A 461373-nucleotide genomic window follows, 5' to 3' on the forward strand; every position below is an offset into this window, starting at 1 on the left:
GAAGACATCACCGGCGTCATCCAACACTCGGACGCAGGCTCTCAATACACGGCTCTGCGCTACACCGAGCGGCTCGCGGAAGTCGGCGCGATCGCATCGATCGGGACTGTCGGCGACAGCTACGACAATGCCCTCGCCGAGAGCGTCGTCGGCCTCTACAAGACCGAATGCGTGAAGATCGACGGCCCGTTCCGCAGCGCCGACGACCTAGAACTGGCCACGCTCTCCTGGGTGCACTGGTTCAACGAGAACCGGCTCCACTCCTCGATCGGATACCTCACACCCATCGAGAAAGAGAACGAGTACTACCGTGAGATCAACCCCCAGAGCCAACCGGCACTGGGAGAACTCGCCCTCCACTAAACCCGGGGCGATTCAGAGCCAACCGGCACTGGGAGAACTCGCCCTCCACTAAACCCGGGGCGATTCATCATCACGGTGTGCGCGATCGTCTACGCGGTCGGGTTGTTGCTCGTCGCGTTCTGGCCGATGCCCGTCGACGCGTCGGCGGCGAAGCTGCTGGGCTGGGTCACCGAGCACTTCCCTGGGCTGACATATCGGCGCGTCGAGTTCGCCGCCAACATACTGATGTTCTTGCCGTTCGGTGTGTTGCTGGCACTTCTTATGTCCGGAGCGCGATACCTGGTGGTTCCGCTCGGGTTGCTCACCTCGGGTGGAATCGAGGCGGGGCAGGCGGTGTTTCTGTCGGCTCGTTCTGCGACGTACTCCGACATCCTCGCGAATATCGCCGGTACGAGCGTGGGGCTCGTTCTGGTCGTCGCGGGAGAGTGATGGGCGCATCGCACACGAGGGCCGTCTTCGGCGGATGTCGAACGCTGAGCAGGCGGTTTCTACAAGTGGTCGGTGCGTGATCCCTGTCGACGCAGCATCCTCACGCCCCCTGGCAGGGAGGCGATTCCGCGACCCCATCGCGCAATTCGACCGCTGACGGTTCCGAGAACACCGGGGCGGGTGTCCGGTCGCGCGCGGCGCAGTTCGGCTTCCGACGGCCAGAAGGCGTGCCAAAGAATCGTCGCTTTCTCACGTGGCGTTCCTTGGATGAAAGCCACGAGCCAGGGATAGGCGCCGTGTGTTGATGTCGTCGTGCGACGCTGCCACTCCTGGTAGGCCTCTGATGAGAGTTCGTCCGACGTCGGAGTGGCGTCGACGCCGAGTGACGTCAGCACCTCGGCTGCAGTTGCCGTGGAGCCAGTTGACCGAGCGAGTTCGCGCAGGGCGATCTTCTCCTCGGCTGACAGCGTCAGAGACTTCACCGTGGCGAGTTCGCGTTCGTGGCGAGTGTGACGGCTCGATCCGCGCAGCGCGTGCAATGTCACGATGAGGATGCTCCCGAGCTTGTCAGAGATTGCACACGGCTGATGCGCGATCATCATCTCATCGCGCCTGTCCCACAGGGCGTCGAACACATCTGCCGGATCGCCGAGGAATCCGGGGAACAAGATGTGCGGGTCGAGGTCGCACGGCCAGGTTTGCTTGATGAAGGTCTTGGAATGCAGCACCGTCAGCGCTTCTATGCCCGCTCTCTCGTGCCATTCGATCGTGGTAAGCAACTCGCAGAACTCGTTGAATCTCGCGGGTTCGACGAGAAGGTCAACGTCCGAGGATGCCCACGCATCGCGCAGCCCGTGGAAGGTGAGTGTGGGTCCTTTGATGAAGAGGACGCGGATGCCGGCATCGGAAGCGAGCCGCTGAGCCACCGCGTGCGCGAGCTCGACTGCTTCGATCATGCGGAAGGTGCTCGCTGTTGTCGACATGAGTTTCTCCTATGTCAAGTGTCAGGCTGCGAGGGGGAGGTTCGCGGGGTGGTGGGCGGGTTGCTGGTCGGCGTGGAGGGCGTTGAAGACGACTCGGCAGAGGCGGCGTTTCAGGCAGCGGAGGGCTTCGACGTTGGAGTCGCCGGCGTCGATGCGTTTGCGGTAGTAGACACGGCCGAGCCCGTCGAGTCGGATCTGGGTCACGGCGATGCGATGCAGGGCGGTGTTGAGTTGCCGGTTCCCGGTGCGGCTCATCCGGACCCGGCCGCGTGTGCTGCCGGACCAGACGGGTAGGGGCGCGGCGCCGGTGTTCATCGCGAAGCAGGCTTCGGATCGGAATCTGCTCACGTTCGCGGTTTCTCCAGCGATCTTCGCGACGGTCAACAATCCGCATCCGGGGATCTGCAGAAGGTGAGGGTACTGGTCTTTGATCAGTGTGATGATCCGCTGCTCGAGCTGATCGATCTTCTCACTCCCGGCGCCGATATCAGCGAGGACGTCTCGGGCGATCTCCGCGACCAGACCTGCCTGACCAGACAACCACGATACGACGCGCTCACGCTGCTTCCGGATACGTAATGCCTTGACGGGGACGTCGAACTCCAGATCGAGCTCGAAATCCTCGATACCCCACCGCAGCTGCTCACCGAACTCGCGTCGAGCCCAGCGCAACGCACCCTCGTGACCGACCGTCGTGGCCTTCACCGTGCGCTCTCCGAGCTTGCGGCCGACTTCGTCGACCGCAACGAACGTGTGCGTGGCCTTGTGGACATCCGCGCCGATGACGATCACCATGGAAATCGTCTCCTTCCAACATCCGAACGGGACAGGTTGGACCGGTCGGCGGACAAACCTCAGTCGGGGGCGATGCCACGCTCCTATCAAGTCACGCCGGCCGGTCCATCACATCCAGTGTCGGCAAAACGCATGAACGCCAACCCGAAAGCGGCACGAATGCTAAGAGCCAAACACCAGATGATCAGGATCCAACCACCGCAAAGCGGCAATGTCACCCTGACACTGACTCCATGCTAGACAGTGGCGAGTGACCGTAACGCTGGCATTGAGCGGTCGGGCTAGAATCGGAGCCGTTGCGGCACTGTTTCTGAACGCTCGCACGTAGGGATCAGACGAGGAGCCGGTTGACCGTGACGACGTACAAGATGCTCGTCGCGGCGCACAAGACCGCTGAGATGCCCAACGACGAGCTGTACCTTCCCGTGCACGTCGGCCATGCGCTCTCGGACACCTCGCTGGGCTACCAGCCTGACGACGAGGGGGACAACATCTCAACGCTCAACAGGTCGTACTGCGAACTGACAGCGCTCTACTGGGCCTGGAAGAATCTTGATGCGGATGTCGTGGGGCTGAGTCACTATCGGCGCTACTTCGTGGGCAATGCCATCGGTCCGCGGGGCTCGACGGTCATGTCATCCGACGACGCGCAGGCACTGATGTCGGGAGCGGATGTCGTCCTGGCGAAGCCACGGAACTATTACGTCGAGACCATCGATTCGCATTACCGCAATGGGCATCACGGCAGTGACCTTGACGTGCTCCGTTCTCATATATCAGAGGTCCACCCGCAGTACTTGCCGTCGTACGACGCAGTCTTCCAAGGACGCAAGGTGTCTCTCTACAACATGTTCTTGATGCGTCGTGAGTGCTTCGACGAATATGCCCAGTGGTTGTTCGGCGTACTCGACACAGTGGCGCCGCACATCGACAACGATGACCGCACCGCGTACCAGCAGCGGACGTTCGGGTACCTGGGGGAGCGCCTGCTGAATGTGTGGGCTCATGCCCAGAGGGAGGATCGTCGCGTGATAACGCACAAGATCGTCAACACGGATGGTGAGCCGAAGGTGCAGAAGGCCGTCGGAATGCTCAAGCGGAAGTTGTCTGGACGAGCTTCGATATGACGGATGAATATATGCGCGCATGGCGGAACGGTTTGAGGCTCGCGATGCATTCGCCCGTTGATGGAGCAAGCGTTGACGGTGATCCGGACGGTATAATGGGGCCCGAGCCCGTTGGAAATGACATCCATGGTGATGGCTATGTGCTCGCGTCGCTCTCGATACTTGTCCTGATCGGCCTGCAAGTCCTAGTCGACGATCCCTCCGATGTGCCTTTGTGGCTACCAATATTCTTATTCGGACTTGGCGTGATGGGCATACTGCGCGCGAACTGGATAGCGTTCGCATTCCTCGCGTTTCCGATCTGGTCGCTGCTCGGTGCGTTGCTCTCGAACCGCCTGATTGAAGAGGGATCCTACATAACCGAGCAGTTCCGATCAGGGTTTTCGAACGGCGCTACAAACCTTATTGCTTTGTACTCGCTCGCGATGTTGATCGCCGCTCATGCTCTGATCGCTCGCGGCATGCGGTCATGGGTTCCGCTCGACCGAGAGCGCTCTGCATACCGTATCGACAAGGTTGCGACGCTACTTTGTTTCGTCTTGCTGGGTATCCTCGTTTTCTACGTTGCCATCCTCATGATGTACGGAGTAGCTAGCGGATCCGACCGCTTCTCGTACTGGAACTCAATGCAACCACAGGTCCGCGCGGCCGTTCAAGGTGTGCGTAGCCTCGGAACACCAATCACCGCGTTCACAGTGCTGTTCGCAGTAATCACCACTAGTCGATCGCTTCGGCGATATTTGTTGGTGCTTCTCGTCATGTTGCAGATACCGCTGTGGTTGATGGGCGACAAATTCTCACCGTTTATCGGGTCGCTAATGGCGGCATTGAGCGGACTTGGCCTCGCATATTTGTTTCTGGGCAAGAGTTTTCGAGTACGAGCGAGTTATGCACTTTGGGCAAGCCTGGCTGTGGCGGCTACGCTCACAGCGCTCGTCCAGGGATTCACGCAGATGGCGGGTTCCCGCGGGGAGAGCGACGGAGCGGCTGATGCCATTCTGGGCCGTACGGTGTTACAGGGACACGTTTGGTTCGGTATTTTTGATCGTTCGCAGTCAATGTCCGGGGCGCTTGCTTCGATGTCGGATCTTTTGGCGCAGAATTCTCTCGAGAATCCGACAGGTCTGAACTATCTGTCGTATTTGGTCAGCCGACCAGAGTACGTAAACGCGCGGCTCGAGCGTGGCGTCACATTCACCATGGGGGGGCCAGCTTCTCCACTGGCGTTCGCAGGTCCCATGCTGGGTTTGCTTCTCTACGTAGCGATCGGTTGCTTGTATGCATTGCAGTTCACGATGATCGTGGCGGCCCTCAAACAGGGAAGGTACGTTTTCTGCGGACTGGGCCTGCTCGCCTCGGTTCCCTTGCATTCCGTGGTCTTGATGGGAAACTGGTATTCGATCTACAACGAAGTGGGCATAGTAGTGATTGCTGCGGCGGTGATTTTAATGATCAGTCGCCGTCGTGACGCGTACAGCGGAGCGTTCGTTACCAATCCGCGGGGGCTGAAGCGCGCTAAGTGAGTGTGGCATACTCAGCGCCACATCGGAACAGGGTTGATTCCGAGCCGGTATGCTCCGTCAAGTATCGTCGCGATCTCGGCCTCATTCCGACCAGTGAGACGCATCAGAAGCGTCGTGTCCGGTATGCACAACACATTGTCACTCCAGCCCAACAATCGAACGTTGAAGAGGACCGAGGAAACCACGCCGATGACACGAGTGAAGTCCGCGGCGATCCACTCCGCCGGAAGGTCGGTTTCGAGAATGGCGAAGCCAAGCGACGTCAGAAATGAGCGGCGTGCGTCGTCGAACCGTTCCGCGGGGTGGGGCTTGTAGACGGCGCCAGGGTACCGTTTTATGATCCGCGAGAGCAACTCGTGATAAGTGTCGTCGAATAGGTCGGTTCCGCTCGTCGGTTGGCCGAGAAACAACGTTCGAGTGTCGATATGTGCCTGCGCCGAGGCCGGTCGCGCGGGGGCAGGGAACTCACGCACCCGCAGGTGCGAATCCATGAGGCCGGGATCACCGAAATACCAGTACTCCCCGTAGCCCCCTGTGGCTAACGCGAGGTAGTCACCGCTGTAGGGGGTGAACGACAGCCCCGCCAGCGGTGCGATCAGTTGTTTGATGCGCATCGCACGCTCGTACGGCGCTGTATTGGTCTCGTAGAAGTTCGCCACACCATCCGGCATCAGATTGACGGAGACTTTCTGGCGTGCCGATAGGCCAAAGGTCGCATAGTTGGTCAGAAAATGGTTGGGCTGGCAATGGAACACGGTCGTGCGAGGTCTGCGTAGCCATGCCTTCAGCAGAGCCGCCGCTTTTCGCAGTTGCACGAATTCGTCGAAAAGACCAACGAATGTGAACTGAGTGAGTTCGGCTCCGAGCGCCGTGAGTCGCTCGCGCAGTGCGTCATCGAAGAGCGGAGAGCGATAGAACGTGAGGACCCGGACATTGCCGCGCTCGAGCAACGTGGAAGCCAGACTCTCGATGTAAAGCCGTGGCATAGGGTTCACGACGAGGATGACGGAGGAAGGCCGGTACTGCTCCCCGGGGGAGTCGTCGTTCACGGCAGCTCCTTCCATACAGTGCGGTCAACGCGGATATATGCGATGCCCTTGCTGATCAGCAACACCGCACTCGCGCTGCCGACGGCCGAGATGACGGCCACGACGACGCCAAGTGGGAGCAACGCCATCGTCGTGATCAAGAATACGGCGAACGCTGCGATCGTCGTGAACAGGATCGTCTTGTCGGCATCATGCGCGTACAGACCGTAGTGAGGTATGAGCGAGAGATTGTAGATCGCCGTGACGATCATGATCCAGGGGAGAGTCCACGCGTACTCGATATACTCGGTTGCATTGACGAACCGGAGCAGCAACGGCTCCACTGCGACGATCGCGATGCTGATAGCGGCCACACCGGCCACCGTCTGCACCGTCAATGAGCGGAACACCTGTCGGAATGCGGCCCTGTTTTTGTCATGCACGGTCGTGACAAGTCGAGGGTATGTGAACTGGTGAACGCCAGCATGGATCACCTGAGTCATTCCCGCGCCAATGCTCATGAAAAGCGTGTAAGCGCCGAGCATCGCCAGATCGCCGAACCACGCAACTGCTTGTCGGTCGAAGGTGAACAGCCCTCGCAAGCACAGAGTCCCGATGAGGAACGGCAGCGCCAGACGCGCACCAGCCCGAATCCACGTCCAATCCACCGAGCCGCTCGGCTGCCCCTTCAGATGACGCACGAGGAACGCTGCGCCGATTAGAACTCCGAGTGCGTCAAACAGCACCCAGAGCATCAGCACGACATCGATCGATCTCCAAGCGGGTACGAGGAAGAGTGCGGGAACAGTGACGATCGTGAGGAGAGCCTGCCGTACGAAAAGGCCGACGCTTGCACCGAGCTGGTCCGAGACTGCGATCAACGTACGGTCGATCTCGGTGCCGATGTGCTCAAGCGGAACCAAGAGCAGGAACCACAGGACCACTGACCACGGGAGGAGACCGAACGTGAACAACAGGAGCAGAGACGGGATGCCGATCGCGTACAGAACCACAGAGAATGCCACCTGTGACTTCAGGAATGTACGACGCTTGTCCGGCCCTGAGCGCAAGAGCTGCCGCATCGAGTACGTGTAGAAGTCGAATCCGAAGATGAAGATGACGAACGACACCGTCGCTAGAACTAGCCCATAAAGGCCGACTTCCTCGACCGGGAGCAACCGGGCGAGGAAGAAGATCAGAAGAAACCTCAACCCCAGCGTCGACAACCGGAGCCCGACGGGGATGAGTCGACCGAGATGTGAACGGGTGGGCACGTCGGGTGCCCTACTCGCCGAGCTTCTTCTGCTCGATGTGAACATTGATAGCGGTGAGTTCTGGGTACGTGGTGAGCGTTCGAATGATCGCTTCAGCGTCGAGTTTTGCCGCATCGTGCTCGTCGATGAGCGCCGACAGCAGGGCGAAGTCGTCAGGCGTGTCGAGCGTGACTCGGAAGGCGGATGCCTCTTCGCTACGGCGGATCGCGTGCATGGTCATCCGGCCTGACCTGTTGCGATACAGGTATGGAGTCACGTGCTCGCGATCGGCGGGATCGGTAGCATGAGCATTGGCGTCAGCGAGCGCCGCAGCAGAGAACACTTCGAAGTCGAATCCACGGGGGTATGTGCGCTCCAGCACATTCGAGACGTGCGCCTCGGTGTCCTCCAGCGCGAGATACCGCTCCACCCCTCGGCTGATGAGGCTAGCGTCGATGAGCGGGCAATCCGAAGTCACCCGGACGATCACATCGAGCTCAGCGTCGGCTGCTGCCTCGGCGAAGCGTGACAGTACGTCGTTCTCGCTACCGCGATAGACCAAGGCGCCGTGGGCGACTGCCTCGTCGACGACCGCATCGTCTGCGCCGTTCTGCGTGGTCGCGGTGATCACGGGAAATCCTGTCGCAGCGAGCCGATCCAGGTGATGCGCGAGCATCGTCTTACCGCCCGCGCGGAAGAGCACCTTCCCGGGCAACCGTGTGCTCGTCATGCGAGCTTGCGTGATGATCCCGACGCGGGTCACTGCAACGCCTTCATCAGAGTTTCGACGACCTGGTCGACCTGAGAGTCCGTGAGGGCGGGGAAGATCGGCAGCGAGAGCTCTTCGGCGTAGAACGCCTCGGCGTTCGGGCACATTCCGCGCCGGTATCCGGCGTTCGTGTACACCGGGTGCCAGTACACCGGCATGTAGTTCACCTGTACGCCGACCCCGTCTGCGCGCATCTTGTCGAACACCTCTCGACGTCGACCGTCGAGCACGCGCACCGGATAAAGGTGGCGGATCGGGTCGACGTCGTCGCGTTGGACGGGGATGCGGATTCCGTCGACAGACTCGAGGGCGTCGTTGTACCGCTGCGTGATCTCCGCACGACGCTTCTTGAACGCATCGAGGCGGCGCAACTGTGCGAGGCCGAGCGCGCAGGCAACGTCGGTGAGACGGTAGTTCACACCGAACTCGTGCACTTCCTGGTGCCAAGGTCCTTCAGACGTGATCTCGAAACGGGCTGAGTCGCGGACGAGTCCGATGAAATGAAACTCGTGCGCGCGCTGGGCGATCGCAGCATCCTTCGCCACCATGGCCCCGCCTTCACCCGTCGTCATGTTCTTCGTGGGGAAGAACGAGAAGGTCGTGAGGTCGGCGAGGTCTCCTACGGGGCGCCCCTTGTAGGTACTCCCGATGGAGTGGGCGGCGTCATCGAGTACGAGGGCTCCCGCCTTCGCGGCGATCGAATTGAGCGCGTCGTAGTCCGCGGGATGACCCGCGTAGTCGACTGCGGCGACGACCCGCGTGCGCTCAGTGACCAGGCTCTCGACCAAAACAGGATCTATGAGTGCTGTGTCCTCCTCGACGTCCGCGAATACGATCTTCGCGCCGAGGATCGAAGCCATAGACGTCGTGGCGATGAACGTCATCGGCGTAGAGATCACCTCGTCGCCGGCACCGACGCCTGCGGCGGCATACGCCATGTGCAAGGCGGCAGTGCCCGACGTCGAAGTCACCGCTCGGTGCCCTCCAGAGAGACGTCCGATCTCAGCCTCGAAAGCGGCCACGGTCGGGCCCGTGGTGAGCCAATCGCCGCGCAGGATCTCAGCGACCTCGGCGATGTCCTCCTCGGACACGGACTGACGCCCGTAAGGCAGCATGCTCAGAGGCCCGCTTCGATGATGGCAGCGATCTCATCGCGGGTGTACCAGCTGTCATTGCTGTCGGATTGGTACGCGAACGCCGGCTCGACCGGCACCGCACCCTCCGGCGTCTGGTAACCCCAAGATGCGAGATCGGGTTGGATGATGAAGTACTTGCCGTCGCGGATGATGACGGCACGGCGGCCCTCCTCGGGGCTGATCATCTCCTCGTGCAGCTTCTCACCCGGGCGCAGCCCGACGTCGACGAGTTCGGCATCCGGAACGACCGCGTGGGCGAGGTCGGTGACCTTCATCGAAGGGATGCGAGGGACGAGCAGCTCCCCACCCTGCATGAAGTCGAATGTGTCCACGACCATCTCCACAGCCTGCGGCAGCGAGATGAAGAAGCGAGTGCAACGCAGATCCGTGATCGGAAGCGGCTTGCCCTCGTCGCCGAGCTTGCGGAAGAACGGGATGACCGAGCCGCGTGAACCCATCACGTTGCCATAGCGGACAACTGAGAAGCGGGTCTCGTACGCAGCGGCATAATGGTTGCCGGTGATGAACAGCTTGTCAGCCGTGAGCTTGGTCGCACCGTACAGATTGATCGGGCTCGAGGCCTTGTCGGTCGATAGCGCGACGACCTTCTTCACGCCGGCGTCGATGGATGCCTCGATGACATTCTGGCTGCCGAGCACGTTCGTCTTCACGAACTCGAACGGGTTGTACTCAGCAGTGTCGACCTGCTTCAGCGCAGCCGCGTGCACGACATAGTCGACACCGTGCAATGCACGGGCGAGGCGACGTTCCTCGCGAATGTCGCCGATGAACCAGCGCAGGCGCGGGTCATCTCCGAACAACTGTCGCACCTCATACTGCTTCAGTTCGTCGCGCGAGAAGATGACCAGCCGGCGGGGGTTGAGGTTGTCGAGCGCATAGCGGATGAACGCCTTGCCGAACGAACCTGTTCCACCGGTGACCAGAATGTTGGATCCCTCGAGAACGGACAAAAACACTCCCTGATGCGTATGCGGACATAGCTCAGGGAACGCCTACCCAAGCTGGGTTTATCCTATCGGTTGGGCGCGAAAGCCGAACGCCGCGACAGCGAGAAGGAAACTCTATGCCGAGACGAGCGGTCATCCACGCCGATGCAACGGTCGAAGGTGGGTTCGGGCACCTGATGCGCGCACTCGCCGTCGGTCAGGAAGCGACCGGCAGAGGGTGGACGGTCGAGATCGTCGGCGACATCCTCGATGATGCGCGCGAACGGGTCGACTCTATGGCGCCGGAAGTCGCGATTCGTTCATTCAAGAAAAACCAGGCGACGGACTTCCTCAGTGCAGCCGCGCACACGCACGACGTGGTGCACATCGATTCGTACGATGCTGTGCCGGACATTACCGGAGACCGGGCACTGGTGAGCAACATGCAGGACGGTCCCTATGGTGTCCGCACTGCCGATCTTGCGATCGATGCGAACCTCGGGGCAGAGGGATGGTTCGACAGTTCTGCTCGAAGTGCACATCGTCTCATCGGTGTCGATGCGGCGGTGATCCGCTCGCAGGTGCGGCGTCAGCGTGATGTGCCCGTCGTGGCCGGAGATCGTCCCCGACTTTTGGTGGTGATGGGGGGCACAGATCCTCAACGGCTCACCGGACGCATACTGGAAGGGCTCGCTCGCATCGAGGCGCCCCTTGAGGTCACCGTGGTCGCGGCAGCGGATCGGCATGACGAACTGCGGAACGTTATTGACGACGCAGTGCACATCGTCGATTTCCACCCGTTTGTCTCCGATCTGCCCGCCCTGGCCCGGCAGCAGACCCTCGTGATCACCGCCGCCGGGACTTCGGTGTGGGACTTCGCCTGCCTCGGTACGCCCATGGCTCTCGTCTGTGCGGTCGACAACCAGCGTCGCGGCTACGATGCCGCCGTTGGAGGAGGGCTTGGAACTGGCCTTGGCGTGCCTCCGCACACCGCCCTCGTCGACCGTGTCGCAGGGCTTGCCGAGCTAGTCGTCGATCGCGCTCGGCTCGATGCGCAGGCCGCGCATGCGGCCGCCCTTGTCGATGGCCTCGGCGTGTGGAGGATCGTCTCAGCATGGGAGCAGCTTCTGGAGAAGCCCGTCGGCACCGGCGCTCCGGGAGCATGTGCCGTTCGCCGCGCCACAATGGCGGATGCCAGGACCCTGTTCGACTGGCGCAACGACGAGACCACCCGGCAGAACTCCAGGTCGTCGGGGGTGCTCGTCTGGGAGGACCACCTCGCCTGGCTTGCCAGATGCCTCGCCGACTCCGAACGCAGGTTGTTGGTCGTGAGCCAGGGGTCATACGACATCGGCACGGTGCGCTGGGACCGGCATGCTGATCATGACTGGGAGATCTCCATCGCTCTTGCCCCGCAGAGTCGAGGGCGGGGCCTTGGTGCTGCCGCTCTCGCAGCAGGGGAGAAGGCGCTGGACGTCGACGCTCCCCTCAGGATGCTCGCCGGCATCCATTCCGACAACGGCGCCTCACGACGACTCTTCGAGCGCGCCGGTTACTTGCCGCATCTCCCGGCCGATGGGAACGGCTTCGAGATGCGCGCAAAATGGCGGCTCCCTGACGACTCGGAATGAGTCTTGTCAGAGCAGGTTCCAGGTCAATGGAGTGCCACGGCTGACATCTGTCGTGAAGGTGCGACCGAGAACGACGTCAAACGCATCCGGCTCGAGGCCGCCCGCCGGACGGATCGAACGAACGTTGTCTGCGGTCACAAGATCGCCCTGCCTCACGTCGTCGATCACGTACAGCGAGCGGCGCAGCGCGAGCACCGCCTGTTCCTCGGGCGTCGGACCGAATGCGACGCCGGAGTCGACCGCGACGCGCGCTTGTTCGGCCGATGCGACGAGGGCACGGAATTCATCGGGGACGAGCGAGAAGTCGGCGTCGACGCCGCCGCTCTCGCGCGAAAGGGTGAGGTGCTTCTCGACAGCCACTGCACCGAGCGCAGCAGCCGCGACGGCGACTCCAATGCCCAGCGTGTGATCGGACAGGCCGACCGGGACATCGAACGCGTCACGCAACGCGCTGATGTTGCCGAGACGAGCTTCCTCAGGGAGTGCGGGATACGCGGCCGTGCACGCCAGCAGCACGAGATCCTTGCATCCCGCGTCGCGCACTGCAGTCACCGCCGTGTCGATCTCCGCCAGAGTTGCCATGCCGGTCGACATGATGATCGGCTTGCCTGTGCGGGCGATCTCGCGCATGAGAGGGATATCTACGATCTCCGCCGATGCTGTCTTGTACAGTTCGACGCCAAGCGCTTCGAGGAACTCGACGGCGGTGGGATCGAACGGTGTCGAGAACGGGATCAGGTTGTGCTCGCGTGCGCGTTTGAAGATCGCCTCGTGCCAGTCCCAGGGCGTGTGCGCCTCTTGGTAGAGCGAGTACAGGTTTCGCCCACCCCACAGGTCATGGTCGCCCTTCACGCGGAATGCCGGTGCGTCGCTGTTGATGGTGAGCGTGTCGGCTGTGTACGTCTGGATCTTCAGCGCGCTGGCACCCGTCGTCGCGACCGCGTCGACGATCTCCAAAGCGCGATCGAGGTCGCCGTTGTGGTTTCCGGACATCTCGGCGATCGTGAAGACAGGATTCCCTGTGCCGACCTGGGCACTAGGCAGGGCGATGGTTCGAGTTGCGCTCACACTGCCAACATTACTGGAGGCCGATGGAGTCAGTGCGCCGTCTCGCCGGGGACGACGACCGCCTTCACGGTGCGGAACAGGATGTGAACATCACCGGTGAGCGACCAGTTCTCGACGTAGTAGAGATCCAGACGGATCGCGTCTTCCCAGCTCAATGCAGAGCGGCCACTGACCTGCCATAGCCCACTCATACCGGGCTTCACGATGAGGCGACGCTGCGCAGCGTCGTCGTACAGAGCGACCTCGCCATCACGCTGGGGGCGCGGTCCGACCAGGCTCATCGTGCCCAGGAAGACGTTGAACAGCTGGGGTAGTTCGTCGAGCGAGTACTTGCGCAGAAAACGCCCGACTTTCGTGACGCGGGGGTCGGCTTCCAACTTGAAGAAAGGCGTGCCGTCGCGTCCTTGCTGGGCGAGAAGCTCGGACAATTGGGCGTCGGCATCGACGATCATCGAGCGGAACTTCATCATCTTGAACGGCTTGCCGTTGAGCCCGACTCGCTCCTGACCGTACAGTGCCGGCCCCGCACTCGTCGTGCGTACGAGGGCGGCGATCACAAGCAGGAGTGGTGAGAAGAGGAGGATGAGCAGGCCGGACCCGAGGAGGTCGAACACGCGCTTGACGAGAACCTGCGGGCCGGTGTAGTTCGGCGTCTCGACGTGCATGAGGGGGAGGCCGGCGACCGGGCGCATGTGGATGCGCGGTCCGCCGATGTCGGTGAGATTGGGAGCCATGATGAGGTGCTGCTGGCCCGCCTCGAGCTCCCAACTCAGCGCCCGCACCCGCTCGGCCGGAATCCCGCTTTCGCTGGAGACGAGAACGGTATCGGCTTCCGTGACGTCGAGCGCATGCGTCACCGCGTCGAGGTCACCGAATACTGGGACATCTGTCGGGCCGAGCATGTCGGTGTGACGGTCGCTCGGGAGACACGCTCCGACGACGACGTAACCGGCTTCAGGTTGCCGCGACAGCTCTGAGAGGATGCGGAGGTTCGCGGCGGTGTCTCCCACGAGAAGAACGCGAGAGAGCATGCCGCCGTTGCGGCGCTTAGCTCCAAGCCAGCGTCGCCATACCCATCGGCTCAGAATGAGTACGACCACACCCAGTGGGAGGCTGATCAGGATATAACCGCGGGAGACCTCGGCCTGCAGCAGGTAGGAGACGATCGCGATGAGGCCGAACAATCGGAGCGCTCCGCTTGCGATCGCGCGGTACTCTTCATTGCCGAAGCCCAGCACGCGTCGGCTGCGGGTGTCGTAGATGCTGAGCGTCGCCATCCAACTGATGAGCAGCACGATCGAGACGCCGGTGTAGTCGAGGATGCCGATACCGGAGACTCCGGACGGCTCGATCCCGAGCCACAGGAACTGAGTCCCGAACACCACGACGGCAACGACGATGAGATCGCTGATGACGAGTCGTCGCGCGTAACTGGTCTGCCAATCAGGCGCAGCACCGCCAGCAGTCGACTTCGCGAGCGCATCGCGTTGCAACGTCACCGGGACCTCCCCTTGGCTGGTGATGACACGTGAAAACGGCGCGGAGATCCAGATGTCGCGCCCGACTAGGACAAGCTACCAGGTGATTCGAACCTCGTGCTTTGGTGGCGGGATGATTATCCGATGCTAATCGGCGAGTTGTTCTTCGACAACTGAAACGAATTCGGAGATCGCTGCCGATCCCTCGATGACCTCCGTGGCGACTGCTTCGGCATCCGAGGCGAGCAGCACCGCCGTCGGCAGGATGCGAACGCCGAGTGCCGTACGAGCAGCGCTCGCGCCGAAGTACGTTCGGTCGATGAACTCCGGGTGCTCCGTGAACAGGCGTTGCGGATCTGAAGACGTCGCTATCACTGGCACGACTCTTCCACCGAGCTTTTCCGTCCAGTCGGGAAGCGACCTGGCTACGTTGCCGCAGTCCCCGCATCCCGCCTTCGCGAAGATCAGGAGCACCGCGCGACCCCTGCCGAGCTTGGACAAAGGCACTGTCGTACCGTTGACGCTCACCAGCTCGGCATCCGGGATAGGGGAGCCCGTGAGTGGATCATCGGAATCGCGCTTGTACCGATCCGCGCGCTGGTTGATGATGGTGCGTAGGCGATTGATGTGCCTGTGTTGCGTAACAGACTTCATGACGAGCGCGACGAACAAGAGAGCGACGACAAACGCGACGACACGGATCGGGTCGAGCGAGAAGACGAATGCCGGAGCGCTGAACCCGGCGCAGAGTGCGAGGACTCCGCCGATCACGAGAAAAAGGTTGCGTGCGACCGTAAAGCGGTCGACGGGTTCATGCGAGGATGATCCGAAGCAGTTGCACGCGACGTCTGTGCGTTGTGCGACTGCACGTGCCACGTAGAACATGAATACGGCGAACATTGCCGTCGTCAGAACGGATGCCGCGAAACGGAAGAGACCGGGCGTCACGATAAGTGTCGCGCCGAGCAGCAGCTCGACGAAGGGGAGCGAGAACGCGAACCACCGTCTTTGAAGAAGGGTGGGTGCGCGGAGGCCCGCCATGGCCTTCAACGTCAGGAGCGGCGTGCGGAGCTTTGCAAGTCCTGACCAGAGCAGGGTAACGGCGATCAGCCCGGTGGCAACGTCGATGACGATGCCGACCGGGCTGATCGGGAGCTGCAATGTGATCAGGCGCAGACCTGGACGTCGAGAGTGATGACAAGCGGAATGCTGGCCGTCGTTCCGAGCAAGACGGAAACGGTGTCGGACACGCTCGGGTCGCTCTGGAGAGCGAGGGTCTGGGTTGCGGCAAGCTTGACATCGACGACAGCCGGCAGCAGGTCGAGCACGAAGGACTGGCCAGCCGGGAGTTCCTGCTGCAGCGTGATCTGCGTGACGCCCCCGCCAAGGCTGACGATGTTGAGCGCGGACACATCAAGCGCACCCGTAACGCCGATCAGACCGACATTCAGCACGCCGGAGTTGTCAAGGGTCAGTACCGTGCCAGCGGGAACAGCGGTCGAGCCAGCAGTCACCGTGAAGTTGCGCGCTGCTGGCTCAAGGCCCAGCACCGTAGCGAGCTGGTCAATGATGCCGCTTGCGAGACCAGCGGCACGGAAATCACCCGAGCAGTTGCCGACGATGGTCAGGTCGAGCGCGGTCGATGCGGACGCGAGCGGCGTCGCGACGGCGGCGGCGATGACTGGCACGGACCATGCGGCGCCCTTGACGACGGTGCGGCGCGAAATGCCCTTGTTCTGAATCTCTTCGGTCATTGAAGACCCTCCTTGAAGTGCGATTGCCCCGAGGGGACGTGGGGAGAAAGCGCAAAACTGGAAGCGCCTTCCGAGATCAAGCTAGGAGAGGACCGCATCAAATTCCCAGGAAGATCCGAAAGTGAGCGCATTGTGCACGGTACCTGCGCGGATTGTTCTTCCGCACGAGTGTGTGCTAGACGCCACGGTCATTGCGCAGAGCGCTGGGCGTGGTGTGAAAAGTCGCTTCGATCGCGCGCCGCAGACTCATCGTCGACTGGAACCCGGCGCGGTATGCGATCTGCGAAATGCTGAGCACGTCGTACCGACTGTCGACGAGCAGCGACCTCGCCAGGCGCGCCCGCTGTCGTCTGATCTCGCCCGCGACCGAGTTTCCGACCTCGGAGAACACAGATTGCAGCTGACGCAACGACGACTGCACCTCATGGGCCACGTCGGTGGGGGTGAGATCGGGATTGCTGCATTGCTGGGTGATCACGGCCACGGCACGATTGTGCAGAACGGTGCGCGGCGATCCAGCGCCGGACTCGGTGCCAGTTCGATCGAGAAGTATCGCTCCGCACATCTCCATGAGCAATTGACCCACAGCGTACTGCTCGATCGCTGAAGCTTTCTGATCCGAACTCACCAGACCGTACGCGAAACTCTCGACCGCGATGTCGAGCGTCCGGCGATCGGAATGCAGCACCGTGCGCGGCGGCAGTGCTGCGACGAACGTCGACAGGGCGCCACGCGGAACGACCACTGACAGCATCTGCCAGCCCTCGCCTCCGTGCACCTCTTCGTGCGCAGACTGCGGCGCAATCGCGAGACAGCTGTCGACGCCAGTCCACGACTCCTCGTCAAGTCGCGCGCGCATTCCGTCACCACGGAAGAAGGTGAAGACTGCGTGATCGGGATAAGTCCGTTGGGTGTCGACGGAGAATCGGGCTGCATCGGCGGCCAACGAGAACACCACGATGTCACGCGCATGCATTTCGCGAGCGTGCAGTCCACGCGGGGAAGTCATGAACCGGATGCCGTGTGCGCGCAGATCCTCGACGCCGACTGGCCGGACTATGTTCGCCTCCACTGACTGCCCCCTCGGCCTCATCTCGCGACGACGGGACACCACCGTCCATCCCTACGACCGATACCTTAGCGCCGCATGCGCACGAGGGAGCACGTATGCCGCACGAGTGGCAAACATCGCTGCAGCTGCACGGCATCAGAGTGCGGTAGCTACTGTAGTAATGTCGGTGCGAGAGTTCAGGCGCTCGCAACCCGGGCATGATGAGAGGGCGTCGATGGATCTGCGCGATTACATGAGGGTGTTTCGAGCACACTGGCTCGGGATGTTGCTCATCATCGCAGCAGGAGTGGTGCTCGCGTTCGGATGGACGCTGTTCCAGCCGAAGGTCTACACCGCAGACACAACGGCGATCGTGCAGGCCACTGCTGGAGATGCTGCTCCGAATGACCTCGGCACAGCCACACTCGGCAATAATCTCGCCAACTCGCGCGTGAAGACCTATGTCGCACTCGGCACGACGCGCTCAGTCGCCGACCGCGTCGTCGAGCAGCTCAACCTTGACGCGTCGGCCGACAGCCTCGTCCAACGAGTCTCTGTCACACAGACGCTGGACACACCTTCGCTCACGATCACCGCCGAGGGTCCGACGCCTGAGGCTGCGCGCGATCTTGCCCAGGCTTGGGCTCAGTCGATGTCTGCTGAGGTCAACAGGCTCGAGTCGGGCGACGTCGCGACGCCGGGAGCGATCTACCTGACGCCGATCGACAGTGCTGGGCTTCCCACCAGTCCGTCATCACCGAACGTCAGGCTCACTCTCGGGGTCGGCCTCCTTGCCGGCATCGTCCTGGCTATCGCTTATGCGCTGCTGCGTTACACGTTCGATCGTCGGATCCGCTCTGTCGAGGCCGTCGAACGCGAAACGGACGTCGCGGTCGTCGGCTCCATCCCCGAAGAGAAGTCGTTCAGCCCGGACGAACGTCTCATCCCGTTCGACGGCGGTAACTCGACCTCGAGCCGCAATGCGCATCTGTTCCACATCGCCGAGGCGATGCGGGAATTGCGTACCAACATCCAGTTCATGGATGTAGACAATCCGCCGCGGACCATCGTGGTCACCAGTCCGCTTCCAGGCGATGGCAAGTCGACCACGGCGTCGAACCTCGCCATTGCCCTTGCCTCGAGCGGCAAGCGCGTCGTTCTCATCGATGGCGACCTGCGCCGCCCGATGATCGGCACGATCTTCGGCCTCGGCAAGACTGCCGGCCTCTCCGACGTGCTTGCCGGTCGCGCCAACATCACCGACGTCGCCCAGAGATACGGCAACGGCAACCTGCTCATCGTCGGCGCGGGACAAATCCCGCCGAACCCCAGCGAGGTACTCGGGTCGGAACGCATGCGCGAGTTGCTGCACTCCGTCGCGCAGGAGGCCATCGTCATCATCGACGCTCCACCGCTCATCCCTGTCACTGATGCTGCAGTTCTCACTCACAGCGCGGACGGCGCCATCATCGTCTCCACCGTCGGCCGGACCACGTACGAGGTTCTCGGTCGCGCCCTCAGCAACCTCGAACGTGCCGACGCTCGCGCTCTGGGCATCGTGCTCAACCGCGTGCCGCGCCGCGGCGCGGGTGCGACGTACTACGGGTACCAGTACCATGGTGAGTACTACCGTCGTGATGATGAGGATGCCGAACTGCGCGGACCCCTCCGCAGTGGCGCCGGAGCGCTCACATTCACTTCAGAAAAGTGAAGCCCGCTCGGGTTGGGGAGTAATCAGGATGGGCGAGAGGCAGACAGCGGAGCGGATCAGCATTGCGGCGGACGCCGCCTGGGTGCAGACCGGGACTCGAGTCGTGGTGATCGACCTCGTGCACCTCGCACAGGACCCGATCGTCCTCGAAGGAACGGCCGCCATCATCTGGGAGACGATCGCGCTGAGCGATGGCACCTCGCTCACGGAGATCATCAGCGACCTCGCCGAAGATTTCGCACTTGACGAAGACCGCATCAGGGCCGATGTCGAAGAAATGGTCCGCACTCTGACAGCTCGCGGAGCGCTCAGCGTCCGCTGACGTCGTTGCCGCGCGTCAGTGCAGCACAGCGGTGACGATCCGCTGCACCGCATGCAGCCCTGGCGAGATCTGGCTCGCTGACTGCTCATACACGGTACGATCCCGGCGGTAAGGATCGATCACGTCGTCGTCGGCTCCTCGTGTCCGAGACAACGTGCGACGGTCGTTCACGAGCACCGCGGCGGCGCGCAGCCTTTCCGCAGTCGAGATGCTGGCGTCGCCGCGAACCATCGCAGCATCCATTCCGGCGGTCAGGCGCGCGAATTCCGGCACAGTGAACGTTCGCTTCATGACTTTCGGTGCCATCTGCACCACACGCTCCCGCTGCTCCACAGTCATGGTGAGTATGAGATCTGACTCGAACAGCAGGGGCTCGGCCAGATATCGTGCGCGGTGCGCGGTCGCGGCAGCCGGGTCGGCGCCGAGCTTGATCGCGATCTCCTGCGCGGGCGTGGTCATCTCGTACCCGACGAGCGCCTGCGTACCGGCGCTGTGCACGTGGACACCCCGCGGCTCAAGTGCGCGCCGGAGCAGAATCTCGGCCATCGGCGACCGGCAAATGTTGCCCGTGCAGACCGTCAGGATTGTCGGGCGCGCGTCTTCTGGGCGCGCAGCTGCGCTCTCGGCCGACGCGAAGAGCCCGGGCAGAGGACCAGACGACTGCGTCTCGGGCGTCGAAACCCCCGCGGTACGTCGGCGCCATTCGCGGCGGCTGATGCCGACGGGAGGCTCACTCGGAGGAAGCGAAATCACACTCTCAGCCTAACGGCGCGGATCAGTGACATCACGGCCGCCCCATCCCGAAGTATTGCCAGCCGGCTGCGCGCCAGGATGCGGCGTCGAATCCGTTACGAGCGTCGACCACCACGCGCCCCGTCGTGAGCGACGACGCGTGCTCGGGCGTCAGTTCGCGGCGGTACTCGTCCCATTCCGTCACCATGACCACGGCATCCGCATCGCGAATCGCGTCATCTCTGCCGGCGACGTACGTCAGCTGCGGGTGAAGATGGCGGGCGTTCTCGATCGCCTGCGGGTCTGTGACCACGACGTTCGCGCCGAGGCCGTTCAGCCGCACAGCGACATCGAGCGCCGGAGAATCACGCACATCGTCGCTGAACGGCTTGAACGCCGCGCCGAGCATCGTGACCTTCTTGCCGAAGACCCTGCCGCCGAGTCCGTCGACCACGAGCTGCACCGCCCGATCGCGGCGGCGCAGGTTGATCGCATCGACCTCACGCAGGAAGTTCACCGACTCACCGCGTCCGAGCTCTTCGGCACGCGCGGCGAACGCACGGATGTCCTTAGGCAGGCATCCGCCACCGAAGCCGATTCCCGCACCGAGGAAGCGACGGCCGATGCGCGCGTCGTGTCCGATCGCATCCGCGAGCTGCGTAACATCGGCACCGGTGACTTCGGCGATCTCGGCCATCGCGTTGATGAACGAGATCTTGGTCGCGAGGAACGCGTTCGCCGCGACCTTGACGAGTTCGGCCGTCGCGTAGTCGGTGATGATAAACGGGGTGCCCTTGGCGACAGCGGGGTGATACACGTCGCGCAGGATGGCTGCCGCGCGCTCGCCATCCGCTCCGGCGGGAACCCCGGCGACCAGACGATCGGGGTCGACCGTGTCTTGCACGGCCCAGCCCTCGCGCAGGAACTCCGGGTTCCAGACCAGCGTCGCGCCGGCACCCGAGATCCGTGGAGCGAGCTCGGCGGCGGTGCCCACCGGGACCGTCGATTTGCCGGCGACGATGTCGCCTTCAGCGAGGTGGGGGAGCAGCGCGTCGATCGCCGTGTTCACATGCGTGAGGTCTGCGGCATACCCGCCTGCCTGCTGCGGGGTGCCGACACCGACGAAGTGGACTGCTGCGCCCGCCGCAGCGGAGATGTCGGTCGTGAACGACAGGAGACCGGAACGGATGCCGTCGTCGAGGATCTCCTGCAGACCCGGCTCGAAGAACGGAGCCTTGCCCACAGACAGCGCGTCGATCTTGCGCGAGTCGACGTCGATGCCGACGACCTCATGCCCGATCGACGCCATGGCCGCCGCGTGCACAGCGCCCAGGTATCCGCAGCCGATGACCGAAAGTCGCACGATGGTAGTTCCTCTCTCGGACGAACATTGGCCTCATCATCCCGTCCGCGAACGCGGCATTCAGGACGTTCAGGTGGCCGGGAGGTGTCCGTTTCGTTACCTCTGGGAGAACGGGCGACTGCTCAGGCCGCCGGCCGGAAGCGTTTGGAGGAAGGCGACGGCAGCGGTTGCGCCGGCCGCAGGTGCCTCACATCGCGTTCGACGCCCACGAACCGGCGGATCTTCGAGGTGAAGATGTCTTCGTGGAAACGCGCGGTCGCGGTGCGGGCGTTGAAGCGCGGCAGAAAAAGCGCTGTGCTGATCGCGTCGGCGAGGGCGACAGCATCCGTCGACTCTGCCATCACGCCGCTCACCCCGTCGACATACGTCTCGATCTGGCCACCCACCGGACCGGTGACCACAGGCACCCCCGCCGCCTGCGCCTCGACCGGCACGATGCCGAAATCCTCGACGGGCGGGAAGACGAACACCGATGCACGCTGCATGAGCGCATACATCAGGGCATCAGAGGGGGCGATCACGAAGAGCACTGGCACTCCGGCCTGCTCTGCGACAGCACGCAGACGCGCCTCATCCGGCCCGGAACCGGCGATCACTGCAGGAAGGCCCACTCGCGCCGCGGATTCGATCACGAGGTCGAGACGCTTGTAAGGAATGAACCGCGATGCGCCCAGCACGTACGAATCAGGTAGACGATCGATGATCCGGCGCTCATCATCATCTGTGACACCGGTGCGCCAGTCTGCGCGCGACAGGATGCGATCGACCGCGACCGGAGGGTGGATCACCGTCGCATCCCGATGCCACGCCCGCTGGATGCGCTCGCGCACGAACTCACTGTTCGCCGCGATCGCCGTCGCCTCCTGTGCGCGACGTCGATCGATGCCGCGGAAGATCGGCGCGACAGCACGTACCGCCGGGTTGTCGCCACGACGGTCGAGTTCAGGGTTCCAGATGTACCGCGCGGGCGTGTGCGCGTAGACGTACTTGGGGATGTTTTGCCCGACCAGGCGCACATGATGCGCGAAGACATAGGAGCTCACCAGCATCCAGTCGTACGGCCAATCGGCGCTGACATGACGCCACAGCGACGGCATCAGCGGCAGAGCCATCGCCTTGTGGCGACGCAGCGGCGTGCGCGCGAGCCACGACTCATCCAGCTGCCGCGTCGGGAACGCCGACGGCTGATCGCTCCACAGGCAGCGGATGTCGGCATCAGGGAACGCATGCCCCATCACATCGAGCACGCGCTCCGCGCCGCCCGAGCTCTCGATCCACTCCGTGACGAGCAGGCCGCTCATCGTAGCCGCCCCGGATCACAACTGCGCATGCTAAACGCCTTTCCCCAAAGGACTTCGACAGCCCTCCCACAGGGCGTCGTCATCGACGACCCTCCCACAGGGCGTCGATGAGCTAATCATGCCCCATATCCGTGGCGTTCGGGGACACATCTTCTTCTGCACAGGTGGCAGTTCGGCGGCGCTGTCCCGAGATACCGGCATCCATGGTCCGCGCGTCGAACGCCATCGCTATGTTCGAAACGCCGCAGCAACAGGCGATCTCAGGCACAATAGGAGCATGTACATGTCCGCCGAAATGATCACGACCATCGTGGGCGTCGTTTCGCTTCTGCTCGCCCTTGCGGCAGGTTTCGGATGGATCATCCACCGCACAGATGCACAGCTCGCCGGTGTCAGGGTTGAGATCGCCGACACGCGTCGCGACCTCGGGGTTCGCATGGACAAGGTGACCGAAGAGCTTGTCGACGTGAAGATCGCCGTCGCACGTGTTGAGGGCTGCCGAGGCACTTGATCACCGACCGCTGGCCTTCGTCGTCGCCCGCACGACGATGATCATGCGCTCACGCTGCACCACCATCGTCCCAGTACCGGTGTCATACTGACTCAATGGGGATCGGTGGGGATCCGACCCGCCTGCGAACGGGGGTTCGTCGGTGGCTTGCGGACCTGTGGGCGGACGCGTGGCGGTGGGTGCTGTTCGCCATCGTCGTCGTCGGCGCGGTCTATTTCGTGCTCGATCGGGGCCTGGCCAACGGAGCCATCGACGCCATCGTGATCGGCGTGTTCATGATCGCTGCCGTGATCACGTGGTCGAAACCGATCGCGACGATGCTGATGGCGACGCCCGCGATCTTCATCGTCGAGCGGGTCGGCATGGGCGGCGGTGACCTCACCGTTTCAGATGCGGCGCTCGCCGCCGGCTTCGGGGTCGCCGTGCTGCTCGGGCAGCACGAGCACACACCGCCGATGCGGGCGATGCTGTGGCTGAACCTGATCTACCAGCTCAGCACGGTGTTCACGGTGATCATCAACCCGTTCCAGCAGAACGTCATCGAGTGGGTGCACGCGTGGCTGCTGATCTCGGGAGCCCTGATCCTCGGCTGGGCGATCGGGCGGGCAGGCAGGGCATCCATCGCGATGCGCCTGATCCTCATCATCGGTGCCGTGATCGCGGTTGGCACTGTCATCACGGCGATCATGAATTTCGCGCGAGGCGAGTTCGCCGGTGTGTACCCGGCCTGGCCGTGGCCGATGCACAAGAACTTCGCCGGTGGTGCGCTCGCCTTCGTGGCCTTCGTCGCCTGGATCAACCCCGACTGGGCACATATTCCGCGGCGCTGGGCGCGCATCGTGCTCGTGCTCTGCCTTTTCGCGCTGCTGCTGACCCAGTCGCGACAGGCGATCATCGGCTTCATCGTCGTGATGCTCATCCATGTGCTGCGCCAGGGTGGGGCCAAGCACTGGGTGCTCGCCTTCCTGCTCGCGCTGCCCGGCATCGTGCTGCTCGTGCAGAGCGTGATCGAGCAGGTCGAATCGCAGAACCAGCACAACTCGGTCTACCAGCGCCTCAACTGGCTGCAGGAGGTCTACCATCTGTGGCGCGATCAGCCGCTCGTCGGTCACGGCCTGCGGTACTGGTACGTGCATCCGACCGCCAACTTCCAGCCGCCGCAGGCCGAGCTCGAGGTCATCGCCTCGACAGGTCTCGTGGGCCTCGTCGGTTTCGCGATCATGTGGGTCGGGTTCATCGTCGTGCTCTGGCGAGTGGATCCGCGATTCGGGATGCTGGCACTCGGCTCGGTACTCGCACGCATCGTGCAGGCGCAATTCGACCTGTTCTGGGTCTCGGCGCAGGTGTCGATTCCGTTCCTGATCGCCGGGATCTGCCTGGGCGCACAGGCGTTCGAGGCGGCACGGTCAACGGGAGAATTCGAGTTCGCGGCATCCGTGCCCGTGCGTAAGATCAGATCCAACACTCTGGGGGCCACATGGAACTCCGCGACTATTTCGTAGCACTGCGGCGGCACGCACTGGCGATCGTGCTGCTCACGCTGATCGGGGTCGGCGTCAGCTACGGCTGGGCGAAGCTGCAGACACCGGTGTACGAGGCCTCGGCCAGCGGCTTCGTGAAGTCGCGCGACGTCGGAACCGAAGCGGACGTCGTCGTCGCACCGGGTGCGGAAGACGCGATCGCCAAGGCCAAGGTCGACACCTATCTCGACATGGCGCGGTGGCGCACCGTCGCCGAGCACGCCGCCGCCGAGCTCGAACTCACCGACACCCCCGAGCAGCTCGTCCGGCGCATCACGGTCGAGAACCCCACGCGCACCGCGATCCTGCGCATCACCGCGCAGGGATCGAGCCCTGAGTCCGCACGCGACCTCGCCTCGGCCTGGGTGCGCGGACTCACCGCCACGATCGACGATTTCGACGGCGACGGGACGGAGGGATCATCGCCGGTCACCGTCATCCTCGGAGAATCCGCGGTGCTGCCCGAGGCGCCGGCCTTCCCCGACACTCGCATGGCCGTCGTCATCGGCGGCATCATCGGGTTCGCCGCCGGCATCGCCTTCGCGTTCATGCGTGCATACTCCGACCGGCGGATCCGCGTCGCCGACGACGTCGAGCAGCGACTGGGCGTCTCGGTGCTCGGCGCGATCCCGACGATCTCGGGTCTCGACAAGCACCAGCGGCTCCTCACCGACCTGGACGGCTCGTCGAAGAGCTCGTTCGCAGTCTCGGAATCGCTGCGCGTGATGCGCACGAACCTGCAGTTCATGGATGTCGACCATCCTCCGCGGCGCATCGTCGTCACCAGTGCGCTGCCCGGTGAAGGAAAGTCCACCGTCGCGGCGAACCTCGCGGCGACACTCGCCGCGAACGGCGCACACGTCGTGCTCGTCGACGGTGACCTGCGCCGCCCGACCGTAGCGCGCACCATGGGCCTGGCACACGGCGCCGGACTCACCGACGTGCTGGCCGGGCGGGCAGAGCTCACGGACGTGCTGCAACGGGCGCCGGGTATGCCGGGGCTTCTCGTGCTCGGCGCCGGCACCACCCCGCCGAACCCCAGCGAGCTGCTCGGCTCGGACCGCATGAAGGCACTGCTCGACCAGCTCGCCGACCATGCCACCGTCATCATCGATGCGCCGCCGCTGCTGCCCATCACCGACGGCGCGATCCTGACCCACCAGGCCGACGGCGCGATCCTCGTCATCGCGGCGGGGTCGAGCACGTACGACATCGTCGGCAAGGCGATGGATGCCATCGAGAAGGTGCACGGACGCGTGCTCGGCGTCGTGCTCAACCGTGTCGCGCTCTCCAGCTCGGGGACGCGCTACGGGTACGGGTACCAGGCGCAGCCTCCAGAGGAGGAGCCGGTCGCGAAGACGCCGCGTCCGCGCAGGGGCGGGCGGCAGTCCTTAGGGCCCCGGCGCGCACCGGCCGACCCGGCAGACGCATATCAGGCAGACGAGACGATGTCGATCGAAGACCTCCTGCGCGCGACGGATTCCGTTGAGCCTTCCGAACAGCGGCCCGGCGGACGTGGTGCACCGAAGAGATGATGCGCCTTCCGGCCTCCGCATCGCGCTGATCGCGTCTTCATTCGCGCCGTTCGTCGGAGGCGTCGAAGAACACGTCGCGCGCGTTGCGGAGCAGCTGTCGGCGCGCGGCGACGAGGTCGAGGTATGGACGGTCGATCGGGGAGCGCGGGCGTCGTCGGCAGGTCCGTCGGCAGCTCCGTTCGGCGTGCGCTATCTGCCGACGCCGTTGCCGGCCCGAAGTGCCCCCGACCTGGGCCGGTTCGCACTGCGCGCACCCGGTGCGCTGTCGAAATGGTCGCGGGCGGTGCGCGAGTTCCGCCCCGACGTGCTGTCGGTGCAGTGCTTCGGGCCCAACGGCCTTTACGCGCTCGGCGTTCACCGGCGATACGGGGCGCCGCTGATCATCACATCGCACGGCGAGACTCTCGGGGACGACAATGGCGTCTATGCGCGGTCGGCGCTGCTGCGACGAGGGCTGCGCGATGCGCTCGCCGCGGCGTCTGCGGTGACCGCGCCGAGTGAGTACGTTCTCGGCGACCTGCGAGAGCGGTTCGGGCTGGGGGCGACCGACGGGGTGGTGATTCCGAACGGGGTCGCGGACGTGGGTGCGCCCGCTTCACACGATGCGACGCTACGACAGGCTCAGCGATCTGGGTCCTCGGTCGCGCGTCGTGACGACCTGCTGGTGGCCGTCGGACGGCTCGGGCGGATGAAGGGCTTCGACCTGCTCATCGACGCCTTCGTCGAAGCCGACATTCCGGGCGCCGAGCTCGAGATCGTGGGCGATGGGCCGGAACGCACAGCGCTGCAGGAGCAGATCTCGCGGGTGGGATCTACGGGTCGGATTCGTCTCGCCGGACAGGCGACGGCCGAGGGCGTCGCATCCCGCATGGCGGCAGCGACCGCCGTCGTCGTGCCGAGCCGTTCCGAGGCGTTCGGCATCGTCGGGCTCGAAGCCTGGCGCTCCGGCGCACCGCTGGTGATGACCTCGCGCGGCGGAGCGGCCGAATTCGTCCGCGACGGAGAAGACGGGCTGCTGGTCGACCCGACTGATCGGCCGGCTCTGGCTGCGGCAATCCGGCGGACACTGAGCGATGAGCCGTTTCGTCGCATACTGGCAGCGAATGGTCGTGCGCGCCTGCCGGAATTCGAGTGGGCGCGGGTGGCGGAGTCGTATGAGCGGCTGTTCCGCGACGTGGTCGGTGCCGGGAGCGCGACGTGAAGTATCACGGCGCCGCGCGGCGGCGGCTCAGGCAACTCGGACGCTTCGGATCAGCCCTCGGGCGTCGAACCGCGTGGGGCGGACACATCGTCCCGGCCTTCTGGTGGGACGGGCACCCCAACTTCGGTGACGATCTGACGCCCTGGCTGCTGCCCCGATACGGCCTCGTTCCGCAGTACCGCGAACCACGCGCGGCCGGGCTGGTCGGAGTGGGGAGTCTGCTCGAGTTCCTGCCACCGGAGTTCTCCGGAGCCATCTGGGGGTCGGGACTCATGCGTGATCAACGACATCCGCTGCCTGCGGCATCCGTCCTCGCCGTGCGCGGTCCGCTGACCGCCGAGCGCATCGGCATGCAGGATGAGCCCGCCTACGGGGACCCAGGGCTGCTCGTCGCCCGGCACCGGGCCCGGCCGGACGGCGACGGCAGGATCGCAGTCGTACCGCACGGACACCACCGGCCGCACGTGGGGCTCGCGTCTCTGGTGCAGGCGGCAGGCGACGCCGTGCGGGTCGTGAACGTGCATCAGCGGGCCGGTGCCGCTGTGCGCGAGATCGCCGCGAGCCGGGCGGTCATCACGACGTCGCTGCACGGGCTCATCACCGCTGACTCCTACGGCATCCCCGCCGTCTGGTCCGCGCTCGAGCCGCCTCTCGACGGAGGCGACTTCAAGTTCCGCGACTACGAGGCGGCGGTCACCCAGGGCCGTACGAGGTATCGCGAGTTCGACGCGTCGCAGCCGTTGGAGGAGCTGGCGGCCACGGCCTGGGTCGCCGACGCGGCAACTGTGACGCGACTCAACGACGGCCTGGAATCGGCGATCGGACGCGTGGCGGAGCTGCCGCTGGGGCAGCGGCCGTTTCCGCAGGGGATCGTTTCGGCGCTGCGTGGGTGAGTGAGCGTCAGCGAGTCGAAACCGACTCCTGACGGTGTCGACCGAAGCGGCGCAGCATCCGTCGCGCCGATCGCCTGGCCTCGAGTCGCGCACTCCGAACCGCGGCTCGATATCGATCCGAAATGCGCCAATGCCAGCCTTGCGCCGCGGTGAAGTCGCGGATCTCGCACTCCAGCGGATCGCCCGCCGACAGCACCCTCGCGATGTACGCATCGCGGTGCTCGGAATACGTGGAGTACGTGAAGACGTCCGGGCAGAACTCCTGAAGATGGCCGGCGATCTCCAACGTGAGCATCGCGCGTACGCACTTCGCGCACTTCACCGTCCTCTGCACTCGTGTCATGCCCGAGTTCGCGGAGCTGACTGTCACCGCGGTCGTCGACAGCAACGGCAACAGCATCGGGTCGAGCCGTGCGATCTCGCCGGAGTCATCGACGCGGGCGAAGACGTACGAGATCTCCGATCCCACGTGCAGGTGGCCGATTCCCGCCGACAGCAGATGCGCGATGGAGGCGTTGCGCATGGAGACCGATTCGAGAAAGCCGATGCGGGGATAGTGGGCGTCGAGATAGCTGTCGACAGGTGCGTCACCTGGCGGGATTCGGGCACGTCTTCGCCGCTGAAGTACTCCACGAGCGCCGCGGAGGAATCGACGCCTCCTGAGTACGCCGTGGCGACCCCTGGCGCGTGTGCAGCAGGCAGAGCCACGATGTCGGCAGCGATCCGGATCTGGCGCAGATCAGGATGCTCCATACGCAGCAGCCGGGCTGCACCCGATGGGCGCCGACCGGGGGCGCGGGGTGCGGAGGGAGCCGGACTCGACCTGCTAGTCGCGGTCCCTGGGGCGCAGCATCCGCATGCGTTCGCGCACGGCGCGCGCCGACGGCAGCACGGCCCGTGCCAGCCGCCACGGCGTCCCGCCCGTCGCGGGCACGCCGAACTCCGCCGCGATCGCGCGGGTGATGGGGCGCCCGGCGCCGCCCAGCGCGTTGCCCGAATGGGACTGGCTCGTACCGACTCGGTAGAGTGCGCCGGGGAACGGCAGGTACGACAGCGGCAGGTCATCGTGGATGTGCATGTGCGACCCGAGCCAGCGTTCGAGCAGCTCGCTCTGCTCCGTGTAGAGCTCATCCTGCGTCGCCGTCGCGCCGGCCGCGGTCGGCGGCAGCAGGTCTGCACGCACGATGTGCGAAGACCCGCACTGCAAATGGAAGTCATCGGAGTGGTGACGGACTGCGCGGCGCTGCACGTTCACACGCCATCCGTCCGTGATCGTCCAACCCGGCGCACCGCCCTTCGCCGCGACGAATGCGGTGAGCCGGCGCGAGACGAAGTCATCGGCATCCACGAACATCACGTAGTCCGCGCCGAGTTCCCTGGCGCGAGCCAGTCCGACGGCGTTCTTCGTGCCCTTATCGCGCAGCACGGCGTCGATGCCGGTGCGAGGGGTGCGAGCATCCGACGGTGGCGGAAACGACACCTGCACCTGGTGCACTCGCTCATCATGCGGCAGCTCGACCGGCCGATTCGAGACGATGACGATCACGAAGCGCGGATCGGTCTGACCCAGCCACTCCGTTACCGACTCCCACAGCATGGCCTCGACCGACGCGTAGTCGGTGCTGTTGTGCGGGTGCCGGATGCTGGTGACGAACCCGAGCACGACGTCGTGGGCGCTCATCGCACGGCGTTCCAGATGCGCGCGTGGGCCGCGGCGCTGCGCTCCCAGGTGTACTCCGCGGCATGCGCGCGGCCGGCAGCGACCATCGTCGCCAGAGCGCTGTCGCCCGAGGTCGCCTCGATGATGCCGGCGGCGATGGCTACGGCATCCGGTTCGGTGAGGATCGCGTGGCCGCAGGCGACCTCCGGCAGACTGCTGGTGTTCGCGGCGACGACCGGAACGTTCGCGGCCATCGCTTCGAGCACCGGCAGGCCGAACCCCTCGTACAGCGACGGCACCGCGACGGCGACCGCCCCGGCGACGAGACCGGGCATGAGCTCGTCGGGCAGCCGACCGAGCAGGTGCACTCCGGGCTGGCCCTCGAAAAGGGCAGTGCGCTCAGCGTGCACCGGTCCTGCGAGTGCGAGGCGAAGATCGGGCCGCTCGCGGTGGATCAGCGGCCATGCCTCGGCGAGCGCGTGCAGATTCTTGCGGCGGGCGGCGCCGCCGGCGTGCAGCACATACGGACCGTCGAGTCCGAGCCCCTGCAGGAGCGCCGGGGCGAGCGGCGGCGCATCGAAGTAGCGCGGGTCGACGCCGTTGGGCACGACGTGCGGGTCGGCGATGCCCAGCAACTCCTGCGCCTCGGATGCAGTGAAGGCCGAGACGCAGATGACGGCGGCGCTGCCGCGCAGTTCTTCCGCAGCGGCGGCGACCGGCGCCGACTCGTCGGGAAAGCGCCACGCGACGACGTCGTGCAGCGTCACCACATCTGCGTGCGGGGATGGGGGGAGCTCCAGCGTCATCCGGTGCGACACATCGTCGCCGCGGTACAGCAGCCTCCCGACAGCTGCTCGCGTCGACGCGGATGCGCGCGCCAGTCGCCCCAGCGGCAGCCGCCGGTCACCCGGCAGCGACGACCGCAGTGAGCGCACGGTGTGCTCGCGCACCGTCCACTGGGCACCCGTCGCAGACAGCGCCTGGGCCGCCCGCGACGTGACCTGGTGCTGGTATGCCTGGGCACCCATGGGGGTGTCCGTCACGATCGTCGTGATGGAGAGCTGGGGCATGGGCTGAATCTAGCGTGCCTGTACTGGTCTCGGGAGTGCCGAAGCCGGTCGCGGTCGCTATAGTCGAGGCAGCGCAGGACCAGGGGAGGTTCCGCGCACCAGGGGAATGCACCAGGGGAGTGTGGGCGATGGCGCGTCGGGCAGTGGTCGTCGTAGCGACGTATCGTCGTCCGGAGTATGTTCGCACGTGCCTGCAGCATCTGGGTCGGCAAACCACCGCACCCCGGCGCATCGTCGTCGTGGACGCCTCGCCCGACGACTGCACTCGTGCCGTCGTCGAAGAGTTCGTCGGCGCTCCAGGGTTCCCCGACGTCGAGTACCGCCGCAACGATCTCGGTGCCGGCACGCTCGCGGCATCCCGCGCGATCGGCTCGCACGACGCGATCGAAGACGTCGTGGCCTTCATCGATGACGACGCGTATGCCGAGCCGCAGTGGCTGGCCGAGATACTCGCCGCCTATGAGCCCGATGACGTCGGCGCGGTCGGCGGCCGGGCGAGCAATGGCCGCTTTGGTGAAGAGCTCGAGGGGCACGATCGCATCGGCAGGCTCCTGCCGAACGGACGCCTGACCGGGAACTTCGGCGCCGACCCCGAACGCATCGTCGATGCGGATCACATGCTCGGCGCCAACATGTCGGTGCGCACGCGCGTGCTGGCCGAAATCGGTGGCATCCACGACTACTACCCGGGAACCTGCCTTCGCGAGGACAGCGATCTCGCGCTGCGAGTGCGCAAGGCCGGATACCGCATCGTCTTCTCCCCGGATGCCGCGGTGCTCCACGTCGCCGGTGACTACGCGAAGGGACGCCGATTCGATCGGCGCTACCGGTTCTACGGCGCGCGCAATCACGTGCTGCTGCTGCGCACCACACTCGGGTGGTCCGACCCGCACATGACGCGCTACCTCGGATCGGTCGTGGCAGGCGTCGGACGCGAGGCATTGACTGGCGTGCGTGAGTGGGGTTCGAAGGACTCGGCCGGGGCGCGGATGCGCGGGCTCGGCGGTGGCGTCGTGCGTGCTGCTGTCGATGTGGCCGGCACGGCGGCGGGTCTGTGGGCGGCCGTGCGACCGGTCGACCGGGCCGAGACGATCAACGCGCCGCTTCGTGCGAGCGCCGGAGTGCGCCGTGACTGACATCTCCGCGTCCGCGGAGCACACGCCCCTCGTCAGCATCGTGCTCGCGCTCGGCCACGACAGCGACTACCTCGCCGCCGCTCTGCAGGGCGTGCGCGACCAGACCTTCCAGGACTGGGAACTGCTCGTCGTCGACAACGGCGCGGCGCATCCCGAACGCGTCGAGGCCCTGATCGAGGACGACGCCCGGATGTCGATGATGACGATCGAGCATTCCGCCACGGCGGGACTCGCCCGTAACATCGGCGTCGAGCGCACCAGCGGCGCACTGATCACGTTCCTCGACGACGATGACATCTGGATGCCGGAACGCCTGGCCGTGCACGTGGCGCAGCATGCGGAGTCGCCATCGGCACCGGCCTCCTTCTCGGGCTATCGACACATCGACGCGACCGGGGCGGCGTTCGGGACCGACTGGCGCTCTCGTCAGACGCCAGCGTCCGAGATCCTGCGCGGGACGGCGCCGACGCCGCTCGGCCCGACGCTTATGATCAGGCGTGACCAGTTCCTGGCGATCGGCGGGCACAGCCCGGAGATTCCGATCCTCGTCGACTTCGAACTGGGCCTGCGGCTGGCGTTGCGCGGAGACTTCATCTACATCGACGACCTGCTGGTGCGCTACCGCCGCCACTCGTCGAACATGACCTCGATGGCACCGGACAACGTGCGCCTGCGTCGGCTCGCGATGGAGGACATGATCGACCGCCAGCGATGGGCGGCGCGCGGGCGCGGTGATTCCGAAGTTGCGGGGTACTTCGCCGAACGGCTGCGACGCTACCGCCGCTCGGAGTCGCGGATCGCCGGCGCCGACGCCCCGAGGCAGCTGCGGCGCGGCCGCATCGGCGATGCTCTTCGCAGCAGCGCGTGGGGGCTGCGCCGCGCGCCACTCGAGTTCCTCAGCGGCGTGACCGGCACAGTCACCGCTCGCGCTCGCCGCGGGCAGTGAAACCCGCGCTCAGCGATCCAGGTCAGTGAAATCCCCGCAGCGCCGTCCACTGCGGATCGAGCTGATGCGCATCGGGGGGGTCGTACAGCCTGCTGTGGAACAGCGGCATGACTATCTCGGCATCCGGCCGGATCGCATCCGCAACGTAACCCGCCCAGTAAGTGAACGTCGAGTTCATGCCGATGATGCGTCGCGCGCCGGCCACGCTGAGGAAGTTCGCCACTGGATCGGGCTCGGCGTACTCGAACGTCGCAGAGGCGGGCGCCAGCGGGGCGACGTTCGCGCGGCACCAATCGGCATCATCCGAGACGACGAGCACATCCTCGATGTCGGCGAACTCGGCGAGGGCAGCACGCAGATAGCCGACCTGGTCGAATCCGTAGCGCTCGCGAAGTTCGGGGCGCGCGTAGTAATCGCCGCGTCGCACGTTGATCACGAGACGCCCGGCGGGGGCCAGAGGGATGCCGTCGGCGATGCACTCGCGGATGAATCTGTGCAGCGACTCACGGGTGAAGTCCGAGCCGAACACCTGTCGCCAGTCCCGGTCGTTCCACTCCCGCCGATCGTGGAACCGCAGCTGTTCACGGGGGACCGTCAGTGCGCGCAGCGCGGGGAAAGCCTCGAGCCAGGGCTCCATTCCGGGAGCCGTCAGCACGACCGTCGGCGTGCCGGTTGCAGACTTCTGATGTGCATCCAGCCACAGGTACATCCAGTTGCCGAAGCGCAGGCCGGCCGGCGGCGTCATGATGACGGTACGGTCACCGCGCCGCAACCGATCGGTCGTCACGGCGACGGCCCGCCGCACTCGCCAACGGGCGTGCGAGGAGGCCCGGTTCATGAAAGCGAGGAACGTCGCACGCGGCATGCACGACAGTGTAGGGGTCGATAGCTCCAGGGCCGATGGTTTATGGTTCGAGCGAGGGGAGCGCGCGTGGCAGAGACGATCAGCGTGATCATCGCGACCAATCGCGGTGGTCCGTACCTCGCCGAGGCGGTCGACTCCGTGCGTGCGCAGACGTCTGCGGTGCAGGAGATCGTCGTCGTCGACGACGGCGCGCCGGCAGGGGAGCTGGAGCGCTTCGCGGCCGAGCAAGGGCTGCGGTACCTGCGCTCGCCGGCGAAGGGCGTCTCGGCTGCACGAAACGCCGGCGCCGCAGTCGCATCCGGCGAATGGCTGATCTTCCTCGACGACGACGATGTGTGGCATCCGCGCCGGATCGAGGCGCAGCGCGCCGCTCTGGATGCGAATCCCCGTGCGATCGCGAGCCATACCGGGGGCTGGTACATGGATGCCGACGGTACCGCGTTCGGGAGCGGCTGGCGGGTGCAACAGGTGCCCGCGCTCGACATGCTTCGCGGGGCAGCGCCGTTGCCGCGCATCACCACTCTGCTCGTGCGCCGCGAAGTCTTCGACGAGATCGGCGGGTTCCATCCCGGCCTCCGCATCGGCGAGGACAACGAATTCATCCGCCGGCTTCTGGTGCATGGCGAGTCCGCGGCCGTCGACGATGCACTGGTCGGCTACCGCCGCCACTCCGGCAACGTCAGCAGGCGCATGCTCGACGGACGCCTGAGCGCGCCCCGCTCGCTGCGCCGCCTTCGCGAGGAGGCGCACAGTCGCGGGCAGCGGCGCGTCGTGGCCGCGTTGGACGAGCGCCTGCGCGCGATGCGCCATGAAGCCGCCGATGAGAACCTCGGCGAGCTGATCGCCGCTTTGCGTCATCGCGACGGCGCCTATGCCCTGCGTCTGGTCGGCTACGTGTTGATGACACCCTGGTCGTCAGCGCAGGCAGTGGCGCGCCGCATCCGCTCGTGACCTGACCCGGAACTTTCGGATCACTCCAGCTTGCCGAGTTCGACGAGGCGCGCGAAGTCGGCGTTGTGCTCCTTGACCTCCTCGAACGTGCCGGCGGCGGCGACGGAGCCGGAGTCTAGGTAGATGAGCTCGTCCGCCCCGCGCACCGTCGAGAGGCGGTGCGCCACCACGATGATCGTCATCCGCCCGCGCAGTGCGTTCAGGGTCTGCGCGATCTCGTGCTCGGTCGCATTATCGAGCGCTGAAGTGGCCTCGTCGAGCACGAGCACGCTCGGCTCGCGGTAGAGCGCCCTGGCGAGTCCTACACGCTGCCGCTGCCCGCCAGACAGACGCACGCCTCGGTCGCCGACGGGGGTGCTGAGACCATCGGGGAGCTGGCCGATCAGACCTCGCAGCTGCGCCATCTCGAGCGCCGAGTCGAGGCGCTTCTCGTCGACATTCTCCGGTGCGTCGCCGAACGCGATGTTCGCGCTCAAGGTGTCGTTCGTGAGGAAGACGTCCTGCGGAACGACGCCCAGCTCCGCATACCAGGCGGCGGGATCCTCATCGATCGGGCGGCCCCCGCTCGTCACGGTTCCGCTGGTGGGGGTGAGCAGCCCGAGTACGAGGTCGAGCAGAGTGCTCTTGCCCGCGCCGCTCGAGCCGACGAACGCCGTCGTCTGGTCGGCGCGGATCCTCAGGGTCAGGTCGTCGATCGTCGGGGCATCCGCGTCGTCGTAGCGGAAGGTGACGTTCTGCAGCACGATGTCGCCGAGGAACCGCTCGTCGCTGCGGCGCTGCTCGTCATACGGGGTGTCGGCGCTGAGCTCGTCGAGGGTCTCGGTGAGGATGCGCAGGCCGGCCTGGCCGCTGCGCACTGTGGCGAAGTTGGACGTGATGCGGGTCATGGTCGGCAGGGCACGCATCGACGCAGCCGCGAACAGTCCGAGCACGGGCAGCACCTGCGTGCCCTGCCCGATCGCGGTGAGCACCCAGGCGATCGCGATCACGGCGACGATGAAGGCGACCTCGAGGAAGTAACGTGGGATCTCCGCGAGGATCGAACGGGCGCGGTTGAGGTCGGCGCGGCGCAGCTGTGTGGTGCGGAAGCCGTCGACCAGCGTCCCCGCGCTGGATGCGAGCCGTGTCTCGCGGAACCCGTCGAGCGCGGGCATCAGGAACTGCCAGCTCTCCAGGCTCGCCTGCGCGGTCTGCTCGCCGATGCGCAGTTGGCGCGGCCGCAGCACGCGCTGCGTGACGGCGATGAGCAGCCCGAAGACGACGACGGTCAGCAGGGTAGCGACCGGCGAGTTCACAGCGAGTACGACGGTGATCGCCACGAGCACGAGGTAGTCGCTGAACAGGCTCACTACACCCAGCAGCACGCTGGAGGCCTGCGAGGTGCAGTCGGTGATCTTCCAGTACGTCTCGCTGATCGCGCGGGTGCGGTGCTTGGCGAACGGCGAGAGCACGAAGCGCCGCATCAATTCGGATGACGCGCGTGCCGACACCCGGGAGGTGCGTCCGACCAGCCACCAGCGGAACATCAGAGCGCCGATGCTCTTCAGGATGAAGGCCACAGCAACCAGGGCGGCGACGGCGGGGATGAGCGCCGAGACATCATCCGTGCCGAGCACGTCGGCTGCGGCGCGGATCACGAAGTTGTCGCCAGTCTCACCCGTCACCAGCTGCATCAGCGGAACCATCGCCGCGACGCCGATCGTGTCGAGCGCCGCGAGGGCGAGGGAGGCGAACACCGTTCCCGTGATCCACGCGACGGGCTTCGCTCCGGTGACGAGGAGCAGCCGGCGAAGCATCGTCGGGATGCCGGGAGAGGTGCTCATTCTTCACCTTTCGATGGCGCGGGCTTCTCTTCAGAACACCTGTTCCAAAATGCCGAGATTAGGCTAAGATTAGCGCGTCGTCACTCATTCAGTGCTCTGTGGGAGAGCCCGGGGTGGCGACGGGGACAATTGGGGAAACCTCATGGTTGACAATGCAGCGACCACTTCGGAAGGCATCAGCCGCCGAACCGTCACCAAGGCGATGGCCTGGGCTCTGCCCGCGATCGCGGTAGCCGCGCCGATACCCGCATTCGCGGCATCCGGCCTCACTCCGACCATCACGCCGGGCGCCGCGTGCAAGGCACCGGGCAACAGCTGCAACCCGATCGTCAAGGGCTACAGCGTTCCCGCCACGGTGCACAATCCGAGCGACAAGACCATCTACGTGACGGCGATCGTCATCAACGTGAACACCAGCGGCATCGCCTTCGGGTTGAACCCGATTCCGCCGCTGCCGTGGGAGGTCCCCGCCGGCGGCTCGCTCAATGTGAACTTCAACGCCACGAGCGGCAACAGCGCCAACCTCGACTTCGAACTGGGCTTCAGCGTCACGTGGGGTCACGCCGCCGACGGCTCCGACACCGAGCACGACCCGATCCAAGTGACGGTGACCGTTCCGGCCACGCCGCCGGACTGCTGCAAGTGATCTGACCGGGTAGGTCGCCCCCTAACGGGCGGCGCCTGGTCGAAGCCACTTGCGACCTGCTCAGCGGATCGTCGTCAGAATCTGACGCATCTGCCGTACCCGTGCGCTCCAGTCGATATCGGCGACATCTCCCGGGGCGTCCGGCATAGGTGAATTGAGCGCGCTTCCGATCGCATCGGCGAAATCCGATGCTCCCGCGATCCGGACGCGCGGATCAGCGCTGTCGCGGAACCCGGCGACCGGGGTTGCGACCACCGGTCGTCCCGCAGCCTGGTATTCGTAGAGCTTGATCGGGTCGAGGCTGTCGGTGAACGCCGTGACCCGATGCGGCACGATCAGCACGTCGGCATGCTGCAGGAGTGCGGGTACGTCTCTGCGATCGACGGGTCCGAGACGCAGAGTTCCCGCAGCGTCGAGCCGGTCGCGGTCGGTCGCACTCAGCAGATCGGGACCCGCCAGCACGAGACGGGCATGGCCTGCGAGTTCACCGGCGACCCGCACACACAGATCGGCATCCAGGCGGTCGTCGTGCAGCGTGCCCAGATACAGGGCGATGGGAGCGGGGGGCAGCACATCGGGTCGGGTGGAGGGCGTGCGGTAGGCACCAAGATCGACGCCGTTGGGGACGAGATCGATGCCGCCCCGCTGCGAGCTCTTGCGGCGCACGAGCTCGGGGGAGCAGGCCACGACCGTGTCGGCACGATCCAGCAGCAGCGCCTCGCCGGCGGCGATCCGCTCGAGCTCGGCGGCCGGGCGTGCGGCACTCAGCCAGTCGTCGGTGATGTCGTAGAGTGATCGCCACCCGGTGAGCGCGACGATGCCGGCCGCTGCCGGATCGTTGACCCAGAGCACCGGTGCCATGAACCCGAGCTGCGTCGCCGCACGCCGGATCGCCCGTGCCCTGCGGTCATCGCCGCCGGAGTCCACGCGGCGGGGGAGCCACTTCACCGGGCGGAGCGTCCACAGCCGCTCGCCGATCTGCGTCACGGGCGCGCCGAACCGCGGACTGCGGCGTCCGCGCAGATCATGCAGCGGATCATCCGGCGGCTCCACGAACAGCACCCGCATAGTCGGATCAGCGGAGAGGAGTCCGGCGATGAGGTACTGGTTGCGTCGCCATACGGCATCCCATCGCTCGAGCGAGAGCACGACGAAATCGTTCATGCGGCTCTCCTCGCGATCGCGTCGCGGTACACCGCATCCGTGCCGGCGACCTGCCGTTCGATCGAGAACTCCGTGACCGCGCGCTCCTGGGCCGCGGCCGCCAGGCACAGGCGTCGATCCGGATCATCTGCGAAGGCGCGCAGGGCGGCCGCCGCATCGGCCACGTCATCCGGGCGGAACAGTGCACGCTCGTCGAGTCCCTCCAGCAGGTCGAGGTGACCGGCCGCACCGGCGGCGACCGGAGCTAGACCGTGCGTCATGGCCTCCAGCACGGCCAGCCCGAGCCCTTCGATGGGACAGGTCGCCAGCAGCAGCGAGGAAGAGGTCAGAAGTTCGGGCACGTCGTCGCGGAAGCCCATCAACAGGGCCGCATCGCCGAGGCCCAGGTCGTCGATGAGAGCTTCGAGTTCGGCGCGGTCCGGTCCTTCGCCGAGAATGACGAGCCCCCAGCCCTCGGCGGCGAGACCGGATGCCGCGAACGCCCGCACGCCGATTGCGGTGTGCTTCTCGGGCTGCAGCCGCTGCACCATGAGGATGCGGCGGGCGACGGGATGACGCGGCAGATCGGCTGGGGCTTTCGCGGCGGCGGGCAGGCCGGGATGCACGACCGTGCTCGCGATGCCGGTGGCCGAAGCCACGGCCCCGCTCACCGCGATCTCGGCATCGACCCGGCCGAGGAACGGATCGATCGACAGCGGCCCCGCGTGTGCGCGACGGCCGGCGAAATGACGCGTCGAGACCAGCCCGGTGCTGCGGCCGAAGAGCGCGATGGCGGATGCGGCGTCCGCCGCCGTCATGTGCGAATTCACCACATCGGCGGGAGTGCGACGCACCATGCGCATGACGTCGAGCGCGGTGCGCGCGGCGACCACCTCGACGCCCGCCTGATCGAGCGTCGCGTGCATCTGCTCGGGCGCTCCGCCTGCCACGGTGACGTGATGGCCCTGCTCGGCCTGCGCGGCGGCGAGGCGTCGCACGAACTGCTCCACGCCTGCGAAGCGGTCGGACGCGACGGTGTGGAGGATGCGCAGCGGCGTCATGGCGTGGCCTTGTGCGCGCCCGTGGCACGCGGACGGAAGCGCGCCTCGACACCAACCGGGCCGAGTCGGTAGATCGCCGCACGGCGCCGCGCCTGCGCCCGGCGTTCTCCACGCAGCACGGCGGTCCGTGCGATCGCGCCGACCCACCCCGCGGTGCGGGCGACGGCCCAGCCGGCCGCGCCGAAGTGCTTGCGGAAGTAGCGCTCCTGCGACGCGAAGAAGTACGCCTCGCGGCGGCGCGGATCCGTGCTCGTGCCGCCCGCGAGGTGCCGTGCCGTCACATCGCCGACCGCACGATGCCGCCATCCGAGCCGGTGTGCACGGTAGGCCCAGTCGGTCTCCTCGGCGTAGAGGAAGAACCGCTCATCGAAACCGCCGACCTGTGCGAGCGCTTCGGTGCGCAGCAGCAGCACAGAGCCGATCACGAATCGGGCACCGCGCTCGAAGCGACCGAGGCCCAGGGCATCCATGACCGCCCGGTGCGGGGCAGGGAACGGCCATTCCACTCGCGCGCGGCGGCCGTCACCATCGATCTGAGCCGGGCCGACGCTGGCCAGCGACGGATCGGCGTGCAGCGCCTGTTGCAGTTTCTCGATGCCCGCCCGATCGATCTCGGCATCCGGATTCAGCAGCAGCAGGTCGGCGCCGGGAAGCAGGCGATCGGCCAGTGCGAGGTTCACCGCCGCACCGAACCCGAGGTTCGCGCCGGAGTCGCGGTAGCGGATGCCGAGCTCGGCGCACAGCGCGGCGATCTCGGGAAGAGAGGAGTTGTCGATCACGGTGACGGGGAGCGCCGCGACCGGTTCGAGCGCGCGGCGCAGCATCTGCGGCGATCCGTAAGCGACGACGACGACCTCGGGGGACGCTTCTCCGGACAGGTCGACGGACTCAGTGACCGGAGATGCGAGAGGCTCAGCGACCGAGCCGCGCACGACCGAGCGGTACAGCTCCTGATACGCGCCGGCAACGCTGTCCCAGCTGCACTCCGCGGCGCGCATCCGTCCGGCCACCACCAGTTCCTCGCGCCGGGGGCCGGAGGCCTCGATCAGCGCGGCGGCGAGAGCCGCGGCATCCTCGACCGGCACAACGATCCCCGCATCGCCCACGACGTCGGGCAGTGCCCCGGCATCGCTCGAGACCACCGGCACATCCGACGCCATGGCCTCGACCGCAACGCGGCCGAACTGCTCTGTCCAGCCGTCTCGTGGCACCGACGGCACTGACAGTACGTCGATGGCGCGGTAGAACTCGTCCACGTGCGTGGGGTCGACCGCCCCGATCAGCTCGACGCGATCCTCGATGCCGCGCTGCCGAGCCAAATCCGCGAGCGCGCTCTCGAGAGGTCCGGAGCCGCCGATCCGCGCGTGCAGCCGCGGCTCGAGCACAAGGGAGTCCAGCAGCGTGGCGATGCCCTTCTCCGGCACCAGGCGCCCCAGCATCCCGACGGTGACGTGATCGTCCGCGGCAGCGGGGCGCGCTACGGCGGCGGCACGGGGCGGCGTGTCGGGGACGGCATCCACCCCGAGCGGGATCACGCGCGCACGCCCCGCGAAGCCCTTGGCCTCGGTGATCCGCGCGGCCTCGGTGTTGCACGCCGAGATGCCGGCGGCGCGGCGCAGCGCCCAACGCTCCAGCCACCGGAACGGCACCGGGTAGCGTTTGTGCAGGTTCTGCGCCGTGTACAGCACGACCGGTGCAGGATTGCGTCGCAGCATCCGCATCACGAGCACCTCTGCCGTGCTGAGCGCGAACGGCTCCTCGTGGATGTCGATCACGTCCCACTTCTCGCCGAGAGCTCGCCAGAGGGGTCGTGGGTCGTACACGAACAGTGCGGGGTGGGTGCCGAAAGTGCGGGCGGGAATGACGTTCTCTTCGGCGGCGGCATCCAGATCGACCCATACGCCACCGGCGTGCCACCGCTGCGCGGTGATCAGTGCGACATCGTCGCCGCGCACGCGGAGGGCGTGCTCCCGACCACGCCATGCGGCGATGGCGGCGCTGTGCGAAATCCGCAGTACCCGCACATTGCCTCCCCAGGATATGCTGCTGTGTCAGCAACACTATCCGTCCATCCATGCGCTGGGGAGTGCAGGACGGATAGCAGCCTTCTGGGGAGGCATTCTTTTGGGGAACTCATATTCGAGTGCGCGCGCCCTGCGCGTCGTGCATCTCGATCACACGACCGTGCGCGGCGGCGCTGAACTCGCCCTCGTGCGTCTGCTCGCCGCAGAGCAGGCCGCACCGGAACCGGCGTGGGTCCCGGCGGTGCTGGTGCCGGCGATCGACGAGGACGACGTGTTCGCGCAGCTGCCCGACTCTGTCGTGCGGCGTACGCGCGGTGTGCGTCAGAGCGCAGGTGGCAGCGGATCGTCGCCCCTGCGCATGGCAGGGCTCGCCGCGAGACTGCTGTGCCAGGCCGTGCTCACCCGCACGCACCCGAACGTGCGCACGGCGGACGTCGTGATCGCCAACAGCACCAGGGCGGCGGCGTATGCGGCACTGGCACTCCAGTTCTCGCGCACGCCGCTGGTCGTGCAGCTGCGCGACATGATCGACGAGGAGAGTCTTGGCGCGCTCGGATACCGCCTGATGACGAAGGTCGTGCTGCCGCGGGCGGACGCGGTGATCGGCAACTCCAGGACCACGCTCGCCAAAGCGCTGCCGTTCGTGCGGCCAGGAACGGCGGCGGTCGTCATCCACAGCGCATCCGGGCTGACGGTCTCGGCCCCTCGCTCGCCGCGTGCGCGACCGACCGGCCCGCTGCGCATCGGCATGCTCGCGCGCATCGATCCCTGGAAGGGACAACTCGAGCTGCTGGAGGCGTTCGCCGCGGCCTTCCCGACCGGTACGGCCCAGCTCGAGCTCGCCGGCGGAGCGCCGTTCGAGCACGCCGCGTTCGCGCAGCGTCTGCGGGAGCGTGCGGCGGAGCTGGGGGCGGCGGATCGCGTGCATCTGCTCGGTCACGTCGACGACACCGCCGCGCTGCTGCAGCACTGGGACATCGCGGTGCAGTACTCCACACGTGCCGAGCCGATGGGCCAGAACGTGCTGCAGTACCTCGCGGCCGGCACCGTCGCGGTCGTCGCCGAGGAGGGCGGACCGGTGGAATGGGTCGATGACGGCGTCAACGGGCGCACAGTGCCGCCACGCAGCGTGGCGGAGTTGAGCAGGATGCTGCACGAGCTCGGCGGCGACCCGGCGCAGCGCGAGCGACTGGGGGCGGCGGCCGCGCAGACGCCGGGGCTGCTCGACGATGCCGCGGTCGCCGCCGCACACGCCGAGGTGTTCCTCGACGTGTGCCGTCTGCGATCCGTGCGCCGGGCATAAGCTGACGCCGTGGACTCTCTGGAGACGACACCGATCTCACTCGACATACGGATCGAGTTCAGTCGCGCCGCGGTCGAAGTGATCGCGCGGCGCATCGGGGTCCGCCTGCTTCATGTCAAGGGAACGACACTGGACGGCACTCTGCGGAGTCGGCGGCGCAGCGGCACCGACGTCGATGCCATGGTGGATCCTCTCGCCATCCCGACGATGCACGGCGCGTTGCTCCACCATGGGTGGACCGTCTACAGCTCCTTCCTCGAAGGGTCGCCGTTCGGGCATGCCCAGACCTATCACCACCCGGAGTGGGGCTACCTCGACCTGCACCGCACATTCCCCGGCATCGGGCTGCCCGATCAGGACGCATTCGACGTGCTGTGGGCGGCGCGCGAGACCCATGTCGCGGCCGGTTTCGCGTGCGCGATTCCGTCGATCGACGCGCAGGCGGTGCTGTTCATCCTCAACGCCGCGCGCGATATGGACAGGCTCGGCGGCGAAGCGCTCGCGCTGTGGGCAGGCCAGGGGGAGGAGGCGCGGATCCGCAGGTCGAGACTCGTGCGGATGCTGCGCGCAGAGGTCGCGTTCGGCGCAGGGCTCGACGACCTGGAGCGATACCGTCATCGGCGGGAGTACCTGCTCTGGAAGACGGTGTCGCAAGGCGGTGGACGGCTCGCGGAGTGGTGGGGGCGGATCAAGGCCGCGCCCACGTTCGGCGACGCGCTGCGCACGGCCGCTCAAGCGCCTCGTGTCAACCGTGCCGTGCTCGCGCACGAACTGGGCCGCGAGCCCGACAGTCGTGACGTGTTCTTCGCCTTCCTGCGGCGGATCGGCACGGCGTTTCGGACCACGAGACGGCCGAGGGAGCGAGCATGACGCGCTTCGTGCAGGCCGCCGACGTCGGCGTCATCGACGACGGGATCCGCGTGTTCGCCGCCGCTCTCCCCGATGGGCCGATCGTGGTGCTTGCCGACATCGCGGCCGCCGTCTGGCGTGCGGCGCCAGGAAGAGACGTGGAAGCTCTCGCGGTGCAGCTGATCGAAGACGGAATCTGCACGGAAGACGACGCGCACTCGGATGCCGCGCTGTTCACGCACGCGCTGATCGACGTGAAACTGCTGCGCGAGGTAGACGACTGATGGAACCAGCGTTCATGGCAGCCCCGCTGATACTCGCGGGTGTGCTCCTCGCCAGCGGGGTGGCGAAGCTGCGGCATCCGGAAGACGAAGCCGCGTGGGCCGATCTCGGCGTCCCCGCCGCCCTGCGCCGCGGCTGGTTGATGCGCCTGCATCCGTGGGCCGAGCTGCTGCTCGCTGCCGCCCTGCTGGTGCTCGGCGGGGTACTGACCGCGCTCGCCGCGGCGTGCGCGGTCATCCTGTTCGGCGCGTACCTGGTGCTCGTGGCGCGCCGCCTGACCGCGGGCACGGATGCCTCCTGCAGCTGCTTCGGTGCGCCGGAGCCCATCACCTGGATCACGATCGTGCGCAACGCCTGGTTCCTGCTGCTGGCGACCGTCGCGGCCGCCGTCACGTGGGCCACGCCGCTGTTCGGCGGGCCGCTCGCCGCGCTCGGCGATCAGTGGGTCTGGCTTGTCGGCATCGCGGCGGCCGCCTTCACCGCCGTACTCGTGCTGTGGCATCCGGCATCCGCCGGCCACCTGGTCGAGGCGGGTGTGCCGACGATCGCCGACAGAACGAGCTCAAAGAGTGGAACCGTAGCCGAGGTGGACCCGGCGGAGTACATCCGCACTCGCACGCCGGCGGTGCCCGTCATGCTCGCCGACGGCAGCACGGTGAATCTGCGGCAGCTCGCGGCGCGCGGGCCGATGCTGCTGCTCGCCGTGAAGGAGAACTGCGGGGCGTGCCTTCCGGTGATCGACGCGGTGCCGAGGTGGCGCGAACTGCTGCCGGAGGTGGCAGTGCGCTTCCTCCTGTGGCCGGCGCCCGAGAACAGCGGGCTCACTGAGCGCTCCGAGCCGCAGTCGCTGCACGATCCTTACTTCTACGTGCAGGGATCGATCGCCGACTGGGCGACCCCCGCGGCCGTGCTCATCGGTGCTGACGGTTTCCTGGCCGGCGGTCCCGTGTCGGGGTACGACGACGTCTCGGCGTTCGTCGGCGACATCTACGAGAGCCTGCACGGGGTGCGCCCTGACGTGTGACAGCTCAGCCGCAGCCTTCTGCGGTGAGCTGCTCGCCGACCGTGCGCACCATCGGGGTGTGCTGGATGTCGAGCGGGCCGTACTCGCCGGGCGCCCCGGTGAAAGTGGCCTCGACGGTGTGCGTCTGACCTGGAGCGTTCTCCAACGACACCTTCACCGCGGGCCGGCCGAGGTGCGGGAGCACCGTTGCCTGAACGGTCTGACCGTTGACCGTCACGGTGGCCGCTGTAGCGCCGACCGGGCCATAAAGGACCAGATCAGTCGCGATCGTTCCCTTGGTGAAGAAACGTCCCGGTGCGACGTAGTCGGCAAGCTGGCCCACCTGATCCGCGGCGAGAGTATTCGTCAAGGCGGCGGCCATCGTGAAGGCAGGTGCATCCGGCGCGGTGCACTGCGTCGATGTCGCAGCGACGTCGAGCTGCATATAGAAGTCGAGCTTGCCCTCTGTGACATCGTTGACGTACGCACCGACCACGGTTGACTCGAAATTATCGGAGGGGAGGCGGCCGGACAGGCGCGACTCGCCCACGAGTGCGACCTCGGCTTCCGACGATGGCGCGTAGATCAGTCGTCCTTCGTCGACTGCCTTGCCCAAGCTGTCGAGCAGCGCCTTGGTATCGGCTTTGCCTGACACAACAGCGTCGAAAACCGACGAGGCGGCCGCTGCGAAGAACGCATCCTGCAACGTCGGCTCCGGGACGAGGGAGTACACCTGACTGAGCAGCAGCGAGACTGCGTTCTCGCTCGTGAGCTCGATGGGTTGTTCGAGCACCTGCAAGGTCTCGCCGTCGATCTCGGCTGGAGGGGGATCGATCGCCGTCGGACCAGTCGCCGCCAGCAGGTAGCTCAGCGCGACGGGGTCGAATGACACCACGGCATCCACAGGCGTGCCGAAGGATTCGGCCCAGAATGCGCGGATCAGAGCAGCGGTCTCGGTGAAGTCAGGGCTCAGCGTGGTGTCCATGACGTAGCGACCGATCTTGCTGCCGTAGAGAGCTTCCGTCTCGGGATTCAGCGCGATGATCGGCTCAGGGCGGGCATTCTCGAAGTCCTGACTCGACGCCTGCTGCGTGATGCTGATCCGGCCCTGATCCGCCGTGATGAGCACGATGGCGGCGGGGTTGCCGCCGGTGCCGCGGGATTCGGCGTTGTTCTGGAAGACCATCAGGTAGTTGCGTGGTGCCTCGGCGCCGAGGGCGGTCGGCAGGACGCCGATGATGTCCTTGGCAGGACCCAGCAGCGGCTGCATCTCGTCTACGGCGCCCGTGAGTTGCGAGAGTGCGCCCTCGACCTGCGGGATGAGCGCCTCGCGATCGATCGAATCGAGATCCGTCGCGGCCTTCTCCACGGCATCCGCCGCCTGGGTGACAGCCGCCTGCATGTCGGTGATCGCCGCGAGGTTGATGGCGCCGTCCACCGGGGTCAGCGCGTTGAGGCTCAGGCTCGTGGCCGGCGTCAGCGCGTCGGTGACCAGGTCATCGGTGACGACCGCCGCAGTGCGCACCGCATGCAGATTGGGGCCGACGAACGGCACCCACTCGAGGCTCTTCCACATGTCGTCATCCGTCTGCTCACGGGCGTCTGCCGTGAGCGCGGAGAGCGTCGCGGCGGTCGCGGCGGCTCCCTCCGGGTCGCCGGCGAGGATCTGGTCCTTGGCGGTGGTGGCGAGCGGCAGCGCCTGCTCGAGAGAGCCTTTGGCGGCCATGGCGCGGTCGTAGAGCCGATTGCCCACGAGAAGGCCGACGACGGCGATGACGATGAGCAGCAGCACGATGCTCACGGGTACCCAGAGACGGAAGCTGCGAAGCAGTGGCCGGCGCGGTCTGTCGGCGCGGCGGGCGCGCTCGGCTGCTCTGGTCGTCATGGACTCATCGTACGAGTACGGCGCAGGTCGTTCCTGCGGGAGTGCTCAATACGCCCCTCGCCGCTGCAACACCACGCGCAGGGTGCGCCACAGGATGGCGACATCGCTGGTCAGCGAGCGGTTCTCGACGTAATAGAGGTCAAGGCGGATGCTGTCGTCCCACGACAGGTCGGAGCGGCCGCTGATCTGCCACAGCCCCGTGATCCCCGGCTTGACGAGCAGGCGCCGCTGCACCCACTTCTCGTACGTGTCGACCTCGCTCATCAGCGGAGGGCGGGGTCCCACCAGCGACATGTCACCGCGCAGTACGTTGACCAGCTGCGGCAGCTCGTCCAGGCTGAACCGCCTGAGCGTGCGGCCCAACCGGGTCACCCGCGGATCGCTGCGCATCTTGAAGAGCACGCCGTTGCCGTCGGACGCGGACAACAGATCGGGCAGGCGCTTCTCGGCATCGGTCACCATCGTGCGGAACTTGAGCATCGTGAAGCGCCGGCCCTCGAGCCCGACCCGACGCTGATGGAACAGGGCAGGGCCCCCGTCACGGCGCACCATCACGGCGAGCGCGAGAAAGAGGGGACTCAGCACGACCAGCGCGAGCGACGAGATGACGACGTCGAACGCGCGCTTGGCCGCGTAGCGAGAACCAGTGAAGGCCGGATAGTCGACGTGGATCAGGGACAGCCCCGCGACCGGCCGGGCATGGATACGGGGTCCGGCGATGTCGGTGAGCGCGGCCGCGACGATGAGGTCGACGCCTCGGGACTGCAGATCCCAGCCGAACTGCCGCAGCTGCGCAGGGCTGATCAGATCCGAGCCGCTGTAGACCACGGCATCCACGCCCACGAGATCGGCGCCCGCGACGGCCTCCTCAAGGCTGCCGACGACCGAGATCCCCGGGAGAAGTTCGACACCCGGTCCGCGTTCGGTGAGAGCACCGGTGATGACCAGGCCGGAGGCGCTCTCGCGCTGCATCTCGCGGGCGATGTGCAGCGACTTGGCGTGCTCGCCGACGATCACCGCGCGGGAGAGGAAACGGCCCTCCTCGCGCTGGGCGGAGAGCCACCGCCGCCACAGCCAGCGGCTGCCGACGAGCGCCGTCAACCCTGCCGGCAGAGCCAGCAGCAGGTATGCGCGCGCGACGTCGACGTGCAGCAGGAAGGCGAAGATCGCCAGCAGACCGAACACGCGGATGCTGGCATCGACGACCCTGCGGTATTCGGCCCAGCCGCTGCCGACGACCTTGGCATCCCTGGTGTCGTACAGGCGCAGTCCGCACAGCCACGCGAGCACGAACATCGCCGAGACAGCTGTGTACGCCACGTCGAAGCCTGCGTCCGTCACCCCGGGGATGTACAGGTCGGCGCTGCTCTGGCCGAAGCGCAGAGCCTGAGCGCCGAACACGACACCCACGACGATCAGCGTGTCGGTAAGCAGCAGCCGCCACGCATACTCTCGCTGCCATCGTCCGCCCTGCGCCGCAACGAGGGTGTTCTCGGCCGTGGTCGGCACCGCTCGAGTGATCGGTGGTGCCGCGGCGATCCCCGTCGGCAACGTCGCCGCTATGCGTCTGTCCTGCCTCCGCGGTTGCGGTGTCAGAAAGATGTCCCCAGATAATGCCACAATCCCTCCCCAGAGAATGCGCGCCCCAGTTGCTCCCGACAACGTCGGAAACTGCCCCCTGCAGAACAGGAGACGATGTCAGCGTCGCCCCAGCAAACGCTGCTTTCCCCCCGCTTACGCCGAGGGCCCAGATCCGCAGTCTAACCCCGGGGTGGGGATTGCGAAACCCGCAGATGGAGCCGGCCGAAGCGGTGGTCATGTCTGTAGTACCGTTGGGCGTGATTATGGAGGGGATGCCGTGGTGACGAGTTCGACGTTCGCCGTCTCCGCGCTGGGTGCCAGGATCGAGTTGGCGTTCGCCGAAGAAGTTCCGGAGGACGTGGTCGCCCGCATCCGACGCTCGTGGTCGGGCGCGGCGATCGAGCCCGGTTCTGCTTTCGCTGTCGACTCTGCGTCGGCTGCGGATCAGGCACCCGACGTGCGCATCGAGGTCGACGCAGTCGGCGATGTGGAACATCGCCTTGAGACGCTGTCGACCAGGGTGACCCTCGACGCGCTCGCTCACAACCGCGGGCGGCTGGTGATGCTGCACGCCGCCGGTGTCGCTCTCGAGGACGGACGCGTGATCGCGTTCGTCGGTCCTTCGGGTCGGGGAAAGACGACTCTCAGCCGTACGCTGGCGCAGCACTACGGCTACGTGTCGGACGAGACGATCGCGTTCGATGATGAGCTGCGCGTTCTGCCGTACCGCAAGCCATTGTCGGTCGTGCGACCCGGTGCGCCGAAGGATCAGGTGTCGCCCTCGGACGCAGGACTGCGTGAGCTGCCTGCTGCTGACCTTGCGCTCGCGGCGATCGTGCTGCTCGAACGCGATCCGAGTGCGGCGGAGCCGGAGCTCGAGCATCTGCATTTCGCAGACGCCGCGCCGCTGCTCGCCGCGCAATCCAGCTATCTGCGCGAGTACGAGGGGACGGTCTGCGCTCTCGCCGAACTCTGCGATCGGGCGGGCGGTGTGCGGTTGCTGCGATATGCCGAGGCGACGGACGTGCCGGCGATGATCGACGCGCTGCTCGTTTCGGATCCCGCCCCCGCCCCGTGGAATCGGATGCGACTGGACACGATCGACGCTGAGGGAACTGCGTCGAGCGCGGATGCCGTCGACTTCGGCGACACCGTGGTGGCGTTCTCCGATAGCACCATGCGCGTGCTCGAGGGGATCGCCCCGGCGGTTTTGCATGCGGCGGGCGAGTCGTCCGATCTCGACCGGATTGTCAACGCGGCTCTCGACGTGCATGGAGCGCCGCCGAGCGGTGATGCTGCGGTGATGGTGCGCGACGTGGTGGCAGAGCTCGTCGAGGTGGGGCTCGTGTCGGCATCCGTCCTGGTGGCGGCGGACGTCAACTGATCACGGTTCGCCGTTCGGCGGATGCCGGAGTCATCGCGAGTCGGCCGATGACGCGTACGAAAAGGCAGCCGACGACGGCGCCAGCCGTGTTCGCGATCAGGTCGGAGATCGTCGAGAAGCGCGTCGGCAGGAAGAGCTGGACGAACTCGATCGCGCCGCTGGTCACCAGACCGAGCACGGCCAGGTGCCATGTCTTCAGGCGTGACCATCCGATCGCGAGCAGCAGTCCGAACGGAATGAACAACGCGATGTTCGCGACGAACTCCAGCACCGTGTAGGTGTAGAAGAACGGTATATCCAGCCGGTACGCGAGCGATCGTGCGATCCGCCCGACGATGCCGGTCACCCGGCTCGCCTGGTCACCAGGCAGCCACACGATCAATGCCAGCGCGATCGTGTACGGCACGAGGAGGATGCGCGAGATCAGCGCGAGCATCGACACTTTGGGCATAGGGCGAGCGTAGCGAGGTGGGCTGTGCGTCGACAGGGATCAGACGCGCTCGGCGAGCCAGCGCGTCTGCCGAAGCCACTGCTCGGTCTGGCCGCTCTCGTGCCCGTTGAACGGATACACCTCGATCTCGGCATCCGTCGACGCCAGCCGGTTGTATGCGGCGAACACGCTCGAGGGCAGAACGATGGCGTCCATGAGGGCGACGGAGAACAGCGCGGGCACGCGGATGCGTCGGGCGAAGTTCACTCCGTCGAAGTACGACAGGGTTCTGAACACCTCGTCGACCCGGTTGCGGTGCACCGCCAGATACCGTTCGATCTCGCGGTAGGGGTGGTCGGGCGTGCGATCCACTGACCAGCGGAAGTGGCAGAGGAACGGCACGTCCGGCATCACGGCGAGCACGCCGGGGTGGAGCCCTGCGGCGGCCAGCGAGATGCCGCCACCCTGGCTGCTGCCGGTGACGCTCACGCGATCGGCATCCACGAAGTCGAGGTCGCGCACGGTGTCGACTGCCCGCACTGCGTCGGTGAAGACGCGACGGTAGTAGTACTCGTCGGGGCTCGAGATGCCCTTCGTCATGAAACCCGTCGACGAGGAGTCGGAGCCGTGGGGGTCTGGAGTGTCGCCGCCGCTGCCCCAGTTCGAACCCTGGCCGCGGGTGTCCATCAGCACGTGCACGTACCCGGCGGCGGCCCACTGAAGGCGCTCGCCGGCGATGCCGCGACCGCCGCCGTAGCCGATGTACTCGACGACCGCCGGACGCGGCGCAGCGTCTGGCGCCTGATCGCGCGGACGCGTGACCCAGGCGCGGATCGGCTCTCCGCCGAACCCGCTGAACGTCAGGTCTTCGATCACGAGCTGATCGATCGGCGTCTCGGCGGGGAGCAGCGTGGGCGAGCTCGCGAGTGCACGGGCCTCATCGATCGTGCGGGTCCAGAAGGCATCGAAATCATCGGGCTCCGCAACGGCGGGACGGAATTTGCGCAGGTCGTCCAGGGGAAGGTCAGTCAGTGCCACCGGAACACCGTAGCGCACATTCGTCGAAGCGCTTCGCTGTCGCGTCTTGCGCGTTCGACCGATTGGCTCTATCGTGATCGAAGCGTTTCGACGCGATTCGAACCACGAGGGAGTGAGATGCGACGAGGCGACGCCGAGTGCGACACGGCTGAGAGAACTCCGCGGCGAGCAGGTGCGGCATGGTGATGGCGACTTCGGTGACCGCCACGGTCGCCGACCAGATCGAAGACCGCACAGAAGCCGGTCGACGTGAGAAGCGCGGCCACCAGAAGCCGGCGCAGGGTCGCAAGTCGTACGGGATGTTCCTGGTCATCGTCCCGTTCCTCGTGCTCGTGTTCCTGTTCTCCTACTTCCCGCTGTACGGATGGATCTACGCTCTCTTCGACTACAAGCCCGCGCTCGGCCTCGGCGGCAGCGAGTTCGTGGGTCTGCAGTGGTTCGAACTGCTGGTCAGCTCGCCGACGCAGCTCGCGCAGATCGGCCAAGTGCTGCTGAACACCCTCGCGATCAGCTTCCTCGGCATCGCCACCTCTGTTCTGCCGCTGGCGTTCGCGCTCTTCCTGAATGAGGTCAAGACGCCGTGGTTCCGCAACGCGGTGCAGACGCTCACCACGCTGCCGAACTTCATCTCGTGGGTGCTCGTCTACATGATCGCGTTCTCGCTGTTCTCGAGTTCAGGCTTCGTCAACAACGTGCTCGCCGACTACGGCCTGATCACCGCTCCGCTCAAATTCCTCGACAGCGACCAGAACGTGTGGATCACCATGACGCTCTGGAGCGTCTGGAAGGGCCTGGGCTGGGGCGCGATCATCTACCTCGCCGCGATCAGCGGCATCGACCCCGCGCTGCACGAGTCGGCACGCATGGACGGCGCCGGTCGGTTCCAGACCATGTGGTACATCACTCTGCCTCAACTGATGCCGACCTACCTCGTGCTGCTTCTGCTCTCGGTCGCGAACCTTCTCAACAACGGGATGGAGCAGTACTTCGTGTTCCAGAACGCCTTCAACAAGGAGTCGATCCAGGTGCTCGACCTCTACGTCTACAACATCGGTATGACGGGCAACAGTCTGTCGATGGCCACTGCCATAGGCATGCTCAAGAGCATCATCTCGGTCATCCTCCTGTTCACCGTCAACGGCATCGCCAAGCGTGTTCGCGGCGAGTCGATCGTCTGAGGGGAGATCCGACATGACTGCCATCACGACCTCGCGTCCACCTCGCCTGCCACGCACGCCTCGCTCGCCCCGCGCGGCAGAGCGCTCGCCCGGCGACTACGCCTTCGCGATCGTCAACTACACCGTCTTCACGCTCCTCGTCGTGATCTGCGCCTACCCCTTCTATTTCCTGCTGATCAATTCGGTCAGCGCGAACGACGTCTCGGCGCTCGGCGACGTCCGCCTGTGGCCGGTCGGCTTCCAGCTCGAGAACTACCGGCAGGTCTTCGATCTGAACGGCCTCGGCACGGCGGCGATCGTCAGCGTCGCCCGCACAGTGATCGGCACGGTCGCCACGGTGCTGGCATCCGCTTTCCTCGGCTTCATGTTCACCCAGAGCCGCATGTGGGCCCGCCAGTTCTGGTATCGCTTCGTGATCGTGACGATGTACTTCAGCGCCGGGCTCATTCCCGTCTTCATCGTCATGAAGAACCTCGGGCTGACCAACAACTTCTGGGTGTACGTGCTGCCCTTCATGGTGCAGCCGTTCTACATCATCCTCGTCAAGACCTACGTCGAGTCGATGCCGGAGTCTCTTCAGGAGGCCGCTGAACTCGACGGAGCGAACATCGTGCAGATCTTCTTCCGTGTGTACCTGCCGAACATGACGCCGATCCTCGCGACTGTCGCGATCTTCTCCGCCGTGGCGCAGTGGAACAGCTTCCAGGACACCCTGATCTACATCACCGACCAGAGCCTGTACACGCTGCAGTACCTGCTCTACATGTTCATCAACCAGGCATCCAGCCTCGCGCAGGCGGCGCAGAACGCCGGCGGCGACCTCGGCGCGATCGTGGGAGCCGCGACATCGCAGACGCCGACGTCCATCCGGATGACCGTCTCGGTGGTCGTCGTGCTGCCGATCATCTTCATCTACCCCCTGTTCCAGCGCTTCTTCGTGAAGGGCATCATGCTGGGCGCCGTCAAGGGCTGACGCGTCCTCGCACATCCATAAGAAAGGTAAGCAATGAAGCTGAAGCGGAAAATCGCAGTGGGCATCGCAGCCCTGCTCACGGTCGGACTGCTCACGTCCTGCACCGGCGGTGGCGACGCCGACACGAACACCGAGGCGATCGACTCGTTCCCCACGAAATGGGAGGACGAGATCACGATCGATGTGTTCGACGGGCTGGCCAACTACATGGGAATGCAGGAGGGATGGTTCGGCAAGATCGTGAAGGACAAGTTCAACATGAACTTGAACATCATCGCGCCGAACGTCGCCGGCGGCGGAGACACCCTCTACAACACGCGCGTCTCGGCGGGTGACCTTGGCGATCTCATCATCACCGACAAGGGGGAGAAGCTCAACGAGCTGATCGCCGGCGGGCTTGTCGCGGACTCCGCGGCCTACTACCCGGCGATGGAGAACGCCGCGCGCTTCGACGCGGCCGTCGAGAAGCTCAATGAGGATGCCGATGGCACCTACGCCTTCCCGACCTCGGTCTCCAGCCTGCTGCCGACCGAGCCGTCTGAGGGGATCGACTCGACGTTCGGTCCGTTCCTGCGCTGGGATCTCTACGCCGAACTCGGCTACCCGGAGATCGACACGCTCGAGGACCTGCTGCCGGTCCTGAAGGAGATGCAGGATCTCGAGCCGGCCGCCCCGAACGGTCAGAAGGTCTACGCCCTGTCGCTATTCAAGGACTGGGACGGCAACTTCATGAACAATGCCAAGCAGCCCATCACGTACTACGGCTATGACGAGGTGCAGTTCGCGCTGGCGAGGGCCGACGGCTCGGACTACGAGGGCATCCTCGACGACGGCGGCATGTACGAGCGGGTGCTGAACTTCTTCCACGAGGCGAACGAGCTCGGCCTCGTGGACCCCGAATCGACGACGCAGAACTACGACACGCTGTTCTCGAAGATGCAGAACGGCCAGGTGCTGTTCACCTGGTGGCCGTGGCTGGGGCAGTCCGCCTACAACACGGAAGAGAACATGGCCCAGGGCAAGGGGTTCATGATCGCACCGCTCAAGGATCAGGAGATCTTCTCCTACGGTGCGGAAGCCTACGGCGGCAAGCAGGTGCTCGCGATCGGTTCGCAGGCGGAAGACCCGGAGCGCATCGCCGCGTTCATCGACTGGCTGTACTCAGCGGAAGGATCGCTGTCGAACAGCAGCCAGACCATGGGTGCCGCGGGGCCGCAGGGCCTGACCTGGGATATGAACAGCGCCGGTCAGCCAGAGCTGACCGACTTCGGCAAAGAGGTCTTCCTCAATGGCGACGGCACCGTGCCGGAAGAATGGGGCGGCGGAAGCTACATCGACGGCGTCTCCACTCTGAACGTCAGCGTGGTGCTGCCGATCGACACCGATCCTGACACGGGCTTCCCCTACAGCTACAAGCTCTGGGACTCGTACAAGGAGCTCACGGCGAACCCGTTGACCGAAGACTGGTCAGCGCACATGGGCGGCGCGACGACGACGATGGAGTATCTGCAGAACAACGACCAGCTGCTCGTCGCACCGGGTGCCAGCTACACGATCCCGACGGACGACTCCGAGATCGAGACGCTGCGCAACCAGGTCAAGTCGATCATCGTGCAGTACTCGTGGCAGGCGGTCTTCGCCGAGAGCGACGCGAAGTTCGACTCGATCATGGCCGATCTGCGGGACAAGGCGAGCGGCCTCGGCTACGACAAGGTGCTCGAGGTCGACCTCGCCACCGCGAAGGACCAGAACAAGCAGCGCGAGGCTGTGGCGGAGGAATTCGCCGAGTGATGCGCTGATGTCGAATGGCGGCCCCGGGACTTCGGTTCCGGGGCCTCTGTCATATCGCCTGGCGGCGTTCGAAGACCTTGCGGAACAGGAACGCGGAGATGTAGGCGCCGACGGAGCATCCGATCGTCGCGATGATGATGCCGAACACCGGAACCGCGATCGTGATGCACACGACGGCGATCGGGATCAGGACGATGCCCATCGTGCGCACTGGCTCGGCCAGGGGGAGCAGGAGGGCGTTCTTGAGGGTCTGGCGGAAGGTGTTCCGGTAGACGGCGGTGAGCGCCATCGCGTACAGGAACGTGGCGAAGACGTACGCCGCGGCGATCATCGCCAGCACCATCGCGGCGCCGGCGAGGACGTTCGGATGCCCTGACCAGAACAGCGCCCCGATCACGAGCAGCAGGAACGGCACGAGCAACGCGATCCACAACGCCGTCGCACGCAGGAAGTTGCGCCCGAACGCGGGGAAGTAGTCCTTCAACGGTCGCCCGCTCTCGTCATCCGAGTAGCGGATCATGACCTCGTAGAGGGCGCTGGTCGCCGCTCCGGCGGTCACGATCGGCAGGCACATGAGCAGGTAGATCACGTTCAGGGCGATCAACCCCAGGAACGCGGTCATCCCCTGCAGCGTGCGGTTCTCGGGATCGATTCTCATACGGTCACGCCTGGGTCGCGGAATTCAGGTTCGGCGGGAGGAGCTGCACGTGCGACTGCTTCTCGCCGCCGAGGAGCGCGAGCACCGCGCGTGTGGCGGTGACGCCGATCTCCTCAGCGGGAACGTCGATGCTGTCGGCGAGCCCTGACACCGACTGCGCGACGTCGGCGGGGCAGAGCGCGATGACATCACGCCCTTCGACGAGTCGTGCCGCGACATGTGGCAGCGCGCCCTCGTTGTGGAACAGGATGCCGGTGACCTCGGGATCTGCGGCGAGCACCTCGTCGACCACCGATGTGGCCTCGGCGTTGCTCGGACAGGCGTGCACGGTCCCCTCGAGGCCGTGCGCCTCGCAGGCGGTGAGGAATCCGCGCACAAGCCGGTCGGCGTACGAGGTGTGGCGGGCCAGCACCTCGGCCGGGGCGCCGAACAGCGCGACGCGGGAGTGACCGAGCGCGACGAGGCGCTCGACGGCCAGGCGGCCGGCCGCTTCGAAGTCGAAGTCGACGCAGTACACGGACTCTGCGCCGGTGGGCAGACCGATCAACACACTGGGCATCTCCAGTTGCTCGAGCGTCGCGAGTCGGGGGTCGTCGGATTCGACATCCATCACGAGCAGCGCGTCGACTCGTGACGCCCGGGCGGCGAGCGTGAGGCCGGCGTCGTCGCCGGTGAGCAGCAGGATGTCGTAGGCGTGCTCGCGCGCCTCGCGGACCACCCCGGTGACGATCTCCATGACGACGTGCACATCGACCCCTGAGCGCAGCGGTGCCTGCAGGCCGATCACGCTCGTGGACCGTGAAGCGAGCGAGCGCGCACTGGCGTGCGGGCTGTACCGCAATTCGGCAATGGCGCGTTCGACCCGTTCCTTGGTCTCCTGCGAGATCGTGCGCTTGCCGCTCATCACGTACGACACGGTGGAGATCGACACTCCTGCCGCGTTGGCGACATCGGCGATCGTGGTCATCAGGGCTCCTTCGGCTCGATGATCGTCGGTTCACCGGGAACGACCCGGTGGGTCTCGTCGTGCACACCGGGTGCACGTACGAGGATGCTGTGCGATTCGGCACCGCGCGTTTCGATGCTGCGCAATGCTATCCGAGTGACGAGTCCTGACGCCCAGTCCACGTCGACCGTCACGCCGGCGCGCGTGCGGATGCCTCGCACCGATCCGTCCGGCCATTCGGGTGGCAGCGCCGGCAGCACGAGGACGCTGTCCTCCTGCGACTGCACCAGCGCCTCGGCTATCGCGGCGGTGAGGCCGAGGTTGCCGTCGATCTGGAAAGGCGGGTGCGCACTGAACAGGTTGCGGTACAGCCCGCCGCGATGCGCGGCGGTGGGCGCGGCATCCGCACCGGCATCGCGACCGGGGACGCCGTCTGCGGGTCGCAGCGCCATCCGCAGCTGCTGTTGCACGCGTTCGCCGTCGCCGAGGCGCGCCCACATCGCTGCGCGCCACGCGAGCGCCCACCCCGTCGACTCCGCCCCACGATCGATGATCGATGCCGCGGCGGCCGCGGCGAGCTCCGGCGTGGCCTCCGGTGTGATCTGCGTGAACGGGAAGAGCCCGATCAGGTGCGAGAGGTGGCGGTGATGTGGATCGGCGTCTTCCTGCGGTGCCGCCCATTCCTGCAGCATCCCGCGCTCCGAGACTCGGGGATCCGGCAGCATCGCCGTCAGCCGACTGAGCTCTGGCACCCAGACGTCGTCGCGCTCGAGCGCTTCCGCCGCCCGTGCGCACACGTCGGCGAGCTCTCGCAGCAGCATCACGTCCATGGTGGCGGAGACGCCGACCCCGCGCGGCGTGCCGTCCTCGTCGAGGTACTGATTCTCGGGTGAGGTCGACGGCGACGTCCAGGCGTGCCGGTCGTCGGACCGGATCCAGCTCAGCGCGAAACGTGCGGTCTGCTCGAGCACCGGCCAGTCCTCGGCGAGCTGCTGCAGGTCGCCGCTGAAACGGTGGCGCTCCCAGAGGTGCAGTGCCAGCCACACACCGCCGAGGGGCCAGAACGCCCACGCCGGGTCGCCGTGACCTGAGCCGACCGGGGTCGCGTGGCCCCACAGATCGGAGTTGTGGTGCATGACCCAGCCGTCCGCGCCATACAGCTCTCGTGCGACGATCTGGCCGCTGGTGCGCGACGCATCGGTGATGAACTGCAGAAGCGGCAGATGGCACTCGGGGAGGCTGGTGACCTCGGCAGGCCAGTACGCCATCTGCAGGTTGATGTTGGTCGTGTACGCGCTCGACCACGGGCCGGGCAGCTCGGCGTTCCAGATGCCCTGCAGATTGGCCGGCGGACCGCCGGGCCGGGAAGACGACATCAGCAGGTACCGGCCGTAGTGGAACGCGAGCGCCGCGAGTCCGGGATCGGAATGCTGCTCCGCACGGCGGATGCGGTCGTCGGTGTCGAGCTCTGCCACCTCACCGGGGGAGGGCAGCACGAGCGCGCACCTGGAGTACAGCTCGCGATGCGCGTCGATGTGCCGCGAACGCAGCGCGTCGACATCGGTGGGAGCACGCGCGACGGATGCCGCGAGAGAAGACGCGGATGTCGACGGCGACGTCGCCGGGCCTGGCGACGTCGCCGTCCCGATCGTGAACGTGTGCTCTCGGGATGCCGTGGTGCGCAGCATGCCGTCCGTCAGAGCAGCGGGAGTCGAGGCACGGACGACGACCGCGCCGACCCTGCCGCCTGCGGTGTCGTAGCGGACCGGCTCCGGCGGATGCTCGTGGCCGGGCGCCGCATCGATCGGGAGCCACCACTCGACGGTGAGCGCATCTTCCACCAGGGCCGGTGCGCTCCGCGCTCGCAACAGGCTGTCGACGCGCAGGTTCACGCGCACCGGCGACTCGGCGCTCACACGATGCACGATCGCCCCTGTCGCGGCATCCGCCCATGTCTCGTGTCGCACGCGGCCGGCCGCGGTGGCGTACGAGTGCGCGGCGATGCCGGTGGTGAAATCCAGGGTTCGGCGCAGATCGGGAGTGTCGACCGCGTCTGCTTCGAGCTCGAGCTCGAGGGTGGCCAGTGGCAGATAGGCCTGCGCCCACGGGCTCTGCTGGCGGCGCAGCAGGTTCTCGGCGGCGCCGATGTCGCCACGGTCGACGGCGGCACGAACGGCGTCCAGTGCCTGCGGGCCGCGCTCTGCGACACCCGCCATCGGGTCTGCGCCCGGCAGCCCAGACCACGCTGTCGCATCGTTCAGCCAGAGGCGCTCGCCGCCGACGCGGCCGGCGGACATGGCGCCGCGCAGGCCGTTTCCGACCGGCAGGGCGTCGGTCCACAGGCGCGACGGACTGCGGTATCGCACGGTGTGGAGATCGTCGTGGATCTCCATGGACAACAGCACCTGGCTAGTATATGTTCTCGTTGTTGAAACGCTTCGACAATCTAATCCGGAGAACCTGCATTCATGTCACTGACGACTCCCGCACGACGCGCCTTCGAGGAGCTGGTCGCCGAGCGCGGTATCCTCTTCGGCGGCGACTACAACCCCGAGCAGTGGGATCCGGCGGTGTGGCGCGAAGACGTCGCGCTCATGCAGCAGGCCGGGGTGAACCTCGTGACCGTCGGCGTGTTCAGCTGGGCCATGCTCGAGCCGACGCCGGGTGCCAGGGAGTTCGGCTGGTTGGATGAGGTGCTCGATCTGCTGCACGGGGCGGGCATCGCCGTCGACCTGGCGACGCCGACCGCATCGCCGCCGCCGTGGCTCGGCATCCGCCATCCGGAGACGCTTCCCGTCGACCGCGACGGCGTGCGGCTGATCCCCGGCTCCCGCAATCAGTTCTCACCGTCATCGCGGGTCTATCGCGAGCACGCCGTCGCCATCAGCCGCGACCTCGCTACCCGCTACGCCGCGCACCCGGCGGTGCGGATGTGGCATGTGGGCAACGAATACGGCCAGATCGATCACGGCGACGAAGCCGCTCGTGAATTCCGCGGCTGGCTGCGGGCACGCTACGGCACGATCGATGCGCTAAACACGGCGTGGGGCACGGCGTTCTGGTCGCAGCGGTATGCGGACTTCGACGAGATCCTGCCGCCGCGTCGCATGCCCTATCTGGTGAATCCGACCCAGTCGCTGGACTTCCGCCGCTTCACGTCCGACCAGATGCTCGTCTGCTATCGCGAATTGCGTGACACCATCCGCGACGCGGGTGCGCTGCAGCCGATCACGACGAACTTCATGGGCTTCTTCGCGCACGTCGACTACCGGTCCTGGGCCGAAGACATCGACGTCATCGCCGACGATCAGTACCCGGATCCGGCATCGGCGGAGTCGCCGATCGCGACCGCACTGATCCAGGACCTGATGCGCTCGCTCGGCGACGGTCGCAGCTGGATGCTGATGGAGCAGGCCGTGAGCGCCACGTCGTGGCGCCCGCACAACCTGCCCAAGACACCGCAGCGCGCGCGCCGGGATTCGCTGCAGGCCGTCGCGCGCGGCGCGGACGCGATCTGCTATTTCCAGTGGCGCCAGGCCAGGGCCGGCGCCGAGCGCTTCCACTCGGCGATGCTGCCGCACGCCGGCGCCGATTCCGACGTGTTCCGCGGAGTGGTGCGCCAGGGCGAGGATCTCCAGCGGCTCAGCAGGAGCGGCCGCGTGCTCGGCAGCCGCATCGACGCGCGCGTAGCCGTGCTGTTCGACTGGTCGTCGTGGTGGGCAGGCGAGGAGCCTGCCCGACCGACTGAGCGGCTCAGCACGATGGAGCAGACGACGCGCTGGTACCGCCAGCTGTGGCGCCGTGGCGTCGCGGCCGACATCGTGGGCGCGGCATCCGACCTGGACGGGTACGACGTCGTTCTCGTGCCGCACGCGTACATCGTCCGACCGGAAACCGCAGACGCACTGCGTCGTGCGGCCGAGCGCGGTGCGCACATCGTGGTGGGGCCGTTCAGCGGAGTCGCCGACGACAACGCGCAGGTGTTGCAGGGGCGCTCGCCCGTGCTGCTGCGCGACCTGCTCGGCGTGAGCGGCGAGGAATGGTCTGGAATGCCCGACGAGCCGACCCCGCTCACAGGAGGCCTGCTCACAGGAGGCGGCGACGTCCGCTGGAGTGCATCGGGTCACACGGCCGGCATCCTCGCGGAGCGGCTGCGCGCCGAGGGCGCCGACGTGCTGTTGACATACGCCCACGGCGACCTGTTTGGCATTCCCGCCGTCACCCGCAACCGGGTCGGCGACGGCGCCGCCTGGTATCTCGGCACCGTCGTATCGGACTCCGTGCTGTCCCTCGTCATCGGCGACGCACTCGCCGCGACCGGCGTGGACGGAGCGCTCGGCGGTTCCGCCGAGCTGCCGGACGGGCTGGAGGCGGTATGCCGCGGCGATGTGGTGTTCCTGCTGAACCATTCCGCGGCATCCATCGACATTCCGATGCCGCCAGGTCTCGTCGACCTGCTCACCGGGGAGAAGACCGAATCCGTCGTCGCGCTGCGCGCCGGCGATGTACGAGTACTGAGTGAAAGGCACGACAGTTGAAGTTCACCGACGGCTACTGGCTGACCCGACCGGGGCTGACGCCGCTGTATGCGACCGAGGTCGATGACATCCGGATCGACGAGGCCGCCGGAACGATGACCGTGTACGCGCCGACCACGACCATCCGGCATCGAGGCGACACCCTGAACCGACCGATGATCACGGTCACCTTCTCGTCACCCGCACCGGGGGTCGTCAAGGTGGCTGTGATGCGGCACGCGGGCGAAGTGCATCGCGGACCTGACTTCCAGATCACAGGCGAGGAGGGATTCGCCCCCGCGGTGTCGTCGGACAGTGCCGCCGCCGTGCTCGAGACGGGCGGGCTGCGCGTGCGTGTGGCGAAGGGCTCGTGGGACGTCTCGTTCGAGCAGGACGGCCGCGTCCTCACGCGGTCGCTGCCGCGCTCGGTCGCGCACATCACAGGACCGGACGACACCTGGGTGCACCAGCAGCTGTCTCTCGAGCCGGGCGAGCGCGTCTACGGATTCGGCGAGCGCTTCGGCGCGTTCGCGAAGAACGGGCAGGTGATCGAGAGCTGGAACGCCGATGGCGGCACGGCCAGCGAGCAGGCGTACAAGTCGGTGCCGTTCTATCTCAGCAGCCGCGGATACGGCGTGCTGGTCGATTCCCCTGACCGGGTCTCGTTCGAGGTCGGCTCCGAGATCAACTCGCGCGTGCAGTTCTCCGTCCCAGGTGAGAGCGTGGCGTACTACCTGTTCGCTGGACCCACACCGAAGGACGTGTTGCGCCGGTACACCGCCCTCACCGGGCGCCCCGCCCGCGTGCCGGCCTGGTCGTTCGGGCTGTGGCTGACCACATCGTTCACCGCCGAGTACGACGAGGCGACCGTGAACTCCTTCATCGACGGCATGGCCGAGCGCGACCTGCCGCTGAGCGTGTTCCATTTCGACTGCTTCTGGATGCGCGAGTACCAGTGGACCGACTTCGAGTGGGATCCGCGAGCCTTCCCCGACCCGGAGGGCCAGCTCGCACGGCTTCACGAGCGCGGGCTGAAGGTGTCGGCCTGGATCAATCCGTACATCGCCCAGCGCTCGCGACTGTTCGAAGAGGCGGCCGCCAAGGGATACCTGCTCAAACGCACCGACGGCGGCGTGTGGCAATGGGATCTCTGGCAGGCCGGAATGGGCATCGTGGACTTCACGAACCCGGAAGCCGCATCCTGGTACACCGGGCACCTCGAACGGCTGATGGACCAGGGCGTGGACACGTTCAAGACCGACTTCGGGGAGAGGATCCCGGCCGAAGGCGTCGAGTGGTTCGACGGCTCGGACCCGAAGCGGATGCACAACTACTATCCGCAGCTGTACAACGAGATCGTCTTCCGCGCGCTCGAGCGGCGGCGTGGGGCCGGCGACGCCGTGCTGTTCGCCCGCTCGGCGACCGCCGGCGGTCAGCAGTACCCGGTGCACTGGGGCGGCGACAGCGACTCGACGTTCCCCTCGATGGCGGAGTCGCTGCGCGGCGGGCTGTCGCTCGCGATGAGCGGCTTCGGGTATTGGAGCCATGACATCGGCGGGTTCGAGGGCACACCGGATGCCGGACTCTTCAAGCGCTGGCTCGCCTTCGGCCTGCTCTCCTCGCACTCGCGGCTGCACGGTTCGTCGAGCTTCCGGGTGCCGTGGGTGTTCGATGAGGAGTCGGTCGACGTCACGAGGCTGTTCACGAACCTGAAGATGCGGTTGATGCCGTATCTGGCAGGGGTCGCAGAGCAGGCGCACACCGAGGGCATCCCGATGATGCGTCCGATGGTGCTCGAGTTCCCCGACGACCGCAGCGGATTCGACGCCGACACGCAGTACATGCTGGGCGATGCCCTGCTGGTAGCCCCGGTGTTCACCGCGGAGGGTGACGTGGAGTACTACCTGCCGGCCGGATCGTGGACGTCGCTGCTCGACGGCGAAGTCGCCGAGGGCAGCAGGTGGCCGACCGAGAACCACGACTATCGCGGCCTGCCGCTGCGGGTGCGGCCTGGCACCGTGCTGCCGTGGGGTGCGCGGGACGACCGCCCCGACTACGAGTGGGCGGACGGAGTGACGCTCCGGTGCTTCGAACTCCCGGACGGCCACGATTCCCTGACCGTCGTGCCAGGGCTGGCGGGTGCGGATGCCACGAGCTTCCGCGTGCGTCGCGAGGGGCGCCGGGTGACGGCGACGAGTGAGGACGCCACCGCCGGCTGGTCGCTGCGAGCGGGGTCGGCCGTCGTGTCCGCCGAAGGTGCGGGCACGGTTTCGATCGAGCTGGAGGATGCCGAATGACCGAGGAACTGTTCCGCCGCACGGATCTGCCAGTGCAGGAGCGCGCCGCCGATCTGCTGTCGCGGCTCACTGCCGACGAGCGCGTGGCGATGCTGCATCAGGCGATGCCTGCGATCGAACGACTGGGCGTGGCGGAGGCCCGTACCGGTGCCGAGACGCTGCACGGAGTCGCGTGGCTGGGCAACGCCACGGTGTTCCCGCAGCCGGTCGGCATGGCGGCGACATGGGACACCGAGCTGATCGAGGCGATCGGTGCGGTCACCTCGACCGAACTGCGCGCGAAGCGCGCTGAGGATCCGCTGGTGAGCCTGAACGTGTGGGCGCCGGTGGTGAATACGCTGCGCCACCCGTTGTGGGGCCGCAACGAAGAGGGCTACTCGGAGGACCCGCATCTGACCGGTCAGCTCGGCGCCGCATACGCGAAGGGTCTGCGTGGCGACGACGAGCGGGTGTGGAAGACCGTCCCCGCGCTGAAGCACTTCCTCGCGTACAGCAACGAGACCGACCGCTCGGCGACGTCATCCGAGATGTCGCTGCGCACGCTGCACGAAGAGGAGCTGGCGGCGTTCCGCCCTGCCATCGAGCAGCAGGTGGCGGGCAGCATGATGCTGGCGTACAACCAGATAGGCGGCATCCCGGCGCACACCCAGCCCGAGCTGGTCGCCGAGGCGCGCAGTTGGACGGACGGCTCTCTCGCGATCGTGTCGGATGCCGGCGCCCCGACCTTCGTGGTGACCGTTCAGGGTGCGCAGCCCGACAGCGTGCACGCGGCAGCGGCGCTGGTGCGCAGCGGCATGGATTCGTTCACAGACAATGACGCCGACGCCGAGCCGACGATCACGAACCTGAACAATGCGCTCGATCAGGGACTGCTGACCAGGGACGACATCGATCGTGCCGTGACGCACATCCTCGAGATGCGCGTGCGCACCGGGGAGTTCGACGGCGATGCCGACCAGTATTCCGGCATCGGCATGGATGCGATCGACGCACCGGGTGCGCGCGGGCTCGCCCGTGAGGCCGTCGGGCGTTCGGTCGTCGTGCTGCGCAACGACGCGGGAGTCCTGCCGTTGGCTGCGCCCACGCGGATCGCAGTGGTGGGCCCGATGGCCGACGCCGTGCTGACCGACTGGTACTCCGGCACGCCGCCGTACGCCGTCGGCATCGCCCAGGGGCTCGCCGAACGATATCCGTCAGCGAGTGTCGAGACCGTGCCCGGTGCGGACACGATCACGCTGCGCGCCGCCGACGGACGATACGTCGTCTCGAACTCCGACGGCACGAAGGTGGCTGCGCTCGCCGAAGAGGCCGACGACGACGCGCTGTTCGACGTCACCGACTGGGGCGACGGGCTGCTGACGCTGCGCTCGCACGCCAGCGGACGTCTGCTCACAGGCGGCGCATGGCCGATGAAGGCGGATGCCGACCGCGTCGGCGGGTGGGTCGTGCAGGAGAGCTTCCGCAGGCACCTCCACGCCGATGGGACCTGGTCGCTGCTGCACCTCGGCTCAGGTCGGTGGGTGCGTGTGTCACGCGAAGTGGGACTGCTGCTGGCCGAAGGCGTCACGCTCGACGATGCCGAGCGGTTCGGGGTGCAGACGGTGCGCTCGGGTTCCGACGCGGTCGCGGCTGCCGCGGCATCCGCCGACGTCGTGATCGTCGCTGTCGGGAACGACCCGCACCTCGCCGGACGTGAGACCGCCGATCGTCCGCATCTGCTGCTGCCCGAGGCGTTCACCGGTCTCTGGCGCATCGCGCAGAACGAGAACGAGTGCACCGTGCTGCAGATCGTGTCGAGTTATCCGTATGTGCTCGCCGGTGCTGCTTCGGCGGCGACCGTGGTGTGGTCGAGCCACGGCGGGCAGGAGCTCGGTCATGGCATCGCCGACGTGCTGAGCGGCGATCGTGAGCCGACCGGACGCCTCGCGCAGTCGTGGCCGGCCGACCCGGCGCAGGCGGGTGACCTGTTCGACTACGACACGCAGCGGCAGCAGGCGACCTATCGGCATCAGCCGGCGCCGTACGCCTTCGCGTTCGGGCACGGGCTGACGTACTCCGCCGTGGAGTACCGCGGCGTCACGTTGGTCACGGATCGTGTGGAGGCGCCGGCGCCCACGCACCGGCATCCGGCGCTCGGTGTGACCGGAGGTGGTGACGGCATCGTCACCGCCGTCGTCACCGTCGCGAACACCGGCGACCGTGCAGCTGACGAGCTCGTGCAGCTGTACTCGCTCGCCCCTGAGCTGCCGATCGCGGCGCCGCGGCGGCTGCTGGTCGGCTATCGTCGCGTGCGGCTCGAGCCCGGCGAGGAGCAGCAGGTCGAGATCTCGTTCGACGTCGCGCGACTGTCGGTGTGGGACGACGCCCTGCGGCTGGACGGTGCTGCGCAGGATTGGCTGCACGAGGGAGCGCTGCGCGTTCAGCCCGGCGCGTACCTCGTGGCGGCCGGACCCAGCGCCGACGAACTGCCGGTGGAGGCGGCGTTGATCGTCTCGTAGCCACGCCCGCTGCCGGCCTGCGGCCGCCGCGTCAGATTCCTGTGCCGCCCCAGCTGAGAGATTCGGTGTAGCGCAGCAGCACGCCCTCGCGCAGCGCCCACGGCGACACTTCGAGCTCGTCGATGTCGAGCATCTTCATGGCAGTGTGCAGTGAGACGGCGGCCGCGACGATCTGGAACGTGCGGTCGGGCGTGATTCCCGGCAGCTCCTGGCGTGCGACCGCGGGAATCCTGGCGAGCCGAGGAATCCACGACTTCAACGCCGATCGCGAGAGCACCGTGCGGTCGAAGCCGAGTCCGGACACCTCGCGTCCGGCGAGGTTCGCCAACGACCGGATCGCCTTCGACGAGCCCACGATGTGATCCGGATCGGGGAGGGCGCCCAGCCTCTCGGCCACGGGCGCGAGCACAGCGGCGGCGTGCGCGCGCAGGTGCTCGACGGCATCCTCACCCGGCGGATCCTCGGGCAGGAACTGGACGGTCATGCGTCCGGCGCCGAGCGGGACGGATGCCGCCACCTCCGGCATCTCGTCGCCACCGGCGGCGAACTCGAAGGACCCGCCTCCGATATCGAGCAGCAGGATGCGCCCGGCATCCCACCCGAACCAGCGCCGCACGGCGAGGAACGTGAGCTCCGCCTCTTCCACGCCCGTGAGAACCTGCAGCGGCTGACCGAGCGCGGTTTCGATGCGGGCGATGACCTCTTCGCCGTTGAGCGCCTCGCGCACGGCGCTCGTCGCAGTGGCCAGCAACATCTCGACGCGTTCGGTCTCGGCGATCTCGCGCGCCCTGGAGACCGCGGACTCCAGCGCCTGCACGCCCTCTTCAGTGATCGCGCCGTCCGGTGTGAGATAGCGCATCAGGCGCACCACCGTGCGATCGCTCGTCGTCGCCAGCGGACGGCCACCGGGTCGGGCATCGGCAGCGAGAAGGTGGACGGTGTTCGAACCGATGTCGAGGATTCCGAGGCGCACGGGATGAGACTACGCGCATCCACGCCGATACGATGGGTGCCGTGACCACCGTCGACCCCACGCTGCCCCTGTCGCCGTATCGAGAGATCGGACGCGCAGAATGGGCGCGATTGGCGGCCGGGCTGGATCAGCCGCTGAGCGAGACCGAGGTCGTCGAGCTCCGCGGGCTGGGGGACCGGCTGAGCCTGGATGAGGTGCGCGAGGTCTATCTGCCGCTGAGCCGCCTGCTCAGTCTGTATGCGACGTCGACCAAGCAGCTCGGGGCGGCGACCAGCTCGTTCCTGCAGGAGAGCGACACCACCACGCCGTTCGTCGTCGGCGTCGCGGGATCGGTCGCCGTCGGCAAATCGACCATCGCCCGATTGCTGCGCGAGCTGATGAGCCGCTGGCCTGGCACTCCGCGGGTCGAACTCGTCACCACGGACGGATTCCTGTATTCGAACGCCGAGCTCGAGCGTCGCGGACTCATGGAGCGCAAGGGCTTCCCGGAGTCCTATGACCGCAGGGCGCTGCTGTCGTTCCTCACGGAAGTGAAGTCGGGAGCGCCAGAGGTGCGCGCGCCGTTCTACTCGCACATGCGGTACGACATCGTCCCCGACGCCCACGTCGTGGTGCGTCGACCGGACGTCGTGATCGTCGAAGGCCTCAACGTGCTGCAGCCGCCGCCCGCTCCGAACGACGTCGCCGTCAGTGACCTGTTCGACTTCTCGATCTTCGTCGACGCCGACAGCTCGCACATCGAGAAGTGGTACGTCGACCGGTTCCTCGCCCTGCGCAAGGGTGCGTTCAGCAACCCGTCTTCGTACTTCAACGTGTTCGCGCACCTCACCGATTCAGAAGCAGTGACGACCGCTCTCGGGTACTGGCGTGACATCAACATGCCCAACCTCATCGAGAATGTGATGCCCACCAGGCACCGCGCGAGCCTCGTGCTGAACAAGGGCGCCGACCACGACGTCGAGAGCGTGCTGCTGCGCAAGCTCTGAGCAGGGGAGGGTTCGTTCGGCACCCTCGCAAACATTGGCGCTTATTCTTGTGACCATGTGTGGAATCGTCGGATATGTGGGCCCTCGCCCCAGCCAGGACATCCTTCTCGCCGGCCTCGCCCGTCTGGAATACCGTGGCTATGACTCTGCCGGCGTCGCTGTCATCGACGGCAACGGCGACCTCGGGATGCGCAAGAAGGCGGGCAAGCTCAGCATGCTGCGCGACTCGCTCGCCGACTCCCCTCTCGGTGACGGCACGACCGGTATCGGCCACACCCGGTGGGCGACTCACGGCGGACCGACCGACGTCAACGCGCACCCCCACCTCGCCGATGACGACAAGCTCGCCGTCATCCACAACGGCATCATCGAGAACTTCTCGGCGCTCCGCGAAGAACTGCTCGCCGACGGCGTCACGTTCCGCAGCGAGACCGACACCGAGGTCGCCGCAGCATTCCTCGGCCGCGAGTACGCCAAGAGCGGCAACCTGCAGGATGCGTTCCAGAACGTCGTGAACCGCCTCGAGGGCGCGTTCACGCTGCTCGCGATGCATGAGGACCACCCCGGTCTCGTCGTCGGAGCCCGACGCAATTCCCCGCTCGTGATCGGCCTCGGTGAGGGCGAGAACTTCCTCGGATCCGACGTCGCCGCGTTCGTTGAGCACACCCGCAAGGCGCTCGCCATCGGCCAGGACCAGATCGTCTCGATCACGCCTTCCGAGGTCGGCGTGACCGACTTCGATGGCAACCCGGTCGAGGCCGAGCCGTTCGACGTGTCGTGGGATGCCGCAGCCGCCGAGAAGGGCGGATGGTCTTCGTTCATGGCCAAGGAAGTGTCCGAGCAGCCAGAGGCCGTCGCGAACACGATCCTGGGCCGCGTGCACGACGGTCAGGTCGTCATTCCTGAACTCGATGGACTCGACGAGCTCTTCATCGGCATCAACCGTGTGATCATCACGGCCTGCGGCACGGCATCCTATGCAGCCCTCGTCGGAAAGTACGCGATCGAGCAGTGGGCCCGCGTCGCGACAGACGTCGAGCTCGCGCACGAATTCCGCTACCGCGACCCGGTGATCGGCGACGACACGCTCGTGATCTCGATCAGCCAGTCCGGCGAGACCATGGATACGCTCATGGCCGTCAAGTACGCCCGCGAGCGCGGTGCGCGCACCCTGTCGATCTGCAACACTCAGGGCGCGACGATTCCTCGTGAGTCGGATGCCGTGGTCTACACCCACGCGGGGCCCGAGGTCGCCGTGGCATCGACCAAGGCGTTCTCGGCGCAGATCGCCGCGCTGCTGCTGCTCGGTCTGCACATGGGGCGCGTGCGCCAGACGCTCACTGACACCGAAGCCGTGTCGGAGCTCGCGGATCTGCCCGCCAAGATCGCCAGCGTGCTGGAGAAGGAGAACGAGCACGTCTCGCAGCTCGCACGCTGGATGGCCGACACCCGGTCCGTGCTGTTCCTGGGCCGCCACGTCGGATACCCGATCGCCCTCGAGGGTGCGCTCAAGCTCAAGGAGATCTCGTACATCCACGCCGAGGGCTTCGCCGCCGGTGAGCTCAAGCACGGACCGATCGCGCTCATCGAGCCCGGCCAGCCCGTGTTCGTCATCGTGCCGTCGCCGCGCCACTCCGCGCTGATCCACTCCAAGGTCGTCTCGAACATCCAGGAGATCCGCGCCCGCGGCGCCCGCGTCATCGTCATCGCCGAAGAGGGGGATGCCGCGGTGCTCCCGTTCGCGGACGAGGTCATCCACATCCCGCTCGCCGGCCCCATGTTCGAGCCGGTGCTCGCCGTCGTGCCGCTGCAGATCTTCGCGATGGCCCTGGCCACCGCCAAGGGCCTGGACGTGGACCAGCCGCGCAACCTCGCGAAGTCCGTCACGGTCGAGTAGGCCGCGCGCGCGGCCGGGCCGCCCGCCCGCCCGGTGTCGGACACACTTGTCAGCCCAGTTCACAGATGTCAGTCGAAACTCCGGCGTTTCGGCTGACATCTGTGTCTTCGGCTGACATGTGTACCCGGAATCAGGCCCGGCTTCGGGCGAGAGCGGCGATGATCGCTGAGACGACGCGATCCCAGTCGTGCACGATCATCGCGTAGTCGAAACGCAGCGTCTCATATCCGCGGGTGGATGCCTCGGCATCCCGAATCAGGTCTTTGTGACGCCTACTGTATTCGTGGTTCAGTTTGCCGTCGGCTTCGAGGATCACTCGGCCGCCGATGACGAAGTCCACTCTGCCGACGCCGTCGATCTCCACTTGACAGTCGAGACGGATCCCGAGCACATGCAGACGCAGTCGGAGCAGTGACTCCAGACCGCTCTCGGCATCGCCGCGGGCAAGGTCCAGTAACCATGCTGCGGACGGGGGAAGCTCCTGCCTGATGCGGGCGCGATCGCCCGCTCCGATCAGCCGCTGGTTCCAGGCGGACTCGTACGCCGCGAAGAACGCCTCGTGTCCGGCGCATCGATAGAGGTGGATGAGAGCCTGCGTGACCGGAGCGGTGCCGAGCACGAGCTTGCCAGGACTGTAGTGAGCCACGCACACGCAGCGTTGGTGGTGCTTTCGCCCGGCGCTACCCATCCACACATGGATCTCGCCGTCTGGTTCCGGGAGCACCCATACCCCGTGTGCGCGCAGCGCTGCGGCGCAGGTGAGGGCACCGCCGTGCTCTGCGGCGGTCACGATCGCTGGGGAAGTGTGCGGCAGTGCGTACACACCGGTGCGAATCCGGCGGATGGCACCGGTGCGGGCGGCGGCAGCAAGCTGCTTGCGGGAGCATCCGAACGTCTGCAACTGCGTGCCGTGCGCGATGCCGTCGAACGTGGGGAGAATCTGAGCCGGCTGGAGCATGATCCGAGCGTGCACCACAAGCCGCTTTCGCCTATGCCTGATCTGCCGCGATTGTGGATGGGATCGATGAATCGAGAATTGTGGAGGAGGAGTCGGCGATCGGCCCTTGGCACACCTGTCAGCTCCAGGCACACATGTCAGCCGGAACCATGGCATTGCGATTGACATCTGTGCTTCGGGCTGACAGGTGTACCCGGCGCGCGGGTTGCGCCGGCTGACAGCCATACCAGTGCAGGTGCACCGGGGGTCCAGGTTCTGTCGGCCGACTGGTGTACCGACTTCGGCCGCCCGACCCTCCGAGTAGGCTGGAGCGGTGATCATCGGGACCGGCATCGACCTCGTCGACATACCGCGATTCGAGCGCACCATGTCCCGAACGCCGCGGCTCATGGAGCGGCTCTTCGCCCCGACCGAGCGCGGGCTGCGACTGCCGTCACTCGCTGCGCGCTACGCGGCCAAAGAGGCGCTGATCAAGGCGCTCGGTGGCTCTGACGGCGTGCACTGGACCGAGATGGAGATCGGGTCGGAAGAATCCGGCAAACCCTATTTTCGACTGTCCGGTTCGACAGCGGATGCCGTCGAACAGCGGGGGATCACCAGCCTGCACCTGACCATGTCGCACGACGCCGGCTTCGCCACTGCTTTCGTCGTCGCCGAAGGAGCGCCGCTGTGAACACCGCGAACGTCCCGTTCCGCGAGGCCACCATCGAGATGGATGCGATCGCCGACAACACCAGGCACCTCCGCCGCCTCACCGGCGTCGACGTCATCGCCGTCGTCAAGGCCAACGCATACGGACACGGCGCAGCCCCCGCAGCCGTCGCCGCGCTCTCAGGCGGGGCCACCAGGCTCGGCGTCGCCGAGATCGCCGAAGCCGTCGACCTGCGCAGGCAGGGCATCAACGCACCGATCGTCGCGTGGCTGCACGAGCCGGGCCAGGGCTTCGAGCTCGCCGTCGCGAACCGCATCGAGGTCGGCATCTCGTCTTTCGAGCAGCTGGAGGCGGCGGGGGCTGCGGCAGGGACGAACGGACCCGTCGGCGTGCACCTGAAGCTCGACACCGGACTCTCCCGCAACGGCGTCGCCCCCAGCGACTGGGGCCGTGTCCTCGCCGAGGCCGCGCGGCTGGAGAGGATCGGGCGCATCCACGTCATCGCCCTGTTCAGCCACCTCTCCAACGCGTCGCGCGCCGACGACCTCGAGGCGCTCGCACGGTTCGAAGCGGGCACCGCTGCAGCAGCATCCGCCGGTGTCCGGCCCGAGATCCGGCACATCGCCGCCACGGCGGCCGCGATCGATCACCCAGAGACGCGCCTGGATGCCGTGCGCATCGGCATCGGCATCTATGGGCTCTCACCGTTCGATGACCGCTCGTCCGCCGACCTCGGCCTGCGCCCGGCGATGACCCTGCGCGCATCCGTCGCCGCCGTGCGTCGCGTGCCCGCCGGTGCCGGGGTCTCATACGGCTACGACCACCGCGCGAACCACGACACGACCCTCGCTCTGATTCCGCTCGGCTACGCCGACGGCATCCCGCGGCAAGCATCCGGTCGCGGGCCTGTCACGATCAACGGGCGCAGGTTCACGGTCGCCGGACGCGTCGCGATGGATCAGTTCGTCGTCGATGTCGGCGACTCGCATGTCGCGGTCGGCGACGAGGTCGTGGTGTTCGGCGATCCCACACTCGGCGCGCCGTCGGCGACGGAATGGGCGAACGCCGCGAGCACGATCAACTACGACATCGTCACCCGCATCGGAAATCGAGTGCCCCGGCGGAGCGCATGATCGACCCCGCCTTCCTCGGACGCCGCGAGATCGCGACGTCGGACGACATGGAGCACCTCGGGCTCGTCATCGGCGAGCAGCTGGAGCCCGGCGACCTGCTGGTGCTGACCGGTCCGCTCGGTGCAGGCAAGACGACGTTCACCCGCGGCCTCGCGGAGGGGCTGGGTGTGCGCGGTCCGGTGCAGAGCCCGACGTTCGTGATCGCGCGCACGCATCCGTCGCTCGTCGGCCGCGCGCCGCTCGTGCACGTGGACGCGTATCGGCTGGGATCCGCCGCAGAGCTCGACGATCTCGACATCGACTTCGCCCGCTCGGTCGTCGTGGTCGAGTGGGGGCGCGACATGGCCTCATCGATCGCGGATGGCTGGTGGGACATCGAGCTCGAGCGCCCCGTCGGGGCGGCGGGGGATGACGTGGCCGATGAGGACCTGGATGCTGATGCTCCCCGCACTGTGATCATCGAGCGCGTCGAGCGCTGAGGCGATGTGGCCCGGATGACGCGGGCACGAGTCGTGGCCGGATCCCGCCCGCGCCCATCGGATGCCCGGGCGCGCGGCGGATGCCGATACAGATGTCAGCCCAGATCACACTTGTCAGTGGAAACAGGGCGGTTCGAGCCGACAGGTGTGCCGACTCACTGACAAGTGTGCGGCCGGTGGCGCTCGCGAGCGGGAGCAGGACCTCCCTGAGCGATCTGCGAGCAAGCACGACTACCCTGGAGAGGTGATTCTCGCTGTCGACACCTCCCTGGGCACGGCCGTCGCGATCGTCGATGCCGATGGCCGACGTCGCGCCGACGCATCCAGCCCCGACGCGCTCGGGCATGCCGAGGTCATCGGCACCCTGCTCCAGCAGGCTCTCGCACAGGCAGGTGATGAGATCACCCGCGTCGTCGCGGGCATGGGCCCCGGCCCGTTCACCGGCCTGCGGATCGGCATCGCCACCGCTCGCGCGTTCGCGCTCGGCCGCGGCATCGGAGTGGTCGCCGTTCCCAGCCACTTCGGCGCGGCCCTCAGCATCCTCGAGGACAACCCCCAGATCGGCACGTTCGCGATCGTCACGGATGCTCGTCGCCGCGAGGTCGCGATCAGCGTGTTCCGGGGACTCGATGCCGACGGCATCCCGCACCTGAAGTCCGAAACGGTCCTCGTGCCGCGCACCGGCGCCGAGGCGTATCTCGACGGTCTCGATGCGCGTGAGGTGACCTCTGTCGACGCCGCCGCGCTCGGACGGGTCGGGATCCGCGCCGCTCACGCGGGCCGCGAACTCGCAGGCGCCGAGCCCCTCTACCTGCGCCAGCCCGACGTCACGATGCCCGGCGCACCGAAGCGGGTGGGACTGTGACCATCCGCACCGCGACCCCTGCCGACCTCGACGCGATCATGGCGATCGAGAACGCCTCGTTCCCGACCGACGCGTGGAGCGCCGAGTCGATGGCCGCTGAGCTCCGGGCCGAGTACAGCCACTACCTCGTCGACGAGGAGGACGGCAACGTCATCGGCTATGCCGGACTCCGGTCGATCCGTGGAAACACGGATGCCGACATCCAGACGATCGCGCTGGTCGCCGCGCGTCGTGGCGAGGGGAGAGGACGTGCGATGCTGCGGGTTCTGCTCGCCGAAGCATCCGCCCGCGGCGCCCGCGAGGTGTTCCTCGAGGTGCGCGCCGACAACCCCGGTGCGGAGGGCCTGTACATCTCTGAGGGGTTCGAGGAGGTCGCGCGCCGCCCACGCTACTACCAGCCCGACGGCGTCGATGCGATCGTGATGAAGCTCGATCTGCGGCGGAGGGCGGCCGCGACTCCGGATGCCGCCTCGAAGGAGACCACAGCATGAGCGAACCTCTGGTCCTCGGCATCGAGACGAGCTGCGATGAGACGGGCATCGGCATCGTCCGCGGCCGCACGCTGCTGTCGAACACGATCGCGTCCAGCATGGACGAGCACGCTCGCTACGGCGGCGTCATTCCCGAAGTCGCCGCCCGTGCGCACCTCGAAGCCCTGCAGCCGTCGATCGAGACCGCGCTCGCCGAGGCGCACGTGCAGCTGGAAGACCTCGACGCCATCGCCGTGACCAGCGGCCCCGGCCTCGCCGGTGCGCTCATGGTCGGCGTCGGCGCGGCCAAGGGCCTTGCGGTCTCGCTCGGCAAACCTCTGTACGCCGTGAACCATCTCGTCGGGCACATCGCCGCCGACATCGTCACACCGGACTCCGATCCGCTCGAATATCCGACGATCGCGCTGCTCGTCTCCGGTGGCCACACGTCTCTGCTGCACGTGCGAGACCTCACCACCGACGTCGAACTTCTCGGCGAGACCATGGATGACGCGGCGGGGGAGGCCTTCGACAAGGTCGCCCGTCTGCTCTCACTGCCGTATCCCGGTGGACCCGAGATCGACCGCGCGGCCGTCGACGGCGACCCGAATGCGATCCGCTTCCCGCGGGGGCTGTCTCGAGCATCCGACATGGCGAAGCACCGGTACGACTTCTCGTTCTCGGGCCTCAAGACCGCCGTCGCCCGTTGGGTCGAGCGGTGCGAGGCCTCGGGCGAAGAGGTGCCGGTGGCCGATGTCGCCGCGAGCTTCCGCGAAGCCGTGGTCGATGTGCTCGTCACCAAGGCGCTCGCCGCATGCGCCGACCTCGGCGTGCCTCGGTTACTGCTCGGTGGCGGGGTCATCGCGAACAGGCGACTGCGCGATGTCGCGATCGCGCGGGCCGAGGCCGCCGGGGTGACCGTGCGGATTCCGCCGCTGTCGCTGTGCACGGACAACGGTGCGATGATCGCTGCGCTCGCGGCAGAGCTGATCAGCTCCGGTCGCCGCCCCTCGACGCTCGCCTTCGGCGCCGACTCCACGTTGCCCGTCACCGAGATCCAGATCGCCGAGTCACAGGCGGAGGATGCCGCATGAGCGACCAGAACGCCATGGGCGTGCCCGGCGACCAGGGAGATGCCGCCGCCAGGCCGAAGATGGAGCAACCGTCGAACGAGGTCGAGCGCCCCGCCGGCGCAGCCCGCATGCCCGGCGCACCGCGAGACAGCTACACGAAGATGCCCACGGGCCCGGTCGGCGTCGAGCCGGTCGTCGCGAGGGGACCAGCGGACACCGCCGGGATGCCGGCAGTGCAGTGGGCTCCCAACGACGACCCCGCAGCCGAGGACAACACCCGCCTCGCACCGTGGGCGCTCCTCGCCGCGATCGTGGCGCTGTGCGCATCGTGGTTCGTCGGCTGGGGGATTCCCCTCGCGGTCGTCGCGATCGTCGCCGCGATCATGTCGCTGCGCCGCCCCGTCGAGAACCGCGAGATCGCCCTGTGGGCGCTGATCCTCGGAATCGCCGCCACGGTCTACAGCCTGGGCTGGCTGATCTGGGCGGGCATGCAGTTCGAGAACCTGGCGTAGCGGATGCTGTCCGCAGACGAGTCCGCAGAGCTGCGGGAGCTGCAGGGCAAGGCCTATGGGCGCGACGGCGAACTGTCTGCAGCCGAAGCGGCGCGACTGCAGGAGTTGGAACCGACCCGATCGCGAAACTCCCCGGCATCTCCGATCGCTGAGCCTGTCGAAGCGGTCGAAGCGGTCGAAGCGGTCGAAGCTGGAGCCGCGGATCCTTCGACAGGCTCAGGGGTCGGGCTGGGCTCAGAGGTCGGGCTGGGTGCAGAGGCAGCGGAATCGCCGGCCGCTGAGCCTGTCGAAGCCGCCGGCGCGTCAGTTGGATCAGCATCCCACCCCCGCTGGGCGCTCATCGTGGCGGTATCCGCAGCTCTCGTCGTGGGTGTCGGGATCGGGTGGATTGTGTTCGGCCGCGACCCGGGGCCGGCGATCCCGGTCACCGCCGAACAGCAGATTCGCGGAGAGCAACTCGCAGAAGAGTCGAAGTTCGACCCGGGGTCGATCATCCCGATGGCGCAGGACGATGAGGTGCTCGTATGGATGGGCACACGCAACGAGGGCGAGATCACCTGCATGATCATCGAAGATGGCGAACACGACGCGGCATCCTGCGCGCCGACGGATTCCGTCATCGACACCGGACTCCATGGGATGCTCTCGCGCGACGCCCCGTCGGATTCGCCCGAGAACGCCACGCAGATGATCAGCGCGTCGCTGGCCTTCGTACAGGGTGATGAGCCGATCGTGATGATTCAGGGTGGCTGGGTGATGTCGTCCGGACAGGGCTACCTCGACCACTTCACGGATCCGGAGCAGCGCGCGACAGCAGAGAGACTGATCGACCAGGGGTTGGACGAATGGTCGCCGATGCTCGTCGCGTATGACGGAGACACTCAGATCTGGATCGGCACGAGGGTTCAGGGTCAGGAGGCTTGTTTCTTCTATGGGGCAGGACTTGACGCGCCGTCTGCCTGCGGGTCCATGGAGACGGCACAGACGACAGGGGTCGGCATGTCGATGCTGAGTTGGGACGACGACACCCCGAGCGGTGTGTCCGTGACGCTGCGATACACCGAGCAGATGATGCCGTCGATCGTCATCTCACTGTTGCCCGCGTCGGAGGTCTCGGTTGACGCCGAGACCGGCGACCCCATCGAGTTCACGTTCGACGATCCGACGTTCGATGACCTCGTGACCGACGGTGAGACCGGCACGACGGACGAGACCGGCGGCTGAAGCTCAGACGCGATCGGCGAGGATCGCGATCCGCCGGTAGCCGACACGGGTGAGGACCAGCGTCGCAGTCTGCGAGCCCTTGAGGTTCAGCTTCTTCCGGAACGCGGCTGGGTCGATGTCCATGCCGCGCTTCTTGATCTCGACCGTGCCGATGTCGTTACTGCGCAGCACCTGGTTGATCGCCTTGGGGTTCGCTGCCATCACCTCGCGCACCCGGAACGACTGCACGAACGGAGTCGTCAACGCGGCGTCGCCCGTGAGATAGGCGATCTTCTCATCCAGCATGCCGGCATCGATGCTCCGTGCCACATCGCCGATCAGGCGCGCGCGGATCACCGCCCCATCGGGCTCGTGCAGGAAGGCTCCGAGTTCGCGGACGTCTGCATCCACGGCATCCGCCCCAGCGGTGAGTTCGTGCGACTCCTCGCCGCGGATGACCAGCGCCGCACGGCGCACACCCTCGCGCGCCAGCGCGCCCGACCACAGCACGAGCTCGACGACGCTGCCGTCGGCGCTGACCCACTGCGCTTCGGCATCTGCAGGCAGGCTGTCGCGATCATGCCCTGGTCCGAGCTTGATGCCGGTCGGCTTCCGAGTTGCGAGTTCGAAGGCCCAATCGAGTGAAGGGGAGTAGTCGGATGCCGCGACCCGCCGCGTCTCACTGTGACCCGAGGTGCGGCGCGCGGGGTCGAGCCACACGGCCATACGCGTATCTCGGAGAAGTGCAGCATCTTCGGAGGAATCTGCCGAATTCGACCGAAGATTGTGCACTTCTCCGAAGTTGGCGCTCACGAAGTCCTCGGCCGTGCCGTGCTGCACCACAGCATCCGCACCGAACGGGGCCAGGTTGTACGCGGCGATCGCGGCGGTGACCTCGTCGGCATCCACTGCCACCACGCTGAGGCCCGCACCGGCGAAAGCGAGGGAGTCTCCGCCGATGCCGCAGCCGAGGTCCGCAACTCGTGAGATGCCGGCGCGGCGCATGCGTCCGGCGTGCCGGGCGGCGACACCGAGGCGCGTCGCCTGCTCCACGCCGGCCCTGGTGAACAGCATCCGCTCGGCGAAGCCACCGAACTTCGACGCCGCCTTCGTGCGCAGGTGTGCCTGGCCAACGACAGCGGAGACGAGATCGGGGGAGTGCCCCGCCGCCCGCAGTCGAGAGACGGCGCCGGCGACCTCCGCCGCGGATGCGATCGTGCCCACCTCATCGAGCAGCCGAAGGCCTTCGGGGGTGAGCAGCGCGGTCAGCTCGGACATCTCCACTGGTTCAGCCTACGCGGCCGAAACTGGCACTCGCATTGCATGAGTGCCAGCCGACGCCCTACACTTGTGATTAGCACTCTCGGGTTGAGAGTGCGAACAAGTCTTTCGTGTCAGCGTCAAGAAAGAAGAGGTAGACCGTGTCGGTTTCCATCAAGCCGCTCGAGGACCGCATCGTCATCCAGCAGGTCGAGGCAGAGCAGACCACCGCTAGTGGACTGGTCATCCCCGACACCGCCAAGGAGAAGCCCCAGGAGGGCGAGGTCGTGGCCGTGGGCCCCGGCCGCATCGACGACAACGGCAACCGCGTTCCGCTCGACGTCTCCGTCGGCGACCGCGTCCTGTACAGCAAGTACGGCGGCACCGAGATCAAGTTCGGCGCCGATGAGTACCTGGTGCTCTCGGCTCGCGACGTCCTCGCCGTCGTCGTTCGCTGAGCGACTCGACAACAGCGTAGAAGGCCCGGATGCTTTGGCATCCGGGCCTTTCGCGTCCCCGCCAGACAGCCATCGCTCGATTCCTGCCACTGGACATGTCGTAGACCTCGCTGTCTGTCGCCGGGAATAGTGTGGTGCAGTGATACCAGAGCGCAGCAACCAGGCCGCAGGAGTCGCCTACTCGGTCGGCGCCTACCTGTTGTGGGGCTTTCTGCCGCTGTACTTCCTGCTGCTCGTGCCGACCGGCCCGTGGGAGGTCGTCGCCGCACGAGTCGTCTTCTCGCTCGTGTTCTGCCTGCTGCTGCTCACCGTCGCGCGCGGCTGGCGTCGGATCATGGCGATCATCCGGCAGCCGCGACTGCTCGGATGGACGGCGCTTGCCGGGCTGCTGATCTACATCAACTGGCAGGTGTTCCTGATCGGGACGCTCAGCGGCAACGTGGTGGAGACGGCACTGGGCTACTTCATCAACCCGATCACCACGGTGCTGCTCGGCGTCTTCGTGCTGCGCGAGCGCATCCGACGATTGCAATGGGTGGCGATCGGCATCGCCCTCATCGCCGTCGTCGTCATCATCGTGGCGTACGGCTCGTTCCCGTGGATCGCGCTTTCGCTGACGGCATCGTTCGGGACGTACGGTCTGATCAAGAAGAAGATCGGGCCGTCGGTGGATGCCGTGAGCGGGCTCACGCTCGAATCGTTCTGGCTGATGCCGATCGCCATCGTGCAGCTCGTCATCGTCGCGCAGACCGCCGGCATCACCTTCGGCACGGTCGGCACTTGGCACACCGTGCTCATGCTGTTCACCGGCGTCGCCACCGCGGTGCCGTTGCTGCTGTTCGCCTCAGGGGCGCGTCGGATCAACCTCACCGTGATCGGGATGATCCAGTTCATCACTCCGATCATGCAGTTCCTGACCGGCGTGCTGCTGCTGCACGAGCCGATGCCGACCGAGCGATGGATCGGGTTCATCATCGTGTGGATCGCGGTCGCGGTGTTCGTCATCGACCTGTTGCGCGCGGGGCGGCGCGGTCGCCGGACGCGCGTGACTCCGGTCGTGTGAACGGACGCCGCTCCGCCCTGCGTGAAGGCGTTCGGCGGCCGTATTCAACGTGAAACAAGATCGTTAGCGCACCGATACCCAGCAAAAGCGCGCTCGCCATAGGGTGGGATCATCCAGGCATGTACGCCATGCCTGTCGTCGCAAAGGAGCATTATGAACCGCACGCAGACGCGTACGAAGTGGCTTGCCGGCATCGCGCTGGTCGGTGCCTCGGCGCTTGTGATCACGGGCTGCAGCACGCCCGCGCCCGAATCGGCTGAAGAGCCCGGCGGCGACCGTCCGGCCGAGGTCGACCTGACGCTCCAGCTGGGCTCGTTGCTTCCCTCCACGGGCTCGCTGTCCTTCCTCGGTGCGCCGATGGAGGCCGGTGTGCAGCTCGCCGTCTCCGAGATCAACGAGGCAGGCGCCGGCATCACCGTCGAGCTCACCACCGCTGACGAGGGAGACCTCGACAACAAGGCGTACGAGACGTCGATCACCAACTTGCAGAGTGCCGGCATCACCGCGATGGTCGGAGCTGCGTCCTCGAGCGTGACGAAGCTGATCCTCGACGGCAACGCCGGATCAGGCATCCTCACCGTCTCGCCGTCGAACACCTCGGCGGACTTCACGGGCATCAACCCGCTGTACTTCCGCACCGCACCGAGCGACAACCTGCAGGGTGAAGTGCTCGGCAACCAGATCGCTGAAGACGGACACAAGACGCTCGGCATCATCTACCAGAACGACCCCTATGGCACGGGCCTGTTCGAGGCCATCAAGGCCACGTTCGAGGGCACCGGCGGCGAGGTCGTCGGCGAAGCGTCGTACAACCAGGGCGACGGACAGTTCAACGCCCAGGTGCAGACGATCGCTGCCTCGAACCCGGATGCTGTCGCCATCGTGTCGTACGACCAGTTCGCCACGATCGCCCCGCTGCTCGGCAACGCGGGCGTCGACACCGGCGCACTGTACCTGGTCGACGGAAACCTGAAGGACTGGCCAGACCTCGGTGTGAGCCTTGAGGGTTCGAAGGGTACCCGCGCGGGTGCTGAGCTGCCCGACGACTTCATCGATCAGCTGAACGAGGTCTGGACCGCTGAGGGCAACGACCCGATCGACGCCCTGACCTACTCGGCCGAGGCATACGACGCCACGATCCTCATCGCCCTCGCGGCGCTGCAGGCCGTGTCCGTCGAGGGTGAGGACATCGCCGGCGCCATGCAGGAGGTCTCGGGAGGTTCCGGTGAGGGTGAGAAGTGCACCAGCTTCGCTGAGTGCGCCGAGATCATCAACGGTGGAGGCACTGCCGACTACGACGGCTACTCCGGCGACGTCACGTTCGACGACGACAACGACCCGGCGGGTGCCGCGATCGGCGTCTACGAGTTCGACGCCGAGAACGTGCAGACACGCATCAAGTAACACCCATTGAGAAGGGCCTCCGGATGCAGCATCCGGAGGCCCTTCTTCGTGTGTCGTCGCGGGATCGCCGAGTAGGGCGGCACACCTGTCAGTCGAAGTCACACTTGTCAGTGCGAATCACCGGACATCGGCTGACATCCGTGATTCGGACTGACAAGTGTGCCCCGGGCGGCACGTGCACGGGAGACGTTCAGCCGACGGCTGCCGCGTACGCGGCGAGGCGATCGAACTGGGCGTCGCGGTCGGCATCGACGACCTGGGCCTCCGGGTGATTGTCGTGGTGCGCGAGGATACGGCGCGCGCCCTCATCGAACGTGATCGTCGTCGCGAACTCCGGCACCAGGGCCTGCACCTTCGAATTGTCGAACACGATCGAATGCGCCTTGTCGCCCAGCAGCGTCGGGCCGATCTCTGGCGTCAGCGCGGCGATCGCGTCGGATGCGACATGCACGAGTTCGGGCGACGAGACCCCTGCCGCATCTGCGAGCCATCCGTAGATCTGGTTCCACGTGGGCGCATGCGAACCCGTGATCGTGTGCGCCTCTCCGATCGCCTCCGAGCGACCCACGAGTCCGGTGAAGGCGACGGCGAAGTCGTCCGAGTGCGTGATGGTCCACAGGCTCGTCCCGTCGCCGTGCACGATGACCGGTCGGCCGGCGCGCATGCGGGCGATGTCAGTCCAGCCGCCGAGCGTCGGGATCGACTGCTCGTCATACGTGTGCGACGGCCGCACCACTGTGACGGGCAGACCCCGCTCGCGGTGTGCGCCGAACAGCAGGTCCTCGCAGGCGATCTTGTCGCGCGAGTACTGCCAGAACGGATTCTCCAAGGGCGTCTGCTCGGTGATCGGCAGCCGCGCCGGCGGCTTCTGATAGGCGGATGCTGAACTGATGAAGATGTACTGTCCGGTATGTCCCTCGAACACGCCCAGGTTCCGCTCGAGGTCGGCAGGGGTGAACGAGAGGAAGTCGGCGACGGTGTCGAACTCGCGTCCACCGAGCGCCGCCGTCAACGCCGCCGCATCATGGATGTCCGCAGAGATGACGGTCACGCCATCCGGCAGCGCACGCCGTGCGCTTCCTCGGTTGACGACGGTCACGTCGTGACCGCGCTCGATCGAACGGCGTACGCACGCCGCGCTGATGGTCCCGGTGCCGCCCAGATACAGAATGCTCGTCATGAGGACGAGCCTAGGGGAGGAGGATCACGCGGCGTCTCCGAGAGTGCCGAGGTACAGACCGATCACCTTCGGATCGTTCAGCAGGTCGCGGCCGGTGCCCTCGTGCGCGTCGCGGCCCTGATCGAGCACGTAGCCACGGTCGCAGATCTGCAGGCAGCGGCGTGCGTTCTGCTCGACCATGATCGTGGTGACGCCGGCCTTGTTGATGTCGGAGACGCGGATGAACGCGTCATCCTGCCGCACAGGGGACAGGCCCGCCGACGGCTCGTCGAGCAGCAGTACCGACGGATCCATCATCAGTGCGCGCGACATCGCGACCATCTGGCGCTCGCCGCCAGACAGGGAGCCGGCGCGTTGCTTCAACCTGGTACCCAGTTCCGCGAAGATACTGCTGACGAACTCCAGCCGTTCGGTGTAGATCTTGGGGTTCTGGTAGAGCCCCATCTGCAGGTTCTCCTCGATCGTCAGCGACGGGAACACGTTGTTCGTCTGCGGCACGAACGCCACACCTCGTCGGACGAGCTTGTCGGCCTTCAGGCCCACGATGCTCTCGCCGTTGACCGTGATCTCGCCGCCGCGCACCTGCACCATCCCGAAGATGGCCTTCAGCAGCGTCGACTTGCCGGCCCCGTTCGGGCCGATGATGCCGATCAGCTCGCCCTTGCGGGCGATGAGATTCGCGCCGTTGAGGATGTTCACGCCGGGCAGATAGCCGGCGTGCACATCGGTCATCTCGACGACGACGTCTCGTGAGTCGAAGGTGTCCGCGGTCATGACTTCCCCTCCCCGGGGCTCTCGATCTCTGCTTCCGCCTCGGCTTCGATCTGCTCACGCAGCTCGGCGGCCGCGGCATCCGAGATCACCGGCATCCGCCCGGTGACGGCGCCGAGATCGACGTCCTGATGCGCACCGAGGTAGGCATCGACGACGGCCGGGTCGTCCATGACGGTGCTCGGCGGGCCCTCCGCGACGACGCGACCCTCGGCCATCACGACCACCCAGTCGGCGATGTGGCGCACCATGTGCATGTCGTGCTCGACGAAGAGCACCGTCATGCCGAGGTCCTTCAGATCGAGGATGTGCTCGAGCAGCGATTGCGTCAGCGCCGGGTTGACGCCGGCCATCGGCTCGTCGAGCATGACCAGCGACGGATCGCTCATCAGCGCCCGCGCCATCTCGAGCAGCTTGCGCTGCCCACCCGAGAGCGAAGCCGCGAAGTCCTTCTCCTTGGTATCGAGCTTGAATCGGATGAGCAGTTCGCGCGCTCGTTCTTCGATCTCGGCGTCCTGCGCGCGCCACAGGAAGGGGAAGAGACTCGACCAGAACCCCTCGCCGCGCTGACCCGTCGCTCCGAGCTTCATGTTCTCGAGCACGGTCAGCAGCGACAGCGACTTGGTGAGCTGGAACGTGCGCACCTGCCCCATGCGGGCGACCTTGAACGAGGGCACGCCCGACAGGTTCTTGCCCTCGAACGACCACGTTCCGGCGTTCGGCTTGTCGAATCCGCACAGGAGGTTGAACAGCGTCGTCTTGCCGGCACCGTTGGGGCCGATCAGCGCCGTGATGGCGCCACGGGGGATCTCGACATGGTCGACGTCGACCGCGGTCAGGCCGCCGAAGTGCCGCTTCACACCGTCGGCGACGAGGATCGGGTCGACCTTCGCGACACCGGGCTCTGCCGGGCCCTTCGCGAGCCCTGTGGTCTTGGGCCGAGCGATACTGCCCGTTGCGGGCGTGGATTCGTTTGGCATTGCGTTACTTGACAAAGGTCATCTCCCTCTTGTTTCCGAGGATGCCCTGCGGCCGGAAGATCACGATCAGCATCAGCACCACGCCGATCACGATGTAGCGCACCACATCGGCCTGGTTCGTGGTCATCGGCAGAGCGCCGATGCGCGCCATCTCCGGCAGCAGCCCGCCGAGGAAGGCGAACACGACCCAGAACAGCACGGCTCCCAGCGTGGGGCCGAAGACTGTCGCCGCTCCTCCCAGCAGCAGGATCGTCCACAGGAAGAACGTCAGCGAGGTCGAGTAGCTGCCGGGGATCACGGCGGACGGCAGGACGAAGACGATGCCGCCGAGGGCGCCGATGACGCCACCGACCACGAGCGCCTGCATCTTGTAGGCGAAGACGTTCTTGCCGAGCGAGCGCACGGCGTCCTCATCCTCACGGATGCCCTTGAGCACGCGCCCCCACGGGCTGCGCATCAGCGCCCACACGAGCAGCACAGATACGGCGAGCACCAGCAGGCCGAACACGCGCACCCAGAGGTCGTTCTCGTTGTACGTCCACGGACCGAAGCCGTATACGCCGGGCGGGAACGGGTTCATGTCGCGGAAGCTCTGGTGGTACCCCGAGAGCCCGCCGGCCGAGTTGGTCCATTCGCGGAACAGGTCGGTGAGGAAGAGCAGCCGCACCACCTCGGCGGTCGCGATCGTCGCGATGGCGAGGTAGTCGGCTCGCAGGCGCAGGGTCGGGATACCGAGGACCAGAGCGAACGCCGCACCGGCGAGAACGCCCACGAACACGCCTGCCCACCAGGGGAACCCGAAGCTGAGGATCGAGATCGCGTACCCGTAGCCGCCGACCGCCATGAAGGCGGCCATGCCGAAGTTGAGCAGCCCGCCGTAGCCGAAGTGCACCGCGAGTCCGGTCGCGGCGAGCGCGTACGCGATCGTGGTGGGGCTGAACAGGTACGAGGCGGTGTTGCCGAAGATGTTTCCGAAGTCCATGCGTCAGCCCAGCCTTTCCCTGCGCCCGAGCAGGCCTTGCGGCCTGACGAGAAGGATCACGATCAGCGCGACCAGTGCGGTGGCGTACTTGAGATCAGATGGCACTCCCAGCAGCGTCGAGACCTCGACGGCGAGGCCGACGATGATCGAGCCGATGAGCGCGCCGATGGCGGAGCCGAGACCGCCGAGCGTGATGGCGCAGAAGATGAGCAGCAGCATCTGCATGCCCATGTCCCACTTCACGCCGGGGCGGAAGTACGCCCACAGCACGCCGGAGATCGCGGCGAGCACTCCTGCGAGCACCCAGACGATCCGCACGACCTTGTCGACGTCGATTCCGGATGCCGCGGCCAGCTGCGGATTGTCGGAGATGGCCCTGGTGGCCTTGCCGACCCTCGTGCGGGTGAGGAAGAAGGCCACACCGAGGATGACGACGAGGCTCGTGCCCATGCCGATCATGTCGATGTACGACAGTGAGATCGGCCCGAACTTGATCGGCGCAGGACTCGCTCCCTGCAGCTGGAACGTGCTGCCGCCGACCATGTACTGCAGGACGTAGCGCAGGGCGAGCGAGAGGCCGATGCTGACGATCATCAGCTGCACGATGCCGAGGCCTCTTCGTCGCAGCGGACGCCAGAGTCCGGCATCCAGTGCCAGACCCAGCAGGCCACCGCCGATCACCGCGGCGATGATCCCGAGCCAGAGGGGCAGCTGCCAGAAAGTGGTGAAGAGCAGTGCGACGACCGCACCCCAGGTGACCATCTCACCGTGGGCGAAGTTCGACAGGCGGGTGGTGCCGTAGATGAGGGCGGCGCCCATGGACGCGAGTCCCAGCAGCAGTCCGAAGTTCAGCCCGCCGACGATGCGGGAGAGCAGCTGATCGATGAACGACGTCGTCTCCCGCACGCCTTCACCCAGGAAGAGATTCACGATCTTCGTGTTCGTGAGCGCGAACTCGACCTCCTGCGAGGCGGAGTCACCTTCGACGATCACGCCCTCCGGGAGCGTGTCCTCGTCGACGGTGAGGGTGTAGGCGTCCTTCTCCGGAACGTAGAGTCGCCATTTGCCTTCGGCATCGGTCTCGGTGTCGGCGTCGAAGCCGTTCCCCTCGATCTTGACGGTGACGTCGGGGATCGGTTCGTCATCGAACGTGATCACCCCGGCGAAGTAGAAATCTGTGACTTCCTGGCCGTCGTCCGTCTCGTCTGCGAGAGCGGATGCCGGTGGTTGGAGCACCAGAGCTGATAAAGCGATCAGCACGCCGAGGAACGCGACCAACCATGGCCGGACGCGACGGACGGCTGTAGACGTGGGTCCCACGCAACCTCCACTGTGAGTGCTCGCCGCGGCTTCGGGTCGACTGCGGGCTGGGTTTGAGCGTAGTGCGGGAATCGGCGATTCACTAGCCACGCGGCCGATTGTTGACACAGGCGTGACGTGACGGACGCACGCGAGAAGCATTCGGGAATGTTCTTCAGCCGACGGCGTTTAGAATCTGTACAGGCGACACACCCCCAGGTCGTATACACGCGCGCAGGAGGCTCATCAATGGACCAGCACGATCCGTTCGGTTTCGTAGGACTCACCTATGACGATGTGCTGCTCCTTCCGGGTCATACCGATGTGATCCCCAGCGAGGCAGACACCTCGTCGCGAATCACCCGTCGCATCTCGGTCGCGACGCCGCTGCTCTCCAGTGCGATGGACACGGTCACCGAGTCCCGCATGGCGATCGCCATGGCGCGTGAGGGCGGCATCGGCGTCCTGCACCGCAATCTCTCGATCGCCGATCAGGCCGCGCACGTCGACCGCGTCAAGCGCAGCGAGTCGGGCATGATCACCGATCCGATCACCACGACCCCGGATGCGACCGTCGAAGAGGTCGACAATCTGTGCGCGAAGTATCGCATCTCCGGTCTGCCGGTCGTCGACCCCGATGGACGCCTCGTCGGAATCATCACGAACCGCGACATGCGCTTCGTGTCTGGCTTCGAGCGTCAGAGCACATTCGTGAAGGACGTCATGACCTCGTCCGATCTGGTCACGGCGAAGGTCGGCGTCGCCGCCGGTGAGGTCATCGCACTGTTCGCGAAGCACCGCGTCGAGAAGCTGCCGCTGATCGACGACGACGGCAAGCTCGCCGGCCTCATCACCATCAAGGACTTCGACAAGAGCGAGAAGTACCCGCTCGCCACCAAGGACGACCAGGGGCGGCTGCGTGTCGGCGCTGCGATCGGCTTCTTCGGCGACGCGTGGGAGCGTGCAGAGGCGCTGCGCGACGCCGGCGTGGACATGCTCGTCGTCGACACGGCGAACGGCCAGTCGCAGGGCGTGATCGATCTCGTGCAGCGGCTCAAGGCCGACGAGTCGTTCGAGCACATCGACATCGTCGGCGGCAACGTCGCGACGCGTGAGGGCGCGCAGGCGCTCATCGACGCGGGTGTGGATGCCGTGAAGGTCGGTGTCGGGCCAGGGTCGATTTGCACCACCCGCGTCGTGGCCGGTGTGGGCGTGCCGCAGGTGACCGCTGTGTACGAGGCCTCGCTCGCCGCTCGCCCCGCCGGCGTGCCGGTGATCGCCGACGGCGGTCTGCAGTACTCCGGCGACATCGCGAAGGCGCTCGTCGCCGGTGCGGATGCCGTCATGCTGGGTTCGCTGCTCGCCGGAACGGACGAGTCGCCGGGCGAGATCGTCTTCCAGTCGGGCAAACAGTTCAAGCAGTACCGCGGCATGGGCTCGCTCGGTGCGATGCAGACCCGCGGCAAGCAGACCTCGTACTCGAAGGACCGCTACTTCCAGGCCGACGTCCCCAGCGACGATAAGCTCATCCCCGAAGGCATCGAGGGCCAGGTGCCGTACCGCGGCCCGGTGTCGGCTGTCGCGTACCAGCTCATCGGCGGACTTCGGCAGTCGATGTTCTACGTCGGCGCCCGCACGATCGAAGAGCTCAAGACGCGCGGCAAGTTCGTGCGCATCACCTCGGCAGGGCTCAAGGAGTCGCACCCGCACGACGTGCAGATCGTCGTCGAGGCTCCCAACTACAAGAGATAGACCTTCTTCGACGAAAGGGCGGATGCGGCGGCATCCGCCCTTTCGTGTGTCCGAGCATCGGCGTAGCGTGCTGGCATGTGCCGTAACATCGTCCCGTTGAACAACCTGGAGCCCGCCGCGACCGACGAGGAATGTCACGATGCGGCAGTGCAGTTCGTGCGCAAGATCTCCGGAACGAACGCACCGTCGAGAGCCAATCAGGCGGTCTTCGATCGTGCTGTCGAAGAGATCGCGCAGGCGACCCGTGCTCTTCTCGACGGCCTCGTCACCTCTGCGCCGCCGAAGAACCGCGAGCAGGAGGCGTCCAAGCGCCGCGCCCGCTCTGCCGAGCGCTATGAGGCGATCCGGGTCTTCCAGGAGGAGAAGCGCGCTGTGCGCGCCACGACCTGAGGCGTGCTCGCCCGAGGCGGCACGGATCCCGACCCGACCCTCGGCCACGTCACTTCCACGGGCGAGCAGGTGGATGCTGTCGCCTACACCGGTCGGGCGACTCTCGGCGCCCGCGTGGTGCCCGGCCTGTTCGCGCAGACGCACGCGCACCCGGAGTTCGTCGGACGCACGCTGCTCGAGGTGCTGCACCGCGGCGACGAGCGCAGGGCGGGGATGCCGCGAGAGGCCGCGAGCTCGGCCCTCGATCGCTACGGACTGGTGCGACAGGCGCAGCAGACGTTCGACTCGCTCTCCGGCGGGCAGCAGGCGCGGTTCCAGGTGCTGCTGCTGGAGCTCTCCGGCGCGACGCTGCTGCTCCTCGACGAGCCGACGGACAACCTCGATCTCGAATCGGCGGAGGCGCTGGAGGAAGCGCTCACCCGGTTCGAGGGCACGGTGCTCGCCGTGACGCACGACCGCTGGTTCGCCCGCTCTTTAGATCGATTCCTGGTCTTCGAGGCTGACGGCGACGTCTACGAGTCGGATGCCCCGGTGTGGGACGAGCAACGCGTCGCGCGGGCGCGCTGACCCGGGACCACGGCATCCGGGACTTCCCGCGGGCCGGGTAGGCTGGACGGGTGAGCATGGACATCGAACTCGGCCGAGGCAAGCGTGCGCGTCGCGCGTACACGTTCGACGACATCGCGGTGGTACCGTCGCGGCGAACCCGGAACCCGGAAGACGTCTCGACCGGCTGGTCGATCGACGCCTACCAGTTCGACACCCCGATCATCGGTGCGCCGATGGACTCGGTCGTCAGCCCCAAGACGGCGATCATGTTGGGCAAGCTCGGCGGCCTCGGCGTGCTCGACCTCGAGGGCGTCTGGACGCGCTACGAAGACCCAGAGCCGCTGCTCGCAGAGATCGCCGGTCTTCCGTCCGCCAAGGCGACAGTGCGGATGCAGCAGCTGTACTCCGAGCCGATCAAGCCCGAGCTCATCAAGGCCCGCCTCGCCGAGATCCGCGAAGCGGGCGTCACGGTCGCGGGCTCCCTCACGCCGCAGCGCACCCAGGAGCTCTACGAGACCGTGGTCGCAGCCGGCGTCGACCTGTTCGTCATCCGCGGCACGACCGTCTCGGCCGAGCACGTCTCTAGCGTCGCAGAACCGCTGAACCTGAAGAAGTTCATCTACGACCTCGACGTCCCCGTGATCGTCGGCGGCGCAGCCACCTACACGGCGGCGCTTCACCTGATGCGCACTGGCGCGGCCGGTGTGCTCGTCGGATTCGGCGGGGGAGCGGCGTCCACCACTCGTGCGGTTCTCGGCATCCACGCCCCGATGGCGACCGCCGTCTCGGACGTCGCCGCAGCCCGCCGAGACTACCTCGACGAGTCGGGCGGACGCTACGTGCACGTGATCGCAGACGGCGGCGTCGGCACGTCCGGCGACATCGTCAAGGCGCTCGCCATGGGCGCGGATGCCGTCATGCTCGGCGTCGCGCTGGCGCGGGCGACAGATGCTCCCGGCCACGGCTTCCACTGGGGCCCTGAGGCGCACCACTCGCAGCTTCCCCGCGGCCGCCGCGTCGCCGTCGAAGGCATCGCGACGCTCGAGGAGATCCTCTACGGGCCCGCGCCGGTCGCAGACGGAACAGCGAACCTCATCGGGGCTCTGCGCAAGTCGATGGCGACCACCGGATACTCCGACCTCAAGGAGTTCCAGCGCGTCGAGGTCGTGCTCGCGCCGTACCACTCTTGATCAGCACGCCGCAGATCGTGACGACTTCGCAGGAGTTCCCGCCGACTCTTCGCGAGGTCATGCTGCGTCCGCGCTGGATCGGCGTGCTGGTGCTCGCGCTCGTCGTCGCCGGTGTCTTCGCGTTCCTCGGGCAGTGGCAGTTCGAGCGTGCCATCGACACCGAGCCGCCGCCCGCCGGGATCACAGAAGAGGTGCGACCGCTCACCGATGTCGTCGAGCCAGGGCAGTATCTGCCGGAGCCTCATGTCGGCCAGCGCGTCGAGACCACCGGCACCTGGGTCGCGGGCGACTTCCTGATCGTGTCCTCCCGCTTCAACGACGGCGAGGAAGGCTATTGGGTCACAGGGCAGTTCCGAGTCGGCGAGCGCACCTCGATCGCGGTCGCGGTCGGATGGGCTGCGGATCGCGAATCGGCGGATGCCGCGGCATCCGCTCTGGAGAAGAACGCCGCCGGCACTGAGGCGACGATCAGCGGCCGCGTGATCTCCGACGAGGGGCCCAGCCTGCCGCCCGCCGACGACCCGTTCGCGATGAACAGGATGTCTCCGGCCATGCTGCTCGGCCAGTGGCACGACACGGAGCAGCTGTCGGTCTACCGTCCCTACCTGGCCTCCGTCGAAGCACCGGAAGGACTCGTCGACATCGACTCGCCCGCGCCGGACGAACTGTCGACGGTCAATTGGCTGAACATCTTCTACGCGATCGAGTGGGCAGTGTTCGCCGGCTTCGCGTTCTACATCTGGTATCGCCTGGCGAAGGACCGCTGGGAGCTGGAAGTCGAAGCGTTCGAGGATCCTGCGTCGGATTGAGCGGCAGCCGCGCCGACGGAATGACGCTCTGGTTACCGATTGGCGAATTCCATTGAGGATGTCGGCCGTGCTCCGTATGCTCCTCAACATGTGTGTGCGCTGTGAGCACCACGACGGCGGCTTCACGAGAGCTGTCGTTCGAACCGACCGAGGAGACAGCACCGATGATGTCCGCCCCTGACGACCGGAACCTCAAGGTTTCCGCGTCGCATCGCACAGGCAGGGGCCACATCGGCACCCTCGCCGCGACCTGTGTCCTCGCCCTCGGCGCCGGCGCCCTGGTCGCCACTCCCGCTTTCGCTGACACAGCAGGCACGGGGGTGGTCATCAACGAGGCGTACCTGTCCGGCGGAAGCGCCGGAGCCGCCTTCACGAACAAGTTCGTCGAGCTCTACAACCCCACCGCGGCCGACATCGCGCTCGACGGCATGTCACTGCAGTACCGTTCCGCGACGGGGACCGGGAATTTCCATGGCGTCGCTCCACTGACCGGCGTGATCCCGGCCGGCGGTCACTTCCTCGTGCAGGGCAGCAGCAACGGCACAGCCGGTGCTGCTCTGCCGGCACCGGATGCCGTCACCACACTGACCCCGAGCGGCACCAACGGCACGCTCGCGCTGGTCGAGGGCACAGCCGCGGTGAGCCTCGCGCCCGGCTCCGTTGCGGGGGCCGACGGCGTCATCGACCTTCTCGGCTACGGCACGTCGAACACGTTCGAGACCGCCGCAGCGACACCGCCCGCCGGCAACACCGACGTGAAGTCGCTGAACCGCACGGACGGCGTCGACACCGACGACAACAGCGCCGACTTCACGCTCTCCGCCGAGATCACCCCGCAGGGCTCGGGGCTCACCGAGCCGACCGACCCGACGGACCCCACCGATCCGACGGATCCCGTCGACCCGACCGCGGCGTCGATCGCCGAGGTGCAGGGCACGACCGATGTCTCGCCGCTCGACGGCCAGACCGTCACGGTCGAGGGAATCGTCACCGGCGACTACCGCTTCGGCGGTTACAAGGGCATCTCGATCCAGACCGCGGGAAGCGGTGGAGCCACAGATGCCACCCCCGGAACATCCGACGGCGTCTTCGTGTATCTCGCCGACCACGCCACCACGCTGGAGATCGGCGACGTCGTCTCGGTCACAGGCGTCGTCGCGGAGAACTACGGACAGACGCAGATCAGTCCGCAGGCGCCCGAAGACATCGCCGTCGTCACCCCCGGTTTCGGCGTTCCCGCAGTCACACCGCTGCCTGACTCTGTTGTCGGCGCAGACCGCGAGGCGTACGAGAACATGTTCGTCGCCCCTGCCGGCGAGTACCGTCTGGCATCCAGTCACCAGCTGTACAACTTCGGCACTCTGTGGCTGAACCCAGGCGACCTCAACGTCAAGAGCACGGAGACGACCCGCCCCGGTGCGGATGCCGACGCCATCGCGGCCGCGAATCGCGCCGAGCGCATCCTGCTCGACGACGGCTGGTCCATGCAGATCTCCAACGCTGCTCACACCGGTGAACAGCCCTATTTCACGACCGACACCGTCGTGCGAAACGGCGATGTGGTCGACTTTGCCCAGACCGGCTACGTGCTGCAGTACGGCTTCGAGGACTGGCGTCTGCAGCCGGTCATCGCGATCGACGACGCGAGCGACGCGGCGTACAAGGCGTCGTTCACCGCCGAGAATCCGCGCACCGATACGGCACCCGAGGTCGGCGGCGACGTGCAGGTCGGCGCGTTCAACGTCTTCAACTACTTCACGACGCTGCAGAGTGAGAACTCCGAAGCACGCGGTGCGAAGACGGCAGAGCTGTTCGCCACGCAGAAGTCGAAGATCGTCACGGCGATCAACGAGCTCGATGCGGATGTCGTCGCGCTCATGGAGATCGAGAACTCGATCCACTTCGGAAAGCCGGTTGACACGGCACTGGCCGATCTGGTCGACGGACTCAACGCGGATGCCGGCTCCGATGTGTGGGACTACGTCCCGACGCCCGAGGCGCTGCTGACGACCGACACCGACGTGATCACGAACGCGATCATCTACAAGACCGATGCCGCCACTCCCGTGGGCGACAGCGCCACAGTGGTCGACGAGACCGTGTGGGACAACGCCCGCGAGCCGATCGCGCAGACCTTCGATCTCGACGGCAGGATCGTCTCCGTCGTCGCGAACCACTTCAAGTCGAAGTCGGGCGACGGCGACGAGCCGGCTGACGGTCAGGGCCACTTCAACGCCGACCGCACCAGTCAGGCGCAGTCGCTGCTCGACTTCACTGAGACGCTGGCAGAGACCAGCGGAAGCGAAGACATCCTGCTGTTGGGCGACTTCAACGCCTACAGTCAGGAAGACCCGATCGACGTGTTCGCGCAGGCCGGCTGGACCGACCTCGTGGCCGCGGCCGATGCGGGATACACGTACACGTTCGACGGTGAACTCGGCTCGCTCGACCACGCGATCTCGTCGCCCTCTCTCACCGAGTCGGTCACCGGCACCGGTGTGTGGGGAATCAACTCCGCCGAGTGGAGCGATCGGGGATACTCGTTCGGCGCGGCCGAGGCCGGCACGCCGTTCCGCTCGAGCGACCACGATCCGGTGATCGTCGGGCTGTCCAGCGAGATCCCGCCGGTCAGCATCGACATCGTCACGATCAACGACTTCCACGGTCGGATCGAGGCAGACGGCGTCGCAGCCGGAGCTGCGGTGCTCGCGGGTGCCGTGAACTCGGTGCGCGCGGCGAACCCGAACACGATCTTCGCCGCCGCCGGCGACCTCATCGGAGCATCCACGTTCACGTCGTTCATCAACGACGACAACCCGACGATCGACGCGCTGAACGCCGCCGGTCTCGATGTGAGCGCGGCCGGAAACCACGAGTTCGATCAGGGCTGGGAAGACCTCCGCGATCGCGTGCAGGATCGTGCGGACTGGGAGTACATCTCCTCGAACGTCTTCCTCACCGAGACCGGTGAGACGGCGCTCGCCCCGGCGTGGGTCACCGAGATGGACGGCGTCGACGTCGGCTTCATCGGTGCGGTCACGGAAGAGCTCGACTCGCTCGTGTCGCCCGAGGGCATCGCCGATCTCGAGGTGCGCGGCATCGTCGACTCGGTGAACGCCGTCGCGGACAACCTCACCGACGGTGACACCGCCAATGGCGAGGCCGATGTGCTGATCCTTCTCGTGCACGAGGGCGCCACGTCCACCGACGTCGCGAGCATCACGCCCGATTCGGCACTCGGTGAGGTCGTCGCCGGCGTCGACGACAGCGTGAGCGCGATCGTCTCGGCGCACACCCATCTCCCGTACAACCACGTCATCGACGGCCGCCCGGTCATCTCGGCCGGTCAGTACGGCGAGAACTTCGGTCTGATGAACCTTAAGGTCGATCCCGACACCAAGGAGCTGCTCTCGATCACGAACGAGATCAAGCCGCTCACGAAGACCGAGAAGGACCCGGTAACCGGCAAGGACGTCATCTCCCCGCTGTACGACGCCGACGGCGAAGTGCAGGCGATCGTCGACGCGGCCAAGGCCGAGGCCGACATCCTGGGCGCTGAGCCGGTGGGTGCGATCACCGGCGATTTCAACCGTGCGCGTCAGAGCGACGGTGCGGAGAACCGCGGTGGCGAGTCGACCATCGGCAACTTCGTCGCAGACGTGCACAAGTGGGCGACCGGCGCGGACATCGCGATCATGAACCCTGGCGGAATCCGCGCGAACCTCACCTATGCGTCGTCGGGGGCATCCGACCCTGACGGCAACGTGACGTTCCGCGAAGCCGCGACGGTGCAGCCGTTCGCCAACACGCTGGTCACGCTGAACCTCACCGGCGCGCAGGTGAAGTCGGTGCTGGAGGAGCAGTGGCAGCCGGAGGAGGCGAGTCGTCCGTTCCTGAAACTCGGCCTCTCAGAGGGTCTGCAATACACGTACGACCCGACAGCGGCAGCAGGGGAGCGGATCACTTCGATCACCTTGAACGGAGAGCCGATCGATCCTGACGCGTCGTATGTCGTCGCGGCCAACTCGTTCCTCGCAGCCGGTGGAGACAACTTCGTCACCTTCGCGGAGGGCACGGGCAAGGCCGACACCGGGAAGATCGACCTGCAGTCGACTGTCGACTGGTTCGACGCCAACGGCACGGCTTCGCCCGACCTCGCCCAGCGCGCGGTCGGTGTGACGCTGAGCGACGCGGATGCCGATGGCTACAACGCCGGGGATGAGGTCAAGATCGACCTGTCGTCGCTCGCGTTCAGCGGCGGAGACGCCGCACCCGCCGAGGTCACCGTCTCGCTCGGAGAAACGGTTCTCGCCACGGGCGCGGTCGACCCGACGATCGTCGACACCACGGATGAGGCAGGGCGCGCGAGCCTGACCTTCACTGTTCCTGACGACGTGTTCGGGGAGCAACAGCTCACTGTCGCCACCGCGGACGGGACGAATGTGCAGGTGCCGTTCACGATCACCGGCGACGATGGCGACGGCGAGTTCGTCGGCACCATCGAGGTCAGGGCGAAGACGGTCAGCGCGGGCAAGAACCTCACCGTCACCGGTGCCGAGTTCGAGCCCGGTGAGACCGTGGCGATCTCGCTCGAGTCGAAGAGGGGCAAAGTCGTCGCACTCGGTACCGCCGTCGTGGATGAGAGCGGGAGCTTCACCAGCTCGCTCACGGTTCCCAAGAAGACGGATGCCGGCAAGTACACGGTCATCGTCGCTCAGGAAGACGGTGACCAGGCCACCGGTACCGTCACCGTCAACCGCGGTGGCGGGGGCGGCGTCGTCCGCGACATCCTCGACTGGGTGTGGGACCTCATCACCGGCTGGTTCTGACCCGCTGACGCACGGAGGCCGTCGGGAGTGATCCCGGCGGCCTCCGTCGTGTGCCGGATCAGGCGCCTCCTTCCCACTGGAAGCCGTCCGGGTCGGTGACCTCGCCCAGTGACCCCTGGATCGTGATGCGGTGCGATCCCGACCCCTCGGCGGGGATGTCGACGGACTTGGCGAGCGCTGCGCGCTTGTACAGCCCCAGGCCGATCGAGCTCTCTGAAGTCTTGAAGTCGACGTAGCTGCCGAAGCTCTTGCCGACGGGAATGCCCCGCTCGACGTAGAACGCCTTGCTGGCTTTGACGTCGTCGACGCCGAGCAGCAGCACGATGCTGTCGATCGTGCGGGTCGGCGGTGCGGTGTCCTTCTTAGACGAGGTGGCGATGTTCCACACTGCGCCGTCCGGCGCCTGGACCGCGCCGCCGAAGCCCCACAGCGACTTGGCTGCGGGCTTGGTCGCGGTGGCGCCGGCGACGATCGCGTCGCCGAGCAGCAGCTGCGCGTTCGCGGGTTGCGACACGATGAGCGAGAGCGTGTATCCGCGGAACCCGGAGGTCGCGGCATCCGACTGACGAAGGCGGAGCCGGTCGCCGAGCGAGAACGCTTGCGCGTAGAACACTTCGGCGGCCGACAGGTCGGCGACTTCGAGTGTGATGCTTTCGATGGTGTCCATATGCTCCACGCTACGAACGGACCGCCCGGTGCGCTTCTTGATTCCTGCTCGATGCGTGACGACCGAGCTCATGGCGAGCCCCGGGTAGACTTGACTGCATGCCAGAACCGAAAGCTGCCTCCTTCCCGAAGATCCGCGGGGCGCTGAAGTTCTATCAGATCGCATCCATCATCACGGGTGTCATGCTGCTTCTGCTGCTGGCCGAGATGATCTTGAAGTACAGCCCCACGCACGTCGAGCTGTTCGCCGGTGGCTCCGGAGGCCTCCTCTGGTTCGCGCCGGTCATCGTCGGCGAGGCATGCCAGTGGTTCTCCCTCTTCGTGCCGGGCGGAATGGGCTGCGATCTCGTCTCCGCTGGTGACGGTGCGAACCTGTCGCTGTTCATCCTCGTGGCGCACGGCTGGTTCTATGTCGTGTACCTCTTCGCGGTGTTCCGCCTGTGGAGCCTGATGCGCTGGCCGTTCAGCCGTTTCATCACGCTCGCGCTCGGTGGCGTCATCCCGGCGCTCTCGTTCATCATGGAGGCCAAGGTCTCCCGCGAGGTCAGGGCGTACCTCGCTTCACATGAGGCGGCCACAGCCGCCACGACCTCAGAAACCCAGGAGGCAGCGCGATGAGCGCCGACACCGCACAGCGTCCCGTCCTCGTCGTCGATTTCGGCGCGCAGTACGCGCAGCTCATCGCCCGCCGCGTCCGCGAGGCGGGCGTCTACAGCGAGATCGTGCCGCACACGGCGAGCGCCGCCGACATCGCCGAGAAGAATCCGGTCGCTCTCATCCTCTCCGGCGGGCCCTCGTCGGTCTACGAGGAGGGTGCGCCCGCGCTCGACGGCGACATCTTCGACCTCGGCGTCCCGACACTCGGCATCTGCTACGGATTCCAGGTCATGGCCCGCGCACTCGGTGGCGAGGTCGCCAACACCGGTCTCCGCGAGTACGGTGCGACGGATGCTGTGCTCGCAGGCTCCGGCGGCGTACTGCTCGGCGGACAGCCGGACACCCAGAACGTGTGGATGAGCCATGGCGATCAGGTCGCCCGCGCGCCGGAGGGCTTCGAGGTCCTCGCCTCCACCGCTGACACACCCGTCGCGGCCTTCGGGAGTGCCGAGAAGCGCTTCTACGGCGTGCAGTGGCATCCGGAGGTCAAGCACTCCGATCACGGCCAGGAGGTCATCGAGAACTTCCTGCACAAGGCTGCGGGCCTGGCATCCGACTGGAACAGCGGCAACGTCATCGAAGAGCAGGTCGCCCGCATCCGCGAGCAGGTCGGCTCCGCCCGGGTCATCTCCGCACTCTCCGGCGGTGTCGACTCTGCGGTGTCGACGGCCCTCGTGCACAAGGCGATCGGCGACCAGCTCACCGCGGTGTTCGTCGATCACGGACTGCTCCGCAAGGGGGAGCGAGAGCAGGTCGAGCAGGACTACGTCGCCTCGACCGGAGTGCGTCTCATCACGGTGGATGCAGCCGACACGTTCCTCGGCCATCTGAAGGGTGTCAGCGATCCAGAGCAGAAGCGCAAGATCATCGGGCGCGAGTTCATCCGCGCGTTCGAGAAGGTGCAGCTCGACCTGGTCACCGAGGCCAAGGCCGAGGGCGAGCCGATCAAGTTCCTCGTGCAGGGCACGCTCTACCCCGACGTGGTCGAGTCGGGCGGCGGCACCGGCACGGCGAACATCAAATCGCATCACAACGTCGGTGGGCTCCCAGAAGACCTCGACTTCGAGCTCATCGAGCCGCTGCGCACGCTGTTCAAGGACGAGGTGCGCCAGATCGGCCGTGACCTCGGCCTCCCGGAGGCGATCGTCGGACGGCAGCCGTTTCCGGGGCCAGGCCTCGGCATCCGCATCGTGGGTGAGGTCACCGCTGACCGCCTCGAGATTCTGCGCGAGGCCGACGCCATCGCCCGCGAAGAGCTGACCAAAGCCGGCCTCGACAACGAGATCTGGCAGTGCCCCGTGGTGCTGCTCGCCGACGTGCGCTCGGTGGGCGTGCAGGGTGACGGCCGCACCTACGGTCACCCGATCGTGCTGCGCCCGGTCTCCAGCGAAGACGCCATGACGGCCGACTGGACCCGCCTTCCCTACGATGTGCTGTCCAAGATCTCGAACCGGATCACCAACAGCGTGCGCGATGTGAACCGCGTGGTACTCGACGTCACGTCCAAGCCGCCGGGGACGATCGAGTGGGAGTGATGTGGACGGGGTCGCGCTAGATTCCGTGCTGCCGGGGGCGGAGTACCTCGTGCTCTCCAGCCGGCTGGTCCCCGACCTCGACGGGGGCTATACGATCGCGACGCTTTCGCGCGCGCGGCAGCTCGCCGCAGCCGGCGTCGCCGACGGTGCCGGCCCGCTGCTGCTCACCTTCGACCCGGCGGATGCCGCATCCCACGCCGCACAGCGGGCGACGTTCGCGCGACGCGGGGCGATCGCGGATCCGGCGCGCATGCGCAACCTGTTCGATGAGGCGGTGGGTGCCGCGGGCGGTGCCGCCGCGTGGCTGCGCGATACCGCATCCGCAGACCTGACGATGCGCGCGCCCGACCGTGAGTATCGCGTGCTGCGAGATGCGGAGGATAGGCCGTTCGTGGCGCTGCCGGTGATACCGGGCGATCCCGACTGGCACCTCACTGAAGAACCGGTGCTCATCTACGACGAGACCGCACGGGTGATCGGCGGGGTGGCCGGATTCCGCGGCCTGTACAACGCGTGGCTGCACGAGGTCACGGCGGCGTTCGGTCACACACCGATCGTGGTCATCTGCGAATCGCGACAGCTGGGGGAGCTGATCGCCGACTGGGACGACCCCCGCGTGCGCATCATCCACACGATCCACACCATGCATCTGGAGCCCCCCTACACTCCGGATGCCGCCATGAATGCCCTGTGGACGCGCTGGTTCGCGCTTGCGGATCGCTTCGACGCCGTGGCGTGGCCGACCAGGACCCAGCGGGATGACGTCGCCCGGCGGTTCGGCGAACGGATCCGCAACGTCGTGATCCCCAACGCGGCGCCCGTTCCCGGAGCAAGGTCGGTCGAGCGTGAGCCTGGGCTCGTCGTGGTGCTCGGACGCCTGGCGCCTGGTAAACGCGTCGACCATTCGATCCGCGCATTCCTCGCAGCGGACGTCACCGGATCCCGTATGGAGATCTGGGGTGGGGGAGCGGAGCACGACGCGCTGCAGATGCTGATCGACGAACTCGGCGCCGGTTCGCGCGTCATGCTCGCCGGCCATACGGATGCGCCGGGGCGAGTGCTCGACCGTGCGTCCGTCGTGGTCACGTCCACGGCGTTCGAGGGGCAGGGGCTGTCGATCCTCGAGGCGCTGCTGCACGATGTGCCGGTGGTCGCGTACGACGTGCGTTACGGGCCGGGCGACCTGTTGGGCGCCGGCGGCGGAATCCTCGTGCCCGATGGCGATGAGGCCGCGCTCGCCGAAGCGGTGCGTGCGGTCCTGACCGACCGTGAGCTGTATGACCGTCTGGTCGCCGAGGCGCCGGTCGCGGCATCCGCATGGAGTGCGGAGCGCGCGACCGAGGCGTTCGCGGCCACCGTGCGCGAGGTCCTCGCCGCACCACCTCGCCGCTGATTCAGAACTTTTCTCCGCAGATGTCGATCTGAGTCTTTCCCGTTCGACGTCTTAGTGAGAGGGTCGAAAACGATCCCCCGAACCAAGGAGAAGAACATGAAGTTCATGCTGATCATGCGTGCGGATGACTCGGGTATCGATGCATACAAGGAGATCCCGTTCGAGCAGATCATCGAGGCGATGGGCAAGTACAACGAGTCGATGATGAAGGCAGGAGTGCTGCTCGCGGGCGAGGGCCTCACCGACGCTGCAGAAGGCTTCGTCGTCGACTTCTCGGCAGAGGCGCCGCTCGTCACAGACGGCCCTTACGGCGAGACGAAGGAGCTCTTCAACGGGTTCTGGATCATCGAGGTCTCGACACGCGAGGAAGCAGCGGAGTGGGCGAAGCGCGCACCGCTCGGACCGGGCGCTTTCCTCGAAGTGCGTCGCGTCACCGAGATGGAGGACTTTCCGGCCGACAACGAGTGGATACAGAAGGAAGAGGGCTGGCGCGAAGAGCAGGCGCAGCGCGCTCAGCAGTGAGACCGCATGGCAGTGACATGACCGGTCCCGACCCGCATGACGTCACGGAGCGCTCCACCAGCAGTGTGGAGCGCTCCGTCGCCGCGGTCTGGCGCATCGAATCGGCGAAGATCGTCGCGACGCTCACCCGCATGGTCGGTGACTTCGGGCAGGCCGAAGACCTCGCCCAGGAAGCGCTCATAGATGCGCTGAAGCAGTGGCCGACGGAGGGCGTGCCGCGCAACCCTGCGGCCTGGCTCACTGCGGTCGCGAAACGCAAGGCGATAGATGGCTGGCGCCGGCAGGAGCGTCTCGATGATCGGCTGGCCGTGATCGCGCATGACCTCGAGCGCGAACTTGCGGAGGATGCGGACGCCGACCCCTGGGATCCCGATATGATCGATGACGACGTGCTGCGGCTGGTGTTCGTGTCGTGCCACCCGGTCCTTTCCCGCGAGGCGCGGGTCGCATTGACCCTGCGCGTGGTCGCAGGTCTCAGCAGCGAGCAGATCGCACGGGCGTTCCTGGTGCCCGTCGCCACGATTCAACAGCGCATCGTGCGCGCGAAGAAGACGCTGGCCGCCGCGAATGTGCCCTTCGAGGTGCCGCCGCGCGAGGAGTACGCGGAGCGGTTGAGTGCGATCTTCGGCGTGCTCTATCTGATCTTCAACGAAGCTCACGCCGCCAGCAGCGGCTCGGACTGGATGCGTCCAGAACTCGGTGACGAGGCCGTCCGCCTCACCCGCGTGCTCACGGCTCTCGTCCCGACAGAGCGCGACGCACACAGCCTGCTCGCTTTGATGGAGCTCACCGCCGCACGTTTTCCTGCTCGGGTGGACGCGAACGGTGATCCTGTGCTGCTCGCCGATCAGGATCGGTCACGGTGGGATCGAGGGCGCATCTCCCGCGGCCGTGCCGCGCTGGCCGCGGCCGACGGCCTCGGCGGGGGCCGCACGGCGTACGGGCTGCAGGCGGCGATCGCCGAATGCCACGCGGTCGCCGCATCGGTGGAGGACACCGACTGGGACCGCATCGTGGTGCTCTACGAGGCGCTGGGGCGCATCGCGCCCTCGCCTGTCATCGATTTGAACAGGGCTGCGGCCGTCGCGATGGCCACTGGCCCGGCATCCGCTCTGCACATCATCGACCAGCTCGCGGCGTCCGATGCGCTGAGGGGATATCACCTGCTGCCCGCGACGCGTGGCGAGATGTTGCTTCGCCTCGGACGTAGAGAAGAGGCCCGTTCCGAGTTCGCCACGGCCGCGAGACTCGCGGGCAACGAACGGGAACGGGCCCTTCTGGAGGCGAAAGCCTCCGAGTAGTCAGATCTAGTCGCGGACCCTGTCGCCGCGGCCCACGATCAGACCATAGATCAGCAACACGATGATCGCGCCGCCGATCGCGAGAGCCCACGTGGACAGGCTCCAGAACTCGTTGAGGCCGACGCCGAAGAGCATTCCGCCGATCCAGCCGCCGAGCATGGCTCCGACGACACCGAGGAGGAGCGTGACGAGCCATCCGCCACCCTGCTTACCCGGCAGGATCAGTTTCGCGATCGCTCCGGCGATCAATCCGAGGATAAGAAATGCGAGGAAACCCATGAGACAATCCCCTTTCTGCTGCGGTGAAGTAACTATGCTCCTGACTCCGCATAAAAACCACCCCCTTGCGCGCGTGTCGTGAATATGGGAAAGGCCCCATCTCCGAAGAGATGGGGCCTTTCTGCATATATCGCAGCGGTCAATTACTGCCGCGGGCGATGGCGATGATGCGCAGGATCTCGACGTAGAGCCAGACGACCGTGACCATGATGCCGAAGCCGCCGACCCAGCCGTAAACGCGGGGTGCGCCGTTGCGCACGCCCTGCTGGATCTGATCGAAATCGAGCACCAGCGAATAGGCCGCCATGAATACGACGAGCACTCCGATGATGAGGCCGAGCGGAATACCCATGATCTCGACGCTGCGCAGTCCGAATGCATTCTGGTTCACGCCGGTCCACATGAGGACGAGGTTCAGCAGCGAGAAGGCGAGGTAGCCGACCATGGCGATCATGAAGATCTTGGTCATCTTCTTGGACGCGCGGATCTTGCCGCTCGCGAAGAGCGCCAGGGTCACACCGACGACGGCGACGGTCGCGAGAGTGGCCTGCACGACGATGCCGGGGTAGAGGAGTTCGAAGAAGGCCGAGATGCCACCGACGAAAACACCCTCGAATGCCGCATAGGCGAAGATCAGCGCGGGGCGCACCTTCTTACGGGAGGTGAAGGTGATGATCATGGCGAGAACGAAGCCGCCGAGACCACCGACGATCATCGGAAGCATCGATACGCCGGCCCTCGGGTCGACGCTGACGCCGCCCAGTGTCCACACCCAGCCGACGACCGCTGTGACCAGCAGAATCGCGAAGAGACCCGCGGTCTTCCAGACGGTGTCCTCGACGCTCATGCGGTCGGTCTCGATGGCGCCTGCCGGCGGTGCGGCGTACATTCCTTCGAGCTGTGCGTTGGCGGCAGCATCCATGCCCGCGTGTGCCAGCGATGCAGTCTGCGCGCCCTGGGCGCCAGCCGCGCCGGGATAGGTCGCGACGTTCCGCGGATCCTGCTTCTGGAACGCCGGGTTGTTGAATGCGAAATTGCTCATGGTGGGCCTCACTCCGAGTGGGTCTTAAGGTCGCTTTCCTCAACGATACCCGGGCTTTGTGATGTATGGGGTGTTCTACGCTGAGAGCATGCCCAGGAGGTCACCGCTCGTCATCGGCCATCGTGGAGCACCCGGTTACCGGCCGGAGCACAGTCGGTCCTCGTATGAACTCGCCCTCGCGATGGGTGTGGACGCGGTCGAACCCGACATCGTGGCCACGAAGGACGGCATGCTGGTCGTGCGTCACGAGAACGAGATCTCCGGCACCACGGATGTGGCAGATCATCCGGAGTTCGCCGATCGCAAGACGACCAAGCGCGTCGACGGGCAGGCGCTGACGGGGTGGTTCACCGAAGACTTCACCTGGGACGAGATCGCCACCCTGCGCACGACGGAGCGAATTCCGGCAGTGCGTGCAGCGAGCGCGACCTTCAACGGCGGGCAGGGTGTGCTGCGGTTGACGGATGTGCTCGACATCGTGCGCGACGCCTCTGCCGAGCACGGCCGCGAGATCGGGGTCGTGCTCGAGATCAAGCATGCCACCTATTTCGCCGGCATCGGGTTGGATCTGGTGCCCATGATCGTCCGCGACCTTCAGGCGGCAGGTTGGGCCGAAGGAGAGCTTCCCCTGATCATCGAGGCTTTCGAGCCCACAGTCCTCGCGCAGCTGCGCGACAGGGACATACCCGCGTCCTACATCTATCTCATCGAGGCATCCGGTCGTCCGTACGATCAGCTCGTTGCGCACGGCAAGGCCGCCGCCACGTACAAGGCGACGGTCACGCCGCAGGGACTGGACGCACTGGTCGGAGAGGTCGACGGCATCAGCGTCAACAAGCGGATGCTGTTGGCCAAGGGCAACACGATCGTCGCCGATGCGCACGCAAGGGGCCTGAAGGTGTTCACCTGGACGGCGCGACCTGAGAACTCCTTCCTCGCTGCAGAGTTCCGCGGTGACGGCGGCAAGTCGGCATTCGGCGACTACGAGTCGGAGTGGACGGTCTTGGCGGACTCCGGCATCGATGGGGTGTTCGTGGACCATCCCGATCTCGGAGTCGCATTCTTCCGCAGCTGAACACGCGTGCACGCTCGGATACGAGCGCTTGTCGGCCATGGCCCGTTCACGCGGGGTACACCTTCCCGACTCAGAAATTTAAGCGCGACTCGATGGTCTGGACGCATCCCGTCCCTCTTCTGACCCTGGAGTCACATGTCTCGCCTGCAACGCGGGTTCGCGACGACGGCAGTGTGCGCGATGAGCGCCACCCTGCTGCTCGCCGTCCCCACCTCTGCCCTCGGCGCCACTGCTGTTGATGCCGAGGCGCCACTCGGCGTACGGATCAACGAAGTCGTGTCCAACAGCGGCAGCCCCGACGATTGGATCGAGTTCTACAACCACTCCGACGCTGACGTCGACCTGAGCGGGTACATCGTCCAGGACAACAGCGAGAAGAACCCGTATACGTTCCCCGAGGGGACGATCGTGACGCCTGGCGAGTATCTCGTCATCGACACGCTGTCCGATTCCGGAGAGGGCGACTTCGACTTCGGGCTCGGCAAGGGCGACAGCGTGCGCGTGTTCGCACCTGGCGACGCCAATGGCGCTGAGCCTCTGCTGCAGACGACCTGGCCCGAAGGCACGCATGCTGTGCCGAGCTGGGGCGCGCAGGATGTGAACGGCGAGCTGGTCTGGGGCATCACGGCCGCCTCGACGAAGGGCACGGAGAACACCTTCGAGGTGGTTCCTGAAGAACCCGAGGAGCCGGAGGAGCCGGTCGCCGGTTCGGTCTTCATAAACGAGGTCGACTCGCAGCCCGCTGACTGGGTGGAGTTCTACAATCCGGGCGAGACGGCATTCGACGTGTCGGAATACGAGATCCGCGACAACTCCGATGACCACCGCTGGCAGTTCGCGCCCGGCACCTCGATTCCCGCAGGCGGGTTCCTGGTCGTCGAGGAGGGCACGATCGGCATCGTCGACGGCGTCGAGACGGCATTCCGCGACCCGATCGGCATCGGCTCGGCCGACCGCATCCGGCTGTTCGACACATCCGGTGCACTCATCGACGACACCCAGCCGTGGGAGGGGCACGCCGCGATCGACGGCGACTTCGCCGCGGCGACGCTCGCCCGCTGCATCGACGGCGAGGGTGCCTTCGCGCTCGCGACGCCGACATCCGGAGCGTCCAACGCCTGCGCGCTCCCTGCAGTCGTGATCAATGAGATCGAGTCGAACGGCGACGCCACCGACTGGGTCGAGGTGTACAACGCGGGTACGGCTGCCGTCGACATCTCCGGCTGGACCGTGATGGACGACAAGCCGGCCGGTCACGAGGCCGAGACCACGCCGCTGCCTGCAGGCACGCTGCTCGCGGCAGGCGGATACTTCGTGTTCGACCAGCCGACGAACTTCGTGTTCGGCCTCGGTGGCGGTGACACCGTCACGGTGCGCGATGCGAACGGCACGACCGTCGACGAGCACGTCTACGCGGACCATGCGAACGGCGTCTGGGCGCGCTGCGGCGGCGAGTTCGTGGATGTCCCCGTCTCGACCAAAGCCGTGGTGAACGACTGCGAAGGCGGCGGTGACGGCGGCGGTGAGATCGACCTCGCCACGTGGCCCGGATCCGCAGACGTGCGGGTGTTGGACACCGCGCCGATGTTCCTCGAGGACGGCTCGGGTCTCGACATCCAGGAGACCGCGGACGGCACCTTCCTCTGGGCGGTGGACAACGGCGAGGGACGCATCTGGAAGCTGAAGGCCGCAGCCGACGGTTCGGTCTCGATGGTCGACGGCTGGGCAGCGGGCAAGCGCGTGCGCTTCCAGAAAGACGCCGAGAACCCCGGCGCCGCAGGTCCCGACACCGAGGGGATCACGACCGACGCCGACGGCCTTGTCTATGTCGCATCCGAGCGCGACAACAGTGCCAAGGGCGTCAACGAGAACAAGATCCTGCAGGTCGACCCGAACGGTCCGGGCCCCGATCTCGTGGCACTGACCGAATGGGATCTCACCGCTCTGTTGCCCGCCGTCGGTGCGAACCTCGGCATCGAGGCGGTCGAGTGGGTGCCGGATGCCGCGCTCACTGGCAAGCTCTTCGATGACGAGGCCCAGGCGGCTTACGACCCGGCTGAGTACGCCGGCAAGAACGCGGGCCTCTTCTTCGTCGCGGTCGAGGACAACGGCGGCGTGTACGCGTTCGCGCTGAGCGCCGACGGCTCGGCGCAGCTCGTCTCGACGATCGACCCGGGTCTTGCAGGCGTCATGGCGCTCGACTACGACTCGGTGCTCGGCGTGATGTGGGCTGTGTGCGATGACGGATGCCACGGGGCGTCGGCGCAGATCACGCTCAACGGCACGGCAGAGCCCGGCATCGCTCACTTCGCGCGCGCAGCGGGCCTGCCCGACATCAACAACGAGGGCTTCGCGACGGCGCCGGCCTCGCTCGCCTCGAACGGTCAGCGTCCGGTGTGGTGGTTCGCCGATGGCTTCGCCTCCGAGGCGCTGCGCACCGGCACTCTGCCGGCTGCAGCCGGTGGTGGCGAGGGGCCGGGCGAAGGACCGGGTGAGGGTTCGGGAGAGGGCACCGGCGGTTCCGGTGACGGTGAAGGCCGACCGGGCGCAACGGAAGAGGCCGCCGGTGGCGCTGGGCTCGCGACCACGGGCGCGGAACTCCCGGTGGGCGCCCTCGTGCTCGCGTTGGGACTCTTGATTGCGGGAGCAGTGTCCGCAGCCGTGCGACGGCGGCGTCACGCGGCCTGAATGCCGAAGGCGCGTGGAGCAGGACGCTCCACGCGCCTTCGGTATCCGCTCCGACTGGTCAGCGCTTCGAGTCGAACGGGCCTCTGCGGGTCGAGACGATCTCCTTGCCGAGCGGCATGAGTGAGATCGGCACCATCTTGAAGTCGGCGATGCCCATCGGGATGCCGATGATCGTGATGCACAACGCGATGCCCGAGACGATGTGAGCGATCGCGAGCCACCAGCCCGCGAGCACGACCCAGATCACGTTGCCGAGGAAGGCGCCGATGCCGCTCTTGGGCTTCTCGACGATCTGGCGACCGAACGGCCAGAGAGCGTAGCCGGCGATGCGGAACGAGGCGATGCCCCAGGGGATCGTGACGATCAGGATGCACAGGATGATGCCCGCGAGCATGTAGCCCAGGAACAGCCAGAATCCCGACAAGACCAGCCAGATGACGTTGAGGATCGTGCGCATGAGGCCGATTGTGGCAGTCCCAGCCGGGAGTGCGCTGGATGCACGTGCGCTGTATGAGTGAGGGTTCAACGTCGGTGGCGCGGCTTAGACTCAATAGGTCATGACCGAAGCTCTCATCGTCCCCGGATCGACCGGCCCCCGCTCTTCCGGCGCGGAGGGGCAAGACGACCTCCTCGCCGGGCTGAATCCGCAGCAGCTCGAGGCCGTCACTTATCGCGGCCCGGCGCTGCTCATCGTCGCGGGTGCCGGTTCGGGCAAGACCAGCGTGCTCACGCGCCGCATCGCCTCGCTGCTCCGAGGGCGGGAAGCCTGGCCGAGCCAGATCCTCGCGATCACGTTCACCAACAAAGCTGCGGGCGAGATGCGCGAGCGCGTCGTCGATCTCGTCGGTGACGCCGCTCGCGGTATGTGGATCTCGACGTTCCACTCCGCCTGCGTGCGCATCCTTCGCCGTGAGGCCGACCAGTTCGGCTTCACGAAGTCGTTCACGATCTACGACTCCGGTGACTCGCGCGCGTTGATCAAGCGGCTGGTGAAGGAGCACGAGGCAGATGCGTACGGCCTGACTCCGGCATCCACGCAGTCGCGCATCTCGAAGCTCAAGAACGAGCTGTCCGACGCCGAGTCGTTCGCCCGCCAGGCCAATATGTCCGACCCCGCCGAGCGGAAGTTCGTCGAGATCTTCTCCGACTACCAGCGGCAGCTGCGCAAGGCCAACGCGTTCGACTTCGACGACCTCATCGGCCAGACCGTGTTCCTCTTCCGGGCGTTTCCGAAGGTCGCCGACACCTACCGTCGCCGGTTCCGGCACATCCTCGTCGACGAATACCAGGACACCAACCACGCCCAGTACGCACTCATTCACGAGCTCACGCGCCCCGTCTCGGCCGACGCTCCCGATCCATATGCCTCTAACGGCATGATGATCTTCGAACCCGAGACGACTCCCGAGCTCGCGGGGGCATCACTCACGGTGGTCGGCGACTCGGATCAGTCGATCTACGCGTTCCGCGGGGCGGACATCCGCAACATCAGCGAGTTCGAACGCGACTTCCCCGGGGCGCGCGTCGTGCTGCTCGAGCAGAACTACCGCTCGACGCAGAACATCCTCTCGGCGGCGAACGCCGTGATCGGCAACAACTTCGATCGCAAGGACAAGAAGCTCTGGAGTGACAGGGGAGCGGGCGACAAGATCGTCGGGTTCACCGGCTACTCGCAGCACGATGAGGCGCAGTTCGTCGCCGACGAGGTCGAGGCGCTGCACCGCTCCGGCATGCCCTACTCCGAGATGGCGGTGTTCTACCGCACGAACTCGCAGTCGCGCGCGCTGGAGGAGATCTTCATCCGCTCGGCCGTGCCGTACAAGATCATGGGCGGCACGAAGTTCTACGAGCGCGCCGAGATCAAAGACGCCATGGCGTATCTCATCGCGGTCGCGAACCCCGCCGACGAGATGTCGGTGCGACGCATCCTCAACAAGCCGCGTCGTGGCATCGGCGATGTGACCGAGACTGCGATCGCGCGCTTCGCCGAGGATCACGGCATCTCGTTCCGCGAGGCGCTGGCGGTGCCTGGCCAGCTCGGCGTCGGCCCGAAGATCCAGGCGGGCATCGGCCAGCTGGATGCTGTGCTGAAAGAAGCGACGGAGATCCTGCTGCCGTCGTCCGGCGAGGTGCCGCCGTCGACCTCCGTGGCTGAGGGTCTCACGCTGCTGCTCGCGAAGAGCGGCTACCTCGATGCGCTGCGCGCAAGTCGTGATCCCCAAGACGAAGCGCGTGTCGAGAACCTCGATGAGCTGGTCGCCGTCACCCGCGACTTCGCACGCAACAACCCCGACGGCACGATCGTCGACTTCCTCACCGAGGTCGCTCTGGTCGCCGACGCCGATGATCTGGACGACGAATCCGGTTCGGTGTCGATGATGACGATGCACACCGCCAAGGGGCTCGAGTACGACGCGGTGTTCGTGACCGGCGTCGAGGAAGATCTCATCCCGCACCGCATCTCGGCGGGAGAGCCCGGCGGGCCGCAGGAGGAGCGCCGGCTGTTCTACGTCGGCATCACGCGTGCGCGCAAGCGCCTGCACCTGTCCCTCGCGATGACCCGCGCCCAGTTCGGCGAGGTGACGGTGGCGATGCCGAGCCGGTTCCTGCAGGAGATTCCGGGCGACCTGGTCGACTGGCGGCAGTCGCCTGGAGACGTGAACTCCCGCGGCGGCACGCAGTCCCGCGCGCTCAATGCGAGGCGCAGCGGAGGCTTCGGCGGCGGCGGCGACCGCTTCGGCGTCAAGCCGCTCGCCCCGCGCGACAGTCTCAAGCCGCTGTCGACCTCGATGGACAAGTTCCCCAACAGGGTCACGGGCAAGGTGCGCGACAACGGCGACCTCGAACTCACCGCGGGCGACCGCATCCGCCACTCCGACTTCGGCGAGGGGCGGGTGGACGCTGTCACCGGAGAAGGCGCGAAGCGCATCGCCCATGTGCGGTTCGAGACGGCGGGGCTGAAGAAGCTCCTCATCAAGATCGCGCCGATAGAGAAGCTGTAACGGCTCAGTCGTTCGGGTTCGCACCGGTCATGGCCGCCGCATCACGCACGGCGTCGTCGAAAGCGGCAGATTGTGCGAAGCCGGCGACTCCGAGACTGCGGCCCTGCGGGTCGCTCGCGATGACTCGCATGCCACGCGCGCCGCACCAGGTGGCGAGAGCGGCGAGCATCCACACCGCGACGGATTGCAGCTGTGTCACCTCGGTGAGATCCAGGACGATGACCGCCGGTGAATCGCGATCGGCCGGTCGCGCATCGAGCCACGCGTCGAGATCCAACAGCAGCCGCTCGGCTCCGTCGAAGTCGATGTAGCCGCGCAGACGCCACACGGCCAGGTCATCGGCGTTCTCCTGCAGGATCCGGGCGGCGACGGCATCCTGCTCGGCGCCGAGTCCTGCGGCGAGTTCGTCGTTCGCGGCGGTCACCTCCGCGGCTGACAGCGTCAGCGGACGATGCAGCACGTGAAGCCCGAAGCGCGTCGCGAGCTGCTGAGCAGCCACGACACCGCGCACGCTCGCACCACTCGCATCCAGTCTCGGGCTGAACAGCCCGAGACCGAACTCGCCAGGCGAACTCGCGACGAGTCCGCCCGCCACCCCCGACTTCGCCGGAAGCCCGGCTCTCAGCAGCCATTCACCTGCGTAGTCGTACATTCCGCAGGTGGCCATGATCGTCATGACGTGCTGGCAGGTCTCTGCGCTGGTCACACGCATACCCGTCAGCGGGTTCACTCCGCCGTTCGCGAGGGTCGCCCCCATCACGGCGAGGTCGCGCGCCGTGACGAGCGCAGAGCACTGCCGGAAGTACGTGTCGAGAGTGTCAGACACCGGGGCAGTGAGGGAGCCGGCGCCGCGCATGAGGTAGGCGAGTGCACGATTGCGATCGCCCGATTCCTGCTCCGAGGCCAGCACTGCGTCATCCACGCTCAGCTCGCGACCGGCGAAAGCACTGAGACGAGCGAGGATCCGTCCGAAGCGCTCCTCGGGGGAGAGCCCTGTGACGAGCGACGTCGTGACGATCGCGCCCGCGTTGACCATCGGGTTCGGCGGTCGACCGGTGCCGGCCTCGAGCTTGACGGAATTGAACGCCTCCCCGCTGGGCTCCGCTCCGACCCTGTCGTGCACGGCATCCAGCCCCTGATCGTCGAGAGCCAGCGAGTACACGAACGGCTTCGAGGCGGATTGGATCGTGAACTCCACGCCGGTGTCGCCGCTTTCATACACGCGGCCGTTGAGCCCGCACAGGGCGATCCCGAACTGCTCCGGGTCGGCTCCCGCCAGTTCCGGGATGTAGTCGGCGACCGCACCTCGTCTGTCAACGACGAGCCGATCATGCACGACGTCGAGAAAGGACGTGACGATGTCGGAGAGCTTCTCTGGGGCTGCCATGGGCCCATGCTACGGCCGGCCCGGCGCGACAGATCCCCAGGAGCGTCCTTGTAGATGTTCGCCGGCACGGGCCCGGGATAGGCTGATCGATATGGCATTGTTCTCTCGCCGCAAGAAGACCGACGACGCGCTGTCCGAGTCGCAGACGCCGATCGAGGCGGATGCTCCGGACGAGGTACCCGAGCAGGAGCAGCCGCCCAGCGAACCGGTGCCAGAGATCGGCATCTCGGTTCAGGCATTCCGCGGCGTCGGCGCGGCCGCCGGCCCAGAGGTGAAGCTCCCCGATCCGGAGGAGCCGAAGCCGAGCAGTCCTGTCGCGGCTCCCCGCCCGACGGCTTCCGCGCCCGCGGCGCCCGAGAAGCGCACACTTCCACTCGCACCTGCACTGCCGCCGGCGCAGACCGAATCGGTTCCCGGCATGAAGGACAACGTGCTGCTGCGCACGGCGCTCGCCGAGATCGAGCAGGGCGCGACCAACGAGCAGCTGATCGGCGTTCTGCGTCAGATGCTGCAGGGACACCTCTTCCTGCGCGTGAACGGCGATGCACGTACGCAGATCAGTGAGGGAAAACCGCTGTCGGTCGCCGTCGTCCGTGACGGTGAGCGCGCGTTCATGCTCGCTTTCAGTTCGGCCATCGCGGTGCGCGATTCCGTGCAGCGCGAGACAGAGCCGACCGCGACGTCGGCGGTGGCACAGCCCGTCACGGCCGTGCTGCAGCAGGTCGTGTCCGGCAACTTCAGCGGGCTGATCATCGACAACGCATCCGGCGTGCACCGTGCGGTCTTCCCGATCGAGATCCTGACGAAGGCGCTCGAACAGGCCGACGTCGACATGACGATCAAATCTCTCCTGGCCGCTCCCCGCGAGCAGGACACGACGCAGAAGGTCGGTGACGCCCTCGCCAAGACCAAGGTCTGGGTCGCGGTGAACGACGGTACCGGTGGCGGACAGGTCGGCATCGCCGAGGCGCGGACACCAGACGGTCGTCGCTTCCTGCAGGTGTTCTCGCATCCGCTCGAGGTCGTCGCTCTCGGCCGCGGCGACAAGCCGTTGCCGTTCACCCCCGAGCAGCTCGCCAAGGTGCTCACGAGCCACACCGCAATCGCCGGCGTGCTGGTCGACTCTGCGGGCCCATCGCTCATCGTGGAGCGCGATGCGCTGGGTGCCGTGCTGGTGCTCGCGGTCGATCTCGGCGACTGACACTACCGCGCTCGGATCGCTCGCCCTAGTCTCGGAGCATGGCTTCTGAGCGCGTGACGTTGACGGTCTCCGATCCCGAAGGGCAGCGGGAGATCGACCTCTCCAGCCCGAGCAAGGTGATCTGGCCGGAACCCGGCATCACCAAGGCAGAACTGGCGGATTACTTCCAGGCCGTCGCGGAACCGTTCCTCAATGCGAACGGCAATCGGCCGGTGTCGCTCGAGCGCTTCCGCGCCGGCATCGGCGGGGAGAGCTTCTTCTCGAAGAATCCGCCGAAGGGCACTCCTGACTTCGTGGATTCCGTGATGGTGACGTACAACAGCGGGCGTCAGCATCCGCAGATCGTCCTCAATCGTCCGAGCGCGATCATATGGGCCATGCAGATGAACACGATCGTGTTCCACCCGTGGGCGTCGCTCGCGACCGATACGGACAACCCGATCGAACTGCGCATCGACCTCGACCCGCAACCCGGGACGGACTTCGCGGATGCCGTCACCGCCGCGCATGGTCTGCGCGAGGTGCTGCGCGAGGCAGAGCTCGAGCCCTTCATCAAGACCAGCGGCAATCGCGGGCTGCACGTGTTCTGCCCGATCGAGCCCTCGCACGAGTTCCTCGACGTGCGCCACGCCGTGATCGCCGCCGGGCGCGAGCTGGAGCGACGGATGCCGAAGCAGGTCACCACGAACTGGTGGAAGGAAGAGCGCGGCGAGCGGATCTTCGTCGATTTCAATCAGGCCAACCGCGACCGGACGATGGCCGGCGCCTACAGCCCGCGAGCCCTTCCTGCCGCGACCGTGTCGACCCCGGTGGAATGGGATGAGCTGGACGGCCTCGATCCGATGGGATTCACCGTGCGCAGCATCCCGAAGCGTCTGGAGGACGTCGGCGATCCGTGGGCGCGCATCCAGGACAAGCCCGGCCGCATCGATACGCTGCTCGGCTGGTGGGAACGCGATCTCGACAACGGTCTCGGCGAGCTGTCGTTCCCGCCGGATTTCCCGAAGATGCCGGGCGAGCCGCCACGCGTGCAACCCAGCAAGATGGTCGCGGAGAACTGGGACGCCGAAGGCAACCGCATCGAGGAGTGACGCCGGCCGGCGGCGGTCAGGCCAGGACGTCTGCCAGATCGTAGCCGGCGACGGTGTCGAGCTGGTCGTACGAGCATGAACGGGCGTCACGATCAGGACGCCACCTCTCGAACTGCACGGTATGCCTGAAGCGTGCACCCTCGAGCTGGTCGTAGCGCACCTCGAGCACGCGTTCGGGACGCAGTCGCACGAACGACACGTCCTTGGAGCCGGTGAAGCGGCTCCGCTCGCCTTCGGCCTTGACAGCCTCGCCGGACTCATCACGCTCCACCAGAGGTGCCAGCTCGTCGACGAGTTCCTGGCGTCTCTTGTCGCTCCAGGCGGCGACGCCGCCGACCTGGCGGAGGACGCCGTCGTCGTCATAGAGGCCGACGAGCAGCGAGCCGACGCCGGAGCCGGACTTGTGGATGCGGTATCCGAGTGCGACGACATCCGCTGTGCGGGCGTGCTTGATCTTGATGAGCGTGCGTTTGCCGGGCGCGTATGGCTGGTCGAGCGGCTTGGCGACGACGCCGTCGAGACCGGCACCCTCGAACTCGGCGAGCCACCTCCTGGCGATGGCAGCGTCTTCGGTCGTGCGGGTGAGCTGGAGCGGATGCTGGGCATCGGCGAGCAGTTTCTCCAGGCGCGCACGGCGCTCGCGGAACGGTGTTTGCTGCAGGTCTTCATCGCCTTCGGCCAACAGGTCGAACGCGATGAACATCGCTGGCGTCTCGGCTGCGAGGCGCTCGACGCGGGACGCGGCGGGGTGGATGCGCTGGCTGAGGGCCTCCCAGTCGAGCCGTTGCGCACCGGGCTCGCCGGTGGCGACGACGATCTCGCCGTCGAGCAGGCAGGGGCCGGGGAGGATCTTCGGGAGCGCCTCGACGAGCTCGGGGAAGTATCGCGTGAGAGGCTTCGCACCGCGGGATCCGATCTCAAGGGTTTCGCCGTCCCACGCGATCAAGCCTCGGAAGCCGTCCCACTTCGGTTCGAACAGCACCCCGCCCGCAGTCTTCGCCGGGTCGGGGACGGATGCTGCCGCTTTCGCGAGCATCGGCGCTGGGATCTCATAGGGCATGCGTCCATCTTCGCCGTACGCGCTCTGTCGCGGAAGGGCGCGGTGCGGAACGCAGGATGGTCTGGTACTCCCAGCCAGACGTGCGATCCTGAGAAGGATGAATGAGACACAGGGGCCCACCCCCGCAGGCACTTCCCGTCCTTACCGAAATCTCACCGACGCGCTGCGTGCACACCGCATCGACGCGCAGAACCACGAATACATCACCGCGATCACGGATGCCATCGGCATCTCTTCGTTCATCGATCGCGGACGATACATCGAAGCGATCCGCAACGACGAAGGTGCGCCGCTGCACATCGGCAAGACCTACACCAACGGTTTCGCGGAGGACGAGCAGGTCGTCGTCGGTGGGACCGTCCTACGGTTGCGGGCGAGCGAAGGTCGCGCGCCGTTCTTCTACGCCACGCACCCCAGCGAGTTCCGCCCGATCGTGGAGAAGGCTCCGTCGGCACGTGCGCCACGCAAGGCGGCTTCGGCAGTCAGCGCACCGCGCCCCACGAAGACGAACGAACGCGACTACGGCACGTGCGATGTCTGCTTCATGGTTCGCAACGCCTCGGGCGGGTGCAGCTGCGACTGAGCCGCATGCGCGGCGTAGCGCGCCGATCGCCCGCCTCAGCTGAGGTCGCTCTGCAGGCGGCGGGTGATCTCGGCGATCGGCATGGCGCGGGGGAATACCGCGACCACCATGTCATCGGGCGCTTCGTCCAAGGCATCGGGCAGCACACCGTATCTACGCCGCACGTCGTCCAAGGCCGTCTGCAGCACCGAAGGAGCAACGCGCTTCGTGCCGCGGAGCAGCTGGCGCAGCACGTGGTTGTGCACGGCAGTGACGAGGGCGGCGAAGCCGACGGCATCCAGCGGGTCGATCCCGGGAAGTGCGCTGCGCAGGTACTCGTCGAAGAGGCGCTCGTAGCGGAACACCGTCACGATCTCGCGCTCGCGAAGCGCCGGCACCTCGCGCACGACCTGGTAGCGCAGCCGGGCGATATCCGGATCGCGGGCGAAATGGGAGAAGACGTGCTGGGATGCCTGGCAGACGGCCTCCCACGGGTCGCGGTGTCCTTCGGCGAGGAAGGCCCGCAGCTCTTCGAGCAGCACTTCGTGGTCGGTGAAGACGACATCTTCCTTGCCTCCGAACTGGCGGAAGAAGGTGGAGCGTGAGACGCCGGCCGCTTTGGCGATCTGCTCCACCGAGGTCTGGTCGAAGCCCTGGGCACGGAACAGGTCAAGCGCTGCGGCTACGACGCCGGTGCGCGGTTCTGCGTTCTGGTGCATAGCGAGAAGCCTAGACGGATCCGTCAATGACGCGTGCGCGTGCGCGTGCGGAGAAGGCGGGTGCTTGCTCAGAATGGTGGGGCGGTCACGGAAGAACGAGATGGCGGCTTGCTTTCGTGCCCGGTGGGTGTGATGACCTGGATCGTGTTGTCTGGTCGGCTGCGGTAGATCGCTCGGGTGAGATGTCGGTGCACGTGGTCGCGGGGGCAGAGGGGTCTGAGTTCGTCGATGTCGGTGGTGCCGCCTTGTGCCCATGGGGTCTTGTGGTCGATGTCGGCGTCTTGGGCGAGGCGGTTGCAGCCGTCTCTGGCGCAGGTGCCGTGTTGCAGGATGAGCCATTCGCGTTGGGCCGGGGTGGCGCGGCGGGAGCGGCGGTCCATGTCGATGACGACGCTGCGGACCGGGTCGATGATCACCCGGCGGAACGCGGTCGTGTCGAGGAACAGCTGCTTCGCGGTGAGCGGGTCGATCGGACCGTGACCGACGAGCTCGGCCTCACGCGGTGGAGCGGGTGTGTCTGCGAGGAGTTCGATGGGGATGGTGACGAAGATCTTCGTCTTCACGGCCGTGTCCGTACCGATACCCCGCAGCCACTGAGAGCACAGATCAGCACGGATCTGATCCCGGGTGCGGCACTCGTCCGGACTCTTCTGCGCGTGCTTGGCCGCGGACGTCAACCGGCGTTTCGCTGCGATCGCGTCGATCGTCGGGATGTACGCCATGAACCAGCTCATCCCGTCCTCATCCTCCTGGACGACCACCCGACGATCCCGCACCTTCCGGGTGTGCCGCTCCGCGGCCCCGACCGGGTCGAGCCGGTCGACCAACCTGCGCAGCCGGCGCAGGAACGCCGCCGGCGGGCACGACAGCGCCCACTCCGCCGCCGCCTGATCGATCAGCCGCATCGCGTCGCGTTCGAGGTCCAGCTCGTCCTCCGACGCCCCGAAGTCCGCCCGCACCCGTGCGAGAGCACCCACGGTGCGACCGACGAGATACATCGACACGAAACCATCCTTGGCCTGCTGCCACAGCAACGGCAGATGCGCCATCGCCTGCTCCGCCGTGAACAGCACACCGCGCACGTAATCCTCCGAACACCTGAGCCGCAACGCGATATCGAAGATCGCCGCACGCTCCGCCTGCTCCAGCGCATCCTTGTCCGTCGCGTGGTGAACATAGACCTCAGGATTACGACGCACCAAAGCGACAGTATCCGCAATCCGAGCGGATCGCCTCGCCTCATACCGATTCAGATCAACATCCGCACACTGCAGATCATCCAGCGCCGACTCAACGAAGAACGCCGCATCACGCGGCCGATCATCCACATCATCGAACCAAGGCTCCATGTATCCATAATAGCCGATAAGTTCGAACAAAGCCACACTACATGGCAATCGATTCGTAGATAGATACGACGAGCGTCGCGTCTGGCGATGAGAGCAACGGCGCCCCCTGGCGTGACCGCGCGACTCGGAGCGTTCAGTCGGAGGTAGTAGGCTTTAGGACTGGTCGATGTCTCGACATCGAGAGACTTTCCGGACCGAGACCCAGTGAAGGAAGCACAGTGGATCTGTACGAGTACCAGGCACGAGACGTTTTCGAGAAGTACGGAGTGCCGGTCCTCGCCGGTATCGTCGCGGACACTCCCGAGGAGGTGAAAGCGGCTGCCGAGAAGATCGGCGGTGTCGTCGTCGTCAAGGCGCAGGTCAAGACCGGTGGTCGAGGCAAGGCCGGAGGCGTCAAGGTCGCCAAGACTCCTGACGAGGCTTACGAGGCAGCCAAGGCCATTCTGGGCCTGGACATCAAGGGCCACATCGTCAAGCGCGTCATGGTCGCTCAGGGGGCAGCTATCGCCGAGGAGTTCTACTTCTCAGTGTTGCTCGACCGCGCGAACCGCTCCTATCTCTCGCTGTGCTCCGTCGAAGGCGGCATGGAGATCGAGATCCTCGCTGTTGAGAAGCCCGAGGCGCTCGCACGAGTCGACGTCAACCCGCTGACCGGCATCGACAAAGACAAGGCCGTCGAGATCGCTCGCGCAGCGAACTTCCCCGAAGAGCTCATCGAGAAGGTCTCCGACGTCTTCGTGAAGCTGTACGAGGTCTACAAGGGCGAGGATGCCACGCTCGTCGAGGTCAACCCCCTCGTTCTCACCGAAGCCGGCGACATCGTCGCCCTCGACGGCAAGGTCACTCTCGACGAGAATGCCTCGGAGATCCGCCACCCCGAGCACGCGGCGCTCGAGGACAAGGATGCCGCTGACCCGCTCGAGGCCAAGGCCAAGGCGTCAGGGCTCAACTACGTCAAGCTCGACGGCCAGGTCGGCATCATCGGCAACGGCGCAGGACTCGTCATGTCGACGCTCGACGTCGTCGCATATGCCGGCGAGAACCACAACGGCGTCAAGCCCGCGAACTTCCTCGACATCGGCGGCGGAGCATCCGCTGCGGTCATGGCGGCGGGGCTCGACGTCATCCTCGGTGACCCGCAGGTCAAGAGCGTGTTCGTGAACGTCTTCGGTGGTATCACGGCGTGCGATGCCGTCGCCAACGGCATCAAGGGCGCTCTCGAGACGCTCGGCGACACCGCATCCAAGCCGCTCGTGGTGCGCCTCGACGGCAACCGCGTCGATGAGGGTCGCGCGATCCTCGCCGAGTACGCCCACCCGCTCGTCACCCTCGCCGCCACCATGGACGAGGGCGCTGACAAGGCCGCCGAGCTGGCGAACGCCTGATCCGACGCTGAGACACAAGGACTGAAGAATATGTCGATCTACCTCAACAAGGACTCCAAGGTCATCGTCCAGGGCATCACCGGCGGCGAGGGCACCAAGCACACTGCGCTGATGCTCAAGGCCGGCACCCAGGTCGTCGGCGGCGTGAACGCGCGCAAGGCCGGCACGACCGTCGCACATACCGACAAGGACGGGGCAGACATCGAACTCCCCGTCTTCGGCTCGGTCGCCGAAGCCATCAAGGAGACCGGCGCTGACGTGTCGATCGCCTTCGTGCCGGGCGCCTTCACGAAGGACGCCATGATCGAGGCCATCGATGCCGAGATCCCGCTGCTCGTCGTGATCACTGAGGGTGTTCCCGTCGGCGACAGCGCCGAGGCGTGGGCCTACGCGCAGAGCAAGGGCAACAAGACCCGCATCATCGGGCCGAACTGCCCCGGCATCATCACGCCCGGTGAGGCGCTCGTCGGCATCACGCCGGCGAACATCACCGGCAAGGGCCCGATCGGCCTTGTGTCGAAGTCGGGCACCCTGACGTACCAGATGATGTTCGAGCTGCGCGACCTCGGCTTCTCGACCGCCATCGGTATCGGCGGCGACCCGGTCATCGGCACCACGCACATCGACGCTCTCGCAGCGTTCGAGGCTGACCCCGAGACCAAGGCCATCGTCATGATCGGCGAGATCGGTGGCGACGCCGAAGAGCGCGCCGCCGACTACATCAAGGCCAACGTCACCAAGCCGGTCGTCGGCTACGTCGCGGGCTTCACCGCACCAGAGGGCAAGACCATGGGCCACGCCGGCGCCATCGTCTCCGGTTCCGCTGGCACCGCCCAGGCGAAGAAGGAGGCCCTCGAGGCTGCTGGCGTCAAGGTCGGCAAGACGCCGTCCGAGACGGCCGACCTGATGCGCGCGATCGTCGAAGCGCTCTGATCTGAGTCACGCGTGACATGAAGGCCCTCGGCTCCGGTCGGGGGCCTTCATCGTGCCCCACGCATCATCCTTCCGCGTACGCCTCGAGGAACTCCGGTGACGGGTCGATCGGCTCGATCACATCGAGGAGGACGCCTCCCGGCGCCTCGACGATGAAGTGCCGCTGTCCGAACGCCTCGTCACGCAACGGCAGGCGTTCGACGAGGTGCAGCTCCTCGACCATTCGCACATGCTCGGCCGCGGCATCCGAGACCTCGATGTTGAGCAGCAGGCCGCGCACGGGTTCGCGGAATCCGTGCGGGATGGTGTCGTGCGTGCGGTCGAGGATGGCGAGCTCTCCGTCTGTGAAACGCAGACTCACGTACCAGTCCATCTCGAACGTCGTCTCGAACCCGAGGACGTCGCGGTAGAACTGCGCGGAGGATGCGACGTCGTCGACCATCAGGACCGGATAGAAGCTCGTGATCTTCATGCTCTCCCTTTACATGCAGCGTGTTTGTATCGTGATCACTAGAATACATACACACCGTACGTAAGGGAACCATGCCCAGAGCAACCGCCGCTGATGCGGCTGAAACAGCGCGCAGCATCCTCGTAGCCGCGACTGCACACTTCGCCGAGCACGGATACGCGTCGACTTCGGTCGACGACATCGCGAAGGCGGCCGATGTGACGCGTGGGGCGGTCTATCACCACTACGCCTCGAAGCCGAGACTCTTCGAGGCCGTCGCCTCCGGTCTGCAACTGCACGTCGCCGATGCCGTCGAATCGGCCGCAGCGAGCTCCGATCCCTCCGTGGCGCTGAGGGCCGGGAGTCATGCATTCCTCGACACGATCACCGAGGCCCGCACGGTCAGGATCCTGCTGGTGGACGCCCCGGCCGTGCTGAGCTGGTCGACATGGCGCCGCATGGATGACGAGGGCGCGGCCGCGCACCTGCGTGACGCACTGAGGGCCATCGGAGTCCAGGCCGAGCTCGCTGTGGCGACTGCGGCGGCGCTCTCCGGAGCGATGAACGAGCTCGCGTTGTGGATTTCAGAGCGCCCCTCGGACGCTTCGAGCCGCAGCCAAGCTCACGAAGCGCTCGACGCACTGCTCGATGCGGTGGTGCCAAGATGAGGAGCCCCGCCGCCAGGGCAGAGGGGCTTCGGCAGTTCAGTCGAGAAGCGCGTATGCCTCGACCTCGACGAGAACGTCCGGCTCGAAGAGAATGTCGACGCCGATGAGAGAGGCGGGCGGCAGAGGAAGCTCGAGTCCGATATCCTCCGCGACTTTCTCGACTCCCTGCATGAACGCATCCATGTGCTCAGGGCGCCATTGCGTGACGAAGAATCGCAGCCGCACAACATCGGCAAAGGTCGCACCGGCTCCGGCCAGCGCGCGGGCGGCATTGCGCAACGCCTGCTCGACCTGACCGGACAGATCGCCGGTGGCCACGTGCCCGCCGTCGGCATCTCGCGCGATCTGACCGGCGACGTGGACGTGTCGGGTGCCGGTTGCGACGGACACGTGGTGGTAGGGAACGGGCTGCAGGAGTCCGTCAGGGCTGAATGTGTTCACGGTCATTCGATGGGTCCTCTCGTCGGCGGTATCCCATGTCTACCTGGTATATAAGAGCCACTTCAACGAGACTAGGTTTCATGCAGGTAACCGACGACCGTCCCCTCATCACCGGCGCCCACCGCGAGCTGCTCGATCAGCTCCTCGACAAGTGGTCGCTGCACGTCCTCGATCAGCTGTGCGAGCACGGCGCGTTGCGCTTCAATGCTCTGCGCCGCGCGATCCCGGCGATAACGCAGAAGTCGCTCACGGCGACGCTGCGGCGCCTTGAGCGCAACGGGATGGTCGAACGCGTCGTCGTGAGCGATCGTCCGGTAGCGGTCGAGTACCGCATCGCCCCGGTCGGCCAGGGTCTGCAGGACCTCATCGACGCACTGCTGCTGTGGACCACCGCCCATTTGCCCGAGGTGGAACGCGCTCGCGAGAGCTTCGACAGCGCGCAGAACTGAGGCGGGTGCCGGAGCACCCGCCTCAGTTGCAGTAACGAAGTCAGATACCCACGCCGAACAGCGCTTCGATCGGTCCGCGTGCGAAGAACAGCACGAAGCCGAAGGCGACGATCCACAGCAGCGGGTGGATCGTCTTCGCCTTGCCGGAGAGCGCGTTCACGACGACCCAGCTGACGAAACCGGCGCCGATGCCGTTCGCGATCGAGTACGTCATCGGCATGACGGTCGCCGTGAGGAACACCGGCAGCAGCACACGGAAGTCGCCGAAGTCGATGTGCCTGATCTGCGAGAGCATCATCGCACCGACCAGCACCAGCGCGGCCGCGGCGACGGCGCCGGGAACGAGCGAGGTGAGCGGGGTGAAGAACATCGCGAGCAGGAACAGCACACCAGTGACAGATGTCGCCAGTCCCGTGCGTGCGCCCTCACCGATGCCGGAGCCCGACTCGACGAACACCGTCGCGGACGACGATGATGTCGCGCCACCGACGATCGCGCCGACACCCTCGACGACCAGCGCCGACTTGATGCGAGGGAAGTCGCCCTTCGCATCCGCGAGGTCCGCTTCCTTGGCGAGGCCCGTCATGGTGCCCATGGCGTCGAAGAAGTTCGAGAACACGAGAGTGAACACGAACATGACGAGTGCGACGAAACTGACCTTGGTGAAATCGAAGCCGAAGTCGACGGCGCCGATCAGGCTCAGATCGGGCAGGCTCATGATGCCGCCGGCGAAGCCGAAGTCGAGACCGAAGGGCCAGATCAGATTGATGATCGCCGCGAGGACCGTGCCTCCGACGAGAGCGATGAGGATGGCGCCTTTGAGTCGCACGGCGATCAGCACCCCGCCGAGCAGAAGCGTGATCACGAAGAGAAGTGTCGGCAGAGTCGCCACAGAGCCCCCGACACCCAGGTCGACCGGGGGAGAGTCATTGCCGGTCGCGGTGACGAAGCCGGCGTTCACGAAGCCGATGAAGGCGATGAACAGTCCGATGCCGACGGTGATGGCGAGCTTGAGCTGCACCGGCACTGCGTCGAAGATCATCTTGCGAAAGCCGGTGGCTGCGAGCAGCACGATCACGGCACCGTTGATCATGACCAGCGCCATGGCTTCGGGCCAGGTGACCGACCCGACGACCGAGAACGCGAGGAACGCGTTGATTCCGAGCCCAGCCGCGAACGCGAACGGCAGGCGGGTGATGATGCCGAACAGCAGTGTCATGACACCGGCGGTCAGCGCAGTGGCCGCTGCGACCGCACCCCCGTCGAGCACTGTGCCGTCGACGTCAGGCGTCGAGAGGATGATCGGGTTGAGGATCACGATGTACGCCATCGTGACGAAGGTCACAACGCCGCCGCGCACCTCGGTGCCGATCGTGGAGCCGCGTCTGCTGATCTCGAAGAAGCGATCGAGCGCGTTCTTCGGTTCAGCGGTGCGCTCAGGGTTTGGCGAGGGGGCAGTTGTCATCGGGAAACCTCCGTGGAGACGATATCGCGTCCACGGCGCCGCGCGCGCCACCGTGAGGCAGTCACGTTCTCGTCGTAGTCTCGTTGAGTCATGCAACGCCTCCTCGTCGCGATCCTCGCCGCGGTCGATGCCGCAATCGCGGCCGCCGTCGGCCTCGCCGTGCTGCTCGCGCCGCTCACTCTGCTGTGGACGCTCGCCTTCGGTGCGGCTGCCGACTGGGGAGCCCTCTGGCCGGTCTCCGGGACTCTCTGGCAGTTCGGCCACGGCGTACCGTTGGAGATCGTCATCTCCGACGAGATCGTCATGGCGGTCGGCATCTCACCGGATGCTGCGCGGTTCACGCTCTCGCTCACACCGCTGGCCTTCCTGATCTTCACCCTGCTGTTCGCTGCTCGCTCCGGCACCAGGGCTGCACGCTCCGGAGCGTGGCTGCTCGGTGTCATCGCGGGATCAGCGACCTTCGCACTGATCGCGACCGGGGTGGCATCGACTTCGCACACCGCCGGCGCTCAGGCGTCGTTCGCGCTCGCCATCGTGCTGCCATCCGTCGTCTATCTCGTCGGCACGCTGTGCGGCGCCGTCTGCTATGCCTGGCGCGAGGGCGACGGCGGCCTCATCGACCGCGTGCACGACGCCGTGGACGGCTGGGGCGAATGGGGAGTGCTGCCGGCTGAGATCGTGCGCGGCACGGCGGTGGTGATCGTCAGCCTCACCGGCATCGCCGGCGTCGCCGTCGCGGTCGCGGTGATGCTTCGTGGGGGAGAGGTGATCGCGCTCTTCGAAGCTGCGCACGTGGACGCCACGGGCGTCACCATCCTCACCCTCGGTCACCTCGCGTACCTGCCGACGCTGCTCGTGTGGGCTGTCGCCTGGCTGGCGGGTCCGGGAATCGCCGTGGGTGCAGGCACCGCCGTCTCGCCTGCCGGGACGCAGCTCGGCGTCGTGCCGGGCATCCCGATGTTCGGCCTTCTGCCGGAGAACGACTCGATCTGGGTGCTCATCGTCGTGCTGCTGCCGGTGGGAGCCGGGGCATTCGCCGGCTGGATCGTCCGTTCCAGGCTCGTCTGGGAGGACGTCGCCCGTCCGCTCGCTCCACGCGTCGCGATCACCGCCGGCATCGCGCTGTGCAGCGCGGGCATCGCCGCGATCGCATCGGTACTCGCCTCCGGGTCCATCGGGCCCGCTCGACTGGCTGAGGCCGGTCCGCACGCCGGATGGGTGTCGCTCGCGATCGGTGCGGAGGTGCTGGTGGGCTCCGCCATCCTGCTGCTCGCACCGCGGCATCGCGATGAGCTCGCAGAAGAGCGCACCGACCGCTGGGTCGCGGAGATGGGCGCATCGCCGACAGCGGCTGCCGATGCCACCGCTGTGGGCTCGAGACCGGCCGCCGAATGGAATTCCAAAGACCCGGATGCGAACGATACGACGCCGCTGGATGACCACGGCTTCTTCGGGGACGGCAGCGCTCCGACGCACCGCTAGACTGGCCGGGTGCTCACGGTCGCCGTTCTCATCTCGGGCACCGGCTCGAATCTCCGCGCTCTGCTCGAAGCCGCTCGCCTCCCCGACTTCCCCGCGCGGATCGTCGTGGTCGGTGCCGATCGTGACGCCGAGGGGCTCGCGCACGCCGAGGAGTTCGGCATCCCGAGTTTCACCGTCCCTTTCCGTGCCTACGACGATCGCGAGGCATGGGGTGAGGAGCTCGGCCGCCGACTCGACGGCTGGAGTCCCGACCTGATCGTGCTCAGCGGCCTCATGCGACTGCTGCCGGGCTCGCTGGTCGCGCGCTACAGTCCTCGGATCGTCAACACGCATCCGGCGTACCTGCCTGAGTTCCCCGGGGCCCATGGTGTCCGCGACGCGCTCGCCGCAGGTGTCGAGCAGACCGGGGCCAGCGTCATCGTCGTCGACGACGGCATCGACAGCGGCCCCATCCTCGCTCAGGAGCGCATCCCGGTGATGCCCGACGACACCGAGGAGACGCTGCATGAGCGCATCAAGCCCGTCGAACGACGTCTGCTCATCGACGTCGTGCGACGCATCGCCACCGGCGAGCTCGCACTGACCCACTGATATCCCTGAACCGCCTACGAAAATCGCACGAAGGAGCCCTCCATGGCCGGCCCGCGCCACGACTCTTCCCTGTACCGCGAACGCGACACCGTGCCGATCCGGCGCGCACTCGTCTCTGTCAGCGACAAGACCGATCTCCTGGTACTGGCAGCGGCGCTCGCCGAAGCCGGCATCGAGATCGTCTCGACGGGATCGACGGCCGCGACCATCCGTGAAGCAGGCCACGACGTGACCGACGTCGCCGCCGTCACCGGTGTCGACGAGATGCTCGACGGACGGGTCAAGACTCTGCATCCTCGCATCCATGGCGGCCTGCTGGCGGACCTGCGACTCGAAGACCACGCGCGACAGCTCGACGACCTCGAGATCGACCCCTTCGAGCTCGTCGTCGTGAACCTGTACCCCTTCGTCGAGGCCGTCAGGTCCGGCGCATCAGATGACGACGCCGTCGAGCAGATCGACATCGGCGGTCCAGCCATGGTGCGTGCTGCGGCGAAGAACCACGCCAACGTTGCGATCGTCGTGTCTCCGGAGTCGTACCCCGCGATCATCGAGGCCGTCGCAGCGGGCGGCACCACGCTGTCGCAGCGCCGCGAACTCGCCGCTCGCGCGTTCGCGCACACCTCCAGCTACGACACGGCTGTCGCCGCGTGGTTCGCCGAGGGCACGCTCAATGACGGCGGAGAGCTGCCGGAGCACCTGACGATCAAGGCCGAGCGCCTGTCGACACTGCGCTACGGCGAGAACGCACACCAGCGCGGCGCCATCTACACGCGCGTCGGAGGCCACGGCATCGCCCAGGCGGAGCAGCTCCAGGGCAAGGAGATGTCGTACAACAACTACGTCGACGCGGATGCCGCGCTGCGCGCCGCGTTCGACATGGTGCTGCCGGCGGTCGCCATCGTGAAGCACGCGAACCCCTGCGGCATCGCGACGACGGCGCCGAACGCTCTCGACCCGATCGCGAGCGCGCACCTGCGCGCCCACGAGTGCGACCCTGTGTCGGCCTACGGCGGCGTCATCGCGACCAACGGCACCGTCACGCTGAAGATGGCGGAGAACCTCAAGGACATCTTCACCGAGGTGATCGTCGCTCCTTCGTTCGAGCCGGAGGCACTGGCGGTGTTCAAGGCGAAGAAGAACCTGCGCGTGCTCCAGCTGCCCGACGACTGGCAGCAGGAGCAGATGGATGTGCGCCTGGTCTCCGGCGGTCTGCTGCTGCAGGACGCCGACCGCTTCCCCGACGAGATCGGCGCAGTGGCCGAGAACTGGCAGCTCATCACCGGTGAGCGTCCCGCAGCAGAGGAGATGTCGGATCTCATCTTCGCGTGGAAGGCCTGCCGCGCAGTGAAATCGAACGCGATCGTGCTGGCACAGGGCAAGGCCACGGTCGGCATCGGCATGGGCCAGGTCAACCGTGTCGACTCGTGCCGCCTCGCAGTGGAGCGCGCAGGCGATCGCGTCAAAGGATCGGTCGCGGCATCCGATGCGTTCTTCCCGTTCGCAGACGGACCTCAGATCCTGATCGATGCTGGTGTCAAGACGATCATCCAGCCGGGCGGGTCCGTCCGCGACAACGAGGTCATCGCCGCGGCCGAGGCTGCAGGCATCACGATGTTCTTCACGGGCGAGCGGCACTTCTTCCACTGAGACCCGCAGCCCGTCGCGCGCGTCGGATCGTCAGAGACGCACCTGGCGATCCGACGCGGCGATCGTCGCGGGGCGGTGCGCGATCAGCAGGATCGCTCTGTCCTCATCGCGCCGCAGAAGTTCGAGGATGGCCTCATCAGCCTCTGGATCCAGGGAAGCCGTGGCTTCGTCAAGCACGAGCACACGCGGATCTCTGAGCAGCGCACGGGCGATCGCGACGCGTGCCCGCTGACCGCCGGAGAGACCAGTGCCATGCTCGCCGATCGGAGTCTCCAGCCCGAGAGGCAACGCCGATTCGGCGGAAAGCAGCCCTGCCGCCGTCGCCGCGCGCCGGATCGACTGCTGCGTGGCATCCGGATCACCCAACGTGATGTTGGAGCCGATCGTCCCTCGCAGCAGGGGCGATGACTGCGGTACGACGGCGACGAGGCGGCGCAGATCCCGATCCGGCAGAGAACGGATGTCGATCCCGTCGACGCGGATCGCGCCGGCATCCGGATCCCAGAGGCGCAGCATCAACCGGGCCGCAGTCGTCTTGCCGACGCCCGACGGCCCGACAAGCGCGACGGTCTCGCCAGGGCGAACGTGCAGATCGAACCCGTCGAGCACGGAAGTCGTGCCGTCGTAACTGAAGCAGACGCCGTCCAGTACCAGTCCGCGTTCGTCGCGGGGCTCCGCGGAGGGCAGCGATGCCCCCGTCGAGGGAGGCTGGTCGAAGGTCTCCACGATCCGCTCGGCCGATGCGCGGAGCATCCCGGCGCCGCGGAGCAGTTCGATGATCTGGGCGGCCGGTCCCAACCCGGCCACGGACACGGCGACCGCCAACGGAATATCGGCCGGGTCGAGATGCGAGCCTGCGAGGAGAGCGATACTGACGGCCCCGATCGCGGCAGCGGCGAGTGTCAGATCGGCGATGCCGCGCTCCATGCCCACACGGGAGGCATCTCTCACCTGCACACGCGCCAGCGTCCGCACCTCGCCGCTGATGTGGTCCATCCGCGCCTCGAGTGCATCGGCACCGCGCAGCTCACGCAGGCCGCGCATCGTGTCGAGAAGCTCGGATCGGACGCGACCAGACCCTGCCGCGAGCGCGGCACCGTCGCGCGCGGCGATGCGCGCTGTGCACAACGGCACAGCGATGCCGACGAGCAGCAGCGGGAGCCACACCGCGAGCAGCATGGGATTGACCATCAGCGAGGCGACGGCGCTTGCCGACAGCACCAGCACCGCGGAGAGGGTCTGCGCCACCGTGTGCGCATACAACCACTCCAGAGTCTCGATGTCCGTGACCAGGGTCGACACGAGATCCCCGGTGCGCCGCGGACGATTGCGTGAGGGCAGCGCACGCCGTAGTGAGGTGAAGACGCGCCCCCGCAGTACGACGATGAGTCGGTAGGCGAGGTCGTGCGAGACCCAGGATTCACGCCAGGTGGATGCGGCCACCACCGTGCAGAGCAGAGCGAGGACCACGGCGAATGAGGGCAGATCATCGCCGGAGCCGGTGACGACACGGCCGACGACAGCAGCGAGGCCGAGGGCGATCGCGAGGATGGCACCCTGCGCGACGACGCTCCAGACCACCGTCTCGACGAACCGGCCACGGTACGTGGCGATGACCGGGAGCAGTCGGCGTATCGCTCTCATCGAGCGCCGCCGACCCGGACGCGGTTCTGCAGCAGGTCGCGCCCGGGAGCTCCGTCTCCTGTCGCGGCGATCTCACCCTGGTCGAGCGCGATCCAACGGTCGGCATGTGTGCATGCGGTCTCCCGGTGCGCGATGAGGATCGTCGTGCGATGCGGATCGTGGGCGGCGACGCCGTCCATGACGCGTCGTTCGGTGTCGGCGTCGAGCGCGGACGTCACCTCGTCGAGGATGAGAACCGGGGCGCGGGCGATCAGGGCACGCGCGATCGCCAGGCGCTGCCGCTGGCCGCCGGACAGTTGATCGCCGTTCTCCGAGAGGACGGTGTCGTAACCTTCGGGGAGGGCGCGGATGACGTGGTCGATGTCGGCGGCGATCGCCGCATCCCGGATGTCGGCGTCGCTGGCGTCCTGCCGGTACAGCACGAGATTCTCGCGCACTGGCCACGCGAAGAGCACGGGATCCTGCGCGACGGTCACGACGCTCCGCGCCAGAGCAGCCCTGGTGCGTTGGGGTAACGGGATGCCGTCGAGGAGGATGTCGCCCTCGTCGGGATCGATCTCGCGCTCGAGCAGCCGTCCGAGTGTGCTCTTGCCGGACCCTGATGGACCGAGGATGGCGACGGTCTCACTCGACTCGACTTGGAGCGTGATGTCGCAGATGCCACTGTCGGTGCCCGGGTATCGATACGTGACATTGCGGATGCTGAGGCCCGCACCTTGCGGTGCCGGCGTGGCGACGGTGCCCTCATCGGGCACGGCCGCGGGCAGTGAGAGGAGTCGGTCGAGGCCATCGACGGCTGTGAGCCCGAGATACCCCGCATGCCAGTGACCACTCAGTTCGGAGAGCGGACGGAAGCACTCGCGCGAGAGCAGCAGCACGACGACGGCGGTCGTCGCAGGGCTTCCCGTGAGAACGGCAGATGCCGCGGCGATGACGGCGAGAACGGTCCCCAGATGCATCGCGAGCGTGCTCACTCCGCTCTCCACCAGCGACACGCGCATCTGCGCCATGGTCGACCGACGCAGCGCCTCGGCCCGCTGCTCGAGTTCGGTCCCGATCCGCTCGGCGGCCCCGAAACTGCGCAGCAGCGGGATCGACTGCAGCGCTTCGACATAGTCGCCGGACAATCGAGCGAACGCGGTCCAACGGGAACGCCCGTTGCGCAGCAGCCGTGCGTCCCAGAACCGCGGGACGATCACCGCTGCGGCGCCGGCTACCGCGAGCACGAGACCCGCACCGGCATCTTGAATCCACACCAGTACGATGATCGTCGCCGGCGCCACCAGCACCACGACGAGTTGGGGCAGATAGCGCGTGTAGTACGCGTCGAGGCCATCGACGCCGTCGATCACCGTCGCGGCCGTGTCCCCGGAGCGGCGCTCAGCGGCGGGGATGTCGGCCGTCCGCGCCAGCAGTCGACTGCGCAGTGCGATGCGCACGGACGCGCCGATCCGTGCGGCGAGCGGCTCGCGCAGCCAGATCACGACAGCCCTCGCGAGTGCCACGACCACGAGCATGACCAGCGCGAAGCCGACATCTCCTTCCCCACGTACCAGCGCGGCGATCACCGTCGCCGTGACGAAGGCGAACGTCACATGCAACGCCGAGATGAGTACTCCCACAGCAGCGAGCACCGCGATCGCGCCCGGAACCGCGCCGGCGAGTTGAAGGAGACGTCGGTGGATCACAGGTCAGAACTTCTCGGGGTAGAGGTGCTCTGCGATCTGACGCACCACGCTGATGTTCCCGAGCGTCCCGGGGAACATGTCGGCGCTGGCGACGGCGATCAGGCGGTCTTCCTTGACGGCGGGCATGTCGGGGAAGGTCGACGTGAGATAGGCGCGCACCGCAGCCTCGTGCTCGTCGTCGTGCACCGAGAAGACGAGTGCATCCGCCTGCTCCGCGGCCAGCGATTCCGGCGTGATCGTCGCTGCGAAGAAATCGGAGAACGCGGGCTGGTCGGGTGAGTAGACGGTGTCCGCACCCGCGAGCGTCAGGATGTCGTGCTCCACGCCGGCGCCGATCGCCGACATCGTCGTGCCCTCCACATAGACCTCTGCGACTCGAAGCCGGTCGACGTCCTCGATCGCGGTGGCGATCTCGGCGAGGTTCGCCTTCGCGTCGGTGATGAGCTCGGCCGCCGCATCCTGCACTGCAAAGATCTCGCCGAGGTTCTTCAGGTCGACGAACAGGTCTGCCACCTCGCCGCTCATGCGCCGCTCGAAGCATCCGCCGGTTGCGACGTAGACCGACGCCCCTGCTCCCTCGAGCTGTTCGATGCTCGCGAAGCCCTGCTCTGCGGTGAACTCGTAGGTCGTGGGGGAGTAAACGAAGTCAGGCGCGACAGCCAGAAGATCCTCACGGCTCGGCGGGGTGAGCCCCGCGAGCACCGGCACATCTGCGGCAAGAGCTGCCACGTCGTCCGGCAGTGCCAGAGCCGTCGCCTGCGCCTGCCCTACGAGCCGATCCGCCAGCCCGAGGCGGAGCAGGAGTTCGGTCTGGGAGGGGTGCATACCGACGACAGCGTCGGGTACGCCGTCGACGACGATCTCCCGGCCGCAGTTCTGCAGGGTCGTCCGGTGAGCGTCGGCGTCCGTGGAGTCACCGGGCGTCGACGCGACGGAAGTGCCGCAGCCTGTGGCCAGCAGCGCCACGAAAGCGAGGGCGGATGCCGCGGTGATCCGGGCAGCGTGGGAAGAAGCGGATTTCATGATCGGACACTTTCTGTTCGGGATGTGGACGGCACGCAGTCGTGCCGCTCTGCTTTCGGGCGACGGAACGCGAGCACCTCTTCGTCGGGATCGCCGACGAGGCGTGCGTCGACGTCGAATGTCGCGCGGATGAGATCGGGAGTCAGAATCTCGCTCGGCGGGCCTTCAGCGGCCACGCGACCGTCGGCGAGCACCACGACGTGGTCGCAGTACTGGAGCGCCAGATTCAGATCGTGCAGCGCGGCGATCACTGTACGTCCTAGCCCTCGCACGATCGACATGAGCTCGAGCTGGTGACGGATGTCGAGATGGTTGCTCGGCTCGTCGAGGACGAGAACCGGTGTCTGCTGGGCGAGTGCCCTGGCCAGCATCACGCGCTGCCGCTGACCGCCGGAGAGGGTGGCAGCCATCCGCTCCGCGAGGTCGCTCACGTCGACACTGCGCATCGCCTCGTCGACGATCCGCAGGTCCTCAGCGGTGTCGCGTCCGAACGACGCGCGGTACGGAGCGCGTCCGAGCAGTACGAGCTCATGGACGGTGAGGTCGAAATCGGTGTGCGGGTCCTGCAACATTACTGCGACCGTGCGGGCCGACTGTCGTCCACTGAGCCGATGCACGTCGGTGCCGTCGACGCGTATCCGTCCTTCACGTGGGCGCACGGCACGGTAGAGGGCACGCAGCAGAGTGGACTTGCCGCTCCCGTTGGGCCCGATCAGTCCCACGACGGTTCCGGATTCCGCGGTCAGTGATGCCCCGTGCACGATGTCGCGGCCACCCAGGGCCACGGTGACATCGTCGAACTCGACCTTCATCGGCCGAATCCCGCCTGCTCGGCTCCGCTTCGGCGCATCAGCCAGAGGAAGAAGGGCGCGCCGACGAAAGCGGTGAGGATCCCCAGGGGAATCTCGGTCGGCATCGCTACGGTGCGCGCGAGAAGGTCGGCCATCATCAGGAACACCGCCCCGCCGAGCAGCGTCACCGGCAGCATCCGTCGGTGATCAGAACCCACCACGATGCGGGAGATATGCGGGATGACGAGACCGACGAAGCCGATGCCTCCTGCCACGGCGACGACGGATCCAGTGAGGAGCGATGCCATGACGAGCATCAGCGCCCGCAATCGGGAGGGGTTCACACCGAGGGAGATCGCCGATTCATCCCCCGTCATGAGGGCGTTGAGTGAACGCGAGAGGAACATCGCCACGACGAAGGCGATTCCGAGCGCGATGGCCGGTCCGAGCAGGCTGGGCATCGTGGCGGCCGACACGCTGCCCAGGAGGAAGAAGAGCACGCTCACGACGTTCTGCGCGTCTGTCGAGATCGTGAGGTAGCTCGTGATGGCGCTGAACAGCGTTCCGAGCGCGACGCCGGCGAGGATCATGCGCGTCGGTGACAGCGCTCCGTCCTTCCTCGCCATGACAGCGACGCAGGCGCAGGCGACGACCGCGCCGATGAAAGCTGCGATGTTGAGCGAAAGCCCACCCAGCGTCGCCGATCCCAGCACGATGACCAGCACGGCACCGACGCTCGCACCGGAGGAGACTCCGAGGATGTACGGCTCAGCGAGCGGATTGCGGACGGTGACCTGCATGAGCGCCCCGGCGAGAGCGAGCCCTGCGCCGGCGAGACCTGCCAGAAGTGCGCGGGGCAGGCGGAACTGCCAGACGGCCTGATCCTGCAGAGGAGTCAGAGAGCCGTCGGACATCCAGGCCATTCCGGGAAGCAGATGCCCCAGAACGATCTGCGCGGCCTGCGCCGGATCGACCTCTACGGCGCCGACCGCTCCCGAGACGATCACGAGCAGAACGATCACGATCACAAGCGTGATGCTGAGCGCCGATGAGCGGCGAGCCAGCCGTCTCCCCGGGTGCAGCGAACGCACACGGCGCGAGGCATCGACATCTTTGGATGACGGCGCAGTGAGGTGGGGCACAAGCGCTCACCTTACTGAGAATGATTATCGAATTCAACACGACGCTTCGAGGAACGCTGTGGCCCTCTGGACTGCTATGTCCGATTTCCGCGAGTCAGCGGCATTCGGACGTGTCAGAGTTGATGCATGACCGTCCCCGAACTCAGCGCCATGAGCTTCGACGAGCGGTACCGGGCGATCGATGCGCGCGACATCCGCTTCGACGGGCAGTTCGTCACGGCGGTGCACTCCACCGGCATCTACTGCCGCCCCTCGTGCCCGGCGCGCACGCCCAAGCGGGAGAACGTCAGCTTCTATCCGACGAGTGCTGCAGCTCATGAAGCAGGCTTCCGCGCCTGCAAGCGCTGCCTGCCGGAGGCTGCGCCCGGCTCCCCCGCATGGGACGTTCGCGGCGACGCGGCAGCGCGTGCCATGCGCCTGATCGCCGACGGTGTCGTGGAACGCGAAGGCGTCTCAGGGCTCGCAGCACGGCTCGGCTACTCGTCTCGCCATCTCACCCGGCTGCTCACCACAGAGCTCGGTGCCGGCCCTCTCGCGCTCGCTCGCGCGCACCGAGCGCACAACGCGCGGATGCTGCTCGTCGGCACGGATCTCCCGATCTCGGACATCGCCTTCTCTGCGGGCTTCGCCAGCATCCGTCAGTGCAACGACACGATCAGAGAGGTCTTCGGATTGACGCCGACCGAACTGCGTGCCCGCCGAAGGATCACCCCGGTGGCGTCACCGGGGGCGATCGATCTGCTCCTGCCGCACCGCGAGCCGATGGATGCCGCAGGCATCTTCGCCTGGATGGCCGCGCGCGCCCTGCCTGGTGTGGAGAACGTGATCGACAACTCCTTCTCCAGGTACCTGCGTATGCCGGGTGGCCCCGCCTGGTTCGAAGTGCGCCAGGACGGCGGTTCGACGCTGCACCTGCGTGCTCGCGTCGCACACCTCGGCGACCTCGCCCCGCTCGTGGCCACAGCCCGACGGATCTTCGATCTGGACGCCGACCCCACGGCCGTCGACGCCGCGCTGTCGTCGCATCCGGAGCTCGCCCCGCTCGTCGCGCGGATTCCTGGCATCCGGGTACCGGGCTCCGCCGACCCCCACGAGATGCTCATCCGTGCGATGGTCGGGCAGCAGATCACAGTGGTCGCCGCCCGCACGGCTCTCACTGCATTGGCGGAGGCGCTGGGGGAGGAGATCGACGGCGGACACCACCTCTTCCCGACCATGGCGGCGATCGCCGAACACGGCTCAGAAGTGTTGCGGGGTCCTGCCGCGCGCATCCGAGCCATCACAGGTGCGGCCGCAGCACTCGCCGACGGATCGCTGACGCTCACGGTGGGCGATGACCGCGCCGCCCAGCGCGCGGCGCTCCTCGCCATGCCGGGCATCGGGCCGTGGACTGCCGACTACGTGCGGATGCGCGTGATCGGCGATCCCGACGTCTTCCTCCCCGGAGACGTCGCCGTGCGAGCCGGAGCAGCGGCATCCGGCCTCCCCGCCGATCCGAAGCCGCTCACCGCCTGGACGGAGCGCACCGCCCCTTGGCGCAGCTACCTCACCGCGCACCTGTGGCGCGCGGCCCCGGTGCGTCCATCCAGAACTCAGAAGACCAAGACAAAGGAGCTCTCATGACCGCTCTCATCCAGACCATCGACACCGCAGACGGCGCCTTCACCCTTCTCGTCGACAGCGAACAGCGCGTGCTCGCCTCCGGGTGGACCGATGAACACGACGCCATCATCACCCGGCTTGCGGAGCGCACTCGTCCCGCCGACATCAGAGAAGGCGAGACGGATGCCGCGGCCGCCGTCCGCGCGTACTACGACGGCGACCTCGCCGCCATCGACACCGTGCCGGTGCGTCAGTTCGGCACCGAGATGCAGCAGGCCGGGTGGGAGGCACTGCGCCGGATCACACCGGGGGAGCCGCTGACCTACACATCCTTCGCCGCAGGGCTCGGCAATCCGCAGGCGGTGCGTGCCGCGGCATCCATCTGTGCGCGCAACGCGCCGGCGCTCTTCGTGCCATGCCATCGCGTGCTGCGCTCAGACGGATCGTTGGGCGGCTTCGCATGGGGCCTGCCGGTGAAGGAATCGCTGCTCGCACGGGAGGCCGCGGCCTGAGGCCGCTGCGCCACGTCGACACGTCGAGGGAATGACTCTTGCGCCCAGCTCGTTCACAGCAATAGGCTGGAGGGCTGTCGCACCGACCGGGCGACGATGCCGAGCCTGAGGAGGACACCATGATTTCGATCGCCGTTGCGCAGATCACCGTTCTTGGCTCGAACCCGGTGTACCGCGGCTAGCGTTCCACCCCGCACAAAGCCTCCAGGCTCCAGGCTCCAGGCCGCACGGCCGAGCCCGTCTCACTCCTCTTCCGCATTGAAACTCGTCTGAGAGTCATGTCTTCCTCGTCATCGCAGAAACAGCCCTCTTCGCTGTCCACTCCCGCCGCGCTCTGGCGCCTGGCCCCATTCGTGAAACCCGTCTTCTGGCGGTTCGTCGGCGGTGCCGCGAGCGCGCTCGGCGCGGCCGTCATCGCCCTCATGATCCCGCTCGTCCTCGAGCAGATCGTGCAGGGGCCCATCCGCACCGGATCGGTCGGACTGATCGTCCTCGGCGCCGTCGTCGTGCTCGTGCTGGGCTTCGGCGAGGCGCTCATGGTGTGGCTGCGCCGCTGGTTCATCCTCAAGCCGTCCACCGAGGTCGAGTACCGCATGCGCACGCTGCTGTACTCGCGCCTTCAGACCCTCCCGGTCGCGTTCCATGACCGCTGGCAGTCGGGTCAGCTGCTCAGCCGCATGATGCAGGACATCGGCCTCATCCGCCGCTGGCTGGCGTTCGGGCTGATCCTGCTCGTCGTCAACCTGCTGACCATCATCATCGGAGCGGTCCTGCTGTTCCGCTGGCACTGGCTGCTGGGGACGATCTTCATCGTCACGGCGATCCCGCTGTGGATCACCGGCTACCGCTTCGAGAAGCGTTACGGGCGCCTCGCGCGTCAGAGCCAGGACCAGGCCGGCGACCTCGCCACCAGCGTCGAGGAGAGCGTGCACGGCATCCGCGTGCTGAAGGCATTCGGTCGCGGGAAGCACGCGCTCACCCGCTTCAGCACTCAGGCCGAGTCGTTGCGTACGACCGAGCTCAGCAAGGCGCGCGCCGTCGGATCCATCTGGTTCTGGCTCGACCTCATGCCGCAGATCGCGTTCGGTCTCAGCCTGATATCCGGCATCTGGCTGATCTCACAGGGTGCGATCGAGCTGCCGGAGCTTTTCGCGTTCTTCGCGATGGCGACCGTGCTGCGCTGGCCGATCGAGTCGATCGGATTCCTGTTCTCGTTCATGCTGGATGCGCGCACCGCATCAGACCGCGTGTTCGACATCTTCTCGGAGACGAACAGCATCACCGATCCGGAGCAGCCGGTGCACATCGAAGAGCCCCGCGGCGAGCTCGTCTTCGAGAACGCCCACTTTCGGTACCAGGATGCAGGCAGCGCTGAGCGCGACCTGCTCGACGGCATCGACCTGGTGCTGCGCCCCGGCGAGACCATGGCCCTCGTCGGACTCACCGGCAGCGGCAAGACCACGCTCACCACGCTGCCCACGCGTCTGTACGACGTGACGGGTGGGCGTGTCACGCTCGACGGCGTCGACGTGCGCGACCTGACCCTCGTCGAGCTGCGTCGCCACATCGCGATGGCGTTCGAGGACGCTACGCTGTTCTCGGCATCTGTGCGTGAGAACGTGCTGCTCGGCCGCGCCGAGCTCGACATCCACAGCGAGGAGGGCGAGCGTGTGCTGCGTGAAGCCCTCGACGTCGCGCAGGCGAACTTCGTCGACGCGCTGCCGAACGGTGTGGAGACGGTCATCGGCGAAGAAGGACTCAGCCTCTCGGGCGGGCAGCGTCAGCGTCTTGCGCTCGCACGCGCCGTGGCCGCGAATCCCCGGGTCCTTGTGCTGGATGACCCGCTCTCCGCGCTGGATGTCGACACCGAGGCACTCGTCGAAGAGGCGCTGCGCCGTGTGCTCGCCGACACCACGGCGATGATCGTCGCGCACCGTCCTTCGACGGTCGCGCTCGCCGACCGGGTGGCACTGCTCGAACGTGGCAGGATCACCGCCGTCGGCACGCACTCCGAGCTGCTGCGCACGAGCTCGCACTACCGGCACGTGATCTCCAGCCTCGAGGCGGAGGAGGCCGCACGAACGGGAACCATTCCGATCATCACGGATGAAGACCTGGAAGCGGCGGGCGCTGCAGACGAAGCATTCGCCACCGAGGAAGAGGAGGTGCAGGCATGAGCGCGACACTGACCGGCACCGAGGGCGAAGACCGCTCCAACTACACCCGCGAGGAGAGCAAGGCGATCCGCCAGCGTTCGCTGCGACTGCTCGGCTCTCTCGTGAATCCCTTGCGCGCACAGATCGTCCTCGCGGCGATCGTGCTCGTCATCTCGACGGCGCTGCAGGTCGCGGGCCCGATCCTCATCGGGATCGGACTCGACTGGGCGCTGCCGGCCGTCATCGACAACGCCGACTGGATGCCGACATTCGGCATCGTGCTCATCTACCTGGTCGCCGGCGGCGCTGCCGCGGCGCTGATCGGCTGGTACGTCGTGATCGCCGCACGCATCACGCAGGCTGTGTTGATCGACCTGCGCAAGCGCATCTTCCTGCACACCCAGCGGCTGAGTCTCGAGTTCCATGAGACGTATACGTCCGGACGCATCATCTCGCGGCAGACGAGCGACCTGGACTCCATCCGCGAGCTGCTCGACGGTGGGCTCAACAACCTCGTCTCCGGCGTGCTGTTCGGTGCTTTCACGTTCATCGCACTCGTGGTGTGGGACTGGCAGTCCGGTGTCATCCTGCTGATCGCGCTCATCCCGCTGTACCTGCTCATGCGCTGGTTCTACTCCCGTTCGCAGGTCATCTTCCGCGAGTCGCGTGTCATCAGCGCCAAGGTCATCGTGCAGTTCGTGGAGACCATGACCGGCATCCGCGCCGTCAAGGCATTCCGCAAGGAGCCGCGCAACGACGGGACCTTCCAGAAGGTCGCCGGCGACTACCGCGACATCAACCGTCGGTCGATGATGCTGTTCGGAACGTTCGAACCGGGGCTCATGACCGTGGCGGCCTTCACTCTCGGCATCGTCGTGCTCTGGGGCGGCATCCGCGTCTCGACCGGAGCACTGACCGTCGGTGTGCTGCTCTCTGCCGTGCTGTACGTGCGCAACTTCTTCGCGCCGATGCAGGAGATCGCGATGTTCCTGAACTCCTACCAGTCCGCCACGGCGGCGCTGGAGAAGGTCTCCGGCGTGCTGGACGAGGTGCCGACGGTGCCGGATCCCGAGAAGCCGGTCGACCTGTGGGAATCGCGCGGTCACGTGAACTTCGACGAGGTCACGTTCGGGTACTCGGGGGAGAAGACCATCCTGCCGAATTTCACCCTCGACATCCCCGCGGGTCAGACGATCGCGCTCGTGGGTACCACCGGAGCGGGAAAGTCGACGCTGGCGAAGCTCATCTCGCGCTTCTACGACCCGTCGCTCGGACGCGTCACCCTCGACGGGGTGGATCTGCGTTCGCTGCATCCGAAGGACCTGCGGCGTGCGATCGTCATGGTCACGCAGGAGGCCTACCTGTTCAGTGGAACGGTCGCCGACAACATCGCGCTCGGAAAGCCGGACGCCACGATGGACGAGATCCGCGCAGCGGCGAAGGCCGTCGGCGCTGATGAGTTCATCTCGGCGCTGCCGGACGGCTACGCGAGCGACGTGAACAAGCGCGGCGGTCGCGTGTCGGCGGGACAGCGGCAGCTGATCTCGTTCGCACGGGCGTTCCTCGCCGACCCCGCGGTGCTGATCCTCGACGAGGCGACGGCGTCGCTCGACATCCCGTCCGAGCGCCTCATCCAGGACGCGCTGCAGACGTTGCTCGCCGACCGCACGGCCATCATCATCGCGCATCGTCTGTCGACCGTCGCGATCGCCGATCGCGTGCTCGTGATGGAGCACGGGAAGATCATCGAGGACGACACACCCGAGACGCTGATCAGCGGCACCGGCAAGTTCGCGCAACTGCACGCGGCATGGCAGGAGACGCTGGTCTAGGCCGGCGTGCGCGCCGACTCCGGCGGGCAGCGGCAACTCTGGCGGCCATATCTTCGGATCGTGGCCGCCAGAGTTGAGTCCGGCTGCTGAAGTTGATGCGCTGGGGTCGGTACGGTGGCAAGCTGACTAGCATGAAGGAGTGGATCCCCTCATGCTGGCAGCCGAGTGGTGGTGGATCGCGCCCACCGTGGTCGGAGCGGGTGCCGTGACTGCGGCGGGGATGCATCGGCGCGGAAGCGCCAGCGGGCGACGTCTGGCGTTCGACGCCGCCAGAGAAGACCTGAAAGAGGCGCAGTACAGGGCAGCGGAGTCCCGGCGCGCGGTCAAGCTCGCTCGCGCGGAGTATGCGCGCCTGGTGGCCGAGCGCACCGCCTCACGCGCCTCTGCCTCAGATGTCGCGAGCGCCAGACGCGTACTCAAGACCGCTGAACAGGATGCCAGGGCCGCGACTGCCGATGTGCGGGCACGCCGCGTGCACCTGAACGTGGCGCGCGCGGAGATCCCGCTGGCATCCAAACCAGAGCGGTATCCCGTGGCGCGTCTGTATCGCGCGCACGATGCGATCACCGCGCGCTGGATGGACTACGAGACCGACCCGGCGAAGCTCATCGCCTATCCGAGCATGAGCGATGCCAAGGATCCTGCGACGTCGGCGTTCCTCAGTGCAGCGCGCAATGCCCAGGATCTGCGGCCGGCGGCGGGAGCGCGCACCACGACAGCGGAGTTCGCGGCGTATCGGGATGCCGTGGCGCAGCTCGAGCGCGCATTCGACGTCGCCGAGCATGCTGCCAAGGCGCGCGCTGCGGGCAGAGACCCGAACGCGGCACCGATCTGGCAGGACACCGCCCAGCAGGTCTTCACACGGTCGGCCGATGTGCTCGACAAAGCGGCCGGTGCCGCGGCGTCCGCATTCGCCGCCTGGAATGCGCGTAGCCGGCCGAATGCGGATGCCGAGCCCGACGCTCCTGCGACAGAAGAGCCGAAGCCCAAGCCGTCGAGGATCTGGCCGGTGCCGCGGCGCGATTCCTGACGGTTATGCCGGGATCGCGCGGGTGCGCACCAGCTCTTCGTACCAATGCCCCGACTCTTTGACCGTGCGCTCCAGAGAGTCGAAGTCGACACGGACGATCCCGAACCGTTTGGCGTAGCCGTATCCCCACTCGAAGTTGTCCAGCAGTGACCAGACGAAATAGCCGCGCAGATCGACGCCGCGCTCGATCGCTCGATGTGCGGCAGTGAAATGGCGACGCAGGTAGTCGGTGCGCTCAGGGTCGGGCACTGAGCCGTCTTCGGCGACCTCGTCCTCGAACGCGGCACCGTTCTCCGTCACCATCAGCGGCTGCTCGGGGAACTGCTCCGACAGCGAGACGAGGAGCTCCTCGAGCCCCTCCGGCGCGATGTTCCAGCCCATGGCCGTGTAAGGGCCCGGCTGCTGCACGAACTCGACGGCCTGGTCGCTGCCCGGCCATGCGGTGCCGGCCGATGTGCCCTTGTGCCCGTCGTTCTGCTGCTTCTCCGAGACTCCGTCCCAGAGCCGAACGGTCGCGGTCGAGTAGTAGTTCACGCCGAGCACATCGATCGGCTGGGTGATGGTCTTCAGGTCGCCGTCCTGTACGAACGACCAGTCGGTCAACTCGGCCGTATCGGCCAGCAGGTCAGCCGGGTACTCACCGCGCAGCATCGGATGCGTGAACGCACGGTTCGCGAGGGCGTCGATGCGGCGCATCGCCTCTGCTGAGCCGTCGCCCTGCCCGCGCAGCACATGGAAGTTCAGCGTGACGGAGTAGTCCGGATCTCCGGTCGATGTCGCACGCAGCGCCTGCACGGCGCGGCCGTGAGCGAGGTTCAGGTGGTGCACCGCCGACAGCGCCGACGCGGGCTCCGTGCGGCCGGGCGCGTGCCCGCCCTGACCGTATCCGAGATATGCCGAGCACCACGGCTCGTTCAGGGTCGTCCAGGTGTGCACCCGGTCGCCCAGCGTCGCCCCCATGATCTCCGCGTAGCGCTCGAACGCATCGGTCGTGGCGCGGGAGGTCCAGCCGCCTTCGTCTTCCAGATACTGCGGCAGATCCCAGTGATACAGGGTCGCCACCGGGCGGATGCCCCGCTCGAGCAGCCCGTCGACGAGGCGGGAGTAGAAGTCGATGCCGGCCTGGTTGATCCGGCCGTCGGCGGTGGGCTGGATCCGTGGCCACGCGATCGAGAAGCGGTACGCCTCGAGCCCGAGCTGCTTCATCAGATCGAGGTCTTCGTCGACGCGGTGATAGTGGTCGCATGCGACGTCGCCCGTGTCGCCGTTCCAGACCTTTCCGGGCGTCTTCGCGAACGTGTCCCAGATGGATGGCGCGCGGCCGTCCTCCGCTGCGGCACCCTCGATCTGGTACGAAGCGGTCGCCGAGCCGAACGTGAATGACGGTGGGAAGATCAGACCGGAGTCGCGGTAGTCTGCGGAACCCGTGGTGGGTGTCATTCGGTGATCTCCTCGAGGTCTGCGGTGACATGATCGAAGCGTTTCGATGACGCTACTTCAGCGATGCTAGACAACGACACCTATGAGCGCAACCTTTTTGCGGGCTCGGTCAACGAATCGAGAGGCACCCAAGACGACGTGGCCTCGGTGGGGGAGGGGATCCGAGACCCCGCCGCCGGTCTCAAGGTGCGAGACGGATCTCCGCGACGACCTCGGAGTACTCGGTCTCGCCGACCGGAGTGAAACCCACGCGCTGGAAGAACGCCTCAGGACCGTTGTCGCCGGCCTCGTAGATCACATTGACGTGATCCATCCCGCGCCGGCGGGCCTCGTCGAGAAGACTCTCGACGGCGAAGCGTCCGACGCCGCGACCCTGATCGTCGGCGTCGACGTTGATGCGCCAGAGCACCGAGCGGAAGTGCTCGTCCTCCGCTTGAGGGTCGAAGCTGGCACTGACGAATCCGACGACCTCATTGCGATCGAGGATCACACGCTGCCACGAGGTCTGCGGGTTGATCACGGTCGCCGCGATCCCGTACGAGACCGGAGCGAGGTACTGCTCCTGCCCTGGCTTGAGCGACAGGTTGTTCACGGCGACGATCGTCGCTGCAGAGAGTTCGACCACGCGCAGTTCCGTCATACGCCCAGGGTAACCGCTCCGGACGTCACGCGCGCGGAAAGATGACTGCGAACGTGGCCCTGGCCACTCAGGTATCTTGGTATCGAGACAGATTTGACTCGTGAACGGAGAATCTCCCGGTGACCGACGACGCCATCATCTACACCTACACGGACGAGGCACCGGCTCTGGCCACCGCATCGCTCCTCCCGATCGTTCAGGCCTACGCAGGCAAGGCCGGGGTCGAGATCGAGACCCGAGACATCTCGCTGGGAGGGCGTATCCTCGCCGCCTTCCCGCAGAGGCTCAGCGCTGATCAGGAAGTGTCCGACGCGCTTGCCGAGCTGGGAGGTCTCGCGACCCTCCCCGAGGCCAACATCATCAAGCTGCCGAACATCTCGGCATCCATTCCGCAGCTGAAGGCGGCCATCGCCGAGCTGCGGGCGCAGGGATATGACATCCCGAGCTTCCCGGATGAGCCCTCCTCGCTCGAGGAGAAGGACATCCGCGCCCGCTACGACCGCATCAAGGGCTCCGCCGTGAACCCGGTGCTGCGTGAGGGCAACAGCGACCGTCGCGCCCCTCTCGCCGTGAAGAACTACGCGAAGAAGCACCCGCACACCAACAAGCCGTTCGCCGAGGGGTCGAAGACCCGCGTCGCCACGATGACCGCCGCCGACTTCAAGCACAACGAGAAGTCGTGGGTCGCGGCTCACGACGACGTGCTCACCATCCGTCACACCGCCGAGGACGGCACGGTCACCGTGCTCAAGGACAACCTCAAGGTGCTGCCGCGCGAGATCATCGATGCCACGTTCATGTCGGCATCCGCCCTCGACGCCTTCCTCGCGGAGACGTTCGACGCGGCCAAGGCCGACGACGTGCTGTACTCGGTGCATCTCAAGGCCACGATGATGAAAGTCTCCGACCCGATCATCTTCGGCCATGTCGTGAAGACGTTCTTCGCAGATGTGTTCGCTCGCTTCGGCGACAAGCTGGCCGAAGCAGGCCTCAGCGCCAATGACGGACTCGGTTCGATCCTCTCCGGGCTCGCCGGCATCGACGGGGGCCAGGATGTCGCCGACGAGTTCGCTCGTGCGCTGGAGAGCGGCCCGCGCCTGTCATACGTCAACTCCGACAAGGGCATCACCAACCTGCACGTGCCGTCGGACGTCATCGTGGATGCCTCGATGCCCGCGCTCGTCCGCAACGGCGGCAAGCTCTGGGGTGTTGACGGCGGTGAGGACAACACTCTGGCCGTCATTCCCGACTCGTCCTACGCGAGCGTCTACCAGGCCGTGATCGATGACGTCATCGCTAACGGTCCGCTCAACCCGGCCACGATCGGCACCGTGCCGAACGTCGGCCTCATGGCACAGGCAGCCGAGGAGTACGGCAGCCACGACAAGACCTTCGAGATCGCCTCGGCCGGTCGCGTCGAGGTCGTCGATGGCGAGGGAACTGTCGTCATCGAGCACCAGGTCGAAGCCGGCGACATCTGGCGTGCAACGCAGACCAAGCACATCCCCGTCATGGACTGGGTCAAGCTCGCCGTCACGCGGGCACAGGCGAGCGGATCGCCGGCAGTGTTCTGGCTCGACCTGAACCGCGCGCACGATGCACAGCTGATCGCGAAGGTGCACCAAGCTCTGGCGACGCTGGACACCACAGGGGCGCAGATCTCGATCCTCGCCCCCGAGGAGGCGACCCGCTACACGCTCGCCCGCATGCGCCACGGCCTCGACACCATCTCGGTGACCGGCAACGTGCTGCGCGACTACCTGACCGATCTGTTCCCGATCCTCGAGGTGGGCACGAGCGCCAAGATGCTCTCGATCGTCCCGCTGCTCGCCGGTGGCGGACTCTTCGAGACCGGTGCGGGCGGATCCGCCCCGAAGCATGTGCAGCAGCTCGTCGAGGAGAACTACCTGCGGTGGGACTCGCTGGGTGAGTTCTTCGCGCTGGCGGCTTCGCTCGAGCACTTCGCCGACCGTAACAGCAACGAGAAGGCCCGCGTGCTGGCCGAGACGCTGGATGCTGCGACCGGGACGTTCCTGGAAGAGGACCGCTCACCCGGACGCAAGCTCGGCACGATCGACAACCGTGGCAGCCACTTCTACCTCGGCCTGTACTGGGCGCAGGAGCTCGTCGCGCAGACGAAGGATGCCGAGCTCGCTGCGGCATTCGCGCCGATCGCCGCAGACCTCGCTGCCAAGGAGCAGGAGATCGTCTCCGAGCTCAACGGCGCACAGGGTGCGGCTGTCGACATCGGGGGCTACTACCGCCCCGATGTCGACAAGGTCGCGAAGGTGATGCGCCCGTCAGCCACACTGAACGAGATCATCGACGCGATCTGACATTGACATGAGAAAGGCCGGATGCTGTGAGCATCCGGCCTTTCTCGTCGGTTGAGTCTCAGTAGTGGACGTAGACGTTGACGCCTTCGGGTGACCAGTTGTAGAGCCACTGCGCGGCAGACACGGGCATGCCCACGCAGCCGTGGCTCATCGGAGTGCCCCAGTTGCTGTGCCAGTAGACACCGTGAATGGCCTCGTCGCCGTTGAAGTACATGACCCACGGCACGTCCGGCTGGAAGTAGTTGGGCGGCTGCGTGAGGTCTCTGTTGCCCATGTTCTGGCTGCTGGTCTTCCAGCCGATCTGGAATGAGCCGGTGTGCGTGGGGAACTCGCCCGCTCCGGAGGAGACACTCCACGAATCGACGACGACGCCGTTCTCGATCGCCGAGACGGTCTGCGTCGACAGATTGATGTCGATCTCGCGCGCGAGAGTCGTGGTCGTGAAGGGGACCTCGGTGACCTCGAGTGGTTGGACGGCGTTGCCGGCCTCCAGCTTCTCGGCGAAGTCGGATGCAAGAGTGCCGGTGTCGCCGAGCGTGCGGCCGGTGACACCGGCGGTCAGCTCTCGGAGAACATCTCCGCCGGCGTTCGTGATCGACTCGGCGTTGACCGGGGCGCGGTCGACGGCAGCGGGCAACGCATCCACGGTGGTCTGGATGGCGGCCTCGTCGGCGATGACGCTCAGTTCGCCGTCCTGATCGACGATCTTGAGCCACGTCGCGGCGACTGCGGGGGCGATCGGCACAGTGCGCTCTTCGCCGACGTAGAAACCGATCGAGGAGAGCATCGTGTTGAGCTGTTCCGCGACTCCTGCGGCTTCGTCGTCGCTCACTGGTGCGGGGGCCTCGGCCGGGTCTCCCGTGTAGGTCAGAGAATCTCGGCCGTCGGCGAGAGCGGAAGTCATGGCGCTCGTGAGCCCATCCAGGTCGACTCCGGTGCCGGGGACGGCAGGAGTCGTGACATACGTCGCGCTGGCGGTGTCGAAGGCGACTCCGGCGTCGACAGCGTCCACGTAACTGGCGGGGATCATCTCGCGCAACGTGTCATGTGCGAGATCCGTGTCGAGGGTGATGACGCCGGCGATGGGCTCCGGCATCCAGGAGCCGACGTTCCACATCGGGTGTGAGGCGAACGCCTCGTCTGCGAGCGCACGTGCGTCGATCGACGCGCCGAGGTCGGCACCGGTCACGACCTGATCGTCACCCGCGCCGGTCAGTGTGATCTCGGTGTTGGTGAGGTGTGCGGTGACGACGTCTGCTGCGGCGCCTGGCGTGAGTCCACCCACAGGGACACCGGCGATCGCGGTGCCGGGCGCGATGAGGATCGTCGACGCGGCTGCGGCGCCGAGTACGAGAACCCCCATTGTGACGCCGACCCAGAGGCCGACCCTGCGCTTCTTCGGAGCGGGCTCGCGCGGTGCCCATTCCAGAGATCTTCCGCCCTCGAGAGGCGGGACGACAGCGGTCTGCGCGGTGTTCGCGTCAGGTGCTTCGATAAGACCGGTCACTTACTCACCCCCCCGTGATTCAGCGTGACATGTTCCCTTATCATACCGGGCGACAGATAACGGCAAGGCAACGGTTGTCGTGGAAGAACGGCGAAAGCCCCGCAACCGATCGGGGTTGCGGGGCTTTCGCTACGCAGAGATCAGCTGCAGAGTTCCTGCAGCGCCGTGGCGGATGCCGTGACGTCGCTGGTGATCGTGCCGATGTCGGATGCGGCATCGAGGTCCTCGTCGATGAGCACCTTGGAGAGCACGTCGCCGAGCGCGACGAAGTCCTCGTGCACGGCGGTCGTCGCTTCCTTCACCTCGGTGTTGGAGACGCTGTCCGCGGCTTCACCGAATGCGTCGACGACGGTGCTGAACTGGTCGACGGTGGTCTGCGGGTCGGTGGCGCCGGTCGTGTCGATCTCGCCGGCCGCTTCGCTGGCCTCCTGCAGCTTCGGGAGGACGATGCCACACGCCTCTTCGACGGACTGGTCGGTGTTCGTCTCCTCGACGGGGGCGGAATCGCCGCCCTCGTTGGACGTGTCGTCCTCAGCGGCGGGTGAGCCCGAGCAGGCGGTCAGGCCGAGCACGGCGACAGCGGCGATGGTCCATGCGGCGATACGGTGGTTCATAGGTTTCCCCTCAATCATCGCACCGCGAAATGCGGTGCGATTCTCCGGTCGTGCGACCAGTCAAACACAACTCGTGCTCGTGTGACGACGGGGAGAAGGACCCATGGGGCCGCGCTGGTCGCGCGCCGATCACTCGGAGACGATGGCGATGCCGTCGATCTCGACGAGCATCTCCTCCCGAGGCAGTCCGGTGAACACGGTGGTGCGCGAGGGCAGCACACCACTGGGCGTGTGCGCGCCGACGAACTCGCCGTAGGCGTCGTTCATGGTCGCGAAATCCTCGCGCTTCGTGAGGTACACGCGCAGCATCACGACGTCATCGAACGTCGCCCCGGATGCCTCGACGATGGCCTTGACGTTCTCGAGGGTGCGGGTGGTCTGTGCTGCGACATCACCAGGGAAGAGGTACTCGTTGGTCGTAGGGTCGACGGGCCCCTGTCCCGAGACCTGGACGAATCCGCCCTTGCGGACTCCCTGTGAGAAGGTGTGCGCCGGTGCGGGGGCGGAAGTGGTCGTGATTCGCGTCTTCGTGCTCATCCGACCAGCCTAGTAGCCTTGTTAGATGCCTCAACAAATCTCGGACCCGTTGCCTGGGCGCGTGCTCCTCAGTGCGGAGCAGGCCGCAGCAGGGCGCGTACGCGTCTACCGAGCAGCGACGGTGATAGACGGCACCGGCGCGTCACGTCACGTCGCCGATGTGGCGATCGAGGGGTCGCGGATCGTCGCCATCGTGGGCCAGGAGGATGCACGGAAGATCGAGATCGAAAGCGGACCCGTCGACCTCGAAGCCGTCGAGATCGACGCGCGTGGATTGGTGCTGACCCCCGGATTCATCGACATGCACGCGCACAGCGACCTTGCCGTGCTGGAGGGTACGGAGCATCGCGCCAAGATCCTGCAGGGCGTCACGACCGAAGTGATCGGCCAGGACGGCCTCGGCTACGCACCGCTCGACGACACCACGGCATCCGTCATCCCCGCGCAGATCGCCGGCTGGAACGGGCTGCCCGCAGCCGCGCCCTGGCGCACGATGGACGATCTGCTCATCGAGATCGACGCCGCGACGGTCGCGAACGTCGCTGTGCTCGTGCCGCAGGGCAATCTGCGCATGATCGCGGTCGGTCATGAGAACCGCCCGGCGACTCGCACCGAACTGCGGCAGATGACCGAGCTGCTCGGCGCGGCGCTCGACGCCGGCGCATTCGGCATGTCCAGCGGGCTCACCTACACGCCGGGCATGTACGCCTCCACCGCTGAGCTCGAGGCGCTCTGCCACGTCGTCGCCGAGCGCGGTGGCTACTGGGCGCCGCACACCCGCAGCTATGGCGCCACCGCGCTGGATGCGTATCGTGAGGCGCTCGACATCGGGCGTCGCACGGGATGTCCCATCCATCTCACGCACGCGACCATGAACTTCGCCCCTAACAAGGGTCGCGCCGACGAACTGCTCGCGCTGATCGACGAGGCGATCGCCGACGGCGTCGACGTCACACTCGACACCTACCCGTATCTGCCAGGTGCGACCACGCTGACAGCACTGCTGCCGAGCCGGCTCGCGGAGGGGGGCGACCTCATCGCCGCAATCAGACAGCTGGATGCCGACGGCCGCGAGCGGGTGCGCGTCGAACTCGAGGAGATCGGCTGCGACGGATTTCACGGCGAGCGAGCCGACTGGTCGAGCATCGAGATCGTCGGCACCGCGAATTCCGCACTCTCCCCGCTCGTCGGCAGGACGATCGCGCAGATCGCCGAGGAGGACGGAAAGCGCGCGGTGGACGTCGTGCTCGACACGATCGTGCAGGATGCCGGGGCCACCGGCATCCTGATGCACATCGGCGACGAGGACAACGTGCGGGCGATCATGCAGCACGAGCGTCACACCGGCGGCAGCGACGGCATCCTGATCGGCGCGAAGCCGCATCCACGCGGGTTCGGCGCGTTCGCCCGCTACCTCGGTCACTACGTGCGCGAGGCCGGCGTGCTGACGTTGGAGGAGGCCGTCCGCCACCTCTCCGGCACGCCGGCAGCTCGTCTCGGACTGCAGCGCGGTGACGCCCCTCGCGGGGTGATCAGCGAGGGTGCCACCGCCGACCTCGTGCTGTTCGATCCGGAGAGGATCGCTGCAGGGGCGACATTCGATGAGCCGCGAACCGATCCGGTCGGGGTCGTCGAGGTGCTGATCGACGGCATTCCGGTCGTCGAAGGCGGCCGCATCACCGGCGACACACCAGGACGCGCACTCAGGATGCCGCCAACACCGCACCGTGCGACGGTGCCTCTGATCGGTTCCAGGATCGATCCGGCGGCGGCACCGTTCGTCTGGACGCAGGACACACCGGTGCACGCATCGCCCGAGCTCGCGCCCGTCGCCGAGCTGCTGAGGGGAGACGGGCGTTCTCGCGCCACCGATTCCCTCGTCGGCCCGACTGATGCACCCGCGATCACTCTGACCGTGGACCCGGCAGTGGGGGAGAGCGCGAACGCCGACGGCCGCATCGGCGCGGAGGCGTTCCGCATCACCGTCGCATCCGAGGGCATCGAAGTGAGCGGCGCGACCGCGGAAGGTGTCTTCCGCGGCACCACGGCCCTGCGCCAGTTGCACGCGCCAGAGGACGACATCGCTCGCATCCCCGCCGGTGGCTGGCACGGCTCGCCTGCTTACGGCTGGCGCGGTGCGATGCTCGACGTCGCACGGCATTTCCGGCCCGCTGATGACATCCGCCGCCTGATCGACCTGCTGGCGCTGCATCAGCTGAACATCCTGCACCTGCACCTCACCGACGATCAGGGCTGGCGATTCGAGGTGCCAGGGTTCCCGAGGCTGACCGAGGTGGGCTCCCGCCGAGCGGCGACACAGCGCGGTCACGGACCGCTCGCCACAGTCGAACCGGGCGTGCACGAGGGGTACTACTCGACCGCCGAGCTGCGAGAGCTGGTCGAGTACGCTGCCGCGCGCTTCATCACGATCGTGCCCGAGGTCGAGCTGCCAGGGCATGTGCAGGCCGCGCTCGCCGCATATCCCGAGCTCGGAAACACCGACCTCCCCGGAACGGACGGGCCGGTCACCGGGCCGTGGGAGCGCTTCGGCGTCAACCCCCGCACGCTCGCACCGACCGAGGAATCGCTGGCGTTCGGGCGCGCATCGATCGATGCGCTGTGCGACATTTTCGACTCGCCGTGGATCGGGATCGGCGGCGACGAGGTGCCGGTCACGGAGTGGGCTGAGAGCGCCGCCGCCGCAGAGCGGATGCAAGAGCTCGGACTCGCGTCGCCTCGCGACGTGCAGCCGTGGTTCACTGCGCATTTCGTCGATCACGTTCGTGCGCGCGGGCGCACGGCGCTGGCCTGGGATGAGGTGCTCGAAGGGGAGGTTCCGGACGGCGTGCGGATTCTCGCGTGGCGCGGGCCCGTCGCGCTCGAAGAGGCCATTCGCCGCGGCATACCCGTCGTCGGCTGTCCCGACCTTGAGACCTACCTCGATTATCGGCAATCCGAGTCCGTCGACGAGCCGGTGCCGGTGGGGCCGCCCCTGACGCTCGAGCGCGCGTACACCCTGAGGCTTCCCGTAGGCGTCGTCGGCGGCCAGACCAACGTCTGGACCGAGCATCTGCCGACCCGCGATCGCGTCGATTTCGCCATGTTCCCCCGGCTCAGTGCGATCGCCGAGCGGCTCTGGGCGGGGGGCGAGCCCGAAGACACCGACGGGTTCCTGCGCCGCCTCGTCGTGCAGCTGCGGCGTCTGGCCACGGCCGGTGTGCGATATCGTCCTCTCGATGGGCCGACGCTCGAACAGCGGCGACCTGGCATCCCTGGCAAGCCGATGTCGGTCGCCGCGCGCGAGCAGATCGTCGCCGATCTCGTCGAAGGGCTGCGAGCGGAACCTCTGGAATCGTCGGAACACGGCGAGAATTCAAAATAACGTTTCGGTAACCCTCCCACCGCTCCGGTGGGTCACAGGTTGCGAAATTTTTGTTCGTAAGGTCTACTAACAAATATGTCCGAATCGGATCTGAGTCCACAGTCACCGACTGACTACGCCGGCGCCAGTTCGCATGCTTTCGGACCCTCTCGTCATCTGCGATCGCGCACCAAAGTGCTGCCGGAGCACGCTCGCGGACACAACCGCGCCCTCGTGCTGCAGACGCTCTACCACTCCGGCGCCATGAGCCGCGCCGACCTGTCACGCGAGACCGGGCTCACCAGGGTGACGATCTCCGACCTCGTCGCGGAGTTCGTCGCCGACGGCATCGTCGTCGAACTCGGCGTGCGCGAAACGGCCGGCCCGGGCAAACCGCCCATCCTCATCGACATCAATCGTCTCGGTCACCAGATCATCGGCCTGGATCTCTCGGATGCCGAGGCGTTCCGTGGGGCAGTGCTGAGCCTCGACGGGGACGTGCTCGAGCGACGCGAGGTCGCCCGTCCTGAACTGCCGGACGGCGGGGCCGCATACGCCGCTCTGCTCGAACTCAGCCGCATCCTGGTCGCCGCCGCGACAGCGCCCCTGCTCGGAGTGGGTGTCGGCACCCCGGGAGTGGTGCGCCCGGACGGTCTCGTGCTGAGTTCTCCGAACCTCGGCTGGACGGACTTCCGACTCGAGGCGCAGCTCGGACACGACCTCGACCTGCCCGTGCTCGCCCGCAACGATGCGAACGCTGCGGTGCTCGCGGAGTACACCTTCGGCGATGCCAGGGCCGACTTCATGCTCATCAAGATCGGCGTCGGCGTCGGCGCCGGACTCATCGCCGGAAGCCAGCCGCTCCTGGGCAGCCGCTTCGCCGCCGGCGAGATCGGTCACGTCGTCGTCGGCACGGACGGCGGCCCGCGCTGCGTCTGCGGCAGGGACGGCTGTCTGGAAGCCTGGCTGAGCGTCACGCGCCTTCGGGATGCCGTCGACGCACAGCCCGCCGCGCGCGAGGAGATCCTGCGCGACGCCGGCACGCGCATGGCCATCGCGATCGCGCCGATCGTGACGGCACTCGACCTCTCTGAGGTCGTGCTGTCCGGCCCTGCGGATCTGCTCGACGGCACGCTCATCGATGCCGCCACCGCCACCCTGCGCGAGCGCACCCTCGAGGGCGTCTTCGACGACGTCGTGATCAGACTCACCGGTCAGGAGGACATCGTGCTGCGCGGCGCCGCGGTCATGGTCCTCTCCGGGCAGCTGGGAGTCTCATAGTGGCATCGGCAGTGCAGACCGGTCGCGTCGGCCGGTCCGTTCGCTTCGGCCTGGACATCGGCGGTACGAAGACCGATGTGGTCGCGGTGTCGGACGGCGGAGAGATCATCGCGCGCTCGCGTCGCCCCACCGGGCACGGTGACGAGGCGGTGGTCGACGGCGTCGTGGAGAGCGTGGAGGCGCTGCGATCGGAGATCGGGATGGCTGCCAGCGAGGTGTTGAGCGTCGGCGTCGGCATCCCCGGCCTCGTCGACACTGCGAACGGCCGCGTGCTGCACGCCGTGAACCTCGGCGTCGAATCGCTCGATCTCGCGGCCAGGGCCTCTGAGCGACTGGACGTGCCTGTCGTCGTCGAGAACGACGTGAAGGCGGCGGCGCTCGGCGCCGCGGCTCTGCGCGGTGAGGCCGTGTCGATGGCGTACCTGAATCTCGGCACCGGAGTCGCAGCCGGAATCGTGATCGACGGCGCCATCTCGCGCGGATCGCGCGGCACCGCCGGCGAGGTCGGACACATCTCCGTCGACCCGAACGGACGACTGTGCACCTGCGGCCAGCGCGGCTGCATCGAGACGCTCTGCGGCGGCGGCGCTCTCGCCCGCGCATGGGGACGTCCCGGCGCTCTGCCGGTGCGAGACATCCTCGATGCCGCGGATCGCGGCGAACCCGATGCCGTGCTGCTGCGCGCCGACCTCGCCCGCGGTGCTGCGGCCGCGGTGCGCGTACTGGTGCTCACGGCCGATGTCGAGACGGTCGTCATCGGCGGCGGCCTCACCTCTCTCGGCGATCGCCTCGGCGACGGCATCCGCAATGCTCTCATCGCGGACGCGGCTGGTTCACCGTTTCTGCTGTCGCTGCACCTGGATGAGAGAATCGAACTGCTCCCGCCCGGTTCCCCTGCGGCTGCTCTCGGAGCCGCGCTGGTCGGCGCGCACACACCTCAAGAGGAGATCGTCATCCATGGCTGAAGTCATCATCGTCGAGAACGCCGCAGCCGCGGGTGCACTGGTCGCCGACGAGATCGTGCGACTCATCGTGGCCCGTCCCGATGCCGTACTGGGGCTCGCGACCGGATCCACGCCGCTGCCCGTCTACGAGGCGCTGCACGGACGGCTCGCCGGCACTGATGTGTCTCGGGTGAGAGGCTTCGCGCTGGACGAGTACGTGGGCATCGACCCGAAGCATCCGGAGAGCTACCGCTCGGTCATCACCCGCGAGGTCGTCGAGCCGCTCGGTCTGAATCCTGACCAGATCCACGTGCCGAACGGCGCCGTATCCGGCATCGAGCATTCGGGCGACGACTACGAGGCTGCGATCGAAGCGGCGGGCGGCGTCGACCTGCAGATCCTCGGAATCGGCACCGACGGGCACATCGGCTTCAACGAGCCCGGCTCGTCATTCGCATCGCGCACCCGCGTGAAGACGCTCACGGCGCAGACCCGCGAGGACAACGCCCGCTTCTTCGACTCGATCGACGAGGTGCCGATGCACTGCATGACCCAGGGCCTCGGCACGATCCTGCAGGCGCGCCACCTCGTGCTGCTCGCCTTCGGTGAGGGCAAGGCTGAGGCGATCGCCGCGGCCGTGGAAGGACCGGTCACCGCGATGATCCCCGGGTCGGCGATCCAGCTGCACCCGCACACCACCGTCGTCGTGGATGAGGCCGCTGCCTCTAAGCTCACGCTCGCCGACTACTACCGCTACACGTTCGACAACAAGCCGGCGTGGCAGGGGCTCTGAGCCGGACCTAACGCGCCTCCGACCATGCCAGGGGCAGCAGATGCTCCAGGCTGAGCGGTGCCAGCGGCATCGTGTTCACGTCGGCCGGCGTGATCCAGCGCAGTTCGGCGAGCTCCGCCTGCACGGCGACGGCGTCGGCCTCGATCGTGAGGGCGAACGCATCGGCGATCACACGGTGACCCGGTTCGTTCGCGGCGGCGGAGATGAACCGGCCGAGCGGGCGCAGCCCGGCCTCGTCGACCTTGAGGCCCAGCTCCTCGTCGAGCTCACGGGCCAGGGTCTGCGCGGCGCTCTCTCCGGCTTCCGGTTTGCCGCCGGGCTGCATGAACTTCGTCGTGCCGTGCTTGCGTACGACGAGGACCCGGCCGTCCGCGTCATGGATGATCGCTGCGCTCACGTGGATGTCAGGCACTGACGAAGACCTTTCCGGGGTTGAGGATGCCGAGCGGGTCGAACACGGCCTTGATCTGACGCTGCAGCTGCCACTGGGCGTCGCCGAGCTCCTCGGCGAGCCAGCGGCTCTTGAGCATGCCGATGCCGTGTTCGCCGGTGAGTGTGCCCCCGAGCCGGATCGCCGATCGGAACAGATCGTCGGCGGCAGCCCAGACCTGTTCCGGCACGACATCGCCCTCGAAGATGAAGTTCGGATGCAGGTTGCCGTCGCCCGCATGCGCGACCGTGGGGATATCGAGAGCGTAGGTGTGCTCTATGCGGGTGATCTCGTCGTACATCGCCGGCAGCGCGCTGCGGGGTACGGAGACGTCCTCGATGAGCGTGGTGCCGAGAGCGGCCATCGCACCGTGCATCGAGCGCCTGATGGCCAGCAGGCGCTCACCTTCGTGGCTGTCGTACGTCAGCGTCACCTGGCCGCCGCACTCACGCAGGGTCGCCGCGATGCGATCGGCCTCCGGCTGCGCCGCAGGTCCGTCGGTCTGGATCGTCAGCTGCGAGGTGCCCGCCGATGGCAGAGGCAGGGCCAGGAGGGCGTGGACGGCGGCGAGAGCCTTCGCATCCATCAGCTCCATGATCGCGGGCTGGGCGCCGGATGCCGTGACGGCTGCCGATCCGGCGGCCGCCGCGCGCACGGTCGGGAACAGCGCGGTGAGAGTGCAGATCTCGCCGACGACGAGGCGCCGAAGCTTCAGCGTCGCACCGACGACCACACCGAGCGTGCCCTCAGAGCCGATCATGAGCGAGGTCAGGTCGAGTCCCGTGACGCCTTTCACGCTGCGGTGGCCGAGATGGAGCAGCCGTCCATCAGCCAGCACGACATCGACCCCGAGCACGGCATCGCGCACGACCCCGTACTTGGCGCACAGCAGTCCGCCGGCGCCGGTCGCGATGTTGCCGCCGACGGTGGAGATGTCGCGGCTCGCGGGATCCGGAGGCCACCACATGCCGCGCTCTGCCAGCAGGGCGTTCAGCTCGGCGTTCAGGATGCCCGGCTCGACGACGGCGAACAGGTCATCCGGCCGCACCTCGAGCACACGGTTCATCCGCATCGTCGACAGGACGATCTCGCCGGGGCCGGCGTTGGCGCCTCCGGCGAGCCCCGTGCCGGCGCCGCGTACGACGACCGGAGTGCGCCCCTCAGCCGCGATCCGCATCGTCTGCTGAACGTGCTCGATCGTCTCTGCGTGCACGACGGCGAGCGGGCGACCAGGGGAGGAATGTCCGGAGCTATCTGCTCTCGCGGCTTCCAGGGAGTCCTCGGTGACATCGACGATGTCACCGAGCGTGCTCCGCAGGGCCGCGGCGACAGTCATCGCAAGTCTCGCCTGCCGGCGAAGAGCCCGGAAGTCACGGCGACGACCGCGAAGCCGAGTCCGACCCAGGCCTGATCCATCGACCACCACGCGAGCGTCACGCCCGCGTAGATCAACAGCTCGACGGCGGCGCGCACGAACGGATGCAGACTCAGCACCGGCCGCGGGGAGAGGAAGAGCGCCCACACCAGCAGGAGCAGCAGCGGAGCACCGATGCCGATCACGATGTTCCAGGGGAACGGCCACGTGGCGAAGCCCCAGAGCGCGAGCGAAGCGATCGCCGCGACGAGGATGACGGCCCGGATGATGTCGAGCGGAGTGATGTTCGGACGGTTGACACCGGGGACTGCGTCGGGGGCTTCGGGCATGCACCCAGTCTATTCGGCGGGCGTGGTGTCCTCGGTCGGGGTCGCGGCGGGGCCGGCGTCGTTGTGCGGCCCCGCAGCCGGGATGACGGGTTCGGCAGCAGGAGCTTCGTTGGGGTCCGTTTCCGCCGGGCCTAGCTCTTCAGCGGGTGCGGAAGGGACGGGAGCCACAGCTTCGTCGGCGAGCTCGGCTTCCGTGGAGGTTGCGACTGGTTCGCGGGGCGATTCGATGACAGCTGATGGATCTGAAGGGTCGGGCGGCGCCGGAGCCATATCCGCAGCCGCCGCAAAATCGACCTTGAACGCACACGCGATCTGAAGGAGCCCTGGGTAGGGGAACTCACCGAGTTCGCTCAACGTCATCGAGATGGACTCACCGATCTTGTCGCCGAGGACGTACGCGAACTCGACCGTCGCATCATCACAGAGCTGATCGAGGGTCGGCCGAAGCTTGATGCTGCCATGGCCCGGCCGGTCTTCCGCTGCGAGGACCGTGACGTCGTCCGCCACGAGAATTGTCTCGACCGCGCTGCTTGAACCGACGTAAGTTGCACGGACAGTGGCGTCGGCAATACCCGTTAGTGGCACCGTGTAGTGCGTTATCCATGTAGCCGGATCGACCCGGACCGACGTCGCTCCGACCGTGGGCGTGCCGTCGGGGAGTTCGGGGGCTGGCGGATCTGTGGGTTCCATCGGATCTGTGGGGTCGGTCGGGTCCGTGGGCTCTGTCGGGTCCGTGGGATCCGTCGGGTCCGTGGGCTCCGTCGGGTCCGTGGGCTCCGTCGGATCGACAGGTTCAGTCGTCTCCGGGTCGCCATCCGCACCGCTGCCGGCGCCGGGAGTGGTCGGCGTCTCCGCCACCACCGGAGGCGCGACCTCGGTCGCGGGGGTGTTGTCGACCACGGGTACCTTGACCTGGGGTGCATCATCGACGTCGTCAGGCGTCCTCGGATTCTTCTCCTGGATCTCGAGGATGAACTTCTCTTCGTTCATCTCGGAGCCGGGCGTGAGCTCGGAGGAGATCGAGGAATCGCCGACCTCGCTCGCGCTCGGCAATGAAGTCACGGGGCTCGCCTCCAGCAGCCCTGGAACGATCGTCGTCGCGGCCACCACGCTGGCGACGACCAGCGCCGCTGAACCCACGCCCACGAGAGCACCGATGCCTGTCACAGTTCCGGTCGTGGACCCCCCGCCGGCCTTGCCTGCGAGATCGCCGACCGCGCCACTCGCGCCAGCGCCTGAGACGACGACTCCGCCCTCGATGACGCTCGACGGCATCGCCGCCACAGCAACGACCGGAGCGCCGCCCGTCTGCAGCGCGGCGGTGTATCCGGCGGCGCCGGCGACGCCGAGAACGAGCGGAAGCAGAACGAGAGCGAGGCGGTCCGAAACGCCCTTCGCCTCGGCGACGAGGATCATGCAACGCGCGCAGTCCTCGATGTGCTGATCGAGACGCCTCTGGTCCCGGGCGCTGAGGTTGCCGCGTGAGTAGGCGCCGAGATGCTCGATCGTCCACTGGCATTCAGAGCCGGGCTCGGCGCTCTTCAGGTGTGCTTGGATCCAGGCCTCACGCAGACCCTCGCGTGCGCGGAAGGCGAGCTGCGAGACTGCGCCGGCCTTCATGTCGAGCAGCGGAGCGACCTCCGCCGGTTTCATCTGCTCGATCTCGGTGTACCAGAGCACTTCCTGCCACCGACTGGGGAGGCCGCGGAACGCCTGTGCGGTCAGGCTGCGATCGAGGGCCTCGTCGGCTGCCTGCTCTGTGCTGTCCGGATCTGCGATGGTCTCGAGTTCGTCCATCGCGGTCTCGCGACGGGAGCGGCCCCAGGCCGCAGCCGTGTTGCGGATGCTGGTGAAGAGGTATGCGCGGAAGGACCCGTTCGGGCCACCGCCCTTGATGATCGCCTGATAGATGCGGGTGTAGGCCTCTTGCACCAGATCATCGGGGTCGAGGCTCGAAGTGATCGAACGGGCGACCGATACGCCGGAGGAGTAGTGGCGTCGCCAGAGTTCACCGAACGCGTCTGCATCACCCGAGCGGGTGCGCAGGATCAGGTCGGCATCGGCTGACGCCCCGGTTGCGGTGTGGTCGTGGTTCTGCACTGGCTTCCATCTGTCGTGAGAGTCGGATGACCCCTCACATGAAGAGACGCGTGATCCGGTCGATCCTCACGCGCCCGGACCATTCTCCCTCTAAATTCCCAGCGAGGCCAGCCCTGTGGACAACTCGGAGCCAACTCTCAAAAGTATTTCTCGGAACCGCGTGATGAAACGGGGTCGTCGCCGTCTCATCAATGAGAGCAGCCATCAGAACTCCACCGGGGGGCGGAGTTCGGCACCGGTGAAGGGGCAATGCATCGGTCGGGTGACTCGGCGCCTCGGGGGAGGAGCATCGAGTCACCCGCTCTCACCTTCCGGGCAGAGACGGGGTCGCCGCGCGGGGGAGCGGCGACCTCGCGCTCATCCGCTCACGCGAGCCGTGCGCCGGTCTGCACGTGCATGACGCGCAGGTGGGCGTCCAGCAGCACTGCGTCGCCGATGTGACCGCGAGTGAGCCGTCCGAGCCGCGCACCGAGGCCGATGGCCGCGGCGGGCGTCTGCGTCAGCGCGAGCACCGCCTCGGCCAGAGGCACGCCTGCGCCCACCGCGCGCTGCAGGGCGACGTCCTGCGTGAGCGTCGAACCGGCGATCGAGCCGGTGTCGTCGGCGCGGGCGATGCCATCGGTCACGGTGACCTTGACCGCGCCTAAGTCGTAGCTGCCGTCCGCGCTGCCCGCGGCGGCCATGGCATCCGTCACCAGCGCTACTCGGCCGGGAGCCGCGTCGAAGATCAGCTTGATCACGTGTGGGTCGAGGTGCACGTTGTCGGCGATGGCCTCCAGTACGACGCGGCGGTCGGCGGCGGCCGCGAGCACGGGACCAGGGGCGCGGTGATGGATGCCAGGCATCGCGTTGAACGCATGCGTCAGGACCGTCGCGCCTGCATCGAACGCGGCGAGGGCGGTCGCGGCATCCGCATTCGTATGACCGACGGCCGCGGCGGCGCCGGAAGCGACGATCAGCCGGATCGCCTCGAGTCCGCCGGGAAGCTCCGGGGCGATCGTCACCTGGCGCACGGTGCCACGGCCGGCGTCGAGCAGACGCTGCACATCGGCCGCTGCCGGTTCACGCAGCAGTGAAGGCTCATGCGCGCCGTGATGGCCGGGGTCGAGGAACGGGCCCTCCAGGTGCGAGCCGAGGATGTCAGCATCCGTCGTCATCAGATCGGCGATCTCGCCGACTCGACGTGCGAGGTCGTCGAGCGGCGCGGTCACGAGCGAGATGACGGCACGCGTCGTGCCGTGCGCGCGGTGCAACTCGCGCGCGGTCCTGATGGCGTCGATGCCGTCATCGAAGGATGCCCCGGCACCGCCGTGCCCGTGTATGTCGATGAACCCCGGCGTAAGGATCGCTCCGTCGCCCGCAACTTCAAACGCGTCGATCACAGTGTCGGCATCGGCCCAGTTTGCACCGACGCCGGTCTCAGTAACCAGGCCGTCTTCGAACCTCACCCAGGCGTCCGCTGTCTCGATGCCATCGGTGACGAGACGGGCCGAGTGGATCAGGGTCGTGGTCATCGGCTGCTCCAGACGATCTCGGCAGGACGGTGGCCAGCCCATCCTGCGGCTTCCCAGGCAGCTCCGAGAACGCCGACGCGCTCGCGGAACGACGCCCACTCGCGCGTCTCAGCAGGCGACCACGCGACCTCCGCGATCGCAGCGACGCGCGGGAAGATCAGCTGATCGATGTCATTCAGCGTCTCTATGGTCTCCGACCACAGCGGACCCTCGACGCCGAGGATAGCCTCAGCGGGCAGACCATCGACGATGGCGGTCGGCTCCCACTCGTAAGCCGTCTGCAGGTCGATCAACGCCGCCCAATCGAGTCCGAGCGGGAAATCGGCGTCGTACTTCTGGTCGAGGTACGCGGTGTTCGAAGGCGACATGATGACGGAGCCACCGCGCTCGGCGAAGCGGCGCGCATGGTCGGCGTGCGCCCCCGACGGGGTCGTGCTGCCCCAGTACTGGCCGATCGTGCCTTCGGCGACCTCGGCTGCGCCCGCCTCGTGCCACGCGATCGGAGTCTTCCCGAGCTCGATGGTGAGAGCGGTGACACGTTCGATGAACGCACCGAAGTCGGCCTGTGCCGTGCCGAGGCATTCGTCGCCCCCGACGTGGAGATACGGACCAGGGGTGAGCTCGGCGAGCTCGGTGAGCGCATCGCGCAGGAACTCCCACGTCGCATCATCATGGATCTTCACGGAAGAGTGTCCGACGCCCCAGCCGAGATATGGCTCGCCGGCGACCGGGAGCGGCTGGGAGAGCGCTTCCGCCTGGGCGAGGAGTCCATCGTTCATCACCGGCTCCTCGACGATCTCGGGATAGGCCAGGCCGATCGCGTGCGTGTGCCCCGGCAGATCGATCTCCGGCACCACGACCATGTGGTGCGCGGCGGCGTAGCGCACGATCTCGCGGAAGTCGTCCTTCGTGTAGTACCCGCCTTGGCGGCCCAGAGCTGCCGTCGTGGAGCTGCGCTCGGCGAGCAGCGGGCGGCTGTCGATCTGCAGTCGCCAGCCTTGATCGTCGGTGAGGTGCAGGTGCAGCCGATTGAACTTGAGCGACGACGCGCGGTCGATGAACGCTTTGACGGTGTCGACGTCGAAGAAGGTGCGGGCGACGTCGAGCATGACGCCGCGGTAGGCGAAGCGCGGGGCATCGTCGATCTCGGCGTGGGGGAGCACCCACGCCTCACCGTCGGTCACGAGCAGCTGACGCAGAGTCTGGACGGCGTAGAAGAGGCCGGCCTCGTCGCCCTCGAGCTGAGCCGTCTCGCCGACGCGCAACGTGTACTGCTCGCTCTGGCGCGCGGTTCGGCGCACGACGATGTCACCCGGCCGAGCCGCATCGACAGCGATCGCGGGGTGCAGTCCCGTACGTTCGGCGATTCCGTCGGCGAGGACGGATGCCGCGGCATCCGCTCCCTGCTCGACGATGATGCGGGTGGCCGGCGTCAGCGACAGCGCACCGGTCGACTCCGTGATGGACGAGGGCAGCGGAACAAGAGGTAGGACCATGAACAAAACCTACCGCGCGACGACCAGCGCGGCCAGGGCTGCGGGCTACTCTGGGGCGTCGGGATTCCGCTATGCTCGAACGGTCGCGACTGGCGTCTGGGTGGGTCACCACCGGGGAGCGACCGTTACGGAATTCGACCGCGCGCCTGGGCCGATGACATCCATCACCGATGACATTTCATTCCGCAACGAAAGAGGACGACATGACCGATCCGTACTTCAACGCCCCGCTCTCCGAGGTCGACCCAGAGATCGCAGAGGTCCTCGACCGGGAGCTGAACCGTCAGCGCACGTTCCTCGAGATGATCGCATCCGAGAACTTCGTGCCCGTCTCCGTGTTGCAATCGCAGGGCTCGGTGCTCACGAACAAGTACGCCGAGGGCTACCCTGGTCGCCGCTACTACGGCGGCTGCGAAGAGGTCGATGTCGCAGAGTCCCTTGCCATCGAGCGGGTCAAAGCCCTCTTCGGCGCCGAGTTCGCGAACGTCCAGCCGCATTCCGGCGCCACCGCCAACGCCGCAGTGCTGCACGCGATCGCCCGCCCCGGCGACACGCTGCTCGGCCTGTCGCTCGACCACGGCGGCCACCTCACGCACGGCATGAAGATCAACTTCTCCGGCCGTCTGTATGACATCGTCGCCTACGGGGTGAACCCCGAGACCTCGCTCGTCGACATGGACGAGGTGCGTCGCCTGGCCATCGAGCACAAGCCGAAGGTCATCATCGCCGGATGGTCGGCGTACCCGCGCCACCTCGACTTCGCGAAGTTCCGCGAGATCGCCGATGAGGTCGGCGCGCTCCTCTGGGTCGACATGGCGCACTTCGCCGGTCTCGTCGCCGCAGGCGTGCACCCCAGCCCCGTCCCGCACGCGCATGTCGTCTCCTCGACGGTTCACAAGACGATCGGCGGCCCCCGCTCCGGCTTCATCCTCACCAATGACGCCGACCTCGCCAAGAAGATCAACTCCGCCGTCTTCCCGGGTCAGCAGGGCGGCCCGCTCATGCACGTGATCGCCGCCAAGGCGACCGCGTTCAAGCTCGCAGCGACACCCGAGTTCAAGGACCGTCAGGTGCGCACGATCAGCGGCGCTCATATCCTCGCCGATCGGCTCACGCAGCAGGACGTCGCGGACGCGCAGATCAAGGTGCGCTCCGGCGGCACCGACGTGCACCTCGTGCTCGTCGACCTGCGCGATGCGGCGATCGACGGCAAGCAGGCAGAGGATCTCCTGCACGACATCCACATCACCGTGAACCGCAACGCCGTCCCGAACGACCCTCGTCCGCCCATGGTCACCTCGGGTCTGCGCATCGGCACCTCGGCGCTGGCGACGCGTGGATTCGGCGACGCCGAGTTCACCGAGGTAGCCGACATCATCGCCCTGGCGTTGCAGCCCGGGGCGGACGTCGCTGCGCTGAAGGCGCGTGTCGATGCGCTCGCCGGTGCCTTCCCGCTCTACCCGGAGCTGCAGCAGTGACCGCTGTCGTCCTCGATGGCAAGGCCGCGGCCGCGGCGATCAAGAGCGAGTTGACCGAACGGGTCGCAGCGCTGCGCGAACGCGGCATCGTCCCCGGCATCGCCACGGTTCTCGTCGGCGCGGATCCGGCATCCCAGTTGTATGTGGGGATGAAGCACCGGCAGTCCGAGGCGATCGGGATGAACTCGATCCAGCGTGAACTGCCCGCCGACGCCACGCAGGAGCAGGTCGAGGCATTGATCGACGAGCTCAACGCCGACCCGACGTGCCACGGCTACATCGTGCAGCTGCCGTTGCCGAAGCACATCGACACCGACGCCATCCTCGAGCGCATCGATCCGGACAAGGATGCCGACGGCCTGCATCCGACCAACCTCGGCCGGTTGGTACTGAACGTCAACGGGCCGATCCACACCCCGCTGCCGTGCACGCCTCGCGGCGTCATCGAGCTGCTGCTGCGCAACGACTACGACCTCAAGGGAAAGCATGTCGTGGTCGTCGGCCGCGGTGTCACGATCGGCCGCTCGATCGGGTTGCTGCTGACGCGCCGCGAGCTGAACGCCACCGTCACTCTCACTCACACCGGCACGGTCGACATGCCGAAGTACCTCCGCGAGGCGGACGTCATCGTCGCCGCGGCCGGCGTCAAGCACCTCATCCGTGCGGAGGACGTCAAGCCGGGCGCCGCGGTGCTGGACGTCGGAGTCACCCGTGAGGACGCCCCGGAGGGCGGCAAGTCGAAGGTGTTCGGCGATGTGCACCCGGATGTCGCATCCGTCGCCGGTTTCATCTCGCCGAACCCCGGCGGCGTCGGTCCGATGACCGTCGCGCTGCTCATGACGAACGTCGTCGAAGCCGCCGAACGGCTCGCGAGCGAGCGCTGAGCTACAGTTCGGCCAGCATCCGCCGCTGCTCGGGAGTGAGCCCGTCGTTCAGGTCTTCCCGGGCGGCGCCGGTCGCGGCGGTCTGCGTGCCGGATGCCGTGGCATCCGACGTCCGGGCCGTCGAGGTACGACCGCCTTTCACTTTGGACTGCACCGTGTCGAACACCGCGCCCGCTCGCGCTTCGATCCGGTCATCGACCAGATCGTAGATGACCCAGGCGATCAGCAGGTACAGCGGCGGCAGCACGTAGCCCCAGAACCAGCCGCGCACGTCGACGCCGCTGAGCCACACCGTCAGAACCCAGACGATCAGCTCGACGATGAAGACCAGCACGTACCGGACGACCTTCTCGCCGACCCTCGTGCGGGTCTGCGCCGACTTCGAGGCCGCCCCGCGGAACGCCTTGAGCAGCGTCGGCTTGAGCGCGAGCGTGGCCGCAGTGAGGATCACGGCAGCCCACAGTGCATTCCATCCGACACTGACGCTTGACATGAGCAGGCCGATGAGCAGCAGCACCACGACGTTGAACACGTACAGGGAGACGGCGCGGACGATCCAGTTCTTCATGTCGTCAGCCTAAGGCGATGCGTCGCCGCGGGGGAAGAAACGGCGGTCAGCCGGTGAGGCCCGGCGCGTCTACCCCGACGATGCGCGCGTGCTCATCGAAGCGGAAGGTGGCCGAGCCGGAGGCGTCGGTGACGATCGCGCCGCTGAAGGCCTCATCGGTCCACTGCAGATTCCACCCGGCCAGTCGCGCGGCATCCCACACGGACGAGCGCGCGTCGCTCAGAGCGAGTTCCGACAGGATGCGGGGTGCGGAGATGACAGCATCGCGCACCGTGAGCGGTGCGAGCGGCGCGTCCAGTACGAACACGGCCCGAGTCCCGCCGCCGATCGGTGCTGAGTAGTACGGGGAGCGACCCGTGATCTCCACGGCCACTGCCCCGATCTGGTGCGCGGCCTGCTCAATCCAATTGTCGAGATCTGCGCCGGTGTCGGCAGGGAATGGCAGCTCCTGCTGGCCGAGCTCGGCGATGCCGTACTGGGTGCCGTAGTCGCGCAGCTGTGCGGCGATCCCCTGCGCGTCGCCCTGGGGGTGAGCCCATGCCCACAGCAGCGATCGCGGGCCCGGTGCGATCGTCGCGATCAGGTGGGGGCGGGTCACCAGCTGATGCGAAGGATTCGAGTTCGACGTGAAGGTGAGGGTGCCTGCGGCCATGTCGGCGTCCCAGCGGTGTTCGCCGAGCGCATCGACGGCCGTGGTGAGTGCGTCCTGGCGGAGTGCGGCGAAGAATGCTGCGCGGTCGGCGAGAGGCTGCAGGGCTGCGAAGGTCATGGTCCCAGTCTGGCCTGGAATCCTATGATTCCGCCACCTGCGCCGCGCCACGAAGAGCAAGCCCGCCCGCCATCGACCCGGTACGAAACGGGGTCGTGTGCGTCGACGACGAGCGGGCGAGTGGTCAGGGCAGGCGGGCGGTGTACTGCTCGCGGATGACCGCTCGCGTGTCAGCCTCGAAGCGGGTGGTGACCTCCACCGGCCACTCGGGTGCGGTGCCGCGGAGTCCCCAGGCGGCCTGCACAGCCGCTCCGAGAGCCACGTACTCGCCCGGTGCCGGCACTACCACAGGTGCGTCGAACACCTGCGCCGCGATGCGCGCCACCGCCTCGCTCTGCGCGGCGCCGCCGACGAGCAGGATGCGCTCGGCCGTGACTCCATGGGCGCGGATGCGATCGAGTCCCTCCGCGAGGCCGCACAGGACCCCTTCGATGGCCGCGCGCGCGAGGTTCTCGCGGCTCGTCGACGTCAGAGTCATGCCGAACAGCGATGCCGTGGCATCCGGGAGGTTGGGCGTGCGCTCGCCTTCGAACCACGGCTGCAGCACGAGGCCATCGGCACCGGGCTCTGCGCTCAGAGCGAGTCGGGAGAACTCGGCGTGATCGACACCGAGAAGGGATGCCGTGGCATCCAGCACTCGCGCGGCATTCAGCGTCGCGACCAAGGGCAGGAAGCCACCGGCTGCATCCGCGAATCCAGCCACGGTGCCACTCGGATCGGCGACTGCGACGTCCGTCACCGCGAACACCGTGCCGCTGGTGCCGATCGAGACGCCGATATCTCCGCTTCCCGCGCCCATTCCCAGCGCGGCCGCGGCATTGTCACCCGCACCGGCCGTGACGAGGATGCCATCCTGCCCGGCGACGTGCTCGGCGGGACCCAGCACTCGCGGCAGCACCACGTCACTCGCGTCTCGGCGCAGTGCGACGGCGAGAAGCTCACGGTCGTACTCGCCTCGAACCGAATCGAAGTACCCCGTGCCACTGGCATCGGATCGATCGGTGACGAGTTCGTCGAGCACAGGGCCCAACGGCGAGTCGTCTGCGGGGCCGTAACCACGCAGACGCCACGTCAGCCAGTCGTGGGGGAGAGCGATCGCCGCGATGCGGGAGGCTTTCTCCGGCTCGGCATCCGCCACCCAGCGCACCTTGCTCGCCGTGAATGACGCGACCGGCACGACTCCGGTGCGCTGGGAGTATTCCTCGGCGCCGATCTCGGCGGTCAGTGCGGTCGCGGCATCCGCCGACCTGGTGTCGTTCCACAGCAGGGCGGGGCGGATGACGCGACCCTCGGCATCGAGAGCGACCAGACCGTGCTGCTGTCCGCCGATCCCCACGGCGGCCACATCTGCCAGCCCGCCGGCATCGGCGATGGCGCTGCGCAGTGCGTCCCACCAAGCCGCAGGGTCGACCTCGGTGCCATCAGGGTGACCTGCCCGTCCGGAGCGGATCACCGCTCCGGACGAGAGGTCGCGCACGACGACCTTGCAGCTCTGCGTCGACGAGTCGACACCGGCGACGAGCGTCTGCGTGCTGGTCGACATGGTGTTGGTCGGCACAGGTCAGCGGGCGCCGAGCAGGTGCTCGGTGGCGAGCTGCTGCAGACGGACGAACCCGAAGCCCTTGCCGCCGAGGTAGGCGTCGGTGTCGAAGTCCTCGAAGGCGCTGCGGTCGGCGAGGAAGTCGTCGTAGCTCTCGCCGGGGTTCAGGGTCGGCTCGGCGAGCTCGGGGACCTTGGAGGCAGCCAGGGCCTCCTGCACCTCGGGGTCGGCGCGGAACGCCGCGGCGCGCTCCTTGAGGAGCAGGTAGGTGCGCATGTTCGCGGCTGCGGATTCCCACACGCCGTTCTCGTCTTCCGTGCGGCTCGGCTTGTAGTCGAAGTGGCGGGGACCGTCGTACGCCGGAACGCCACCGGGGCCGCCGTTCTCGAGCAGATCGACCAGCGCGAATGCGTTGTGCAGGTCGCCGTGACCGAACACGAGGTCCTGGTCGTACTTGATGCCGCGCTGACCGTTGAGGTCGATGTGGAAGAGCTTCTCGTGGAACAGCGCCTGGGCGATGCCCGCGGCGAAGTTGAGCCCTGCCATCTGCTCGTGTCCGACCTCGGGGTTCACGCCGAACAGCTCGGGACGTGCGAGCGAGCCGATGAAGGCGATCGCGTGGCCGAGGGTCGGCAGCAGGATGTCGCCGCGGGGCTCGTTCGGCTTCGGCTCTATCGCGAAGCGGATGTCGTAGCCCTTGTCGGTGACGTAGTCGGCGAGCAGGTCCACGGACTCGCGGTAGCGCTCGAGGGCCTGGCGCACGTCCTTGGCGGAGTCGTACTCCGCGCCCTCGCGGCCGCCCCACATCACGAAGGTCTTCGCGCCCAGCTCGGCGCCGAGGTCGAGCTGACGGAACACCTTGCGCAGCGCGTATCGGCGGACGTCACGATCGTTGGACGTGAACCCGCCGTCCTTGAAGACCGGCGCGCTGAAGAGGTTCGTGGTGACCATCGGCACGACGAGGCCGGTGTCGGACAGAGCGCCCTTGAGACGGTCGATCTGCTTCTGACGCTCAGCATCGGTGGAGCCGAAGGCGAACAGGTCGTCGTCGTGGAACGTGAGTCCGTACGCGCCCAGCTCGGCGAGTTTCTCGACTGCGTGCACGACGTCGAGTCGAGGACGCGTCGGGCCGCCGAACGGGTCGGTGCCGTTGTAGTCGATGGTCCAGAGACCGAACGAGAACTTGTCTTCACGGGTGGGGGTGGGCATGGCTGCTCCTCTGCAGGCGAAGTGAGAAATATAAGTTGTGTTTCACAACATATAGCATGCGATGGCGGTTCGCAATCGACGCCGCGCAACGCGACGCTGTGTCGTCAGGATCGCGGCGGCGCGGTGGATTCGCGGACCACGAGGGTCGTCGCCATCTGCACGGGCTGGGGCTCAGCGCCCTGCAGGATGTCGAGAAGCATCCGCACTGCCGCCGCACCCATCTCGGGCAGCGGCTGGCGCACTGTCGTGAGCTGGGGCACGTGGGCGGCAGCGTCGATGATGTCGTCGAAGCCGACGACGGAGAGGTCGGTCGGCACGTGCAGGCCGCGCTCGGATGCGACCCGCATCATCTCGATGGCGGAGAGGTCGTTGGCGGCGAAGACGGCGGTGGCGGGGTCGGAGAGATCGAGGATCGCATGCGCGCCGGCCGTCGAGTCGCTGGCTCGGTAGCCGCCGTCGATGACGAGGGCGGGATCGAACGGGATGCCGGATGCCTCCAATGCATCGCGGTACCCCTGCTCGCGCTCTCTGGCGGACTCCAGATCGGTTCGTCCGCGGAGGTGGGCGATCCGTCGATGGCCCAGCGAGATGAGATGTTGTGTGGCGGCGCTGGCGCCTTCCACATTCGCCACGCTCACGGTTGCGGCATCGTCGGCTCCGACGTGCGGGTCGACGGCGACGATCGGCACCGACGTCTCGGACGGTGCGGCCGTCGGGGTCACGAGGATCGCGCCGTCGATGAGCGTGCCGCCCAGGCGGGACAGCGAGCGACGCTCCCAGCCGAGGTGGCTGCCGGCCGAGACGCTGCCCGCGTATGCGAGCACGTCGTACTCGGTGTTCTCGAGGGCACCGGACACGCCCCTGAGCAGCTGCAGTGCGAACGGCTCGAACTCGGCGACGAGGACGCCGATCACCTGCGTGCGCCGCCGGCGCATGGAAGTGGCGACGATCGAGCTCTCGTACCCGAGGTCGGCGACGACGCTCATCACGTGCGAGAGCGTCTCGGGGGATACGCCGTAGCGACCGTTGATGGCTTTCGAGACGGTCGCCACCGAGACTCCGGCAGCGAGGGCGACATCGGTGATCGTGGTCCGGCGGTTCATGCCCTCATGATATCCGGGTTATTGAAAACGTTATCGATATCGTTTGACACATTCGTGGGAGCGGTGTCAGAGTAAGCACACGAACACATTGGTGTGGCTGACAACAAATGTCGTGTCGCGCTGCACGAGAACTCGAAGAAGAGGAGAACACAGCATGAAGATCCGAAAGGCATTGACAGCAGGCGCTGCGGTCGTCGCACTGGGATCGCTCGTCCTGGCCGGCTGCAGCGGCACCAGCGGTGGCGGCGGCGAAGGCGAAGGCGGCGAGACCACGCTCACGATGTGGCACAACTCGACGACCGGCGACGGCAAGCAGTACTGGGAAGATGCAGCAGCCGCCTTCAACGAGGCGAACCCCGAGGTGACCGTCAAGGTCACCTCGATCCAGAACGAAGACATGGACGGCAAGTTGCAGACCGCCGTCAACTCCGGCGACATGCCGGATGTCTTCATGGCCCGCGGTGGCGGCAAGCTCGCTGACATCGTCGACGCGGGCAAAGTCAAGGACCTCACCGATCTCATCGACGACGATGTGAAGGCGGCTTTCGGCGAGGCTCCGTTCAGCGCGTTCACGGTCGACGGCAAGGTCTACGGTGTCCCGAGCGCTGTGCTCCCCGGTGGAATCTTCTACAGCAAGGACCTGTTCGCGCAGGCCGGCATCGAATCAGAGCCGGCGTCTGTCGCCGAACTCGAGGACGCGGTCGAAAAGCTCAAGGACGCAGGGATCGCTCCGATCGCGCTCGGTGCGAAGGATGCCTGGCCCGCGGCGCACTGGTATTACTTCTTCGCGGTGCGCGCCTGTGGGCAGGACGTCATCGAGAACCTGGCCACCAGCCCGGACTTCACCGATCAGTGCTGGCTGGATGCTGCAGACAACCTCAATGACTTCGCCGCCACCGAGCCCTACAACGACGGCTTCCTGACGACGACAGCCCAGCAGGGCGCCAACTCATCCGCCGGACTCGTCGCCAACCACCAGGCGGCCATGGAGCTCATGGGCGCCTGGGACGTCGGCGTCATCGCCGGCCTCACCCCCGACGGGGAGCCGCTGGCAGACCTCGGCTGGTTCCCGTTCCCTGAGGTCGACGGCGGCGACGGTGCACCAGGAGCCATGATGGGCGGCGTCGACGGGTACTCGTGCTCGACCGACTCGCCGGCATCATGCGAGGAGTTCCTCAACTTCGTCGCCTCGAAGGATTGGCAGGAGAAGTACGCCACCGCGTTCCAGACGATCCCGGCCAACCAGGACGCCACCGGAGCTGTGACCGACCCGTCGCTGGTGCCTCTGATGGAGGCGTACGGCAAGGCGCCGTACGTGTCGCTGTGGCTCGACACCGCGCTCGGACAGAACGTCGGAAACGCACTGAACACCGGGGTCGTCGAAATGCTCGCAGGTCAGGGCGACCCGCAGAAGCTCGTCGACAGCATCGCGAACGCCGCAGCGAGGGGCTGAACAGCGACATGACTGAATCTCAGGCGCTGATGTCATCCACTGCGCCTGCGAGGAGCAACCGTGTCGGGACCGATCGTTCATCGGTCCCGACACGGGCGCCGCGGCGTCCCGACTGGCGCAAACGTGGCGAGATCGTGCTCCTTGCGGGACCCGCACTGCTGGTCTTCGTCGGCTTCGTCATCTTCCCGGTGATGATGGCCGCGTTCTACGGCTTCTTCAAGTGGAACGGCTACGGCTGGCCCACCGAATTCGTCGGACTCGACAACTACGCCCTCATGCTGCAGGACGACACGTTCCGCGCAGCCGTCGGACACAACTTCACCATCGTCGTCCTCTCGCTGCTCATGCAGGGGCCCATCGCGATCCTGTTCGCTCTCCTGCTGAATCAGAAGATCCGCGGTCGCTCCGTGATCCGCGTGCTGATCTTCGCGCCGTACGTCATCGCCGAGGTGGTCGTCGGAACCGGCTGGAGCCTCATGCTCCAGGATGCCGGGGCGCTGAACTCCCTGCTCGAGAAGGTGGGCCTCGGCGCGCTGCAGAACTCGTGGATCGCGGATCCGGCGATCGCGATGTGGTCGCTGATGATCATCATCACGTGGAAGTACATCGGCTTCGCCGTGATCCTCATGCTCGCCGGGATGCAGTCGATCCCCGAAGAGCTCTATGAGGCTGCGGCGATCGACGGCGCCGGATTCTGGAAGTCGCAGTGGAGCATCACGCTGCCGCTGCTCGGGCCGACCATCCGCATCTGGGCCTTCCTGTCGATCATCGGCTCTCTGCAGCTGTTCGACCTCGTCAACATCATCTGGGGCCAGTACATCGCAGCGACCGCCGGCACCTCGACGATGGCCACCTACATGTACCAGAACGGGCACCTGGCCGGCAGCTACGGCTACGGCAACGCGGTCGCCGTGATGCTCTTCCTCATCTCACTCGTCGTCGCCCTCGTGTATCAGCGGTTCATTCTCCGCCGCGACACCGAAGGGGCGTTGACGGGGGACAGCCGAAAGGGGCGCCGGCGATGACCGACACTCTGAAGACCTCTGTGGCCATCCAAGCCATCGGGCCGCGCGGACGTCGTCGCGCAGCATCCGGTGTGCGCTGGGGGAGTCCCGGCGTCTATCTGCTCGCGGTGATCCTGATCACGATCTGCATCACTCCGGTGCTCTACATCATCGTCGGCGGGTTCCGCACCAACTCGCAGATCACCGCCGACCCGTCGGGGTGGCCCGCACCATGGCAGATCGGCAACTACACCGACGTCCTCGGCAGCAGCGAGTTCTGGACCGCGATGGTCAACTCCACGATCGCCGCCGTCGGCACCACGCTCGGCGCCGTCATCCTCGGGGTGATGGCCAGCTATGTGATCGCCCGTTACGACTTCGGCGGCAAGGCCATCATGTACTCGTTCTTCGCCGCGGGCTTGATGTTCCCCATCACGGTCGCCATCACACCGCTGTACCTGCTGATCCGCAACCTCGGTCTCGTGAACAGCCTCGCCGGCATCATCCTGCCGCAGATCGCCTTCGCCCTGCCGACCACGATCATCATCCTCGTGCCGTTCCTGCGGGCGATCCCGAAGGAGCTCGAGGAGGCGGCATCCATCGACGGTGCCTCCAGGCTCGGCTTCTTCTGGAGGATGGTGATCCCGCTGAGCCTGCCCGGCGTGATCACCGTCGGCATACTCGCCTTCATCGGGTCCTGGAACGGGTACATGCTGCCGTTGTTCATCCTCAATGACGCCAGCCTGTTCACCCTTCCGCTCGGGGTGCAGAACTTCTCATCGCAGTACTCGGTCGACACCGCCAGGGTGCTCGCGTACACGTCGCTGTCCATGCTGCCGGCCTTGATCTTCTTCAGCCTGTTCGAGCGTCGAATCGTCGGTGGCCTGACCGGAGCGGTCAAGGGTTGAGCACAGAATGAAAGAGAGATCCGTGTCGGATTCGACAGCGGGAGTTCCCGCCATGCCCGAAACGTCTGAGCGCGTTCGCGCATTACACGCGCAGATGACCCTCGACGAGAAGCTCGCGCAGATCGTCGGGTACTGGCTCGATCAGAACGGGGTGGTCGCCCCGATGCAGTCCGAGATGGCGGCCGGGCAGCAGGATGCCGGTCGGCTGGAGGATGTGACCAGGAACGGGCTGGGGCACTACACCCGCGTGTACGGCACCCGGCCGGTGGACCCGGCAGAGCGTGCGGCGTGGCTGTGGGGTGAGCAGCGGCGGCTCAAGCGCGAGACGCGGCTGGGAATCCCTGCGCTCGTGCACGAGGAGTGCCTCACCGGACTGGCGGCGTGGAAGGCAGCGGCCTTCCCCACGCCGCTGGCGTGGGGAGCGGCGTTCGACCCGGATCTCGTGCACGAGATGGCAGCCTCGATCGGGGAGTCCATGCGCGAGCTCGGCATCCATCAGGGCCTGGCACCGGTGCTCGACGTGATCCGCGATCCCCGCTGGGGGCGGGTGGACGAGTGCATCGCGGAAGACCCCTACGTCGTCGGCGTGCTCGGCACCTCATACGTCACTGGTCTGCAGTCCGCACGGGTGCACGCCACTCTCAAGCACTTCGTCGGCTACTCGGGTTCGCGTGCAGGGCGCAATCACGCGCCGGTGTCCGCAGGGCCGAGAGAGGTCGCCGACGTGTTCCTGCCGCCGTTCGAGATGGCGCTGTTCGATGGCGGAGCCCGCTCCGTCATGAACTCCTATGCAGAGATCGACGGCGTGCCGCTCGGCTCCAGCGAGGAGTACCTGACCGACCTGCTGCGCGAACGCTGGGGCTTCGACGGCGTCGTCGTCGCCGACTACTTCGCGGTCGCGTTCCTCGAGGTGATGCACGCGATCGCCGCTGACCGCGGCGGTGCCGCTGCCGCCGCGCTGACTGCGGGGATCGATATCGAGCTGCCGACCGGCGATGCGTACCTCGTCCCGCTCGCGGAGCGGATCCGCGCAGGCGAGTTCGATGAGGCCTTCGTGGATCGTGCGGTGCTGCGCGCACTGGCGCAGAAGGAGGAGCTCGGGCTGCTCGAGCCCGATGCGTTCGAAGATGAGCCGCCCACTCACATCGACCTGGATTCGCCGCGTCACCGCGACATCGCGCGGCGTCTCGCGGAGGAGTCGATCGTGCTGCTGTCGAACGACGGCATCCTTCCGTTCGCCGACGCTTCGGGCTCGCCGTCGAGGATCGCCGTGATCGGTCCGAACGCTCATCGTGCTGAGGCGCTGATGGGGTGCTACTCGTTCGCGAACCACGTGCTCGCGCATCATCCGGAGTTCCCGCTCGGGTTCGAGATCCCCACCTTCCTGGAGGCGTTCGAGGCGGAGACCGGCGCGAGCACGGAGGTCGTGTACGCCAAGGGCGCCGATGTCGAAGGCGATGACCGCAGGGGATTCGACGCGGCCGTCACAGCCGCGACCACATCGGATGTGGCGATCATCGTCGTGGGGGACCAGGCGGGTCTCTTCGGCCGCGGCACCGTCGGCGAGGGCAACGACTCCGAGACGCTGGAGCTGCCAGGTGTGCAGCGCGAGCTCGTCGAGGCGGTCGTCGCGACCGGTACGCCGGTGGTGATGATCGCGCTGACGGGCCGGCCGTACGAGATCAGCTGGGCGCTGGACGGCGAGAACCGACCGGCGGCAGTGCTGCAGGCGTTCTTCCCCGGTGAGGAGGGTGCGGCGGCGCTCTCCGGCGTGCTCACCGGACGTGTCAACCCATCGGGACGGCTGCCCGTCTCGCTGCCGCGTGCGGCAGGGGCGCAGCCGTACACATACCTGCATCCGCGGCTCGGAGGAGCATCGGATGTCACCGCCACCGACCCCACTCCGGTGCGTCCGTTCGGATTCGGTCTGTCGTACTCGCCGGTCGCGTATCGCGATCTGGTAGTGGATTCGGCGGTGACCGCCGGTGGGGCGTTCGCCGCATCGGTCGAGGTCATCAACACCGGCGCGCGCACCGTGGATGACGTCGTGCAGCTCTATGGCCGCGATGTCGTGGCCTCGGTCGCACGGCCGGTCGTACAACTGCTCGCGTTCCAGCGGGTGACGCTGGAGCCTGGGCAGTCCGTGACTGTGAGGTTCTCGGTGCCCACGCAGCGATTCGCCTTCAGCGATCGATCGATGACACGCGTGGTGGAGCCCGGCGATGTCGAGGTCTGGGTCGGTGCCGATGCGGCGGCGACCGAGGCAGCGGGCACGGCCACCTCGCGCGCGACATTGGCCGTCACCGGTGCCGTGCATGTGCTCACGACTGCGGATTCGCGTCTGGCGACGTGCGAAGTGGCGGCATCCGACGCAGTGGAATCCGAGGCGATGGCCGTCGCCGCGCGCTGATGGGTCGGCGCCGACCGGATATCGTGGCATGAGCAACATAATCGGGAGCGGCGGGGGACACGATGGCTGAGCGGGCATCGAGCGTCGAGCGCGTGCGCGCGGCGAACCTCGGAGAGGTGCTGCGACTCGTCCACCAGCTCGGTCCGCGCTCGCGTGCCGTCGTCACTGCGGAGACGGGACTGAACCGCTCGACGGTCGCCGACCTGGTGGCGGAGCTGGCGTCGAGGGGACTGGTCGTCGAGCAGGAGCCGGATCCCACACGGAGAGTCGGCAGGCCTTCGCCGATCGTCGCGACAGGCGACGCCGTGATGGCGATCGCCGTCAACCCCGAGGTCGACGCGATCGAGGTCGGAGCCGTAGCTCTCTCCGGTCGGGTTCGCGAGCGGATTCGCGTGGAGTGCGAGCGGCCGCCGAGCGTAGAGGATGTCGTCGGTGTCGTGGCGCGGGTGGTCGAGGGCTGGCAGGCAGGTGCGCTGGCCGGGAGCCGATTCGTCGGGATAGGTGTGGCCGTTCCCGGTCTCGTCCGTGTCGAAGACGGCCTGGTGCGACTTGCGCCCCACTTGGGCTGGCACGAGGCCGACATCCGCTCACCGCTCACGCAGCGTCTCGGGCTGTCAGCTGCTATAGACAACGACGCCTCGCTCGGCGCGCGTGCGGAGCGGCTCTTCGGGGCGGCGCGCGAGCACAGGAACGTCGTCTACCTCAACGGCGGTGCCAGTGGCATCGGCGGCGGACTCATTCTGGACGGCACGTTGATCGCCGGCGCGGGCGGCTACGCGGGTGAATGGGGCCAGACTCGTCCGAGCATCGCAGTCGAGGCCGACCGGCGCACCCGCGCAGGCACCCTCGAGGACGAGGTGAACAGGGCGAGGCTGCTGCAGGTGACCGGACTCGGGGCAGTCGACGATCCGGTTCTCGCCGCCGCGCTGTCCGACGTGGAGTCCTCTGAGGTCGCCGACGAGATCGATCGCCAACGGCGGATCCTCGCCGCGACGCTCGCCAACGCGGTGAACGTGCTCAATCCGTCGATGATCGTGCTCGGCGGGTTCCTCGGCATGCTGAGCGACAGCAACGCCGACGGCTTCACCGCCGACGTTCGGGCGAATGCGCTCGCGGCGCCCGGCGAGCAGGTGGAGATCCGCGCTGCGGCGCTCGGCGCCGATCGCCTCCTGATCGGCGCCGCAGAAGCGGCTTTCGCACCGCTCCTGACGGATCCGGCGCGCGCACTCGACGCACTCAGCGCGTGACGAGAGCTCGCTCCCTCGACGCGCGCGGGAAGCTCAGTAGCTTGCGTGCTCCGTCGAACCCACGCCGGCGATCCACTCTGCTGCGAGCTTCTCGGTCGCGCGCGCCAGGATCGACACGTCGGCCGCGACCAGGGCGAAGGATGCCCCGGCGTCGAGGTAGCGACGGGCGGTCGCAGGGGTGAACGCATTGACGCCGACGGGCTTTCCCGTCTCCCGCACGGTCGCGATCGTCTGCTCGACGGCGGCGATGACGTCAGGATGCTCCTGCTGCCCGAGAAGACCCATCGACGCCGCGAGGTCGCTGGGGCCGATGAAGACCGCGTCGACGCCGTCGACCTCCGCGATCGCGCCGGCATTGCGGACCGCGGCATCCGTCTCGATCTGCACGGTCAGGGAGGTGATCTCGTGCGCGCGCTGCAGGTAGTTCTCGATCCTGTTGAACTGCGCGGCGCGCGCGAGTGCGCTGCCGACACCGCGGACGCCTCGCGGCGGGTAGCGCGTGGCGGCGACGGCGGCGAGGGCCTCGTCGGCCGTGTTCACCATCGGCACGAGCAGGTTCTGCGCGCCGAGGTCGAGAGTCTGCTTGATCAGGACAGGGTCGTTGTTCGCCACCCGCACCACCGGCGTGATCGGATACGGCGCGACGGCCTGCAGCAGCGACAGCATCGACTCCAATCCGATCGGGCTGTGCTCCCCATCGATCAGCGTCCAGTCGAGCCCGGATCCGGCGACGATCTCAGCGGCGATCGGACTGCCGGAGCAGATCCACGCGCCAACGAGCGGACGATCGGCCGCAGTCAACCGGTCTCGGAACGACGGCGCAGGTTCTAGATGAAGCGGCATGTGATTGTTCCCATCGGTCCGTAGTCGCACAGCACCTGATCGCCCTTCGAGACCCACATCGGGCGTGTGAACGAGCCGGCGAGGATGATCTCCCCGGCCTCGAGTCTGGCGCCGTGCTGGTGGAACTTGTTCGCCAGCCACGCCACTCCGGTCGCGGGGTGGCCGAGAACACCGGCGGCGACGCCGGTCTCCTCGATCTCGCCGTTGCGGGAGAGCACTCCGGGCACCCAACGCAGATCCATCTCATCCGGACGCTTGCGCACATCGCCGAGCACCATCGCACCGTAGGCGGCGTTGTCGCTGACCGTGTCCACGATCGTGCGGCCCTCCAACTCGATGTGCGAGTTGAGCACCTCGAGCGCCGGAACGGCGTAGTCGATCGCGGCGAGAGCGTCCTCGAGCGTGCAGTCCGGACCTTCGAGAGGTGCTTTCAGCACGAACGCGAGTTCGACTTCGACCCGCACGTTCGAGAAGGCGTCGAACGGGATGTCCGAACCGGACTCATAGACGGTGTCGTCGAACATCACGCCGTAGTCGGGCTCGCTGATCCCGGTCGCCTGCTGCATCGCCTTGGATGTCAGACCGATCTTCCGGCCGACCAGCTTCCGCCCGGCAGCGAGGTTCTTGTCCCGCCATATGCCTTGAATGGCATAGGAGTCCTCGATCGTGGCATCCGGGAACCGCGCCGTGATCCGCTGGATGACGCCGTGCGTGCGCTCGGCGTCCGCGAGCTCGTCGGCGATCTGCTCGATCACATCGGGTGACAGCATCCGTCCTCCTACAGCTGGTGACCGAGCTTGTACTCGCCCTGCTTGTACTCGGGCATCGATTCTTCGCCCTCGTCCTTGCGAGTGTACGAGAACCCGTCGGCGCCGATCGTGACCGCCATCTCGCTCTCGTCGGTGCGGGCGGTGACGGGCTGCGGATTGCCGTCCAGATCGAGCACGAGCGACGCGTCGGTGTACCACGACGGCACGACGGGGTTTCCCCACCAGTCGCGGCGCTGGTTGTCGTGCACGTCCCACGTGATGACCGGGTTATCGGGGTCACCCGTGTAGTAGTCCTGCGTGTAGACCTCGACGCGGTGCCCGTCCGGATCGCGCAGGTAGAGGTAGAACGCATTGCTGACGCCGTGGCGGCCCGGCCCGCGTTCGATCGCATCAGATCGGCGGAGCGCCCCGAGCTTGTCGCAGATGGCGAGGATGTTGTGCTTCTCGTGCGTGGCGAAGCAGACGTGGTGCATCCGCGGTCCGTCGCCGCCGGTCATCGCGGTGTCGTGCACGGTGGGCTTGCGGCGCATCCATGCGGCGTACACCGTGCCCTCGTCGTCCTGGATGTCCTCGGTGACCCGGAATCCGAGATCCTGCATGAACTTCACGGCTCTGGGCACGTCGGGGGTGACCTGGTTGAAGTGATCCAGGCGCACCAGCTCGCCAGGCTTGTGCAGGTCATAGCGCCAGGACATTCGTTCGACGTGGTCGGCCTGGTGGAAGAACTCGTAGGGGAATCCGAGCGGGTCGACCACGCGTACCGAGTCGCCGATGCCCCTCACGAAGCCGTCCGCTTCGCGGCGGACGTCGCAACCGAGCTCCGTGTAGAAGTCGACGGCGCGGTCGAGATCCTGCGGCGTGCGCACGCGGTACGAGAAGGCGGCGACGGCGGCGATCGGCCCCTTGCGCAGCACGAGGTTGTGGTGGATGAACTCTTCGGTCGAGCGCAGATAGATCGCCTGGTCGTCCTCTTCCGTGACGTACAGGCCGAGGACGTCGACGTAGAACCGGCGGGATGTCGCGAGGTCGGTGACCACGAGCTCCATGTACGCGCAGCGGAGGATGTCCGGCGGCGTGCTGGTCGGCGTCGAGACCGGGTTGTCCGTCTCGATCGGTGCCTCCTGGCTCACATAGTAGCCCGAGGAGGTCAGAGTCATGTCTTCACGATTGGTCATGTCAGCGTCCTCACTGCTTTCCGAAGACGGGGTTGTGGACCTCGCCGAGGTTGATGTGCACCGCCTGCTGGTCGGTGTAGAAGTCGATCGATCGGTAGCCGCCCTCGTGGCCGAGGCCGGACGCCTTCACACCGCCGAAGGGCGTGCGCAGGTCGCGCACGTTGTTGCTGTTAAGCCACACCATGCCCGCTTCGACATCGCCCGCGAAGTTGTGGGCGCGCTTGAGGTCGTTCGTCCAGATGTACGCGGCGAGACCGTACTTCGTGTTGTTCGCCAGAGCCAGCGCCTCCTCGTCGGAGGAGAAGGGGGTGATCGCGACGACGGGGCCGAAGATCTCCTCCTGGAAGATGCGGGCGTCGGGGTATACGTCGGCGAACACTGTGGGGGAGACATAGTTGCCGGTCTCGAAGCCCTCCGGTCGCCCGCCACCGGCGACGAGACGTCCCTCGGTCTTGCCGATCTCGACGTAGCTCATGACCTTCTCGTAGTGCTCGGGGTGCACCAGAGCGCCGACCTCGGTGGTCGGGTCGTTCGGCAACCCGACCTTGACCCGCTTCGCCTGAGCGGCGTACTTCTCGACGAACTCGTCATAGATCGACTGCTCGACGAGGATACGGCTGCCTGCGGTGCAGCGCTCGCCGTTGAGCGAGAACACCCCGAAGATCGTGGCGTTGACCGCGGCATCCAGATCGGCGTCGGCGAAGACGACCGCCGGCGACTTGCCTCCGAGCTCCATCGACAGCCCCTTGAGGTATGGGGCGGCATTGGCGAAGATCAGCTGCCCGGTCGAGCTCTCTCCGGTGAAGGAGATGAGCGGCACGTCGGGATGCTTCACGAGCGCATCGCCGGCATCCTCGCCGAGGCCGTTCACGAGGTTGAAGACGCCCTTCGGGAGTCCGGCCTCCTCGAAGATCCCTGCCCACAACGACGCCGACAGTGGCGTGAACTCGGCAGGCTTCAGCACGACGGTGTTGCCGGTCGCGAGTGCGGGGCCGAGCTTCCACGACTCCAGCATGAACGGCGTGTTCCACGGCGTGATGAGGCCGGCGACCCCGATCGGCTTGCGATTGACGTAGTTGATCTGACGACCGGGCACCTTGAACGTGTCATCCGCCTGCGCGACGATCAGGTCGGCGAAGAAGCGGAAGTTCTCCGCAGCACGTCGCGCCTGGCCCAGTGCCTGCGTGATCGGCAGGCCGGAGTCGTAGGACTCCAGCTCGGCGAGACGCTGGTCGCGTGACTCGACGATGTCGGCGATGCGGTGCAGCACGCGCGAGCGCTCGCGGGGGAGCATCTTCGGCCAGGGGCCGTCGTCGAACGCGCGCTTGGCGGCTGCGACGGCGAGATCGATGTCGGCCTTCTTGCCGGCGGACGCCGTCGTGTAGTTCTCATTGGTCACCGGATCGAGCACGTCGAACGTGTCGCCGTCGACGGAGTCGATGAACGCGCCGTCGATGTAGTGCTGGATGTGATCGGGAAGATCAGCGGGGATGCGTGAATCTGTCATGGTTCCTCCGGTGTCAGTGGACGTGCATGTCGACGGCTTCGTCGGGGTGCTCTTTCGTGAGATAGGCATCGAGTGTGGCCGAGTGGTGGTCGCGCGCGGCACGTTCGATCTCTGAGATCTGGGCGCCGTTCTCGATCAGCGCGACGATGTGCTCGTGCTCGCGCACCGATTCATGAGCGCGCCCCGGTACGAAGCTGAACGTCGAATCGCGCAGTCTGTTCAGCCGTGCCATCTCGAGCGTGACGAGTTCGTGCAGCCGCGGGTTCGGGCAGGGGGCGATCAGCGCGGCGTGGAACTGCTGGTTGAGCCGTGTGAATGCCGGCGGATCGAAGTGGTCGAGGGTGTCGATCATCTGCGCGTTGATCGCACGAGCCAGTCGCAGGTCGTCTGCGGTCAGGTGTCGCGCCGACATCGCGGTGGCGCTGCCCTCCAGGATGCTGAGCGCCTCCATGCTGTGCCGGTACTGGGTGTCGTCGACCATGGCGACCCTGGCGCCGACGTTGTGCTCGAAGTGCACGAGTCCCTCGGCTTCGAGCTGTCGGATCGCCTCACGCACCGGCACGACGCTCATGTCGAGCTCGCCGGCGATCGTGCCGAGCACCAGCCGGTACCCCGGGGTGTAGGTCTGGCCAGCGATCCGCTCCTTGATCCACTGGTACGCCTGCTGCGACTTGCTGAGCATCTTCGTCATGCGCGATCGCCTTCCCTCATGGCGCGCGACGCCTCGTACTTCGCCCGCCACTCCGCGTTCATCGGGAACAGGCCGTCGACCGGATGCCCTGCCTCCACCTGCACGGCGATCCAGGCATCCTCGTCCTCCTGTGCGAGGGTCGCGTCCGCGATCTCGGCGGCGATGGACGGCGGGATCACGATCACGCCGTCGCTGTCTCCGACGATGATGTCGCCGGGCTGCACCGCTGCGCCGCCGCAGCCGATCGTGACGTCCAGTTCCCAGGGCACGTGCTTGCGGCCGAGTACCGAGGGATGCGCGCCCTGCGAGAACACCGGCAGACCGATACGGGCGACCTCGTCGAAGTCGCGCACGCCGCCGTCGGTGACGACGCCGGCCGCGCCTCGGGTCTTCGCACGCAGGGCCAGGATGTCGCCGAGGGTGCCGGTCGCGGCATCCCCCCGTGCCTCGATCACGATGATCTCGCCGTCGCCGACAGCGTCGAACAGGCGCTTCTGCGCGTTGTAGCCGCCGCCGTGACTGGTGAAGAGATCTTCGCGGGCCGGGATGAACCGCAGCGTGCGTGCGGTGCCGACGATCTTCGTGCCGGGGATGTTGGCGGAGACGCCGTCGATGAAACAGGCGTGATGGCCGCGCTTGCGCAGCTGGGAGGAGAGGCCGGCGGTCGGCGCCATCTCGAGCTTGGCGCGCAGTTCGGGGGAGAGGCCGGATGCCGCGGGCTCGAGCCCTGCCTCTTCGGCGGATCCCCACGCCTCGGTGCGCTGGGTGTCGTCGACGCTCGGCATCGACCCCAGAGTCTCGTCGAACGGCGCATCGCCCTGCGTGACGGTGGTCGCCAGACGACCTGATGACGGCGCGCCCGGCGCATTCGGGGCATCGACCTCGACCTCGACGACGTCGCCGGGGACGATCACGGATGATCCCGCAGGTGTGCCGGTGAGGATGACGTCTCCGGTCTCGAGCGTGAAGTGCTGGGAGAGATCGGCGACGAACTGGGCGAGCGGGAAGATAAGTCCTGCGGAGGTGTCGTCCTGGCGAAGCTCGCCATTGACCCAGGTCCGGACACGGATGTCGGTGGGATCGACGTCTCGAGCGTCGATCAGGTTCGGACCGAGCGGAGTGTACCCGTCGCCGCCCTTGGATCGGACGTTCGAGCCCTTGTCATTCGCCCGCAGATCGTACAGACCGAGATCGTTGGCGGCGGTGACGGACGCCACATGCGACCAGGCTTCGGCGATGCCGACGTGACGAGCGGGCGCGCCGATCACGAGGGCGATCTCACCCTCGAAAGCGAGCAGCTCGGTTCCCGCTGGACGTTCGACGGTGCCGCCGGATGCCGCGACAGAGCTTGCAGCCTTGAAGAAGTAGGAGGGGTGTGCGGGCCGCCGGCCGCGCTGATCCGCGCGGGAGACATAGCTGAGGTGCACCGCGATGATCTTGCCGGGGCGGGTGATCGAGTCCGTCACGTGAGGCGCCTCCTTGCGTCATGAGCATCGCTCTTGTGCGATGTATTTGAAATCGTATATCATCCTGACATCGGGTGGCAAGCATCGCTTCGACGCGAGACCTCGCCCCCGGACAACGACGTCACACAAGGAGCTTTCAATGACTGATCAGCCCGGCTTCACGCCGACAGGCACCATCGCCAGCGCGGCAGATCGCCGCCGCGTCGTCTTCGCCACGGTGGTCGGCACGACCGTCGAGTGGTACGACTTCTTCATCTACGCCACGGCCGTCGGCCTCGTGTTCGGGCAGCTGTTCTTCGCTGCGCTCGGCACGAACACCGTGATCCTCGGGTTCGCCACCGTGGGCATCAGCTTCCTCTTCCGCCCGCTCGGCGCCTTCCTCGCCGGCCACTTCGGCGACAGACTCGGCCGCAAGCGCGTGCTGATGTGGACGCTCATCCTGATGGGTGTGGCCACGTCGCTGATCGGCGTGCTGCCGACGGCGGAGGTCATCGGCATCGGCGCCCCGATCATGCTGGTCTTCCTGCGCATCCTGCAGGGCATCTCGGCCGGTGGTGAGTGGGGCGGCGCCGTGCTGATGGCCGTCGAGCACGCCCCCAGGAAGAGGCGCGGCATCTTCGGCGCATCCCCGCAGATCGGCGTGCCGCTCGGTCTGCTGCTGGCATCCGGCGTCATGGCGATCATGACCGCGATCGCCCCCGGTGACCAGTTCCTCGCCTGGGGCTGGCGCATCCCGTTCCTGCTCAGCGTCGTGCTCATCCTGATCGGCTACTACGTGCGCCGCAACGTCGAGGAGAGCCCGGTGTTCGCCGAGCTCGCCGAGCGCAAGGAGAAGGCGAAGATGCCCATCGTGCAGCTCTTCCGCAAGCACACGCTGCTCGTCGTCATCGCCGCCCTGGTGTTCGCCGGCAACAACGCGATCGGGTACATGACCACCGGTGGTTACATCCAGGGGTACACGACCGACCCCGAGGGGCCGATCGGCCTTGAGCGCGGTCCTGTGCTCTGGGCGGTCACCGGATCTGCCGTCACGTGGCTGCTCACGACGCTCTTCGCCGGTTGGATCTCCGATCGGATCGGCCGCCGCAACACCTACATCGCCGGATGGATCATGCAGCTCGGCGGTGTGATCCTCCTCTTCCCACTCGTCAACACCGGCAATGTCGGGTCGATCTTCGCGGCCCTCGCGATCCTCACGATCGGGCTCGGATTCACATACGGTCCTCAGGCGGCGCTGTACACCGAACTGTTCCCCGCATCCATCCGGTTCTCCGGCGTCTCGATCTCGTACGCGATCGGCGCGATCGTCGGAGGCGCGTTCGCCCCGACCATCGCCGCGGCGATCGTCGCCGCGACCGGCTCCACAGAGATGGTCACCTGGTATCTCGCAGGCATGACGTTGATCGGCCTGATCGCAACCCTCCTGCTCCGCGACCGCAGCGGCATCCCGCTGGGCCCGGATCACGAGGAAGAGCAGACCGTCAGCCCGATCTACGGTCTCGCCAAGGCCTGACGCCTCCCGTGGGGGGGCGGATGCTGCGGCATCCGCCCCCGCGATCAAGAAGAAGGAGTTCCGATGCAGTTCCATCACCACGGCTATGTCTCGCAGGATCCACGCATCGTCGCGGCCACAGGTACCGGCGTCGATCGGCCCGTTGAGCTGCCGGATGAGACTGACGTGCTCATCGTCGGATCGGGACCGGCCGGCATGCTCCTTGCCGCGCAGATGTCGCAGTTCCCGGACGTCACGACGCGGATCATCGAGAAGCGGGATGGAAGGCTCGTCCTCGGTCAGGCAGACGGTATCCAGCCGCGCAGCGTCGAGACGTTCCAGGCCTTCGGCTTCGCCGAGCGCATCACCGCCGAGGCCTACAACATCGCGTACATGAACTTCTGGGGGCCCGATCCGGAGCACCCCGAGAACATCATCCGCACCACGCGCACCGAGGACTACGGGCTCAAGATCAGCGAGTTCCCGCACCTCATCGTGAACCAGGCGCGGGTGCTGGACTACTTCGCCGAGGCGGCTGCCGATGGCCCGGGGCGCATCACTCCCGACTACGGAGTGGGATTCGTCGGCCTCAGCGTGCATGACGACGGCGAGTACCCCGTCGAGGTGCGGGTGCGTCACACGGCAGAGGGGCGTGAGGGTGAGGAGCGCACGATCCGTGCGAAGTACGTCGTCGGCAGCGACGGCGCTCGCAGCGGTGTGCGCGAGGCGATCGGCCGCACCCACATGGGGGCTTTCTCGGCCCACGCCTGGGGCGTCATGGATGTGCTCGTCAACACGGACTTCCCTGATTGGCGCACCAAGTGCGCCATCAACGCGGAGGCCGGGAACATCCTGCACATCCCGCGTGAAGGCGGCTACCTCAGCCGCGTCTACGTCGACCTCGGTGAGGTGGCGGAGAATGACCATCACCAGGTGCGTAAGACCCCGATCGAGACGATCATCGCCAAGGCGAACGAGATCCTGCATCCGTACACGCTGGATGTGAAGGAGGTCGCCTGGCACAGTGTGTACGAGGTCGGACATCGGGTCACCGACGGGTTCGACGACGCCCTCGATTCGGAGCGCTCGCCGCGCGTGTTCCTCACCGGCGACGCCTGCCACACGCACAGTGCGAAGGCGGGGCAGGGCATGAACGTCTCGATGCAGGACGGGTTCAATCTGGGCTGGAAGCTGGGCAGCGTGCTCACAGGGCGCAGCCCGGAATCGCTGCTGTCGACGTACTCCGCCGAGCGGCAGCCGGTGGCGCAGCAGCTGATCGACTTCGACCGCGAATGGTCATCGCTGATGGCCCGCAAGCCGGGGGAGATCTCCGACCCGCAGGAGCTCGCGAACTACTACCTGGCGACGGCCGAGTTCCCCTCAGGATTCATGACGCAGTACACGCAGTCGGCGATCACAGGCTCGAATGCGCATCAGGCGCTCGCCGCCGGGTTCCCGATCGGCAAGCGCTTCAAATCGGCAGAGGTCGTTCGCGTGTGCGACGGCAACGTCGTGCATCTCGGACACCATGCGAAGGCTGACGGGCGTTGGCGCGTGTACGCTTTCGCGGACACGTCGGGCGCGCGCCTCGGTGAGTGGGCGTCGGCCGTCTCGTCGGTCATCGCCCGGTACACGCCGGCGGATGCTGACGTGGATGCCGTGTTCGATGTGAAGGCGATCCACCAGCCGGCTTTCGAGGACATCGAGATCATGTCCTCCCCGCCGCTGTTCCTGCCGAAGACCGGCCCGCTGGGGCTGACCGACTGGGAGAAGGTGTACACGGCGGCGCCCAACGCCTGGTCGATGACCGACATCTTCGACGAGCGCGAGCTGAGCCGCGACGGGGTCGTGGTGGTCGTGCGCCCCGACCAGTACGTGGCTGCCGTGCTGCCGCTGGATGCGGTGTCCGAGCTGGAGGAGTTCCTGTCGGGCGTCTTCCTGCCCGCCTGAGCCAGGTGCGCTCGCGTTGGCGCCGGCCTAGTCGGAAAACCCAGACCAGGCGGCGTGTCGACGGCGTGGACGCGTTCATCGACTGGTCGCCATGCGCTCGGTAGGGTGAAACGAGCCGATCGAAGGAGTCCAATGTCGCAATCGACGGTTGACCTGACACCGAAGACAGGTCTTCCGGGTGTGCGGATCGTGACCAACATCCGTCGTCTGGTGATAGTCGCGGCGCTTGCCGCGTTCGCGTACGGTGCCTTCCTGACTGGGAGTAAGGGGTATTGCCCTGGCGGGATGAACTCGGATGACGAGTTCCTCGACGCCAGTGGCAACGTCACCGAGGTGGCACCGACCTGCATCAACCTCGTGCTTCGCCCGAGTGGTCTGATCTACGTTGCGATCATCGCAATCGTCATCGGCGTTCTCACGCGGGTGCTGCGCCGTGCGAGCGATGAGACAACCGCAGTGCGCTCGCTCGATCGTGCGGCTGCGGCGATCGCAATCCTGGTGATCGTCTCCATCGTCATCAGTTGGGTCTGGTTCAGGATGATCCCGATCACAGAATGGGACGGCACCGGCACCGTATTCGCTCCATTCCCATTCGGATCCATCGACGTCGCGATCACCCCTGGCGTGACTGTCTGACGTCGAATGAGCATCAGCGTGCGGCACATCACACACGTCTCGATCCTGTCGATCGCAGCGTTGCTGTTGGCCGGGTGCACTGCACCGGGTGCCGAGGAGAGCATCGAAGACATCTGCCCAGATCCCATGGTCCTCACGTGCGATACAGGGATCACGCAGCCGATCGTCATCAACACCGACGACGCTTCGGACGAGGACGTCACCGAGTTCGCCGATCGTCTGGCCGTCGCCGCGTCAGCTCAGTCGGAGACGGTTCTGCTTCGGGCCGAATCCGACGATTCCCGTGTGTTGGACCCAGAGGTGGCACCTCTGCCCCGATGGGAGGTCACCTTGGAACCTGGCGGTTCAGATCAGTTCACATCCGATCTCGCAGGCACATTGGCAGCCGCAGCCGTTCCCGGTGCAACCAGGATCGTCGGCGCCGGCGGCTGGCACTACGTCACCGTCGAGAATCTCGAACAGTTCGAGGATGTCTTCATTCAGGTGTCATCCACGCCTCTGTTCACGCACGGAGGAACGTACACTCTGCAGGCGCTGGAGGAACATCTTCGGATCGTCCACGTCCCGAGCCGTACCACGGACGAGGCCATCATCGAGATCATCCAGATCGCGCGAGAATTCCCCGGCGCGGAGGTCCTCCTGGAAGCTCCCACCTCAGGAGAGCAGTACCCGACCCTTTACGTCTCGAGGTTGACTCCCGCGCAGGTCCAGGAAGTGGATGCGCGACTTCGCGACCCCCGCCTGGCAGATGCCGACGTAGACGGCTATGCGCTTGAGTACGTCCTGGGATCCCTCGACGCGGATGGGACGACATATGTGGGTGGGACCTTCGGTGGAGTCCCCACCGGATGACCGGATGACCGGATGACCGGAACCCCGGTGGGGACGGAATCGATCTGCATGACACGTGTCATGCGAATGAGGTGACAGCGCCTTCCGGATTCGGCAGCGCGCCGCCGCCAGGCTGGAGGCATGAGCACAGTAGCGGACACTCTGACTCCGATCAGGACAACTGACACAGCATCCGACACGGCCGTCGCCATCGAGGGACTGCGCCGGCACTACGGGTCGGGCGAGCGCACGGTGAAGGCCGTCGACGGGCTCGACCTCAGCATCGGCCGGGGGGGAGGAAGTGGCGCAGCGGCTCGGCATCGACGCCGGGGAAGTGGTCAGGATCGAGAGCACGCGGTCAGCCGCCGGTCAGCCGATCTCCGTCGGCACGCACTGGTTCGCCGCCGAGGACCTGCCGGACATCGCCGATTCCCTCCGACGCACCGGGTCGATCACGGCGGCACTGCGAGAGCACGGGATCGACGACTACGTTCGTGCGTCGACCGTCGTCGGAGCACGCCATGCGACGACAGCGGAGGCAGAGGTTCTCGCACTCCGGCCGGGCGCGATCGTGCTGGTAGCCGAAGCGCTCGACACCCTGCCGGACGGCACGCCGCTGCAGTACCTGGTGACGCGCTTCGCCGCGCAGCGCGTGCGCCTGGACATCGAACCGCCGCACCCGGACTGACGCGCAGGGCGCCTCGGCCGGCAAAGGCGCTCAGGAGTTCACGTGGATGATCTCCTGCTGATACGGCGCGATGATGTCTGCGGAGATGCGCAGATCGAGAAGCAGGAACCGCCGGGTCATCGGGTCTTCGGCGGCCCAGGTGCCGAGCCGATCGAGGTCGTCGAGGGTGCTCACGACAACGCCCTCGGCGCCCACGGCTGCGGCGAAGGCGGCGAAATCGACTTGAGGGATGCGCATGGGCTCCTCGGCGAGACCCTTCAGCCCGTACAGGTGGACCTCGGCGCCGTAGGCGGCGTCATTCCAGATCACCGCGCAGCCGTGACCGCCGGCGGCGCGGACGGCCGACTCGAGATCAGCGATCGCCATGAGCCCGCCGCCGTCGCCAGAGGTGAGCACGATGGTCGAGTCCGGCCGCGCCCTCGTCGCCCCGACGACACTCGGCCAGCCCTGGCCGATGGCCTGGAATGCTGTGCCGATCATCATCATCCGGTCGGGAGAGGACACCGGCCAGTACATGTTCGCCCAGCCGATGAAGTGTCCGCCGTCGGAGACGACGACGCGGTCCTCGGGCAGCAGCTCGGCGATGCGTCGGGCTGCCGAGCGCGGGTCGAGGCGCCCGTCAGGAGCGAGTTCGTCGCCGAGTTCATAGGCGCGGGCCGCCTCGACATCCACGGATTCGCGCCACAACGCGCGCGCTTCGCTCGGAGATGTGCGCTTCGTTCGGAGACTCTCGCCGGATTCCTCCGAAGAACGCGCACTTCTCCGAAGAACGGGTACGCCGGGACGTCCCTCCCGCAGCCGCTCCACGAGCTCCTCCGCCACGACCTGTGCGTCACCGCGGACGAACCCGCCGACGTGCGCGTGCGTCGCCGCTGGGGCCACGTCGACCTGGAATACTCGCGTGCCTGGGGCGAACAGCTCGCCGAAGCGCATCGTGAACTGGTTCAGCGAGGCGCCGAAGACGACGGCGACATCAGCCTGCCGCACCAGCTGCATGGCGCCTTCGGCGCCGAACCCACCCGTGACGCCGAGGTCGTACTGCGCCGCGGGGAAGATGCCGCGACCGAGAGCGGTCGATGCCGTGAGCGCCCCGGTCGCCTCGGCGAGGGAGCCCAACGCCGCTCCTGCGTGTGCCAGCCAGGCGCCTCGGCCGGCGAGGAGGAACGGCCGCTCGGCGTCGCGCAGCGCGGACGCGACGTCATCCAGCATCCCGTCGGCGAACTCGCCCTTCGGATGAAGCGGCGCGAGGATGCGAGGCGATGGTGCCGGTGGCACCGGGCCCGCCTCAAGGGCGGCGACGTCGTAGGGGATCGCGAGCACGACGGGCACGCGATAGGTGAGAGCGTGCTCGATCGCGATGATCGTGGTGGCCGCGGCATCCGCTCGCCCGACCGTATATGTGCGGGCGCCGACGGCGCTGGCGAGCGCGATCTGGTCGACATCCCACGGGCGAGGGCCGGAAGTGGGCTCGTCGCCGACCACCAGCACGAGCGGGATGCGCGCCTGCACGGCCTCGGCGAGCGCGGTCAACGTGTTCGTGAACCCGGCGCCGTACGTGCTGGTGGCTGCGGCGATCCGGCCGGAGGCGCGGTGATGGGCATCTGCGGCGACCACGGCGCCCTGCTCGTGGCGCACCGCGGTGAACTCCACGGAGGTCTGACGTTCAAGAGCATCGAGGAAGTAAGCGTTGCCGTTGCCCATCACGCCGAAGACGGCGTCGATGTGGTGGGCGAGCGTGAGGGCGACGTGGGCGGAGACAGTGGGCATGGGAATGCCTTTCGAGACGACGGATGGATTCCGTGTGTGTCTCGCTTCGCGCGGCATCGCAGCGAATGCTTCGTGCCCCTTTTTCGGGCACCGGCGCCCTCTGGGGAGCGAGTCCGGACGATTTCGATTCTACCGGCAGAATAGACGCATGACGGATGCTGCGATCGAGCGCGAGACACTCACCTGGGACGGCTTCGGCGCGGCGACGCGGGACCTCGCGCGCAGCATCGTCGCCAGCGGATTCGAGCCGGAGGTCGTCGTCGCGATCGCCCGAGGCGGGCTGCTCCCCGCCGGCGCTATCGCCTACGGTCTGGGTGCGAAGAACTGCGGCGCGATCAACGTGGAGTTCTACACGGGCATCGGTACGGTCCTGGATGCTCCGGAGGTGCTGCCGCCCGAGCTCGACATGGCCTACCTCGACGGTCGCCGAGTGCTGCTGGTCGACGACGTCGTAGACTCGGGGCGCACGCTGGCGCTGGCAGTTGAGCTGCTGCAGGCCAAGGGTGCCATCGTGCGGTCGGTGACGATCTACACCAAGCCGTCGACGATCATCCAGCCCGACTACGCCTGGAAGGACACGGATCTGTGGATCAACTTCCCGTGGTCGTTCCAGGGCACGGTGCGCGAGGAAGACCTCGGTCTGCCGCCCACGGCGTGACCGCTCGTCAGCCGCGCAACGCGCGAGTCGCCTCGCGAGTGCGCTGCAGAGCATCAACGGTCTCGGCGAAGCGGCGCTTGGCGATGCCGACGAACAGGCAGTCGACGAGGGCCAGTTGGGCGATGCGGCTGACCATCGCCCCGGCTCGGAAAGCCGACTCCCGTACTTCTGTGAACAGCGCGTGGTCGGCGGCATGGGCGAGAGGGGAGCCCTTCGCGGAGGTCACTGCGATCGTCGAGGCGCCGTTGCCGCCTGCTGTGCGGAGGAAGCGCACTGTCTCGACGGTGGTGCCCGAGTGCGAGAACCCCACTGCGACTGTCGGACCCGCGTTCAGTACCGTCGCCGCGATCGCCTCGTGCGGATCGGTGAGCACGTGCGCGTTGCGGCCGACACGCATCAGTTTGTGGGCGAGGTCCTCGGCGACGAACTGGCTGGCGCCGATGCCGTAGAGCAGGATTCGTTCGGCCCCGTCGATGTCGGATATGGCTGCGTCGAGAACCTCGAAGTCGAGCTGGCCGACGGTCTCCTCGATGGCAAGAAGTTCGAGGGCTGCCAGTTTCGACACGGCTTCGCGCAGAGAATCCTCGTCTGAGATCTCGGATCCGAACGCCCCTCTCGGCGAGAACTGCGCGGCTTCCTTGCCGAGTTCGGTCGCGAGGGCCATGCGCAACGGGGCGTAGCCGCTGAGACCGATGGCGCGACAGAACCGCACGACGGAAGCCACGGACGTGCTGCACTCCTGCGCGAGCTCATTGATCGTCATGTCGATCACGATCGAGGGGTTCTCCCGCACGACCGCCGCGATGCGGGCGAGCGAAGGCGGAAGCGTCGAGGCAGCTGCTTCGATGGTCGACTGGATACTCATCCGTGCTCCTCGGGTAGGGGATTACAGTATGTCCTGGGAGCGGTCTCGTCCGCAGGTAAATTCTTTTCAGCAAGACTACGCTGACTGTAGACTCTTTCCGTGATGTCTCGCGCAGAGCCGTCGAGCCTTCACGCAGAGCCGTCGATGAGAGAGTTGAGAGATGCCGATCGAGCCCATGACAGCCGCTGTCGATCTCGGCAAAACCCGTTGCAGGGTTGCCATGATCAGCGCCGACGGGCGTACGGTGCGCACGGATGCCGGTACGCCCGGCCTCGCCGCCGCCGATGGCATCGCCGCCGCACTTGCCGCGATCCTGCCTCTGCTCGAGGAGACAGAATCCATCGACAGCATCGGCGTCGGCGCGGCAGGGGCGTGGGCGTCGCCGGATGCCGCGGCCGCCCTCGCGCGTACTCTCGCCGACGCGACCGGCGCGCACGTCGCGGTCACCTCTGATGTCGTCAGCGCGCATGCCGGGGCGCTGCAGGGCGCTCAGGGCACGCTGCTGATCGCCGGCACAGGAGCCGCGGCTCTCGGAATCGACGCTGACGACGTGCGGCTCGTCGATGGCTGGGGGCCCGACCTCGGCGACCTCGGCAGCGGATCCTGGATCGGACGCGAAGGCGTCCGGGCGACCTTGCGCGCACGTGATGCGCTCGGCCCCTCCACGACGCTCAGCAGCGCGGTGCGCGCCCATATCGCACCGGCAGCGGATCCCATCACCTGGCTGGCGAGCGACATCCCGACTGCCCGACAACTGGCCACCGTCGCACCACTGGTGCTCGATGCGGCAGCCGCGGGCGATACCGTTGCCTTGCAGATCGTCGCCGATGGGGTGCGGCTGCTCTCAGCATCCGCCATCGCGGCATCCGATCGCGCCTTCGATGTCGCCGTCCATGGCGGTCTCACGGATCACCGCTGGTTCCGCGCCGAGCTCGAGCGCGCACTCACGAATGCCGGCCGCACGATCGTTCCCACCGTCGGCGACGCCCTTGACGGCGCTGCGCTCCTTGCGCGCCGTACCGACATGCCCCATGAAAGGTTCGTGCACCGTGCCGAATGACACTCCGCCGAATGACAACACGCGTCTCGCTGAGTTGCTGGACGTGCTGTCCGGTCTTTCCACCGAAGCCTCGACGACCGAGCGCGGCGATCTCGACCTGCTCGCGACCGCAGAGCTGGTGCGCCGGATGAATGCCGAAGATCAGCGCGTGCCTCTCGCTGTTGCCGAGTGTGCTGACGAGATCGCGCGTGCGGTCGACGGCATCACCGAGCGGTTCCGCCGCGGCGGGCGCCTCATCTACATGGGCGCAGGCACCGCCGGACGCATCGGAGTGCTCGATGCCAGCGAGTGCCCGCCCACGTTCGGCACCGATCCGTCCATGGTCGTCGGCCTCATCGCAGGAGGCGAGGAAGCGATCCGCTCGGCTGTCGAGAACGCCGAAGATGACGCGGAGGCCGCCGAGGCATCGCTGCGCGAGCTGGAGCTCACCGAACGTGACACCGTCGTCGGCATCTCCGCATCCGGTCGCACGCCGTACGTCATCGGCGGCCTGAACTACGCACGGGGCATCGGCGCGCTCACCGCAGCGATCGCGTCGAACCCGAACTCCGACATCGGCGCCGCCGCCGAGATCGCGATCGAGGTCGTCACAGGTCCGGAATTCATCTCCGGCTCCACTCGGCTGAAGGCCGGAACCGCGCAGAAGCTCGTCGTGAACATGCTCACGACGCTGTCGATGATCAAACTCGGCAAGACCTACCGAGGCGTCATGGTCGACCTGCTCGCCACCAACGAGAAACTGCATGCACGGTCGGTGCGCACGGTGTCGCAGCTCGCCGGCGTCGGCGTCGACGAGGCGTCGACGGCACTGCGGACGGCGGACGGCTCAGTGAAGCTCGCGCTGCTCATCCTCGCCACCGGAGCAGACGCGGAGCGTGCGACGCGCGCCCTGGCGGAGGCCGACGGCATCCTGCGCGAAGCGATCTCAGCGCTCAGCTGATCCGGATCTCGAATCCTTCGTCGCTCGACTCGATCGCGATCTGCGTCAGGTCGTCGACGTGATGCGCCGGCGTGAAGGACGGTGCGTGCGGACCGACGCCGATCACGGTCATCCCCGCATCGATACCGGCCCGGATGCCGGCTCCGGAGTCTTCGAAGACGACGCATTCGGCGGGGTCGACGCCCAGAGCGGATGCTGCGAGCAGGAAACCCTCTGGGTCCGGCTTGCTGTGGGACACCCGCTCGGCGGTGATCGCGAGTTCGGTGATCGGCAGCTGCGCGGCACCCATCCGCGCCGTCATGAGCGCGATGTCCGCCGAGGTGACGATCGCGTGAGGGATTCCTCCCAGTGATCGGAGCAGGTCGGCGGCGCCGGGGATCGCGACAACGCCGTCGGTCTCCGCGCTCTCGCGCGCCAGCATCCGCTGATTCTCCTCGAGGTTGATCGCATGATCGCGTTCCGGCAGGAGGATGGCCATGCTCTGCCAGCCCTGGCGGCCGTGCACGGTCTTCAGAACGGTGTCGCGGTCGAGACCGTGCGGTTCGGCCCACTCCAACCAGAGGCGCTCGACGACCGAGGTGGAGTCGACGAGCGTGCCGTCCATATCGAGAAGGACAGCGCGTGCAGTGAGGGTCGTCGTCATGCCTTCAGGCTATCCCGACGAACGTCTGCGGCACGCGGCAGTATGGGGTCATGGATCCGCATTCGCTGCGCGCTGCGCGCCTGCGTGCTCACCGACTCACGGCGCCGACCCGTTCGGTGACGGATGCTGCGCGTCACATGCTCGCTGTCCAGGCTCAGGAGTTCTGGGCAGGGCGATGGGCGCTCGCCGCGCGCACGACGGGTGCGCCGACGCTGCGGGCGGTCGACCGGCTCTTCAACCGCAGAATGCTCGTGCGCGGGTGGACGCAGCGCGGCACGCTGCACATCGTCGCCGCTGAAGATCTCGCCTGGATGCTCAGCGTCACAGGGGAGCGGCAATTGCAGAAGGCGGCTCCGCGCTACCGGGAGCTCGGTCTCGGCGTCGAGGAGCTCGCGACATCTGAGCGCGTCATCAGGGGCGCGCTGCGCGGCGGCAACGGCCTGACCCGTGTCGAGCTGTTCGACGTGCTGCAGAGAGCCGGAATCGAGCCGAGCGGACAGCGTGGACTGTTCGCAGTGCAGAACCTCGCGCTGCGCGGCATCATCTGCCAGGGGCCGATCGTTCCGAGACCGGGAGGCGTTTCCAGGGAGCAGCGTTTCGTGCTCACGGAGGAACACATCTCCGAATCAACAGCGCCTGGCGAACCGGCCGCGGAGATGTTCGTCCGCTACATCGTCGGGCACGGCCCCGCGACTGCCGAGGACTTCGCCTGGTGGGCCGGCGTCACTCTCGGCGTGGCCCGAGTCGCGGCCGCGGTATCCGCCGATGACGAACGCATCCGACAGGTCGATGACGGAGTGTTCGTCGCAGATTCGATGCCGCGACGGAACGCGGCTGCGCCAGCCGTCGTGGCGCTCGGATCATTCGAGGAGTACTACATCTCCTACATCGATCGCACCGTCACCTGCCCTCCAGAGCTCTTGGGTGCGATCGGGCCGGGCAAGAACGGCATGGTGCGGCCGATCATCCTCGCGGACGGCGTCGTGGTCGGCACCTGGCGGCACTCCACCGCAGTGGGGCGGCATACGGACGACCCCATACCGGAGCTGATGACGGCGGCTGGGGCCGACGATGCCGACGTCATCACCGCCCTCGACCGCTACGCGGCATTCATCGCCGGCTGACCGCGCCGGGGCTACTCCGTCGCGATCGGATCCTCACTCCGCCGCGTGCCGGGCGAGGAAGGTGTAGACCTCGTTCTCGTCGACCCCAGGGAATGCGCCGCGAGGGAGCGGGGAGAACATGTGCGTGTGCACGCGGGCGCTCGGCCACGCTTTGGCACTCCACCGATCCGCGAGTTCGGGGGCAGGAAGACGGCAGCACGCCTCGTCCGGGCAGGTCGACACCGCGCGGTCGCTCGTCTCGCGCCCGCGCCACCAGCGCGCATCGTCGAACGGCACGCCGACCGTGACCGAGAACTCGCCGTCGCTGGCGGCCCCGGTCTGAGTCGCGCACCAGAATGTGCCCGACGGGGTGTCGGTGTACTGGTGGTGCTCGGTCGTGCGGTTCTGCTGCGTGAACGCGGCACGCGCCTGGAACTTACGGCACACCGGCTGTCCTTCGACCGCGCCGGTGACATCCATCGGCAAGGGCAGGTCATCGTTCTCGTACACCCGGGTGATCGCGCCCGTCTCGTCGACGCGGAGGAAGTGCAGCTTCATACCGAGATGCTCGGTCATGAGGTTCGTCATCCGCATGCCGGCGGCCTCGTGCGTGACGCCGAATGCATCACGGAAGTCCTCGACGGCGAGGTTCCGCTCCTTCTTGGCCTGCTGCAGGAACGCGACACCCGCAGTCTCCGGAATCAGGCAGCTCGCCGCGAAGTAGTTGATCTCCAGGCGCTGCTGCAGGAAGTCCGCGTAGTCGGTCGGGGGAGTGTGCCCCAGGAGCCGATGGGCCATCGCCTGCAGCGCCATGGACCGCAGGCCGTGACCGCCGGGAATGGATGCAGGGGGCAGATAGATGCGGCTGTTCTCGAGATCTGTCACCGAGCGCGTGGAGTGCGGCAGGTCATTGACGTAGAGCAGCTCGAAGCCGAGCTTCTGAGCCATGATGCTCACCGTGCGGTGGGTGAGCGCGCCGCTGACGTGGCCCGCCGCCTTCAGCTGCTTCTCTGCGAGCTTCTCGATGTCGCCGATGTAGTTGTTCTGGCTACGCATGCGCAGGCGCAGCTCGGTGTTCGCGCGCCGCGCCTCTTCCGGCGTGGCGATGGCCTCCCGCGCGCGGCGCTGCAGCTCGCGATGAAGGCCGAGGATCGATTCGATCGTCTCATCCGGCATCCCCTTCGAGACGCGCACCGGCGACACTCCGAGCTGGCGGAAGACCGGACTCGCCTGCGCGTGCTCCAGCTCGATCTCCAGCGCGGCCCGGCGGTTGGGCGGCTCGCCCGAGATGAGATCGGAGACGTCGGTCGCGGTGGCATGAGCGATGGCCTGCAGCAATGAGAGCTTGGGCTCGCGCTTGCCGTTCTCGATCAGGCTCAGCTGCGAGCCGGCGACGCCGACCTGCGCGCCGAGCTCGTCGAGGGTGAACCCCTTCGCCACACGGTGGTGACGGATGCGATGGCCGAGTGTCGTGAGATGGATGCCGGAGCCGCTCATTCCTTGAGCATATCGAAAGAAATCCGATTCTTATACGTCGTTTGGTGGGAAATGTACCGGCGATGTTACTCAGAATGGACATACACACCGACTCTTCGAGGGAGCAGACATGGTTATGGCCGAGACCTTCACACCCCGCGTCCCCACCGTCTCCGCGGCGCGCAAGCTTGGCGCCGTCCCCACGTATGACACGCCGGCGATGAATGAGCTCGTCGCATGGGTCGAAGAGATCCGCGCGCTCACGCAGCCGGCATCCGTTCATTGGGTGGGTGGCTCGCAGGCAGAGAACGACGCGCTGCTGCGCGGCCTCGTGTCGGAGGGCAAGCTCATCAAGCTGAACCCCGAGTGGCGTCCCGGCTCGTACCTCGCCCGCTCGCACCCCAGCGACGTCGCCCGCACCGAGGCCCGCACCTTCATCGCCTCCGAACACGAGAAGGATGCCGGACCCACGAACAACTGGGCGGATCCCGCCGAGATGCGCCAGACGATGACCGAGATCTTCGAGGGGTCGATGCGCGGACGCACGATGTACGTCGTGCCGTTCTCGATGGGAGCAGTCGGCGGACCCCTGTCGCACATCGGCGTGCAGATCACCGACAGTGCCTACGCCGTGGCATCCATCGGCATCATGACGCGCGTCGGCGATGCCGTCACTCGGCAGATCGCCGAAGGCGCCCCGTGGGTCAAGACTGTGCACTCCGTCGGCGCTCCGCTTAAGCCGGGCGAGCCGGACGTCGAATGGCCCTGCAATGACGAGAAGTACATCGTGCACTTCCCTGACACGCTCGAGGTCTACTCGTACGGTTCGGGTTACGGCGGCAACGCCATCCTCGCCAAGAAGTGCTTCGCACTGCGCATCGCCTCGGTGATCGCCCGCGACGAGGGCTGGCTCGCAGAGCACATGCTGCTCATCCGCGTCATCGATCCGCAGGGCAAGGCCTACCATGTGGCCGCGGCGTTCCCATCGGCGTGCGGCAAGACCAACCTCGCCATGCTTCGCCCGACCATCCCCGGTTGGAAGGTCGAGACTCTGGGTGACGACATCGCCTGGATCAGGCCTGGGGAGGACGGCCGGATGTGGGCGATCAACCCCGAGGCCGGGTTCTTCGGTGTCGCCCCTGGCACCGGCGAATCCACGAACGCGACGGCCGTCGAGACGCTGTGGGGCAACACGATCTTCACCAATGTCGCGCTGCGCCCGGACGGCGATGTGTGGTGGGAGGGTCTGACCGATACGCCACCGGCGCACCTGACCGATTGGGAGGGCAATGACTGGACACCGGACTCTGGCCGTCCCGCCGCACATCCCAATTCACGGTTCACCGTCTCGGCCGCGCAGTGCCCGCAGATCTCGGACGACTGGGAGCAGGCGGTGCCCCTCGACGTCATCCTGTTCGGCGGACGGCGTGCGACGAACGTTCCGCTCGTGGTGGAGGCCACCGATTGGACGCACGGGGTATTCCTCGGCTCGACGATCTCCTCCGAGCGCACGGCGGCAGCCGAAGGCACGGTCGGCGAACTGCGCCGCGACCCGTTCGCGATGCTCCCGTTCTGCGGCTACAACATGGGCGACTACTTCGCTCACTGGCTGAAGGTCGGCCGTCAGCTGCGGTTCGACCGCGCACCGCGCATCTTCCAGGTCAACTGGTTCCGCCGTGGCGAGGACGGTCACTTCCTCTGGCCGGGATTCGGTGACAACTCACGCGTCGTCGACTGGATCATCCGCAGGATCAGCGGCGAGGTCGCAGCCGTCGAAAGTCCTATCGGGCGGCTCCCGCTGATCGAAGACCTCAACCTCGACGGGCTCGACATCTCGCCGCAGGATCTCGCCGAGCTCTTCGCGGTGGATGCGGATGCCTGGTCGAAGGAAGCGGACTCCACCGAGGAGTTCTTCGACACCTTCGGCGACACGATGCCCGCCGCGCTCCGCGCCGAGCTCGCCTCGTTGCGGTACCGGCTCGCGCAGGCGAAGTAGCGCCGGATTCAGACCCGCGATGGCGGGATGACTGGGACAGACCCGTGGCTGAGTGGTCCCGTCATCCTGCCATCGCGTTATGACGCGCCTAGCGCTATCGTCTTGCGCGAGGGGTTCCGTCGCCCGGCGGCGTACTGCGTCTTGACGACGAGGCTCATAAATCTCGGGCGAGACGGAATCCGATGTGCGACATCCCGGTGTCCTCGGCCTGCGGAGAACGAGCGGCCGGACGGAACCGCAGACAGTAATCCGGCGAGCACAGGTGCGATCCGCCCTTGAGCACCCGCCGCGGGGTATCCGGGAACGCTTCCTGGGCGCTCGCCGCGGCAAGAAGGTTCGTCCGTTTGCCCGCATCGACCGGCTTGTCCGATAGCCGTAGGTGTCGCGGGGTGTAGAAGTCGGAGGTCCACTCCCACACATTGGCGATCATGTCGTAGAGTCCGTAACCGTTGGGCCGGTACGAGCCGACGGGGGCAGCATCGCCGACGCCCTGGTTGTTGTACGGGAAGCGGCCCAGCCAGGAGTTCGCCTGGGCGACTCCGTCCGGATATGCCTCATCGCCCCACGCGAAGCGGGCACCGTCCACTCCGCCACGAGCCGCGTACTCGTGCTCGGCCTCGGTGGGCAGTCGCATGCCGACCCAATCTGCGTAGGCAATGGCGTCCTCGAATGCGATGTGCACGACGGGATGCCGCTTTCGATCGTCGACTGAGGAGTCGGGTCCGAATGGGCGTCGCCAGCACGCACCGGGCTGCCAACGCCACCAGCTGCGCCAGTCGCGCAGATCCGTCGGCCCCGTCGTCGGGGTGAACACCATCGACCCGGGCAAGAGATCGTTGGGGTCTGCGCCGGGAAAGGCGGCCGGATCGAGTTCCCGCTCAGCGACCGTCACGTAACCGGTCGCCGCTACGAACTCGCCGTACTGCTTGTTCGTCACCTCATAGCGATCGATGAAGAATGGTGCGACTTCTCTTTCATGAACAGGCTTCTCATCCGGGTAGAACTCCTCGGAGCCCATTCGGAATGTGCCGCCGGGGATGGGGACCATATCGCGCATGCTCGTCACCTCTTCAGCGTAGTGACGGGCGAGGGTTTTCTGAGACTCGGAGATCAGACGAGGAGTTGGTGGCGGGCGAGGTCGCGGTACAGCGGCACCTGCTCGATGAGTTCGGTGTGCGTGCCCTGCCCCACCACTTCGCCGTTCTGCAGTACGACGATCAGGTCGCTGTCGACGACCGTGGAGAGGCGATGCGCGATGACGATGAGCGTGCGATCGGCAGAGACGGCATCGATGGCCTCGCGCATGCGCTGCTCGTTCACGCCGTCGAGCGAGGAGGTCGATTCGTCCAGCAGCAGGATCGGTGCTTCGGTGAGCAGCGCCCTGGCGATCGCGAGACGCTGGCGTTCGCCGCCGGAGAGCATCACACCGTCCTCGCCGACCGGGGTCTGAAGTCCCAGCGTGCCTCGCTCGAGTACATCACCCAGGTTCACGGCGTGCAGCACCCGTTCGCAATCCGCATCCGTCGCGTCGGGAGAGGCGAGACGCAGATTGTCGGCGAGCGTGCCCGCGAGGGTCGGGGCGTCCTGCTCGACGTAACCGAACCGCGCGCGCAGCTCGGCCCGTGGATAGGTGCGGATGTCGTGACCGTCAAGGCGGATCGAGCCGCCGGTCGGATCGTAGAACCGCTCGATCAGCGCGAGGATCGTGCTCTTGCCCGCACCGCTCGGACCGACGAGTGCGATGCGTGCTCCTCGAGGAACGGCGAAGGAGACGCGGCGCAGAACGTCGCGGTCGGCGCGCGCGTCAGCATCCGCGTCGCTCGTCTTCCGCTCGAGATGCGCGTCGACGAGCACGGTGCGCGCCTCTGTCGCCGCCGCCTCGCGCGCGGCGACGACGGCGTCGGGGTAGCGGAAACGGACATCGTGGAACGAGAGCGCCGTGAGATCGGATGCTGCATCCACTGCTGAGTCGGCGGGCAGAGACGCGGCGATCGCAGCATCCTCCTGGTCTTCCGTCGGAAGGTCGAGCACCTCTTGGATGCGCCCGAGCGCGCCGAGCGCCTGGTTCACCGAGGTGATGGCGCCGAAGGTCGTCGCGAGCGGCATGATCAGCATGAAGAGGAACATCACGAAGGTGATGAGCGAGGCGACCGTGATCGCACCGGCGGCGACTCGGAACCCGCCGACACCGAGCACGGCCAGCAGTGACAGTTGCATGGCGATGCCGGAGATCGGCACGACCAGTGCGGAGACCTTTGCGATGCGCACACCGAGGCCGTACGCTTCACCCGCGAGCGCCGACACGGATGCCGTCTCGCGCTCCGTGGCGCCAGAGGCACGTACGGTGCGGATCGATCCGACGGCGCGCTCGACCGCCGAGGCCAGTTCGCCGACCTTGACCTGCTGCGCGCTCGACGCGGTGCGGATGCGCCCGCTCAGCATCACGACGACGGCGAGGGAGACTCCGACGACCACCACGATCAGTAGCAAAAGGATCGGGTCGATGAGGAGCATGGCTATCAGTGCTCCGAGGAACAGGATCGCGCTGCCGACGGCATCCGCGAGCCCCTGAGTGAGCACGGCGTAGAGGAGTGTCGTGTCGGTGCCGACGCGCGAGACGAGGTCGCCGGTGCGGCGCGCGTCGAACTCGCGGATCGGCAGATGCAGGATGCGCGCGATCAGCTGGCGACGGCTGGAGTGCACCACTGCAGTGCCGGTGCGCTGCAACAGGTAGTGCTGATATCCGGAGATCACGGAGGAGATGAGCACGAAACCGACCAGCATCCACACCAGGATCCCCAGAGTGCCTCCGGACTGCACGGCCGTGATCACCTGGCCGACCAGGAGCGGCTGAACGAGCGATGTCGCTGCGCCGAAGACGCTGAGGATCGCGACGACGATCAGCGTCTTCTTATGTTCGAAGAGGAAGGGAAGGAGCTGACGGAACGTGGCGCGCGGGCCATCCTGCGGCGCACCGCGTCCGCGGCGGCGGGTAGGCGCCGTACGAGACATGTGGGACCTCGATCTGAAGAAAAGGGGTTACCTACGACCGTACTTCCTATGGGTGGCCTGCTTGGTCACGCCGAGCGCGCTGGCGATCGCCTGCCAGGAGTAGCCCGCATTGCGCGCCCGGCGTACTTGAGACTCCTCGATGCGTGAGAGTTCGCGACGGAGTTCAGTCAGCCGGTGCAGCTCGGCGATCGGCTCGCCCTGGGGATCGAGTGCCTGCGCGGTCGGAATGCTCATGTTCGTCAACATAGCTTGACGTTGATCTGGTGGCAACCAATGTTGACCCTCGGGGTGTGGACCGCGTGGTCCTGATCGTGAGCCAGGGGTGGCCGTCCGGCAGAATGGCGTCATGCCGCCAAAACTTGTTCCCGGTGATCGCGTCGCCGTCCTCTCGCCCGCCTTCGCCGCTCCTGCCGTGGCACCTGCGCTGCACGAGCAGGCGCTGCGACGGCTGACGGAGTCGACAGGTCTTGTCCCGGTCGAGTACCCGACGACGCGTCAGCTCGGAGCGAGCCCTGAGGCGCGTGCCGCTGACGTGAACGCGGCGTTCGCCGACCCCGGCATCCGCGCGGTCGTCGCCACGATCGGCGGCGATGATCAGATCCTCGTCGTTCCGCATCTGGATGCCGCGCTCGCTCAGGCCGACCCGAAGCCGTTCGTCGGCTACAGCGACAACACCAACATCCTGAACTGGCTGTGGAAGCACGGTGTCCCTGGCTTCTATGGCGGCTCGACCGCTGTGCACCTGGGCCCCGGCCCCGCCGTCGACGATATCCACCTGCGGTCGTTGCGCGCGGCACTGCTGGACGGTGGCGAACTCGAGCTCACCGAACCGGGGGAGTCGGAAGATATCGGCCGCCGATGGGAGGACCCGCGCGCGCTCGCCGAGTACGGAGACCGCGTGCCGACTGAACCTTGGACATGGGCAGGGTCCGAGCGCCGCGTCACTGGGCGCACCTGGGGTGGCTGTCTGGAGGTGCTCGACGGCCTGGCGTTCGCGGATCGCCTGCCAGCGGTATCCGATCTCGACGGCGCGATCCTGATGCTCGAGACGAGCGAGGAGCGTCCACCCGCAGGCTGGGTCGCCCGCTGGTTGCGTGGCCTGGGTGAGCGCGGAATCCTCGCGGCCGCGGCCGGTGTGATCTTCGCACGTCCGCCGGTGAGCGACTTCGACTTCCACCCATCGGCCGATGAGGCGCAGGCGCTCCGCGATGCGCAGCGCGACATCGTGGTCGAGACCGTCGCGCGCTACAACCCGGATGCTGTGGTGTGCATCGGTGTGCCGTTCGGGCACACGCGTCCGCAGTGGATCGTGCCGTACGGCGGACGGATGGTGCTCGACGGCGCCGCGCAGAGGGTGTTCGCCCGTTACTGAGGCGCCGAGGTCTCCGCCTGGCCCACGAAGTCACCCCTCGCGTGTCAGCATCCGACCCAGCTCGCCGGTCGCGGCGAGCAGCGCATCGACGAGTGGCTGCTCGACGATGAGCGTCGAGCGTGACGACAGCGCGATCGCTCCCAGGGGTTCTTTGCCCATCCAGACTGGCGCGGCCAGCGCCGACACGTTCGTGTCGTACTCACCTTGCGAGTGGCAGTACCCGCGGGCCCGGATGGTGAGGAACTCCTCTTCGAGTTGTTGCGGGTCAGTCTTTGTCTCGGCGGTGAAGCGTGCCATCGGACGGTCCCCGATGAATCGCGCTCTCAGGGCGTGGGGCAATTGGGCGTAGTACGCCTTCGAGATCGCGCCAGCGTGTGCCGGGAAGAGCTCGCTGGTCATGGGATAGTCGCGCAAAGGACCCTCGATCCCGTCGAGGGAGAGCACCACTCGCATGTGTGCGTGGTCGGGCACCGCGAATGTGGTGTTGAGCTGGGTGCTCGCGGCAAGACGCTCGAGCACGGGGCGGGCGATGCTGGCAAGCGACGCGGTGCTGCGCCACGCACGCGCGAGATGCAGCACCGACGCACCCAGCCGGTATGTGCGGGTTTCGTCGTCCCGGCGCAGGAAGTGCTGCTCAGTGAGCGTCGCAATCGTTCGCTGCGCGGTGGAGGTGGAGCATCCGAGTAGGTCGGCCAGCTCGGTGACACTCAGCGAGTGCCGCGCACCGTCGAACAGCTGCAGCGCCTCCAGTGCTCGCGTCACGCTGTTGAGCCGATCGGACATGAAGGCATTATCCCGCATAGCGGGATGAGTATTGTCCCCTCTCGTCCCAGGCTCGAATCTGTGTTGAGTATCCCGATGGAGAGGACTGAGTAGATGGCACTGGTTGAGCAGGCAGCAGGCGCGTCGCCGCAGTACGCGTACTTCGACACCGCAGCGGCGGCACCGCCCGTGCCTGAAGCTGTGGAGGCTGCTGTCTCGTACCTGCAGCGCACGGCCATCGATGGTCCATATCTGCCGAGCTTCCGGCGTGAGGTTTACGAGAAGCTCGAGCAGATCCGTGCCGCCGTCGCCGGCTTCCTCGAGGCGAAGACTTCGGAGATCGCCTTCACTCGCAACGGCACGGAGTCCATCAGCCTGGTCGCCCGCGGTATCCGCTGGCAACCCGGCGACGAAGTGGTCGTTCCTGACACCGAGATGCTCAGCAATGTCGCCATCTGGCGGATGCTGGAGTCGGACGCCGGCATCCGCGTCGTCCCGTTCGAGGCCGACTCCGACGGGATGCTCGACCCGGAGCGCCTGCGCGCCGCCATCACCCCGCGCACCCGTCTGATCACCTTCGTGGCCCTGTCCAACGCGACAGGTGCTGTGCAGCCAGTGGCCGAGATCTGCCGGGTCGCGGCTGAGGCCGATGTGCTCACGCACGTGAACGCCGCGCAGGCCGTCGGTATGATGCCACTCGGGTTCCGCACCTGGCAGGCCGACTTCATCTCGGCATGCAGTCGCAAGGGCTTGCGTGGCATCGAAGGCTCCGGCATCCTCGCCGTACGCGGGCATCTGATCCCCGCCCTCACCCCGGCTCTCGCCGGCTGGTGGAACACCGCTCTGGAGGGCGACGGCATCACACTGCCGGACACCGCCAAGCGTTTCGAGGCCGGCTCGCCGAATGTGCCGGCAATCCTGGCACTGGGCGCGGCCGTAGAGGTCGTCGAGCGGATCGGCGTCGACAACATCCACCGCAGCGTTCGCGCGCTCACGGATAGGGCCGTCCGCGGCATCCGCGGTATCCCTGGCGCCGCGGTCTACGGTCCCATCGACCAGAATCGGCTTGGCATCATCCCTTTCAACATCGATGGAGTCGACCCACGCGAACTCACCGACCATCTGGAGAGCCGCGGCATCATCGTCGAGGCCGGCCACTTCATGGCCACCCCGATCCTCAACGCCTACGGGATCACGGCGATGGCGCGTGCCTCGATGCACTATTTCAACACCACGGACGAGATCGACCGTCTCGTCGCCGAGATCACGGCCTTCGCCGGAAAGGAAGCAGCATGATCCGCGCACTCCTGATGAGCAGCTCGCGCAAGGACAACCTCGGCTACCTCGAGCACGCGGGCGAACAGCTCGCCCTCGTGCTCGGCGAGCAGGATGACCGGCCAAAGCCCATCCGTGCGGTGCTCATTCCCTATGCCGCCGTGTCGACGACGTTCGAGACATATGAGGAACTCGCCAAGCCCGCCTTCGCCGCGCATGGCGTGGAGCTCACGTCCATTCACCGCATGGCCGACCCAGTGCAGGCCATCCGCGAAGCGGAGGTCATCGCGGTGGCAGGGGGCAACACGTTCGCCCTTCTGAATCGTCTGTATGCGGCGGACCTGGTCGACGCGATCCGCGAGCGCGTGACCTCAGGCGCCGCCTCCTACGTCGGCTGGAGCGCCGGCACCAACGTAGCCACCCCATCGATCCGTACGACAAATGACATGCCGATCGTCGAGCCGCCGTCCTTTGCCGCACTGCGCCTGGTGCCGTTCCAGATGAACCCGCACTTCATCCCGGGAAAGCCCGTTGGTCACAACGGTGAGAGCCGCGAAGAGCGGCTGCGCGAGTTCATCGACCTCAATCCGTCCGAGGAGGTGCTCGCGCTGTACGAAGGCTGCGCCCTATGGGTCACGGGCGACCATGCGCGCATCGTCGGCGAACGCGAAGGCCTGGTGTTCAGTCAGGAGGGCGAGGTGCGATCCATCGCACCAGGGGAGTCGTTCCCGCTGTCCTCGATCCGTGAGGCAGCGCTCTGATGGGCATGCGAGAGATCACTGAGATCACCGAGCTGATGGACGACCCGCGACTGGATGGGGAGCGCATCGCCGCCCTGCTCCTCAGCGCCGGTGCGGCGGATGCGCGCATCGAGGTCACCTCTGTCCCGTACGAGGCTCCGGAGGACATCGCCCGAACGTGCGACTTCGTGCGCGTCACTCTGCCCGGTGGTCGCGGTGCCCTCGCAGGCGGAGACGCCCCGACTCTCGGCATCGTCGGACGGCTCGGAGCCCAGCAGGCACAACCCGATCGCATCGGCTACGTCTCGGATGCTGACGGTTCCACCGTCGCGATCGCGGCGGCGTTGCGGCTGTTGCGCCTCGCGGCTGCCGGCGCACAGCTACCCGGCGATGTCATCGTTACCACCCACATCGCCACCCATGTGAGCATCACTCCACGCGAGCCCGCAGATTTCATGGGCATGCCGGTGTCCTCTGAAACCATGAACGAGCACGAGGTCGATGCCGGGATGGAAGCGATCCTGTCGATCGACGCGTCGAAGGGCAACCGACTCATCAACCACCCCGGCGTGGCCATCTCTCCGACTGCGAAGGCAGGTTACCTGCTGCCGGTCGCCCCGGGACTCCTTTCGATTCTGGAGCAGGCGACCGGTGCGCCCGCGCACACGTTCCCGCTGGCCCTGCAGGACATCACGCCCTATTCGAACGGGTACCGGCACTTCAACTCGATCATGCAGCCGACCGTCGCCACGAGCGCTCCGGTCGTCGGCGTGGCGCTGACAGCTGCGGCTGTCGTTCCCGGATCATCAACGGGCGCCAGCTACGAGCCGGCGCTGCTCGAGGCCACCCGCTTCGTCGTCGAGGCCGCGAAGCAGTTCACCCAGGGTCGCGTCTCCTTCTTCGACGCCGACGAGTACGACAGCCTCGTCGACCAATACGGCGAGCTCACCCGATTCCAGAGCTGACCGCGCCCGATGGGGGGCACCCGTGGGCGACGAAGCCCGCGTCCGACACTCATCAGAAAGTCCGTTCATGACCACTTCATCCGCCAGTGAGGAACGTCCTCCCACGAAGCATCCCCGCGCGTTCGAGCCGCTCACGTTGATCGTCACGATCGCGCTGAGCGTGCTCGGCGCCATCATCGGCGTGCACCTGATCACAACCCTTGGCATCTCGGCCAACACCAGCGTCATCGGCGCCGTGATCGCCATGCTGCTCGGGCGCATCACGTTCTTCGGCTTCGCGAAGTTCCGCAGCAGGCATCGGCAGAACCTCGTCCAGTCCGCCGTCTCTGCGGCCACGTTCGCCGCAGCCAACGGTCTTCTGGCGCCCATCGCGATCCCCTGGGCGATGGGTAGGCCGGAGCTTGTCTGGCCGATGCTGCTGGGCGCATCGCTCGGCGTGCTGATCGATGTCTTCGTGCTTTTCAAGGCATTCGGCTCGAAATTCCTGCCGGCCTCCGCCGCGTGGCCTCCAGGGGTCGCCGCGGCCGAGACGATCCGCGCCGGATCGGAGGGCGGTCGACGCGCGTTGATCCTCGTCGGCGGAGGTGTCGTCGGTGTGATCGGATCGCTGTTCGCCCTGCCCATGTCGGCCGCGGGCGTCGCGCTGATCGGCAACATGTGGGCGCTGCTCATGTTCGCGGTCGGCCTGCTGATCTCGCAGTACGCTCCTGTGCTCCTCGACGTCGACCTCGGCGCGCTGTACATCCCGCACGGCGTGATGATCGGTGCCGGCCTCGTCGCGTTGCTGCAGGTGGTGTGGATCATCGTCGGGGCGCGGACCAAGCGGCAGCGCGCCGAAGAGATGCGCCACACCGAGGCGATCAAGCTCGATGAGACGCTCGACTATTCGGTCTCCCGGCGCGGCCTCGGTCGTGCACTGGGCGGCGGGTACATCGCGTTCGTGATCGGCGCGCTGCTGATCGCTCTGATCGGAGGCGCAGCGACCGACCTATCCATCCCCGCCCTGATCGGTTTCGTGCTCTTCGCAGGCTTCGCCGCCATCGTCCACGAACTGATCGTGGGGCTTGCAGCTATGCACGCGGGGTGGTTCCCTGCGTTCGCCGTCACACTGATCTTCCTGGTCCTCGGCCTGTTCCTGCAGATGCCGGAGGTGCCGTTGCTGGTGCTGGTCGCCTACTGCTCGGCCACGGGGCCCGCGTTCGCGGACATGGGGTACGACTACAAGGCGGGTTGGATCCTGCGCAGGGAGGGACGCCCGTGGAAGGCGTACGAGCTCGCCGGCCGCCGTGAACAGCTGAAAGCCTCGCTTGTCGCCATCATCATCGCGATCGGCGTGGTCGCCGTGTCGTGGCAGGGGCTGTTCGGAGATGGCAAGATCCCGCCGTCTTCGAAGGTCTTCGCTGACACGATCGCCGTGGGCATATCCGACCCTCAGGTCATCCTGACGATGGCGCTGTGGGCGATTCCAGGAGCGCTTGTTCAATTGCTCGGCGGTTCCAAGCGACAGATGGGCGTGCTGCTTGCGACCGGTCTGCTGGTCGCGACGGCGAACGCCGGCTGGCTCGTGCTCGCCGCCCTGCTGTTCCGCGTGATCTGGATGAAGTACCGCGGCGCGAAGGGCGAGCAGGAGATCGCGCTGATGGGAGCAGGCGTCATAGCCGCCGACTCGCTCATGAACGTGGGCAAGATCATCAAGTTCTGACCGGCGATTCCGACGCTTGGCGCGAGCGCCTACAGCTCGACGGCTGCAACCAGTCCCAAGTCATCGTCATAGTCGTCGTCCTTCGTCTCCTTCGTCAGGATCAACGCGATGAAGGTCAGCACACCCATCGATGAAAGGTACAGTCCGACGAGCCACGGCTCGCCGCCAGCGAACTCCCACAGCTTGAGCGCGATGAGCGGTGCGATGGCTGCACCGAGGATCGACGAGACGTTGTACGCGATGGCGGATCCGGAATAGCGCACATTAGTCGGGAACAGCTCGGGCAGCATCGCACCCATCGGTCCGAACGTGATCCCCATCAGCATGAAGCCCAACACGAGGAACGCCTGCGTGAGCGCACCTGTGAACTGCGGGTCGACCTGAGGCATCAGGAAGACGTTGAAGGTGAGGCCGAAGACGATGATCGCTCCGGTGACCGAGAGCAGGAGCTTGCGACGTCCGATCGCATCGGCGACGGGGCCGGAGAGCAGCGTGAAGATGCCGAAGAAGACCACGCCGACGATCTGCATGAGTACGAAGTCGGTGTAGCCGAAACCTGCCCCCGGCACGTCGGCGTCGATCGAGGCCGTGCCGTATGCGAGCGTGAAGTTCGTCATCAGGTAGAACAGCACGTAGGTGGCCAGCATGATGAACGTGCCGAGGATGAGGTGCTTCCAGTGGTGGCGGAACACGGTGGCAAGCGGCATCTTGCGGATGACGCCGTTCTGCTCCGCCCGCTTGAGGTGTCGGACTCGACGAGTTGAGCCTGACCCACAGGCCGATGATGACCATGACAGCGGAGAACAGGAACGGGATGCGCCAGCCCCAGGCGAGGAAGGCCTCCGACTGCAGCGCGGGGTTCTCGCCGCCAGGCGCGCTTGCCCTTCGGCGCGTTCTCGGTCGCGACGAGCGCGGCCCCCGACCATTCGCCGCCCAACGCGAAGCCCTGGGCGAGACGCAGGATCAGCAATAGGAGGGGTGCGACCCAACCGATCTACTTGAACGTCGGCAACACGCCGATGATGAATGTCGCGATACCCATCGTGAGAAGGGATGCCACGAGCGTCGCTTTGCGTCCGTACTTGTCGCCGAAGTGCCCGAACGCCATCGCGCCGATCGGACGGGCGACCATCGCTGCGCCGAACACGGCGAAGGATGCCAGCAGCGACGCGGTGGCGTTGTCGCTGGGGAAGAAGAGCAGGGGAAAGACGAGGACCGCTGCCGTCGCATAGGCGTAGAAGTCGTAGAACTCGATGGTGGTGCCGACGAGGCTCGCGAGGATGACGCGCGAACGGGGGTTGGCGGGTGTGGCGGCGGTACTCATGATCTCCTAGCGTTCTGTGTGCTCATGGCGGGGGAGCACCTCCGGGAGTTCAGGCCTTGCTGAGCGCTGGCTGGTCGTCATTCCTCGCGGACGCTGAGCCCGAGGCCAGGAAGGAAATGCGCTCGTGGCGTCAGAAGGTGTTCGAGCTCCAGCACCATGAGCCGGTTCGCCCCCGCCGCGCCGCCGACGATGGGATGTATAGCGTGCGCTGCGGCCCGTTTCGCCAGTTTCGGCCGAGCCGTGTTCGCCGCCAACGACCAGATGGCGATCGGCGTGCTGCGGGCGTTCCGCGAAGCGGGACTCGATGTGCCGGGCAACGTCAGCCTCGTCGGATTCGACGGTCTCCCCGATGCCGCTCAGCTGTGACCTCCGCTGACCACGGTGCAGCAGCATCCCGAGCGCGTCGGTGCGCTGGCCGTGGATGCACTGCTGAGCGAACTCGACGGCGGCGATCGGCTGCGGACGCCGCTCATGGGCACCGAGCTCGTGATCCGCGGCAGCTCGGCGCCGCTGCGGATCCGCTGAGGGTCAGCGCCAGAGCAACGCGATGCCTGCGTTCGTCACCGTGAGGATGCCGACGAGCCAGAACACCACGGGCGCAACCGTCGCTCCGCGCTTCTGACGCCCTAACCCGGATCCGACCAGCGCCCCGATGGCGACCAGGATGACGAGCTTGGTGCCGATCTTCACGTAGTTCGGCTCGGCGCCTTCCGGCAGGCCCCACGGAGCTGCAAGGGCGAGTCCGGCGAGTCCGGCGATCAACAGGCCGTACTCCATGATCTTCCCGAACTGCCGCTGGCCTCCGAAGGCCTGCACGGCCCACGATCCGAAGAGTACGGCGAAGCCGATGAGGTGGACGAGCAGGACGATGTGGCGCAGGGTCTCCATGCCCTCACCGTACGCCAGCGGCGTCACCGTTCGCCAGATAGGGGAGCCTCAGATTCAGCCGCGCAACTCCCGCAGCACCAGCGCGGTGCGCAGCGCGGCATCCGCTGCCTCGGCGCCCTTGTCCTCTTTGGAGCCCTCGAGACCCGCGCGATCCAGCCCCTGCTGCTCGTCGTCGACTGTCAGCACACCGAATCCGACCGGCTTACCGGCATCCAGTGCAACCCTGGTGAGGCCGTCGGTGGTCGCCGACGACACGTACTCGAAGTGGGGGGTGCCACCGCGGATGATGACGCCGAGGGCGACCACGGCATCCGCTCCCCCTGCGAACGCGGCCTGCGCCGCCACCGCGAGCTCGAACGATCCTGGCACGCGCGCGAGGCGGTGCGTCGCGTTGGCGGCGTTGAGCACGCGCTCAGCGCCCGCGATCATCCCGTCGGTGATCACCTCATGCCAGGTGCCGGCGATGATGACGACATTCATGCCGGTCGCGTCGATCTGCTCTGCGGTCGATGGGGCTCCTGCGCCGCTCATGCCTTGTCCTTCCCCTGCGCCAGTGCCTCGGCCAATTCGGCCTCGCCGATGATGTGGCCCATGCGGTCTCGCTTGGTCTCGAGATACTGATGGTTGTTCGGTCCGACGCCGACGATGAGCGGCACCTGCTCTGCGACATCGAGTCCGAGCGCGCGCAGCTGCTTCACCTTGTCGGTGTTGTTCGTCAGCAGGCGCACCTTCGAGACGCCGAGATCGCTGAGGATCCCGGCGGCAGCCGCGTACTCGCGGGCATCCGCCGGCAGCCCGAGGGCAAGATTCGCGTCGACGGTGTCGAGTCCGTCTTCTTGCAGGCTGTAGGCGCGCAGCTTGTTGATGAGCCCGATGCCGCGGCCCTCGTGACCGCGCATGTAGATGACGACGCCGCCTTCCTGTTCGATCGCGTCGAGCGCCGCATCGAGCTGCGGCCCGCACTCGCACTTGAGTGATCCGAACGCCTCACCGGTCAGGCATTCCGAGTGCACGCGCACCAGAGCCGTCTCTTCGAGTTCACCGGAGACGACTGCGATGTGATCCGTGCCGGTCACGCGGTCCTTGTAGGCGAGGAAGCGGAATGTGCCGTGATCGGTCGGAACCGTGGCATCCGCCCGCAGACTCACACGACGCTTGCCTGCGCGTGACGACACGACCGGTCCGTCCTGCGGATCGATCTCGTTGAGGTGCGCGATCAGCTGCTCGATCGTGATCACGGGCACGCCGTCGCGTGCACCGAGATCTTTGAGCCCCGGCAGGCGCATCATGCTGCCGTCTTCGGCGACGACCTCTGCGATCGCGCCGACGGGCTGAAGTCCGGCGAGCTTCATCAGGTCGACTGCAGCCTCCGTGTGCCCGCCGCGCTCGCGCACGCCGCCGTCGACGGCGCGCAGCGGAAGCACGTGTCCTGGCCGGATCACACTCGTGGAGGTGGATGCCGGGTTCGCCAGCACATTGAGCGTGTGCGCACGATCGGACGCGCTGATCCCCGTCGTGACGCCCTCAGCGGCATCGACACTGACCGTGTATGCGGTCGAGCGGGCGTCCTCGTTGGCCTCCACCATGGGCGGCAGGTTCAGGCTGTCCGCGAGGTCGGCCGGCATCGGCGCGCAGATGAAGCCGGACGACCAGCGCACCGTCCACGCGACCCATTCGGGGGTGGCGAGTTCGGCAGAGAGGATCACGTCGCCCTCGTTCTCACGATTCTCATCGTCGGCGACGATGACCGGACGGCCGGCGCGCAGCGACTCGAGAGCTTCTTCGATGGTGGCAAGGCTCATCGTGAGCCTCCTTCCGAGACAGCCCGGAATGCGAGCAGGCGCTCCACATGGCGGGCGAGGATGTCGGTTTCAAGATTGACGCGATCGCCGACGCCGCGGGATCCGAGTGTCGTGGCGGCGAGGGTCTCGGGGATGAGCGAGATCTCGAACCATGCCGCTGCGGCGGAAGGGTCGCTCACTGCGCTGACCGTCAACGAGGTGCCGTCGACGGAGATGGATCCCTTGTCGACGACGAGAGGGGCGAGCTCTGCGGGCAGCGAGACGCGCAGCACGCTCCACTGCGCGCCAGGTCGCACGTCGACCACCTCTCCGACCCCGTCGACATGACCCTGCACGATGTGTCCGCCCAGGCGCGCGCCGACGGGCATGGCCTTCTCGATGTTGACGCGCGTGCCGACGGATGCCGTCGCCAGAGCCGACACGTCGAGCGTCTGCTTCATCACGTCGGCGTCGAAGGTGTCTGGAGTGGAGCCGACCACAGTGAGGCAGACTCCCGAGACGGCGATGGATTCGCCGTGCGCGGCGTCGTGTGCGGCCTTCGGCGCACGCACGGTCAGGCGCCAGCCGTCGCCGGCCGGTGCGATGGCGGTGATCTCGCCGATCTCCTCGATGATTCCGGTGAACATCAGCGGACTCCTTCGTTGTCTTCGAGTCTGGCGATCGCCAGCATGTCCGTGCCTAGTGGCACCCATTCGTCTATCACGATGCGACGTGCAGCCGAGATGGTCGGCACGCCGACGTCGGTCAGGGCCAGTCGATCGCCGCCGAGCAGCACCGGCGCGACGTAAGCGAGAACCCGATCCGCAAGTCCAGCCGATATGAATGCGCTGGCGAGCGTCGGTCCGCCTTCTACGAACGCGCTCTGGATGCCGCGCTCATGCAGATCTGCGACCACGGCGTGCAGATCACGGGTTTCGTAGAACAGCACGTCATGCGGGTGGCGGCGCACTGCGGCATCCGCCGGCGTCTCGCGCGAGCCGATCACCACGGGGACCGGCTGGTGATCGTAAGGACTGTCGCCGTCGCGCGCGGTGAGCGCGGGGTCGTCTGCGAGCATGGTGCCGGTGCCGACGATGATCGCATCGGCCGCCGCGCGGCGACGGTGCACATCGGCGCGTGCAAAAGGTCCGGTGATCCACTGGCTCGTGCCGTCGGCCGCCGCAGCGCGGCCATCGAGGCTCTGCGCCCACTTCACGGTGATGTGCGGGCGTCCGAGGCGCTGCGCGGTCAGCCAGTCGGATATCAGCGACCTGGCGTCGTCGGCCTGTTCGCCGGCCTCGACCTCGACACCCGCGCCGCGCAGTCGTTCGGCGCCGCCGCCTGACACGTCACCCGGATCGTCGAGAGCGTAGATCACGCGCGCGATCCCGGCGTCGATGAGCGCGAGAGCACAGGGGCCGGTGCGACCGGTGTGGTTGCAGGGTTCGAGCGTGACGACGGCGGTCGCGCCGCGGGCGGCGTCACCCGGAAGCTTGGACAGAGCGTCGACTTCGGCATGCGCGGTGCCGGCTCCGTGATGCCAGCCCTCTGCGAGGATCTCGCCCGAGGGGGAGAGGATGACGGCGCCCACCTGCGGGTTCGCGCCGCGTGGCCCGCGTGCAGCCAGCTCGAGCGCACGCGACATCGCGCGGCGTTCCGCCTCATGCACTGTCATCCGTCGTCCTTCTGCTATCGCTCCGGGGATGACAGACGGCGCGCGTACGCGCATCGTGCTGCCTCCCTTCCGGACTAGCGAGATCTCTCTCACATCACCGTCGGTACCGGAATTCCACCGGATCGGCATCTCGGTTTCCCTCGACGCTCGCGGACTGTCACCGCCGGTTCGGATTCACACCGACCCCGGAGCACGTTGATGCCCAGTGTAGTCAACGTGCCCGCGCGCATTTCATTCCATGACCGCGCAGGATCACTTCAGCAATCGCGACAGCCGTCGGTCGGCGAGCGGTTTGCCACCGGTCTGACACGTGGCGCAGTATTCGAGCGACCTGTCCGCGAAGAAGACGCTGCGCACCGTGTCGCCGCAGACCGGGCACGGCTCTCCTCGCCGCGCGTGCACCTGCATGCCTCGGCGTTTGGCGTCTCTGAGGTCGGCGGGTGGTTTGCCGGATGCTTCGGCCACCGCATCCGTCAGTGTCGTCCGCATCGCGGTGAACAGACGATCGACCTCTTCTTCGCCGAGCGTCCCGGCGATCGCGTACGGCGACATGCGTGCGGCGTGCAGGATCTCGTCGGAGTAGGCATTACCGATGCCGGCGATGACGGATTGATCGCGCAGCAGCCCCTTGATCTGCATCCGCCGACCTTCCAGCAGCGCGGCGAACGCGGCGTGGTCGAATGAATCCTCGAGCGGATCGGGTCCGAGCCGAGCGATGCCTGGCACCTCTTCCGGATCGCGCACTACATAGACCGCCAGCGACTTCTTCGTTCCGGCTTCCGTGAGATCGAAGCCGCTGTCGTCGTTCAACGCGACGCGCAGCGCGATCGGGGACTTCCCCGGCTTGATGAGCGTCGTCGGAAGCATCTCGTACCATCGCAGCCACCCGGCCTTCGCGAGATGGAACACGAGGTGCAGGTCGTCACCGCAGGAGAGGACGATGAACTTGCCGTGGCGCGCGGATGCCGTGATCTCGGCCCCGTGCAGAGCGGTGTTCGGAGGATCGAACGTCTTCAATGCGGCGATGTTGCCCACGCTCGTGCGCGTGACCGTTCGACCGACCGCGCGCTCGCCGAGAAACGCGACCAGCCCCTGCACCTCAGGCATCTCCGGCATGCGCCCATCCTGCCACCCGCATCCGACACGCGCAGCAGCTGGTGAGAATCCGCCTCACGCCAGAACGGACCACTCGACAGGGGTGCGGTCGTCGGTGGGAAGCAACCCTGCGACCCAGCCGTCATCGCGGCCGCGCGGGCTCGTGAGCGCCTGCCGCTGGAGCCCTTCGTAGCGGAAGCCCAGAGCACGCGCGGTGCGGGCGGATGGCACGTTCCCGGCGACGGCCTGCCAGCGGACGCGGGCGAGATCCAGCTCGGCGAACGCCCAATCGATCACCACGCGACACGCCTCGACCATGAAACCCTGCCCGCGGGCATGCGCGGTCGCCCAGTAGCCGAGCTCGGTCGACCCGCCGCTGGAGTGCGGCGTGATGTGATGCAGGCCCACGACTCCGACGAGCACGCCGTCGTGGAAGATGCCCCAGACCGTCTGGCTGCCGTCTTCCCACCACTCGGCGACCAGCTTCACGAAGCCTTCACCGTGCTCACGCGTGTACGGACTCGGAACGGTCGTCCAACGCGGGATCTCCGGATCCTGGCACGCGGCTGTGATCGCATCGACATCTACTGTCGTCGGGGCGCGGAGAACGAGGCGGTCGGTGTGCAGGACGATCGGTTCCATTCCGGAATCCTATGGCGGGGCAGAACGACGATGGGCAACCCGCACTGTCTGTGGGGCGCACTAAGCTCGTCAGGTGACTGTTCCGGGGATTCTGCGCGCCTTGGAAGAGGCGACTCTGTACCATGACGCCCTCGCCTGGGCGCAGACCGATGCCGATCTCGGGCTCGTCGACGGCCTCGATGCCCCGACGATCGCAGGGCTGCTCGACAAGCGTGCGAGTTCGGGCCATCCTGCATCCCTGCTCGTCATCGCGCCCACCGGGCGTCGCGCGGAATCGCTCGCGGCGGCGCTCGGCTCATATGTGCCGGATGCCGAGATCCTGAGCTTTCCGGCATGGGAGACTCTGCCGCACGAGCGACTGAGCCCGAGCCCGGACACGGTCGGGCGGCGCCTCGAGACGCTTCGCCGCATCACGACCTGGTCAGGCGAGCGTCCGCTCATCGTCGTCGCCTCGGTGCGCGCGGCCCTTCAGCCGATCGCCGCGAACCTCGGCGACACCGCACCATTGGAGCTCGTGCTCGGCGGCAGAGGACTCGAACTCGACAGCGCCATCGAGCAGCTCGTCGAGCGCGCATACTCCCGTGTCGACATGGTGTCGCGCCGCGGCGAGTTCGCGGTGCGCGGCGGCATCCTCGATGTCTTCCCGCCCACATCCGAGCATCCGTACCGTGTCGAGTTCTTCGGCGATGAGATCGACCAGATCCGCGCCTTCTCTGTGGCCGACCAGCGCTCGCTCCCCGGCGGTGTCGATCGTGTCGAGCTGCCGGCGACCCGCGAACTGCTGCTCACTGCCGATGTGCGTGACCGTGCGCGCGCACTGATCTCCGGATTCCCCGCGATCGCCGGGATGCTGGAGAAGATGGCCGAGGGCATCCCGGTCGAGGGGATGGAGTCGCTGCTGCCTGCGGTCTCCGGCCCGCTGAAGGCCCTCGCTGAGTACTTCCCCGAGGGCACTGCAACAGCCCTCGTCGACCCCGAGCGCTCGAGTGCCAGGGCCCTGAGTCTCGGCGAGACGAACCGGGAGTTCCTCGATGCGGCGTGGAGCGCCGCCACTTCGGGTGCTTCGGCGCCCATCGACCTCGGAGCCGGCGACTTCATCAGCGTGGCAAGGCTCCGCGAGATCGCGCGCGAGCGCGACGGCGTGTGGTGGCGTTTCAGCCCGTTCGCGACCGACGATGACGAGGCGGCGAACATCGACGCCTCGATCATCCCGTCGTTCCACGGCAACGTCGACGGTGCGATCGACTTCGTCGAAGGCAAGCTCGCCGACGGGTGGCGGCTCGTGATCGCAGCATCCGGCGCCGGCCTCGTCGACCGCGCCAGAGACGTGTTGTCAGATCGCGGCCTCGCCGCTCGCATCGTCGATTCCCTCACCGACGCGCCGGAGGCCGGCGTCGCGACACTCGTTCTCGGCGCGCTCGAGGCGGGGTTCCAAGTGCCGGAGGCGAAGCTCGCCGTCCTCACCGACAACGAGTTCTACGGCCGCACGATCGGCGGCGACCAGCGTGTCGTCAAGAAGCTCGCATCGCGCCGCAAAAACGTCGTCGACCCACTGCAGCTGAAGAACGGCGACTTCGTCGTGCATGCGACGCACGGAATCGCCAAGTTCATAGAGATGACGCAGCGCGAGGTCTCCACCGGCGGGCGAAATGCCACCAAGACCACGCGCGACTATCTGGTGCTGGAGTACGCGCCTTCCAAGCGCGGCTACCCGGGCGACAAGCTGTACGTCCCGACCGACCAGCTCGACCTGCTCTCGAAGTACGTCGGTGGCGAGTCGCCCACGCTCTCGAAGATGGGCGGCAGCGACTGGTCGGCGGCCAAGGGCAAGGCCCGCCGCGCCGTGCGCGACATCGCCGTCGAGCTCGTGAAGCTGTATTCGGCACGCATGTCGGCGAAGGGACACGCGTTCGGACCGGACACCCCCTGGCAGCGTGAGCTGGAAGAGGCGTTCCCGTTCGCCGAGACGCCCGACCAGCTGCAGACGATCGACGAGATCAAGGCCGATATGGAGCGGCCCATCCCGATGGATCGGCTGCTGAGCGGCGATGTCGGCTTCGGCAAGACCGAGGTCGCGGTGCGCGCGGCGTTCAAGGCGATCCAGGACGGCAAGCAGGTCGCGATGCTCGTGCCGACGACGCTGCTGGTCAAGCAGCATTTCGAGACGTTCGCCGAGCGTTTCGCCGGATTCCCGGTGAAGGTGCGTGCGCTGTCGCGCTTCCAGACCGACAAAGATGCTCGTCTCACTCTCGAGGGCCTCCTCGACGGCTCGGTCGACATGGTGATCGGCACACACCGCATCCTCACGGATCAGATCATGTTCAAGGATCTCGGGCTGCTCATCATCGATGAGGAGCAGCGCTTCGGCGTCGAGCACAAGGACAAGCTGAAGAAGCTGAAGACGAACGTGGACATCCTCGCCATGAGCGCCACGCCGATCCCGCGCACGCTCGAAATGGCCGTCACCGGCATCCGCGAGATGTCGACTCTCGCCACGCCGCCCGAGGACCGGCATCCGATTCTCTCGTTCGTCGGTCCGCGCAGCGACAAGCAGATGGCCGCGGCGATCCGGCGTGAGATCCTGCGCGAGGGGCAGATCTTCTTCGTGCACAACCGCGTGCAGTCGATCCAGCGCGTCGCTTCGGAGCTGGCCGAACTGGTACCAGAGGCGAGGATCGCCGTCGCCCACGGTCAGATGGGCGAGCACCAGCTCGAGCAGGTCGTCGACGATTTCTGGGAGCGCAAATTCGACGTGCTCGTCTCGACCACGATCGTCGAGACCGGCCTCGACATCTCGAACGCGAACACGATCATCATCGACAAGGCCGACAAATACGGTCTCAGCCAGCTGCACCAGCTGCGCGGACGCGTCGGTCGCGGTCGCGAGCGTGCGTATGCGTACTTCCTCTACGACGACTCGAAGCCGCTCTCGGAGACCGCGGCGGATCGTCTGCAGACGATCGCGGTGAACAACGACTTGGGCAGCGGCATGCAGGTGGCGCTGAAGGATCTCGAGCTGCGTGGCGCAGGAAACATGCTCGGCGGCGAGCAGGCCGGACACATCGCGGGCGTCGGGTTCGATCTCTATCTGCGCATGGTCGGCGAGGCTGTCGCGACGTTCCGCGGCGAAGAAGTCGAGACAGGCAACGAGCTGCGGATGGAATTGCCGGTGGATGCACGCATCCCGGAGACCTACATCGACAGCGAGCGGCTGCGCCTCGAGGCGTACCAGAAGCTGTCTGCCGCGGCTGCCGCGACGGCGAAGGACGATGCGATCGACCTCGTGATCGAGGAGCTCACCGACCGCTACGGCACCCCGCCGGAAGAGGTGGAGGGTCTCGTCGCCATCGCGCGCCTACGCCGACGGGCCGCTCGCGCCGGGCTCGCAGATGTCGTCGCGATGGGGTCGAACCTTCGCGTGGCGCCGGCCCGTCTCGAGGACTCGATGAAGGTGCGGCTGCAGCGTCTGTACCCTGCGGCGAAGCTCGTCGGCGGGGGAGAGGCGCTCGTCGTGCCGCTGCCGCGTCCAGGTGGCGAGCCGCCGACGGACGCGGGCCTGCTGGAGTGGGTCGCGCAGCTGTTCACCGCGTTGTTCCCCGAGCCGGTGATGCCCTCCTCGGCATCCTGACTCTCGAGCGGAGTACGCTGACGGCATGTTGTACGAGCACCTCGGCGCCAGACCACGTATCCACGAGACCGCAGTCATCGCTCCGACCGCCGTCATCTCCGGTGACGTGGAGATCGGAGCGGACTGCCAAGTGCTGCACGGCGCCGTGATTACTGCGGAGGGCGGCCCGATCACTCTCGGTGAGACCGTCATCGTGATGGAGAACGCGATCGTGCGTGCCAGCTCGGCGAACCCCGTGCACATCGGAGACCACGTGCTGATCGGCCCCGGGGCATCCGTGTCCGGTGCGGTGATCGGGAACGAGGTGTTCCTCGCGACTGGAACGCGGGTGTTCAACGGTGCGAAGATCGGCGACCGCGCAGAGGTGCGCATCAACGCCGTCGTGCACCTGCGCACGACCGTGCCGGACGATACGGTCGTCCCGATCGGCTGGGTCGCAGTCGGAGAGCCGCTGCTCGTGCTCTCACCCGACAAGCACGAAGAGATCTGGGCAGCACAGCGTGAGCTGGACTTCCCCGGCTACGTGTTCGGGGTGGATCGCGACACCCCGGATGTCATGGTGCAGCTCACAGAGCGCTACGGCCGTTCTTTGGCGCGGCACGCTGACGACCGCCCGGCCTGAGGCGCGGCATCCGCAGTTACACATGTCAGCTCAAAACACGGACGTCGGCCGAATCGCGAGGAATCGGCCGACATCTGTGCAAAACAACTGACGGGTGTACTTCGACTCAGATGACGCCCTGGGCGAGCATCGCCGTCGCGACCCGCTGGAAGCCGGCGATGTTGGCGCCGGTCACGTAGTCTCCCGGCACTTCGTACTTCTCGGCGGCCTGGAATGCGGCGTCGTGGATGTCGGCCATGATCTCGCGCAGCTTGTTCTCGCTGTCGCCGAAGCTCCAGCGCTGGCGCGATGCGTTCTGGCTCATCTCGAGCGCGGAGGTCGCAACACCACCGGCGTTCGCGGCCTTGCCTGGTGCGAAGAGCACGCCGGCGCGCTGGAACGCGGCGACCGCATCCGGAACACAGGGCATGTTGGCGCCCTCGGAGACGGCGCGAACGCCGTTCGCGATGAGGGCCTCGGCATCGGCCAGGCTGACCTCGTTCTGCGTGGCGGAGGGCACTGCGATGTCGACCGGAACGTCCCACACGCTGCCGCCCTCGACAAAACGTGCACTGGAGCGGCGGTTCGCGTACTCGACGATGCGACCGCGCTCGACCTCCTTGATCTGACGGAGCAGATCGAGGTCGATACCGGCGTCATCGACGACATAGCCCGAGGAGTCGGATGCCGTGACCGCCGTCGCGCCGAGCTGAGTGGCCTTCTGAATGGCGTAGATCGCGACGTTCCCCGAACCCGAGATGCCGACGCGCTTGCCTTCGAGCGACTCGTTGTGCACCGCGAGCATCTCCTGTGCGAAGAACACCGCGCCATAGCCCGTGGCCTCGGTGCGCACCTCGGCGCCACCCCAGCCGGTGCCCTTACCGGTGAACATGCCGGATTCGTGACGGTTGGTGATCTTGCGGTAGGAGCCGAACAGGTAGCCGATCTCGCGGCCGCCGACGCCGATGTCGCCCGCAGGAACGTCGGTGTGCTCGCCGAGGTGGCGGTACAGCTCGCTCATGAACGACTGGCAGAAGCGCATGACCTCCGCATCGGAGCGACCATGCGGATCGAAGTCCGACCCGCCCTTCGCGCCGCCGATGCCCTGACCGGTGAGCGCGTTCTTGAAGATCTGCTCGAAACCGAGGAACTTGATGATGGACAGGTTCACCGAGGGGTGAAAGCGCAGTCCGCCCTTGTACGGGCCGAGCACAGAGGAGAACTGGATGCGGTAGCCGCGGTTGACCTGGATCTTCCCGGCGTCATCCACCCACGGAACGCGGAACATGATCTGGCGTTCCGGCTCCACGATGCGATCCAGAATGCCGGCCTCGACATACTCCGGGTGCTGCTCGAGGACGGGGGAGATCGTTCCGAGCACCTCGTGCACGGCCTGCTGGAACTCGGGTTCGTGCGGGCTGCGTGCCAGCACAGTGTCGAACACGGGCTGGACGGACGCGGTGAGCGGGTGGAATTCGGTGTGGGTTGCGGTCACGCGGGACGGCTTTCTGAAGAGTGTGGCTGAAGGGGCGATCGTGTCGCGAGAGAAGGCGTGCCGGGTCGGGCACGAGATTTCACCCTATCGCGGCTGTTTCCATGATGCGCACCACGGTCGATCACCCGGTGTTCTGCAGGCCGGCGGCGACGCCGCTGACCGACAGAAGCAGCAGACGTCGCTGTTCGTCGTCTGATCCGGATCCGGGAGCCGCCGAGCGCAGCTCGCGCAGTGCACGCAGCTGCAGGAGCGAAAGCGCATCCACGTACGGGCTGCGCAGCGTGACGGCGCGCTGCAGGATCGGCTTGTTCTCGAGCAGTCCGTTACCGCCGGTGAGACGGATGACCCACTCCTTCGTCAGGGTGAGCTCGTCGAGCACCAGCTGCGCGAGGTCGTCGCGGTCACCGAGCGCGAGGTAACGACGGGCGATGCGCTCGTCGGTCTTCGCGAGGCTCATCGCGACGTTGTCGATCATGGTGCGAAGCAGCGGCCAATCGCGGTAGGCGTCCTTCAGGAGCGCCTCGTCTCCTACGCTCTCCAGAGCCGTTCCGAGACCGAACCAGCCGGCGAGGTTGATGCGGGCCTGAGTCCACGCGAACACCCACGGGATCGCCCGGAGGTCCTCCAGCGATTCCACCGAGAGGCCGCGGCGTGCCGGGCGCGAACCGAGCGCGAGCAGCCCGATCTCTTCGAGAGGCGTTACTGTCGCGAACCACGGCGCGAAGCCCTCGGCCTTGACCAGCGCGAAGAACTTCTCGCGCGAGGTCTCATCCATCACACGCGCGACCTCGGCGAAGCGGGCCGCAGCGCCGCTGGTGCGCTCCTCGACACTCGGTGACGACGCCAGCAGGGTGGCGGCGGCGACCTGATCGATGTGGCGCATCGCGATCGCCGGTTCGCCGTAGCGGGCGAAGATCGTCTCGCCCTGCTCGGTGAGTTTGAAGCGTCCGTCGACCGAGTGCGGCGGCTGCGCGAGGATCGCGGAGTTCGCCGGCCCGCCGCCTCGTCCGAGCGCGCCGCCTCGGCCGTGGAAGAGGGTCAGGGCGATACCGGCCTCCTTCGCCCACAGGGCGATCTTCTCCTGCGCCTCGTAGAGCGCGAGGTTCGCGGCCACAGGGCCGACGTCCTTCGAGGAATCGGAGTAGCCGAGCATCACCTCGAGGCGATTGCCGGTGGCGGCCATACGAGAGCGGAACTCCGGGAATCCGACGACCTCCGCGAGGATGCCGGGGGCTGCCTGCAGGTCGGCGAAAGTCTCGAACAGCGGCACGACGTCCAGCACCGGCACGTCATCACCGAGCGCGTGACGGGCGAGGCGGTGCACGTTCGCGAGGTCTTCGGCCGACTGCGTGAACGAGACGACGTAGCGGCCTGCCGCTCGCGGCCCGTACGTGCGCTGGATATCGGCGATCGCGCGGAAGACGTCCAGAACCTCAAGCGTCCTCTCGCTGCGCTCTCCGCCGGCGTCGAGCTCGGCCAGAGCCTCCCGGTGCACCTGCGAGTGCTGACGCACCTCGAGTTCGGTGAGATGGAAACCGTAGGTCTCGACCTGCCAGATCAGGTGCTGGACGCCGCCGAACGCGTGCCGGTTCGCCCCGGATGCAGCCAGCGACTCCTGCACGGCGCGCAGATCGGCGAGCAGCTGCTCCGGGTCGCTGTAGGCACCGTCTCGACCCGAGCGGGTGCGCGCGATGCGGCCTGCCAGCGCGAGCAGAACGCGGCGGTGCGGCTCTTCCGGTGAGCGCGCGGCGATCTCGGCTGCGGCGCTCTCGTCCGTCTCGACGAAGGACTCCCACAACGCGACCACTGCCGCGCTGGGCGGAGTGCCCTCCGCATCGAGTGTGAGACCGCGGCCGATGCGCTCGATGGCGCGCTCCAGACCGTGCAGCACATGGTCGGAGGCGATCTGCGCAGCTTCGCGGGTGACGGATGCTGTGACGAAGGGGTTGCCGTCGCGGTCGCCGCCGACCCACGAACCGACCCTCACGAACGCGGGAACGACCGGAGCGCTCGCCCCGGAGTCATCGCCGCGCAGGGCGTCGTCGATGCGGCGGTAGACGTGCGGAACCGTGGTGAAGAGGGTCTCGTCGAACACCGACATGACCGTGCGCACCTCGTCGGTGGGTGACGGCTTCTGCGCGCGCAACGGCGCAGTGCGCCAGAGCGTATCGACCTCCTCGAGCATGCGCCGTCGGGCGCGGTGCTGCTCGGCTCCGTCGTCGCTCGCGCCGTCGTGCTGCGTGAGCAGCTCGGAGAGCCGGCGGATGCTGGCAGAAACGGCGCGGCGCCGCGCCTCGGTGGGGTGCGCCGTGAACACCGGATGAAAACGCAGATCTTTGAGACGGCGCGTGGCCTCTTCGTCGCCGATCTCGCGGCGCAGCTGCGCGTATGCGGTCGCGACCGTGTCCACAGCATCCTCGCGCCCTGGCTGACCGGCGCGCTCACGCAGGATGCGTACACGCTGGTGCTCTTCGGCGAGGTTCACCAGATGGAAATAGCACGTGAACGCGCGTGCGACCTCGTCGGCCCGCTCGACGGTGAACGAGTCAGCGATCTCACTGGCGCGCTCGAAGGCGTCGGCGCTCTCTTCCTCGTACGCCTGGATGGTCGCCAGCCGCAGCCGCTCGACGTCGTCGTACAGCCCGGTGCGCCCGCTCTCGCGCAGCACCTGACCGAGCAGTGCGCCGAGCATGCGCACATCGGCACGCATCTCGTCTGGGATCCCGCGACCGGCTTCGAATCGACCGATGACGCGGATGGCTTCTGTGTTGGTGGGCTCAGGAGTCACCATTAGAGGTTATCGCCGAGCGGGGAGGCTCCTGACCATGTGACGGCCGGGGGCGGCCGCAACGACGGGCATAGCATAGGAACGATGTCCGATTCCAGAAACCTTCTGCGCACCCAGCAGTTTCCCGCGGTGCTCCTTCTCATCGCGGCCGGTCTAGGGCTGCTGCTGGCGAACCTGCCCACGTTCGGCGCGATCGATGCGGTGCTGGGCGCTCATCTCACCATCCCGGTGGTCGGTATCGATCTCTCGGTGGCGCACTGGATATCAGACGGGCTGCTGGCGATCTTCTTCTTCATCGTCGCGATGGAGCTGCAATACGAGCTCACACACGGTGAGCTGAACTCCTTCCGCAAGGCGGTGCAGCCGGCGATCGCCGCGGCGGGTGGTGTGATCGTTCCGATCGCCATCTATCTCGTGATGGCCGGTGGCGAGAAGACCGCATCCGGCTGGCCGATCCCCACGGCGACCGATATCGCCTTCGCGCTCGGAGTGCTCGCGGTCTTCGGCAAGGGACTGCCGCCGGCCGTACGAGTGTTCCTTCTCGCTCTCGCGATCCTCGACGACATCATCGGCATCATCTTCATCGCGGTGCTCTTCGCACACGATCTGAACTGGCTGTATCTTCTGCTCGCGTTGGTCGGCGTGATCATCTTCGGTGTGCTGTCCAGGACGCTGCCAGACGAACGCTCCCGGCTCGCCGTCACCGCGATGGTCATCGTGGGCGTCCTCGTCTGGGGGCTCGTCCTCCTGTCCGGCGTCCACGCCACGATCGCGGGTGTGATGCTGGGACTCGCGATGGCGCAGGCGCCCGCCATGCCTACGAGGCACGCGCTGGAACCGTGGGTGAACGGCGCGATCCTGCCCATATTCGCCTTCGCCGCCGCCTTCGTCGTCATTCCTGCGGTGTCGCCGTCGGAACTCTCTCCGGCATTCTTCGCCATCGTCGTCGCGTTGCCCGCGGGCAAGATCATCGGCATCATGCTCTTCGGGTGGGTCGCCGTGCGGATCGGCTCGCGCAACGGCCCGCCGGCGCTCACGATAACCGACCTGCTTGCCGCCGGTGCGTTGGGCGGCATCGGCTTCACGGTGTCGCTGCTGCTGGCGAACCTCGCATTCGCTGACGACACGGGAGTCCGTGACCAGGCGATCCTCGGTGTGCTGGTCGGGTCGTTGATCGCTGTCGTCCTTTCGGGCATCGTCGTCTCGTCGAGAGCCGCGTGGTATAGGCGCACGGCGTCAGCCAGTTCTTGAACACAGGAGCAGTGATGACCATGAGTTCTGATGCGCTGCGCGAAGCGGCTGAGACGATGCGCGCGGTGCGAGAAAGGTGCGTGTGGTCGCAGCAGATCACCCATCGAGATCTCGTGCCGTACCTGATCGAGGAGTCGCACGAGGTCATCGACGCCGTCGAAGACGGCACGCGCGCAGACCTCCGCGAGGAGCTGGGAGATCTGCTCTGGCAGGTGCTGTTCCACGCCGCGATCGCCGCGCAGGACCCCGACGATCCCTTCGGCATCGACGACGTGGCACAGACGCTGACGGAGAAGATGGTCAGGCGGCACCCGCATGTCTTCGGCGACGAGGTGGCGACCACGCCCGAGGAGGTGCTGGTGCACTGGAACGCGGCCAAGTCCGCGGAGAAGCGGTCGCGCATCAGCGTTCTGGATGGCGTGCCGCGCGGCATGCCGGCGCTCGCGCTCGCGCAGAAAGTGCTTGGTCGGGCGGCACGGGTCGGGGCCGGCGACGACGTCGCGCTCGCCGCTCACGATGCTGCCGAGGTCGGAGCGGCACCGGAATCCGAGGAGGAGCTGGGCGACCTGCTGTTGATGCTCACAGCCACGGCCCGCGAGAACGGCTGGGATGCCGAGCGCGCACTGCGCGAGCGTCTGCGCCTGCTCGAGGACGACGTCCGCGCGGTCGAATCCCGCTGAGCACGTCCACCTGCGGGAAAACCCGGACGATCCGGTGTGTCGATGGCGCGTCGCACGCTGACACGCCGGTGACACGCCAACCGGTCCTGGGTTTCCCATCCGGTGCGTACGAGCCGCACGTCGTCGACCGCGCCCGATCCGGAACACGCTCGAGACCTGGAAAGATGTAATCCGTGGCTACTGTGAACGCGCCGCGCGGCATGCGCGACATCCTCCCCGCCGACAAGGCCCGCCGCGAGCGTGTACTCGCCGTGATCCGCGAGCGCTACCTCGCGCACGGCTTCGACGAGATCGAGACGCCGGCGCTGGAGGAGTACTCGCGTCTGCACTCCGGCATGGGCGGCGACAACGAGAAGCTCGCCTACAACGTGCTGCGCCGAGGACTGGACGCCGAGTCGATCCGTCAGGGCGCAGAAGACCCTGCCGCGCTCGCCGATCTCGGTCTGCGCTACGACCTCACGGTTCCGCTCGCACGATTCTTCGCGAGCAACCGCGGGCAGCTTCCCGGGGTCTTCCGCGCCATCCAGATCGGTCCGGTCTGGCGAGCGGAGCGCCCGCAGAAGGGTCGGTATCGCCAGTTCGTGCAGTGCGACATCGACATCATGGGCGACGATTCCTCGCGTGCCGAGGCCGAGCTGATGGTCGCCTCGCTCGATGCTCTCGATGCGCTCGGCCTCGACGGCGCTAGCGTGCGCATCAACGACCGTCGCGTGCTCGACTGGATGCTGGATGCCTTCGGGTTCGCCGCCGACGAGCGCCCCGGCGTGCTGATCACGATCGACAAGCTCGACAAGATCGGGGCGGACGGCATCGTCGCAGAGCTCCGCGAACGCGGCGCGACGGCATCCGCGGTGGAGGCCTTCGACGCGTTCCTGCGTCGCCCGCAGACGATGGAGTACAACCCGTTCGGCGAACGCCAGATCCGCAAGGCGCTGCCGGACAACGCCCCGGATGACGTCGTCGGACACCTCGTCGGCATCGGCGATGCTGTGGCAGCGGGACGCGCGATCGAGGGCGACATCCCGCTCGTGTTCGATCCGTTCCTGGTGCGTGGGATGGGTTACTACACCGGCACGATCTTCGAGCTCGCGCATCCTTCCGTGCCGTATTCGCTGGGCGGTGGTGGACGCTACGACGGCATGATCGGCCGCTTCCTGGGCCAGCAGGTGCCTGCGGTCGGGTTCTCGCTCGGCTTCGAGCGTCTCGTCGATCTCGTCGAGCTCGGAACGGATGCCGATGCTCAGGCCGTCGTGCTCGTACACGACGCCGATGTACCCGTGGCGGAACTCGTCGCGCACAAGGCCGCGCTGATCCGTTCCGGCTCCCGCGTGCGCCTCGAGCGTCGGGTGAAGAACTTCAAGGCGCTGCTCGAGCGGTCTGCCGCCGATGGCTACACCGCTTTCGCGACGGTCTCGGCCGGTGCCGAGGTCGGCTCGCTGGAGCTCAAGCCGCTGACCTGACCATCGACGTTCACGCCGCGTTCATTCCCGCACGGTGCAATGTTGCGCATGGCACGAGTGCGCATCTCGATCGCCCTGGCGACGGTGGTGGCCTCTGCGATCGTGCTGGGAGGGCGGTCGCTGCTCGCGCATCAGGCAGCCATCGCCCGGAGGCGCATCGGCAAGCCGCTCGGGGAGCAGTCCCTGGTCGCCGATCGCGTGTGGAAACGGGCGCTCGACGGCCGACCGATCGAGCTGCTGCTGCTGGGGGACTCTCTCGCGGCAGGACTGGGCGCAGAGCACCGCAAAGAGACGCTCGGCGGACGCGTCGCCAAGGGACTCGCGAAGCGGATGCAGTCCCCGGTGCGACTGCGGACGGCGGCGGTCGTCGGCTCGGAATCGTCCGCACTCGCGGCGCAGCTCGATGCGCTCCCCGAGGACTACCGGGCCGACGTCGCGGTGATCGTCGTCGGGGGCAACGACGTCACGCACACGATCTCGCCATCTGCGGCAGGCGAGCGATTGGAGCAGGCGATCATCCGGCTCCGGGCCGCTGGCACAGCAGTCGTCGTCGGCACCTGCCCCGATCTCGGCACGCTCCAGCCGGTGCCGCAGCCGCTGCGAGCGCTGCTGTCGAGGATGTCGCGCCGCCTGGCGTTGGAGCAGACCAAGGTTGCGTGGCGCACCGGAGCAGTTCCGGTCGACCTGCGGCAGGTGCTCGGCCCGACCTTCCACGATCAGCCGGACGAGATGTTCAGCCTCGACCGATTCCATCCCAGTGCCGCGGGCTATCGTGCCACGGCCGACGCGTTGCTGCCGGCGGTGGTGACGGCGTTGAAGTCCGCCGCCGATCTCACTCCGCTGGCTGCTCCGCGCTGAATGTCGCTGCCCATTCCTCCACGCGCTCGGCGCTCTCGGCCGGAGACAGATCCTCGACGCGGCTCATCAGCGACCGGCGGACGCCGAACGGATCGCGGATGCTCGCGAAGCGGTCTCCCGAGACGAAATCGGACGGCGCTTCCCGCACGGTCGCTCCGGCGGCCTCGGCGCGGGCGCAGACCGCATCGACGTCGGGCACATACAGACCGAGCGAATAGCAGTCGCTCTCGCCAGAGGGCGGAGGCACGAGCTGGTAGTCCGGGCTCGGCTCGCCGAGCTGGAGCAGTCCGGACCCGAAGTCGAGATCCGCGTGGACGACGACTCCGCCCATCTCGGTGATGTCGATGACCGTCGCCCCGAAGATGTCGCGATAGAACTCGATCGCGCCGGCTGCTTCGGGGATCGCGAGGAACGGAGTGAGCGAGGTCGCGTTATTCGGGCGGCCGTTCGTGGTGTGGGTGCCGGTGAGGCCTGATGTCATGTTCATGCCTTCACGCTACGAAGCAGGCCCGAGGTGGCGCTTGGAGATTCACGACACGATGTCGTATGCCGTGACTATCGTCAGGATATGATCGACGTTCAGCTGGGGATCCTGTATCCGGCGCGGATGCCGGAGTTTCACAGGCTTCCGCCGCCGGCGGAGGCCGCGCAACTCGTCGAGTGGTTCTGGATCCCGGAGTGGAACATCGAACCCGGTCGCACATCGCGGCAGCATGTCGTCGCGTATCCCGCGCTCAACCTCGTCGTACAGCCGGGCCGCGTCGAACTCGTCGGCGCGTCCACCAAGGCGACGCATCGCGATCTGGTCGGGAGGGGATGGGCTGTCGGCGCGCTGCTGAAGTCGGCATCCGTGGCGGTGCTCGTCGACGATCCGTCGGCGCTCCGCGACGACTCGACGACTTTCCATGCTCCAGAGCTGCTCGCCGCGGTGACGCAGGCGATGGAGGCCGGGGAGGACATGCATCGCGAGCGTGCGGCGCAGGTGTTCGCCGACTGGCTCATCGAGAGGATCGGGCACGTGGCAGCGTCCGCTCGGCAGGCGAACGAGATGGCGACGCTTCTAATGGCGGATGCCGCGATCACCGCTGAGGACGCAGCGGCGCGCCTGTCGATGTCGCTGCGGACACTGCAGCGGCTCGCACACCGGCATGTCGGGCTGCCGCCCGCCGCCATGATCCGGCGTCGACGCCTGCAGGAGGCGGCGCAGCGGGTTCGTGAACTTCCGGATGTCGATCTGTCGACGCTAGCAGCCGAGCTCGGATACGCAGACCATGCTCATCTCGCGAATGACTTCCGCACGGTACTGGGCATCGCACCGAGCGCCTACCGGTCGTCCTGACGCGGAAACCCTGGCGGTGCGGCACCTACTCAGCTGGCGACCCGCAGCCGCAGCCTCCGATACACCACCCCGAGGACCACGACGCCTGTGCCGATCAGTGACGCGAGGATCGGCAGGGTGTTCACCAGCACCAGGCAGCCGAGCACCCCGAGCACCTGCAGAGCGCGCGGATAGCGTCGAGCCGCCCCGGACTGACGGAACGCCGCGGCGTTCGCGATCAGGTAGTACAGCAGCACTCCGAAGGACGAGAATCCGATCGCATTGCGGAGGTCGGCGAACAGCACGATGACGATGACGATGAGGGCGATCGCGATCTCCGCCCGACGCGGCACCTGCCACCGCGGGTGCGCGGTGGCGAGGTACTTCGGCAGGTCGGATTCTCTCGCCATCGCGAGCGTCGTGCGACCGATTCCCGTGAGCAGGGCGAGCAGCGCGCCGAGGGATGCCGCCGAGGCTGCGATGCGAACGACCGGCGCGAGTGCCGACCAGCCCGCGTCATCCACGACCGCGGCGAGTGGCGCAGTGGACGATGTGGCATCCGCGCCGAGCGTGAGCAACACCACGACGGCGATGAGCGCGTACACGATGACCGCACCGGATAGAGCGAGAACGATCGCTCGGGGGATCGTGCGCGCGGGGTCGACGACCTCTTCGCCCATCGTGGCGATGCGGGCGTAACCGGCGAACGCGAAGAACACCAGCCCGGCGCCCTGCAGCACCCCATAGGCAGTGAGGTCCGGCAGGGGAGCGGGCGACGCGGAAGGCGCGACGTTGAAGCCGGCGGCGACCACGATGGCGAGCCCGAGCAGCGAGGATATGACGAGGATGCGGGTGAGAAGCGCAGTTCGAGTCACTCCGAAGCAGTTCACTGTGGCCAGGGCTGCGACGGCGACGATCGCGACCGGCACCTGCCAGCCCTTTGGCGCGGCGTACGCGGCGAACGTCAGCGCCATCGCAGCGCAGCTGGCGATCTTGCCGATCACGAAGCACCAGCCCGCGATGAATCCCCACCACGGGCCGATCTCTGCGCGCGCATAGGCGTAGGTGCCGCCGGAGACAGGATGTACCGCGGCGAGCTGTGCGGACGAGGTGGCATTGCAGAATGCCACGATCGCGGCGATCGCGAGCGCGGCCAGCAGCCCGGAACCGGCGACTTCGACCGCAGGGCCCCACACGGAGAACACACCGGCTCCGATCATCGAACCGAGGCCGATGGCGACAGCATCGGGGAGCGTCAGGCGACGTGCGAGTTCCACCCGGTCATCGTGGCACGCGATGGTGAACGAATGGGTTTCAGGGCTGGCGCGCCGCCGTGATGCGCTTCTTCTCGCGGATGTAGACCTCGCGCCGGACCTTCGCGACGACGTCGCCGTCGCGGTCGGTGATCACCGTCTCGAACCACTCGAGCACCTTGGCGCCGTCCTTCGCGCGCGCGCGGAGCTCGGCCGCCTTCTCAGGAGAGACATGGAACTCCGCGGTCAGAACTCCGCGCCCCGGCTTGACGAACTCGATCTCGCCGCGGGTGTCCCACACGACGTAGTCGCGGCCGAGCTGGTGCATCACGAGCATGAAGAAGTAGGGGGCGGTCATCGCCGATATCGACCCGCCGAAGGATGCGGATGCCGCTGAACAGATTCGGAGCCCACAGGCTCATGCCGGTGGCGAGGCGACGGGGAGTGATGCGCATGTGGTCAGTGTGGCGCAGCGCTGTCGCGGCACAAAGTGAAGTGGAGGGTTGTGACAACTGTTCTAGTTGAACTAGAATTACTGTAATTGGAAAGTCGGGTGTCGGATGCTGATCAGAATCGATGCGGAGAGTTCGCGGCCGCTGTTCGAGCAGGTCGCATCATCCGTTCGCGGCGACATCCTCGCCGGGCGCCTCTCGCCTGGCGACCGGCTGCCTTCTGCGCGCGAAGTCGCGGAAGCGCTCGACATCAACCTGCACACCGTGCTGCGTGCTTATCAGCAGCTCCGCGATGAGTCGCTCATCGACCTGCGTCGAGGTCGGGGAGCGATGGTGTCGGCTTCAGCCGCCCCGCTCGCCGAGTTGGCCAGCGATGTCGCAGCGCTCGTGCGCCGCGCCGCCTCGCTGGGAATCTCGCCCGCCACGCTTGCCGCCCTCGTCACGGAGATCGAATCATGAACACCGCCGTCACCATCGAAGCAGACGTCCGCCGCGCCCGCCGTGCGTTCCTCATCGTCGGACTCGTCGTCCCGATCCTCATCGCGTCCGCAAGTGTCGCGTTCCTGCTCGCGTGGCTGCCTGATCTTCCGGAGCGGATCGCCACGCATTGGGGTCCGGACGGGCCCGACGGCTTCGCCGGACCGATGCTCCTGCTCTGGATGCAGCTCGGCCTTGGGATCGCGGTTCCGCTGCTGATGACCATCCCCGTCCTGCTGATGATGCGCAGCGCCTGGGGTCCGGTCTGCCGTTTTCTCGCGTCGACGTCACTCGGAACAGCCGTGTTGATCGCGGTCTCGTCCGTAGGATCTGCCGCGATGCAGCGCGAATCGGTCGACGTCGGATTCGGCATCGGGACGGTCATAACGATGGCCGTCGCCGGGATGGTCCTGCTGGGCGTGATCGGATGGTTCATGCAACCCAGGGTGATCACTTCGCCGCCATCAGGGCCGGACGCGACAGGTCGGCTCCAGCTCGCAGCGGGCGAGCGTGCGGCGTGGTTCGGCACGGCAGCGATGGCGCGACCCGGTGTCATCGCGCTGGTGATCTCCGTGCTGCTTCTGATCGCGACCACCGCGTGGACGATGGTGCTCGATTCGGGAGCAGGCTGGCTTCTCGCAGTCGTCACGCTCTTGGTGATCGCCTTGATCCTCACGACGCTCGTCTTCCGAGTGCGCGTCAACGCTTCAGGCCTTCGCGTGCGCTCGATCGCTGGGTGGCCACGATGGGACACCCCCGTGTCGGACATCGCCGATGTGAAGGTCGTTCAGGTCAACCCCATGGCCGACTTCGGCGGATGGGGTCTGCGTATCGCCGTCGACGGCCGTAAGGGCGTCGTGCTTCGCGCCGGCGAAGCACTGCAGGTCACGCGCACCACTGGACGCGTGTTCGTCGTCACGATCGATGATGCTCGCACCGCGGCATCCGTTCTGATCAGTGCCATGAAGGGAACCGTCTCATGACCCGTATCCGCCCAGCCGCAACGATCGCGTTCATCCTGCTCGCCTGCGGGTTGGCCTGGTTGGCCGCCCTGCCGATGTGGCTCGACCGGGGGCTGACCAATCCGCTGTCCACAGTGCTCATCCCGGTGATGATGTTCACACCGGCGCTCGCCGTCGTGGTCGTGATGCTCACGATGCGTCCCGTGCCCAAGGGCGAGCGGCTCCGCTTTCTCGGCATGTGGCCGCTGCGACCTGCCAAGCGCGTGGTGTGGATGATGGTGCTCGGACTCTTCGGGCCCGTGCTCCTCGTAGCCCTCAGCGTCGTCGTCGCCGCGCTATGCGGTTGGGTGACACTGGACCTCGTGCACTTCTCGGGTTTCGCTGAACAGCTCGAGGCGTCGTTGCCTGCCGGTGTGCCCGCGCCGCCGGTGATGGCCGTGATCCTCTCGCAGCTGCTCATGATCCCGTTCGCGGCCGCGACCATCAACGCCGCGCTCGCGTTCGGCGAAGAGCTCGGCTGGCGGGGCTTCCTCGTGCCGGCGCTGCGCCAGTACGGCACCTGGCCCGCGCTCGTCATCAGCGGCCTGATCTGGGGGCTGTGGCATGCGCCGGTCATCCTGCTCGGGTACAACTTCGGACGGACGGACATGACCGGCGTGCTGCTGATGACCGCAGGGTGCCTCGCGTGGGGTGTGCTGCTGGGCTGGCTGCGACTGCGGTCGGCGTCGCTGTGGCCGGCGGTCTTCGCGCACGGTGCGATGAACGCCGCCGGAGCCCTCATCACCTTGCTGTTCGCTGCCGGTACCACGTTCGATATGGCGCTGGCTGGGCCACTCGGAGTCGCGGGCTGGATCGCATGTGCGATCGTCGTGGTCGTATTGGTTCTCGCCGGGCAGTTCCGCCGGCAACCCGAACTGGATGGAGCAGTGGGGCGGATGCTGTCCGCACCGCGTCAGTGAGACCTTGACGTCGCAAGGCCAGGGGAGTTGGGTGGAGCCATGGCTGAACCGACCGCCGAGAACTGGCGCCGCACCGACGAATACCTTGCCGAGACCCTAGTCGGTCATGACACCGCGCTGGAGGCGGCGCTCGCCGCGCAGCGTGGTGCAGGCCTGCCGGACATCGAGGTGGCGCCGGTCAGTGGCAAGCTCCTGAACCTCGTCGCCCGGATGAGCGGGGCACGCCGAGTGCTCGAGATCGGCACGCTCGGCGGCTATTCGACGATCTGGCTTGCGAGAGCGGTCGGCGAGGGAGGCACGGTGACGACGATCGAGGCCGAACCGGCCAATGCCGCCATCGCCCGTGCCAGCATCGACGCAGCGGGAGTGGGGGAGCGCGTCGCGATCCGCATCGGGCGCGCTGCAGACGTACTGCCGACCCTCGAGGGTTCTGAGCCGTTCGATCTCGTCTTCATCGACGCCGACAAGGAGTCGAACACGATCTATCTCGACTGGGCGGCGAGGCTCGGGCGCCCAGGAACGGTGATCGTACTCGACAACATCGGGCGAGAAGGCGAGATCGTCCGCGACGACACCACCGACCCGCGGGTGATCGGCACACGTGATGCACTCCGCATGCTCGGAGAAGATCCCCGCTTCGACGCCACGGCGCTGCAGACCGTCGGGCTCAAGGGCTGGGATGGCGTGGCTCTTGCCGTCGTGGTCTGAACGACAGGTGTATTGACGCTTCACCTTGCGTGAATTCTTGCTCCTATGTGACCGCATCGCGCTCCTTTGAGCGGTGCGGTTTCTGGTGCGCGTCCTCCGGTTAGCGTGACTTCTGATCACGAACGGGCGCTCCGGCGCCTGACGGAAGGACACCGAAGATGGCGAATCTCGCAGCGGTCATGCCCGCTCTCGGAGCGATCGAACTGCAGGAGGTGCCGCTTCCCGATGCGCTCCCCGGCCAAGCCGTCGTCAGGATCGAAGCCGTCGGCATCTGCGGTTCCGACACGGCGTACTACCGCGTGGGCTACATCGGTGACTGGAAGGTCGATGGCCCGATAATCCTCGGGCACGAGGCATCCGGCACAGTCATCGCGACCGGCGAGGGCGTCACGAACGTCGCGGCCGGCGACCGCGTCGCCATCGAACCTGGAACGCCGTGTCGCAATTGCGAAGAGTGCCTCGCCGGGCGGTATCACCTGTGCCCCGACTTCATCTTCCTCGCGACTCCACCGTACGACGGTGCGCTCGTGCAGAACCTCGCGATCGATGCGCGCAATCTGTTCGCGATCCCTGATTCGATGTCGTTCGAGGCGGCGGCGCTGTGCGAGCCGCTCTCCGTCGGCTTGTGGGCATGCCGTCGGGCAGGTCTCCTTCCTGGAGATCGGGTGCGGGTGACCGGCGCCGGTCCCGTCGGCATCCTCGCCGCACAGGTCGCCCGGGCCGAAGGCGCGGCCGACGTCGTCGTCTCCGACATCTCCGACTTCCGCCTCGGCGTCGCCGAGGAACTCGGCTTCCGCACCGAGAAGGCCGGCGATGTCCCCGAGGGGCCTGGCCACGAGGACGCCGACGTGCTGCTGGAGTGCTCGGGTGCTCCTGACGCTCTCGCGCAGGGCCTCTGGCGCCTGCGCAATGGCGGTAGAGCAGCAATGGTGGGCCTGCCCAAGCAGGACGTCACACTGGCGTTGTCGCGGCTCAACGTCAAGGAGATCTCGATCTCACTCGTGAACCGCTACGCGCACACCTGGCCGACCGCGATCGCGTTCGTTTCGAGCGGACGAATCGATGTGGAGTCACTCGTCACACACCGGTTCGACCTCGACGACACCGAATCAGCGCTCACCCTCGCCGCAGACGTACCCGACTCGCTCAAAGCCGTCGTCTACCCCAACGGCATCCCCACCCGCTGATGTCCTCCGCAACCGTCACGCCCCCAGAGGCGCCGAGCCGTGCGTCTTCCAAGCGGAGTTCTCCCGCCATCCGGCGTCGGCGCCGCCGTGGATACGCACTCTTCGCGCTGTTCGCCTTCCCCAACCTCGCCCTCATCGCGGTGTTCGCATATTGGCCGATCATCGAGAACCTGTATCTCAGCCTCACCAGCTGGGACTTCATCTCGCCGGAGCCGTTCTTCGTCGGCTTCTCGAACTACACGGCGCTCTTCGCCTCGGAGTCCTTCCAGAACGTCCTCTGGATCACCGTCATATGGGTGGTGGTCGTCGTCGGCGCGAGTCTGCTGCTCGGTATCTCTCTCGCCTCGTTGTTCTCGATGAAACTGCCCGGCACGACCGCGGTGACTGGCATCGTCTTCGCGCCGCACGTGGTCTCCGGCGCCGCCATCGCGGCAGTGTGGCTGTTCATCTTCGATCATAACTACGGTGTCGCCAGGGTCGCATTCAACATGCTCGGGTTGGACTCGCCGGCGTGGACGACCGACGCGAACTGGGCTCTCGCCGCTCTGCTCATCGTGTCGATATGGAAGGGCGTCGGCTTCGTCGCGATCGTCTATCTGGCCGCGATGCAGGGGCTCCCGTCCGAGGTCCTCGAGGCAGCGCGGATCGACGGCGCCAACCGATGGCAGACGTTCTGGCGCATCACACTGCCGCTGCTGTCGCCGACAACGTTCTTCCTGGTGATCACGCAGACGATCAGCGCGTTCCAGGCGTTCGACATCATCGCGGTGATGACGGGCGGTGGCCCCGCATCCGCAACCACGACCCTGAGCTGGTTCATCTACGACCAGGCGTTCCAGCGCTCCAACGTCGGGTATTCGGCCGCGGCGGGAACGGTCATGTTCGTCATCCTCATGGTCATCACCGCGCTGCAATTCAAGTTCATCGAGAAGAAGGTGCACTACTGATGGCCACGATCATGAGTGCACTGCAGGAGCAGGCGGTCACCGACGACACCGCGAGCACCAGAGGCGTCACGACCGGCGACCGTAAGAGACACCGCCGCAAGGCGAACTTCGCGCGGAATTGGTGGGGGTACCTGCTGCTGATCGCCGCCGGCCTGGCATTCGTGTTGCCGCTCTACATCCTGGTCACGACCGCGTTCAAGACCAATGGCGAGATCTACATCTGGCCGATGAAATGGTTGCCATCGGAACTCACTTGGGACAACCTCGTCGCCGCGTGGGAGCTCGCGCCGTTCGACGCATTCATCACGAACTCCGTGATCGTCACGGTGATCGGTGCGACGGCGAAGATCGTGCTCGCCGTGTTCACGGCGTATGCCTTCGCGTACCTGCCGTTCCCCGGCAAGAACGTGCTGTTCCTCGTCATGCTCGGCGCCCTCATGGTGCCGGGGCACGTCACGCTGCTGGTGAACTACATCACCATCGGGAACATGGGGCTGATCAACACCTACGCGGGACTCATCCTGCCGGGTGTGGCATCCGCCTTCGGCACCTTCCTTCTCCGGCAGCATTTCCTGTCGCTTCCGAAGGAGGTGTTCGAGGCCGCCGAAGTCGACGGTGCCGGGCATCTGCGAAAACTGTTCTCATTCGCACTGCCGATGTCGATCCCGGCCGTCGCCACCGTCGGACTGATCGCCGTGATCGACGAGTGGAACAGCTTCGTGTGGCCGCTCATCATCACCAATTCGGTGAACATGCGCACTCTGCCTATCGGCCTCATGTATCTGAAGGCGAACGACGGCCTCACCTCGTGGGGCGTGCTGATGTCGGGCACGCTCGTGGTCGTGCTGCCCATGCTCATCGTCTTCCTCTTCGCTCAGCGCTTCATCGTCACCGGTCTCACCGGCGCTGCCGCCGGCAGCGGCCGCTGACCTCGCCACTGATCTCAACAATTCGCCACACCACCAAAGGAGAATCATGCACTTGTTCGATCGGCCGTCCTCGCCGCAGAGCAGAATCGCCTCCCTCAACATCACGCGCAGGCAGGCGCTGGCAGTGGGCCTGCTCGCAGCCAGCACGCCGCTGCTGGCGGGCTGCTTCAACGGCGGAGGCGGTTCCGGCACCGTCTACGGCCAGCCGAGCGGTGACACGCCCAAGCAGTACAAGGACCGCCAGCGTGTGGTGATGTGGAGCCCGTTCACGGCGCACAACGCCGAGATCCTGCAGTCGAACATCGACGCCTTCAACGAATCGCAGGACGCGATCTTCTGCGAGGTTCAGATCTTCGAGGGATATGACGGAGTTGAGTCCAAGCTTGCCGCGAGCCTCCAGGCCAAACAGGTTCCTGACCTGTCGGTGATGAGCGACATCGTCTGGAACCGCTTCTACCTGAATGACGCGCTCGAGCCGCTCTCCGGCTACTTCGACAACTCCTTCGGCACGGATTCCTTCCATGAGCAGTTCCTCAAGGAGGGCACTCTCAAGGACAAGATCTGGTGGGTGCCGTTCGGCCGTTCGACGCCGCTTTTCTACTTCAACCGCGAGATCTTCGCCGAGGTCGGGTTGCCCGACCGTGCACCCAAGACGTACTCCGAGTACCGCGACTGGGGCAAGGCGCTGGCGGGTTACTCCCGCAACGGCACCAAGGTGGCGATGCGCGGGTACACCGGCAACGACGACTGGTACTTCCAGGGCTCGTCCTGGGCATTCGGCGGCGGCTACTCGGACGGCCTGGACATGACGTTCGCGTCCGAGGGGACGATCAACGCGCTGGAGTTCGACCGCGCGTTCATCCACGACGACAAGTCCGGCTACCTCTCGGCCGATCCCGGCGGCGACTTCATCGCCGGAGCCACCGCCTCGATCACGGAATCGACGGGCGCGCTGACCGGTATCGCAGCGTCCGCTGAGTTCGAGTTCGGCTGCGGTTACCTGCCCAAGGAAGAGGGCACCGGAGTCCCGACCGGTGGCGGAGGTCTGTCGATCCTCGGCTATGCCTCGGACGACCGCAAGAAGGCGGCGTGGGAGGTGCTGAAGTTCCTCTCCTCGGGGGACGCAGCGATCGAGTGGACTCTCGGCACGGGCTACATGCCGACCACGAAGGCCGCACTGGAGTCGGAGAAGGTCAAGGCGAAGGCCGGCGAGAACCCGAACTACCAGGTCGCGATCGACCAGCTCGAGATCGCACATGGGCCGGATGTCGTACGCAAGTTCGTGCCGGAGGCCGTGCCGGAGATGAAGGGTGCCATCCAGGCCGTCTACTCGGCAGGTGCCGATGCGGAGAAGACGCTCAAGACGGTGCAGGCCAACCTGGAGCCCGCGCTCGAGAAGGTTCGCGCGAGGTACGACGCGAAGGTTGGCGCCTGATGGGTCTGCTCATCGTCGGACATCGCGGCGCGATGGCCCACCTGCCGGAGAACAGCCTGGCCTCGTACGCGCTCGCCGAGGACATCGGCGTCGACGAGATCGAACTCGACGTGCGCCTCAGCAAGGATCAGCAGCTGTTCCTGCTTCATGACGCAACGCTGGACCGAACGGCCGGTGATGACTCGGCGCGGGGCCTCGGACCCGCAGCGGCGCTCACGCTCGCTCAACTGCAGGGGGCGACGCTGGACTCGGGCAGGGCAGTGGTGACGCTCGCCGAGATGTACGACGCGACGCATACGTTCATCCAGCTCGAGATCAAGGATCCGGCGGTCGTCCCGCATCTCGCCCGCTTCTTCGAGGGACGCCCTGAGGATGCTGCGCGCACCGTGCTCACAGGATTCGACGCGGATGCCGTGCGACATGCAGCTGAGGCGATGCCGCACATCGGGCGACAGGTCATCGTCACCGAGATCGCCAAGGCCCAGGAATTCGATGGCGGACTCTGGGCGCTCCTGGATCACGCGAAGGTGACGCGCTTCGCGAGCGGATTCGCCGGCCTCACTCCCGAGCTGGTCGAGCAGCTTCATGCTCGGGACATCGAGGTGCATGTCTGGCCGCTGCGCACGATGGAGCAGACGCGTGAGGCACTCCGTCTCGGTGTCGACGGCGCGACCTCGGACGATCCGGCCCAGGCCATCGCATGGCGCGACCAGATTCTCGCTGAGAACGGGGTCGCCGCGCGGTGAGTCTGCGGAAGCAGTGAAGGCGGGACCCGCTCATCGCAGGCCCCGCCTTCACTTGTGCGCTGCTCAGTCGTCCGGATCGTCGCCGGATATGACCGACTCCACGCCGTCGATCTCGGCCAGCTGACCGACCAGGGCGGGGAATTCAGTGAGGTCTCCGGTGAAACGCAGAGTCAGCTCGCGCAGCTTCGAGTCGTCATCGCTCGTCGCCTCCTCCAAGGCGGAGTGGTAGCCCTGCTGCGCCGACATCTCCAGCACCTGCCGCAGCACGTTGTTGCCGCGACGGTATCGGATGGTGAGCACGGGATCGGGAATCTCGGGGCTGATGAGTCTTCCGACGAACGTGAGCACTCCGACTGTCACCAGATGCAGCACGGTCGCGACCACCGCGATGATCGGCATCCCTGCGCCGCACGCCATGCCGATCGCGGCGGTCACCCAGATGGATGCCGCTGTGGTGAGACCGCTGACGGCGCCCTTGCGCACGAAGATCACGCCGGCGCCCAGGAAACCGATGCCCGACACGATCTGCGCGGCGATCCGCGACGGATCGAGGATCACATCCGCGCCGACGACGTTGCTGAAGCCGTAGGCAGACACGAGTGTGAAGACGGCGGAGCCGAGACCGACAAGGGTGTGAGTGCGCAGGCCGGCGCTCTTGAGCTTTCGCTGTCGCTCGACGCCGATGATCGCCGAAAGCAGGAACGCGATGGCGAGCAGCGCGATCTCGGTGAGAGTCGTCTCCGAGTACAGCTCGACGAGCACGGTCATGTCCTCACCTGAGTCGTAGGAGCAGGTGATCGCCACTGCTCTCGACGCGAATCGACTCGAGGGAGCCGACGACGAGATGGGCGCAGCGCTCCAACTGCTCGCGGGCATCCGTGCCGAGAACACCGATCACCAGGCATCCTGCCGACGCCGCAGAGGTCGCCCCGGCCACGGTGTCCTCGAAGGCGATCACGACGCCTGTATGACCGCGATCGGCGAGGTGCTGGATGCCGAGGAGGAACGGTTCTGCGTCCGGCTTGCTCTGCGTGACGTCCCCTCCGGTCACCCGGAAGGGCGGCGTCGGCAGGTCGGTGGCCTCCAGACGGGCGACGGCCACGGTTCGCGCCGCGGATGTCACGACACCCCATCGCCCGTCGGGCAGGGCGTCGAGCAGCGCCTGCGCGCCAGGGAGAGACTTGAGCGTCTGCCCTGGCCGAGCTTCGATCTCGGCGAGTCTCGCCTCTGCTCGCGCGCGATCGGAGACGGCGAGCCCGGATGCGCGCACGACAGCCCCGGCCGTCTTGCCGTGCATGCTCGCCGGCGGCACGGGGATGCCGTGCTCGGCCGCCCAGATCCGCCAGGCGCCCTCGACCGCGCGGACCGAGTCGACGATCGTGCCGTCCATGTCGAACAGGGCGCCGTCGATCGCGATCGGCTCTCCCCGTCGCAGAGCGGCAGTGAGAGTGGTGAGGCGATTCATGCAGTGTCCGTTCCTTGTCGTGGCCGGCGTGGTGCCGACGACGTCACAAGGCTATGGCGAGACGCTCATAAGTCATCGTATGGTGCTCTTATGAGCAAATCGCTTCCTCTGGATCAGCAGGTACTCCACGTCTACGTCGCACTGCAGAATCTCGCTCACGGACGTGCGGTCAACGACATCGCCGACGAGATCGGTCGCTCCAGGTTCGCGACGGCCCGAATGGTCCGCAGAGCACGCGAACTCGGGCTCGTCGAAGTGCGCGCGACGGTCGCAGATCCCGTCGACGTAGAACTCTCAGCCCGGCTGGCGCAACGATTCGGTCTGCAGTCGGCGCTCGTCGTCGCGGCTTACTCGACCCACGAGCTGAAGGTGCGCGAGGCGATCGCCGCTGTCACCGCCCGCGTCATCGTCGAGACCATCGAGGAAGACGACGTGGTCGGCTTCACGCCGGGGCGCACCCTGGTGCTGGCCTCCCGAGCGATCACGCAACTGCCCAGCGCCGATGTCGTGCAGCTCACCGGCATCGGCTGGCCACGACTCGAAGACGGCGTCGAGGTGATATCCAACATCGGGCGTGCGGCCGGGGGAGCGACGTACCCGCTGTACGCGCCCATCGTGATCGAGCCTGAGGCGCGGGTGATCCTGAAGCATCCTGCGATCCAGCACACACTCGGGCGCTTCGATCACGTGACCAAGGCATTTCTCACGATCGGAGGCTGGCCCAGCGCGTCGCTGCTGGCCGATCACCTCATCGAGACCGGCGAGCTGGATGGCTTCGCGCAGAGAGGAGTCATTGCCGAGTACGGAACGTCGCTGCTGGATGCGGACGGCCGCACGGTGCCGGGCCTGGGAGATCGCTTCGTCGGCATCTCGGAGGAGCAGCTGCGCGACATCGGCCTGAAGGTCGCGATCGGCGGCGGCGCGGGCAAAGAACGTGCAGTCAGTGCAGTGCTGCGCTCCGGTATGGCGGATGTCATCATCACCGACGTGCGCTCCGCGCAGTTCGCGCTTCAGGACTGACACGACATGTGAACGGCGGATGCCGCGCACTAGACTGACCCTGGATCGACGACGCTCCACCACAACCCTTTCCCTGAGCAAGGAGCACATACGTGGCACTCATCGAGGCTGTAGGCGCACGCGAGATTCTGGATTCACGCGGCAACCCGACCGTCGAGGTGGAGGTGCTCCTCGACGACGGAATCGTCCAGCGCGCGGCCGTCCCCTCTGGCGCATCCACCGGCGCATTCGAGGCATACGAGCTGCGTGACGGCGACAAGAGCCGCTACGGCGGCAAGGGCGTCTTGAAGGCCGTCGACGCCATCATCGACGAGCTCGGCCCGGCACTCGAGGGTGTGGAGGCGAGCGAGCAGCGCATCGTCGACGAGATCCTCAACGAGACCGACGGCACCGAGAACAAGCAGCGCACCGGCGCGAACGCCATCCTCGGCGTCAGCCTCGCGGTCGCCAAGGCGGCCGCGGACAGCGCCGACCTGCCGCTGTTCCGCTACCTCGGCGGCGCGAACGCGCACGTCCTGCCCGTCCCGTTGTTCAACGTCATCAACGGTGGCTCGCACGCCGACAACGGCATCGACATGCAGGAGTTCTTCCTCGCGCCGATCGGTGCGGAGACCTACAGCGAGGCACTGCGCTGGGGCGTAGAGACCTACCACGTGCTCAAGGGCGAGCTGAAGGCTGCTGGCTTTGCCACCGGCCTCGGCGACGAGGGCGGCTTCGCCCCTGATCTGCCCAGCAACCGCGACGGGCTCGAGTTCCTGGTCAAGGCGATCGAGAAGGCCGGGTTCACCCCCGGAACCGACATCGCGCTGGGCCTGGATGCTGCTGCCACCGAGTTCTTCAAGGATGGCGTGTACCGCCTCGACAACAAGGACTGGGATGCCGCAGCGCTCACCGAGTACTACGTCGGACTCGTGAACGACTTCCCGATCATCACGATCGAGGATGGCCTCGCCGAGGATGACTGGGACGGCTGGAAGGCGCTCACCGACGTGCTCGGCTCGAAGGTGCAGCTCGTCGGCGACGACCTGTTCGTCACGAACCCGACGCGTCTCGCCGACGGTATCAAGCGCGGCGTCGCCAACTCGCTGCTGGTCAAGGTCAACCAGATCGGCACGCTCACCGAGACGTTCGACGCGGTCAGCCTCGCGCACCGTTCGGGTTACACGGCGATGCTCTCGCACCGCTCAGGCGAGACCGAGGACACGACGATCGCCGACCTCGTGGTCGCGACCAACTCCGGTCAGATCAAGGCTGGTGCGCCTGCTCGCAGCGAGCGCGTCGCGAAGTACAATCAGCTTCTGCGCATCGAAGAAGAGCTCGGCGACGCGGCGGTGTTCGCCGGTCGCTCGGCGTTCCCCCGTCTCCAGGGCTGAGCGCCTTAGGGCTGAGCGCAGCTGAGACAGAATCGCGGAAGGGGGAGTCATGGCGAGACGTCCGACTCCCCCTTCCGCATCCCGTCCGAGCGGAAGGCCGACCGCTGGTGCGGCGAAGTCGCGCTCGACACGGGCAGCTCGATCGACGCGTGCGGTCGCGCGAGAGGTCGACGTGCGGGAATGGGCTTCCGGCATCCGACTCTCCGGGTTCATGGTCATCATGCTCTCGCTGGTGGTGCTCGGTGCATGGGTGCTGGTGCCGACGCTCGGAACCTACATCGATCAGCGGCAGAAGATCGCTGCACTCGAGGCGTCGGTGCAGGTGAGCGCCGAAGAGATCGAAGCGCTCGAGCAGGAGCAGGAGCGCTGGGAGGACCCGGCCTACATCACCACTCAGGCCCGCGAGCGGCTCTACTACGTCAAGCCGGGCGAGGTCGTCTACCTCGTCGACAATGATCTCGACCCCGCCTCGCTCCCGCAGGAGCAGACGCCGGTGAGCGACGAGCTCGAGCGGACGTCGTCTGACTGGATGCCGCAGCTGCTGCGCACCATCGCCGGAGCGGGCCTCGCTCAGAATGCCAGCTCCGGTCAATGACCACGCGCCCACTGAGGGATTCCACAGGGACTCCTCCCGTAGGCTGAAGGCGTGACGACACCGCCCTTCGCTCCGCCCACGTCTGCCGAGATCGACGTCGTATCCGCGCAGCTGGGTCGTTCGGCGCGCGGTGTCATCGGCATCGCGGCACGGTGCGTGTGCGGAAACCCGACCGTGGTCGCGACCAGCCCGCGTCTGCCGGATGGATCGCCGTTTCCGACGTTCTACTATCTGACGCACCCGGCGGCGACCGCCGCCATGTCGACACTCGAGGCCACGCAGGTCATGCCTGAACTGGCGGCGTTGCTGGAGGAGGACGAAGCCGTCGCCGACGCGTACTCGGCCGCACATCACGCCTACATCGCCGACCGCGCGCAATTCGGTGAAGTCCCCGAGATCGACGGCATCTCCGCCGGCGGCATGCCCACTCGTGTGAAGTGTCTGCACGCACTCGCCGGGCACGCACTCGCCGCCGGAGCCGGAGTCAACCCGATCGGCGATGCCGCTCTCGCACGGTCCACATGGTCGCCCGAGCGATGCCAGTGCGAGATGCCGGGAGCCGCAACCGCATGAAGCTGAAGGCGATGCTGCGCAGCACCGTCGCAGTCGCGGCGGTGGCGGCATCCGTTCTGCTCACGGGCGCAACGGCCACGCCGACGACGTCTCCGACGCCGGGGCCCGTCCCGGACGACCCGACGGACCCGGTGCGCGCATCGGAGTACTGGCTCGACGGAGCCGGCATCCGTGAGGCATGGAACACCACACGCGGTGAAGGCGTGACGATCGCGATCATCGACACCGGCATCGGCAAGGTGACTTCCGTGTTCGGCGACGCCGTCGTCGACGGCACCGACGTCTCAGGCAGCGGCACGCCGGATGGGCGCACACCCGTCGGCGCCGTGGACGGCGACCACGGCTCGTGGGTGGCTTCGCTCGCTGCGGGTCGAGGCAAGGCCGACGGAACCGGCATGATCGGCGTGGCACCGGAGGCGAATCTGCTCTCGATCTCGGTGGGCTTCGGCGCGGCAGCGGCGGTGCCGTTCGTCGAGCAGGTACCGGCGGCCATCCGATGGGCGGTCGATCACGGAGCCGATGTCATCAACATGTCGTTCACGACCAACACGCTCGACTGGGACGAGAGCTGGGATGATGCGTTCCTCTACGCGTTCGAGCACGACGTCGTGGTCGTCGTTGCCGCCGGAAACCGGGGCAGCGGTACCGACGTCATCGGTGCACCTGCCACCATCCCTGGAGTTCTCACCGTCGGTGGCGTCGATCAGACCGGCACCGCCAGCGTCGAGGCGTCGACGCAGGGCATCACGATCGCCATCTCTGCCCCCAGTGAAGGGCTTCGAGGAATCTCGGCCGACGGAAAGCTGGAGTGGTGGCGGGGCACGAGCGGCGCGGCGCCGATCGTCGCGGGGGCTGCGGCCCTGATCCGCTCGGCGCATCCCGACCTGGACGCCGCGAACGTGATCAACCGCATCATCCTGACCGCGCTTCCGGTGCCGGGTGTGACCGATCTGCCTGACCCGCTGTACGGCTACGGTCTGCTGGACGCGTCTGCTGCGGTGACGGCATCCGTCCCGCTCGTCGACGAGAACCCGATGGGCGACCTCGCGGAGTGGGTGCGTCTCTACCGGCGGGCGGATGCGGAGCCCGCGCCCGAGCCGGAGATCACGCCTGTGCAGATCGATCCGTTGCCGGCTGCCGACCCGCCGACCGAGCCCGGTTCGCCACTGCTTCCGAGCGTGGATTCACTGCGTTATGGCACACTTCCGCTCATCGCACTCACTGTGCCTGGTATTCTTATCGCGCTAGGCGTCACCGCTGCTGCCCGGCGCATCCGATCGGCGCGCAAGCAAAGCACGCCAGCCCCCTGACTAGGAGTTGTCCCTCTGTGCCTGAGAACAGCACTGTGCCCAAGATTCTGATCGTCGGCGGTGGCTACGCGGGCTTCTATACGGCCTGGAAGCTCGAGAAGCATCTCCGCAAGCACGAAGCCGACGTGACCATGGTCGACCCACTGCCGTACATGACGTACCAGCCGTTCCTCCCCGAGGTCGCAGCAGGTTCGATCGAGGCGCGGCACGCAGTGGTCGCGCATCGTCGCCACCTGAAGCGGACGCATGTCGTCACCGCCAAGGTGACGGGCATCGACCACGCGAACAAGGTCGCGACCATCACCCCTCCCGTGGGCGACCCCTACGAGTTCGAGTACGACCAGATCGTCGTCACCGCGGGTGCCGTCTCCCGCACGTTCCCGATTCCGGGCATCGCTGACAACGCGATCGGGCTGAAGACGATCGAAGAGGCAGTCGCGGTGCGCGACAAGCTGATGTCGAACTTCGACAAGGCCGCTTCTCTGCCTGCCGGACCCGAGCGCGACCGTCTGCTCACCACCGTCGTCGTCGGTGGTGGCTTCGCCGGCATCGAGGTCTTCGCCGAGTTGCGTTCTCTCGCATCGTCGCTGCTGTCGAAGTACCCGCAGCTGCGCTTCGAGGACACGCACTTCCACCTCATCGAGGCCATGGGTCGCATCATGCCCGAAGTCTCGCTGAAGACGAGCGAGTGGGTGCTGAAGGATCTCGCCAAGCGCGGGGCCAACGTACACCTCGACACCCAGGTGCAGGGAGCTGTGGACGGAAACGTCGCCATCTCCACGGGCGAGGTCATCCCGACCGACCTGATCGTCTGGACCGCCGGTGTCATGGCGAACCCGACCGTCGTACGCGGCGGCGACCTGCCCGTCGAAGAGCGTGGTCGCATCCAGACCCGTGCCGACCTGCGCGTCGGCACGGCGGACGAGTTCGTCGAGGGCGCATGGGCCGCTGGCGACGTCTCGGCTGTTCCTGACCTCTCGGGCGGTGGAGTCGGCGGCTACTGCGTGCCGAACGCCCAGCACGCGGTGCGTCAGGCGAAGCTTCTCGCGAAGAACCTGGTCGCGGTGATCCGTGGCGAGGGCACCAAGGACTACTTCCACAAGAACCTCGGAGCGGTCGCCGGTCTTGGCCTCTACAACGGCGTCTTCCAGTCGGGCAACCTCGCCCTCAAGGGCTTCGTCGCCTGGATCGCGCACCGTGGCTACCACGGGCTGGCGATGCCGACCTGGGAGCGCAAGTGGCGCGTGCTGTGGGACTGGTGGAACAACCTGTGGCTCGGCCGTGACCTCGTGAACCTGCAGACCGTGCAGAATCCTCGTTACGTCTTCGAGGAATTCGCCGCGCGTCCGCGTCCGGCGGCGGATGCTGCGCCCGCTGCTGCTGCGAAGCCTGCTGCCGCTGCGAAGCCCGTTGAAGCCAAGTCGGATGCGAAGCCTGCTGCTGCGGCAAAGCCGGCCGCCGCGAGGAAGGCTCCCGCGAAGGCCGCCGTAGCGGACAACGCCGCCGATGACAAGACCGAGAAGGCTGCACCGGTGAAGAAACCTGTTGCGAAGAAGACCACGACGAAGGCTTCGGCCAAGTAGGGCACGCTTCCATCAGAATCGGCCCATGCCGCGCTGACTGCGCGGCATGGGCCGATTCTGTTCTCTGCCGCATCGGACGCATCGGTCTCGTGGTCCGCACGGGTGGCTTCTGGAGGTGCCCCCACTGGGACTCGAACCCAGACTGAAGCGATTTTAAGTCGCCTGCCTCTGCCATTGGGCTATGGGGGCGTGCACTCACAGCCTAGCTTCGCGGCCGCAGGCGAGCCGACGTCGTAGGGTGGGGGAGTGCTCGACCTCACCGCTGACCTGAGCCCTGCAGCCGTCCGCTCTCGTGACTGGGAGAACCCGGCCCACTGGTGGCCGAGGCTGTCGGATGCCACCTCGCATCTTGCGGCACCGGTCGCCGTGATCGATCTCGATGCGCTGCGTCACAACGCGATGGATCTGCTGGTGCGTGCCGGCGGCATCCCGATCCGCGTAGCCTCGAAGTCAGTGCGCGTGCGCGCCGTCCTCGACGCGGTGCTGCGCATACCCGGGTATCGAGGCATTCTCTCCTTCTCGCTCGCCGAGGCGCTCTGGCTCGCCGGAACGCACGACGACATCGTGCTCGGATATCCGACGGTCGATCGAGCGGGTCTTGAGCGGCTGGTGCACGACGAGGTCGCTGCATCCCGCATCACCCTGATGGTCGACGACATCGCTCATCTCGACCTGATCGATGCCATCGCGTCGCCCGACCGACGCGAGCCGATACGAGTGGCCATCGATGCCGACGCCTCGTGGCGGTCTGCTGCCCTCGGCCACATCGGCGTGCGCCGCTCGCCGCTGTTCACCCCAGCCGACGTCGCCGGCTTCGCTCGTGCGATCGTACGTCGACCCGGCTTCCACCTGGTCGGCCTTCAGATGTATGAGGCCCAGATCGCAGGCCAGGGAGACAACGGCTCGAATGCACCGCTGATCCGCATGGTGCAGGCGCGCTCGCGCGCCGAGCTCCGCAGGCGTCGCGCCGAGATCGCGGATGCTCTGACCGATGTCGCGCCGCTGGAGTTCCTCAACGGCGGCGGTACAGGATCGCTGGAGTTCACCGGCAGCGACGAATCGGTCACCGAGGCGTCGGCGGGCAGCGGCCTGCTCGGCGGACATCTGTTCGACGGCTACCGTTCCTTCCACCCCGCACCCGCCAGCGCTTTCGCTTTCGATGTCGTCCGACGGCCGGCAGATGACATCGCCACGGTGCTCGGCGGCGGTTGGATCGCCTCTGGCCCTGCGATCGACTCGCGTCAGCCGCGTGCAGTCTGGCCGCAGGGGCTGCGCACGATGCCGCGCGAGGCCGCAGGAGAGGTGCAGACGCCGCTACAGGGTGACGCGTCGCGGAAGCTGCGGATCGGCGATCGCGTCTGGTTCCGTCATGCGAAGAGCGGAGAGCCCGCCGAACGCATCGACGCGTACCATCTCGTCTCCGGCACCGAGGTGATCGACGAGCTGCCCACGTATCGCGGCGAGGGAAAGGCGTTCCTGTGACGCGTCCTGGTGGCACCTGGCAGAACTGGTCGCGCTCGGTGAAGATCAGACCGGCCAGAGTCGAACGTCCTCGCACGCCGGAAGGTGTGCAGCGGGCGGTACAGGCGGCGATCGCGCACGGCCTTCAGATCAAGGCCGTCGGCGCTGGCCACAGCTTCACCGGCATCGCTGCCGCTCCCGGCGTGCTGCTCGAGCTCGACGACATGCAGGGACTCGTTTCAGTCGACACCGACCGGGCACGTGTGACGCTCCTCGCGGGCACCCGGCTGCACAGGATCCCCCGCCTGCTCGCTCCGTACGGGCTCGCGATGGAGAACCTCGGCGACATCGATCGTCAATCGATCTCCGGCGCGATCTCCTCCGGCACACACGGGACGGGTGCGCGCTTCGGTGGGCTCGCGACGCAGGTCGTCGGTGCGACGGTGATCGCGGGCGACGGAGAGTTCCTCAGGGTGAGCGACATCGAGAACGCGGAGCTGCTGCCGGCCGTCGCGCTGGGGCTCGGCGCGCTCGGCATCCTCGTCGATGTGACGCTGCAGTGCGTTCCCACCTTCGTCATGCATGCCGTCGATGAGCCGGTACCGCTCGATGACGTGCTGGCGACGCTCGAGGAGCGTGTCTCGGCATCCGATCATTTCGAGTTCTACTGGTTCCCGCACACCGACGTGGCACTCACGAAGCGACAGACCCGGTTGCCGGAGTCGACTCCGCGCAAGCCGCTGCCGCGAGTGGGCAAGTGGATCGACGAGGCGCTGCTCTCCAACGGCGTATACCGGATGGTGTGCGCTGCGGGCCAGGTGCTACCGGCCATCACGCCGCCGTTCAGTCGCCTGGCAGTGAAGCTCACCGGTGACCGCGACTACATCGAGCGGTCGCACCGGGTGCTCACGCAGAGCCGCAATGTGCGCTTCCGAGAGATGGAATACGCCCTGCCTGCCGAGAAGGTGATTCCTGTCTTTCAGGCGATTCGGGAACTCATCGCCGTACGCGGTTGGAAGATCGAGTTCCCGATCGAAGTGCGTTTCGCCGCAGCGGATGACCGCTGGCTCTCCACTGCGTATGGCCGCGAGAGCGGCTACATCGCCGTGCACCGCTATTGGCGCGCTGATCCCACGGCGTATTTCGAGGCCGTCGAGCGCATCTGTCTGGAACACGGCGGGCGCCCGCACTGGGGCAAGCTCCACACTCTGGATGCCGCACTATTGCGTGAGCGCTATCCACGATTCGACGACTTCCTGGCGTTGCGCGACAGGCTGGATCCCGATCGGCGATTCGCGAACCGGTATCTCGACCGAGTGCTCGGGGAGTGACGCGTCGCCCAGTTCATGCGCAGGCTCGGTGGTTAGTATGAATAAAACTCATGAAGGGGGTCATGTGCCATGGAATGGCTCATTCCAGTTCTGATTGTCGTCGCCGTCCTGGTGCTCATCGGCATCTACTTCTGGGCGACCTACAACTCCCTCGTGCAACTGAACGTTCGCGTCGATGAGGCATGGAGCGGCATCACGGTGCAGCTCAAGCGACGCGCCGACCTGATCCCCAACCTCATCGAGACGGTCAAGGGGTACGCATCCCACGAGAAGGCCGTGTTCGAGAACGTCACACGCGCTCGTGCTGAGACTCTTTCCGCGACGAGCCCCGGCGAGGCCGGAATCGCTGAGGGCCACCTGCAGCAGGCTCTGAAGAGCCTGTTCGCGGTCGCTGAGGCGTATCCGCAATTGCAGGCGAGCCAGAACTTCCTTCAGGTGCAGCATGCCCTCGTCGACACCGAAGACAAGATCCAGGCGGCCCGCAGGTTCTACAACGGCGGCGTGCGCGAACTGAACACCAAGATCAAGGTCTTCCCGAACAACCTGTTCGCCCGGGGGCTCGGCTTCACCGAGCGGGAGTTCTTCGAGGTCGCAGACAACGCGGCGATCTCAGAGCCGCCACGCGTGCAGTTCTGATACAGGACGCCGTTGGCTCACCAGACCGACAGCACGATGTCGTCGTCGGTGAAGGAGACATCGCCACGCACGGTCCAGTTCGTCGATCGATATGTGAGAGTCTTCGTTGATCCGTCGAGCGCTGTTCCCGTGACGGTGGCGACGAGAACTCCGCCGTCGGCCTGGAACGCAGACGGAGTGAGCGCGACCACGGGCGTCTGCTCGATGCGGTAGCGGATCTCGCTCACCGCGGAGAAGTCTGCAGCCAAGGGGATCGCGATGCCGCAGGAGGGAAGCGTCTCTGCGGCCGGCTTCGTGCAGGTGGCGAGGTACTCATCGAGCTGTGCCTGCGCGACGTCGGCGGCTTCGGGGCGAAGAGTCGCGTCCACGTCGACTTCCTGCGTGACGCCGGGAAGCACCTCGACCGTCGCGCTGCCGTCGAGGAACTCCGCCGGTGCAGCGCTCACCTCGTACACCGCGGGAAGCAGCGCAACTCTGTCCGCAGGCAGGACCGTGCCGGCGATTCCGGCCGGCACGCTGAACTGTACCGAACCGAACGCCGTGGCAGCATCGGGCACCCAGCGCCCTTCCCGCTGCGACAGCTTCAGTGTGCTCTCGTGGCGTGTGCCCGCGAGCTCATAGGACACAGTGACGACCGCACTGTGGTCGTCTGCCGTCGAAGACACGATCGCGCCTTCACTGAGGCGGTCGCTCGCGTCGGCGAACGCGGATGCTGTCGTCGCCGGCACGTCGAGGCCGGTCGTCTCCACCGCGGCGACATCACCGTCGGCGACTGCCTGCAGGTAAGCCAGTGCCTGGTCTTCGGCACTGCCGCGCGGGATCAGGAACCAGACGAGCGACGCCGCGACCACGACCGCCGCGGTCGCGCCGGCGGCGATCCACGCCGCGCGCTTCTTCACGACCGGTGCCTCACGCCGACACCTCGCGCGCGTGCACGTGGCGCGCGACGCCTCCGCGCTCGACGTGCAGAGCCCCGGCCACGCCTTCCGCGGCATCACCCCAGCCCGAGACCGAGACGTTCTCCAACCCCTGCCAGGTCGCAGCAAGCGCCAGTTCGCGTGCGATCGGTTCGGCATCTTCCGTGCGGGCCTGCGGCTCCCACCACGCCGACTGCACCTGAAGCGTGGACGAGGCCCTGTCGGCCTTCAGATCGACGCGCGCGACGATGCGGTCTCCGACCAGCACCGGAAGCGAGTAGTAGCCGTAGCGCCGCTTGTGCGCCGGCACGTAGATCTCGATGCGGTAGTCGAGGTCGAACGCCCGCAGCGCTCGCTCTCGGAACCAGACCACAGGGTCGAACGGGGTGAGGATCGCCACGGCCTCGACCCGCCGGGGAAGCACGGCATCACGATGCAGCCATGCGGGCACCTGACGACCGCCGCGTTCCCACCCGCGCACGCTCACGGGCTGCAGATCGCCGTTGTCGACGAGCTCATCGATCGCCTGCCGAATGGCAGCGCGGTCGCGAAGGCGGTAATAGTCGGCGAGATCGGATTCGGTGGCGACTCCGGAGGAACGGGCAGCGCGGTGGACGAGCTCGCGGATCGCGTCTTCTCGGGGAATGACGCGCTCGCGAACCTCGGCCGGGATCACCTGCTCTTCCAGCGCATATTGCCGTTCGAACCCGCGACGACCGCTGATCGCGACGTCACCGGTGCGCCAGAGGTGCTCGAGCGCGAGCTTCACATCGTCCCAGTCCCACCAGGTGCCGCGCTCGCGTGGCGCATCCTCACGCAATTGCGCCGGTCGCAGGGGACCTCGGGTGCGCAGCTCGTCTTTCACCCAGGCGACCGTGCGGGCATTCCTGCTCAACCACGAATCCGGATCGCGCTCCCAGCGACCGCGGAACGCCTCCATTCTGAATCGCCACAGCGACCAGTCCTCGACCGGCACGAACGTCGCCTCGTGCGCGAGGTACTCCACGTAGTGCGTGGTGCGCGAGAGGAAGACCCGATCGAGCAGCGCCGGCTCATAAGAGCCCAATCGCGAGAAGAGCGGCAGATAGTGACTGCGCGCGAACACGTTCACCGAGTCGATCTGCAGCACGCCGAGACGCTCCATCGTGCGATGCACGTGTCGTGTGGAGACGGTGGTGGTCGGGCGGCGTCGGGTGAACCCCTGGGCTGCCAAGGCGACACGGCGAGCCTGCGCGGCACTGAGAGTCTCGGTCACGTCGTCAGCGTATCGCCCGCCTCCGACATGGGCGCAGCCCCGTCGCAGCATCCGCCCAGCCCGCAACTAGACTTACGGCATGACGGATGAGCAGCGCCCTCGCAAGCGCGATCTTCTGTGGGGTCGCATGCCGACAGGCCGCACGGTGACGACGGAGGCGGACAACGCCGTACCGCTGTCGTTGCGGGTCACGGCCGGCTACGCGTGGCGGTTGCTGCTGATCGCGGCGGCCGCAGGAGTCATCATCTGGTTGGTGATCCAGCTGAAGCTCCTCGTGATCCCGCTGCTGATCGGCATCCTCATCACAGCCCTGCTCTGGCCGGGCTTCGAATTGATGCTGCGCAAGCGCTTCCCGCGATGGTTGGCGATCCTGATCGCCCTCGTCGGCACTCTCGCGATCGTCACCGGCCTGCTCTGGCTCGTGGCATGGCAGGTCTCCCTGGAGTGGGAAGACGTGCAGACCAAGTCCATGGCGGCCGTCGAGGAGTTCCGGCAATACCTCATCAGCGGGCCTCTGCATCTCTCCGAGAAGGAGATCCAGGACTACATCGATCAGGGCTTCGCGCTCATCCAGGAGCAGGCTCAACTGCTCTGGTCAGGTGCACTCGCGATCGGCTCCACTTTCGGCCACGTCATCGTCGGCGCGCTGCTGACGCTCTTCGTTCTGGTCTGCCTGCTCGCCGACGGCGCAGGTATCTGGCGCTGGACGACGAAGCTGTTCCCGCGTGATGCGCGCCCGGCGGTCGATGCCGCAGCGCGCAATGGCTGGCGTACCGTCGTGAGCTACGCCAAGACACAGGCGCTCGTCGCCACGATCGACTCGATCGGCATCGGGATCGGTGCCTTCCTGCTCGGGGTTCCTCTGGCGATACCCGTGGCCGTGCTCGTCTTCCTCGGTGCGTTCATCCCGATCGTCGGTGCGGTGGCCACGGGGGCCGTGGCGGTGTTCCTCGCTCTGGTCTACAACGACCCGTGGAACGCGTTCTGGATGCTGGTCGTGGTGATCGGCGTGCAGCAGCTGGAAGGCCACATCCTGCAGCCGATCCTGATGGGAACGGCCGTCAAGGTGCACCCGCTCGCGGTCGTGCTGGTGGTCGCCGGCGGCTCGATGATCGCCGGCATCCCAGGTGCGCTGTTCGCGGTGCCGCTGGCCGCATTCGTGAACGTCGTCGCCGTGACCCTCAGCAGCGGGTCGTGGAGGACCGGCAGGCAACCTGCCGGTGATCTGATCTGGAGTACAGTGCCGCGCGAGCGGCGTCGGAGGAATACATGAGTGCAGTCCCCAGCCTGGCCGAGTTCGAGGACGCCGCACGGGGGCTGGAGCGAGTGATCTCGCACACGCCGACCCTGCCATCCAGGGCGCTGTCCGACATCCTCGGCGAGCCCGTCGTGCTGAAGATGGAGAACTTGCAGCGCACCGGATCGTTCAAGATCCGCGGTGCCGCGTATCGGCTCTCACGGCTCACGGCCGAGGAGCGTGCGCGCGGTGTGGTCGCGGCATCCGCCGGCAACCACGCACAGGGAGTCGCTCTCGCGGCTCAGGCACTCGGAATCCCGGCGACCATCTTCATGCCGCTCGGGGTTCCGGTGCCCAAGCTGCTCGCGACCCGCGGGTACGGTGCTGAGGTCGTGCTGGACGGGGAGACCGTCGCGACATCGCTGCGGCTCGCCGCCGAGTTCGCCGAGCGCACCGGCGCGGTGATGATCCATCCGTTCGACCACCGCGACGTGGTGGTGGGCCAGGGCACCCTCGGTCTGGAGCTGATCGCCGACGCCCCAGACATCGACACGATCCTTGTCGGCATCGGCGGCGGCGGACTGATCGCGGGCGTGGCCGCCGCGGCGAAGGCTGCCGCAGCGCAGGCGGGGCGCACCATTCGCGTGATCGGCGTGCAGGCGGAGAACGCCGCAGCCATGCCCCTGTCGCTCGAAGCAGGTCACCCGGTCGAGATCGTCACTCAACCGACCATCGCAGACGGCATCCTGGTCGCGAAGCCGGGAGCAGTGCCGTTCGAGATCATCAAGGACCTCGTCGACGAGGTCGTCACCGTGACCGACGACGACATCGCCCGCGCGATCCTCATACTCCTCGAGCAGGCGAAGGTCGTCGTGGAGCCCGCAGGCGCCGTCGGCGTCGCCGCGATCCTCGCCGGTAAGGTCTCCGGCACTGGCAAGACCATGGCGGTGCTGTCCGGCGGCAACATCGACCCGCTGCTGCTGCAGCGCGTCGTCTCGCACGGCCTCGCGGCATCCGGTCGTTACCTGACCATCCGCATCCCGCTGCCCGACCGTCCAGGCCAGCTCGCCAGAGTCTCAGAGCTCGTCTCGCAGGCCGGAGCGAACGTCATGGAGGTCATGCACACCCGCCACGGCCAGGGGCTGCAGATCAGCGAGGTGATCCTGCAGATGAGCATCGAGACCAGGGGAGCGGAACACACCGAGCTCACACTCGACACGCTCCGCCAGGCCGGCTACGACCCGGTGGTCGTGCCGGACTGATCGCGAGCGGGCGGGGTCAGCCGGCGTAGGTCTCGACGTTCGTGATCTCGACGGAGATCGACTTGCCGTTCGGGGCCTCGTAGTTGGTCTTCTCGCCGACCTTCAGTCCGAGGATCGCCTGACCGAGCGGGCTGGCCTCGCTGTAGACATCCACGTCGCTCCCTGACGCCGCGATCTCGCGACTGCCGAGGAGGAAGACCTCTTCGCCACCGGCGACGAGTGCCGTGACGACGGTTCCGGGCTCGACAATGCCGCGGCTGGCCGGAGCCTCGCCGACCTTCGCGGTCTTCAGAAGCTGCTCGAGCGTGCGGATGCGCGCCTCCTGCTTGCCCTGCTCGTCCTTCGCGGCGTGGTATCCGCCGTTCTCCTTGAGGTCGCCCTCTTCCCGGGCGGCTTCGATGCGCTTCGCGATCTCATCGCGTCCCGTGGTGGACAGCATCTCGAGCTCAGCGACGAGCCGATCGTAAGCCTCTTGAGTGAGGAAAGGTACCTGAGCGTCTGTGGACACAGCGTGCTCCTTTGTCGAACGCCCTTCAGGGCGGTTTTGTCGAACGCCCGTCAGGGGCGGTGGGGATATGCCAAGACGCCCCGGCAATTGGCCAGGGCGTCGATCGTATCAGGGGAGTCTATAAGGCCCAGCAGGAGTTCACCAAACCTGTCGTCGCTTCAGCGACGGTCGGTATGGTGGCCGTCAGCTGCTGCATGTGGCTGTCTCCGGCGGGGATCTCGACGATCTTCCAGCCCACGACGCCGAACTCCTCGTCGAGCGCCTCGACAGCACACGCGAGGTCTTTTCCCTGGGGCGCCGTGACCTGGAAACGCACAGTGACGGTGTGCTCGTCGACGAGTTCGTAGCTCAGGTCATCGGCATCCACCGCGTTCATCGACTGCGAGACGGTCATCCAGGAGGCGATGACGATCACCACCAGGGCGATGGCGCCGCCGACGATCCATGACGTGCGACTGCGGCGTCCGCGACCGTATCGTTCGTCGAGCTCTGGTGCAGTCGTCACGGGTGGGGGCTTTCGGTCGTTAGGCTTGTACTTCCAGGTTATGCGACCTGCGCAGGAAAGGCGGACACATGCTCGTGCTGTTCGGAACTGAGACCCCGATTCCGACGCCGACGATGACCGTCGACCCGAACTCCGTCACACCCGGCCCTGCCGGATTCCTCGTGATCGTTCTGGTCGTTATCGCGGTTGTGCTGCTGATCTGGGACATGAATCGCCGTATCAGGCGCGTGCGCTACCGCGAAGAGGTGCGCGAGGAGCTCGACGCGGAAGAGGCTGCAGGCAGGGACGCGCAGGCGTCGGATGCCGGCACCGCTGTCGATGAGGATGAGACAGGCGGCGCAGCATCCGGGAAAGACGACCCAGAGCGCTGAGCCTGCTCAATGCATTGTCATGCCACCGGTGACGTTCAGTCCCTGGCCGGTCATGTAGCTTGCCAGGTCACTGGCGAGGAAGAGAGCGACGGCGGCGACGTCCTGCGTCGTGCCGGTGCGGCCGAGGGGCACCTGTGAGCGGTCTTCGGCGGCGACCTCTTCGGCCGTCATGCCTCGGATCGCGCCGCCCTCGATGCGCTCACGATGCTTCATCGGCGTCTCGATGATGCCGGGGCAGATCGCATTGACCGTGATGCCGTGCGGCGCGAGCTCGACGGCCATGGTCTTCGTGACACCGAGCACCGCGTGCTTGGAGGCGACATACGCGGTCATGCCGCGGTAGCCGTTCTTGCCTGCCTGCGATGAGATGAAGATGATCCGGCCGTTCCGTTCCGCGGAGACGAGCCTGCGCGCGACGCCGCGAGCGACGAGGAAGGACCCCTTCGCGTTGACGTCGAGGTTGCGGTCCCAGTCGGAGCCCGTCGTCTCGATCGCAAAGCCCATGGTCGAGGTGCCTGCCGCCGTCACGACGACATCGACCGTGCCGACGGCTTCGGAGACAGCATCCAGAACGCTCTCCACGGCGGTCTCGTCGCTGACGTCGAGACGAACCGTCCACGAGCGCTCACCGATCTGATCCAGGCCTTCAGGCGCGCTCAGATCGGCGCTGATGACTATCGCGCCCTCGCCGAGGAACGCGTCGACGATTCCTGCGCCGATGCCGCTGCCGCCGCCGGTGACGAAGACCACTCGCGAGCGGAGCTCGGCGAACATCACACGCCCACGCGCTCGAACGCGTCGAGGCTGATGCCCTGCTCGAGGATCCGCTTGGACCACTCCCGTGCGCTGTGCAGGCTGTGGTCGCGGTAGTTGCCGCAGCTGATCGCATCCACTCCGGGAACGTCGTCCCACGTGATGTCCTCGGCGATGGCGGTGAGCCCGACGCGGACGGCCGCCACGACCGCCGCCACGCTCGGCTCGCCCCATGTGATCAGGTGGAAGCCCGTGCGGCATCCGAACGGCGAGATGTCTATGACGCCCTCGAGGTGGTCACGCAGCAGGCTGGCGAGCACATGTTCGATGGTGTGCAGACCGGCGGTCGGGATCTCGCCCTCGTTCGGCTGTACGAAGCGCACATCGAAGTTCGAGATCGCGTCGCCCTTGGGCCCGTGCTCGGTCTGGATCAGGCGCACATACGGGGCGTGGACGGCGGTGTGATCGAGCGTGAAGCTCTCGACATCGGCCATGGGGATCTCCTTCGGCGTTCAGGGCGCACGACTTTCAGGTGTGCATCCTGAATCTATCCGCGGATGCTCCCCTGAGCGCATCCTGTTGCGGACTGTTGCCCGTGATCAACCGGGCAGGCCCAGCGATGGCGCGTAGGGGGCGATCGAGATCAACAGGCAGGCGGTCCAGTGGCACAGGAACGCAAGCACAGTGCAGAGGTGGAAGATCTCGTGGAAGCCGAAATGGCCTGGCCACGGGTTGGGCTTCTTCATCGCGTAGACGACGGCTCCGCCTGTGTAGAGCAGCCCGCCGACGACGACCAGCACCATCATGGCGGCATTCGCGTTCCACAGATCGACCAGGTACATCATCGCCGCCCAGCCGAGCGCGAGGTAGAGCGCGACGTACAGCCAGCGCGGTGCGTTGATCCAGAAGACACGGAACACAATGCCCAGCAGCGCGCCGCTCCAGACCAGGATCAGCAGCAGCGTGCCCTTCTCTGGTACCAGGGCGTTGACGGCCAGCGGCGTGTAGGTGCCGGCGATCAGAAGCAGGATGTTCGCGTGGTCGATGCGCTTGAGTATCAGCTTGGTCTTCGGTCCCCAGTTGACGCGGTGGTACAGCGCGGAGTTGCCGAACAGCAGCAGCGAGCTCGCCATGAAGACGGCGGCCGCCCATTTCGCTGCAGCGCCCTCGGCGAGCATGATGAGCACGATGCCGGCGACGATCGCGACCGGGAAGGTGCCCGCGTGCAGCCAGCCGCGCCAGGTCGGCTTGACCTCGATGGCGGCGTCTGCCCGCGCGTCCTCAAGCAGCGGGAGCTCGGGCACAGAGGTGCCGTCGTCGTCTGAAGTGCTCACGTGCTCACTCTAGGCCGCTCTCCATGCCGTTCTGAGTACATGCGCAAGAACCTGCGCGCTCACAGGGCAGACGCCGGTCGGCGCGATAACGTGAGCAGGTGAATGCACGTGTGAGCGAGGGCCGGGGGCCGCTGTACCGGCTGTACGGCAAGAGGCTCCGGCGGCAGCTGGATCCGGCATCCGTCCCGGATCACGTCGCCATGATGATCGACGGCAACCGACGCTGGGCGCGTCAGCTGGGTCTCGATTCCCCAGCTGACGGGCATCGCGCGGGGGCGGCCAAGATGCGGGAGTTCCTCGGCTGGTGCGATGACATCGGAGTGCGCGTCGTCTCGTTGTATCTGCTTTCCAGTGACAACCTGCGAAAGCGCGACTCCAAGGAGATCGCCGACCTCATCGAGATCATCGCCGAACTCGCTGAGACTCTCGCGCAGAACGGTGACTGGCGGGTCAAACACGTCGGCCGCTCCGACATCCTGCCTGATGAGCTGGCACGTGTGCTGCGCAACGCGGAGGATCGCACCACCGGCCATTCAGGGCTGCATGTGAACCTCGCGGTCGGATACGGCGGACGCAATGAGATCGTCGACGCCGTGCGCTCGATCATCGCCGAACACGATGCCTCCGGCGGCACGCTGGAGGATCTCGCGGCGCACCTCACCCCGGAGATGATCGGCGAGCACCTCTACACCGGCGGCCAGCCCGACCCGGATCTGGTCATCCGAACGAGCGGAGAGCAGCGGCTCAGCGACTTCCTGCTCTGGCAGAGTGCGCACAGCGAGTTCTACTTCGTGGAAGCGCTCGGCCCCGACCTGCGGCAGGTCGACTTCCTGCGGGCGATCCGCGACTATGTCGACCGAGATCGGCGCTTCGGTCGCTGAGCGGTGCCGGCCCGCTCCGCCCGCTGACCCGTCGAAGCGGCGCTCGCATGGGAGAATCGTCCGGTGAGCACTTTCGACGACTATCTCGCCACCTTCGATGGCGACCCCGGTTACCTCAACTGGGCGGCATTCGGTCCGATCTCGCCGACAGTGCGCGCCGAGGTGTTCGCCGACGCCGATCTGCTGGGCAGCGGCCGGCCCTCGTCGCTGGCGCTGGTCAGCGAGCGGTTCGGCGAGGCACGCGAACTCGCGGCCGAGCTGCTCGACGTCGAGGCCGAGACCGTGACGCTGCAGCCGTCGTCGACCCACGGGCTCATGCACGCCTTTTACGGCCTCAAGGGGACCGTCATCGCATCGTCGGCGGAGTTCCCGAGCATCAGCATGACGCTCGAGCGCGCCTCGCAGGCGTCGGCGGGCGAGCTCTCCCCGCGTTGGATCGAGCCCGAGCACACCTTCGTGACGCCGGATGCCGTGGCCGAGGCTCTGGACGATGACGTGACCGCCCTCGCGGTCAGCCATGTCGATTTCCGCACCGGCTACCGCGTCGACCTCGCTGCCCTCCGCGAGGTGCTGGGCCCGGATCGCCTGCTGATCGTCGACGCCGTGCAGTCGTTCGGCGTCGTCGATGAGGACTACTCGGTGGCCGACGTCGTCGCAGGACACGGCTGCAAGTGGTTGCGTGCCGCGCGTGGCACCGGATTCACGTCGTTCTCGGCGAAGGCGCGCGAGCGCATCGCACCCGTGCTGTCCGGCTTCGCCGGTGTGGAGGGCGGGCTGCCCGTCGACGAGTTGCCGGCACCAGCGGCATCCGCTCGGGCGTACGCCGTGAACAGTCCTGATCAGCTCGCCGTCGCCCGCTTGGCCATCGGTCTGCGCGACGTGCGCGTCGCTGGAGTGGCGGCCATCGACGCTGCCATCGGCGACCGCGTCGACCGCATCTTCGAAATCTCCGATCGCCACGGCATCCCGGTGCTGACACCGCGCGCGAGGGATCAGCGCGCTGGCATCGTCACGCTTGCCCCTGAGGGACCGGCGGTTCTGTCCGCCGCGCTCACGAACGCGGGAATCGTCGCCACGACGCGTGGCGCGACTGTGCGTCTGGCGGCCCATGCGGGCACGAGCGACGAGACGCTGCAGATGCTCGACGATGCCATGGGCACGCTCGGCGCGTAGGCGTGTAGGCGGATCCGCCGATAGTTCATCTGTGCTTAACGTGCCGCGCTGGCGTGTCGCGCGCGCGGGTCGGCGGCCCGGGTCGTACGTTCTAGGCATCGGGCACAGTGCCCGTTCGAGTCGGCCTTCGGATCGCGACTCGTGGCCCCTGGTCGACTCGTGGCATAGCCGGGAAACATCCCGGGTCGGGAGTGGGTCGTGACCACACGTACAGCACAGCAGTCCACCCGTCAGTCTTCGCGTCGGGCATCCTCAGGGAAGCCTGATCAGGACCTTCGCACCTATGTGCTCGACACTTCGGTGCTGCTGTCGGATCCGCAGGCGTTCTTCCGCTTCGCCGAGCACTCGATCGTTCTTCCGGTCGTGGTGATCACAGAGCTGGAGGGCAAACGTCACGATCCGGAGATCGGCTACTTCGCTCGGCAGGCGCTGCGGCACCTGGACGAGCTGCGCATCGAGCACGGACGCCTCGACTTCCCAGTGCCCATCGGTGAGGGAGGAACGCTGCGCGTCGAGCTCAACAACACCGACGGCGCGGTGCTGCCCAGCGGCATCCGCCTCGGCGACAACGACAGCCGCATCCTCGCGGTGGCCATGCACCTGGCAGACGACGGGCAGGACGTCACGATCGTCTCCAAAGACTTGCCGATGCGGGTCAAGGCTGCGTCTCTCGGAATCTCCGCCGAGGAGTATCTCGCCGAGCAGGCTGTGGACTCGGGGTGGACCGGCATCGCGAATCTCGACCTCTCCGGCGACGACATCAGCGACCTGTACGAGAGCGAGGTCGGCATCAGCGAGGAGGCCCGCGGCCTTGCGGTGAACACGGGGCTCATCATCCACTCCGAACGCGGATCTGCGCTCGGTCGGATCACCGGTGACGGCGAGTACCGGCTGGTGCGCGGAGACCGGGACGTGTTCGGGATGCACGGTCGCTCGGCCGAACAGCGCATCGCGATCGACCTGCTCACCGACCCCGACGTCGGGATCGTCTCCCTCGGCGGGCGTGCCGGTACAGGCAAGTCGGCCCTCGCGCTGTGCGCCGGGCTGGAGGCCGTGCTCGAGCGGCAGCAGCAGAAGAAGATCATCGTGTTCCGTCCGCTGTTCGCCGTCGGAGGGCAGGAACTCGGATACCTTCCCGGTGACCAGGGCGAGAAGATGGGCCCGTGGGGACAGGCGGTGTTCGACACGCTCGGATCGGTGGTCTCGGGCAATGTCATGGAGGAGGTCGTGGAGCGCGGCATCCTCGAGGTGCTCCCGCTGACGCACATCCGCGGCCGCTCGCTGCACGACGCGTTCGTGATCGTCGACGAGGCGCAGTCGCTGGAGCGCAACGTGCTGCTGACGGTGCTGAGCCGGATGGGCCAGAACTCCCGCGTCGTGCTCACCCACGACGTCGGACAGCGCGACAACCTCCGAGTCGGCCGCCACGACGGCATCGCCTCGGTCATCGAGACGCTGAAGGGGCATGACCTCTTCGCGCACGTGACGCTGATGCGCTCGGAGCGCTCGGCGATCGCCGCACTGGTCACAGAACTGCTGGAGGGCGGGGAGCTCAACTGAGCTGATCGGAGCACACCTGCACGAGCCGGGTACGGATGCACGAGCCTTTCATCCGTCCGGTCGTGCAGGTGTACCCGGGTCGTGCGTCTGTACCCGTCAGTGACGCATCCGACACAGAGCGCCGACGATCGCGGCCTGGACAGTCGGCCAGTCGTGGACGATCTGCGCATAGTCGAAGCGCAGCGCCTCGTATCCGAGACGGGATGCCGCGGCATCCCTGACCAGATCCTTATGGCGCATCGTCTCGCCGTCGTGATTCTCCTTGCCGTCTGCCTCGAGGATGAGTCGACCGTCGATGACGAAGTCGACCTTGCCGACGCCATCGATCACGACCTGGCAGTCGAGCCCGATGCCGAGGATGTGCAGCCTGAGACGTAGGAGAGACTCGAGGCCGCTGTCGGCATCCGGTCGAGCGATGTCGACAAGCCAGCGAGCGGATGCTGGAAGCGCCGCCCGAACGCGCGAGCGAGCGGTTTTAGACAGCAGTCGCTTGCGCCATGCCGACTCGAACGCCGCGAAGAAGGCCTCGTCTCCTGCGCAGGCGAAGACATGGACAAGCGCTGTCTCGACGTCGACGACACCGAACCGGGTGCGCCCTTGAAAATGGTGGTCAGTGCAGGAACAGTCGAGGTGAGGGTGCCTTCGCCCGTTGTCACCGAGCCACACATGCGGGTCGGTGTCGTCGAGAACCCAGACTCCGTGCAGCCGGAGTGCGGATCCGCACGTCAGAGCGCCGCCGTGAGCCGCCGCCGCGCGTATCGCGGCATCCGTTCGCGGGGCGGCGAAGACGCCTGAGCGCACCCTGTCGATGCGCCCTTGGCTAACCTCCTGGGCAATCCGCTTGCGCGACACGCCGACCTTCTGCAGCTGAGTTCCGCGGGCGATGCCGCCCATGCGGCTGATGACGGTGACCGGATCGAGCATGCGACGACTGTGACGCAATTGCCGCCAGTCCGGGCTTCGCACCGGGCGATTGGGGACAACCTGGCGCATACGACTGATGTGGAGGAGGAGTCACCCCGGGTACAGACGCACGACCCGGGTACGAATGCACGAGCCGATCCGAAGAGCGGTCGTGCAAATGTATCCGGGTCGTGCAGGTGTACCGGGGCTCAGCCCGGGTGGGTCATGCTCAGCAGGTCGAGCTTCTCGTCCAGCTGCTCCAGCGTCAGCTCACCGCGCTCGACGTAGCCGAGGTCGATCACGGCATCGCGCACCGTGATGCCCTGAGTGACCGCATGCTTGGCGATCTTCGCGGCCGCCTCGTAGCCGATGAGCTTGTTCAACGGCGTCACGATCGACGGCGACATCCCGGCGAAGGCGGCGGCGCGCTCCGTGTTGGCGACGAGTCCGTCGATCGTCTTGTCGGCGAGCACGCGCGAGGCGTTGGCGATCAGGCGGATCGACTCGAGCAGCGCGGTGCCCATCACCGGGATGGCGACGTTCAGCTCGAAGGCGCCGGATGCTCCGGCCCATGCCACGGTCGCGTCATTGCCGATCACGCGGGCGCAGACCATCAGCACGGCCTCGGGCACGACGGGGTTCACCTTGCCGGGCATGATCGACGAACCGGGCTGCAGGTCGGGGATGTGCAGCTCGCCGAGACCGGTGTTGGGGCCCGAGCCCATCCAACGCAGGTCGTTGTTGATCTTCGTCAGCGAGACGGCGATGGTGCGCAGGGCTCCGGATGTCTCGACCAGGCCGTCGCGGTTGGCCTGAGCCTCGAAGTGGTCCTTCGCCTCGGTGATCGGCAGTTCGGTCTCCTCAGCGAGCAGCGCGATGACCTTCTGCGGGAACCCGAGCGGCGTGTTGATCCCGGTGCCGACGGCCGTGCCGCCCAGCGGAACCTCTGCCACGCGGGGGAGTGCGGACTGCACGCGCTCGATGCCCAACCGGATCTGACGGGCGTAGCCGCCGAACTCCTGGCCGAGGGTGACGGGCGTCGCATCCATGAGGTGCGTGCGGCCCGCCTTCACGGCATCCTTCCACAGCTCTGCCTTCGCCTCGAGAGCCACTGCGAGGTGGTCCAGCGAGGGGATGAGCGTGTCGATGAGCGCCTGGGTCACAGCGATGTGCACCGAGGTCGGGAAGACGTCGTTCGACGACTGCGAGGCGTTCACGTGATCGTTCGGGTGCACGGCAGAGCCGAGGATGCTGGACGCGATGGACGCCAGCACCTCGTTCATGTTCATGTTCGAGGAGGTGCCGGAACCGGTCTGGTAGGTGTCCACGGGGAATTCGCCGTCATGCACGCCCGAGGCCACCCGGTCGGCAGCAGCCGCGATCGCATCAGCGATGGCGCCGTCAAGAGTGCCGAGTTCCTTGTTCGCGAGGGCCGCGGCCTTCTTGATGCGCGCGAGGGCGGCGATCTGCGCCGATTCCAGGCCCTTGCCGGAGATCGGGAAGTTTTCCACGGCACGCTGCGTCTGCGCGCCGTACAGCGCGTTCACCGGCACACGGACCTCGCCCATGGTGTCGTGCTCGATTCGGTAGCCCTGCGACTCTTCGCCGCTGCGCTGGTGTGTATCGGTCACTGCGATCCCTCCTCGGTTGCGGGGACGTCTTCGATCCCCTTGGTGTCGATCCCCACAGAGATGGCGGGCACGGCCGTGCCTTCGGCGAGACGGTAGTTGGCGCCGACGATGCCCAGTCGCCCCTCGGCGACCGCGTCGCTGATCAGTTCGGATGACTGCAGCAGATTCGCGACCGTGTTGCGCAAGTGCTCGCGTCCGACCTGCTCGGCGTCGATGTCGGCGGGCGATGTTCCGCCGTTCTCCGCCAGAACCTTGCGGGCGGCGGGGATGATCGGCGCGATGAGCTTCCAGATGTGCGGCGGAAGCGGGTCGGCGTCGATCGCAGTGCCGTCGATGGCTGCGCGCACAGCTCCGCACTCGTCATGCGCGAGCACGACGATCAGCGGAACCTTGAGGATCTCGACGGCGTACTCCAGGCTTCCGACGATCGACTCGCCGATCACCTGCCCGGCGTTGCGAACCACGAACAGATCGCCGAGTCCGAGGTCGAAGATGATCTCTGCGGCCAGGCGAGAGTCCGAGCACCCGAACAGCGTCGCGACCGGATTCTGCTGGTGGGCGAGTTCGTGGCGCCGCTCGACGTCCTGATTCGGATGTCGCGGCTCCCCGTTCACGAACCGGCGATTGCCGTCGAGCATCTGCTGCCAGGCCGCTGTGGGGGTGAGAGTCGTCATGAGGCCTCCGCGATGGCGTTGATCTGAGGAACGAGCGACTCAGCGAGCTCGGCCGTCGAGCCTGCCGAGCGTGAGCCGTAGAGAAGGATGTAATCGTCGCCGGCCTGCGTGCCGATCGCATACGTCACGTTGTCGGCGGAATCGCCGCCGAGCGCGTACACGTCCCACTCGAGCCCGCCGATCCGCGTGGTGTCTGTGGCCGCGGTGCCGTTCAGCATCTGCGGCGCCCAGGAGGCATCGTCATCGAACGCCTGCGCGACGCGGATGAAACCGCGCTCGTCTTCCGCTGCGGGCGCAAGCGTGATGTTCCAGACGACGGTGGCGCCGCCCTGCAGCTCGGCAGCGTTGACGCGCCAGAAATCACCCAGCTCGGGGACGATCGCGGGGCTGTCCATGGTCGATTCGACGTCTTGCGCGATCGCGGCGACGTCGACCTTCGTCTCGGACGCCCGCTCCCCGCGCGGCACGGCGAAGATCACGATAGCGACCACGACCAGCGTGGCGAGAAGTGCTGCGATCAGGTTGCGGAAGTTCTGGCTCGCGCGGTAGCTCTTACTGAACTCCGCCTTGCGCGCGGCGGTCTCCTCGGGCGTCTCTGGCCTGCCCAACTCGGCGACGATCGGAGCGCTTTTGCTCACGACTCTTCCCCTGCGGACGAGTCGGACGAGTCGGATGCCGCGGCACGCGCCTGCTCGAGGCGGCGCTTCGCGCCCAGGAGCCACTCCTCGCAGCGCGCCGCGAGCGCTTCGCCGCGCTCCCAGAGGGCGAGCGAGTGCTCGAGGGTCGGGGCACCCTGTTCGAGTTCGGCGACCACACGCACCAGTTCATCGCGAGCGGCCTCGAACGACAGGGTCTCGACGGGGGAGTCGGTCGGCGCAGTCACAGTTTCCATTCTACGTCCAGCGCGCGTCGGGCTCAGGCACCGGCCGGGCCGGCGGGGGCTTCCGCGATCTCGCCCTCTGAGCGGGCGGCGAGCGACCCACGGTCGACGGTGATGGTCAGTGCGGCGCCGGCCGGAGCATCCGCGGCGTCTCGCAGGATCACACCGCCGTCGAGGTGCGCGATCGCGTAGCCGCGGGCCAGCGTCGCTGCAGGCGAGAGCGCCCGGAGAGATGCGCGCAACTCGCTGGTCGCACGCGTGGCGGCGTCGAGGCGGCGCGTGATCGTGTCGCGTCCGCGCGAGACCTGCAGCCAGATCTCCTGTGCCCGATTCGCGATGATCGGATCGGGGGATCGCAGCACCGGGCGCGTACGCAGCTGCTCGAGCTGCAGGATGTCGTGCGATATGCGCTGCGTGAGCCGAGTGGTCGCGCGTGAGCGCAGCTGCCCGATCAGCGCGCGCTGCTCTCCGACGTCCGGGACGACGCGCTTGGCGGCATCGGTCGGCGTCGAGGCGCGGAGGTCGGCGACATCATCGAGAAGAGGGTGATCGTTCTCATGCCCGATCGCCGAGACGACGGGCGTGGATGCTGCGGCCACCGCCCGCACGAGACGCTCATCGCTGAACCCGAGCAGGGTCTGCGGATCGCCGCCGCCGCGGGCGATGATGATGACGTCGACGTCGGGGTCGGCGTCGAGTTTGGCCAGTGCGGAGAGCGTGTCCGGAACGCAGCGATCGCCCTGCACCGCGGCGTACTCGGTGCGGAATCGCACCTGAGGCCAGCGCAGTTCTGAGTTGCGATGCACATCCTTCTCGGCATCCGACTTCTCGCCGGTGATGAGGCCGATGGTGTGCGGGAGGAACGGCAAGGGTTTCTTGCGGGACGCATCGAACAGTCCCTCCTGGCGCAGTTGGACACGCAGCTTCTCGAGGCGCTCGAGCTGGTCGCCGAGCCCGACGTGCTTCATGGACGACACCGTGAAGCTGAAATCGCCGGCCTTGACGAAGTAGTCGGCCTTCACCGCAGCGACGACGTGGTCGCCGATGCCGAGATCGGCAGGGATGCGCGCTCGCACGCTCGACCAGATGCGGATCGAGATCTGCGCGTCGGACTGAGTGTCCTTCAGACGGGCGAACACGTTGCCGCCGCGCGCGTTCCACGAGGTGATCTCGCCTTCGACCCAGACGACGTTCCAGCGCGCGATGAAGTCGCGGATCGTGGTGTTCAGCCGGGCGACCGAGGTCGGAGCATCCGCCGTCGAGTCGCGCGGTGCGACGGCGTCGGCCGGGGGAGCCTCGCCCTTCGCCGGTGTCGCTTCGAAGACCGTCATCCGGCCCCCTTTCGTGCTTGTGCGCCTGAGCGTGCGTCCAGGCCTGTCATGACCGTTCGAAGGTAGGATCGGAGTGTGAGCCAGGCCACCGTACATCTCCCCGTTCCCCGCATCCCTCGATCGCGCGGGGCGCGGCTTCAGGATATCCCGGTGGACGGACAGAAGCGGGTTCTGCTCGCAGCACCGCGTGGTTACTGCGCGGGTGTGGATCGTGCCGTCGTCGCCGTCGAGAAGGCGCTCGAGCGCTACGGCGCCCCGGTGTACGTGCGCAAGCAGATCGTGCACAACATCCATGTCGTCACCGAGCTCGAGGAGAAGGGCGCGGTCTTCGTCGAAGAGGTCGACGAGGTCCCGACCGGTGCGCACGTCGTGTTCAGTGCGCACGGTGTCTCTCCCGCGGTCGTCGACGCGGCATCCGATCGAGGACTGCACGCGATCGACGCGACCTGCCCGCTGGTCACCAAGGTGCACCGCGAGGCCGTTCGCTTCGCCCGCGACGACTTCGAGATCCTGCTGATCGGCCATGAGGGTCACGAAGAGGTTGAGGGAACGGCTGGCGAGGCTCCTGAGCACGTCACGATCGTGAATTCTCCCGCGGAAGCGGACACCGTCCAGGTCAAGGACCCTTCGAAGGTCGTGTGGCTGTCTCAGACGACGCTCTCGGTCGACGAGACCATGCAGACCGTCAATCGGCTGCGCCTGCGCTTCCCTGAACTGCACAACCCGCCGTCGGATGACATCTGCTACGCCACCCAGAACCGTCAGGTCGCGATCAAGAAGGTCGCGGCAGACGCCGAGCTGGTGATCGTCGTCGGCTCGTCGAACTCGTCGAACAGCGTGCGACTGGTGGAAGTGGCTCTGGAGTACGGAGCGAAGGCGGCGTACCGGGTGGATTACGCCGAGGAGATCAAGCAGGAATGGCTCGACGGCGTCGCCACGGTCGGAGTGACGAGCGGGGCCTCCGTTCCAGAGGTTCTCGTGCGCGAGGTGCTCGAGACACTGGCCGCCGCAGGCTACGGCGATGTGGAGGAGATCCGCACCGCCGAGGAGGACCTGATGTTCTCCCTACCCAAGGAGCTGCGCCAGGACGCCTCCGGACAGCGCGACGCTCGTGCGCTCGGTGGTCGTGCGACGGCGGATTCCTCCGTTTCCTGAACGGCGACCGCGCGCGCTCGGCGCGACAGTTGATTTAGGCTTGTCGCGCAGCACTCGTATCACGGTGCTGCAGATGGAGAGTGCGTCCCCAGCGCATCTTCATCTTGAGGTGTGAGCGTCCCCAGCGTTCCGCTTCGGCGGCCCCAGAGTAGTCCCCACTCCTCTGGGGCCGTCGAGATCTCTACGACGGGCTGTCATTGCGTGCGACGCTCGTCTTCCTGCGATCTGTTCAATGACGAGCCGGTTAGCATGTCGGGATGACCGATCAGCGGCCCCAGTACGGCGAGTATGCGACCCCGGATGAACAGCGACGGCTCGCAGGACTCCCGCCGCTGGACGCGGCACCGCCTGCCGCGTCGCGCACAGCGCCGCCCGCCGCACCGCCCGCTGCGTCGGTGAGCGATCAGCGGGCGCCGCAGGCATCCGCTGGAGCCGTCATGAAGGCACGGCCATGGGACCGAGTCATCACGATCGGGCTGCTGGCCTACGGCGTGATCAACGTCATCATGACCGGGATCTCGTATCTCGACCTGCCGACGGTCATGAACGGGAGCATGAAGATCCTCGGGATCGAGGGAGAGTTCACGAACTTCGCTCAGGGCAGGCTGTGGGGCACGATCGCAGCGGTTCTCCTCGTCATCGGCTGGGTGATCACTGCCTGGCTCTCCATACGCCGCCTGCGCACCGGCAAACTCACCTGGTGGGTGCCATTGGTCGGTGCAGCGGTCACCATGCTGATCGTGTCGATCTGCATCATGGTGCCCATGATGGGCGATCCGGCGTTCATGGCGTATGTCGACGGGATGTCGGGCCGTTGAGCGCCGCGAGCGTTCTCGCTGTCTGCGTGGTGCATCAGCTCCGACCGGATGCCGGTCCCGTCGGCACGACGGCGATCGACAAGCGTCCGGTGTCGGGCTCGGTCCGCGTCGGCGCGTACGGGGTCAATGCCGATGTGCAGGCCGACCGCAAGAACCACGGCGGGCTCGATCAGGCGGTGTACGCGTACTCGCAGGAGGATGCCGAGTACTGGGCAGACGAGCTGGGACGCGAGCTGCCGTCCGGATGGTTCGGGGAGAACCTGCGCGTGGACGGCATGAACGTGAACGCGGCCAAGGTCGGGGAGCGGTGGCAGATCGGCAGGCGCGTGATCGTCGAGGTGACGACATCGCGCCACCCGTGCCAGACGTTCGCGCGGTGGGTCGGTGGCGACGACGAGCGCGGCTGGGTCAAGCGCTTCGCTCTGGCGGGGCGGCTCGGCGCCTATCTGCGCGTCATCTCGACGGGGCGCATCGAGGCCGGCGACGAGATCACCGTGCTGGAGCGTCCGGCTGACGCGCCGACGATCCTCGAAGTGTATCGGGCCCGGTAGCCGGCACTCACCGGCCGTGACCGGCGCCGCCAAGTCATGCTCGGCTCATGACCCCCAAGGAGACGTCGACGACGCGGTCGTGGACGGATGCCACGGACGCGCTGTTCTAGTCGATCCTCATCGAGGATGCGCTGGCCACGCTGACGCATGATCACCGTGAGGTCATCATGCGCGCGTACTTCGGCGGATGCACGATCGCCGAGATCGCAGCGGAACTCGATGTTCCGGAGGGAACGGTGAAGTCGCGTCTGCACTACGGCATCCGGTCCCTGCGACTCGCGCTGCAGGAGAAGGGAGTGACGCGATGAACGCCGATCACACGCGTTTCGCCGAATGGGACGCGGCGTACCTGATGGGCGCGCTGAACTCGGCGGATCGCCGCCGCTTCGAGGAGCATCTCGACGACTGCGAGGCGTGCGGCCGTGCGGTCGCCGAACTCGCGCCGGTGATCGGTCTGCTCGGACGTATCGAGCGTAGACACGCGGAGTCCCATCCTGCAGAGACTCCCGCGGGACCGGATCCGTCTCGTCGCGTGACGTTGCCGCTTGCGCCGGCACCCGAGGAGACCACAGTCGTCACGTGCAGGCCACCTCGGACATCCCACTCGAAGCGACCGCTGAGCTCACCGAGGTCGGTTGGGGCACGCGCATCGATCTGGAGTGCATCTACGGCGGCTCAGGCGGGGGATATGCCGACTGGCCATACGAGTTGTACGTGATCGGCAGGGACGGCGCTGAGGAGGCCGTTTCCAGCTGGCGTGCGCGTCCAAGGACGACGGCTCAGCTCAGCGCGGTTACGGCGCTGGATCTCGGAGGGATCGAGACGCTGGAGATCCGCGCCGTCGGGTCGGGGCAGGTGCTCATGCGCGTCGAACTGTCCGGTTGAACCCTTCTCGCGTCGGCGTCGTTTCCCCGGTGACCGCAGTTGCGATCGCAGAGGAAGGGACGATCCATGTTCACGAAGATCGGCAAGGCCGCCGCGATGGCTGCTCTGCTCACACTGGCGTTGTCTGGCTGCGCAGGCGGCACGTCCGACACGGCGGACCCGGCACCCGACCCTGGCGACGGATACGGCATGACGGAAGAGGGCGCTCAGCTCATGGTCGCCGATTCCCAGCTCGGTGAGATCGTGGTCGATGCCGAAGGCATGACCGTCTACATGTTCGACAGCGACACACAAGGCGCAGGGGAGAGCACTTGCGAGGGCAGTGTGCGACGAGCTGGCCGGCGGTGACCACAGATGGCGACCCGGTGGCGGGTGATGGGGTCACCGGCGAACTCGGCACGATCACGGGGGTGGACGGCTCCACCCAGGTGACGCTCAACGGCTGGCCGCTGTACTACTTCGCAGGCGATGCCGCAGCCGGTGACGTCGCGGGTCAGGGCGTGAACGACGTGTGGTGGGTGCTGTCACCGGACGGGGAACGCATGGCGGAGTGAGTCGTAGGCACTTTCGATGAGCGAAATGCGCCTCAGCTCTCCGAGACATGGGCATCGGATCCGGGATACACCGTGCCCTCGTGCCCATCGTCCCACCGCACCATGTAGGGCGGGGATCCGTTCTCGCCATGGACCTCGAGGATCTCGCCCTCTCGCCTGTGCGCGGTATCGGTGCGCCCTTCGACGATCAACCGGTCACCGGGTTTCGCCTGCATCGCCATCACACCCCTCCTCGTGGATCGGATGCTTCAACGATGCTCCTTGTGGCGACCAGTGGCAAGGCCTCCTGCGGCGGGCGTGCTGGCAATGAGAATGCCTCGACCCGAAACCGGGCCGAGGCAGTCTCACACTTCGCGGCTCAGCTCTTGGACTGGCCGTACGAGCCCAGCTGGCGGGTCGACTCGACCACACGAACGGCCATCGCCGACTCAGCGACCTTGCCCCACGCGCGCGGGTCGTACTGCTTCTTGTTGCCGACCTCGCCGTCGACCTTCAGGACGCCGTCGTAGTTCTTGAACATGTAGTCGGCGATCGCACGCGTGTAGGCGTACTGCGTGTCGGTGTCGATGTTCATCTTGATGACGCCGTTGGCGACTGCGAGTGCGATCTCCTCGTCGGTGGAGCCGGAGCCGCCGTGGAAGACGAGGTCGAGCGGCTTCGCGCCGGTGTTGAACTTCGCCGCGATGCCTTCCTGGATCTCGCCGAGCAGCTCGGGGCGCAGCTTGACGCCGCCCGGCTTGTAGACGCCGTGCACGTTCCCGAACGTGAGGGCGGCGATGTAGCGGCCGTGCTCGCCGAGACCGAGCGCCTCAACGGCTTGGGTGACGTCGGCGATCGTCGTGTAGAGCGCCTCGTTCGAGCCCTCGTGCTTCACGCCGTCCTCCTCGCCGCCGACGACGCCGATCTCGACCTCGAGGATGGCGTTGATCGCCTTCATACGGGGGAGCAGGTCTTTCGCGATCTCGATGTTCTCCGCGAGGGGAACAGCCGAGCCATCCCACATGTGGGACTGGAAGATCGGATTGCGACCTGCCTTGACCTCTTCTTCGGAGGCTGCGATCAGCGGTTCGACGAAGCCGGCGAGGGCGTCCTTCGGGCAGTGGTCGGTGTGCAGGGCGACGGTGATCGGGTAGTTCTTGGCGACCTCGGTGGCGTAGCGCGCGAATGCGAGAGCGCCGGTCGCGCGGGCCTTCACGGTGTGGCCGGCGAAGTAGTCGGCGCCACCGGTGGTGACCTGGATGATGCCGTCGGAGCCGGCCTCGGTCAGCCCCTGGAGGACGGAGTTGATGGTCTGCGAGCTGGAGACGTTGAAGGCGGGATACGCGAAGCCACCGGCCTTCGCGCGGTCGAGCATTTCTGCGTACTGATCCGGAGTGGCGACGGGCATGAAAACTCCTGCGATAGATGAAGCCGGGACAGCTTTCACTCTATCGGTGCGGGCGAGCGGATGCCGCGGGCCCAGGCGCCGGCACTCTCCGTGCACTCTTCGCCAGTGTTAAGAAACGCGATTCCTTCGTGTGAATTCGCGTGAAACACCAGCGGTTCCGAGCAATCTGCTGGCTAGGCTGACCACATGGTGAGTCTGACGGCCGATATGAGCCCCTTGCGTCCTGATCGAAACCTCGCGCTGGAACTGGTTCGTGCGACCGAGGCCGCCTCGATCCGCGCAGTGCCGTTCATCGGCCGCGGCGACAAGGAAGCCGCGGACGGCGCGGCGGTCGACGCGATGCGCGCGTTCCTCGGCACCGTGAACTTCCAGGGCCGTGTCGTCATCGGCGAGGGCGAGAAGGACAACGCCCCGATGCTGTTCAACGGCGAGACCGTCGGTGCCGGTCGAGGCCCGGAGTGCGACATCGCTGTCGATCCGATCGATGGCACGTCGCTCACCGCGGCGGGTCGTCAGAACGCACTCTCCGTCATCGCGGTCTCCGATCGAGACACGATGCTGGACGCATCGAGTGTCTTCTACATGGACAAGCTCGTCACCGGGCCTGCGGGTGTCGGCGTCGTCGACATCCGGCTGCCCATCGGTGAGAACATCCGTCTGCTCTCCAAGGCTCTTGGCAAACCGGTCGACGAGATCGTCGTCTCCGTGCTGAACCGTCCGCGCCACGAGAAGCTGATCGAAGAGATCCGTGCTGCCGGTGCCGGCACGCGTCTGATGAGTGACGGCGACGTCGCCGGCGGCATCAACGCCGCGCGGCACGGCGCCCGCACCGACATGTGCGTCGGTGTCGGAGGCAGCCCGGAAGGCATCGTGACGGCGTGCGCGATCAAGGCGCTCGGTGGCCACATTCAGGGGCGGCTCTGGCCGCGTGACGACGACGAGCGTCAGCGGGGCATCGACGCAGGGCTGCAGATGGATTACGTCTACGAAGCGGATGAGCTCGTGAAGGGGGACAACACGATCTTCGTCGCGACCGGAGTGACCGATGGGCAGTTGGTCGCAGGCGTCCGTCGCGAAGGCAACTACGTGTACACGGAATCGGTCGTGTTGCGTGGCGCGTCAGGGACCCTCCGTCGTATCGCCTCGGAGCACCTCGTCTCCAAGTGGCTCTGAGGCACGAAGGGGCATTTCCCCTGTTCGCGCTGCCCTGATCGTTATCGACCCGGTATGCCAACGCATGGCCCGCATCCGGCCATACTCAGGCTTTGCTGGCACAATAGTGCCTGGGTTCGTCGCCGTCATAGATCACGACGGCATCCAGGAGGGTGAGATGACCACGGAGCAGACGCGGGACACCGAGTCGCGGGCGACGGCTATGGTCACGACGAATACCGGCCGCATCCTTCGAGTCACGCCCGAAGATGAAGCGGCTCGTGTCGCCGCTGCCGCAGCTGCGACGGCGGTTCCGGCGAACGTCGATCCTGCTCGCCGTGCCGACGTGCTGTTCCGTGTGCGCCGTCCCGAGGGGCACGAGCTCAGCTCGTGGTGGATGATCGGCGCTTTCGTCGTGACGTCCGGCCTCGTGATCGCCCTGCTCAGCTGGGTGCCGTACAGCGCTTAGCGCTCATCCATTCGCTGACGCACGGCGTCGAGATCAGCCTGGATCTCGTTCAGATGAGAGTCTTCGACCTGCTGCATGTGATCGGCCCGCTCTAAGCTCTCGGCCAGCTCAGGTGCGGTGAACCGGCGCGTTGAGGTCGTGATCGGCTGGGGGGCGGCCTCCAAGGTCGAAGCGTCGATTCCGGGGAACTGACGCGCGGTGACCAGCACACGGCTCTCGAGCGAACCCGCGAAGCGGTTGTAACTCTCAACCGTGCGCTCGATGGCTCGCCGCAAGTCATCGGCGTGCCCGGCGACGACGCCGAGACGGTCGAACAGCTGCGTGCCGAGGTTGAGCAGGGTTCGGGCCTCGGACGAGACCTCCTGCTGCTTCCAGGTGAATGCGACAGTCTTCAGCACCGCCCACAGGTTGACCGGCGACGCGAGCGCGACACGCTTGCCGAACGCGTAGTCGAGCAGGGTCGGGTCCTCGTCGATCGCGGCGGCGAGCAGTGATTCGCTGGGGAGGAAGCAGATCACGAACTCGGGGCTGGCGTCCAGCCCCGACCAGTACGCCTTCTTCGCCAGCGCATCGATGTGTGCGCGCACGGCTTTGACGTGCTTCTGCATGAACTGGCGGCGCTGCGCCTCCTGCGCATCACCGCCGTTCAGCGCGCTCGCCTCGAGATACGCGTCGAGCGGCACCTTCGCGTCCACTGCGATGGAGGTGCCGCCGGCGAGGCGGATGACCATGTCGGGGCGTCCCTGACCGCGATCAGACGAGATCGTCGACTGCAGATCGAAGTCGACGTGCCGGGTGAGGCCCGCCGCCTCGACGACGCGGCGCAACTGTGTCTCACCCCACACTCCGCGGGTCGACGTCGAACGGAGGGCACCGGCGAGCGATTCGGTTGTCGCGCGCAGCGCCTCATCGGATTCCTGAGCTCGACGCAGTTGCTCGGTGAGAGAGCCGAACTGCGCATGCCGCTCCTGCTCGAGCGAGGCGACCTTGGTCTGCATCTGCTGCAACGACTCGCGTACCGGAGCGAGCGCCGTCAGCACAGCATTCTGCTGGTGCACCCGCTGCGCCTCGGCCCGCTGCTCAGTACGGGCATGCTCCACAGCATCCCGATACAGGTCGTACTGCCGGTCGCGATCATCCCGAGCGGCGGCGAGTTCTGCCTGTGTGCGAGCGAGCTCGGTCGTGCTGCCGAGGTGCTCTGCGGCATCACGCGCCGCACGCGCGAACCAGCCCACGACGAGGCCGACTGCAAGGGCAGCGACGGTGAAGAGAGCGATCAGCGGAGCATCCATGGATCCAGCGTGCACCCGGCCACGGACATCGGCCGCACGCCGCTCCGCTCGGGGGAGGGCGGAGTTCAGCGGGTCGCGTACTCGTCGAGGATCGCGCGCATCTCAGGAAGGGCGAACTGCTCGGTGATCGCGACGGCGGAGAGCGGACCGGCATCCGGATCGGCGCCCGCGTCGAGCAGCATGCGCAGCAGAGTCTCGTTCTTCCGGAACACCGCACAGGAGATCGCCGTCTGACCTGATGCGTTCAACGCATTCAGATCGGCCCCGCGTCGCACGAGATCCGCGACGGTGTGCTCCTGCTCCGCGTACGTCGCGACGATCAGCACGGTGTCGCCGCGCGGGTTGCGCACGTCGATCGGCACTCCGGCGTCGATCATCTCGCCGAGCGGCCCGGTGCGACCCTGGCGAGCGAGATCGAAGGTGCCCTCGATGACTTCGAGGCTGACGGGGGAGGCGCCGGCGGGATTCGTCATGCACTCATTGTGCCTTGCGAGAGGCGCGTCCGGTGCACCAGCGCGTGATCAGGCGACCGCGCGCTCCAGCACTCGTGCGGTCGATTCGCGCTCCAGGACGCGCGCGGGAGAATCAGTGACCCGCAGACTCAGAGCCAGCGCGAGTTCATCGACATCGGCGGCACCCGACCGTGCGGCCGCGTCGATGACGATCTGGGCGCATGCCCGAGCATCCGCCAGCGCGTCATGGTGCGAGAACTCGGCGAATCCGGCGGCCGCTGCCGCCATCGGCAGGCGATAGGACTCGAGTTCGTAGGTCTTGCGTGCCACCTGCAAACTGCACAGCGAGCGATACGGAGGGCACTCGAGTCCGGTGACTTCGGATGCGCTGCGCAACACCTTCGTGTCGAAGCCGGCATTGTGCGCGACGAGGACGTCGGCGCCAGCGAAAGAGCACAGGCGGTCGAACTGCTCTTCCCAGCTTGCAGCGTCGCGTACATCCTCTGGGTGGATGCCGTGGATCTTGATGTTCCAATGCTGGAACTCATCGTGTCCTGCCGGAGGGCGGATCAACCATCCGGTGGCGGCGACGACCTCGCCGTCGCGAACACGGACGAGTCCGACGGAGCATGCAGAGGCGGGGCTGGAATTCGCCGTCTCGAAGTCGATTGCGGTGAAGTCCAATGGCACGTGTCCACCTTCTCTCCGCCGACCTGGGTGACGTCGCAGACTCGCCGTAGGCTGGCGACATGAGCGATGCGCGAGCGACATCCTTCGGCGCGGCGGCCGACCACTATGAGGCGGCCAGGCCCGACTACTCGTTCGAGGCTGTGGCGTGGATGCTCGAGAAGTTGCCGCACGGATCCCGCCGGATCGCCGACGTCGGCGCGGGCACGGGCAAGCTCACCCGAGTACTCGTCGAGGCGCCGGACGCCGAGGTCGTCGCGATCGACCCAGACCCCGCGATGCTCGCGAAACTGCGCGAAAGTGTTCCAGGAGTGCCGACGTTCGCCGGCACCGCCGAGCATCTGCCTCTGCCCGATTCAGCACTCGACGCTGTCGTGCTCGGTCAGGCGTGGCACTGGGTCGACCCGGTCCCGGCATCGGTCGAGATCGGTCGCGTCGTGCGCAGCGGGGGAGTGCTCGGACTGATCTGGAACATCCGCGACGAGCGAGAGGCGTGGGTGCGGCGCCTGACCGAGGTCATGCACAGCAGCCCGGCGGAGAACATGGTCAACGGTCCCGATTCGCTGGGGCCGCAGATCACAGAACCGTTTGGTCAGATCGAGACGGGTCGGTGGGAGTGGAAGCGTCCGATGAACAGGGCACAACTGCATCAGATGGCGTCGTCACGCAGCTATCTCATCACCGCGTCGGCAGAGGAGCGCGTCGGCATCGCACGCGCGATGGACGAGCTCTTCGACGAGCTCGGTCTCAGTGACGCAGGGGCGACGATCGACCTGCCGTATGTGACGACGGCATATCGCGCTGTGCGCAGTTGAGCGTCGATTCGACCCGGCTCTCGGTCGGGTGGTGTCGCTCGCGCTCCCGCAGGATCGCAGCATCCCCGCCGGGTAGACTCGTTCCCCGTGGCTCTAACTATCGGGATCGTGGGCTTGCCCAACGTCGGCAAGTCGACTCTTTTCAACGCACTCACCAAGAACGACGTGCTCGCAGCGAACTATCCGTTCGCGACGATCGAGCCGAATGTCGGTGTGGTGAACCTGCCCGATTCACGACTCAATGTGCTCTCCGAGATCTTCGGCAGCGAGCGCATCCTCCCGGCAGCCGTGTCGTTCGTCGACATCGCCGGTATCGTGCGCGGCGCCAGCGAAGGGGAGGGGCTGGGTAACCAGTTCCTCGCGAACATCCGCGAGGCGGATGCCATCGCCCAGGTCGTCCGCGGCTTCGCCGATGACGATGTCGTGCACGTCGAGGGTGCGATCAACCCCAAGGGCGACCTTGAGACGATCAACGCCGAGCTCATGCTCGCCGATCTGCAGACCGTCGAGAAGGCACTTCCGCGCATCGAGAAGGAAGTGCGTGGCAAGAAGGCCGATCCTGCGGTCCTCGAGGCTGCGAACGCCGCGAAGGATGCGCTGGAACGCGGCATCCTGCTTTCGGTGAGTGGCATCGACCTCGCACCGATCAAGGAGCTCGGCCTGCTCACCTCGAAGCCGGTCATCTTCGTCTTCAACGTCGACGAGGCTGTGCTGACGGATGCTGCGCGCAAGGCCGAGCTCGAAGCGCTGGTCGCGCCGGCCAAGGCGATCTTCCTTGACGCGAAAATCGAGTCGGAGCTCATCGACCTCGACCCGGAGGATGCTGCGGAGCTGCTCGCCTCCACTGGCCAAGACGAGTCCGGCCTCGACCAGCTCGCGCGTATCGGCTTCGACACGCTGGGCCTGCAGACCTATCTGACTGCTGGTCCAAAAGAAGCTCGCGCGTGGACGATCCCCAAGGGGTCCAAAGCGCCGCAGGCCGCCGGTGTCATCCATACTGACTTCGAAAAGGGCTTCATCAAGGCCGAGGTCATCTCGTTCGACGACCTCGTCGCTACGGGCTCCGTCGCCGAGGCCCGTGCGAAGGGCAAGGCGCGCCTCGAGGGCAAGGACTACGTCATGCAGGACGGCGACGTGGTGGAATTTCGGTTTGCGCTGTAACCTCTCCACGGAACTTTCTGGGCCGCACCAAGTGTTTCGATCCCGGTACTGGGGCGGATCTCCAAGTCTTGCCCGACGTCCATCTCTGGCTGACTGATTCAGACTTCCTGACCTATCGGGAGCTCGCTCGAACGCGACGGTTCAGCGGCACGCGCCTGTGTCGCGGGTGCGAGCGAGAGGACCAGGAGCGAGGCGCAGATGCCCGCGAGCCCGGCCCATCCGATGACGGGGAGGCGCTCTCCGACGATGACCACGGCCAGGATGGCGGCGATCGCGGGTTCAGTGAGGGTGAGCGTTGTCGCGGCGCTTGGATTGACGCGCGTGAGGCCGTACCCGAAGAGCAGATATCCCAGGAACATCGGGATCAGTGCCATGTAGACCCCGACCATCATGGGCTGGGCGGAAGCGATGAGCGGTGCGCCGGTGAGCAGAAGTACGGGCATCAAGGCAATGCCGCCCAGGCCGAAGACTGCGCCCATCGCTGCCGCGCGTCCGACGCCGCGGTTCATGAGGCGGTGAGCGCTCCACGAGTACATGGCGTAGGTCGCGCCAGCAACCAGACCGAGGATGACGCCGGCGACCGTGGGGAGCGTCTCGCTCGGCGCGTGGTGCATCTTCGCAACGCACAGCACTGTGCTACCCCCGATGCCGAGAACCGATGCGAGCATCCACCAGACGCTGAGCCTGCGTCGCTCGATCACCCGCTCCAGAAGCCCCGAGGCGATCGGCGCAGATCCGAGGGACACGACCGTGCCGACTGCGACGCCAGCCAGATGCATCGAGCTGTAGAAGGCCAGCGGGTAGATCACCACGGCTGCGGCTCCGGCGATCACTGTCCCACGATGCGAAGCCAGCGCGGGACCCTCCCGGCGGAGCGACGGGACGGCGATCGCTGCCTGCAGGATCCCGCCGATGCCAAGCGCGGCCGCGCCCATGGCCAGCGGGCCCACTGTCGGCGCGAAGGTCGCCGCAGTCCCCGTCGTACCCCACAGGAAGGCGGCAGCGAGCACCGCGAAGATGCCGGTCAGGGATCCCCGCCTCACAATGCGGCCAGCATCCGCGATGCGATCGTCCGTGCATGCTCGAGGCGCTCCGGGGTGCCCTCGAGACCTGCCCGTGCGACAGCCCCTTCGAGGAGGAAGCTGAAGTGCTCGGCCAGTTCCAGTGCTTCGGCTTCGGAGACCATGGTTCCCAGGCTCTCGGCGAGAATCCGCTCCACCTGCTCCTTGTGCGCGCCCACGGCTGAGCGGGCGGGGTGTCCGACTGGAAACTCGGCGGCCGCATTGAGTAGCCCGCATCCCCGGAAGCCTTTGCTGTAGACATCGTTCGCGTGGTCGATGTAGGCATCGAACACTGCCAACACGTCGTCTGTCGTCGTGGAGGCCTTCGCTGCACGTGCTTGGTGCAGGCCGAGCCACTCCTTGTGGCGGGCGTCGATATAGGCACTGACGAGCTCTGCCTTGGACGAGAAGTTGTTGTAGAGGCTCTTCTTCGCGACCCCGGCCTCAGAAGTGATCGTGTCGATTCCTGTCGCGTGCACACCGTCCTCGTAGAAGCGTCTCGCCGCAGCACCGAGCAGCCGCTCTCGCGCGGAACCTTGATTCAAATTGCCCTCCGTATGGTAGTTAGGTCAGTCTACCTACTGGTCGAGAGTTGCCTCTACCTCTGAGCGCTTGGATGCATACGAGCGCGGGTGCGAGGTCTCAGAAGTCTGCGCGAGCACGAGAGGTGGATCGACCTTCGCGACTAGGCTGCGGCGAGATGGCATGGCGGGTCCGTGAAGCTGTCCACTCAGAGGTTGGTATGCGCGGCGACGTCGTGGAGTTCCGCTTCAACGTGTGACCGAAGGGGCGAGAACGCGGTCCGTTCCGCTCTTCTTCGGCTCGCGCCGTTGCAAGCGCCTGCGGTACCCTTGGCGTGGCAGCAGACGCTGCCGACTGCACTTCCAGGCGCGGACCGTCTGAAACATCGCGGAGAGGCCTGACTCGCTCAGGACATGTCCGGATGAGGTGCGGCGCATCGTTGCGCCGACTTCACCTGCCGATGCGGGGCATCGGCTGAGGAAAGGACATGACATGGTATCGAAAGACGAGAAGAACCTCGCCCAGGTGCTCGACAAGATCGCGAAGATGGACGAACCGGAGCGGTCACTCGTGCAGCGAGTGCACGAGGTCATCGTGGCTGCCGAGCCCAGGCTGAAGCCGCGGATCTGGTACGGCATGCCCGCCTACGCGCTCTCTGCGAGTACTCCTGCGCTGGTGACGCTGCGCAACGACGAGCGCGTCAACCTCGCTCTCACCGAAAAGGTCGAGCTCGTCCCTGCAGGTGGTTCCGACGGAACGCTGATGCCCGCAGCCTGGTACTTCGAGACCATCGACGAACCCACTGAGAAACGCATCGCCGAGATTGTCCGCTCGGTGACTTCCTGAGCCCCGCGCTCTGACGCGGCTGGGCCTGGCTCGGAACGCGCTTCACTGCGCCGTCCGGGCTGGCTCAGTCGCGTCCTCCGATCAACGGATCCGTGATGGGCTGGATGACCGGAGAGTCCGCTGCGTGAAACGTATAGGTTGCTTCGTGTGGGCATTCGGTGGAGATCCGCTTCAACGTGTGACCTGCCCCGGTCGTTGAGCCAGCGAAACGAGACGAAACGCGGCAACGTAGGCTGGAATCCAGTCACGGCCTGGAGGTGGAGATTGTCGACGATCGCGGGCGATACCGGATTGCGAATCGCTTGAGTGCTCATCTCGTCGTGATCTCCGGCCTTCCCGGTGTCGGAAAGACCAGTGTTGCTGAGATCGCCGCCGCGCTCATGGGCTCACTTCATTTATCCATCGACGCGGTGGAGGAATCGATGCTCGCTTGCGGACTGCCTGCGAGTTGGCGAGTCGGAGTCGCCGCCTACGAAGCAGCCCGCGCAATGGCCGAGTTGAACTTGCACCTCGGTCACAGCGTCGTGGTGGATGCGGTGAACGATAGTGACGAGGCTCGGCAGACCTGGCGGACTGCGGCTTCGCGCACAGGCGGACGGCTCGTCTTCGTGTACCTCGTGATCAAGGACGCAAGAACGCACGAGCAGCGACTCCGCAACAGGGATCGCGGTCTCGTGCATGTCGGCGACCCTACCTGGGCGGACGTTGAGCGGCGTCGTGCCGATTACGCGGCGTGGTCCGATGAGGTCTTGGAGTTCGACACGACAGCACGAACGGCGGATGAGGTCGCAGACGCGCTCGTGTCCTGCCTCGATGCGAAGTAGGGAGAGGTCGGGGCCAGCTGGTGAGATGCCTATCCGTGGCGAAATGCGGTGGAGTTCCGATTTAACGCCTAGCGTTAATGACGGCGTCCGTTTAGAAACGGAGGTGCGGACGATGTCGAACTCGTCGACTACCGCTGAGCGCGACCTGATCGAGCCAGGATTGTCCTGCACGCCAGCGAGGATCGCCGGGTCGGAGTCTGTCGTGCAGTCCTCGACGTGGAACGACGTCTCGTTCGGCACGATGAGCGGGACGGTCAGCACGACCTGCTCGCAGCGATGGTTCTGGACACAAGATCGGACAGTATCGTGGATGTCAGCGACGAACCTGGCACAGCCGGCCGCCACCAGCACCAGAGAAAGACGACTATGACGCAGCAGAGCATTCTTGAGCCGGAAGGCCGCGCAATTCCGTACATCGAAGAAGGCGAGGGCCCCGTCCCATTGGTGCTGATCTCGGGCCGCGCACTCAACGGCGACGGGCTCGGAGTGGTCGCGCACTATCTCGCCGAAGAGGCTGGCTTCCATGTCGTGCGGATCGGCCCTCGTGCCGAAGCAGGCGGTCAGGATCGTGCGGCTACGCTGCGCGAGCGGGTCGAGGATGCTGTCCGGGTGATCGACCACATCGGACTCGATCACACCTGGATCGGAGGCCACGCGTTCGGTGGCACCGCCGCACGCATCTTCGCCGCAGATCACACCGATCGGGTCAACGGCCTGTTGCTGCTCGGCGTCGAGGACGACGAGATTCCGCTGGCGCCGGCCATCCCGGTGCTCATCGTGCAGGCGACGGATGACGCGGTCACGCCGTCGGCCAATGCCGAGGCTCTGCAGTCCACCGCTCCCGAACGCGCGAGCATCAAGACCGTCGACGGCGCCGACCATCTGTTCCCGGCGACGCATCCGATCGAGACCGCCGTCATCATCGAGGAGTACCTCGACTGGGATTGAGGATCACGGCACCGCGCATCCCACCTATGGTTGAAGGGTGTCCCGAAACTCACCTGCATCCCCGGCCCCCGTTCCCGTCGAGCTTCCTCTTGAGCGTCGTCTGGCGGTCGCCGTCGAGCGGTACGGCGAGCAGGTTGTGGTGTCGCGCTCCCTCTCGCTGCTCGCGGGGAACAACGAGGGGTCGGATTTTCTGCTGTTCGTCGGTGGAGAGCATGCGCGTGGCATCTTGGACGGCGCGCCGGTCCTGTATTGGCCAGAGCTCTGGGGCGCGCGCGCGCTTCTGCACGTCTGGGACGACTCGGTCGTCGACGAATCCGCGACCGCGCTTCTGATCAGCACACTGAGCAACCCCGCCTGGCGTGTACGCGAGATGGGCGCGAGGCTCGCCGCCGCACGCGACCTCGACGCGGCATCCGAACTCGCCGACCTGCTCGGCGACGAGGTTCCCCGCGTGCGCGCGGCTGCAGCCAGGGCGTTGGGCGCCATCGGCTCTACAGGAGACATCGACCGCATCCGGGCCTTGCTCAAGGACCCAGAGGTCGAAGTCCGCCGCGGGGCGCAGCAGAGCCTCGACACGTTGCGATCGCGGCTTCCGAAGAGCTGAGAGCGGGTCGCCGCTAGTCCTGACCCGTGGGACGTCTGCGGCCTGACTTGGTCTCGGAGCGCCGATGCTTCTCATCCAGTCGACGACGCCGTGAGCCGTGAGTCGGCTTGGTGGAGCGACGGATGCTGGGTGGCATGACAGCTTCTCGGATGAGAGCGGCCAGGCGTTCCCTCGCTGCGACCCGGTTCTGCCGCTGAGAACGGTGCTCGGCGGCGCTGATCGTGATCACCGTGCCGGCCAGTCTCGAAGCTAACTGATCGATGACGCGCGCGCGTTGAACCTCGCTCAATGCGGTCGTCGTGCCCAGATCGAGACTGAGCTGCACGCGCGAGTCCGTGGTGTTGACGCCCTGCCCACCGGGCCCCGAAGAGCGGGAGAACTGCTCGATCAGTTCGCTCGCCGGAATCGTGAGTCCGCGGGGAGCGCCTGGTCCTGGAGGCACGCGCAGATCATCCACTCCATCATTGTCGCGCAGTCCGGATACTGCGTGATCCGGTGGCAGGATTGGATGATGACCGCAACCCTCGTGGCTCGAGGCGTCGCCGGAGGCTATGGCCACCGCACGCTCTTCGACGAACTCGATCTCACGGTCGCACCCGGTGATGTCGTCGGCGTCGTCGGTGCGAACGGCGCCGGTAAATCCACGCTGCTGCGGTTGCTCGCCGGCATCGACCAGCCGCAGTCCGGCTCTATCGCACTGGCGCCGGCCGATGCGTTCGTCGGATGGCTCCCGCAGGAGCACGAACGCGTCGCAGGAGAGAGCGTTGTCGACTACATCGGTCGCCGTACCGGCTGCACTGCGGCGACGCGAGACATGGATGCCGCGGCACAGGCTCTCGGCGATCCTTCGCTCGCTGCGGACGGCGTCGACCCCGCCGATGCCTATTCATCTGCGCTGGAACGGTGGCTCGCGAGCGGCGCCGCCGACCTCGAGGAGCGCATCCCCGCAGTGCTCGCCGACCTCGGCCTCGTCTTCGAGCGCGCGCGAGCCGAGGACGTGCTCATGACGTCGCTTTCAGGCGGACAGGCTGCTCGTGTCGGCCTGGCAGCACTTCTGCTGTCGCGGTTCGACATCGCGCTGTTGGACGAACCGACGAACGACCTCGACCTCGACGGGCTGGAGCGGCTGGAGGCGTTCGTGCATGGACTCCGTGGCGGCGTCGTGCTCGTCAGCCACGACCGTGAGTTCCTCGCACGCAGCGTGACGCGTGTGTTGGAGCTCGATCTCGCGCAGAACTCGAACCGCCTCTACGGCGGTGGCTACGACGCGTATCTGGAGGAGCGTGCCACGATCCGCCGTCATGCGCGCGAGAAGTACGACGAGTTCGCCGACAAGAAGGCCGATCTCGTCTCTCGCGCCCGTGTGCAGCGCGAGTGGTCGAGCCTGGGCGTGCGCAATGCGATCAAGAAGTCGCCCGACAACGACAAGATCAGGCGCAAGGCATCTGCCGAATCCAGCGAGAAGCAGGCGCAGAAGGTGCGTCAGATGGAGAGCCGGATCGCCCAGCTCGACGAGGTGGAGGAGCCGCGCAAGGAATGGCAGCTCGAGTTCACGATCGGTTCGGCACCGCGTTCCAGCTCAGTGGTCTCGACGCTCAGCAACGCGGTCCTCCGCCAGGGGTCCTTCACATTGGGCCCTGTTTCGCTGCAGGTGAATGCAGGAGAGCGCATCGGCATCACCGGCCCGAACGGCGCGGGAAAGTCCACGTTGCTGCGCGCGCTGCTAGGCCAGCAGCATCCGGATGAAGGCACCGCGAGCCTCGGCGCCAGCATCCGGATCGGAGAGATCGATCAGGCGCGTTCGCTGCTCACCGGTGTCCAACCGCTCGCTGCCGCGTTCGAAGAGCTCGTGCCCGAGATGGCATCCGGCGAGGTGCGCACGCTGCTGGCCAAGTTCGGCCTCAGAGCCGATCATGTCGATCGTGCTGTCGACGAACTCTCACCGGGGGAGCGCACGCGAGCTGCGCTCGCGCTGCTGCAGGCGCGAGGAGTCAACTTGCTCGTACTCGACGAGCCGACGAACCACCTCGACCTGCCGGCCATCGAACAGCTGGAGCAGGCGCTCGAGTCCTATCGGGGAACGCTGCTGCTGGTCACCCACGATCGACGGATGCTCGACACGGTACAGACCGATCGGCGCTGGCGCGTCGAAGCCGGTCAGGTCACGGAGCTGTGAGTTCTCAGCGTCCCTGACGCTTCTTGTACGGCTTCGGCTGACCTTTCACGACCGGTGCGCGACCCCGACCCTTCGACGCTTTCGCCTTTCCGCCGGCCTTCACCGGTTTCTTCGTCTCGGCGGGCGCTGCAGCGACCTGCTTCTGCGCATCGGGAAGCAGCAGCAGCCCCACCGAGGTCAGCCTGGTCTCTCCGTCGCGGGTGACGAGGGGCTGGCCGACTTCTTCCTCGAGCTTGTCGATCGATGAATAGAGCGAAGCGAGCGGGATGCCGAGGTTGTGAGCTGCTCGAGGGAAGTGCAGCTCCTCGGCGACGGCGACGAAACGTCGAAGCAGGGTGATGTTCACTGGAGCCTTCCTTGCCCGCGTCGATCGCGGCCGCTACTCAGCGTACGCGTGCAGGGCGGACTCGGAATCTGGGAACGCATCGGGGGTGGGATGCCGCGGCATCCCACCCCCGTGATTCTCTGCCCGCGCGTCAGGCCTGCTGCGGGAGAATCGTGAAGCTGACGGCGCCCTCGTCATCGACACCGGCATCGAGCACCTTGTCGGAGAGCACCTCAGCGGCGTTCTCTTCCAGGAATACGCGGCTGGCGACACCGTCGATCACGACGTCGGCCGGTTCCGGGGAGGGAACGACGTGAACGGCGAAACGCGCTTCGCCGTTCGGGCCCTGTCCCTCCGCGGTCTGGATACGAAGCCCCGCATCTGCGCTGGCTTCCTCGCGGCCGACGATCGTGGTGACGACGGCATCTGCATTTTCGGTCAGGGTGAGCACAGCGCTCTCCTTCCGGTTGCGGACATGCTCCGGACAGAACATGTCCGGGCCACGATTCCGCACTCATGGGGGCAGGTTCAACCTGGGCGCCGCTATTCGGAGGGTCCTCACATGTTCGCGAGCCCTACGGCGCGGTGCCGCCTTCTTCCCGCAGCCGAGGTTCGGCGCGTCTGCTCGGTCGCACCCCTGCCTTGTCGGCGTAGAACGCCCGGATCCGGTCCATGTCGGCTGCGACATCGCCGGTCAATTCGAGCGTCGGCCCGAGGCCGGTGGTCATCGTCGTGCGATCGACGTAGCCGAGGGTCACCGGCATCCCCGTCTCCCTGGCGATCCGGTAGAAGCCCGACTTCCAGTATTCGTTGTCGCCGCGTGTACCATCCGGCGTCACGACGAGTGCGAACACCTCGCCGGAGCGGACCTGCGAGACGACGTCCGTGACGACGCGGCCGGGGTCTGCCCGATCGACCGGCACGCCGCCGATGCGCCGCATGATCGGGCCGCGCCATCCCGCGAACAGGCTCTTCTTGCCCAGCCAGTGCGCGTCGATGCCGAGTCGCCAGGCGATCGCGATCATGAGCACGAAATCCCAGTTCGAGGTATGCGGCGCTCCGATGAGAATGGTCGGACGCGTCGGAACCTCATCGCCTTTGAGGGTCCACCTGCTGAGCCTCCAGAAGACACGGGCGAGGAATCGTTTCACCTCATAACCGTAGGTCATTCACCTCCGGTCGATGAGCCGCGGCAGGAGTCCCCACAGCGCGAGCACGACCACGGCAATGACGACCAGCACGATCATCGCTGTCGTGCGGTCGACCGTGAAGTCCACGATGAGCGTGGTGACGCCGACACTCAGTAAGCCGATCACGACGAGATCGGCTTGCACCATCCTCGAGGCGAATCGGACGAGTTCAGGCTTGCGGCGCCGACCGAACAGCGAACGATGCATCCCGACGGGTGTCAGCGCGAGCACGGTCGCCAGTGCGGCAAGACAGACGAGTACGACGTACAGCGTGAGCTGCAGATCGTCGAGTTCGGTGAACCGCGGCGCGAAGGCCACCGCGAGCAGAAAGCCGGAGAGCACCTGCGTGCCCGTCTGCATCACCCGCAGCTCCTGCATGAGCTCGTCCCAATTGCGATCCGCGCGCTCGTCAGGTGTCTCGTCGCGGCCGTCGGGCTTCGCATCGATGTTCTTCACGCCCGTCGCGTCGGTTCTCGCGTCAGCAGAGTCGTCCATGATCAGAGTCTTGAGCACTCGTGTCGAAGTGTCCAGAGACTCGTGCGGCGCCATGCTGCGTGCGCGGGCGTAGCATGGAGCCATGAGCATTCGCGAGGTTCCGGAATCGACCCCAGTGGCCGACACGCTTGTCGCTCCTGCCGGACTGAACCTGTTGGGCGACGACAGCGCGGGCGCTTGCTGCGGCGGCTCCTGCTCGATCGCCGAGTAAGTACCGCCGAACAAGCTCCCTGAACGGCGGTCAGTGACCGCCGTGGATTCCGTCGCCCACATCGTCCGCGGGCTTGCGGATGAACGAGCTCAACGCCACGGATCCCAGCGAGATGATGGCAGCGATCAGGAACGCCGTGCGTGCACCAGGGGCACCGGCAGCGGCCGTCGACAGTCCTTCGGCCTCACCCGCGTGGAGGATCGACGAGTAGGTCACCGTCAGCAACGCGACGCCGGCGGCGCCGGCGACCTGCTGGATCGTGTTCAGAACAGCGGAACCGTGCGAGTACAGATGACGCCGCAGTGATCCCAGCGACGCGGAGAACAACGGCGTGAACGACATCGCGAGGCCCACTGACATGAAGGTCTGCGAGATCACGAGCAGCCACCACGGGGTCTGCTCGCCGACCGTGGCATAGAAGAACAGCGCAGCCGACACCAGGATGGTTCCGGGGATGAGCAGTGTGCGTGTGCCGCGGGCGTCGTAGACGCGACCCATGATCGGGCCGAGCAGCCCCATCAGAATCGATCCGGGGAGCAGTATCAAGCCGGCCTGCAGCGCATCGAGACCAGCCACGTTCTGCAGGTACTGCGGCAGCAGAGTCAGCGTTCCGAACATCGACAGCGCCAGGATGCCCATGACGATGACGGCGATCGTGTAGTTGCCGGCGCGGAACACGCGCAGGTCGAGCAGCGCGTCATCGATGCGCTGCAGCACGAGCTGCCGCCACACGAACAGCCCGAGCGCAATGCCGCCCACGATCAGCGCGATGACACCGATCGTCGCGCCGTTCGACTCGACATCGCCGCCGAACTGGCTGAGACCGTACACGACGCCACCGAAGCCGAACGCCGACAGCACGATCGACAGCACATCGACCGGAGCATCCTTCGTCTCGCCGAGGTTCGTCATCCACTTCGCGCCCATGGCGAGCGCGACGAGCGCGATCGGTAGGATGATCGCGAACAGCCAGCGCCAGTTCAGCGTCTCGAGAACCGCACCGGCGAGGGTCGGGCCGATCGCGGGAGCAAGTGAGATGACGAGACCGACGCGGCCCATCATCCGGCCACGCGACTGCGGCGGGACGACGTTCATCATGGTCGTCATGAGCAGCGGCATCATGATGCCGGTGCCACCGGCCTGAATGACACGGCCGAGCAGGAGCACCGGGAAACCGGGCGCGATGAGGCAGACCAGAGTCCCGAGGGAGAACGCCGTCATCGCGGCGATGAACACCTGCCGCGTGGTGAAGCGCTGCAGCAGGAATCCCGTCGTGGGGATCACGATCGCCATCGTGAGCATGAACGCGCTCGTGAGCCACTGGCCGAGCTCCGGCGGGATGCCGAGATCCCTGTTCAGGTGCGGGATAGCGATCCCCATCGTCGTCTCGTTGAGGATCGCGACGAAGGCAGCCACGAGCAGCAGCCAGATGACGCGCATGTCCGAGCGTGCGATGAAGGGTTCCGGCTTCACGGACTTCACGGTGGGAACCGAACCGGTGGATGTGGTGGCCAAAGCGTCTCCTCAGTGGATGGGGGTGGCGGAAGGCCGACGACGGAGCCCAAGATGCGGCACCCACTCGTGGACAACGAAACATGGTAACGCAGTCTCGCGATACGGCATTCCCGGTCCGGCGAATTTATTCGGAGATAGGCTGACCGCATGAGCATGGGTGGCGGGCGCGGCGGTGGAGGCGGCTTCCGCGGCCTTGACGAAGCAGCGCAGAAGCGCCTGAACGCCGAGGCTCCGCGGATCACCGGACTCGGACAGCGAGTGGTCGGTCTGTTCCGTCCTTACCTCGCGCGCATCGTCTTCACCGGCATCCTCGTCGTCGCCGGAGCCGGGATCGCCGTCATCCCACCGCTGATCGTGCAACGCATCTTCGATGACGCGCTCTTCCCTGTCGACGGAGGCGGTCCCGAGATCGGCCTGCTCATCCGCCTCGTCGTGATCATGGTCGCCCTCTTCCTGCTCTCCGCCGGACTCGGCGTTGGCCAGACATGGCTCACCTCGACCGTGGGCAACAGCGTCACCGGCGACCTGCGCGTGCGGCTGTTCGAACATCTGCAGGCGATGGAGCTGGGGTTCTTCACCCGTACCAAGACGGGCGTCATCCAGTCCCGCCTTCAGAACGACGTCGGCGGCGTCTCCGGTGTGCTCACGAACACCGTCACCAGCATCCTGGGCAACGTCGTCACGGTGATCGCCTCGCTCGTCGCGATGATCCTGATCGACTGGCGGCTCACCCTCATCGCGGTCGTGCTGATGCCGTTCCTCATCATCGTGCAGCGCAAGGTCGGCCAGGTGCGCGCGCGCATCGCGGGGGAGACGCAGGAGTCGCTGAGCGAGCTCACCTCGATCACCCAGGAGACACTGAGCGTCTCGGGCATGCTGCTGTCGAAGTCGTTCAACCGTCAGCGTGCGGAGTCGCAGCGGTATCAGCGTGAGAACCGCAATCAGGTGAAGCTGCAGGTCAGGCGCGCGATGAGCGGTCAGGGCTTCTTCGCCGTCGTGCAGGTGCTGATGGCATCGGTACCTGCGGTCATCTACCTCGTCTCCGGTTACCTGATCGCCGGCGGGGCTGGGGCAGTCACCGCGGGCACCGTGGTCGCCTTCACGACCGTGCAGGCCCGGCTGCTCCAGCCGCTGATGGGCCTGATGCGCGTCTCACTGGATCTGCAGACCTCGCAGGCGCTGTTCGCGCGCATCTTCGAGTACCTCGATCTGGTCCCGGAGATAGAGGATGCCGCGGATGCGATCACGGTCGATGAGGCGCCCGGACCTCTGGGACGGGTCGAGTTCGACGAGGTCGTCTTCCGATACCCGGATGCCGCGGCCGACACCCGGCCGACGCTGCAGGGCATCTCATTCGTCGCGGAACCCGGGCAGCACGTGGCGTTCGTGGGGCCGTCGGGTGCCGGGAAGACGACGATCCTGTATCTTGCTCCGCGGCTGTATGAGGCGCACGGCGGTGCGGTGCTGTTCGCAGGAGCCGATGTGCGCACGCTGACGCAGGAGTCGATCATCGACAATGTCGGCATCGTGTCGCAGGAGACCTATCTCTTCCACGCCACGATCCGTGAGAACCTCATGTACGCCAAGCCGGATGCCTCGGAGGACGAAGTCATCGCGGCGTGCACGGCCGCGAACATCCACCACATCATCGCCGGGTTCGAGCACGGCTACGACACCATCGTCGGTGAGCGGGGCTACCGGCTCTCGGGCGGCGAGAAGCAGCGCATCGCGATCGCCAGAGTGCTGCTCAAGGACCCTCCGGTGCTGCTGCTCGATGAGGCGACTTCGGCGCTCGACACCGTGTCCGAGCGGGTTGTGCAGGAGGCGCTCGACGAGGCGGCCCGAGGGAGGACGACCATCTCCATCGCGCACCGGCTCTCCACCGTCATGGGCGCCGATGTGATCCATGTGCTTGAGGCAGGGCAGATCGTCGAGTCGGGAACGCACGCCGAACTGCTGGCCAAGGGCGGGCTGTACGCAGAGCTCGCAGCGCAGCAGGTCGCGGCATCCCGAGTGCTCGAGACGGAGGCGATCGTGGAGAACGCGATCGGCGGCGGGGTAGCGGCGGCGTTCGCGGAGCGGCGGGCAGATCGAGCGCCGGACGACTCCGCCGGTGCCGATGCCGTGGCCGCGCTCACCGCACCGGTGCCGTTGCTCGACGGGCAGGGCGCGGACCAGCGGGTGTACCCCGCGGAGGGTTAGAACGCCGCCCGCTCAGTGCGCGGACATTCCGCCGTCGACGAACAGGGAGTGGCCGGTCACATAGGCGGAACCGGCGCCGGCGAGGAAGACTGCGGCACCGGCGAAGTCCGCGGGCAGGCCGTTGCGGCCGATCATCGTCCGCGCGGCGAGGGCGGCGACCTGCTGCGGATCCTCCTGCAGGCGGGCGTTCAACGGCGTGAGCACGAATCCGGGAACGAGCGTGTTGCTGGTGACGCCGTGCGGGCCCCATGCCTCGGCCTCCGAGCGCATGAGGGACTCCACTGCGCCCTTCGAGGCGCCATAGATGCCGCTGCCGACGAACGCACGGTGCGCCTGCTGCGAGCTGATGTGGATCAGACGTCCGTACCCGCGTTCTGCCATGCTCTGCGCATAGCGCTGTCCGAGCAGGAACGGTGCCAACGCATTCACCGTCATCGTGGCGTCCCAATCGCTCTCGGTGATCTCCGCGTAGGGCGGGCGGATGTTGATGCCTGCGGAATTCACCAGGATGTCGGGTTCTCCGAAAGGCTCGGTTGCGGCCTCGGCGACCGCGCGGATGCCGTCGCGAGTGGCGAGGTCGCCGACGACGCCGGCAGCGCGGCATCCGGCATCCTCCAGTTCGCGCACGGTCTCCTCGATGCGCTCGCCGCCGCGGGCGACGATCACGACGGATGCTCCGGATCGCGCGAGTGCGGTTGCGATGCCGCGGCCGATGCCGGAGCTGCCGCCTGTCACCACGGCGGTGCGCCCCTGGAGCGAGAAGAGCTCGGCGATGTAGTCGTTCACTGTGTCAGGACCTCCGTATGGTCTTTCTCGCGCTCACCAGGCCAGTGCGGCCGCGATGTTGGCATCGGGGTGCACTCCTGCGAACTCCGGCAGGGCGCGCAGCTCGCCGAGGAACGCCGTCACCTCGGCCGCGTACGCCGGGTCGGGATGGCTGCTGGCGATCTCGTGCAGGGGCGGCAGGTCCATGGCGAGGATGAGGTCGAGCCTGGCGATGGCGGCCGCCGCCGCACCCGCCTCGTGCAGCACGCGGATGCCGCCGCGGAGGGCGGCGAGATAGTCCCGCAGCACCGGTAGGCTCGCCTTGCCCTGGGTGATCGACGTGCCATCTGCCCTGATGCGCCAGTGTGCGACGACGTCGGGTATCACGTCGAACGCCACCGCACGGGTGTACATCTGTTGCGCGACGGTCTGATCTTCGTACGTGACGCCCTCGGGGAAGCGCAGATCGTTCCAGAAGTCCGTACGGCTGATCTTCGACCACGCGACGATGTTGCCCGATGCTCGCGGATGCTCGAGGATCGTCGTGCGCAGACGCTGGGGATCAGTCGCGGCGGCCGTCCACGGTTGCACGCGGCCTGTCACGTAGACATCACCCTGCAGGCGTGAGCGCACGTAGGCGCCGGCGACGAAATCGCTGCCGGTCTCGTCGAGCGTGCCCGTGAGCCGTGCAAGCGCCGTCGGAGTCAGCTCGTCGTCACCGTCGAGGAAGCCGAGGTATTCGGTCTCGACGCGGCCGAGCCCGATGTTCCGGGCGGCGCCCAAGCCGCGGGACGCCTCGTGCCGGACGAAGGCGAATCGAGAGTCGGATGCCGCGGCAGTCGCGAAGATCTCCGCGGTGGCATCCGTCGATCCGTCGTCGATGAGGATGGCTCGCCAGCGCGGCTCGGTCTGCACCAGCAGTGACGCGATCGCGGCGGGGGCGAACTCCTCGATGTCTCGACCGGGGACGATCAGTGTCACGATCGGGTCGGGGGCGTTCAGCACCCCTCGAGTCTACGGCTCGGTTATGAACCGGATACCGCGGCGACCGCGGCAGTGACCAGCGCTGCGAGCTGCTCAGGGGCTTCGTCGGGTAGGACATCCCGTCCGAACGTGAACCGCACCGAGGTCTGCGCCACCTCCGGTGCGATTCCGCACGCCAGCAGCACATGCGATGGCTCGTCGCTTCCCGCCGCGCACGCCGACCCGCTGGATGAGATCACGCCCCGCCGCTCCAGCTCCAGCAGAACCGCCTCGCCGCTCGTCCCGGCGAATGTGAAGCTCGCTGTTCCGGGGAGGCGGTTCACGGCGTCGCCGGTGAGTGCTGCCTGCGGCACTGCCGTGAGGACCCCGGCGACGAACCGTGCCGTCTGTGCGCCGACACGAGCGGTGGCTGACTCTCGCTCCGCTTCGGCCAGCTCGAGTGCCACGGCCAGCGCGACCGCGCCAGCCACGTTCTCAGTGCCGGACCGGCGTCCGCGTTCCTGCCCGCCACCGTGCAGCAGCGGTTCCAGCGGAACACGTCCGCGCACCACCAATGCGCCGATGCCTTTGGGAGCTCCGAGCTTGTGTCCCGCGATCGAGATCGCGTCGACGCCGAGACCGGTGAGCGGCAACCAGCCGGCCGATTGCACTGCGTCGAGGTGCAGGGGGATCCCGGCGGCTGCGGTCACTGCGGCGATGGATGCGGCATCCTGCACCGTTCCGATCTCGTTGTTCGCATGTCCGAGGGAGACCAGCGCCGTATCGTCGCGAAGGGCGTCGGACACCGCATCCGCGCTGACGCGCCCCTCACCGGTGACCGGCAGGTACGTCACCTCGACGCCGTGGAATCGACGCAGGAATTCTGCGGACTCGAGGATCGACTCGTGTTCGATCGGCGACGTCACGAGGTGGCGGCGACCGCGCGCAAGCGCCGCGAGCACGATGCCCTTCACCGCGAGGTTGTCGGCCTCTGTGCCGCCGGCGGTGAAGATCACGTCGCCCGCGCGCATGCCCAGCACCCGGGCGACCCGCGCTCTGGCGTCGTCCAGTGCGCTCGCTGCGGCCTCGCCCGCGGTGTGATGACTCGACGGATTGCCGAACACCCCCGTCAGGTAGGGCCGCATGGCCTCCAGCACCTCCGGACGCACCGGGGATGTGGCGGCGTGATCGAGATAGAGCATCAGACGATCCGCACGTCCAGCCCGAGATCCAGCGCGCGCGCCGAGTGGGTGAGTGCACCGACGGAGATGACGTCGACGCCGGTCTCGGCGATGCCCCGCACGGTGTCGAGATTCACGCCCCCGGATGCCTCGACCGTCGCCCTATCGTCGATAAGGGCGACACCGGCACGCAGATCCTCGAGCGAGAAGTTGTCGAGCAGCACGGTGTGCGCACCTCCGGCGAGCACGGCCTCGATCTGATCGAGCCGGTCGACTTCGACGACGACATGCGCGGTGTGCGGCAGTCGGGACAGCGCCTCGCGCAGTGCCGTCGCGAGATCGGCCCCTGTGCGCTGGAGAACCGCGAGGTGATTGTCCTTGGCCATCACAGCATCCGACAGCGAATAGCGGTGATTGCTGCCGCCGCCGGAAACAACGGCGTGCCTCTCGAACGCGCGCAGCCCAGGCGTCGTCTTGCGCGTATCGGCGATGCGGGCACCGGTTCCCTCGACGGCCTTGACGTACTGCGCGGTCAGCGTCGCGATCCCGCTCATCCGCTGCGTGAAGTTGAGTGCCACGCGCTCGGCGGTGAGGATGCTGCGAGCTGAGCCGGACACGGACGCGAGCACATCGCCTGGAGCGAACTCGTCGCCCTCGCCGACGTGCAGATCGATCGTGAGCGTCGGATCAGTCAGGCTGAAGGCTGCAGTGAAGACGTCGCCGCCGCTGAAGACGCCGTGCTCGCGGGCCGTGAGGTCTGCGGTCGCGGTCGCGTCGGCAGGAAGCAGCGTCGCGCTGGTGAGGTCGCCCCACGGGGCGTCCTCCTCGAGAGCTGCTCCGACGATGCGGGTGAGGGCGGCTGCGGTGAGCATCAGGCTCCGATCAGGGCGGGGGCGACGGTCAGGTGGTGAGCGCCGACCGATTCGGTGCGGGTGAGGGCGGCGGATGCCGTGGCTTCGGCGATCAGCAGGAGGTTCGCGTCCTCGTGCTCGGCGAGGGTGGCAGGTACGGGCCCCGCGGCGCGCAACGCGCGGATCGTGCCGAGCGCCTCCGCGAGACCGGCTTGGGTGCGCAGGAGCCCGACGTGGTCCCACATCAGCTGCTGGAGTTGTTCGCGGGAGAACTGCTCGTTCAGGTCGCGCTTTCTGTCGCTTTGAGCGGCGGAAAGCGACAGAAAGTGCGACCTGAACGGGAGAGCAGCGCGAGTGGGCGCGCCAAGCGCCGCGGCGGCACGCGCCCCGAACACCGCGCCCTCGAGCAGCGAGTTCGACGCCAGGCGGTTCGCGCCGTGCACACCGGTGCGCGCGATCTCGCCGGCCGCGAACAGCCCCGGCAGCGACGAGCGCCCGTCGAGATCCGTGGCGATCCCGCCCATCAGATAGTGTGCGGCGGGTGTCACGGGAATGGGTTCGCGCGCCCAGTCGAATCCTCGCTCGCGCGTGACCCTGTCGATCGTGGGGAAACGCGCGGAGAGCCGCTCGGCGCCGAGCATCGTCGCGTCCAGCTGCACGGGTCGGCCCTGCGCTGCCGCCTGTCTGGCGATCGCACGAGAGACGATGTCGCGAGGCGCGAGTTCGCCATCCGGATGGCTGTCGAATACGAACCGTCGACCTTCGTCGTCGAGCAGCGTCGCGCCCTCCCCGCGCACGGCTTCGGAGATGAGGAACGCGGGCCGGGCCGCGAGCACCGTCGGATGGAACTGCACGAACTCCAGATCCGTCACGGCAGCACCAGCGCGCAGCGCCGCGGCGATACCGTCGCCGGTCGCGCCGAGTGGATTGGTCGTGTGGGCGTACAGCTGGCCGGCGCCGCCGGTCGCGAGGATCACGGCGTCTGCTTCGAGGTCGACGAGCCCGCCATGGCGCAGCATCCGGATGCCGTGAACGCGGCCGCCGTCGACAACGAGATCGACCAGGAAGGCGTGCTCGATGACCTCGATCGCGGCCTGTCGCACCTGGGCGACCAGGGCACGGGAGATCTCCGCGCCCGTGGCGTCACCGCCGGCGTGCACGATGCGCGCGTGGCTGTGCGCCGCCTCGCGGCCGAGGAGCAGCGAGCCGTCTGGTGCACGATCGAACGCCACTCCGCGGGCGATCAGCTCGGCGATGCGCACCGCGCCGTCCTGAACCAGCACGTCGACCGCCGCGGCGTCCGCGAGACCGGCGCCGGCGCTGAGCGTGTCGGAGGCGTGCACGGTCGGGGAATCGCCCGGTCCGTAGACCCCTGCAACGCCGCCCTGAGCCAGGGGAGTGCAGCCGCCTCCCAGCGCGCCCTTCGTCACGAGCGTCACGATGTGCCCGTCCTCCGACGCGTGCAGCGCCGCGGTGAGGCCGGCGATCCCGGAGCCGAAGACGACGATGTTCATGCGCGCGGCTTCGCTGCCAGCATCCGCTCCAGCGCGACACGTGCAGGAGCGGCCACGTCTCCGGAGACCTGGATGCGGTTCGGGGTGCGACCGGCGACGAGTTCCTCAAGCACCCAGGCCAGGTAGCCGGGGTGGATGCGGTACATCGTCGAGCACGGGCAGACCACAGGATCCAGGCAGAAGATCTCGTGCTGCGGGTACTGAGCCGCGAGACGTCTGACGAGGTTGATCTCGGTGCCGATCGCGAAAGTGGTCGGCTCGGTGGCGCCGTCGATCGCCCGACGGATGTAGTCGGTGGATCCGGCCTCGTCTGCGGCGTCGACGACCTCCATCGGGCACTCGGGATGCACGATCACGCGCACGCCGGGGTGTTCAGCACGTGCCTGGTCGATCTGCGCGACCGTGAAGCGGCGGTGCACCGAGCAGAAGCCGTGCCAGAGGATCACACGCGAGTCGACGAGCTGCTCCGCGGAAGACCCGCCGAGCGGACGCCGAGGGTTCCACATCGGCATCCGGTCCAGAGCCACGCCCATGGCTTTGGCGGTGTTGCGTCCGAGGTGCTGGTCGGGGAAGAACAGCACGCGATGGCCGCGCTCGAACGCCCACTCGAGCACGGTCTCGGCGTTCGACGAGGTGCAGACGATTCCGCCGTGGCGGCCGACGAATCCCTTGATCGCGGCGGAGGAGTTCATGTAGGTGACCGGGATCGCCGGCACTCGGCCGGTGTCATCTGCCACGTCGAGCGGACCGAGCACATCGGCAAGCTGCTCCCAGCACTCCTCGACCTGGTCGATGTCGGCCATGTCTGCCATGGAGCAGCCGGCGGCGAGATTCGGCAGGATCACCGACTGCTCCGGCCGAGACAGCAGATCGGCGGTCTCGGCCATGAAGTGCACGCCGCAGAAGACGATCGCCTCTGCCTCCGGACGTTCGAGCGCGGCGTTCGCGAGCTGGAACGAGTCGCCGACGTAGTCGGCGTGCTGCACCACCTCTTCGCGCTGGTAGAAGTGCCCGAGCACGACGACGCGATCGCCGAGGGTCGCCTTCGCGGCGCGGACGCGTGCGTCGAGCTCATCCTCGTCGGCCTCGCGATATTCGACGGGCAACTCGCCCTGGCGTGGAGCGCCGGTGGGGATGACATCGCCCATGGACGAGCCAGGGCCGTAGCCGGGACGAGTGTCGAAGGTCCACGGACCCTCTGCGAGGTCGGTGGTGCACGTGGCGTCGGTCGAGGCGCCGCCGACGATCGCCTGGATGGCGTGATCGACGGACGGGTCGGTGTGCGGGGGATCAATGAGCTGGGGGAATGGCAGGATGGTCATCGGGTCCTCTTCTCCTCGACGGCGAGCGGGCCACGATCGGCCAGCTCGACGGCGTCGTCGTATCGGTACAGCCGGGCGGGGCGGTGGTTGCCGGTGCGGAACTCCTCGGTCGGCAGCAGCGTCCCCGACGTCTCGACCTGGCGGCGGAAGTTCGCGGGGTCCAGGCGCTTGCCGAGGATCGCCTCGTATGCCTCGCGCAGGTCGGCGAGCGTGAAGGTCGGGGGCAGGAATCCGTGCGCGACGCGGCTGTATCCGACCTTGTTGCGCAGTCGCCACAGGGCGTAATCGATGATCTGCGTGTGGTCGAAGGCCATTGAGGGCAGCCCTGCGGCCCCGAACCACTCCACGTTCTCCGGGGCGAGACCGGATGCGACGTGCGCGGCGCTCTGCGCATCGACCTCGTCCGAGCGCAACAGCGCCCAGTACACGATCGAGACGACGCGGCTCGGGGAGCGATCGACGGCGCCGAACGCGTAGAGCTGCTCGAGGTAGCTGGGGGAGAGGCCGGTGGTCTCATGCAGAGTGCGCGCCGCGGCGTTTTCAAGGCTCTCGTCCGGTTCGAGCCAACCGCCCGGCAGCGCCCAATCGCCCTGGTGGGGATCGCGCGTGCGGAGCACCAGCGGCAACGCGAGCGATGGCAGTTCATCGCCCGGCGCGCGCCGCAGCGTCAGGATCACTGTCGACACGGCGACGCGGATGTCGGGTTCCCGAGTTCTGGTCATTATGACTCTAACCTCCTCTGTTCGATCTTAGTGTCACATTGACACGAAGGTCAACATCGTGACGCTCGTGTGACGGGGAACCGCGAGCTTCGGGGTGCGAGGCGGCATCGATCCGGCACGCTAAGCTGTCTTCATAACTGAAGACAGGCCCCACGACCCGTGCGGGAGAGCCCCGGTGAATGCGACCGGGCACCGAAGGAGCAAGTCTCCCCGCCAATCTCTCAGGTACCGCGTACCGCGCCGGTCAGGCCACTCTGAAAAGCGATGCTCATGCATCCGCCGACGGTGAAAACCCCTGCATGCAAGCGAGGGGTGAAACTCTCAGGCCGATGACAGAGGGGGAGTTCTCGGATACCGTGCATTCCGTACGGCATCCTTCCGATCATCACGGGAGAGCTCCATGACAGAGGCCCGCTTCACTCCGTTGCGCGAGCGGCATGAGTCGCTCGGCGCGTCCTTCACCGACTTCGGCGGCTGGCAGATGCCGGTGCGCTACACATCAGATCTCGCCGAGCATCACGCCGTGCGCCAGTCCGCCGGGCTGTTCGACATCTCGCACATGGCCGAATTCACTGTCGAGGGCGCGGACGCCGCGTCCTACCTGGACTTCGCGCTCGCCGGACGTCTTTCGACCATGACAGCCGGAAAGGCGAAGTACTCGCTGCTGCTCGCGGAAGACGGCGGCATCATCGACGATGTGATCGTCTACCGGCTCGCCGAGGATCGCTATCTGATCATCTCCAACGCCGGCAATCGGGATGCGGTCGCCGCCGCGCTCGCGCAGCGCGTCGGCGAGCGTGCCACCTCGGTGGAGGACGTCTCCGACGCCCATGCGCTCATCGCGGTGCAGGGCCCGGCATCCGAAGCGATCGTCTCGGCGACCGAAGGAATCACAGATGTCAGCACGGCGTGGGACGAGCAGAAGTACTACGCGTGGGCGGACGCCCTCTTCGACGGCGCACCGCTGCTGATCGCGCGCACCGGCTACACGGGCGAGGACGGTTTCGAACTGCTCGTCCGCAGCGAGGATGCCGCAGCGCTCTGGGACGCGGTTCTCGCAGCAGGCGAGTCGCACGGCATCGTCCCCGCTGGCCTCGCTGCGCGCGACACGCTCCGCCTCGAAGCGGGCATGCCGCTGTACGGGCACGAGCTCTCACTCACGACGAAGCCCGCCCAGGCCGGCCTCGGCCGGGTCGTGGCATCCGACAAGGATGCGTTCGTCGGCAAGGACGCCGTGGTGCCCACTGACGGTGCGCGCGTGCTCGTCGGGCTCTCTGCCGACGGCAAGAGGGCCGGACGCGCCGGCTACGCCGTCGTCGCCGAGGATGGCGCCGTGCTCGGCGAGGTCACGAGCGGGGCGCTCAGCCCGACACTCGGCCACCCGATCGCGATGGCCTACATCGATCCCGCTTCCGCAGAAGCGGGAACAACCGTATTCCTGGATGTGCGGGGCACGAAGATCCCCGCGACCGTGACCGCTCTGCCTTTCTACCGGAGGACGAAATGACCGATCTGAACGCACTCGCCTACACCGAAGAGCACGAGTGGCTCAACATCGCCGACGGTGTCGCCACCATCGGCATCACGGACTTCGCCGCCGAGAAGCTCGGTGATGTCGTCTTCGTCGAACTCCCCACGGTCGGCACCGAGATCGCTGCGGGCGCTGTCGTCGGTGAGATCGAATCGACCAAGTCGGTGGGAGAGCTCTACGCTCCCGTCGCCGGCACCGTGGTCGAGATCAACGATGCGGCGGTCGATGACCCGTCACTCGTCAATGCCGCGCCCTTCGAGGGCGGCTGGCTCATCAAGGTGTCCATCGCGGACGGTGCGGCAGACGGGCTGCTCGACCGTGCCGCGTACGTCGTGCTGACAGAGGGTTGATACCGCAGTGACATCCTTTTCCGATCGGCACATCGGGACGACCGCAGAGACCCAGCATGTCATGCTGGATGCCCTCGGCATCGACACGTCCGATCCCTCCACATCGCTCGAGACGCTGATGCGCGGCGCAGTGCCGGCATCGATTCTCGCCGATCCCTCCGCGACCTCGATCATCCCGCCGGCCGCCACCGAAGCCGAGGCGCTCGCCGAGTTGCGCGCGTTCGCCTCCCACAACCGCGTGAACAGGTCGATGATCGGCCTCGGGTACTACGGCACTCTCACACCCAGTGTGATCCAGCGCAACGTGCTCGAGAATCCGTCCTGGTACACGGCCTACACGCCGTACCAGCCCGAGATCTCGCAGGGACGCCTCGAGGCGCTGATCAACTTTCAGACGATGGTCGCGGACCTCACCGGCCTGTCGACGGCGAACGCCTCGATGCTCGACGAGTCCACGGCCGTCGCCGAGGGGATGCTGCTGGCCAGGCGCGCCTCGAAGGCGAAGTCCGCGGCGTTCGTCGTGGATGCCGGGGCGTTCCCGCAGACCAAGGCGCTGCTCTCCACGCGCGCTGCAGCTCTCGGCATCGAACTCGTCGAACGTGATCTCGCCGGAGGCGAGGCGCTGCCGGAGGAGCTCTTCGGCGTGTTCGTGCAGTATCCCGCAGCATCCGGTCTCGTCTGGGACCCGAGTGCAGTGATCGATGCCGCGCACGTCGCCGGCGGCCTCGCCGTCGTCGCAGCCGACCTGCTGGCGCTGACGCTGATCTCATCGCCCGGCTCGCTCGGCGCCGACGTCGCGGTCGGCACGACGCAGCGGTTCGGCGTGCCGATGGGCTTCGGTGGTCCGCACGCGGGCTACATGGCCGTGCGTCAGGGCCTGGAGCGACAGCTTCCCGGGCGCCTCGTCGGCGTCTCGGTGGATGCCGATGGCAAGCCGGCCTACCGGCTCTCGCTGCAGACACGCGAGCAGCACATCCGCCGCGAGAAGGCGACGAGCAACATCTGCACGGCGCAGGTGCTGCTCGCCGTCATGGCGGCGATGTACGCGGTGTATCACGGCCCCGACGGCCTGCGTCAGATCGCCGGTGATGTCGCATCCAAGGCGTCGCTGCTTCGGAGCCGGCTGGTGGAGGCCGGCGTCGACGTCGTACATGATGCGTTCTTCGACACGCTCACGGTGCGTGCAGCGGACGCCTCCGACCTCGTTGCACGCGCGCATGACGAACTCGGCATCCTGCTGCACCTCGCAGGCGAGGACACGATCGCGATATCGGTGGACGAGACGACCACGTCTGCAGAACTGGACGCCGTCACGTCCCTGTTCGGTGCGGAGATTTCCGCCTTCGGCCCGCTTCGGGACGAAGCCTGCAGCGCACTGCCGCAGGAGCTGATGCGTGCCGACGAGTACCTCACCCACCCGGTCTTCCACGTGCATCACAGCGAAACCGCGATGATGCGTTACCTGAAGAGCCTCGCCGACCGCGACTATGCGCTGGATCGCGGCATGATCCCCCTGGGCTCGTGCACCATGAAGCTCAACGCGGCGACCGAGATGGCCTCGATCACCTGGCCCGAGTTCGCACAGATCCACCCGTTCGCACCGGAATCCGACGTCGGGGGATACCTCGACATGATCGACCAGCTCGAGAGCTGGCTCGCCGAGGTCACCGGCTACGACGCCGTCTCCCTGCAGCCGAACGCCGGTTCGCAGGGCGAGCTCGCCGGTCTTCTCGCGATCCGCGGCTACCACCTCGCGAACGGAGACGAGCACCGCACGGTGTGCCTGATCCCGTCGTCAGCGCACGGCACGAACGCGGCATCAGCGGTACTCGCGGGCATGAAAGTCGTCGTCGTCGCGTGCGACGAGCTCGGCAACGTCGATCTTGAAGACCTGCGCGCGAAGATCGCTGCGCATGCCGACGAGATCGCGGCTCTCATGATCACGTACCCGTCCACGCACGGCGTGTACGAGCACGACGTCGTGGAGATCACGACTGCGGTGCATGACGCCGGCGGGCAGGTGTATGTCGACGGCGCGAACCTCAACGCACTGCTCGGCTATGCACGTTTCGGCGATCTCGGCGGCGACGTCTCGCACCTGAACCTGCACAAGACCTTCGCGATCCCGCACGGCGGCGGCGGCCCCGGCATCGGCCCGGTGGCGGCCAAAGCGCACCTCGCGCCGCATCTGCCCTCCCACCCACTGGCGCAGCGCCGGACGTACGCCGGAGGGTACGAGTTCACCGGTGGACCGGTTTCGGCAGCGCCATACGGCTCGGCGGGCATCCTGCCGATCTCGTGGTCGTACGTGCGGATGATGGGCGCCGACGGTCTGCGGGATGCGACCGCAGCAGCAGTGCTGTCGGCGAACTACATCGCCGCACGGCTGCGCGATCATTACCCGGTGCTATACACGGGGGAGAACGATCGGGTGGCGCACGAGTGCATCCTGGATCTTCGTCCGCTGAAGGAAGCCACTGGCATCACCGTCGACGACGTCGCCAAACGACTCATCGACTACGGATTCCACGCACCGACCATGTCGTTCCCCGTCCCGGGCACTCTCATGGTCGAGCCGACCGAGTCGGAGGACCTCGGCGAGATCGATCGTTTCATCGAGGCGATGATCATGATCAAGTCCGAGGCGGATGCCGTGGCATCCGGTCGCTGGCCTGCCGATGACAACCCGCTCGTGCACGCCCCGCACACCGCCGTCTCCCTGATCGCGGGGGAGTGGAGCCACGCTTACACCCGCGAGGATGCGGCATATCCGGTGCATTCGCTCGTCGCAGGGAAGTACTGGCCGCCGGTACGCCGCATCGATCAGGCGTACGGCGACCGCAATCTGGTGTGCGCGTGCCCGCCGGTCGAGGCGTTCGCATAGCACGTCTGGATGTTGCGACAAGGTCACCACTCAGTAACGGTTGATTAACACAGGGGCTCAAAGTGCTTGCGCGCGGTTAGTCTCAACTCATCTGCGACCCGAACGCGGGACGCACTTGCACCTGTCCACAGGAGGACATAGACATGAAGCGAAACAAGATCACCCTGGCCGGGGTCGGTCTGCTCTCCGCCAGCGCCCTTGTGCTGGTCGGTTGCGCAGGCTCGAACAACTCCGGCGACGAAGGCGAAGCCGTCGAAGGCGACGCTTCGGCGATCATCACGGTGAACGGCTCCGAGCCGCAGAACCCCCTGATCCCGACCAACACGAACGAGGTCGGCGGCGGCAAGATCCTCGACGCGATGTTCGCAGGGCTCATCGGCTACGCAGCCGACGGCGCGGTGTTCAACGACGTCGCCGAGGAGATCACGGTCGAGGACCCGCAGAACCTGACTGTCAAGATCCGTGAGGGTCTGACCTTCACCGACGGCGAAGAGGTCACCGCCGACAACTTCATCAAGGCGTGGAACTACGGCGCACTCGCTTCGAACGAGCAACTCTCCAGCTACTTCTTCGAAGACATCGAAGGCTTCAGCTACGACGCGGACTCCGAGCTCACGGGCCTCGAGGAGGTCGACGAGTACACCTTCACGATCGCGCTGAACAAGCCGGCCTCCGACTTCGCGCAGCGCCTTGGCTACTCCGCGTATTACCCGCTTCCCGACGTCGCCTTCGACGACATCGAGGCGTTCGGCGAGAACCCGATCGGCAACGGCCCGTACATGCTCGAGGGCGAAGGCGCGTGGCAGCATGACGTCGGCATCAACCTCGTGTCCAACCCGGACTACGAAGGCCCCCGTACTCCGGCCAACGGCGGACTGGACATCAAGTTCTACGCGTCTCAGGATTCTGCATACGCGGACCTGCTCGCCGGTGAGCTCGACGTCCTCGACGCGATCCCGGACTCGGCATTCGAGACCTTCGAGTCCGACTTGGGCGACCGCGCGGTGAACCAGCCGGCAGCGATCTTCCAGTCGTTCACGATCCCGGAGCGCCTCGAGCACTTCGGCGGCGAAGAAGGCGTGCTGCGTCGTCAGGCGATCTCGATGTCGATCAACCGCGAGGAGATCACCGACGTGATCTTCCAGGGCACCCGCACGCCGGCCAGCGACTTCACTTCGCCGGTCATCGACGGCTGGTCCGACTCTCTCGAGGGCGCCGAGGTTCTGGCGTACGACCCCGAGAAGGCCAAGGAGCTGTGGGCCGAGGCTGACGCGATCAGCCCGTGGAGCGGTGAGTTCCAGATCGGCTACAACGCGGACGGCGGCCACCAGGCATGGGTCGACGCGACCGTGAACTCGATCAAGAACACGCTCGGCATCGAGGCATCGGGCGCACCGTACCCGACCTTCGCCGAGCTGCGCGGTGAGGTCACCGAGCGCACGATCCAGTCGGCATTCCGTACCGGATGGCAGGCCGACTACCCCGGCCTGTACAACTTCCTCGGCCCGCTCTATGCGACCAACGCCGGCTCCAACGACGGTGACTACTCGAACCCCGAGTTCGACAAGCTGCTGTCGGAGGGCATCTCGGCCACGGACGCCGAAGAGGCGAACGGCCTGTTCCAGAAGGCACAGGAAGTGCTTCTGCAGGACCTCCCCGCAACGCCGCTGTGGTACTCGAACGTGGTCGGCGGCTACGGCGAGACCGTGGACAACGTTGAGTTCGGTTGGAACTCGGTGCCGCTCTTCGAGCAGATCACCAAGGTCAGCTGACAAACGACAAGCGACGAGGCGGTGGTGTTCACCATCGCCTCGTCGCGCGTGCGTACGCGCACTCGAAGGGAGATCCAGGGTGGCTCTTTACATCCTCAAACGGATCCTGCAGGCGATCCCGGTGTTCTTCGGCGCCACCCTGCTGATCTACTTCATGGTCTTCGCGATGCCCGGCGATCCCATCGCCGCGCTGTTCGGAGACCGTCAACCGAACCCGGCTCTGCTTGAGAGGCTGCGCGCGCAGTACCATCTCGATCAGCCGTTCATCGTGCAGTACTTCTACTACATCGCAGGCATCTTCCGGCTCGACTTCGGCATCAGCTTCTCGGGTCAGCCGGTCATCGACATCCTGGCGAGGACCTTCCCTGTCACGCTGCGCCTCGCGGTGATGGCTGTCGGGATCGCGTTCGCGCTGGCCATCGTGATCGGCCTCTTCTCCGCGCTCGGCAAGGGCGGCATCTTCGACAACTCGATGCTGGTGATCGCCCTCGTCTTCGTCGCGGTGCCGATCTTCGTCCTTTCATTCTTGGCGCAATACTTCCTCGCGGTGCAGCTCGGCTGGTTCAGACCGACGGTCGGTGCACGCAACGACTGGGGTGATCTGTGGCTCCCGGCCATAGTGCTGGGATTGAGCGTGTACGCCACGAGCATGCGCCTCACCAGAGCCTCGACGATCGAGACGCTCAATCAGGACTGGGTGCGCACCGCCTACAGCAAGGGCCTGTCACGAGGGCGCGTGATCCCCGTGCACGTACTCCGCAACTCCCTGATCCCGATGGTCACCGACCTCGGCACGGTGTTCGGCATCCTGATGGTCGGCGCCACCGTGACGGAGGGCATCTTCAATGTGCCCGGCGTGGGCAACACCCTGTACCAGGCGATCATCCGCGGTGAAAATCCGACGGTCGTGTCGTTCGTCACGGTGTTCGTCGTCGTCTACGTGTTAATCAATATCGTCGTAGACCTCTTCTACGGCCTGCTCGATCCGAGGATCCGTTATGTCCCGTCCTGACGCGCACGCAGAGCACTTCGTCGCTCCCGTCGACACGACCTCGGTGTCGGTCGACGTCGTCCGCATCAACCCGAAGCGCAGCAACCTCTGGCTCGACGCCTGGCGCGATCTCCGTCGTCGGCCGCTGTTCTGGATCTCATCTGCAGTCGTGCTACTCGTGATCATCGTCTCGCTCGGGCCGGGGCTCTTCACGAGTGTGGCGCCCAACAACGGCTGTGAGCTCGCGAACAGCAACGGAGGACCCGCAGCGGGGCATCCGCTCGGATTCACCCGTCAGGGGTGCGATGTGTACTCGCGCATCATCTGGGGCACTCGCACCTCGGTGGTCGTCGGCGTTCTGGCAACGCTCATCAGCACCATCCTCGGGATGGCGATGGGGGCCTTCGCGGGCTTCTACGGCGGATGGCTCGACTCGCTGCTGTCGCGCGTCGGCGACATCTTCTTCACCATCCCGTACATCATCGCGGCGATCGTCGTGATGTCGGTGATGCCGGTGCGTAACGAGATCGTGCTCGCGTTCGCCATCGGCGGCTTCGCCTGGGCATCCACGGCGAGGATCATGCGCGCCGAAGTGCTGCGCGTGAAGCAGGCCGACTTCGTGATGGGCGCGGAAGCCGTCGGACTCTCCCGATTCCGGACCCTCATCTCGCACGTGCTGCCGAACGCGATGGCCCCGGTCATCGTCGTCGCCACCTTGAGCCTCGCCGCGGCGATCGTCGCCGAGGCGACGCTGTCGTTCCTCGGCGTCGGCCTCGGCGGAAGCACGATGTCGTGGGGCAACGACATCAGCCAGGCGCAGACGAGCATCCGCACCGCGCCGATGGCACTGTTCTGGCCGTCGCTGGCGTTGACATTCACGGTGCTGGCATTCATCACACTCGGCGAGCTGCTGCGCGACGCCGTCGACCCGAAGGCGAGGGCACAGCGATGAACGAGCCACTGCTCAGCATCCGCGATCTCAAGGTCGCATTCCGCAGCGGCAAGCAGTCCCGAGAGGTGCTGCACGGCGTGAGCTTCGACATCCTCGAGGGCGAGACGCTCGCAATCGTGGGGGAGTCGGGCTCCGGCAAGTCGACGACCGCCGCGGCGATCATCGATCTGCTGCCCGGCACGGGCTCGGTGACCGGCGGCAGCATCATGCTCGCCGGCAGGGACCTCACAAAGGCGAGCCGTGGGGAGATGGAGCGGATCCGCGGACGCGAGATCGGTTACGTGCCGCAGGACCCGATGTCGAACCTCAACCCGGTCTGGTCGATCGGCTTCCAGGTCAAGGAGGCGGTCCGCGCCAACGGTCTGGCGCAGGGTCGTAGAGAGGTGCACGACCGTGCTGTGGAGGTGCTGGTCCAAGCCGGTCTCAGCGACGCGGCCCGACGCATGCACCAGTTCCCGCATCAGTTCTCCGGAGGCATGCGCCAGCGGGCGCTGATCGGAATCGGCCTGGCGGCCGACCCGAAGCTGCTGATCGCCGACGAGCCCACCAGCGCACTCGACGTCACGGTGCAGCGTGTGATCCTGGATCACCTCGCATCGCTCACCAGCGAGCGGGGCACGTCTGTGCTGCTGATCACGCACGACCTCGGTCTTGCGGCAGAGCGTGCAGACCGCATTCTCGTGATGAACCAGGGTGAGATCGTCGAGGCGGGAGCCAGCGCCGAGATCCTCACCAACCCGCAGCATCCGTACACCCAGCGGCTGGTCGCCGCGGCGCCGAGCCTCGCCTCCAAGCGCATCGGCATCACGGCGCATGCGAGCGAGGAGCCGGTCGACACGGCGGCCCCGGTCGTCGAGGTGCGTGATCTCGTCAAGGAATACTCGATCCGCACCGGCGGACTCCGCCATGAGCGTTTCCGCGCCGTCGACGAGGTGTCGTTCTCGATTCCGCGCGGCAAGACGCTGGCGCTCGTCGGCGAATCGGGATCGGGCAAGTCGACCGTGGCGAAGATGCTGTTGCAGCTGGAGAAGCCCACTGACGGTGAGATCTTCGTCGACGGGCATGCGACCAGCACGATGTCGCGCGCTGACATTTTCCGGCTGCGCCGGCGGATGCAGCCGGTCTTCCAAGACCCGTACGGGTCCCTCGATCCGTTGCGCAGCATCGGCAACCTCATCTCAGAGCCTCTGCACGTGCACGGGATCGGCACCAGGGAAGAGCAGCATCAGCGTTCGCTTGAACTGCTGGAGCAGGTCGCCCTTCCGCAGGAACTCGCGTGGCGCTACCCGAACGAGCTTTCCGGAGGTCAGCGGCAGCGCGTCGCGATCGCCCGTGCACTCGCGTTGAAGCCTGACATCGTGGTGCTCGACGAGGCGGTATCCGCTCTGGACGTTCTGGTGCAGGATCAGATCCTGAATCTGCTCTCCGATCTGCAAGCGGAACTCGGCTTGACCTACCTGTTCATCACGCACGACCTCGCCGTCGTCCGCGTCGCCGCGGATCTGGTGTGCGTGATGGAGAAGGGACGCATCGTCGAACAGGGCACGGTAGACGACATCTTCAGCAACCCGCAGCAGGAGTACACGAGCAGACTGCTCGAGGCCATCCCCGGGGCCTCGCTGCCGCTGGGCGGCGTCGGCTGATGCCGAGGGCCAGGCCGTCACGGGTCTTCCGGGTCACCGGGGCTGCCTGGCTGCTCGGCATCACAGCTGCGATGGCTGCGGCGTTGCTGCTCGAGGCGGCGGTCCGAACGGGCCCCGTCAGCGCTCTGCTGCTCGCGCCATGGTTGCTGCTCGTGCTCTGGGTGATCTACGTCGTGGGCATCGCCTCGGACGTCCGTGCTGACGTCGCCGGAGTCGGCGTCCAGAATCTCCTCCGCCGCACCTGGGTGCCGTGGAGCCGAGTGAAGCGGATCGCCATGCGTTGGCAGATTGAACTGACGCTCGATCACGGCGGGGTCGTGAGGTGCTTCGGCGGGCCGTCCCGCTCGCGGCCGCGCCGCCTCGGACCGGGACGCACCCGGGAGGATGCAGACGAGGGGGCGGAAGACGGCATCGCGAAGCTTCAGCGCCTGCGTCTGGCGGCGGACGGGCCGTCGGATGCCGCTGTCGTGCGCGCTTGGGACTGGCCGTCGATCATCGCGTTCGGGGTCGTCGCCGTCTGGGCGGTCATCGCGGTCGTCGCCACACGCTGACATCTCTGAGGCAGAGCGAAACTCAGCCGGTCAGGCCGAAGAGCGCCGGGAACGTCGCCGCGGCCCAGGGATAGCCGACGAACGCCAGCGCGTCGATCAGGAAGTGCGCGACCAGGAACGGCAGCAGCCTGCCGGTGCGAGCGAAGAACCAGCCGAACAGCAGCCCCATCGCGAGGTTGCCGACGAAAGCGCCGGGCCCCTGATACAGGTGATAGCTCGCGCGAAGCACAGAGGTCGCGATGATGATCGGCCAGATGCCCCAGCCGAGCTGCTTAAGGCGGAAGAACAGGTACCCGAGCACGACGAACTCCTCCATGAGTGCCGCACGGGCGGCGGAGAGCAGCAGAACGGGCACCGTCCACCAGTAGTTGTCGAGGCTTCCGGGATTCACGGCGACGAACAGTCCCAGCATCCGACCGCCGGTATACAGCGCGAGGCCGGGGAGGCCGATGGCCAGGACGAGCAGGATGCCGCGGCCGATGTCGCGGCCCACTCGGGTGCCGTCGAGTCCGAGCCTGCCGAGGTGCGGGCGCGAGACCCGCCACAGCAGGAAGCACACCAGCAGCACCGGCACGATCGAGAAGGCGATCCCGAGCACCTGGTAGATGAGATCGAAGATCTCGCGGTCGCTGCGTGAGGGGTTCAGCGTTGCGGTCTGGTCGGCGAGCGGAACGGAATCAGTGAGTCGGTACGCGAGCTGCACGATCGCGTACACAGCGGATTCGCCGAGGCCGAGCGCCAGCACGATGGTGGTCTCCCACCGGATGCGCGCACGCGAAGGCGCAGGGCTGAGGGTGGCCGTCGAGGAGTGCACAGCCTGATGCTACGGGAGGTTGTGATGTCCGCTCAGAGAGCGATCAGCGATCGTGCGATATCCTGTACCGTCGGCATCCCGGCATTTCCCCTCCCTTTTAGGAAACTTGCATGGCGCACGCCCTTCGCTCAGACCTCCGCAATGTCGCTATCGTCGCGCACGTCGACCACGGCAAGACCACGCTCGTCGATGCGATGCTTCGCCAGACGGGCTCCTTCGGCGAGCACGCGCACGTGGATGAACGCGCCATGGACTCGAACGACCTCGAGCGCGAAAAGGGCATCACGATCCTCGCGAAGAACACCGCGATAACCTACAGGGGCGCTCACGCGAACGGTCAGGACATCACGATCAACGTGATCGACACCCCCGGCCACGCCGACTTCGGTGGCGAGGTCGAGCGGGGCCTGTCGATGGTGGACGGCGTCGTGCTGCTCGTCGACGCATCCGAGGGTCCGCTGCCGCAGACGCGCTTCGTGCTGCGCAAGGCGCTCGAGGCCAAGCTGCCCGTCATCCTCCTCGTGAACAAGACCGACCGTCCTGACGCGCGCATTCCCGAGGTCGAGGAAGAAGCCCATGACCTGCTGCTGGGCCTTGCCTCCGACCTGGTCGACGATGTGCCCGACCTCGACGTCGACGCACTCCTCGACGTGCCGGTCGTGTACGCATCCGGCCGCGCCGGTGCCGCGTCGCGCAACCGCCCTGAGAACGGCTCGCTTCCGGACAACGCCGATCTCGAGCCCCTGTTCGAGGCCATCCTCGAGCACATCCCCGCACCGTCCTACGATGACGAGGCGCCGCTGCAGGCCTGGGTCACGAACCTCGACTCCAGCCCGTTCCTCGGTCGCCTCGCGCTGCTTCGCGTCTTCAACGGCACGCTGAAGAAGGGCCAGACTGTCGCCTGGGTCCGTGCCGACGGCACCCACCAGAACGCCCGCATCACCGAGCTGCTGAAGACCCGAGCTCTGGAGCGCTACCCGGCCGAGAGCGCAGCCCCCGGCGACATCGTCGCCATCGCCGGCTTCGAGGACATCACGATCGGCGAGACCATCGCCGACCCTGACGATGTGCGCCCGCTGCCGCAGATCCACGTCGACGACCCCGCGATCTCGATGACCATCGGCACGAACACATCGCCACTGATGGGCAAGGTCAAGGGTCACAAGCTGACAGCCCGCATGGTGAAGGACCGCCTCGACCGCGAGCTGATCGGTAACGTCTCGCTCAAGGTCGTCGACATCGGACGCCCCGATGCCTGGGAGGTGCAGGGCCGCGGCGAGCTGGCCCTCGCCATCCTCGTGGAGAACATGCGACGTGAGGGCTTCGAGCTCACCGTCGGCAAGCCCCAGGTGGTCACGAAGAAGGTCGACGGCAAGACGCACGAGCCGTACGAGCACCTCACGATCGATGCTCCGGAGGAGTACCTCGGCGCCATCACTCAGCTGCTGGCAGCCCGCAAGGGCCGCATGGACAACATGATCAACCACGGCACCGGCTGGGTGCGCATGGAGTTCATCGTCCCCTCGCGCGGTCTGATCGGATTCCGCACCGAGTTCCTCACCACTACCCGCGGCACCGGCATCGCCAACGCCATCTCGCACGGGTACGACGCCTGGGCCGGCCACATCACCACCCGCCAGAACGGCTCGATCGTCGCGGACCGTCAGGGTGTCGTCACCCCGTTCGCCATGATCGCCCTGCAGGAGCGGATGTCGTTCTTCGTGCAGCCCACCCAGGAGGTCTACGAGGGCATGGTCATCGGCGAGAACTCGCGCGCCGACGACATGGACGTGAACATCACCAAGGAGAAGAAGCTCACGAACATGCGTGCAGCGAGCTCCGACTCGTTCGAGTCGATGACGCCTCCTCGCCAGCTCACGCTCGAGGAGAGCCTCGAGTTCGCCCGTGACGACGAGTGCGTCGAGGTGACGCCTGAGGTCGTGCGCATCCGCAAGGTCAACCTCGATGCGAACGTCCGCGGTCGCGAGACCTCGCGTCTGAAGCGTCAGGACGCCAACGCGTAACAGCCTTCGCGCTGACGCCCCCTCTGGCCGCCGATGCCCTCTCTCAGCCACGTTCGGCGGAGGGGGCGTCGACGCGTGGAGGGGGCGTCGACGTGCGTGGAAGCGGGAGAAGCGGATGCTGCTCAGCGCAGCTCTGAGACGAGCACCGCACTCGTGCCGGGTTCGAGCGCCTCGAACACGTGCGGGGCATCGCCCGGGTACGAGAGATAGTCGCCGGGGGAGAGTCTGACAGGCGCAGCTGCAGGGCCGATGTGCGCAGCGCCTGTCATGAGGATGACGTGCTCTGTCGTGCCGTTGTGGTGCGGCATGGAACGACGCGGCTCACCGGGCTCCGCCCTGATCACGTAGAGGTCGCGTCGCGCGCCGGGGGGACTCGCGGACAGGAGCGTCGCACCGTACGGTGCGGCTGCGGAGGGCACTGCGTCGAGTTCATCGGCTCGGATCAGCGTCGGAGCATTCGCCGGTTGGTCGACGAGGACAGCGAATGGGATGCCGAGGGCATCGCCGAGAGCCCATAGGGTCTCGACGCTGGGGTTTCCCGTGCCGGTCTCCAGCTGAGACACCGTCGCCTTCGAGATGCCGGCGCGACGCGCGAGTTCGGAGATGCTGAGACCCGCGGATTCGCGCTCACGGCGAAGCGCACGTCCGATCCGGGAGGCGAGTTCCATGTGTTCAGTATGTCAAACGATCGTTTGCTTTGACTAGCGAGCGTCAAGCGCTCACAATGGGCACCAGGTATCCATCGAAGCGAACGGTTTGCATCACATGTCACAGCGACGCGAAGTCTGGCGCGAGGGGTTCGGTGTAGCCATCGCCACCAGCGCCTACGGCATCTCGTTCGGGGCGCTCGCCGTGGCATCAGGCCTCGACATCTGGCAGACCTGCGTGCTGAGCCTGCTGATGTTCACCGGCGGATCGCAGTTCGCCTTCATCGGAGTGTTCGGAGCGGGCGGCGTCGGAGCGCTGCCTTCGGCGATCGCCTCGGCCGCTCTGCTCGGAGTGCGCAACCTCGCCTACAGCATGCGCATGTCGCCCATCATCGGAGGCGGCTTCTGGCGACGCACCGCTGCCGCACAGGTCACGATCGACGAATCCACCGCTGTGGCGATCTCACAGGGCTCGCCCTCGCTGAGCCGGCTGGGCTTCTGGGTCACCGGGCTCGGCGTCTTCATCGGCTGGAACATCACCACCCTGGTCGGCGCGATGCTCGGCGACGTGCTGGGCGACCCGAAGTCATGGGGGCTGGATGCTGCGGCTGCAGCGGCCTTCCTCGCGCTGTTGTGGCCGCGGCTGAAACAGCGGCAGGCGATCGCCGTCGGCGTCGCTGCAGCGGTGATCGCGGCATCCCTCACGCCCGTCATGATGCCCGGCCTGCCGGTGCTGGTGACAGCAGTGGTCGCGATCGTCGTCGGCTGGTTCAATTGGCTGGGGCGTGACGACACACGGCCATCGGCAGCGGCGACGGAGGCGAGAGCATGAGCGTCTGGAGCGCGGTGCTTCTCGCCGCCTGCATCTGCGTCGTCCTGAAGGCGTTCGGGTACCTGATTCCCGCGCACTTCCTCGAAGCGCCGCGCCCCGCCCGCATCTCCGATCTGCTGACCGTGGCGCTGCTCGCCGCACTCGTCGCCGTGCAGACGCTCGGGAGCGGCCAGGCCGTCGTGGTAGACGCCAGGTTCCCCGCCGTGCTGGTTGCTGCCGGCTTGCTGTATCTGCGTCAGTCGTTCCTCGTGGTCGTGATCGCCGCGGCCGGCGTCGCGGCACTTCTGCGGCTCGTCGGCTGGGCTGCCTGACCTGCACGGGCATCGACGGCGCGGCGCGTAAAGTGGGGGAGTGCCGAATTGGATCTCCCGAGGACTGTCCTGGGTTGCGGCCGTCCTCGTCGGCGTGGTCTACGGGACGGCAGGAACCATCGCCCACAGCCTCATGTGGGGTGTCATCCCCATCGGGATGATCGTGGCAGCCATCGCCTGCGCCGCGCTGCTCGTGGCGGTGCGGGCGTTGACGCACGATCGCGGCGCTACGGTCGCCACGGCGCTCGGGATGCTGGGAATGGTGATGATCATCTCCGGGCCGGGCCCCGGCGGTTCTGTCATCGTGCCGAACACGCCGATAGGGCAGATCTGGATGTACCTCGTCGCCGGTATCGCGTTGCTCGTGATCGCGTGGCCGAACCTGAAGCGTCCGCCGAGCCGGACCATGGCCGACGGGTCGTAGACTGGAGCGGTGACGTATGTGATCGCTCTCCCGTGCGTCGATGTCAAGGATCGTGCCTGCATCGACGAGTGCCCCGTTGACTGCATCTACGAGGGCGAGCGTTCGCTGTACATCCATCCCGACGAATGCGTGGACTGCGGCGCGTGCGAACCGGTCTGTCCGGTCGAGGCGATCTACTACGAGGACGACCTGCCCGAAGAATGGGCCGACTACTACAAGGCGAACGTCGAGTTCTTCGATGAGGTCGGCTCACCCGGCGGCGCCGCCAAGGTCGGCGTCATCAAGTACGATCACCCGATCATCGCCGCTCTTCCCCCGCAGGGAGAGTAAAGGGCTGTGGGCGTCCACGATCTCGCCGACTACCCCTGGGATGCAGTCGGCCCCTACCGTGAGCGTGCGGCACAGCATCCGGAAGGGCTTGTGGACCTCTCGATCGGGTCTCCAGTCGATCCGACCCCTGAGATCATCCGTCAGGCGCTCGCCGAGGCGACAGATGCCCACTCGTACCCGCAGACCGTCGGCACACGCTCGCTGCGAGAAGCGATCGTCGCCTGGTACGCGCGTCGCCGCGGAGTACCCGATCTGACGGTCGACAATGTGCTGCCCACGATCGGTTCGAAGGAACTGGTCGCGCTGCTGCCGACGCTGCTCGGACTCGGCGATGGAGATATCGTCGTGTTCCCGCGGGTCGCATATCCGACCTACGAGGTGGGCGCTCGCGTCGCCGGTGCGACACCGGTTGCGGAAGACGATCCCGCCCGGTGGCCCGAAGGCGCACGGCTCATCTGGATCAACACCCCTGGAAACCCGGATGGTCGCACCTGGACCACGGACGAGCTCGCCAACGCGGTGCGTCGGGCACGAGAGCTGGGTGCGGTGCTTGCCAGTGACGAGTGCTACGCCGAGCTCGGCTGGGACGGTCGGTGGGCCGAAGAGCCGGTGCCGTCAGTGCTCGATCCGCGCGTGACCGGCGGAACGCGCAAGGGCCTGCTCAGCGTGTACTCGCTCAGTAAGCAGTCCAACCTGGCCGGCTACCGCGCGGCCTTCGTGGCGGGATGTGCGCGCGTCGTCGGCGACCTGCTCACCGCTCGCAAGCACCTCGGGCTCATGCCCCCAGCGCCGGTGCAGCAAGCCATGGCCGTGGCTCTCGGAGATGATGCCCACGTCGCTGCGCAGAAGGAGCTCTATCGGGCGCGACGCGACCTGCTGCGGCCCGCGCTGCAGGCGGCCGGGTTCCGGATCGACGGCTCAGAGGCGGGACTGTACTTGTGGTCGACCGAGGGGAAGGACGCCTGGGAGTCGATGAGGCGCCTCGCTGATCTCGGCATCCTGGCAGGACCGGGACCGTTCTACGGCGCGGATTCCGGTCAGCACGTGCGGTTGTCGCTGACGGCGCCGCTCGAGCGTGTCGAAGCAGCGGCGAGCCGGTTGCATGGAGCATCTCTGTAGATTCCCACGGTGACGGGCCGCCATCTCTTGGTGGATGTCACAGTAGGCCGATACGGCGACTAGGCTGTAAAGGCGATTCGGTCGAGATCCGACCAGGCGCTCAGCGCTATGCATCGCCCTCGACGAATCAGACCGACAGGTCGAGCAAGACGTACAAGGAGGACCGCGTGAGTGCAGCGGGAGATCAGCAGGCGAAGGCGACTCTCACGATCGGTGGAACCACAGCGGAATTCCCAGTACTTCGTGGCACAGCAGGCAACGACAGCATCGACTTCTCGACGCTGACGAAGCAGACCGGGTACACCGGGCTCGACTACGGCTTCGTGAACACGGCATCCACCAAGTCCGAGATCACCTTCATCGACGGCGACAAGGGCATCCTGCGGTATCGCGGCTACCCGATCGAGCAGATCGCGAAGAACTGCAGCTACCTCGAGGTGGCATGGCTGCTCATCTACGGTGAGCTGCCGTCGGCCGACGAGCTGGCGAACTTCGACGACCGTATTCGTCGCCACACGCTCCTGCACGAAGACCTGAAGCACTTCTTCTCCGCGCTGCCCCACACGGCTCACCCCATGTCGGTGCTGTCGTCGGCCGTCGCCGCGCTCTCGACGTACTACGAGGGCCAGACCGACCCGAACAACCCCGAGCACGTCGAGCTGAACATGGTTCGCATGCTCGCCAAGCTGCCGGTCATCGCTGCCTATGCGCACAAGAAGAGCGTCGGGCAGGCGTTCCTCTACCCGGACAACTCGCTGAGCTTCGTCGACAACTTCCTCAAGCTCAACTTCGGCGTGCACTCGGAGCCCTATGAGGTCAATCCGGTCATGTCGAAGGCGCTCGAGTTGCTGCTGATGCTGCACGAGGACCACGAGCAGAACGCGTCCACTTCGACCGTCCGGCTCGTCGGCTCGACCGGGGCGAACCAGTTCGCGTCGATCTCCGCCGGCATCCAGGCCCTCTCCGGCCCGCTGCACGGCGGCGCGAACGAGGCTGTTCTCACGATGCTCGGACAGATCCGCGACTCGGGTCAGAGCGTCTCGCGCTTCGTGGAGAGTGTGAAGAACAAGGAAGACGGCGTGAAGCTGATGGGCTTCGGGCACCGCGTGTACAAGAACTACGACCCGCGCGCCAAGCTCGTCAAGGAAGCCGCTGATGAGGTGCTGCGCGAGCTCGGCGTCACCGATCCGCTTCTCGACGTCGCCAAGGAGCTCGAAGAGCTCGCTCTCGCGGACGACTACTTCAAGGAACGTCGGCTGTACCCGAACGTCGACTTCTACACCGGCGTGATCTACAAGGCCATGGGCTTCCCGACGCGGATGTTCACCGTGCTGTTCGCGATCGGCCGCCTCCCGGGCTGGCTCGCTCAGTGGCGTGAGCTGAACCTCGACTCGCAGACCAAGATCGGCCGCCCGCAGCAGCTGTACACCGGGTCGCCCGAGCGTCAGTTCCCCACCCGCTGAGCGGATGCGCGAAAGGCCCCGAATCCTCTGCGGAGGAGTTCGGGGCCTTCTGCGTACTTGGTGAGGCCGGCGTGGGGCAGGGCTCAGCGGCCCTGGAATCCGCCGCCCTGCGCGCGGCGTGAGCCGCGCGTGTCGACGCGCTGGCCGACCTGCAGGCCACGGGAGCGCTGACCCTGCTGGCCTGAGCGCTGAGCGTCGCCGTGCTGGCTCTGAGCCGCGGACTGACCCTGCCCGCCGGCGCCCTGCGGGCGGCGACGACGACGGGCCGGCGAACCGGAGGCAGGCCCACCGCTCTGCTGCGTCTGCCGAGGCTTCCGCGGCTGCTGCTGCTGCTGCACCGGCTGCGCGGGAGCAGGACGCACATGTGCTGCGCGCTCTCCGACCAGCTCGGTCACGATGCCGGCGTTCACGTCTTCGAGTGCGGCGCTGATCTGCGCCTTGCGAAGAAGATCCTTCACGTCGCGGCGCTGTTCGGGCAGCACGACGGTGACGACGGTGCCCGCAGCGCCGGCGCGCGCGGTACGGCCGGAGCGGTGCAGGTACGCCTTGTGCTCCATCGGCGGGTCGACGTGGACGACCAGATCGACATTGTCGACGTGCACGCCGCGCGCTGCGACGTCAGTGGCCACGAGCACGCGCACGCCGCCGTCGACGGGGTCGGCGGAGAACGCGCTGAGGTTGCGCTCGCGGGCGTTCTGCGACAGGTTGCCGTGCAGATCGACGGCGGGGATGCCGGCGGCGGTGAGCTGCTTGGCGAGCTTCTTCGCCTGGTGCTTGGTGCGGGTGAAGAGGATGCGGCGACCGGTGCCGGACGCGAGATCACGGACGAGGCCGGTCTTGTGCTCGGTGGAGGTGGTGACCAGCACGCGGTGGGTCATCTCGCCGACGGGAACGCTGGACTCGTCGACCTCGTGGCTGATCGGGTTCGAGAGGAAGCGGCGGGCGAGCGAGTCGATGCCGCGGTCGAGCGTCGCGCTGAAGAGCAGACGCTGGCCGCCGGCAGGAGTCGCGGTGAGGATGCGGGTGACGCCGGGCAGGAAGCCCAGGTCGGCCATGTGATCGGCCTCGTCCAGCACGGCCACCTCGACGGAGTCGAGTGAGACCACCTTCTGCTTCATGAGGTCTTCGAGACGGCCGGGGCAGGCCACGACGATGTCGACACCGCTGCGCAGCGCCTGCTCCTGCGGACGCTGGCTGACACCGCCGAACACGGTGGTGACGCGGAGGCCGACGGCCTCGGCGAGAGGGGCGACGACCGCGGCGATCTGCGTGGCGAGCTCGCGGGTCGGTGCGAGCACTAGCCCACGCGGGTGGCCGGGACGGCTCTTGCGACCAGAGGCGATCAGGCTCGCCACCAGCGGGATGGCGAAAGCGATCGTCTTGCCGCTGCCGGTGCGGCCGCGACCGAGGAGGTCGCGTCCGGCGAGCGAGTCGGGAAGCGTGTCGCGTTGGATGGCGAACGCCTCGGTCTTGCCGTCTGCGGCGAGAACCGAAGCGAGGGGCGCTGGCACGCCGAGTTCGAGGAAGGTAGGCATAGGAATACTCCATGAGCGCGCGTCAGCGCGTCTGATTCGTGTGATGGGCGACCGCGCACAGGAAGTGCGCAGAGGTTCGCCGTTCGAAACGCCAACTGGTGGAGGAGCCGTTGAGCTCGCTACGGTCTGGAAAGACCCCGTGACGACGACGCAGTTGCCTCAAGTCTTTCTGGACAACTGTTCAACCTTACCAGGAGGTGCATGCCTCAGGCTGCATGCGACCCCGACCGGCGCGCCGGTCAGGCGTGCAGCGCCTCGTTCAGCGTCACGCCGACACCGGCACGCTGCTTCGCCTCGATGGCGCCCGTGACCGAGTTGCGCCAGAAGAGCAGACCGTTCCGGCCCGACAGTTCCGCGGCCTTCACGATGCGCTTGCCGCCGTCGGCGGTGTTCGGCCCATCGACCAGGACCACCTTGGATCCGGCCGTGAGGTAAACGCCGGCTTCGAGGATGCAGTCATCGCCGAGGGCGATGCCCAGGCCCGCATTCGCGCCGAGCAGTGTGCGCTCGCCGATGGACACGCGCACGGTGCCGCCACCGGACAGCGTCCCCATGATCGATGCGCCGCCGCCGATGTCGCTGCCTTCGCCGACCACGACGCCCTGCGAGATGCGACCTTCGACCATCGAGGCGCCGAGAGTGCCGGCGTTGAAGTTCACGAAGCCCTCGTGCATCACGGTGGTTCCGGGGGAGAGGTGTGCGCCGAGCCGCACGCGGGAGGCATCGGCGATGCGCACTCCGAGGGGCTGCACATAGTCGGTGAGGCGGGGGAACTTGTCGAGGCCCTGCACCTGGATGCTGTGGCGCTGCAGCACTGGGCGCAGCCGCGCCGCATCGGCGGGGAGCATCGGTCCGGCCGTGGTCCAGGCGACGTTCGGCAGATGCGCGAAGATGCCGTCCAGGTTCAGTTCGTTCGGGCGCACGACGAGGTGGGACAGGGCGTGCAGACGGAGGTAGGCATCTGCGGTGGACGCCGGAGCCGCATCGAGGTCGATCTGCAGTTGCACCAATTCGGTGCGCACGTTGCGCCGATCGTCGACGTCGGCCAGCGGCTCCAGAGTCTCGGCGACGACCGCGGCCTCCGCAGCGTGGATCTCGCCGGCGGAGACCTCGGGGAACCAGGCATCCAGGACGGTGCCGTCTCCTGCGATCGTGGACAGTCCGACACCCCATGCAGTGCGCGCGTTGCTCATGGTCTCAACGCTACCGAACTTCCGAAAGCACATCGGCGCGAAGACTACGCTGGAGGACATGCTGCTCGATCTGACCGCCTCCTCCGTCGATCTCACCCGTGCGATCTGCGACATTCCCAGCGTCTCGGGCGATGAGGCGACGCTCGCCGACCTGATCGAAGCGTCCATCGCGCCGCTCGCGCACCTCGAGGTGATCAGGCACGGCAACACGATCGTCGCCCGCACGAACCTGGGGCGCGCACAGCGCGTCGTGATCGCAGGGCACATCGACACCGTGCCGATCAATGACAACGTCCCGACGCGCGACATCGCCGTGGCAGGCGAGCCGCACCTCTGGGGTCGCGGAACCGTCGACATGAAGGCCGGCGTCGCGGTCCAGCTCAAGCTTGCCGCAGAGCTCACCGCTCCCGTGGTCGACATCACCTGGATGTGGTACGACAACGAAGAGGTCGCCGCATCCCTCAACGGCCTGAATCTGCTCTCCGCCGATCGTCCCGATCTCTTCGCCGCAGACTTCGCGATTCTGGGTGAGCCGTCGAACGGCCAGGTCGAGGGCGGATGCAACGGCACGCTCCGTGCGATCGTGAGGACCCATGGCGTCCGCGCTCACAGCGCACGTGCCTGGATCGGCGAGAACGCGATCCACCGCGCAGCTCCCATCCTCGCCCGTCTCTCCGAGTACCGCGCGAAGGAGGTCACGGTGGAGGGCCTCGCCTATCGCGAGAGCCTCAGCGCCGTTCGCATCGTCGGCGGCGTCGCGGGCAATGTGATCCCCGATCTCTGCGAGGTCGAGATCAACTACCGGTTCGCGCCGAGCAAGACTGCGGCGGACGCGGCGACGCACGTGCGCGGAGTGCTCGAAGGCTTCGAGGTGGAGATCACCGACGCGGCCGATGGCGCCCGGCCCGGCCTTGACGCGCCGATCGCGCAGCAGTTCGTCGCCGCCGTCGGGGCCGAGCCGCGTCCCAAGTACGGCTGGACGGATGTCGCGCGCTTCTCCGCGCTCGGCATCCCTGCGGTCAACTACGGACCGGGCGATCCTCATCTCGCGCACCACGACGAGGAGCGCGTGCCGCTCGCCCAGATCGACGCGGTCGAGCAGGGTCTGCGGGCGTGGCTCACCGCGCCGTGATCACGGTCGCGCGACGGTGGGCGAGCGTCCCGGTCATGTTGCGCATCGCGGTGATCTACGTCTTCGGACGTCTGGTCACCACCGGATTCCTGACCATCGCAGCCGAGCTCTCCGGCCCTGGCTCGCGCTTCGGCCAGGACGCCGGCATCGGCAGCTTCATCCTCGGCTGGGATGCGCAGTGGTACTGGCTGGTCGCATGGGAGGGTTATCCATCCGTCCTGCCGTTGACGGAATCCGGTCAGGTGGCCGAGAACGCGTGGGCGTTCATGCCGCTCTACGCGTACGCGGCGCAGGTGGTCGGCATCCTGTTCGGATCCTGGGGTGCGGGCGCACTCGTGATCTCACTCGTCGCCGGGTTCTTCGCGTGCGTGATGCTGTACGGGCTGCTGCATGCGCGCATCGGCAATTCGGCGGCGCTGTGGGCGGCGACGTTCTTCGCGTGGGGACCGCTGGCGGCGCTGTTCCAGGTCGGCTATGCCGAGGTGCTCTTCGTGCTGCTCCTGCTCATCGCCTTGGATCTCGTCTCGCGGCGCCGGTTCGGCTGGCTCTACCTCGTCATCGCGCTGATGGCATTCACTCGTCCCGGCGTGCTCGCTTTCGCGCTGTATCTCGGGCTTTACGGCATCCTGCGATGGATACGACGGCGCACGGATCCGCTGCCCGCACGACAGATCGTCCACATCGTCGCACTCGGGGCGGTGGCGACCGCGACCGGCTTCGCCTGGCAGGCGATCGCGGGCATCGTGACAGGCGACCCCGGCGCATACCTCGCGACGGAGCTCTCGTGGCGGCGCAACTGGGGGATCGACAGCGAAGGGTTCATCCCGTTCGACGGCTGGTGGCAGGCCGCGCAGTTCTGGTTCGCGCAGTGGGGCATGCCTGGGTGGTGGGGTCTGGTCGCATTCCTCCTGCTCGTGAGCGGTGTCGCTGCAGCGCTGCTGTTCGCACCGCAGGTGCGCCGGATCGGACCCGACCTGCGACTGTGGAGTGCGAGCTACCTGCTCTACCTGCTCGCGGTCTTCTTCCCGCAGTCGAGCACGTTCCGACTGCTGATGCCGATCACTCCGCTTTGGGGAGCTGTCGCAGTACCGCGGTCACGGCCCTATCGCATCGGAGTGCTGGCGCTCTGCCTGCTCGGCCAGTGGGTGTGGATCTATCACATGTATGCCCTCGGAAACACATACTGGCAGGTGCCGTGACCAGGCGTTCACGACGTATTCTTCCGCCGTGTGCTCCGAGGCGGAAGCATACCGATAAACTTGATGCATACCACCGGAGGAAAGGAAGCCACGATGGCAGCGATGAAGCCGAGGACCGGAGACGGGCCAATGGAGGCCGTGAAGGAGGGACGACTCATCATCGTGCGCGTTCCCCTCGAAGGCGGCGGCCGTCTGGTCGTCTCCGTGAACGATGCCGAAGCGAAGGAGCTTCACGACGTGCTTGCCGGCGTCGTGAGCTGATTTCCGATTTCACTTCGAAGGGGCGGCGGATCTTCTGATCCGCCGCCCCTTCGTGGTTCTTCGGATCAGTCCCTGTGGATGCTGACGAGCTGCAGCAGTCCCTCGCCGACGGTCGAGATCGCGGCGAGCACGGCGGGTGACTCCTGAGTCTCCTGCACGAGAGAGCGATAGGCGCTGGTCACTGCGTCGCGCTGCACAGGATCGGCGGCCCGGCCACCCGCGAGCACACGGGGGACGAGCACGAGGCCACCGGTGCGAGCGAGCCGCAACCCGTGCTCGACGTACTCGATGACGTTCTCGGGGTCGGCATCGACCAGCACGATGTCGTAGGAATTCTCATTCATGCGCGGCAGAACGTCAGCGGCGCGCCCGGTGATGAACCTTGCCTTGGTCGGCGCCACTTTCGCCTCGCTGAAGCTGCGGCGTGCGGCGGCGAGGTGCTCTGGCTCGTTGTCGATCGACGTGAGCACGGCCTGCGGCGCACCGCGCAGCAACCACAGCCCCGATACGCCCGCTCCCGTGCCGATCTCGACGATCGAACGGGCATTGGATGCCGCGGCGAGCACAGCCAGCTGCGCGCCGACCGGGGCGCTGACCGGCGCCGCGCCCAGCTCGATCGCGTGGGTTCGTGCGCGTGCGATGGCGGAGGGCTCGATGATGGCCTCGCGGATATATCGTGCGTTCGCGTCGTTCTCGCTCATGACCCTGCTCCCAGTGGATTCGCTGCTTCACTCAGAGTATTCGCATGCCGTGTAAGACGGAGGCAGGCGCGGCGAGTAGCCTATGTACATGGATTTCGGGCTCACCTTCGAGAAGCTGCTGCTCATCGGTGTGATTGCAGCGCTCATCATCGGTCCGGAGCGCCTGCCGAAGGCTGCCGAGACCTTCGCCGGGTTCGTTCGCAGAGCGGGCGAGTATGTGCGTGAGACCAAGAGCAAGATGCGCGATGAGATCGGGCCCGAGATCGACGATGTCGACTGGCGCAAGCTCGATCCGCGTCAGTACGACCCCCGCAGGATCATCCGCGACGCCCTGATGGACGATACGCCGTCGACGGCGGCCACTTCCGCTGCGGCGGGAGGCGCTGCGGCGGCAGTCAGCGCAGCGACGCCGGTGCTCGACCCGCCGCGCTCGCCACTGGTCCGGCCGGCGTTCACGAGCGATGCGCCGCCGCCGTTCGACCTCGAGGCGACCTGACTCAGATCTTCGACTTGAGCCGGGCGATGTCTGCATCGCTCAGCAGGGCGCGCGGCACCGCGGTGACGATCGAGGCGCCGCGGAGTTGCAGGATCACGGCGTGCCGCCCCACGCGCACGGCGCGGAACGTCGAGTAGGCCATGTCGGAGACGCCGTTCTTCGCGAACAGCCTGATCGTCTCGTCTTCGAGGCTCACACCCACTGACGACCCCGACGGCATCGCCGTCGTGATCGCCCGTCGCACCTGCGCGCGGGTGAAGACCATCGAGGCGATCGCGAACGCCGCGATCGCGACCAGCGTCCAGGTCAGCGTCGTCGTCTGTTCCTCGTCCGCTCCGCCGACGATCGAGAGGACGATCGCGTTGAGGATGAAAGCTGCCAGTAACGCGGCGTATGCGATGAGCGCGAGCGGCCTGGTCAGCGAATAGATCGTCGCATCTCCCGTCATGCCTCGAAGGAGCTCCGGATCGACGGTCATCGAGCGGGGTCGGGAATCGCTGGTCACCTCACAAGTCTTTCACGACAGCGGCGCCGCACTCTCACGACAGAGAGATCGGCAACGACTTGCCGGCGAGCCCGCGACCCTGGTGAGCGAGGGTGTCCGCCAGCGCGCGGATGGCCTGTGCCGCGGCATCCGAAGGGTCGCCGAGTACCACGGGTATGCCGCTGTCGCCGCCTGCGCGCAGCGCAGGGCTGAGCGGAATGGAGGCCAACAGCGGCACAGGGGGGATCGGATCCGCGCCGGCCGAGGACTTCGAGAGAGCGGCGGCGACCTCGGCGCCTCCGCCCGTACCGAACAGGTCGACGACGGTTCCGTCGGCAAGCGTGAACGCCGCCATGTTCTCGACGACACCGATCACACGCTGACCGGTCTGCCTGGCCACGAGTCCGCTGCGGATCGCGACATCGGATGCTGCCGCCTGAGGCGTCGTGACGACGAGGACTTCAGCGTGGGGAAGGATCTGGCCGATCGAGATCGCGATGTCGCCGGTGCCGGGAGGCATGTCGATGAGCAGCACATCGAGGTCGCCGAAGAACACATCGGTGAGGAACTGCTGCACCGTGCGGTGCAGCATCGGCCCTCGCCAGGCGACGACCGCTTCGCCGTCGCGGAGGAACATCCCGATCGAGATGGTCTTCACGCCATGGGCGACCGGCGGCAGCATCAGGTCATCGATGCGGGTCGGCTGCGTTCCCGCGGGGATGCCGAGCAGCCCGGGGATCGAGAACCCGTGCACGTCGGCGTCGACCAGGCCGACTGCGAGCCCCTGTGCGGACAGCGCCACCGCGAGGTTCGCGGTGACGGTCGACTTTCCGACACCGCCCTTGCCGCTGGAGACGAGGATGACGCGGGTCAGAGAATCGGGTACGAACGGCATCTGCCTCGCCGGCCGGCCATCGCGGAGCTTCTCGGTGAGCGCCTTGCGCTCTGCGGGCGTCATGACGCCGACGTCGACGGTCACCTCGGCGATTCCGGCGACGGATTCCGCAGCGCGCCGCACATCGCTCTCGATGCGATCTGCGGCGGGGCATCCGACGATGGTGAGGGCGATGCCCACTCGCGCGTGTTCGCCGTCGACCGTGATCTCGCGCAGCATGTCGAGGTCGCCGATCGGACGGCGCAGCTCGGGATCCGACACGGCGCCGACCGCCTGACGCACACGGTCAGCGAGCGTCATCTGCGCCGGCCGTTCCGTGTGGTCGGAGCGGAGCCGTCGTCCGGGTCGGTGGCGTCGTCTTCGCGCTCGTCGTCGAGACCGGCCAGCAGCGACTTGAGTTCCTGCCTGAGGACGTCGCGGGTCACGGCCTGGTTGTTGCGCTCCTCCAAGGCCATGCGCAGCGCGACGATCTCGCGGGCGAGGTACTCGGTGTCGGCGAGGTTTCGTTCTGCGCGCTGACGGTCCTGCTCGATCTGCACACGGTCGCGGTCGTCCTGTCGGTTCTGGGCGAGCAGGATCAGGGGAGCGGCGTAGGAGGCCTGCAGGGAGAGCATCAGCGTCAGTGCCGTGAAGCCCAGTGCAGCGGCGTCGAAGCGCAACGCGTCCGGCATCAGCGTGTTCCACCCGATCCACGCCACGCAGAACAGCGTGAGGATCAGGAGGAACGTTGGTGTGCCCATGGCTCGGGCTACCCATTCGGTGAATCGGCCGAACCGGTCCCGGGAGGTGGGGCGCTGCCTCGTGCTTCCGCGGCCGAGCGGCGCGTCGAGCGCGGAGCGGTCGGCCTTGGCCATCATCGCGCACCTCCCTCTGGCACAGCGTCGGCATCGGCATCCTGGGTGCGCCAGTCATCGGGAAGCAGGTAGTCGAGCACGTCATCGATGCTCACCACACCGACGAGACGGCTTGCGGCATCCACCACCGGCAGCGACACGAGGTCGTAGCTGGCCAACAGGCGAGCCGTGTCGATGGCGGATGCCGTCACCGAGATCGGCTCCATCGTCTCGTCGACGATCGCGCCGAGACGTTCGTGCGGTGGATACCGCAGCATCCGCTGGAAATGCACGACGCCCAGCAGCCGACCGGTCGGCGTCTCGAACGGCGGGAGGGTGACGAACACCGCTGCGGCCAGTGCCGGGTGCAGTTCGTGACGACGGATCAGTGCGAGCGCTTCGGCGACCGTCGCATCCGCGGACAGGATGATGGGTTCGGTCGTCATCAGACCGCCGGCGGTGTCAGGGCCGTAGCGCAGCAGCGTGCGGACGTCTTCGGCCTCTTCGGGCTCCATGAGTCCGAGCAGCTGCTCGAGGCGCGTCTTCGGGAGCTGCGCAAGCAGGTCGGCCGCGTCGTCAGGCTCCATCTGGTCGAGGATGTCGGCGGCGCGTTCGTCGCCGAGACCATCGAGGATGTGGACCTGCTCCTCTTCCGGCATCTCCTCCAGAGCATCGGCGAGACGGTCGTCGGACAACTCACCGGCGACCTCGATCATCCGCTGCTGCGGCAGATCGAGAAGTGTCGTCGCGAGGTCGGCGGCGTGCAGTTCGGAGTACGAGGCGATGAGCTGTTCGGCGGACTGCGACTCGCCAGGAGCGCGCTTCTCGGCGACCTCGTTCCAGGCGGCGAACGTCGTGGGGCCCTTGGCGAACGGCGAGGCACTGGTCTTCGGCTTGCGCAGGAACAGCTGGCTGATGCTCCACTCGCCCAGGCGATTCGGCTCGATCGCGACGTCTTCGATGACCGCTCTGCCGGTGCCGTCGGCGAACTCGACGCGGCGGCCGAGAAGCTCTGCCAGCACGCGCACCTCTCCCGGTCGCGGCTGGAAACGGCGCACATTGATCAGACCGGTGGTGAGGACCTGACCGGAGCGGATCGAGGTGACGCGTCCGATCGACATGAAGACGTGCCGACGACCAGGGATCTCGACGACGAGTCCGATCACTCGCGGCGATCCCGTACTTCGGTACACGATGACGACATCCCGGACCTTGCCGAGCCGGTCGCCCACGGGGTCGAAGACGGCGCAGCCGGCCAGGCGCGCGACGAAAACCCGTTGTGTGCTCACGCTTCCAGAGTAGTCCGCGGTCCGCGGATCTCGGGCTTGTCAAGGCGTCACGTGGAACAATGGGCAGATGAGCATGTTGAACCGCCCAGCCGCCGGCACAGCCGTGGGGGAGACCGTCGCGTCTGTCCGCGATTACGAGGCCGCACAGAAGACGGTCTCGAAGCTGATCGCCGGCGAGGTCCCCGCGCGCGACATCGCGATCGTGGGGCAGGGTGTGCGCACGATCGAGCGGATCACCGGTCGGCTCGGATACGCCGCTGCCGCCCGCTCTGGTGCGGTGAACGGCATACTCATCGGACTGCTGCTGTCGGCGATCCTGGTGATCGGGAACCCCGACGCGCCCATCCAGCTCTTCGTCGGCTTCGTGTTCATCGGTGTTGCGCTCGGCATGATCATGAGCCTCATCACCTACGCGATCGTGCGTCGGCGCCGTGACTTCGCGAGCGTCACGCAGCTCGCGGCAGACCACTATGAGGTGACGGTGCTGGCCTCGTCGCTGGCGAAGGCGCGTGAGGTCGTCGGTGATCAGCGCACGACCGTTGTGCGTCCACCGGCGAACCTCGACGAGCCGCCCCGTTACGGTGAGCGCGTCATACAGGAACCGGACCAGAATGCCGCCGCGCGCGAGCGCATCGGCGGGCACGTGATCCCGCCGCGTCCGGCAGACCCGACTCCTGTCGCCCCGTCGGCGGCGGAGGCCGCGCCTCGTTTCGGCGAGCGGGTGGACGCTGCGGGGCCGGCTACGCCCGAGCAGGAGTCCGTCGATCCAGAGGAATCCGTGCCAGAGGCGGAGTCGCACCCCGCCGACGACGACACGCACGACAAAGCCTGACATACGACGCGGTCAGAGCCGCGGGAGGAACATACATGAGGACGCCTGATGCTTCGAACGATCCTCAGCACGGACCTGTCCCGCCCGTTCCGCCGCAGCCGGCACAACCGCCTTACGGTGCGCCGGCACAACCGCCCTACGGTGCGCCGGGTGCGTATCCGGCAGCCCCGCAGCAGCCATACTCCGCAGCTCCGCCTTATCCGGTTGCCCCGCAGCAGTATGGCGCTCCCGGCGTTCAGCAATTTCCTGTTCCAGGCACCTACGGCTATCCGATGCCGCAGGCGAAGCCGTCGACAGGCACGCTCTCATGGGCGCTCGGCTTCCTCATCTTCATCGGCATCCCGTTCCTGAGCGGAATCGTGTCGGGAGTCGTGATGGCATCCGTCTATCGCTCGGTCGCGCGCAAGGGTGAGATCGCGCGGCAGAACGCGCGTTCCGCGGCAAACTGGGCGCTCACCTACCTGACCGTGTCGATAGTGCTGCTCATCGTCCACGTCATCGTGCTCATCGCCTTCGCCGGTAGTGAGGGGATGAGAGGCTTCTTCCCGCTCGGCATTCCGATCACACTGTACTTCGCCGTCTCCATCCTCCACGTGGTGCTGGTCATCGTCGGCACGGTGAAGGCGTCCGGCGGCAAGGTCCTGCACGTACCGTTCGCGATCCCTTACATCCGGTCGTGAACTTCGACGTCGAGCTGCCGAACGGCACGGCGGCCGTCTCGGCGGAGTGGGCCGAAGCATCCGGCCGCGGAACTGTCGTCGTGGCGCATGGGGCAGGTGCGGGGATGGAGCATCCGTTCCTCGTCGGTTTCACCGGGGCACTGAACGCCGCCGGCTTCTCGACCCTGCGTTTCAACTTCCCGTACCGCGAGCAGGGCCGGCGCATGCCGGGTCCCGCAGCGCACGCGATCGCGACATGGCGTGCCGCCGTGGCACAGGCAAGTTCCCTCGATCCGGATGCCGCGCTGTGGGCCGCGGGCAAGTCTTACGGAGGACGGATGGCGTCGATGGGGGTCGCCGAGGGGATGGGTGTCGACGGGCTGATCTATCTCGGCTACCCGCTGCATCCGCCGGGAAGACCGGAGAAGCTGCGCGCTGACCACCTTCCTGCCATCGCAGTGCCGCAGCTGTTCATCGAGGGAACGAACGACCCGTTCATCCAGCCGCTTTCGCAGTTCGAACAGGTCCTCTCGACTTGTGCCGATGCTCGTGTGCAGTGGATCGAAGGCGGCGGCCATTCGTTCGAGGTGAAGGGGCACAAGCGCGCGCCCGAGGTCGTTGGCGCATCTCTGGCGCCGCTGGTGGTGGAGTTCGCCGCGGCCTAGGTTCTCGTAGCATGGCGATATGGCCCTCGCACTCGTCACCGGCGCGGCTCGCGCGAACAGCATCGCCGCAGGCATCGTTCCACGACTCGTCTCCGATGGCTGGGAGGTGGCGACCAGCGACCTTTCGGACGCCGACTTCCCGTGCGACCTGTCCACGCATACGGGGCCGGACGAACTGATCACCGCAGTCACCCGCGATCGCGGGCCGATCAGCGCGCTCGTGCTGAGTCATGCCCGCGATGTGAACTCCGGCATCCTGGACACCACCGCAGAGAGCTTCGACGCTCATGTGGCCGTCAACGCGCGCGCGAGTCTGCTGCTGATAGCCGCATTCGCGCGGCAGATCCCTGACAGCGGTGGCGCGATCGTCGCCCTCACCAGCGACCACACCACTGGCAACCTCCCCTATGGTGCCTCCAAGGGGGCGCTGGACCGCCTGGTCATCTCCGCGGCACGCGAACTGGGACCGCTCGGAATCTCGGCAAATGCACTCAATCCCGGTCCGATCGATACCGGATGGATGGAGGAGGAGTTCGCGGCAGAACTCGTTCCGGCACATCCACTGGGTCGTATCGGCACACCGGGCGACATCGCCGCCCTCGTATCGTTCCTCCTCTCGGATGACGGTCGCTGGGTCTCGGGTCAGCTTCTGCACGCCGATGGCGGCTTCTCGGCGCGCTACTGACGTCGATCGGACGACCGCTTCGCGGGCGTCAGTGATGAGCGATGTCCTGGCCTTGAGAGCGGGAGCGCGGATCACGCATGAGCCCACAGATATTCACGGGCCACCTCGGCATGCGGCGAATTGGAGACGATCTTGATGGTGTCGGCGTGCTCGATCAGCGGGACGCAGTTCGCGATGTTCTGCCATGTCGAGTGACTGTCGGCATCCAGCAGGATGCGACCTGTGTACCCGAGCACCTCGCGAGCATACGTCTCCATCAGCACGGCTTCCGCAACGTCCCCCGCCACCGACCCGCCGCTCAGTACGAGAACACCGTCTTCCGTCCGCGGCAACGAACGGATGCCGGCGCGCACCCGGTAGCGATTGATGACGTTCGCGGTCGACCTGCGATTGCGGAAGCCGAGCACCACGACGGCTTGGGATCCGCCCGTACCCGACTTCGTGCCCAGCATCCGTTTGCTCGATCGCCAATGCGCGACTTCCGCCCACACCGCGAGCGCCGCATAGATCACGGCACCGGCGCGGAGCAGTCGAAACAGCATCCGGCGGGAACGCATCAGCCCTGCTGCACCTGCGCGATCCATGCCTCGACGTCGTCCGCGGTGCGCGGGATGTCTGCCGACAGGTTCACAGGGCCATCCTCGGTCATCAGGATGTCGTCCTCGATGCGCACGCCGATGCCGCGCAGCTCTTCGGGAACCGTCAGATCATCGATCTGGAAGTACAGTCCGGGTTCGATCGTGAAGACCATGCCCGCCTCGAGCACGCCCTCGTAGTACATTTCGCGGCGCGCCTGGGCGCAGTCGTGAACGTCGATGCCCAGGTGGTGCGAGGTGCCGTGCACCATGTACCGACGGTGCTGACCACCGGCATCCGCATCGAGCGCCTCCTCGGCACTGACCAGAAGCACGCCCCATTCGGCCACACGCTTCGCGATGACCTTCATCGCAGCCTCGTGCACTTCGCGGAACTTCACGCCGGGGCGTGCGACGGCGAACGCGGCATCCGCAGCCTCCAGCACCGTTTCGTAGACCTTGCGCTGCACGTCGCTGAATCGTCCGTTCACCGGCAGCGTGCGCGTGATGTCGGCGGTGTACAGGCTGTCGGCCTCGACACCGGCATCCACCAGGATCAGGTCACCCGGCATGACAGCACCGTCGTTGCGCGTCCAGTGCAGATAGCAGGCGTGCGGGCCGGATGCCGAGATCGTGTCGTAGCCCTCGCCGTTTCCGTCCTCACGCGCACGGCGATGGAACACGCCCTCGACCACCCGCTCGCCTCGGGCATGCTTCGCGGCCTCCGGTAGAGCGTGGATGATGTCATCGAATCCGCGTGCGGTGATGTCCACTGCATGGCGCATCTCGGCGATCTCGTACTCGTCCTTCACGAGACGCAGCTCGGAGACGACCCGATCGAGATCGGCATCTCCGAGCGCCACATCGTCTGCACCCGTCTCGAAAACGGCGAGGTGGTCGGTCACGACATCCAGATCGGCGGCGACGCCGGCCAGCGAGGGTCGGGGCCCGATCCAGAACTCGCCGACCGTGGCATCCGCGTAGAACTCGGTGGTGGTGCGATCCGCGCGCTCGCGGAAGTACAGGGTGACATCGTGCCCGGCATCCTCTGCATCTGAAGAACGAGGCTCGAAGACCAACACGGAATCCGGCTCGGCATCGGCCGCCCAGCCGGTCAGGTGCGCGAACGCGGAGTGGGCACGGAAGGGGTAGTCGGTGTCGTTGCTGCGCTGCTTGAGCGAGCCGGCCTCGATCACGAGGCGCTTGCCGGGGAATGCCTCGGAGACCTTCGCACGCCGTGCGGCCGCATATGCCGCCTGCGGTCGGGCGACCGGCATCGACTCGGTTCGCTCTGCCCAGCCCGTGGAGATCGTGTCAAGGAATCCACTGGGGAAAGGCTGCTTGCGGTTCGTGACGGGGGTCTCGGCGATCGTGTCGCTCTCTCCGGTGTTCATGCACCCAGTCTCTCACTCCGATTTAGGCTGGGGAACATGACTGAGACCCGCCTACCCGTCGCCCTCGTCGTCGTCATCGATGCGATCCTCGTGGCGGTGTTCTGCGTGATCGGCCGTCTCTCACACGCCGAGGGAGTGTTCAGTGACATCCCGGGGCTCCTGGGCACGATCTGGCCGTTCCTGGTCGCGGTCCTCGCCGCGCATGCCGTCCTGCTGCTCCGCCGCACTTCTGCGGACCGCTTACTGCCGGGCGTCGTCATCTGGGCCGTCACCGTCGTCGTCGGGCTCGTGCTGCGTGCGCTCAGCGGTCAGGGGACCGCGCTCGCGTTCATGATCGTCGCGACACTGACGCTCGCGCTTTTCCTCATCGGATGGCGCGCGATCGTCGCCCTCGTCCGGCGGGTGCGCGGCCGAGTACGTTCATAACTCCTCAAGAAGTGCCGGCACTCGCCGGGGGAGGCCGGAACTCCGCGGAATCAGATGCTCGACAGTCGTGGTTTTGAGGAGTTGTGAACGGCGAGCAGCCCAGACCGCACTCAGCCGGCGGGGTCGAGCTGCACGACCAGCGCGCGGTGGTCGCTGCCGGCGGCATCCAGCACGAGCGACCCGGTCGGCTCCCAGTTCTGGCTGGCCATGACGTGGTCGATCGGGGCGCCGAGCAGCTCGGGGAACGACTCCGGCCAGGTGCCGGTCACGCCCGTGCCGGTGCGGATCGCCGCATCCCGGCAATTGCCCATGTCGCCGCCGTCGATGCCCAGCGCGGCCATGTGATCGATCGTCGCATTGAAGTCTCCGGCGAGGATGAAGTCTCCGGCAGGGCACTGATCGGCGATCCACTCCAGGTCGGACTGCCAGCGCTCCATCGCCTCGACGCGCGGCGCGATCGCATGCACGGCCACGATGGTCGGCCCTTCGCCGTTTACCGGCATCACGACGGCACTCGGCACCGAACTCGTGTTGCTCGTGCCGTCTTCGGATGAACCGATCACCGAGTAGTCGCCCAGCTCCGGCGAGATGAGGATCGTGGTCTCCCACGCCTGCGGTCCGTTCGGGACGTCCCCGAACTGCACGTGGTGCACCCACATCGGGCGGCCCTGCTCGCGCAGCATCACCGCGATGCGTTCGCCGACGGACTCCGCGGTCTCCGGGAGTGTGACGACGTCGACCTCCTGCTCGAGGATCGCATCGGCGATGGTTTCGGCGGAGACGGCCTCTCCGGCGGTGTTCCAGGTGAGCACTCGAACGCTCGTATCGGACTTGGCGGGGAGTTCACCGGTGCCGAACCCGCGGATGAGGCCGATTCCGCCGATCGCCGCCGACCCCAGCAGCGCCACGACGAGGATGGAGGCGGCGAATCCGCGCAGCGGCCTGGCGAACAGAAGCAGCAGTGACAGCACCGCGATCGCGAGGAGACCTGCCAGCACTGCGCCCCGCACGGCGACCAGCTGCGCGAACGGGAAGGTCTGTTCGAGGCGGAAGAACTGCGGCCATACGACGATCGCCGTCGTGATCGCGAACAGGACCGTCAGCAGGATCCCCAAGAGTCGAAACATCCCTCCGAGCGTACGGCCGCCTGCTGTGAATCTTCTGGTTCGACGGCACGCGCGTCGCGGGTCCGCTGCCAGGACCGCCGACCGGCATCGGGCGCCGCGATACGCTCAGAGGATGACGGATGACGCGGTGCCGAGCCCCGGTGCGAACAGGTTCTCAGGGCCCAACGATCTGCACCTGCACTCCAATCATTCCGACGGCACCCAGACTCCGGCAGAGGTGATGCGGCAGGCGCACGCCCACGGGGTCCGAACGGTCGCCCTCACGGACCATGACCGCAGCACGGGCTGGGACGAGGCGGCGCGTGCCGCGGCATCCCTCGGCATGACCTTCCTCCCTGGAATGGAGCTGTCCGCGAAGTACGAGTGGCGCAGCGTGCACGTGCTCGGGTACCTGTTCGATCCCGACGACGACCCGCTTCGTGCCGAGACCGATCGCATCCGAGGCGACCGCATCGGTCGGGCGGAGCGGATCGTGCGGAGCATCGGCCGCGACTACGACCTCGTGTGGGATGACGTGCTCGCGCAGACGGCAGGGGACGCCACGGTCGGACGCCCGCACATCGCCGATGCCCTCGTCGCCCGTGGCATCGTCAGCGACCGCAGTGCGGCATTCGACGGCATCCTGCATCCGCGGGAAGGGTATTATGAGCCGCATTACGCCCCCGATCCGCTCACTGCGGTGAACCTCATCACCGGCGCGGGGGGAGTGGCGGTGATCGCGCATCCCGTCACCTCGGGACGCGACCGCATGATGCCGATCCCTTTCATCGAGCGACTGGTCGCCGCCGGCCTCGGGGGCTTCGAGATCGACCACCGTGAGAACACGGAGGCGGGTAAGAAGGTCCTGCGTGACCTGGCCGCCACGCACGATCTCATCGTGACCGGGTCGAGCGACTATCACGGAGCGGGCAAGCCGAATGTGCCCGGCGAGAACACGACCTCAGACGAGATGGTCGCGCGCATCATCGAACGTGCGACGGGAACCGGGCCGCGCTACGCCTGAGAGCCGCGCTACGCCTGAGCAGCGTGCTGCAGACGACAGTGGGGCGGATGCCGCAGCATCCGCCCCACTGAAAGAAAAGACCTACGCGCCTGCCGGCGCGGCGCCACCCGAACGGCGACGGCGGCGACGGCGCTGGGGAGCGGACTTGCCGTCGTGGTGCTCTCCGCCCTTGCCATCGTGCGTGCCTGCACCCTCTGCATCGCGGTCGACCGTCGGCGCGGCATCCGACGATGCCGGCGTGCTCGCCTCTGCACCTTCGGTGAACGTCGAGCCGACCTTGTCGCCCGCGCCGCGGCGACGGCGACGACGACGGGTGGAGCCGTCTGCCGAACCCTGCTCGGCGGCGGCATCCGCAGCGCGCTCGGGGCGGGGAGCCCGCTGGGTCTTGACCGACTGCGTCTTGGGCGCCGTCGTCAGGCGGCCCTTGGTGCCTGCGGGGATGTCGAGATCGTCGAACAGGTGCGGACTCGACGAGTACGTCTCGACGGGGTCGGGCTGACCGAACTCGAGAGCACGGTTGATGAGGGCCCACTTGTGCAGGTCCTCCCAGTCCACGAATGTCACGGCGATGCCGGTCTTGCCCGCGCGGCCGGTGCGGCCGGCGCGGTGCAGGTACGTCTTGTCCTCGTCAGGGATCGTGTGGTTGATCACGTGGGTCACGTCGTCGACGTCGATGCCGCGCGCAGCGACATCGGTCGCGACGAGCACGTCGCGCTTGCCTGCCTTGAACGCTGCCATGGAGCGCTCGCGCTGTTCCTGACCCATGTCGCCGTGCACGCCGCCGACGTTGAAGCCGCGGTCGCCGAGCTCGTCGACCAGTCGCTGAGCCGCACGCTTGGTGCGGGTGAAGATCACGGTCTTGCCACGGCCTTCGGCCTGCAGGATGCGAGCGATGACTTCGTCCTTGTCGAGGGAGTGCGCGCGGTACACCAGGTGCTTGATGTTCGCCTGCGTCAGGCCCTCGTCAGGGTCGTTGGCACGGATGTGGATCGGGTTCGACATGAACCGGCGAGCCAGAGCCACGATCGGTCCTGGCATGGTCGCCGAGAACAGCTGCGTGTGCCGCACTGCCGGCACCTTCTGGAAGATCTTCTCGATGTCGGCGAGGAAGCCGAGATCGAGCATCTTGTCGGCCTCGTCGAGCACGACCTCGGTCGCGTTCGACAGATCGAGCAGGCGCTGGCCGGCGAGGTCGATCAGACGACCGGGGGTGCCGACGACGATCTGCGCGCCCGCCTTGAGCTGATCGATCTGGCCCTCATACGCCTTGCCGCCGTAGATGGCGACGACGCTGGTGGGGCGGTTGCTGGTGAGCAGGTCGATGTCCTCGTACACCTGCACCGCGAGCTCGCGCGTCGGCACGACGATGAGCGCCTTGACACCGTGCTCCGGATCCTTGCCCAGGCGCTGCACGACGGGGATGCCGAATCCGAAGGTCTTGCCGGTACCCGTCTTGGCCTGACCGATGATGTCCTGGCCGGGAAGGCCGAGGGGGATGGTCTGCTCCTGAATGGGGAACGCGTCGACGATGCCTTTGGAGGCGAGCGCGTCGATTATGTCCTGATCGACGTTGAGATCAGCGAAAGTTGTCACTTGTTCTATTGCCTGTCCGGCGGGCCTTCGAGAGTGAAGAGAGCGCCACGTTACGGATCCACGCCGTCTCTTGTGCCACAGGCGCGGGGCCCCGCTCCAACGGCAGGGCTTCTTCCAGACTACCCGAGCAGAGCGAAACGGTTGAAAGGCCGGTGTTCCCGGGCGCAGCGCGGGTAGTCTGAGACTGTGGTGAAGTGGTTCTGGCAACGCGATGCTCCCCGGCGTACTCTGACTCTCCGCACTCGCGGAGACGACGGCGGGGCCATGCGCGTCGACTTCGCCGAACTCGCGCCCGAACTGAATCGCTTCCTCGGCCAGGCGGCGTACCTGCAGCTGGGTTACTTCGAGACTCTGACGCGACTGATCAGAGCGACGCCCGAGCTTGAGGAGAAGGCCGCGATCACGCGTGCTGCGGGCGCCGCTCTCAGCAAACACCGCGGCATCGTCGACGTCATCCGCGAGCAGGGGGAGGATGCCACTGAGCTCATGCTGCCGTTCCGCGAGCATCTCGACGCCTTCCGACGCAAGACGATCGGCGTACGACCGCGCGAGACGTTACTGGCCGTCTACATCACGGCCGGGATGCTGGATGACTTCTACCTCGCCCTCGCCTCCAGCTACGGCGAGACGGGACGCCGGATCGCGGACATCCTCCGCGAGGACGACGACACCGGAGAGATCGTCGAGATACTCAAGCGCACCATCGAGTCCGACGACGAGTGGCGTTCGCTGCTGTCGATGTGGGCACGCCGGCTCGTCGGCGACACCGTTCTCGTGGCACGCCAGGCGCTGCGGCCCGAGCGTCTCGCCGAAGAGGAAGACCGCGTGGAGCCCGTCTACACCGAACTCATGGGCGCGCACGCGCGCCGCATGGATGCGATGGGCCTCGCCGCATAGAGCGGACCCGGTCAGATCCCGAGCGCGACCTTCTTCTCGGCGTCTGAGCGGAGCCGAGAAGAAGTGATCGCGTAGCCGGCCGCGGCACAGATCACCACGGCTCCGCCGACGCTCGCCAGCCACAGCCAGCCGCTGTCCTCACCGACGCCCGCCCACTGCATGAGCGTGTAGACGACAGCGGCGACGGCCGTCGAGATCGCCGGGACGACCGCCACGCCGCGCAACGCGCGGTGCGGCAGCAGATAGTGCACGCCGATGCCCAGCGCGCACGCGGCGATGAGCGCGAGAAGGATGTACATCGCGGATCAGGCGACGAAACCGACGCGACGCGACTCCTCGGTGCCCAGTTCGATGTAGGCGAGATTCGCGGTCGGGACGATGTAGGAGTTGCCCTTCACATCGGTGAAGCTCACCTGCGCGGCACTCTGCTCGAGAGCCGCGGTCACCTGGGTGCGGACGTCGTCCGCACTGGTGGAGGTCTCGAAGTTCAGTTCGCGGCCGGTGTTGATGATGCCGATGCGGATTTCCACGCGTGCTCCTTGAAGATTCGGGGACTGCGCCCAACTCTACCCCGGCAGCGCCGACGCGGATCGGGCCTGGCGGCCGGTTTCGCCGTGGGCGCACACGCATCTCTCTGCGCAGCCGCGGAGCAGTTCGGCAGTGTCCGGGCATCCCGATAGCGTGGATGCCATGACAGAGGATGCCGGACAGCGCGCAGTCGTGGACGCGGTTGTCGAGGCATCCGGAGTGATCATCGGCGCCCCGGGAACGGGCAAGACACAGACGCTGATCGACAGGGTCGCCGTGCTCCTGGGCGCACACGCGCTCGCGCCGGAGGAAGTACTGGTGCTGACACCGAACCGTCAGGCCGCGACGGTGCTGCGCGACCGCATCGGCGTACGCATCGGGCAGGCGACGCCAGGGCCACTGGCTCGCTCGCTCGGATCATTCGCATTCCAGCTCGTCCGCGGCGCGATGGTCCACGCGGGAGAAGAGCCCCCTGCGCTTCTCACCGGTGCCGATCAGGATCGCATCATCGCCGATCTGCTCGCCGGCGACGTCGAAGACGAGGCCGCCGGTCGTCCGTCGCGCTGGCCGGAATCTCTGAGCGCCGGCGTGCGCGCCTCGAAGGGGTTCCGATCCGAGCTGCGCGCGTTCCTCGCGGAATGCACCGAGCTGGGAGTGCAACCGCGCGAGCTGCAGGCATCCGAGCGGCCGGTCTGGCGCGCGGTGGGCGCCTTCATCGACGAGTACCGCGCCGTCCTCGGTGGCATGCGCACCGCGTACCGAGACGCGGCCGATCTTGTGAGCGAGGCGGCGGCGATCCTTCGCGACGCGGATGCAGCGGTGCTCGGACCGCTCGCACCGCTGCGCGTCGTCCTGATCGATGACGCGCAGGAGATCACCAGGGGAGGCATCACGATGGTGCGCGCGCTGCGCGCCAGGGGCATCGCCGTCCTCGCCTTCGGCGATCCCGACATCTCCTCCGGCGCCTTCCGGGGCGCGAGCCCCCAGCTGTTCCATGACCTGTCGGGTGTGCTCGAGCGCGTGTTCGTGCTGGAGACCCCGCACCGTCAGAAGCGGGCACTCACCGATCTCACCCGCACTGTGACACAGGCGATCGGTGTCGCCGGTCGCGTCGAACACCGTCGCGCCCCCGGCCCAGCGGCTGAGATCCCTACACCGGCCGTGCCCTTCGACGCGCCGGTGCAGGCGTTCCTCGCCCCATCTCCGTATGAGGAGGCCGACCGGATCGCCGGCACGCTCCGCGACTGGCATCTCACCCATGGCATCGCATGGAGCGACATGGCTGTGATCGCCCATGACACCAGGCAGGTGACGTCGCTCGAGACCGAGCTCGCGGCACGCGAGGTGCCGACACGGGCCGCAGGCGTGCAGAGGCCGCTCGGCAGCGAGGGCGTCGTCCGCGACATCGTCGGCATCGTTCGACTCGCACTCACCCCGGTCGAAGATCGTGAACCCGAGATGCTCATCGACGCGCTGCGCTCGCCGTTCGGAGGGATGGATGCCGTCGGCCTCCGACGCCTGCGTGCGCGGCTGCGTCACGTCGAGCTCGCAGACGGCGGATCTACGCCGGCGTCGGAGCTGTTCCGCCAGGCCATGGCGTTTCCCGCGCACTTCACATTCGTCGACGCGCCGGAGGCCAGGGTCGCCTCCCGTTTCGCCACGACACTGGCCGAGACCGCCGCCGCGGCCGACGCGGGGGAGACGATCCACGAGCTGCTCTGGCGCATCTGGGATAACGCGCGCGCTCTCGACGGCTCCAAGCTGCAGCAGTACTGGCGCGCGGCGTCCGAACAGCCAGGCGGCGGCGAGACTGCCAGGGCGCTCGATGCGCTCGTCGCGCTGTTCGATGCCGCCAAGCGCTTCGTCGAGCGCACACCGAACGAGCGTCCAGAGGTGTTCGTGCGAGACATCCTCGACAGCGAAGTTCCCGAAGACACGCTCTCTACCCCCGAACGGCCGGGGCTCGTGACGCTGCTCACGCCGGCGACGGCGCTGGGCACCCAGTTCGACGCCGTCATCGTCGCCGGCGTGCAGGACGGCGTGTGGCCCAACGTTCGGCTGCGCGGAGGGCTGCTGGAGACATGGCGTCTCGCCGATGCCGTCATCGCCGCGCGCACGGGCGAACCTGAGACGGCGCCCGGCGTGCTCGATCGGCGCCGCGATGCCCTGCACGACGAACTGCGTCTCTTCGTGAGGGCGCTGTCGCGGGCGCGCTCGCGCATCGTCGTCACCGCGGTGGACGACGACGCCACCGGGCCCAGTCCCTTCTTCAGTTTCCTGCCGGACCCGCCGCCCGCATCCGCGCATCCGGCAGCGGAGCATCCGCTCACCCTGCGAGGACTCGTGGCGCGTCATCGGCGCACTCTCACGAGTTCGATCGACCCCGACACCCGTGCGGATGCCGCGGGCCAGCTCTCTGTCTTGGCACACGAGGGCATCCCGGGAGCCGATCCGGGGGAGTGGTACGGGGTCGCCGCGCCGTCGACGTCAGCTCCATTGCACGATCTGTCGACCGGGGCCGCGCGAGTCTCGCCGTCGAAGATGGAATCGTTCGAGGAATGCGAACTGAACTGGGCGATCGCGGCGCTCGGCGGCGACACGGTCCTGCCCCCGTCCGCGGGAATGGGCACGATCATCCACGAGGCGATGGAGACGGTTCCCGATGGGGATCTTGAGAAGCTGCGCGCTGTCGTCGCCGAGCATTGGCCGGAGTTGGATTTCGAGACCGAGTGGATCGGGCGCAAGGAGCGCCGCCGCGCGGATCTCTACATAGAGCGCCTGCACTCGTACATCTGGGAGGTGTCGAGCGATCGCGGGCGCGTGCTCGCCAGTGAAGTGGAATTCCGCTTCGCCGTCGATGTCGCGGCGGCCGATGAGGCGCGCAGCGCAGAGGACGATTCGGCTGCCGTGCCGGCTGTGCACGTGGGTGACGAGGTTCACGGCCCGCACCGAGCCGTGGTGCACGGCTTCATCGATCGCGTCGAGGCGTACCCGAGCGGCGCGGGCGAGCACGCTGCCGCTCGTGGTCGTGGGTGGACCGGCATGGCAGAAGGACTCAGCGGCGAGTGCGTCGTCGTCGTGGATCTGAAGACCGGTAAGAACGAGCCGACGACGGATGCGAAGTGCGAGGAGCACGCGCAGCTGGCGGCGTATCAGGTCGCCGTGCAACAGGGACTGATCGACGGCGCCGATGCCGGTGCGCTCGCCGGGGCCCGGCTTCTGCTCGTCGCCAACACGCTGTCGGGCAGCGACTACCGCGTCGCCCATCAGCACACGCTCGAGGGCGAGGCGCGCAGCAGGTTCCTGAAGCGTCTCGCATCGGCAGCCAGGGGGATGTCGGGCGACCGCTTCACGGCTCACGTCGAAGCGCACTGCGCCGACGTGCAGTGGCGTGTACATCCGTGCCGCATCCACACCGTGCCGGCGGTCAGCGCATGACGTCATGGAAAGACCAGGGCTCGGGGCTCTCGGCACTCGACGTGGCCGCGGCGCTGGGACAGCCCCCGCCCACCGCTGCGCAGCAGCGCGTCATCGAAGCGCCGCCGACCCCCGCACTCGTCGTCGCCGGCGCAGGCAGCGGGAAGACGGAGACCATGTCCGGCCGTGTCGTCTGGCTCGTCGCCAACGGATATGTGCGCCGTGATGAGATCCTCGGACTCACCTTCACCCGCAAAGCCGCCGGTGAACTGTCCGAGCGCATCGCCGCTCGCCTCGCTGTGATCGACGAGTACGGTCAGCGCGGTCTGCTGCCGCACGTTCCGGAGATCGTCGCATCCGGGATGCTGAATCGTGTCGACGAAGCGTCACCAGGCGCACAGCGGGTGCTGGTGCGTTCCCAGGTCCTGGGCGAACTCGCCGAGCGGTTCGATACCGGATGGGATCCGACGTCGCCGCGGACGGCGGACGACCTGATGATCCGTCCTCGCGTCTCGACGTACAACGCGTTCGCCGACTCGATCGTGCGAGAGCATGCCGCGCGGATCGGCCGCGACCCCGACGTCGCCATGCTCAGCCAGGCGGCGTCCTGGATGCTGGCACGCGAGGTCGTGCTTCGCGCCGACCTGCCGGAGCTCGAAGGCATCGAATACGCCGTCGGCACCGTGGTCGATGCGGTGCAGCGACTCGCCGGCGATGCACTAGATCACAGAGCCGATCTGGGACGGGCGGAGCAGATCGCGCGGGAGTACGCGAAGGCTTTCGAGCCGTACCGCAGCAACAGCGACATCGCCAAGGTCGCCGACAACCTGCTCGCGCTGCCGACGCTCCTCGCCCTCGTGCGCGCGTACATCGCCGAGAAGCAGCGCCGAGGCGTGCTCGACTTCGCCGACCAGGTGAGCGGCGCCTATGACATCATCGAGGCATCGCCCGATGTGCGTGCAGATCTGCGCGAGCAGCATCGTGTGGTCCTGCTGGACGAGTATCAGGACACCTCTGTGATCCAGACGCAGTTCCTCGCCGAGGTGTTCCGAGATTCCGCCGTCATGGCGGTCGGCGACCCGCACCAGTCGATCTACGGCTGGCGCGGTGCGAGCGCCGACAACCTCTATGCGTTCTCTCGCACGTTCGCCCGCGATGCGCCGTCTGAGACCTTCAGCCTCATGACGAGCTGGCGCAACGACAGCGCCATCCTCGACGTGGCCAACCGAGTGCTCGAGCCGCTTCGACGCCCAGGGCTCGACGTCCCACCGCTCGAACCGCGCCCCGGCGCAGGGACCGGCGCCGTCGGCATCCGCTATCCGCTCACGGTGCATGAAGAGGCTGCTGAGGTGGCTGAGTGGTTCGCCGAGCGTCGCAGCGCGCACGCTGCGGTGACACCCCACACCGGGGCGATCCTGTTCCGATCGAAGCGCCACATGCAGACGTTCGCGGAGGCGCTCGCGGCGCGGGGCATCCCGCACCGGATCCTCGGCCTCGGCGGTCTGCTCACGACGCCGGAGGTGGTCGACGTCGTCAGCGCGTTGCGCGTGATCCACGACCCGAACTCCGGCTCCGCGCTCATCCGCCTGCTCGTGGGGTCGCGATTCGGCGTCGGCCTCGCCGACATGGGTGCGCTGTACGACCTCGCCTCTGAGCTCTCGAAACGCGACAGCGCACTGCTGCCGCTGCCGGAAGAGCTGCGCGCTCGCGTCCGTTCCTCACGCGGCGCCGATGAAGCGGTGTCGATCGTGGATGCCGTCGACGTCGTGCGCGGACTTCGCGATGACTATCGGCTGATCGACGCCATCACGGCGGAAGGGCGAGCGCGGATACGGGCAGCGGGGGAGATGCTGGAACGACTGCGGCGGGCATCCGGTCAGCCCATTCCCGAGCTCATCCGCATGATCGAGGTGGAACTCCGCCTCGACATCGAACTCGCAGCCAACGAGACTCGCGGTCCTGCACGCGTCGCTGCGACTCAACTGCGAGCCTTCGCCGATGAGGTGCGCGCTTTCCTCTCCGCCGATGACCGCGGCTCGATCGGATCGCTGCTGGCCTGGCTCGACAAGGCGGAGAGCACCGACGAACTGATGCCTCGGCCCGAACCCCCTGAGCCCGGTGTGGTGCAGCTGCTCACGATCCACGGCTCCAAGGGACTCGAGTGGGATGCCGTCGCCGTGGTGCGTCTCGTGGAGGGAGAGCTTCCCTCCAGGCCCACAGACACGTCGGGCTGGTTCGGATTCGGGGTGCTGCCGTTCGCACTGCGCGGTGACAGCGCCGCGCTGCCGCAATTCGTATGGGAGGCGCCGGCGGATGGCGCCCTCGATCCGGACAAGCGGCTCAAAGCCGGTGTGGCGTCGCTGACGAGCAAGAGCAAGGCCGCTCCCGGGGCCCTCACGGTGTTCAAGGACGCATACCGCGATTACCAGCAGCAGGAGGAGCGCCGCCTCGCCTATGTGGCGGTGACCCGCGCGCGCACCGACCTGCTCCTCACAGGGGCGCACTGGGCGGGGCAGAAGAGCCCTCGCGAGGCGAGCCCGTACCTGCGCGAGGCGTTCGAGGTGCTGGGGCTCGATCCGATCGCTGCGATCGACGACGACGAGAATCCGTACGAGGGGGAGGGGAAGACCAGCTTGTGGCCACTCGATCCCCTGGGCGGCCGGCGTGCGGTGGTCGAATCCGCTGCCGCGCTCGTGCGCTCGGTCGATGGACAGCCCGCCCCCACACGGCAGCTGGAACGGCTGCTCGTCGAGCGGGCCGAGCGTCAGCGGGGCATTCGCGCCGACCCGCCGACTCGAGTGCCCGCCTCGAAGTTCAAGGACTATGTGACCGACTTCGACGGCACAGTGCGCGCCCTCAGCAGGCCCATGCCGGAACGCCCTTACCGCCAGACCCGACTCGGCACGCTCTTCCACGCCTGGGTCGAACATCGCTCCGGCCTCGTCGGCGCCGGCCCTGGCCCGGAGAGCGCGCTATGGGACTCGGATGACGAGCAGCCGGATCCGTGGAGCGTCTCCGTCGCAGACGAGGCCGATCTCGAGCGCCTGCGCGAGATCTTCGAGAGGAGTGAATGGGCCACGCGTCAGCCCATCGCGGTCGAGATCGAGATCGACTTCGCGCTGGGTGAGGGTGCGGGCGCGGAACCGGGCGGCACCTCAGGTGAAGGGCACATCGTCATCTGCAAGCTGGATGCTGTGTACCGCCGCGACGATCGCGGTGGACGAATCGAGATCGTCGATTGGAAGACCGGGAAGGCACCGCGAACGTCCGCGGAGCGCGAAGAGCGGATGCTGCAGCTCGCGCTGTACCGCCTCGCCTATCACCGCCGCTTCGGCGTGCCGCTCGAGGAGATCGACGTCGCGCTGTACTACGTCGCCGACGATCTCGTCATCCGCGGCGACAGGGTCTACTCGGAAGAGGAACTCGTCCAGCGCTGGAGCGCGGCGCGCGCGGCGCGCTGAGCCTCGTCTGCGGGATCGGCGTCTGATGGATCGCTGCCCGCACGGTCGACGGGCTCGTCGACGGGCTCGGCGTCTCCCGGCTGCAGCAGACCTGATCTCGTGACCTCGCTGAGGTCGGCGGTCGGCTCGCCGACGTTCGCATCACCCTCTGGCCTGTCGCTGCCGGTCGCGTCGGCTTCCGATACCTCGTCGTCCTCACCGGGCATCAGGTCCTCGGGGTTGTACGCGTCCGTCTCCATCGCGGTGTGGATCCGCGTCGCCGCTGTCTCCGGCACTCGCCCCAGCGCGTCGAGCGCCGAGTCGACCCCGTCGCTGCGCTGAGCGATAACCGAGAGGTCGTTCTCGCGGAGCCCTTCGGCGAGAGCCTCGAGCAGTGCTGCCGCGTCATCCATGATGTCCTCGCGGTGCATCGCGTCGCCGTGCACCAGCCAACGAGCGAACTCCAGTTCAGCCAGAAGTCGTGCCCGCAGCGCCAAGGCGCCATCCGGTGTGCGGTTCGACGCGTGTGCATACGCCGCATGCACGTCGCCTGCGGCGTCCGTCGCGGAGGAAAGCCAGGCGAGATCCACTGCCGGGTCGCCGAGTGAGAGGCCGTGCCAGTGCACGACGCCGATGACCTGGGGACCGAGCTCTGAGTCGTCGTCGAACAGGAATGACGTCGCCTGCACCCCCCCGAGCGTCACCGCCGATTCGAAGCGCCACAGTTCGTCGTCTTCCACGGCCTCACGCCAGCGCACGGTGAGTCGAGCGGGGACCCGGCCCGTCGCCGCGGCGCGATCGACGAGCTGACGGATCTCCTCCCGGGCCTCCTCAGCGGTGCGGGCGGTGAGGCCTGCGCTGCGTACGACGGATGCCGGCAGCGCGTGCACGGCTGCGATCGACGCCCCCATCGACTCGGCTGCTCCGCGCCCGGCGGGAACGTGTCCAGCCTCGATCTGGAACCCGGGCAGCAGTTCGGTCACGAGTGCACGTCCGTCGGAGAGGCGAGTCTCCCCGATGTACTCGGGTGCCCGGAAAGGCAGCATGGCGCGCGCGCCGGCGGTCAGTGCCCGCAGTGCCAGGGATTCGGCAGCGAGCTCTCGCGCCGTCTCGTCGTCGTCGCCGACGCGGATCGCGAGTTCCCGCCCGTCGGTGAGAGTCACGACCGCGGAATCGAACCGACCGTCGCCGTCGGTCGTCAGAGTTCGCGCGCCGACGACCTCCGCCCCGGACAGTGCGGCTGTGACCGCCGCCGCTAGAGTAAAGGGAGACCGTGCCATGCCCCCAGGTTAGGTCCGCTCGGGTGCGGTTGCGCCTACGCCACGCCTGCGAGAGAGGGAGTCGATGACTGTCCGCCGTGCCTTGTTCGACCGCGCCGCGCACCTGCGCGACGAGCCCGGAATCCTCGAGGCGCTGCGCGAATCCGGTGATGTGCGCGTGATCGTCGTGCGTGACGGTCGCGTACGCATCGACGATGGCAGGCTGGTCACCGTCGCCGCAGACGAGGTGTCGGAAGCGCAGTGGGCTCTGCTCGGCAGGCACAGCGACACAGGCCCGCTCCTTCTCGCCGCTGAGGTGGTGTCCGCAGACTCGATCGATGCGGCGCCGGCCGAGACATGGTTCGGACTGCGCGATGCCGGCGGTGTCCTCGACCCGGAGAGCACCGAACTCCTCGTGGAATCGATCGCGCTCGCCGGCTGGCTCAGCGATGCACGCTTCTGCGCGCGGTGCGGATCCGAGTCCGAACTGCGTCAGGGCGGCTGGTCGCGCCGATGCCACACGTGTCAGCACGACATCTTCCCCCGCACAGATCCCGCCGTGATCGTCGCGGTCGAAAGCGAGGACGGCGAGAAGCTGCTGCTCGGCGCGAACGCGAACTGGCACGGCCGGATGTACTCGTGCTTCGCGGGGTTCGTCGAGGCTGGTGAGTCGCTGGAGTTGACCGTGCACCGCGAGATCGAGGAGGAGGCCGGCGTGCGGCTGGACTCCGTCCGCTACGTCGGGTCGCAGCCCTGGCCGTATCCGCGCTCCCTCATGGTCGGCTTCCGCGCGACAGCATCCGATGAACGTCGCGCGCGTCCGGATGGCGAGGAGATCATCGATGTGCGCTGGTTCACGCGCGATGAGATCGGCAGCGCGCTCCGCGGCGACGGCCCGGTGGGACTGCCGGGGCCGGCATCCATCGCGAGAGCGCTGATCCAAGGCTGGTACGAGGATCGGGTGCCCGCTGCACTGAGCGAGAGCGTCGTCGAGTGAGCGCGACGAGTCGAAACGCAGAGTCCAAGTGAGTGCGCTCGACGCCCTCGACGAACGACAGCGGGAAGCGGCGTCTGTGCTGCGCGGCCCTGTCGCGGTGCTCGCCGGTGCGGGTACGGGCAAGACACGGGTCATCACGCACCGCATCGCGCACGGCGTCGACACGGGGGCGTACTCGCCGAGCCGTGTCATGGCCGTCACATTCACGGCGAAGGCGGCCGGCGAGCTTCGAGGACGCCTGCGCGGCCTCGGCATCGAGGGCGTCGTGGCCCGAACCTTCCACGCAGCAGCGCTCGCTCAACTGAACTTCTTCTGGCCGACCCTCGCCGGCTCTCCCGCGCCGAGCATCATCGACAACAAGGTGCGAGTGCTCGGCCAGGCCGCCGAGCAGCTGCGGCTTCGCCCTGATACCGCGACGCTCCGCGACGTCGCCAGCGAGATCGAATGGCGCAAGGTGTCAATGCTCTCGATCGAGCAGCATGCCGCTCTCGGACGCTCGGTGGGGAGGATCGGCACCGAGCAGCTCGCCGCGCTGCAGCAGGGCTACGAGGTGCTCAAGGACGATCGTCGTCAGCTCGACTTCGAAGACGTGCTTCTCGCGTGCGCCGGGATGCTGGAGGCCGAGCCGCGCGTCGCGGCATCCGTGCATGAGCAGTATCGGCACTTCACCGTCGACGAGTATCAGGACGTCTCGCCACTGCAGAACCGGCTGCTCGAACTGTGGTTGGGTGACCGGCGCGACATCTGCGTCGTCGGCGACGCCAGCCAGACGATCTATTCGTTCGCCGGCGCCGACCAGAAGTATCTGCTCGAGTTCGGACGACGCTACCCCGACGCCACGATCGTGCGGCTGGAGACGAACTACCGTTCGCAGCCGCCCATTCTCGCGGCCGCGAACGCGCTGATGAACGGCCGTGCCGGTGCGCTCGAACTCGTTGCCGCTCGTGAGTCGCTCACCGCTGAGGCGCCGACCGTCACCGCATACAGCACCGAGACGGAAGAGGCCGCCGGTATCGCCGCGTCGATCGCCGCCCGGATCGCCGCGGGTGCCTCGCCGTCCGAGATCGCGGTGCTCTACAGGGCGCACTCGCAGTCCGGCGTGATCCAGCAGGCGCTCGGCGAGGCGGGTATCGCTTCGCGCGTGCTCGGCGGCAAACGATTCTTCGATATGCCGGAGGTGCGTCAGGCCGTGCTCGCACTTCGAGGAGCATCCGTCGCGCCGACTGAGCGGGGATTCCTGTCCAACGTGCAGAAGGTGCTGCGCGAGCTCGGTCTCAGCGACGAGCCGCCGGCCGCGGGAGGTGCCCAGCGCGACGGCTGGGAGGCGCGCCGCGCCATTCTGCGCCTCGCGGAGGAGGCGCCGAGTGAGACCACGCTCCGGTCGTTCAGCGACACCCTGATGGCGAGGGCGAAAGACCAGCATGAACCGACGATCCAGAGTGTGACACTGTCGACCCTGCATGCGGCCAAGGGCTTGGAATGGCCGCACGTGCATCTGGCGGGGTGGACGGAAGGTTCGCTGCCGATCTCGTACGCGACCGGTTTCGATGCGATCGACGAGGAGCGACGTCTCGCCTACGTCGGCATCACGCGCGCCGCTCGTACGCTGTCCCTGTCGTGGTCTCATGCGGCAGGGAGAGGGGAGCGGCAGCCGTCTCGCTTCCTTCAGGAGATCGGAACGACTGCTCGCGGCACCGGCATTCTGCGTGAAAGCGCAGCGAACGCCACACGCGGCGGCCGTCGGGGCTGATCCGCACGGATCTGCTCATGCGCCCCGGCTCTGCCAGGATACGTGCGGCGAGGGCCGCAGCCTCGGCAGTGCGCGCGGCGGTGATGTGGCCGGATGCTGCGCCGACCAGCTGCGCGTGCAGCATCGGCCATGCCGGGTCGCGCTCGCGCTCATGGCCGTCGCGGCATGCCAGGCAGGGCGTGCGACCCGGTACGACGAGCGGACCGACTGTGGTGCCGCCCACTTCGAAAGCGATCGGAAGGTGAGCGACGTCGTCTCGCAGGTGATTCGAGAGTTGGCGAGCGGATGCCGCGCCCTCCACCAGCACGACCGCCACGGCCTGCGGGGTTCCGCGATCGGCTGTGCGGAAGCCCTCATCGACCAGAGCGATCTCGGTGCGAGCCGCGATGCGGGAATCGACCATGTTCAGGCTCTCGATCCAGATGCGAGGCAGTGGCGGCTCGTCGGTGCGCAACACGGGCTTCAACGCCGAGAGCAGTTCTCGGGCAGCGTCACGGGGAGCGCCGGCGCCGTGCGCGATCACATCGAAGGCACTCGGGCGGAATCCGTCGCGCAAGGACTGCAGCAGCCTGTCCACCCACGGTTCGCTCACCGGGATCCGCACGACGTCTTCCAATCCGAACTGCACGGTGTCGACGTCGCGCCACAGCAGGGGATAGGCGGGATCGAGACGCGTCAGCGTCGGAGGTGTGATCGGCGACATGCACCGATTCTGCCTACGGGCGGCTCACAGCGGGGGTCCCGGACCGGATCAGTGGACAAACTCGCGACGTCGGCTGGTGTGCAGGACGAGAGGCCGGCCTGCCGGACGCCCGTCGCTCAGACCGGCGTCTCGCCGCCCTGATTCGCGCCAGGGTCCTTGCCCTTGTCGTCCCCGGACTTCGTGTCGTCCCCGGGCTTCTTGTCGTCGCCCGCAGCACCGTCGTCGTCGCCCTTGTCGTCGCCTTCGGGGAAGTCATCTCCAGCCAGCAGCCGCGTCAGTGCCTCGTCGAACTCATCGGCCACGGGCTCCTCGCCCCGTGCGCGCGCCTGCAGCCGTTCGATCAGCGCCGTCGGGTCGTCGATGTCGGCAGCCGTCGGCTGCAGGTCGGGGTAGTCCCAGAGTGAATCGCGGGCGGCGATGCCGACAGCATCCGTCACCTTCCGCCACATCGCCGATGCCTCCCGCATCCGACGCGGACGCAGCTTGAGACCCACGAGCGCGCCGAGTGCGTCTTCCGCCGGTCCACCGACCGCGCGGCGCCGGCGAGCGGCCTCTGCGAGCCGCACGCTGTCGGGAAGACGCGATGTGGCTTCTGCGGTGACGACGTCCACCCAGCCGTCGATCGTCGCGATGATGTTCTCCAGGCGGGCGAGCGCCTCGCGCTGCGCCTCGGTCTGTGCGGGCAGGAGTGCGCCTCCTTCGATCGCCGCACGCAGCTCTTCCGGGTTCGAGGGGTCGAGACGGCTCGCGACGTCTTCGAGCGCCTCGACGTCGACGGTCACGCCGCGGGCGAAGTCGGTGATCTGCGACATGACGTGAAGGTGCAGCCACTTCGCGTGCCGGTACAGACGGGCGTAGGCCAGTTCGCGGGTCGCGAGGTAGAGGGCGATCTGATCTTCCGGAATCTCAAGTCCCTCACCGAACGCGGTGATGTTCTGGGGGACCAGCGCGGCCGTGCCGGCCGGGAGCACGGGGATGCCGACGTCACCGCCCGAGACGACCTCAAGAGAGAGATTGCCGAGCACCTGCCCGAACTGGGCGGCGAACACCGACGATCCGAGCCCGCGCATGAGCTGGCCTGCGCCCTGGATGGCCTCGCGCATGTCGTCGGGCACCTGCGTGTCGAGCGCGCTGGTGAGTGCGTCGGCGATGCTCGTGGAGACCGGGCCGGCGATCTCCTTCCACACCGGCAGCGTCTTCTCGACCCATTCGCCGCGCGTCATCGCCTGAGGGTTCTCGGCGAGCTCGGAGATCGTGGTCGCCTCGCCCAGCCACAGATTCGCGAGCGCGAAGGCATCGACGAGAGAGTGACGCGAGCCGTCTGTGATGCTCTGGCCCTCGCGATTCGCGATGTGCAGTGCCTGGCGCAGGGTGTTCTCCCACGGGTCGCCTCCGAATGCGCCCTGCAGCTGCCGCATGAGCCCGGCCATCATCGCCGGGTCGATCTCGAGGCCATCAGCGCCGCCGAGGGCGTTCTGAAGGGCGCTCAGATCGAAGTCTCCGCCGCCCGCGCCGGACATCATCTTTCGCAGGAACTCGTGGAAGTCCTCTGGGTTCGGGTCGTTGTCTGCCATGTCGGTCGCCTCTCAGCACGTCGCTAGCCGTGACATCTACGCTAGTTGCAGGATTCTGCACGCGACCCCGACGCGAGCAGATCGCTGTACGCCGGTCGCGAACGACGGAGGATCCACTTGGCTCACACGCGCATTCCCAGGGTCGGCCTGGGCGTCTGGGCGCTCATCGTCGCGCTCATGGCTCTCGTGGTGCTCACCTTCCTGCCCACGCCCTACGTGATCCAGCGACCCGGCCCCGTGTACGACACGCTCGGCAGTGCCGCGGGCGAGGACGGTGAAGAGGTGCCGCTCATCGCGATCGACGGCGCAGCGACGTTCGAGACCAGCGGCAGCCTCAACCTGCTGACGGTGCAGGTCGTGGGCAACAGGGAGCGCACGCCGTCGTGGTTCGAACTGGCGCTCGCCTGGATGAACTCGTCTCGCGCCGTGATACCGATCGACGCGGTGTTCCCCGAGGGCGTGACGAACGAGGATCGCGATGAGCGCAACGCGGCGCTGATGGTCGATTCACAGCATGAGGCGACTGCCGCGGCACTGAACGAACTGGGCTACGACACCGGCGCCGAGGTGAAGGTCGTCGATGCCGTCGACGGTTCCCCGGCGGACGGAGTGCTCGAAGAAGGCGATGTCATCACGGAGATCGACGGCGCGAAGGTCACCAGTGCGGCCGAACTGCGTGCTGCGATCCAGGATGCCGAGGGGACGACTGTCGAACTCACTGTGCTCCGCGGCGACGAGCAGCCGATCGGCGTCGAACTCACGCCGGAGCTCCACACCGAGGGCGGCGTCGACACCTGGCTCATCGGCATCACGCTGACCACCGAGTACGACTTCCCGATCGACGTGACCATCCAGCTCGACAACGTGGGTGGGCCGAGCGCGGGGATGATGTTCGCGCTCGGCATCATCGACGAGCTCACGCCGGGGGAGATGACCGGTGGCAACGACATCGCAGGCACCGGCACGATCGACGCGGCCGGCACGGTGGGTCCGATCGGCGGCATCAGGCAGAAGCTGTACGGAGCGGTCGACGCGGGGGCCGACTACTTCCTCGCCCCGGCATCCAACTGCGACGAGGTCGTCGGACATGTCCCGGATGGGCTGCAGGCGATCAGCACTGCGACGCTCGAAGAGTCCCTCGATGCGCTCGAGGTGATCGCGAACGACGGCGACGTCGACGCACTGCCCACATGTGCGGCGCCTGCGCAGTGACATTGCGCTGAGAGCGGATCGTGACCCGACCGACAGCCCAGGCACAGCACTCATCCACGCGCCATGCATAGGATGGAGGCGTGACCACGACCTCGGCGCCGAATCCGGCCACGCCCCGCACATCACGACGGATCATCACGATATCGCTGGTGATCATCGCAGCGATCATCGCTGCCTTCTTCGTCTTCGCGTCTCTCTACACGGACTTCCTCTGGTTCGACCAGCTGCAGTTCGCGAACGTTCTCACCACGCAGTGGCTTGCCACCGCGTCGATGTTCGTCGTGGGGTTCCTGGGGATGGCGGTGCCGCTGTTCATCGTGATCCAGCTGGCGTACCGCCTGCGCCCGGTCTACGCGCGACTGAGTTCGCAGCTGGACCGGTACCAGGAGGTCATCGAGCCGCTGCGCCGCCTCGCCATGTGGGGCATGCCGATATTCTTCGGCCTGTTCGCAGGGTTCGCTGCCGCGGGCAACTGGGAGACCGTCTGGCTGTGGTTCAACGGCGGCGCGACAGGGGAAGTCGACCCGCAGTTCGGCATGGACACCGGGTTCTACCTGTTCGCGATGCCCTTCTATTCGATCCTGCTGGCGTTCGTCTCGGCCGTCCTCCTGCTGTCGCTGATCGTCACGGCGCTGGTGTCGTACCTGTACGGCTCTGTGCGAATCGGCCAGGGAGAGCTGCGCATCTCGAAGCCGGCACGCATCCAGCTGGCCGTGCTCGCCGGGCTCTACCTGCTGGTGCAGGCCGCAAGTCTCTGGCTCGACCGCTACAAGACGCTCGTCACCACTGAGGACCGCATCACCGGTGCCGCGTACACGAGCGTCAATGCCACGATCCCTGGCATGGCGATCCTCGCGATCCTTGCCGCGCTCGTCGCCATCCTCTTCTTCGTCACAGCCATCATCGGTCGCTGGCGCTTCCCGCTCGTCGCGACCGGCCTGCTGATCGTGGCATCCCTCGTCGTCGGAATCGGCTACCCGTGGGTCGTGACGACCTTCCAGGTGCGTCCGAACCAGAACAGCTTCCAGGCCGAGTTCTACCAGCGCAACATCGACGGCACCAAGAGCGCCTACGACATCGCCGATCTCGAGGTGACGCCGTTCAAGGCGGAGACCACCGCCGAGGCGGGGCAGCTGCGCAACGATGCTGAGACCACGGCATCCATCCGCATCCTCGACCCGAGCATCATCAGCCCGACGGTGCAGCAGCTCGAGCAGTTCCGCAACTACTACCAGTTCCAGGAGACCCTGGATGTCGACCGCTACAACATCGACGGCGAAACGCAGGACACGGTCGTTGCGGTGCGCGAGATCAACGTCGACAAGCTCGGTGACAGCAACAGCTGGAACAACCGCACGGCGGTCTACACCCACGGCTACGGACTCGTGGCCGCCGCGGGCAACCAGCGCACCAGTGAGGGTGAGCCGGTGTTCCTCGAACGCGGCATCCCGTCCTCCGGCTTCCTCACGGAGAGCGAGGACTATGAGCCGCGGGTGTACTTCGGCGAAGGCTCGCCGCTGTACTCGATCGTGGGAGCGCCGGAAGGCACGGATCCGGTCGAGATCGATTATCCGCGTGGCACCGACGGCGCGAACGAGACGAAGAACACTTTCGAGGGCGATGGCGGTCCGAGCGTCGGCGGCACATTCAACAAGCTGCTGTACGCGCTGAAGTTCCAGGAGGCGGAGATACTCTTCTCCGACCTCGTGAACTCTGATTCGCAGATCCTCTACGACCGCGACCCGATCACCCGTGTGCAGAAGGTCGCGCCGTACCTCGAGCTCGACAGCGACCCGTACCCGAGCGTCGTGGACGGTCGCGTCGTCTGGATCGTCGACGGCTACACGACGAGCTCGACGCACCCGTACTCGACGAGCGTGAGCCTGCAGGATGCGATCGCTGATTCGAACACGGCTGCGCCGAACTTCGCGATCGACGACATCAACTACATCCGCAATTCGGTCAAGGCCACTGTCGACGCCTACGACGGCTCGGTGACCCTTTACGCGTGGGACGACGAGGACCCGATCCTCGAGGCGTGGCAGAAGGTGTACCCGTCGACCGTCGAGCCGATCAGTGAGATGTCGGCAGATCTGATGAGCCACGTCCGCTATCCGACCGACCTTTTCAAGGTGCAGCGCGAGATCCTCGGTGTGTACCACGTCGACACCGCCGGCTCGTTCGCCCAGCAGGACAACCGCTGGCAGACGCCGAACGATCCGCGCAACGACACCCAGCTGCAGCCGCCGTACTACCTGTCGATGCAGATGCCGGGGCAGGATTCGCCGCGGTTCTCGATGTTCTCCACGTTCATCCCCGCGTCCTCGCAGGGCACGACGAGTCGTAACGTTCTGATGGGCTACCTCGCGGTCGATTCGGATGCCGGAGCCACCGAGGGCGAGAAGGCAGAAGGCTACGGACAGCTGCGGATGCTCGAGATCGACGCCGACACGACGGTCCCGGGTCCAGGGCAGGTGCAGAACACCTTCGACTCCGACACCACGATCGCCGACAAGCTCAACGTGCTGACGCTGGGCAAGTCCGAGGTCAAGTACGGCAACCTGCTGACGTTGCCCGTCGGTGGCGGTCTGCTCTATGTGCAGCCCGTGTACGTGCAGTCGTCCGAGGGCACTCAGCTGCCGCTGCTGCAGAAGGTGCTGGTCACGTTCGGAGACAGCATCGCCTTCGAGGACACTCTCTCCGCGGCGCTCGACGTGATCTTCGGCGGAGACTCCGGCGCGAGCGGTGGCGACGAGGAAGTGGCGCCGGTCGATCCCGGTGACGGCACGGACCCGCCGGAAGAGGGGACGACGGATCCAGGAACCACGGAGCCCGATCCGGGCACCGGGACGGACGCCCGCGCTGAGGCCCTTGCCGACGCGCAGCAAGCGCTGACCGACCGCGAGGCGGCTCTGAAGGCCGGTGACCTCACCGCGTTCGCCGAAGCCGACAAGCGCCTCACGGCCGCGATCACCGAGCTGCTGGCTCTGGAGTCCGCCAAGTAGGCCAGACACAACGAAAAACGGGCGCTCCGCGAGGGGCGCCCGTTTCGTGTATCAGCGGTCATCTCCGGCCTGGAGGGAAGGCGGAGGAGGGAAGGCGAAAGGCCCCTGATCTGGATTTCTCCTGATCAGGGGCCTTTCTTGTGTCGCTTCTCGTTGCGGGGACAGGATTTGAACCTGCGACCTCCGGGTTATGAGCCCGGCGAGCTACCGAACTGCTCCACCCCGCGGCACGTCTACTAGCCTAACACGGGTTTCGGCGCTGGTTAACCACGGGCAAACTGCGCGAGGATGGAAGCATGTCCGAGATCCCCGCACTCACCGTCGCCGTCTGCCAGTTCAGCCCCACGGCCTCGCGAGCGGACAATCGCAGCCGCATCGCGCAGCTCACGGCGGATGCCGCAGCGAGGGGCGCGCGCCTGGTGGTGTTCCCTGAGTACTCGAGCTATTTCGTCGACCCGATGGATGCGACTTTGGCTGAGAACTCAGAACCGCTCGACGGAGATTTCGTCGCCTCGCTGCAGGCGACGGCGTCCGCTCATGATGTCACGATCGTCGCCGGCCTCGTGGAATCGGCACGGGAGCGGGTGCGCAACACTCTCGTCGCAGTGGATGCCACGGGCCTGCGCGCGACGTACCGAAAACAGCACCTGTACGACGCGTTCGGGCAGACCGAGTCGGACTGGATCGAGGCGGGGGAGCTGGGCGCTCCCCAGACACTCGAGACCGGGGGACTGCGCATCGCGATGATGACCTGCTACGACCTGCGGTTCCCCGAGGTCGCTCGCACGCTCGTGGATGCAGGCGCCGACGTCATCGTCGTTCCGGCGGAATGGGTTCGCGGACCTCTCAAAGAGCACCACTGGACGACGCTGCTCGCTGCGCGCGCGATCGAGAACACGGTCTACGTGGTCTCGGCCGACCATCCGCCGCCGATCGGCGTCGGGCACTCGCAGATCGTCGATCCGCAGGGCGTCGTACTCGCGGGGGCGGGCACAGGAGAGGGCATCGCCGTTGCGGATCTCACGAAGGATGCCGTCACCGACGTGCGCGAGGTGAATCCGGTGCTGCGGCTGCGCCGATACGGCGTCGTCCCGCGCTGAGCGGATTCGTCTCCCGCACGTGGCGTCGATGGGAGCTTCTCGCACGTGAGATCAGCTCCCGGGGATGCAAAGAGCTCCTTCGTGCGAGCGACCCGCTCGATGCATGACGCCGTGACCCATGATCAGTGGGCAGCGAGCGTGAAAGGCGCGGCTGAGCAGGCTCTGGAATGCGCTGCGGCCCGACGTCAGATCGAGTTCGGTCATGCGGATGACGATCCACCCGAGCTCCTCCAACCTGCATTGACGTTGGATGTCGATGCGCCACTGATCACGGTCAGTGCGATGACCGTCACCCTCATACTCGATCGCGATCTTCAGCTTCGGATAGGCCAGATCGACGGTCGCCACGAGCTGGCCCGCATCGTGAACGGCGTGCTGCACGACAGGTTCCGGCAGCCCTGCGTCGATGATCGCGATTCGAGCCTGCGTCTCCTTCGGGGAATCGACTCCTGCTCTCACGAGTTCGAGCGCCTCGCTTACCTTCCGCACTCCAGGGAAAGCGCCGAGCGCGTCGAGCTGCGAGCGGATGCTGTCGATCGAGCAGAACGGACGCACCATTCGCAGTCCGGGGTACCGCTGCGACCGTGTGACGATCGGATCCAGCATCACGAGGTGCTCGACGTCGAGTCGCGGCGAGAGGAGTGCGACCGTCGACACCGGATCCATCGTGCTCAGACCGCCGACTGCGTAGGTCTGCCCGCGGTCGGCGGCGACCCTTTGCCCGCGTACGCCGGACACGCGTGGCGGTGAGGCATCGGCGGGAACGGTGATCTGCAGCGACTCGGATGGCGTCCAATGCCACGGCAATGGAAGACCCCAGACGCGCGCGGCCGTCACACCGCAGTATCGATGTCCGTCCCGCATACGCGGCGCGAAGCACTCGACGCGCTGGAGGAAGGCCGTCGGAGTCTCCACGGCGCGGATGCCGGGGAACGGGCGATGCAGATCGCCGGCGTTCGCCCTGCCCCTCCCGACGCCGGCTGTCGCAGCATCCGAGATGCGGAAGACGTCGCCGAGGCGACGGGGCAGAGGCGTTCGATGGCGCATGCGGCCATCCTCGCCACGAAACGTCCCGCCGGATGCCGCATAAGCGCGTTCGGAGGAGAACTTCTTCGACTTCGCACCTGTGCAGGACGAGTCATGGGAGCTTCTCGCATCTCCGATCACCGGGAAACGTGCGAGAAGCTCCTTTCGGCGAGCCCACACGTGACTTGCGTCAGGCCACCTGCGACGCGCGCGCGAGACCAAACGCGGCTGCGCGCCAGGTGCCCCCCCCGCCCCGCGCGAGACCTCAGAACTGCGCGGCAGCCAACCGCCGCGCGGCTTCCTCGAGCACCTCGACGCGCTTGCAGGCGGCGAAGCGCACGAGGCCGGCGTAGTCGCCACGGTGCTCCGCGCTGACGAACGCCTCCAGCGGGATCGCAACGACGCCGGCCTTGTCCGGCAGTGCACGGCAGAAGGCAGCAGCATCCGCCCCGCCCAGAGTGGATGCGTCGGCAACCGTGAAGTATCCGCCCTGCGGTGCGATCACCTCGAATCCCGCGTCGCGCAGCCCGGCCTCCAGAATCGCGTGCTTACGGGCCATTGTGGCCGCAGCCTCCGTGAAGAACGCATCGGGCATCCGCAGGCCGACGGCGATCGCCGGCTGAAAAGCCGAGCCGTTCACATAGGTCAGGTACTGCTTGACGGTCAGCACCGCCGTGATGAGGTCGGCAGGGCCGTGGACCCAGCCGATCTTCCATCCGGTGGCCGAGAAGGTCTTGCCACCGGACGAGATCGTCATTGTCCGTTCGGCCGTCCCCGGCATCGTCGCGATCGGCACGTGCGGAGACGTGAACGTGAGGTGCTCGTACACCTCGTCGGTGACGATGATCGCGTCATACTGCTGGGCGAGGCGAACGATCTCGGCCTTCACCTCCGGCGAGAACACGACGCCGGTCGGGTTGTGCGGATCGTTCACGAGAATGATCCGTGTGCGATCGGTGACGGATGCCGCGAGCACGTCAAGGTCCGGTTGGAAATCCGGCAGGCGCAGGGGAACGGTGCGCAGCCGCGCACCGGCGAGTGCCACGGCAGCCGCGTATGAGTCGTAATACGGCTCGAACACGACGACTTCGTCATCGGGACCGTCGATCAGCGCGAGGAGCGTGGCCGTGAGTGCTTCCGTCGCCCCGGCGGTCACGATCACCTCAGTCCCCGGGTCGATCTCCAACCCGTAGAACCTGCGCTGGTGCTCGCTGATCGCCTCGAGCAGGTCGGCGAACCCGCGCCCGGGTGGGTACTGGTTCATCCCCTGCGAGATCGCCTCGCGGGCGGCCTCGAGCACCTCGGCGGGACCGTCCTCATCGGGGAAGCCTTGCCCGAGGTTGATGGCGCCGGTTCTCATCGCGGACGCAGACATCTCTGCGAAGATGGTGGGCGCGACAGCGCCGTCAGGAGAAAGCAGGCCTGCCCCTGCTGCAGTGCGCCGCCAGGCGCCGGGAATAGCACTCATGCAAACCAGGCTAAGGCCATAGCCGGCGCTCACCCTGACCATAACGAACGCACAGCTACAAGCGGCACTCTGAACTTGTTGAAGGAGCAGACCATGAACGAAGACAAGAACATCAACGAGTCCGCGTCGTCTGAGCAGCCTGCGCCGCAGGAGCCGGTCGGCAGCGTGGCCGGCCACGACATGCCTGCGTCGTTCGCGTCGCATCAGGCCCCGACGCCCCAGGAAGCACCGACGCCCTCATCGCCCCAGGAAGCATCGCGCAGGCATCCATCGCCCCAGGGTGCGGCGTTCGGGATCCCCGTGCCGACGTACCCGGTGCACCACGCCGATCAGAACCGCACCGACCAGCCGACCACACCCCTGTTCGGAGAGCGTGCCGCAAGAACTGCAGGCGACTCCGGCGACACAGGCACGCCGGCCCAGGCGAAGACCAAGGAGAAGAAGCCGTTCGGCGCAGGCAAGGTCGCGGCTCTCATCGTTGCCGCCTCGCTCGTCGGCGGCGCGGCAGGACTCGGTGGCAGCTACCTCGGCAGCAACCTCTGGGCACAGCCGAACGGCACGACCGCGACCGGCACCGACACGATCACCGTGAACAACCCTGGCTCTGTGAATGAGACCACGGCGATCGCGACCACGGTGCTGCCGTCGGTCGTCACGATCGAGGTCGCCGCTCAGAACGGCTCCGGCAGCGGTTCGGGTGTCGTGATCAGTAAGGACGGCTACGTGCTCACGAACACGCACGTGGTCACCCTCGGTGGCGCCGCCGCCGATCCTGCGATCCGGGTCACGGGTTCCGATGGCCACATCTACGATGCCACGATCGTCGGCACCGACCCGATCTACGACCTCGCTGTCATCAAGCTCGAGGGCGCGGAAGACCTGACGCCGATCGACTTCGCCGACTCGTCCGCGCTCAACGTCGGGTCCACGGCTGTCGCTGTCGGTGCGCCTCTCGGTCTGTCGAACTCCGTCACCACCGGTATCGTGAGTGCGCTCAACCGCAGCATCCAGATCGCATCGGCTGCTCTGCCGGATTCGGCGGAGCAGGATCAGGAGAATGGCGACGAGTCCGAGCAGGAGGGCGGTCCGTTCCAGTTCGACCTTCCTGGTGCCGAGACTCAGGGCGCGACGGAGTCGATCTCGATCGCAGTGATCCAGACCGACGCGGCGATCAACCCCGGCAACTCCGGCGGCGCGCTCGTCGACAGCGAGGGCAAGCTCATCGGCATCAACGTCGCCATTGCGACGGCTGGCAGTGCGGAGGAGTCCGGCTCGATCGGCGTCGGCTTCGCGATCCCGTCGAACGTCGCGAAGCGCATCTCCGAGGAGATCATCGAAGACGGCGTTGCGACGCATGGTCTGCTCGGCGCTTCTGTGAGCAACGCCTCCTCCGTGGAGGGGGCCGAGGTCGCCGGCGCGTACATCGCCGACGCGCCCGTCAGCGGCGGGGCGGCGGAGGCCGCCGGTCTGCGCGAGGGCGACATCGTCACGTCGTTCAACGGCGCGCCGATCGGGAGCGCCAGCGACCTCACCGCCCAGGTCCGTGCGGCGGCCGCAGGCAGTGATGCGACCCTCACGTACGTCCGCGACGGCAAGTCGTACGACATCGGTGTGACACTGGGCGAACTCGCTCTCTGATCACACGAAGGTCGGCTGGAACCACCGGATACTCAGAGAAGGACGCCACCCCGCGATAGGCTCGCGGGGTGGCGTCCTTCTCTTTCGGCTCCGGCAATGCGGCGAAGCTCATGCGCATTCCGTCGTATGCCGTCGGAGGCATCGGCGCTCGGCTCGTGCCGCGCGGGCATCGTTGGGTGTTCGGCTGCGGCGCCGGGATCGGCGATGGCGCACTCGCGCTCTGGCAGCTCGCGCTGGCTGAGGGGCACGACGCCGTGTGGCTCACCTCTTCTGCGCGTGAGCGCACGGATGCGGCGGCGCTCGGCATCCGCACGATCTCGAAGTCGTCGCCCCGCGGTTGGTGGGCGACGGCGCGGGCCGGTGTGCTCGTCGTGACCCACGGACTCGGCGATGTGAACCGCTACGCGGTCGCCGGCGGGTTCGTCGTACAACTGTGGCACGGCATCCCGCTCAAGCGCATCGGACTCGATTCTCCCGCGACCACACAGGTGCCGAACGTTCCAGGAGCCGGGCTCCTGCAACGTGTGGTCGGCCTGTTGTACCGCCGCACTGCACAGCGCATCAGGATACTGCCGGCGGCATCCGATCGATCGCGCGGGCGGCTCGAGTCCGCGTTCGCGCTGGGTGATGCCCGCGTTGTCGTCACCGGCGAGCCCCGCGTGGACGTGCTCTCCGCCGGCACCGACGAAGAGCGTAGGCAGACGGCATCCGCTCTTCTCATCGAGGCGACCGGCTCCATTCCCGAGGGCGCTCGCACACTGCTGTACGCGCCGACCTGGCGTGACGGCGCCGATGACGTCGCCGTGCCGACCGCGGCGGAATGGGTGAAGATCATCGCCCTGCTCGAGGCTCAGAACGCCGTCTTGTTCGTGCGGTCGCATCCGCTCGGTGCCGGGGCGTATCAGCCTCCGCTGCCCAGCAGGCGCGTGCGGATGCTGGGTTCCGACCTGGTCGCCGACGTCACACCCGCACTGCCAGGGATCGACGCGCTCATCACCGACTACTCGTCGCTGGCGTATGACGTGGGGCTGCTGAGGATGCCGGTGCTGTATCTCGCACCGGATGCCGAGGAATACGCCCGCACTCGGGGGTTCTACGGACGATACGAGGATGTCGCAGGCACTGACGCGGTGAAGGATTGGGCCGCGCTTCTCGCGCAGCTGGAACTGCTGCTCACGGACGACGGTGTGTTCACCGCGCGCTCGGAGCGCTCCAGTACGCTCAGCGCACAGATGCACGCATATCGCGATGGGCATAACAGCCGTCGTGTGTACCAGGTGATCCGCGCGCGGGGGATCCCCTCGCCGAAGGGAGCACGATGACGACTGCCCGGATCGATGAGCTGGCGGAGACGCTGATCATCGCAGGCACGGGGCCCAAGCCGGGCTCGGCGACCCTCGAGGGTCCACGGGCGCGGGTGGTGGCGAAGATCACCGGTGGCGGCAAGACGTGGAAAGCGGTGGTTCCGCTGCGCGGTGTCCGCTGGACGGGAGAGGCGCTGCCGCTGCCATCGGGTTCCTATGAGCTGCGCGTCGACGGCGTCGATCTCGACGACATCGAGATCGGTCCCGAACTGCTCGCCAGCATGCGCATCGCGCTGCACGGTGCACACGTCGAGATCGCGGCACCGCTCGCGCTGATCTACGAGACGAGCGAGGGGCAGTCGACGCTGGAGGAGCGCTACGTCGCCCAGGCCGGCGGCGATGAGAACGCCGTCTTCTTCGAGAGCTTCTACGGGCAGAGCGTCGGCTGCAATCCGCGCGCGATCGACCGTGAGCTTGCCGCACGCGCGCCGAAGGTCACGAGGTACTGGAGCGTGGTCGACCTGTCGATAGCCGTACCCGACGGCGCGATCGCGGTCATCGAGGGCAGCCCGGAATGGTGGCGTGCACGCGGCTCTGCTCGACTGCTCGTCGTGAACGACTGGATGCGCCGGCGCTTCGCACGCAAGAGCGGGCAGAAGGTGCTGCAGACCTGGCATGGGACGCCGCTCAAGCGACTCGCGCTGCATCGGCGCGGGTTCGATCCGAGACGGATGGCCGCCGTTGTCAAGGAGTCTCGTCGCTGGGACATCCTGCTCGCGCAGAACACCTACTCCGAGCGCATCCTGAAGAAGGCATACGCGTTCTTCGGCAAGCCGATCTGGACCGACGGCTATCCGCGCAACGACGTGCTCACCACGGATGATGGATCGGCGACGCGCAAGGCGCTGGGCATCGGTGCAGAGGAGAAGGTGCTGCTGTACGCACCGACCTGGCGCGACGACCGCAGCGAGATCGTCGACTTCGTCGACCCCCAGCTTCTGGCAGAGCAGACGGATGCTGTGGTGCTGGTTCGCGGACATTCGCGCACCCTGCGACCGGGGCGCGACCAGTCGGGTGCGCGCGTGATCGATGTCACGGGCTTTCCGGATACGGCACGACTGCTGCTCGTCGCCGATGCGCTCATCACCGACTACTCCTCAGTGATGTTCGACTACAGCGTCACGGGCAAGCCCATGTACTTCATGGTGCCCGACCTGGATCACTACCGTGGAGAGCTCCGCGGATTCTATTTCGATCTCGCCGAACGCGCTCCGGGGCCGTTGGTGACGACGCAGGACGAACTCGCCGACGCGCTGATGGATGACTCGCTGCCCGGATTCTTCGCTGAACGCTACGCCGCGTGGCGGAAGCAGTTCAACGGCCAGGACGATGGTCGTGCGGCCGAGCGCGTGGTGTCCCGGCTGCTGGATCTGGGCTTCGTCGAGGCATAAGAGGAAAGGCCCGCGCCCGGCAGCTGCGTCAGGGCGCGGGGATCTCGACGTCGGGCACCAGGTACTGGCGTTGCAGCCACTCGCCGAACTTGCGCACACCGAGGCAGCTCTTAGGGGTGGAGCAGTGCAGTACGGAGTCGTGCGAGGCGTATGCGGCGAACGCCTCGAGCTTCTTCCACAGTTCGTCGCCCTCGAGATTCACGGCGTTGTGATCACTCGGGTAGCCGATCGCATACTGGACGACGGCGCCGTCGATGAGCCCGTTGTCGACGAGCCCCGCCACGAGGTTCCCCGTCGCGGAGTGATCGGGATGGTCGCCCTCCGATCGCGGATCGAGCTTGGGAAGGTGGGCGAGCACCGACTGCGGCGCATATGACTGCACCACTTCGGCGATCGTGGCTTCCAACGCTGGCAGCGTGATCGGCTGCCCGGTGTCCGTCGTCGTCATCTCCGCGAGGGCGCCGGACAGGAGCTGGGGGAGTGATTGATGACCTGTGGCGCTGAATCCGCCGGCGTCGAGGCCACCGTCGGGCAGTCGGACGAGAAGCAGCATGATGCCGGGATTGTCCACTGGCGAGGTCGTCGTGATCGTGACCCCGCTGCGCAGAGTGACAGCGGCATCCACCCACTCGCCTGTGACACCGCGCATCACGTCATACGCCGCGCGGATGCCCCGCTCTCGTTCCAAGGCGTATTCCGCGCCCATGCCCGCGTCGGACCCGGTGATGAAGAGCGTGCGGATGCACTGTCCTGCCGCTATGGCGTTCGGGATGGTGGGGCTGCCGAAGATCAGATCGTCGTCGTAGTGCGCCCACGCTGAAACGGCTGCGGGGGAGGTGCATGGCGCGGTGTACTGCAGCGGCGAGATGAAGGTCTCGGGCTGCACCGGGGCCTGCAGAACAGTGCTGATCAGTGCGCACTGTGCCGATGAGGCGAGGAAGTCGACGGCGTTCGCCGCCGATTCCGGGAGCGCACGCAATGCTTCCTGGGTCACGGCGGCGGGACATTGCTGTTCGGTGATCTCGATTCTCCGTGCAGCGGTCAGAGTGTTGACAGGTAGCTGCGGAGCGGGGACGACCACGTGTCGTGAGAGCCCGTCTTGAGGATTCTGGGACATGCATCCGGTGAGAAGAGCCCCGATCACCACAGCGATCGCGATCACTGCACCACTGCGCTTGCGCGCGCTCATTCGTGACCGATTCAAGACCATCGGATTCCCCCCATCCACAAACCGATCTGCGATGACCGGGAACCACACGAAGAAACGCGAGCCATGTCCGCACTGGCCAGCAATCGACCATAATATACGGACGCTCCGGCCCATACGGAGATCCGATGGCACCGCGGCGTGTCCATGAACGCCGACCCTCGATGCTACGTTCGTGAGCGCGCACAACGATTCGCTGAGCGTGATTGTTTGCAGCACGCATGACACACCGCCGTTCTCAACGCACAATGGAGCATCATGAGCCTTGCATCGCGCCGTCCAGCCGGCGTCATCCTGGTCGCAGCCATACTGTTCTTGTCCGGGATCGTCGGCATCATAGGAGGATTCCTCGGGCTCATCGGGTCTACAAGCGCGGCACCCCAGTCGATTGAGGGCGTGACCCTGGACAGCACCGGACTCGCGCTCCTGTTCGGATTCCTCCTCGTCGCCGCCGTTCTGAACGTGGTCTTCGCGTTCGGGATACTCCGGGGGCAATCGTGTCGCACGCGCGATCATCGCGATTGTGCAGGTCCTCACGATCATCAGCGGCGTGGTGGGGATCGCCACGTCAGGCACCGAGGTCTGGCACGGCATCTACACCCTGCCCTTGCCCGTGATGATCGTCGCGCTCCTGTGGACGGGGGCGCGCACGAGAGAGTTCTTCGCGGAACGATGACGGCCGACGCAGCGGTGACCGAGTGACCGCTGGAGCCACACGTGATCACACGCTGCTCGATCGCGTGTTCGATGCCAGCATCATTCTCAAGGGAATCAACGGAGTGCTCGAACTGCTCGGCGGCGCGGCTCTCTTCTTCATAAGCGCTGACCAGGTCCGTCATGTCTTGGCCTGGGTGAGTGCGCACGCCCTCGTGGCGCATCGGCACTCCGCGCTCGCGCAGTGGATCGAGCACCTGGCCGACCGCATGGGCGCTGATGCGACAGCGTTCGCTGCCTGGTATCTGATCCTGCACGGAGTCATCAAGATCCTGCTCGTGTGGGCACTGCTGCGGGAGAAGCTGTGGGCGTATCCGTGGATGCTCGTCGCCCTGGGACTGTTCATCGCGTATCAGTGCTACGAGCTCGTGGTGCATTTCGGCTGGTGGATGTTCGCGCTGACGATCTTCGATCTCTTCATCGTTATCCTGACGACGCGCGAATGGCAGCTCCACCGGCAGCGGGTCCTGCCTCGAGCAGCCGCCGACCAATAGTATGTCCGCATGCGCAGACGATCGGTGAAGCCGGATACGAACCAGCGAACCGGATCGGAAGACGCCTCCGCAGCAGGGTCGGACGACGGCGCCACCGCTTCTGAGGATGCCGCGGACGCCGCGAAGAGATCTCGGCGTGACTTCTTCCGATACGGCGGGACGGCAGCGGCGGGCGCGCTACTGGGCGGCGCGGTGGGCGGAACCATCGGATTCGCAGCAGGCGAACGCTCGGGGTTCCTCGCTGCGGAGAACGACTACGGTGCGCTCGCGCCACGGCACGCCCCGGGTTTCGACCATGTGGTCGTGGTGATGGGCGAGAACCGGTCCTTCGACAACCTGCTCGGCTACCTCTACTCCAAGGAGAATCTGCCGGACGGGCAGAGCTTCGACGGTCTCGCGTTCGGTGAGTACTACAACGAGGCACCGGATGGAACTCGTATCGCCGCGCATGTCTATGAGGGCGCAACGGACAAGATCATGGCGCACCCCGACCCGGACCCCGGTGAGGAGTATCCGCACGTCAACACTCAGATCTTCAACACCGTCGAACCCGCGAGCAACGCGAGGCTCTTCGTGGAGAGCATGCAGTCGCCGTTCAACACGCCGCAGAACGGCGAGCAGCCGACGATGAGCGGATTCCTCAACGACTACATCATCAATTTCGAGCGCCTGAAGAAGGGCACGCCTCCCACGACCGACGAGGCGAAGCACATCATGGGCTCGTTCTCACCGGAGATGCTGCCCACCCTGTCGATGCTGGCGCGCGAGTTCGCCGTTTTCGACAACTGGTTCTGCGCCGTGCCGTCGCAGACGTTCTGCAATCGTTCGTTCTTTCACGCTTCGACGTCGCACGGGTTCGTGACGAACAAGCACGGCGGAGGGTATGACAAGTGGCTCGACGCTGAGCAGTCGCCCACGATCTTCAATCGGCTCGAGGATGAGGGCCTCAGCTGGAAGATCTACTTCGACGAACTTCAGATGGTCTCCTTCACCGGAGTGCTTCACGCTCCGGTGCTGGAGAAGTTCTGGCGCACCGAGCACTTCGGCACGATGGACGACTTCTACGCCGACGCCGAGCACGGGAAGCTGCCCGCATATGCCTTCATCGAGCCGCGCATGGTGTACAACCACAACGACTTCCATCCGCCTTTCGGCCATCGCCATGAGAGCGATGTGGACGGCTCAGAGGTCATGAACAGCGCGTACTCCGACGTGCGCGCGGGTGATGAGCTCATCCACGACATCTACACGGCTGTCCGCACGAGCAGGACACCCGACGGATCGAACGCGGTCAACACACTGCTCCTGATCACATTCGACGAGCACGGCGGCTGCTACGACCACGTGCCGCCACCCGCGGCCACACCGCCCGATGAATCCGGCGCGGGGGAGATGGGATTCGGATTCGACCGGCTCGGATGCCGTGTGCCGGCGATCGCCGTTTCCGCCTACACCCGCAGCGGTACGGTGATCAATGACGAGATGCATCATGGTTCGGTGATCGCAACCCTGAACCGCCTGCATGGGCTTCGGCCGTTGACGAAGCGGGATGCAGGTGCGAACGACCTGTTCAGCATCATCAATCTCGATCAGCCCCGTCACCCCGCCGATTGGCCGGAGACGAACCCGTCCTTCACGCCGCCGAACCCCGAGGAGAAGCCGCTTCATCCTGCGCATGCGCACAAGGAAAAGCCGCTCACACCGCCGGCCCGCGGGCTACTGGGCCTGCTGCTGGCCCGTCACGGACTCTCCGAGAACGAAGAGCCGCAGACCTTCGGTGAGGCCTACGAGCTGTTGCACTCGAAGGGCAAGGGGCTGTTCGGCCCGCCCGAGGATGCGTGAGGAATGACGGATATGAGACACTCCGGTTCTACGCGCAGGAGCGCCAACGTGGAATCCAGAAAGCGGATGTATCGACGCCGACGCCTCTTCGTCGCGCTCCTGGCCGTGGCTGCGCTTGTGCTCGGGGTGGGGGCGTTTGCTGCAATCACTTCGCTGAACACCTCGGCCGTGTCGGCGGATGCGCCGGACACGACAGAGCAGACGACGGCGCCCACTCCGGATCCGACGCCGTTGTCCGCCGAGGAGCAGCTTCTCGCAGACGCCGATGATCCGCTCGCCTGCGCGGTGAGCTTCGAGGGAGAGGCGATCGCGCAGGAGCCGATGCTGCAATCGCAGAACGCGCTGTACGCCCCGCTGCCCATCCCCGCGCAGGACGGACGCGTGTTCGCCGGCTGGTACACGAGTGCCGAAGCCGCGGTCGCGTACCAGACCGACGCGCGCGTGAACGGCGCCGAGCTGGTGGCGTGCACCGATCAGCGGATGGTGCTGCATGGCGCGTGGATGAGCCCGGAGGACAACGCCGCGGCCGACACACAGGTTCCCATCCTCATGTACCACCAGTTCACCACGCGCCCCGAGGGGGAGGACGGGTGGCTCCGAGGCAACTACGCATACATCGGTGACTTCGAGGCGCAGATGAACCACATCGCGACCACGGGCTTCTACATGCCGACCTGGGACGAGCTGAGCGCCTTCATCGACGGCCGTCTCTTCCTGCCGAACCGGTCTGTGATCGTCACCGACGATGACGCCGATCAGACCTGGTTCGATCTCGCGGTTCCCGTCGTGGACAAGTATCAGGTGCTGTCGACCTCGTTCATGATCACGGCCTACCGGCAGGATCCGGCGCCTTCTCCCTTCGTGCTGCGTCGTTCGCACACCCATGACATGCATCAGGCCGGCGCGAACGGTGAAGGTCGGATGGTCAACTGGACGGCCGAGGAGATCGCGGCGGATCTGAACACGTCGGGCGATGTCCTCGGCGTGCGCGAAGTCATCGCCTACCCGTACGGCCACCACAACGACACGGCCAAGCAGGGCGTGGCGATGGCCGGATACGAGCTGGCGAGGACGATCGAGCCGGGGCGCGTCCAGATCGGCACGGACAAGCTCGCACTGCCGGTCGTCCGCATCGACTACGGCATGGGACTGGACGCGCTGATCAACCAGATCGGCTGACGGCGCCTCGTCGGTCAGACGGCGAGGGTGGCCAGCGAGACGGCGACGGCGACGATGGGGAACAGCCCGAGGACGATCGCGATGACACCGAGGAGACGCGGTCGGGAGAGGACGACGGCCGCGATGCCGAGGAGAACCGCGACGGCGCCGACGATGACCGAGGCATAGAACGATATGACCACGAGGACGGCGGCATCCGTGAGGCCCTGTCCATCGACTGCTCTGCCGACCGTCCAGAAGGCGATGATCATCAAGGTGGCGACGGCACCCACCACGATCGAGGTGATGGCGAGGCCGCGTCGGGAGGAGTGCGGGGCTGGGTCAGTCATCATGTAAAGGAGCATACGGGTGCACCGCTAGGCGAGCGGCCCGATTCGATAGTGTGTCAAACGCCCCGTCGCCGCACCGGCAGGAGGCTCGAATACTCGAGGAGATGCCATGCGTTACCAGATGACACAGCGGCTGCTGGCGATCGGCGACAAGGGAGTGATCTACGACGAGTTCGGGAACCTTATATATCAGAATGAGGGCCGCTTTTTCAACCTGACCGACAAGGTCAAGATGCTCGATGGTCTCGGAAACGTAGTCGCGACTCTTCATAGCAGACTCATCGAGTTTCCGAAATCGTTCTATATTGAGATCGAGGGCCAGGCGGCCGCGAAGGTCACGCCCAAGCCACTGGCACTGCTCAGAGCCGCGATCGACATCGTCCTCGTCTCTGGTGAGCGCTGGAAACTCAGCGGAACTTTGAGGAACCACTCCTTCACGCTCGAGGATGGCCAAGGGCAGACGATTGCTACTGCTTCACGGGATTGGATCACGATCACCGACGGCTACGGCATCGAGATCGCCGAAGGCCAGGACGACCTCCTGGTACTCATGGTCATCGTGGCGCTGGAGACCGCGCTCGGGGCTGATTGATCACCGGTTGAATCAGCTGCGGCAGCGAGGATCATGGCAGCGGCGTGTTCTGCGTGCCGAGTCTGGAGGCGTCAACCGTTCCGCGCGCGCCGCGCAGCACACCGACGAGGAACCCGGCGCCCCAGGCCAGATGCATGGTCGGCAGCACCGCGAGGGTCCAGATCCGCTCGCGTGCGGTCCTGCCGCCTCCCGGCTGCAGCGCCACTGCGATCATTAGCACGATGTAGGCGACGAGCGGCAGATAGATGACGGAAGCCACAGCGGAAGCGACGCCGGCGAGCACACCGGTCAGCTGCAGCACAGCCACGATCAGCGCGATTGCGACGTTCAGCAGCAGCGCAGGCGGCGCGAAGAAGCGAAGACCGTTGCTGCGTCCGAACCGCCGCACGAGTTCGCCGCGCCAGGCGCCTGTGGCACGGAACTGACGTGCCAGCCTCCACCAGCTCTCACGCGGCCAGTAGGTCACCGACAGCTGGGGATCGAGCCAGACCTTGTGTCCGGCCTGTCGGATGCGCAGATTCAACTCCCAGTCTTCACCGCGACGGATCGACTCGTCGAAGAGCCCGACTTCATCGAGCACGGATCGGCGCATGACACCCAGGTACGCGGACTCGGCCTCGCCCTCGTGCGTGGTGCCGTGATAGGCGCCCCCTCCGAGACCGATGGGGGAGTTGTACGCCCTGGCCACCGACTTCTGGAAGGGCGTGCGCCCGTCGGCACGCATCACACCGCCGACATTCGCGGCGCCGGTGCGCTGCAGCGTCGCGAGTGCCCGCTGCGCGTAGCCGGGGGACAGCTCGGAGTGGGCGTCGACGCGCACGATCGTCGGATAGCGGCTGGCGCGGATCGCAGCGTTGAGGCCCACGGGGATGTGCGCGTCAGGGTTGTCGACCAGGCGGATGCGATCATCGTCTGCGGCGAGACGCTGAGCCAGTTGGGTCGTTCCGTCAGTCGAAGGTCCGAGGGCGAGGACGAGCTCGGCCGGAACCTCCAACTGCTGCTCCAGCACCGAGGCGATGGCGTGCTCGAGGTAGGCGCGCTCGTTCAGCACAGGCATCACGAACGACACTCCTTCTGCAGGCGTTGCCGAATCGTTCTCTACCACCCCCCGATCATGTCACGGAGAGGAGGCGGCGCCTGCGTACTCTGGAGATGTGGGTGCTGCGAAGGATGTCAAGAAGGCCTATCGTCTGCTGCGCAAGGCGGTGCGCACGCGCATGGCGGTGCAGCGCGTCAGGCGCACCCTCGAGACACTTCCTCCGCATCCGGAGGGACACTACAAGATCGCCGTCTACTTCGCCGATGGTGCGGTGAACATGTATCAGATGCGCCAGTGGTACCGCCCGCTCGCTGAGCTCGAGAAGCTCTGGCCGGTTGTCGTCCTCGCCCGCAATCCGATCGGTGCGGAGAAACTCATCGCCGAGGAAGCACCGCCTGTCGCCTTCGTGCCGACCGTGCGAGACCTCGAGCGCTTCATCCGCGACCAGGACATCCGCATCGTCCTGTACGTGAACCAGAACACGCGCAACTTCCAGATGTTCCGGTACGGACGCCGCTGGCACGTGTTCATCAACCACGGCGAGTCCGACAAGATGTACATGACCACCAACCAGTACAAGGCCTACGACTATTCGCTGGTGGCGGGTCAGGCCGCACGTGATCGTCTGTCCCGCACGCTCTGGGATTTCGACGTCGACCGGCGCACGATCGAGATCGGCCGCCCTCAGGCGGACCACTTCTCCGGCACCTTGCCGTACACGCCAGATGAGCGCACGGTCGTGCTGTATGCGCCGACGTGGGAGGGTGATCGCCCGAGCGCGCACTACGGATCCATCGTCACTCATGGCGAGGCTCTTGTGAACGCGCTGCTGGCGACCGGAAGGCACCGCGTGGTCTACCGGCCCCACCCGCGCAGCGGCGTGGTCGACGACGAGTACGGTGCCGCACACCGACGCATCATCGCGGCTATCGCTGCGGCCAACAGCGACGATTCCGGAGCACACCACATCTACGATGACGGTCCGGAGCTCGGCTGGCAGCTCGCCGCCGCCGACGTCGCGATCGTCGACATCTCCGCCATGGTCTACGACCGCCTCGCAGCGGGAAAGCCGCTCATGATCACCCGACCGGTCGACGAGCGTGCATCGGTCGACACCGGCGGATACCTCTCCGACTGCGAGTGGCTGACCGCGGATGCCGCAGCAGATGTCGCGGGCGAGATCGATCGCGTCCGTGGTGACGCGGATGCCGTGAAGAAGCTGCACATGTGGGTGCAGCGCTACTTCGGCGACACGACGCCTGGCGTCGCGACAGCGAAGTTCCATGCCGCGATCGAGCAGCTCATGGGGGCGTGGGACGAGTGGCGCATCCGTGAGATGGGCACCGTCAAGCCCGATGAGGACGACGACGACGAAGAGGACAAGGACGACGAGCTTCACGGTTGAGCCGGACGATGTGCAGTGCCGCTCCGTAGACTGACCGGCATGCACTTCCCACAGGCTGAAGCCGTCGCATCACGTTTCGAGGCGATCGATGTATCCGCATCGACGAACGCGGCGTTGCACGCGCTGTCCTCGGACGCTGAGGCATGGCCGCATCTTTCCGTGCTGCTCACCGAGAATCAGACCGCCGGCCGGGGGCGGTTGGATCGCTCGTGGGTCACGCCGGCCGGTTCGGCGCTGGCGATCTCGGTCCTGCTGCGTAAACTGCCCGCCTCACCCGAGCTGACGGGTTGGATCCCGCTCATCGCCGGTGTGGCGATGTCGCAGGCCGTCGCCGCGCAGCTGCCGGAACACGAGGTCGGTGTGAAGTGGCCGAACGACGTTCTGGTGGACGGGCGCAAGATCAGCGGCATCCTCGCCGAATCGACCGGTACAGCGGTGATCATCGGAGCCGGCGTCAACACCGCCATGACCGCGCAGCAGCTCCCTGTCCCCACGGCGACGTCGTTCGCCGTGCTCGACGAGACAGCTGATGCTGATCTGCTGGTTGCCGCGTATGTCCGCCGGCTGGACGATCTCGTCTCGTCCCTTGCGACGTGGGGGGATGCCGCGCGCAGCGGCGTGCACGATGCCGTATCGGCCCAGTGCGCCAGCCTCGGACGAGAAGTCGACGTCTCGCTGCCGGACGGCACGGTTCTGCACGGCACCGCACTGCGGCTCGAGTCAGACGGGCGGCTCTGCGTCCGCAGCGAAGGCACCGAGCATCTGATCGCGGCGGGCGATGTGGTGCACGCGCGGTTGATGTGAACGGCCACCATGCTTCCGGAACGGACACCGGCAGCGGACACGCCGCCCGTTGGCGAGTGATGTCGGATGCTCCAGGCACAATGGAGGGGTGACCCAGCCCGTGACACTCGGAGGCCGGCCGGTGATGCCGCCGCCGGGCGCGCCAGCCGAAGAGCTTCTCATCGCGCGTTTTCGCGGACACGCCCGTGCGCTGTTCTGGTCGGCGCTGCTGCTCATCGCAGTGTCGGGCGCCACGGCGTTCTTCTACGGGAATCTTCCCGACGGTTTCGAGGACTGGATGCTTCTCTCCGCTGCCGGGGCATTGGTGCTGTTCGGCGTGCTGATCCCGTTCATGATCTGGGCTTCTCGAAGCTATGCGGTCACGACGCGACGCGTCCTCGTGCGTCAGGGGATCGGCGCACGCAAGAGCCGCGAGATGTCCCACGTGCGCGGGTATTCCATCGGCGTGCGCCGCGGCATCGTTCAACGCATGTGGGGGGCCGGAACCATCACCCTCTCCAATGGGGTCGACACGCCACTGCGGCTCGTGAACGTGCCGAACGTCACTCTCATCCATGAGGCACTCGCGGACCAGATCGAGGTCAACCAGATCCTGGCTCATCGCGATGCGCAGTCGATGTCCGGCGCCGACACCGACCGTTGAAGGCCGGCCACTGAGCGATCCAACTCTCGCGGGCGATTGACTGTGCGCGCTTTCGCGGGTAGTCGAGCGAGCTGCAGGCGAGTCGAAACGTCGTACGTCATGCGCGAGAATGGACGAAACGAACGGAGATCTCAATGGCGTTGCATGTGGGCGTGATCGGCGGCGGACAGCTGGCCCGGATGATGATCGCTCCGGCGGTCGAGCTGGGACTCGATCTTCGAGTGCTCGCAGAGGGTGAGGGCATGTCAGCGCAGCTGGCGGCCACGGCGGTAGGGGACTACCGCGACCTCGACACAGTGCGCGCGTTCGCGAAGGACGTCGACGTCGTGACGTTCGATCACGAGCATGTCCCGCAGGAGGTGCTCAGGGCGCTCGTCGCCGAAGGCATCGCCGTGCATCCAGGCCCTGACGCGCTGCAGTTCGCGCAGGACAAGCTCGTGATGCGTTCGCGTCTCGCCGAACTCGGCGTGCCGCAGCCGGATTGGGCAGCCGTGCGGAACGTCGACGAGCTGCAGGCATTCCTCGACGACCACGGGGGCAAAGCCGTCGTGAAGACTCCGCGTGGCGGTTACGACGGCAAGGGTGTGCGCGTCGTGCGCGACGCAGCCGATGCATCGGACTGGTTCGATAACCTCGCGGCCGAGTCCGCATCCGGTGCAGGTGACGCGCTGCTCGTCGAAGAACTGGTGTCGTTCGTCCGGGAGCTCGCCCAGCAGGTCGCACGCCGCCCCAGCGGGCAGATGGTGTCGTATCCGGTCGTGGAGACCGTGCAGCGCGACGGGGTCTGCGCCGAGGTGTTCGCGCCCGCGCCGGGCGCGAGTGAAAGGCTGGCGCGCGTCGCAGAGGGGATCGGACGGCAGATCGCAGAGGGGCTCGGCGTGACCGGGATGCTGGCGGTCGAGCTGTTCGAGACCGACGACGAGCGCATCCTCGTCAACGAGCTCGCGATGCGCCCGCACAACAGCGGCCACTGGAGCCAGGACGGCGCCGTCACCGGTCAGTTCGAGCAGCACCTGCGCGCCGTAACCGATCTCCCGCTCGGCGATGCGTCGCCGCGTGCGGCGTGGGCGGCGATGGTGAACATTCTCGGCGGTCCGGCCGAAGGCACATTCGAAGACCGCTTCGATGCGGCGATGACGGAGCAGCCTGCGGCGAAGATCCACACCTACGGCAAAGCTGCGCGCCCTGGTCGCAAGGTCGGTCACGTGAACGTTGCAGGATACGACCTCGACGACGTGGTCTACATCGCACGCGCCGCGGCCGCACACTTCGACTGAGTTTCCGTGATTGCGGGTGGGGAAGCGCGCGCCGTTCAGCAGAACACCGGGGAGCAGAAAGTAGCCTGGTGTGGTGACTGAGCCACTGCAATCTTCGGCCGCGCCCGTCGTCGGCGTCGTGATGGGATCCGACTCCGACTGGCGCGTGATGAGCGACGCCTCTCAGGCGCTCACTGAGTTCGGCATCCCCCACGAGGTCGAGGTCGTCTCGGCACACCGCACACCGGACAAGATGATGCAGTACGCGCGTGACGCGCGAACCAGAGGCATCCGCGTCATCATCGCGGGGGCCGGAGGAGCGGCTCACCTGCCAGGGATGCTCGCGTCGATGACTCCTCTCCCCGTGATCGGGGTGCCGGTGCCGCTCGCGTATCTCGACGGCATGGACTCGCTGCTCTCGATCGTGCAGATGCCGGCCGGGATCCCCGTCGCCACCGTGTCGATCGGTGGTGCTCGCAACGCCGGCATCCTCGCGACTCGCATTCTCGGCGCATCGGATGCAGCGATCGCGGACCGACTCGAGGACTATGCCAGGACGCTCGAGGGTCAGGTCGCCGAGAAGAACGAACGGCTGAAGGACTCCCTGTGACGATCGCCGCTCCGAGCACGGTGCAGCGGAGCGGACGCCAGGTGATCGAGACGCGTCCGCTGCGCAATCCGGATGCGGCCGACCCCGCCTTCATGGGCCGCCGCGGGTGGTGGCTCGTTGTGATGAACGTGCTCGTTCCCGGCTCCGCGCAGGTTCTCGCCGGCGGCAACCGCCGGCTCGGCCGCATCGGCCTGGCGGCGACGTTGCTGAGCTGGTTCCTCGCACTGCTCGCCGTCGTCTCCGCGCTGTTCTGGCGTTCGGCGCTCATATCCGTGGCCACGAACTGGTTCGTGCTGACTCTGCTCCAGGTGCTGTTCGTGGCGTACGCACTGCTGTGGATCGTGCTGACCTTCGATACTCTGCGCCTCGTGCGCCTGGTCAAGGTGCCACCGATCTCGCGCCTGGCGATCCCGGTCGTGGCGCTGATCCTCGTGGGGTTGCTCGGCGGGGGAGCAGGCTATGCGGCCAGCGTCGCCGGCTCCAGCAAGGGAGCGATCGATGACATCTTCGGCCAGAGCGGGCCGAGCGTGGAACCCAGCAACGGTTACTACAACATCCTTCTGCTCGGTGCGGACAGCGGTGACGGGCGCGATTCCATGCGATTCGACAGCATCTCGGTGGTGTCGGTCAACGCGACCACCGGAGCGACAACGATCTTCGGAATTCCGCGTGAGCTGCCGAACGCGCCGTTCAGCGAGGGCAGTCCCATGCAGGCGCTGTATCCGGATGGCTTCGAAGGGCACTCGTCGACGACCTGCGGCTGGAACGGGTGGGTGAATCACATCCGCCACGCGGCCGAGGTCTGTCGCGATGACGGGGGCGCCGAGCTGTATCCGGATGCCGCAGCGCACGGCTCCGCACCGGGCATCGAGGCGACGAAGGATGCTGCGGAGGGGATTCTCGGTATCGAGATCCCGTACTACATCTTCATCGATATGCACGGGTTCGCGGCGATGATCGACGCGCTCGGCGGCGTGGACATCAATGTCACGGAGCGTCTGCCCAAGGGCGGCCCGCCAGAGGGCTGGAGCGGCACCGACGTCAATGAATGGGCGATCGGCTGGATCGAGCCCGGACAGCAGCACATGGACGGAGACACGGCGCAGTGGTACGCCCGCTCGCGGTACACGACCAGCGACTGGGACCGCATGCAGCGCCAGCGCGAGCTGCAGATCGCGCTCCTCGACCAGTTCACGCCGAACACCGTTCTGACGCGGTTCAACGAGATCGCGGCGGCCGGTACGGTGCTGGTCGACACCGACCTGCCCAGGGACAAGCTGTCGGAGTTCTTCGATCTGATGCTGAAGGCGAAGGAGCTGCCTGTCACGCCGATCGAGCTCGTGCCTGCGAACGGCGTCGACGAGTTCGAACCCGACTACGCCTTCATCCGCGATCTGACGCAGCAGACGCTGCATCCGCCGACGGAGACGCCCACACCGACGCCGTGACGACCTCCGGACTCGGGGTGACGGCTGTGGCCGCTATGGGCAGTTGAGGTCGACCCTGGTCGTCTCCGGCGTGTCGATCATGGGTGTGTGGTGCACCCTCGTGAGGCGATCTCCGGCACCAGACCCGGTGAAGGAGACGGTGATCGTGGTCGACTCGCCGGGCGCCAGCAGCACGTCGTGCTGAACGACGTCACGCGTGCCGAGCTTGGTGGTCTGCAAACCGTCGTCTTCGCTGTCGCGATCGAGCCTGAGGGTGGCGCCCTCGGGACCGTAGACCGCGATGAGCGTGCGCACGTCGCCCGGATCCACCCCGAACAGACCACCGCCGGTCACTGACTCCGGCAATGCCTCAGCCGCGTCCATGGGGGCATCGTTGGTCCAGGTGACCCGTACCTGCGTGGTCGGCTCTCCTTGGCACACGCCCACGGCGGTGCTGATGGAGGCCGCGGTGTAGACGTCCATCTTGCCGCCGGTCGCGTCGTTGAAGAGCACGCCGATGTACGGGCCGCGCTCACCGTCGACAGGGAGTGTGCCGCCGAGGCTCGACGCGGCGAGGAGATCCTGCTCGTCCGGGTGCGCGCTCCAGATGCGGATGCGGTTCTCCTCGGCCGCAGCGGCAAGTGCTCCGATCAGATTCTGAGGCTCAGTCGCGCCGAGCGCTGCGGAGAGGACGGCGTTCGACGCCTGGCGGAAAGCGTCATCCTGCTGATCAGCGCCGGGGATGCTCGTGTAGATCTCGGAGAAAAGGATCGAGAGGATGCTGTCGGCATCAGCCGTGAACGCGCCGAACGACACATCCCCGGTGACATCGATCAGATGCTGGGCGACGACGGCGTCGATCGCGATCACACCATCGACGCTCTGCCCGGATCGCTGCTGCCAGCGCATAGCCAGAATCGCGCCGACTTCGGCGAAATCGGGGATGCTGGTGACGTCCTGCAGGACACGGCCGGGACGGTCTTCGAACAGTGCGACCGTGGAGTAGCTCAGCGGCAGCGGCGTCTCGAGCGCCGGGAAGTCTCGGGTGGACGCCCACTGCGAGATGGTGATCGCGCCTCTTTCCACGTGCAGCAGTGCAAGCGGGTCGACGACGCCTCCGTTCGAGCGCAGCTCTGCATTGTTCTGCATCACGAGGACGTAGTCGCGCGGGCCTTCACCCCCGAACATGGTCGGCAGCAGCACGGAAGCGCCGTGGTAGGCACCGACGAGAGTCGCGGCTTCCGTGACGACGTCGCGCATCTCGCGCACAGCATCCGCCAGCGGGGTGAGCATGGCGTCGGTGTCGATCTGCTGCGCGCGCGTCTCCGCGGCACTGAGGGTCGCTTCGGCGGCGGCGAGCGGCGCCTGGGTATCGGCGAGAGGCGCGAGGTTGACTGCCGACCCGGCGAACCCGAATGTCGCCAGGTCGATCTCGCTCGAGATCTCGAGGACGGGAGCGACGGCATCCGACACGGTGCTGTCCGCGATCTCGGCGATCTCGCGCATCGCGGTGAAGTCGGAGCCGAGCCACGGGATGAACTCGAACCCGCGCCAGAACGGGTCGGAGGTGAGATCATGGGCGGTCGCCGCATGCTGCGCGATGCGAGGCGCGACGAGGGCAGCTCGCTCGAGTTCGCCGTGCGCGATCGAGGTGCGCATCTGCGAGGTGGCTCGTGCGATGCTCTGCAGTTCACTCACGGCGCTGACACCGCGGATGAGCACCCAGCTGGTCGCGAGCAGGAGAAAGACCGCGACCGCGCCGATGAGCCATCGGATCCACCGACGTTGCACGGGAAGTCGACCGTCGCTCACCCTTGCATTCAAGCATGGACCGGCGTCACTCACAGGTTTTCTCTCAGCCGCGGTTATTCTTTGGATATGGGTGCCCAGTTGCGTGTCGTTCTCGACCAGATCACGCAGGTCATCGATCCGGATCAGGCAGCGGCCTCACTGGATCTGGCCAGAGGGCTGATCGCCACGACGCCGTCGGGGTGCACGGTCGAGGCGATCGTTCCTGCCGGGGGAGCGGCCGATCTGCCTGGACTCGCCGGAACCCGCGTGCTTCCGCTTGCGCGACGCGAGCTCGCCGGGTCGTGGCAGCTGGGAATCGTTCCCGGAGTGGGCGGCGGACTCATCCATGCGCCGACGCTGATGGCGCCGCTGGTGAAGCATGATCGTCTGCATGACGATGACCAGGTCGCCGTCACCGTGTGGGATCTGCGCGCGTGGGAAGTACCCGAGCTGCTGTCGAAGAGCGCAGTCGGCTGGCAGCGCGGGATGCTGCGTCGCGCAGCCAGACATGCGGATGTCGTGGTCGTTCCCGCTCACGCGATGGCAGAGCGGATCACGTCGTTCGCCAAGCTGGGGGACAGGGTGCGCGTGATCGCAGGCGCGGCGCCGGAAAGGTTCGCGGTGCCGTCCGACGCTGCGGAACGACGGACCGCGCTGTCGCTGCCAGAGCGCTATGTGGTGCTCACCGGCTCGGCGGAGAGTCTCGAGCACGGTTTCCGAGCTGCCGCCGCCGCTGATGTCGATGCTGTCGTGATAGACGCCGCCGACGGCGCTGAGCCGCGGCTCGCAGAGATCGCGTCCGCTGTCGGGCTGCCCGAGCGACGCGCGCACATTCGCGGGAGGCTCTCGTCTGAGGATCGTGCGGCTCTGCTGGACGGCGCAGCTGCCCTCGTCGTCACGAGCAGCCTGTCGGCGTGGCCGTGGCGGGCGATGGAGGCGATGTCGCTGAGCGTGCCGCTCATCGCCGTCGACAGCGGTGTGCATCGGGACGTCATCGCCGAGGGGGGTGCGCTGGTCTCATCGGCGGAGCTTCCCGATGCGCTGACGGATGCCGTCGGTGCCGGTGCTGCGCGACTGCGGGTGCTCGCGGGGGACCGGGCGCGGGCGTTCTCGTGGGCGAGTTCGGCCGAGAGAGTGTGGGCGTTGCACTCCGAACTGTGAGTTACGCGCGCATGAGTTCGACGGCTGTATGGCTGTCACCATCGAATTGCAACTTGCCGTGTCGAAGCAGAACACCTCGATCACACAGGTTCGACACCATGTTCAGGTCATGGCTGACCACCACGAGAGTCTTTCCCTGCTCATGCAGTTGACGTACGCGAGCGATGCACTTCTTCTGAAAAGGTTCGTCGCCTACAGAGAGGATCTCATCGATGAGCAGTATGTCCATTTCGGTGTGGATCGCAACGGAGAACGCGAGGCGAAGGAACATGCCGGAGGAGTAGTGCTTGACCTCCGTGTCGATGAACTGTTCGATCTCGCTGAATGCGACGATTTCCTCATAGCGTGACTCGGTCTCCTTCTTGCTCATGCCGAGAATCGCAGCGTTGAGAAAGATGTTCTCGCGTCCGGACAGGTCCGGATGGAATCCTGCCCCGACCTCGATAAGGCCGGCGACTCGTCCTCGGGTCCGCACACGGCCGCGGTCCGGAGTGAGCACGCCCGAGATGAGCTTCAGCATCGTTGACTTGCCAGAGCCGTTCATGCCGAGCAATGCTATGGACTCGCCTTCTTCGACTGCGAAGGAAACACCATCGAGCGCGTGGAAGTCGGTCGTGAGCGGCTTGCGTCGAAGCGCTGCAAGCGCCGTCTCCTTGATGGAGTGAGTATGCCGCAACTTGAAGTTCTTGTGCACATCGTCGATGACGATCCGTGGCGCTCGTGAGCCATCAGAGATCCTGGGCAAAACGACCCTCCAGTCGGCGGAAAACGAGCTGGCCGATGACCAGCGCAAGAGCGGACGTGACCAACGCGATCGCTGCAAACAGCCACATGTCTGGGATGATCGTCGCGTCCTTGGGGTCGAGCGGCAGCCAGATCCCATAGTGAAAGAGCTCGACGGCTGCCGTTATCGGATTGAGCCGATACAGCACGAATAGCCAGTCAGGCACTGCCTCCGCGACCTGGGTCCAGACGTACATCACGGGTGATGCCCATACGGCGACCATGACGATGATCTCGACAAAGCTCTGCGCGTCGCGGAAGGTCACGTTGACTGCGCCGAAGAGCAGCCCGAGGCCGCTGGCGAGCACGGCGACGATGACCAGGGCGAGGACGATCGCAGCGATCGAGAGCAGGTTCGGTGCCCAACCGAAAAAGAGGGAGATCGCGATCACGACGATGATCTGCGGAACGGCATTGACTGCGGCGATGAGCATGCTTCCGACGGGGAACATCTCGCGTGGAAGATAGATCTTCTTGATGAGAGCGGCGTTGTCGACCAGCGAACGCGTGCCGTTGGAGAAGGCCTCATTGAAGAACGTCACGACGGTGATGCCAGAGAGCAGATAGAGCGGGAAGTAATCGACACGCCCGTTCATGCCTAGGAACACACCGATTGCGACGAAGAATACGACGAACTGCACTAACGGCTTGACGTACGACCACAGCCATCCGAAGATCGAGCCGCGATAGCGGATCTGCACTTCTTTGCGAACAATGAGCGCGAGCAGGTATCGCTGGCGAAAGACCTCCAGAAGACCATTGTTAGCGCCGGGAACCGCTAGTCCCAGGTCATCGTCTGTGCGAGATTTGTGCACAGCATCGCCACCCTTCATCCACGCTCGGTCAGTTCGAGCGCCTCAGCAATCATACGAGGTCGACGCTGGGGCATCGATGAGACGTGGCGGTTGGCCGTAGAGCCATGGACAACTCGGATCCCAGCTTTTCCTGAAGGTCCGCTGGTAGGCTCCCCTAGGTTTACGCGCGTCCATCTCGTCTGAAAGCACAATGCATCGGTGACACTCCACGAAGTACTTGATCAACCTGCGCTGTTCCGATTCGTGAACCCGCGCACTGCGCATGATCTTTCGCCTCGCGAGCGCAAGCTGCTGGTCGGCGCACTCAACTTTCACGCCCTCATGGCACCGGGGCGCACTTTGACCGTTCATCTGTACGACAGCGATGAGGAGTCAACGCCGCACACCACAGACGACGCCACATTCGACGGACTCTCGCGCGACTTCCGCCGCCGCATCGCGTCATTTCGGCTGGAGAGCCTTGTCTCACCAGAGGCGCGCCCGTCGGCGGCGGCGGAGGCCACGGCAGAGGCGCTCGTGGGGAGCGACACCCGTCACCTGATCATCACGCCCGACAAAGTCCTGTCCCAGGATCCTTACCGCCCACCGAGATCAGACCTCATCGGGCGCGTCGCGCGTCGGGTGAAGTCTGCGGCGCCGCTCATCTACGACGATTTGCGCGATCTCGTACTTCTGCGTCATCGGCGTCGTATATCCACAGCGGCACCGCGGCGCCGGTACGAGGAAGAGTTCCAGGCGGGGGGACTGCACGAAGACTCGACGATCGTTCCAGCGATGCCGGCCGAGAAGGGTGCGCCTAGAGCCGTGATCCTCGGCCTTCATTGGTTCGAGCTCGGAGGCGCGGAACTCTGGGCCTTCGAGTCGGTGCGTCTCGTTCGCGAGGCCGGATTCCTCCCGATCGTGCTCACGAACAAGGATTCACAGCATCCGTGGATTGCCCGGCCGGAACTCGAGGGTGCGCTTGTTATTCCGTTCTCCGAACCGACGGTGGAGTCGCAGACACCGGGGACCGAGCAAGTTCTCCGAGGAATCCTGCGCACCTTCGATGTGCGGGGAGTGGTCGTCCATCACAATCAGTGGTTGTACGATCGTCTGCATTGGGTCGCGCGTTCGCGCCCGAGCATCCCCATCATCGACAGCACGCACATCGTGGAGCATCGCGGCGGGGGATATCCGCTGAGTAGCGTGCGGGTCTCGGATGCGGTCAGCATTCATCACGTCATCTCGCCGAGTCTTGCTGAGTGGATGACCGAAATTCAGAAGATCCCGGCCGACCGTGTCGTAATGGCCCCGCTCGGAGGCCTCACGGTATCTGTCAAAGAAGCACGCTTCCGCTCTCGCGGTCATGAGCCATTCACCGTCGTCTTCATCGGCAGGCTTGTACGGCAGAAAGCGCCTGAGGTGTTCGTCGCCATGGCGCAGAAGCTCAAGCGGTCGGGTCGACCGATACGCTTCATCCTGCACGGCGACGGCGACCTCAACACGTGGTTCGACGATGTCATCGAGTCGGCAGGGCTCACCGCGGAGATCATACGTCGCACCTCGAAGACCCCTGTCGCCGAGACCCTTGATGAGGCACATTTGCTCGTCATCTCGTCGCACAACGAGGGACTTACGCTGACGACGCTCGAAGCGATCGCTCACGGGGTTCCCGTCATTTCAACGGATGTCGGAGCCCAGAGTGACATAGTGCCGCGCGAGGCTCTCGTGCCGCGATACGCCCACGCAGCCGCACGCGGACTCGCCGACATCGTCGAGCGATACGCAGACGATGAAGCTGCGAGAGAGCGTCTGTGGCGGGTCGAGCGAAAGGCCGAGAAGAAGTTGCTGGCGAACCCATCTGCGAGTGCATGGTTCGAGAAAGAGGTGGGCTCGTGGTGAGCGTTGCGGCGATCGTCGTCACATTCAACCGGCTGGAAAAGCTGAAGACAGTTATCGCGTCGATCGAGGCGCAGAGCCACCCTGTCGAGACTCTCTTCGTCATCGACAACGCGTCCACCGACGGCACTGCGGACTATCTCGCAGCGTTGACCTCGACGGTTCCGCTGAAAGTAGTCACGATGACGGAGAACTCCGGCGGGGCAGGTGGGTTCTCTGAGGGGATGCTGCGTGGTTATGCGTCCGGCGCGGACCACGTCTGGATCATGGATGACGACTGCTATCCGAAGACGGACGCTCTTGCCACGTTGATCTCCGGCTTCGAAGGCGCGGTCGAGGAACTCGGCGCGGATGTGCCGTTCGCATGCTCGGTCGTCGAGTTCACCGACGGGAGTATCTGCGAGATGAACAACCCCGTCCCTACCTGGGACTGGGCGCGATTGCTGGTCAAGGGACAGAATAACGTCATGGTCACGGCCTGTTCGTTCGTGTCCGTTCTGATTCCCCGTTGGGCCATCGCAGAGTACGGGCTTCCCTATGCGGAGTACTTCATCTGGTTCGACGACCGTGAATATACTCTGCGGCTGACGGAGCGTTGCCCTGGGGTTCAGGTGATGGACAGTCGCGTCGTGCACGACATGGGTGACAACCGTGGAGTCAACTTCGCGATGGTGGATCGTAAGAGCCTGTGGAAATTCTCGTACGGCGTGCGCAACGAGGCCTCTTGGCAATTGCACCACCGCGGCTTCCTGAACTTCTTGGAATTCGGAGCGCGCCTGTTCGTCAGCCTTCATCGTGGACGAGTGCCACTTGACCTCCGCGCGAGATTGCTAGCGAAGTGGTTGCGGGGAATTACCTTCAACCCGCTCGTTGCGCATGTCGACGCCGATGCCTGACTCGGTGAGTCCTCGATGATGGAGCTTCTCGGCGACTGGTTCGCGTTCCTTCCCACACTGCTGCTCACCGTGACGTTGCTCGGGTTGCCCGGTCTGGCGCTCGGACTCGCGTTGCGGTTGCGAGGCTGGTGGCTGGCGGCTGCCGCTGCACCTCTTTCGGTCTCTTTGATCACAGTTGCCTCGATCGTCGGGGGCTGGCTGTCCGTGCCGTGGACTGTGTTGCCCGTTCTAGGGCTCACACTCGTCGCCGTCGTTGCGGCAGTGGCGTGGCAGCGATGGGTAGGCGTGCGCGCACCTCGAACCCGGCGGGGCCCCGTGGGCCCCTCGCGTCGGTGGGCTGCGGCGATCGGCGTCACGCTGCCTGGGTTGGTGATCGGGTTCATCCTCGCGCGCGGGATGGGGGAACCGACACGGATTGCCCAACGCTACGACAATTTCTTTCACCTGAACGCGATTCAGTACGTGCTCGACACGGGGAACGCTTCACCGTTCTGGGTCGGATCGATGACGGCACCGGGCAATCTGCTCTTCTATCCGTCCGGGTGGCACGCAGTCGGTTCGCTCATCGCGCAGCTCGCGGGCACCGGTGTGCCGGCAGCCAGCAATGCACTGGTGCTCGTCGTCGCAGCGCTCGTGTGGCCGCTGAGCCTCATCGTCCTGGCCCGTACATTGTTCGGTGCCAGTGCGGTCATCACGGTAGTAGCGGGAGTGCTTTCGGCTGCTACTCCGGCGTTCCCGTATCTCCCGCTGCACTACGGAACTCTGTACCCGCTCTTCCTCGGGCTTGCACTTGTTCCGGTCGGTATCGCGGCGATGATCAGGGCATCGCGACCGCATCGCTGCCCACGGCGACATGATCTCGTGCTCCTGCTGGTGCTGCTCGTCCCAGGGATCTCGGTAGCGCATCCAGGTGCATTGCTCGGGATGCTGGCACTCAGCGTTCCTGCTGTCGTCATGTTGGGGTGGTGGCTGTGGCGCGCCTTTCCCGCACGTCGCACGCGAATCAGTGTCGTCGCAGGCGCCGCGTTCCTGCTCGCACTTGGTGTCTTGACACTCAGGTTCCTGCGACCGCCGGCCACAGAGATCTATTGGCCGGTCTCGGGAAGTCTTGCAAATGCGATCGGCGAGGTCGTATCGGCCGCAGTTTTCAACTATCCGGTCGCTGCAATGCTCGCGGTTCTCGGTCTGATCGGCGTGGTCGCCGCCATACGACACCCGAGCTACGGTCGGAGTGTCGCGCTCGGTATGGGAATCGTAGGCGCGGCGCTGTACATCGTGGTCGCTGGGTCTCCGGTTGAGATACTGCGGACTTGGCTGTCCGGTCCCTGGTACAACAACCCGCCACGGCTGGCCAGTATTTGGGCGATTGCAGCCTTGCCATTGGCAGCGAGCGGCGCTACTGTTCTCGCGCGATGGATACGTCGTCGCTCGAAGACGATGCGGTTCGGCATGTCGAGATTCCAGGGCGCGCCGGCACTCGGCGCACTCGGCGTAGTCCTCCTGCTGCTGACTCAGGGTGCTGCAGTTCGTCAGGCGGCGGCCGATATCGAGTACGTATACGGGCCGAATGGAGAAGTGGATGGTCCCATCCTCTCGGTCGGGGAGTACGACCTGCTCTTGGAACTGGATGAGCATACTCCGAAGGATGCTGTCATCGCGGGCGATCCTTGGACAGGAACCTCCTTCGCCTATGCGCTGAGCGGACGACGAGTGTTGATGCCGCACCTCCTCATGGACGAGACCTCCGCTGCTGAGAGGATCAACACCGGCTTCGCGACCGACGCTGACGATCCGTCTCTCTGTGAGGCGCTGGAGGAGACCGGCGTCACTTACATCCTCGACTTCGCCGGCGGGCCGTTCATGGACAATCAGGGCGGATTTGAAGGCGTCGAGAAGCTATCGAGGTCGCCGTACGTGCGGCTCGTGGCAGAGGAGGCCGGGGCGCGACTGTACGAAGTGATTGCTTGTGGATTGGTGAGATGACACACGAAATATTCGTCCCGTTCTGGGGGGATCCGGAACTGCTCTACGAGACAGTCGCCTCGGTCCTTGCACAATCCGATCCGGAATGGCGGATGATCGTCATCGACGACTGCTATCCGGATGAAAACGTTCCGGCTTACTTCGCCGCTCTGGACGACCCGCGAGTGACTTATGTGCGGAACGAGGTGAACCTCGGTATCACCGAGAACTATCGGGAGGCCATCCGCCGGGCGTCGAGCCCGTACATCACGATCCTCGGGTGCGACGACCTCATGCATCCCGAGTATCTGCGTGTGATCAAGCGCGCGATGGTGCGCATCCCCGACGCCGACGTCATCCAGCCCGGTGTCGTGGTGATCGACGAGCACGGCGTCGAGGGCCTTCCACTCGTCGACCACGTCAAACAGCGATTGCTCGCCCCGAAGCCGGTGGACGGCATCGCTGTCCTGCGCGGATCTGAAATGGCGACGAGCCTCATCCGCGGCGACTGGCTGTACTGGCCTTCGCTGACGTTCCGCACCGAGACGCTGAAGCGCATCGACTTCCGCGACGGTCTGCCGATCATCCAGGACCTCGCGCTGCTCATGGACGTCGCGTTCGACGATGGGTCGCTCGTGTTCGTCCCCGATGTCGTCTTCTCGTACCGGCGCCACGGATCGAGCGCATCGCAGAAGACGCTGCTGGATGGCCGACGCTTCGCTGACGAGCGCACGTACTACCGACAGGCCGTCGCACTTGCGAAGGCCAAGGGCTGGTCGCGGACGGCGCGGACCGCGCGGATGCGCACGATGTCGCGACTGCACGCTGTGACGGAACTGCCGGGTGTCCTCAGGCACGGAAATCGCGCTGGACTACAATCGACTCTGGCGCACATCTTCGCTCTCTGAGCGGCGCGCCCGGCGCGAACGTCGCGTCGAGCTGGAGTTCTGGAGGCGTTCGCATGGTCGAACACGTGCTGATCACAGGGGGTGCGGGCTTCATCGGCTCGCGACTCGCTGCTCGTTTCGCTGCGGACGGACACATTGTCACCGTTCTCGATTCGCTCATTCCCCAAGTTCACGGTCACGATCCGGCCAATACTTCCCCCCTGCTTCGCTCGCTCGAAGGCGTCGCGACGGTTATCGAGGGCAGCGTCACCTCAACCGACGATCTTCGTCGCGCACTCGAGGGCGCCACGATCGTGATCCATCTCGCGGCGGAGACCGGTACGGGCCAGTCCATGTACGAGATCGACCGGTATGTCGAGGCCAATGTGGGCGGTACCGCCAAGCTGCTCGACCTGCTGGCGAACGATGACAATGACGTGCGCCGCGTTGTGATCGCCTCGTCGAGGTCGATCTATGGGGAAGGCGCGTACCGTACTGAAGATGCGCGTACCGTGTATCCGGCGCATCGCGCAAACGCCGATATGGCTGCGGGCGATTTCGAGGTCCATGTGCCTGGCGAGCAGGAACTGACTCTCATCCCGACCGACGAGACCGCAAAGCTTCACCCATCAAGCGTGTATGGGATCACGAAGCAGATGCAGGAGTCACTCGTGATGACGGTGCTGCCGACATTGGGCAGAGAAGCCGTTTCCGTGCGGTATCAGAATGTTTACGGGCCCGGCCAGTCTTTGAAGAATCCGTACACCGGAATTCTTTCGATCTTCTCGACCCTGATTCGTCAGGGCAAGGAGATCAACGTGTTCGAGGATGGACTCGAGAGCCGTGACTTCGTCTACATAGATGATGTTGTCGAAGCCACATTCCTGGCCTCGATTCTGCCGGCGGCAGCGGGAGGGATATTCAATGTGGGCTCAGGGGTCGCGACGACGGTGCTCGATGTCGTGGCGGCCTTGCAGGACGCCTACGGCATCGAGGTTCCGGTAAGGGTCTCCGGCCAGTACAGGCTCGGCGATATTCGACATAACGTCGCCGACACGACCAAACTCCGTGAGGTACTGGGGTTCGTGCCTGCGATGCGTTTCACAGATGGGGTCAAGCGGTTCGCCGAATGGGTGCTGACCGAGCCGATCGAAGGCGATGAATACGAGAAGTCTCTGCGTGAGATGGCGGAGCGGAAGCTGCTTAAGTGAGGCTCGCCGCCGCGATCCAAGGTGAGCCATTCCCGTACCGCGAGAACAGCCTCAATCTGTTCAGACTCGTCCTGGCCGGGATAGTGCTGTTGGCCCATTCGTTCTACACGACCGGGAACGGGGAGGGCCCGCATGTGCGGGGCGAGAACCTTGGTGGATGGGCAGTCGCTGGATTCTTTGTGATCAGTGGATTCCTGATCACACGCTCACGCTTGCGCACTCAGGCGGGTGACTACCTTCTGCATCGGGTAGTGCGTATTTTCCCCGCATTCCTGGTTTGCCTGATCGTCACTGCCTTCGTCTTCGGACCCATCGCGGCGCTGCTCGAGCACGGGACTCTCTCTGGGTATGCGACGAGCGCGGTCACGCCTCTTCAGTTCGTGTGGAGCAATATCACGCTCTATATGAATGAGTACACGATCGGCTCGACTCTGTCCGATGTGCCATATCCCGGAGTGTGGAACGGGTCGTTGTGGACGCTGTTCTACGAGTTCCTCTGCTACATCGTCGTCTGGGTATTGGGCAGCTTGGCGTGGTTCCGACGAAACGAGATCCTCGCATTGATTGCATTCGTGATCGTGACCGTCGCGCACGCGTTGAGCTCAGTCGTCGTCGCTGCGGGGCTGGACGGGAGCTTTCTCCTGTTCCTGAAGCTCGCACCGTTCTTCCTCGGGGGAGCGGTAGCCTACTACTTCATCGAGCGTCACGGGATCAAAACGGTTCTGGGCATTTCGTCTTTGATTGTCGCGCTGCTCATGATCCTGGTGCTGCCAGGGTGGGGTGGACAGGTGTCATCGCCCTTCCTCGCATACGGACTGCTCTGGTTATCCAGCGTGGTCCGCCAGCCGAGTTGGATTGCCACTAACGATGTGAGTTACGGGTTCTATATCTACGCATGGCCGGTTCAGCAGCTTTTGGCCCTCGTCGGCGTCGGAGTCGGCGCTGGCGTCCTCGGGCTGATCGTCTACGACCTCGTGGCGATCCTCATCACGTTTTCCCTCGCGTGGGTGAGCTGGGTCGTCATCGAGCGACCTGCCATGGCGCGGATCCGTCGGCATCGTCCGGCGTTAGTCCGCTGAACAGCAGAAAACGGAGCCTTCGGGTGCATGCATTACGCTTGTTCAGTGCCCCGTGTATTCGTTGACCTGCTGTCCCACACCGGTACGAAGGGCGGCATGGAGACATACACCCGCGAGCTGTACCGTGCGCTCGGCGCGCTACCCGGTGCCTGGGAGTATGTCGGATACATCTCAGCTGAGGGTGAGGAACTCGATCTGAGCTGGTTTCCCGGAAGAATCGTGAGATCCGGGATCAGCGGTGAGAACCGATTCGCCTGGGCATGGGGAGAGCTCACACAAGTAGCAAGAGCTGCCGAACGTGAGAGTGCTGATCTCGTTCATGCCCCCGCCACCCTTGGCCCTCGACGCACAAGTATGCCGACCGTCGTCACCATGCACGACATGCTCTACTGGAGCCATCCTGAGTTGATGAGCACACCGCTCTACACCGCTCCGGTGAAGTGGATGGAGAGGCAGGCCGCGGCGAATGCTGAGCGCGTCATCACCATCAGCCCGACCTCCAAGCGTGAGATCGCCAAATACCTCCGAGTCGATGGAGAACGTATCGACGTGATCCCGCTCGCTGGTTCCGCTCCGAAAGGTGTTGACCGATCGCTCGCGGGCTCCGAGGGGCCGCTCATTCTCGCCATGGGAAATCGACGCCCGCACAAGAACTGGGGTGCCCTGATTCGGGCCGTTTCGTTGCTTCCGGCGGATGTGCGCCCTCAGATCGTGATCACCGGCGGACGCGGTGAAGACCCGCTCGCCCCGCTGGTGGAATCGTTGGGGATGGGCTCATGGGTGAAGCTTCGCGGGTGGGTTGATGATGCCGAAGTGGCTCACCTGTACTCCGTTGCGACAGCACTCGCCATACCATCGCTCGCAGAAGGGTTCTCGCTGCCCGCACTCGAGTCGATGGGTGCCGGCGTGCCGGCGTTGCTCAGCGATATCGAAGTTCACCGGTTCGTAGGTGGCGATGCGGCACGATTCTTCGAACCAGAAGACGATCAGGCTCTCGCCGATCTCCTTGCACGTGTCTCGACTGACGCCGCTCTCCCGGAGGAGATGAGCGCAGCCGGATATCTGCGCGCGGCGGAGTTCACTTGGGAGCGTACTGCTCGCGAGACTCGAGAGGTCTTCGCGCGGGCGTTGGCTGCCCGCTGATTCAGATCGTCGGCCGGCTATCGGTTGCGGGAACGTTCGAGCGGAATCGGATGGCCAGCACATGAACCATGGAGCCGACGATCGGGCCGGCCAGGAGCGCAACCATGATGCGCAGGTGCGCGTCGATGGGGAGCAGCAGCATCGCGATGCTGATGGCGGCACTTGAAGCCCAGCCTGCCGTGTACCACTTGTGTCGATTCGCTGCGAGGACAGCCGGACCGGTGATGCACATCACTCCCGTGAGCCCCGCACTCACGACAATGAGCGCCAGATCCAGCGGAGACAGCACCACGAACCCTGCGAACAGCCAGCGCATCAGCGTGGGCCCGAACCACGCTGCGATTCCTGCGAGGATGATCACGCCTCCGATCACCAGCGCCACCCACCGCAGCACGCGGGATGAGACATGATTCGGATGGTCGCGGAATGATACGACCAGGTATCCCTGGAGGGCTAGAAGCGGAACGACGAGAGGCGCCCTTGTAAGAGTCAACGCGAGAATCAGCGACGCGAGCAGTTCGGGGCCAGCGTCGGACGCGAACGCCTTCAGCAGCAGAGGAAGCCCGCTAATCAGCGCACCGGTGGAGAGCGAGGCGATAACGGTCGCCACTGAGTTCCGGAAGAGCCTACGCAGGCCCACGTCGACCGAAAGTCGCAACTTTATACGCCGACCGACCCAAATCCAGACGCCGACGGCGGCCAGGAGAAAAGGGACCGCGACGGCCCAGCCGAGTAGCACGGCACTCCCGCCGGCGACCAGTGCAACCGCGATCGTAAGGGAGCGAATGACCGAATCACCGATGGTCAGCCCAGCGACCGCATTCCAATCCTTCAACCCGTACACGGCCCCGCTGAGTGCAGCGACGAGAGAGTAGCCGAATGCCGCCATCGCGATAGCACTCATGAGAAGCCCTGCATCGGCGGGGAAGAGGGTTGATCCGCTCAAGCTGAAGATGACGAAGACGATCGTGGTTGCCGCGAGTGATGTGATGAGAGTGAAAGAGATCCAGGTTCGAAACCCCGAACCGGTGGCCTCGGATCGGGAAGCACGCGTGAGCTCTTGCTGCAGCCCGGACAGGCAGGTCACGACCAAGTAGATTGCCGACCACGTGGTCGCAAAGCTCAAGTAGGAATCGGGCGCGAGAATCGGAATCGCGAACTGGATGAGGTAGCCGATCGCCCCTGCGATGACCGTGGCGATCAATATATGACGAAGTCCGCCGGGTGAGGGCGACTCTGTTGCGCCATCAGCCATGCTTGTCTTCGCCCGGCAGCGACTCGTCCTCTGGCCCCCTTGATATTCCGTCGCCGATCTCGGCCACGCGTGCGGAGAGCTCGTTGTGATCCGCGCGCAGGATCGCTATCTCTTCAGCAGCACGTCGGATCTCGTCCTCAGCCTGGGAGAGTTCCCACGAGAGATGGAGGGCGACACCCAGGAGGAGCAGGATCGCCATCGCGAACAGGAGATTGGCAGGGAGTACGACTCCCAATAGCGACGTCAGGCCGAGCAGCAGCTGCGGGAAGAGACCGAGAATCAGCATCGCAAAGGCGATGACGATCCAGAGTGCGGCATACTTCTCGCGGAGTCGTCGGCTGAGGAGCAACGCGAACACCACGATGAGCATTACGGTGGCGAGTACAACTCCCGTGATGGCGATGGTCATGCGGCGTCCTCCGAACGAGCAAGGCGCCGAGGTCTTCTCAACAGGGCGAGGCCCAGTGCGAGCACGGATCGCGCGAGGTAAACGGTGGATCCGATCGGGCCCTGGCTTGGGTTTCCGTGCATGCGAGGGCGCATCGCCACAGGAACCTGGGTAACGGTGAGGCCTGCATGGCAGGCGACGACAAGTGAGTCAAGCGTGTCGCCCAGGTATTCGGAGGGATAGTACGAGACGTACTGCGCGATCGCCTTGGCATTGGCCGCGCGAAAACCGCTGGTTACGTCGGTCAGCCGAGTCTTGGCGACTCGGGACACGATGCGTGCAAGGACGACCATCGCCCAGCGTCTGGGGCCGCGTACTTCGTAGTCGCCGACGTCGCTGAAGCGCGCGCCTATAGAGATGTCGGCATCATTCAACCCGGCGAGGACTTTCTCGATGTCTGCGGGGTTGTGCTGCCCGTCTGCGTCGACTTGGATCGCGCGTCGATAGCCCTTCCGGTGTGCGTACGTGAATCCTGTTCTCATAGCTCCGCCGACGCCGAGATTGAATGGCAACCGGAGAACAGTAGCGCCCGCCTCGTCTGCTACTTGAGCGGTATCGTCGACAGAGCCGTCATCGACGACGGCGACATGGTAGCCGGCGTCTACCGCGAGAATCTCCCGGACCGTCTTCCCCACATTTCGGGACTCGTTCCAGGCTGGCACGATCACCAGCACGGCATCATGCGCGCGCGTCATAGTGATTCGAGTCTATCCGGTGCAGGAACGACGCCGAGATCCAGCGCGCCGGTTAGCGTACCGCAACTGTGCCGTTGGCGTACAGATAGATCGTCCCGTTCTGGAATCGTTGCTGCCAGATCCCATTGGCACTGGTCTCGTTGGCCAGCGGCCAACCCAGGGCGCCCTCTGGACCGCCGCGCTTCCAATACTCGCGCTGGAGTACGCCCCGAGTCACGGCGAGGGCGTACGGCGAAACGTGTACGGTGCCGCCGACGAACGGCTGAATGTACCCGTCCTTGACTTTCGCCTCGCTCTCCATGGGGAACGAAAGCAGTCCGTTGTATCCGCCGTTGGCGGCGAACACCCGCCACGTCGTTCCGCGAATGGCGTATGTTCCCAGCTGACTCGTCGCGATCGACCCGAGTTCGAACGGCTGAGCCTTGCCGATTCCGACTGGGATCGCTGGTCCTGTCGCGAATCCGAAACCTGCGAGCTCCCCACCGCGGAGATACTCATCGTGCGTTTCAAGTGCGACAGCGGAGGCAGATCCCGAGAATGGTACGAACACGACGCCCTTCTCGAATCTCTGTGAGTAGCCCGATCCTGATGATTGTTCTGCCTCGATCGGGGCGCCCAGCACCGTTACTCCGCCGGCATGCCGGAAGGCACTGAGCGTCGCGCCGAAGACAGCGTGGGTTGTTCCCTGCTTGTCAGTGATAAGAAGGCCGCCTTGGAAAGACTGTAGCCCGACGCCGTCGGTGATAGTGCTGGTGCCGACCGGCCATCCGAGCCTGCCAGATTGACCGCCGAGCTTGTCCCACTCCGCAGCGGTCGACGCGTTGAGCGCGACGAGCGAGGTAGGTGCACATACGATTCGTCCACCGTCGAACTCTTGGACAAAACCGTCCGCGACCGTGCGCTCGGGACCCTTCGCGGCACCGAGGAAGCTGGTTGCGCCGTTGAGCGAATCGAACCTCGACTTAATGGCTCCGCGCACGATCTGCGCTCCGGCATTGCCTGATGTGAAGGTCATGTTCGTGAAGCGCTGCGAAGATGCAGACCCGGAACTCTGAGCTGGCCCTGCGGGGAACCCAGCTTTCGGGGTACCGCCAGCTCCAGCGAGCGCACCGGAGAAATCGGTGACCGCGTATGTGCCCGCAGTCGACGAGTAGATCTTGCCGCCCGCGAACTCTTGGAGTCGGCCGCCGGGGATCGCGGTGGCAGCAGAGGTGGGGCGGCCGAGAGCTCCGGACTCGTATTTCTGTGCCGCGAAAGCCGCCAGGAAGGGCTCAGTGACGATAGTCACACCGGTTCCCTTGCGATACGCGACAGCTTTCGAGAGCAGAACCCTTTGTGTCGAGTCACCGGCGTCAGTGACGCCGGAAAGCGGGAATCCGTACGCGCCGCCGGTGCCGCCTGCTCCCTTGAGCCAGTTGTTCCACACTTCGTTCAGGAGATACACGCCGGTGGTCGATTGATACGCCGCACCGCGGTCAAAGGTCTGAGTTGAACCACCAGGAACGGCATACGCGCGACTGGTCGGCCAGCCGTATGATCCGAAGACATTGCCCACGGATTCGTGGAGTGTGAACATAGGCGAGGCGACAGCGAATGCGCGCCCATCGGATCGCTGGTAGATGCGCCCGCCCTCGAAGTCTTGATATGCGCCGCCGGCGACCACGACGCGATCCGAAGTCGGCCAGCCGAGCCCACTCGCGACCTCACCCACCAGTCGGTACTCCGCGCGGATGGGCCCAGTGACTGTGTGCCCAGGTTGGCCCGCTTTCACGAAGATGTCAGCATTGGCGAACCGCTGCGACCAACCGGGGCCTGTGGTCCATCCGCGCATGCTCCCAGTGGGCGCTCCGATCCAACCCGAACCTGCCCCGTTCGCATTCCACACATCTGCGATCACTCCCGATACCGTGGTTCCTTGCGGGCTGCCGAACCAATCCCAGAAGTACTGGAAGAAGTTCCTGTTCCCGTAACTCGAGCAACCATCGCCTTCTCCGTAGCCGGCACGCAAAGCTGCGGCGTTCGGCTGGTACGGAGTGTAGTAATAGAGCGCCGCCGTCGCCGCGTTCTCGACGTACACCGGCGCGGTACCGCATGCAGAGTTCGGGTGGTAGCGGATGTTCGAGGTCCTCCCGGGTGCGTAGTACGTGAACCAGCGTCCCTCGGTGTAGATCTTCATCTGTCGCCCGGCACCATAGATCTGGTAGAAGAATCCGGCGAACGCCGGGTCGCATGGAGCTGTGTCCGGGCATCCCTGACCGAGTGCCATGTCATATCGCCAGGAGCTCGGCCACGTGTGAGTCACGAGACCCTGCTCCTTCTGGAGCATCACGATGAACACCCGCGGGTTGATCCCGCAGGAGAGCGCGACCTTATAGATGATGGTTGCGGCAGACTCGTTCCCTGCTCCGCTATAGCCGTTGCAGTACTGGTCGCCAGCACGGTTGGGTGTGTTCTGTCGGTAGTCCTTCAAACAGACATACCCGGGCTGGCACGATGCCACTTTCCCACGGAAGAACGTGTCAATCTGGCCCGCGGTCATCGTCGACGAGTTGAAGAAGGCGGCGTCAGAGATGATGTTTCCTGCGCGGAACAAGCTCAGATTCGCTGTTCTCGCCATGCCTGACGCGGAACTCGTGACTGCGGATGAGGACGAAGACAGCTGCGCACTCGAGGCTGTTGCACCGTCGATTGCACTCGCTGGAGTGGCGATGAGCAATGAAACGGCGAACGTGATTGACGCTGCGGTCGCAACAAGTGCGCGCAGACGTGGGAGTTTTGAGCCGGTCACTTGCTCATTGTGACGGAAATACACCGATGATGCCAGTGTGGTCAATGTGACAGATGTGGATCTCTGGTCCGAGATCCACATCTCGATGTGGCACGATGTGGGGGTGAAGGGCATTATTCTCGCCGGTGGTTCGGGGACGCGGTTGCATCCGATCACGTTCGGTATCTCGAAGCAACTCATCCCCGTCTACGACAAGCCGATGGTCTACTACCCGTTGTCCACGTTGATGCTCGCCGGGATCCGAGACATTCTGATCATCACAACCCCGCACGATGCCGAGCAGTTCGAACGCCTCTTTGGCGACGGATCGCAGTTCGGGATCAATCTGACATTCGCGCAGCAGTCTTCGCCCGATGGCCTGGCCCAGGCTTTCGTCATCGGTTCGGACTTCATCGGCGACGAGAAGGTGGCGCTGGTGCTCGGCGACAACCTTCTCTACGGGCCGGGCCTGGGCACACAGCTGAAGCGCTATACAGAGGTAGATGGCGGCGCGGTGTTCGCCTACTGGGTGGCTGAACCGAATGCGTACGGAGTGGTGGAGTTCGACAGCGAAGGACGTGCGGTCTCGCTGGAGGAGAAACCGCAGCACCCGAAGAGCAATTACGCGGTCCCGGGGCTTTACTTCTATGACAACGACGTCGTCGAAATTGCACGAAATCTACGTCCGAGCGCGCGTGGAGAGTACGAGATCACTGATGTCAACCGTGCTTACCTCGAACGCGGCGATCTGCATGTCGAGGTGCTGCCCCGTGGAACGGCATGGCTCGACACCGGGACGTTCGATCAGATGTCGGATGCGGGTGACTACGTGCGCACGATGGAACGGCGGACCGGGCTTCGCATCGGTGTTCCGGAGGAAGTGGCGTGGCGCCGCGGGTTTCTCACGGATGATGAGCTTCGCGAACGCGCGGAGAATCTCGTGAAATCGGGATATGGCACGTACCTGCTTGAGACTTTGGAGAGAGGTCGATGATGTCGAACTTGCTAGTCACAGGCGGCGCCGGTTTTATCGGTTCGAATTTCGTCCATCACGTCGTTGACAACACGGATCACAACGTCACAGTGCTGGATGCGCTGACATACGCCGGGAATCGGGAGTCTCTGGCCGGGGTCGAAGGAGAACGTGTCCGGTTCGTGCATGGCGACATCACCGACTCCGCGCTCGTTGACCGGCTGACGGCTGAGGCGGATGCGGTGGTGCATTACGCCGCAGAATCTCACAACGACAACTCATTGCATAGCCCGCGACCGTTTCTCGATACGAACATCGTCGGTACGTACACGCTGCTGGAAGCGGCGCGGAAGCATGGCACGCGGTTCCATCACATCTCGACGGACGAGGTGTACGGCGACCTCGCGCTCGATGACTCCGAACGATTCACGGAGCAGACTCCCTACAACCCTTCTTCGCCTTATTCGTCGACAAAAGCGGGCAGCGACCTTCTCGTCCGCGCGTGGGTGCGTTCTTTCGGGGTTCAGGCGACGATCTCGAACTGCTCGAACAACTACGGGCCCCGTCAGCACATCGAGAAGTTTATCCCGCGGCAGATCACGAACGTGATACTCGGTATCCGTCCCAAGCTCTACGGTGCGGGCGAGAACGTGCGCGACTGGATTCACGCGGACGACCATTCCTCGGCTGTGCTGACCATCCTCGAGAAGGGGAGAATCGGCGAGACGTACCTGATCGGCGCGGACGGCGAACGGAACAACAAACAAGTCGTCGAGCTGATCCTGCAGGAGATGGGACAGCCCCGCGACGCGTACGACCATGTCACTGATCGCGCAGGGCACGACCTTCGCTACGCGATCGACTCGACCAAACTCCGTACTGAGCTTGGCTGGACACCGCGGTTCGCTGATTTCGACGCAGGCCTCGCAGCCACGATCGAGTGGTACCGCGACAATCAGGCATGGTGGGCGCCCGCCAAAGACGCCACTGAGGCGTTCTACGCTTCGAAAGGTCAGTGAACCCAGTGAGCAGGATTGAGTTCGGCAAGGCGCTCGACGCGACGGAGACCTCCATCCCCGGGCTGGTGATCTTCGATCTTCCTGTGCACGGCGACTCGCGCGGCTGGTTCAAGGAGAACTGGCAACGGGAGAAGATGACCGCGCTCGGGTTGCCCGATTTCGGCCCAGTGCAGAACAACGTCTCCTTCAATGATGCCGTCGGCACGACGCGAGGTATCCACGCCGAGCCCTGGGACAAGTGGGTCTCCGTCGCAACTGGTCGAGTCTTCGGCGCCTGGGTCGATCTACGTGAGGGCCCGACGTTCGGCACCGTCTTCACAGCGGAACTGGATCCTGCGAAGGCCATCTTCGTACCGAGAGGCGTGGGGAACTCGTACCAGACGCTCGAGTCCGACACCGCATACACATATCTGGTCAACGACCATTGGTCGCCGGACGCGTCGTACTCGTTCCTCAATCTCGCCGATGAGACGGCCGCGATCGACTGGCCGATTCCGCTGTCCGAGGCTGAGCTGTCCGACAAGGATCGTGCGCATCCTCGCCTCTCCGATGTGACTCCGATTCCCCCGGCACGTCTGCTTGTCGTCGGAGCCGACGGACAACTCGGGAAGGCTCTGCGCAAAGAGTTCGCAGACGCCACGAATGTCGAATGGGCCACCCGCGCCGATCTCGACATCGCCAGTTCGGATCTGAACGGGTCACGCCGCTGGAAGGACTACGCGGTGATCATCAATGCTGCGGCGTACACGGCCGTGGACGGGGCAGAGACCGCTGAAGGTCGCCGAGACGCCTGGGCTGTGAACGCCACGGGGCCCGGGGCCCTGGCGAGGATCGCGTCGGATTTCGGAATCACGCTGGTGCATGTGTCCAGCGATTACGTATTTGACGGGATCTCGGAGCGCCCGTATACAGAAGACGATGTCCTCAGTCCGCTCGGTGTGTATGGACAGAGCAAGGCCGCGGGCGACATCGCGGTCGCCACCGCATCCGCTCATTACATCGTCCGTACTTCCTGGGTTATCGGCGAAGGTAAGAACTTCGTTCGCACGATGGCTTCACTCGCGGAGCGCGGAGTCGATCCCAAGATTGTCGATGATCAGCAAGGCAGACTCAGCTTCGCGAGCGAGATCGCGCGATTCATTCGCCACCTCGTTACCGAAAGACCGCAGTATGGCACATACAACTTCACGTCCGATGGCGACACGATGACCTGGGCGGACGTTGCGCGTGACGTATTCACACTCAGGGGACATGACGCCGCACGAGTGGCCGGTGTATCAACGGAAACCTACTTCGCCGACTCAACAGACACGGTCGCACCACGACCGCGCAACAGCGTGCTCGACCTCTCCCGTGTCATCGCCACGGGGTTCGTACCGGTTGACGGGCGAGCCCAGCTTCGGAAATATCTCGCTCAGTGAGCGCGCAGGTCACCGCTGATCGTTCGAAAGCACCGCTGAGAGAGCGCGTCTTCCGGACCGACATCCAGGCGCTCCGAGCGCTGGCGATCATGTTGGTGGTACTCAACCATCTCTGGCCGACGCGACTCACGGGTGGTTACGTCGGAGTCGACGTCTTCTTCGTGATCTCGGGGTATCTGATCACAGGCCACCTCATCGGCGAGGTGGCGCGCAGTGGCAGCATACGTCTGGGCGCCTTCTACGCCCGCCGCATCCGTCGTCTGCTCCCGGCAGCATTTCTCGTGCTCCTCGTTTCGCTCGTGCTCGTGGTGATCTTACTTCCGTATCCGCGATGGGAGCGTAACGCCTGGGAGATCGCGGCCAGCGCGGGGTATGTCGAGAATTGGTTCCTCGCCGCGATGTCGGTGAACTATTCAGCGTTGAACGACGCGGCCAGCGCGGTCCAGCACTATTGGTCGCTCTCGGTGGAAGAGCAGTTCTACATCTTCTGGCCGATACTCCTCTTGGCAGCCACAGCGATCGCGGTGCGCATCGAGCGGAAGCGGCCCCGACAGTCGGGGACAGGGCGATGGATGGTCGCGATCGCCGTTGTGGTCCTCGGGGTCGGTCTGCTGTCAGGCATCGCAAGCATCGTCTTCACGCTCGCCTCTCCTTCGCAGGCCTACTTTGCAACCTTCACTCGAGGATGGGAGTTTGCCGTTGGTGGTGCGGTAGCCGTCCTCGCGCGCCGGATCCGCCTTACACCGTCGAGCGCGAATATCTTGAGCATTGTCGGGTTCGGGGCGATCGCGTTCTCGGCGTTCACGTACGATCAGACCACTTCATTCCCCGGATATGCAGCAGCGCTCCCCGTTCTGGGAACCGCGGCCGTGATAGCCGCCGGGTGTAATCAAGTGACGCTCTGGCATGCGAGAGTGACGACGATTCGTCCGATCCAGTGGGTGGGAAACGTCTCGTACTCGCTCTATCTCTGGCACTGGCCGCTCATCGTGGTCGCACCCTTCGTCATCGGCTCCGAAGCGACAACACTCTCGAAACTCGCCGTTCTCGTGACTTCTCTCGCGCTTGCCGCGGTGACCAAGCGTCTCGTCGAGGACAACGGACAGCGTTGGCGTGCGTGGCATCGATCGACTCGCGCAGCGTTGGTCGGCATGCTGGCGGGCATGGTAGTCGTCGCGATCGCCGTCAGCGCCGTCATCATCGTCGCTCAGGCGCGCCTGGGCGCGCAGGAGGATGCCTCCGCCATCGAGCGAGATGTTTGCGCGGGGCCGGCCGCGACCGCGCCGGGGGCGGACTGCGACGATCCCTTCGGCCCGGCGGACAACGTTGTGATGACGCCGCGAAATGCCTACTACATCGCTCCTGAAGAGTGCGGCGAGTTCTTGCCGATTCTGGCTTACGGGGACACGCGTACGACCCACAGGTGTGACTTCTCAGACGGCCGGCAAGATGCGCTGGAGGTTTGGCTGGTAGGCGATTCGCACGCACAGCAGTGGCAGGGTGCTGTCTTCGACATCGCTCGAGACAGAGGCTGGGTCGTGACGACGAGTTACATGGGCGGCTGTCCAGTGGCAGACGTCGAGTTTGTCGGCTTCCGGGCTGAGTGGGGCCCGCCGGATATTGAACGCTGCCGAGATTGGTCGCATGCTCTTAATGAGGAGATCCTCGGGAACTCGCCTGATCTCGTGCTCACTGCCATGGCATCGCGGCAACAGCTGCTCGCTGACGGCAACGGCACATCGAAGGATGATCAGATGGTCGCGGGCATGCTGGCCTACTGGGAACCATGGGCCGTGAACGGCACCCGTGTGCTCGCGATCGCCGACCCGCCGTTCAACGCAGAGGTTCGCAGTCCCGAGTGCGTCTTGTTCAACCCGTCGGACCCGGAAACGTGTGCACGTCCACGAGCCGAGGCACAGCCGCCGGATCCGGTGCTGGAGGCCGATGCCCGAACAGACGTCTCGAGCATCCGCGCGCTCGATGTGACCGACAGCTTTTGCGACGCCCAGCTCTGCTATGCGGTCGTCGGTAAGACCCCCGTATATTTCGATGCGGATCATCTCAACCTCGACTTCGCCAAGGGTATGCGTCCGCAGCTCGAGGCTGCCGCGGACGAGCTTCTCAGCTTGAGGGGATAAGCTTGCAGTTCCCGTATCACCGGCACCCGAAGTCGTAGACGCGAGTCGAGACCTATGCTCCAGACCACAGAATCAGATCAGAGCATCGCCGAAGCTTCTGCCGGATCGAAGGCGATGAAGTATCGCGCAGATATCGACGGCCTCAGGGCCCTCGCGATCCTGCTGGTCGTCGTGTACCACGTGTGGCTGGGGCGAGTGTCAGGCGGCGTTGACGTCTTTCTGATGATCTCGTCCTTCTTCCTGACAGCATCCTTTGTTCGCCGAGTGCAATCGGGGACTCCGATGAGGCTTGGCCAATTCTGGGCACGTCGATTCCGTCGCTTGCTCCCCGCGGCAGCCGTGACGATCGTCGGCGTCCTGGCGACGGCGATTGTTGTGTATCCGCAGACCGAGTGGCCCCGTGTGTGGCGCGAGGCATGGGCGAGCTTGTTCTACAGCGAGAACTGGGCGTTGGCCTCCTCGGAAGTTGACTACTACGCCCGAGATGCGGTGACGCCTAGCCCGTTCCAGCATTTCTGGTCACTTTCCGTTCAAGGTCAGGTCTTCCTCCTGTGGCCGCTGCTGATCGGGATGATCGCTTTTGTTCTCCGAACGCGCAGACGGCTAATCGTCCCCGCTCTCTTCATCGCTTTCACCCTCGTGTTTGCGGTCTCGTTGGCCTTCTCGATATACGAGACGAATACGTCACAGTCCTTTGCCTACTTCGATACACGGACCCGGCTGTGGGAGTTCGCGGCCGGATCGCTCGTGGCCATCGCGCTCCCATTCGTTCGACTCCCCGCGTTGGTGCGAGTCGTGCTGGGCTGGGCCGGTGTCCTGGGAATCGTGATGTGCGGCGTCGTGCTGGATGTGCAGGGTGGGTTTCCCGGATACCTCGCCCTGTGGCCGGTCGTGTGCACGGCGTTCGTGATCATCGGCGGAGATGAGGATGTTCGTGGCGGGCCAGGGCGGCTGCTCTCCTCACGGATCGTCGCTTTCGTAGGACGCGACGCATACGCGCTGTATCTCGTGCACTGGCCGATTCTCGTCACCTGGATGATCACGAGCGGCAGGGCGGAACCGGGATGGTTCGCTGGATTGGCGATCATCCTCGTGTCCATGGTGCTGGCAAGATTGATCTCACGTTTCGTCGAGAATCCCCTGCGGAATGCACCGGTGTTCGACCGGTCTCCGAGGTCGGGGCTGCTCGTCATCGTATGCGCCGCGCTGCTCGTGGCTGTACCGCTGGCGTCCTGGCAGGTGGCGCAGAAAATACACGAAGACGCTGTTGCTGAAGCGACGGGCTCGGCGTACCCCGGAGCGGCTCAGGTCGACGATCCCATCGATCTGGAGTCGATCGACGTGCCGCTGAAACCGGTGGCGACGACCTTGGGCGACGAATGGGTCTCATTCGGGGACGATTGTTCCGGAGCCTTCGCGCCGCGAGACGCCCTCCTGGCAGGGAGCTGCCAGCAGAACGACATGGTCGCCGAGCGAGATCGCCCCCAGATCCTGGTGATGGGAGACTCTCACGCGCAACAATTGTCTGCACCGCTTCAGGTGCTAGCTGAAGAGAGGGATTGGGGGGTCACCGCGCTCCTCAAGGGAGGGTGCCCGATCGGGATCGGCGCTCCGTCTTGGTCGGCCGATGGAGTTCCGTGCGAAGAGTGGCGCCAAGCGGCCGTCGAGTATGCAAAAAATCTCAAGCCGGACGCCGTGTATCTCGTCGTCACCCGCGCTGGGCCGGACGCTGAAGAAGTCGTGGTCGAGGGGATATCGGAGGTCGTCGACTCGCTGGAGCGCGAGGGCATCTCCGTGATCGGCGTCCGCGACAATCCGCGGTTCGATTTCGACATGTATGAATGCGCTCTGTCCGATGAGTCGTGCGACGTGACGCCCCCGGCAATCGACACGTCAGAGCTCAAGCATCTCGCCGATCGAGTCATCTTCGTCGACTTCAATCGCTGGCTCTGCCCGGATGACACGTGCACGGGAGAAGTGGGAAACGTCGCCGTCTTCATCGACGACAATCACATCTCTGCGACGTACGGCCGAACTCTGGCACCGATGCTGGGTGACAAGCTGACGGCCTCAGGGTTCCGATGGTGACGGCCCGGGCCTCGCGCCGCACAGTACAATCACAGGGGCGCGCAGCGCCAGTACGCCCTGAAGGGCAGAAAGCAGCAACATGGATCTTTTCGTCGTAGGCTCGGGTTTCTTCGGCCTCACCATCGCTGAGCGCGCCGCGGATGCCGGCCGCAAGGTCACCGTCATCGAACGCCGCCCGCACATCGGCGGGAACGCCTACAGCGAGGCGGATCCCGAGACCGGGATCGAGGTGCATCGTTACGGCGCGCACCTCTTCCACACCTCGAACGCGACGGTCTGGGAGTACGTCAATCGCTTCACGACGTTCACGAACTACGTGCACCGGGTCTACACGAACCACAAGAGCGTCGTGTACCCCATGCCGGTGAACCTCGGCACGATCAACCAGTTCTTCCAGGCCGCGTACTCGCCCGACGAGGCTCGCGCACTCATCAAGGAGCAGGCGGGGGAGTACGACGTCAAGTCGGCCCAGAACTTCGAGGAGAAGGGCATCGCTCTCGTCGGGCGCCCTCTGTTCGAGGCGTTCTTCCGTGACTACACCGCCAAGCAGTGGCAGACGGATCCGCACAAGCTCTCCGGCGATATCGTCAGTCGCCTCCCTGTGCGCTACAACTACGACAACCGTTACTTCAGCGACACGTGGGAGGGCCTGCCCGCCGACGGCTACACCGCGTGGCTGGAGCGGATGGCCGATCACCCCAACATTGAGGTGAAGCTCGACGTCGACTTCTTCGACGAGTCACAGCCGTTGAATCGCAAGGCCTTGGTCGGACAGGTGCCGATCGTCTACACCGGTCCCGTCGACCGCTACTTCGACTACGCCGAGGGCGAGCTCAGCTGGCGCACGCTCGACTTCGAACGCGAGGTGCTGAACATCGGCGACTTCCAGGGCACTCCCGTCATGAACTACCCGGACATGGATGTCCCGTTCACGCGGATACACGAGTTCAAGCACTTCCACCCGGAGCGCAAGGACATCTACCCGGATGACAAGACGGTCATCATGCGCGAGTACTCCCGCTTCGCGGACAAGGCTGACGAACCGTACTACCCGGTCAACACGCCCGCAGACCGCGAAGGACTGCTCTCGTATCGCGAGCTGCAGAAGGGTGAGAAGGACGTTCACTTCGGAGGACGCCTCGGCACCTACCAGTACCTCGACATGCACATGGCGATCGGCTCGGCGTTGACCATGTGGAACAACACACTCGCCTAAACTCGGAATCGTGAGTCACGCTGCTGTCGGGGCGCCGGGTACGCCCCGGCGATATCTGCATTCGCTGTGGCTGCTGTCCGCGCGTGACCTGAAGGTCCGCTATGCCACCAGTTGGCTCGGCTACCTGTGGTCGGTGCTAGATCCTCTCGTGATGAGTGCGATCTACTGGTTCGTGTTCACTCAGGTGTTCAACCGGAGCAGCATCGGTGAACAGCCGTACATCGTCTTCCTCATCCTCGCGCTGTTGCCGTGGGTGTGGTTCAACACGTCAGTCTCAGACTTCACTCGTGCCTTCCGCAAGGATGCCAGACTCGTGCGCTCGACCTCGATCCCACGCTCGATCTGGGTCAATCGCATCGTGCTGAGCAAGGGGATGGAGTTCCTCTTCTCCATCCCCGTGCTCGCCATGTTCATCATCTTCAACGCGGACAAGATCACCATCGGCTGGTCGCTGCTGTGGTTCCCCGTCGCCATCTTTCTGCAGATGGTGTTGCTCGTGGGCCTCGGCCTGCTCGTCGCACCGCTGTGTGTGCTCTACGCCGACCTGGAGCGCACCACCGCATTGATCCTCCGAGCGCTGTTCTACGCGTCCCCTGTGATCTACAGCGTCAATGACCTGCCGGCTCCGTTCGATACGATCGGCGCGTTCAACCCGCTTGCCGGCATCTTCACGCTGTACCGCGTCGGCTTCTTCCCTGACCAGTGGCACACCACGACGATCCTGATCAGCGTTGTCATGACGATCGGCATCTTCCTGCTCGGGCTGTGGGTGTTCCGCTCTCTCGAGCGTTCCGTGCTGAAGGAGCTGTGATGGTTGCTGCGATCGAGGTCAACGGACTGGGTGTGCGCTTTCGCCGCAACCGGCGCGGCCGCCGCAATTTCAAAGATCTGTTCGCCAACGCTTCACGCCGCAAGTCGTCCGGCGAATTCTGGGCTCTACGAGATGTCTCGTTCACGGTCCAACCGGGGGAGTCGATCGGCGTAGTCGGGCGCAACGGGCAGGGAAAGTCCACGCTGCTCCGTCTCGTCGCGAAGGTGCTCCTCCCTGATGAGGGCTCGGTCACTGTCAACGGTGGCGTCGCGCCACTCATCGAGATCACCGGTGGCTTCGTCGGCGACCTCACCGTGCGGGAGAATGTACGCCTGACCGCGGGTCTGCATGGCATGTCGAAAGCCGAGGTCAGCCGACGCTACGACGACATCATCGTATTCGCGGAACTCGAGGACTTCCAGGACGCGCCCTACAAGCATCTCTCGAATGGCATGAAGGTGCGTCTCGCGTTCTCCGTGGTCTCGCAGCTCGACGAGCCGATCCTGCTCGTCGATGAGGTGCTCGCCGTCGGTGACAAGGCCTTTCGTGACAAGTGCTACAAACGCATCGATGAGCTACTCGCCGAGGGGCGCACGCTGTTCTTCGTCAGCCACAACGAACGAGACCTGCGGCGTTTCTGCACCCGTGGCCTTTATCTCAACAAGGGCACACTGGTGCTGGATGGCGGCATCAACGAGGTGCTGGACCGATACAACAAGGACTCGACACCGGCGGCGTAGTCAGTAGCTTTACTGTCCGAGCTTCTTCTGCTCGACATGTGCATTGATCTGAACAAGTTCGGGATGAGCATCTAGGACTCTGATGATCTGCTCCGCGCTAAGTTCGTGCGCCCGGTGCTCTGTGATCAAGCGCCGGATCAGTGTCAGATCCTCTGAAGTGTCAAGTGTGATCCGGTACGCGGACGCGTCATGCTCGCGTCGAACGCTGTGCAGAGTCGTGTGACCGGATCGATTCGTGTAGATATAAGGTGTCACGTGCTCGCGCTCTGCCGGCGTCGTGGCCCCTTCAGCGGCCTCGCGCAACGACTGCGTGGAGAACACTTCGAAATCGAAGCCACGCGGGTATGTCCGATCCAGCACGTTGGAAACATATGCATGAACATCGTCAACCGACAGATAGCGACGAATACCACGGCCGATGACACTCGGGTCGATCAATGGACAATCAGCCGTCACTCTCACGACGACATCGAGCGAGGAGGCCTCAGCCGCGCCCGCGAATCGCCCGAGGACATCACTCTCGCTTCCGCGGAAGCACTCGACCCGCAGGTCGGCCGCTGCCTGTGCGATGGGGTCGTCGGTAGCGTTGGTCGTGGTGGCGACAACCGTTATGAGGTTAAGTGAGGACAACCGGTGCAGCTGATGGGCGAGCATGGAATGACCGTCCGCGGTGAGCAGCACCTTTCCAGGTAGACGAGTGCTCGTCATCCGGGCCTGCGTGATTATGCCGATCCCGGTCAACGCAGCGCCCTGCCAAGCGTATCGATTACCTGATCGACCTGTGAATCGGTGAGATCCGGGTAAATCGGAAGGGACAGTTCCTCGGAATAGAAGGCTTCGGCATTCGGGCACATCCCTCTCCGGTATCCGGCGTCCGCGTACACAGGGTGCCAGTAGACGGGCATATAGTTCACCTGAACACCGATCCCCTGAAGGCGCATCTTGTCAAAGATCTCGCGCCGTCGTCCATCAAGGATTCGGACGGGATAGAGGTGGCGAACGATATCCACGTCACCGCGTTGCACCGGAAGTCGCACGCCATCCAGCTCTCCGAGCGCTCGATCGTATCGTCGTGTGATCTCCGCACGGCGTCGCTTGAACTCGTCCAGGCGACGAAGCTGCGCTACGCCGAGTGCGCTGGCGATGTCGGTCAGCCTGTAGTTCACACCGAACTCATGCACTTCTTGATGCCATGCTCCTTCGGAACTGATGCGGAACCGTTTGGGGTCGCGCACCAGCCCGATGGTGTGAAACTCATGCGCACGTCGCGCCAGAACGGGATCCTTGGCTACAACGGCCCCGCCCTCGCCAGTAGTCAGGTTCTTCGTCGGGAAGAACGAGAAGGTGGTGATATCTGCGAGGTCGCCAACCGGACGCCCCTTGTAGAAGCTGCCGATCGAGTGCGCGGCATCGTCGAGTACTCGCGCACCGACTCTGGAAGCGGACGCAGAAAGCCGGTCGTAGTCTGCAGGATGTCCCGCATAATCCACCGCCGCGATCACCTTCGTCCGTTCGTCGAGGACAGCATCGACCGCGTTCGGATCGATCAGGGCAGTGTCCTCTTCGACATCCGCGAAGTCGATCGTCGCTCCGAGGATCGAGGCCATCGACGTGGTTGCGACGAAAGTCATCGGGGTCGAGACGACTCGGTCACCGGTAGAAACCCCGAGAGCGGCGTAGGCGGCGTGCAGCGCCGCGGTGCCGGATGTCGTCGTGACAGCCCGATGGCCACCGGCTATCTCAGCGATTCTAGCCTCGAACATCGCGACCGCTGGCCCGGTAGTGAGCCAGTCGCCGCGGAGGACTTCGATGACCGCCGCGATGTCGCTTTCAGAGATGGATTGCCGGCCATAGGGCAACATCGTCAGATGCCAGCCTTGATGATGTCGGCGATCTGCTCGCGGGTGTACCACTGATCGTTGCTGTCCGAGCGATATGCGAACCCCTCCGGCACACGACTGGCGTCGCTGGGAATGGCATAGCCCCACGACGCGAGGTCAGGCTGGATGATGAAGTAGTCGCCGTTCTGCACGATGACCGCTCGTCGACCCTCCTCAGGGCTGATCATCTCCTCGTGTAGCTTCTCTCCTGGACGGAGCCCGACATCGACGAGTTCTGCATCTGGGGCGACCGCGCGCGCAAGGTCGGTGACTTTCATGGAAGGAATGCGCGGCACGAGCAGCTCTCCGCCCTGCATGAGGTCGAAAGTGTCGATGACCATGCGAACGGCCTGAGGGAGTGTGATGAAGAACCGCGTGCAACGGAGGTCAGTGATCGGTAGGGGCTCGCCAGCCGCTCCGAGCTTCTCGAAGAAAGGAATCACGGAACCGCGAGACCCCATCACATTTCCGTAGCGAACCACTGCGAATCGCGTGTCATACGCAGCGGCATAGTGATTGCCTGTGATGAAGAGCTTGTCGGCGGTCAGTTTCGTCGCACCGTACAGGTTGATGGGGCTCGATGCCTTGTCCGTGGACAACGCGACGACCTTCTTCACACCCGCGTCTATCGACGCCTCGATGACGTTCTGGCTGCCGAGGATGTTCGTCTTGACGAACTCGAATGGGTTGTACTCGGCCGTATCCACTTGCTTCAACGCGGCGGCATGCACGACGTAATCGACCCCGTGCAATGCCCGCGCGAGGCGACGTTCATCGCGAATGTCGCCGATGAACCACCGCAGTCGAGGGTCATTCTGAAACTGCTGGCGCACTTCGTACTGTTTCAGCTCGTCGCGGGAGAAGACCACCAGGCGCCGGGGCGCCAGGTGCTTCAGTGCATAGTCGATGAAGGCTTTGCCGAACGAGCCGGTGCCGCCTGTGACGAGGATGTTCGAACCCTCAAGAATCGACACTCTGTCTCCCTCAACCGTCATGCGATGTGTGCGCTTTCCTGCTTGCGCCGCAGATCTATCCTATCGTTGGGCAGATGAAGGATCGGCGAGTGCTTCTGCACTGCAACGCGGGCGCTGACGTCGGAATGGGGCATCTCATGAGGTGCCTTGGGCTGGCGCAGATGGCGGTATCTCGGGGATGGCATGCGAGTCTGATCGGCGACCTCGACGATCCAGCGGCGTCCCTTCTCGCACGCTTGTGCCCAGAAGTCGAGATCGTCCGTACGAGCGCACGGACTCTGGAAGATGACATTCGTGCAGCGCTCGCTGCTGGCGTTGACGTGCTTCACCTGGATTCGTACGACGACTTCCCATCCATCGTGGACAACGAAGTCCTGGTGAGCAACATGCAGGACGGTCCCTATGGTGTGCGACCCGCAGACCTCGCGATCGACTCGAACTTGGGCGCAGAACGCGCCTTCTCCCGACCGTCTCTGAGTATCGCTCATCTCGTCGGCGTCGACTTTGCCGTCGTTCGTCGTCAGGTACTGAGTTCTCGTGACGCTGAGAAGTCCGCCGGCTCCAGGCCGAGGGTACTCGTCGTCATGGGTGGAACGGACCCTCACAGACTGACCCCACGCGTGATTCGTTCGCTCGGTCGGGTTTCCTTCCCACTGGATGTGACGGTCGTTGCAGTCGGGGCAGGCGCAAGCGTTGCAGAAGCTGCAGTCGAATCGCGGCAGAACGTCGAGATCGTCGACTTCGTCGAGGATCTGCCTGCTCTCGCGCGTCAGCATGACTTGGTGATCAGCGCTGCCGGAACTTCGGTCTGGGACTTCGCCTGTATGGGGTTGCCGATGGCGTTGATCTGCGTGGCGGACAACCAGCGCGGGGGCTACGAAGCCGTGATAGGCGCCGGTCTCGCGATCGGCCTCGGGCTTCCGCCGCATCACGACCTCGACGATCGTGTGGGTGACTTGGCGACGTTCTTGGCGGACTCTGAAGGGCTTGATCAGCAAGGTCGCCTGCTCCGAGAAGCGCTGGACGGGAGAGGTGCTTGGCGCATCGTCTCAGCGTGGGAGCAACTGCTAGACACAGCCCAAGAGCCGACTGAGCGAACATCGAAGCCCTTCGCCGTTCGCCCAGCCGAAATCGGAGACGCGCGACTGTTGTTCGACTGGCGTAACGATGAGAGTGCGAGACGTCAGTCTCGGACGCGTGAGGCGCTTGAGTGGGATACTCATCGCTCCTGGTTGCAGGAGGCGATCACCGACCCTCATCGGAAGTTGCTCATCGTGGAGTCGGAGAACGAGCCGATCGCCACCGTCCGGTGGGATCGTCGAGCGCCGATCGACTGGGAAGTCTCGGTCACGATCGCGCCCCAGCACCGCCGGAAGGGATACGGTCGTCGCGTGCTTTCGGAGGCAGAGGCGGCGTTGACGTTCGATCCTCCGCTCCGGATGGTTGCTGACATCCACATCGACAACGGTGCATCAAGACGCCTCTTTAGCGCCGCCGGTTATCTTCCGCAGGCGCCGCCAGATGCGGACGGATTCGAGCGTCGTGCGAAGTGGCGACTTCCCACTGGATGAGCTCTGGTAGTCAGAGCAGATCCCAGGTCAAAGCTGTACCCCGTTGAACGTCGCGCGTGAACATGCGCCCTTCGATGAGCGCAAAGCTATCGGCCGACAAACCGCCCGCAGGACGAATCGAGCGAACATTTTCAGAGGTCACGGCATCCCCGGCCGTCACATCTGCAACCACGTACAGTGAACGTCGCAATGCGAGGACGGTCTGCTCATCCGTTGTGGGGCCGAACCTCACCCCGCTGTCGACTGCCACACGCGCTTGCTCTGCAGCGACGACGAGAGCGCTGAACTCACTCGGAGTCAAGGAGAAATCTGCATCCACTCCGCCATCGCTGCGGTCAAGGGTCACGTGTTTCTCAATCGCGACGGCGCCGAGCGCAGCAGCGGCGACCGAGACACCGATCCCGAGCGTGTGATCGGAGAGGCCCACTGGTACGTCGAAGGCGTCCCGCAACACTTGGATGTTTCCCAGCCGTGCCTCTTCTGGCTGCGCAGGGTACGCGGCAGTGCAGGCCAAGAGCACGAGTTGTGTGCCGCCAGCGTCCCGGATTGCGCTGACGGCTGCGTCTATCTCAGACAACGACGCCATTCCTGTCGAGACGATCATCGGCTTTCCTGTTCGGGCAACCTCACGCAGTAGCGGCACATCAACGATCTCTGCGGAAGCGGTCTTGTACATCTCGACTCCCAGGCCCTCGAGCAGCTCGATCGAGGTGGGGTCGAACGGCGTCGAGAAGGGGATCAGTCCATGGCTGCGAGCACGGGCGAAGATCGCGTCGTGCCACTCCCACGGCATGTGCGCTTCTTCGTACAGGGAGTACAGGTTCCGACCGCCCCACAATCCATGCTCGCCGGCGACACGGAATGCTGGCGCATCGGAATCAATCGTGAGGGTGTCCGGCGTGTATGTCTGGATCTTCAGCGCGTTAGCGCCCGTCGTTGCAACCGCGTCCACGATGCGGAGTGCGCGGTCGAGATTCCCGTTGTGATTGCCGGACATTTCGGCGATTGTGAAGACCGGCTGCCCGCGTCCGATGGACGCGTTGGAGAGAGAGATAGTGCGCATAGAGTTCACGACTACAACACTAGACGCGCCGTCTACGGCGGGGGAGCGCCGTGCTCTAAGCTGAGAAGCTATGCGAACTTCTGAAGAACTCCTCGAAGGCGAGGATTCGGCGGCGGCGGCGGCGGAACGGACGTTCTACGACTCAATCCGACCTCTTGCCCTGACGTATGCGTCAGCTGAGCCGGTCCGCCGGATAGCTGTAGTGGGAAATCAACCGTTGGCGGCGTCTGCCCAACGGGCGGCGACCATCGACAATGCCGACGTCGTGTTCAGAGTGAACGGCTTCCGGGTGGACGACGTAGATGCTCCGCCAGCGGTCGGCAAGCGGGCGGACATCGTCGTTTTCAACCGTGGAGTTCGCCCCACACCCTGGTTCTTTCACGAGTACGGCGACCGCTTGTACCTCATGATTGAGCCGGGTCGGTTGTTGTTTGAAAACCCGAAACTACCCGAGTTCTGGCCGAGAGATCTCGGATGCCTGACCATCCCGAATCGTGAAGTGGTGCTCCCCTTGGGCAGGGCGATGGGACTCGATCCGCGCACTGGTGGGCAATGGGCGACGACTGGGACGGTAATGCTTTGGATTGCCACACGGTTGTTCCCCGACGCGCACGTGGATATCGCGGGCTTCTCGTTCATCGATGAGCCTGAACAGACGGCGTGGAACCACGCATACGGAGACTCGTCCCCAGTGGGGATCGAACACGTGATCGAACTCGAATCCAGGCTTGTGAAGTCGTGGGTTGATTCCGGTCGCATTGAATATCATCGTTGAATCACCCGAGTGATTGAGGAATTAATGCTGAATCGACTCCGTCGCCGCTTCGACGATGCCGTTTACCGCCGGGTGGACGCCAGGTTCGACGAGAGGTTCAACCTGCGGTCCGAGGAACTTTTTGCACGCCTGGAACAAGCCCAGAAGGACTATGAGGCCCGCCTTGATGGCAGCAAAGCGGATTTCTCATTCCTCCGGTCCGAATTCGACCGGATCGCACCGCAAGTCGCGGCTCTCGAGCAGCGCTTCGAATGGGTGCGACTACAGCTTGGTGATGCCGCGAGGGACGATGCTGACGCACTCGTGCAGGCCCGTCTTGAGCATGAGCGGGCACGCTTGCGGCTGGAGCTCGCTGCGCATTACGAAGAGCGGCTGCGTCGCCTGGAAGCTCGATAGACCGCTCTCGCGATTACTCGCCCAGTAGGCCCCGAAGTGCTGCCACCTTCTCGCTGGCGACAGAGGTTCCTGGCGATCCGCCGTCGGCGGCGTCGGTGCGCATTCTCTGAAGCTCCGCCGCATATTCGTCGACGCCTGCCACCCAGTCAGGCGCGATCGAAGACGGGGCTTGTGCGTCGGAAAGCCGCTGCGCATCCTGGAGGAGCTGATCGATCAGCCCTACAGTGTCGGACCCGCTCGTTCCTGCAACGAACCCCAGTCCGGTGTCCGCGTCGCTCAGCAGGTTGCTCACTTTCTCGCGAAACGTGCCTAGGTCCGGATCCGGTGGTGCGGGTGCTTCAGTGACGGGCGTCGTCGGTGTCGGCTCAGCAGTCGCGGGTGCCGAAGGCGACGGGGCCGACGTTGAAGATGGAGACGGGCTGGCTGTCGCTCCAGGAGCAGCATCCTGGCGCGGCAGGAACAAGAAAAGCAGCGCTGCGACGATCGCCACCGCGATGCTCGACAAGACGACGATCAACCACACGCGTCCCTTGTTGCTCTTCTTCTCTTCGGGGAAGATCCACTCGGCCCGGGGCTGCTCGTCGCTCATCAGTTCTCCAATGCAGGCATGGGCGCCCAGGTGCGGTCGCGACCGATCTTCCCGCCGTCGCGGATGCCGCGGAACAGGTTGCTGGTGCCGCGCACCGTGCGCTCGACGAAGAGCAGCCGGATGAGCTCCTTGAAGAACGTCGCGGTCGTACCCAGGCCGAACAGCACGGGGTTATATGTATCGTGCACGCGGTAGTACTGCTTCAGGTACGCTCGATTGCGCATTATGTAGTAACGGTAGGCGTTGCTCGAAGCGTTCATATGGCGAACGCCCATGTCCCACTGCTTGATCTCGCGGGTGCGGCGCAGCACGAACTCATTAACGATCACTGCGGTGGTCAGCCGTGAAGCGAGCCACCCGTACATCTGGTCATCCCAGTAGATGAAGAAGCGATGATCGGGGAGCCCGATCTGCTTCACGATCGAGCGGTGGATGAACATGCCCTCGAAGCATCCGCTGTTCATCTCCTTGAATCCCGACGCGTCGAACCCGGCCGGCGCGAACGGGATCGGAATGCCCATCCGTTCGGCGATCCGGTACTGCCAGTAGAACTCACTGCCGTCGTAGTCGTATCTACGTCCCTGGATGCTCTTGAACCGCGGCGTCCATTTGCCCATGCGCGCAAGGCCGTCGGGGAGCACCTCGACGTCGTCGTCCATCATCCAGATCCACTCGGACCCGAGTTCGTAGGCCGTGCGCATGCCCTCGCTGAAGCCGCCGGAGCCACCGGTATTCGTCTCGAGCTTGCGGTAGACGATTTCCGTGCCGACGCGTTCGCGGAACGAATCCACGACCTCTGTGGTGTCGTCGGCCGAGGCGTTGTCGATGATCACGACGTGCCCTGGCTTCGGATTCATCCCGGTAATGCTTTCAAGCAGGCGGGTGAGCAGATGCGAGCGGTTGTATGTGACGATGACGATCGTCGCCGACGCGGGGTCGAATGCAGCGGGCGCCGCGGTCATGCCTTCTCCTCGAAGATCTGCTGCCAGGATTGGGGGGACACGAGTTCCGGGAGCGCGTGCCGATACTGCTCCTGCAGTTCCGGCCAGCGGCGCTTGAGCTCTGCGTGCAGACGCATCGTCTCACGCAGCATTGATCGGTACTTTGCGCGGTCACGCGTATATACGTTCTTGCCCGATCCGTCGGCGGCGCTGACCAGCGCACTGTCAAAGTGAGGCACTCGCCACCAGTATGCGTCTTCCTTGCCGAACTCTACCTGAGGCTGATCGATGTTGGACGCGCTCGGTCCGCGCAACCAGTGAGACAAGAGCGCGGAAAGGGTGAACCAGCGAAGACGCAGCCCGCTCGGGCCGTCGGTCGGCTTCTGCGGCTCGAACACCTGCCGGCCATGGCGTGACCGCAAGACAGTCGAGGGGTCTCGATGCACCGTAGTTTCGGGGAACTTCGCGGCTAGCGCGCGGGCCGAGGGCATGGCTGTCAAGAGGTTCTGACGCATATGCTCCGGGCCCGACAGCACGTCGCGAAGTGCACGAGCGCGAAGGGCGACGGGGTAGTACTGCATCATCATGAGGTGCTTGAGATCGACACGTCGGCTATGTGTTAGCAGTCGGCCCCCGCGTGGAATATTCGAGTGCAAGAGCCCAGCCACAATACGGTTGCGCGCATGGAAGTACGCTTGCCAATCGATCGTGTCGTCCTTGTTGACCCATGAGACATGCCACAGGGCGACGCCCGGCATCGAGACCGTGGGGAATCCAGCCTTGCTGGCACGGAGGCAGAACTCCGCGTCATCCCACTTGATGAAAGCCGGCAGAGGTAGACCCAGCTGTCGGATCGCATCGAGCGGGATCAAGCACATCCACCAGCCGTTGTAATCGGCGTCCATCCGCATGTGAAGCAGCGTCGATTGACGCAGATTCGATTTACCGAAGTCGTGAGGCATCTTCTCCTGATAGAGACCGCGCCACATGAACGGCGCCTCGTCGACAACCTCTGCCCATCCGTGCAACTTGGAACGATCGAGCAAATCGAACATGTGACCGCCCACCAGCAAGGGATCTGTCGCATACTGGCCGAAGACGATCGAACGTCGTAGTGACTCCGGCTCGAGCCGTACGTCGTCGTCGAGCAGTTGCACGAAGTCGTTTCCCGACCGCTGCAGAGTCTCGTACATTGCTCGCGCGAAACCGCCGGAGCCACCTAGGTTCGGCTGGTGGATCAACTGCAGCGTGTCGCCGAGGTCGTCCGAGACCTGGGCATAGCCTTCCTGCTCGGCCACGAGCTGGGTGCCCTGATCGATGAGGAAGATTCGGTCGACGAACTCAAGAGCTTCAGGCCAAGCTGCCAGCGTTCGCAGCGTTTCGATACAGTAATCCGGTTTGTTGAAGGTCGTGATGCCGAGCGATGCCTTGCCTGCGCGCGTCGGTTCCTGTTCAGTAGTCCACTCTGCGCCTTCAAGGACAGCGGTTTGCGAATCGGCGACGATGTCGAACCAGATCCAGCCGCCGTCGCTGTATTGAGTCAGAGCAAGATCGAATGACGTCTCCGCGTCGCCGACCACCTCGCACGTGTCGACGCGCTGGCGCACGCCCGATCCATTCGAGCGATACACGAGAATTGTTGCCGAACCGGTCGTTCGAACCGTCAACCGTATTCGGCGAACGCTTGTCCAGTGCTGCCAGTATGACGCCGGGAATGCGTTGAAATATGTGCCAAACGAGTCGCGCTGACCGGCGACGATACGTGCACTGTGTCGGCTCAAGATATTGCCCAGGTGCGCACGATTGGAGACACGTACCGGCTTTTCGTCGATCACAGACCATGTCTCCGGATCGACATACAGCGGTAGGAGGTCGGGGTCGCGGTCGAGAGGGAAGACGACGTGCTGTAGAACGTTGGTCACGGGCGAGATCTCCGGGATTGCTTCGCCCCGCCCGGATGGGCGCTCGGCTGGTTCAGCGGGCACCGAGTAGCCTACCTTCCGGTCATGTGGAACGACGCAGAGCGCGCCCATCCGACCGTGCAACGGCCTCGATTCAGTGCCGGGTCACTCCTGCGGCCGCAGCGTAGGGATGACCCCCGTGTTCGCTGCGTCGATGTTCTCGCGCCATGACCGCGACTGCCCCGCGCGGAGCGCACACAGCACGAGCATAAACCATCCGGCGCCCGCGAGCGTGAAGCTCTCGAAAATCGAGTCCACGGCGAGGGTCACGAGCACGAGAGGCGTCCAGGCGTATACGACGGAGTGCCGCACGCTGGCCACCAGCCACGATCTGATCAGAGCGACACCGCCCAGGATCAGGAACAGGATCAATCCGGCGATTCCCAGCTGCAGCAGCACATCGAAGAAGGCATTCAACGCCGTCTCATGCTGGTCGTCGAGCAGGTAGTTGATGTAGGTGAACGGATACTCGCCGCGCTGCCAAGCACCGAACCACCCCCATCCCTGCATGGGCCTGATCGCCACGAAGTCGAGGATCTGGTTCCACAGATCGGCGCGGATCGAGAAATCGGATCCTGCGCCCATCCAGGCGATAATCGGATGCCGGAACGCGAAGGCCACCGCGAGCGACGTGACCGCCAGGGCCCCCAGCATCCACTGCACGAGGTTGCGATGCGCGGCAGGCGCGTGGCGCACGATCGTCAGTGCGGCAGTCACCACGCCGACGGCGACGGCCAGCACCAGCACGGTCGGCGACGCCGAGACCAGAGCGAGGAAACCTGCGAGAGCGATCGATGGAATCGCGATGGGGGCGATGACGGACTGCGTGCGCCACTCGATGAAGAAGGTTATGAGCGCGATCACCGCGATGAAGCCGAGCATGTTGCGGGTGCCGAAGATGCCCGGCACCGGCCCGCCGAGCGCCAGATTCCCCTCGATCTGGAGGAAAGCGATCGGCACGTCGATCAGGATTCCGGAGAGCACCTCCATTCCGAGGGAGACGAGCAGCAGCGCCCGCAGAGTGTCGCCGATCGCGCGGACGGTCTGCAGAGTGTCGCGGATATGGCCGATCGTGATCGCCAGGATCGCGAAGCCGAACGTCCATGCCCAGCCGACCAGCGTGTCCGACCCATCCGTCGTCCAGAACACGCTGGCGAGGGCGAGCGCGAGGAACGCGAACAGTGAAGAGGGTGCGATTCGCAGCAGCGAGAGCTCCTCGCGCCGCACGAACAGGATCGCGACGCCCAGTACGCACAGCAGCGCGATGATCGTGGCGTAGGTGGTCGTCGACGTCATGCGCTCGATCATGAACGAGCCGAACGTGGCGGTGAGCGCCGCCAGCGTGTAGGCGCGCGCCATCTCGACAGAGCCGAGCAGCCGGCCGAATCGCTCCTGGGTGGGGGTCACGGGATGCGCCGGGCCCTGCTGCCACGCTCAGTGACGCGGGACTGCTCGTCGAGACCGACGCCGACCAGCGGCACCGACTTGATCTTGAACGAGAACAGCACCAGCATCAGCCATCCCCAGAGCATGATCGGAGTGGACTCGGCGAGTCCCTGGACGAGCAGGATGACGGTGAACAGCAGCGGCAGCAGCGTCAGAGGCGAGTACGGGCGGTCAGCGCGGAGATTCCAGCGCGGTCGATCAGCAGCGAAGAACCACGCGCGCCACAGCAGGCCGAAGTATGCGGCGGCCATCAGCACGACGCCGACCGCACCGAGCTGCAGCAGAACGTCGAGCCACATGTTGTGGGCGTGGAACACGGTGATGCCGTGGTCGGTGATCCAGCCGTCGAACGCCGGGTCGGAAGGAATCCACGGGCTGGAGAATCCGTTGCCGAACACGGGGTGAGTGCCGGCGCGTTCGAGCACCTTCGTCCAGATCTTGTCGGTGCGGCCGGTGAGGTCGGCGCTGCGCCCGAGCGCTTCGAACAGCGGCCGGTGGAAGACGATCACTGTGGTGACGACGACAGCGACGGCCCCGCCGCAGATCGCGTAGATCCGGGCGCGCGCGCCGGGTGTGGGCGCCCGGCGGATCAGCAGTGCCACCATCAGCACGACGGCGGCGGCGAGCGCGCAGACATAAGTGGTCGCGGAAGACGCCCTGAACATCAGATAGGCCGCCAGCAGCATCCACATCACGAGGGTGGTGCGCCAGCGCGCGCGCAGTGCGAAGCGCACACCGAAGGTCACGATCGCGAACAGGCTGATGATCGCGAGCACATTCGAGTTGCCGACGATGCCCTGGATGCGCCCGCCGTCGAAGAGGTTGTCCCGCACCCAGTACCAGTGCGGGTCGACCTCACCGTCGGGGAGCGTGAGGAAGTTCGGCAGCAGCGGTGCGTGCACCACCAGCGACACCCACAACTCGAGCGCGAGCGACAGGCCGAGGATCCATTTGAACGCGGACGCGAGCGCGCGCACGATCTCCTGCCAGCTGAAGGCGTGCGAGATCAGCAGGGCGTTCACGGTGACGGCAGCCAGCAGCAGCCAGGTGATGATCGTTGGCAGTCGCCATTGCGACCACGCCACGGATACCAATGCGAGGGCCACATATCCGAGCGCAGACCACGGGAGGCGCCGCCACGGGAACGGATGTGGTTCGGCGCGCGCGATCATCGGTATCCCGATCGCGAGAGCCGCCAGCGTGAGCACGATCATCACGGCACCGGCGCCGTTCACTCCGACGAGGTTGTACAGCGCGGTGTGGGCGAAGGCGACGATGAAGACGAGAATGACGTAGCCGCGCAACAGAAGATGCCCCGTCGACTCGCGATCCGGCGCGGTGGGCGGGGCTTTCACTGGATGCTTCGTGTACTGCGCCATCGGTTTCAGGCTACCGCCCCGACACCGTCAGATCGCTGCGCCACGGCTCGGATCGATAGGCTGGCCTCATGCTTCTGAGTCTGTCGAATGCCCCTCGTGACTATGCCTGGGGGTCCACCTCGCTCCTCGCCGATCTGGAGGGACGGGAATCCACCGGCGCGCCCGAAGCCGAGGTGTGGTTCGGTGACCACCCCGGTGACCCCGCCGAGGTGGCTGACGGATCGACGCTCGACGTCGTGACCGGCGGCACGCTTCCTTACCTGCTCAAGCTGCTCGCCGCCGGCTCTCCGCTCTCGATCCAGGTGCACCCGACCATCGCGCAGGCGCGAGACGGCTGGAGCAGGGAGCAGTCGCTCGACGCGGACGACCCGGCCCGCAACTACCGCGATGCGAACCACAAGCCTGAGCTCATCGTCGCCCTCAGCGACCGTTTCGAAGCGCTCGGCGGGCTGCGACCCGTCGCCGACACCCTCCGCCTGCTTGCCTCGCTGGGCGAGTCGTCCGGCGTGCGTGCCCTCCGTGAGCATCTTGAGGGCGGCAGCGACGAGGACGTGCTGAGGGATGCTGTGGGGTGGCTGCTTTCCGGCGATGCACAGGCCGAGGTCGACGAGATCATCGCCGCGCTCGCCGGGGCGTCGTCGGAGGAGTTCGCCGCAGAGCTCTCGGCAGTGCGAGCGATAGCCGACCGCTACCCAGGTGACCCCGGCGTCGTCGTAGCGCTGCTGATGAACTACATCGTGCTCGGCCGCGGCGAGGCGATCTTCTTGCGTGCAGGTCTCCTGCACGCCTATGTCTCCGGTCTGGGCGTGGAGATCATGGCAGCCAGCGACAACGTGCTTCGTGGAGGGCTGACGCCCAAGCACATCGATGTGCCTGAACTGCTCTCGGTGCTCGATACAGCGCCCGCCGCCGTGCCGGTGCTGGCGCCGTCTTCCGAGGCAGTGACCGAGTATCCGGTCGACGTTCCCGACTTCGCGCTGCGACGCGTCGTGCTCGACGGCGCGCCGATGTCGCTGGATGTGTCCGGTCCGGCGATGGTGCTCGCCACCGGGGGAGAGATCGCCGTCAAGGGCGCGGATGGCGCGGCCTTGGCCGTGCCGGTCGGATCAGCGGTCTTCGCGACCGACGAGACTTCCCTGCAGCTGAACGGTACGGGCGAGGCGTTCATCGCACAGTCAGGCATCTGACATTTGCTCGAATAAAAGTTCGAGCAAACTCTGGACAAGTATCGTTTATATGTACTACTCTGGAGTCATGTCAACGTTGACTACCTCGACCCCGCCGGACACGGCGTCAGGACGCATGGCCGCGTGGCTGGAGATCCAGGCAGAGAAGGCGCGAATTCACGCACGCGAGGCCGCGCTCCTTCACGATGCCTTCGCCGAAGCGTTGGACGAACGCGAGAAGCGCACGGGTGCCGAAGACATGCGCGACATCCCCGTGCGCTCACTCGTGGCGGAGTTCAGTGCAGCGGGGAGGATCTCTTCTCGCACGATGGAATCGGCGATGTGGAACGGGTACGCGCTGGTGGCGAAGTTCCCCGTGACGTTCCAGGCACTGGAGAGCGCGCAGATCAGTCCCACCCACGCGCGCATCATCACCGACGCCGGGGCTCAGATCTCGGATCAGACGGATCGGTTCGCGTACGAGATCGCCGCGGTGGACTATGCATCAGGAGAGAGCCCGAACCGGGTCAGGTCTGTGGCGCGGATGCTGGCGGCCAAGCACGGAGGTGTCACTGCTGCTGAGAGAAGGAAGAAGGGGCACGACGCGCGCCGTGTCTGGGTGGACGACTTCGATGACGGTCAGGCAGAGCTGCACATCATGACTTCCTCGGTGCTCGCGCATGCCGCGCTGGACCGCGCGAGCAGGCTCGCGCGTCTCGCGAGGGATCCGAACTCCTCCGAGATCCGCGCCTGCCTGGGTGATGCGGAGAAGGAACCGATCACGTGGGAAGACGTGTCGCTGATCCCAGAAGACCTCGTCCACGATGCAGAAGATGGGGTAAGTGCGCCCCATGACGACCCGCGCACGATGGATCAGGCGCGAGCCGACGTCATGATGGATCTGCTGCTCGCAGCATCTGCCGAGACGGTGGCCGCCGCAGGTGCCGAAGCGATACGGGGTCACATCCAGGTGACGATTCCCGCAGCGGCACTGGCGGGTGCTTCCGATGCTCCCGCCGATCTGCCAGGCTGCGGTCCGGTTGATGCCGACCTCATCCGAGAGATCGCGAGCGTCGCGCCGGGCTGGGATCGCCTGTACCTCGACGGATGCTCCGGCATCGTGATGGCGACGGACCGCTACCGACCCACCGCCGAGATGCGCCGATATCTCAGAGCACGAGACGGCCGCTGCCGCTTTCCGGGCTGCGCCGGTTCGGTGCGGCGATGCGATCTCGATCACACTCGCGAGCACAGCAGAGGCGGGCCGACGTCGTGCGGAAACCTCAGTCACCTGTGCCGGCGACATCATTCGCTGAAGCATCCGGACGTCGATGCGAAGTATCGATGGGCGGCCCGACAGCTTTCCGGCGGACGGATCGAGTGGACCAGTCCGCACGGCGACGTCTTCATCGATCACCCGCAGACCCACGTGCAGTTCTCCTGACATCCCCTCCTTGGCAACCTGCAGTTCACGCTGGCAACCCTGCGGTTCACTCGACGATTCGACACGCCCGGATGGCCGCAGCGCTGAGTCCCGCCTGACACGACACGCCGTAGACACGCCGTGAACCTTCAATCGCCGATTGAGGCTTTAGTATCTGCGACTTGACCGCAGCGAATGACACGGGTGTAATTAGTTCAGCAAGGCCCGGTGGGGGGCATTCTGAAGGGCAAGGAGAGCGACATGACGGGTTACCGTTCCGACGTTCCCGAGAACTGGTTTGTTGATCCGGTCAATCTCGGGGTCCCCGGGGTCAGGCGAGTCGAGCCTGATGACGATGGCACCCTCGCTTGGCAGACGGATGCTCTCTGCTCCCAGACCGACCCTGAAGCATTCTTCCCCGAAAAGGGCGGTTCGACCCGTGATGCGAAGCGGATCTGCTCGTCGTGCGACGTGCGGGGCGAATGCCTCGAGTATGCACTGAACAACGACGAGCGCTTCGGCATCTGGGGCGGTCTGAGCGAGCGCGAACGCCGCAAGCTCAAGCGACACGTCGGCTGATCCTGCATAGCTTGGCAGGCTCGCCGGGCGCGATGACGATCGTCGGCGAACTCAGCGCATAGGCTGACCAGGCCATGCCTACCCCAGTTCATGCCATCATCGTTGCGCGCCCCGGCTCTTCCGCGCGTGCGCAGCTGCTGCGAACGCTTGACGCCCTGACTCTTCAGACCCGACGCGCCGATGCGATCACCCTCGTCGTGTGTGGCGACGGCTCTGACGTGCGCGCCAGCGACGTCGTCGCAGGCCTTGTCGAGGGCATCATTCAAGCCCGCGGCGGAACCTCGTACGCGGACGCCGTGGAGCTTGCCCTCCCGAGGGTCGCCGACGGTGCCGCGATGTGGCTGCTCGCCCAGGACACCGCGCCGCATCCGCAGGCGCTCGCGCAGCTCGCCGGTGCACTGGAGCGCTCGCCATCCGCGGCCCTTGCGGCCCCGAAGCTCGTGAATGCTGACAACGAGCGCGAGCTAGTCTCTCTCGGGGTGACCATGACCACGCTCGGCCGCTCGGTCGAGCTGGCGGCAGGCGAGCTCGATCAGGGTCAGCACGACAGGAACGACGACGCTCTCGGCGCCGACATCCGCGGCATCCTGGTCCGCAGCGAAATGCGGGATCGACTGCGGCCAGACCCCGCGCTCGCCGGCGCCGATGAAGGACTCGACCTCGGAGTGCGCGCGCGTCTCGCCGGTGCGCGTGTGGTGCTCGCCCCGAGCGCACGCGTGTCCGTGAGCCCGGACGGCGCGGCAGCACTCCCGCGAAACGCATCTCAGCGTGCCTACGCCACACGACTCGCACAGCTGCACCGGCGCCTCTCCTACGCGCCGGCAGCCGCGGTGCCGCTGCACTGGCTCTCGCTGCTGCCGCTCGCGCTGTGGCGCACAATCGTGCATCTGATCGGCAAACGTCCGGCATCCGTGTTCCCTGAATGGGGAGCGGCGGTCATGGCGATGGTGCGTGTCGGCGCCGTGGCGCGGTCGCGGCAGAGCATCCGGTCCTCTCGCACGGCGAACTGGTCCAGCATCGCGCCGCTGCGCATCACGCGCGCGCAGCTTCATCGGCGCCTCGACGACGGCCACGGCAGCGAAGGCGGCGCCCTCAGCGCCCTGAACTTCTTCTCGGGCGGCGGCGCCTGGGCGGTGCTCGGCGCTCTCGTCGTCGGCGTCGCGTCCTTCTTCACGCTTCTGGCGTGGCCGGCGCTCGGCGGTGGAGCGCTGCTTCCGTTGCGCAACACCGTCGCGGCGCTCTGGGAGGATGCCGCGTGGGGACAGCGCGGCATCGGTGTGGGGATCATCGGTCCCGCAGACCCGTTCTCCGGCGTGGTGGCAGTGCTCGGCACGCTGTGGGCGGGTGCGCCGTCGTTCGCCGTGGTGCTGCTCTGGCTGCTCGCATTGCCTCTCGCCGTGCTCGGCGGATGGTTCGCAGCCACCCGCATCACCGATCGTGGCGGGCTGCGCATCTTCGGTGGCGTCGCATGGGCGCTGGCGCCGACCTTTCTCACGGCCCTGGTGGAAGGGCGCCCGGCCGCTGTGCTCTTGCATCTGCTGCTGCCCTGGCTCTTCCACGCCGCTGTCGTCGCACACCGTTCGTGGGGCGCCGCCGGTGCAGCATCCATCCTTCTCGCCGCCGTGCTGGCCTGTGCGCCGGCTCTCGCCCCTGGCCTCGGACTGCTCTGGGCCGTCGCGCTCGTGATCGTGCTCATCCGCGGGTGGTTCCACGGCGCGGTTCGGTTGCTCTGGCTGCTCGCGCCGACCGCGGTGCTCTTCGCGCCACTCGTGATCTGGCATGTGCGAGGCGGCAACCTCTGGGCGATCTTCGCCGACCCGGGGCTGGTATGGGCGGGCCCTCAGGTCGCCGCGGACAGCGCTGGTCGGATGCTGTTGGCGACAGGCTTCCCCACCGCGGATCTCGCAGGGTGGACCGACGTGATCGCCCCTGCGATCGCGGTGTGGGCACCGCTGCTCATCGCGCCGCTCGTGTTGCTGGCTCTCGCCGCGGCGGTCGCGCCACGGTGGGGCGCGGGCATCACGCTGCTCGTCGTCGCCATGACGGGCCTTGCGACGGCATTCCTCTGCGTCGGGGTGACCGTGAGCTTCTCTCAGGGAGTGCCGGTGGAGATCTGGCCGGGCTCAGGTCTGAGTCTCGCCTGGGTCGGCGTCGTCGGGGCGGCGCTCGTCACGCTCGATACCGCTGTGACGCTTCCACGGCTGCGTGTGGCCGCCGTGACCGTCGCCGGGCTCGCACTCGCCGTATGCGCCGTACCGGCGCTCACAGCACTGCACACCGACCGCACCGTCCTCACGGACGGTCCGGAGAGCACCCTCCCCGCGTTCGTGGCAGCCGAGGCGAAGGGCGATCGCGAGATCGCGACGCTCGTCCTCACCCCGCAGAACGACGGCGGCCTGGCCGCAGAAGTCGTATGGGGTGCGAGCGAAACCCTCGGAGCGCAGACGAGCATGCTCAGCACCGCGACCGAGCCGCAGGGAACCGACATCAGCGCGCTCTCGGTGGATCTGCTTTCGACGCGCACCTTCGACGCACCCGGCGAACTCGCCGCCCACGGCATCCATTTCGTGCTGCTCGACCAGATCGACGCTGAGGAGACCGATGCGGCGCGGGCGTTCCGTGTGGCTGCGGTCACCGCGCTCGACCAGCGCGCAGGATTCGTGAAGGTCGGAGAGACCGACAAGGGCGTTCTGTGGCGCCTCGAAGCCACGCCCTCCGAGCGGGCCTCGCTCAGCAACGTTCAAGAGGGCACAGCCACAGCGGTCACCGCGCTGCAGCTGATCGTGCTGCTCGCCGCGCTCCTGCTGGCCATTCCCACTCGTGCATCGCGACGGGCCGCGCGCGCGCAGTCACGGATCGTCGGACGCTCGCCCGAGGAGCCGATGGTCTTCCCCAGACGTGCGGACGATCGGCTGGATGACGAGCCTCACGATGAGCAGCAGTTCGGTGAAGAGGCCGAAGCGATCGACGGCGAGCACGCTGACGCTGACGAGAACGGTCACGCTGACGAGAACCGTGACGCTGATGAGAACGGTGACGCGGACGAGGGCGATGGAGCGACGGCGCAGCAGTCGGATGCCGCGGAGGAATTCTCCGCGGATATGCCGGATGACTCAGATCGTGAACTGACGACCGACTCCGAGGAGAAGCGATGACTCAGAATCGAGCGATCCGCGTCGTCGCGACAGGTGCCCGTCTCCTGGTCGGAGCCGTCGTCGCTGTCGGCTGTGTCCTGGGAGTCACGGCTGCGGTCGCGCTGCCGTGGCCTGGAATCGTGAACGAACCGGCACAGGTGTCAGTCACGCCCACCACGGGCGACACGACACTCGTGTGCAACGGCGCGTTCCGAGCGATCGGCAGGAACACACAGAACGCCGGCCAGATGTCATCGGCCGGAGGGGCTGCCCTCACCGCCGAGCGCGGCGAGACAGGTGAGGGGACCGAACTCACTGCATCCGATCTCTTCACCGCCGATTTCGGCGGTCCTGCCGCCGGCCCGCTGAAGCTCGTCGGCGCGGCCGAGCGAGGGTCCACCGCGACCATCGCCGCCGCCGAATCGGTCTCCCTGGCTGCCGAAGACCTCTCCGGTCTGGCCGCCAGCGCATGCCGTGAGCCGAGCACCGAGTCGTGGCTCATCGGCGGAACGGTCGAGACCGGCACCAGCGACCTCGTCATCCTGTCCAATCCCGGTGACGTCACGGCCACCGCGACGATCACGGTGTTCGGGATCGAGCAGTCCTCGACGAAGACCCTCGTGCCTGCGGGTACTCAGCTCGCGGTGCCGCTGTCGTCCGTCGCGGCGGGAGTTCAGAAGCCCGTCGTGCGTGTGACCGCCGCCGGCGCCCCGCTGCGTGCCGTGCTGCAGTCGTCGCTCATCCGCACCCTCGATCCGTCCGGAATCGACGTGCAGGACACGGCGGGTGCTCCGCGCACGGAACTCACCTTCGCTGGTGTTCAGGTTCTCACCAAGAGCGCCGATTCAGCCGTCACGGTGCTGCGCCTGATGGCGACAGCCCAGGCCACCCAGGCCACGCTCACGATCCGCCCAGAGGACGGGCCGGCGCAGGAGATCTCCGTGCCGTTGGATGCGACCGTCCCCACAGAAGTGAGTCTGGACGAGCTGGCACCGGGAACGTACACCGTCGATGTCGTGGCCGAGGCGCCCGTCGTCGGGGCGGTGCGGCAGGTCACCGGCATCGGCGCGGGCGCAGACTTCACGTGGATGACACCGGCTCCCGCGCTCTCAGGGGAAGTCGCGTTCGCCGTCCCGAACGGGCCGGACCCGCGCATCCATATCGTCAACCCCGCCGGTACCGAGGCATCCGTCACCCTCACGCCGGTCACCGGCGGCGAAGGCGAGAGCTTCGCCGTGCCGGCGGAGGGATCCATCGTGGTCGACGTGTCCGAGGACACGACGTATTCGCTGACGACCGACACTCCGCTGCATGCCGCGGTCGCACTGGCGGGCACGAACGCGATGGCAGGCTGGCCGATCTGGGCCGGTGCCGCCGCGCAGGACGCCATCACGGTCTACCCCTGACTTCATGCCTGATCGGCGCCGAACTCCCAAGGATCCTTGCCGACGTACTCGGCGGCAGCGCGGAAGACGGCGCTCTCGACAGCGATTCGACGGTGCATCGCGTCGTCGTGCCCCGGCGGAAGCAGCCGTTCGATCGGGACGCGGAACAGCACGATGCGGCCGCCTTCGCGATCGATCAGCCAGCGGGGGATGCCGGTCGGGTCAGGGTTCAGCGGCAGCGCGCCGATCTCGAAGCGCACTTCCTGCAGTTCCGGCCACGTGCCGCGCAGGAACTCCACCGCTGTGCCGATCGTGACATCGAATCGTTCCACCCGCCCTTCCAGCGGCGGCAGAGGCGGACGCACGACCTCGCTGCGGCCGAGACGTCCGTGGCGCCCGTGCCGTGCGCCACGGCGGGGCGCCTGGGCACTGCGTGCGGACCGATGGCGGGGCATGGTCAAAGTCTATGGTGTTCCGCGCGGCGACCGACCCTGGCCCGCCGGGCGTTCTACGCTGGCCGAGATGGACGAACGACTCTGCTCGAAGGTCACCTGCGCCCGTGAGGCCGTGGCGACGCTCACCTACGACTACGGCGATCAGATGGCAGCGCTGGGCCCACTGGGCGGAGCTGACCACCCCAACGCGCATGATCTCTGCGCTCAGCATGCGCAGCGGGTGTCCGTTCCGACCGGCTGGATCGTCGTGCGTCACGAGGCGATGCGGGCCTGAGTTACGCCTGGCTATGCTGATCCCGGACGCGTCACGGTGGCGCAGCCGGAAAGGCCTTCGTGATCGTCTGGCGTCGATGGGTCTTCCCACTGCTTCTCGTGGTCAACTTCGGACTGTGTGCCGCTGCTCTCGTCAAGCTGGCGTTCTTCGCCGACACCGCAGAGGCGGTGGTCGGCCCTGGCGCAGGCATCACTGACCCCCGTGCTCGCCGTTGAACGCGGATCTGTGGTCAACGCGCTCACCTTGAGCGGCAACATCGCTCGAGACGAGGCCTTCCGCTGCGGGGAGAGATCAACGGCACCGTGACGGATGTGCACGTCGCCGACGGCGCGGCGGTCGCGGCGGGCCAGCTCCTGTTCACTGTCGAACAGGACTACCCCGAGAAGAGCGTCGAGATCCTCGCACCGGAGGCGGGAGATCTGTCTGAGATCGCCCTCGTCAAGGGGCAGTCCTTACCGTCGGCGCCGAGGTGGCGACCCTCACGCCTGCCCGCTACCACCTGCTTGCGACAGCTCTACCGGCGCGTCGGTGCGTCCACCGACGCGACCGTCACGATCACCGGCGGCCCAGCCCTGTTCGGACGCACCGGGGTGCGCGTGCAGGTCAGCACGGAGGGCACGGCGAGTGTGCGCTGCTCCATTCCGACCGATCAGGTCGTGTTCGCCGGCCTTCTCGCACAGATGGACCTCGCGCTCGGCCAGGTCGATGACGCTCTCATCGTCCCGATCACGGCAGTGCAGGGCGATTTGGGCACGGGCAACGTGTGGGTGGACGCCGGAGACGGCAGCGACGCCGTGGAGCGTGCTGTCACTCTCGGTGTGAACGACGGCGCCATGGTGGAAGTGGTCGAGGAGGGCGAGATGATCCGGCAGTTCGTGCCCGGGTTCCTGGCCCCGGTCGAGGAGTTCTGCTACGAGGTCGCGCCCGGCGTCGAGCAGTGCGAGAGCGGAACCAGCTGGTTACGATGGTCGCTCTGGAAGACGTCACCAAGAGCGTGCTCCTCGCGGACGACTCCCGGCTCGAGATCCTCCGCGGCATCACTCTGGAGGTCAGCGCGGGCGATCACGTCTCGATCGTCGGGCGCTCCGGATCCGGCAAGTCCACGTTGTTGAATATTCTCGGGATGCTGGATGCACCGACGACAGGCACGGTCGCATTCGAGGGGCGACCGGTGCGCAAGATGCGCAGCGGCATGCTCGACCGGGTGCGCGGAGACAACGTGGGGTTCGTCTTCCAGCAGTTCAACCTCCTGGCAGGACGCACCGCACTGGACAACGTGATGATGCCGCTCGGGCACGCCAAGGGCCGCCTGTTCTGGAAGCGGCGTTCGATCGCCACGGACATGCTCGAGCGCGTCGGGCTCGGACACCGCATCGACCAGATCGCCGATCGGCTCTCCGGCGGCGAGCACCAGCGGGTCGCGATCGCGAGGGCACTGGTGCGCGAGCCGGTGCTCATCCTCGCCGACGAGCCCACCGGTGCGCTCGACATCGACACAGGGGCATCCATCAGGGCGCTGCTGGACGAGGTGGCGACCGAGACCGATGCGGCGCTTGTGACGATCACGCACGATCTTCATGTGGCGGCGCGCGCTCGCAGGCACTACCGGCTGGATGCGGGGCATCTGGCGCCCACAGACCTCAGTCGTGCATTCGAGGCGTCCACACTCGCTCAGGGGTCTCGGTCGCGGCGCTCACCGCCGTCATCGCCTTCTCCGAGTACCAGCAGCAGTATCAGACGGAGCAATCCGACCGCTGGGGCGGCAGGCCGGCGACGATCGTCGTGAGCGTCAGCACCGAGAACGGCGAACCGGTCGACTTCGATGCGTTCGGCGACCGGTTCGAGCGGGACTCGGAACGGTTCGGGTTCAGCCATACCGCCAGGGTCGCGCAGGGCGTGATGTTCCGCGCGCAGTTGCCGGACGGTCTCGTCGAGGTCAGCGGGCGCCTGCTCGATCCGGCCTACTCCCAGATCCATCGGGAGCAGCTACTGGAAGGGCGCTGGTTCCGTGAAGGTGATGTCGCGGCTCTGGCGCCTCCCGTGATCGTGACGGAAGCTTTGTGGGAGCGGACCGGTCGTGTGCCGATGGACCAGCATCCGACGATCACGATCACCGGCGACGCAGGTGGCACCTTTCAGGTCATCGGCGTCGCACCTCGTCAGGGATTCGGCGATGAGGAGCTGCGGGTCGACGTGCTGTACGACTCGTATCGCGCTCGTGTCGACAGCTTGCCGGAAGGCGCATGGCCGCAGTACGAGATCTGGGTCGGTGCCGATCAGTCGGCCGAGATCGGACCGGTGCTGGTGATGGATCTGCGTGCGGGGTTGCCCGAAGGGCAAGTCGTCTCCGTCAGTCGCACCGATTGGGGTGCGACGCCGGGCATGGCTGAATCCATGAAGACGTTCGAGCTCGTCACGGGCGGCATCGCCGTTCTCATCCTGGCGCTCGGAGCTCTGAGCCTGATCAACATCCAGCTCGTCGCGATGCGGCAGCACGTGCGGGAGATCGGCGTGCGACGCGCGTTCGGAGCGACCGCTGCGCGCGTGTTCGTCTCAGTGCTGCTGGAGAGCCTGGTGGCGACCACCGTCGCCGGCATCATCGGCATCGCGATCGTCGTCGCCGTGCTTCGCTCGGATTGGGTCATTCCGACCATGTTCCAGGGGATGCAGGATGTGCCGCCCTTCCCGATGCGTGCCGCGATCACCGGGCTTGTGGCATCCGCCGTCGTCGGCGCCATCGCTGGTTTCATCCCCGCGCTCGTCGCGCTGCGTGTGAAGGTGATCGACGCGATCCGGTTCTGAGCAGTCGCCGGGAGGGTCTGGGCCGGGCGCGGCGTCAGACGCCGACGTGACGTCCGGTGAGTTTCTCGGCGCGTGCATCGGCGATCGCCAGAGCCCGGCGTTCGCGTTCGCGGCGCAGCACTGTGATCGCGATGAGCAGCTGCTCAGGGTGGGCAGCGGGCTGCGGTGAGATGTATCCGGCGGCCTCGGCGACGAGCTCCTGCGCTATGCGCGCGCGTGCGGGCGGTGACATCCGCTCTGCGTGCTGCAGGAACTGGGAGATGCGTCGGGCGAGGCGATCCGGCATCCGCGCGACGTCGGCGATCTGAGCCCACCCGGTGAGCGCCTGAGGCATCACCGGGGCGAGAGGGACGAGTGCGGGAGTGCGCACGCGCTGACTGTAGGTTCCGGCCACCATGTCACCAAGGCGCTGCGAGCGGGCGGTGAAGGCACCGGCGAGGATGGCGATCGCGCCGAATGTCATGTAGATCTCCAGCACGCCGATGAGCGCACGGATGAACGCGTGCCGGAACCCTGCCGCTCCGCCGTCCAGTCGAACGATCCGTCCCCCGACGGCGAGGCGCCCGAGGCTGCGTCCCCGCGTCGCGAGTTCGACCACGATCGGCACCACCACGAAGCACATGACGATGGCGGTCACGTTCATGATGCCGTCGATCGACTCGTCGATGATCCCGACGCCCAGAAGCCACATTCGCAGCCAAAGGAACAGCAGGAAGAGCGCCCAACTGACGATCATGTCGATAAGAGCACCGAGCGCACGCATGAAGAAGCTGAGCGGCTGCACGTCGATCGCGACGGCTTCGCCCGAGAGCACTTCGTCAGCGGTGTCGATCGGCATGGACATGAGTACAGTAAATCAGGTGGATGCCGATGCTCTCAGCGATGCTCGCCGTGCCGAGTGGGAACGCCTGGACGAACTCAGCCGTCAGCGGCTCGACGGCGAAGGCGTCGACGAGCTCATCGTGCGGTACCGGGCAGCCTCTGCCGACCTCGCCGAGCTGAAGACCTCGGTGGGGGAGTCGCCTCAGGGGGCATATGTGTCGTCGATCGTCGCGAAGGCGCGACTGCGCCTGACGGGCACGTCCGACAGCATCCTCACCCAGATCGCTCGGTTCTTCTCGGATCAGCTGCCTGCGGCTCTCTACCGGCTGCGCTGGACGACGCTCGTGGTCGCGCTCGTCTTCATCGCGATCACCGCCGGAGTCGCAGCGTGGATCTCCGGTAACCCAGCGCTCGTCGCGACCCTCGGGCCCGCTGACTTCCTCGAGCAGTACGCCGAGGAGAGCTTCACCGAGTACTACACCGAGAACCCGGCGGCAGTGTTCGCCGGGATGGTGTGGACGAACAACGCCTGGATCGCCGCCCAGTGCGTGCTCTTCGGAGTCACCGGGATCTGGCCGATCTATGTGATCGCGCAGAATGCGTTCGGGCTCGGCGTCTCGGCTGCCGTCATGGCAGCGCACGACCGGCTCGACGTCATGGTGCTCTACATCCTTCCGCACGGGATGCTGGAGATGACGAGCATCTTCGTCGCGGCTGCCGGCGGCCTGCACCTGTTCTGGGCGTGGGTGGCCCCTGGGCGGCGCAGTCGCGCGACGGCGCTCGCACAGGAGGGCCGCTCCCTCGCGACTGTCGCGATCGGCCTGGTGTTCGCGCTGTTCCTGTCTGGACTCGTCGAGGGATTTGTGACGGGGTGGTCGCTGCCATGGCCCATAAAGATCGGCATCGGCGCTGCCGCACTTGCCGTCTTCCTCGCCTACATGCTGCTCCTCGGCGGTCGTGCCTACCGCCGAGGCGAACGCGGAGACCTTCTCGAGTACGAGGCGGGCACGCCCCAGCTCGTCGCCGGCTGACAGAGAGATCCCGCCCCCGGAACGAATCGGAGGCGGGATCTTCTTCGTGCGGCGTTGCGAAGGCGCGGTCAGAACTTCTTCGTGCCGTCGAGCAGCGTCTTGTACGCGAAGCCGGCGATCAGCGCGCCCACGACCGGGAACACCAGGAAGACCCACAACTGCGACAGCGGTCCGACGCCGCCGTAGACCGCCGCGGCGATCGAGCGGGCCGGGTTCACCGAGGTGTTGTCGACGGGGATGCTGATGAGGTGGATCAGCGTCAACGTGAGACCGATCGCGAGTCCTGCGAACGGCGTCGGGCGCAGCTTGTGCGTGGTGCCCAGGATCACGAACAGGAACACCGCTGTGAGGATCACCTCGATGATGATAGCCGCCCAGATGCCGAATCCACCTGGGGAAAACTCATCCCAACCGTTGCTGGCGAAGCCGGCATCCTGTGCGGTGGTGAGCCACCCTTCAGGCCCGAACAGTCCGATCAGTACGAGCGCCGTGCTGGCGATCAGGCCGCCGACGACCTGCGCGATGATGTAGCCGGGAACGTCGCGCCAGGGAAGGCGGCCGGCCGCGGCGAGGCCGAGGCTGACCGCCGGGTTGAAGTGTCCGCCGGAGATCGGACCGAAGGCATAGACGCCGACGACGACGGTGAGTCCGAACGCGAATGCGACGGCCACGTACACGGCAGAGCCTGATCCCGGGTCGGTGAAGTGGTTGGAGGCGAACAGCGCGGTGCCGACGCCACCGAACACCAGCAGGAAGGTGCCGAGGGCCTCGGCGGTGAGTTTGGAGCCGACCGACGGTGTCGGAGGCGCAGCTTCGGCGAGTGATTCACTCATGGGATTCCCTCTCATCAGTTCGAGTCAGAGACGACCGAATTCACGGAACATTCTCCACGCTCCGCCGTCCGGGGCGGCGGAGGCGCGCCGACGGGCACTCAGCGTTCTCCCAGCAATCTGGCGGCACAGACGACGGAGGGGCCGGATGCAGAAGCATCCGACCCCTCCGGTATCGAGCGACTACGCGCCGACGCCCACCGGCTCGGGCTCGCCGATCGGAAGACCGGCCAGCTCGCGAACCTTGTCAGCGAGCGCCTGGTCGACCTGACCCCAGTACCAGAAGAAGCGCTCCTGGATGGCGGGGACTGTCAGACCGTTGTACTGGCCGACGAGAGTCTCGATGAAGCGCGCACGCTCTTCGTCGGTGAACACGTCGTTGAACAACGTGCGCGCCTGGCCGAAGTCGTCGTCCTCGGAGTGCAGGGTCGCCGCGCTGCGCAGAAGTGTGCCATCGTCCTCCCAGCTGGCCTCCACGCCACGTGCCGGGTCGGCCTCAGGGCCACCGGCTGCACCGTAGGAGTTCGGCGTGTACACGCGGTGCTCTGCGGTGTTGAAGTGGTACTGCATGTTGCCTTCGTGCATGTAGTTGCTCACTGTTGCGGCATGCGGCTGGTTGACCGGCAGCTGGTTGTAGTTGGTGCCGATGCGGTAGCGCTGTGCATCCGGGTACGAGAACACGCGGGCCATCAGCATCTTGTCGGGCGAGATGCCGGTGCCTGGTACCTGGTTGCCCGGCGAGAAAGCGGCCTGCTCGATCTCGGCGAAGAAGTTCTGCGGGTTGCGGTTCAGTGTGAAGGTGCCGACCTTGATACGCGGGTAGTCCTTCTTCGACCACGTCTTGGTGAGATCGAACGGGTTGAACCGGTAGGTCTTGGCCTCTTCGTACGGCATGACCTGGACGTACACGTCCCACGACGGGTTCTCGCCGCGCTCGATGGCCTCGTACAGGTCGCGACGGTAGTAGTCGGCGTCCTGGCCGGCGAGACGCTCGGCCTCATCGGCGAACATCGGTTCGACGCCCTGCTTCGAAATGAAGTGGTACTGCACCCAGAAGCGCTCACCCGCCTCGTTGATCCACTGGTACGTGTGCGAGCCGTAGCCGTTCATGTGCCGCCATGAGCGCGGAAGGCCGCGGTCGCCCATGAGGTAGGTGACCTGGTGTGCGGACTCTGGCGAGAGCGTCCAGAAGTCCCACTGCATGTCGGCGTCGCGCAGGCCGGAACCGGTGAGGCGCTTCTGCGAGTGGATGAAATCGGGGAACTTCATGCCGTCGCGCAGGAAGAACGTCGGGGTGTTGTTGCCGACGATGTCGAGGTTGCCCTCGGTCGTGTAGAAGCGCAGCGAGAAGCCACGGACGTCACGCCAGGTGTCCGGGGAGCCCTGCTCGCCGGCGACGGACGAGAAGCGGATCAGAGTCTCGCTCTTCGCACCCTTCTGGAAGACGGCTGCACGGGTGTACTGCGACACATCTTCGGTGATGATGAGCTCGCCGAACGCACCGCCGCCCTTGGCGTGCGGGTTGCGCTCCGGCACGCGCTCACGGTTGAACGAGGCGAGCTTCTCGACCAGGTAACGGTCGTGCAGCGCGGTGGTGCCGTCAGCGCCGTTCGTCAGCGAATGGGCATCGCTGGCGACCGGAGTGCCGGTCTGAGTTGTGGTGAAAGTCTTGTCAGTCATTCACTTCTTCCTTTCGCAATCAGAGCAGATGGCTCGGTAGGTCACAGAGGCTTCGAGGATTCGCATCCCATGGTCGTGGGACGGATGCAGGCATGGCGCGGCCCCCACAGCACATGCGACGTCTTCGACGCGACCGCATTCGATGCACTGCAGGTGGTGGTGGTTGTCGCTCTCGTGCTGCACCTCGTACAATGCGCTGCCAGCATCCGGAAGGCTCACGCGACGGACGATCCCCGCACCGGTGAGATCGTTCAGGATGCCGTGGACGGTGGGCAGCGCGACGCCACTGAGCTCGCCGCGAAGGCGAGAGTAGACGGTCTCAGCCGAGGCGTGCGGACGTGCGCTGAGGGCATCGAGAACGGCGACCCGCTGGACAGTGACGCGCAACCCGGCGGCCCGCAGTCGCTCGGGCGCGGCGAGTGCAGCGGTCGACGTGTCCATCGCCCTATTCTCGCACTTTCCTGAATCATTCGCAAAAAGAAATCATTCAGGCTTCGTCACTCTCGCTGAATGCGGGTGAGACAGCGCGCGCGGTCGATTCAGAGTCTCCCGGCGGCCTTCAGCTCGAGATAGCGATCGGCGATCCTCGGAGGCAGAGCCTCCGGATCCGCAGTGATCGCCTCTCCGCCCGCGCGACGGATGGCGTCCGCGACGTTCTCGGCATCACGCAGGGTGCGCTCCGCTGCTGCAGCCAGATAGATCTCCTCACGAGACCCGCGTCTTCTCGCCAAATCCTCGACGGCGTCGTCGGTGACGGAGCCGACCAGCATCGTGGTCGCCCTCGAAGGGACGGGGAACGCACCCAGGAATCCACGCGCCGACTCAGCGGCATCCTGTGCGGTGAGGACGACGATGAGCGAGGGCCGCGTCGTGAGCGTGCGGATCGCGGCGAACGCGCCGGACCAGTCGGTGTCGACGAGCCGCGCGTGCACTGGCGCCATCGCGTCGATCATGGCAGGAAGGAGCCCGACGCCGTCGACACCGGTCACGCGGGCACGCACGACGCGGTCGTAGAGCAGCATGTGCACGTGATCTCCCGCCCTGGTCGCAAGGGCCGCGAGCAGCAGTGCAGCCTCAAGAGACGCGTCGAGCCGCGTGCCGTCGCCGACGCGTGCCGCGGCGGTGCGTCCGGTGTCGATCAGGATCACGACATGACGGTCGCGCTCAGGGCGCCAGGTGCGCAGCATGGTCGTGCCTGCCCTTGCCGTGGCGCGCCAGTCGATCGAACGCACGTCGTCGCCGCGCACGTACTCGCGCAGAGAATCGAACTCGGTGCCCTGCCCTCGCACCTGGATGCTCGTGTTGCCGTCGAGTTCGCGCAGGCGCGCGAGCCGCGACGGCAGGTGCTTGCGGGAGGCGAAAGCAGGGAGCACCCGAATCGCTCCGCGCACCTCGTGCCGAGCCTGGCGGCCACCGAGCCCCAGCGGACCGCGTGACCGGATGAAAACGAACTCACTGACCAGCTCTCCGCGTCGACGAGGGAGCAGGGGAACCTCGATCCGGCGTCGTTCACCCGCCGGTATCCTCGCTCGCAGTCGCGCCTGGCTCGCTCCAGCGGTCGGCTGCCAGGCGTCGCGCAGCAACGCGTCCATGGTCCGCGATCCGTGGTTGTGCACAGCGAAGCTCGTATCGAGCGGTTCGCCCATCCGCGCCCGCGCCGGCACGCGTCTGGTCACCGTCACAGTGCGCGCGCTGGCAGCGGACGCGACATCGACGACCAGCAGGACGGTGCACAGGAGTATCCATCCGGACAGCACTGCCCACACCGCAAGCCCCGCCGCGGTGAACGCGACGAGGGGAATGACACCGAGCCCGAGGGCGACGGCGAGTCGGCCGGAGACGAACACCTTAGATCGGCACCCGCGTCTGCTGGATCACGCTGGCGAGCACGGCATCCGCCGATACACCCTCCATCTCTGCATCCGGCCGCAGCTGCAGACGGTGCCGCCAGACCGGCACGAGCATGGTCTGCACATGGTCAGGTGTCACGGCGGTCGATCCGTTCAGCCACGCCCAGGCCTTCGCCGCCGCCAGAAGACCCGTCGAAGCGCGTGGACTCGCGCCCAGCTGAACGGAGGGGGACTGACGAGTCGCGCGGGCCAGATCCACGACGTAGCCGAGCACCTCGTCGGTCACCTCGACTCTGGATGCCGCGTCCTGCGCCGCACGGATCTCGTCGGCCGTGACGGCTGCTTCGACGCCGGTGAGCTCTCGGGGCGAGAAGCCCCCCGCGTGCAGTCGCAGCACCGTCACCTCGGCATCGCGTTCGGGCATTCCGACCACGAGCTTCATGAGGAATCGGTCCAGCTGGGCCTCCGGCAGCGAGTAGGTGCCCTCGTGCTCGATCGGGTTCTGCGTCGCAGCGACGAGGAACGGATCGGGCAGGTCGCGGCTGGTTCCATCGGCAGAGATCTGCCGCTCCTCCATCGCCTCGAGCAGTGCCGCCTGCGTCTTCGGAGGGGTGCGGTTGATCTCGTCGGCAAGCAGGACGTTCGTGAAGACGGGGCCCTGGCGGAACTCGAACTCTCCGGTGCGTGCGTCGTAGACGAGGGAGCCGGTCACATCACCTGGCATCAGGTCGGGGGTGAACTGCACGCGTTTGGTGTCGAGACCGAGCGCCCGGGCGAACGAGCGGACGACCAACGTCTTCGCGACGCCTGGCACGCCTTCCAACAGCACATGCCCCCGTGAGAGCAGGCAGACCAGCAGTCCGGTGACGGTGCCGGCCTGACCGATGACGGCCTTGTCGACCTCGGCGCGCACACGGTGCATCGCTGCACGCAGCTGCGCCTCATCGGTTGTGGCCGCAGCGAGGGAGGGGGAGGTGTCGGTCACGGTGTGTTCCTTTCCACGTGCACAGCGGCATCGACCGCTGCTTCGAGTTCGGCGAGACGCCGTGCGGAGTCGATCAGTTCGGAATCGTTCGCGGGCAGTGCGCCGGCGAGCAGCTGGTGGAGCGAGCCGCGCGGGATGCGCAGTCGATCGCTGGCGGCGTCGGCGATCTCGCTCGGCGTCGACCGCGTCGTGAGACCGAGTCGCGCGGCGAGGCGGCGCAGCGATCCGTCGCGCAGCGCTTCTGCGGCGTGGGCGGCGTCGGCGGCATTCGCTGTGAGCCTGGCACGCCCGTGCATCGTCTCGGACGCTCTGACGGTCACCGGCAGCGTCTCGGCGACCAGAGGTCCGAAGCGCCGGCCTCGTGAGATGCCGGCGACGACTCCTGCGAGCAGCAGGAGGAGGATGGCCGGAGTCACCCACGGCGGCGTGAGCGTGGCGAGGGTGTCGGTGCTCTGCGCCTCGATGTCGCTGTCTTCGAATGAGGGCACGTACCAGACGACGTGATCGCCCTGGCCGAGCAGAGCGAGCCCGAGTGCGGCGTTGCCGTTCTCGGCGAGGTGCTCGTTGCTGAACAGCGCACTGCCCTGGATGAGTGCGACACGACGGTCTCCACTGTCATCGACGAGCAGCCCGTCGGCGCCGTCGGCGTCGGTGTAACAGCCTGTGACGCCGGCAGCGGGAGTGAAGAATCGGTCAGGACGCACAGTGCCGACGTTGGCGAGCTCGGGCAGGTCGCACTGCGCGCTCATATCTGCGTCGAACGCGGCTGGCGCGTTCTCGCCGAGTTCGAGGATGCGAAGCAATCGGCTCGCACTGGAGAGGATGACCGTGCGATCGGCAGGAGCGACGAGGTCTTCGACCGCCTGATCGGACAGCGCGAACGGGTCGGCCATCACGAGCGTGCTGTCGGCATCGAGCGCGGCCGTGGCCTCCGCACGAGTGCGAGCGATGGTGATCTCGATGCCCTGATCGCGCAGGAGCTCGGCGAGCGCCAGTGCCCCCGAATCGTCTGCGCTCTCCGGATCGAGCGCGCCGCGCGCGCCGGGTGCGCTGGTGGTGATGCTGCCGACGAAGAGCGCGAAGACGATCACCAGGGCGGCGATGGCCACCCACCAGAGTGCAGAGCGCAGGCGTCCCCGCTCTCGCACGGCAGTGATTGGCGCGAGGTCCGGTGCCGAGGCATCCGATGCTGCAGTCAGAGTCATACCGGCACCACCTCGGCCGTCGCGCGGTCGTGAACGTCCGGATGCAGGGATGCCAGGCGATCGTCGAGGTCTGCGAGTGCGCGGTAGCTCTGCTCGGATGCCGGGTGGCGGAGGTAGCGCACATCGTCGAAGGCTCCGGCGGCACCGGTCAGCAGGGCGCGCTGCGCACCGAAGACGAGTGCGGCTTCGCGTGCGATCGCCTGCGCCGTCGCGCCGGGAGCGGGATCGATGATGTCGCGCTCGAGCAGCGCCCGAGCGAGCGCTCGGAAGCGCAGCACTGTCGCGGAGTCCCAGTCCCCGTCGCGAGCACTGCGAACGGCATCCGCCCGGAGCTGCGCCGCCGTGCGGTGGTCACGCTCGCCGAGCAGATCGCTCTCGCGCCGCCTGACCCTCCGTGACCCGCGCGGTCGACCCCAGAGGATCAGCACGGTGATGAGTGCTGCCACGATGACGACGGTGACGATGATGAGTGCGACGTTTCCGACCTGCTGGCCCGTGTCGGGCGAGAACAGGCTGCCGATGAACTCCGCTACATCCTCGGCGAGATAGTCGAACCAGGTCGGCTTGGCGTCGGCGTAGCGCGGATCCTGCAGCTCCTGTTCGGCCCAACGCCGCGCGTCGTCACCATCGGGCGCGTGAGGATCGATGTCGAGCCGGATCATGCCCTGCCTGATCCGGGCGGGGCCCACGGGCTCTCGCCCTCCGGCGGGATCGGCTGTGCTGACACCCGGGGATTCTGCTGTGGCCGGGGTGCCGCGGGCGGCGGTGGCGCGAGATACGGCGCCTGCTGCGCCGGAGGCGGATACTGGCCCCAGCCGACCGGCGCTGCCGCATACGCGGGCGCAGGTTTCGGCGGTGGTGTGCTGCTGACAGCGCGAGCGGGATCCACCGCGAACGGGTCGCCGAGTTCGTCTTCGCCCGCGCCGAGATCGCGTCGCTCCAGATAGCTGATGAGGCTGTGATCGAGGCCTTCGTATCGCATCCGGCAGTCGAGGTAGATGAAGACACCTGCTGCGCATTGCACGACGACGGTGACCGCCTGCAGCGCGTAGATCAGCAGCTGCGGAGCGAGTGCGGTGATGAGGTAGAGCGCGATCCCCGAGGTGTCGTTGGGGCCGGTCGGCGCGATCACGGTTCCGAACAGGGAACCCAGCAGCGAGAGCGGCATGCTCACCACGCTCACGGCAGCGCCCATGATCAGGTTGACGAGGAAGATGACGCCGAACGCGACCCAGAACCGGCCACGGGTCAGCCGCCACGAGCGCACGAGCGCGGCACGGATGCCTGAGTGCTCCAGCACCAGGATCGACGGCACGAGCAGCAGCTTGGTGGCCAACCAGACCCAGAGCGGGATCATGCCGAGCACCAGCAGGATGCCGATCACGACCGTGAGGCCGACGCCCTCTGCGGATCCGCCGACGCCCGCCATCACGCCGAGCGCGATGATGCCGCCGATCACGGCCATGAGTACGAGCGCGGCCAGAGCCTGCATGACGCTCCAGCCCACGAGCCGCCAGAAAGCCGGACGCATCAGACGCCAGAGCCTGCCGAGGGCAGGCTTCTCACCCAGGGCGGCGTGACCGACGTTCGCGGCCACGACGCCCTGCATGATCGCCGTGAACGAGAGACTCACGAAGCCCATCGCGAGCACGACCAGCGCGTTGATCGCGATGGCGCCCCACATGACGGGGAAGAAATCGGGTGAGCTGGGGGAGAGGGATTCCAGGCGCAGGAACGTCGCGAAGACGACGGCGCCGACGACCAGCGCCGTGATGACCGCCACGACGAGCTGGATGACGATCGCGAAACCGAACAGCACCTTCGGGTTGTGGCGGAGCGTGGCGAAGGGCTTGCCGAGCAGCACGCCGAACGTGAGGGGATGCAGGGGGATGAGCCCGCGCTTGACGGCAGGCGTCCAGCTCTGCGCGTTCGTCCAACCCTGTGCGCTCACAGCGCTCCCTCCTCCGGTGCGAAACCATCGTGTCACACCGCGGCCTCCCGACGAAGATGCCGAGGGCGCGCTACCGTGATCGAAACGTTGTCATGAAGTACGCTGAGAAGGGCTGCGCTCCACCGCGACCCGCGGGCGCCGCGCACATGCTGAGAAAGATGAGGCTGGGATCAGATGACCTCACGGATCCTCGTGGTCGACGACGACACCGCGCTCGCCGAGATGATCGGGATCGTGCTGCGCACCGAGGGCTTCGAGCCGGTGTTCTGTGCCGATGGCGCGAAGGCCGTCGAAGAGTGGCGCGCACAGCGACCCGACCTCGTGCTGCTCGACCTCATGCTGCCAGGAATGGACGGGATCGAGATCTGCACGCAGATCCGCGCCGAGTCCGGTATCCCGATCATCATGCTGACCGCGCGCGGCGACACGGCAGACGTGGTGCGCGGACTCGAAGTCGGCGCCGACGACTACATGGTCAAGCCCTTCAACCCGAAAGAGCTCGTCGCCCGGATCCGCACTCGTCTACGACCGGTGACCGCAGCGACCAGCGAGGTGCTGCGCATCGGCGACCTCGTCGTCGACGTCGAGGCGCATGAGGTGCGCCGCGGCACGACATCGATCCCGCTGACGCCGCTCGAGTTCCAGCTGCTGGTCGCTCTCGCATCGAAACCGCAGCAGGTCTTCTCGCGGGAGATGCTGCTCGAACAGGTCTGGGGCTATCACTACAAGGCGGATACCCGCCTGGTGAACGTGCACGTGCAGCGGCTGCGGGCGAAGGTCGAGCTCGACCCCGATCTGCCGAAGATCGTCATGACGGTCCGTGGCGTCGGCTACCGGGCCGGGAGCGTCGGCTAGGGGACTGCGTTGGCCGCGACGAGCGCGACGCCCACGACCGTCGCGCTGTGGCGTGACTGGCGGGGTTGGCCGGAGACGATCGCTACGCTGTGGCGCCGCTCGCTGCGGTTCCGCATCATCTCCATCACGCTGCTGCTCACCTCGTTCTCGATCTTCGTGACCAGCCTCACGATGTCGCTCGTCATTCAGAACAATCTCTTCGAATCCCGTCGGGACGAAGTGCTCAGCGATGCGCGCAGCGCAGTGGGCGCTGCGCAGCGGACCCTCGATTCCGCCGAGGTGTCGGATGACCGATCAGCACTGCGCGCGCTGTGGCAGGACGTGCAGGAGTCCATTCCGCGGGTGTCATCGTCGTCGCTCATCGCGGTCTATGCGATCGACGTGCCACCGGTGGGAACAGGAGTGCGCGGCTTCACGATCGGCGGGCTCAGCGCGGACCTGCTGAGCGCGGGGCTGCGCGAGCGCGTCGTATCGCTGCCGGATCGTCAGGCGTGGCAGTCGGTCGCGCTCCCGATGGGGGATGGGGCGACCGCGCCAGGCATCGTCGTCGGACAGCAGCTGCTCGTGCCGGAGGTCGGCGCATTCGAGGTGTACATCGCATACGACCTCGCCGATTCCGAACAGACCCTGCAGTTCGTGCAGAGCACGCTGTGGGCGGCTGGTATGATCCTCATCGCGATCACCGCCGGCATCTCGTGGATCGTGTTGCGCACGGTCTCCAAACCCATCGTCGAAGCCGCCGAGACCAGCGCGAGACTCGCCTCGGGCGATCTGGAAGTGCGATTGCCAGTGCACGGCGAGGATGAGCTGGCGACGCTGGCTCGTTCGTTCAATGCGATGGCGGACAGCATCGAGTCCCAGATCAAGGAACTCGGCGAGCTGTCGCTCGTGCAGCAGCGGTTCGTCTCAGATGTGTCGCACGAGCTGCGCACGCCGCTGACGACGATCAGACTCGCCGCCGACATGCTCAACGACCAGCGCGAGCAGTTCGACCCGACCACGAACCGCACGGCCGAACTGCTGCACACGCAGGTGCAGCGGTTCGAGACGTTGCTCGCCGACCTGCTGGAGATCAGCAGGTACGACGCGGGATCCGTCCAACTGGAGCTGGAGGCGACAAGTCTCGCGACCCTCGCCGAAGATGTCATCGATCAGATGCTGCCGCTTGCGGAGGGGCACGGCTCCGAACTCCGCCTCGTCGCGCCAGGCGGATACACGCCCGTTGACATGGACCCGCGACGAGTGCGCCGTGTGCTGCGCAACCTCATCGGCAATGCGATCGAGCACGGCGAGGGGCGGCCGGTTGTCGTCACCGTCGACAGCAACCAGCACGCCGTCGCGGTCGGAGTGCGCGATTTCGGCCTCGGCATGGATCCCGAAGACGCCCAACGCGTGTTCGACAGGTTCTGGCGGGCGGATCCCTCCCGGCAGCGCACGATCGGCGGCACGGGGCTCGGCCTGTCAATCGCTCTGGGCGATGCGCGGCTGCACGGCGGGACTCTCGCGGTCTGGTCAGAGATCGCGGTCGGCACGAACTTCGTCCTCACTCTGCCGCGCCAGCCGGGAGACATCGAGGGCCCGTCGCCGGTCGCGCTCGAGCCGGAGGCGGCACTGCCGGAAGTCACACCTGCCACCCAGCCGATTCAGCTAACGGAGCTGCGCGAGCTCTACTTCATCGACCCCGTCTCCACCGGAGAGGACGATCGCTCATGACACGCAGACGTCGGGGATTCTTCATCGGCGCGGTCGCCGTTTTCGCAGTGCTGCTCTCGGCATGCGCAGGGCTGCCGATGTCGGGTGAGGTGAAATCGGGGCTCGTGCTGGACGATGTCGACCTGGCGCCGGACATCAGCCAGATCGCAGCCGGTCCGTTGGAAGGAGCGAGCCCGGAGGAGATCGTGGAGGGCTTCATGGACGCCGCCCTCACGCCGGCCGACGGATGGAAGACGGCTCGCGAGTTCCTGAGTCCCGATCTCGCCCAGACATGGCGTCCCAACGCTCAGGTCACGGTCGACTCCAGCGCGGCCGCCAGAGAGTTCACCGCCGACGTCACGAGCGCGGACGACACCGCGCAGGAGGGCGATGTGCGCGTCCTGTTGGACCAGACCGCTCACGTGGACGAGTCCGGTGCCTACACACAGCTGTCGGGAGACACGTCGGTCGTCTCATTCGAGGTCGCCGAGAACGCGGACGGCGAATGGCGGATCACCGCCGCCGCCGATGGCGTCATCCTCGACGCCGAGGCCTTCCCGCAGGTGTACCGCAGCTTCGCGTTGCAGTTCTACGACCAGAGCTGGACGCATCTGATCCCCGACGTGCGGTGGTATCCGCGACGGGGCCAGATCGTGACGACGCTCACTCAGTCGCTGCTCTCCGGAGCCCCCAGCGGGTGGCTGGCGCCCGCAGTGCGCAGCGCGTTCCCGAGCGATGTGGCCCTCGCGCGCGAATCCGTCCCCGTCGACACCGACAAGGTGGCCACTGTCGAGCTGACCCCCGCAGCCCTGGCGCTTGATGCCACCGCACTGGCGCGCATGCGCACCCAGCTCGAGGAGACGCTGCGGCCGGCGGGCGTGACCGAGGTTGAGCTCTTGGTGAACGCGCGAGATCTGAACGCCGGCCGCGCGACGGTCGAATCGCCGCGTGCCGAAACAGGGACCGTCGTGCTCACCGAGTCCGCGTTCGGGCTCTACCTCGGCGACGAGATCACCCCGTACGCAGGCATCTCCGATGAACTCGTCGAACTCGCGTCCTCCGTCGTCTCCGTCGATGTCGCTGCCGATGAGACGCGTGCGGCCGTGCAGTTCGAGGACGGCGGGGTGTATACCGTGGCAGCTGGACGAGTTGACCAGCTCGACACCAGGTCGGGGCTGGTCGAGCCGTCGATGGACCCGCGCGGCTACACCTGGTCAGTGCCATCGGCGAATCCTCGCGCGCTCACCGCGTGGGAGTCCGACGTGACACCGGTCAGCATCGCGAACGCCTTCCCGGATGCGGCATCCATCTCTCACCTGCGAGTGGCACCGGATGGCGTGCGCATCGCCGCGGTGGCGTCGATCGGAAGCCAGCCCTGGCTCGTGGTCGCCGCCATCGTCCGGGATCAGGATCACGTGCCCGTCGAGCTCGGACCAGTGCACACGATCGCTCGGCTGGACGGCGTCGCCCTCGGCATGGGCTGGGTGGACGAGAACGACCTCAGTGTGCTGATGGAAACGGATGGAAGCCGGGTGGTGCTGACGCAGGACGTCGGCGGCATGAGCTCGTTCGCCGCCGCTCCGGGCGCGGCGACCTCGATATCCGGTGGGAACTCGGCGTCCGCGGTACGCATCCTCAATGCCGACGGCGTGCTGTTCGCACAGCGCGGCACCACGTGGCAGATGGGACTCACGGATGTACTGGTGCTGGGCACGCGTGCCGGTCAATAGTCCTCCACGACTCCCGATCTGAACCGATTCTCCACCGGTCGCGCTTCTCGGCAGCCGCCGAGCGGTTCAGAGGCGCACAGTCGGATGCATGTCGAACCGATGGGCTTCGCTCGCCGACGAGATCGCCGCCTTCCTGCTGTCCGGATGCTGCGCAGGATGCGATGAACTCGGCACGCTGCTGTGCGACGAATGCGCAAGATCACTGGTCGTTGCACCGGTGCGGAGGGTGACACCGGGCGGGCTGTCGGTGATCGCGGCGCTCGAGTACCAGGGCGTGGTCGCCCGGTGCATCCGTCGGCTGAAGGAGGCGGGGGAGACGCGCCTCGCCCGCCCGCTCGGCGCTGCGCTGTCCGCGGTGGTCGCTGAGACCATTCTCGAAGGCATGCGGTCGCCGCTGATCGTGCCGGTGCCCACCGGGCGAGCAGCCTTTCGTCGTCGCGGGTATCGGGTGCCCGAGTTGCTGATCCGGCGCGCGGGCTTTCCGGTGAGCAGGATGCTGATGAACGCACGGGCCACGGCCGATCAACGCGAACTCGGGGTCGTCGAGCGCGGACGGAACGTTTCAGGAAGCATGCGAGCGCGACACGCCCGGGATGCGGGTGACGCACTGCTTATCGATGACGTCGTCACCACGGGTGCCACTCTCGACGAAGCCGCGCGTGCCCTGGGAGCGGCGGGATTCCGGGTGTGCGGAGCGGTGGCGCTCGCCGCCACGCCACGGCACAGTCGATTCCAGGTAAACGCATCGTGAATGAACCGTGACATCCATCGCAGCGGCGACTACGGTAGGGGGACACAAGGCGACCACGGTCCGCCCTTGGCCGGGAGGACCGGGACAAGGAGACAGCAATGGAAACAAGCATCGTTGGCGTCGGAGTGGGAATCACCGATCGCTTCCGAACCGTTGTCGAGGAGAAGATCGCCCGCGTCCAGCCGCTTGCCGCCAAGGTGCAGCGACTGGATGTGAAAGTCACGCATCGCGCCTATCGCGGCGGGCGTGTTCCTGACGAGACTGTGGAACTCACTCTCGTAGGCAAGGGTCCGGTGGTGCGGGCGGAGGCCGTCGACGGCGACAAGTTCGTGGCTCTCGATCTCGCCATCGACAAGATGTCGCAGCAGCTGCGCCGTGCGAAGGAGAAGCGGGTCGACGGACGTCAGCATCCTCGTGGGGCGCATTTCGAAAAGGGCAGCGGCTCGCTGGAAGGGATCGACGTCGAACCCGCATCCGCAGATGTCCTGCATGCCGTCGCGACGGGAACGGTCCCGGTGCAGCACGACGAGGAAGAGGCTTACTCGCCGGTCGTCATCCGCACCAAGAACTTCGACGCGGAGTGGATGACCGTTGAGGAGGCTGTCGACCGGATGGAACTGGTCGGACACGACTTCTTCCTGTTCGTCGACGTCCGCACGGATCACCCGAGCGTCGTCTACCGGCGCAAGGGGTGGGATTACGGTGTGATCTCCCTGACGGCTCAGGCGCCACCTGCAGAAGCTCTCGCGTCCTGACGCAGAATGGCCCGGCATCGTGATGCCGGGCCATTTCCATGTCGGTGCTCAGTCGAAGATGCCGTCCAGGATGCTGCCGATGACGAGGCCGCCCATGATGCCGCCCATGACGTCGCCTCCGCCGCCACGGCGTCCGCCGCCCCAACCGCCGCCCCAGTCCTGCTGCTGCTGCGGACGTGCGGAATCGATGTCGCGCTGCGCGAGCTGCAGCGCCTCCGCGGCCAGCTGGGCGACGCGGCGCGCGCCGGCAAGAGCATGCTCACGTGTGTCCTCTGCTGATATGAGCTCAGGGATGTCGATGCGCAGTCGCTCCGCCTCGGCGAAGCGGGTGCGGGCATCGGCGCCGATCCAGCCGCGGTGTCCTGAGATGAGCCCGCGTGCGACGCCGAGCTGACGGTCGGCATCGTCGAGGGCGTGCTGCACCTGCGCGATGCTCGGCAGCGGGTTCTGAAGGCGGTAATGCGCCTTGGCGATCGCATCGTGGAGCGCCGAGTTCGCGGTGCGCAACCGGGTCAGCTCGGCGAATGGATCATTGCGCGATCCGGCAGGCTCCAGAGAGTCCAGTGCCTTCTCGAGTTCGGCCGTGGCCTCGGTGACAGCGGGGACCTTGGGCGCGGTGCGCGCCGCGATGACGTCGCCTCGTGAATCGGCGACCACCTCGGCGAGTGTGGATTCGGCGCGCAGCGCCTCGATCTCGAAGTCCTCGACCGCGTCCAGGAGGGCCCCGACGCGACGGATCGCCTCGGTAGCAGTCTCGAGCGCGAGATTCGCCTCTTCGTTCTGCCTGGCCGCACGACGACGTTCTGCGACGTCAGCACCGTGCGTGGCGAACGCGATGAGTTGCTCGGCCTCATCGGCGCTGTTGCGGATCTGCTGAAGCGCGCTTTCGGCGTAGCGGCTGGAGAGCCGCTCGATGATGCTGCGGGCCTGCGGCAGACGCGCCGACAGTCTTTCGGAGTCCGAGCGCACCTTCTCACGCACCTGCGGTGCTCGGCGGACCTTGGCGATCGACTCGGCCAGTGCCGCGGTCTTCTCATCCAGCAGGTCTTCGGCCCAGTCGCACAGCTGCACGATCCGGGCGTTGCGCGTGCGGAGTTCCTCATCGGTGTCGGGGATCTCGTCGTGATTGAGCTGATGCAGCTGGAATGCTTCGCGCAGGTGGGTGCGCACAGCATCCAGAGCCGATTTCAGGTCCTTCGTGAGCGAGAGACCCAACTCTGCCTCGGCGAAGGAGAGCTCGTCGCCCGCGGTGCGGATGCGCTCGTCTGCTGCGACCAGTGCCTGTTCCGCCTTGCGAGCGAGATCGGCGTCCTGTGCTGCTTGCGCAGCTTCTTCTTCGCGCTTGCGCTTACCCCAGAATCCGGCCATGGGTCGATCTTAGTGACCGATGGCGATCAGGAGGCTGAGCATCCGCTCGGGGCGAACCTCAGGCGGGCGTCGCCGCTTTGGCGGCCCGCTTCACCGGACGCCCGCGCTTGGGACGTTCGGCGGAGAGTTCGACGCCGATCGCGTGGTGCGGATGCTCGGCGAGCCGTTGTTCGACGCGATCGAGCCAGCGCAGTTCGGCTTCGGCGGTGAAGAGCATGGCGTCAGCGATCAGAGAAGCGGCCAACCCGTTCGGTGACGCTTCGCGCAGCGACTTCACCCTGGTCTGCGACTCGGTTCGTTGGGCACGGATCAGCGCGCCGGCGTCCACTCCGGGCAGCGTCGCGGCCACGGCGAGCTTTATGGCGAGCTCGTCACGTGCCGCCGGCCCGCGAACGACGGGGGAGGAGAGCCATCTGGCGACTTCGGCCGAGCCGGCATCCGTGATCCGCCAGTAGACGTGGCCCTGATCATCAGCCTCGCCACGGTCGACGAATCCGTCGCGCTCGAGCCTTTCGAGCGTGTTGTAGATCTGGCCGACGTTGAGCTGCCAAGTCGACCCCGTGCGACGATCGAACTCGTGGCGCAGTTGGTAGCCGTAGCAGGGACCCTGGTCGAGGATGGCGAGCAGGCTCTGACGTACTGACATGGCGACCTCCCGAAGTGCTTTCTCAGCATATAGATACTCGGCAACGTCGCCGGAATGACGTATCCAGACGATGCAAAGGTCACCGGCCGGTAACATAGTGAGGTATGCCCCGGTACCGAAGCCCGATCTGGGCCGCCGGGTTCAGACCCACAACAGGGAGATGACTTAAGTGGCGAATCCTCTTGAGAAGCTGCTGCGTGCCGGCGAGGGTCGCATCCTTCGCCGATTGAACCAGGTCGTGAAGGCCGTCGGCGCGCTGGAGGAGGACTTCGAGAGACTCACCGATGAGGAACTCTCGAACGAGACCGCTGAGCTGCGCGAGCGGTTCGACAAGGGCGAGACGCTCGATCAGCTGATGCCGGAGGCCTTCGCGGCCGTCCGCGAAGCCGCCAAGCGCACACTCGGCATGCGTGCCTACGACGTGCAGCTGATGGGTGGCGCCGCCCTGCACATGGGCAACATCGCCGAGATGAAGACCGGTGAGGGCAAGACGCTCGTCGCTACGTTCCCGGCCTACCTCAATGCGATCGCCGGCAAGGGCGTTCACATCATCACTGTCAACGACTTCCTCGCGTCGTATCAGGCCGAGCTAATGGGACGTGTGTTCCGTGCCCTCGGCATGAAGACCGGAATCATCGTCTCGGGTCAGACCCCTGCAGTGCGCCGTGAGCAGTACGCCGCAGACATCACCTACGGAACGAACAACGAGTTCGGCTTCGACTACCTGCGCGACAACATGGCGTGGCGCAAGGAGGATCTCGTCCAGCGCGAGCACTTCTTCGCGATCGTCGACGAGGTCGACTCGATCCTGATCGACGAGGCCCGCACGCCGCTCATCATCTCCGGCCCGTCCTCCGGTGAGGCCAATCGCTGGTTCACCGAGTTCGCGAAGATCGCCCGCACGCTCGAACCGGGCGAGGACTACGAAGTCGACGAGAAGAAGCGCACCATCGGTGTGCTCGAGCCCGGGATCGAGAAGGTCGAAGACTATCTCGGCATCGACAACCTGTACGAGTCGGCGAACACTCCGCTGATCTCGTTCCTGAACAACTCGATCAAGGCCCTCGCGCTGTTCAAGAAGAACACCGACTACGTCGTCATGAACGACGAGGTCATGATCGTCGATGAGCACACCGGGCGCATCCTGGTCGGCCGACGTTACAACGAGGGCATCCACCAGGCCATCGAGGCCAAGGAGAGTGTGCCGGTCAAGGCCGAGAACCAGACGCTCGCCACCGTGACGCTGCAGAACTACTTCCGCCTGTACGACAAGCTCGCGGGCATGACCGGCACGGCCGAGACCGAGGCCGCGGAGTTCATGTCGACCTACAAGCTCGGCGTCGTGCAGATCCCGACGAACAGGCCGATGATCCGCAAGGACAACGCCGACCTCGTCTACAAGAACGAGACGGCGAAGTTCGCGCAGGTCGTCGAGGACATCGTCGAACGCCACGAGACCGGGCAGCCGGTGCTCGTCGGCACGGTCAGCGTGGAGAAGAGCGAGTACCTGTCGCGCCTGCTGGCGAAGAAGGGCATCAAGCACGAGGTACTGAACGCGAAGAACCATGCGCGTGAAGCGGAGATCGTCGCACGCGCCGGCCGCCTCGGTGCCGTCACCGTCGCGACGAACATGGCCGGTCGCGGTACTGACATCATGCTCGGCGGTAACGCCGAGTTCCTCGCTGTGCAGGAGCTCAAGGCCAAGGGGCTCGATCCCGCCGAGACCCCGGAGGAGTACGAAGCAGCCTGGGATGAGGCGTACGAGGCCATGAAGGCGGTCGTCGCAGAGGAGAGCTCCAAGGTCACCGAAGCCGGTGGACTGTACGTGCTGGGCACCGAGCGCCACGAATCGCGCCGCATCGACAACCAGCTCCGCGGCCGCTCCGGTCGTCAGGGCGACCCCGGTGAGAGCCGCTTCTACCTCAGCCTCACCGATGACCTCATGCGCCTGTTCCAGTCGGGTGCCGCCGAGGCGATCCTCGCACGCACCAACTTCCCGGATGACGTTCCGATCGAATCCGGGCTCGTCTCACGCGCCATCCGCAGTGCACAGTCGCAGGTCGAGTCGCGCAACGCCGAGATGCGCAAGAACGTACTGAAGTACGACGACGTCCTCAACCGTCAGCGCGAAGCGATCTATGCCGACCGCCGGCACATCCTGCACGGCGATGACATCGCCGGACGCGTTCAGCATTTCATCGAGGATGCCATCACCGGCGTCGTCGCGGACCACACCAGCTCAGGGCACAACGAGAGCTGGGACTTCGACGCGCTGTGGACCGAGTTGAAGACGCTGTACCCCGTCAGTGTGACGATCGACGAGGTCGTCGCCGAAGCCAGCGGCCGCAAGGGCGGCATCGACGCCGAGGGGCTCACCCGCGAGCTGCTCTCCGACGCGAAGATCGCGTACGAGACGCGAGAGGCGAAGCTCGGCGAGGCGGCCACTCGGGAGTTGGAGCGCCGCGTGGTGCTCCAGGTCCTCGACCGTCGCTGGCGCGACCACCTGTACGAGATGGACTACCTCAAGGACGGCATCGGCCTGCGGGCGATGGCGCAGCGGGATCCACTCATCGAATATCAGCGTGAGGGCTACGCGATGTTCCAGTCGATGATGAGCCAGATCAAGGAGGAGTCGGTCGGCTACCTCTACAACCTCGAGGTCGAGGTGCGACGCGCAGGCGACTCGCAGACCACCGAGGTCGAAGCCAAGGGCCTCGCGACCGACGGCGGCGACCAGCGGCTGGAGTATTCCGCGCCCAACGACGCCGGTGAGGTGGAAGTCCGCAACGACCGCGGTCAGGTTCAGCAATCGGCGACGGATCGCCTTCAGCAGGCGGCCGCTGCGGCCGCAGCATCCGAAGGCGAAGCGCCGGCAGCACCCGAGCAGGGACCGCGCGGTGCTTTCGGGCAGCGTACGGATGCCCCAGCCCCGGCTGCGGGCAACCGCGAGCAGCGACGGGCGCAGGGCAAGAAGAAGAAGTGATCGCGGTCTGAGCGCCGCCGACTGTGCGGCGCTCAGCGCCCGGCGAGTGCCGGTAGGATTTCTCAATGACTCCTTCACGCCACTTCGACCAGTCGTCGAAGCTCAAGAACGTCCTGTACGAGATTCGCGGTAAAGCGCTCGTCGAGGCGGCGCGGCTGGAGGCGGAGGGCCACAACGTCCTCAAGCTCAACACGGGGAACCCTGCGATCTTCGGATTCGAGGCGCCGCATCAGATCGTGCACGACATGCTCGCGGCGCTGCCCACTGCGCACGGCTACAGCGACAGCCGTGGCATCATCTCCGCGCGTCGCGCAGTAGTGAGCAGGTACGAGCAGATCGAAGGCTTCCCTTCGGTCGATCCTGACGACGTCTACCTCGGCAACGGCGTCTCCGAGCTCATCACCATGACGATGCAGGCGCTCCTGGATCAGGGTGACGAAGTGCTGATCCCCGCGCCCGACTACCCGCTGTGGACGGCGATGACGAGCCTCGCCGGCGGAACGCCGGTGCACTACATCTGCGACGAGCTCAGCGGCTGGGAACCCGATCTGGAAGACATCCGATCCAAGATCACGCCCGCCACCAAGGCGATCGTGATCATCAACCCGAACAATCCCACCGGCGCGGTCTATTCGCGCGAGGTGCTGGAGGGCCTCGTCCAGATCGCCCGCGAGAATGAGCTGCTGATCCTCTCGGACGAGATCTATGATCGGATCCTGTTCGATGACGCCGTGCACATCCCCACCGCGACTCTCGCCCCCGATCTGCTCTGCCTGACCTTCAATGGTCTGTCCAAGACATATCGAGTAGCCGGCTTCCGCTCAGGGTGGCTGGTCATCACCGGGCCGCAGGATCACGCGAAAGGGTTCCTCGAGGGCATCACACTGCTGGCGTCGACAAGGCTCTGCCCGAACGTGCCTGCCCAGCATGCGGTGCAGGCCGCGCTGAGCGGTGTGCAGTCGATCGATGCTCTGATCTCACCCACCGGCCGCCTTCACGAACAGCGCGATGTCGCATGGGAGGGTCTGGAGTCGATTCCGGGGATCTCATGCGTGAAGCCGCTCGGTGCGCTCTACGCCTTCCCTCGTCTGGACCTGAACGTGCACGAGATCCATGACGACGGCAAGTTCGTCTACGACCTGCTCGTCTCCGAGCACATCCTCCTCGTGCAGGGCACCGGGTTCAACTGGCCCACTCCGGATCACTTCCGAGTGGTGACGCTGCCCGAGCCCCGCGTGCTGGGCGAAGCCATCGAGCGGCTCGGGAACTTCCTCGCCGACTACCGGCAGTGACGCCCGCCGCTGCGACCGGTCTCTGCGGTTCGAGGGTCGCAGCGAGGCGCCGCACTGCGGCCACCAGAGTCGAGCGCGGCGTGACATCCGCCATCGGCCGTGCATGCAGCAGAGCGGCGTCTGCCGCGCGCTGATCCAGCGGCAGGAAAGCGACGTCGGTGATGCCGGCGAACCTCTCCAGCGCGCCGCGGATCTGGCCGCGGGCATCGATTCCCAGTGGCCCGGGTCTCACCTGATTCGCGACCACCGCTATGCGTGTCTCGGGTCCGACGAGCCTGCGCAGTTCGGCATGATCCCGGAGGAATCGTGACACCGACAGCGGATCGGCCGCCGTGACCGCCAGGATGACGTCCGCTTCGCGGAGCACGGTCGTGGTGGCGGCGTTTCGCCGGGGACCCGAGAGGTCGTCGGTGATCTCCTCATCAGCGTCGAAGGCCGCCGACACGTCGACTATCGTCACGTCCGCCCACTCGCGGCAGATCTGAAGGGTCGCACTCAGCCGTCCTGCGGCGAGCTCGGGCCACCGGGAAGGACGATTGAGCCCGCCGAGGACCTCGAGAGCGCCTCCGCTGGTCTCGACCCTCGTGGCCAGCCGGCCCAGTTCTGCGGCATCGAGTCCGCCGAGCTCGGCACGCCGGCATGCCGCGGCGATTCCGGGTGCATCATCGCCGAGCCCGAGCAGCAGCGCCAAAGAGGGAGCCACGGTGTCCGCGTCGACGAGCGCACAGGACTGACCGGATCGGGTCAGCTCCACGGCCAGCTGGATGGCGACGGTCGATCGTCCCGGCGCGCCGTGCGGTCCCCACACCGCGATCACGCGGCGGCGGGACGAGGCCGCCGGAGTCGCAGTGACAGGTACCTCATCGGAGAGCGCGTCGGCGATCTGCCAGGCGTCGGCGTCCTCGGGGAGTGCTTCAGGCAGCCCGTAGCGGCCGAGCAGACGGGAGTCACCCGTCCCCAGTGTGATGATCCGCACACCTGAGCGGTCGCAGGCCTCCACCAACTCGCTCGTCAGAGCCGCTCGTGTGGCGGGCAGGATCACGGCATCCGCCTCGGCCAGCAGTGCCGCCGTCAGCTTCGCAGGATGGACGACGTCGACGACCCGGATGCCGTCGCGTTCGAGGTCCGCGCCGAGAGCGGACGCACGGGGCTCGGCCAGAGCGATCAGCACCGACGTCATGAGCTGTGCCCGAGCGGCACCACTGAGAGTGCCGCGCCCGCGGTGATCGCCGCGAGGACGTCGGCGACATCGGATCGATCGATCACGATCTCGAGCGTCGCGCTCCGCTGTGCGAGCATGCCGTCGGCCTCGGGTATCGACGCGACGACGACATCGGCGACGAGGATGCGAGGAGCGTCGAACTCGTCGGTCTCGGCAAGCGGGGGCGCGAACCAGAGTTCGACGGGAGTGCCGACGTCCACGCTCTCGGGGATACCGACGCTGCTTTCGATCACGATGCTGGTCGTGCGACTCGACAGCGCGTCGGCGGCCGCTGCGACCGGCAGCAGCTCTCCGTCGGCCAGTGTTCGCGAAGCGACCATGCCAGGCTCGAGATCCTGCGGGGCGAGGTAGCCGTCCACGACGCTGCCGAGACTGACCTCCACGACGCGGAAATCGTCCGAGATCAGAGCCTCTCCCTGCGCGATTGTGCGATCCGCCTGCAGCACGGGTGTCGTCTGACGTGCTGATGACACGATCAGCCAGACACCGACGATGGAGAGGATCACCAGGGCCACCCCGATGAGGAATCGGATGTCACCCCAGAAGGCACGCCGTGCGCGTGGTTGGGTCATCATGCACATATCGTCACAGAATCGCCGTCGTCGAGTCGAAAGTTATCCACAACGTGATGCCGCTCGGGCATTTATGCGTCCTGGTCGCGAGACAATGGATGCATGGCCGATTCGCCCGCATCAGCTCCTCGTCTCCTCGCGCCCGCGCAGGTGGCCGAGCTGCTTGCGATCGAAGTCGACGAGGTGATCGCGCTCGTCATGAGCGGCCGATTGCGCGGTGCGCAGGTGGGCACTCCTCCGCGCTGGCGCGTGGCGGAGGACAGTATCGCCGACTATCTCGCCGAGCAGACCGAAGAGGCCAGGCGAATGGCGCTGTGGCAGCAGGCCGATTCCGCGAGTTTCCCGGAAGTCTGGGGAATCCAACGGCCGACGCACTAGCGCTCAGCTCGCGGCGTCATAGGGGTCTAGATGACCGTGCCATCCACCCTGGCCGACATGATCGCGGCGAACGGGACGAGGCGGAAGGCGCGCACGGCTTCGGCGCGTCGGGCCTGACCTGAGTCGTGGATCGCGAGATCGAGATGATCGGCACCGGCACGGTCGATGGTTCCGTGCACCCGCTCACCATCGCGCAGTGCGACGTGCAGCGGTGTGCGCCGGCGCGCGAGGTCGCGCATCAGGAATCCGAGTGTCATCCGCTCGCGCAGTTCATCGGCCGGGAGCAGAGCATCCTCCAGCGTCGCCAGCAGTGCACCATGCGCGGTCTCGATGCTGGTGATCGACACCATCGGCACGATCAGCGCGCCTGAGCTGTCAGCGGTCTGCGCTGCGATCCAGTCCATGCCGACGGCGCGTATGCGAACGGATCGACGGTCCCCATCTGCAAGGCGCAGACCGATCAGCGCGGAATCCTGCTCGAGCCGGCGCAGCCGGGTGCGCAGGGCGAGCTTCGCGATGCGCAGTCGCTCCGACTCGGCATCGAGAACCGCGCGCTCCGCCTCCCATTCGGCGGTGAGCTGCCCTTCCAGGTCTTCGAACAGACGATCCCATTGCACGCGATCGAGCGTAGGGGACAGTGACTGGACCCGCATGAGTTATCCACAGTTTGCGCTTCCGACCTGGCGCGGGACCCGTGGCGCGTGGTCTACTGGCTCGCATCGAAAACGAAAGTGAATACGATGACGCTTCACGAGTACTTCGCCCCGCAGCCGACTCCGGCAGCAGACCTGCCCAATCCGACGCAGCTGCTGCGAAGTCTCACTCAGGGAGTGCTCGAGGTGTTCGCCGGAGTGAGAGAGCTCGATCAGCTCGCACGCTGGTTCAGCGAGGAGGCGTTCCGCAAGCTCGGGGCGAGGGCGAACCTGTCTGCTCGGGCGCGCAGCGCGCGAGGTGTCCCTCCGGCGAGACCGGTGTTCGAGGTCCTCTCCATCCGCGAGACGGTGCCGGCAGACGGCGTGGTGGAAGCGGTGGTCATCGTCGCCGGGCCTGGTCGTACGAGGGCAGTGGCCATCCGGTTGGAAGGTCTCGATCGCCGCTGGCGCGCCACCTCCTTCGCTGTGCTCTGAGCAGTACGACGCACGCCATTAGGCTTGTGGGGTGTCCACCCTCAGTGATCTCGTCCTTGCCCAGGGTTGTCTTACCGACAACGATGTCGAATGGCTCCATCGCCTCGCGAGCGACGGGCAGCTGCTCGCGGACCTCGCCTCAGCGGACATCGTGCTCTGGGTCGCAACGAACGACGGATCGTTCATTGCCGTGGCCCACGCCCGCCCGAGCGGGGCTGCCACGCTGTTCTATCGCGACATCGTGGGGGAGGGCGTCAGGCAGCAGTGGCGCACGCAGGTGCGCGGGGCGTTCGACTCCGGCCAGATCGTCGACTCGTCTTCACCGGATTGGTTCGAGGAGACCCCCACGAGGCTGCGCGCCGTGCCGATCGTGCGTGAACGCGGCAAGGACGGCAACCCACCGCCGGTGATCGGGGTGCTCACCCGGCACAGCAACCTGGGGGAGACGCGCACACCGTCGCGGCAGCAGATCACCTTCGACGAGTGTGCGAACGACCTGTTCCGCATGATCGCGTCGAGCGAGTTCCCCGACCTGGCCGCACCGACGTCTCCTCGTCGAGGCGCCCCGCGCGCATCGGACGGGCTCATCCGCATCGACGTGGACGGGATCACCACCTTCGCCAGCCCCAACGCGCTCTCGGCCTTCAACAGGATGGGCTTCGACGACGAGCTCGAGGGGGAGTCGCTCGCTGAGGTGACAACGCGCATCCTGCCGTCGACGAGGCAGGTCGATGAGGCCCTTCCTGTCGTCGTCACAGGGCGAGCACCTTGGCGCACCGACATCGAAGCGCGGGGCGTGACCGTCTCGCTCCGCGCCATCCCGCTGAAGGACCACGGCACACGCATCGGCGCGATCATCCTGTGCCGCGATGTGAGTGAGCTGCGCCACCAGGAGCAGGAGCTGATCACCAAGGACGCCACGATCCGCGAGATCCACCATCGGGTGAAGAACAACCTGCAGACGGTGGCCTCGCTGCTGCGCATCCAAGCGCGGCGCACGCATTCGGACGAGGCGCGAGATGCGCTGACTCAGGCCATGAGGCGAGTCGATGCGATCGCCGTCGTGCATGACACGCTGGCGCAGGGGCTGACGCAGACCGTTGACTTCGACGAGGTGTTCCACCGCGTGCTCAAGCTCGTGGCTGAGGTCGCGGCGGCACCCAACACGCGTGCCCGCACGATGTCGACAGGACATTTCGGCGTGCTTCCGAGCGAATACGCGACGCCGCTCGCGCTGGCCCTCACAGAGGTCGTGACGAACGCCGTCGAACACGGACTCGCGGGCAAGGAGGGCACCGTGACGATCGACGCGGTGCGCACCGACGAGAAGCTGCACGTCTCGGTCCACGACACCGGTCACGGACTCCCTGAAGGACGGATCGGTCAGGGGCTGGGCACGCAGATCATCCGCACCCTCATCCAGGGGGAACTGGGCGGGAGCATAGAGTGGCGCGGCAGCGACACCGAGGGCACGGATGTGCTGATCGACATCCCGATGCGCTGGTTGAAGAACTGACATGAGAGCGGCCGGCCTGCATGTGCAGGCCGGCCGCTCTCATAAGAACTCAGGAAGCGCGACGAGCGCGCGCAGCGCGGCGCTTGAGGGCGCGACGTTCGTCTTCGGAGAGACCGCCCCATACTCCGGAGTCCTGGCTGGTCTCCAGCGCGTACTGCAGGCAGACCTCGGTCACGGTGCAGGTGGCGCAGACGGTCTTCGCCTTCTCGATCTGGTCGACGGCTGGTCCGGTGTTCCCTACAGGGAAGAACAGCTCGGGGTCGACAGTCAGGCAGGCAGCTTTGTCGCGCCAGTCCATGGGGGCTCCTCGGTATGGATTCTCGTGAGCAGTCGCAAGGCGATGGCTCGGTGATGGGCGGCGAATTCGGGGTGTCGTCCGCCCTTAAGTGATGCGAGCGGTTGCTCGCCCCACGCCGCTGTGGGAGCACATGACTGTTAACATTGTGTTACAGCACGAGCGCGAAATCAAGGATTTTGTGCCTACAAATCTGATTTCCCAGGAGACGCCTTGCAATCACCCCGTCTGGCGGCCGCAGCAGCGGCGGTGCTCGCGCTGGAAGGCGCAGCCCTCACAGTCATCGCCCTCGTCGAGATGCTCGGTCTCGGCGCCGGAGAGGCCGCATCGCTGCCCACTGCGATCGCATTGATCGTGCTGACCCTGATCGGGGCGGTGGCGCTGTTCGCATTCGCGGTCGGCACCCGACGGGGGCGCACATGGGCTCGTTCGGGCGGAGTGGTCCTGCAGGTGCTCGCGCTGGGCCTCGCTCTGGCGTCGCTGACGGTTCAGCCGGTGCTGTGGACGTTCGTGCTCGGAGTCGGAGCACCTGCGTCGGCCGGCCTCGTCCTACTCCTCGCGAGTGCGCGCAGAGAGAGCATCGAGCCATCCGAGGATCTGGCAGGCGACTGACGCTCAGTCGTCGACGCCGAGCATCTTCCGCAGGCGGGCGACGTGACCGGTGGCCTTGACGTTGTACAGCGCCTGCGTGATCGTGCCGTGTTCGTCGAGCACGAACGTCGAACGGATCACTCCCTCGACGACCTTGCCGTAGTTCATCTTCTCGCCCCAGACTCCGTAGGCGGTGTGCACTGCGTGGTCAGGGTCGCTCAGCAGGGTGAAGGTCAGACCGTCGCGCTCGCGGAACTCGGCCAGCTTCGACGGCTCGTCACGCGAGATTCCGACGACACGGTAACCGGCGCCGTGCAGCGAGGCGATGCTGTCCCTGAAGTCGCACGCCTGCGTCGTGCACCCCGGCGTCATCGCCGCCGGATAGAAATAGAGGATCGTCCTCTGACCGAGAAGATCGGACAGAGCGACCTTCTCTCCATCCTGGTCCGACAGGGAGAAATCAGGGGCGGCGGTACCGGGTTCGAGGCGCAGATTCGTCACGGTCCCAGCCTATCGACCGGGAGACCCCTGGTTCGCCTCCGCCTTGTCCGCGAAGGTCTGCAGCAGGCGCTGCAGCGAGTCCAGACGCGCGAGCGCTGCCGCACCGAGCTCGCCGCGTTCGGCAGCCTCGATCAGCGCACAATCGGGGGCATCGGTCAGGTGCGTGCAGCCTCGAGGGCAGTTCTCAGCGATCTCGGCGAGCTCCGTGAAGGACGCGAGGATGTTGGCCGGGTCGACATGCCCGAGGCCGAAGGAGCGCACTCCCGGAGTATCGATCACCCATCCGGTGCCCGCGGGGCTCACATACCGCAGTGAGACGGTCGACGAGGAGGTGTGTCGGCCTCGTCCCGTCACCTGGTTCACATGGCCGGTCGCGCGGCCGGCGGACGGCACGAGCGCATTCACGAGTGTCGATTTGCCGACTCCGGAGTGACCGACGAACACCGTCGAGTGCCCGATGAGTGCCGCGCCGATCTCGTCGATGGGCATCTCCTCCTGCGCGCTGGTGAACACGCGCAGGTCCAGTCCGTCGAAGTGCGACAGGAACTGCGCGGGGTCGGCGAGGTCGGTCTTGGTGACGACGAGGAGCGGACGGATGCCGGCATCCAGAGCCGCGACCAGATACCGGTCGACCAGGCGGGCACGCGGTTCGGGATCGGCCGCGGCGACGACGATGAGCATCTGATCGGCGTTGGCCACGATCACGCGCTCGACCTGATCGGTGTCATCCGCGCTGCGACGCAGCAGTGAGGTGCGTTCGACGATTCCGACTATGCGCGCCAGCGTGCCCTCATCGCCGGACGTGTCGCCGACCACGCGGGCCTGATCGCCGTTGACGATCGGAGCGCGGCGGAGCTCTCTGGCGCGTGTGGTCGTGATCGTGCGTTCGTCGTCGGTGTCCTCATCGATCATCACGCTGAAACGACCACGGTCGACTCCGAGGACCCGCCCGATCTGCGCATCCTCATGCGCGGGGCGACGCTTGGTGCGAGGGCGATTGGCCTTGGGGTTGGGGCGCACCCGGATGCTGGTCTCGTCGAAGTCCTCGAAGTCGCCGTCGAGGTCGTCGTCAGGATCGAGCCAGCTCACGCGGAGGTGCCTCCCAGCATCCGATCCCACAGCTGGGTGAACTCCGGCAGCGTCTTGGCCGTCGTGCCGATGTCGTCGATCTCCACG

General features: G+C 66.4%; 421 protein-coding genes, 2 tRNA genes, 4 pseudogenes and 2 riboswitches (1 of these 429 only partly in view). Of the genes and pseudogenes, 235 read left to right on the top strand and 192 right to left on the bottom strand.

From position 1 onward, the window contains the following. Together HDC95_RS00005 and HDC95_RS00010 are read left to right on the top strand one after the other, a co-directional pair. Positions 1–363: integrase core domain-containing protein (locus HDC95_RS00005; RefSeq protein ID WP_259061139.1), on the top strand; the 363-nt coding region annotated here is incomplete at its 5' end. A 75-nt stretch (positions 364–438) separates the two neighbouring features. Beyond that, positions 439–792: a VanZ family protein gene (locus tag HDC95_RS00010; RefSeq protein WP_259061140.1), complete on the top strand. Its 354-nt coding sequence runs from the start codon at positions 439–441 to the stop codon at positions 790–792. 59 nt (positions 793–851) lie between these two features. Here the strand turns inward: HDC95_RS00010 and HDC95_RS00015 are convergent, their stop codons facing one another. Together HDC95_RS00015 and HDC95_RS00020 are read right to left on the bottom strand one after the other, a co-directional pair. Then, positions 852–1775 (bottom strand): nucleotidyltransferase family protein, encoded by a 924-nt coding sequence (locus HDC95_RS00015; protein ID WP_259061141.1) that lies wholly within the window; start codon positions 1773–1775, stop codon positions 852–854. Between the two features lie 21 nt (positions 1776–1796). Further along, positions 1797–2570, bottom strand: a complete 774-nt coding sequence (locus HDC95_RS00020) for a transposase (RefSeq protein WP_259061142.1) — start codon at positions 2568–2570, stop codon at positions 1797–1799. A gap of 353 nt (positions 2571–2923) precedes the next feature. Between HDC95_RS00020 and HDC95_RS00025 the strand changes: the two genes are divergently transcribed. Together HDC95_RS00025 and HDC95_RS00030 are read left to right on the top strand one after the other, a co-directional pair. Continuing rightward, positions 2924–3697, top strand: a complete 774-nt coding sequence (locus HDC95_RS00025; protein ID WP_259061143.1) for a DUF4422 domain-containing protein — start codon at positions 2924–2926, stop codon at positions 3695–3697. Continuing rightward, on the top strand, positions 3694–5220 hold the full coding sequence (locus HDC95_RS00030) for a DUF6418 domain-containing protein (protein WP_259061144.1): 1527 nt from the start codon (positions 3694–3696) through the stop codon (positions 5218–5220). Before HDC95_RS00025 ends, HDC95_RS00030 begins: the two co-directional genes overlap by 4 nt. Positions 5221–5231: 11 nt before the next feature. On the opposite strand, the gene HDC95_RS00035 is transcribed toward HDC95_RS00030, so the two are convergent. The 5 genes from HDC95_RS00035 to pseB (HDC95_RS00055) are packed head-to-tail and all read right to left on the bottom strand — an operon-like array spanning position 5232 to position 10377. Next, positions 5232–6269, bottom strand: coding sequence for an alpha-2,8-polysialyltransferase family protein (locus HDC95_RS00035; protein ID WP_259061145.1), 1038 nt, complete (start codon positions 6267–6269; stop codon positions 5232–5234). Beyond that, a complete protein-coding gene (locus tag HDC95_RS00040) occupies positions 6266–7522 on the bottom strand; it encodes a lipopolysaccharide biosynthesis protein (protein ID WP_259061146.1) in 1257 nt (418 codons plus the stop codon). Before HDC95_RS00040 ends, HDC95_RS00035 begins: the two co-directional genes overlap by 4 nt. 10 nt (positions 7523–7532) lie before the next feature. Continuing rightward, entirely contained in the window at positions 7533–8375 is an 843-nt protein-coding gene (locus HDC95_RS00045) for a cytidylyltransferase domain-containing protein (protein WP_310503212.1), read from the bottom strand. After that, positions 8261–9361 carry a DegT/DnrJ/EryC1/StrS aminotransferase family protein gene (locus HDC95_RS00050; RefSeq protein WP_259061148.1) on the bottom strand — a complete coding sequence of 367 codons (1101 nt, stop codon included), beginning with the start codon at positions 9359–9361 and terminating at the stop codon, positions 8261–8263. Before HDC95_RS00050 ends, HDC95_RS00045 begins: the two co-directional genes overlap by 115 nt. A gap of 26 nt (positions 9362–9387) precedes the next feature. Next, positions 9388–10377, bottom strand: a complete 990-nt coding sequence (gene pseB / locus HDC95_RS00055; RefSeq protein WP_259061149.1) for a UDP-N-acetylglucosamine 4,6-dehydratase (inverting) — start codon at positions 10375–10377, stop codon at positions 9388–9390. 113 nt (positions 10378–10490) lie between these two features. Between pseB (HDC95_RS00055) and HDC95_RS00060 the strand changes: the two genes are divergently transcribed. Continuing rightward, positions 10491–11984, top strand: a complete 1494-nt coding sequence (locus tag HDC95_RS00060; protein ID WP_259061150.1) for a bifunctional UDP-2,4-diacetamido-2,4,6-trideoxy-beta-L-altropyranose hydrolase/GNAT family N-acetyltransferase — start codon at positions 10491–10493, stop codon at positions 11982–11984. 6 nt (positions 11985–11990) lie between these two features. Here HDC95_RS00060 and pseI (HDC95_RS00065) read toward each other — a convergent pair whose 3' ends face one another. The 5 genes from pseI (HDC95_RS00065) to HDC95_RS00085 form a co-directional block, all read right to left on the bottom strand. Continuing rightward, positions 11991–13052 carry a pseudaminic acid synthase gene (gene pseI / locus HDC95_RS00065; protein WP_259061151.1) on the bottom strand — a complete coding sequence of 354 codons (1062 nt, stop codon included), beginning with the start codon at positions 13050–13052 and terminating at the stop codon, positions 11991–11993. Positions 13053–13081: 29 nt separating this feature from the next. Next, positions 13082–14551 carry a sugar transferase gene (locus tag HDC95_RS00070; RefSeq protein WP_259061152.1) on the bottom strand — a complete coding sequence of 490 codons (1470 nt, stop codon included), beginning with the start codon at positions 14549–14551 and terminating at the stop codon, positions 13082–13084. 126 nt (positions 14552–14677) lie between these two features. Further along, positions 14678–15691: a MauE/DoxX family redox-associated membrane protein gene (locus tag HDC95_RS00075; RefSeq protein ID WP_259061153.1), complete on the bottom strand. Its 1014-nt coding sequence runs from the start codon at positions 15689–15691 to the stop codon at positions 14678–14680. A gap of 5 nt (positions 15692–15696) precedes the next feature. After that, positions 15697–16284 carry a hypothetical protein gene (locus tag HDC95_RS00080; protein WP_259061154.1) on the bottom strand — a complete coding sequence of 196 codons (588 nt, stop codon included), beginning with the start codon at positions 16282–16284 and terminating at the stop codon, positions 15697–15699. Between the two features lie 175 nt (positions 16285–16459). After that, on the bottom strand, positions 16460–17260 hold the full coding sequence (locus tag HDC95_RS00085; protein ID WP_259061155.1) for a helix-turn-helix transcriptional regulator: 801 nt from the start codon (positions 17258–17260) through the stop codon (positions 16460–16462). A gap of 310 nt (positions 17261–17570) precedes the next feature. On the opposite strand from HDC95_RS00085, the gene HDC95_RS00090 reads away from it, so the two are divergent. Both HDC95_RS00090 and HDC95_RS00095 read left to right on the top strand, forming a co-directional pair. Then, complete coding sequence (locus tag HDC95_RS00090) at positions 17571–19046, top strand: polysaccharide biosynthesis tyrosine autokinase (protein WP_259061156.1); 1476 nt, start codon at positions 17571–17573, stop codon at positions 19044–19046. Positions 19047–19074: 28 nt separating this feature from the next. Further along, entirely contained in the window at positions 19075–19368 is a 294-nt protein-coding gene (locus tag HDC95_RS00095) for a PqqD family protein (protein WP_259061157.1), read from the top strand. A 15-nt stretch (positions 19369–19383) separates the two neighbouring features. Here the strand turns inward: HDC95_RS00095 and HDC95_RS00100 are convergent, their stop codons facing one another. The 3 genes from HDC95_RS00100 to HDC95_RS00110 all read right to left on the bottom strand — a co-directional run bounded on the left by HDC95_RS00100 (position 19384) and on the right by HDC95_RS00110 (position 22764). Further along, positions 19384–20121, bottom strand: a complete 738-nt coding sequence (locus HDC95_RS00100) for a low molecular weight phosphatase family protein (RefSeq protein ID WP_259061158.1) — start codon at positions 20119–20121, stop codon at positions 19384–19386. 31 nt (positions 20122–20152) lie between these two features. Further along, on the bottom strand, positions 20153–21463 hold the full coding sequence (locus tag HDC95_RS00105; protein ID WP_259061159.1) for a UDP-glucose/GDP-mannose dehydrogenase family protein: 1311 nt from the start codon (positions 21461–21463) through the stop codon (positions 20153–20155). Between the two features lie 122 nt (positions 21464–21585). Further along, a complete protein-coding gene (locus HDC95_RS00110) occupies positions 21586–22764 on the bottom strand; it encodes a glycosyltransferase (protein ID WP_259061160.1) in 1179 nt (392 codons plus the stop codon). A 283-nt stretch (positions 22765–23047) separates the two neighbouring features. Between HDC95_RS00110 and HDC95_RS00115 the strand changes: the two genes are divergently transcribed. The 5 genes from HDC95_RS00115 to HDC95_RS00135 all read left to right on the top strand — a co-directional run bounded on the left by HDC95_RS00115 (position 23048) and on the right by HDC95_RS00135 (position 28424). After that, positions 23048–23275 carry a hypothetical protein gene (locus HDC95_RS00115; RefSeq protein WP_259061161.1) on the top strand — a complete coding sequence of 76 codons (228 nt, stop codon included), beginning with the start codon at positions 23048–23050 and terminating at the stop codon, positions 23273–23275. Positions 23276–23370: 95 nt separating this feature from the next. Then, on the top strand, positions 23371–24777 hold the full coding sequence (locus HDC95_RS00120; RefSeq protein ID WP_259061162.1) for an O-antigen ligase: 1407 nt from the start codon (positions 23371–23373) through the stop codon (positions 24775–24777). Next, positions 24753–26330: a polysaccharide biosynthesis tyrosine autokinase gene (locus HDC95_RS00125; protein ID WP_259061163.1), complete on the top strand. Its 1578-nt coding sequence runs from the start codon at positions 24753–24755 to the stop codon at positions 26328–26330. The genes HDC95_RS00120 and HDC95_RS00125 overlap by 25 nt, the downstream gene beginning before the upstream one ends. After that, positions 26314–27531, top strand: a complete 1218-nt coding sequence (locus tag HDC95_RS00130) for a glycosyltransferase family 4 protein (protein ID WP_259061164.1) — start codon at positions 26314–26316, stop codon at positions 27529–27531. The genes HDC95_RS00125 and HDC95_RS00130 overlap by 17 nt, the downstream gene beginning before the upstream one ends. Continuing rightward, a complete protein-coding gene (locus HDC95_RS00135; protein WP_259061165.1) occupies positions 27528–28424 on the top strand; it encodes a polysaccharide pyruvyl transferase family protein in 897 nt (298 codons plus the stop codon). Before HDC95_RS00130 ends, HDC95_RS00135 begins: the two co-directional genes overlap by 4 nt. A 7-nt stretch (positions 28425–28431) precedes the next feature. Here the strand turns inward: HDC95_RS00135 and HDC95_RS00140 are convergent, their stop codons facing one another. The 3 genes from HDC95_RS00140 to HDC95_RS00150 all read right to left on the bottom strand — a co-directional run bounded on the left by HDC95_RS00140 (position 28432) and on the right by HDC95_RS00150 (position 31154). Continuing rightward, the gene (locus HDC95_RS00140) at positions 28432–28947 is read right to left on the bottom strand and encodes a hypothetical protein (protein ID WP_259061166.1); all 516 of its coding nucleotides are present in this window, start codon (positions 28945–28947) and stop codon (positions 28432–28434) included. 303 nt (positions 28948–29250) lie between these two features. Continuing rightward, positions 29251–30105, bottom strand: coding sequence for a hypothetical protein (locus HDC95_RS00145; protein ID WP_259061167.1), 855 nt, complete (start codon positions 30103–30105; stop codon positions 29251–29253). Next, positions 30102–31154, bottom strand: coding sequence for a glycosyltransferase family 1 protein (locus tag HDC95_RS00150; RefSeq protein ID WP_259061168.1), 1053 nt, complete (start codon positions 31152–31154; stop codon positions 30102–30104). The genes HDC95_RS00145 and HDC95_RS00150 overlap by 4 nt, the downstream gene beginning before the upstream one ends. Positions 31155–31168: 14 nt before the next feature. Here HDC95_RS00150 and HDC95_RS00155 point away from each other — a divergent pair, with 14 nt between their 5' ends. Further along, positions 31169–32290, top strand: coding sequence for a glycosyltransferase family 2 protein (locus HDC95_RS00155; protein WP_259061169.1), 1122 nt, complete (start codon positions 31169–31171; stop codon positions 32288–32290). After that, a complete protein-coding gene (locus tag HDC95_RS00160) occupies positions 32283–33236 on the top strand; it encodes a glycosyltransferase family A protein (RefSeq protein WP_259061170.1) in 954 nt (317 codons plus the stop codon). Before HDC95_RS00155 ends, HDC95_RS00160 begins: the two co-directional genes overlap by 8 nt. Positions 33237–33258: 22 nt before the next feature. Here HDC95_RS00160 and HDC95_RS00165 read toward each other — a convergent pair whose 3' ends face one another. Continuing rightward, positions 33259–34101 (bottom strand): alpha-1,2-fucosyltransferase, encoded by an 843-nt coding sequence (locus tag HDC95_RS00165; protein WP_259061171.1) that lies wholly within the window; start codon positions 34099–34101, stop codon positions 33259–33261. A 66-nt stretch (positions 34102–34167) separates the two neighbouring features. On the opposite strand from HDC95_RS00165, the gene HDC95_RS00170 reads away from it, so the two are divergent. Next, on the top strand, positions 34168–35052 hold the full coding sequence (locus tag HDC95_RS00170; RefSeq protein ID WP_259061172.1) for a glycosyltransferase family A protein: 885 nt from the start codon (positions 34168–34170) through the stop codon (positions 35050–35052). A gap of 20 nt (positions 35053–35072) precedes the next feature. Here HDC95_RS00170 and HDC95_RS00175 read toward each other — a convergent pair whose 3' ends face one another. Continuing rightward, positions 35073–36875, bottom strand: a complete 1803-nt coding sequence (locus tag HDC95_RS00175; protein ID WP_259061173.1) for an ABC transporter ATP-binding protein — start codon at positions 36873–36875, stop codon at positions 35073–35075. A gap of 142 nt (positions 36876–37017) precedes the next feature. Here HDC95_RS00175 and HDC95_RS00180 point away from each other — a divergent pair, with 142 nt between their 5' ends. Next, positions 37018–37521 carry a hypothetical protein gene (locus HDC95_RS00180; protein ID WP_259061174.1) on the top strand — a complete coding sequence of 168 codons (504 nt, stop codon included), beginning with the start codon at positions 37018–37020 and terminating at the stop codon, positions 37519–37521. A 60-nt stretch (positions 37522–37581) separates the two neighbouring features. Here the strand turns inward: HDC95_RS00180 and HDC95_RS00185 are convergent, their stop codons facing one another. Genes HDC95_RS00185 through HDC95_RS00195 form a run of 3 tightly spaced genes read right to left on the bottom strand, consistent with a single transcriptional unit; the run spans position 37582 to position 41749 of the window. Beyond that, positions 37582–38685, bottom strand: a complete 1104-nt coding sequence (locus tag HDC95_RS00185; protein WP_259061175.1) for a glycosyltransferase — start codon at positions 38683–38685, stop codon at positions 37582–37584. Then, the gene (locus tag HDC95_RS00190; protein ID WP_259061176.1) at positions 38682–39725 is read right to left on the bottom strand and encodes a glycosyltransferase; all 1044 of its coding nucleotides are present in this window, start codon (positions 39723–39725) and stop codon (positions 38682–38684) included. Before HDC95_RS00190 ends, HDC95_RS00185 begins: the two co-directional genes overlap by 4 nt. Next, positions 39722–41749 (bottom strand): glycosyltransferase, encoded by a 2028-nt coding sequence (locus tag HDC95_RS00195; protein ID WP_259061177.1) that lies wholly within the window; start codon positions 41747–41749, stop codon positions 39722–39724. The genes HDC95_RS00190 and HDC95_RS00195 overlap by 4 nt, the downstream gene beginning before the upstream one ends. Positions 41750–41849: 100 nt before the next feature. Between HDC95_RS00195 and HDC95_RS00200 the strand changes: the two genes are divergently transcribed. From HDC95_RS00200 to HDC95_RS00215, 4 genes are read left to right on the top strand one after another with little or no spacing between them, the layout of a single operon-like run. After that, complete coding sequence (locus HDC95_RS00200) at positions 41850–43052, top strand: glycosyltransferase family 4 protein (protein WP_259061178.1); 1203 nt, start codon at positions 41850–41852, stop codon at positions 43050–43052. 9 nt (positions 43053–43061) lie between these two features. Further along, complete coding sequence (locus HDC95_RS00205; RefSeq protein ID WP_259061179.1) at positions 43062–43922, top strand: hypothetical protein; 861 nt, start codon at positions 43062–43064, stop codon at positions 43920–43922. After that, positions 43919–44185 (top strand): hypothetical protein, encoded by a 267-nt coding sequence (locus tag HDC95_RS00210; protein ID WP_259061180.1) that lies wholly within the window; start codon positions 43919–43921, stop codon positions 44183–44185. Before HDC95_RS00205 ends, HDC95_RS00210 begins: the two co-directional genes overlap by 4 nt. Before the next feature lie 14 nt (positions 44186–44199). Then, positions 44200–45207 (top strand): MauE/DoxX family redox-associated membrane protein, encoded by a 1008-nt coding sequence (locus HDC95_RS00215; protein WP_259061181.1) that lies wholly within the window; start codon positions 44200–44202, stop codon positions 45205–45207. A 4-nt stretch (positions 45208–45211) separates the two neighbouring features. Here the strand turns inward: HDC95_RS00215 and HDC95_RS00220 are convergent, their stop codons facing one another. Then, positions 45212–47071: a DUF4012 domain-containing protein gene (locus tag HDC95_RS00220; RefSeq protein WP_259061182.1), complete on the bottom strand. Its 1860-nt coding sequence runs from the start codon at positions 47069–47071 to the stop codon at positions 45212–45214. A 45-nt stretch (positions 47072–47116) separates the two neighbouring features. Further along, on the bottom strand, positions 47117–48580 hold the full coding sequence (locus HDC95_RS00225; RefSeq protein ID WP_259061183.1) for a sugar transferase: 1464 nt from the start codon (positions 48578–48580) through the stop codon (positions 47117–47119). A gap of 352 nt (positions 48581–48932) precedes the next feature. Here HDC95_RS00225 and HDC95_RS00230 point away from each other — a divergent pair, with 352 nt between their 5' ends. Then, the gene (locus HDC95_RS00230; protein WP_259061184.1) at positions 48933–50036 is read left to right on the top strand and encodes a hypothetical protein; all 1104 of its coding nucleotides are present in this window, start codon (positions 48933–48935) and stop codon (positions 50034–50036) included. On the opposite strand, the gene HDC95_RS00235 is transcribed toward HDC95_RS00230, so the two are convergent. Both HDC95_RS00235 and HDC95_RS00240 read right to left on the bottom strand, forming a co-directional pair. Then, positions 50029–50487, bottom strand: a complete 459-nt coding sequence (locus HDC95_RS00235; RefSeq protein ID WP_259061185.1) for a VanZ family protein — start codon at positions 50485–50487, stop codon at positions 50029–50031. The genes HDC95_RS00230 and HDC95_RS00235 overlap by 8 nt on opposite strands. 39 nt (positions 50488–50526) lie before the next feature. Beyond that, positions 50527–51504 carry an acetylxylan esterase gene (locus HDC95_RS00240; protein WP_259061186.1) on the bottom strand — a complete coding sequence of 326 codons (978 nt, stop codon included), beginning with the start codon at positions 51502–51504 and terminating at the stop codon, positions 50527–50529. Between the two features lie 179 nt (positions 51505–51683). Between HDC95_RS00240 and HDC95_RS00245 the strand changes: the two genes are divergently transcribed. From HDC95_RS00245 to HDC95_RS00255, 3 genes are read left to right on the top strand one after another with little or no spacing between them, the layout of a single operon-like run. After that, positions 51684–52682, top strand: coding sequence for a sugar ABC transporter permease (locus HDC95_RS00245; protein WP_259061187.1), 999 nt, complete (start codon positions 51684–51686; stop codon positions 52680–52682). A gap of 13 nt (positions 52683–52695) precedes the next feature. Continuing rightward, positions 52696–53655 carry a carbohydrate ABC transporter permease gene (locus HDC95_RS00250; protein ID WP_259061188.1) on the top strand — a complete coding sequence of 320 codons (960 nt, stop codon included), beginning with the start codon at positions 52696–52698 and terminating at the stop codon, positions 53653–53655. Between the two features lie 33 nt (positions 53656–53688). After that, on the top strand, positions 53689–55446 hold the full coding sequence (locus tag HDC95_RS00255) for an ABC transporter substrate-binding protein (protein WP_259061189.1): 1758 nt from the start codon (positions 53689–53691) through the stop codon (positions 55444–55446). Positions 55447–55495: 49 nt separating this feature from the next. Here the strand turns inward: HDC95_RS00255 and HDC95_RS00260 are convergent, their stop codons facing one another. From HDC95_RS00260 to HDC95_RS00270, 3 genes are read right to left on the bottom strand one after another with little or no spacing between them, the layout of a single operon-like run. Beyond that, positions 55496–56104, bottom strand: coding sequence for a YesL family protein (locus HDC95_RS00260; protein ID WP_259061190.1), 609 nt, complete (start codon positions 56102–56104; stop codon positions 55496–55498). 4 nt (positions 56105–56108) lie between these two features. Then, complete coding sequence (locus HDC95_RS00265; protein ID WP_259061191.1) at positions 56109–57071, bottom strand: LacI family DNA-binding transcriptional regulator; 963 nt, start codon at positions 57069–57071, stop codon at positions 56109–56111. Continuing rightward, positions 57071–59455, bottom strand: coding sequence for a glycoside hydrolase family 95 protein (locus HDC95_RS00270; RefSeq protein ID WP_259061192.1), 2385 nt, complete (start codon positions 59453–59455; stop codon positions 57071–57073). The genes HDC95_RS00265 and HDC95_RS00270 overlap by 1 nt, the downstream gene beginning before the upstream one ends. A gap of 63 nt (positions 59456–59518) precedes the next feature. Here HDC95_RS00270 and HDC95_RS00275 point away from each other — a divergent pair, with 63 nt between their 5' ends. Genes HDC95_RS00275 through HDC95_RS00285 form a run of 3 tightly spaced genes read left to right on the top strand, consistent with a single transcriptional unit; the run spans position 59519 to position 66362 of the window. Beyond that, the gene (locus HDC95_RS00275; protein ID WP_259061193.1) at positions 59519–61588 is read left to right on the top strand and encodes a beta-galactosidase; all 2070 of its coding nucleotides are present in this window, start codon (positions 59519–59521) and stop codon (positions 61586–61588) included. Then, positions 61585–63864 (top strand): alpha-xylosidase, encoded by a 2280-nt coding sequence (yicI, locus tag HDC95_RS00280; protein ID WP_259061194.1) that lies wholly within the window; start codon positions 61585–61587, stop codon positions 63862–63864. Before HDC95_RS00275 ends, yicI begins: the two co-directional genes overlap by 4 nt. Then, complete coding sequence (locus tag HDC95_RS00285; RefSeq protein ID WP_259061195.1) at positions 63861–66362, top strand: glycoside hydrolase family 3 C-terminal domain-containing protein; 2502 nt, start codon at positions 63861–63863, stop codon at positions 66360–66362. Before yicI ends, HDC95_RS00285 begins: the two co-directional genes overlap by 4 nt. 31 nt (positions 66363–66393) lie before the next feature. Here the strand turns inward: HDC95_RS00285 and HDC95_RS00290 are convergent, their stop codons facing one another. Continuing rightward, the gene (locus HDC95_RS00290; RefSeq protein ID WP_259061196.1) at positions 66394–67335 is read right to left on the bottom strand and encodes a Ppx/GppA phosphatase family protein; all 942 of its coding nucleotides are present in this window, start codon (positions 67333–67335) and stop codon (positions 66394–66396) included. A gap of 32 nt (positions 67336–67367) precedes the next feature. Between HDC95_RS00290 and coaA the strand changes: the two genes are divergently transcribed. Together coaA and glmS are read left to right on the top strand one after the other, a co-directional pair. Then, positions 67368–68321 carry a type I pantothenate kinase gene (coaA, locus tag HDC95_RS00295; protein ID WP_259061197.1) on the top strand — a complete coding sequence of 318 codons (954 nt, stop codon included), beginning with the start codon at positions 67368–67370 and terminating at the stop codon, positions 68319–68321. Between the two features lie 55 nt (positions 68322–68376). Then, positions 68377–70218, top strand: coding sequence for a glutamine--fructose-6-phosphate transaminase (isomerizing) (gene glmS, locus HDC95_RS00300; RefSeq protein ID WP_259061198.1), 1842 nt, complete (start codon positions 68377–68379; stop codon positions 70216–70218). A 130-nt stretch (positions 70219–70348) separates the two neighbouring features. On the opposite strand, the gene HDC95_RS00305 is transcribed toward glmS, so the two are convergent. After that, positions 70349–71176, bottom strand: coding sequence for an endonuclease domain-containing protein (locus HDC95_RS00305; protein WP_259061199.1), 828 nt, complete (start codon positions 71174–71176; stop codon positions 70349–70351). Between the two features lie 313 nt (positions 71177–71489). Between HDC95_RS00305 and HDC95_RS00310 the strand changes: the two genes are divergently transcribed. The 8 genes from HDC95_RS00310 to HDC95_RS00345 all read left to right on the top strand — a co-directional run bounded on the left by HDC95_RS00310 (position 71490) and on the right by HDC95_RS00345 (position 77584). After that, positions 71490–71849: a holo-ACP synthase gene (locus HDC95_RS00310; RefSeq protein ID WP_259061200.1), complete on the top strand. Its 360-nt coding sequence runs from the start codon at positions 71490–71492 to the stop codon at positions 71847–71849. 38 nt (positions 71850–71887) lie between these two features. Continuing rightward, entirely contained in the window at positions 71888–72961 is a 1074-nt protein-coding gene (gene alr, locus HDC95_RS00315) for an alanine racemase (RefSeq protein ID WP_259062169.1), read from the top strand. Beyond that, complete coding sequence (gene tsaE / locus HDC95_RS00320) at positions 72958–73440, top strand: tRNA (adenosine(37)-N6)-threonylcarbamoyltransferase complex ATPase subunit type 1 TsaE (protein ID WP_259061201.1); 483 nt, start codon at positions 72958–72960, stop codon at positions 73438–73440. The genes alr and tsaE overlap by 4 nt, the downstream gene beginning before the upstream one ends. 244 nt (positions 73441–73684) lie before the next feature. Beyond that, positions 73685–74305: a tRNA (adenosine(37)-N6)-threonylcarbamoyltransferase complex dimerization subunit type 1 TsaB gene (tsaB, locus tag HDC95_RS00325; protein ID WP_259061202.1), complete on the top strand. Its 621-nt coding sequence runs from the start codon at positions 73685–73687 to the stop codon at positions 74303–74305. Further along, positions 74302–74796, top strand: coding sequence for a ribosomal protein S18-alanine N-acetyltransferase (rimI, locus tag HDC95_RS00330; protein ID WP_259061203.1), 495 nt, complete (start codon positions 74302–74304; stop codon positions 74794–74796). Before tsaB ends, rimI begins: the two co-directional genes overlap by 4 nt. Continuing rightward, positions 74793–75869 carry a tRNA (adenosine(37)-N6)-threonylcarbamoyltransferase complex transferase subunit TsaD gene (tsaD, locus tag HDC95_RS00335; RefSeq protein ID WP_259061204.1) on the top strand — a complete coding sequence of 359 codons (1077 nt, stop codon included), beginning with the start codon at positions 74793–74795 and terminating at the stop codon, positions 75867–75869. The genes rimI and tsaD overlap by 4 nt, the downstream gene beginning before the upstream one ends. Beyond that, positions 75866–76360 (top strand): hypothetical protein, encoded by a 495-nt coding sequence (locus HDC95_RS00340; RefSeq protein WP_259061205.1) that lies wholly within the window; start codon positions 75866–75868, stop codon positions 76358–76360. The genes tsaD and HDC95_RS00340 overlap by 4 nt, the downstream gene beginning before the upstream one ends. A 3-nt stretch (positions 76361–76363) precedes the next feature. Next, positions 76364–77584, top strand: coding sequence for a hypothetical protein (locus HDC95_RS00345; protein ID WP_259061206.1), 1221 nt, complete (start codon positions 76364–76366; stop codon positions 77582–77584). Positions 77585–77587: 3 nt separating this feature from the next. Here HDC95_RS00345 and HDC95_RS00350 read toward each other — a convergent pair whose 3' ends face one another. Further along, positions 77588–78847 (bottom strand): class I SAM-dependent methyltransferase, encoded by a 1260-nt coding sequence (locus HDC95_RS00350; protein ID WP_259061207.1) that lies wholly within the window; start codon positions 78845–78847, stop codon positions 77588–77590. Positions 78848–78984: 137 nt separating this feature from the next. On the opposite strand from HDC95_RS00350, the gene groES reads away from it, so the two are divergent. The 3 genes from groES to HDC95_RS00365 all read left to right on the top strand — a co-directional run bounded on the left by groES (position 78985) and on the right by HDC95_RS00365 (position 81748). Then, positions 78985–79281 carry a co-chaperone GroES gene (gene groES, locus HDC95_RS00355; protein ID WP_033104978.1) on the top strand — a complete coding sequence of 99 codons (297 nt, stop codon included), beginning with the start codon at positions 78985–78987 and terminating at the stop codon, positions 79279–79281. Between the two features lie 139 nt (positions 79282–79420). After that, entirely contained in the window at positions 79421–80344 is a 924-nt protein-coding gene (gene rarD / locus HDC95_RS00360; protein WP_259061208.1) for an EamA family transporter RarD, read from the top strand. Positions 80345–80497: 153 nt separating this feature from the next. Then, the gene (locus tag HDC95_RS00365; protein ID WP_259061209.1) at positions 80498–81748 is read left to right on the top strand and encodes an ABC transporter substrate-binding protein; all 1251 of its coding nucleotides are present in this window, start codon (positions 80498–80500) and stop codon (positions 81746–81748) included. A 190-nt stretch (positions 81749–81938) separates the two neighbouring features. On the opposite strand, the gene HDC95_RS00370 is transcribed toward HDC95_RS00365, so the two are convergent. Genes HDC95_RS00370 through HDC95_RS00390 form a run of 5 tightly spaced genes read right to left on the bottom strand, consistent with a single transcriptional unit; the run spans position 81939 to position 86981 of the window. Continuing rightward, positions 81939–82928, bottom strand: a complete 990-nt coding sequence (locus HDC95_RS00370; protein ID WP_259061210.1) for an NAD-dependent epimerase/dehydratase family protein — start codon at positions 82926–82928, stop codon at positions 81939–81941. Between the two features lie 24 nt (positions 82929–82952). Further along, positions 82953–83702, bottom strand: a complete 750-nt coding sequence (locus HDC95_RS00375; protein ID WP_259061211.1) for an ABC transporter ATP-binding protein — start codon at positions 83700–83702, stop codon at positions 82953–82955. Next, positions 83699–84679, bottom strand: coding sequence for an ABC transporter ATP-binding protein (locus HDC95_RS00380; RefSeq protein WP_259061212.1), 981 nt, complete (start codon positions 84677–84679; stop codon positions 83699–83701). Before HDC95_RS00380 ends, HDC95_RS00375 begins: the two co-directional genes overlap by 4 nt. A gap of 4 nt (positions 84680–84683) precedes the next feature. Then, positions 84684–85661 carry a branched-chain amino acid ABC transporter permease gene (locus HDC95_RS00385; protein WP_259061213.1) on the bottom strand — a complete coding sequence of 326 codons (978 nt, stop codon included), beginning with the start codon at positions 85659–85661 and terminating at the stop codon, positions 84684–84686. Between the two features lie 3 nt (positions 85662–85664). Then, positions 85665–86981 (bottom strand): branched-chain amino acid ABC transporter permease, encoded by a 1317-nt coding sequence (locus HDC95_RS00390; protein ID WP_259061214.1) that lies wholly within the window; start codon positions 86979–86981, stop codon positions 85665–85667. Between the two features lie 228 nt (positions 86982–87209). On the opposite strand from HDC95_RS00390, the gene guaB reads away from it, so the two are divergent. The 6 genes and pseudogenes from guaB (at position 87210) to HDC95_RS00420 (ending at position 96479) form a co-directional block, all read left to right on the top strand. After that, positions 87210–88712, top strand: coding sequence for an IMP dehydrogenase (gene guaB / locus HDC95_RS00395; RefSeq protein ID WP_259061215.1), 1503 nt, complete (start codon positions 87210–87212; stop codon positions 88710–88712). Positions 88713–88787: 75 nt separating this feature from the next. Continuing rightward, positions 88788–89102: a DUF2277 domain-containing protein gene (locus HDC95_RS00400; RefSeq protein ID WP_259061216.1), complete on the top strand. Its 315-nt coding sequence runs from the start codon at positions 88788–88790 to the stop codon at positions 89100–89102. Between the two features lie 3 nt (positions 89103–89105). After that, positions 89106–89669: pseudogene (locus HDC95_RS00405) on the top strand (ATP-binding cassette domain-containing protein); the annotation flags it as partial. Between the two features lie 56 nt (positions 89670–89725). Beyond that, positions 89726–90841: a GuaB3 family IMP dehydrogenase-related protein gene (locus HDC95_RS00410; RefSeq protein WP_259062170.1), complete on the top strand. Its 1116-nt coding sequence runs from the start codon at positions 89726–89728 to the stop codon at positions 90839–90841. Positions 90842–90900: 59 nt separating this feature from the next. Next, positions 90901–91650 carry an SURF1 family protein gene (locus HDC95_RS00415; protein WP_259062171.1) on the top strand — a complete coding sequence of 250 codons (750 nt, stop codon included), beginning with the start codon at positions 90901–90903 and terminating at the stop codon, positions 91648–91650. Between the two features lie 101 nt (positions 91651–91751). After that, positions 91752–96479, top strand: coding sequence for an ExeM/NucH family extracellular endonuclease (locus tag HDC95_RS00420; protein WP_259061217.1), 4728 nt, complete (start codon positions 91752–91754; stop codon positions 96477–96479). Between the two features lie 58 nt (positions 96480–96537). Here the strand turns inward: HDC95_RS00420 and HDC95_RS00425 are convergent, their stop codons facing one another. Next, a complete protein-coding gene (locus HDC95_RS00425) occupies positions 96538–97146 on the bottom strand; it encodes a glyoxalase (protein ID WP_259061218.1) in 609 nt (202 codons plus the stop codon). 98 nt (positions 97147–97244) lie between these two features. On the opposite strand from HDC95_RS00425, the gene HDC95_RS00430 reads away from it, so the two are divergent. The 5 genes from HDC95_RS00430 to HDC95_RS00450 all read left to right on the top strand — a co-directional run bounded on the left by HDC95_RS00430 (position 97245) and on the right by HDC95_RS00450 (position 102553). Then, on the top strand, positions 97245–97763 hold the full coding sequence (locus HDC95_RS00430; protein WP_259061219.1) for a DUF3817 domain-containing protein: 519 nt from the start codon (positions 97245–97247) through the stop codon (positions 97761–97763). Continuing rightward, the gene (guaA, locus tag HDC95_RS00435) at positions 97760–99337 is read left to right on the top strand and encodes a glutamine-hydrolyzing GMP synthase (protein WP_259061220.1); all 1578 of its coding nucleotides are present in this window, start codon (positions 97760–97762) and stop codon (positions 99335–99337) included. The genes HDC95_RS00430 and guaA overlap by 4 nt, the downstream gene beginning before the upstream one ends. Before the next feature lies 1 nt (position 99338). Continuing rightward, on the top strand, positions 99339–100730 hold the full coding sequence (locus tag HDC95_RS00440) for a glycosyltransferase (protein WP_259061221.1): 1392 nt from the start codon (positions 99339–99341) through the stop codon (positions 100728–100730). Between the two features lie 96 nt (positions 100731–100826). Continuing rightward, on the top strand, positions 100827–101252 hold the full coding sequence (locus HDC95_RS00445) for a YciI family protein (protein ID WP_259061222.1): 426 nt from the start codon (positions 100827–100829) through the stop codon (positions 101250–101252). Between the two features lie 17 nt (positions 101253–101269). Beyond that, positions 101270–102553 carry an RNA polymerase sigma factor gene (locus HDC95_RS00450; protein ID WP_259061223.1) on the top strand — a complete coding sequence of 428 codons (1284 nt, stop codon included), beginning with the start codon at positions 101270–101272 and terminating at the stop codon, positions 102551–102553. A 6-nt stretch (positions 102554–102559) separates the two neighbouring features. On the opposite strand, the gene HDC95_RS00455 is transcribed toward HDC95_RS00450, so the two are convergent. Both HDC95_RS00455 and HDC95_RS00460 read right to left on the bottom strand, forming a co-directional pair. Further along, positions 102560–102832, bottom strand: a complete 273-nt coding sequence (locus HDC95_RS00455; RefSeq protein WP_259061224.1) for a GlsB/YeaQ/YmgE family stress response membrane protein — start codon at positions 102830–102832, stop codon at positions 102560–102562. Positions 102833–102971: 139 nt separating this feature from the next. Beyond that, on the bottom strand, positions 102972–103874 hold the full coding sequence (locus HDC95_RS00460) for a Bax inhibitor-1/YccA family protein (RefSeq protein WP_259061225.1): 903 nt from the start codon (positions 103872–103874) through the stop codon (positions 102972–102974). A gap of 88 nt (positions 103875–103962) precedes the next feature. On the opposite strand from HDC95_RS00460, the gene HDC95_RS00465 reads away from it, so the two are divergent. Next, positions 103963–104949 (top strand): glycerophosphodiester phosphodiesterase family protein, encoded by a 987-nt coding sequence (locus HDC95_RS00465; protein WP_259061226.1) that lies wholly within the window; start codon positions 103963–103965, stop codon positions 104947–104949. Between the two features lie 135 nt (positions 104950–105084). Further along, on the top strand, positions 105085–107637 hold the full coding sequence (locus HDC95_RS00470; protein WP_259061227.1) for a lamin tail domain-containing protein: 2553 nt from the start codon (positions 105085–105087) through the stop codon (positions 107635–107637). A 58-nt stretch (positions 107638–107695) separates the two neighbouring features. Here the strand turns inward: HDC95_RS00470 and HDC95_RS00475 are convergent, their stop codons facing one another. Then, positions 107696–108094, bottom strand: coding sequence for a YccF domain-containing protein (locus HDC95_RS00475; protein ID WP_259061228.1), 399 nt, complete (start codon positions 108092–108094; stop codon positions 107696–107698). A 100-nt stretch (positions 108095–108194) separates the two neighbouring features. Here HDC95_RS00475 and HDC95_RS00480 point away from each other — a divergent pair, with 100 nt between their 5' ends. Further along, positions 108195–110639, top strand: a complete 2445-nt coding sequence (locus HDC95_RS00480; RefSeq protein WP_259061229.1) for an ATP-dependent helicase — start codon at positions 108195–108197, stop codon at positions 110637–110639. 4 nt (positions 110640–110643) lie between these two features. Here HDC95_RS00480 and glsA read toward each other — a convergent pair whose 3' ends face one another. After that, positions 110644–112026, bottom strand: a complete 1383-nt coding sequence (glsA, locus tag HDC95_RS00485; protein WP_259061230.1) for a glutaminase A — start codon at positions 112024–112026, stop codon at positions 110644–110646. 91 nt (positions 112027–112117) lie between these two features. Here glsA and HDC95_RS00490 point away from each other — a divergent pair, with 91 nt between their 5' ends. Both HDC95_RS00490 and ligD read left to right on the top strand, forming a co-directional pair. Further along, positions 112118–113227 carry an SseB family protein gene (locus tag HDC95_RS00490; RefSeq protein ID WP_259061231.1) on the top strand — a complete coding sequence of 370 codons (1110 nt, stop codon included), beginning with the start codon at positions 112118–112120 and terminating at the stop codon, positions 113225–113227. Between the two features lie 38 nt (positions 113228–113265). Further along, positions 113266–114318, top strand: coding sequence for a non-homologous end-joining DNA ligase (ligD, locus tag HDC95_RS00495; RefSeq protein ID WP_259061232.1), 1053 nt, complete (start codon positions 113266–113268; stop codon positions 114316–114318). Between the two features lie 16 nt (positions 114319–114334). Here ligD and HDC95_RS00500 read toward each other — a convergent pair whose 3' ends face one another. Continuing rightward, a complete protein-coding gene (locus tag HDC95_RS00500) occupies positions 114335–115378 on the bottom strand; it encodes an ATP-dependent DNA ligase (RefSeq protein ID WP_259061233.1) in 1044 nt (347 codons plus the stop codon). A 97-nt stretch (positions 115379–115475) separates the two neighbouring features. On the opposite strand from HDC95_RS00500, the gene HDC95_RS00505 reads away from it, so the two are divergent. Then, positions 115476–115961: a hypothetical protein gene (locus HDC95_RS00505; protein ID WP_259061234.1), complete on the top strand. Its 486-nt coding sequence runs from the start codon at positions 115476–115478 to the stop codon at positions 115959–115961. A 35-nt stretch (positions 115962–115996) separates the two neighbouring features. Here the strand turns inward: HDC95_RS00505 and HDC95_RS00510 are convergent, their stop codons facing one another. Together HDC95_RS00510 and HDC95_RS00515 are read right to left on the bottom strand one after the other, a co-directional pair. Next, positions 115997–116659: a TetR/AcrR family transcriptional regulator gene (locus HDC95_RS00510; protein WP_259061235.1), complete on the bottom strand. Its 663-nt coding sequence runs from the start codon at positions 116657–116659 to the stop codon at positions 115997–115999. A gap of 68 nt (positions 116660–116727) precedes the next feature. Then, complete coding sequence (locus HDC95_RS00515; protein WP_259061236.1) at positions 116728–118008, bottom strand: HNH endonuclease signature motif containing protein; 1281 nt, start codon at positions 118006–118008, stop codon at positions 116728–116730. Positions 118009–118226: 218 nt separating this feature from the next. Between HDC95_RS00515 and sucC the strand changes: the two genes are divergently transcribed. After that, positions 118227–119393, top strand: a complete 1167-nt coding sequence (gene sucC / locus HDC95_RS00520) for an ADP-forming succinate--CoA ligase subunit beta (RefSeq protein ID WP_259061237.1) — start codon at positions 118227–118229, stop codon at positions 119391–119393. Positions 119394–119423: 30 nt separating this feature from the next. Beyond that, positions 119424–120326, top strand: a complete 903-nt coding sequence (gene sucD / locus HDC95_RS00525; protein ID WP_259061238.1) for a succinate--CoA ligase subunit alpha — start codon at positions 119424–119426, stop codon at positions 120324–120326. A gap of 64 nt (positions 120327–120390) precedes the next feature. Here sucD and HDC95_RS00530 read toward each other — a convergent pair whose 3' ends face one another. Next, positions 120391–120798: a VOC family protein gene (locus HDC95_RS00530; RefSeq protein WP_259061239.1), complete on the bottom strand. Its 408-nt coding sequence runs from the start codon at positions 120796–120798 to the stop codon at positions 120391–120393. A gap of 71 nt (positions 120799–120869) precedes the next feature. Here HDC95_RS00530 and HDC95_RS00535 point away from each other — a divergent pair, with 71 nt between their 5' ends. Further along, the gene (locus HDC95_RS00535; RefSeq protein ID WP_259061240.1) at positions 120870–121445 is read left to right on the top strand and encodes a TetR/AcrR family transcriptional regulator; all 576 of its coding nucleotides are present in this window, start codon (positions 120870–120872) and stop codon (positions 121443–121445) included. A 36-nt stretch (positions 121446–121481) separates the two neighbouring features. On the opposite strand, the gene HDC95_RS00540 is transcribed toward HDC95_RS00535, so the two are convergent. Then, the gene (locus HDC95_RS00540; protein WP_259061241.1) at positions 121482–121892 is read right to left on the bottom strand and encodes a RidA family protein; all 411 of its coding nucleotides are present in this window, start codon (positions 121890–121892) and stop codon (positions 121482–121484) included. A gap of 74 nt (positions 121893–121966) precedes the next feature. On the opposite strand from HDC95_RS00540, the gene HDC95_RS00545 reads away from it, so the two are divergent. Beyond that, positions 121967–122335 carry a helix-turn-helix domain-containing protein gene (locus HDC95_RS00545; RefSeq protein WP_259061242.1) on the top strand — a complete coding sequence of 123 codons (369 nt, stop codon included), beginning with the start codon at positions 121967–121969 and terminating at the stop codon, positions 122333–122335. Positions 122336–122375: 40 nt separating this feature from the next. Here HDC95_RS00545 and HDC95_RS00550 read toward each other — a convergent pair whose 3' ends face one another. Then, positions 122376–123800, bottom strand: coding sequence for an NCS2 family permease (locus HDC95_RS00550; protein ID WP_259061243.1), 1425 nt, complete (start codon positions 123798–123800; stop codon positions 122376–122378). Positions 123801–123890: 90 nt separating this feature from the next. Between HDC95_RS00550 and HDC95_RS00555 the strand changes: the two genes are divergently transcribed. Genes HDC95_RS00555 through purH form a run of 3 tightly spaced genes read left to right on the top strand, consistent with a single transcriptional unit; the run spans position 123891 to position 127523 of the window. Next, a complete protein-coding gene (locus HDC95_RS00555) occupies positions 123891–125282 on the top strand; it encodes a DUF6350 family protein (protein ID WP_259061244.1) in 1392 nt (463 codons plus the stop codon). Between the two features lie 9 nt (positions 125283–125291). Continuing rightward, positions 125292–125873, top strand: a complete 582-nt coding sequence (gene purN, locus HDC95_RS00560; protein WP_259061245.1) for a phosphoribosylglycinamide formyltransferase — start codon at positions 125292–125294, stop codon at positions 125871–125873. 42 nt (positions 125874–125915) lie between these two features. Beyond that, on the top strand, positions 125916–127523 hold the full coding sequence (gene purH, locus HDC95_RS00565; RefSeq protein WP_259061246.1) for a bifunctional phosphoribosylaminoimidazolecarboxamide formyltransferase/IMP cyclohydrolase: 1608 nt from the start codon (positions 125916–125918) through the stop codon (positions 127521–127523). A 30-nt stretch (positions 127524–127553) separates the two neighbouring features. On the opposite strand, the gene HDC95_RS00570 is transcribed toward purH, so the two are convergent. From HDC95_RS00570 to HDC95_RS00590, 5 genes are read right to left on the bottom strand one after another with little or no spacing between them, the layout of a single operon-like run. Further along, entirely contained in the window at positions 127554–129167 is a 1614-nt protein-coding gene (locus HDC95_RS00570; RefSeq protein WP_259061247.1) for an ABC transporter ATP-binding protein, read from the bottom strand. Further along, entirely contained in the window at positions 129164–130855 is a 1692-nt protein-coding gene (locus tag HDC95_RS00575) for an ABC transporter ATP-binding protein/permease (RefSeq protein WP_259061248.1), read from the bottom strand. The genes HDC95_RS00570 and HDC95_RS00575 overlap by 4 nt, the downstream gene beginning before the upstream one ends. Positions 130856–130858: 3 nt before the next feature. Continuing rightward, the gene (locus tag HDC95_RS00580) at positions 130859–131878 is read right to left on the bottom strand and encodes an ABC transporter substrate-binding protein (protein WP_259061249.1); all 1020 of its coding nucleotides are present in this window, start codon (positions 131876–131878) and stop codon (positions 130859–130861) included. Further along, positions 131875–132690, bottom strand: coding sequence for an ABC transporter ATP-binding protein (locus tag HDC95_RS00585; protein ID WP_259061250.1), 816 nt, complete (start codon positions 132688–132690; stop codon positions 131875–131877). Before HDC95_RS00585 ends, HDC95_RS00580 begins: the two co-directional genes overlap by 4 nt. After that, on the bottom strand, positions 132687–133811 hold the full coding sequence (locus HDC95_RS00590) for an iron ABC transporter permease (RefSeq protein ID WP_259061251.1): 1125 nt from the start codon (positions 133809–133811) through the stop codon (positions 132687–132689). The genes HDC95_RS00585 and HDC95_RS00590 overlap by 4 nt, the downstream gene beginning before the upstream one ends. 126 nt (positions 133812–133937) lie before the next feature. Between HDC95_RS00590 and HDC95_RS00595 the strand changes: the two genes are divergently transcribed. The 5 genes from HDC95_RS00595 (at position 133938) to HDC95_RS00615 (ending at position 140943) form a co-directional block, all read left to right on the top strand. Next, positions 133938–135434 (top strand): DNA-3-methyladenine glycosylase 2 family protein, encoded by a 1497-nt coding sequence (locus tag HDC95_RS00595; RefSeq protein ID WP_259061252.1) that lies wholly within the window; start codon positions 133938–133940, stop codon positions 135432–135434. Further along, entirely contained in the window at positions 135431–135925 is a 495-nt protein-coding gene (locus HDC95_RS00600) for a methylated-DNA--[protein]-cysteine S-methyltransferase (RefSeq protein WP_259061253.1), read from the top strand. Before HDC95_RS00595 ends, HDC95_RS00600 begins: the two co-directional genes overlap by 4 nt. 278 nt (positions 135926–136203) lie before the next feature. Continuing rightward, the gene (locus HDC95_RS00605) at positions 136204–138102 is read left to right on the top strand and encodes an ABC transporter ATP-binding protein (RefSeq protein ID WP_259061254.1); all 1899 of its coding nucleotides are present in this window, start codon (positions 136204–136206) and stop codon (positions 138100–138102) included. Next, on the top strand, positions 138099–139913 hold the full coding sequence (locus tag HDC95_RS00610) for an ABC transporter ATP-binding protein (protein WP_259061255.1): 1815 nt from the start codon (positions 138099–138101) through the stop codon (positions 139911–139913). Before HDC95_RS00605 ends, HDC95_RS00610 begins: the two co-directional genes overlap by 4 nt. Before the next feature lie 139 nt (positions 139914–140052). After that, positions 140053–140943 (top strand): hypothetical protein, encoded by an 891-nt coding sequence (locus tag HDC95_RS00615; protein WP_259061256.1) that lies wholly within the window; start codon positions 140053–140055, stop codon positions 140941–140943. 3 nt (positions 140944–140946) lie between these two features. On the opposite strand, the gene HDC95_RS00620 is transcribed toward HDC95_RS00615, so the two are convergent. After that, on the bottom strand, positions 140947–142383 hold the full coding sequence (locus HDC95_RS00620) for a glycoside hydrolase family 1 protein (protein WP_259061257.1): 1437 nt from the start codon (positions 142381–142383) through the stop codon (positions 140947–140949). 181 nt (positions 142384–142564) lie between these two features. Further along, positions 142565–143023, bottom strand: a complete 459-nt coding sequence (locus HDC95_RS00625) for a GNAT family N-acetyltransferase (protein WP_259061258.1) — start codon at positions 143021–143023, stop codon at positions 142565–142567. A 119-nt stretch (positions 143024–143142) separates the two neighbouring features. Here HDC95_RS00625 and HDC95_RS00630 point away from each other — a divergent pair, with 119 nt between their 5' ends. Beyond that, the gene (locus HDC95_RS00630) at positions 143143–145359 is read left to right on the top strand and encodes an NADP-dependent isocitrate dehydrogenase (RefSeq protein WP_259061259.1); all 2217 of its coding nucleotides are present in this window, start codon (positions 143143–143145) and stop codon (positions 145357–145359) included. Positions 145360–145417: 58 nt separating this feature from the next. On the opposite strand, the gene HDC95_RS00635 is transcribed toward HDC95_RS00630, so the two are convergent. From HDC95_RS00635 to HDC95_RS00645, 3 genes are all read right to left on the bottom strand, one after another. After that, positions 145418–146866, bottom strand: a complete 1449-nt coding sequence (locus HDC95_RS00635) for a L,D-transpeptidase family protein (protein ID WP_259061260.1) — start codon at positions 146864–146866, stop codon at positions 145418–145420. Between the two features lie 140 nt (positions 146867–147006). Next, a complete protein-coding gene (locus HDC95_RS00640) occupies positions 147007–147480 on the bottom strand; it encodes a hypothetical protein (RefSeq protein WP_259061261.1) in 474 nt (157 codons plus the stop codon). A gap of 129 nt (positions 147481–147609) precedes the next feature. Next, a complete protein-coding gene (locus tag HDC95_RS00645; protein ID WP_259061262.1) occupies positions 147610–148017 on the bottom strand; it encodes a RidA family protein in 408 nt (135 codons plus the stop codon). A gap of 25 nt (positions 148018–148042) precedes the next feature. Here HDC95_RS00645 and HDC95_RS00650 point away from each other — a divergent pair, with 25 nt between their 5' ends. The 4 genes from HDC95_RS00650 to nagB all read left to right on the top strand — a co-directional run bounded on the left by HDC95_RS00650 (position 148043) and on the right by nagB (position 154396). Then, complete coding sequence (locus tag HDC95_RS00650; protein ID WP_259061263.1) at positions 148043–151399, top strand: family 20 glycosylhydrolase; 3357 nt, start codon at positions 148043–148045, stop codon at positions 151397–151399. Positions 151400–151474: 75 nt separating this feature from the next. Further along, a complete protein-coding gene (locus HDC95_RS00655) occupies positions 151475–152659 on the top strand; it encodes an ROK family transcriptional regulator (RefSeq protein ID WP_259061264.1) in 1185 nt (394 codons plus the stop codon). After that, a complete protein-coding gene (locus HDC95_RS00660; protein WP_259061265.1) occupies positions 152659–153624 on the top strand; it encodes an ROK family protein in 966 nt (321 codons plus the stop codon). Before HDC95_RS00655 ends, HDC95_RS00660 begins: the two co-directional genes overlap by 1 nt. Further along, entirely contained in the window at positions 153617–154396 is a 780-nt protein-coding gene (gene nagB / locus HDC95_RS00665; RefSeq protein WP_259061266.1) for a glucosamine-6-phosphate deaminase, read from the top strand. Before HDC95_RS00660 ends, nagB begins: the two co-directional genes overlap by 8 nt. 7 nt (positions 154397–154403) lie before the next feature. Here nagB and HDC95_RS00670 read toward each other — a convergent pair whose 3' ends face one another. From HDC95_RS00670 to HDC95_RS00695, 6 genes are all read right to left on the bottom strand, one after another. Continuing rightward, the gene (locus HDC95_RS00670; protein ID WP_259061267.1) at positions 154404–154808 is read right to left on the bottom strand and encodes an NUDIX domain-containing protein; all 405 of its coding nucleotides are present in this window, start codon (positions 154806–154808) and stop codon (positions 154404–154406) included. Then, positions 154801–156162, bottom strand: coding sequence for an FAD-binding oxidoreductase (locus HDC95_RS00675; protein ID WP_259061268.1), 1362 nt, complete (start codon positions 156160–156162; stop codon positions 154801–154803). Before HDC95_RS00675 ends, HDC95_RS00670 begins: the two co-directional genes overlap by 8 nt. Next, positions 156159–156530 carry a YrdB family protein gene (locus tag HDC95_RS00680; protein ID WP_259061269.1) on the bottom strand — a complete coding sequence of 124 codons (372 nt, stop codon included), beginning with the start codon at positions 156528–156530 and terminating at the stop codon, positions 156159–156161. Before HDC95_RS00680 ends, HDC95_RS00675 begins: the two co-directional genes overlap by 4 nt. 9 nt (positions 156531–156539) lie before the next feature. Further along, positions 156540–158630, bottom strand: coding sequence for a sigma-70 family RNA polymerase sigma factor (locus HDC95_RS00685; RefSeq protein ID WP_259061270.1), 2091 nt, complete (start codon positions 158628–158630; stop codon positions 156540–156542). A gap of 365 nt (positions 158631–158995) precedes the next feature. Continuing rightward, entirely contained in the window at positions 158996–160144 is a 1149-nt protein-coding gene (locus tag HDC95_RS00690) for an N-acetylglucosamine-6-phosphate deacetylase (RefSeq protein ID WP_259061271.1), read from the bottom strand. Continuing rightward, positions 160141–161640 (bottom strand): beta-N-acetylhexosaminidase, encoded by a 1500-nt coding sequence (locus HDC95_RS00695; RefSeq protein ID WP_259061272.1) that lies wholly within the window; start codon positions 161638–161640, stop codon positions 160141–160143. The genes HDC95_RS00690 and HDC95_RS00695 overlap by 4 nt, the downstream gene beginning before the upstream one ends. Before the next feature lie 75 nt (positions 161641–161715). After that, a riboswitch (ZMP/ZTP riboswitch) is annotated at positions 161716–161799 on the top strand. A gap of 44 nt (positions 161800–161843) precedes the next feature. Between HDC95_RS00695 and glyA the strand changes: the two genes are divergently transcribed. Further along, a complete protein-coding gene (gene glyA, locus HDC95_RS00700) occupies positions 161844–163118 on the top strand; it encodes a serine hydroxymethyltransferase (RefSeq protein WP_259061273.1) in 1275 nt (424 codons plus the stop codon). Next, the gene (locus HDC95_RS00705) at positions 163115–164002 is read left to right on the top strand and encodes a bifunctional methylenetetrahydrofolate dehydrogenase/methenyltetrahydrofolate cyclohydrolase (protein ID WP_259061274.1); all 888 of its coding nucleotides are present in this window, start codon (positions 163115–163117) and stop codon (positions 164000–164002) included. Before glyA ends, HDC95_RS00705 begins: the two co-directional genes overlap by 4 nt. Before the next feature lies 1 nt (position 164003). Here HDC95_RS00705 and HDC95_RS00710 read toward each other — a convergent pair whose 3' ends face one another. The 5 genes from HDC95_RS00710 to HDC95_RS00730 all read right to left on the bottom strand — a co-directional run bounded on the left by HDC95_RS00710 (position 164004) and on the right by HDC95_RS00730 (position 169191). After that, on the bottom strand, positions 164004–164570 hold the full coding sequence (locus tag HDC95_RS00710; RefSeq protein ID WP_259061275.1) for a hypothetical protein: 567 nt from the start codon (positions 164568–164570) through the stop codon (positions 164004–164006). Positions 164571–164616: 46 nt separating this feature from the next. After that, positions 164617–165339, bottom strand: coding sequence for a DUF6882 domain-containing protein (locus HDC95_RS00715; RefSeq protein ID WP_259061276.1), 723 nt, complete (start codon positions 165337–165339; stop codon positions 164617–164619). A 124-nt stretch (positions 165340–165463) separates the two neighbouring features. Further along, the gene (gene xylB / locus HDC95_RS00720) at positions 165464–166882 is read right to left on the bottom strand and encodes a xylulokinase (RefSeq protein WP_259061277.1); all 1419 of its coding nucleotides are present in this window, start codon (positions 166880–166882) and stop codon (positions 165464–165466) included. Between the two features lie 18 nt (positions 166883–166900). After that, a complete protein-coding gene (gene xylA / locus HDC95_RS00725) occupies positions 166901–168088 on the bottom strand; it encodes a xylose isomerase (RefSeq protein ID WP_259061278.1) in 1188 nt (395 codons plus the stop codon). A 104-nt stretch (positions 168089–168192) separates the two neighbouring features. Then, entirely contained in the window at positions 168193–169191 is a 999-nt protein-coding gene (locus HDC95_RS00730; protein WP_259061279.1) for a LacI family DNA-binding transcriptional regulator, read from the bottom strand. Between the two features lie 154 nt (positions 169192–169345). On the opposite strand from HDC95_RS00730, the gene HDC95_RS00735 reads away from it, so the two are divergent. The 5 genes from HDC95_RS00735 to HDC95_RS00755 all read left to right on the top strand — a co-directional run bounded on the left by HDC95_RS00735 (position 169346) and on the right by HDC95_RS00755 (position 176213). Further along, entirely contained in the window at positions 169346–170644 is a 1299-nt protein-coding gene (locus tag HDC95_RS00735) for an extracellular solute-binding protein (protein ID WP_259061280.1), read from the top strand. 8 nt (positions 170645–170652) lie between these two features. Beyond that, a complete protein-coding gene (locus tag HDC95_RS00740; RefSeq protein ID WP_396652613.1) occupies positions 170653–171669 on the top strand; it encodes a carbohydrate ABC transporter permease in 1017 nt (338 codons plus the stop codon). Then, a complete protein-coding gene (locus tag HDC95_RS00745; protein WP_259061281.1) occupies positions 171666–172556 on the top strand; it encodes a carbohydrate ABC transporter permease in 891 nt (296 codons plus the stop codon). Before HDC95_RS00740 ends, HDC95_RS00745 begins: the two co-directional genes overlap by 4 nt. A 52-nt stretch (positions 172557–172608) precedes the next feature. After that, positions 172609–174966 (top strand): glycoside hydrolase family 3 N-terminal domain-containing protein, encoded by a 2358-nt coding sequence (locus tag HDC95_RS00750; RefSeq protein WP_259061282.1) that lies wholly within the window; start codon positions 172609–172611, stop codon positions 174964–174966. A 62-nt stretch (positions 174967–175028) separates the two neighbouring features. Continuing rightward, positions 175029–176213 carry an ROK family transcriptional regulator gene (locus HDC95_RS00755; protein ID WP_259061283.1) on the top strand — a complete coding sequence of 395 codons (1185 nt, stop codon included), beginning with the start codon at positions 175029–175031 and terminating at the stop codon, positions 176211–176213. Positions 176214–176246: 33 nt separating this feature from the next. Here the strand turns inward: HDC95_RS00755 and HDC95_RS00760 are convergent, their stop codons facing one another. From HDC95_RS00760 to HDC95_RS00785, 6 genes are read right to left on the bottom strand one after another with little or no spacing between them, the layout of a single operon-like run. Beyond that, on the bottom strand, positions 176247–177056 hold the full coding sequence (locus HDC95_RS00760) for an HpcH/HpaI aldolase/citrate lyase family protein (RefSeq protein WP_259061284.1): 810 nt from the start codon (positions 177054–177056) through the stop codon (positions 176247–176249). Next, a complete protein-coding gene (locus tag HDC95_RS00765; RefSeq protein ID WP_259061285.1) occupies positions 177041–177826 on the bottom strand; it encodes a 2-keto-4-pentenoate hydratase in 786 nt (261 codons plus the stop codon). Before HDC95_RS00765 ends, HDC95_RS00760 begins: the two co-directional genes overlap by 16 nt. Before the next feature lie 8 nt (positions 177827–177834). Next, positions 177835–179001 (bottom strand): 3,4-dihydroxyphenylacetate 2,3-dioxygenase, encoded by a 1167-nt coding sequence (gene hpaD, locus HDC95_RS00770; RefSeq protein WP_259061286.1) that lies wholly within the window; start codon positions 178999–179001, stop codon positions 177835–177837. 10 nt (positions 179002–179011) lie between these two features. Beyond that, the gene (hpaE, locus tag HDC95_RS00775) at positions 179012–180508 is read right to left on the bottom strand and encodes a 5-carboxymethyl-2-hydroxymuconate semialdehyde dehydrogenase (RefSeq protein ID WP_259061287.1); all 1497 of its coding nucleotides are present in this window, start codon (positions 180506–180508) and stop codon (positions 179012–179014) included. 13 nt (positions 180509–180521) lie between these two features. Then, positions 180522–181199, bottom strand: a complete 678-nt coding sequence (locus tag HDC95_RS00780) for a GntR family transcriptional regulator (RefSeq protein ID WP_259061288.1) — start codon at positions 181197–181199, stop codon at positions 180522–180524. Continuing rightward, a complete protein-coding gene (locus HDC95_RS00785) occupies positions 181196–182665 on the bottom strand; it encodes a fumarylacetoacetate hydrolase family protein (protein WP_259061289.1) in 1470 nt (489 codons plus the stop codon). Before HDC95_RS00785 ends, HDC95_RS00780 begins: the two co-directional genes overlap by 4 nt. Positions 182666–182804: 139 nt before the next feature. Between HDC95_RS00785 and HDC95_RS00790 the strand changes: the two genes are divergently transcribed. From HDC95_RS00790 to HDC95_RS00810, 5 genes are all read left to right on the top strand, one after another. Further along, a complete protein-coding gene (locus HDC95_RS00790; RefSeq protein WP_259061290.1) occupies positions 182805–184178 on the top strand; it encodes an MFS transporter in 1374 nt (457 codons plus the stop codon). A gap of 63 nt (positions 184179–184241) precedes the next feature. Further along, a complete protein-coding gene (locus HDC95_RS00795) occupies positions 184242–186107 on the top strand; it encodes an FAD-dependent monooxygenase (protein WP_259061291.1) in 1866 nt (621 codons plus the stop codon). 132 nt (positions 186108–186239) lie between these two features. Continuing rightward, positions 186240–186743, top strand: a complete 504-nt coding sequence (locus HDC95_RS00800; RefSeq protein WP_259061292.1) for a hypothetical protein — start codon at positions 186240–186242, stop codon at positions 186741–186743. Positions 186744–186761: 18 nt separating this feature from the next. Continuing rightward, complete coding sequence (locus tag HDC95_RS00805) at positions 186762–187595, top strand: hypothetical protein (protein WP_259061293.1); 834 nt, start codon at positions 186762–186764, stop codon at positions 187593–187595. Between the two features lie 280 nt (positions 187596–187875). Beyond that, positions 187876–188262, top strand: coding sequence for a UTRA domain-containing protein (locus tag HDC95_RS00810; RefSeq protein ID WP_259061294.1), 387 nt, complete (start codon positions 187876–187878; stop codon positions 188260–188262). A gap of 30 nt (positions 188263–188292) precedes the next feature. Here HDC95_RS00810 and HDC95_RS00815 read toward each other — a convergent pair whose 3' ends face one another. After that, entirely contained in the window at positions 188293–190029 is a 1737-nt protein-coding gene (locus HDC95_RS00815; protein ID WP_259061295.1) for a thiamine pyrophosphate-binding protein, read from the bottom strand. A gap of 148 nt (positions 190030–190177) precedes the next feature. Between HDC95_RS00815 and HDC95_RS00820 the strand changes: the two genes are divergently transcribed. Further along, complete coding sequence (locus HDC95_RS00820; protein ID WP_259061296.1) at positions 190178–190687, top strand: phosphoribosyltransferase; 510 nt, start codon at positions 190178–190180, stop codon at positions 190685–190687. Positions 190688–190694: 7 nt separating this feature from the next. Here HDC95_RS00820 and HDC95_RS00825 read toward each other — a convergent pair whose 3' ends face one another. After that, the gene (locus HDC95_RS00825) at positions 190695–191552 is read right to left on the bottom strand and encodes a MurR/RpiR family transcriptional regulator (protein WP_259061297.1); all 858 of its coding nucleotides are present in this window, start codon (positions 191550–191552) and stop codon (positions 190695–190697) included. 175 nt (positions 191553–191727) lie between these two features. On the opposite strand from HDC95_RS00825, the gene HDC95_RS00830 reads away from it, so the two are divergent. Together HDC95_RS00830 and murQ are read left to right on the top strand one after the other, a co-directional pair. After that, on the top strand, positions 191728–192612 hold the full coding sequence (locus HDC95_RS00830) for an N-acetylglucosamine kinase (protein ID WP_259062173.1): 885 nt from the start codon (positions 191728–191730) through the stop codon (positions 192610–192612). Then, entirely contained in the window at positions 192602–193552 is a 951-nt protein-coding gene (murQ, locus tag HDC95_RS00835; protein WP_259061298.1) for an N-acetylmuramic acid 6-phosphate etherase, read from the top strand. Before HDC95_RS00830 ends, murQ begins: the two co-directional genes overlap by 11 nt. On the opposite strand, the gene HDC95_RS00840 is transcribed toward murQ, so the two are convergent. Then, a complete protein-coding gene (locus tag HDC95_RS00840) occupies positions 193545–194195 on the bottom strand; it encodes an HAD-IA family hydrolase (protein WP_259061299.1) in 651 nt (216 codons plus the stop codon). The genes murQ and HDC95_RS00840 overlap by 8 nt on opposite strands. 50 nt (positions 194196–194245) lie before the next feature. Here HDC95_RS00840 and HDC95_RS00845 point away from each other — a divergent pair, with 50 nt between their 5' ends. Beyond that, positions 194246–195319, top strand: coding sequence for a winged helix DNA-binding domain-containing protein (locus tag HDC95_RS00845; RefSeq protein WP_259061300.1), 1074 nt, complete (start codon positions 194246–194248; stop codon positions 195317–195319). Positions 195320–195352: 33 nt separating this feature from the next. On the opposite strand, the gene HDC95_RS00850 is transcribed toward HDC95_RS00845, so the two are convergent. Beyond that, entirely contained in the window at positions 195353–196795 is a 1443-nt protein-coding gene (locus HDC95_RS00850; RefSeq protein WP_259061301.1) for an XRE family transcriptional regulator, read from the bottom strand. A 109-nt stretch (positions 196796–196904) separates the two neighbouring features. Here HDC95_RS00850 and HDC95_RS00855 point away from each other — a divergent pair, with 109 nt between their 5' ends. Beyond that, positions 196905–198770: a phosphoenolpyruvate carboxykinase (GTP) gene (locus tag HDC95_RS00855; RefSeq protein ID WP_396652614.1), complete on the top strand. Its 1866-nt coding sequence runs from the start codon at positions 196905–196907 to the stop codon at positions 198768–198770. A gap of 154 nt (positions 198771–198924) precedes the next feature. Here the strand turns inward: HDC95_RS00855 and HDC95_RS00860 are convergent, their stop codons facing one another. The 3 genes from HDC95_RS00860 to HDC95_RS00870 all read right to left on the bottom strand — a co-directional run bounded on the left by HDC95_RS00860 (position 198925) and on the right by HDC95_RS00870 (position 202016). Next, complete coding sequence (locus HDC95_RS00860; RefSeq protein WP_259062175.1) at positions 198925–199818, bottom strand: formylglycine-generating enzyme family protein; 894 nt, start codon at positions 199816–199818, stop codon at positions 198925–198927. Between the two features lie 62 nt (positions 199819–199880). Beyond that, a complete protein-coding gene (locus HDC95_RS00865) occupies positions 199881–201782 on the bottom strand; it encodes an ABC transporter ATP-binding protein (protein ID WP_259061302.1) in 1902 nt (633 codons plus the stop codon). A gap of 27 nt (positions 201783–201809) precedes the next feature. After that, positions 201810–202016, bottom strand: coding sequence for an AsnC family protein (locus HDC95_RS00870; RefSeq protein ID WP_259061303.1), 207 nt, complete (start codon positions 202014–202016; stop codon positions 201810–201812). A 112-nt stretch (positions 202017–202128) separates the two neighbouring features. On the opposite strand from HDC95_RS00870, the gene HDC95_RS00875 reads away from it, so the two are divergent. Further along, positions 202129–203154: a S66 peptidase family protein gene (locus HDC95_RS00875; protein ID WP_259061304.1), complete on the top strand. Its 1026-nt coding sequence runs from the start codon at positions 202129–202131 to the stop codon at positions 203152–203154. A 30-nt stretch (positions 203155–203184) separates the two neighbouring features. Here HDC95_RS00875 and HDC95_RS00880 read toward each other — a convergent pair whose 3' ends face one another. Next, positions 203185–203937: an IclR family transcriptional regulator gene (locus tag HDC95_RS00880; RefSeq protein ID WP_259061305.1), complete on the bottom strand. Its 753-nt coding sequence runs from the start codon at positions 203935–203937 to the stop codon at positions 203185–203187. 93 nt (positions 203938–204030) lie between these two features. Here HDC95_RS00880 and HDC95_RS00885 point away from each other — a divergent pair, with 93 nt between their 5' ends. The 4 genes from HDC95_RS00885 (at position 204031) to HDC95_RS00900 (ending at position 208598) form a co-directional block, all read left to right on the top strand. Beyond that, the gene (locus tag HDC95_RS00885) at positions 204031–205212 is read left to right on the top strand and encodes an aminotransferase class V-fold PLP-dependent enzyme (protein ID WP_259061306.1); all 1182 of its coding nucleotides are present in this window, start codon (positions 204031–204033) and stop codon (positions 205210–205212) included. Beyond that, positions 205209–205952, top strand: coding sequence for a dipeptidase PepE (gene pepE / locus HDC95_RS00890; RefSeq protein ID WP_259061307.1), 744 nt, complete (start codon positions 205209–205211; stop codon positions 205950–205952). Before HDC95_RS00885 ends, pepE begins: the two co-directional genes overlap by 4 nt. Next, positions 205952–206896, top strand: coding sequence for a DUF1177 domain-containing protein (locus HDC95_RS00895; RefSeq protein WP_259061308.1), 945 nt, complete (start codon positions 205952–205954; stop codon positions 206894–206896). Before pepE ends, HDC95_RS00895 begins: the two co-directional genes overlap by 1 nt. Before the next feature lie 67 nt (positions 206897–206963). After that, positions 206964–208598, top strand: a complete 1635-nt coding sequence (locus HDC95_RS00900) for an OPT/YSL family transporter (protein ID WP_259061309.1) — start codon at positions 206964–206966, stop codon at positions 208596–208598. A gap of 29 nt (positions 208599–208627) precedes the next feature. On the opposite strand, the pseudogene HDC95_RS00905 reads toward HDC95_RS00900, so the two are convergent. Next, positions 208628–209922 (bottom strand): annotated as a pseudogene (locus HDC95_RS00905) (MFS transporter). A 189-nt stretch (positions 209923–210111) separates the two neighbouring features. Here HDC95_RS00905 and HDC95_RS00910 point away from each other — a divergent pair. Continuing rightward, positions 210112–210447: pseudogene (locus tag HDC95_RS00910) on the top strand (substrate-binding domain-containing protein). Between the two features lie 3 nt (positions 210448–210450). Here HDC95_RS00910 and HDC95_RS00915 read toward each other — a convergent pair. From HDC95_RS00915 to HDC95_RS00945, 7 genes are all read right to left on the bottom strand, one after another. Then, positions 210451–210810 carry a Fe-S protein gene (locus HDC95_RS00915; RefSeq protein ID WP_259061310.1) on the bottom strand — a complete coding sequence of 120 codons (360 nt, stop codon included), beginning with the start codon at positions 210808–210810 and terminating at the stop codon, positions 210451–210453. A 54-nt stretch (positions 210811–210864) separates the two neighbouring features. Continuing rightward, positions 210865–211341 carry a 6,7-dimethyl-8-ribityllumazine synthase gene (gene ribH / locus HDC95_RS00920; protein ID WP_259061311.1) on the bottom strand — a complete coding sequence of 159 codons (477 nt, stop codon included), beginning with the start codon at positions 211339–211341 and terminating at the stop codon, positions 210865–210867. After that, positions 211338–212612 carry a GTP cyclohydrolase II gene (gene ribA / locus HDC95_RS00925; protein ID WP_259061312.1) on the bottom strand — a complete coding sequence of 425 codons (1275 nt, stop codon included), beginning with the start codon at positions 212610–212612 and terminating at the stop codon, positions 211338–211340. Before ribA ends, ribH begins: the two co-directional genes overlap by 4 nt. Then, a complete protein-coding gene (locus HDC95_RS00930) occupies positions 212609–213238 on the bottom strand; it encodes a riboflavin synthase (protein ID WP_259061313.1) in 630 nt (209 codons plus the stop codon). Before HDC95_RS00930 ends, ribA begins: the two co-directional genes overlap by 4 nt. Next, positions 213238–214266, bottom strand: a complete 1029-nt coding sequence (gene ribD, locus HDC95_RS00935; RefSeq protein WP_259061314.1) for a bifunctional diaminohydroxyphosphoribosylaminopyrimidine deaminase/5-amino-6-(5-phosphoribosylamino)uracil reductase RibD — start codon at positions 214264–214266, stop codon at positions 213238–213240. The genes HDC95_RS00930 and ribD overlap by 1 nt, the downstream gene beginning before the upstream one ends. Before the next feature lie 252 nt (positions 214267–214518). Beyond that, positions 214519–215382: an Fpg/Nei family DNA glycosylase gene (locus HDC95_RS00940; RefSeq protein WP_259061315.1), complete on the bottom strand. Its 864-nt coding sequence runs from the start codon at positions 215380–215382 to the stop codon at positions 214519–214521. A gap of 54 nt (positions 215383–215436) precedes the next feature. Beyond that, positions 215437–216003 (bottom strand): GNAT family N-acetyltransferase, encoded by a 567-nt coding sequence (locus tag HDC95_RS00945; RefSeq protein ID WP_259061316.1) that lies wholly within the window; start codon positions 216001–216003, stop codon positions 215437–215439. Positions 216004–216076: 73 nt separating this feature from the next. On the opposite strand from HDC95_RS00945, the gene mfd reads away from it, so the two are divergent. Together mfd and HDC95_RS00955 are read left to right on the top strand one after the other, a co-directional pair. Next, positions 216077–219631, top strand: a complete 3555-nt coding sequence (gene mfd, locus HDC95_RS00950; RefSeq protein ID WP_259061317.1) for a transcription-repair coupling factor — start codon at positions 216077–216079, stop codon at positions 219629–219631. Between the two features lie 25 nt (positions 219632–219656). Further along, a complete protein-coding gene (locus tag HDC95_RS00955) occupies positions 219657–220253 on the top strand; it encodes a gamma carbonic anhydrase family protein (protein WP_259061318.1) in 597 nt (198 codons plus the stop codon). 106 nt (positions 220254–220359) lie between these two features. Here the strand turns inward: HDC95_RS00955 and gdhA are convergent, their stop codons facing one another. Both gdhA and HDC95_RS00965 read right to left on the bottom strand, forming a co-directional pair. Continuing rightward, positions 220360–221727 (bottom strand): NADP-specific glutamate dehydrogenase, encoded by a 1368-nt coding sequence (gdhA, locus tag HDC95_RS00960; RefSeq protein ID WP_259061319.1) that lies wholly within the window; start codon positions 221725–221727, stop codon positions 220360–220362. Positions 221728–221848: 121 nt separating this feature from the next. Beyond that, entirely contained in the window at positions 221849–224518 is a 2670-nt protein-coding gene (locus tag HDC95_RS00965; protein ID WP_259061320.1) for a phosphoenolpyruvate carboxylase, read from the bottom strand. 81 nt (positions 224519–224599) lie between these two features. Here HDC95_RS00965 and nhaA point away from each other — a divergent pair, with 81 nt between their 5' ends. The 4 genes from nhaA to HDC95_RS00985 all read left to right on the top strand — a co-directional run bounded on the left by nhaA (position 224600) and on the right by HDC95_RS00985 (position 228764). Next, a complete protein-coding gene (gene nhaA, locus HDC95_RS00970; RefSeq protein WP_259061321.1) occupies positions 224600–225766 on the top strand; it encodes a Na+/H+ antiporter NhaA in 1167 nt (388 codons plus the stop codon). A 20-nt stretch (positions 225767–225786) separates the two neighbouring features. Beyond that, entirely contained in the window at positions 225787–226446 is a 660-nt protein-coding gene (locus HDC95_RS00975; protein WP_259062176.1) for a MazG family protein, read from the top strand. Positions 226447–226646: 200 nt separating this feature from the next. Then, positions 226647–227906 carry a HisS family protein gene (locus HDC95_RS00980; RefSeq protein WP_259062177.1) on the top strand — a complete coding sequence of 420 codons (1260 nt, stop codon included), beginning with the start codon at positions 226647–226649 and terminating at the stop codon, positions 227904–227906. A gap of 48 nt (positions 227907–227954) precedes the next feature. Next, a complete protein-coding gene (locus HDC95_RS00985) occupies positions 227955–228764 on the top strand; it encodes an SGNH/GDSL hydrolase family protein (protein ID WP_259061322.1) in 810 nt (269 codons plus the stop codon). On the opposite strand, the gene HDC95_RS00990 is transcribed toward HDC95_RS00985, so the two are convergent. Next, complete coding sequence (locus HDC95_RS00990; RefSeq protein WP_259061323.1) at positions 228739–229251, bottom strand: glyoxalase/bleomycin resistance/extradiol dioxygenase family protein; 513 nt, start codon at positions 229249–229251, stop codon at positions 228739–228741. The genes HDC95_RS00985 and HDC95_RS00990 overlap by 26 nt on opposite strands. An 81-nt stretch (positions 229252–229332) precedes the next feature. Between HDC95_RS00990 and HDC95_RS00995 the strand changes: the two genes are divergently transcribed. Then, on the top strand, positions 229333–230103 hold the full coding sequence (locus HDC95_RS00995) for a helix-turn-helix domain-containing protein (RefSeq protein ID WP_259061324.1): 771 nt from the start codon (positions 229333–229335) through the stop codon (positions 230101–230103). 29 nt (positions 230104–230132) lie between these two features. Here HDC95_RS00995 and HDC95_RS01000 read toward each other — a convergent pair whose 3' ends face one another. Continuing rightward, a complete protein-coding gene (locus HDC95_RS01000; RefSeq protein WP_259061325.1) occupies positions 230133–231359 on the bottom strand; it encodes an APC family permease in 1227 nt (408 codons plus the stop codon). Positions 231360–231396: 37 nt separating this feature from the next. Further along, on the bottom strand, positions 231397–231693 hold the full coding sequence (locus HDC95_RS01005; RefSeq protein WP_259061326.1) for a DUF4442 domain-containing protein: 297 nt from the start codon (positions 231691–231693) through the stop codon (positions 231397–231399). A gap of 202 nt (positions 231694–231895) precedes the next feature. Between HDC95_RS01005 and HDC95_RS01010 the strand changes: the two genes are divergently transcribed. From HDC95_RS01010 to HDC95_RS01050, 9 genes are all read left to right on the top strand, one after another. After that, complete coding sequence (locus HDC95_RS01010; RefSeq protein ID WP_259061327.1) at positions 231896–232246, top strand: GntR family transcriptional regulator; 351 nt, start codon at positions 231896–231898, stop codon at positions 232244–232246. Further along, entirely contained in the window at positions 232243–233247 is a 1005-nt protein-coding gene (locus tag HDC95_RS01015; RefSeq protein ID WP_259061328.1) for a DUF1648 domain-containing protein, read from the top strand. Before HDC95_RS01010 ends, HDC95_RS01015 begins: the two co-directional genes overlap by 4 nt. Further along, positions 233244–234185, top strand: a complete 942-nt coding sequence (locus HDC95_RS01020) for a CPBP family intramembrane glutamic endopeptidase (RefSeq protein ID WP_259061329.1) — start codon at positions 233244–233246, stop codon at positions 234183–234185. Before HDC95_RS01015 ends, HDC95_RS01020 begins: the two co-directional genes overlap by 4 nt. Positions 234186–234224: 39 nt before the next feature. After that, positions 234225–234893, top strand: coding sequence for an O-methyltransferase (locus HDC95_RS01025; RefSeq protein ID WP_259061330.1), 669 nt, complete (start codon positions 234225–234227; stop codon positions 234891–234893). 158 nt (positions 234894–235051) lie between these two features. Continuing rightward, positions 235052–236080, top strand: a complete 1029-nt coding sequence (locus HDC95_RS01030; RefSeq protein WP_259061331.1) for an NAD(P)-dependent alcohol dehydrogenase — start codon at positions 235052–235054, stop codon at positions 236078–236080. Next, positions 236080–237027, top strand: coding sequence for a carbohydrate ABC transporter permease (locus HDC95_RS01035; RefSeq protein ID WP_259061332.1), 948 nt, complete (start codon positions 236080–236082; stop codon positions 237025–237027). The genes HDC95_RS01030 and HDC95_RS01035 overlap by 1 nt, the downstream gene beginning before the upstream one ends. Next, the gene (locus HDC95_RS01040) at positions 237027–237956 is read left to right on the top strand and encodes a carbohydrate ABC transporter permease (protein ID WP_259061333.1); all 930 of its coding nucleotides are present in this window, start codon (positions 237027–237029) and stop codon (positions 237954–237956) included. The genes HDC95_RS01035 and HDC95_RS01040 overlap by 1 nt, the downstream gene beginning before the upstream one ends. A 46-nt stretch (positions 237957–238002) precedes the next feature. Further along, entirely contained in the window at positions 238003–239391 is a 1389-nt protein-coding gene (locus HDC95_RS01045; RefSeq protein WP_259061334.1) for an ABC transporter substrate-binding protein, read from the top strand. After that, positions 239391–240137 (top strand): glycerophosphodiester phosphodiesterase, encoded by a 747-nt coding sequence (locus tag HDC95_RS01050; RefSeq protein ID WP_259061335.1) that lies wholly within the window; start codon positions 239391–239393, stop codon positions 240135–240137. Before HDC95_RS01045 ends, HDC95_RS01050 begins: the two co-directional genes overlap by 1 nt. Before the next feature lie 63 nt (positions 240138–240200). Here the strand turns inward: HDC95_RS01050 and HDC95_RS01055 are convergent, their stop codons facing one another. Together HDC95_RS01055 and HDC95_RS01060 are read right to left on the bottom strand one after the other, a co-directional pair. Beyond that, positions 240201–240905 carry an MgtC/SapB family protein gene (locus tag HDC95_RS01055; RefSeq protein WP_259061336.1) on the bottom strand — a complete coding sequence of 235 codons (705 nt, stop codon included), beginning with the start codon at positions 240903–240905 and terminating at the stop codon, positions 240201–240203. A 4-nt stretch (positions 240906–240909) separates the two neighbouring features. After that, positions 240910–241602, bottom strand: coding sequence for an HAD-IA family hydrolase (locus HDC95_RS01060; RefSeq protein ID WP_259061337.1), 693 nt, complete (start codon positions 241600–241602; stop codon positions 240910–240912). Positions 241603–241692: 90 nt separating this feature from the next. Between HDC95_RS01060 and HDC95_RS01065 the strand changes: the two genes are divergently transcribed. From HDC95_RS01065 to HDC95_RS01090, 6 genes are all read left to right on the top strand, one after another. Beyond that, on the top strand, positions 241693–242622 hold the full coding sequence (locus HDC95_RS01065; RefSeq protein ID WP_259061338.1) for a sugar-binding transcriptional regulator: 930 nt from the start codon (positions 241693–241695) through the stop codon (positions 242620–242622). Between the two features lie 92 nt (positions 242623–242714). After that, positions 242715–243995, top strand: coding sequence for a phosphopyruvate hydratase (eno, locus tag HDC95_RS01070; RefSeq protein WP_259061339.1), 1281 nt, complete (start codon positions 242715–242717; stop codon positions 243993–243995). 49 nt (positions 243996–244044) lie between these two features. Next, the gene (locus tag HDC95_RS01075) at positions 244045–244590 is read left to right on the top strand and encodes a septum formation initiator family protein (protein WP_259061340.1); all 546 of its coding nucleotides are present in this window, start codon (positions 244045–244047) and stop codon (positions 244588–244590) included. 51 nt (positions 244591–244641) lie between these two features. Beyond that, the gene (locus HDC95_RS01080; RefSeq protein ID WP_259061341.1) at positions 244642–245163 is read left to right on the top strand and encodes a DUF501 domain-containing protein; all 522 of its coding nucleotides are present in this window, start codon (positions 244642–244644) and stop codon (positions 245161–245163) included. Continuing rightward, positions 245160–246473: a S8 family serine peptidase gene (locus HDC95_RS01085; protein ID WP_259061342.1), complete on the top strand. Its 1314-nt coding sequence runs from the start codon at positions 245160–245162 to the stop codon at positions 246471–246473. Before HDC95_RS01080 ends, HDC95_RS01085 begins: the two co-directional genes overlap by 4 nt. Before the next feature lie 35 nt (positions 246474–246508). Continuing rightward, positions 246509–248056 (top strand): NAD(P)/FAD-dependent oxidoreductase, encoded by a 1548-nt coding sequence (locus HDC95_RS01090; protein WP_259061343.1) that lies wholly within the window; start codon positions 246509–246511, stop codon positions 248054–248056. A 116-nt stretch (positions 248057–248172) separates the two neighbouring features. Here the strand turns inward: HDC95_RS01090 and HDC95_RS01095 are convergent. Beyond that, positions 248173–248245: transfer RNA gene (locus HDC95_RS01095), tRNA-Leu, on the bottom strand. A 57-nt stretch (positions 248246–248302) separates the two neighbouring features. On the opposite strand from HDC95_RS01095, the gene HDC95_RS01100 reads away from it, so the two are divergent. From HDC95_RS01100 to HDC95_RS01110, 3 genes are all read left to right on the top strand, one after another. Continuing rightward, the gene (locus tag HDC95_RS01100; protein WP_259061344.1) at positions 248303–249538 is read left to right on the top strand and encodes an alanine racemase; all 1236 of its coding nucleotides are present in this window, start codon (positions 248303–248305) and stop codon (positions 249536–249538) included. After that, on the top strand, positions 249535–250848 hold the full coding sequence (locus HDC95_RS01105; protein WP_259061345.1) for a D-arabinono-1,4-lactone oxidase: 1314 nt from the start codon (positions 249535–249537) through the stop codon (positions 250846–250848). Before HDC95_RS01100 ends, HDC95_RS01105 begins: the two co-directional genes overlap by 4 nt. Before the next feature lie 69 nt (positions 250849–250917). Then, a complete protein-coding gene (locus HDC95_RS01110) occupies positions 250918–251484 on the top strand; it encodes a LemA family protein (protein WP_206476778.1) in 567 nt (188 codons plus the stop codon). A 17-nt stretch (positions 251485–251501) separates the two neighbouring features. Here the strand turns inward: HDC95_RS01110 and HDC95_RS01115 are convergent, their stop codons facing one another. After that, positions 251502–252383: a hypothetical protein gene (locus HDC95_RS01115; RefSeq protein ID WP_259061346.1), complete on the bottom strand. Its 882-nt coding sequence runs from the start codon at positions 252381–252383 to the stop codon at positions 251502–251504. Positions 252384–252393: 10 nt separating this feature from the next. Beyond that, positions 252394–253656 carry a winged helix-turn-helix domain-containing protein gene (locus HDC95_RS01120; protein WP_259061347.1) on the bottom strand — a complete coding sequence of 421 codons (1263 nt, stop codon included), beginning with the start codon at positions 253654–253656 and terminating at the stop codon, positions 252394–252396. Positions 253657–253735: 79 nt separating this feature from the next. Here HDC95_RS01120 and HDC95_RS01125 point away from each other — a divergent pair, with 79 nt between their 5' ends. Together HDC95_RS01125 and ilvA are read left to right on the top strand one after the other, a co-directional pair. Then, positions 253736–254929, top strand: coding sequence for an AI-2E family transporter (locus tag HDC95_RS01125; protein WP_259061348.1), 1194 nt, complete (start codon positions 253736–253738; stop codon positions 254927–254929). Beyond that, positions 254926–256155 (top strand): threonine ammonia-lyase, encoded by a 1230-nt coding sequence (gene ilvA / locus HDC95_RS01130; RefSeq protein ID WP_259061349.1) that lies wholly within the window; start codon positions 254926–254928, stop codon positions 256153–256155. Before HDC95_RS01125 ends, ilvA begins: the two co-directional genes overlap by 4 nt. Before the next feature lie 16 nt (positions 256156–256171). Here the strand turns inward: ilvA and greA are convergent, their stop codons facing one another. Both greA and HDC95_RS01140 read right to left on the bottom strand, forming a co-directional pair. After that, positions 256172–256663 (bottom strand): transcription elongation factor GreA, encoded by a 492-nt coding sequence (gene greA, locus HDC95_RS01135; protein ID WP_259061350.1) that lies wholly within the window; start codon positions 256661–256663, stop codon positions 256172–256174. A gap of 118 nt (positions 256664–256781) precedes the next feature. Continuing rightward, entirely contained in the window at positions 256782–257168 is a 387-nt protein-coding gene (locus HDC95_RS01140; RefSeq protein ID WP_259061351.1) for a DUF4307 domain-containing protein, read from the bottom strand. A 68-nt stretch (positions 257169–257236) separates the two neighbouring features. On the opposite strand from HDC95_RS01140, the gene HDC95_RS01145 reads away from it, so the two are divergent. Further along, positions 257237–257539, top strand: coding sequence for a hypothetical protein (locus HDC95_RS01145; RefSeq protein WP_259061352.1), 303 nt, complete (start codon positions 257237–257239; stop codon positions 257537–257539). Positions 257540–257545: 6 nt separating this feature from the next. Here HDC95_RS01145 and HDC95_RS01150 read toward each other — a convergent pair whose 3' ends face one another. The 3 genes from HDC95_RS01150 to HDC95_RS01160 form a co-directional block, all read right to left on the bottom strand. Next, positions 257546–258313, bottom strand: a complete 768-nt coding sequence (locus HDC95_RS01150) for an SDR family NAD(P)-dependent oxidoreductase (RefSeq protein WP_259062178.1) — start codon at positions 258311–258313, stop codon at positions 257546–257548. Beyond that, positions 258313–258786 carry an S-ribosylhomocysteine lyase gene (locus tag HDC95_RS01155; protein WP_259061353.1) on the bottom strand — a complete coding sequence of 158 codons (474 nt, stop codon included), beginning with the start codon at positions 258784–258786 and terminating at the stop codon, positions 258313–258315. The genes HDC95_RS01150 and HDC95_RS01155 overlap by 1 nt, the downstream gene beginning before the upstream one ends. A gap of 105 nt (positions 258787–258891) precedes the next feature. Continuing rightward, positions 258892–259596, bottom strand: coding sequence for a hemolysin III family protein (locus HDC95_RS01160; RefSeq protein WP_396652663.1), 705 nt, complete (start codon positions 259594–259596; stop codon positions 258892–258894). Positions 259597–259724: 128 nt separating this feature from the next. On the opposite strand from HDC95_RS01160, the gene HDC95_RS01165 reads away from it, so the two are divergent. The 3 genes from HDC95_RS01165 (at position 259725) to HDC95_RS01175 (ending at position 263240) form a co-directional block, all read left to right on the top strand. Next, a complete protein-coding gene (locus HDC95_RS01165; RefSeq protein WP_259061355.1) occupies positions 259725–260507 on the top strand; it encodes an isoprenyl transferase in 783 nt (260 codons plus the stop codon). A gap of 63 nt (positions 260508–260570) precedes the next feature. Next, positions 260571–261680, top strand: a complete 1110-nt coding sequence (locus HDC95_RS01170) for an aminotransferase class V-fold PLP-dependent enzyme (protein WP_259061356.1) — start codon at positions 260571–260573, stop codon at positions 261678–261680. Positions 261681–261965: 285 nt separating this feature from the next. Then, complete coding sequence (locus HDC95_RS01175; RefSeq protein WP_259062179.1) at positions 261966–263240, top strand: PhoH family protein; 1275 nt, start codon at positions 261966–261968, stop codon at positions 263238–263240. Between the two features lie 96 nt (positions 263241–263336). Here HDC95_RS01175 and HDC95_RS01180 read toward each other — a convergent pair whose 3' ends face one another. The 6 genes from HDC95_RS01180 to xseA form a co-directional block, all read right to left on the bottom strand. Then, complete coding sequence (locus tag HDC95_RS01180) at positions 263337–264164, bottom strand: endonuclease domain-containing protein (protein ID WP_259061357.1); 828 nt, start codon at positions 264162–264164, stop codon at positions 263337–263339. A 188-nt stretch (positions 264165–264352) separates the two neighbouring features. Then, positions 264353–265774, bottom strand: a complete 1422-nt coding sequence (locus HDC95_RS01185) for a class II fumarate hydratase (RefSeq protein WP_259061358.1) — start codon at positions 265772–265774, stop codon at positions 264353–264355. After that, positions 265771–266448, bottom strand: coding sequence for a carbonic anhydrase (locus HDC95_RS01190; RefSeq protein ID WP_259061359.1), 678 nt, complete (start codon positions 266446–266448; stop codon positions 265771–265773). The genes HDC95_RS01185 and HDC95_RS01190 overlap by 4 nt, the downstream gene beginning before the upstream one ends. Next, a complete protein-coding gene (locus HDC95_RS01195; RefSeq protein ID WP_259061360.1) occupies positions 266445–267086 on the bottom strand; it encodes a DUF4245 domain-containing protein in 642 nt (213 codons plus the stop codon). Before HDC95_RS01195 ends, HDC95_RS01190 begins: the two co-directional genes overlap by 4 nt. Beyond that, the gene (locus HDC95_RS01200) at positions 267083–267340 is read right to left on the bottom strand and encodes an exodeoxyribonuclease VII small subunit (protein WP_259061361.1); all 258 of its coding nucleotides are present in this window, start codon (positions 267338–267340) and stop codon (positions 267083–267085) included. The genes HDC95_RS01195 and HDC95_RS01200 overlap by 4 nt, the downstream gene beginning before the upstream one ends. 23 nt (positions 267341–267363) lie before the next feature. Then, entirely contained in the window at positions 267364–268659 is a 1296-nt protein-coding gene (gene xseA / locus HDC95_RS01205) for an exodeoxyribonuclease VII large subunit (RefSeq protein ID WP_259061362.1), read from the bottom strand. 150 nt (positions 268660–268809) lie between these two features. On the opposite strand from xseA, the gene HDC95_RS01210 reads away from it, so the two are divergent. The 8 genes and pseudogenes from HDC95_RS01210 to HDC95_RS01240 all read left to right on the top strand — a co-directional run bounded on the left by HDC95_RS01210 (position 268810) and on the right by HDC95_RS01240 (position 272622). Then, positions 268810–269814 carry a 4-hydroxy-3-methylbut-2-enyl diphosphate reductase gene (locus HDC95_RS01210; protein WP_259061363.1) on the top strand — a complete coding sequence of 335 codons (1005 nt, stop codon included), beginning with the start codon at positions 268810–268812 and terminating at the stop codon, positions 269812–269814. A gap of 257 nt (positions 269815–270071) precedes the next feature. After that, the gene (locus HDC95_RS01215; protein ID WP_259061364.1) at positions 270072–270632 is read left to right on the top strand and encodes a DUF6264 family protein; all 561 of its coding nucleotides are present in this window, start codon (positions 270072–270074) and stop codon (positions 270630–270632) included. Positions 270633–270658: 26 nt separating this feature from the next. Beyond that, positions 270659–271183 carry an MOSC domain-containing protein gene (locus tag HDC95_RS01220; protein WP_259061365.1) on the top strand — a complete coding sequence of 175 codons (525 nt, stop codon included), beginning with the start codon at positions 270659–270661 and terminating at the stop codon, positions 271181–271183. 119 nt (positions 271184–271302) lie between these two features. After that, a complete protein-coding gene (locus HDC95_RS01225; protein WP_310503231.1) occupies positions 271303–271491 on the top strand; it encodes a sigma factor-like helix-turn-helix DNA-binding protein in 189 nt (62 codons plus the stop codon). A gap of 44 nt (positions 271492–271535) precedes the next feature. Beyond that, positions 271536–271592: pseudogene (locus HDC95_RS16865) on the top strand (zf-HC2 domain-containing protein); the annotation flags it as partial. 170 nt (positions 271593–271762) lie between these two features. Beyond that, a complete protein-coding gene (locus tag HDC95_RS01230) occupies positions 271763–272068 on the top strand; it encodes a hypothetical protein (RefSeq protein WP_259061366.1) in 306 nt (101 codons plus the stop codon). Between the two features lie 66 nt (positions 272069–272134). Further along, on the top strand, positions 272135–272416 hold the full coding sequence (locus HDC95_RS01235; protein ID WP_259061367.1) for a hypothetical protein: 282 nt from the start codon (positions 272135–272137) through the stop codon (positions 272414–272416). Next, a complete protein-coding gene (locus HDC95_RS01240; protein ID WP_259061368.1) occupies positions 272413–272622 on the top strand; it encodes a hypothetical protein in 210 nt (69 codons plus the stop codon). The genes HDC95_RS01235 and HDC95_RS01240 overlap by 4 nt, the downstream gene beginning before the upstream one ends. A gap of 32 nt (positions 272623–272654) precedes the next feature. Here HDC95_RS01240 and HDC95_RS01245 read toward each other — a convergent pair whose 3' ends face one another. Next, positions 272655–272843, bottom strand: coding sequence for a DUF1918 domain-containing protein (locus tag HDC95_RS01245; protein WP_310503213.1), 189 nt, complete (start codon positions 272841–272843; stop codon positions 272655–272657). A 137-nt stretch (positions 272844–272980) separates the two neighbouring features. Further along, on the bottom strand, positions 272981–274009 hold the full coding sequence (gene fbaA / locus HDC95_RS01250) for a class II fructose-bisphosphate aldolase (RefSeq protein ID WP_259061369.1): 1029 nt from the start codon (positions 274007–274009) through the stop codon (positions 272981–272983). 186 nt (positions 274010–274195) lie between these two features. Here fbaA and glpX point away from each other — a divergent pair, with 186 nt between their 5' ends. Next, complete coding sequence (gene glpX / locus HDC95_RS01255; protein WP_259061370.1) at positions 274196–275182, top strand: class II fructose-bisphosphatase; 987 nt, start codon at positions 274196–274198, stop codon at positions 275180–275182. Positions 275183–275339: 157 nt separating this feature from the next. Next, positions 275340–275630 carry a hypothetical protein gene (locus tag HDC95_RS01260; protein WP_259061371.1) on the top strand — a complete coding sequence of 97 codons (291 nt, stop codon included), beginning with the start codon at positions 275340–275342 and terminating at the stop codon, positions 275628–275630. Here HDC95_RS01260 and rmuC read toward each other — a convergent pair. The 3 genes from rmuC to HDC95_RS01275 all read right to left on the bottom strand — a co-directional run bounded on the left by rmuC (position 275627) and on the right by HDC95_RS01275 (position 278064). Then, a complete protein-coding gene (gene rmuC, locus HDC95_RS01265) occupies positions 275627–276922 on the bottom strand; it encodes a DNA recombination protein RmuC (protein ID WP_259061372.1) in 1296 nt (431 codons plus the stop codon). The two genes, HDC95_RS01260 and rmuC, sit on opposite strands and share 4 nt — an antisense overlap. 65 nt (positions 276923–276987) lie before the next feature. Further along, positions 276988–277395, bottom strand: a complete 408-nt coding sequence (locus HDC95_RS01270; protein ID WP_259061373.1) for an ankyrin repeat domain-containing protein — start codon at positions 277393–277395, stop codon at positions 276988–276990. Between the two features lie 48 nt (positions 277396–277443). Then, positions 277444–278064, bottom strand: coding sequence for a 3'-5' exonuclease (locus HDC95_RS01275; RefSeq protein ID WP_259061374.1), 621 nt, complete (start codon positions 278062–278064; stop codon positions 277444–277446). 59 nt (positions 278065–278123) lie between these two features. Between HDC95_RS01275 and HDC95_RS01280 the strand changes: the two genes are divergently transcribed. Beyond that, a complete protein-coding gene (locus HDC95_RS01280) occupies positions 278124–278876 on the top strand; it encodes a class I SAM-dependent methyltransferase (RefSeq protein WP_259061375.1) in 753 nt (250 codons plus the stop codon). Positions 278877–278963: 87 nt separating this feature from the next. Then, a complete protein-coding gene (ychF, locus tag HDC95_RS01285; RefSeq protein ID WP_259061376.1) occupies positions 278964–280037 on the top strand; it encodes a redox-regulated ATPase YchF in 1074 nt (357 codons plus the stop codon). 98 nt (positions 280038–280135) lie between these two features. Here ychF and HDC95_RS01290 read toward each other — a convergent pair whose 3' ends face one another. Next, positions 280136–281080, bottom strand: a complete 945-nt coding sequence (locus tag HDC95_RS01290) for a DMT family transporter (RefSeq protein WP_259061377.1) — start codon at positions 281078–281080, stop codon at positions 280136–280138. Continuing rightward, positions 281077–281643, bottom strand: a complete 567-nt coding sequence (locus HDC95_RS01295; RefSeq protein ID WP_259061378.1) for a TetR/AcrR family transcriptional regulator — start codon at positions 281641–281643, stop codon at positions 281077–281079. The genes HDC95_RS01290 and HDC95_RS01295 overlap by 4 nt, the downstream gene beginning before the upstream one ends. A 469-nt stretch (positions 281644–282112) precedes the next feature. On the opposite strand from HDC95_RS01295, the gene HDC95_RS01300 reads away from it, so the two are divergent. From HDC95_RS01300 to HDC95_RS01315, 4 genes are all read left to right on the top strand, one after another. Beyond that, complete coding sequence (locus HDC95_RS01300; protein WP_259061379.1) at positions 282113–282466, top strand: DUF1801 domain-containing protein; 354 nt, start codon at positions 282113–282115, stop codon at positions 282464–282466. A 302-nt stretch (positions 282467–282768) separates the two neighbouring features. Beyond that, positions 282769–283290, top strand: coding sequence for an AAA family ATPase (locus tag HDC95_RS01305; protein ID WP_259061380.1), 522 nt, complete (start codon positions 282769–282771; stop codon positions 283288–283290). Positions 283291–283656: 366 nt separating this feature from the next. Further along, positions 283657–284238, top strand: coding sequence for an alpha/beta fold hydrolase (locus HDC95_RS01310; RefSeq protein ID WP_259061381.1), 582 nt, complete (start codon positions 283657–283659; stop codon positions 284236–284238). Positions 284239–284275: 37 nt separating this feature from the next. Continuing rightward, a complete protein-coding gene (locus HDC95_RS01315; protein WP_259061382.1) occupies positions 284276–284842 on the top strand; it encodes a HEAT repeat domain-containing protein in 567 nt (188 codons plus the stop codon). A 13-nt stretch (positions 284843–284855) separates the two neighbouring features. Here the strand turns inward: HDC95_RS01315 and arfB are convergent, their stop codons facing one another. Beyond that, positions 284856–285299, bottom strand: coding sequence for an alternative ribosome rescue aminoacyl-tRNA hydrolase ArfB (arfB, locus tag HDC95_RS01320; protein ID WP_259061383.1), 444 nt, complete (start codon positions 285297–285299; stop codon positions 284856–284858). A 54-nt stretch (positions 285300–285353) separates the two neighbouring features. Between arfB and HDC95_RS01325 the strand changes: the two genes are divergently transcribed. Beyond that, on the top strand, positions 285354–287018 hold the full coding sequence (locus tag HDC95_RS01325; protein WP_259061384.1) for an ABC-F family ATP-binding cassette domain-containing protein: 1665 nt from the start codon (positions 285354–285356) through the stop codon (positions 287016–287018). 4 nt (positions 287019–287022) lie between these two features. Here the strand turns inward: HDC95_RS01325 and HDC95_RS01330 are convergent, their stop codons facing one another. From HDC95_RS01330 to HDC95_RS01345, 4 genes are all read right to left on the bottom strand, one after another. Beyond that, complete coding sequence (locus HDC95_RS01330; RefSeq protein WP_259061385.1) at positions 287023–287364, bottom strand: LysR family transcriptional regulator; 342 nt, start codon at positions 287362–287364, stop codon at positions 287023–287025. 130 nt (positions 287365–287494) lie between these two features. Beyond that, complete coding sequence (locus HDC95_RS01335) at positions 287495–287794, bottom strand: Fe-S cluster assembly protein HesB (RefSeq protein ID WP_259061386.1); 300 nt, start codon at positions 287792–287794, stop codon at positions 287495–287497. Positions 287795–287918: 124 nt separating this feature from the next. Further along, positions 287919–288512 (bottom strand): 1-acyl-sn-glycerol-3-phosphate acyltransferase, encoded by a 594-nt coding sequence (locus tag HDC95_RS01340; RefSeq protein WP_259061387.1) that lies wholly within the window; start codon positions 288510–288512, stop codon positions 287919–287921. Then, a complete protein-coding gene (locus HDC95_RS01345; RefSeq protein WP_259061388.1) occupies positions 288513–289028 on the bottom strand; it encodes a DUF6328 family protein in 516 nt (171 codons plus the stop codon). Positions 289029–289110: 82 nt separating this feature from the next. Between HDC95_RS01345 and HDC95_RS01350 the strand changes: the two genes are divergently transcribed. Beyond that, on the top strand, positions 289111–289239 hold the full coding sequence (locus tag HDC95_RS01350) for a hypothetical protein (RefSeq protein ID WP_259061389.1): 129 nt from the start codon (positions 289111–289113) through the stop codon (positions 289237–289239). Positions 289240–289269: 30 nt separating this feature from the next. On the opposite strand, the gene HDC95_RS01355 is transcribed toward HDC95_RS01350, so the two are convergent. Then, complete coding sequence (locus tag HDC95_RS01355; protein ID WP_259062181.1) at positions 289270–290679, bottom strand: MDR family MFS transporter; 1410 nt, start codon at positions 290677–290679, stop codon at positions 289270–289272. Between the two features lie 228 nt (positions 290680–290907). Here HDC95_RS01355 and HDC95_RS01360 point away from each other — a divergent pair, with 228 nt between their 5' ends. After that, complete coding sequence (locus HDC95_RS01360) at positions 290908–292956, top strand: ABC transporter ATP-binding protein (protein WP_259062182.1); 2049 nt, start codon at positions 290908–290910, stop codon at positions 292954–292956. Between the two features lie 12 nt (positions 292957–292968). Here HDC95_RS01360 and HDC95_RS01365 read toward each other — a convergent pair whose 3' ends face one another. From HDC95_RS01365 to HDC95_RS01395, 7 genes are read right to left on the bottom strand one after another with little or no spacing between them, the layout of a single operon-like run. Further along, positions 292969–293742: an SDR family NAD(P)-dependent oxidoreductase gene (locus tag HDC95_RS01365; RefSeq protein ID WP_259061390.1), complete on the bottom strand. Its 774-nt coding sequence runs from the start codon at positions 293740–293742 to the stop codon at positions 292969–292971. A 33-nt stretch (positions 293743–293775) separates the two neighbouring features. Further along, complete coding sequence (locus tag HDC95_RS01370; protein ID WP_259061391.1) at positions 293776–294726, bottom strand: glycosyltransferase family 2 protein; 951 nt, start codon at positions 294724–294726, stop codon at positions 293776–293778. A gap of 20 nt (positions 294727–294746) precedes the next feature. After that, positions 294747–295886 carry a cysteine desulfurase family protein gene (locus HDC95_RS01375; protein WP_259061392.1) on the bottom strand — a complete coding sequence of 380 codons (1140 nt, stop codon included), beginning with the start codon at positions 295884–295886 and terminating at the stop codon, positions 294747–294749. Then, positions 295886–296737, bottom strand: coding sequence for a carboxylating nicotinate-nucleotide diphosphorylase (gene nadC / locus HDC95_RS01380; protein WP_259061393.1), 852 nt, complete (start codon positions 296735–296737; stop codon positions 295886–295888). Before nadC ends, HDC95_RS01375 begins: the two co-directional genes overlap by 1 nt. Further along, positions 296737–298230 (bottom strand): L-aspartate oxidase, encoded by a 1494-nt coding sequence (gene nadB / locus HDC95_RS01385; RefSeq protein ID WP_259061394.1) that lies wholly within the window; start codon positions 298228–298230, stop codon positions 296737–296739. The genes nadC and nadB overlap by 1 nt, the downstream gene beginning before the upstream one ends. Then, on the bottom strand, positions 298227–299552 hold the full coding sequence (nadA, locus tag HDC95_RS01390) for a quinolinate synthase NadA (protein WP_259061395.1): 1326 nt from the start codon (positions 299550–299552) through the stop codon (positions 298227–298229). The genes nadB and nadA overlap by 4 nt, the downstream gene beginning before the upstream one ends. Further along, positions 299549–300274 (bottom strand): NUDIX hydrolase, encoded by a 726-nt coding sequence (locus tag HDC95_RS01395; RefSeq protein WP_259061396.1) that lies wholly within the window; start codon positions 300272–300274, stop codon positions 299549–299551. Before HDC95_RS01395 ends, nadA begins: the two co-directional genes overlap by 4 nt. Positions 300275–300426: 152 nt before the next feature. Then, a riboswitch (glycine riboswitch) is annotated at positions 300427–300522 on the top strand. 152 nt (positions 300523–300674) lie between these two features. Here HDC95_RS01395 and gcvT point away from each other — a divergent pair. The 8 genes from gcvT to HDC95_RS01435 all read left to right on the top strand — a co-directional run bounded on the left by gcvT (position 300675) and on the right by HDC95_RS01435 (position 310948). Then, positions 300675–301781 (top strand): glycine cleavage system aminomethyltransferase GcvT, encoded by a 1107-nt coding sequence (gene gcvT, locus HDC95_RS01400; protein ID WP_259061397.1) that lies wholly within the window; start codon positions 300675–300677, stop codon positions 301779–301781. Then, the gene (gcvH, locus tag HDC95_RS01405; RefSeq protein ID WP_259061398.1) at positions 301778–302155 is read left to right on the top strand and encodes a glycine cleavage system protein GcvH; all 378 of its coding nucleotides are present in this window, start codon (positions 301778–301780) and stop codon (positions 302153–302155) included. Before gcvT ends, gcvH begins: the two co-directional genes overlap by 4 nt. A 61-nt stretch (positions 302156–302216) precedes the next feature. Then, a complete protein-coding gene (gene gcvP / locus HDC95_RS01410) occupies positions 302217–305039 on the top strand; it encodes an aminomethyl-transferring glycine dehydrogenase (RefSeq protein WP_396652664.1) in 2823 nt (940 codons plus the stop codon). Between the two features lie 143 nt (positions 305040–305182). Next, positions 305183–306811: an ABC transporter substrate-binding protein gene (locus tag HDC95_RS01415; RefSeq protein WP_259061400.1), complete on the top strand. Its 1629-nt coding sequence runs from the start codon at positions 305183–305185 to the stop codon at positions 306809–306811. A gap of 79 nt (positions 306812–306890) precedes the next feature. After that, positions 306891–307823 (top strand): ABC transporter permease, encoded by a 933-nt coding sequence (locus tag HDC95_RS01420; protein ID WP_259061401.1) that lies wholly within the window; start codon positions 306891–306893, stop codon positions 307821–307823. Further along, complete coding sequence (locus HDC95_RS01425) at positions 307810–308754, top strand: ABC transporter permease (RefSeq protein WP_259061402.1); 945 nt, start codon at positions 307810–307812, stop codon at positions 308752–308754. Before HDC95_RS01420 ends, HDC95_RS01425 begins: the two co-directional genes overlap by 14 nt. Continuing rightward, positions 308751–310397 carry an ABC transporter ATP-binding protein gene (locus HDC95_RS01430; protein ID WP_259061403.1) on the top strand — a complete coding sequence of 549 codons (1647 nt, stop codon included), beginning with the start codon at positions 308751–308753 and terminating at the stop codon, positions 310395–310397. The genes HDC95_RS01425 and HDC95_RS01430 overlap by 4 nt, the downstream gene beginning before the upstream one ends. Then, a complete protein-coding gene (locus HDC95_RS01435) occupies positions 310397–310948 on the top strand; it encodes a PH domain-containing protein (protein ID WP_259061404.1) in 552 nt (183 codons plus the stop codon). Before HDC95_RS01430 ends, HDC95_RS01435 begins: the two co-directional genes overlap by 1 nt. A 22-nt stretch (positions 310949–310970) precedes the next feature. On the opposite strand, the gene HDC95_RS01440 is transcribed toward HDC95_RS01435, so the two are convergent. Further along, the gene (locus tag HDC95_RS01440) at positions 310971–311762 is read right to left on the bottom strand and encodes a CPBP family intramembrane glutamic endopeptidase (protein WP_259061405.1); all 792 of its coding nucleotides are present in this window, start codon (positions 311760–311762) and stop codon (positions 310971–310973) included. 110 nt (positions 311763–311872) lie between these two features. On the opposite strand from HDC95_RS01440, the gene typA reads away from it, so the two are divergent. Then, on the top strand, positions 311873–313786 hold the full coding sequence (gene typA, locus HDC95_RS01445; RefSeq protein WP_259061406.1) for a translational GTPase TypA: 1914 nt from the start codon (positions 311873–311875) through the stop codon (positions 313784–313786). 122 nt (positions 313787–313908) lie between these two features. On the opposite strand, the gene HDC95_RS01450 is transcribed toward typA, so the two are convergent. Next, positions 313909–314454 carry a helix-turn-helix domain-containing protein gene (locus tag HDC95_RS01450; protein ID WP_259061407.1) on the bottom strand — a complete coding sequence of 182 codons (546 nt, stop codon included), beginning with the start codon at positions 314452–314454 and terminating at the stop codon, positions 313909–313911. 97 nt (positions 314455–314551) lie between these two features. Between HDC95_RS01450 and HDC95_RS01455 the strand changes: the two genes are divergently transcribed. From HDC95_RS01455 to HDC95_RS01480, 6 genes are all read left to right on the top strand, one after another. Continuing rightward, positions 314552–315265 (top strand): AzlC family ABC transporter permease, encoded by a 714-nt coding sequence (locus HDC95_RS01455; protein ID WP_259061408.1) that lies wholly within the window; start codon positions 314552–314554, stop codon positions 315263–315265. Further along, entirely contained in the window at positions 315262–315576 is a 315-nt protein-coding gene (locus HDC95_RS01460) for an AzlD domain-containing protein (RefSeq protein WP_259061409.1), read from the top strand. Before HDC95_RS01455 ends, HDC95_RS01460 begins: the two co-directional genes overlap by 4 nt. Before the next feature lie 40 nt (positions 315577–315616). Next, the gene (locus HDC95_RS01465; protein ID WP_259061410.1) at positions 315617–316000 is read left to right on the top strand and encodes a histidinol dehydrogenase; all 384 of its coding nucleotides are present in this window, start codon (positions 315617–315619) and stop codon (positions 315998–316000) included. 9 nt (positions 316001–316009) lie between these two features. After that, a complete protein-coding gene (gene fdxA, locus HDC95_RS01470; protein WP_188435959.1) occupies positions 316010–316330 on the top strand; it encodes a ferredoxin in 321 nt (106 codons plus the stop codon). 6 nt (positions 316331–316336) lie between these two features. Continuing rightward, positions 316337–317449, top strand: coding sequence for a succinyldiaminopimelate transaminase (gene dapC, locus HDC95_RS01475; RefSeq protein ID WP_259061411.1), 1113 nt, complete (start codon positions 316337–316339; stop codon positions 317447–317449). A 167-nt stretch (positions 317450–317616) separates the two neighbouring features. Further along, positions 317617–318912 (top strand): citrate synthase, encoded by a 1296-nt coding sequence (locus tag HDC95_RS01480; protein WP_259061412.1) that lies wholly within the window; start codon positions 317617–317619, stop codon positions 318910–318912. 83 nt (positions 318913–318995) lie between these two features. Here the strand turns inward: HDC95_RS01480 and HDC95_RS01485 are convergent, their stop codons facing one another. Together HDC95_RS01485 and dapD are read right to left on the bottom strand one after the other, a co-directional pair. Continuing rightward, entirely contained in the window at positions 318996–320447 is a 1452-nt protein-coding gene (locus HDC95_RS01485) for a DEAD/DEAH box helicase (protein WP_259061413.1), read from the bottom strand. A 239-nt stretch (positions 320448–320686) separates the two neighbouring features. Further along, positions 320687–321640: a 2,3,4,5-tetrahydropyridine-2,6-dicarboxylate N-succinyltransferase gene (gene dapD / locus HDC95_RS01490; protein ID WP_259061414.1), complete on the bottom strand. Its 954-nt coding sequence runs from the start codon at positions 321638–321640 to the stop codon at positions 320687–320689. Positions 321641–321698: 58 nt separating this feature from the next. On the opposite strand from dapD, the gene dapE reads away from it, so the two are divergent. The 3 genes from dapE to HDC95_RS01505 all read left to right on the top strand — a co-directional run bounded on the left by dapE (position 321699) and on the right by HDC95_RS01505 (position 324232). Continuing rightward, positions 321699–322772, top strand: a complete 1074-nt coding sequence (gene dapE / locus HDC95_RS01495; RefSeq protein WP_259061415.1) for a succinyl-diaminopimelate desuccinylase — start codon at positions 321699–321701, stop codon at positions 322770–322772. Beyond that, positions 322754–323971 carry a hypothetical protein gene (locus HDC95_RS01500; RefSeq protein WP_259061416.1) on the top strand — a complete coding sequence of 406 codons (1218 nt, stop codon included), beginning with the start codon at positions 322754–322756 and terminating at the stop codon, positions 323969–323971. Before dapE ends, HDC95_RS01500 begins: the two co-directional genes overlap by 19 nt. 93 nt (positions 323972–324064) lie before the next feature. Beyond that, entirely contained in the window at positions 324065–324232 is a 168-nt protein-coding gene (locus HDC95_RS01505) for a DUF3117 domain-containing protein (RefSeq protein WP_084595462.1), read from the top strand. A gap of 65 nt (positions 324233–324297) precedes the next feature. Here HDC95_RS01505 and HDC95_RS01510 read toward each other — a convergent pair whose 3' ends face one another. Next, positions 324298–324933, bottom strand: coding sequence for an O-methyltransferase (locus HDC95_RS01510; protein ID WP_259061417.1), 636 nt, complete (start codon positions 324931–324933; stop codon positions 324298–324300). An 88-nt stretch (positions 324934–325021) separates the two neighbouring features. Here HDC95_RS01510 and HDC95_RS01515 point away from each other — a divergent pair, with 88 nt between their 5' ends. After that, the gene (locus HDC95_RS01515; RefSeq protein WP_259061418.1) at positions 325022–325429 is read left to right on the top strand and encodes a Sec-independent protein translocase TatB; all 408 of its coding nucleotides are present in this window, start codon (positions 325022–325024) and stop codon (positions 325427–325429) included. A 1-nt stretch (position 325430) separates the two neighbouring features. On the opposite strand, the gene HDC95_RS01520 is transcribed toward HDC95_RS01515, so the two are convergent. Genes HDC95_RS01520 through HDC95_RS01535 form a run of 4 tightly spaced genes read right to left on the bottom strand, consistent with a single transcriptional unit; the run spans position 325431 to position 328930 of the window. Next, entirely contained in the window at positions 325431–325934 is a 504-nt protein-coding gene (locus HDC95_RS01520) for a YcxB family protein (RefSeq protein WP_259061419.1), read from the bottom strand. Between the two features lie 34 nt (positions 325935–325968). Further along, positions 325969–327108, bottom strand: a complete 1140-nt coding sequence (locus tag HDC95_RS01525; RefSeq protein ID WP_259061420.1) for an Mrp/NBP35 family ATP-binding protein — start codon at positions 327106–327108, stop codon at positions 325969–325971. Then, positions 327105–327662: a DUF1003 domain-containing protein gene (locus HDC95_RS01530; protein ID WP_259062183.1), complete on the bottom strand. Its 558-nt coding sequence runs from the start codon at positions 327660–327662 to the stop codon at positions 327105–327107. Before HDC95_RS01530 ends, HDC95_RS01525 begins: the two co-directional genes overlap by 4 nt. After that, a complete protein-coding gene (locus HDC95_RS01535; protein WP_259061421.1) occupies positions 327662–328930 on the bottom strand; it encodes a magnesium transporter MgtE N-terminal domain-containing protein in 1269 nt (422 codons plus the stop codon). Before HDC95_RS01535 ends, HDC95_RS01530 begins: the two co-directional genes overlap by 1 nt. A gap of 67 nt (positions 328931–328997) precedes the next feature. Here HDC95_RS01535 and HDC95_RS01540 point away from each other — a divergent pair, with 67 nt between their 5' ends. From HDC95_RS01540 to HDC95_RS01555, 4 genes are read left to right on the top strand one after another with little or no spacing between them, the layout of a single operon-like run. Further along, complete coding sequence (locus HDC95_RS01540; RefSeq protein WP_259061422.1) at positions 328998–329762, top strand: general stress protein; 765 nt, start codon at positions 328998–329000, stop codon at positions 329760–329762. Between the two features lie 35 nt (positions 329763–329797). Next, positions 329798–330442, top strand: coding sequence for a DUF4870 domain-containing protein (locus tag HDC95_RS01545; RefSeq protein WP_259061423.1), 645 nt, complete (start codon positions 329798–329800; stop codon positions 330440–330442). Next, on the top strand, positions 330439–331086 hold the full coding sequence (locus tag HDC95_RS01550) for an alpha/beta family hydrolase (RefSeq protein ID WP_396652615.1): 648 nt from the start codon (positions 330439–330441) through the stop codon (positions 331084–331086). Before HDC95_RS01545 ends, HDC95_RS01550 begins: the two co-directional genes overlap by 4 nt. 19 nt (positions 331087–331105) lie before the next feature. Continuing rightward, positions 331106–331771 (top strand): SDR family oxidoreductase, encoded by a 666-nt coding sequence (locus HDC95_RS01555; protein ID WP_259061424.1) that lies wholly within the window; start codon positions 331106–331108, stop codon positions 331769–331771. A gap of 71 nt (positions 331772–331842) precedes the next feature. Here HDC95_RS01555 and HDC95_RS01560 read toward each other — a convergent pair whose 3' ends face one another. Further along, the gene (locus HDC95_RS01560) at positions 331843–332355 is read right to left on the bottom strand and encodes a YdcF family protein (protein ID WP_259061425.1); all 513 of its coding nucleotides are present in this window, start codon (positions 332353–332355) and stop codon (positions 331843–331845) included. Beyond that, positions 332328–333740, bottom strand: coding sequence for an aminopeptidase P family protein (locus tag HDC95_RS01565; protein ID WP_259061426.1), 1413 nt, complete (start codon positions 333738–333740; stop codon positions 332328–332330). Before HDC95_RS01565 ends, HDC95_RS01560 begins: the two co-directional genes overlap by 28 nt. A 36-nt stretch (positions 333741–333776) precedes the next feature. On the opposite strand from HDC95_RS01565, the gene HDC95_RS01570 reads away from it, so the two are divergent. Beyond that, the gene (locus tag HDC95_RS01570; RefSeq protein WP_259061427.1) at positions 333777–334166 is read left to right on the top strand and encodes a DUF3054 domain-containing protein; all 390 of its coding nucleotides are present in this window, start codon (positions 333777–333779) and stop codon (positions 334164–334166) included. Positions 334167–334276: 110 nt separating this feature from the next. Here the strand turns inward: HDC95_RS01570 and HDC95_RS01575 are convergent, their stop codons facing one another. Beyond that, positions 334277–335293 carry an endonuclease/exonuclease/phosphatase family protein gene (locus HDC95_RS01575; protein ID WP_259061428.1) on the bottom strand — a complete coding sequence of 339 codons (1017 nt, stop codon included), beginning with the start codon at positions 335291–335293 and terminating at the stop codon, positions 334277–334279. Between the two features lie 112 nt (positions 335294–335405). Here HDC95_RS01575 and HDC95_RS01580 point away from each other — a divergent pair, with 112 nt between their 5' ends. Beyond that, positions 335406–336296 (top strand): PHP domain-containing protein, encoded by an 891-nt coding sequence (locus HDC95_RS01580; RefSeq protein ID WP_259061429.1) that lies wholly within the window; start codon positions 335406–335408, stop codon positions 336294–336296. Between the two features lie 81 nt (positions 336297–336377). Here the strand turns inward: HDC95_RS01580 and HDC95_RS01585 are convergent, their stop codons facing one another. Continuing rightward, positions 336378–337889 carry a DEAD/DEAH box helicase gene (locus tag HDC95_RS01585; protein ID WP_259061430.1) on the bottom strand — a complete coding sequence of 504 codons (1512 nt, stop codon included), beginning with the start codon at positions 337887–337889 and terminating at the stop codon, positions 336378–336380. 186 nt (positions 337890–338075) lie between these two features. On the opposite strand from HDC95_RS01585, the gene HDC95_RS01590 reads away from it, so the two are divergent. Further along, the gene (locus tag HDC95_RS01590; RefSeq protein WP_259061431.1) at positions 338076–338786 is read left to right on the top strand and encodes a ferritin-like domain-containing protein; all 711 of its coding nucleotides are present in this window, start codon (positions 338076–338078) and stop codon (positions 338784–338786) included. An 11-nt stretch (positions 338787–338797) separates the two neighbouring features. Here the strand turns inward: HDC95_RS01590 and HDC95_RS01595 are convergent, their stop codons facing one another. Together HDC95_RS01595 and HDC95_RS01600 are read right to left on the bottom strand one after the other, a co-directional pair. Further along, entirely contained in the window at positions 338798–339085 is a 288-nt protein-coding gene (locus HDC95_RS01595; protein ID WP_259061432.1) for a hypothetical protein, read from the bottom strand. 6 nt (positions 339086–339091) lie between these two features. After that, complete coding sequence (locus HDC95_RS01600; protein ID WP_259061433.1) at positions 339092–339316, bottom strand: DUF3107 domain-containing protein; 225 nt, start codon at positions 339314–339316, stop codon at positions 339092–339094. A 160-nt stretch (positions 339317–339476) separates the two neighbouring features. Between HDC95_RS01600 and HDC95_RS01605 the strand changes: the two genes are divergently transcribed. Together HDC95_RS01605 and HDC95_RS01610 are read left to right on the top strand one after the other, a co-directional pair. Continuing rightward, a complete protein-coding gene (locus HDC95_RS01605) occupies positions 339477–342752 on the top strand; it encodes an ATP-dependent DNA helicase (protein WP_259061434.1) in 3276 nt (1091 codons plus the stop codon). Beyond that, positions 342749–346192, top strand: coding sequence for an ATP-dependent DNA helicase (locus tag HDC95_RS01610; RefSeq protein WP_259061435.1), 3444 nt, complete (start codon positions 342749–342751; stop codon positions 346190–346192). Before HDC95_RS01605 ends, HDC95_RS01610 begins: the two co-directional genes overlap by 4 nt. Here the strand turns inward: HDC95_RS01610 and HDC95_RS01615 are convergent. Then, complete coding sequence (locus HDC95_RS01615) at positions 346138–347451, bottom strand: phosphotransferase (RefSeq protein WP_259061436.1); 1314 nt, start codon at positions 347449–347451, stop codon at positions 346138–346140. The two genes, HDC95_RS01610 and HDC95_RS01615, sit on opposite strands and share 55 nt — an antisense overlap. Positions 347452–347515: 64 nt before the next feature. Between HDC95_RS01615 and nudC the strand changes: the two genes are divergently transcribed. Together nudC and HDC95_RS01625 are read left to right on the top strand one after the other, a co-directional pair. Further along, the gene (nudC, locus tag HDC95_RS01620; protein WP_259061437.1) at positions 347516–348427 is read left to right on the top strand and encodes an NAD(+) diphosphatase; all 912 of its coding nucleotides are present in this window, start codon (positions 347516–347518) and stop codon (positions 348425–348427) included. A gap of 28 nt (positions 348428–348455) precedes the next feature. Further along, entirely contained in the window at positions 348456–350177 is a 1722-nt protein-coding gene (locus HDC95_RS01625) for an ATP-dependent helicase (RefSeq protein ID WP_259061438.1), read from the top strand. A gap of 819 nt (positions 350178–350996) precedes the next feature. Here the strand turns inward: HDC95_RS01625 and HDC95_RS01630 are convergent. Then, a complete protein-coding gene (locus tag HDC95_RS01630) occupies positions 350997–352454 on the bottom strand; it encodes a zinc-dependent metalloprotease (protein ID WP_259061439.1) in 1458 nt (485 codons plus the stop codon). 177 nt (positions 352455–352631) lie between these two features. On the opposite strand from HDC95_RS01630, the gene HDC95_RS01635 reads away from it, so the two are divergent. Together HDC95_RS01635 and HDC95_RS01640 are read left to right on the top strand one after the other, a co-directional pair. Next, positions 352632–353666 carry a PDZ domain-containing protein gene (locus HDC95_RS01635; RefSeq protein WP_259062186.1) on the top strand — a complete coding sequence of 345 codons (1035 nt, stop codon included), beginning with the start codon at positions 352632–352634 and terminating at the stop codon, positions 353664–353666. 80 nt (positions 353667–353746) lie between these two features. After that, positions 353747–356671, top strand: a complete 2925-nt coding sequence (locus HDC95_RS01640) for a UPF0182 family protein (protein ID WP_259061440.1) — start codon at positions 353747–353749, stop codon at positions 356669–356671. A 153-nt stretch (positions 356672–356824) separates the two neighbouring features. Here HDC95_RS01640 and HDC95_RS01645 read toward each other — a convergent pair. Continuing rightward, a tRNA-Met gene (locus HDC95_RS01645) sits at positions 356825–356898 on the bottom strand. A 69-nt stretch (positions 356899–356967) separates the two neighbouring features. Between HDC95_RS01645 and HDC95_RS01650 the strand changes: the two genes are divergently transcribed. Then, positions 356968–357771 (top strand): carbon-nitrogen hydrolase family protein, encoded by an 804-nt coding sequence (locus HDC95_RS01650; protein ID WP_259061441.1) that lies wholly within the window; start codon positions 356968–356970, stop codon positions 357769–357771. Positions 357772–357822: 51 nt separating this feature from the next. Here the strand turns inward: HDC95_RS01650 and HDC95_RS01655 are convergent, their stop codons facing one another. Both HDC95_RS01655 and HDC95_RS01660 read right to left on the bottom strand, forming a co-directional pair. Further along, positions 357823–358818, bottom strand: coding sequence for a hypothetical protein (locus HDC95_RS01655; RefSeq protein ID WP_259061442.1), 996 nt, complete (start codon positions 358816–358818; stop codon positions 357823–357825). A 244-nt stretch (positions 358819–359062) separates the two neighbouring features. After that, complete coding sequence (locus HDC95_RS01660; RefSeq protein WP_259061443.1) at positions 359063–360265, bottom strand: aminotransferase class I/II-fold pyridoxal phosphate-dependent enzyme; 1203 nt, start codon at positions 360263–360265, stop codon at positions 359063–359065. 93 nt (positions 360266–360358) lie between these two features. Between HDC95_RS01660 and HDC95_RS01665 the strand changes: the two genes are divergently transcribed. From HDC95_RS01665 to HDC95_RS01675, 3 genes are all read left to right on the top strand, one after another. Further along, on the top strand, positions 360359–361903 hold the full coding sequence (locus HDC95_RS01665) for a S1C family serine protease (protein WP_259061444.1): 1545 nt from the start codon (positions 360359–360361) through the stop codon (positions 361901–361903). A 68-nt stretch (positions 361904–361971) separates the two neighbouring features. After that, a complete protein-coding gene (locus tag HDC95_RS01670; protein WP_259061445.1) occupies positions 361972–363225 on the top strand; it encodes a CDP-glycerol glycerophosphotransferase family protein in 1254 nt (417 codons plus the stop codon). Then, entirely contained in the window at positions 363222–364658 is a 1437-nt protein-coding gene (locus HDC95_RS01675) for a CDP-glycerol glycerophosphotransferase family protein (protein ID WP_259061446.1), read from the top strand. The genes HDC95_RS01670 and HDC95_RS01675 overlap by 4 nt, the downstream gene beginning before the upstream one ends. A 28-nt stretch (positions 364659–364686) precedes the next feature. Here HDC95_RS01675 and HDC95_RS01680 read toward each other — a convergent pair whose 3' ends face one another. After that, complete coding sequence (locus HDC95_RS01680) at positions 364687–365847, bottom strand: PIG-L deacetylase family protein (protein ID WP_259061447.1); 1161 nt, start codon at positions 365845–365847, stop codon at positions 364687–364689. A gap of 541 nt (positions 365848–366388) precedes the next feature. Between HDC95_RS01680 and HDC95_RS01685 the strand changes: the two genes are divergently transcribed. Genes HDC95_RS01685 through HDC95_RS01700 form a run of 4 tightly spaced genes read left to right on the top strand, consistent with a single transcriptional unit; the run spans position 366389 to position 370094 of the window. Then, on the top strand, positions 366389–366541 hold the full coding sequence (locus HDC95_RS01685; protein WP_259061448.1) for a hypothetical protein: 153 nt from the start codon (positions 366389–366391) through the stop codon (positions 366539–366541). Positions 366542–366563: 22 nt separating this feature from the next. Further along, positions 366564–367073, top strand: coding sequence for a DUF2127 domain-containing protein (locus HDC95_RS01690; protein ID WP_259061449.1), 510 nt, complete (start codon positions 366564–366566; stop codon positions 367071–367073). 9 nt (positions 367074–367082) lie between these two features. After that, complete coding sequence (locus HDC95_RS01695) at positions 367083–368915, top strand: alkaline phosphatase family protein (RefSeq protein WP_259061450.1); 1833 nt, start codon at positions 367083–367085, stop codon at positions 368913–368915. Positions 368916–368963: 48 nt separating this feature from the next. Continuing rightward, on the top strand, positions 368964–370094 hold the full coding sequence (locus HDC95_RS01700; protein ID WP_259061451.1) for a polysaccharide deacetylase family protein: 1131 nt from the start codon (positions 368964–368966) through the stop codon (positions 370092–370094). A gap of 14 nt (positions 370095–370108) precedes the next feature. Here HDC95_RS01700 and HDC95_RS01705 read toward each other — a convergent pair whose 3' ends face one another. Further along, positions 370109–370426 (bottom strand): hypothetical protein, encoded by a 318-nt coding sequence (locus HDC95_RS01705; RefSeq protein ID WP_259061452.1) that lies wholly within the window; start codon positions 370424–370426, stop codon positions 370109–370111. Positions 370427–370532: 106 nt separating this feature from the next. On the opposite strand from HDC95_RS01705, the gene HDC95_RS01710 reads away from it, so the two are divergent. Next, positions 370533–371015, top strand: a complete 483-nt coding sequence (locus HDC95_RS01710; RefSeq protein WP_259061453.1) for an LURP-one-related/scramblase family protein — start codon at positions 370533–370535, stop codon at positions 371013–371015. Between the two features lie 31 nt (positions 371016–371046). Here the strand turns inward: HDC95_RS01710 and HDC95_RS01715 are convergent, their stop codons facing one another. Further along, entirely contained in the window at positions 371047–372072 is a 1026-nt protein-coding gene (locus HDC95_RS01715) for a glycosyltransferase family 2 protein (protein ID WP_259061454.1), read from the bottom strand. A gap of 97 nt (positions 372073–372169) precedes the next feature. Here HDC95_RS01715 and HDC95_RS01720 point away from each other — a divergent pair, with 97 nt between their 5' ends. The 6 genes from HDC95_RS01720 (at position 372170) to HDC95_RS01745 (ending at position 378220) form a co-directional block, all read left to right on the top strand. Further along, positions 372170–373459, top strand: coding sequence for a CDP-glycerol glycerophosphotransferase family protein (locus HDC95_RS01720; protein WP_259061455.1), 1290 nt, complete (start codon positions 372170–372172; stop codon positions 373457–373459). 39 nt (positions 373460–373498) lie between these two features. Then, positions 373499–374263, top strand: a complete 765-nt coding sequence (locus HDC95_RS01725; protein ID WP_259061456.1) for a biotin--[acetyl-CoA-carboxylase] ligase — start codon at positions 373499–373501, stop codon at positions 374261–374263. Positions 374264–374351: 88 nt separating this feature from the next. After that, the gene (locus HDC95_RS01730; protein ID WP_259061457.1) at positions 374352–374906 is read left to right on the top strand and encodes a PH domain-containing protein; all 555 of its coding nucleotides are present in this window, start codon (positions 374352–374354) and stop codon (positions 374904–374906) included. A 134-nt stretch (positions 374907–375040) separates the two neighbouring features. Continuing rightward, positions 375041–376183 (top strand): 5-(carboxyamino)imidazole ribonucleotide synthase, encoded by a 1143-nt coding sequence (locus tag HDC95_RS01735; RefSeq protein ID WP_396652616.1) that lies wholly within the window; start codon positions 375041–375043, stop codon positions 376181–376183. Positions 376184–376304: 121 nt separating this feature from the next. Further along, the gene (purE, locus tag HDC95_RS01740; protein ID WP_259062189.1) at positions 376305–376772 is read left to right on the top strand and encodes a 5-(carboxyamino)imidazole ribonucleotide mutase; all 468 of its coding nucleotides are present in this window, start codon (positions 376305–376307) and stop codon (positions 376770–376772) included. After that, positions 376769–378220 (top strand): LCP family protein, encoded by a 1452-nt coding sequence (locus HDC95_RS01745; RefSeq protein ID WP_259061458.1) that lies wholly within the window; start codon positions 376769–376771, stop codon positions 378218–378220. The genes purE and HDC95_RS01745 overlap by 4 nt, the downstream gene beginning before the upstream one ends. 33 nt (positions 378221–378253) lie before the next feature. On the opposite strand, the gene HDC95_RS01750 is transcribed toward HDC95_RS01745, so the two are convergent. After that, on the bottom strand, positions 378254–380011 hold the full coding sequence (locus HDC95_RS01750) for a DUF4012 domain-containing protein (protein ID WP_259061459.1): 1758 nt from the start codon (positions 380009–380011) through the stop codon (positions 378254–378256). Positions 380012–380077: 66 nt separating this feature from the next. Between HDC95_RS01750 and HDC95_RS01755 the strand changes: the two genes are divergently transcribed. After that, positions 380078–381151 carry a glycosyltransferase gene (locus tag HDC95_RS01755; protein WP_259061460.1) on the top strand — a complete coding sequence of 358 codons (1074 nt, stop codon included), beginning with the start codon at positions 380078–380080 and terminating at the stop codon, positions 381149–381151. 1 nt (position 381152) lies between these two features. Here HDC95_RS01755 and HDC95_RS01760 read toward each other — a convergent pair whose 3' ends face one another. Continuing rightward, on the bottom strand, positions 381153–381896 hold the full coding sequence (locus HDC95_RS01760; RefSeq protein ID WP_259061461.1) for an ABC transporter ATP-binding protein: 744 nt from the start codon (positions 381894–381896) through the stop codon (positions 381153–381155). Then, positions 381880–382767, bottom strand: a complete 888-nt coding sequence (locus HDC95_RS01765; RefSeq protein WP_259061462.1) for an ABC transporter permease — start codon at positions 382765–382767, stop codon at positions 381880–381882. Before HDC95_RS01765 ends, HDC95_RS01760 begins: the two co-directional genes overlap by 17 nt. 180 nt (positions 382768–382947) lie before the next feature. Between HDC95_RS01765 and HDC95_RS01770 the strand changes: the two genes are divergently transcribed. From HDC95_RS01770 to HDC95_RS01800, 7 genes are read left to right on the top strand one after another with little or no spacing between them, the layout of a single operon-like run. Continuing rightward, the gene (locus HDC95_RS01770; RefSeq protein WP_259061463.1) at positions 382948–384630 is read left to right on the top strand and encodes a glycosyltransferase; all 1683 of its coding nucleotides are present in this window, start codon (positions 382948–382950) and stop codon (positions 384628–384630) included. After that, entirely contained in the window at positions 384624–385523 is a 900-nt protein-coding gene (locus tag HDC95_RS01775) for a glycosyltransferase family 2 protein (protein WP_259061464.1), read from the top strand. The genes HDC95_RS01770 and HDC95_RS01775 overlap by 7 nt, the downstream gene beginning before the upstream one ends. 15 nt (positions 385524–385538) lie before the next feature. After that, positions 385539–387506, top strand: a complete 1968-nt coding sequence (locus HDC95_RS01780; protein ID WP_259061465.1) for a DUF6541 family protein — start codon at positions 385539–385541, stop codon at positions 387504–387506. Continuing rightward, on the top strand, positions 387503–388393 hold the full coding sequence (locus HDC95_RS01785; RefSeq protein WP_259061466.1) for a glycosyltransferase family 2 protein: 891 nt from the start codon (positions 387503–387505) through the stop codon (positions 388391–388393). The genes HDC95_RS01780 and HDC95_RS01785 overlap by 4 nt, the downstream gene beginning before the upstream one ends. 53 nt (positions 388394–388446) lie before the next feature. After that, on the top strand, positions 388447–389583 hold the full coding sequence (locus tag HDC95_RS01790) for an NAD(P)-dependent oxidoreductase (RefSeq protein ID WP_259061467.1): 1137 nt from the start codon (positions 388447–388449) through the stop codon (positions 389581–389583). After that, positions 389580–390662, top strand: a complete 1083-nt coding sequence (locus HDC95_RS01795) for an acyltransferase (RefSeq protein ID WP_259061468.1) — start codon at positions 389580–389582, stop codon at positions 390660–390662. The genes HDC95_RS01790 and HDC95_RS01795 overlap by 4 nt, the downstream gene beginning before the upstream one ends. 45 nt (positions 390663–390707) lie before the next feature. After that, positions 390708–391805, top strand: coding sequence for a glycosyltransferase family 1 protein (locus HDC95_RS01800; protein WP_259061469.1), 1098 nt, complete (start codon positions 390708–390710; stop codon positions 391803–391805). Position 391806: 1 nt separating this feature from the next. On the opposite strand, the gene HDC95_RS01805 is transcribed toward HDC95_RS01800, so the two are convergent. The 4 genes from HDC95_RS01805 to HDC95_RS01820 are packed head-to-tail and all read right to left on the bottom strand — an operon-like array spanning position 391807 to position 396820. After that, the gene (locus HDC95_RS01805) at positions 391807–393060 is read right to left on the bottom strand and encodes a hypothetical protein (RefSeq protein ID WP_259061470.1); all 1254 of its coding nucleotides are present in this window, start codon (positions 393058–393060) and stop codon (positions 391807–391809) included. Beyond that, complete coding sequence (locus HDC95_RS01810; RefSeq protein WP_259061471.1) at positions 393053–393469, bottom strand: DUF2304 domain-containing protein; 417 nt, start codon at positions 393467–393469, stop codon at positions 393053–393055. Before HDC95_RS01810 ends, HDC95_RS01805 begins: the two co-directional genes overlap by 8 nt. Beyond that, entirely contained in the window at positions 393466–394203 is a 738-nt protein-coding gene (locus tag HDC95_RS01815; protein WP_259061472.1) for a glycosyltransferase family 2 protein, read from the bottom strand. The genes HDC95_RS01810 and HDC95_RS01815 overlap by 4 nt, the downstream gene beginning before the upstream one ends. Before the next feature lie 52 nt (positions 394204–394255). Beyond that, positions 394256–396820 carry an LGFP repeat-containing protein gene (locus tag HDC95_RS01820; protein WP_259061473.1) on the bottom strand — a complete coding sequence of 855 codons (2565 nt, stop codon included), beginning with the start codon at positions 396818–396820 and terminating at the stop codon, positions 394256–394258. Between the two features lie 274 nt (positions 396821–397094). On the opposite strand from HDC95_RS01820, the gene rfbA reads away from it, so the two are divergent. From rfbA to HDC95_RS01860, 8 genes are all read left to right on the top strand, one after another. Beyond that, positions 397095–397964: a glucose-1-phosphate thymidylyltransferase RfbA gene (gene rfbA, locus HDC95_RS01825; RefSeq protein ID WP_259062191.1), complete on the top strand. Its 870-nt coding sequence runs from the start codon at positions 397095–397097 to the stop codon at positions 397962–397964. Further along, positions 397964–398962 carry a dTDP-glucose 4,6-dehydratase gene (gene rfbB, locus HDC95_RS01830; protein WP_259062192.1) on the top strand — a complete coding sequence of 333 codons (999 nt, stop codon included), beginning with the start codon at positions 397964–397966 and terminating at the stop codon, positions 398960–398962. Before rfbA ends, rfbB begins: the two co-directional genes overlap by 1 nt. A 5-nt stretch (positions 398963–398967) precedes the next feature. Continuing rightward, positions 398968–400383 (top strand): bifunctional dTDP-4-dehydrorhamnose 3,5-epimerase family protein/NAD(P)-dependent oxidoreductase, encoded by a 1416-nt coding sequence (locus HDC95_RS01835; protein WP_259061474.1) that lies wholly within the window; start codon positions 398968–398970, stop codon positions 400381–400383. Further along, positions 400380–402521: an acyltransferase family protein gene (locus HDC95_RS01840; RefSeq protein WP_259061475.1), complete on the top strand. Its 2142-nt coding sequence runs from the start codon at positions 400380–400382 to the stop codon at positions 402519–402521. The genes HDC95_RS01835 and HDC95_RS01840 overlap by 4 nt, the downstream gene beginning before the upstream one ends. Positions 402522–402575: 54 nt before the next feature. Further along, a complete protein-coding gene (locus tag HDC95_RS01845; protein WP_259061476.1) occupies positions 402576–404609 on the top strand; it encodes an acyltransferase family protein in 2034 nt (677 codons plus the stop codon). 79 nt (positions 404610–404688) lie between these two features. Continuing rightward, the gene (gene glf / locus HDC95_RS01850; protein WP_259061477.1) at positions 404689–405825 is read left to right on the top strand and encodes a UDP-galactopyranose mutase; all 1137 of its coding nucleotides are present in this window, start codon (positions 404689–404691) and stop codon (positions 405823–405825) included. A 10-nt stretch (positions 405826–405835) separates the two neighbouring features. Next, a complete protein-coding gene (locus HDC95_RS01855) occupies positions 405836–406636 on the top strand; it encodes an ABC transporter permease (protein WP_259061478.1) in 801 nt (266 codons plus the stop codon). After that, positions 406636–407376, top strand: a complete 741-nt coding sequence (locus tag HDC95_RS01860; protein ID WP_259061479.1) for an ABC transporter ATP-binding protein — start codon at positions 406636–406638, stop codon at positions 407374–407376. The genes HDC95_RS01855 and HDC95_RS01860 overlap by 1 nt, the downstream gene beginning before the upstream one ends. Positions 407377–407385: 9 nt before the next feature. On the opposite strand, the gene HDC95_RS01865 is transcribed toward HDC95_RS01860, so the two are convergent. Genes HDC95_RS01865 through HDC95_RS01880 form a run of 4 tightly spaced genes read right to left on the bottom strand, consistent with a single transcriptional unit; the run spans position 407386 to position 411228 of the window. Next, positions 407386–408228 carry a glycosyltransferase family protein gene (locus HDC95_RS01865; RefSeq protein WP_259061480.1) on the bottom strand — a complete coding sequence of 281 codons (843 nt, stop codon included), beginning with the start codon at positions 408226–408228 and terminating at the stop codon, positions 407386–407388. Next, positions 408114–409238, bottom strand: coding sequence for a DegT/DnrJ/EryC1/StrS aminotransferase family protein (locus tag HDC95_RS01870; RefSeq protein ID WP_259061481.1), 1125 nt, complete (start codon positions 409236–409238; stop codon positions 408114–408116). Before HDC95_RS01870 ends, HDC95_RS01865 begins: the two co-directional genes overlap by 115 nt. A gap of 2 nt (positions 409239–409240) precedes the next feature. Next, positions 409241–410230, bottom strand: coding sequence for a UDP-N-acetylglucosamine 4,6-dehydratase (inverting) (gene pseB / locus HDC95_RS01875; RefSeq protein WP_259061482.1), 990 nt, complete (start codon positions 410228–410230; stop codon positions 409241–409243). 17 nt (positions 410231–410247) lie between these two features. Beyond that, positions 410248–411228 (bottom strand): hypothetical protein, encoded by a 981-nt coding sequence (locus tag HDC95_RS01880; protein WP_259061483.1) that lies wholly within the window; start codon positions 411226–411228, stop codon positions 410248–410250. On the opposite strand from HDC95_RS01880, the gene HDC95_RS16870 reads away from it, so the two are divergent. Next, positions 411178–411801 carry a GNAT family N-acetyltransferase gene (locus tag HDC95_RS16870; protein ID WP_396652665.1) on the top strand — a complete coding sequence of 208 codons (624 nt, stop codon included), beginning with the start codon at positions 411178–411180 and terminating at the stop codon, positions 411799–411801. The genes HDC95_RS01880 and HDC95_RS16870 overlap by 51 nt on opposite strands. A 10-nt stretch (positions 411802–411811) precedes the next feature. Here the strand turns inward: HDC95_RS16870 and pseI (HDC95_RS01885) are convergent, their stop codons facing one another. Further along, a complete protein-coding gene (gene pseI / locus HDC95_RS01885; RefSeq protein ID WP_259061484.1) occupies positions 411812–412864 on the bottom strand; it encodes a pseudaminic acid synthase in 1053 nt (350 codons plus the stop codon). 70 nt (positions 412865–412934) lie between these two features. Between pseI (HDC95_RS01885) and HDC95_RS01890 the strand changes: the two genes are divergently transcribed. Both HDC95_RS01890 and HDC95_RS01895 read left to right on the top strand, forming a co-directional pair. After that, complete coding sequence (locus HDC95_RS01890; RefSeq protein WP_259061485.1) at positions 412935–413639, top strand: glycosyltransferase family 29 protein; 705 nt, start codon at positions 412935–412937, stop codon at positions 413637–413639. Between the two features lie 24 nt (positions 413640–413663). Further along, positions 413664–414035 carry a hypothetical protein gene (locus HDC95_RS01895; protein WP_259061486.1) on the top strand — a complete coding sequence of 124 codons (372 nt, stop codon included), beginning with the start codon at positions 413664–413666 and terminating at the stop codon, positions 414033–414035. Between the two features lie 13 nt (positions 414036–414048). On the opposite strand, the gene HDC95_RS01900 is transcribed toward HDC95_RS01895, so the two are convergent. The 5 genes from HDC95_RS01900 to HDC95_RS01920 form a co-directional block, all read right to left on the bottom strand. Next, positions 414049–414624 carry a hypothetical protein gene (locus tag HDC95_RS01900; protein WP_259061487.1) on the bottom strand — a complete coding sequence of 192 codons (576 nt, stop codon included), beginning with the start codon at positions 414622–414624 and terminating at the stop codon, positions 414049–414051. Beyond that, positions 414624–415586, bottom strand: coding sequence for a glycosyltransferase family 2 protein (locus tag HDC95_RS01905; protein ID WP_259061488.1), 963 nt, complete (start codon positions 415584–415586; stop codon positions 414624–414626). Before HDC95_RS01905 ends, HDC95_RS01900 begins: the two co-directional genes overlap by 1 nt. After that, the gene (locus HDC95_RS01910; RefSeq protein WP_259061489.1) at positions 415583–417400 is read right to left on the bottom strand and encodes a glycosyltransferase; all 1818 of its coding nucleotides are present in this window, start codon (positions 417398–417400) and stop codon (positions 415583–415585) included. Before HDC95_RS01910 ends, HDC95_RS01905 begins: the two co-directional genes overlap by 4 nt. A 231-nt stretch (positions 417401–417631) precedes the next feature. Continuing rightward, positions 417632–418933 (bottom strand): O-antigen ligase, encoded by a 1302-nt coding sequence (locus tag HDC95_RS01915; RefSeq protein WP_259061490.1) that lies wholly within the window; start codon positions 418931–418933, stop codon positions 417632–417634. After that, positions 418930–420351 (bottom strand): O-antigen ligase family protein, encoded by a 1422-nt coding sequence (locus HDC95_RS01920; protein ID WP_259061491.1) that lies wholly within the window; start codon positions 420349–420351, stop codon positions 418930–418932. The genes HDC95_RS01915 and HDC95_RS01920 overlap by 4 nt, the downstream gene beginning before the upstream one ends. Positions 420352–420419: 68 nt before the next feature. Here HDC95_RS01920 and manA point away from each other — a divergent pair, with 68 nt between their 5' ends. The 5 genes from manA (at position 420420) to HDC95_RS01945 (ending at position 428059) form a co-directional block, all read left to right on the top strand. Beyond that, positions 420420–421538 carry a mannose-6-phosphate isomerase, class I gene (gene manA / locus HDC95_RS01925; RefSeq protein ID WP_259061492.1) on the top strand — a complete coding sequence of 373 codons (1119 nt, stop codon included), beginning with the start codon at positions 420420–420422 and terminating at the stop codon, positions 421536–421538. Between the two features lie 67 nt (positions 421539–421605). Further along, positions 421606–422961, top strand: coding sequence for an HNH endonuclease signature motif containing protein (locus HDC95_RS01930; RefSeq protein ID WP_259061493.1), 1356 nt, complete (start codon positions 421606–421608; stop codon positions 422959–422961). Between the two features lie 240 nt (positions 422962–423201). Next, on the top strand, positions 423202–423519 hold the full coding sequence (locus HDC95_RS01935; RefSeq protein ID WP_259061494.1) for a WhiB family transcriptional regulator: 318 nt from the start codon (positions 423202–423204) through the stop codon (positions 423517–423519). Between the two features lie 74 nt (positions 423520–423593). Further along, positions 423594–426674 (top strand): glycosyltransferase, encoded by a 3081-nt coding sequence (locus HDC95_RS01940; RefSeq protein ID WP_259061495.1) that lies wholly within the window; start codon positions 423594–423596, stop codon positions 426672–426674. After that, positions 426671–428059, top strand: a complete 1389-nt coding sequence (locus tag HDC95_RS01945; protein ID WP_259061496.1) for a DUF5719 family protein — start codon at positions 426671–426673, stop codon at positions 428057–428059. The genes HDC95_RS01940 and HDC95_RS01945 overlap by 4 nt, the downstream gene beginning before the upstream one ends. Positions 428060–428061: 2 nt before the next feature. Here the strand turns inward: HDC95_RS01945 and HDC95_RS01950 are convergent, their stop codons facing one another. Then, positions 428062–428493, bottom strand: coding sequence for a hypothetical protein (locus HDC95_RS01950; RefSeq protein WP_259061497.1), 432 nt, complete (start codon positions 428491–428493; stop codon positions 428062–428064). Between the two features lie 67 nt (positions 428494–428560). On the opposite strand from HDC95_RS01950, the gene HDC95_RS01955 reads away from it, so the two are divergent. The 5 genes from HDC95_RS01955 (at position 428561) to HDC95_RS01975 (ending at position 431569) form a co-directional block, all read left to right on the top strand. Then, entirely contained in the window at positions 428561–428767 is a 207-nt protein-coding gene (locus HDC95_RS01955; RefSeq protein WP_259061498.1) for a DUF3499 domain-containing protein, read from the top strand. A gap of 59 nt (positions 428768–428826) precedes the next feature. Next, positions 428827–428982 carry a hypothetical protein gene (locus tag HDC95_RS01960; RefSeq protein WP_259061499.1) on the top strand — a complete coding sequence of 52 codons (156 nt, stop codon included), beginning with the start codon at positions 428827–428829 and terminating at the stop codon, positions 428980–428982. Between the two features lie 87 nt (positions 428983–429069). Beyond that, positions 429070–429879, top strand: coding sequence for an efflux RND transporter periplasmic adaptor subunit (locus HDC95_RS01965; protein ID WP_259061500.1), 810 nt, complete (start codon positions 429070–429072; stop codon positions 429877–429879). Continuing rightward, a complete protein-coding gene (locus HDC95_RS01970) occupies positions 429762–430553 on the top strand; it encodes an ABC transporter ATP-binding protein (protein WP_259062193.1) in 792 nt (263 codons plus the stop codon). Before HDC95_RS01965 ends, HDC95_RS01970 begins: the two co-directional genes overlap by 118 nt. Further along, positions 430472–431569, top strand: a complete 1098-nt coding sequence (locus tag HDC95_RS01975; RefSeq protein WP_259062194.1) for an ABC transporter permease — start codon at positions 430472–430474, stop codon at positions 431567–431569. The genes HDC95_RS01970 and HDC95_RS01975 overlap by 82 nt, the downstream gene beginning before the upstream one ends. A 34-nt stretch (positions 431570–431603) precedes the next feature. On the opposite strand, the gene HDC95_RS01980 is transcribed toward HDC95_RS01975, so the two are convergent. Further along, on the bottom strand, positions 431604–432413 hold the full coding sequence (locus tag HDC95_RS01980) for an RDD family protein (RefSeq protein ID WP_259061501.1): 810 nt from the start codon (positions 432411–432413) through the stop codon (positions 431604–431606). A gap of 16 nt (positions 432414–432429) precedes the next feature. Between HDC95_RS01980 and HDC95_RS01985 the strand changes: the two genes are divergently transcribed. Next, the gene (locus tag HDC95_RS01985; RefSeq protein ID WP_259062195.1) at positions 432430–433422 is read left to right on the top strand and encodes a stage II sporulation protein M; all 993 of its coding nucleotides are present in this window, start codon (positions 432430–432432) and stop codon (positions 433420–433422) included. Positions 433423–433490: 68 nt separating this feature from the next. On the opposite strand, the gene aqpZ is transcribed toward HDC95_RS01985, so the two are convergent. From aqpZ to HDC95_RS02025, 8 genes are all read right to left on the bottom strand, one after another. Next, on the bottom strand, positions 433491–434255 hold the full coding sequence (aqpZ, locus tag HDC95_RS01990; RefSeq protein WP_259061502.1) for an aquaporin Z: 765 nt from the start codon (positions 434253–434255) through the stop codon (positions 433491–433493). A gap of 180 nt (positions 434256–434435) precedes the next feature. Beyond that, positions 434436–435932 carry a catalase gene (locus HDC95_RS01995; RefSeq protein WP_259061503.1) on the bottom strand — a complete coding sequence of 499 codons (1497 nt, stop codon included), beginning with the start codon at positions 435930–435932 and terminating at the stop codon, positions 434436–434438. After that, positions 435933–436373, bottom strand: coding sequence for a Fur family transcriptional regulator (locus HDC95_RS02000; RefSeq protein ID WP_259061504.1), 441 nt, complete (start codon positions 436371–436373; stop codon positions 435933–435935). A 98-nt stretch (positions 436374–436471) separates the two neighbouring features. Beyond that, a complete protein-coding gene (locus HDC95_RS02005) occupies positions 436472–437779 on the bottom strand; it encodes a DUF58 domain-containing protein (RefSeq protein ID WP_259061505.1) in 1308 nt (435 codons plus the stop codon). A 1-nt stretch (position 437780) separates the two neighbouring features. Continuing rightward, positions 437781–438704, bottom strand: coding sequence for a MoxR family ATPase (locus HDC95_RS02010; protein WP_259062196.1), 924 nt, complete (start codon positions 438702–438704; stop codon positions 437781–437783). Between the two features lie 59 nt (positions 438705–438763). Further along, a complete protein-coding gene (locus tag HDC95_RS02015) occupies positions 438764–439972 on the bottom strand; it encodes a DUF4350 domain-containing protein (protein ID WP_259061506.1) in 1209 nt (402 codons plus the stop codon). Continuing rightward, positions 439969–440634, bottom strand: coding sequence for a DUF4129 domain-containing protein (locus HDC95_RS02020; RefSeq protein ID WP_259061507.1), 666 nt, complete (start codon positions 440632–440634; stop codon positions 439969–439971). Before HDC95_RS02020 ends, HDC95_RS02015 begins: the two co-directional genes overlap by 4 nt. After that, on the bottom strand, positions 440631–441923 hold the full coding sequence (locus tag HDC95_RS02025) for a hypothetical protein (protein ID WP_259061508.1): 1293 nt from the start codon (positions 441921–441923) through the stop codon (positions 440631–440633). The genes HDC95_RS02020 and HDC95_RS02025 overlap by 4 nt, the downstream gene beginning before the upstream one ends. A gap of 174 nt (positions 441924–442097) precedes the next feature. Between HDC95_RS02025 and mtrA the strand changes: the two genes are divergently transcribed. The 5 genes from mtrA (at position 442098) to hpf (ending at position 447706) form a co-directional block, all read left to right on the top strand. Beyond that, on the top strand, positions 442098–442778 hold the full coding sequence (gene mtrA, locus HDC95_RS02030) for an MtrAB system response regulator MtrA (RefSeq protein WP_259061509.1): 681 nt from the start codon (positions 442098–442100) through the stop codon (positions 442776–442778). A 9-nt stretch (positions 442779–442787) separates the two neighbouring features. Continuing rightward, positions 442788–444491, top strand: a complete 1704-nt coding sequence (gene mtrB, locus HDC95_RS02035; protein ID WP_259061510.1) for an MtrAB system histidine kinase MtrB — start codon at positions 442788–442790, stop codon at positions 444489–444491. Continuing rightward, positions 444488–446200, top strand: coding sequence for an LpqB family beta-propeller domain-containing protein (locus HDC95_RS02040; protein WP_259061511.1), 1713 nt, complete (start codon positions 444488–444490; stop codon positions 446198–446200). The genes mtrB and HDC95_RS02040 overlap by 4 nt, the downstream gene beginning before the upstream one ends. Before the next feature lie 88 nt (positions 446201–446288). Then, the gene (locus HDC95_RS02045; RefSeq protein ID WP_259061512.1) at positions 446289–446951 is read left to right on the top strand and encodes a ComF family protein; all 663 of its coding nucleotides are present in this window, start codon (positions 446289–446291) and stop codon (positions 446949–446951) included. Between the two features lie 98 nt (positions 446952–447049). Continuing rightward, positions 447050–447706, top strand: coding sequence for a ribosome hibernation-promoting factor, HPF/YfiA family (hpf, locus tag HDC95_RS02050; RefSeq protein ID WP_259061513.1), 657 nt, complete (start codon positions 447050–447052; stop codon positions 447704–447706). 48 nt (positions 447707–447754) lie between these two features. Here the strand turns inward: hpf and HDC95_RS02055 are convergent, their stop codons facing one another. Both HDC95_RS02055 and HDC95_RS02060 read right to left on the bottom strand, forming a co-directional pair. Then, positions 447755–449074: a hypothetical protein gene (locus tag HDC95_RS02055; protein WP_259061514.1), complete on the bottom strand. Its 1320-nt coding sequence runs from the start codon at positions 449072–449074 to the stop codon at positions 447755–447757. A 58-nt stretch (positions 449075–449132) separates the two neighbouring features. Continuing rightward, a complete protein-coding gene (locus HDC95_RS02060) occupies positions 449133–449720 on the bottom strand; it encodes a PadR family transcriptional regulator (RefSeq protein ID WP_259061515.1) in 588 nt (195 codons plus the stop codon). Positions 449721–449889: 169 nt separating this feature from the next. On the opposite strand from HDC95_RS02060, the gene secA reads away from it, so the two are divergent. Both secA and HDC95_RS02070 read left to right on the top strand, forming a co-directional pair. Beyond that, positions 449890–452703, top strand: coding sequence for a preprotein translocase subunit SecA (secA, locus tag HDC95_RS02065; RefSeq protein ID WP_259061516.1), 2814 nt, complete (start codon positions 449890–449892; stop codon positions 452701–452703). A gap of 65 nt (positions 452704–452768) precedes the next feature. Further along, positions 452769–453995, top strand: a complete 1227-nt coding sequence (locus HDC95_RS02070; RefSeq protein WP_259061517.1) for a pyridoxal phosphate-dependent aminotransferase — start codon at positions 452769–452771, stop codon at positions 453993–453995. Here HDC95_RS02070 and HDC95_RS02075 read toward each other — a convergent pair. Then, entirely contained in the window at positions 453886–455175 is a 1290-nt protein-coding gene (locus tag HDC95_RS02075; RefSeq protein WP_259061518.1) for a P-loop NTPase, read from the bottom strand. The two genes, HDC95_RS02070 and HDC95_RS02075, sit on opposite strands and share 110 nt — an antisense overlap. Further along, positions 455172–455792, bottom strand: a complete 621-nt coding sequence (locus tag HDC95_RS02080; RefSeq protein ID WP_259061519.1) for an SAF domain-containing protein — start codon at positions 455790–455792, stop codon at positions 455172–455174. Before HDC95_RS02080 ends, HDC95_RS02075 begins: the two co-directional genes overlap by 4 nt. Positions 455793–455891: 99 nt before the next feature. On the opposite strand from HDC95_RS02080, the gene HDC95_RS02085 reads away from it, so the two are divergent. Continuing rightward, a complete protein-coding gene (locus HDC95_RS02085; RefSeq protein ID WP_259061520.1) occupies positions 455892–456167 on the top strand; it encodes a helix-turn-helix domain-containing protein in 276 nt (91 codons plus the stop codon). A 26-nt stretch (positions 456168–456193) separates the two neighbouring features. Here HDC95_RS02085 and HDC95_RS02090 read toward each other — a convergent pair whose 3' ends face one another. Next, positions 456194–456820, bottom strand: coding sequence for a hypothetical protein (locus tag HDC95_RS02090; RefSeq protein WP_259061521.1), 627 nt, complete (start codon positions 456818–456820; stop codon positions 456194–456196). An 87-nt stretch (positions 456821–456907) separates the two neighbouring features. On the opposite strand from HDC95_RS02090, the gene HDC95_RS02095 reads away from it, so the two are divergent. Both HDC95_RS02095 and HDC95_RS02100 read left to right on the top strand, forming a co-directional pair. Then, positions 456908–457294: an Rv3235 family protein gene (locus HDC95_RS02095; RefSeq protein WP_259061522.1), complete on the top strand. Its 387-nt coding sequence runs from the start codon at positions 456908–456910 to the stop codon at positions 457292–457294. 31 nt (positions 457295–457325) lie between these two features. Further along, positions 457326–458810, top strand: a complete 1485-nt coding sequence (locus tag HDC95_RS02100; protein ID WP_259061523.1) for a sensor histidine kinase — start codon at positions 457326–457328, stop codon at positions 458808–458810. 49 nt (positions 458811–458859) lie between these two features. Here the strand turns inward: HDC95_RS02100 and HDC95_RS02105 are convergent, their stop codons facing one another. Beyond that, on the bottom strand, positions 458860–459108 hold the full coding sequence (locus tag HDC95_RS02105) for a WhiB family transcriptional regulator (RefSeq protein ID WP_033104713.1): 249 nt from the start codon (positions 459106–459108) through the stop codon (positions 458860–458862). 210 nt (positions 459109–459318) lie between these two features. Between HDC95_RS02105 and HDC95_RS02110 the strand changes: the two genes are divergently transcribed. Then, entirely contained in the window at positions 459319–459717 is a 399-nt protein-coding gene (locus HDC95_RS02110; protein ID WP_259061524.1) for a hypothetical protein, read from the top strand. 3 nt (positions 459718–459720) lie between these two features. On the opposite strand, the gene bcp is transcribed toward HDC95_RS02110, so the two are convergent. The 3 genes in view from bcp to aroA are tightly spaced (at most 9 nt apart) and all read right to left on the bottom strand, a layout consistent with a single transcriptional unit that may run on beyond the window. Continuing rightward, positions 459721–460197, bottom strand: coding sequence for a thioredoxin-dependent thiol peroxidase (gene bcp, locus HDC95_RS02115; RefSeq protein ID WP_259061525.1), 477 nt, complete (start codon positions 460195–460197; stop codon positions 459721–459723). 9 nt (positions 460198–460206) lie between these two features. Beyond that, positions 460207–461286 (bottom strand): ribosome small subunit-dependent GTPase A, encoded by a 1080-nt coding sequence (gene rsgA / locus HDC95_RS02120; RefSeq protein WP_259061526.1) that lies wholly within the window; start codon positions 461284–461286, stop codon positions 460207–460209. Further along, positions 461283–461373: the final stretch of a 3-phosphoshikimate 1-carboxyvinyltransferase gene (gene aroA / locus HDC95_RS02125; RefSeq protein ID WP_259061527.1), read on the bottom strand. Its footprint extends 1235 nt past the window's final position; only the last 91 of its 1326 coding nucleotides appear in the window; the start codon falls outside the window, past its right edge — the gene reads right to left on this strand; the stop codon is at positions 461283–461285. The genes rsgA and aroA overlap by 4 nt, the downstream gene beginning before the upstream one ends.

Origin of the sequence: Microbacterium sp. AK031, from assembly GCF_024807145.1 — a bacterium.
Classification (GTDB): Bacteria; Actinomycetota; Actinomycetes; order Actinomycetales; family Microbacteriaceae; genus Microbacterium.

Coding starts and splice junctions, on each gene's coding strand:
- HDC95_RS00015 (WP_259061141.1), bottom strand. CDS start 1,775: ATGTCGACAACAGCGAGCACCTTCCGCATGATCGAAGCAGTCGAGCTC.
- HDC95_RS00020 (WP_259061142.1), bottom strand. CDS start 2,570: ATGGTGATCGTCATCGGCGCGGATGTCCACAAGGCCACGCACACGTTC.
- HDC95_RS00030 (WP_259061144.1), top strand. CDS start 3,694: ATGACGGATGAATATATGCGCGCATGGCGGAACGGTTTGAGGCTCGCG.
- HDC95_RS00060 (WP_259061150.1), top strand. CDS start 10,491: ATGCCGAGACGAGCGGTCATCCACGCCGATGCAACGGTCGAAGGTGGG.
- HDC95_RS00080 (WP_259061154.1), bottom strand. CDS start 16,284: ATGACCGAAGAGATTCAGAACAAGGGCATTTCGCGCCGCACCGTCGTC.
- HDC95_RS00085 (WP_259061155.1), bottom strand. CDS start 17,260: ATGCATGCGCGTGACATCGTGGTGTTCTCGTTGGCCGCCGATGCAGCC.
- HDC95_RS00090 (WP_259061156.1), top strand. CDS start 17,571: ATGGATCTGCGCGATTACATGAGGGTGTTTCGAGCACACTGGCTCGGG.
- HDC95_RS00095 (WP_259061157.1), top strand. CDS start 19,075: ATGGGCGAGAGGCAGACAGCGGAGCGGATCAGCATTGCGGCGGACGCC.
- HDC95_RS00110 (WP_259061160.1), bottom strand. CDS start 22,764: ATGAGCGGCCTGCTCGTCACGGAGTGGATCGAGAGCTCGGGCGGCGCG.
- HDC95_RS00115 (WP_259061161.1), top strand. CDS start 23,048: ATGTCCGCCGAAATGATCACGACCATCGTGGGCGTCGTTTCGCTTCTG.
- HDC95_RS00120 (WP_259061162.1), top strand. CDS start 23,371: ATGGGGATCGGTGGGGATCCGACCCGCCTGCGAACGGGGGTTCGTCGG.
- HDC95_RS00125 (WP_259061163.1), top strand. CDS start 24,753: ATGGAACTCCGCGACTATTTCGTAGCACTGCGGCGGCACGCACTGGCG.
- HDC95_RS00140 (WP_259061166.1), bottom strand. CDS start 28,947: ATGCGCAACGCCTCCATCGCGCATCTGCTGTCGGCGGGAATCGGCCAC.
- HDC95_RS00145 (WP_259061167.1), bottom strand. CDS start 30,105: ATGAGCGCCCACGACGTCGTGCTCGGGTTCGTCACCAGCATCCGGCAC.
- HDC95_RS00150 (WP_259061168.1), bottom strand. CDS start 31,154: ATGCCCCAGCTCTCCATCACGACGATCGTGACGGACACCCCCATGGGT.
- HDC95_RS00165 (WP_259061171.1), bottom strand. CDS start 34,101: ATGCCGCGTGCGACGTTCCTCGCTTTCATGAACCGGGCCTCCTCGCAC.
- HDC95_RS00175 (WP_259061173.1), bottom strand. CDS start 36,875: ATGAGCACCTCTCCCGGCATCCCGACGATGCTTCGCCGGCTGCTCCTC.
- HDC95_RS00180 (WP_259061174.1), top strand. CDS start 37,018: ATGGTTGACAATGCAGCGACCACTTCGGAAGGCATCAGCCGCCGAACC.
- HDC95_RS00185 (WP_259061175.1), bottom strand. CDS start 38,685: ATGAACGATTTCGTCGTGCTCTCGCTCGAGCGATGGGATGCCGTATGG.
- HDC95_RS00190 (WP_259061176.1), bottom strand. CDS start 39,725: ATGACGCCGCTGCGCATCCTCCACACCGTCGCGTCCGACCGCTTCGCA.
- HDC95_RS00210 (WP_259061180.1), top strand. CDS start 43,919: ATGACGCGCTTCGTGCAGGCCGCCGACGTCGGCGTCATCGACGACGGG.
- HDC95_RS00215 (WP_259061181.1), top strand. CDS start 44,200: ATGGCAGCCCCGCTGATACTCGCGGGTGTGCTCCTCGCCAGCGGGGTG.
- HDC95_RS00220 (WP_259061182.1), bottom strand. CDS start 47,071: ATGACGACCAGAGCAGCCGAGCGCGCCCGCCGCGCCGACAGACCGCGC.
- HDC95_RS00235 (WP_259061185.1), bottom strand. CDS start 50,487: ATGCCCAAAGTGTCGATGCTCGCGCTGATCTCGCGCATCCTCCTCGTG.
- HDC95_RS00245 (WP_259061187.1), top strand. CDS start 51,684: ATGGTGATGGCGACTTCGGTGACCGCCACGGTCGCCGACCAGATCGAA.
- HDC95_RS00250 (WP_259061188.1), top strand. CDS start 52,696: ATGACTGCCATCACGACCTCGCGTCCACCTCGCCTGCCACGCACGCCT.
- HDC95_RS00255 (WP_259061189.1), top strand. CDS start 53,689: ATGAAGCTGAAGCGGAAAATCGCAGTGGGCATCGCAGCCCTGCTCACG.
- HDC95_RS00260 (WP_259061190.1), bottom strand. CDS start 56,104: ATGAGAATCGATCCCGAGAACCGCACGCTGCAGGGGATGACCGCGTTC.
- HDC95_RS00265 (WP_259061191.1), bottom strand. CDS start 57,071: ATGACCACGATCGCCGATGTCGCCAACGCGGCAGGAGTGTCGATCTCC.
- HDC95_RS00275 (WP_259061193.1), top strand. CDS start 59,519: ATGTCACTGACGACTCCCGCACGACGCGCCTTCGAGGAGCTGGTCGCC.
- HDC95_RS00285 (WP_259061195.1), top strand. CDS start 63,861: ATGACCGAGGAACTGTTCCGCCGCACGGATCTGCCAGTGCAGGAGCGC.
- coaA (WP_259061197.1), top strand. CDS start 67,368: ATGGGTGCCGTGACCACCGTCGACCCCACGCTGCCCCTGTCGCCGTAT.
- glmS (WP_259061198.1), top strand. CDS start 68,377: ATGTGTGGAATCGTCGGATATGTGGGCCCTCGCCCCAGCCAGGACATC.
- HDC95_RS00305 (WP_259061199.1), bottom strand. CDS start 71,176: ATGCTCCAGCCGGCTCAGATTCTCCCCACGTTCGACGGCATCGCGCAC.
- alr (WP_259062169.1), top strand. CDS start 71,888: ATGGATGCGATCGCCGACAACACCAGGCACCTCCGCCGCCTCACCGGC.
- tsaE (WP_259061201.1), top strand. CDS start 72,958: ATGATCGACCCCGCCTTCCTCGGACGCCGCGAGATCGCGACGTCGGAC.
- tsaD (WP_259061204.1), top strand. CDS start 74,793: ATGAGCGAACCTCTGGTCCTCGGCATCGAGACGAGCTGCGATGAGACG.
- HDC95_RS00340 (WP_259061205.1), top strand. CDS start 75,866: ATGAGCGACCAGAACGCCATGGGCGTGCCCGGCGACCAGGGAGATGCC.
- HDC95_RS00345 (WP_259061206.1), top strand. CDS start 76,364: ATGCTGTCCGCAGACGAGTCCGCAGAGCTGCGGGAGCTGCAGGGCAAG.
- HDC95_RS00365 (WP_259061209.1), top strand. CDS start 80,498: ATGAACCGCACGCAGACGCGTACGAAGTGGCTTGCCGGCATCGCGCTG.
- HDC95_RS00370 (WP_259061210.1), bottom strand. CDS start 82,928: ATGACGAGCATTCTGTATCTGGGCGGCACCGGGACCATCAGCGCGGCG.
- HDC95_RS00375 (WP_259061211.1), bottom strand. CDS start 83,702: ATGACCGCGGACACCTTCGACTCACGAGACGTCGTCGTCGAGATGACC.
- HDC95_RS00380 (WP_259061212.1), bottom strand. CDS start 84,679: ATGCCAAACGAATCCACGCCCGCAACGGGCAGTATCGCTCGGCCCAAG.
- HDC95_RS00385 (WP_259061213.1), bottom strand. CDS start 85,661: ATGGACTTCGGAAACATCTTCGGCAACACCGCCTCGTACCTGTTCAGC.
- guaB (WP_259061215.1), top strand. CDS start 87,210: ATGGACCAGCACGATCCGTTCGGTTTCGTAGGACTCACCTATGACGAT.
- HDC95_RS00400 (WP_259061216.1), top strand. CDS start 88,788: ATGTGCCGTAACATCGTCCCGTTGAACAACCTGGAGCCCGCCGCGACC.
- HDC95_RS00410 (WP_259062170.1), top strand. CDS start 89,726: ATGGACATCGAACTCGGCCGAGGCAAGCGTGCGCGTCGCGCGTACACG.
- HDC95_RS00415 (WP_259062171.1), top strand. CDS start 90,901: ATGCTGCGTCCGCGCTGGATCGGCGTGCTGGTGCTCGCGCTCGTCGTC.
- HDC95_RS00425 (WP_259061218.1), bottom strand. CDS start 97,146: ATGGACACCATCGAAAGCATCACACTCGAAGTCGCCGACCTGTCGGCC.
- HDC95_RS00430 (WP_259061219.1), top strand. CDS start 97,245: ATGCCAGAACCGAAAGCTGCCTCCTTCCCGAAGATCCGCGGGGCGCTG.
- guaA (WP_259061220.1), top strand. CDS start 97,760: ATGAGCGCCGACACCGCACAGCGTCCCGTCCTCGTCGTCGATTTCGGC.
- HDC95_RS00445 (WP_259061222.1), top strand. CDS start 100,827: ATGAAGTTCATGCTGATCATGCGTGCGGATGACTCGGGTATCGATGCA.
- HDC95_RS00450 (WP_259061223.1), top strand. CDS start 101,270: ATGACCGGTCCCGACCCGCATGACGTCACGGAGCGCTCCACCAGCAGT.
- HDC95_RS00455 (WP_259061224.1), bottom strand. CDS start 102,832: ATGGGTTTCCTCGCATTTCTTATCCTCGGATTGATCGCCGGAGCGATC.
- HDC95_RS00460 (WP_259061225.1), bottom strand. CDS start 103,874: ATGAGCAATTTCGCATTCAACAACCCGGCGTTCCAGAAGCAGGATCCG.
- HDC95_RS00465 (WP_259061226.1), top strand. CDS start 103,963: ATGCCCAGGAGGTCACCGCTCGTCATCGGCCATCGTGGAGCACCCGGT.
- HDC95_RS00470 (WP_259061227.1), top strand. CDS start 105,085: ATGTCTCGCCTGCAACGCGGGTTCGCGACGACGGCAGTGTGCGCGATG.
- HDC95_RS00475 (WP_259061228.1), bottom strand. CDS start 108,094: ATGCGCACGATCCTCAACGTCATCTGGCTGGTCTTGTCGGGATTCTGG.
- HDC95_RS00480 (WP_259061229.1), top strand. CDS start 108,195: ATGACCGAAGCTCTCATCGTCCCCGGATCGACCGGCCCCCGCTCTTCC.
- glsA (WP_259061230.1), bottom strand. CDS start 112,026: ATGGCAGCCCCAGAGAAGCTCTCCGACATCGTCACGTCCTTTCTCGAC.
- HDC95_RS00490 (WP_259061231.1), top strand. CDS start 112,118: ATGGCATTGTTCTCTCGCCGCAAGAAGACCGACGACGCGCTGTCCGAG.
- ligD (WP_259061232.1), top strand. CDS start 113,266: ATGGCTTCTGAGCGCGTGACGTTGACGGTCTCCGATCCCGAAGGGCAG.
- HDC95_RS00500 (WP_259061233.1), bottom strand. CDS start 115,378: ATGCCCTATGAGATCCCAGCGCCGATGCTCGCGAAAGCGGCAGCATCC.
- HDC95_RS00505 (WP_259061234.1), top strand. CDS start 115,476: ATGAATGAGACACAGGGGCCCACCCCCGCAGGCACTTCCCGTCCTTAC.
- HDC95_RS00510 (WP_259061235.1), bottom strand. CDS start 116,659: ATGCACCAGAACGCAGAACCGCGCACCGGCGTCGTAGCCGCAGCGCTT.
- HDC95_RS00515 (WP_259061236.1), bottom strand. CDS start 118,008: ATGGAGCCTTGGTTCGATGATGTGGATGATCGGCCGCGTGATGCGGCG.
- sucD (WP_259061238.1), top strand. CDS start 119,424: ATGTCGATCTACCTCAACAAGGACTCCAAGGTCATCGTCCAGGGCATC.
- HDC95_RS00530 (WP_259061239.1), bottom strand. CDS start 120,798: ATGAAGATCACGAGCTTCTATCCGGTCCTGATGGTCGACGACGTCGCA.
- HDC95_RS00535 (WP_259061240.1), top strand. CDS start 120,870: ATGCCCAGAGCAACCGCCGCTGATGCGGCTGAAACAGCGCGCAGCATC.
- HDC95_RS00540 (WP_259061241.1), bottom strand. CDS start 121,892: ATGACCGTGAACACATTCAGCCCTGACGGACTCCTGCAGCCCGTTCCC.
- HDC95_RS00545 (WP_259061242.1), top strand. CDS start 121,967: ATGCAGGTAACCGACGACCGTCCCCTCATCACCGGCGCCCACCGCGAG.
- HDC95_RS00550 (WP_259061243.1), bottom strand. CDS start 123,800: ATGACAACTGCCCCCTCGCCAAACCCTGAGCGCACCGCTGAACCGAAG.
- HDC95_RS00555 (WP_259061244.1), top strand. CDS start 123,891: ATGCAACGCCTCCTCGTCGCGATCCTCGCCGCGGTCGATGCCGCAATC.
- purH (WP_259061246.1), top strand. CDS start 125,916: ATGGCCGGCCCGCGCCACGACTCTTCCCTGTACCGCGAACGCGACACC.
- HDC95_RS00570 (WP_259061247.1), bottom strand. CDS start 129,167: ATGAGAGCGATACGCCGACTGCTCCCGGTCATCGCCACGTACCGTGGC.
- HDC95_RS00580 (WP_259061249.1), bottom strand. CDS start 131,878: ATGAAATCCGCTTCTTCCCACGCTGCCCGGATCACCGCGGCATCCGCC.
- HDC95_RS00585 (WP_259061250.1), bottom strand. CDS start 132,690: ATGAAGGTCGAGTTCGACGATGTCACCGTGGCCCTGGGTGGCCGCGAC.
- HDC95_RS00595 (WP_259061252.1), top strand. CDS start 133,938: ATGACCGTCCCCGAACTCAGCGCCATGAGCTTCGACGAGCGGTACCGG.
- HDC95_RS00600 (WP_259061253.1), top strand. CDS start 135,431: ATGACCGCTCTCATCCAGACCATCGACACCGCAGACGGCGCCTTCACC.
- HDC95_RS00605 (WP_259061254.1), top strand. CDS start 136,204: ATGTCTTCCTCGTCATCGCAGAAACAGCCCTCTTCGCTGTCCACTCCC.
- HDC95_RS00610 (WP_259061255.1), top strand. CDS start 138,099: ATGAGCGCGACACTGACCGGCACCGAGGGCGAAGACCGCTCCAACTAC.
- HDC95_RS00620 (WP_259061257.1), bottom strand. CDS start 142,383: ATGACACCCACCACGGGTTCCGCAGACTACCGCGACTCCGGTCTGATC.
- HDC95_RS00625 (WP_259061258.1), bottom strand. CDS start 143,023: ATGACGGAACTGCGCGTGGTCGAACTCTCTGCAGCGACGATCGTCGCC.
- HDC95_RS00640 (WP_259061261.1), bottom strand. CDS start 147,480: ATGAACCACCGTATCGCCGCATGGACCATCGCCGCTGTCGCCGTGCTC.
- HDC95_RS00645 (WP_259061262.1), bottom strand. CDS start 148,017: ATGAGCACGAAGACGCGAATCACGACCACTTCCGCCCCCGCACCGGCG.
- HDC95_RS00650 (WP_259061263.1), top strand. CDS start 148,043: ATGCCTCAACAAATCTCGGACCCGTTGCCTGGGCGCGTGCTCCTCAGT.
- HDC95_RS00655 (WP_259061264.1), top strand. CDS start 151,475: ATGTCCGAATCGGATCTGAGTCCACAGTCACCGACTGACTACGCCGGC.
- nagB (WP_259061266.1), top strand. CDS start 153,617: ATGGCTGAAGTCATCATCGTCGAGAACGCCGCAGCCGCGGGTGCACTG.
- HDC95_RS00675 (WP_259061268.1), bottom strand. CDS start 156,162: ATGACTGTCGCCGCGGCCCTGCGGAGCACGCTCGGTGACATCGTCGAT.
- HDC95_RS00680 (WP_259061269.1), bottom strand. CDS start 156,530: ATGCCCGAAGCCCCCGACGCAGTCCCCGGTGTCAACCGTCCGAACATC.
- HDC95_RS00690 (WP_259061271.1), bottom strand. CDS start 160,144: ATGACCACGACCCTGATCCACTCGGCCCGTCTCGTCACCGATGGCATC.
- HDC95_RS00695 (WP_259061272.1), bottom strand. CDS start 161,640: ATGGTCCTACCTCTTGTTCCGCTGCCCTCGTCCATCACGGAGTCGACC.
- glyA (WP_259061273.1), top strand. CDS start 161,844: ATGACCGATCCGTACTTCAACGCCCCGCTCTCCGAGGTCGACCCAGAG.
- HDC95_RS00710 (WP_259061275.1), bottom strand. CDS start 164,570: ATGAAGAACTGGATCGTCCGCGCCGTCTCCCTGTACGTGTTCAACGTC.
- HDC95_RS00715 (WP_259061276.1), bottom strand. CDS start 165,339: ATGACCTTCGCAGCCCTGCAGCCTCTCGCCGACCGCGCAGCATTCTTC.
- xylB (WP_259061277.1), bottom strand. CDS start 166,882: ATGTCGACCAGCACGCAGACGCTCGTCGCCGGTGTCGACTCGTCGACG.
- xylA (WP_259061278.1), bottom strand. CDS start 168,088: ATGCCCACCCCCACCCGTGAAGACAAGTTCTCGTTCGGTCTCTGGACC.
- HDC95_RS00730 (WP_259061279.1), bottom strand. CDS start 169,191: ATGAACCGCCGGACCACGATCACCGATGTCGCCCTCGCTGCCGGAGTC.
- HDC95_RS00735 (WP_259061280.1), top strand. CDS start 169,346: ATGAAGATCCGAAAGGCATTGACAGCAGGCGCTGCGGTCGTCGCACTG.
- HDC95_RS00740 (WP_396652613.1), top strand. CDS start 170,653: ATGACTGAATCTCAGGCGCTGATGTCATCCACTGCGCCTGCGAGGAGC.
- HDC95_RS00745 (WP_259061281.1), top strand. CDS start 171,666: ATGACCGACACTCTGAAGACCTCTGTGGCCATCCAAGCCATCGGGCCG.
- HDC95_RS00750 (WP_259061282.1), top strand. CDS start 172,609: ATGCCCGAAACGTCTGAGCGCGTTCGCGCATTACACGCGCAGATGACC.
- HDC95_RS00755 (WP_259061283.1), top strand. CDS start 175,029: ATGGCTGAGCGGGCATCGAGCGTCGAGCGCGTGCGCGCGGCGAACCTC.
- HDC95_RS00760 (WP_259061284.1), bottom strand. CDS start 177,056: ATGCCGCTTCATCTAGAACCTGCGCCGTCGTTCCGAGACCGGTTGACT.
- HDC95_RS00765 (WP_259061285.1), bottom strand. CDS start 177,826: ATGCTGTCACCCGATGTGATCGAGCAGATCGCCGACGAGCTCGCGGAC.
- hpaD (WP_259061286.1), bottom strand. CDS start 179,001: ATGACCAATCGTGAAGACATGACTCTGACCTCCTCGGGCTACTATGTG.
- hpaE (WP_259061287.1), bottom strand. CDS start 180,508: ATGACAGATTCACGCATCCCCGCTGATCTTCCCGATCACATCCAGCAC.
- HDC95_RS00780 (WP_259061288.1), bottom strand. CDS start 181,199: ATGACGAAGATGCTCAGCAAGTCGCAGCAGGCGTACCAGTGGATCAAG.
- HDC95_RS00790 (WP_259061290.1), top strand. CDS start 182,805: ATGACTGATCAGCCCGGCTTCACGCCGACAGGCACCATCGCCAGCGCG.
- HDC95_RS00795 (WP_259061291.1), top strand. CDS start 184,242: ATGCAGTTCCATCACCACGGCTATGTCTCGCAGGATCCACGCATCGTC.
- HDC95_RS00800 (WP_259061292.1), top strand. CDS start 186,240: ATGTCGCAATCGACGGTTGACCTGACACCGAAGACAGGTCTTCCGGGT.
- HDC95_RS00815 (WP_259061295.1), bottom strand. CDS start 190,029: ATGCCCACTGTCTCCGCCCACGTCGCCCTCACGCTCGCCCACCACATC.
- HDC95_RS00820 (WP_259061296.1), top strand. CDS start 190,178: ATGACGGATGCTGCGATCGAGCGCGAGACACTCACCTGGGACGGCTTC.
- HDC95_RS00825 (WP_259061297.1), bottom strand. CDS start 191,552: ATGAGTATCCAGTCGACCATCGAAGCAGCTGCCTCGACGCTTCCGCCT.
- HDC95_RS00830 (WP_259062173.1), top strand. CDS start 191,728: ATGACAGCCGCTGTCGATCTCGGCAAAACCCGTTGCAGGGTTGCCATG.
- HDC95_RS00840 (WP_259061299.1), bottom strand. CDS start 194,195: ATGACGACGACCCTCACTGCACGCGCTGTCCTTCTCGATATGGACGGC.
- HDC95_RS00845 (WP_259061300.1), top strand. CDS start 194,246: ATGGATCCGCATTCGCTGCGCGCTGCGCGCCTGCGTGCTCACCGACTC.
- HDC95_RS00850 (WP_259061301.1), bottom strand. CDS start 196,795: ATGAGCGGCTCCGGCATCCATCTCACGACACTCGGCCATCGCATCCGT.
- HDC95_RS00855 (WP_396652614.1), top strand. CDS start 196,905: ATGGTTATGGCCGAGACCTTCACACCCCGCGTCCCCACCGTCTCCGCG.
- HDC95_RS00860 (WP_259062175.1), bottom strand. CDS start 199,818: ATGGTCCCCATCCCCGGCGGCACATTCCGAATGGGCTCCGAGGAGTTC.
- HDC95_RS00865 (WP_259061302.1), bottom strand. CDS start 201,782: ATGTCTCGTACGGCGCCTACCCGCCGCCGCGGACGCGGTGCGCCGCAG.
- HDC95_RS00870 (WP_259061303.1), bottom strand. CDS start 202,016: ATGAGCATTCCGACCGCGCAGGCACTCGATCCCCAGGGCGAGCCGATC.
- HDC95_RS00875 (WP_259061304.1), top strand. CDS start 202,129: ATGCCGCCAAAACTTGTTCCCGGTGATCGCGTCGCCGTCCTCTCGCCC.
- HDC95_RS00880 (WP_259061305.1), bottom strand. CDS start 203,937: ATGTCCGATCGGCTCAACAGCGTGACGCGAGCACTGGAGGCGCTGCAG.
- HDC95_RS00885 (WP_259061306.1), top strand. CDS start 204,031: ATGGCACTGGTTGAGCAGGCAGCAGGCGCGTCGCCGCAGTACGCGTAC.
- pepE (WP_259061307.1), top strand. CDS start 205,209: ATGATCCGCGCACTCCTGATGAGCAGCTCGCGCAAGGACAACCTCGGC.
- HDC95_RS00895 (WP_259061308.1), top strand. CDS start 205,952: ATGGGCATGCGAGAGATCACTGAGATCACCGAGCTGATGGACGACCCG.
- HDC95_RS00900 (WP_259061309.1), top strand. CDS start 206,964: ATGACCACTTCATCCGCCAGTGAGGAACGTCCTCCCACGAAGCATCCC.
- HDC95_RS00915 (WP_259061310.1), bottom strand. CDS start 210,810: ATGGAGACCCTGCGCCACATCGTCCTGCTCGTCCACCTCATCGGCTTC.
- ribH (WP_259061311.1), bottom strand. CDS start 211,341: ATGAGCGGCGCAGGAGCCCCATCGACCGCAGAGCAGATCGACGCGACC.
- ribA (WP_259061312.1), bottom strand. CDS start 212,612: ATGAGCCTTGCCACCATCGAAGAAGCTCTCGAGTCGCTGCGCGCCGGC.
- HDC95_RS00930 (WP_259061313.1), bottom strand. CDS start 213,238: ATGTTCACCGGAATCATCGAGGAGATCGGCGAGATCACCGCCATCGCA.
- ribD (WP_259061314.1), bottom strand. CDS start 214,266: ATGACAGTGCATGAGGCGGAACGCCGCGCGATGTCGCGTGCGCTCGAG.
- HDC95_RS00940 (WP_259061315.1), bottom strand. CDS start 215,382: ATGCCGGAGATGCCTGAGGTGCAGGGGCTGGTCGCGTTTCTCGGCGAG.
- HDC95_RS00945 (WP_259061316.1), bottom strand. CDS start 216,003: ATGGAACCGATCGTCCTGCACACCGACCGCCTCGTTCTCCGCGCCCCG.
- HDC95_RS00955 (WP_259061318.1), top strand. CDS start 219,657: ATGTTGTACGAGCACCTCGGCGCCAGACCACGTATCCACGAGACCGCA.
- HDC95_RS00965 (WP_259061320.1), bottom strand. CDS start 224,518: ATGGTGACTCCTGAGCCCACCAACACAGAAGCCATCCGCGTCATCGGT.
- nhaA (WP_259061321.1), top strand. CDS start 224,600: ATGTCCGATTCCAGAAACCTTCTGCGCACCCAGCAGTTTCCCGCGGTG.
- HDC95_RS00975 (WP_259062176.1), top strand. CDS start 225,787: ATGAGTTCTGATGCGCTGCGCGAAGCGGCTGAGACGATGCGCGCGGTG.
- HDC95_RS00980 (WP_259062177.1), top strand. CDS start 226,647: ATGCGCGACATCCTCCCCGCCGACAAGGCCCGCCGCGAGCGTGTACTC.
- HDC95_RS00985 (WP_259061322.1), top strand. CDS start 227,955: ATGGCACGAGTGCGCATCTCGATCGCCCTGGCGACGGTGGTGGCCTCT.
- HDC95_RS00990 (WP_259061323.1), bottom strand. CDS start 229,251: ATGAACATGACATCAGGCCTCACCGGCACCCACACCACGAACGGCCGC.
- HDC95_RS00995 (WP_259061324.1), top strand. CDS start 229,333: ATGATCGACGTTCAGCTGGGGATCCTGTATCCGGCGCGGATGCCGGAG.
- HDC95_RS01005 (WP_259061326.1), bottom strand. CDS start 231,693: ATGACCGCCCCCTACTTCTTCATGCTCGTGATGCACCAGCTCGGCCGC.
- HDC95_RS01010 (WP_259061327.1), top strand. CDS start 231,896: ATGCTGATCAGAATCGATGCGGAGAGTTCGCGGCCGCTGTTCGAGCAG.
- HDC95_RS01015 (WP_259061328.1), top strand. CDS start 232,243: ATGAACACCGCCGTCACCATCGAAGCAGACGTCCGCCGCGCCCGCCGT.
- HDC95_RS01020 (WP_259061329.1), top strand. CDS start 233,244: ATGACCCGTATCCGCCCAGCCGCAACGATCGCGTTCATCCTGCTCGCC.
- HDC95_RS01025 (WP_259061330.1), top strand. CDS start 234,225: ATGGCTGAACCGACCGCCGAGAACTGGCGCCGCACCGACGAATACCTT.
- HDC95_RS01030 (WP_259061331.1), top strand. CDS start 235,052: ATGGCGAATCTCGCAGCGGTCATGCCCGCTCTCGGAGCGATCGAACTG.
- HDC95_RS01035 (WP_259061332.1), top strand. CDS start 236,080: ATGTCCTCCGCAACCGTCACGCCCCCAGAGGCGCCGAGCCGTGCGTCT.
- HDC95_RS01040 (WP_259061333.1), top strand. CDS start 237,027: ATGGCCACGATCATGAGTGCACTGCAGGAGCAGGCGGTCACCGACGAC.
- HDC95_RS01045 (WP_259061334.1), top strand. CDS start 238,003: ATGCACTTGTTCGATCGGCCGTCCTCGCCGCAGAGCAGAATCGCCTCC.
- HDC95_RS01050 (WP_259061335.1), top strand. CDS start 239,391: ATGGGTCTGCTCATCGTCGGACATCGCGGCGCGATGGCCCACCTGCCG.
- HDC95_RS01055 (WP_259061336.1), bottom strand. CDS start 240,905: ATGACCGTGCTCGTCGAGCTGTACTCGGAGACGACTCTCACCGAGATC.
- HDC95_RS01060 (WP_259061337.1), bottom strand. CDS start 241,602: ATGAATCGCCTCACCACTCTCACTGCCGCTCTGCGACGGGGAGAGCCG.
- HDC95_RS01065 (WP_259061338.1), top strand. CDS start 241,693: ATGAGCAAATCGCTTCCTCTGGATCAGCAGGTACTCCACGTCTACGTC.
- HDC95_RS01075 (WP_259061340.1), top strand. CDS start 244,045: ATGGCGAGACGTCCGACTCCCCCTTCCGCATCCCGTCCGAGCGGAAGG.
- HDC95_RS01085 (WP_259061342.1), top strand. CDS start 245,160: ATGAAGCTGAAGGCGATGCTGCGCAGCACCGTCGCAGTCGCGGCGGTG.
- HDC95_RS01110 (WP_206476778.1), top strand. CDS start 250,918: ATGGAATGGCTCATTCCAGTTCTGATTGTCGTCGCCGTCCTGGTGCTC.
- HDC95_RS01125 (WP_259061348.1), top strand. CDS start 253,736: ATGACGGATGAGCAGCGCCCTCGCAAGCGCGATCTTCTGTGGGGTCGC.
- ilvA (WP_259061349.1), top strand. CDS start 254,926: ATGAGTGCAGTCCCCAGCCTGGCCGAGTTCGAGGACGCCGCACGGGGG.
- HDC95_RS01145 (WP_259061352.1), top strand. CDS start 257,237: ATGCTCGTGCTGTTCGGAACTGAGACCCCGATTCCGACGCCGACGATG.
- HDC95_RS01150 (WP_259062178.1), bottom strand. CDS start 258,313: ATGTTCGCCGAGCTCCGCTCGCGAGTGGTCTTCGTCACCGGCGGCGGC.
- HDC95_RS01155 (WP_259061353.1), bottom strand. CDS start 258,786: ATGGCCGATGTCGAGAGCTTCACGCTCGATCACACCGCCGTCCACGCC.
- HDC95_RS01180 (WP_259061357.1), bottom strand. CDS start 264,164: ATGCTCGATCCGGTCACCGTCATCAGCCGCATGGGCGGCATCGCCCGC.
- HDC95_RS01190 (WP_259061359.1), bottom strand. CDS start 266,448: ATGACGACTCTCACCCCCACAGCGGCCTGGCAGCAGATGCTCGACGGC.
- HDC95_RS01200 (WP_259061361.1), bottom strand. CDS start 267,340: ATGGAAACTGTGACTGCGCCGACCGACTCCCCCGTCGAGACCCTGTCG.
- xseA (WP_259061362.1), bottom strand. CDS start 268,659: ATGACGGTCTTCGAAGCGACACCGGCGAAGGGCGAGGCTCCCCCGGCC.
- HDC95_RS01215 (WP_259061364.1), top strand. CDS start 270,072: ATGACCGATCAGCGGCCCCAGTACGGCGAGTATGCGACCCCGGATGAA.
- HDC95_RS01235 (WP_259061367.1), top strand. CDS start 272,135: ATGTTCACGAAGATCGGCAAGGCCGCCGCGATGGCTGCTCTGCTCACA.
- HDC95_RS01245 (WP_310503213.1), bottom strand. CDS start 272,843: ATGGCGATGCAGGCGAAACCCGGTGACCGGTTGATCGTCGAAGGGCGC.
- fbaA (WP_259061369.1), bottom strand. CDS start 274,009: ATGCCCGTCGCCACTCCGGATCAGTACGCAGAAATGCTCGACCGCGCG.
- glpX (WP_259061370.1), top strand. CDS start 274,196: ATGGTGAGTCTGACGGCCGATATGAGCCCCTTGCGTCCTGATCGAAAC.
- HDC95_RS01260 (WP_259061371.1), top strand. CDS start 275,340: ATGACCACGGAGCAGACGCGGGACACCGAGTCGCGGGCGACGGCTATG.
- rmuC (WP_259061372.1), bottom strand. CDS start 276,922: ATGGATGCTCCGCTGATCGCTCTCTTCACCGTCGCTGCCCTTGCAGTC.
- HDC95_RS01270 (WP_259061373.1), bottom strand. CDS start 277,395: ATGACGAATCCCGCCGGCGCCTCCCCCGTCAGCCTCGAAGTCATCGAG.
- HDC95_RS01280 (WP_259061375.1), top strand. CDS start 278,124: ATGAGCGATGCGCGAGCGACATCCTTCGGCGCGGCGGCCGACCACTAT.
- HDC95_RS01300 (WP_259061379.1), top strand. CDS start 282,113: ATGGTATCGAAAGACGAGAAGAACCTCGCCCAGGTGCTCGACAAGATC.
- HDC95_RS01310 (WP_259061381.1), top strand. CDS start 283,657: ATGACGCAGCAGAGCATTCTTGAGCCGGAAGGCCGCGCAATTCCGTAC.
- HDC95_RS01325 (WP_259061384.1), top strand. CDS start 285,354: ATGACCGCAACCCTCGTGGCTCGAGGCGTCGCCGGAGGCTATGGCCAC.
- HDC95_RS01340 (WP_259061387.1), bottom strand. CDS start 288,512: ATGACCTACGGTTATGAGGTGAAACGATTCCTCGCCCGTGTCTTCTGG.
- HDC95_RS01345 (WP_259061388.1), bottom strand. CDS start 289,028: ATGGACGACTCTGCTGACGCGAGAACCGACGCGACGGGCGTGAAGAAC.
- HDC95_RS01350 (WP_259061389.1), top strand. CDS start 289,111: ATGAGCATTCGCGAGGTTCCGGAATCGACCCCAGTGGCCGACACGCTT.
- HDC95_RS01355 (WP_259062181.1), bottom strand. CDS start 290,679: ATGCGCGTCATCTGGCTGCTGCTCGTGGCTGCCTTCGTCGCGATCCTC.
- HDC95_RS01360 (WP_259062182.1), top strand. CDS start 290,908: ATGGGTGGCGGGCGCGGCGGTGGAGGCGGCTTCCGCGGCCTTGACGAA.
- HDC95_RS01375 (WP_259061392.1), bottom strand. CDS start 295,886: ATGCTCTATCTCGATCACGCCGCCACATCCCCGGTGCGTCCGGAGGTG.
- nadC (WP_259061393.1), bottom strand. CDS start 296,737: ATGCTCACCGCAGCCGCCCTCACCCGCATCGTCGGAGCAGCTCTCGAG.
- nadB (WP_259061394.1), bottom strand. CDS start 298,230: ATGAACATCGTCGTCTTCGGCTCCGGGATCGCCGGCCTCACCGCGGCG.
- nadA (WP_259061395.1), bottom strand. CDS start 299,552: ATGACCATCCTGCCATTCCCCCAGCTCATTGATCCCCCGCACACCGAC.
- HDC95_RS01395 (WP_259061396.1), bottom strand. CDS start 300,274: ATGACCAGAACTCGGGAACCCGACATCCGCGTCGCCGTGTCGACAGTG.
- gcvT (WP_259061397.1), top strand. CDS start 300,675: ATGACAGAGGCCCGCTTCACTCCGTTGCGCGAGCGGCATGAGTCGCTC.
- gcvH (WP_259061398.1), top strand. CDS start 301,778: ATGACCGATCTGAACGCACTCGCCTACACCGAAGAGCACGAGTGGCTC.
- gcvP (WP_396652664.1), top strand. CDS start 302,217: ATGCTGGATGCCCTCGGCATCGACACGTCCGATCCCTCCACATCGCTC.
- HDC95_RS01415 (WP_259061400.1), top strand. CDS start 305,183: ATGAAGCGAAACAAGATCACCCTGGCCGGGGTCGGTCTGCTCTCCGCC.
- HDC95_RS01425 (WP_259061402.1), top strand. CDS start 307,810: ATGTCCCGTCCTGACGCGCACGCAGAGCACTTCGTCGCTCCCGTCGAC.
- HDC95_RS01430 (WP_259061403.1), top strand. CDS start 308,751: ATGAACGAGCCACTGCTCAGCATCCGCGATCTCAAGGTCGCATTCCGC.
- HDC95_RS01435 (WP_259061404.1), top strand. CDS start 310,397: ATGCCGAGGGCCAGGCCGTCACGGGTCTTCCGGGTCACCGGGGCTGCC.
- typA (WP_259061406.1), top strand. CDS start 311,873: ATGGCGCACGCCCTTCGCTCAGACCTCCGCAATGTCGCTATCGTCGCG.
- HDC95_RS01450 (WP_259061407.1), bottom strand. CDS start 314,454: ATGGAACTCGCCTCCCGGATCGGACGTGCGCTTCGCCGTGAGCGCGAA.
- HDC95_RS01455 (WP_259061408.1), top strand. CDS start 314,552: ATGTCACAGCGACGCGAAGTCTGGCGCGAGGGGTTCGGTGTAGCCATC.
- HDC95_RS01460 (WP_259061409.1), top strand. CDS start 315,262: ATGAGCGTCTGGAGCGCGGTGCTTCTCGCCGCCTGCATCTGCGTCGTC.
- HDC95_RS01485 (WP_259061413.1), bottom strand. CDS start 320,447: ATGCCTACCTTCCTCGAACTCGGCGTGCCAGCGCCCCTCGCTTCGGTT.
- dapD (WP_259061414.1), bottom strand. CDS start 321,640: ATGAGCAACGCGCGCACTGCATGGGGTGTCGGACTGTCCACGATCGCA.
- dapE (WP_259061415.1), top strand. CDS start 321,699: ATGCTGCTCGATCTGACCGCCTCCTCCGTCGATCTCACCCGTGCGATC.
- HDC95_RS01505 (WP_084595462.1), top strand. CDS start 324,065: ATGGCAGCGATGAAGCCGAGGACCGGAGACGGGCCAATGGAGGCCGTG.
- HDC95_RS01510 (WP_259061417.1), bottom strand. CDS start 324,933: ATGAGCGAGAACGACGCGAACGCACGATATATCCGCGAGGCCATCATC.
- HDC95_RS01515 (WP_259061418.1), top strand. CDS start 325,022: ATGGATTTCGGGCTCACCTTCGAGAAGCTGCTGCTCATCGGTGTGATT.
- HDC95_RS01525 (WP_259061420.1), bottom strand. CDS start 327,108: ATGACGCTCGCTGACCGTGTGCGTCAGGCGGTCGGCGCCGTGTCGGAT.
- HDC95_RS01530 (WP_259062183.1), bottom strand. CDS start 327,662: ATGGCCAAGGCCGACCGCTCCGCGCTCGACGCGCCGCTCGGCCGCGGA.
- HDC95_RS01540 (WP_259061422.1), top strand. CDS start 328,998: ATGAGCATGTTGAACCGCCCAGCCGCCGGCACAGCCGTGGGGGAGACC.
- HDC95_RS01545 (WP_259061423.1), top strand. CDS start 329,798: ATGAGGACGCCTGATGCTTCGAACGATCCTCAGCACGGACCTGTCCCG.
- HDC95_RS01555 (WP_259061424.1), top strand. CDS start 331,106: ATGGCCCTCGCACTCGTCACCGGCGCGGCTCGCGCGAACAGCATCGCC.
- HDC95_RS01560 (WP_259061425.1), bottom strand. CDS start 332,355: ATGGATCGCGCAGGTGCAGCAGGGCTGATGCGTTCCCGCCGGATGCTG.
- HDC95_RS01565 (WP_259061426.1), bottom strand. CDS start 333,740: ATGAACACCGGAGAGAGCGACACGATCGCCGAGACCCCCGTCACGAAC.
- HDC95_RS01570 (WP_259061427.1), top strand. CDS start 333,777: ATGACTGAGACCCGCCTACCCGTCGCCCTCGTCGTCGTCATCGATGCG.
- HDC95_RS01575 (WP_259061428.1), bottom strand. CDS start 335,293: ATGTTTCGACTCTTGGGGATCCTGCTGACGGTCCTGTTCGCGATCACG.
- HDC95_RS01580 (WP_259061429.1), top strand. CDS start 335,406: ATGACGGATGACGCGGTGCCGAGCCCCGGTGCGAACAGGTTCTCAGGG.
- HDC95_RS01595 (WP_259061432.1), bottom strand. CDS start 339,085: ATGTACATCCTTCTCGCGCTCATCGCCGCGTGCGCGCTGGGCATCGGC.
- HDC95_RS01605 (WP_259061434.1), top strand. CDS start 339,477: ATGACAGAGGATGCCGGACAGCGCGCAGTCGTGGACGCGGTTGTCGAG.
- HDC95_RS01610 (WP_259061435.1), top strand. CDS start 342,749: ATGACGTCATGGAAAGACCAGGGCTCGGGGCTCTCGGCACTCGACGTG.
- HDC95_RS01615 (WP_259061436.1), bottom strand. CDS start 347,451: ATGGCACGGTCTCCCTTTACTCTAGCGGCGGCGGTCACAGCCGCACTG.
- nudC (WP_259061437.1), top strand. CDS start 347,516: ATGACTGTCCGCCGTGCCTTGTTCGACCGCGCCGCGCACCTGCGCGAC.
- HDC95_RS01630 (WP_259061439.1), bottom strand. CDS start 352,454: ATGGCAGACAACGACCCGAACCCAGAGGACTTCCACGAGTTCCTGCGA.
- HDC95_RS01635 (WP_259062186.1), top strand. CDS start 352,632: ATGGCTCTCGTGGTGCTCACCTTCCTGCCCACGCCCTACGTGATCCAG.
- HDC95_RS01650 (WP_259061441.1), top strand. CDS start 356,968: ATGTCCGAGATCCCCGCACTCACCGTCGCCGTCTGCCAGTTCAGCCCC.
- HDC95_RS01655 (WP_259061442.1), bottom strand. CDS start 358,818: ATGCGCCATCGAACGCCTCTGCCCCGTCGCCTCGGCGACGTCTTCCGC.
- HDC95_RS01660 (WP_259061443.1), bottom strand. CDS start 360,265: ATGAGTGCTATTCCCGGCGCCTGGCGGCGCACTGCAGCAGGGGCAGGC.
- HDC95_RS01665 (WP_259061444.1), top strand. CDS start 360,359: ATGAACGAAGACAAGAACATCAACGAGTCCGCGTCGTCTGAGCAGCCT.
- HDC95_RS01675 (WP_259061446.1), top strand. CDS start 363,222: ATGACGACTGCCCGGATCGATGAGCTGGCGGAGACGCTGATCATCGCA.
- HDC95_RS01680 (WP_259061447.1), bottom strand. CDS start 365,847: ATGAGCGCGCGCAAGCGCAGTGGTGCAGTGATCGCGATCGCTGTGGTG.
- HDC95_RS01695 (WP_259061450.1), top strand. CDS start 367,083: ATGCGCAGACGATCGGTGAAGCCGGATACGAACCAGCGAACCGGATCG.
- HDC95_RS01705 (WP_259061452.1), bottom strand. CDS start 370,426: ATGATGACTGACCCAGCCCCGCACTCCTCCCGACGCGGCCTCGCCATC.
- HDC95_RS01710 (WP_259061453.1), top strand. CDS start 370,533: ATGCGTTACCAGATGACACAGCGGCTGCTGGCGATCGGCGACAAGGGA.
- HDC95_RS01715 (WP_259061454.1), bottom strand. CDS start 372,072: ATGCCTGTGCTGAACGAGCGCGCCTACCTCGAGCACGCCATCGCCTCG.
- HDC95_RS01725 (WP_259061456.1), top strand. CDS start 373,499: ATGCACTTCCCACAGGCTGAAGCCGTCGCATCACGTTTCGAGGCGATC.
- HDC95_RS01735 (WP_396652616.1), top strand. CDS start 375,041: ATGGCGTTGCATGTGGGCGTGATCGGCGGCGGACAGCTGGCCCGGATG.
- purE (WP_259062189.1), top strand. CDS start 376,305: ATGGGATCCGACTCCGACTGGCGCGTGATGAGCGACGCCTCTCAGGCG.
- HDC95_RS01755 (WP_259061460.1), top strand. CDS start 380,078: ATGGGTGCCCAGTTGCGTGTCGTTCTCGACCAGATCACGCAGGTCATC.
- HDC95_RS01765 (WP_259061462.1), bottom strand. CDS start 382,767: ATGAAGGGTGGCGATGCTGTGCACAAATCTCGCACAGACGATGACCTG.
- HDC95_RS01780 (WP_259061465.1), top strand. CDS start 385,539: ATGATGGAGCTTCTCGGCGACTGGTTCGCGTTCCTTCCCACACTGCTG.
- HDC95_RS01785 (WP_259061466.1), top strand. CDS start 387,503: ATGACACACGAAATATTCGTCCCGTTCTGGGGGGATCCGGAACTGCTC.
- HDC95_RS01790 (WP_259061467.1), top strand. CDS start 388,447: ATGGTCGAACACGTGCTGATCACAGGGGGTGCGGGCTTCATCGGCTCG.
- HDC95_RS01805 (WP_259061470.1), bottom strand. CDS start 393,060: ATGGCTGATGGCGCAACAGAGTCGCCCTCACCCGGCGGACTTCGTCAT.
- HDC95_RS01810 (WP_259061471.1), bottom strand. CDS start 393,469: ATGACCATCGCCATCACGGGAGTTGTACTCGCCACCGTAATGCTCATC.
- HDC95_RS01815 (WP_259061472.1), bottom strand. CDS start 394,203: ATGACGCGCGCGCATGATGCCGTGCTGGTGATCGTGCCAGCCTGGAAC.
- HDC95_RS01820 (WP_259061473.1), bottom strand. CDS start 396,820: ATGGCGAGAACAGCGAATCTGAGCTTGTTCCGCGCAGGAAACATCATC.
- rfbB (WP_259062192.1), top strand. CDS start 397,964: ATGTCGAACTTGCTAGTCACAGGCGGCGCCGGTTTTATCGGTTCGAAT.
- HDC95_RS01845 (WP_259061476.1), top strand. CDS start 402,576: ATGCTCCAGACCACAGAATCAGATCAGAGCATCGCCGAAGCTTCTGCC.
- glf (WP_259061477.1), top strand. CDS start 404,689: ATGGATCTTTTCGTCGTAGGCTCGGGTTTCTTCGGCCTCACCATCGCT.
- HDC95_RS01860 (WP_259061479.1), top strand. CDS start 406,636: ATGGTTGCTGCGATCGAGGTCAACGGACTGGGTGTGCGCTTTCGCCGC.
- HDC95_RS01870 (WP_259061481.1), bottom strand. CDS start 409,238: ATGTTGCCCTATGGCCGGCAATCCATCTCTGAAAGCGACATCGCGGCG.
- pseI (WP_259061484.1), bottom strand. CDS start 412,864: ATGCGCACTATCTCTCTCTCCAACGCGTCCATCGGACGCGGGCAGCCG.
- HDC95_RS01890 (WP_259061485.1), top strand. CDS start 412,935: ATGCGAACTTCTGAAGAACTCCTCGAAGGCGAGGATTCGGCGGCGGCG.
- HDC95_RS01895 (WP_259061486.1), top strand. CDS start 413,664: ATGCTGAATCGACTCCGTCGCCGCTTCGACGATGCCGTTTACCGCCGG.
- HDC95_RS01900 (WP_259061487.1), bottom strand. CDS start 414,624: ATGAGCGACGAGCAGCCCCGGGCCGAGTGGATCTTCCCCGAAGAGAAG.
- HDC95_RS01905 (WP_259061488.1), bottom strand. CDS start 415,586: ATGACCGCGGCGCCCGCTGCATTCGACCCCGCGTCGGCGACGATCGTC.
- HDC95_RS01920 (WP_259061491.1), bottom strand. CDS start 420,351: ATGGCGCAGTACACGAAGCATCCAGTGAAAGCCCCGCCCACCGCGCCG.
- manA (WP_259061492.1), top strand. CDS start 420,420: ATGCTTCTGAGTCTGTCGAATGCCCCTCGTGACTATGCCTGGGGGTCC.
- HDC95_RS01930 (WP_259061493.1), top strand. CDS start 421,606: ATGTCAACGTTGACTACCTCGACCCCGCCGGACACGGCGTCAGGACGC.
- HDC95_RS01935 (WP_259061494.1), top strand. CDS start 423,202: ATGACGGGTTACCGTTCCGACGTTCCCGAGAACTGGTTTGTTGATCCG.
- HDC95_RS01940 (WP_259061495.1), top strand. CDS start 423,594: ATGCCTACCCCAGTTCATGCCATCATCGTTGCGCGCCCCGGCTCTTCC.
- HDC95_RS01945 (WP_259061496.1), top strand. CDS start 426,671: ATGACTCAGAATCGAGCGATCCGCGTCGTCGCGACAGGTGCCCGTCTC.
- HDC95_RS01950 (WP_259061497.1), bottom strand. CDS start 428,493: ATGCCCCGCCATCGGTCCGCACGCAGTGCCCAGGCGCCCCGCCGTGGC.
- HDC95_RS01955 (WP_259061498.1), top strand. CDS start 428,561: ATGGACGAACGACTCTGCTCGAAGGTCACCTGCGCCCGTGAGGCCGTG.
- HDC95_RS01980 (WP_259061501.1), bottom strand. CDS start 432,413: ATGTCCATGCCGATCGACACCGCTGACGAAGTGCTCTCGGGCGAAGCC.
- aqpZ (WP_259061502.1), bottom strand. CDS start 434,255: ATGAGTGAATCACTCGCCGAAGCTGCGCCTCCGACACCGTCGGTCGGC.
- HDC95_RS01995 (WP_259061503.1), bottom strand. CDS start 435,932: ATGACTGACAAGACTTTCACCACAACTCAGACCGGCACTCCGGTCGCC.
- HDC95_RS02000 (WP_259061504.1), bottom strand. CDS start 436,373: ATGGACACGTCGACCGCTGCACTCGCCGCGCCCGAGCGACTGCGGGCC.
- HDC95_RS02010 (WP_259062196.1), bottom strand. CDS start 438,704: ATGCACCGTGTGCGCGCCGAGGTCGACAAGGCCGTCATCGGTCAGGCC.
- HDC95_RS02015 (WP_259061506.1), bottom strand. CDS start 439,972: ATGACTCTGACTGCAGCATCGGATGCCTCGGCACCGGACCTCGCGCCA.
- HDC95_RS02020 (WP_259061507.1), bottom strand. CDS start 440,634: ATGATCCGGCTCGACATCGATCCTCACGCGCCCGATGGTGACGACGCG.
- mtrA (WP_259061509.1), top strand. CDS start 442,098: ATGACCTCACGGATCCTCGTGGTCGACGACGACACCGCGCTCGCCGAG.
- HDC95_RS02040 (WP_259061511.1), top strand. CDS start 444,488: ATGACACGCAGACGTCGGGGATTCTTCATCGGCGCGGTCGCCGTTTTC.
- HDC95_RS02045 (WP_259061512.1), top strand. CDS start 446,289: ATGTCGAACCGATGGGCTTCGCTCGCCGACGAGATCGCCGCCTTCCTG.
- hpf (WP_259061513.1), top strand. CDS start 447,050: ATGGAAACAAGCATCGTTGGCGTCGGAGTGGGAATCACCGATCGCTTC.
- HDC95_RS02055 (WP_259061514.1), bottom strand. CDS start 449,074: ATGGCCGGATTCTGGGGTAAGCGCAAGCGCGAAGAAGAAGCTGCGCAA.
- HDC95_RS02060 (WP_259061515.1), bottom strand. CDS start 449,720: ATGTCAGTACGTCAGAGCCTGCTCGCCATCCTCGACCAGGGTCCCTGC.
- HDC95_RS02070 (WP_259061517.1), top strand. CDS start 452,769: ATGACTCCTTCACGCCACTTCGACCAGTCGTCGAAGCTCAAGAACGTC.
- HDC95_RS02075 (WP_259061518.1), bottom strand. CDS start 455,175: ATGACGTCGGTGCTGATCGCTCTGGCCGAGCCCCGTGCGTCCGCTCTC.
- HDC95_RS02080 (WP_259061519.1), bottom strand. CDS start 455,792: ATGATGACCCAACCACGCGCACGGCGTGCCTTCTGGGGTGACATCCGA.
- HDC95_RS02085 (WP_259061520.1), top strand. CDS start 455,892: ATGGCCGATTCGCCCGCATCAGCTCCTCGTCTCCTCGCGCCCGCGCAG.
- HDC95_RS02090 (WP_259061521.1), bottom strand. CDS start 456,820: ATGCGGGTCCAGTCACTGTCCCCTACGCTCGATCGCGTGCAATGGGAT.
- HDC95_RS02095 (WP_259061522.1), top strand. CDS start 456,908: ATGACGCTTCACGAGTACTTCGCCCCGCAGCCGACTCCGGCAGCAGAC.
- HDC95_RS02105 (WP_033104713.1), bottom strand. CDS start 459,108: ATGGACTGGCGCGACAAAGCTGCCTGCCTGACTGTCGACCCCGAGCTG.